The sequence below is a fragment of the Brucella anthropi ATCC 49188 genome, assembly GCF_000017405.1.
Lineage (GTDB): Bacteria > Pseudomonadota > Alphaproteobacteria > Rhizobiales > Rhizobiaceae > Brucella > Brucella anthropi.
In genome coordinates this window covers 1-455,120 of sequence record NC_009667.1, presented here as the reverse complement: position 1 = coordinate 455,120, position 455,120 = coordinate 1, and the positions used below count along the sequence as shown (strand labels likewise).

The window sequence follows — 455,120 nt, the reverse complement described above, 5'->3', positions numbered from 1 at the left end:
CGGTTCGCCCTGACGGTGATCTTCCCACGGCAGATAATCATACCAGCCGCGCCAGCCCGCCTGCCCCGCCGCCGCATCGCTTTCCCGCACAAGACCGAGATAGCTGATCGAGATGATGCGCTCACCCTGCGCATGGCGGTCACGGTCGGCAAAAGTATAAAGCTGCTCCAGATAACCGACCGGATGTGCGGTTTCCGACTGCACCCAGGCGCGCAGACCCGATTGCAGAGAACGATGCTCGCTTTCGAACGGACCCGACGGTAAAGCTTGTCCCTGCCGCACAGTCATGACGCGCGGCTGTTCGCTGGTCACAGCCGTCAGCACGGCAATCAGTTCGGTATGGGCAATATCGTCGGTCACGGCAACTCCGGAAAACAGTTCCGACATTGAACGCGATTGACGAATAAATACAAGGCGCTACCGCCATACGGCACAGGTTTTGCTATTCAGCCCTTGGGTTTCGCGCCGAAAACATGCTCCGGCCCCGGAAATGCACGCGCCTGCACCTCTTCGGCATAGGCTTTGGCTGCATCGGAAATCTGCGGCGCCAATTGCGCAAAACGCTTCACGAAACGCGGCGTGAAATCCTGAAACAGCCCCAGCATGTCGTCTGAAACCAGTATTTGTCCATCACAGGCAGCCGAAGCCCCAATGCCGACCGTCGGAATGGCGAGCGATGCGGTGATCTCGCGCGCCAGCGGTTCCACGGTGCCTTCAATAACCAGCGCGAAAGCACCGGCATCGGCAATGGCCTGTGCATCGCGGCGAATCCGGTCGGCTTCCTCGTCGCCGCGTCCGAGCGAGCGGAAGCCGCCGACCGTGTTAACCTGTTGTGGCATCAGCCCGACATGACCGAATACCGGAATGCCCCGCTTGACGAGGAATGCGACCGTTTCGGCCATTTCCTCGCCGCCTTCGAGCTTGACGCCGTCGCAGCCGGTTTCCTGCATCACACGAGCCGCATTGCGGAACGCCTGTTCCTTTGATTCCTGATAGGAACCGAACGGCATGTCGACGATGACGCAGGCCGTCTCGGCCCCGCGCATCACCGCCTGCCCATGGACGATCATCATGTCGAGCGTCACCGCCAGCGTCGAATCCATGCCGTAAAGCACCATGCCGAGAGAGTCGCCGACAAGCAGCAGATCGCAATGCGGATCGAGCAGACGCGCAATCGGCGTTGTATAGGCGGTGAGGCTGACAATCGGGCGCTCGCCCTTGAGGGCCGAAATGGCCTTCGGCGTCAGTCGCTTCTGTTTAACGGATGCGCTCATCTCAGGCCGCCTGTTCCTGCGCGACATGCGCGATCACGCGATTATCGAGGAGCCGCGTCGTGCCGAGCCGCACGAACAGCGCGACGAGCACCGGACGCCCCTGCACTGCCGTCAGGCGTTCCAACGTTTCGGGGTCACGCAGCGCCACCACTTCCGGCGTCGCCAGCGGTTCCGTGGCAATGAAAGTGCGAATTGCCGCTTCCAGCGCATCGGGATCATCCACGCCGGACCGATAAAGTCGCTCGGCCTCATCGAGTGCCTTCGGTACGATGATGGCGGCGGCGCGCTGCTCCGGCGACAGATAGACATTGCGGGACGAACAGGCGAGCCCGTCTTCCTCGCGCACCGTTTCAACACCGACAACGCGCACCGGAATAGCCATGTCCTCCACCATGCGGCGGATGATGACGAGTTGCTGAAAATCCTTTTCGCCGAAATAGGCGGCGTCCGCGCCGACGATGTTGAAAAGCTTGTTCACCACCGTTGCGACACCGGCGAAATGACCGGGACGTGCCTCGCCTTCCATCTGGTTGCCGAGGGTTGGCACATCCACCACCGTCTGCATCGGCTGCGGATACATGTCGCTGACCGCTGGCGCGAAAAGATAATCGACATCCGCTCTGTGCAACAGAGCCGCATCCCGTTCCAGATCGCGCGGATATTTGTCGAGGTCTTCATTCGCGCCGAATTGCAACGGATTGACGAAGATGGACACGACAGTCACGTCATTTTCCGCTCTGGAGCGGTGAACCAGTTCTAGATGGCCTTTATGGAGGTAGCCCATGGTCGGCACGAAGCCGATGCGTTTTCCCGCCCGCCTTGCTGGTGCCAAAATCTGACGCAATTCCTCAATGGTGCGGATGATCTGCATGAGGTCCTCCTCGCGGCCCGAATTTGTTGGCCGCGAGTCCTACAGCGTCAGCTCAAATATGACAACTGCAGAGAAAAGAACGCTGTCGGCATACTTTACTGCGTGGGGGTAGTTACCGCGCCAACCGTATTGCCGACAGCACGACCGAAACGGTCAATCTGCTCGTCATAGGTTTTGCGCGTGTTCGGATCGAACACGGCAATCGGCGCCGTCACCACCAGCGAGGCAGCCGTGCCGACACCCTGTGCCGTGCCCATCGCCACCGCCCCCAGACGATCACCGAGGCCAACCTGCGAATCCGTGATGGTCTGGCCTGCGACAAGGCGCTGACCGATCAGCTGCACGACTTCCGGACTTGCAGCAAACTTGCCATGGTTGAGACGGTCACCCGCCTTCAACTGCGTCAGGTCGATAACGGTGATGCCTGCTTTTTCCAGCTCGGAGCGATAAGGCTCGATTGACGGATCGATCTGGCCGAGACGATCGATATTGCCCGAAATGCGCCGTGACAATGCAAGCGCCTTGTCATCCCGCGACGTGAACAACGTGAAGCGCGGATGCTGCTTGCCCATGGCAAGGAACTGCTTGGAGAACACATCAACGTCGAGATCGGGCGATGCCAGAATGACATCCGTTATCTTGGCATTGACGCGACCGTCGCGGATCGCCATCTGCCGCAGAGCCTCGACCGTCAGCCAGCTGCCCATCGAATGGGCCATGACAGTGATATCCTTGACCTCTGGCTCGCGTGCGATGGCGCGCAAGATCTGTTCCAGCGCATCGCGGGAATAATTGGTACTTTCCTTGTCGTAGTTGTAGTCGAAAACACTGGCGCGCGATGGCCAGGTGAAAATCACCGGTGCAACGTCGGCTCCCGAATCGTGCACGATCTGCGCAAAGCGATAGACGGAATCCTCAAACGTATTGTTGAAGCCGTGCACGAACACCATTACGCGGCGGCTTTTAGTCAGATGCGGGCGGACCCAGCCTGCCATTTCCACATCGGTCTTGACCGGTGTCACGCTGACGGTGGTGAAATCCTTCTGCGGATTGGGCGGCAGCTTCTTGGGCCACTGCACTTCACCCGCCTTGCGGTTCTTTTCCGGCGGAATGGACACAACGATCTCGTTGAGCGACACAAGCTTGTCGCGTTCGCCGGAGAAAAGAATGCCGGGATTATCAGACGGACGGCGCGTGGTGGCAACGACAAGATTCACCTTCGTCGTACCGGGCGAAGCGACATCGCCGACCGGGATAAGCACGCCTTCAGGCCGGCTGGCGCAACCGGCAAGCACAGACAGAAGAACAAGCAACGCAGGGGCAGTCCGAGAAAAAACGCGCCGCAAAACCAAACTCCCTCAACGCCACGCCAGCAGGTCTCTTATACGAGGGCGCTGAGATGCTGACGCATCACGCCCTGAAAATGCTCAATCGCCGCACAGGCTTAACCAAAACTCGATGGGTCAAACTCATCTAGTTTTGGTATTACACCCGAACTTTGAGGGTTAATATATTCTTTACCTGAAACCTTCTGCCAAGCCCCAATTATCCACCGTTGTCGGAACGCAAGGCGATTGCGGCTTATGGGTTACACACTGTTCAACAGGTGATACTTTCCTCACGATCAGCCCAGACCGATATATCCCCCAACAGCAACTCCGTTTCTGAAGGAGGCACATTATGGCATTGGAACTGACAGGGCTGCACCATCTGACAGCCATTACCGCCGATGCGCCCGGCAACCGGCGCTTCTATACCGACACGCTCGGGCTTCGGCTCGTCAAGAAAACCGTCAATCAGGACGACACCAGCGCCTACCATCTGTTCTACGCAGACGGGCTGGCTTCGCCCGGCACGGACATCACCTTTTTCGACTGGCCGGTACAGCGCGAACAGCGCGGCACCAACAGCGTCGCCCGCACTGGTTTGCGTGTGAACGGTGTCGAAAGTCTCGATTGGTGGCGAAAGCACCTGAACGATAAAGGCGTCCAGACGGGCGATATTTTCGAGGTCGCGGGACGGGCTGTTCTCGACATCGAAGACCCGGAAGGGCAGCGCTTGCGCCTGACCGATGATGGCGGCGCGGGTGAGGCCCATAGCTGGGACCGGAGTCCCGTGCCTGCGGAAAGGCAGATCAGAGGTCTCGGACCGATTACGCTTAGCGTTCCCGAACTGGCACCGACCCAGATCATTCTGGAAAAGGTCATGAACATGCGCCAGACCGGCGATTACGCTTCGCCTGACGGCGAAGGCCATGTCCATGTCTTCTCCATGGGGCCGGGCGGTGCTGCCGCCGAACTGCATGTCGCGGTACAGCCGAACCTGCCAACTGCATGGCAGGGTGCGGGCGCCGTGCACCATGTGGCCTTCCGCACGCCAGATCAGGAAAGCATGCAGGAATGGGTCGACCGTCTGAGGTCCGTGCGCATGCCATCAAGCGGCGAAGTGGAACGTTACTACTTCCGCTCGCTCTACTTCCGCGAGCCGAACGGTATCCTGTTCGAAATCGCTACCGATGGGCCGGGTTTCGCAGTCGATGAACCACTTGAAAGCCTTGGCGAAAGCCTGTCGCTTCCACCTTTCCTCGAAGGAAAGCGGGAAGCCATCGAGCGTAACCTGAAGTCCCTCGATTAATATAGTAAAAGGGCTGCGGAATTCTCCGCAGCCCTTTTATTTATATCTTGTCCCGAAGCCAGTCGCTTACAATGAGGATATCTTCATCGATGAGTGCATGCCCTGCTTCGACCGTGCTGATGGTAAGCGCCGCCCCGTCGTCTCTCAGGACTTTTTCCAGCGTCCCGGTCTCATCGCCGAACGGATCGGAAGCACCATTCATCAAAAGCACTGAAGCGTCCGACAAATCAGCGCCATCGGGCTGCTCCTCCAGAACCTCCTGACCGCGTAGAAGAACCGCCGTGCGAACCACATGCGGATGCAGGCGCATGAAAGCGGCCAGCAAATTTGCGCCGTTGGAGTTCCCGATAAAGGCTGTCCGATTCAAATCGATACCATAAGCGGCGGCGGCACCTTCAACGAAAGCCTCGAATGCCTGCGCTTCAAACTGAATATCGGCCTGATCGAATTTTTTCAGATCGAAGCGGCGGAACCAGCGCTGGATGCCCTCTTCCGTGCTGCGTCCCCGTACCCCCAGAAGGGTTGCGTGCGGCGCAGCCTTGCGGGCGAACGGCATCAGGTCGTTTTCGTTTCCACCAGTGCCATGCAAAAGCACCAGTGTACTGCCATCCGGGTCTTCCGGCTGGTGTATCCGATGAACGAAAGGCAGATCACGATAGATGACGCGCTCTTCGCCCGGCAGAGCGAATTGCGGCATTCGTGCCCGGATGGCATCGGCCTTTTCTTCATTACCGGGCGGTACGAACAGGAACTGACCCAGTTTCTCGACCGACTCGTCTATTGCAAAGCCCGGTGCGTCGGTTGCAAATTCGAACAGCGTTCCACCCGGTTCGCGAACATAGAGCGACGTGAAATATTTGCGGTCGTGCACATTGACGGCGCTGGAATTAAGCTTGGAAAGCTCCTTCTCCGCCTTTTCCACGTCGCCAGTATCGGCAGCACGGAAAGCGACATGATCGGCAATGCCCGTGCCGGGGATGCCCGGCCAGAAGCCGCCGGCGTCACGCACATCGATGGCGTCGCCGGAATCCGACAGAAGACGATCTATCGTGCCTTCTTTCGCCGAAGGCCTGAAATCGAAATAACGTTCGATGAAACCTGCCGTCTGTTCCGGCGCTTCGGACAGAATAGTCGCGGCACGCAAACGCCTGACGGCGAAAGCTGGCGGAATGCCTTCGCTTTCCCACGCATCATTGGCGGCAAGATCGCAACCGACAAGCTTGACGATCACACCGTCGGGATCGCGCAGGCGCAGAACAGGTTCGCCAAACTCCTGAACCGGTCCTTCGGAAGGCACATGATAACGCAAGGCGCGTTCGAGCCAGAAACCGATGGCCGTGCGATCGATGGCAAGCGCGATTTCGCTGACCTGACCGTGACCAACACGCCCCTTGGCACCATCTTCCCAGACCAGAAACGTAATCAACGATCCGGGCGTGGCCGAGCGGTCGCCATAGAACAGATGCAGCTGCTCGGCATCCTCGAACCCGCCTGTTTGCTTGACGATACGCAGCCCCAGAAAGCCGGCATAGAAATCGACATTCGCCTGCACTTTTCGGGTGATGAGGGTGATGTGGTGGATGCCGCTTGTCATGGACACTGTCTCCCCGATTCAAAACTTGAATCAGAGATAGAGCAGATGCTGCAGCTTGCCTATGGGGCTATGCAGTTACGCATTGTCAACGCATGGAGATGAAAGCGAAGCAGGATGCAGGGGAGCAAAAAAAGAAAAAGGCCGCGCGGGAGGAGGATGCGCGGCCTGATCTTGAATACGGCTTGGGAGGAGGAGTGCCGCATTCCTTATCGAGTTCTGGGAGGAGGAGTGAACTCGATGAAGAGATATTTACCCGCCCCCCTTCCCTGCAGCAACGGTCATTAATGCATATCAGTTATGCAAAGACGTTGATGCTCAAGAAAAAGGCAGATTCGCTAATACAGAAAACGCCCGGAAACCGGGCGTTTTTAAAGAATTGTCTGTAAAACTAGGCTCTTACAAAAAGTGGGCAATCAGGGGAGCAGCAAGCACATTCACGAGACCAACAAGCACCATGACCAGCCCGGCAATCGAACCTTCTTCGCTGCCGATCTGGTGGGCCTTGGCCACACCGGCTCCGTGCGCACCCATACCGAAAAGGGCTCCGCGTGCCAGCGCGGAGCGGATCGGCAGCCAGTTGAGCATGACTTCACCGAGAGCTGCACCGAACACACCTGTCAGCACCACAAAGATCGCAGTCAGGTCAGGCGCGCCGCCAATATCGCCCGAGACGGTCATCGCAAACGGTGTGCTCATTGAACGTGGCATCAGGCTGAGGCTGATTGCTTCGTTGAGGCCCAGCAGATGCGCCAGGCCCCATGCGGAAGCCATGGCAGACGAACTTCCGACGACCACACCGGCCAGAAGCACCGGCCAATAGCGGCGGATCGTTGCGCGCTGCTGGTAAATCGGGACCGCAAAAGCAACCGTTGCAGGTCCAAGCAGCGCAACCAGCCAGTGGGTAGCACCGAAATAGCCGCGATAGTTCTGATTGAGCCCAATGACCAGCGCTATCAGCAACAATGGCGTAACAACGAGCGGCGTCAACCACCACATCGGAAAGCGGCGATAGACGCGCTTGGCAGCAAGATAAAGCAGGATCGTCGCGGCAGACCAGAAAAGCGTCGCAACAAGCGGATTACTTAGCGACATAACGCAGGCTCCAGCGGTAGCAGAGATCAACCGTCAGTGCGGTGACACTCATGACCGTCAACGTGCCGAGCAAAATCACAGCCATGATTTTCAGACCGAGCAGACCGAGCAGTTCCTTATGCTCGAGAATTGCAAGCACTGCGGGAACGAAGAAGAGCAACATTTCTGCCAGAAACCATTCTGCGCCGCGCTTCATGCTGAACAGGCTAACACGACCGCTCAGGAGCAGCGCCAGCACCAGCGCCATACCGACAATGCCCCCCGGCAGAGGCAGACCGACGAGGCGGACGAAAAGCTCACCCGCCAGCCAGAAACCGACCAGCGTCGCAATCTGCATCAGACGGCTGTGATGCAGTGCGTAACGAAACCGGATCAAAAGGCTGTGGGCGTTCATGTGCTTTTCCAAGGGGGCTGATGCATTTTCATGGGTGAATATAGGCCTTCTGGCGCTATTCTAGAAATGAATTGATTTCATTGCAGCTATTCCGTAATAGAATGGCTCATGAACTTGCGCAGCTTCCAGGCCTTTGTCGAAGTGGTGCGGCAAGGCGGTTTTTCCGCCGCCGCAAAAACCATCAATGCGACCCAGTCGACTGTCAGCAAGGCGGTCAGACAGCTTGAAGACGAATTGGGGCTGGTTCTGCTGGATCGTGAAATCTCTCCCTCCCGCCTCACGACAGCAGGTGAGATTGTCTTTCGTCGCGCGGTTGCCATGCTGGCGGAAAAAGACGACATGCTGGCCGAGCTGGGTGAGCTCCGCGGCCTCAAGCGCGGCCTGCTGAAACTCGGCCTGCCACCCATCGGTTCCAGCGTGCTTTTCGCTCCCGTCTTTGCGGCCTATACGAAGCTTTATCCGGAGATCGACATTCAGCTGGTCGAGCACGGCAGCCGGAGGCTGGAGGAATTGCTGCTTGCCGGAGATGTGGAACTTGCGGCTTCGCTTCTGCCGGTTGAAGACAGCTTCGAGTGGCAGGATGTGCGATGCGAACCGGTTGTGGCGCTTCTCTCGACCGATCATGCGCTTGCACGCGGTGACGGCGTTTCGCTGCAGGACATTGCCAGCCTGCCGTTCATTCTTTTCGAGAGCGGCTTTGCCCTCAACCACATTATCCTTGATGCATGTCGTTCGCATGGATTCTCTCCAAACGTTGCGGTCCGCTCCAGTCAGATTGACTTCATCGTCGAGCTCGTAGCGGCAGGCATGGGCATCGGCTTTCTACCAAAAATGATCGCGGAACAGCGGCATCATCCCGGCGTGCTCATCCACAGGATCAAAGGCGCCGATGTGAACTGGAATCTGGCGCTGATCTGGCGAAAAGGCGCATTCCTGTCTCATGCCGCTCGTGCCTGGCTCGAACTGAGCAAGGCCGGAACCGGCACCGCATCATCTTGAAACGCCCGCCATATCGCCTATCTCAAATGGATATACCGACTGGATAAGTGCCCCGGCACCTCTTCAGCCATAGGCCCGTGTGTAGAACATTGCTCTACCCACCCGTTTCAAAGCGCGCGACGCCTGAAACCGCCGACGGATTTCTGCTCAGCGCTTCATCAGAAGGAGGCTATGATGGAAGGTCAGGTTATATTCTATAAGGACGACAGGATTCTCTACCGGCACCATATTGATGTGCAGGAAGACGATTATTCAAAGGGCGTCAACGACGCGCTCATTGCCTTTCAGCGCAATTATGCAGGCTTCGACCTCGCAGGCGACAACATTCACATCCGCTTCAAGAAGCCGGGTGACGTGTAGGTTTTGGAAGATTTTGCGGATCGAAACAGGCCGGTTCCCGAAACAGGGAAACGGCCTTGGTCCGCTGGTTCAAGCAAAAGCGGCTTCGCGGGCGACGCGATGAATATCGGTGCGTGAAAGGCCGAGATCGGAAAGCTCGCGGTCCGTGCAGCCACTAAGTTCGCGAATATTTTCGCGATACTGCATCCAGCGATGGAAATGGGTGCGAAGATTCATGGTGGTATCCCCTTTTTTTATCTTCCTCCCGATAGTGAGCTTCCGCCTTTCTCTGTCTTTTGAGAAGTGCATATCCTGCATGGCTGCTGTGATTGCAGCGAAATCCTAGCATTTCACCCGGATTTCCCAACAACAAAGGAAATTGCCTCCTATTGTTGTAATCATTATGTAGTTCTAATTTAGATATACCTACTGTTTCGACACAGGCACCGGTTCATTCTAATTAGAGTTGGAGTGCATGAAAAAGACATTGATCATCGTCGGCAATGCGCCTTTGCCGCGCGATCTTTCTGCCGAAGTGGATGCTGCCGATTTTGTGGTCCGTTTCAATGAGCCAAAAAAGTCCATCGGCATGAGCGGCACCCGGACAGATCTCCTGATGCTGGCAACCTCAAGCAAGCCGATGCAGCGGCGGCTACGCGATCCGGGCTTCGTGCAGACACCGACTTTCAAGGCGGCCAAGGAAGTGATGCTTGCCTATCATCCAAGCATCATCCGCAAATATCACCCTGGTCCGAATTTCCTCTCCCGTCTCAAGGGAAGGCGTGGCGACTGGACTATGCAGACCATCGAAGTTGTCGGCTCTGCTGGCAAGGAAATCCGGATCATGCCGCCCCAATTCTATCTGGCCGGATGCAAAGAGCTGGGTGTAACCGACGAGAATATAAGCAAAGCCTTTCCAAGCACCGGCTTTTTTGGCATCTGGTACATGCTCGGAAAATGTCCGGAGGAAAGCTGGGACGTTAAAATCTGCGGCTTCACCTGGGAAGGCTGGAAACGCCACACCTGGGGAGATGAGCGCAGTTGGGTTGAGCAGAAGGTCAAATCCGGACGCATCAGCCTCATCCAGTGACCCAGCGCCATCACTATAATTTCCGGCGGAAAACGTGGGGAACGATCACGACACAATCTCTTTAGAGGAGCCTATGAATGAGTGAACCGTTACGCATTTTCATCGGATGGGATTCTCGCGAGCCCATCGCATATGAAGTCGCCAAAGCATCCGCATTGAAGCATTCCTCTATTCCGCTGGAGATCGTGCCGATCAAGTTGCAGGACCTGGTCGATCGAGGGGTCTACACGCGGGAAGTCGATCCACTGGCATCGACGGAGTTTACCTATTCGCGGTTTTTCACGCCATGGCTTGCGGGCTACAAAGGGTGGGCGCTTTTCTGCGATTGTGACTTTCTTTTTCTGGGCGATATTGCTGGCCTCCAAGCTTACAATGACCCTTCAAAAGCCGTTTATTGCGTTCAGCACGATTATCAGCCCAAGGATAGTGTGAAGATGGATGGCAAGGTGCAGACCAGCTATCCACGCAAGAACTGGTCGTCCTGTATGCTGTTCAACTGCGAGCATCCGTCGACACGCCAGTTGACGCCGGAGCTGATCAACAGCGAAACCGGCGCCTACCTGCACCGCATGCAATGGGCTGCCGATGATGAAATTGGCGCTCTGCCGACGGATTACAACTGGCTGGAAGGCTGGAACGAGAAGCCGGAAACCGGCCTGCCGAAAGTGGTGCATTACACACGCGGCGGCCCGTGGTTCAAGGATTGGCAGAATGTCGACTACGCCGATTTGTGGCGAGCGGAAGCCGATAGTGTCGAGCCGGGCTGGAAGCCGGTCTGATCTGCAAAATACCTTGAGCTTTCTGTATGCTACAAGGTAGATAAGGACCATGAACGAAACGCGTCCTGACATCACTGCGAATGACGGCCCCCAAAGGGCCGTCAAGGCTTTCATCATCCATCTGGAGCGCGCCACCGACCGGCAGCCGCAAGTCGAAGAACTTGTTCGTAGGCTGCCTGTAGAGACGGACGTAGTGAACGCCGTCGACGGGCGCACACTCGATGCGCAAACAATCAGCCGCGTTTATCGGCGATCGGCGCACAAGCCCCGCTATCCATTCCAGCTCAGCACCAACGAAATCGCGTGCTTTCTTTCGCACCGGAAGGCCTGGCAGGCGATTGTCGATCAGGAACTGGATGCAGGTCTCGTGCTGGAAGACGATGTGGAGCTGACACCGGAATTTGCCGCTGCCTATTCCGCTGCGTGCCAGATTCTCAAGGCCGATAGCTTCATCCGCTTTCCGTTTCGCGAGCGTGAAAGCGGGCGCGTAGTGCTGAACACCGAAACACTGCGGATCATCGAACCTGTACCGGTCGGCCTTGGCATGGTGGCGCAGCTTGTCGGGCGGGAAGCCGCGCAGCGCTTGCTCTCTGCAACCGAAGTGTTCGACCGCCCGGTCGACACCACGGCACAAATGAACTGGGTTACGGGACTCAAACCGCTATCCGTTCTTCCGGGCGGAGTGAAGGAAATCTCGGTACAGCTTGGCGGCAGCACGATCCAGAAATCGCGTTCCTTGCCCGACAAGCTGAAGCGTGAAATCTTGCGCCCGCTTTATCGCTGGAAGATAAAATCGCGCTCGCGCGCAGCTATCTGAGGTTTCCCGTGCCTGTTCCGATTTTCCTGTATCATCAGATTGACGTGCCACCGCAACACCGCACGCCCTATCGCAGTATGATCGTGCACCCGGATCGCTTTTGCCAGCAGATGGCCTGGCTGAAACGGCTGGGTTATCGCGGCCTGTCGGTGAGAGACGCAATTCCTTACATTTACGGCGGGAAACAGGGCAAAGTCGCCGTCATCACGTTTGACGACGGTTTCGAGAATGTGTTCCGTAATGCCCTGCCCGTGCTGCAGGAGTTTGGCTTCACCGCCACGAACTATTTCGTGGCCAACCAGATCGGCGGCTTCAATCTCTGGGACCAGAAGATCGGCGTTGCGCGCGCCAACTGTATGAGCGTTTCCGAATTGCGCGAATGGGCAGATCTTGGTCATGAAGTCGGTTCCCATACGCTCGACCATGCCCTCCTGCCGGAAATAAGCGAACAGGAAGCCATCACGCAAATCCAGCAATCACGCATGAAGATTGAAGACCTGCTCGGTCATGAGGTCACGTCTTTCGCCTATCCTTACGGCGGAGAAAACGCAGTGATACGCAAGATCGTCGAAGCGGCAGGCTATACAAACGCGACGACGACAGAAAAACGCCGCGCACGGTCAAATGATGATCCGTTCGGCATTCCGCGTCTTACAATCAGGCGCAATGATATATTACTGCAATTCCTGCGGAAAACGTTCACGCGCTAAGTCGGCTCCTCGGCTTGGCTCCACGCTCTATGTCGTGCAAATCAGCCATGAAGCCGCGCCTCACTAGACAATCCGGGCCTGTGTACTGGACCGAACCTTCATAGACGAGCGAAAGATCGTCTGAAAAACGCTCGTTCTCGACGATTGCGCGGTAGTGCTCTGCACCGCCAGCATGGCTCTTTTCGGAGGCAATACGTTTGAACTCGCCGACCGAAAGCGAAGAAAAGCGGTAATGGAGAAGAGCACCGGTTGCCGGAAGAAAATTCCGGAAACATGGACCCGGCCCATGAATGCTGCCCCGGCGATAATCCGTCTTTTCATCGACCCAAATCAGCGGAAATTTTGACAGTCGCATGCTGCGTCCGAACAAGCGCAAACGCGGTCCACCACGCACCGCTACCCCGAACTTCTCCCATGTCGCCGTGTAGCCGTCGCCGTCGAAATGCGACGAAACCTCGAACGGATATTTCGTCCCGTCATCGACGAAGACTCCTTCACGCAGCAGGCCGCCGGGATACATGTCGATCATCGGTGCCAGACACCGACGAATTCCATTCCCTTCCAGCTCCTCGATAAAAGAGCGGATATCCCGTTGCTCCATTCTCGGAAATACGAAGAACTCGTCAGCATCAACCGACAAATACCAGCGCCCGCGTCCGTAGAGATTGAACAGGGCATCGCGCCAGACACGTCCGCGGTCCGCCTGTGCGTAGCCAACGTCCGAGGTGAACAAATCCACATCAGGAGCACTGGACAAGATTTCGGTCGTTCCGTCGTCCGATCGGTCATCTACAACGATGAAACGCGTAACACCCATCTCGCGATAATAGCGCAGAAACGACTTCATATAGGGCGCAGCATTGCGAACCACGCAAACAAGCGGCAGATCGCCTGGCCGTAAAGCCTCGAAGCTTCCGGATGCAGCAATCAGATTTGCCGATTTTTTTCGATGCGGAACCGAAAGCTGCACGTGCCTCCAACGCAAGCGCAGATGTCGCATCGGTGAGGCGCGCCAATAGGCAGTCCAGTCGCCGGTCGCCGAGGCTGGATAGTTCATCACCGTTCGCGTTGGTTTCATAAAGGTGCCAGGTTTTCAATGAAGGTCACAAAAAGCTGGTATTTTGTTGCGTTTCATTCAAGCAACTCTTTGTTGAAGCCGATCACTCTGTAACAGCCTCCGACACGCTTCGTGATGAAAACTTCGTCGCCGGTATTTTGATCGTCGAGCTGATTTGCTTGATTTCAATCAATGCTGCTTCACACAAACGTGGCAAATTGCCCATCAATGCGCCATGGACGGCAAGTGCCAAAAGCGCTAGTTAGTGCACAGACTAAGGAGCGCATTATGGACTATCGCCGTTTTTTCGAAGAAGCGATCGACCAGTTGCACGCCGAGAAGCGTTACCGCGTTTTTGCCGATCTTGAACGTATTGTCGGACGTTTCCCCCGAGCTATCTGGCGCAACAATGGCACTGCCCGTGAAATCACCGTCTGGTGTTCCAATGATTATCTTGGCATGGGACACCACGCCGACGTAATCAAGGCAATGTGCGATACAGCTGGCAATGCTGGCTCAGGTTCCGGCGGCACGCGCAATATTTCCGGCAACAATCATCCGCTGGTCGAACTCGAAACCGAACTCGCCGATTTGCATGGCAAGGAAGCCGGCCTCGTTTTCACGTCGGGCTTCGTTTCCAATGAAGCTTCGATTTCCACGATTGCACGGCTGCTGCCGAACTGCCTCATCCTCTCCGACGAACTGAACCATGCCTCGATGATCGAAGGCGTGCGTCGTTCAGGCGCGGAAAAGAAGATTTTCCGTCACAATGACGTCGAGCATCTGGAACAGCTTTTGAAGGCCGCCGATCCGGCGCGCGCCAAGCTGATCGTGTTCGAATCCGTCTATTCGATGGATGGCGATATCGCGCCGATCGAGAAGATCGCCGACCTCGCCGACAAATATAATGCCATGACCTATATCGACGAAGTTCATGCTGTTGGCATGTACGGCGCGCGCGGCGGCGGCATTACCGAACGCGACGGTCTGGCACATCGCATCGATATTATCGAGGGCACGCTTGCCAAGGCTTTTGGCGCTCTCGGCGGTTATATTACCGGTTCGCGCGCGATTGTTGACGCCGTACGCTCCTATGCACCGGGCTTCATCTTTACGACCTCTTTGCCACCAGCAGTTGCCGCATCTGCGACGGCCGCCATCCGGCATTTGAAGAATTCGCAGGTGGAGCGTAACGGTCAGCAACGTCAGGCGCAGCGCGCAAAGGACGTGCTTTCGGCCGCAGGTTTCCCCGTGATGCCGTCCGAAACGCATATCGTGCCTATTCTGGTCGGCGATCCTGAACTTTGCAAGAAAGCCAGCGACCGTTTGCTGGAAGTGCACGGCATCTATATCCAGCCGATCAACTATCCGACCGTGCCACGCGGAACCGAAAGACTGCGTATCACGCCGTCGCCTCTGCATGACGACGCCCTGATCGACGGCCTCAAGGATGCCTTGCTGGAAGTCTGGAATGCACTCGGCATTCCTTATGCAGAGCCCACTGTTTCGCAGCCAGCCAGTTCCGAGCGGATCATTCCGCTGATGGTCTCCAAGGCTGGCGGCTGACAATTTCTGGAATTCTCCAATAAAAAGGCCGCTTCGAGCGGCCTTTTTTGTCAGAGCTTTTCGATCCAGCGCACGAGCCGCCGTGCGGCTTCGTCCACCTGTTCCGGATCGCGGCAGAAACAGAGACGGAAAAAACCTTCGCCGCCGAGGCCAAAAGCGCTGCCAGGTGCCAGACCGACATTGGCATTGTCCACCATATCGATGGCCGCCTTGACCGAATCCCCGACACCATCCACGCCGAAGAAAAGATAAAATGCCCCTTGAGGCGGCGTCAGGCGAACTTTGCCGGTCGATAACAGCGCTGCGCACAGGCTATCGCGCGTCGAACGCGCCCGTTCAACCTGCATCGAAATAAAGGCATCGCCTTCATCGAGAGCCGTAACGGCACCACGTTGCATGAATTGGGCAACACCCGAATTCGAATATTGGATCAGATTTTCAATGATCGGCCCCAGTGACGGGTGCACCGTCATCCAGCCGACACGCCAGCCCGTCATCGCCCAGTTCTTGGAGAACGAGTTGACGAAGATGATGCGATCATCCGGCTCCATAATATCCATGAAGGATGGAGCGCGACCGCCACCATAATAGAAATGGGTATAAATCTCGTCGGCGATGATCCAGAGACCATGCTTGCGGGCAAGATCGAGAATGAATTGCAATGTCTCACGGTCCGCTGTCCAGCCGGTGGGATTGGATGGCGTATTGATGAAGAGTGCTTTCGTGCGCGGCGTGATGGCGGCTGCGATCTTTTCTGGATCGAGCAACCAGCCATTGGCACCGAATTCCAGCTCGACCGGAACCGGAACAGCGCCTGCCAGACCAGCTGCGCCAACAAAATTTGGCCAGGCCGGGGAAAGATAAATCGCCTCTTCGCCCGCCCCAACAGTTGCTGTCAGCGCCATTTCGATGGCGTGCATACCGGAGCCGGTGACATAGAAGTTCTCCGGTTTCAGGGGCAGCGGGAAATGACGCGCGTGATAGCGAGCCAGCGCCTCCCGCAGTTCCGGGATGCCAGCCTGCCAGGTATAGAAGGTCTCGCCTTCAGAGATACCTTTTTGGGCCGCGGCGCGGATGAAATCGGGCGTCGAAAGATCTCCCTCGCCTACCCAAAGCGGGATGAGCCCCTCGCGCCCGCGTCCGTGATTGGCGACCGCCACAATCCCGCTTTCGGGTGATTGAGCTGCTTCCCGACGAAGATTGGCTATGAGCGTCATGATTTCCCCGCGTTGAACTTCGATTTTGATTTCGTGCTTATCAAGGCCCGTTAGCGAAATCACGCGGCTTTTTGTGATGGTCCGATCAAGCGTATTTATGGATCAAAAGAAAACGGGGCCACAAGGCCCCGCATTCGTTCGCCAGTTCTGAATCAATCAGGCTTTCTGCTTTGCCAGAAGATCGCGAATTTCGGTCAGCAGGACCTCCTCGCGCGGTGCTTCCGGTTCCGGCTTTGCCTCTTCCTTCTTCTTCATGCGGTTCATTCCCTTCACCACAAGGAACAATACCCATGCGATGATCAGGAAGTTGATGAGAAGCGTGACGAAATTGCCGTAGGCAATAGTCGCACCGGCTTCACGGGCAGCTGCCAGTGTGGCCCTGGGTTCACCTGCCAGCTGTATGAACATATTCGAAAAATCGATACCGCCAGTGATCAGACCGATGATCGGCATGATGATATCGTTGACGATGGAATTGACGAGGCCGCCGAACGCCCCGCCAATAATGACACCGATGGCCAGATCGACCATATTGCCCTTCAGGGCGAACTCCTTGAATTCCTTTAGCATTACCTGTCTCCCTCACGAACGCGGACCGTTGGGGCCGTCCTGCCGCGGTGGCGTTCGCCAAATCAACCTGGGCACCAGATAAACTGGCAGTGGATGGCAGGGCCCATCTCAGAAGCGAAACTGAAAAGCGCCCTGCCATTTCAAATGCTATCCTGAAAAATGACGTGCACTTCTTCGGGATCACACTCCTAGTGTGTAGGCGAAAATTACCAAAGAAAAGATGAAACCGCTAAAACACACTGTTTTTCATCAATAATCTTGCACGAATGCACCGAAAGTGCTTGCGTCAAATCATGATCGAGGAGTGAGGGAACAGGCCGACTATGCAGGGCTGGGGTATTATTGGCGCCGCCTTTCTATATTTGCTGCTGCTTTTTGCAGTTGCCAGCATCGGCGACCGGCGCACGTCGCGCTGGAACAGTGCTCCGCGCCCCTACATCTATGCGCTCAGTCTGGCCGTTTACTGCACCTCTTGGACCTTCTTCGGCTCTGTCGGCTTATCGGCTCAGCGCGGTCTTGAGTTCCTTGGAATCTATATCGGCCCCATTCTCGTCTTTACGCTCGGCAACCGGCTGCTGCGGCATATCGTGCGACTGGCGAAATCCGAGCACATCACGTCAATTGCTGATTTTCTCGCTGCCCGCTACGGCAAGAGCTTCGGTGTAGCCTCTCTTGCGACCTGCATCGCAGCCGTCGGCTCGATCCCCTATATCGCGCTGCAGCTCAAAGCCGTTTCTGGCAGTGTCGGTCTTGTCATGGAGCATTACGGATCAGCCGTCGATCCGTCGGTATTCATATTCGGTGACATCTCCCTCCCCGTTGCCGCTGTGCTCGCTGTCTTTGCGATCCTCTTCGGCACCCGCCATACCGACGCCACGGAACATCAGAACGGCCTTATTTTGGCTGTGGCTCTGGAATCCGTCATCAAGCTTTGCGCCTTCCTGACCGTTGGCTTTGCCTGCACCTTCTTTCTGTTCGGCGCCCCATCGCAACTGATCAATCAGATATCCCAATCACCAGAAGCGCTGGAAGCGTTCCACTATCAGACATCCATCGGCACATGGATCGTACAAAGCGCACTTAGTGCCGCCGCCATCATCATGCTGCCGCGACAATTCCATGTGACCGTGGTGGAAAGCCGGAGTGAAAAGGAACTGCGAACAGCCTCCTGGCTCTTCCCGCTTTATCTGGTCCTCATCAATATCTTCGTCTTTCCCATCGCGCTGATTGGCGTGATGACGCTCGGAGGCAATGTCAGCGGAGATTTGTACGTTCTGGCTTTGCCGCTGGCGGCAGGCGCTCATTGGCTCGCACTGGTGGCTTTTCTCGGCGGATTGTCAGCGGCAACGGCGATGGTCATCGTCGCCTGCGTTGCGCTTTCGATCATGATCTCCAACCATCTGGTGCTGCCGCTCTTCATCCGGCGTCTCGCGAAGCAACATGCCGCCGAACAGCGCGACCTGACCAAAGTCATTCTGAACACACGCCGCCTCACCATTATCGGCATTCTGGCATTCGCATTCGCCTATTATCGGTTTACCTCCAACAACATCCATCTTGCCTCGATCGGCTTCGTTTCCTTTGCTGCAATTGCCCAGTTTGTTCCGGCTTTCATCGGCGGGTTGTTCTGGCGCAATGCGAATGGGCGCGGTGCCATGCTGGGACTGTCAGCAGGATTTCTGGTTTGGGCCTACACACTGCTACTGCCAACGATGGCGCCGGAAAATGCTGCTATTCTGCGCGACGGCTTCCTTGGCTTTACGGCGCTACGTCCCGAAGCGCTTTTCGGAACCAACGCTCTCCCGCTGACCAATGGCGTGATGTGGAGCCTTGCAGCCAATACGCTCTTCTACATCCTTGGTTCCCTTTCACGAACCTCGACACCGCTCGAACGCATTCAGGCAAGCATCTTCCTGCCGCGTTATTTCATCGGCACGCCGACGCTCAAGCGCTTCCGCACAACCGTCACTGTTGCCGAACTGAAAGCCACCATGGCGCGCTATCTCGGTGCGGAACGTGTCGAGCGCGCCTTTCTGCGCTTTGAAGGAAGGGAACAGAGGCGGCTTGATCCGGGCATGACTGTCGACACACCGCTCATCCGTCATGCGGAGCAGCTGCTCGGCACAGCCGTCGGCTCGGCATCGGCGCGCCTTGTACTGTCACTGCTTTTGCAGAAGAGCGATGCATCAGGACGTGACGCGCGACAGCTCCTTGACGATGCTTCGACCGCCTTGCAGCAAAACCGCAATCTGCTGCAAACGGCCCTCGATCAGATGGAACAGGGAATTACCGTTTTAGACAAGGATCTGAGGCTGACTTTCTGGAACCGGCAGTTCCGCAAGCTTTTCGATCTCCCAGATGAAGTGATGCAGGTCGGGATACCCGTTTCGGAAATCGTGGAACAGCTGCACAGCCGCGGCGATATATCGTTCAACGCGCAGAACGGGGTCATCCGCTCGCTCGCAGCTGTGCGCCAGCCATGGCGCATCGACATGAAATCGACGGGCAAGGTGCTGGAAATTCAATCCAACCCGATGCCGGATGGCGGAATTGTCGCGACATATACCGATATCACGGCAGCAGTCGAAGCCGACGTCACGCGCCAGAAGGCAGCGGAAATGCTGGAGCAGCGCGTGGCGGATCGCACGGCAGAACTGACCCGCGTCAACCAGCAGCTCGCCAAGGCCCAGACGGCAGCAGAAGAGGCCAATCAGGGAAAGACACGCTTTCTGGCAGCAGCCGGTCATGACATTCTGCAACCTCTCAACGCAGCGCGATTGTATAGTACGGCGCTTGCCGAAAAACTCGGACGCTCCGAAACGAGCGAATTCGCACGTAATATCGATTCCTCGCTGGAGGCCGTGGAAGCCATTCTGGGTATGGTGCTGGATATTTCCCGACTGGACACCGGGTCACTCAAGCCTGACCTCTCGGTGTTTCACCTCGACAAGCTGATGAGCCAGATTGCTACCGATTTTACGCCTCTTGCAGCCGCCAAAGGGCTGAAGTTGCGCGTTGTGCCGTCGAGCATCGTTGTCAAAACGGACCGCAATATGCTTCGCCGCCTGATCCAGAACCTTGTTTCCAACTCGATCAAATATAGCCGCAAGGGTGGTATTCTGCTCGGCGTTCGGCGTCGTGGCTCCTTTGTGGAGTTGCAGGTGTTCGATACCGGCATCGGCATTCCATCGCAAAAGCTGAAACTTGTCTTCCGGGAGTTCACGCGACTGGATGAGGGCATGCGGGAAGCGGAAGGGCTTGGCCTCGGCCTTTCCATTGTCGACCGCATCGCAAGGCTGCTGTCGCTGCCGCTATCCCTGTCTTCGACGCCCGATAAGGGAACCATGTTCACCCTGCGCATTCCTGTCTCACAGGAAAAAGTGCCCGCTGATGACGTGAAGAGCCGCCGCGGCCTGCAGAAAGCGCTGGAACTGACCGGGCTCGATGTTCTCTGCATCGATAATGACGCCAGCATCCTTTCCGGGATGGAAACGCTGCTTCGCGGGTGGGGATGCCATGTAACGACGTTGCGCAGTGGAGCAGCGTTGAAGAACTATTGTGCCGACCACTCCACACCGCCCGATGTGATCGTCGCAGATTATCATCTTCTACACGAAAACGGCCTCGATATGATCGGCTTTGCGCGCGAGACGTTTCAGGTGGAAATACCCGCCGTCCTGCTGACAGCCGATCGTTCCAAGGAAGTCCGCCAGCGCGCTGAAGACGAGAACGTCACGGTTTTGCACAAGCCACTTCGGCCCGCCGCATTGCGTTCCCTTCTATCGCATTTTTATCATGCGAGGCAGGATAATAGGTCAGCGCAGAACGCCGCTCAGTAGTTGACCGTCATTCAATCCGTGCTCAGGGCATCATTACCGATGCGTGACAGAAGAATGACCGCCTGCGTGCGGCTGTCGACCCCAAGTTTCTGCAGCACCGCCGAAACATGCGCCTTGACCGTGGCTTCCGACACGCCAAGCTCATAGGCAATCTGCTTGTTCAGAAGACCCTCGGCAAGCATGGTCAACACACGTGTCTGCTGCGGTGTCAATGTGCGCAGTCGCGCAATGAGAGCCTCAATTTCAGGGTCGTGCGGATGATCCAGCTCAATATCGGCAGGTGTCCAGATATCGCCAGCCAGAACGGCACGCACGGCCTCGCCAATGGTCTCCATGCTGGCGGATTTCGAGATGAAACCGGAAGCGCCGAGCTCGACAGCATGACGGATCGTGGCAGCATCGTCAGTCGCCGAGACGATGATAACCGGAAGCGCCGGTTGCAAGGCCTTCAACGTCACCAGACCGGAAAGCCCGGTTCCTCCCGGCATCGTCAAATCCAACAAGAGAAGATCTATATCTTCTCGTTCCCCGACCAGTTTCTTGACGGCGTCAAAATCGCCGACTTCGATGATTTCAACACTCTGCGACTGTCCCGAAAGGACCTGCCTGAGTGCGCCCCGGAAAAGCGGGTGATCGTCAGCAATGATGAAATGCATGTGCCTCGCGCGCCATTGTTTCAGGTCTCCTCCCCTCGCGGTGCAGGCCAATCAGCCAACCACTCCGTTTTATGCCGTTTTTTGGCTTGGGCAACCAAAATTCACGTTGCTAACCCGTTTTCACAATACGCATTGCCGCCATCTGGCCGCATTGTATGTTAGGCTGGTGTCGAAAATAACATAAGAGCGGCCCGACCAGCCTAATGGAAGGGAACCAAAAAGGCATTTCATGACGCGCAATACGCTTTATCCAGAAATCCAACCGTTCAAGGAAGAGATGCTTCAGGTTTCTCCGCTGCATCGAATCCATGTCGAGCAATGCGGTAACCCGGACGGCAAGCCGGTCATCATGATCCATGGCGGCCCCGGCGGCGGCATCACACCGACCATGCGCCGTCTGCACGACCCGGAGCGCTATCGCATCATCCTGTTCGACCAGCGCGGATGCGGCCGTTCGACCCCGCATGCGGAACTGCGTGAAAACACGACATGGGACCTTGTGGCGGATATGGAACATATTCGCGCGCATCTCGGCATCGAGAAGTGGCAGGTCTTCGGCGGCTCCTGGGGATCGACCCTTGGCCTTGCCTATGCGCAATCCCATCCGGATCGCGTGGCCGAGCTTGTTCTGCGCGGCATCTTCATGATCCGTCGTTTTGAAGTCGACTGGATGTATTCCAACGGCGCAAGCATTCTATTTCCGGACCATTTCGAGGCTTATCAGGAGCATATCCCGGAAGCCGAGCGCGGCGATATGATCGCCGCTTATTACAAGCGCCTGACTGATCGTGACCCGCAGGTGCAGCTTGAAGCAGCGCGACGTTGGGCGCGCTGGGAAGGCTCGGTCATTTCACTTATGCCCGACCCGGCCCGCGTCAATGCCTTCGGTGAAGACCAATACGCCATCGCTTTTGCGCGTATCGAATGCCACTATTTCCAGAACCGCGGCTTCCTCGATTCCGATGACCAGCTTCTGCGCAATGTCGATCGCATCCGGCATATTCCTGGTGTGATCGTGCATGGCCGCTATGATGTCTGCACGCCGTTTATCAATGCCTGGCAGTTGAAGAAGATGTGGCCCGAAGCCGATCTCAGAACCGTCGAGGATGCAGGGCACGCCGTCACAGAGCCCGGCATCACCCATGAACTGATCGAAGCGACAAAGCGTTTCGCTCAATAGAGCGGAAAGCATTCACATTCGTTCGCGCTTCCGCTCTATCTGTTTGTTTTTACGCATTATCCTACGCAAAACCGCTTCGTACTTTTGCTGGAAATGCTCTAATGAAAAGGCGCCGCATGGCGCCTTTTTTCTTTATCGTCAGGTCCGACCGCCCGGCGCAGTTTCTTTGTTCGGGCTTTCCGGCTCGCTGTCGAAACTTTTCGCAATATCCATGAAGCGACGCATGAAGCGTTCCATATAGCTCATGGACTGCTCGAATTCCTGCTCGGTCGGCAGGCCAGAAGCGGCACTTCCGCCCTTCCCCTCAAGAGCGGACACCTTGTCTTCAAGCTTCTCTAGACGATCCTGCAAGTCGGCAATGTCGTTCTCATAAGCTTCGCGATCTTCGGTCGCCATCTTGCAGACGAGTTGTCCCTGCTGCTCCGTGCAGGTCGAGAGCGCCCCGGTTCGTGTATCCAGGCGGACATAACCGGTTTCCGTGCCTTCCAGCCGATAACGCCCGTTTTCCTGCGCAAATGCAACACTTGGAGCAAGCGCTGAACCGAGAAGAGCAACAGCAGCCAGATTACGAACCATCAGTGTCTTTCTGTTCAACATAATGCAATTCCCTTCAGCTTCTCTTTGAGATGTCCCCATCATATGGGACGTTTACGACGAAAATCGAACATGCGGGACTTTGATTTCCGAAGAATTTCGGTCTAGAGAGCAGCTATGACCAATGAGATCATCTATAAGATCGCTCCACGCGACCTTTGGGCACAAGCAGAACAGGCTGGTAGTTTTACCGGGGCTCCGGTTGATATTGCCGACGGCTATATCCATTTCTCTACTGCAACACAGGTGCGGGAAACAGCAGCCAAGCATTTTGCGGGCCAACAGGATTTGCTTCTGATCAGTGTGAACGCTTCCGCGCTTGGAGCAGCATTGAAATTTGAAGTTTCACGCGGCGGAGCCCTGTTTCCTCATCTTTACGGCGAGCTGCCGCTTGCAGCTGTTTTGAAGGTTGAACCCTTGCCACTGGGCGATGATGGTCTTCACATTTTTCCGGAGCTGGAAGATTAATGAGCGGGCTTTTTGAAACTCTCGGGCGACGTGCCCTCTTTGCCTTTGATGCGGAACAGGCACACGGCCTTTCCATCGCTGGCCTGAAGACAGGTCTTGTCACCTGCGGCGCGCCAAACGATCCGGCTCTTTCCGTCAAGGTTGCCGGCCTGCAGTTTCCAAATCCGCTCGGCATGGCGGCGGGTTATGACAAGAACGCCGAAGTCCCGGATGCATTGCTGAAACTGGGCTTCGGCTTCACCGAAATCGGCACCATCACACCGCGCCCTCAAAGCGGCAATCCACGCCCGCGCATTTTCCGCCTCGTTGAAGATAGAGCGGTTATCAATCGTCTTGGCTTCAACAATGAAGGCCATGATGCGGCGTTTAAACGCCTGTCGCAACGTGCAGGCAAGAGCGGTATCGTGGGCGTCAATATCGGTGCCAACAAGGATGCCGAAGACCGCATCGCCGATTATGTTGCCGGTATTCGCCGCTTCTATCAGCTGGCACGTTATTTCACGGTCAACATCTCTTCGCCCAACACTCCCGGTCTGCGCAATCTTCAGGCTCGCGACAGCCTGCGTGAATTGTTGAGCCGGGTACTGGAAGCCCGAAACGAAGAAGGCAAGATGTGCACGCTGAAGCGTCCGGTTTTCCTCAAGATCGCGCCGGATCTGGCCAATGAAGAACTGGACGATATAGCCGCCGAGGCAACCGAACAGAAGCTGGACGGCATCATCATATCCAATACGACACTTTCACGCGCCGGACTTAAAAGCGCAGAAAATCGTGATGAAACAGGTGGGCTTTCCGGTGCCCCACTTTTCGACCGTTCCACCATCGTCCTTGCCCGGATGCGCGAGCGCGTCGGTCCTGACATGCCGCTGATCGGTGTCGGCGGTGTAGATAGCGCCGAGACAGCGCTGACGAAGATCAAGGCAGGCGCCGATCTCGTCCAGCTTTATACGGGCCTGATCTATCGCGGCCCGAACCTGCCTGCTGAAATCGTGCGCGGCCTGTCCGCCGCTGTAAAACGTGAGGGCGTTACCAACATCGCCGCACTGCGCGACCGGGACACCAAAGACTGGGCCCGGCGCGAACTGTCTGCATGATCAAGCTATGAATTCTGTACGATAGCGTCGCGGAAGAATCGCCAGAAGCGTAACGCCGCGGATAGACAGAAACAGATTGAGAGCCAGCCAAAGCCCGTGATTGCCCATCACGGGCTTTGCCGCATAAAGAACAACCATAAAGAGTGCGAGCGACAGAAACATCATGTTGCGCATGTCGCGCGACCATGTGGCGCCGATATAGACCCCGTCCATATGGAAGGCCAGCAGCCCCGTAATGCCTGTCAGCGCCGCCCATGGCAGATATTTCAGAGCCTCGGCATGAACGTCTTCCGCCTTGGACAGAAGCCCAATGATGGCATCGCCGAACACCAGCAGGAAAAAGGCGATGATGCTCGCCATGACCAGCCCCCACACGAAAGTGAGCTTGGCACCCCGCACAAAGGCCGGGCTGTAACGCGCTCCGATCGACCGGCCGACAATCTGTTCGGCAGCCGCCGCCATGCCGTCCAGAAAGAAACCGGCAACGAGAAAGAAGTTCAACAAGACGGCATTGGCCGCAAGCGTGACCGTCCCAAGGTCGGATCCCGCCCGCGTAAAAAACGCGAAGGCAGTCAGAAGCAGGAACGAACGGATCATGATGTCGCGATTGACCGCGAACATGCGCAAAATTCCTTGCTTCTGAAAGATGCGTGCCCGGTTCGGACGCAGGGATGCATCCTTGCGGAAATGCCTCAGCACGATGAACATGCCGACGAGAGCGGCAACCGTTTCACCAGTCACTGTCGCCCAGGCAACCCCCGTGACGCCCCAGCCCATTTCAAGACCGAGGATGATGCAGAGCACTATATTGATGCCATTGAGCAGCACTTGAAGACCGAGACCGACAAGGCCCTGTCCGCGGCCAAGAACCAGCCCGAGGATCGAATAATTGATCAGCGCAACCGGTGCCGACAACATGCGGATCGACACATAGGTCGCCATGGCTTCCTGCGTGGCGGAAGTTGGATGCATGAAAGTGGACGAGACAGCGATGATGATCGGCAGGCACAGGATCATCAGACTGCCGGCTACCACCGCGATAATGATTGCGCGCCAGAAGATCGCCTGTTCTTCCACTGCATCTTCCGCACCCACGGCCTGCGCCACAAGTCCAGTCGTGCCGGAGCGGAGGAAGTTGAACATCGATAGCAGGAAGTCAAATACCAGCGCGCCGATCGCCAGACCGCCGATCAGCTCGGCCTGTCCCATCTGGCCGACAACGCCCATGTCCACAAGTCCGAGAAGCGGCGTCGTGATTGCAGCAAGCGTCATGGGAATGGCGATCAGCATCACCATCCGGTGCGTTACGTCGAACGGCCTTGTTACGCCACCAACACGTTGCAGCGACTGATCCATAATGCTTGTCCCGAATGCATTCCCTCTGATGAAGATCATCTACTCTGGAATCAATCGAAACTACAGATAATTCGGCCACCGCATTGTCGCAGTTCCTGACAGCGAACTGTCAGGAGAAACAGCAATGTTAAAGACCCAACATCATGGCCCAATATATGTAAGTGGGTTTGTTTTCAGGCGTAGCCCAGGCAAGGCCATAATGCTCGAATGTCGGATCGAGCATGTTCTTGCGATGGCCCGGCGATTTCATCCATGCGTCGAAGACGGCTTGGGTATCACGCTGTCCCGAGGCCACGTTTTCGGCGGCTGGTCCGCGGATACCCGCCTGGCGCAGTCGCGCGACGAAGCCATTGCCCCAACCGACGCTGTGGCCGATCTTTCCGTAACTCGCCATACGCCTTGCTTGATAAAGCGCGGCTTGCTCGAGCTTGGAATCGGTCGCCATCAAAGGCAGACCATTTGCCTTGCGAATAGCGTTGAAAATCGGGGTGGGATCATTGTCTCCGGCAGCCAGCGCCATGTTCAATGGCACGACCGACACCGCCAGCGCCCCACCGGCGAGGACCAGAAAGCCGCGCCGGTTAAGTGTTAATCCTTGTTTTTGCTGCATTGCCTGTCTGAGCTATCCAATTACCGAATTGAGTTCATTTCCGGTAGCTGAGGATACGGAGCAAAATAAAGGCAGGAATGACGACAGCCGCCCCAAGGATCAGATAATCGACAAAACCTGAGATTGCCGAAAAGCCCATATTCCACAGGCGCAGGAAGAAATCGCGAATGCCATAGAAAATATCATAAGGCGTCCAGTGAAACGCGCTCATGACCACGCCGACGACCAGCGAGATCAGCACCAGCTTGATCAGGACACGGGCGGGGGTATCGCCAAGAAAACGGTTCACACCATCCGACATGCAAATCTCCTGAGTGGTTATTGGTCAAAGCGACAGATTCATCGCGCAAGAAATAGGCTGTCCGTGCAGCCTTCGCAAGTTCCACACTCGTTTATCGCTGTTTGCGGTAATCTCGCGGAGCTTTCTGTTTTTGCCGCGAAAATGAACGGTTCATGCTGCGCGTATCGGTGAAACCGCTTGCAACGGCCACTTCCAGCAGGGACAGACCTGTTTCGGATAAAAGTTCCTTGGCCTTTTTAACCCGAAGTTCTTCGCGAACCTCGAATGCCGTTCGCTCAAGGGCAAGTTTGAAACCACGCTCCATCTGGCGGACAGAAATTCCCAATCGTCGCGCGACATCGATCATCGGCACCGGGTCTTCCAGCGTTTCCTCAAAAATACGGATCGCCTTGCGGATCATCGGCGAGCGTACACCGTTGAAACTCAGAGCGGGTTGTTCGGAACGTACAAGCTCATAAGGGATCATGAGGATGGATGCGCTCTTGCGCGCCAATTCCTCGGAAATCTCGTTCTGTATGATTGAAAGCGCCAGCGACGCCGTACCAAGCCCGCCAGCACAGGTGAAATGTCTTCCGCTGCGGTGAAACAGGCTGGTCGTATCGGCTGTATAACCGTCGAAAAGCTCCAGAAAATCGTCACGATGGAACCAGCTGACGCAGCAATTGCGGTCCGGCAGAAGATCGGCCTCCGCCAGCAGAAAGGCGGCAGTACAAAGACCGACTACGGTCTTGCCGCGCCGGTCCGCACGCTTGATGATATCGATCAGTGCCTGCTGCCTCGGCCGATACTGTGCAAGCAGCCCGCCGACAACGGCAACATAATCACAATCGTCGAGTTCTCCCATGGGGGCCGTCGGCTCGATCACCATGCCGGAGCTGGAGGTTACGGGGTCTCCTGATAGCGTGCAGATTTTCCATGCGCAGCGTATCTGACGGCTCTTGTCGCGATCATCGGCAGCAAGGCGAAAAGGATCGAGGAAAAGGCTGAGCGCACTCAGCGTAAAGCCCGGTAGCGCAACAATGCCGACCGATAGCCTGCGCTGCGGGGCATCCGTTGTCGCTTGAAGCTTCCCGTCCTGATCCCGTTCGATTCCAGTTGTCACTTAGGTCGGTCTCCTCCACCCAGAACTATATCTGCTCGGAGGAGGCTAATACAGTCAACGAAAATGCTTGGAAAGCTTCAACTGCTGCGCCTGATAGTTGGAGCCGAGGTCGACACCGTAAAGCGCAGATGGGCGGTGCAGCATGTGTTCGTAAACCAGACGCCCGACGATCTGCCCGTGCTCCAGAATGAACGGAACCTCATGGCTGCGAACTTCCAGAACGGCGCGGCTGCCGGTTCCACCCGCAGCGCTGTGCCCGAAACCCGGATCGAAGAAGCCTGCATAGTGAACTCGGAATTCGCCAACCAGCGGATCAAACGGCGTCATTTCCGCCGCATAAAGCGGGGGAACATGCACGGCCTCGCGTGAGACGAGAATATAGAATTCATCCGGATCCAACACGAGTTCGCGCGCGCCGCGATCATAGATCGGTTCCCAAAAGTCGAGAACGTCGTGCGCCGCACGCTTGTCCACATCGACCACAGCCGTATGGTGCTTGCCGCGATAGCCGATCAGCCGGTCAGGACCGCCCGAAAGATCGACCGAAAGGGCGATGCCGCCGCCGGAAATATTCGGCATTTCCGCAGCAACCAGTGTTTCGGCATGATGCAGTGCGGCGAGTTCAGCTTCGTCGAGCTGGGCCCGCCCCTTGCGGAAGCGTATCTGCGACAGGCGCGATCCCGTGCGCACGACGATCGGGAATGTGCGTGGGCTGACTTCCAGATAAAGCGGGCCATTATATCCCGCAGGCACCTTGTCGAATTCCTGCGCTCCGTCCGCGATAACGCGGGTGAAGATATCGAGGCGTCCCGTTGAACTTTTCGGGTTTGCCGATGCCGACAGGTCCGCCGACAGCGCCAGCCCTTCGAGGAGCGGAACGATATAAACGCAGCCGGTCTCAAGAACTGCCCCTGCGGTCAGGTCGATCTCGTGCAGTTTCAGTCGTTCCAGCTTTTCCAGGACCGGTGTGCCTGGCCCCGGCATGAAGGAGGCGCGGACACGATAGGCCTTTGCGCCAAGCCTCAGATCGAGGCTTGCAGGCTGTATCTGATCGGGATCAAGAGGGCGTGGAGACGCCAGCAAACCGCTTTCAAACAGCGCGGAAATATCCGCATCCGCCAGAATTCCAGCATCTTTCTGCATCATTACCCCGATACTCCGTAGCCTAAAGCACGTCGTGCTTTATCGTGTTCAAGCGACATGCTTTAATCTCTTGTTTTCACGCATGTCTTTATCCCGAAACCGGTTCCCACTTTCGGGAGACATGCTGTAAGCATTGCTTGACAAAGACCATTGACCGCTCGCGGCGTCAATGCCAACCCTTCCAGCAGCTAGAAACCGGGTTTTCCGCAGGAATCCAAGCATTATCACGGCATGCGGGATGCGCTTTTCCCGAAATGGGGCGGTTTCGGCATTGACGGCTCTACTCAACAGGCATAATGGAAATGTGTTCCGTGGTGATTTGGCCGGCCGGCTTGCAGCCACGTTAAAGAATTCGCTAAAAAAGGCCGCGGTTCGTTACCGGCCTTTTGCGTGTTCGCAAGGCCGGTTTTTTATTGGCCGCCGAGGCTCGACTATCCTGCCCCGGCCGACCAGCTTTCGACAGGTTGGAAAAATGACGACTGAGAATACCCGCAAGTTTCGCCCTGCAACTGAGCTCGTGCATGCCGGATCGTTGCGTTCCGGATTTGCCGAAATGTCAGAAGCAATGTTCCTGACACAGGGTTTCCTCTATCCGAATGCCGAAGCCGCCGAAGCGCGCTTCAAGGGCGAGGATCCGGGTTTCATCTATTCGCGTTATGCCAACCCGACCACCGACATGTTCGAAAAACGCATGTGCGCGCTGGAAGGCGCCGAAGAAGCCCGTGCAACCGCATCCGGCATGGCTGCGGTCGCAGCTGCGATCCTGTGTCAGGTGCAGGCGGGCGATCACGTGATTTCTGCCCGCGCCGTTTTCGGCTCCTGTCGCTACATCGTTGAGACCATCTTGCCGAAATATGGCGTCGAAATCTCGATTATCGACGGCTCCGATATCGAAAACTGGAAAGCAGCTGTTCGCCCGAACACCAAGGTCATGTTCCTTGAAAGTCCGTCCAATCCGACGCTCGAAATCATCGACATTGCTGCCGTTGCACAGGTCGCCAATGAAGCGGGCGCCAAACTGATCGTCGACAACGTTTTTGCCACACCGCTTTTCCAGAAGCCTCTGGAGCTGGGCGCGCATATCGTCGTTTACTCTGCGACCAAGCATATCGACGGTCAGGGACGCTGCCTTGGTGGTGTAGTCCTCTCCGACCGCGAATGGATTGAGAACACTCTGCAGGATTATTTCCGTCACACCGGTCCGGGGCTCAGCCCATTCAACGCGTGGATCATGCTGAAGGGTCTTGAAACACTGGCCGTGCGCGTGCGCCAGCAGACGCTATCGGCGACTGCGGTTGCCGACTTCCTTGCAAACAAACCGGGCGTGAAGCGCGTGATCTATCCGGGACGGGCAGACCATCCGCAGGCCGACATCATCGCCAAGCAGATGACCGGCGGCTCGACCCTCATTGCTTTGGAACTTGACGGTGGCAAGGAAGCAGCCTTCAAGTTCCAGAACGCGTTGCAGGTTTTCAGCATCTCCAACAATCTGGGTGACGCAAAAAGCCTGATTACTCACCCGGCAACCACGACGCACAAGAACCTCAGCGACGAGGCGAAAGCTGAACTCGCTATCTCGGACGGTCTCCTGCGTATCTCGGTTGGCCTCGAAGATACGGATGATCTCGTCGAGGATGTAGAAGAAGCGCTGAAGGCCGCACGCTAAGCAAACACATAGAGCTATATTGTGGCATTTAGGCTGCAAACAAAGGCTAAAACTGAGCATTTGCCGGAACATTTCGGCAAATGCCGTTCATTTGACATGCCGAATTGTTGACCTCCCCCGCAACTTTAGCGATAGGTGGGGCGAACAACGGTGCCCATGAAAAGAATCGGCAAACCGTTCAATGCAAAGCATCTTTGCGATCCGGTTTCATCTGATCCCAAGGGTGCCAAGGCCGATGTGAATGTAGGGCGGGTGCGCATGTACAGAGCGGTAACGCGGGGGATCGAAGTTTCGGTCGAACCTTTCTATTTGGAAGACCAGTCCGAGCCCGAAGAAAACCGTTATGTCTGGGGCTATCGTATAACGATTGCCAACAACTCCACGGAAACCGTACAGCTTCGTTCGCGTTACTGGCAGATTACCGATGCGAACGGGTATGTCGAGGAAGTGCGCGGGCCGGGCGTGGTCGGCGAACAACCAACACTCGAACCAGGCGACTCTTTTCAATATTCATCGGGCTGCCCGTTGACCACCACATCGGGCGTCATGGTCGGGCGCTATCAGATGCAGGGCAACGGCGGCAGTTTGTTTGAAGTGGATATACCCGCTTTCTCGCTGGATATTCCGGAACAAAGGCGAACTTTAAATTAGGTTGGTCATAAAAAATGGCTCGCCACCAGTGGTAACAAGCCATTTTCTCAGCTGTAATAAAGCCTAGGGTCAGGACCTAGGACTTTGGCGCGAATTCCGCCGGATCGAACTCATAGCGTTTCGAGCAGAACTCACAGGTCACGGAAATCTTGCCGTTGTCCGCACTCTCTGCAATTTCCTCGGCTGTAAAACCTGACAGCACACCGGAAATTTTGTCCCGCGAGCACGAACACTCGTCCAGCACAGGCACAGAGTCGAAGACGCGCACGCCGCGTTCATGGAACAGACGATAAAGCAGCCGCTCGGAGCCGACCTGCGGGTCCGTCAGTTCAGAACTTTCGATCGTTCCAACCAGCGAACGGGCTTCGTCCCATGCGTCGTCTTCGGGATGAAAGGCGACTTCGGCTTCATCCTCATCACCGCCTGGCAGGTCGGGGATGCGTGCACGCAGTTCGGATTCCGGCAGGAACTGAATGATCAGCCCGCCAGCACGCCACTGTTCCACTGGCTTACCATCGGCACCGCGTTCGACAAGCTTGGCAACGCTCAGTTTCAGATCAGTCGGAATCTGTTCCGACTGACGGAAATAGGTCGTGGCGATTTCTTCCAGCGTCGAACCATCAAGCGCAACAATGCCCTGATAGCGCTGAGTATAAGCGCCCTGATCCACCGTGAAGGCGAGTGTGCCCCGTCCAAGCAGTTCCTCGGGCTTCGTCTTGTGGGCGGCAACCGCCTCCTTCAACCGTTCCTCGTCGAAACGTGCATAGGCGCGCACCGAACGCGGCGTGCGGAAGTCGACCACCAGCATGTCGACGGGACCGTCGGACTGCGTCTGGAAGATGAACTTGCCTTCAAATTTGAGCGACGTGCCAAGCAATACGGTCAGCACCGTCGCTTCCGCCAGCAGGCGGGCCACTTCTTCCGGATAGTTATGGCGTTTCAGAATGCCGTCGATACTCGCGCCAAGCTGAACCGCGCGACCACGCACGTCGAGTCCTTCCACCTGAAAGGGCACAACGGCGTCATCGCCTGCGAAGTCGAAATCGCCCAGATTGACCTGGATGTTCTCGACTTCGGTATGCTCATTGCTGGTCTTGTCAGCCAAATTATGCTCCCAGATCGCGGCTTTGCAGACACCAGGCCAGAATGGCTTTCTGGGCATGGAGCCTGTTTTCCGCTTCATCGAATACGACCGATTGTGGTCCATCGATCACTTCATCCGTCACTTCCTCGCCGCGATGTGCAGGCAGGCAGTGCATGAAAAGCGCCTTCGGATCAGCTTTTGCCATCAGTCGCGCATTGACCTGATAGGGCATGAAAACGTTGTGGCCGCGGGCATGATCTTCCTGCCCCATCGAAACCCACGTATCGGTCACGATGCAATCTGCGCCGTTCGCCGCTCTTTCCGGATCGATGGTAGACATGATGCTCGCGCCATTCGCTTTCGCCCAATCGACATATTGCGACTTGGGTTCACTGCCTTCCGGCGTTGCGATATTGACGTTGAAATCAAAACGCGCCGCAGCTTCAACCAGCGAGTGGAGGACGTTGTTACCGTCCCCCATCCAGGCAAAAGTCTTGCCTTTGATCGGGCCGCGATGTTCCTCATATGTAAGAACGTCAGCCATGATTTGACAAGGGTGCGTATCGTCCGTCAGTGCATTGATAACCGGAACAGTTGCATATTCGGCAAGTTCCAGCATGCGTTCATGCGATGTGGTGCGGATCATGATCGCATCAACATAGCGCGACAGAACTTTCGCCGTATCGGCGATGGTTTCACTGCGCCCGAGCTGCATTTCCGAACCGGTCAGCATGATCGTCTCGCCGCCAAGCTGGCGCATGCCGACATCGAACGACACACGCGTGCGCGTGGAAGGCTTTTCGAAGATCATCGCAAGCACCTTGCCTGCGAACGGTCGTTCGATTTCTCCCGCCTTCAGGCGCGCCTTGCGCGCCTTGGCGTCTTCCATGATAGCGCGAAGTTCCGATGCCGGAACAGCAGAGAGGTCGATAAAGTGTTTGATCCCGTTATCGCTAGCCATGATATCACGCCGTCTTGCTGATCGGATTTGCAGTTGCGAGCCGTTCGACCGCCGTTTCAATGCGCTTCAGCGCTTCACGCGCTTCTTCCGGCGTCGTAACCAGCGGCGGAAGTAGACGAACGACATTGTCGCCAGCGCCGACGCTCAGGAAATGCTCGTCACGAAGGGCCTGAATGAGACTGGTATTCGGCACAACGCACTTGATGCCGATCAGCAGGCCGCGGCCACGGATTTCGGAAACAACACTTGGGTAGCGGTCAACGATGGAAGCAAGCCCCTGTTTCATGACCAGAGCGGTTGCCTGAACATTTTCGAGGAAACCGTCAGCCAGAACAACATCGAGCACGGCATTGCCGACGGCCATGGCCAGCGGGTTGCCGCCATAGGTCGTGCCGTGAACACCAGCCGTCATGCCCTTGGCCGCTTCTGCGGTCGCGAGACAAGCACCCATCGGGAAACCGCCGCCGATGCCCTTGGCCACAGCCATGATGTCCGGCTTGATACCAGCCCACTCATGCGCAAACAGCTTGCCCGTGCGGCCAACGCCGGTCTGCACTTCGTCGAGGATCAGCAGAAGACCCTTTTCATCACAGATCTGGCGCAGCATGCGCATGAATTCTTCAGGGAAACCGCGCAAACCGCCTTCGCCCTGCACGGGTTCAAGCAAGATCCCTGCGGTCTCATCGGTAATAGCGGCACGCAATGCCGCTTCATCACCGAACGGAACCTGATCAAAACCGTCGACCTTCGGGCCAAAGCCTTCGAGATACTTGGCCTGACCGCCAGCGGCAATCGTGGCCAGTGTGCGGCCATGGAAAGCGCCTTCAAAGGTCACAATGCGGTAGCGTTCCGGGTGACCGCTTACATATTGATAACGGCGCGCGGTCTTGATCGCGCATTCAAGGGCTTCAGCGCCGGAGTTGGTGAAGAAGACCTTGTCGGCGAAAGTGCTCTCGACAAGACGCCGTCCTAGCTTCTCCTGCGCCGGAATTTCGTAGACATTCGACAGATGCCACAGCTTTTCCGCCTGGGTCTTCAGCGTTTCCACCAGATGTGGATGCGAATGGCCAAGCGAGTTCACAGCAATGCCGGCAGCAAAGTCGAGGTAACGTTCGCCGCTTTCGGTAATCAGCCAGATGCCCTCACCTCGCTCGAAGCGCAGCGCCGCACGATTATAGGTGTCGTAAAGCGGTTGCACGGTCGTAGCGTCGGTCATAGCGTCAGGCCTCCAAAGCCTTTTTTGCAGCTTGCACGGTCGCACCGGCAAAGCTGTGTTTCCCATAAACAGTCCTCAGGCACTCGAAACGGTTCCCACCTTTCGAAAAGCGCCCAATATTCCATCCCAGCTGCCGCGAAAATATAATGAGACATGAGGGAATGGCCCAGATAGCTCATGCTCCTCGCCTGAGCTTCCGGCAGAAATAAAAAACCGCCCTCAGGGCGGCATATTTATCTCGCGCGTATATTGGCGTTCACAAAAAAAATGTCAATCAAAGCAAGCAAGGTTTGCAGGCCATCTTTCGGCATGAGTTCATGCATTTTCTCGTTCTTGTAACATTCGCCGGTCGAAGGTGACTTTACGCGAGCATCCACACTCTATAGAGAAAGGCCTCTCCTCGGCTGAGGCTGCCAGACGGCATATCCGCTTCGCAAGTTCGCGATGTTCCATCCTGAAACAATCCGGGTTTTCAGTTCAGGACCAATTGCGTGCAAAATTTCGGCGCTGGATCAAAGAAAAACCGTCTTTGGCACCCAAGTTGGGGAAAACCATAAAAATGGAATCTGCCTGACAGGGCTATCCCTTGTCATGGAGTCGTTGGATATTGTAGTTTCTTTTTAGAGATTAAAGCTACATTTCGTGCGGCGGACCTAGTCACCCGGATAGATATGGTGTTTGCGCTTGGAGCAATCCGAGAACACTGGCGGATTCCGGATAACGAAAATGATTGGAGCCCAGGGCGATGAACTGGACAGACGAACGCGTCGAACTACTGAAGAAACTGTGGAGCGAAGGCTTGAGCGCAAGCCAGATCGCAGCACAGCTTGGCGGCGTGAGCCGTAATGCAGTGATCGGCAAAGTGCACCGTTTGAAGCTTTCGGGCCGTGGCAAAACCACGACCGCTGCTCCACGCAGCAAGAAGGTCAACACGGTTGCCGCAGCGCCACGTCCTGCAGCACAACATTCAACCGGCGTGCATACGACGACGATGCGCACGGCTACGGTCACCAAGACGGTTGGTGCTACTGCACTTCAGATGGACTACGCCGTAGACGTCGTTGCGGAAAGAGTGGTCAAGCCGGCTTCAGATGTAGTGGTGCCTATTTCGCGCCGTCTCTCACTGCTGCAGCTGAGCGAACGTACCTGCAAGTGGCCGATTGGCGACCCGCTGAACGAAGACTTTCATTTCTGCGGCCATGAATCCGGTGAATCGAGCCCATATTGCAGCTATCATTCGCGTCTGGCTTTCCAGCCGACTGCGGAACGCCGTCGGGCTCGTTAAGACGAATACGAGAATGAGATTATCGGGCCCCGAAGCGAAAGCTTCCGGGGCCTTTATTTTGGTCCACACACGCCTTGTCCCGAAAGCCACCCCACAATTTTCGGGGCGCGTTCTATTTCAAAGTGGACTTGTAAACTTCCAGCGTGCGGTCAGCGATCCCGCTCCAGCTGTAATCCCGCGCGATCCAGTCGATCATTTCTTGCGACTGCTTGCTGGTCAACGGGCTATCGATCTTCTGCCGCAGCGCATCCTTCAATGCATCGACATTGCCAAGCGGAAAGTAACTCTCCTCTGAAAGCCCCACTTCGACATTGGCAGTAATATCGCTTGCGAGTACGTTCAAGCCATACCCCATCGCCTCCAGCAGAGCGATCGGCATGCCCTCGTGGCTGGATGGCAGAACGAACAATGCCGCCTGACTGAACAAGGCTGACAGCTCTTCTCCCTGAAGTGCGCCCGTCAGCACGACACCTGGCACAGCATCAGCCCTTGCGCGGACGGCTCCGGCATATTCAGCGGTATATTCCGCCGAACCGATCAGAGCCAGTTTCAAAGAAGAATCGGAAAGTTTTGCAAAAGCCTCGATGAGATCGAGTTGACGTTTCTCTGGAACAATCCGTGCCACAAGAGCGATATACCGCTCCGGTAACAGGCCGTGCTTCTCCAACCACGTCTTGTCTCGGCAGGCAGGACGCAGCGTGACGCCGTTCGGGATAAATGTGATCGGCACATGGAAATGCTGTTGCATGGTTTGCGCGATGTCGTTGGACACAGCGATACGTGCATTTGCAAAACGCATCCCGCACCATTCGCCAAGCTTCAGCATCGTGCGCGCAAGACGCCCCCACTTCTGACGATTATAGTCAAATCCGTGGTGCGTCACGACCGTGCGCAACCCCAGCAGACGCGCCAGCGGAACAGCCAGAGCCGGACCGATTGCGTGAATGTGCAGAACATCCGGACGTTTGAACCCTGCCCGCAGCACGCCCAGAACCGTATGGACAATCGCCTCGAATTTCATGGAAGTCGGTGCCCAGATCGGCGTTACCCGCACACCCTCCCATACATAAGGCTGTTTCTTTTCAAGGTATGGGCGACGTCCGATGACCTCGACATCCCAGTCCTTTGTCACATAGAGCCGGGCGAGCTCCTCGACATGTTTTTCCACTCCGCCTTGTACGTTTGGAACACCGCGTAGACCCAGCATCATGACGCGAGGTCGTTTGTCGTTTCGGACCATCAAAGCGCCCCTAACTCGGCATAAAGTTCCAGCGTGCGGTTTCTGTATGCCTGTGGCGAGAATTCATTACCGGCCCAGACCCGGCCTACATTCCCCATCTTGCGCCGCGCCTGCGGAGATAATCCCGCAAACTCGCCAAGAACCCGGGCGAGATCATCTATATCGCCTGCACGGGAAACCATTCCGGTCTCACCTTCGATGATCATTTCGGGAATTCCACCAATGTCTGCGCCAATCACCGGCACCCCAAGCGCATAGGCTTCCAGAATACTGATCGGGGCATTTTCATACCATTCAGACGGAAGAACGAGCGCCTTTGCTTCTCCGATCAGCCTATGCAGTCGTTCACCCGAGACATAGCCTGCGAATGTGACATCGCCGCCCGCCTCAGTGGCAATCGCTTTCAGTGATTGTTCTTCAGGCCCGGTGCCTGCAATAACAAGTTTCTGCCTCGCAATCGCCGCTGCACGAATGAGGGTACCGATCCCCTTTTCCGGCGCCAGTCTTCCGACATAGGCGAAGTAATCGCTCTCATCTGCGTAAGGTTTCAGATCGTCCGTATGGGCGAAGTTGGGAATATAGACCAGCTTTTCTTCAGGCCAGCCCCATTCGGCAAGCTTGGCAATATAGAAGCGGCTCGGCACAACGATGCGGTCAAGCGTATTGCGGTAAAGACCAAGCATGCGATGAATGGCTGTTTCAACGAAAACCAGCCCGCTCAGCGCCGTGGAATCCTTGATGCATTTATGAAGCGCCACATTATAAATGCGCCCGCCCTTGCAGCGCTCGCAAATCTGGTTGTGTGACAGCATTTTATAGGCCGGACAGGCCAGCTTCAGGTCGTGGGCTGTCATGACCGTCGGGATACCCGCGTCCTTCAGAACCGGGAAAATCGACGGTGACAAATGATGATAGATATTATGTGCATGCGCGACATTCGGACGAAAACGTTCGATCAGCGCCTTGATCCGGTCGCGCGCTTCCCATGAATAGATGATCTTGCCCGCTTGCACGAACTTTGTGAGCGGGCTGCTTTCCCGGCCATACTCAATTTCCGAGACGAAATAGGAAGACCAGTCGGATGGGAAATTATCCGGATGCTGCATGGCAAAAGGTGCCGTTTGCCAGCCGATTTCAGAAAATAGTTTGATGTGGTCGAGAAAAACAGTTTCGGCGCCACCGCGCCGATAAAAGTAATTGTTGATCGCCAACAGGCGATGTTCTTTATCATTTAAATGCGTCAAGCAGCACCTCGTTGAGCACCAAGGCGCGCCAATGCTTCGCGGACAGAAAGAACAGCCGCCCCACTTTTCACCGCATGAGATACGAGGCGCTCAAAGGTTTCAGGCTTGCACCCGAACTCGGTCGGCGTATCGCTGACATCATGCGTATAGAAGACAAGCCAGCCGGGATTTGCATTCAGATCATCGATCCAGCGAGTCTGGCGCGCAGCGTCATCGTCAGGCTGCCTGATCTCCACCGCCTGCAGAAAGGCAAGGTCGATCATGCCGCGATTGATGCGGTTGCCACCTCCGCGGCATGTAGAGAAACGATCAGCAAAGAGCCGCCGCGACATCATGGAAGATGCGCAGTAGGGATAAGCGAAATTGCGCGCCTCGACACGATCAGGCTCGAACACATCGAGATAGGCGGTGTTGCGATCTAAATCGGCCACTATGTTCTGCGCCCCGACATAAGGAACCTTGAGATGATCATAGGTATGGCAACCCAATTCATGTCCGCGCTCGACCAGTTTCCGGCAGCCTTCCTGTGTGATCAGGTTCCTTTTGGCTTCTTTCGTACCAACCAGGTTGCCTGCAATATAGAAAGTGCCATGAACCCCATGCTTGTCGAGAATGGCAGCCCCGGCGCTTTCGGCCGTATCAGGCACATCGTCAAATGTGAAAGTGATGATCCGTTCATTCTTCGGCAGGCAGAATGGGCGCAATGGAAACCGACGGCTGATGCTGTCGTTCAGCCGTATAGCATACCATTCCAGGCGGCTGCGCGCCTTGTCGAGACTATCCATTTCCATCATTGCCCCAGCCCCCAAAAGCTGTTTCAGACGAGCTTTGCCTTTGCCTGCAAGCGCAATCCGAAGACAGCAACCATAATGCAGAACCACACCGCCCCACCGTTCTGAAAGAACGTGCTCTCCATACAAGACATATATAATCCGTAAAGCCAAAGGCGAATATAGAGGAGCGTTAATATAGGGTCGTTATCTGTGCTTTCCGCTTCCTTAGAGCGTTTCCCTGCCTGATTGAATCAGCAGGCTTTGCAAATCAGTTACTTTCTGATTCAAGCTATCTGCCGATGGAGGTCGGCAGATATGTCGCGAGCCCTTTCCATTGATCTTCGAATACGTGTAGTTGCTGCCGTTGATGGCGGTGCATCGCATCGAGAGGCTGCTGAGCGTTTCGGTGTAAGCGCAGCCAGCGTTAGCCGTTGGCGTAACCTTCAACTCCAGCAGGGAAATGTTCGACCCGGTCCACTGGGCGGCGACCGCAATTCTCACAAGACAGAAGCTCATGCTGATCAGATCATGATCTGGCTCGCCGAACACAGGGACGGTACTCTCTTCGAACTTCGCAGTGATTTGGCCGCCCAAGGCATCATAATCAGCAAGTCGGCACTGCACCGCTTTCTTGTCCGGCACGAACAAACGCGTAAAAAAAGACTGGCCATGCTGTAGAGCAAAGCCGTCCAGACGTTCTGGAAAAGCGGCAATGCTGGTTCGAGGAGCAACTTGATCTCGATCCAGAGCGGCTCGTGTTCATCGATGAGACCTGGACAGCGACCAATATGGCCCGTAGTCATGGGCGGTGCCGCAAGGGTGAGCGGTTGCGAATGGGTTTTCCTCACGGCCATCGCAAAACGACCACGTTGGTTGCGGGGCTGCGCAATACGGGAATGGTCGCGCCACTTGTCATCGACGGCCCCATCAACGGTGATTGGTTCGAGGCGTATGTCGCTCAGGTGTTGGTTCCAACATTGAAACCAGGTGATATTGTCATCCTCGATAATCTGTCCAGCCACAAACGACCGGCAGCAAGAGAATTGATCGAGGCGGTCGGCGCGACAATGATGTTCCTTCCACCTTACAGTCCAGACTTCAACCCGATCGAAAAGGCCTTCTCCAAGCTGAAGGCGCTTTTACGAAAGGCTGCCGAGAGAACAGTCAATGGGCTTTGGGATCGCATCGGTCAGATGGTTGAACTCATCGAACCGCAAGAGGCTCAGAATTACTTCAACTCGTGCGGATATGATCCAACTTGAAAGGGAAACGCTCTAATATACCGAAGCGGTAAGACCATTATCCAGATAAGCGTCAGAATTAAACCAATAATCCCAGCATTGATCATCATATCCAGAAAAGAATTATGTGCATTGAAGGCTGCAACCGCCCAGCTTGCGCCACCGCCACCTGCATAGACCATTTCCGGCGTTTTCCAGAACGAGTCCAGACCGTAGCCGAAAATCGGCTTTGCCGAGATTGCGGCGAATGCGAGTTTCCAGATGTCAGATCGATTTGTAAAGCTGGCGTCAACGCCCAGGCTTTGGACAAGCTCGCGCAAGGGATCGAAAACGGCCGCCCCGACAGCAATAATATTGAAAGCAGCGATCCCGCCGATAGCAATGAAAACACGTGTCCATTTCAGTCGCACAAACACCAGCGACATCACGACGATAAACGGCAACATGGCCGTCGATGTCTTGCCGCCCGTGTTAAGAACAAAGAACACGCAAAGGGCGACGATAAGCATACCCGTCTTCGGCAAGCCGGTTTTCCAGATATAGAGGCCGAAAAAGCTCATCAGCACCAGAGAGGCGGCGGCGGCATTCTTGTGTGGATAGTGGCCGCGCCATGCACCGGCCAGCATAGGTTCAATAACTTCAGTACCCTGATGAATAGCCCGTTGCGGCATAAAGATTACGCCGAAATAGGCAAACGCCAGTGTTATCAATGAACCGGCTGCCAGCAACCGTGCCATCTGGCGTTCGGATTGCGGCAACATGAGAAAGATGCTCGCATTCAACGCGGTCAGGATGGACAAGACCACCTTCTTGCTGGCGATCATCGGGTGAGCCGACAAAAGGGCCGTCATAAAGAGCCAGAAGAAAACCAGGCCAATCAGAACGCGCGGTTGCAGAATGGCACTGCGCATGGAGCTGCTCAGCGCGCAAACCAGAAAGCTGCCCGTCAGAAACAAGGTGACCAGCTGGTTGAGCGAGCTGGAATCTGCAGCTTTGGCTGTGACGCCGGTCACGGCACCAAGATCCGGATAGGGATTGGTGCCTATCCAGATGAATAAGAACATGCAGAGAAAGAGAGCGGCCCCGATAGCTGACGAGACTCGCGGTTGTATCTCCTCACGGTAATGAACCGATAGTTCAGCCAAGTCAGACCAGACCCTCACGGTTTCGACGCCATGCACCAAGATAGCCCAAACTGAGCGCGAGAACCACACCAAGGCCCATCCCGGCAATGCCACCCCCAGCACCAAGCACGACGGTCTTGGGTGGCCAGCTGCGACCAATCGGAGGAATGGCAGTCGAAATGATCCGGATATTGGTCGCATCGAGTTGCTGGCGCTGGCTCGTCTCCGATGAGCGGGTCAGGAACGTGTTGTAGATAGAGACCTTGGCGGCCATGTCGCGTTCGAGGTCCGACAGCTGGACTTGCGCGTCATTGTCGAGCGCAACAGCCGAACGTGCTGAAGCTGCCTGTGCGTTGAGAGCCGCTACAACGGCATTTGCCTGATCGAGGTCAACCTTGGCCGATTGCAGGATACGCGCCCGTTCCTGCGCCAGCTGCTGTTCCAGACCGGCAAGCTGGCGTTCCGTATTCATCAGTTCCGGATATCGCGGACCGTAGGTCATGGCGAGAGCATCGTAGCGCTGTTTCAGCGATGCATATTGTCCACGCAGGTTCGTCATCGTGGGCGATTGCAAGGTGCTTGCCGGACTAACGGCGCTGCCGGTATCCTTCGTCAGTTCCTGATAGCGCGTGCTTGCGTCGGCAACGCGCGCTTTGGCATCGACCAATTTAGAATTGATCTGCGTCATCGACTGGGTGCTGACGAGTTCACCACCTGATGTTTGCAGGCCGTGCGCCCGGCGGAACGCCGAGACTTTTTCTTCCGCCTCAGTTGCCGCCTTCTGCAGAGAGGACAGACGTTCAGATAGGGCAGCGGCAGCACGTCCTGCACCATCGGCATCCGCTTGTGCAACTTCCTCCTGGAAGGCGTTCGCCAGAGAATCTGCTACCTTTACCGATTTTTCGGGATTTTCCGTCCAGACCGCAATCGTAACCAGATAGGATCGTTCAGGACGCGTAACGTTGATCCGCTGCGACAGTGCACGCACAGCTGTCAGTGTATCATCTTTCGGACCCGCCGGTTTGCTGAGGCCAAGCATAGCCCTAACATCGAACGCTGGCGGAGGAGGCACAAACTCCTCATCCTCATTCAGCTTCAAGTCCGTCACGACCCGCCGGAGTACGTTGCCGGAAGTCAAGATGCGCATTTTGCTTTCGATGTCGAGAATCTGGCTGTCAGCCTGCAGGCTCTGGGCATAAACATCGTTGGGCAACAACTGGAGTCCAGACGGCGGAACCAGCAAATCCGTATAGGCTGTATAACGAGGCTTTGCCGTCATGCCGTAGGCGAGACCCGCCAAACCACCTATTATTGCGAGCGCTGCGATCAAAATCCACCGGGCACGCATCCAGGCGAGCGCCTCGAACAGGTCGAGTTCCGGCAGCATCAGTCCCTTGTTTGCAGGCGCAATGGTTTCAGTAACCTTTTCTTCTTCACGGACAACATACGTCTCGCGTCTGACTGCACGCAGCCGGTCATCGACGGATGCCAGATTTTCACTGGCAGTCTCTGTTACCCGTGCTTTCGAAGCGAGGTCGCGCAAGGTGTACATTAGTCGTCCCTAAGGTTCACTCAATAGCGCAAACATGGCGCTACTATTTTCCTTAGACTTAAAGATTAAAAAATTCGGTTAATGAAAGGCAATCATCTGCACGAGTGTCACCAAAATGCAAATGACGGTCATTTAGTCCTGCAGTTTGTGATAAATTTCGGTCGACATGCTTGGCACCTCATGTTCTTCGGGACTAAGAGAAAACAGTGCATATGCCTCATCATCAGAAGCTTTACGAAAAAGAAGCCTCTTCGCTGTCATAACCTTATCTTGAAGTTCCAAGCGCGCCTTTGATCCTCCAGAAGCACGCTGAGCCATAGCGGCCCGAAAACTCGGTATGAAAATTTGAAACGCCATTGGTCGACATTACTGTCCTACGCAGCTTCTAGCGGCAGCCTTTTTGCGGCAAACATCGCACAGCTTTTTACATTCGCTATTCTGGCACGCTATCTTGGCTCTCACGAGTTCGGTTTGTTCGTGACGGTGATGGCCGTTACCAGCATCGCCACCTTCATTTGCGGCCTGGGCGGAGCGGAATGCCTCGTACGTCGCGTGGCGCAGGATCGAGCGATCTATCCGGCAATGCTTGGCCACAATCTCATTTTGATCGCAGTTACAGGCGTTGTCCTCGTCGCCGCCGGAATGGTGATATTGCCGTTCTGGCTGAGTGGCTCTCCAGAATTTACAAACAACCTGTTTGGGCTTTTTCTGCTACTTGTCACCAATATTGTGTTGGTGCGCCTTATCCTGCTGGTCGAGCAAATTTACATTGCGCATACTGACTTCGTATCGGCCAATCTCTCCGTCGTCGGATTTGCCATTGCCCGCACCATTGGCGCGACAATCGCCTGCCTTGTGTTTGGCGTATCCACTGTTGTCGGATGGGCTTATTGGCAGTTCGGGGTTCATGTGCTGGTCGCCGTGGTTTATGCCTTGTTCCTGCGCAGACTCGGTCTTCCGCAATACACAATCGTGCGCGATGAACTGCGGCTCGGAGTGATGTTCGCATCACAGTTCATCTTCAAGGCGGTCCGCCAGAATGCCGACCTTCTGCTTCTCGGAACATTGGTAACTCCCAGCATTGTTGGCAGCTACGGCGTCACTCGTCGCATCATCGACAGCAGCACATTGACCGTCGAGGCGATGAACCGTCTCGTCTACCCGCATCTGGCCCGCGCCAGCGCAAACGGCATCCATCATGCGCTACCGATTACAATGCGCCTGCTCGGCGCCGCGATTGCAATCGGCATATTCACATCGCTGGCCGTCTTTATCATTGCGCCCTATCTGCCCTATCTCTTCGGCAGCGAATACGACACGCTGGTTTCCTTCTGCCGCACGCTTTGCTGGATCACGGTGTTTGTTGCTCTATGGTCGATAGCGGTGGATCTTCTGGGTGCAGCCAGCCAGCACAGCTATCGCACGGCGGTCCTGAACACAGGCAACATTCTTGGTGCACCGCTTCTGGCACTGGCCACCTGGTATGCGCCAATCACAGGAACTTTCGCAGCTATTTACGTAATCGAAATCAGTATTGTGTTGGCATCGTGGGGATGCGTTATCTACCTCGTTCGCCGGAGTCGTGACGCAGAAGAGAAAAAAGGCGGTTTCAAGCAGGCGGGGGCTTAGATGACGCGCATTTCTACATCGGCAAATGACATCAAGTCGCGACGTGTTCGCGCGATGCATATTGATGATATTCCTGCCGTCCGCACGCTGTTCCAGCGAGTTTTTCGTCCACACTCAAAGTCATGCAACAAGACTTTCGATCAGTATTTTCAGAAGTTCTTTTTTGAAAGCCCCTACTACGACCCTGCAATTGGCAGCGTGGTCCATGAGGACGAGCACGGTGAGATCGATAGCGCGATCTCGGTTCTGCCCATTCCCTATAGGGTCAATGGTCAATCGATCATGGGGCGATTGCTTTGCGCTTTCATGATGAAACCGGAAATGTCGCCACGCGGCGCCGCCGAATTGACACTCACTTTGCGTCCAAGTGAAAAGATACTCAACTTCACCGACAGTGCTGCGCCAGTAAGCCTCAAACATTCCGAAGCAATTGGGGGGATTACACTCGGCACACATGGACTCGGATGGACACGCATATTCCGGGCTGCCAGCTATGTGGCCAGTTACGTTGCAGAACGGCGTCCAATCCTCGGCGGATGGGCAACAAGCTCAGTAGGCAGAATGCTCAACCCGCTTTTTCCGATTCCTGCGATCATGAGAGCTGCCAAGCCCCGGGCGAATGTGAAGGAAATTGCGCAAGACGAAGCCATATCTCTTGTTCCAGGTTACCTGCAAAGCTATTTGGCACATCCAGCCTGGACAGAAAGCGACATCAACTGGCTGTTCCTGATGGCGTCCGATAATCAGGCTGCCGGTACCTTGCGCTTCTGTGCGATCAACGACCGCACCGGCAGTCCGAGCGGCTTTTTTTGTTACTACGTCCGCTCCAATGGCATTGCAGAAGTTCTGAACATCCTCGCCAAGGCCGGAATGGAAAAACATGCCGTCGATGCGATGCTGCTCCATCTGCAGGATGAAGGGCATGTCGCAGCGCAAGGCCGGGTCGATCCGCGTTATCTCAATGCGCTCTCACAACAGTCGATCATGTTCTTTCGTCTGAAAGCCAACGTTTGTGTAGCCACAGCAAACGCGGATATGCTGAACGCCGTTCAGCGTAATGATATCTTTATTGGCGGGCTCGCTGGCGAAAGCTGGAGCAGGTTGTCGACGGATTTCTATTGAGCTGCAAGCTTCCGTTCCAGCAAGAAGAACGTCGTCGGCCCTGCTTTGCCAGCTCCATTGTCCAGCCGGAAGGCAATGGGGCCAGACCCGACAGCTATCTTGTCATGAATCTTCCCATCAAGACCGACTGGCGAGAGTGTCCATGAAACAGTATTTCTTGCCAGTGTCACATCCACCCGGTTACGCAGCAGAGTGACTGGCAACCGTCCCCAATCCTCTATGATTTTCTCCGCCTTGTCGCGGAAGCGCATGTCGGTATTACGGGCATCACTGGCGAAAATTATCAGCAGCTTTTCACTGTCCTTCAATGGCTTCTCATCAATAGCCGAAACAGCAAACAAGCCCCTCTCCTCGGCATTGCCGAGGGATAGCTCACGCAAAGTCAGGCGGTCTTTCAGTTCAGCAAAGGCAATGGCCTCGGTCTTAGGCGTGACAACCTGCATCCGCAGCTTGTTACGGTCGAGCCGGATTTGACCAGTGGCGCTTTCAAACAGGCCTTGCGAGGGATTGGTCGCGTTGTCATCTGCAAGGAGACCCGCCGTTTTCAGACGCTGCAACACGTTATCGAGTGATACATTTCGATAATCGACCGCGACTTTTTTTTGTAGGCCTTGCGGCCAGGCCAGTTCTTTCGTGGCAAGACCGATCCCGCCAACAAGTGCCAGCGGTTTCAGTCGCGCCGATTCTCGAAACTCAAGCGATTCACCAAGGCTCGCCTCACCCTGCATCATGAACGGTAGATTGAAATCTGCAGTTTCGATGTCGCCTCGACGAAACAGGAGTGACGCCAGCGTTTCGCCCGCACGCGCGACAGGATCGACGGCAAAAGTGTAGGGAACGATACGTTGGCGGAATGGTGCTGCCTCATCAAATGCAAGCGTTAGCGGCCCCTGCCCATGGCGACAGATACCGTCCCAGCCCTGCAATGCGGCATAGGCCGGAAACACCAAACCCGCTTCATATCGATAGCGGTTCCAGAACAGATGCTCGTACTCGGTCACAAGAAAAGGCCGCCCGAGCCAGCGCCCGACAGCGATTTCGCTGACATAGGAAGCAGCGTCGGCAATCGAACTCGTATGCTTGATTTCCGTTCCTGGGCTGAGGGTTCCGATCCAGTCATGATAGGTATTGGCAACCAACGCTTTCTGGCTCTGTCTTGAAAGAGCCGTCTGGACGGTGAACCAGTTGTTATAGGGGGCGACAAGACCGCGATAGCCAAGACCGCGTAGGCCCTGTTCCATCCGTTGTGCCAGTAAACGTTCACTTTCAACGAGGAAAGCCTGAAAATCCCGAAGCCGTCTACCGCCGCCGCTACGGCTTTCAGGCAATTGGATGGCTTGTTGTTCCAGATTTTCATCGGATGCCAAACCACCCCATGCTCGTGACAAGGCAGCGGTATTCGCATAGCGCTTTTTCAGAAATGCATTGAACGCGGGACGATAGCCGGGCCAAAATGTGGTCCCGTCGTCATGCTCGTGCACAAAGCTTGTGAATTCGATACCATTTTCATTGAACGGAATGATGAGGGCGAGTGCGGGGTCTTCTAGAGGTGTGAGGCCTGTATAAGGATTGATCGTGGCGTAGACTTCTTTCTGGAAGCGCAGCCAGTGATCAAATGCTGCATCGTCCACATAGGTTCGGCGTTTCAGATTGCCTTCAAGTCCCCAACGATCAGTGTCCTTCCCGCCCAAAGCGCCGCTTTCGGAGGTAAGCCCGTCGATGATCCAGTAAATGCCTTCGCGTTTGAGCGCCGCCATCAGGTAACGCATCCGGTCGAGAGCTTCCGGACGAAAATCGAAATCGCGCTCCTGTCCAAGCATCAAGTCGGCATCAACAAAATGAAGTCGAGCTATATTGTAGCCGTGCAGGCGAAGCTGTCGCACATATCGATCAATGAAGGCATGATCTACCACGCCAGATGAGGGTGGCCCCCAGGCAATCGCGGCACACTGCAGCCGCATCGTTTGGTCAGGCTCGTCGGCTTTTGCGAAATGCCCGGCGGCATTTGCGATCAAACGATTTTTCTCTTCAATGGGGATGTTTGTCAGAAACCCCGAAAAATCGAGCGGGCTTCCATCGGAAATTTCGAGATTGTTTTCTGTGACCGGAAGCCATTCCTCAGCACCAGCGTTGGACATCGCGAGGCCTATAAGTGAAACGGATATGGCCAGTCGCAGGATTTTCATCAAGGCTCCCTTATAACCTTACTTTCGATCCAGTCGGTTGGTTTGCGGCGCGGCTGAAAAAAGCCAAGCGGTAGTGCAGCTGCATGAAATATCCATGCTACCACCGCGTAGACGCCAAGCTCGATACTACGCGAACGAATGGACATTGCCGCGAACGGGATCGCCGCAATCACGGCTGCCGCCAGAATTGCCAGCGGCCATCCCGGCACGAAAACGAGAGCCGCCAAGATCACCAGCCACCATAGATAAACCGCGCCCCAAAGCCGTAATTCCGGCAGTTCACGGAACAAATTCTTCTGGTGTGCCTGCCCCATTGCAGCACGCAAAACCTCGCCGGTTCCACGCAGATATTTGCTTTTCCACCGGCGAACCAGAAGCTTATAGGCATTCATGGTATAGCCAAAATGCTGCACAAAAGGGCGATCCAGACGATAGAGTTTCCAGCCTTTACTACGCAGCCGAACACCCGCATCAAACTCTTCATGGCCATGAAGATTGCGATCGGAAAAATATCCCGCCTGCTCGATCGCGCTGCGCCTGTAAAGTCCACCGCCATTCATACGGTCGATGTCACCTGTTCGCGCTTCCGGCGAATGCCGCTTCGCACGACGCTGGAACTCCAGACTTTCCAGAATCTGGTCCACGACATGGCCGGTCACGCCACCGACATCCGGGTGCTTGTCGAGATAATCAAGAGCTGCCGGCAGAAAATCTGGCTCGATTGTCATGTCGCCATCGATCAGGCAGATATAGGGCTGCGTCGAATACTGAAAGCCCAGTTGTGGACCGAGACCGCAGCTGGCCCGCGCGGGAGGCTCGATCTGCACAATCTTGATCGGATAAGACTGTGCTATCTCTATTGTGCGATCCGTGGACCCGCTATCTGCTACGATTACTTCCACTTTTCCGCCAGGCAAAGCCTTCAGAGCGCTCTCTACAGCCTCGGCGATGCGCTTTTCTTCGTTCAAAGTTTTGATGATAATCGAAACAGACATCGTTGACCTATTTGGGAGAAAGCACGCGCCTAGCAATCTATTGGCAGAACCAATCAAGCCAGCATTTCATAGTTTCCTTTGGTTTCAAATCCACTAAACACTTCAACTATAAAATGAGATTCGGCGTACTCAAATAATTGAGGTTTCCTAATTTAGGAAATCCTGAAAGACATTTATGCTGACCAAAGATTTTGACATTCGGGTCTATAGCAGCGCGGAACAGCTATCCAGCGACTGGCCAGATGCCGATGACAAAACCGGCAGCGCATTTTTTGTGTTCCAGACCAAATCTTTCGTAAGAGCATGGGACGCAACTTACGGGCGCAGACCCGGCACACAGCTATGTTTGACCGAGGTTCGCCAGCACGACGGCACCCCGCTTCTTTTTCTGCCGCTCTCAATCACAAGTATTTACGGATCCCGTGTGCTGGGATTTATCGATGACGGTGTGAGCGACTACAACGTGCCTATCGTGTTTCCAGCTGCAGCGAAACTTTCTCCTGACACTACCGCACGCGTTCTCGAAGCTGTTGTCGCAGCGGTTCCCTCGCATGATGTGATTGCATTCTGCAAAATGCCGGAGCGAGTGGAAGGCTTCGCAAATCCACTGTGGCAACTGGCAAACAAGCTTTCTAACGCATCGACACATGCGATTTCTCTGATGCGCCCGATGGATGAGATAGAGCGATCCATACAGAGTATCAGCAATATCAAGAAGCGTGATCGCACGCTTCAGAAGATGGAAGGATGTCGGTTCTTTATAGCGCAAACCCAAGCGGAACGACGATCTGTTCTGCAGGTCATGCTACGCCAGAAACAGCGCCGTTTTGAAGAAACCATGGTCCCTGGCTTCGATGCGCATCCTGAAAAGCGCCGCTTCTTCGAAGAAGCAACCGAGCAGCTAGCTCAACACAATGGCCTGCATCTTTCAGCACTTGCCGTTGGGGAAACAATATTGGCCACCATGTGGAGCGTCGTTCGCAATGACCATTACTGTGCGATGATCACAACCTTCGAGGCCGGAACATGGAGCAAATTTTCACCCGGCAAAGTGATAATTCTACGCCTTTTGCACAGGCTGAAAGCAGATGGCTACGCCTGCTTCGATCTTGGCTTTGGCGACGAGGGGTGGAAAATCGGCTTGTGCGACCGGACAATACCCCTGCGCGACTATATTCGCCCCGCCACTCTTCGGGGACGCACCTCACTCATTCTTGCCCGTTCACTGGAATGGATACGTTCAACCTTGCTTTACAAAAAGCTGCGCCCGTTGAAATGGCGGGTGCTGCGCAAGTTTGGTTAGAAAGCCTACACAGTACGTTTCGGCATCCGCACCGTGAAAGTTGATCCTTCGCCCAATTGCGAGCGAACAACCAGACGACCGCGATGGCGTGCAAGGATATGTTTGACGATGGCAAGCCCAAGGCCCGTACCCTTTTGAGCCCGGCTTGTTTCGACGTCAATCCGATAGAAACGTTCCGTCAGGCGCGGCAAATGCTCCGCTGCAATGCCCGGACCAAAATCCTGAACTGATGCCACCACCTCAGCAGAACTGCCGCTATTGTCTTCGTCCAGTTTTACGATGACGCGCTTGCCTGCCTGCCCGTATTTGCAGGCATTTTCGACGAGGTTCTGAAATACCTGGATAAGCTCGTCACGCGCGCCAGTGACTGTAACGGGATGATCCGGCAGTTGACGCTCGATACTGATATCGAGACCGGCTGCCAAGGGCGTCAGTGTGTCGGCAACATGATTGAGGATGGATGTCATGTCCACACATTCATTGACCGCCAGATGTGCCCGCATTTCAAGACGAGACAAGGACAAAAGATCGTCGATCAGGCGCGACATGCGTTCGGCCTGTTTCTGCATGATATCCAGAAAGCGGTCGCGCGCAGCTGCGTCGTTTCGAGCTGGTCCCTGCAACGTCTCGATGAACCCTCGAAGCGAGGCGAGCGGCGTGCGCAGTTCGTGACTTGCATTCGCAATGAAGTCTGAACGCATACGATCAATGCGACGCGTTTCGCTCTGATCGCGGAACAGCAGGACGAAAAGTTCAGGCCTGCCATCCTTACCCGGCAAGGCCTTGACCATCGCCTTGAACCAGCGATCAATCGGGACGCGTTCGAAATATTCAATACTTCGCGCTTCGCCGTCTGCAATCACGCCTTGAATGAGAGCATGCATTTCCGGCGCTCGAAACCGCAAGTAGAGCGCTGTGCCGGTTTCCAGCGACTGGAACGCCTCCAAAGCCGCAGAATTGTTGAATAGAACGGTTCCGCTATGATCGAAGACGACCATCGGATCGGTCAAAAGATCAGCCAGACGCTCGCCGGACACTCCCGCCATTTCGTTGGGTGCCGCTGTCTTCGCCGGCTCTTCGTCTGGCTCGCTGCTCGCAACTTCGCTTGCGAGCCACACAGCGCCGAGTACAACAACGGCCAGGAGGCCAGCTCGAAACCAGAATGGGAGATCAAGAGCCAGCACGCAAACCGCGAGAACCATGCTGGCAATCAAGACACCCTTGACCCGGAGAAGCGGTTCGAAAATCGACTTCTCCGCCTGTGGTTCTGGATCGGTGCGGTTGCCTGCCTCGCTCATGCTGCTTCCTTCTGCGGTTGGGGCATAGACTTATCCGGAAATGCTCGAACGTCCTTTACGCGGCTTCCAAACAGCCCATATCATGCTTTGATATAAACGAAAGGGAATTGCCGTGGGTGACAGTTCGAAGACAGCTAACAAAAAGAAAGACAAAAAAGACGAAGCGAAGCCGATCGACAAGCCAATCAAGCTGAAAATTGACGGTGTAGCGCGTTCGTTTGACATAAATGATCCGAAACTGCCGAAATGGATCGACGATAATGCGCTGCAGTCAGGTGGATATCCCTACCCATCCAAGATGAAGTCGGACGAATATGAAGAAACGCTGGAGCGGCTTCAGATCGAACTCGTCAAACTTCAATACTGGCTTCAGGATACAGGCGGTCGAGTCATCAGTGTTTTCGAAGGCCGCGACGCGGCTGGTAAAGGCGGGACAATCTTTACTATCCGTGAGTTCATGAACCCCAGAACCGCGCGGAACGTTGCTTTGCCGAAGCCCACCGAAACCGAACAGGGTCAATGGTATTTCCAGCGTTATGTCGCGCATTTTCCAACTGCCGGCGAGTTCGTTACGTTTGACCGATCATGGTACAACCGGGCTGGTGTGGAACGGGTGATGGGTTTTTGTACCCCGGCGCAGCTTGAAACCTTCCTGACTGAAACACCCGATTTCGAGCGCATGATCGTTACGGACGGTATTCATCTCTTCAAATTCTGGCTGGATATCGGTCAGGAAATGCAGCTCAAGCGCTTTCATGAACGTCGCCATAGTCCGCTCAAGAACTGGAAGTTCTCGCCGATGGATGTGGCGGGAATCTCCCGCTGGAATGATTACTCCGACGCACTACACACCATGCTTGAACGGACCGATACAGGTTACGCACCCTGGACGATCATTCGGTCGAATGACAAGCGACGCGCCAGATTAGCTGCAATCCGGCGCATCCTTTTGACGCTGCCCTATGAAGGAAGAGACCTTCAGGCAATTGGAGCCGAGGATCAATCGATCATCGGACGCGGCTCTACATTCCTCACCTCGTCGTCTGCGGAAATGTAGAACAGGCTCGGCTGGTGCGGTGTCTTTTCCCACAGATGAGGCACACGCATCAGCTGCCATAAGGCGCGCCACGCTGAGATTGAAATCAACACCCAGTATACCGGGATTGAGAACAGATAGGCATATCCTCCCAGCTCCGTTGGTTCCATTGTTCTTGCACCCAGAAGATAGAAGCTAAGATAGGCCAGCAGAATATTCGTTACATCAATCCCCAACAGCCAGACGCCATGGGTTGTCAAAGGCCCGAATAACATGCTGATCAGCAAGATCGCGAACATGGCCAACATGAGCGGATGCAGAAGCGCTGAACTGATTATACCTAGCGTGTAGATCTGATTGACGGAAAAACGGAACCAGCCAAGTTCACGCCATGTGTTGTGCGGCTGGCGTCCATGAACGAGCCATGTCTGCATCCAGCCCTTGAGCCAGCGTGTTCGCTGTTTACGCCAGATATCATAGTTTACGGGTGCGTCCTCAATCGTTCCGCGCGTGATGACGCCGATGTGATAACCGAACCGGGCGAGCCTCACCCCGAGATCGGCATCCTCCGTGACATTGTAGGCATCCCAGCCGCCAACTTCTTCCAGACAAGATCGCCGAAAATGATTGGAAGTACCGCCGAGAGGAACGACAAGACCCCGCGAAGCGAGCCACGGCAACAAACCGCGGAAAAGCGCTGCATATTCAAATGCGAACATTCGTGTCAGCAGGTTGTGGCGGAAGTTCCCGATAATCAGCGGTGCCTGCACACAGGCCAGCTTGTCGCCTTCAGCCTGAAAAGTCTGCCATGCTTCCAGCAGCTGGTCAGGGTGTGGACGGTCTTCAGCATCGAAGACCGCTACAATCTCGCCTCGCGCAAATTGCAATGCATAATTCAGCGCCTTCGGCTTCGTCTTGGGTCCGCCAGACGGCACGAGAACCAATTCGAAATTCAACGGCAGCCGTTCACGGCGTATTGCCGATACTGTATCGAAATCATCCTTCTCGCAAACAAGCTTGATATCGAGTTTGCTGGCGGGCCAATTCAGCCGTTTCAAGCTCGTAATAAGCTGACCGATCACTTCCTGCTCCCGATATAACGGGACCAGGACTGAATAGTTCGGTAAGTCACGCGGATTGCATTTCCTGATTTCGAGAAACTTCAACCGGCGTCCCGAAACAGCCGCGAACAAACGGATCATCACGCATCCGAAGAAGAATACCGACAACGCCACATGAAGCACCAGAAGCGTCATCGTCGGCCAGTTAAACACGCAGGCAAAGAACGCATAGATTGCCATGGCAATGATAAATGCCTGTGGCGTATCCAGAACGCGCGCTGCTGAAAACGACTGCGGCGTCATTTCATGAGCCCGCGCAATCAGATCCTTCTGATGTCGTTGCCGCATGATCTGTTTCAAAAGTGTCGGCGTACAGATCCGAATTCGGCTCTTCAATTGCGGTGTCGCAAGAATATGATCTCGAAGTTTTCGGATACGATTTTCGGACGGAGCAATGTAGAGATAACTACTTCCGTCTGCGCCGAGCACCATAACCTGTCCGACATCGATGAAAGCCGATGGCTTTTCCTCCCCCGATACGAAAATGCGCGACGGTAAAGCCTCGTTTGTGAATTCCAATCCCAGAAGATCAGCGATAGCTGCATAAATGGCCGATTCCGCAACATCTCCTCGCTGAATCAATTCCACACAAAAAGATGTTCCATGGTGAGTAGCCGTACTATACGCCCCCAACAACGCATCTCTAGACACGCCACATTGTTCCAATCTGGCTGATATGGCACTGCATATCTCCAGATCGAACGCAATCGATCCATTACTCATAGCACCCCCGCACTACTGAATACCTATATTTACTTATTTTATGCTTTAATAATTCAATTCTTTACTATTTTACCATTTACTTCATTAGGTATTTATTTCGGTAAAATTTGCAATCGGAAGGTAATATACTGAAAAGGAATTGCAACCTTTATTTTTATTGAACCTTCGTTGAATATTGCTCGTCACTCGATAACTCAGTTAACGCGAAATTATAGAGAAAAAGGCAAAAGCGGATCATGAAACGCTACCTTCCAAGACTGCTCGTCGCGTTGGCATTCACGTGTGGCGCCCATAGCGCCTGGGCCTCAGACGCACAGCCAGAGGCCCCATCTTTCATCAACCAGAAAGAACGCCTGCCGTTACCGTCCTTGCAGGCGCTCAATCGGTTGAGGTTCCTCACAACCGTTGACTTTCCCCCGTTCAACATGCTTGGCGATCAGGGACAGCTTTCCGGCTACAATGTCGACCTAGCCAAAGCCCTTTGTCGTCAATTGGGTGTTGACGACGTCTGTCAGATTGAAGCTGTGCCGTGGAATGAGCTTGAGGAACGACTGCTTAGCGGACAAGCAGAAGCCATCATCGCCGGATGGAAATCAACCGATGAAAATCGCGATCAATTCGCTTTCTCGCGGTCCTATATGCGATTGCCTGCGCGATTTGCGACGACCAATGCGGGTACATTTAATGACGATGCAGTTACGGCCACAAAAGGCAAAGGCGTTGGTGTGGTTGCAGGATCAGCCCACGAGCAACTGCTAAAAAGCTATTTTCCTCAGGCGATCGCCAAATCTTACCCTGATGCATCTCTCATGTTCGCTGATCTCAAGAGCGGCAAGGTCAGCGCTGTGTTCCACGACGGCATGTCACTTTCAATGTGGTTGAACAGTCCTGAAGGCCATGCTTGCTGCAGCTTTACAGCCGGCGCTTACCTCGCACCGCAATATCTTGGCTCCGGCCTCAGCATTGCTGTCGCACAGAAGAACGCTCCCCTTGCCAGTGCCTTCAACAATGCTCTTCAGGCCCTGCAGTTGAAAGGTACGCTAACGGAGCTCTATCTGCGCTATTTCCCCAACAGCTTTTATTGAGCCTAACTCAAGACGGGTGACGCCGATAAAATCGAGATCCCCTTTGCGTGCCATTTTGACGCAGAGAAGGGCCGTCACTAGACGAATTTTCAGATATTCTTGAAATTTCCGATATAACGATACTTACAGTAAAAAAGTAAAATTGTTTTATATCAAATATATAACTTGCGAAAATCGCACCCAAAGCGGAAGAATCCTGCGCTTTGTACAGCAAATTGCGCCGCTTATAGCAGAATAAGATCAATAAATACATGCATTTATTTTGACTTGAACAAATCACCCTCTCATCAATAATCAAGTTGAGGGAGAAGGAGGATTTATACAATGTTCGATGGCGTTCCTGCCCAATGGCACAAGACTCCGGAACAAACAAAGCGCTCGCCCAATGAGGCCGCCTATGTGTTTCTCGGTATCATGCTTGCAGCGCTTAGCGTACCAGCGACTTTTCTGGGCTGGGCAATCGTTCAGAGTATCGCATCGCTGTTTTAGAACACGCACACCCTTTGGTTCGAGGGATATGTCGCAACGAAATGCGAGTACAGCCTGATAAGCATGAGCATTAACTGATGTAAAAAAGCCCCGCCTATCGGCGGGGCTTTTGTTTGAAGTTCGAAACGGACTAGATATCTGTCTGCCCATTCGGGCCAGTCGTTTCATTCACATCTTCATCCTCTGGCCGCTTCGGCGGCTTGCGCGCTATCAGACTATAGAACATCGGAATGAAGAACGTTGCGATGAACGTTGCAGCCAACATACCGCCGATAACGCCCGTACCGATCGAGTGACGGCTTGCCGAACCGGCACCCGTACTGATCGCGAGCGGCACTACACCGAGAATGAAGGCCAGCGAGGTCATCACAATCGGGCGGAAGCGCAAGCGGGCCGCCGACGCTGCCGCCTCTATCGCGGACTTGCCTGTCTCTCGCTCGAGTACCGCGAATTCCACGATCAGAATTGCGTTCTTCGCCGCCAGACCTATGAGTGTCACCAGACCAATCTGGAAATACACGTCATTGGTCAACCCGCGCAGATCGGTCGCCAACAGCGCACCGAAGATAGCAAACGGCACTGCGGTAATGACGGCGAGCGGCAGGCTCCAGCGCTCGTATTGCGCCGCAAGGATCAGGAACACCATGACGAGACCGAAGATCATCGCCTGCGTGCCTGTGCCGCTTGTGGTTACTTCCTGATAGGCCGAGCCCGTCCATGCAATCTGGTAGCCCTGCGGAAGAACCTCCGCAGCCACTTCCTGCATTGCCTTGATGGAATCGCCAGAGGTGAAACCTGGTGCCGGATTACCGGTGATCTTCGCTGCATTGAAGGCGTTGAAGCGTTCAAGCTGATCCGGGCCAACAATACGTTTGACAGTCACAAGAGCATCAAGCGGGATCATGCTGCCGGAATTGGCCCGCACGAAGACATGCTTGAGATCGCTTGGATCACGACGGAACTCAGCCTCCGACTGCAGGTTGACCTGATAGTTGCGGCCAAACAGCGTAAAGTCGTTGACATAGAGACTACCGAACGTTGCCTGCATTGCTGTGAATACAGAGTTGATCGGCACACCCATAGCCTTCGCCTTTTCGCGATCAAGCTGAATGTCATATTGCGGAACATTCGGATCGAACGTCGTGCGTACGCCCTGCAGTTCCGGTCGCTTGGCCGCAGCCTCGGTGATGAGTTTGGTTGCACGCGTCAGCGATTCGACACCACCGCCGGTACGATCCTGAACATAGAGTTCAAAGCCACCGGTCGTGCTGAGGCCCATGATCGGAGGCGGGTTGAATGCCAGCACAAGCCCGTCCTTGATGCCCGAATTCATGGCCATGATGGCACCGGGAAGATTGCGGGCATCGGTTTCAGGTGTCGTGCGTTCCTTCCAGTCCTTGAGCATGATGAACATCGTGCCCGCACTGGTTTTCAGACCGCCCGACAGAAGATCGAAGCCGGATACCGCGAAGACGCTTTCCACAGCCGGGCTTTTCCGGATATTCGCGCTCGCCTGATCAAGAACCGCCGTTGTGCGCTCCAACGAGGCCGCAGGAGGCAGGACAGCAACGCTGAACAGGTAGCCCTGATCTTCGTCAGGTAACAGCGATCCCGGAACCCGTTCAAAAAGATAATATGTAGCACCAAGAAGGCCTGCAAAAATGATCAGACCGATTGCAGCGCGCTTCAAAAAGAAGCGAACGCCACGAGAGTAACCGTCCGTCACCCGCTCGAAGAAGCGGTTGAAGATGCGGAACGGCAGCATCGGCTCGTGATGACCCGGCTTGAGGATCAACGCGCAGAGCGCCGGTGTCAGTGTCAATGCCACAAGACCAGACAACGTCACCGAAATCGCGATAGTGACGGCGAACTGCTTGTACATTTCACCGACAAGACCGCCCATGAAGGCAACCGGAATGAACACGGCGCAAAGCACGAGAACAATCGCAACAACCGGCCCCGTCACTTCACCCATGGCCTTGATGGCGGCCTTGCGCGGCGACAGCTTATCGGTCGTCATGATACGTTCGACGTTTTCCAGAACCACGATAGCGTCGTCGACCACGATACCGATTGCCAGCACCAGACCGAACAGCGTCAGGAGGTTGATGGAGAAGCCGAGCACATACATGCCCGCAAAAGTGCCAATGATCGAGATCGGCACTGCGATGATTGGAATGAGCGTCGCGCGCCAGTTCTGCAGGAAGATGAACACCACCAGCACGACGAGAATGATCGCCTCGATGAAGGTGTGTATCACTTCCTCGATGGAGACCTTGATGAACTTCGTCGTATCGAACGGGATCGAGTAATCGATACCCGCCGGGAAGCTCGCCTTCAACTCGTTCATACGGTTCTGAATGAGTTCCATCGTGTTGAGCGCATTCGCGCCCGGCTGCAGATAGATTGCAATCGGAACTGCAGACGTACCATTAAGATTACTGTCGACGAGATAACTTTCCGTGCCTAGCTCGACGCGCGCAACGTCCTTCAGACGCAGCGTTGCGGCGTTAGAGCTGGAACGAAGGATAATGTTCTCGAATGCAGCGGCATCCGGCAGACGCCCCTGCGTGGTCGCCGTATAGGTGAACGGCCCGGCCTGCGGATCGGGCTGATCGCCGAAACGACCGGCTGCGAACTGTGCGTTCTGTTCCTGGATAGCCGTCGAGACATCGCTAGGGGTCAGATTATACTGCGCCAGCTTGTCTGGACGCAGCCAGATACGCATCGAATAGTCAATATTGCCGAGCAGCTGCACGTCGCCCACGCCCGACAGACGCTTGAGATCGTCGACCACGTTCAGCAGCGCGTAGTTACCGACGTAGGTGCGGTCATAACGATCGCTGTCGGAGAACATGGCGACCATGCCCAGAATCGTGGTGGAACGCTTGTCCACCGTGACGCCGAGACGCTGAACTTCCTGCGGAAGCGACGAGGTTGCACGCTGTACGCGGTTGTTGACGTTGATGGTGGCCTGATCGGGGTCGGTGCCCAGAGCGAAGGTCACGGTCAACTGCATCGTACCGCTACCAAGGCTCGAGGACTGCATATAGAGCATGTTCTCGACGCCATTGATCTGCTGTTCCAATGGCGCAGCAACAGTCTGCGCCACCGTTTCGGCACTTGCGCCGGGATAGGTTGCACTGACGACCACCTGTGGCGGCGTCAGTTCGGGGTACTGCGCAATCGGCAGGATCCGGATGCAGATCAGGCCAGCCAGCACGAGCACAATGGAAATGACCGCCGCGAAAACGGGGCGGTCGACGAAAAATCTATTCATTGCTTGTCTGCCGCCTGTTCTTTGCCAGCTTCAGCACCCGCCTTGTCAGGCGATGTCTGATTGCTTGCTTCAGTAGCTGCGTCGACCGGATTCACGGGCTTACCCGGGGCTGCCTTGACGAGACCTTCGCTTATAACCCGTTCGCCTGCATTGAGACCTTCGGAAACAAGCCACGCGTCACTCAGTTCACGCGACACCGTGATCGGTCGCACTTCGACAACATTGTCCTTGTTGACCACGTACACAAACTGCGTTTGCGGACCCTGGAGCAATGCGGCCTTCGGGATCGTGATTGCATCCTTGACCTGAATACCGAGGATCACCGCACGGACGAACTGACCAGGGATCAGGCGGCGATTAGGGTTCTCAACGACTGCACGGGCGCCAAGAGTGCCTGTTTCCGTATCGAGCGACGATGAGGTGAAGTCGATCGTACCTTCATGATCATAAGCCTGTCCGTCACCAAACAGGACCTTGATCTTGAGGCGATCGGCATCTTCACCCGTTGCACCGCGTTCTGCGCGCAAACGGTCGATTTCGGCAGCTTCCGTATCGGTGAAGGAGAAATTCACGTACACCGGATCGAGCTGGGTAATCGAAGTCAGAAGACTGGAGGATGCATCAGTACCGATGAGGCTGCCCTCATTGACCTGTTCCTGACTGGTAATGCCGCTGATGGGCGCGGTGACCTTGGTATAGCTCAGATTGAGTTCTGCGGTGCGAAGCTGTGCCTTGGCTGCAGCAACCGCCGCCTTGTTCAGGTCGCGCGTCGCAAAAGCGGAATCACGAACTGCCGTGCTCTGCACCTTCTGCTGGACGAGTTGTTCTGCGCGCTCGGCATCCCGAATGGATTGCTGATACTGCGCTTCGGCCTGCGCTACCTGAGCCTGAGCCTTTTCAAGCTCGGCCTCATACGGTGCAGGGTCTATTTCGAACAACACGTCGCCCGCTTTGACTTCCGTACCTTCGATGAAATTGCGGTGAAGCAATATTCCGCCCACGCGCGCTCGGACCTGAACATCGCGATAGGCGCTGATACGCGCCGCATATTCATAGGTAACAGGTACATCATGCGGCTTGACCACCGTAACGGATACCTGTGGCGGAGGCGGTGTAGCCCCCCCGGGTGCCTGCGCCAGAACGGGTTGCCCCGCAAAGACAAGAAATGCGGCCCCTGCCGCAAAAAGCCGAATGGAACGGTTCAAAGTCATGATGGGAGTGCCCTTGCTGTCGCGCGGTGCTGCCAATTTAACATACACGAGTGTTTGTAAATACGGACTACCGTGTTATAGTCAATCACCTAATATTACAGATCACGAATGAGTTATCCAGATTCAGTGGCAAACTGGGCCACTAGCCTGCATCTACCTGAGAGAAGTCATGCGAAGAACGAAAGCCGAGGCAGCCGAGACCCGGGAAGCCATTCTGGTGGCCGCCGAGCAGGTTTTCCTCGAACGTGGTGTCAACCAATCTACACTGATGGAAATCGCATGTCATGCCGGAGTAACGCGTGGTGCGATTTATTTCCACTTCCACGACAAGCTTGAAATCGCGCGCACAATCATAGGTAATGTCCGCTTCCCGCAAGAAGAAATCATGTTGCAGGCAGCGGCCGTTAATCACCCCAATCCAATGCATGTTCTGGAACAATCGATTATCCAGGCGCTGCATCTTTTTTCGAACGATGTACGCCAGCAGAACATTTTCATTATCATCAACCAGCGATGCGAATTCGTCGGCGAGATGGCCCCACTGGAAGACAGACTCAGGGAAGCGCGATCTAATGTCCTCTCATTGCTCGCAGGATTGCTCGACGTGGCGGCAAGACGCGGGGAGCTTTCAAAGGAATGGACTGCTGATACGGCAGCACTGATCCTGCTTTCCATGTTGAGCGGGCTCCTCAATGAATGGTTGCGCGGCGACCGAAACTACGATCTCGTCACCTATGGCGGCAAGGCAATCTCGATACTCATTCGATCTCTGCGAAATCAGGAATTCGAAGCTCATCAGACGCAAGATTACACATAATTGCGATATGCCCCGCCCATCGGACCTGCTATTTTCTCCCGTGGTTTCTTTCAACCTATTGTGATTGCTGAAATTAAAAATTGGGGAAGACGCTCGACTCCTTTATAATTTACGCTTACGTCAATGTAACTCTTGCGAAGAGAGTAAAACTCGACCACATTTATGGTGAGGAGGCTGTCCGGGCGGGCAGCTTGGGAGACCGCGGGCGCACAGGCTGCCCAACTTAGGACGGAGCAATCCGGGGAGAAGACATGGCGAAAAAAACGACTGGGCAAAGTGCATCCGTAGTTGAATCCGTCGCAGCAGATACAGCCAAGAAAGGCGCGTTGAAGCAGGAAAAAATCTGGCTCAAATCGTATCCGGTCGGCGTTCCGCACGAAATCGATCTGAGCAATACCTCGTCTATTGGCGATATGATTCTGGCGTCCTGTCGGCAGTTCCCCGACAATCCCGCCTTTACCTGCATGGGTAAGGATCTCTCTTTCAAGAAGCTGGACGAATACTCTCGCGCCCTCGCAGCATTTCTCCAATCGCGTGGCCTCGTCAAAGGTGATCGCGTCGCAGTGATGATGCCAAACATCCTGCATTATCCAATTGCGTTTACGGCTATTCTCCGCGCCGGTTTCGTGGTGGTGAACGTCAATCCGCTTTATACGCCGCGCGAGCTGGAACACCAGCTGAACGACTCCGGCGCCAAAGCATTGATTGTTCTGGAGAACTTCGCATCGACGGTGGAGAAGACCCTTAACTCCGTCAATGTTCCCAATATCATTGTCGCTTCAATGGGCGACATGCATGGCTTCAAGGGCCACATCATCAATTTCGTCGTGCGCCGCGTGAAGAAAATGGTCCCTGTGTGGAACATCCCGGGCCATATCCGTTTCAAGGATGCATTGGCTCAAGGCCGTGCCCAATCCTTCAACCCCATTCCGGTTCAAGGTTCTGACCTTGCTTTCCTGCAATATACAGGCGGTACGACGGGCGTCTCGAAAGGCGCCATGCTCACCCATAGCAATATTCTTGCGAATGTGGAGCAGATGCATGTCTGGATGGAGGTTGCTTTCCGCAACAAAGGCAAGCCCAAGGCCCTGAATTTCGTATGCGCCCTGCCGCTTTACCATATTTTCGCGCTCACGGTGAATGCGATGATCGGCATTAAGCTTGGTGCACGAAATATCCTCATTCCCAATCCACGCGATATTTCCGGCTTCGTCAAAGAGCTGAAGAAATACCCGTTCCATATCTTCCCGGGCCTCAACACCTTGTTCAACGGCCTCATGAACAACCCTGATTTCCAGACGCTGGATTTCAAACCTCTTATTCTCACTCTCGGCGGCGGAATGGCTGTGCAACGTCCTGTTGCCGAACGCTGGCAGAAAATGACTGGTTGCCACGTCACTGAAGGGTATGGCCTTTCGGAGACCTCGCCCGTCGCCTGCGCCAACGCGCTTGATGCGACCGAGTTCTCCGGCACTATCGGCCTGCCCATGCCATCGACTGATGTGGCAATCCGTGACGATGACGGAAATGACCTGGCACTCGGAGAGGTCGGGGAAATCTGCGTGCGCGGACCACAGGTGATGTCGGGCTATTGGGAACGTCCCGATGAAACCAAACGCGCGATCATGCCGGATGGTTTCTTCCGCACGGGCGACATGGGCTTCATGGACGAACGCGGTTACACCAAGATCGTCGACCGCAAGAAGGACATGATCCTGGTTTCCGGCTTCAATGTCTATCCAAACGAAATTGAAGAAGTTGCCGCCGGTCACCCCGGCATCGTGGAAACGGCTGCCGTTGGCATACCGAACGAACATTCGGGCGAAGTCGTCAAATTGTTCGTTGTCCGTAGCGACCTCAACCTGACCGAAGACGAAGTCAAAGCCTATTGTGCCGAACGTCTCACCAACTACAAGCGTCCGCGCGAAGTCGAGTTCCGCGAAAGCCTGCCAAAGAGCAATGTTGGCAAGATTTTGCGGCGCGAACTTCGCGACTGAGAACGTTGAAGTTTACAAACAAGTACGGCCGGACATTTCATCCGGCCGTATTTGTTTCAGACTGTATCATGCAGAGGGCGGCACCAGAGGCTGAACGATCTCCTGGAAAGGTGCCAGCGCTTCGCATCGAGCTGCCAGACCAGCCAATGCCGGATGTTTCTGCTCATCAAAGAGGCTTGGATGCGCCTCGCGCAGAAAGCGAAGCGCACAAGCCGCCGCGATATCGGTATGTCCGATATCATCTCCAAACCAGTATGATGATTTCCGTTCCGCAAGATCACTTTCCAGAACATCCAGCACCCGCGCGATCTGTGTCTCGCAGCGTTCCACCCAAACGCTTGATTTTTCGCTTCGCAGCAAACCTTCATAGAGAAGGCTCACGGCCTTATCGGCAAGACCGGTAGAAAGCGCACATATCTTCAAAGCCTGACGGCGCTCGATACCTTTTTGCGCCACCAACGGAGGCTTGCCGACTGCGATCTCATCGAGATAATCGAGTATAGCCGCGCTTTCGATCACGACGTCGCCATCGTCGAGGACAAGCGTCGGCACGCGGCTCAGCGGATTGAACTCCGCAATCCTGTCACGGTCACCGAATGTCGACCACGGTTCATGCTCGAATGGCAGGCCGTAAAGCCGCATGGCGATAGCGACACGCCGCACAAAAGGGGAATCATACTGGCCGATCAGGATCATGGACATAGCTCGGGAACGTTGAACGTTCCGTCATGCTACTCCACACCGATCACACCGCAAGAGCATTGAAGATGAATTGTCATGATGCTTCCATTCAACGAATTGAATGGAAGCCAGCACTCATCACTTCAATAATTCAGGCAATCCAGCAACGCTATCCAGCACCACATCGGCATGAGGCTCCAGCGCCTCACGAGGAGAGTTGCCCGATAGAACACCGACCGCAAGCCCTGCCCCGGCAGCATGGGCTGTTTCCAAATCATGCAGATTGTCGCCGACCATGGCGATCTCGTGGGGTGCCAATCCCAGCTTTTCTGCAAAATAGAGCAGCGGGTCGGGATAAGGTTTTGGGCGCGCCGCCGTGTTGTAGCCAATCACGACTTCGAAGAGCCCGTGGATACCCAGAGCTTTGGCGGTAGCGTGGGCACCAGCCTCGGAATCGTTGGTGGCGATACCAAGGCGAAGCCCCATCTCCCGCAGCGTTTCCAGCGTTTCGCGAACGGCTTCGATCGCAACCGCCGAACGCGCACCTTCGGTGACGCAGTAAGCGTCATATTCTTCGACCAGTTTGCGCACCTGCTCTGATGCGACGTCTGGATGCCAAAGCGAAACGATATCTTCGACTGTACCGGCAGCGATGACCGAATTGGCCCGGAAACGCTCGGTCAGCCAGTCATAACCTCCCGCATCGAGCAACGCGCGAGCCCGCACCTCGTCGCCTTTTGCTGCACGCTGCGCCAGTTGCCACGAGATTGAAAACCAAGTGCGGTCGAAATCGATCAGGGTGCCGTCCTTGTCGAACAGGACGGCACGGATTGATTTCATACGCTCTGCGGAAAGCTTGTCGCTCATGCTTCCAGCGCACCGGCACGCTTCTTGACGGTTGATGGCTGTGCCCCAAGCAGCTTAAGAAGATCATCCCCACGACGCACATAACGCAGCGAACGACGGGTCAGGATGCGCCCGTCCTGCGGTGCTGTCAGCGTGATGTCGCCCTCCGGTTCACCCGGCTTCGTAACCACTGTAACCAGCTTCGTTCCCGCCTTTACTTCATCGCCCGGCGCTACATGAAAGAGCACCATACCGCCTTCCGGCGCGCGCAACATTTCAACATGTGAGAGCGGCGTGACAAGACCCTTATATTCCGTCTCTAGCTTCACATTGTCGTCGCGAACAACGCCCCGATGCACGAGGAATTTGTACAGACCTTCGGCATCGCCTTTGCCCATATCGGCATAAACATCGCTCAAGCCACGGAATTCAACCGTTGTAACAGCCCGGCGCTTCATGTTGCGCTTGTCCGCCGGCAATTGCAGAACCGGATGCGCACAGGCTTCTTCAAAAGCTGCGTCGGCTGTCGTGTCCCATGCGAGGATTGCCGTCGAATTGAGCGCGATGGCCAGATCCTTCATATCCTCGGCAAACTCTTCCGCGATATAAACGTAGTTTTCGCTCTCATCGTCGCAATGCAAGTCGAGCACGATGTCGTTCGGCAGGGCCAGCTTCAAAAGCGTCGCCTTCAGGCGCTGAGCCAGTGAGATCGGCGCATCCGGCTCCGGCAGTTCAGACGTGTCGAAATCCGGCAGTAGTGGGAAAGCGCGATTGAAATTGGTCAGCGAAAACGTCTCGAAACGACCGAGATGCTGATGTGCCTGCCACTGATTGGAGCCGATCGGATTGGCTTGCGGAACAACGGTAATATTACCAAGAATGCGCCCTTCATCGGCGGCCTTCTTCAACATCGGAACCAGGAAATGAAGAGCCGCCTGCCCCGGAAGTTCCGCACCGTGAAGCGAAGATTGCAAATAGGCGGAAGGCGCATCGCTGTCCTTGCCTGCAAAGCGCAGCACGCGCAACTCGATGGCATTTCCCGGTACATCGCCGGCAAATTTTACGATCTCGGTTTTCATTTCATTTCCCATTTATTTCTCATGAAGAGAGCCGGGTTACAAACCCGGCTCTCCTTTATTTCTAGCTGTGCAGAGAATGCCGTCAAGCTTTCCTTCGCGCATGCAGATGCGCGACAAGCCCTTGTGTGGAAGCGTCGCGACCGTCGCTGCTCTCCTCACCCGAAACCACCGGCAGAAGTTCGGTGGCAAGTTCCTTGCCAAGCTCCACGCCCCATTGATCGAAAGCATTGATGCCGAAAATCTGTGCTTCGACGAACACGCGGTGTTCATACAGCGCTACCAGACGTCCGAGAGCAAACGGATCAAGCTTGTCATGAACCAGCGTCAACGAAGGGCGATTGCCTGAGAAAACGCGATGCGGAGCAATGCGTTCAACTTCGCTCTCTGGCAGGTTCTTCGCCTTCAACTGCGCTCGCGCTTCATCAAGGGTACGCCCCTTCATCAAGGCCTCGGACTGTGCAAGGCAATTCGCCAGCAACATTTCATGTTGATGGTCGAGGTGCTTTTCATGGCCCTTTGCTGCAACGATGAACTCGAGCGGAATGGTGTCGGTGCCCTGATGCAGAAGCTGGAAGAAAGCGTGCTGGCCGTTCGTGCCAGGTTCACCCCAAACAACCGGGCCTGTCGGACCGGAAACCGGCTTGCCATCGACCGTGACGCTCTTGCCATTCGACTCCATGTCCAGCTGCTGCAGATAGGCTGGGAGACGGGCGAGACGCTGGTCGTATGGAATGATCGCACGGCTGCCATAACCACAGATCGCACGATGCCAGTAACCGATGAGACCCAGCCAGACGGCTAAGTTCTTTTCCAGCGGCGCATCTCGGAAATGCACATCCATTGAATGCGCACCTGCCAGAAACTTGCGGAAATCCTCCGGTCCAATCGCAATCATCACAGGCAGGCCGATGGCCGACCATACGGAATAACGTCCACCGACCCAGTCCCAGAAACCAAAGACCCGGTCTTCAGCAATGCCGAAGGCAGCAACCCTGTCCAATGCGGTTGAGACAGCCGCGAAATGGGCGCCCACAGCCGCTTCTCCAAGTGCATCTGCTACCCATTTACGCGCGGTCTGCGCGTTGGTCATTGTTTCGATGGTCGTGAACGTCTTGGAAGCGATGATGACAAGCGTCGTCGCAGGATCGAGAATGCCAAGCGTATCCGCAATATGAGCGCCGTCGATATTGGAGACGAAATGCGCACGCGGGCCATCATGATATGGGGAAAGAGCCAGAGTTGCCATGACCGGTCCGAGGTCGGACCCGCCAATGCCAATATTGACGATATCGGTGATCTTCTTTCCGGTCGCTCCCTTGATCGCGCCCGACCGAATGCCATCCGCAAATGCCGCCATACGGTCGAGCACTTCCTTTACATCCGGCAGCACATTGTGTCCGTCAACAAGCACTTCCTTCGAGGACGTGTCGCGCAGCGCGACATGGAGAACGGCACGGTCCTCCGTGTTGTTGATGTGCTCACCCGCAAACATCGCCGCACGACGACCTTCGACATCGGCAGCAATAGCGAGTTCCTTGAGGAGCCCGATCGTCTCGTCATTGACCCGGCATTTTGACCAGTCGAACAGAAGGTCATCCAGGGATAGCGAATACCGCTCGAACCGGCCCGGGTCTGATTTGAACGCCGCGCGCATATCGTGCGGGGCCGAATCTGCCCAGTGCTTTTTAAGCTTTGCGACCGTTGCTTCAAGCTTCGTCGCGTCTCTTGCCATGATGCTACTCCCGAATCAAATCGATTTAATTGCGGACATTAAGCGTTTTAGAGAGGATTTGCGGCAAATAAATTACCGAACTTCCAATTTGGACAGAGTGTCATATACACCATATTGATCAATTTAGGGTGATCCACCTCGGAGTGAAGCATGGACCTGACCGGAGAAGAGCGGATTGCGGCACCACGCCAAGCAGTCTGGGATGCGTTGAACGACATTGAAACGCTGAAATCCTGCATTCCCGGTTGCGAAGATATAGAGCGCATTTCGGAAACAGAGATACGTGCCGCCCTCAAAGTGAGTTTCGGGATCCTGAAGGTTCGCTTTCACGGCATTCTGGAATTGTCGAATATGAAACCGCCGGTCTCCTATACGATTTCCGGCCACGGGGAAGGCTCCATAGCAGGGTTTGCTCACGGTGCGACCGATGTGCGTCTGGACGAAGACGGTACCGACACGATTTTATCCTACGCCATACGTGGCGATGCCGGTGGCAAGGTGGCACAGATCGGCACGAAATTGCTCGGTTCAGTCGCACGAAAAATCGCAGACCGCTTCTTTGCCAATATCGCAGAAGCGGCGTCGAACGCCGCCGCAAAAACGACCTGATCCAGCTTCACTCTTATAAAGCTGCAACGGTGTTCCTTAACAATCCGGTATTCGATAATTCGCAATACTTCTTGAAAGCCCGCTGGCATGAAACCCAGAGACGTCGCGACCTATATTTTCCTTGCCGTAGCATGGGGACTTTCGTTCCTCGTGGTGCTGCGCGTGGTCGAAGCCTTTGGCTGGGCCGGTGCGGTTGCCTTCCGCTCTTTCATTGCCGCCGGAACACTTTTTGCAATCGCGAAACTCTCCGGACGCAATCTTGATTTTCAGGCGGGCTGGAAACCCTTCGCCGTGGTTGGTGCAACCACCGTTGCGGGCCAGCTTATTGGCCTTTCCTACGGGACGCCGCTGATCGGCACCGCAATGGCCGCGATCTGCGTCGCATCCATTCCGCTTTTCTCGATGGTTATCAGCCAGCTCTGGGGTCTCGAACGCATCACGTCGCGCGGCCTCATCGGCCTGCTCCTCGGCGTGACCGGCATTGTGCTTCTGGTCGGCTTCCCGGCTGTTGCGGTTACGCCTGAATTTATCATGGGCTGTATTGCTGTGCTTTTCTCCTGCTTCTCGGCAGCATTCGGCAGCAACTATGCAAGCCGTCGTCTTTCTACCACCGGCTCATGGGAAACCACCATCGGCGCATTCGTGTTTGGCGGCATATTAAGTTTGCCACTGATCTTGGCCGTTCCTGTGCCAGCCATGCCGGGGATGATTGATTTTGTATATCTGCTGATCTCGGCATGTGTGATGAGTGCGCTTACCTATGTGCTTTACTTCAAACTGGTTGGAAATGTCGGCCCGACCAAAGCCATCAGCGTTGAATTCGTCGTGACTGTCATCGCGGTTCTCGTCGGTGCGGTGTTCCTCAAAGAACAGCTTTCCTTGATCCAGTTTGTCGGCGCTGCTGTCATCATCAGTGGCTGTGCTCTGGTGCTAAGCTCGCGCCCGGCACTACCCAAAGAATCCCAAACTTTCCCTGCCTCGGAAGCGACACCGGACGGCCTCAAGTCCGATCCGCTTTGATTTCACACTCTGATCAACTGTCAAAGGCCCGCGCTTCCAAAGCCGGGCCTTTCTCTATTTCTAGTGCCTAACTCTCATAAATTGACCAGATGATAAAAAATTTGACCTTCCGTAAAAATCTGTCATCCTGTCATTAACGGGCATCACGCGACGGCAAAGATCGCAGCCCGGAACAACGTTTAAGGTGCGCAAAGGGAACCCGCGCCTGAACAAGCAAAAATGGGAGATGCGATCGATGAGATCAGCAGACAATTCGCCTATTGATGCAGTCGATAATCCGGGACATACGAACGGGCCTGATATTCACGGCTCGCGGCTTGAGAAGGCCGACTATGCGCATGTTTTTGATGATCTGCATCCGCCGCTGAACAAGCATGAAGCCCTCGTTGAATCCGACCGCTGCTATTATTGCTATGACGCACCTTGCATGAATGCATGTCCTACCAGCATCGATATTCCGCGTTTCATTCGCCAGATTAACACCGGCAATGCCATCGGTGCAGCCAAGACCATTCTCTCAGAAAATATTCTGGGCGGCATGTGCGCCCGCGTTTGCCCGACAGAAACGCTCTGCGAAGAAGTGTGTGTTCGCGAAACCTCCGAAGGCAAACCGGTCAAGATCGGTGAATTGCAGCGCTATGCCACAGATGTTCTGATGGAAACCGGCAATCATCCATTCAAGCGCGCACCCGATACTGGCAAGCACATCGCAATCGTTGGCGCGGGCCCGGCAGGTATCTCCGCAGCACATCGCCTTGCGATGTATGGGCATCAGGTGACGATTTTTGAAGCGCGACCCAAGGGCGGCGGTCTTAATGAATATGGTATTGCCGCCTATAAGACGGTCAATAATTTCGCCCAGCGCGAACTGGAATTCGTGCTGAAAATCGGCGCGATCAATATCGAATATAACCAGACGCTCGGTCAGGACATCACCATTGAAACGCTGAAGGCTGGCTATGATGCAGTTTTCCTCGGCATGGGCATGCCAGGCGTCAACGATCTGGCGCTTGTCGGCGAAGATGCGCCCAACGTGATCGATGCGGTGGATTACATCGCCAATCTGCGTCAGGCAAAAGACCTCTCATCCCTCCCCGTTGGCCGCAATGTGGTAGTGATCGGCGGCGGCATGACGGCGGTAGACGTTGCGATCCAGACCAAGAAGCTTGGCGCTGAAAACGTGACAATCGTTTATCGTCGCGGTCAGGAAAGCATGAATGCCAGCGCCTATGAGCAGGAACTGGCACAGATTCATGGCGTGGTGATCCGTCACTGGTTGCAACCGCATGCCCTTGAGCGGAACGAAGACGGCACGGTCAATGCCGTGGTCTTTGAATATACCAATGCCGATAGCGGCAAACTTTCCGGCACCGGCGAATATCTCATTCTTGAAGCCGATCAGGTGTTCAAGGCTATCGGCCAGAAGTTTGAACCAGAGCCAATTGCCGGGTCTGGCATCGGACTTTCCAAAGGGCGCATCAGCGTCGATGAAGATCGTCGCACATCCGTTGAGGGCATATGGGCAGGAGGCGACTGCGTTGCAGGTGGTCAGGATCTGACCGTTGCATCGGTGGAAGACGGCAAGGTTGCAGCAGAATCCATCCATGCGACGCTGACAAAACGTCCCGAAGCGATTGAAGGTTTTGCCGATGCGGTGTTGTCGGGCGGCGCACTTCATGCGCCCTCCCCGTCTGCTTCGCGTGACCGCAGTGTGCCATTGGGCCAGGAACAGGGCTGAGGAGAGTAAAAATGGCTGATCTTTCAACGAACTTCCTCGGCATCAAGTCTCCAAACCCGTTCTGGCTGGCTTCGGCCCCACCGACGGACAAAGCTTACAATGTCGAACGGGCTTTCAAGGCTGGCTGGGGTGGCGTGGTCTGGAAAACGCTGGGGGCTGAAGGCCCGCCGGTCGTAAACGTCAATGGTCCGCGCTATGGCGCTATCCATGGTGCTGACCGGCGCCTGCTGGGTCTCAACAATATCGAGCTGATCACCGACCGGCCACTGGAAGTGAACCTGCGCGAAATGAAAGAAGTGAAAATGCGCTGGCCCGACCGCGCATTGATCGCTTCGATCATGGTGCCATGCGAAGAAGAAGCGTGGAAAGCAATCCTGCCCCTGGTGGAAGAAACCGGTGCCGACGGCATCGAGCTGAACTTTGGCTGTCCGCACGGCATGAGCGAACGCGGCATGGGTGCGGCTGTCGGTCAGGTGCCGGAATATGTCGGGATGGTCGTGAAATGGTGCAAGCAATATAGCCGTATGCCGGTGATCACCAAGCTGACGCCGAACATCACCGATATTCGCAAGCCAGCGCGTGGCGCGAAAGAAAACGGCACCGATGCGGTATCGCTGATCAACACGATCAATTCGATTGTTTCGGTTGATTTGGACAGCATGTCGCCGGTGCCATCCATTGACGGTCGCGGCAGCCATGGCGGCTATTGCGGACCAGCGGTCAAGCCGATTGCGCTCAACATGGTGGCGGAAATTGCGCGCGATCCTGAAACCTATGGCCTGCCGATTTCAGGCATTGGCGGGATTACCACATGGCGCGATGCTGCGGAATTTATCGCGCTCGGCTGCGGCACGGTTCAGGTCTGTACCGCTGCTATGACCTATGGCTTCAAGGTCGTTGAAGAAATGATCGACGGTCTTTCCGACTGGATGGATAGTAAAGGCTATCAGACGCTGGACGATTTCCGCGGCATGGCTGTGGGGCATGTCAGCGACTGGCAGTATCTCAACCTCAATTATGTCACCAAGGCACGGATCGATCAGGATTCCTGCATCAAGTGCGGCCGTTGCCATATTGCCTGCGAAGATACCTCGCATCAGGCAATCACCAGTCTGGTGAATGGTGCGCGCCACTTTGAGGTGATCGATGAGGAATGCGTTGGCTGCAATCTCTGCGTCAATGTCTGCCCGGTCGAGGATTGCATCACCATGGAGCAGATCGGCGATTTCGATCCGCGCACCAAGGCACCGATCCCGGCACAATATGCCAATTGGACCACGCATCCAAACAATCCGATGGCCGTGAAAGAGGCCGCGGAATAAAACAAAGACGCCGGGCAAAAGCTCGGCGTTTTGATGTTAGCGGCTGACGCGTTTGCCTTTTTTCGGCTCGAACACATGGCTTGTTGCCGGATCAATCGCAATGGTCAGCACATCGCGCGGACGCACGGTCAGGCGCTCGCGGAACAGGCAGGTAATCGGCTGATCACCGAGCTTGCCCATGACCATGATTTCCGAGCCGGTGGGTTCAACGATTTCGACCGTGACTGGAACGCCCTGCTCTGCGATCTTCATATGCTCAGGGCGCACACCATAAACAGCCTTGCCCGAAAGACTTGCATAATCGCCTTCCGGAAGCGGCATACGGAAGCCGCCGTCGGCCACAAACGAACCTTCTTCGATCTTGCCATTGACGAAGTTCATCGATGGTGAACCGATGAAGCCAGCCACAAACATGTTGGCCGGACGGTCATAAAGATCGAGCGGCGCGCCGATCTGTTCTACGAGGCCATCGCGCATGACGACGATCTTATCAGCCATGGTCATGGCTTCGATCTGATCGTGGGTCACGTAAATCGTGGTGGTCTTTAGGCGCTGATGCAGTCCCTTGATCTCACCGCGCATCTGCACGCGCAATTTAGCGTCGAGATTGGAGAGCGGTTCGTCAAACAGAAACACCTGCGGATCGCGAACAATCGCACGGCCCATGGCCACACGCTGGCGCTGACCGCCGGAAAGCTGGCGTGGAAAGCGGTCGAGCAGCTTGTTGAGGCCGAGGATTTCTGCTGCACGATTAACGCGGCTGTCGCGTTCTTCCTTCGGTGCATTTTTCAGCATGAGCGCGAAGCCCATATTGTCGGCCACCGTCATATGCGGATAGAGCGCATAATTCTGGAACACCATGGCAATATCGCGCTCTTTAGCGCGTAGGTCATTGACCACACGCGGACCAATGGCGATTTCGCCGTCACTGATTTCCTCAAGCCCTGCGATCATGCGCAGAAGCGTGGATTTTCCGCAGCCCGACGGGCCGACCAACACGACAAATTCGCCGTCCTGAATATCCACGGACACGCCGTGCAACACGCCGACATTGCCATATTTCTTGATTGCATTTCGGATGGATACAGATGCCATCTTGAACCTCAACTCTTATTTGACGGCGCCTGCTGTCAGACCTGCAACGATCTGGCGCTGTGCGAAAACGGTTAGCAACAGGACCGGCAATGTGACCACAAGGGCTGCGGCGGCAAGCGGACCCCAGCTGACCTGTTCAAAGGACAGCATGTTGTAAACTGCGACCGGCAGGGTGCGTGTCTCGCGGCTTGCAAGCACGATGCCGAAAACGAAATTGTTCCACGAGAAGATCACCGCAAGGATGAGCGACACCACAACGCCCGGCTTGGCGATTGGAAGTGCCACCTTCATGAACACCTGCCACGAGGATGCGCCATCGATAATGGCGGCTTCTTCAAGCTCCAACGGCGTTGTCTCGAAGTAGCCGATCATGATCCAGATCACGATTGGAACAGTCACAACCAGATGGATGATGATCTGCGGCCAGAGGGTGCCGAGCAGTCCGAGCGTCTGAAACAGCAGAAACAGCGGGATCAGGTAGGACAGACCCGGCGTCATACGCGCAATCATGATGACGATTGCCGACTTGTTGGCGCGCAGTCGTGCAATGCCGTAGCCTGCCGGAACCCCGACCAGCAATGCCAGCAAAGTCGCTGTTCCGGTCACGAGAATACTGTTCCAGAAATAGAGCAGAAAATCGTTGGTCTCGAAAATTCCGCTATAGTTCGACCACGCGATGCGGTCGGGGATCAGGATCGGTGGATAGGCGCCGTTGTCGATTTCATATTTCAAGGAAAGCGACAGCATCCAGACGAAGAAGAAGATTGCAGGCGACACGATGATGAAAACCATGAGTGCCGTGCCAAGCTTTGAAAGAATTGACTTGCGTGCCATGGTCGGTCCTCACGAGTTCCATTTGGTTCGCTGGCGCAGGGCCAGAAGGATCATCGACATGGCGATAATGACAATGAAGAACACCACGGCAATCGCCGATCCATAGCCAATGTCATAATAGGAAAACGCCACGTTATAGAGATAGATATTGATGGTTTCCGATGCCGTTCCGGGACCGCCCTGCGTCATCGCATAGATAATGTCGAAGCTTTTCAGCGCATCGATCGAGCGGATGATGACGGCCACCATGATAAAGGGCAGGATCATCGGAAGCGTGATATAGCGGAACTTCTGCCAGCCATTGGCACCATCGATTTCCGCACTTTCAAACGGATCGCGCGGCATGGAGGCCAAGCCGCCGAGCACAATCAGCATGACCAGCGGCGTCCACTGCCAGGTTTCAACCAGCACCAGCGACGGGATAACCGTGCTCTGATTAAATATCCACTCCTGCGGCGCAATGCCGATCAGCGAGAGAAGATAGTTCAGCACACCGAGCTGCGGGTGATACATCATCGTCCAGACAAGGGCGACGGCAACCGGCGTCGCCATCATCGGCATCACGAAAATACCGCGCAACAGCCCGCGCATTGGCAGCTTGCTGTCAAAGACCAGCGCTGCAATCGTGCCCAGAATCATCGGCGCCACGACCGAGAGAACCGTATAAACAAGCGTATGCCACATGGATTCCCAGAAGCGCATATCGGCTGCAAGACGCAGATAATTGTCGAAGCCGACAAAGCTCTGCTCCCCGCCGAGCTGCCACTGGTTTGCACTCATCCAAAGCGTAAACACCCATGGGAAGACAATCACCGCCCCGACGGTGATCAAGGCTGGAAGAACAAATGGCCAGTAACTTGGCCGCAAGCGGCTCTTGCCAGTCTTGGTGGAGGAAGCTGCATTGGCAGCAGCTTCCGTTTTTGCACCTATCGGGGCGGCAGATGTCATTTTCCTTCGCTCCGTGCGAGGACCGGACGGAATTCTTCCGTCGCGCGTTTCATTTCAGTTTCTGCATCCGCACCATTCAACAGATTGGTGAGGCCGACACCGATAATGTCGCGGAATTCGGTGACAGGTACGATGACCGGCAGGCAGAGCTGGCTGATTGGTGCGGATTTTGACAGAGCTTCCACCCAGCCCGCTGGCATGGTAACGCCCTTGCGCACGGCTTCATCATCGATGACCGACTTGCGGAACGGAACACCCGATCCCGACTGCAACAGGCGAGCGCCCATTTCCTTGGAAATGGCCCACTGGCAATACAGATATGCAGCTTCCTTGTTCTTGGAAGCTTCGGTCACGCCGATACCATCGCCGGTGGTTGGTGCTGCCTGCGCATTCGGGCCTGCTGGCATGACGCCATAGCCAACCTTGCCGACAACACGCGACTTGTTCGGATCTTCGAGCGGCGGCGCAAAGCCGATACCGTCGAGCCACATGCCGACACGGCCCTGCAGGAAGTTCGACTGGCATTCAGCCCAGTTAAAGCCTGCAACACCGGGAGGTGCCGATTTGGTCATCAGGCGCTGATAGAGCTTGGCGGCTTCAATCCCTTCAGCCGAATCCGTCTGCAGATTACCGTCTGCGTCAACCGACTGCTTGCCATAGCCGAGCAGGAGGCTGGTATAGACCGGCGCATTGGCATTCTTCATGCCGCGAGCGACAAAACCATAGGTTCTGGTTGATGGATCGGTGAGCGCTTCTGCAGCGGCAACCAATTCTTCAAAAGTCTTCGGGAATTCGATGCCCTTGGCGGCAAAGAGTTCCTTGTTCCAGTAGATGATCCAGTAATCGACCGAGAAAGGCAGCGCGCCGAAGCGGCCATTGGCATCCTTGGCGAAGGTCAGACCGGCGCTTGCAAAATCATCTTCTGTGAGTGATGCATCGGTCAGCGTCGGGTCTTTCAGAAACGGGTTGAGGTCGGCAAGCCAGCCACCCTTTTCAAATTGACGCTTCTGAACGTGATAGCTGATGTGAATAACGTCGAAGCTTGGACGACCGGACGTCAGCTCGATCACCGCTTTCTGGCGCTGCTGCTGTTCCGGCATCTGCTCGGAATTGACCTTGATGCCGGTGAGCTCTTCGAATTCCTTCTGATATTTCTGAAGGATTTCGCCGCGCGGGCTCTTGATAAGATTTACTTCAAGCGTGGTGCCAGCATATTTCTTCCAGTCAACGGTCGACTGCGCGAAAGATGGGCTGATGCCCGTGACACCCGAGGCGGCGATGGCTGCTGTTCCCGCCAGAAACTGACGACGTGTTGGACGTAATAGATTCATTACATGCTCCTCCCCTATGGCTTCTTGGCCCTATCATTCTTCCGGCCCGGCAACTCCTCTTGCGCGGCCCTGGTTGTTAAATCTGCAAAGCCAGCTTCCGTGCATTGTTGATGTGAACGGCGATGGCATCCATGGCTGTCTGCGGATCGCGTGTTTCGATTGCAGCAAGCACAGCGAGATGCTCCTGCATGACCGGGATAACACGCCCGGTGATACGGAAGCGCTCCTGATTGATCAGGCGCATCTTGATCGTATTGGTCTGGTAAGCACGCCAGATGATCTCATTATCGAGCGAGCCGACAATTGTGTCGTGCAGGCTCCAGTCGATATTCTGCGCCCGTTCTTCAAGCTCCGGCGTTTCACCTTCGCTCATTGCGCGATTGAGAGTGTCTTCATGCTCGGCACGCAGCGAACGCAACAGCTCGTCGGAAGCCGACTGACAGAAAATCGCAATCGACTCCTTTTCGATGAAAAGGCGAAACTGAAACGCTTCACGGATCAGATTAAGATCGATATGGGCGATCTGGAGCCCGCGCTGCGGCACTGTCTTGATAAGACCTTCCGCCTCAAGGCGCGGGATCAGTTCGCGGATCGCACCCAGTGGCAAGCCCGTCATGGTGACGAGCTGGCGCTGCGAAACGAACTGGCCCGGATGAAAATCACGCGCCAGCAAATGCTGGGTGAAGCTCTGATAAGCCTTATCCCGCAATTTTACTGGTTCGTTGTGATCGTCTGCCAAAGCCTGCCCCCTCTTGGTCCCGTTTGCTTATGCCGCCCTTAAGCTGCTTTTGCCATATGCAAACGGTCGAATACACTGCCGATTGCATCGAAATCCGCATCATTCAGTGAAATCAGCGGTGCACGTACGCGACGCCATTCCTTGTCACCCGTATGACGCGCCACCATGGCCTTGACCGCAGGCGTTACCGGATAGTTCAGCAATTGCTGTACTGCGCCGACCAGTTCGGCATCGTCCTGACCGTCGTTGATCATGCCCAGCAGGCGATCCGGGAACAGATTGGCCATGCCGGAAATCGCACCCTGCCCGCCGAGACGTACGCCGGCAGCAAGGTCGCGTTCATCGCCGATCAGGATCGCAATGTCTTTATGCGCAGCAAGCAACTTTTCCGTATAGGCCCAGTTACCGGACGAATCCTTCACGCCGATGATGATGTCACCGAAAGTTGCGCGCAGGCGACCGATGAGATCGACCGACAGTTCAACAGCCGTCACCGACGGAATATTGTAGAGAATGATGCTGCGGGCATTACTGCCCAGACCTTTGAACACCGCTGAAAACCAGTTGAACAGACCTTCGTCGGAGAGATTCTTGAAATAGGAAGGCGGCGCCAGAAGAATAGCCTTGCAGCCGCGACGCAGGGCATCACCTGCCTGCAGGACCGCATCGGCAATCGAATTTTCCATGACGCCGACAACAATGTTCGAAGCCGGGAAACCCTGCGCAATGAAGGCGTCGAGAAGTGCTGCGCGCTCAGCATCGGCAATCGATGCCCCTTCGCCAGTGGTGCCAAATAAGGTTACGCTTGAGCAGCCGCTGTCGAGGCGTGCGAGAGCGTGCTTCAGTGCACGGCCGACATCGATTTTGCCATCTGCATCGAATGGCGTCGTAAGCGCTGCAGAGAGCCCAAAGCGCTCCTGCCCTGAATGATTATGCGCCAAAACTGGCTCCTCCCAAATTTGAACTTTAAGCTTGCACATACTAACATGTTAGTAAAGAGTCAATTCGGGTTCAGTGTGCAATCTCATGATTTTGGAAGAACCTGGGAGAAAGTAGAATTCGAGCGCTGACCTCTCCTTCCCTCATCCTGAGGAGCTGTTGAAAACAGCGTCTCGAAGGACGAGGGAAAATGAACCAAATGCCTCCCCTCGTCCTTCGACACGGTGCTTCGCATCGGCTCAGGATGAGGGAGGGGACGACAGGAGACGTTCAATTTATCGGACTGGAACAACGCCGGTTTCGATGAAAGAAAGAACTTCTGTTTTGCTTGGCGAACCGGCACGTCCACCGAAGCGCGCGCATTTGATGGCGGCGGAAGCATTGGCAAAGCGGATGATGTCGGTCATCGGCTTCCCTTCCACCAGACCATGCGCGAAAGCGCCATGGAAGACGTCGCCCGCGGCCAGCGTATCGACTGCATTAACCTTGAAGCCCGCCACATGGGAAACAGGCTTGCCAGCACCTTCAGTCCAATAGCAGCCATCTGCGCCAGCCGTGACGGATGTGAAAACATCATAGCGGTTGCTAAGAATACGGACGCATTCGTGCAGATCCGTCGTGCCCGTGACGCTGATTGCAGCGGGTTCCGACGCAACAATATGGGTTGCAAGCGGTAGCAGCGTTTCCAGCAATTCGACAGGCGCGGTATCGGCATCCAGAATCGCCGGAATACCGGCATCGCGAGCCGCACGCAGCGCCGTTTCCGCAGCCCACGGCCAGCGCACATCGGTCATAACAGCCGCATAGGCTCCCGCCACAATCGGCGGCACCAGATCAGACGGGCTTGCAAGCTTGCGATCATAAAAGGGCACAATGATGCGTTCGCCATTTGCATCGACAAGGATTGAAGAGAAGGCCGTGCGTGCGCCTTCCAGCCGCCGGATATAGGAACAATCAATGCCTTCGGCTTCCAGTTCGGCGACGGCGCGATCGCCCACCGGATCAGTCCCCGCAGAAGCCCAGAGCGCCACGTCGCCGCCAAGCCGGGCAATCGCGGCAGCGGCGCTCGAGGCCATGCCAGCTGCAATCTCGACCGCTTCGCGCGGCAGATATTTGCCTGCCTGTTCGGGAAGCGTGTCGAGGCGGAAAATGGTGTCCATTGTGAGGGCACCGACACAGAGAATTTTGGAAGTCATGATTAGGAAATGAGGCCTTCCGAGCGAAGCATGTTCCAGAATTCATCCGGAATCGACTGCTCGAACCAGACCACATTTTGCCTGATCTGTTCTGGCGAACGGACGCCGATCAGAATGGAGCTAACGGCCTCATGCCTCAACGGAAACTGCATGGCAGCAGCGGCAAGCGGCACATGATACTCATCGCAAATATCATGCAGGCGATTGGTGCGTACAATGATTTCAGCAGGTGCATCAGCATAGTCGAACTTCTGTTCGCCGCCGCGCGGTGCCGCCAGAATGCCTGAATTGAATACACCAGCAATCACCAGCGCCATGCCGCGCTTTTGCGCCAGCGGCAGGAATTCTTTTTCGGAAACCTGATCGAGCAGTGAGTAACGGCCAGCGAGAAGCGAGCAATCAAGATCAGCCTCTTCCAGCGCATCGCGAATGATCTGCCATTCATTCACGCCAAGACCAAAGCCCTTGATATTACCTGCCGCGCGCAACTCGGTCAGCGCACGGAAGCCGCCCCCCTTGGTCAGCGCATTCCAGTGAAGCTCGTGTCTGTCGCCATGGGTCACACGGCCAATATCGTGGACATAAAGCAGATCGATTTCAGGAAAGCCGAGGCGCTGTTGGCTGTCATCGAAGCTGCGCATGACGCCATCATAGCTGTAATCGAAAACCTCACGGAAATTGAGGCCATTATGCCAGCCCGAATCGAGCGGATTCTTTGGCGGCGATGGTGGCAGCGTGCGACCAGCACGCTCATTGGTCATCAGACGCCCGACTTTGGTGGAAATGACGGCGCGCTCGGGTTTTTCACGCAGCATATCGCCAAGAAGGTGCTCGCATCGGCCATAGCCATACATCGGCGCACTGTCGAAATAACGGATACCGCTGCCCCAACCAGCTTCCAGCAAAGCGTCCGCATCAGCACGCGAAACCGGCGCATACAGTCCGCCCAAAGGCGCGGTTCCCAGACCAAGCGCGGTTACAGTCAAACCAGTTCGGCCAAGCGTCCGCTTTTCGGATGCCTTCAATTGCATGGGTATCTCCTCGATCGCGGCATGCAGCATGCCGCACTCCTTTTTCAGCGCGTCTTATCCAAAAACCGCTTCACACTTTTTGGGACGCGCCGCCTCTTCCAGCGATTGATAGGAGCAAGCTTACCGAAGCGCAATCGGAAAAGCATGCGCATGCAAACAGTCTATTCACTCGCAAATAAACCGCGCTTGACAGTCTCGAATTCCTGTCGATATTACTATGATGTCAGACCAATTTAAGAACCAATAAGGGAACCGGCTCTGACCTGATTGCGCGTTGAGACTCTGGGCTGATCTCTGGGTCAATCTGTGAAATGGAGGCAGAATGAAAGATCGCAGGCTGCTGCAGATAGCACCGTTACCGCCGATGGATCGCGCCCGGCAGGTAACAGATGCGCTCGCCAATTACATCGCGACAGCGCAGCTTCAGGCCGGAGATCGCCTTCCCGCCGAACGTGAATTGATGACCGCGCTGGCCGTGGGGCGCTCCACCATTCGCGAAGCAATCCGGCACTTTCAGGCGCTGGGTGTGATCGAAGCCCGCAAAGGTAGCGGCACCTATCTGCTCAAGCCGATTTCGGCGGCAACCATTCATATGCCGCTTTCATTCGACCCCGCGCAATTGCGCGATGCATTGCTGCAATCGCTTGAAGTGCGCCGTGGCATCGAAGCCGAGGCCAGCATGGTCGCCGCCCGCAAACGCACGGCGGAAGACCTCGTCATCATCGAACGCAATCTCAATGAGATGGAGCGCGTTCATATCGCGGAAGGCACGTCAGGCCCGGAAGATCTGGCGTTTCATCTCGCCATTTACGACGCGACCCATAATCCGCTTTTCAGACAATTGCTCGAACAGATGCGCGAAGCCTTCTTGCACTTCTGGGATCATCCGTTTGAGCGGATCGACTTCGCGCGGCGGACCTTTCCGTTCCACCGCACGCTCTTTAACGCCATCGTGGCTCAGGACCCTGAAGCCGCACGGCAGGAAACACTCAAGATCCTCGACATTGTCGAGGAAGACATCAAGGAAATGTCCAAATGACCGACGGGATGGATCCGCTGGATTTCGCAGCGCTTACGGTTGCTCATGATGAAAGCAATGCCTACGACGCCGTGGTTCCACCCATCGTGCAGACCTCGCTTTTCACCTTCCCAAGCTATGACGACATGGTCGCCTCTTATCGCGGCGAAAAGGTTCGCCCGATCTACACACGCGGCCTCAACCCGACCGTGCGGGCATTTGAAGAAATGCTGGCAAAACTTGAAGGCGGCGAAGACGCGCTGGGCTTTGCCAGCGGCATGGCTGCCATCTCTTCAAGTGTGCTGGCCTTCGTCAATCCCGGTGATCGCATCGTTGCGGTACGTCATGTCTACCCGGATGCATTCCGCCTGTTTGGCACCATTATGAAGCGTATGCAGGTGCAGGTAGACTACGTCGATGGCCGCGACGAGGAAGCGGTTGCAAAAGCCCTGCCCGGTGCAAAGCTCTTCTACATGGAAAGCCCGACGAGCTGGGTCATGGAAGCCCATGATGTCGGTGCCCTGGCAGCGATTGCCAGGCAGCATGGCGTGCTGAGCATCATCGACAACAGCTGGGCCAGCCCGATCTTCCAGCGCCCACTGTCGCTTGGCGTTGATCTCGTCGTGCATTCGGCATCGAAATATCTCGGTGGCCATAGCGATGTCGTGGCCGGTGTCGTGACCGGATCGAAAGCCCTGATCAATACAATCCGCGCAGAAACCTATCCATATCTCGGCGGCAAGCTTTCACCGTTTGATGCGTGGCTTCTGGTGCGTGGCATGCGCACTTTGCCGACGCGCATGAAGGCGCACGAGGCTTCGGCACTGGAAATTGCAAAGCGTCTTCAGGCACTGGATGTGGTTGAAACCGTCTGCCACCCGGCACTTGCCAATCGTCTGCCTGCGGGTCTCAAGGGCACGTCCGGCCTGTTCTCGGTCATCTTCCGGGAAGGCGTGAACATTCGCGAATTCTGCAATCATCTCGATCTGTTCAAGCTCGGCGTGAGCTGGGGCGGTCATGAAAGCCTGATCGTGCCGGGCGAAGTCGTGCTGCAGCAGAAAGCACAGCCAAATTCGGCACATACGTTCGGCATCGACCCGCGCTCCGTGCGCCTGCATGTCGGACTGGAAGGAACGGAAGCGCTGTGGCGGGATATTGAAGGAGCGCTCGCAGCATCGACCGAATAACGAAAATCCAGTGAGGAGCAATAAGGGGAACTGCAATGAAAAAACTAATAGCAGCCGCATTCGCAACCATGCTTTTGAGCGGTACGGCGCTTGCCGATACCACTCTGAAGCTTGTTGAAGTCATCACCAGCCCGGAACGCACCAAGACGCTTGAATCCATCGTTGCCAAGTTTGAGGCAGCCAATCCGGGTACCAAGGTCGAAATCATCTCGCTGCCATGGGGCGAATCCTTCCAGAAATTCGCAACCATGGTTTCGGCTGGTGAAATTCCCGATGTCATGGAAATGCCGGACACCTGGGTTTCGCTCTATGCCAACAATGGCATGCTGGAAAACCTCGAGCCATATCTCGAAAAGTGGGAAACCACGCCAGACCTGACCGAGCGCGCACTTGAGCTTGGCCGCAGTGTCAACAACACAGCCTATACGCTGCCTTACGGCTTCTATCTGAACGCCATGTTCTACAACAAGAAGCTGCTGTCTGAGGCTGGTGTGTCCGAGCCGCCAAAGACGATGGACGAATTTGTCGAAGCCTCCAAAAAGATCGCAGCCCTTCCCGGCAAGTCCGGCTTCTGTATGCGTGGTGGCCCCGGTGGTCTCAATGGCTGGGTGATTTTTGCCGCATCCATGGCCGGTGACAATAAGTTCTTCAACGAAGACGGCACCTCGACCATGAACAGCGAAGGCTGGAAAAAGGGCATCACCTGGATGGTCGATCTCTACAAGAACGGCCTTGCACCGAAGGACAGCGTCAACTGGGGCTTCAACGAAACCGTCGCCGGTTTCTATAGCGGCACCTGCGCCTTCCTCAACCAAGATCCAGATGCGCTGATCGCCATTGCCGAACGCATGAAGCCGGAAGATTTCGGCGTCACCATCATGCCAAAGGGCCCGGATGGCAAAACCTTCCCGACCATCGGTTTTGCCGGCTGGTCGATGATGAGCGGTAGCCAGAACAAGGACCTCTCCTGGAAGCTGATCTCGATGCTTGAAGGTCCGGAAGGCAATATCGAATGGAACAAGCGCACCGGTGCATTGCCGGTTCTTAAATCTGCTCAGAACGATCCGTTCTATAGCGGCGAGCAGTTCAAGGGCTGGTTCGATGAACTGGCTGACAAGAACGTCGTTCCAACCGTCATGCCGACCTATCTGGAAGAATTTGCCTTCTTCAAGGATTCGCTCGTCATCAAGACCTCGCAGGAAGCGCTTCTCGGCGACATCACGCCAGATCAGCTGGCCGACCAATGGGCAGAATATCTGACCAAGGCACAGCAGAAGCACCTTTCAAAGCAATAGCACCATGAACAGCTTGCAGGCGTGGAAGACCGCGCCTGCAAAGCGAATGATGCAGCCCCGCGAAGGGAAAAATGATGAACGACACCGCTTCCATAAAGGCCCCGGTGCACAACGACGTGCCAAGACAGGATCGCCGCAGTTTTCTGCAGCGACTTGCGCACGCCTCCGAACCTTATCTCTACAGCGCCCCCGCACTGATCCTCATCGGCGCCATCATGCTGGTTCCGCTGGTCCTCGGCGTCTCCTATGCCTTTCGCGACATTCAGTTGCTTAACCCGTTTTCGGGTGGCTATGTAGGGCTTGATCATTTCCGCGAACTTGCGACGGATCAGGCTTTCTATCGTTCTTTGAAGAACACACTCTGGTGGACCGGCTGTTCGGTGCTGCTGCAATTCGTGTTCGGGCTTATTCTTGCCCTGCTGCTCGACAAGCCATTCGCCGGACGCGGCATTGCGCAGGCATTGATCTTTCTGCCATGGGCTGTACCGACATTCCTCACCGGCCTTAACTGGGCGTGGCTGTTCAATCCGGTGATCGGTCCGCTGCCGCACTGGCTACATGCAATCGGCATTCTGAGCGCACCAGACAACATCCTGTCCGACCCCAATCTGGCCATGTGGGGCATCATTACCGCCGGTGTGTGGTGGGGTATTCCGTTCTTTGCCATCACCATGCTGGCCGCTTTGCAGGCCATCCCCCGCGATCTTTATGAAGCAGCAGCGATTGATGGCGCTGGCCCCGTGCAGCGTTTTCTCTCGATCACGCTTCCATATCTCGCGCCAACCATGGCTATCACCATTTTGCTGCGCACCGTCTGGATTGCCAACAGTGCCGATCTGATTGTCGTGATGACCGGTGGCGGCCCTGCCGACCGGACACAGATCGTCGCCAGCTACATCTTCACGCAGGCCTTCAAACGGCTCGATTTCGGCTATGCCTCGGCAATTGCGATGGTCCTGCTTGTCCTGCTGATGGTCTATTCGATGCTCATCGTGCTGTTGCGCCAGACGCTGCTGAACAAGGATTGAGGCCATGACAAACCGTAAACTCCTCCTTGTCGGCGCGCATCGCATTGCCATTCTGCTGTTTGTTCTGTTCGCGCTGTTTCCGATCTTCTGGCTGGTGAAGGTTTCCGTTACCCCCAATGATCTGCTTTACAGCGAAGGCGTGCGGCTCTGGCCATCGCGCATGACGTTCGATCACTTCAGCCATGTGTTGAACAACAGCTCATTTCCGCTGTTCTTCCGCAACAGCCTGATCGTATCCGGCTCAACCGCCATCATCGTTACGCTACTGGCATCGCTCTCCGGCTATGCACTGTCACGTTTCAATTTCCGTGCAAAATACTGGATTGTGGCGCTGATGCTGCTGACGCAGATGTTCCCGCTCGTGATGCTGATCGCGCCGATCTACAAGATCATGGCACCGCTCGGTCTCACCAACAGCCTGATCGGCCTCATCATCGTCTATTCGGCATTCAATGTGCCTTTTGCAACCTTCCTGATGCAATCGTTCTTCGACGGCATTCCGAAGGATCTCGAAGAAGCCGCCAAGATCGACGGCGCAACGCAGTTCATGGCTTTCCGCCAGATTATTCTGCCGCTGACCCTGCCTGGCATTGCAGCAACGCTTGGCTTTGTTTTCACCGCAGCGTGGAGCGAGCTTCTGTTCGCGCTGATGCTGATTTCCGGCAATGATTCAGCCACGTTCCCGGTCGGGCTTTTGAGCTTCGTCTCAAAGTTTTCGGTCGATTTCGGACAGATGATGGCAGCGGGTGTGCTCGCGCTGATCCCGGCCTGTCTCTTCTTCTTCCTCATTCAACGATATCTCGTGCAGGGCCTGACGGCTGGCGCGGTCAAAGGCTGAAAGGATTTTTCCCTATGGCTTCCATCGATATTCAGTCAGTCCGCAAAAGCTATGGCGAACATGCTGTTCTGCACGGCGTTGACCTTGAGATCAAAGATGGCGAATTCATCGTGCTGGTCGGCCCGTCAGGCTGTGGCAAATCCACATTGCTGCGCATGATTGCAGGCCTTGAAGACATCACTGCCGGTCAGGTGCAGATCAGTGGCAAGCGCGTCAATGAGCTGGCACCCAAAGATCGCGATATTGCGATGGTGTTTCAGTCCTATGCGCTCTATCCGCATATGAGTGTCGCCGACAATATGAGCTACAGCATGCGACTGCGCAAAACGCCGAAAGAAAAGATCGCAAGCGCCATCAAATCGACCGCCGCCAAGCTCGGCCTTGATCCTTTGCTGGAGCGTCGTCCGAAAGCACTTTCCGGCGGCCAACGTCAGCGTGTTGCCATGGGCCGCGCCATTGTGCGTCAGCCCAAGGCCTTCCTCTTTGACGAGCCGCTTTCCAACCTCGACGCACGGCTGCGCGAGCAGATGCGTGCTGAAATCAAGAAGCTGCATGGCGAGCTGAAAGCCACGTCGATCTATGTAACGCATGACCAGATCGAAGCCATGACTCTGGCTGACCGTATTGTCGCCATGCATGGTGGCGTGGTGCAACAGGTCGGCTCTCCACTGGAGCTTTATGACCACCCGGCCAATCTCTTCGTGGCAGGTTTCATCGGCTCACCCGCCATGAACTTCCTCGATGTGACCTATCTTGAACAGGATGGTGGTCCACGTCTGAAACTCAAGGACGGCACGCTCATCGCATTGCCGCAGCCCGTAAAACTCAAGGATGGCGGGAACGCCACGCTTGGCATTCGTCCAGAGCATGTGCATATCGAGAATTCAGCAGGCCTGACGACTGATGTCGATCTGGTCGAGCCAACCGGCTTCGGCATTATCCTGCATCTCAGCCTGCATGGATTGCCGTTCAAGATTTTCACGCTGGATCGCGATGCGCTTCATGCGCAGGGTTCCATTCAGGTGAGCTTCCCAGCACAGCATCTCCATCTGTTCGATCGCGAAGGAAATCGCGTCGAGAGTGCTTAAACTGCATCCGAAAACCGCGCCTGAATGCTCTGCGAAAGCAGGGCAACGGGACGGCTTTGATCGCCAGCCTTGAGCCAGATCAGTTCTTCAATCTCGCTGGAAGCGGCAGGCACCTGCCCTTCCTTAAGGCTAAGATGGAACAGCTCGGCTTCAACCGTGGCGTCGAGCTCGTTAGCTGCAGGCGCTGACATTTTCGCAGCATAGCTTAACTGGCTCTCATCAATGAGAATGCCGAGTTCTTCCTCGATCTCACGGATGAGTGCGATTTGAGGCTGCTCGCCCGCATCGATCTTGCCGCCGGGCTGGAAGAAAATCTCGCTGCCGCGCTTGCGCACGAGGAGGAAACGGCCTGCCTCATCGCGGACAATGGCTGCTGCAATAAGAATCGTTTTCATGATGACGAATTCTCGTTTCGTGGGCGGATGCCGTCAAGAATAATGGCACTCACCGCTTTGGCCGTCTCATCATAAAAACCGGCCTCCTCCGATCGCCTGCCGAGAACGGCCCCGACCTGCACGGAAAAATCCGAATAGTGCTGCGTTACCGCCCATATGGTGAAAATCAGATGATAAGGATCGACCGGAGCCAAGCGTTTTTCAGCAATCCATCGATGAATGACTGCCGCTTTTTCATCGACCAACTGCTTCAGGTGCCCTTTGAGAAAGTCAGAAATCGCCGGAGCGCCATGCAGAATTTCATTGGCGAAAAGGCGCGAAGCCTCCGGTTTCTTCGCCGACATTTCAAGCTTCACAGCAATGTAGCGCCGCAATTCTTCCAGCGGATCACCGTCCGGATTAATGTGTTCGAAAGGCTCCAGCCAGGTGGCAAGCGTATCTTCCAGCACGGTCACATAAATGTTCTGCTTGCGCGGGAAATAATAAAGCAGGTTTGGCTTCGACATGCCTGCCTTCTCGGCGATCTGGTCGACTGTCGAACCTCGAAAGCCATAAGCGGAAAAAACCTCCAGCGCTGCATCGAGGATAAGCCTGCGATTTATACCCTGAATGCGCGTCGCGCCTTCCGACTTGTCGTTCGACATCTTCTCGTTTTCAACCGTGTCGGTCCGTGAGTCTGAAGGAGCTGTGGCCATTTGACACCTTTCAGCAGTGTAGAATTTTTCAAAAGCGCTTGACCATATTCAAACGCTCTTCTAGCCTGCAATTTGACCAACTAGTCAAGTTTTTGCCCGCAAGGCAAGAATATTGTGGCCAAAGAGCCGGGTCGTGGGAACATATATTGGCGGGTGGATACGGGCTAGAAGTATAATGGCCCGAATTTAAACGCACATACATAATGCGGAGGCAGAGCGCATGGTGCTCACCAGCAATCTTAGAGTCAATGGCGATCGTCTTTGGGACAGTCTGATGGACATGGCCCAGATCGGCCCCGGTGTGCGCGGTGGCAATAACCGCCAGACCTTGACCGATGAGGACGGCGAAGGCCGCAAACTGTTTCAGAGCTGGTGCGAAAAATCCGGACTTTCCATGGGCGTGGACACGATGGGGAACATGTTCTTCCTCCGCCCCGGCGAAGATGCCGACGCCGATCCGGTCTATATGGGCAGCCATCTCGACACGCAGCCGACGGGTGGTAAATTCGATGGCGTGCTGGGCGTGCTCGGCGGCCTCGAAGTCATGCGCACGCTCAACGATATGAATATCAAGACAAAGCGGCCAATCGTCGTCGTCAACTGGACGAATGAGGAAGGCACGCGATTTGCCCCGGCGATGCTCTCATCCGGTGTTTTTGCCGGTGTCCACGAGCAGGACTGGGCCTATCAGCGCACCGACGCCAAAGGCAAGAAATTCGGAGACGAACTGGAGCGCATCGGCTGGAAAGGCGATGAACCGGTCGGGCAGCGCAAAATCCATGCGATGTTCGAGCTTCATATCGAACAGGGACCAATCCTTGAAGTTGAGCACAAGGATATCGGTGTTGTCACGCACGGTCAGGGGCTGTGGTGGCTGCAGGTGACCTTGACCGGCAAGGAGGCGCATACCGGCTCTACGCCTATGAAGATGCGCAAGAATGCGAGCCTTGGCCTCGGCAAGATGCTGCAACTCGTCAACGAAATCGCCATGTCCCACCAGCCGGATGCGGTTGGCGGTGTCGGCCATATCGACGTTTCACCCAATTCACGCAATGTGCTTCCGGGCCAGATCGTTTTCACTGTGGATTTCCGTTCGCCCAACCAGGATGTGCTGGACGACATGAAAACGCGGTTTGAAAAGGAAGCGCCGAAGATTGCCGCAGAACTGGACATCGGCATCGAGATTGAGGTGGCCGGACATTTCGACCCGGTGACCTTTGATGATGGTTGTGTGGTGGCGATCCGCAATGCGGCAGAGCGACTTGGCTACAGCCATCGCAACATCGTTTCCGGCGCAGGCCACGATGCCTGCTGGGTCAATCGCGTCGCACCAACGGCCATGGTCATGTGCCCATGCGTGGACGGGCTCAGCCACAATGAAGACGAGGATATTTCGAAGGAATGGGCGTCGGCGGGAACCGACGTGCTTCTGCATGCGGTATTGGAGACTGCTGAAATTGTAAGCTGATTTCACAACCATCCACTACTGCTACTGTTCGCAACAAAACCAAAAAGGGGAACGACGAACAATGGCAAAGGTCATCAAAGGCGGAACCGTCATCACGGCTGACCGCACCTTTAAAGCCGATGTTCTCATCGAAGGCGAAAAGATTGTTGCTGTCGGCGACAATCTCTCCGGCGATGAAGTCATAGATGCATCCGGCTGTTATATCATGCCGGGTGGCATCGACCCGCACACCCATCTGCAAATGCCCTTCATGGGGACCTATTCTTCCGACGATTTCGATACCGGAACTGCGGCCGCCCTTTCCGGCGGCACGACGATGGTGGTCGATTTCGTGCTGCCGGATTCCGAAGGTAACCTGCTCGACGCGCTTCAGGAGTGGTTCCAGAAGGCTGGCAAGGCGCGCACCGATTATTCGTTCCACATGGCGATTACCGGCTGGAACGAGCGCACGTTCAACGAAATGGCCGAGGTGGTGAAGCGCGGCATCAACACCTTCAAACACTTCATGGCCTATAAGGGCGCGTTGATGGTGAATGATGACGAGATGTTCGCGTCGTTCCAGCGTTGTGCTGAACTGGGCGCCATGCCGCTCGTCCATGCTGAAAACGGCGATATCGTTGCGCAGCTGCAGGCTAAACTGATGGCCGAAGGCAATGACGGACCGGAAGCCCATGCCTATTCGCGTCCGCCGGAAGTGGAGGGTGAAGCAACCAATCGCGCGATCATGATTGCCGATCAGGCAGGCGTTCCGCTCTATGTCGTGCATGTTTCCTGCGAACAGAGCCATGAAGCGATCCGCCGCGCCCGGCAAAAGGGTATGCGCGTGTTCGGCGAGCCGCTGATCCAGCATCTGACGCTGGACGAAAGCGAATATCATAACAAGGATTGGGATTATGCGGCACGCCGGGTAATGTCTCCGCCATTCCGTGACAAGGTCAATCAGGATAGTCTCTGGGCCGGTCTTGCGGCTGGAAGCCTGCAATGCGTTGCAACCGACCATTGCGCATTCACTACTGAACAGAAGCGTTACGGCATCGGCAATTTCACCAAGATTCCGAATGGAACGGGTGGTCTGGAAGAACGTATGCCAGTGTTGTGGTCGCGCGGCGTGCGCACTGGTCGCCTGACGCCAAATGAATTTGTTGCTGTCACCTCGACAAACATTGCCAAGATCTTGAACATCTATCCGCAGAAAGGCGCAGTGCTGCCGGGTGCTGACGCTGATCTTGTCATCTGGGATCCGGAGGCAACCAAGAAGGTTTCTGCAAAAACACAGCTTTCCTCGATTGATTACAACGTGTTCGAAGGTTTTGAGCTCAAGGGCCTGCCGAGGACGACGCTTTCACGCGGACGTATCGCTTTCGACAAGGGACACGTCAAGGCAGAGCCAGGCGACGGGCGCTTCATCGAGCGCGAACCGAACGGTGCCGTCAATCGGGCGCTGTCACAATGGAAGGAAATCGTTGCGCCGCGCAAGGTGGAACGCAGCGCCGAACATATGCCGATAGGGGTCTGAGACATGGCCATCGTCCAGCTTCGGGAACCGCGCATGAACTTGAATGACAGCATGGCCACCCGATCCAGGGATAATGGGAGGGGCGAGGCAAATGCGCAGACAGTGATCGACATCAAAGACTTGTCGCTCGTCTTCGAGACGAATGACGGACCTGTCCATGCGCTGTCCAATATTGATCTTGCCGTCAAGCGCGGCGAGTTCGTTTCCTTCATCGGACCTTCGGGATGCGGCAAGACTACGCTGATGCGCGTCGTGGCCGATCTGGAGCAACCGACATCAGGTTCTGTCACGGTCAACGGCAAAACACCGGAGCAAGCCCGCCTCGACCGGTCCTATGGTTACGTATTTCAGGCGGCCGCTCTGTTTCCGTGGCGCACCATCGAAGACAATATCAGCCTGCCGCTGGAGATTATGGGGTTCTCCAAGGCAGAAAGGCGCGAGCGGATCGAAAAGAACCTCGCGCTCGTCAATCTCTCAGGCTTTGACAAAAAATATCCCTGGCAGCTTTCCGGCGGCATGCAACAGCGCGCATCGATAGCCCGCGCATTATCATTCGATCCTGATATGCTGCTGATGGACGAGCCCTTCGGCGCTCTGGACGAAATCGTGCGCGATCATCTCAACGAACAGCTTCTCAAGCTTTGGGCAGCAACCCGCAAAACAGTGATTTTCGTCACACACTCGATCCCGGAAGCGGTGTTTCTCTCAACCAAGATCGTTGTCATGAGCCCGCGCCCAGGCCGCATTCATGAAATCATCGATTGCGATCTTGGCCCGGACAGACCACTTGAAATCAGGGAGTCCGAAGCGTTCCTGAAAATTGCCCACCGCGTCCGTGAGGGTTTGCGTTTGGGGCACATCCATGAATAAGGGCACTTTTCAACGGCATCGTGCTGGAGATCGTCCATGAAAGGCTTCCTGCACGACAGATTCATCCCCGTGGCGACTATACTCGCCGTCATTATTGCGCTTTGGTACGGCCTAGCGGTGGTACTCAACGCCCCGTTTGAGCGTGATCAGGCGACACGCGCAGGGACAGAAATCACCTTCTCGACGCTTGTCGCCAATACGATGCATCAGGACCGACCGGTCCTGCCCGCACCGCATCAGGTAGCTGAAGAAATCTGGAAAACCGTCTTCGGTGTCAAACCGAGTTCCAAGCGCAGCCTGATCTATCACGGATGGGTCACACTATCGTCCACCCTGCTCGGTTTTGTGCTTGGGTCGGCGCTGGGCGTTCTTCTCGCTGTAGGAATTGTTCATTCCCGCACACTCGACAAGAGCCTGATGCCATGGATCATCACCTCACAAACGATCCCGATCCTCGCCATCGCGCCGATGATTATCGTGGTCCTGAATGCCATTGGCATATCGGGCTTGCTGCCCAAAGCTATCATCTCCACCTATCTCTCTTTCTTTCCCGTGGCAGTGGGAATGGTGAAGGGGCTGAGATCGCCTGATGTGATGCATCTCGACCTCATGCGCACCTATAATGCATCAAGATCGCAGGTGTTCTGGAAACTGCGCTGGCCTGCGGCCATGCCATTCCTGTTCACATCGATGCAGATCGCCGTCGCGATCAGCCTCGTTGGCGCTATTGTCGGTGAATTGCCAACCGGTGCAGTCGCCGGTCTTGGTGCTCGGCTGCTTGCAGGCTCGTACTATGGCCAGACCGTGCAGATATGGGCAGCACTCGTTGCCGCTGCTCTGATGGCTGCGGTGCTGGTTGCGCTGATTGGCGTCGCGGCACAGCTTGTGAACCGACGCATGGGTGTAAAGCCGGAAAGGGCAGCCACATGATGACAGGCATCCTATCCGTCATAGCGCTAATAGCTGTTTCATGGCTGGTTGTGGGTTGGGTCGCAAGTCTCAAGACCCGTAACCCTTTGGGCCAAAAGCTTCTGGATATCGCAGTGCCAGCGCTCTTTGGCATCGCGATGTTATTGCTCTGGGAAGTAACCGTCCGGCTTTTCGCTATTCCTCAGGTTCTCCTTCCAGCACCATCAGCAATCTGGGCACGCATAACGGCGTCCGTACCAATTCTCTGGGCGGATTTCCGACAGACCTTTCTGAAGGCCGTCATCATCGGCTATGTGGCGGGATGCGGTCTCGGTTTCATAACCGCCATCATCGCCGACCGGATTCCATTCCTGCGTAAAGGCCTGTTGCCGCTCGGCAATCTGGCTGCAGCACTTCCAATCGTGGGCGTCGCACCGATCATGGTGATGTGGTTTGGCTTCGACTGGCAATCGAAGGCAGCGGTGGTCATCATCATGACCTTCTTCCCTATGCTGGTGAACACGGTTGCGGGCCTTGCCAGTACCGGGGCAATGGAACGGGACATGATGGAAACCTACGGCTCAAGCTACTGGCAGACATTGTTCAAGCTGCGTCTCCCAGCGGCCATGCCGTTCATATTCAACGCTCTCAAGATCAATTCCACCCTCGCACTTATCGGAGCGATCGTGGCGGAGTTTTTTGGCACGCCGATTGTCGGCATGGGGTTCCGCATCTCTGCGGAAATCGGGCGCATGAATGTGGATATGGTTTGGGCTGAAATCTTTGTAGCTGCTCTTGCGGGATCGCTCTCTTATGGGCTGATCGCGCTGATCGAGCGCAGAATGACATTCTGGCACCCTTCATACAGGAGGGCATAAGCCTGAATAATTGGCATCTGCAAAAATAAGGCAGACCAAAGTGCATTCCGAAAAGTGGGAACCGGTTTTCGGGCAAAATGCGCGGCAATAAAAAGAACCAGAGGAGAACTGAAATGAAAAAGGCAATTTCTTTATGCCTTGGAACAGCCGGACTGGCGCTCGCGCTTATGAGCAGTTCGGCAATGGCAGCCGACAAGCTGACCTTGCAGCTCAAATGGGTGACGCAGGGGCAATTTGCCGGTTACTATGTAGCCAAGGACAAAGGCTTCTATGAGGAAGAAAATCTCGATGTCGATATCAAACCGGGCGGACCGGACGTCGCTCCGCCGCAGGTGATTGCCGGTGGTGGCGCGGATGTTGTGGTTGACTGGATGCCGTCGGCGCTCGCGACCCGCGAAAAAGGCGTCCCGCTCGTCAACATCGCCCAGCCTTTCAAGAAATCCGGCATGATGCTGACCTGCCGCAAGGATACTAACATCACCAAGCCGGAAGACTTCAAGGGCCGCACGCTCGGTGTCTGGTTCGGCGGCAATGAATACCCGTTCCTGTCATGGATGAGCCATCTGAAAATTCCGACCGAAGGCGGCAAGGATGGCGTGACCGTGCTCAAGCAGGGCTTCAACGTCGACCCGCTGATCCAGAAGCAGGCCGACTGCATTTCTACAATGACCTATAATGAATATTGGCAGGTGATTGATGCAGGCATTCCAGCCGATCAGCTTGTCGTCTTCCCATATGAAGAGCAAGGCGTCGCCACGCTGGAAGACGGTCTCTATGTGCTGGAAAAGAGCCTAGATGATCCGGCAATGGTCGACAAGCTCGCCCGTTTTGTCCGTGCCTCAATGAAGGGCTGGAAATACGCATCCGAGAACCCTGGAGAAGCAGCTGATATCATACTCGACAACGATGCTTCCGGTGCTCAGACCAAGGAAGTTCAGGAACGTATGGTCAAGGAAATCGGCAAGCTGGTTGACGGCTCCGATGGCACCCTTGATGTGGCGGCTGCCGACCGCACCGTGGAAACGCTTCTGGGCGGTGGCTCTGACCCCGTCATCACCAAGAAACCGGAAGGCGCGTGGACAGCCAAGATAACCGACGCCATGAAGAAGTGATCCCGTTCAAAACAGCAAAAAAACCGGCCCCAAAAGGCCGGTTTCTTTTTGTTTATTCCGCCGGTTCAGCCGTGCCACCCTTTTGTGACTTCCCTTTAAGGGCGTAGTTCAGCTCTCTTTCGAGCCGTGCTTCCTCTTCGGCTTTGGGCTGCGTAAAGCGTCCCAGCAGCAGATAGGCGACCGGCGTTACATAAAGCGTAGCAATCGTTGCTAATCCAAGACCACCCACAATGACCCAGCCCAGAGCCACACGGGCTTCTGCGCCAGCGCCACTTGCCAAAACCAGCGGCACACCGCCAAGCACGGCGCAGATCATCGTCATGCAGACCGGGCGAAGACGAATGTTGGATGCTTCCTCGATTGCTTCTCGAACGCTCAAGCCCCTGTCACGCAATTGATCTGCGAATTCGACAATCAGGATACCATTCTTGGCCATGATGCCGACCAGAAGCACGAGACCGATCTGGCTGTAGACGTTCAGGCTCGTACCTGTGAGCAGCATCGCAAAAACCGCACAACCAAGCCCGAGAGGAACCGTCGCCATCACGATCAGCGCACTGACAAAGCTTTCAAACTGCGCTGCCAGCACCAGAAGAATGATGATGATGGCAAAACCGAACACCATTGCCAGGCCGCTTGATGTTTCGCTGAGCGTCGAAGCTTCCGCCAGCGGAATGATATGGCTTCCCGGAGGCAGCAAAGGTGCCGCGATTTCCTGTGCGACCTTATAGGCATCGCCCAACGCGAAATCGTCGCGCAGATTTGTCGTTATGGACACCGAGCGCTGGCGCGTCTCGCGATCAAGCTGCGGCGGAACCGCTTTCTCAACGACCGTAGCAATAGACGACATCGGCACATAACGACCGTCCGTCGTCTTCATGAATATGTTTTCAAGATCGGTCGGATCGTTGATCGGGTTGGTGGTGGCAACGAGTTTCACATCGAAACTGCGATCTCCGACATAAACCGATCCGATCTTGCGACCGTCGAGTACCGACTGCACAGCATTCGCAAGCCCTGTGATGTCGATACCAAGATCGGATGCTCGTTCGCGATTGATCTCGACGGAAAGCTGCGGCTGGGTCGGCTCGACGGACAGTCGCGGCTGCACGAACCGTGGATCCTTTTCCAGCGCGGCAACGACCGCCTGCGCGGCAGGCTGTAGCTTGGCATAATCGCTACCGACTATGGCAAACTGCAAACCGTTGCCCGCACCACGAATACCAAGGCTGTTCGGTTGGGTGGTAAAAATACGCACCGCCGTTATGCCTTTGATGCGCTGGGTAATGTCAGCCATGATTTCCTGCTGGCTGCGCGCGCGTTCCTTCCACGGTGCCAGCGTCAGGACAACAAAGCCGTTATTGGACGACCCGCCGGAACCTGCGATGGCATAAGTAGTAATGATTTCACCGCTATCGCGCAGAGGCTGGACGGCCTCCTCAATCTTGTCGAGCTGAGACTGGAGGAACTCCACACTGATGCCCTGCGGCCCATTGATACGCAGCAGTGCAACGGCACGATCTTCCGAGGGCGTCAGTTCCTGACGGATCAGACCGTAGCCGACAAAGGATGCGCCTGCGAAAAGCATTGCCACCAGCACAACAACGAATGGCGCCGACAGACAGATGTGCAGCGTCTTTTTATAGAAGGTCGCAAGCCCGCCGCCAATACGACGCAGGAAAAGCGGACCGTGGCCGCCGTCTTCGCCATTCCCTTCCTTGAGGAAGCGAGAGGCAAGCATGGGGCAAAGCGTCAACGCAACAACAGATGACAGAAGAACAGCAATTGCCAGCACGAAGCCGAATTCACGGAACAGACCACCCGCCTGCCCGGGCAGAAACGAAATTGGAACGAAGACTGCCGCCAAAGTCAGCGTCGTGGCAATAACGGCGAAGAAGACTTCCTGCGTGCCGAGGACTGCCGCAGCACGCGGCCCCATGCCCTGATTGCGTCGCCGGACAACGTTTTCCAACACAACAATGGCGTCATCGACCACGAGACCTGTGGCGAGCACCAAAGCCAGAAGGGTAAGAATATTGACCGAGAATCCTGCCAGATAGATGGCGGCGATCGTGCCGATCAAAGCGACAGGCATGGACAAGGCCGGGATGAGCGTTGCGCGTATATCCCAGAGGAACACGAAGATAATCGCCACAACGATGATCACTGACGCGATCAGTGCGATTTCCACCTCGTGGATAGCGCCATTGATGAAATTCGCATCGTCACTGGTAACGGCGATATTCACGCCCGCGGGCAAGGTTTTCTGCAAATTGGCGACCGCTGCCCGAATGCCCTCCGAGATATCGAGCGTATTCGACTGTGCCTGACGGACGATGCCGAGACCAATTGCCGTCTTGCCGTTGGACCGGACCGCCGAGCTTTCGATATCCGGCCCAAGCGTGACGGTAGCAACATCGCGGATCTGCGTGCGTCCGTTGATGTAGACGTTCTCGAAATCCTCAGGCTTTTCCAGATTGGCCGTGGCACGGACAACGATGGACTGATCGGCGCTACGCAAAGAACCGGCAGGGGCGTCCAGCCCCATGGAAGAAAGCGCCGTAGAAATATCCGCAATGGTCAGACCATAGCTCGCAAGGCGCGCCTGATTGATATCGATGCGGAATATCTTGTCGCGGTCACCGTTGATCTGGACGTCAGCCACGCCCGGAACCGCGGAGAGGATATCCTGTATCTGGTCTTCGACCAGCACCGTCATGTCATCGACAGACATGGTGTCGGACGTAACCGCCAGACGCATCACGGGATCAGCGTTGGAATCGGCCTTGATGATGCGCGACGGGTCCGCTTCTTCCGGCACGTCATTGGCGACACGGGAAATCGCATCGCGCATGTCGGCGGCGGCAACGTTGAGGTCTACACCATCGTTGAACTCCACCGTGACGCGGCTGCGTTCAAACGACGATGTTGAAGAAATAGATTTTACGCCCGAAACGCGCGCGACAGCGTTTTCGAGAACCTGTGTCAACTGACGGTCAATAGTTTCAGCGGATGCACCACTGAAATCCGTGCTGATTGTCACCACAGGCCGGTCAACGTCCGGCAGTTCGCGAATATCGACGCCTGTGAAAGCAGCAAGACCCGCGACGACAATCAGAACGTTGATAACGAAAGCAAAAACTGGACGACGGATGAAAAGCGCCGTCGATCCGCCGCTACTGGATGAGGAATTGTGACCGGTCACGCGTTTACCCTCATCCTGCAGTACGTGTTATCGAAACAGGATCAGCCAGTGCCGTACCCTGTTCGTCCTTTACACGTACCGGCGCATCATCGCGCACGGTTTGAACACCTTGCGTAACGATCATGTCGCCCTGCTTCACCGGACCATCGATGAGAATGTTGGTTGAATTGCGCTGAACGATACGCGCGACAATTCTCTTGGCGACACCGTCCTCAACACGCCACACATAGGAACCGTCAGCCCCCCATTGAATGGCCAGCGGGTCGACCGAAGGATAGCGATCACCCGGAAAGAGAACCGTGACGGAGAACGACATGCCCGCGCGCAGACGATCCTGCGTGTTCGGCACTTCTGCGCGAACATGCAGCGTACGGCTGGCTTCATCCAGCATATTGTCAACCGCGTTGATCTCGCCGCTATAGGTCTCACCCGGGAAAGCGGTCGATTCCGCTGTCAACGGCTGGCCAACCTTGATTTGCGGTGCGAAGCGTTCTGGCACCCATATATCGATCAGCACTTTCGACCGGTCATCGATACGACCGATGGAAGTCTGTGCGGTAATGTAGTTACCCACATTGACAGGAAGAATACCAACAATACCGGAGATTGGCGCACGAACCGTGCGACGGCTCAAGGCGAGCTGCGCGTCCTGCAAAGCAAGCTGCGCATTGGCGACCGCCAGCTCAGTCTCAACCACCTGAACTTCAGTTGCGGTGTTCGTCGCTCGCAATTTTGCAATGCGCTGGCGTGTCGTCTGCGCATCCTTCAACGCCGTCTCGGCCTTAGCGACAGCGATCTTTTCCGTCTCGGCGTCAAGTTCGGCAATCGAGTCGCCTTCCTTCACGCTATCGCCCGCCTTGACGTAAAGCTTCGTCATGTAACCGCTGGAGTACGGGGTTATCGACACGGTGCTGAGAGCCCGTGCCGAACCGATAGCCGTCAAACGGTTGTTGATGGTCTCTTCGCCGGCGGCCTCGACAACAACGAGTGGTGCGGATCGCCCGCCTTCGCCTTTCGGCGCTTCCTCGCCCGTTGCTGCGGTCTTCACCACATCATTCTTGTTCTTATAGGCATACCAGCCGCCAACGGCAGCCGCAGCTATGAGCAGGCACAAGGCAATCTGCTTCCAGGATTTCATTCAGCTCTCCGGCAAGGCCTACCGTCACCTGACGGCCCTCGTTTTCGAAACCAATTTGTCGGGCGCGGAAAATGCCAGCAAATAGTATCAGAATGATGATTGCCTTCACATTGCGCAAATCATGCAACCCATCAGGATGCATGGATTTTTCCAACCAAGACTTTGCACGCACGATCTCAAGGCGTCGAGTTAAATTTCGGTAATACTGCTCGCAGAGATCCCGGGAGCGGGTGCGTTCTTAACCGATTGAACAAAGGCTGTTGGATTTATCGATCGGCTCCATATATAGGAGGCTACCTTTATGTATTGCGTTTCGATGGCACACAGGTTGAGGCACTGCGGCGATTAGGCCGGTTCACCTCGCGTTGGAAGCACAGGCTATGGCGGTTGTTGAAAAGACCACAGATACGGGCACGCCTTCCCCTGAAGCGGCCTCCCAAACTGCGACCACGGAACGGCTCTCGTCAACCCAGTTCACACGTTTACCCTGGCGAAACCGGCTTTCGAGCAAGCTATTGCTCTTGACCGCACTTGCCGTGTTGATCACCGAAGTTCTGATCTTCGTCCCGTCTGTTGCCAATATGCGCGTGCGCTGGATGAGTTCGAGACTTGATACGGTGGGCGCGGTCAGCGAGGTTCTCGCCGCAGGCGGCGATATGGATGTGCCGCGTGACATTCAGGACAAGGTACTTCTGGCAACCGGTACGAAAGCCATAGCCATGCGTGAAGCCGGTGCTTCGCGTCTGCTCGCCATGTCGGAAGTACCCGGCAAGATTGATCAGGTCATTGATCTCAACAATATCAGCGAAGCAGCTGCCATATGGGACGCATTCGGAACCTTGTTCAACGGCGGAGACAGAACGCTACGAATCTATGGTTCGGTTTCGCCATCCAGTTCTCCGGGACGTATTATTGAAATCGTGACCTCGGATGCACCCCTCCGACACGCTATGCTCGTCTATGCGCGCAACGTGACTTTTATCTCGCTCATCATTTCAGTCATAGCGGCGAGCCTGATTTACCTGATCATTCACGAAATGCTGTTGCGGCCGGTGCGTATCATGCATCGCAACATGATCGATTTCGCCTCATCCCCTGACAATCCCGCGCTGATCCTTGTGCCAGAAAACCGCAAGGACGAATTCGGCGTGGCCCAGCGTCAGATATCGCATATTCAGAGCGACCTTCAGAGAACGCTCAAAGAACAGAAACATCTCGCCGATCTTGGCCTCGCCGTCTCCAAAATCAACCACGACATGCGCAATATTCTGGCCTCAGCGCAGTTGATGTCTGACCGGCTTGCCGATACCGAAGACCCAATGGTGCAGCGGTTTGCACCCAAACTTATCCGCACTCTCAGCCGCGCGATCAGCTATTCCGAAAGCGTCATGGCCTATGGTCGCTCGCAAGAAGCACCACCGCGCCCGCGTCGCGTTCTGCTGCACACAATTATCGCTGACGTTCAGGAAACCCTGAGCCCCAGGTCAGAAAGCAGCGTTGAGTTCGAGAATCTTGTCCCGGAGGATTTCGAACTCAATGTCGATTCAGAGCAGTTGTTCCGCGTGCTGAGCAATCTTTGCCGGAATTCTGTGCAAGCCATGGAGCGTGATCAGAGCATTGATGACGCGACCGTCAAGCGACTCACGATTTCTGCCGGAAGAATCGGGACGATGGCAATCATCGGTGTCGAGGACACCGGCCCCGGTTTGCCACAAAAAGCACGCGACAATCTTTTCACGGCTTTCAAGGGATCGACACGCAGTGACGGCACTGGTCTTGGGCTTGCCATCGCGCAAGAACTGATCCGCGCGCATGGTGGGACAATCGAGCTTCGAGAAGACCGCCCAGTTGGGGCACATTTCGAGATTCGCATCCCCGATTTGCCGATGCAACGCGGAGACCGGAGCCTCCAACGGGCAGAGGAAAGTGTTTAAGCAATCTACCGTTGTGCCAACTTTGAACGAAAAGCCCGGAAATGTGGGGCCTGACAAGAAATCTTCACAGAACCACATTTTTTTCTAAGAAGACGCTTGCATTTAGCGATCCGTCCGATTATCAACCGCCCATCGCCGCAGCGAGCGGCACACAGGCAAGCACCCGTAGCTCAGCTGGATAGAGCACCAGACTACGAATCTGGGGGTCAGAGGTTCGAATCCTTTCGGGTGCGCCATTTTTCTCAAAACAATCAGTGATTTTTTTCGGCGCGTGACGAACCGGTTTATGCATTGCTTTGCATATTTCCCAAAATGACTGCCCCCGACCTCGTGACGTTTTTGCTCGCCCCGCTATATGTGGCTCGACATATCGGCATCACATTTCTGCAGTGGAATTTTTCTCATGAAGCATCACGCGCTCGTCTGGCTGCGTAACGATCTTCGAATCAACGACAACCCCGCACTGGATGCAGCCGCCGAAACAGGCGGCCATATAACAGCAGTTTACGTTCATGAGACCGTTGCCGAGATTCGGGCGCCCGGCTGCGCGGTGCGGTGGTGGCTGGACCAAAGTCTTGAAGCGATAAGAAAACAGCTCGCTGATCGTGGCATTGAACTTCTCATCGAGACCGGTGATCCGAGGGATATCCTCCCTCAGTTGATCGCGAAACTGGCCGTCACCGAACTGTTCTGGAACCGTCGCTACGCACCGGCGGAGCGTGAATTCGATGCGAATCTGAAGGCACAACTCAAGGAGAGTGGAACCGGTGTAACCTCATTTCCTGGCAATCTTCTTCTTGAGCCCTGGGAGCTCAAGACGGCCAGCGACACGCCCTATCAGGTCTTCACCCCTTTCGCCAAAGCGTTGCGCCACCATCACATTCCTCGCCCGCTTTCGCGCAGGCAATGGGATATCAAACCAACACAGGAAACCTGCTATTCGCCCAACGTTCCTGCCTGGGCGAAAAAGTTCGATGGGCTTTGGAATATTGGAGAAGACGCGGCGCGCGACTGCCTGACACGTTTTCTGGAGAACACGCTGTCGACCTATACCGAGGATCGCGACGTTCCCGGCATCGACGGAACTTCAAGACTTTCACCTCATTTGCGGTTCGGTGAAATCAGCGCGCGTCAGGCGTGGTATGCCACACTGGCGTTTATGGACGAGCATCACTCTGCACGCGCTGGCGGTGAAAAGTTTCTGTCAGAGCTGATCTGGCGCGATTTTAATTATCACCAGCTCTATCACCGCCGCGACATCAGTCGACACGATATGCGTGACACACTGTCCGGCATCGCATGGCGCGATGATCGAGCTGCATTCGAAGCATGGCGTCGCGGACAGACGGGCTTTCCCATCATCGATGCCGGTATGCGTCAGCTTTGGGCCACCGGATGGATGCACAATCGCGTGCGAATGCTTGTGGCATCTTTTCTCACCAAGAATCTGCTCATCGACTGGCGAAAGGGTGAAGAATGGTTCTGGGATACGCTCGTGGACGGCGATATCGCCAGCAATCCGGGAAGCTGGCAGTGGGTGGCAGGCTGCGGCATGGACGCTGCGCCCTATTTCCGGGTGTTCAATCCGATCTTGCAGGGTGAAAAATTCGATGCCGAAGGACAATATGTCCGGCATTGGGTGCCAGAACTATCAGGCCTGTCCAACAAATGGCTGCACAAGCCGTTTGAGGCCCCCAAGGATGTGCTGACCAGCGCTGGAATTGCGTTGGGCAGTACCTATCCCAAACCAATCATTGATTTGCAGGCCTCACAACGGGAGGCCCGCAAACGGCTCAACAGCCAGCCGTAATCAACGCGCTTCCAGTCCGCCATTCTCAACGATAAAGTCGATGATTTCCGGCACGCCCTTGCCGCGATGGAGGTCGGTGAAACCGAATGGACGCTTGCCGCGCATGCGAGCCGCATCGCCTTGCATAATATCGAGATCGACGTGCACATGAGGAGCAAGATCACTCTTGTTGATCACAAGAAAATCTGACCGTGTGATACCCGGACCGCCTTTGCGCGGAATTTCCTCACCCTGACAAACAGAGATGACATAAAGCGTCAGGTCCGCCAGATCCGGTGAGAAGGTAGCAGCGAGATTGTCACCACCGGATTCGATGAAGACGATCTCCAGATCGGGAAATCGCCGGTTCATTTCGGCAATTGCCTGCAGATTGATGGAGGCATCCTCGCGGATTGCCGTATGCGGGCATCCGCCCGTTTCGACGCCCATGATCCGATCTTCGGACAAAGCCTGAGAACGTGCCAGAATGAGGGCGTCTTCCTGCGTGTAGATATCGTTGGTAATCACGGCGACCGAGTATTTATCACGCAGCGCTTTGCAAAGCTTTTCGGTCAGCGTCGTCTTTCCCGATCCCACCGGGCCGCCGATGCCGATACGCAAGGGTCCGTTTTTCTGTGTCATGTGCGAAAAAGCCTCGAATGTTGGGTTTCGTGTTTCATGGCCATGATGTCGCTAATGTAAGTCGCGGAACCAAGGTCACTCAATGAAGTTTTTTCTATTCGCGTCGCTGTTTCGGCGAGAACCGGCTCCAAATCCGACATTGTCGCAGTCACGCCGTTCTGCCCCATGACCGAAAGACGGATCGATGCCTGCAAAAGATTGATACAGAAGGCTTGCAGAAAGGCAGCGAGTGTCAATCCAAGCGATACTTTGTTAGCGCCCGCCACGGCACCGACTGCCACCGGATAGGGGCAATCGGCTGGCAGGCGATCAAATACAGAACTGGGCCAGCTTCTAGCTGCAGCCAGAAACGCCTCGCCCTGCAGCATCGTCTCCATATGACGTTCGCGCGAACCGGCCAGTGCTTCGGCCAATTCTGCAACTTCAACAAGATCGCCTTTGGCAACCGCACGCCGCCAGCTTTCCGCGCAAAGCACGGCATCATTCCAGCCGGAGCCACGTGTTACAAGCCAGCGCAGCCAATCGCTCATTGTGGCGGTGTCTGCGACATAGCCATCATGGACGGCCCGCTCCAGCCCATGACTATAGCTGAACGACCCGACCGGAAAGACGGGCGACAGCCAGGCCATCAGCCGCAGCAAAGCGGTGGTGGTATCAGTCGTGGTGGTGGTGATGATGTTCATGATCGTGTTCGTGATGACCATGATGATGATCATGGTCATCATGCGAATGGCCGCCAGAATAAGCACCGCGCAGCGGACTGAAAATTGCTGTTACATCCGTAACTGTTGCACCAAGCCCCTCAAGCATAGCCTTTATGACATGGTCGCGAAGAATGAAGATGCGATCACTCTCGATCTGAGCCGCGAGGTGACGGTTGCCGATATGCCAGGTGAGTTCGGCAATATGCAGCGGATCACGCCCGCGGATTTCGTAAAGTTCCTCGCTTGCGGCGCGGATTTCGATCTCGCGTCCGTCATCGAGGACGAGCCGGTCGCCGTGCTCGAGCACAATTGGCTCTGCAAAATCGACGAGCACCTTCTCGCCACCTTCCAGAACGATGGCCTTGCGCCGCAAATGACGTTCATCGCGTTCGAGAACGGCGTGGCCCGCAGGCACGGCATCGATCACCTTATCTGCACGAATAATGGCAGTGGCACGAAACATTTGTTTGCCTTTCAAGATCAGAACATGAAGTAGCGTTGCGCCATTGGCACGACGTCGACGGGCTCGCAGGTCAGAAGTTCGCCATCTGCGCGCACCTCATAGGTTTCCGGGTCAACTTCCATTTGCGGCATCGCATTGTTGAGGATCATGGAATGTTTGCCGATACCGTCTCTGGTATTGGCCACGGCAATCATCTGCTTGTCCACCCCAATCTTCTCTCGAAGCCCTTCATCCATTGCGGCCTGCGAAACGAAGGTAATGGACGTATTGGTGCGGGCTTTCCCGAATGAGCCGAACATCGGACGATAATGCATCGGTTGCGGCGTTGGAATTGAGCCATTCGGGTCCCCCATCGGCGCGGTTGCGATCCAGCCACCAAGCAGAACCATCTCCGGCTTGATTCCGAAGAAAGCAGGATTCCACAAAACGAGATCGGCCCGTTTGCCCACTTCCACCGAACCGATTTCATGCGCCATGCCATGGGCGATAGCAGGGTTGATGGTGTATTTCGCGATGTAGCGACGCGCCCGATAATTGTCATTTCCGGGCTTGTCGTCGGGAAGACTGCCGCGCTGCTTCTTCATCTTGTCCGCAGTCTGCCAGCAGCGAATGATCATTTCGCCGACACGGCCCATCGCCTGACTGTCGGAGGAAATGATGGAGAACGCTCCCATATCGTGGAGGATGTCTTCTGCAGCGATGGTTTCCTTGCGGATACGGCTTTCTGCAAAGGCAATATCTTCAGGAATTGCCGGGGACAGATGATGGCACACCATCAGCATGTCGAGATGCTCTGCAATCGTATTGACCGTGTAGGGCCGGGTCGGATTTGTCGAAGCCGGCAACACGTTCGGATACTGACACACGCGAATAATATCCGGAGCGTGTCCGCCACCAGCGCCCTCCGTATGGAAGGAATGGATCGTGCGCCCCTTGAAGGCGTTGAGCGTATCTTCGACGAAGCCACCTTCGTTCAGCGTATCGGTATGGATCGCAACCTGAATATCGAACCGGTCTGCGACCGAAAGGCAATTATCGATCGCAGCCGGTGTCGAGCCCCAGTCCTCATGCAGCTTCAAACCGCAGGCGCCGGCGCGGATCATTTCTTCCAATGCACCGGGCAGTGAAGCGTTTCCTTTGCCGAACACACCGATATTCATCGGCAGGCCGTCGAACGACTGGATCAGCCGGGCTATATGCCACGGCCCCGGCGTGCATGTGGTTGCAAGCGTGCCATGGGCAGGTCCGGTGCCGCCACCCACCATGCAGGTGATGCCTGCATTAAGTGCTTCATCCACCTGTTGCGGTGAGATGAAATGGATATGCGTGTCGATACCGCCCGCCGTGAGGATCTTGCCTTCACCCGCGATAATCTCCGTACCGGGGCCGATGATGATCGAAACGCCGGGCTGCGTATCCGGATTTCCGGCCTTTCCGATCACCGCGATACGCCCGTCGCGAAGCCCCACATCGGCTTTATAAATACCGGTATGATCGAGGATCAGAGCATTGGTAATGACTGTATCCATCGCACCGTCGGCGCGCGACATCTGGCTTTGTCCCATACCGTCGCGGATAACCTTCCCTCCGCCAAACTTCACCTCTTCGCCATAGGTGGTGAGGTCCCGTTCGACTTCGATAAACAGTTCCGTATCGGCGAGACGCACCTTATCGCCAACAGTAGGGCCGAACATTTGCGCATAGGTGGCGCGACTAATTCTGGCTGGCATGAAATGTCTCCGTCACCTGTTCTAAAGCTTTCCCATGACCATCTGGCGAAATCCGTAGATCTCGCGCTTGCCGCTCACGGGAACCAATGTCACGTCGCGTTCCTGACCGGGCTCGAAGCGCACGGCAGTTCCGGCTGCAATATCCAGCCGCTGTCCGAGCGCCTTGTCGCGTTCGAAAGAAAGGGCCGCATTCACTTCGTAAAAATGAAAATGACTACCGACCTGTATGGGGCGGTCGCCGGTATTGGCGACCTTGATCGTGATGGTGGATTGCCCCTGATTGAGTTCTATATCGCCGTCCTGCGTAATAATTTCGCCGGGGATCATGTCACACCTCACCCAGCCATCAGCGTCAGGCCGCCAAGTGCGGTAGCGCCACCGGCCAGACGCAAAGCAATTTTGCCATTCTTGCCCGCCATAAGCCGTCCTGCGGCAAGGCCGACACCCATGCCAGCGGCGTGTAGCAGTGCGGTCGCAAGCGCAAATCCAGCCGCATAGGAGAGGAATGTCGCGCCTCCGATTTCCCCGCCGTGTGCATGACCGTGAAAGAAGGCGAAGAAGCCGGCAATAAGTGCGCCAACAACCGGAGTGACAGGGAAGGCAAGCGCCACCATAAGACCAAGCACGACCACCGAAGCCAGAATGACCGGCTCAACGAAGGGCAGCGGCATGCCCAGAAGTGCCGCCACAAAACCAAGCAGCATCACGCCGACAAATGCCGCTGGCACGACGAAGAGTGCCCGTCCACCGAGCATGGCGGCCCAAAGTCCTACCGCAACCATCGCCAGGATATGGTCCGCGCCGGAGAGCGGATGCGTGAAGCCCGCCGCAAACGAGCCATGTTCGGCCGGATTGAGATGGGCAAAGGCAGGGCTTGCGGTGAGTGCCATTGCCACCGCGGCAAGGACCGTAGTCTTCTTCATTATCGTACCTTTCAAAAAACAGGTTTGCCTCGGCGAAACCTGAAAATCAGCGGATCGGCTCGTGAACGGTGACGAGCTTTGTGCCATCGGGAAATGTGGCTTCGACCTGAATGTCGTGGATCATTTCGGGCACACCATCCATCACCTGTTCACGGGTGATGACGTGCGCGCCTGCCTCCATAAGATCGGCAACCGTGCGCCCATCGCGGGCACCTTCAACGACAAAATCGCTGATCAGTGCGATCGTTTCCGGATGATTGAGTTTTACCCCGCGCTCCAGACGGCGGCGGGCAACCATGGCGGCCATGGCGATCAAAAGCTTGTCTTTTTCCCTGGGCGTCAAATTCATGACTTCGTTCCAAACTTCATACTTTCAAAGCGGTATGCATTCCGCTGGCGTTAAAAGCGGCGGGATTGCCGCGAACTCAAAATGTCCAAACTTTGGGCAGTCCTGCCTTACCGTTAAGCAGGGCGAGCAATGGCCCCAGACGTTTGCGCAAGGTGTAACTATCCGGCGCGTGAAGCCGCATCATCAGTTTGGTTGCAGGGCCAACCTGCCAGAGGCTGGCACCGCCCTCCTCTCCAATGATCTGCCGGGCTGCTTCCAGATGTTTCCCGGCCTCCCCTGAAATCAAGAGCACGGTGGCGACTGCACAGGCCGCATCTGCCACCGGACGGGCTTGCAATTCGGCCCCAATATCCGGTCCCAGCCGAAACTCTTCTGCATGCACAAGCCTCCCATCGGGCCGCCCACCCAATCGCACACGCCAACGATCACTGAACATCGCTTCATCAACCCGCTCACCCATGGCAAGGCGCCCGAATATAGTCGCCTCCACCACCAGGATTTCCGCCCCCTCCTCCAGCTCGACATCCAGCGTTCGTGACAACACGGATTGATTGAACAGAATGGTTTCCTGCGGAAGCCAAGCAAGACGCGTGCCTTTTGCCGCCTTCAAACGCGTGGCAATGCGTGCCTCGCCGCCCCCTGAGCGATAGATACGCTCACAGGCCTGCGTGGTAATGACAGCCGAAGCGTTTTCGCCAAGCTCCACATCCCATTGCAGTCGGTCACCGCCCGTCAGCCCTCCTGATGTGTTGATCAGGATTGCTTCCAGCGGATCGCCTCCGACTTGCGGCATGCGGATTTTGGCTGCGCCTTCCTGGTAAAGCCTGGAAATGCGCGAACGCCCGTCCTTGAAATGTATCGAAAGCCCACCCAGCCCGTTGACGCGCTGCGAGGAGAGCTCCGCTAACTTATTGTTATTTATTATCATCTGCGCGAATCTCGTCTTGCTCTTCTAAAGCAGAACTGACCGCAGAATAAAGGGGGGTGGGGGTGCGGCAGGACGCCGCCACATATTGGAAAGCTTGAAAATGTTTCATCAAAAGCCACGGCAATCCCACCCGAAGCAATGTTTCGGATGGGATTTATCGATCAGTTCCTCGGTCAAATACGCATTGCCGCCGGGTGCGTGACCGTCTTTCGATAGAGATGCCAGGTCGCATGCCCAAGGATGGGTATCACTACCGCCAACCCGGCAAACATCGTGGCAAAACCGACGATCAGCATCGCAGTTACGATTGCAGCCCAGAGCAGCGATTCCATGGGGTTGCGTATGACAACACGCAACGATGTCGCAACCGCCGCCGCAGCACCGCAATCCTGATCAAGCAGCATCGGGAAAGTCACAATCGTCGAGCACAGGACAACGATTGCAAAAAGCAAACCAATGCCACAACCGGCAAAAATCAGACTGCGTCCCTCTTCCGTTGACAACACCTGATTCATCAACATTGAGAAGCTCTCGGGCGGCATCGGCCCGAAATAGTGAACATAGAGATTTTGCGCCACCAGCAGCCAGACAATAAAGATTGCGAACAGAAAAGCACCGACAGCCACGATGGACGGCAATGCCGGGGAATGGCTCACATCGAGCGCACGTTTCCAGGATGTATCCAACCCTTCTTCACGGCGGCGGCTCATCTCATAAAGCGGCAGCGCAGCAATTGGCCCGATCAGGGCAAAGCCGGACATCAGGGGAAACAAGAGCGGTAACGCGTTTGCGTTCGTGCTCCAGTAAGTGATGAGCAACCCCGCCAGCGGGTATATGAGGCAAAGGAAAACGTAATGCGATGGCTTTGCCCAGAAGTCGTTGAAGCCCAGACGCAGGGCATCAAATACATCTGCCATGCGAATGCGCTTAACTTCAGGATAAAAGGCTGATTGGTCTCGACCTGCAACAACATGAAACTGTGCCATGACGCTCCTCCTGCGGATTAAGCAGTCCTGACGGCAAGGAAACGGTCAGGACATGGCCTGCACGCAATTTCTGGCTTTCAACCGGTCACCGGACAAATCCGATTTCGTGACGCCAATTCGTCAGACCAGAGCCTGACGGTCTGGCGAATAGTATACATCGAAAAGACTGGTGGCGAAAGAAAAGCGGCTCAATGAGATTGAACCCCTGCGTGAACTGATCTCAAATCAGCAACCACACGCACTTTCCATTAGAGCGCATCCCGAAAAGTGTGAAACGGTTTTCGGAAAAGATGCGCGTAACAATAAATGATTAGAGCGCCGATTTGATCCAATCAGATCGAAACGCGCTTTAATGAAAGCACGGCAAAGCCAGTTTCTGGATTTTATTGGAAAATAATGGTGCTGCGAGAGAGGATTGAACTCTCGACCTCTCCCTTACCAAGGGAGTGCTCTACCACTGAGCTACCGCAGCAATCTCTTGAGTGCGGCGGACTTCTGCCACATCATTACGCAAATCGCAAGCAAGCAATTGCATTTCTTTTCACATAATGTGGAAATCTGCCGGACGCGCATTTGAAAGCAGCTTTTCCGGCCCTTTTTCCCGTAGTAGAAGACCGCCATGAGCGAAAATACGACCAACAAAGAGAAACAAACCCAATCGGACCAGCGCAAAAAACGCCGGGCCGAGGAGTTGCGCGCGAATCTGATGCGCCGCAAAGCGCAATCCAGATCGCGTCGCGCGGGCGAAGCGGATGAACGAAACGACGGCATCACCGCCGCCAGCGACGACACAGACTGAGAATCGCACCATCAAAGCCTTCCTTGAAGATAGGGGGGCTCTGCGGTAAAAGCTCATTTCTGTTCTTCGCAGCGATGTCGTCCTATTGTGATTCGTATTTGACGTAATTTGGCCGCAAGACTCGTAATTTCATGACGCAACGCCACCGCGCCGTAAGGGCTGCCGGATTTGGTGAAAATTTATCGGGCAAGGTATCGGCCCAGAAGGTGACACAGCATGGATCGCATCAAAATCGTTGGTGGCAACAAGCTCAACGGCATCATTCCAATCTCCGGCGCAAAAAATGCCGCTCTGCCGTTGATGATCGCCTCGCTTCTGACCGACGATACGCTGACGCTCGAAAATGTGCCGCATCTGGCTGACGTCGAACAGTTGATCCGCATCCTCAGCAATCACGGCGTGGATTATTCGGTTAACGGACGCCGCGAACATCAGGATGGGGCCTATTCGCGTACGATCCATTTTACTGCCCGTAATATCGTCACCACCACTGCACCCTATGAACTCGTATCCAAGATGCGTGCGAGTTTCTGGGTTATTGCGCCGCTTCTCGCCCGCATGGGCGAAGCAAATGTTTCCCTGCCGGGCGGCTGCGCTATCGGGACACGCCCGGTCGACCTTCTCCTCGAAGCCTTATTAGCTCTTGGAGCCGACATCGAAATCGAAAACGGCTACGCCAAGGCGAAAGCCAGGAACGGTCTCGTCGGCGCACGCTATAAGTTTCCGAAGGTCTCCGTCGGCGCGACCCATGTCATGCTGATGGCAGCAGCCCTCGCCAAGGGCGAAACCGTCATCGAAAATGCCGCCCGCGAACCGGAAGTCGTCAATCTCGCCGACTGCCTTAATGCAATGGGCGCCAAGATCACCGGCGCCGGAACCAGCACTATCCATATCGATGGGGTCACCAACCTGTCGGGTGCGCGCGTTCGTGTTATTCCAGACCGTATCGAAGCCGGCACCTATGCCATGGCCGTCGCCATGACCGGCGGCGATGTGCTTCTGGAAGGTGCTCAGGAAAGCCAGCTTTCCGCCGCTCTCGAAACGCTGCGACAGGCCGGAGCTGAAATCACCGAGACCAACAGCGGCCTCCGCGTTGTCCGTAACGGTCATGGTATCCATCCCGTTGACGTTACTACCGACCCTTTCCCCGGTTTCCCGACCGACTTGCAGGCGCAGTTCATGGGCCTGATGACCAAGGCCAAGGGAACGTCGCGCATCACGGAAACCATTTTTGAAAATCGCTTCATGCACGTGCAGGAGCTGGCACGTCTTGGCGCAAAGATTTCTCTGTCCGGCCAGACTGCAACCGTCGAAGGCGTAGAACGCCTCAAAGGCGCGCAGGTGATGGCAACGGATCTTCGGGCTTCGGTTTCGCTTGTGATCGCTGGCCTTGCTGCTGAGGGCGAAACCATGGTCAACCGCGTGTATCATCTGGATCGCGGCTTTGAGCGCCTGGAAGAAAAACTGTCACGCTGCGGCGCGACAGTAGAACGTATCAGTGGCTGATCTGACCAAGCCGGAGTGACATTCATCGCTCCGGCTTTTTCTTGCGCAACGCTAAAGATTCCAATCGAAGGGCGAAAGGCTTGAAAAGCCTGTCGATTTTTTTGTTTTGACATGCCAAGTTGATAATCGGCCGAGCGGGTGATTGATTTTCTGCCTGTTGGGAGCAGTTATTAACCGACAACGGAAAGTGGTGCTGGAGTATGGAGATGTTGAAGCTTGTGGCGCTGGATGAGGAGGATTTGCAGGTCCTGTCCGCTCATCTTCAGGACGCAGTTTTGAAAGTATCCGACCTTCAGTATCTCGGGAACGAGAAGCGCTTCGTTCTCACGGCAAACCGCTTTGTCTGGGAAGAAAGCAAGCCGAAGTTCCTGCGCAAGCCGCAATATCAACGCAGGCGTACCGCTCTGCACTTCAACCGTGTGATCGCAGCCAAGGCAGTCGGCATTGACCGCCAGAAACCGGATGAAGTGCTTTCCCTGATGGCCATTCAGTTCACGGCCGGTGAAACACCTGCCGGAACAATAGAACTGACTTTCTCGGCAAATGCGGCTATCCGTCTTGAAGTGGAATGTATCGAAGCGCAAATGACGGACCTTGGCGCGGCATGGGAAACAGAATCACTTCCTCGCCATAACGTCTAATACCCAACCTTGATGAGTTGAATCATCGAGATTTGGAAAGCCCGTGTGGCGATTGAGCATTTTCAGGGCTTGGATAGCGTCAGCATCTTAGCGCCCTGGCATAAGAGAGGGTTATACAAAACCGTCTTTCGTCAGCCAGACGCCAGTCTGGCAAAGCATATTTGAAGGAACAGAAGCGTGGTCAAGACGCTCAGACAAACCGATCCCGATTTCGAGAATAATTTCGCGACATTTCTGGCCAGCAAACGCGAGGCGTCCGAGGATGTCGATCGTGCGGCCCGCGAGATCGTTGAACGGGTGCGTCGTGAAGGTGACAGTGCGCTCATCGACTATTCCCGGCGCTTTGACCGGATCGATCTCGAAAAAACCGGAATTGCGGTCACTGAAGCTGAAATCGATGCCGCATTCGACATAGCCCCGGCATCGACGATCGAAGCGCTGAAGCTTGCTCACGAGCGCATCGAGAAACACCACGCGCGGCAGTTGCCGAAAGATGATCGTTATACGGATGCGCTTGGCGTTGAGCTCGGTTCGCGCTGGACCGCTATCGAAGCTGTGGGGCTCTATGTTCCGGGCGGCACGGCAAGCTACCCAAGTTCCGTATTGATGAACGCTGTTCCAGCCAAGGTGGCAGGTGTAGAGCGCATTGTCATGGTGGTTCCAGCACCTGACGGCATTCTCAATCCATTGGTTCTGGTGGCAGCACGTCTGGCTGGCGTTTCCGAGATTTATCGTGTCGGCGGCGCTCAGGCTATCGCTGCCCTCGCCTATGGCACCGAAACAATTAGTCCGGTTGCCAAGATCGTCGGCCCCGGCAACGCCTATGTTGCAGCGGCCAAACGTATCGTCTTCGGCACGGTCGGCATCGACATGATCGCCGGGCCATCGGAAGTGCTGGTCATCGCCGACAAGGACAACAATCCTGACTGGATCGCCGCTGACCTCCTTGCTCAAGCGGAGCACGATACCGCTGCGCAATCGATCCTTATGACCAATGATGAAGCTCTTGCTCTGGCTGTCGAAGAAGCTGTCGAACGGCAGCTTCGCAACCTCCCGCGCGCGCAAACTGCCGCCGCGAGCTGGCGTGATTTCGGCGCAGTTATTCTGGTCGAGGATTTCGAGGCGGCCATTCCGCTTGCCAATCGCATTGCAGCCGAGCATCTGGAAATCGCTACAGCCGATCCGGAAGCCTTACTGCCAAAAATCCGCAATGCAGGATCGATCTTCATCGGTGGCTATACGCCGGAAGTGATCGGCGATTATGTCGGCGGCTGTAACCACGTTCTGCCGACGGCGCGCTCAGCGCGTTTTTCATCCGGCTTGTCGGTTCTCGACTACATGAAACGCACGTCGCTTCTCAAACTCGGCCCTGATCAACTACGCGTGCTCGGACCTGCGGCAATCGAGATTGCCCGCGCCGAAGGCCTTGACGCACACGCGCAGTCTGTCGCTATCCGGCTGAATCTATGAGGTGACATGACCGCCGCTGTTCCAAATGCGCGCCTTGTTGACGTCGAGCTCGATGAATCCATCGGGCGCTCGACGCCTGACGTCGAGCATGAACGCGCGGTAGCCATTTTTGACCTCATCGAAGAGAATTCCTTCCACCCGATCGGAGACGACACGGGAGGGCCGTACCGTCTCAAGCTTTCGTTGATGGAATCGCGACTGATCTTCGCCATCACCCGGGAGGCCGGTGAAGACGTCGCAACTCATATTCTCTCGCTCACGCCCTTACGGCGCGTCGTGCGGGATTATTTCATGATTTGTGAAAGCTACTATCAGGCGATCCGGTCGGCCACACCAAGCAAGATCGAAGCAATCGACATGGGACGGCGCGGCCTGCACAATGAAGGATCGCAGACGCTCCAGAACAGGCTGCAGGGCAAGATCGAGGTTGATTTCAACACGGCACGGCGGCTTTTCACACTTGTCTGCGTCCTGCACTGGAGAGGCTGATCATTGATGATCATCACCGATGCCCCTCCCGTGAATTTCAGCGCCGACGGCGACGACGATCATAAATCGAGCCTGCCCAAGTCCCTGCTTTTTGTCTGCGGCAAGAATGCAATTCGTTCACCCATGGCGGAGTTACTTGCAAGACAGGCCCTGCCACCCAATATTTATTTAGCTTCTGCAGGTGTGAAGCGGGGCGAACGTGATCCGTTTGTCGATGCTGTCCTTCAGGAAGAAGGCTTGTCGCTTGACAACCGGCAACCACGTGGCCTCGAAGAACTTGCGGATGGCTATTTCGACCTGATTGTAACGCTGACGCCACTCGCTCATCATACTGTGCTGGAGCGAATGCGGGGTTTCTCGGTTGATGTCGAATATTGGCCAACGCCGGACCCGACCTTGGTAACCGGCAGCCGAAGCCAGATCATGGCGGCGTATCGCGATGTGCGGGACCGTCTGAAGCGGCAAATCATGCAGCGTTTTAATGAGCATTGAGTTCACGGAATTCCGTTGTTCACAAATGCCGCCTAATCATATAGGTTCCGCGCAAATTCCGACCTAAAGACCGCTCGAGAGCGGCATTTTATCAAAGAAAGACACAGGTATCGCATGGCGAAAGAAGAAGTCCTAGAATTTCCGGGTGTTGTTACGGAACTGCTGCCGAATGCTATGTTCCGCGTGAAGCTCGAGAACGAACATGAAATCATCGCCCATACGGCAGGCCGTATGCGCAAGAATCGCATCCGCGTTCTGGCCGGCGACAAGGTTCTGGTTGAGATGACCCCTTACGATCTGACCAAGGGCCGCATCACCTACCGCTTCAAGTAAGCAATCCGTTCCCGTTCCAGGAAATGTCTATTCGATGAGCGCGCAACACAAGCTGGTTCTTGCCTCCGGTTCTCCACGCAGGATCGAGCTTCTGGGGCAGACAGGCATCGAACCGGACCACATTCATCCGGCCGATATAGATGAAACGCCGCAGCGCGCGGAACACCCGCGCTCGCTGGCGCGACGTCTGTCGCGGGAGAAGGCGCGCAAGGCACAAGAGCAGCTGAAGGACGATGCGAATTTCGCCGGTGCCTTCATTCTTGCTGCCGATACTGTTGTGGCCGTGGGCCGGCGCATTCTCCCCAAAACGGAGATTGCCGACGAGGCAAGAGAATGTCTGCGGCTGCTTTCCGGGCGTACGCACAAGGTTTTCACAGGAGTGAGCCTTGTCTTGCCGAACGGGAATTTGCGCCAGACACTGGTTGAAACACGATTGCGTTTTGAACGGTTATCCCGCCAGCAGATGGATGCCTATCTCTCGTCTGGTGAATGGCGAGGGAAAGCGGGCGGCTATGCAATCCAGGGGCTGGCCGGTAGTTTCGTTGTGAAGCTGGTTGGCTCCTATACAAACGTCGTGGGATTGCCGCTGCAGGAAACTATCAGCCTGCTGAACGACGTCGACTACCCGGTTTACGCTAACTGGAACAGCGGGAAAGTCTGAGAGCAGGTATGAGCGACAAGAAGGACATATCGACCGCAGCAGGTGCACGAGTGACGCCATTGCGTCCGACGCGCCCCTGCCCGGAATGCGGAAAGCCTTCATCGCGCGAATCCTATCCGTTCTGTTCGCCACGCTGTAAAAGCATCGACCTCAATCGCTGGCTATCCGGCAGCTATGTCCTGCCGGGAAAGCCAATTGACGAAGAGGAAGAAGGAGGAAACTAAGCCTCTCTCAAAGTGGCTTCCTCCAATAAAATCAGTTATTTATCAAAGATGTGAGAAAAGCTGATAAAAATTGCGATACGGTGCTGGACAGCGCGAAATTTAATGCTATAACCCACCCACTTCCGGCGGGAACCAACACCGCCTCGAACGAGCAGATTGCTTGTTACGGATGCCCGGATAGCTCAGTTGGTAGAGCAGCGGATTGAAAATCCGCGTGTCGGTGGTTCGAATCCGCCTCCGGGCACCACTCTAAACCCTTCAATAGTCGTCGCAAAAATACTTGTTCAATCAGGCTTCTGTATTCGGCGTGATCATACTCGAAATATTGACCTGACGATTATCCTCTGCAAGGACTAATCATTCCATTTGTTCCTTCCAGGTTCTTCACCAAGCGAGGAAATCTCCATGCTCTGGACGTTGTTCGGCATCCTTTCCGGTGCCTGTATTGCTATTCAGGCACCTATCAATGCAGCCTTGGCTCGTGGATTGGGATCGCCGGTAACAGCTGCTGCGATTTCGTTCCTTTCCGGTGCTGTCATCCTTGCCGTTATCGCCGGAATTACCGCGCGCGCGACGGGTGCAATGCCAGCGTTCAACGTGCCTGCGGGCTGGCTTTTCGTGGCTGGCGGTGCGCTTGGCTGTATCTATGTGACCGCATCGGTGTTGCTGACGCCGCGCATCGGGGCTGCTGCCGTGATGGGGCTTGCTGTTGCTGGACAATTGATGGCCGGACTGGCTGCTGACCGCATCGGCTTCATGGGCGTTGCGGTGCGTGAAATCACCGCCGGGCGCATTGTTGGTGCGGTTCTGTTGCTTTCCGGCGCATTGATGATCCGCTTTCTCTAAAAGCAAAGCCGCGCTTTTCAGCGCGGCTTTTTATTTTACGATAAGCCGAAAATTGGCTCTCAACCCTTGAACGTATATTCCGCAATCGACTGCGGCTTCATTTCAATCGAGAAGCCCGGCAGCGATGGCGGCATATAGGCCGCATCCTTGATGATGCATGGCTCGATGAAATGCTCGTGCAGGTGATCGACATATTCGATCACACGGCCTTCCTTGGTGCCTGAAACGGCCACATAGTCGATCATCGACAAATGCTGTACATATTCGCACAGGCCAACGCCGCCCGCATGTGGCCAAACCGGCTTACCAAACTTGGCAGCAATCAGCAGCACAGCCAGAACTTCATTCAGACCACCCATGCGGCATGAATCAATCTGAACGATGTCGATAGCGCCTTCCGCGATGAACTGCTTGAACATGATGCGGTTCTGACACATTTCGCCAGTCGCAACCTTCACGTCGCCAATGGCTTCGCGAATCTTGCGGTGGCCTGCAACATCGTCCGGGCTGGTTGGTTCTTCGATGAAGAACGGCTTGGAGAAGGCAAGCTTATTGACCCACTCGATTGCCTGATCGACTTCCCATACCTGATTGGCATCAATCATCAGATAGCGATCAGGGCCGATCACTTCGCGCGCGATGGTCAGACGACGGATATCGTCTTCGAGATCACGGCCAACCTTCATCTTCACATGATTGAAACCCTCGTCGATGGCTTCCTGACACAGACGACGCAGCTTGTCGTCATCATAGCCGAGCCAGCCAGCAGACGTCGTGTAGCAAGGATAACCCTTGGCTTCGAGCTTCGCGATACGCTCGGCCTTGCCGGCTTCCGCTTTACGCAGAATTTCGACAGCTTCGTCGCGGGTCAGCGCATCGGTGAGGTAGCGATAATCGACGATATCGGCGATCTCTTCCGGCGACATGTCGGCGACAAGCCGCCATACCGGCTTGCCAGCCTGCTTTGCAGCCAAATCCCAGAAGGCGTTGACGACAGCGCCGGTGGCAAGATGCATCACGCCCTTGTCCGGGCCGATCCAGCGCAGCTGGCTGTCACCGGTCAGGTAACGCCAGAACTTGCCGGGGGCCGCGAGGAAATCATCCATCGAGGCACCCACGACCAGATGACGCATGGCGAGAATCGCCTGACAGCAAATGTCGTTGCCGCGTCCAATGGTGAAGGTCAGGCCATGGCCCTTCAGCGCCTCGTCATCCGTATCGAGGATGACATAGGCTGCCGAATAGTCCGGGTCCGGGTTCATCGCGTCAGAGCCGTCCAGACTTTGCGAAGTCGGGAAGCGGAGATCGAAGACGCGCAGATCAGTGATTTTCGTCATGATTTATCCGTGATCAGAGCATGCTCAAAAAAATTAAACGTCAGCGCGCACGTTCTGCTTCTGCGTGCCGAGACCTTCAATGCCGAGTTCGACAACATCGCCAGCCTTGAGATAGCGCGGTGGCTTCATGCCCATGCCAACGCCAGGAGGCGTGCCGGTGGAGATGATATCGCCCGGCTGCAAAGACATGAACTGCGAGAGATAGGAAACGAGGTGGCGTACGCCATAGACCATGGTCTTGGTCGAGCCGTCCTGCATGGTTTCGCCATTGACCTTGAGCCACATGCCAAGGTTCTGCGGATCGGCAACCTCGTCCTTCGTCACCAGCCATGGGCCGGTCGGGCCGAACGTGTCGCAGGATTTGCCCTTGGTCCACTGACCGGCGCGCTCGATCTGGAAAGCGCGTTCCGAGACGTCGTGCAGTGTGCAGTAGCCCGCGACATAATCAAGCGCATCATCTTCCGAAACATATTTCGCGGTCTTGCCGATAACGATGCCGAGTTCGACCTCCCAGTCGGTCTTTTCCGAACCGCGCGGGATGAGCAGATCGTCGTTCGGGCCAACGATGGCCGAGGTGGCCTTCATGAAGATAACTGGTTCTGGCGGAACGGCCATGCCGGATTCTGCAGCGTGATCAGCATAGTTGAGGCCAATGCAGATGAACTTGCCGGTGCCTGCAACGCATGGACCGAGACGTGGGTTGCCTTCGACCTTCGGCAACGAATTGATATCGATCGCACCGAGCTTGGCCAGTGCATCCGGGGTCAGAGCCGCGCCGGAAAGATCGCCTACATGGGCGGAAAGATCACGGATATTGCCGTCCGCATCGAGAAGGCCCGGCTTTTCCTGACCGGTTTCGCCATAGCGAAGAAATTTCATGAGATTACTCCTTGTGGGGATGGAATTGGTGGCGGTGGAATGCCTAGAGCTGTCGAAATTCAGGTTATGGCGTGCCGAAAATGGTGTTTTTCGAGAACCGGAGCGGAATGTACTTAAAGGTACATGAGCACCGGAAGCGCAGAAGAATACCGTTTGCAGGCCGCCAGAGCCTGAATAGCGATAGCTCTAGATCGTCCAGCCACCATCGATGTTATAAGCCTGACCGGTGGTGTACGTGGCACCTGCGAGATAGACCGCGAGATCGGCGATTTCTTCCGGCTGGCCGATACGGCCAATTGGCTGACGCGCGATGAAGGCTGCGCGCTGTTCTTCATAATCGCCCTGCGCACGCAGACGGTCCTGAAGCGACGGGCTTTCAACCGTACCGGGGCAGATGGCGTTGCAGCGGATGCCCTTGGCAACGTAGTCGGCAGCGACAGCCTTGGTGAGGCCTATGACCGCCGCCTTGGTGACGCCATAGGCAAAGCGGTTCGGCACGCCCTTCACGCTCGAAGCGACCGACGCCATGTTGACGATAGAACCGTCCTTGCGTTCCAGCATTCCCGGCAGCACGGCGCGAATGGTGCGGATCATGGCCTTGACGTTGAGATTGACGGCAAAGTCGAGGTCTTCGTCCTTCATCTCAAGGATTGAGCCGCCATGGACAACGCCCGCGCAGTTGAACAGGATATCGACCTGACCGATCTCGGCGACCGCTGCCTTCACTTCCGCCTCGTCAAGCACGTTGAGCTTGCGGGTGATAATGCCCGAAACGCCTTCGATTTCCTTGAGTGCGGCCTCGTTGATGTCGGTCGCATAGACCTTGGCGCCAGCTTCCGCAAAAGCCAGCGCACTTGCACGGCCAATGCCCTGAGCGGCGGCTGTCACCAGTGCGGTTTTTCCATCAAATCGTATCGTCATTTTCAAGCCTTCCGTTCGACAAGCAGGATGTGGTCGCAAGCCAGCACCACTTCATCCCGCTGATTAAGCACTTCGCACCGCTCGGTAACGCGGCCCATATTGGCCCTCTTCGGGTCATCTTCCTTGGCGCTGATTGTCACGCGCGTGCGGATCGTATCTCCGATATGAACCGGGCGAATAAACCGCAGACGATCATAACCATAGGAAAATGCAACCGGATTGATCAGCGTTGCGGTCAATCCGACACCAATTGCAAAGATCATTGTGCCGTGGGCAATGCGCTGACCACCCGGCAGGGTCTTGGCAAACTCCGCATCCATATGGTGTGGAAAGAAATCACCCGTATGCCCGGCATGAACCACGAAATCCGTTTCGGTGATGGTGCGGCCCGTGGTGAGGCGCACATGGTTCATTTCATAATCTTCGTAGTAGATTTTCTGTTCGGCCATAATCAGACCTCCAGTTTTGCGGCAAGCGGCGTGGCAGGCGCAGCGCTCGACTGATAGGCGGCCTCGACCAGCGCCATGGTGTGCCACGCATCTTCGACCGAGCCGATAAGTTCAGCGTCTTCGCCAGTCGCGAAACGCTGCAACTGTGCCATGCGGTTTAAGAATGCATCCGGGAACCAAGCGCCTTGAAGCACGACCTGCACCCAGTCGTCCGCGCCCTTTGGCTTGATCCAAAGCTCGTCCGGTTCGCCACGCGGATAATCGAGATTGACGCCAAGTTTCACATAGGCAGCACCTTCGGTGCCGCAGATACGGAACTCGCAGGCTTGAAATTTACGGCCAAAATCATGGTCATGATTGATCGACAATGCACAACGCACGCGGTTGCCATAATCGAGGATTGCGGCCGTGCGCGTCTGGGCGACTTCGTGGTTTGGATGCCCGATGGTCTTGGCGTGAACACCTTGCGGATTGCCGAGCAGACCGCGCACGAAATCGAGATAATGGATCGAATGCATGGCAATCTCGATGCGTGGCAGACCTTTCAGGAACGGCCAAAGGCCCCAAGGCGTGGCAAGCGCGAGCCATGCGTCGAAATCCACGACTTCACCGAGCAAGCCCTTATCGACGGCATCGTAAAGTGCCAACATCATTGGCGCAAAGCGTAGCTGGAAATTGACCGCAGCTTTGAGATTGCGCGCACGGCAAACTTTCAGAATTTCCGTTGCCGCGGCTAGATCGCTGCCCATCGGCTTCTGGATCAGAACAGCCGCACCTTCCGGCAATTGCGCGAGGATCGAAGCATGAGCAGAAGGCGGCGTTGCCAGATCGAAGATCGCGCCTTCAACCGCAAGCGCCTCTTCAAGACTTCCAAAAACCTTCACGCCCCATTGGTCGGCAAGTGCCGATGCCTTGTCCAGATTGGGATCGAAAATACCAGCAACCGCAAAGCCGCCCTTTTGATAAGCGGGCAGATGCGCGTCACAGACGATACTGCCTGCACCGAAAATCACGATAGGCTTTGGCTGTGTGGGTTTGGCCCACCACTGACGCAGGGTTTTCGGATCAAAGGCCTCAGTCATGATGGAAAACCTCCTCCATCATGGCCCACCACTCACCCTCTTTACGGGTTTCAAGCGGTTTCTGGCATGGCATACAGACGGACCACCATTCCTGATTTTTCGGGTTATCGGCCATCTTCTTCATGTCGGCTTCAAAGTCGGCGCCTACATAGTCCCATGTGCCAAAAAGCAGGTTTTCCGGCTCTTTGAGAAAGATCGTATAATTGGTGATGTTGCACTGCGAAATGAGTGCCAGAATTTCCGGCCACACGCTCGCGTGCAGCTTTTTATATTCTGCGATCTTTTCAGGCTTCAGCCCGATCACCATGCCCATTCTCTGAACCATTACGATCTCACGATCTCGCGGGTGAATTCGGAAACGGAGCGCGCGCGCACGGCATCCCAATCCCACGAAATACCAATGCCGGGTTCTGATGGTGCAATGGCGTGGCCATCACGAATTTCCATGCCCTTGGTGGTCAGGTCATCAAGCTGCGGGATATATTCGACATAGCGCCCGTTCTGAACGGCACAGGTGAGGCTGACATGCAGTTCCATCAAGAAGTGCGGGCAGACGGGAATATCAAAAGCTTCTGCGGCATGTGCCACTTTCAGCCATGGCGTGATGCCGCCGATACGCGCCACATCCACCTGCACGATGGAGCAAGCGCCCTTCTGCATATATTCGCGGAAATGGCGGATCGAATAGATCGATTCACCCACTGCAATAGGTGTTGGTGTGGAACGGGTCAGGCGGATATGGCCATCAAGATCATCCGCCGGAAGCGGCTCTTCAATCCAAGCGAGATCAAGTTCTTTCAGGCGCTCGGCACGACGAATGGATTCGTCGACTGTAAAGCCCTGATTGCAGTCGGTCATGATCTCAAAGCCGTCACCCACGGCCGCACGAACAGCCGAAAGACGCGCATAGTCTTCCGAACCATGCGGCTTGCCAATCTTCACCTTAGAACCGGAAAAGCCCTTGGCTTTGGCTTGCAACGCATCCTCGACCAGCGCTTCTTTCTCGATATGCAGCCAGCCACCTTCGGTCGTGTAAAGCGGGCAGCTTTCCTTGGCGCCGCCTGCCAGCTTCCACAGCGGCAGGTTCTGCTTCTTCGCACGCAAATCCCAGAGTGCCGTATCAATCGCAGCAAGCGCCAAAGCGGTAATCGGACCGATAGTTGTGGCGTGGGTAGCAAATTCGAGCTTGCGCCAGATCGCCTCGATACAATCCGCATCCTCATTCAGGATAAGCGGCACCAGATGATCGCTCAACAGGCGCATGACGGACGAGCCGCCGGTGCCGATGGTGTAGCTGTAGCCCGTACCCACCGCACCATCACTGTCGGTGATGGTAACAATCGGCGTTTCCTGACTGACAAAGCTCTGGATCGCATCGGTACGCTTGACCTTCGGCGGAAGGTCGACCATGCGCAGTTCGACTTTTTCAATACGCGCCATAACTATACCGCCAGACTCTTGCCGCTTGCCGCATCAAACAGATGCGCCTGCGACAGATCAAAATGCATGGAGATCGCTTCACCGGAATTGAGGTGACGTGGGTTCAGCATACGCGCCACCCATTCCTTGCCGGCAAATTCGACAAAGACCAGCGTTTCATTGCCAAGTGGCTCGGTGATCGAAACGCGCAATTCGCCCTCATGAACGGCGTCTCCCGATGAAAGCCCATGGCCTTTCGGAAACAGATCGTCCGGGCGCAGGCCGAACGTGACCTTGGAGCCATCCGTGACCTTGGCCTTGAATTGTGCTGGCACTGGCAGGCGCTGGCCACTGGCAAAGACCAGTTCCGAACCCTGCACGGTTGCCTCGGCCATATTCATCGGCGGCGAGCCAATGAAGCCAGCAACAAACTGCGTAGCCGGACGCTTGAACACTTCATCCGGCGTTCCGACCTGTTCAATATGGCCATCGCGCATGATGACGATGCGGTCGGCCAGCGTCATGGCTTCGACCTGATCATGCGTCACGTAAACGACGGTGGACTGCACCTTGGCGTGAAGCTTTTTGATCTCTGTGCGCATCTGTGTGCGCAGTTTCGCATCAAGATTGGAAAGCGGTTCGTCGAACAGAAACACTTCCGGATTGCGCACAATGGCGCGGCCCATGGCAACGCGCTGGCGCTGACCGCCTGAAAGCTGTGCCGGACGGCGCTCCATCAAGGCTTCAAGGCCAAGAATGGCTGACGCTTCATTGACGCGTCGGTCGATTTCCGCCTGTGGCTGCTTGGCGATCTTGAGCGAGAAGCCCATGTTCTCGCGCACCGACATATGCGGATAAAGCGCATAGGACTGGAACACCATCGAGATATTGCGATCACGCGGCGGCAGATCGTTGACCACCTTGCCGCCGATTTCGAGCGCACCGTCGGAAATGCTTTCAAGACCTGCGATCATGCGCAGCGTCGTGGACTTGCCACAGCCGGACGGACCGACCAGCGCTACAAATTCCTTGTCGGCGATTTCGAGATTGATGCCATGCACCACGCCGACATTGCCGTAACGCTTGACGAGATTTTTGATGGAAAGCTGAGCCATTTTATATCAACCTTTAACCGCGCCGAACGTCAGACCAGCAACAAGATGCTTCTGGACGATGAATGTGAGGGTCAGCGCCGGAATAATCATCACGACCGCCAGCGCACACATGCCGCGCCAGTCGATGGTGAATTCAGCGGTGTAATCAAGAAGACCAACAGGAAGGGTCTTGGAATTGACCGAGCGGGTGAGCTGGGAAGCCAGCGCATATTCGTTCCATGAAGTGAGGAAGGCAAAGATGCCTGCGGTCGCAATGCCGGGACCAGCGAGTGGAAACTCCACCTGCCAGAAGGCCTGCCAGCGTGTGCAGCCGTCAATCTGGGCTGCTTCCGCCAGATCCTTCGGCACCTGACGGAAAAAACCGTCGATCAGCCAGATCGTGAATGGCACATTGAGCGCCACATAGGTGACGATGAGACCAAAATGCGTGTCGATGATGCCGATGCGCGAATAGAGCATGAAGAGCGGCAGCGACAGGGCAATGCCCGGCACCGAGCGCGTCAGCATGAGGCCGAGGAAGGTTGTCGACTTGCCCCAGAAGCGAAAGCGCGCGAAGGCATAGCCACCCGAAACGCCGACAATCAGTGCGATGATGGTGGATGTGACCGAGATAATCAGCGAGTTGCGGAAATAATCCCAGACAGGAATACCGCCGCCGCCTGCGCCTGAGAACATCGCATAATAAGCATCAAGCGTGATTTCCTGCGGAATCCAGACCGGCGGCTTTGCCATGATTTCAACCGGCGGACGCAGCGAGGACAGCACGATCCACAGACCGGGCAGGCAAATGATCGCCATCGCGAGAAACAGGCCGATAAGATAGGCGACTTTCTTGACGCGACGCAGCAGACGATGCTGGTTATTGGAGAGCGTTGTTGATGCCATGATTACCACTCCGCTCCAATTTGCGCGCGTGCGGCTGCAAGCTTGCGGAAGAACATTACGGTGAAGAGGATCGAGAGCAGGATCGCGACATAGGCCATGGCATTGGCCAAGCCCATCTGCGCATCCGAATAGGCGGTGCGTCCAACCAGCGTCCAGATCAGCTCGGTTCGGCGTGCCGGGCCACCATCGGTCATGATTTTCACGATGTCATAGGCACGGGCCACATCCAGCGAACGGATAGTCATTGCGATGAAAGCAAACGGCATCAGATAAGGCCAGATGACATAGCGGAATGTCTGCCATGGCGTGCAGCCATCGACGCGCGCGGCTTCAACCGGGTCCTGCGGCATGGACAGAAGACCGCCCAGAATAAGGATCGCGAACACCGAGGTCGACATCCAGACTTCTGCCAGCAAAATCGCAAACAGCGCCAGATTGCCGTCGATCAGCCATGGAATAGCCTGGCTGGTGATGCCCAGAGATTGCAGCGCATTGTTCACGAGACCGATATTGTCGTTGAACATGAACTTGAACTGGAAGCCGACGAGAACCGGCGAAAACATCATCGGGAACATCATCAGCGTGCGCAAAACACGCTGACCGTGGGTGGCCTTATTGATGAGCAGCGCCAAGCCAAGGCCGAGCAGCATTTCCAGATTGAGCGCGATGGTGAGGAAAATCACCGTGCGGATGAATGCAGCCCAGAACACCCAATCGCTCATGATACGCTGATAATTGCGCAAGCCGATGAAGTTGAACAGGCTGTCAGGGCGCGTCAGCCGGAATGGCGTGAAGCTTGAATAAAGCGAAAGCGCGAGGGGAAACAGAACCACCGCTGCGAGGATGATAATGGCCGGAAGCAAAAGCAGAACCGGCGGGGAAATTCGTTTAAACATTGTTCTTCCGAAGCGGTGGATCAGCCAGAAAACCTGTCAAAACGGCCCGCCAATTGGTTTCCCAAAGGCGGGCCATGAAGTCACAAAGCGAGACTAGAGTTCGCCAGCATCCTCAAGGATCTGCGTTGCCTTCTTGGCTGCATCGTCAAGCGCCTGCTGTGAGGTCTTGTCGCCAAGGATCGCCGCCTGAAGCTCAGGATAAACAGCGTTGGAAATCTCGATCCAGGAAGGGGTCTGCGGAACCGGGAAAGCGGTCTTTGCCGTTTCCTGGAACACGGAGAGCACTTCCTTCTTGTATGGATCGGAAGCAGCCTGTTCGATGACATAATCCCAGACAGCCGTACGGGTTGGCAGCGTGCCAGCAGCCGATTCCTGCTTCTGCGAATCTTCGTTGGTCAGGAACCAGACGAGCGAAGCAGCAGCTTCCTTGGTGGCGCAGGATTCGGTGACCGAGAAGCCGTGATGGCCCGACCAGCCGGTGCGTTTGCCGGAAGAACCTGTCGGAGGCGGAACGATACCGACATTGCCTGCGACCTTCGACGACTTTGGATCGTTGAAATAGGTCGCCCAGCCCGGCCAATCCAGGTTGATTGCAATGGTGCCCGAAGCAAAGCCTGCGCCGAGTTCATCCCAGAGATAGTTGGTGGTGCCTGCAGGAACGGCCTTGGCCTTGTAGAGATTAACGAACCAATCGAGCGCACGGACACCGGCTTCAGAATTGAAAGCAGGCTTGCCGTCCTTGAGATATTCGCCGCCTTCTGCGACCAGCATTTCATAGAAGCGGCCATTAATGGCTTCTTCCTTGCCCGCAAACTGCGTGCCGTAGAAATTCGGTGGATCGGCAAAGAACACAGCCTGATCGGAAACTTCTTTCCAGGTCTTTGGCGGTGCCAGATCGTAGCCGTATTTTTCCTTGAACGCGGTCTTCTTGGCGTCGTCTTCGTAAAGGCTCTTCTGATAGTAGAGCGCCGAGACGTCGAACTGCGCGCGCGGCAGCATGACCAGCTTGTCGTTAAGCGTCGAAGCCTTGATCACCGATGGCACGAAACCTTCGATTTCGCCCGATGGAAGCAAACCATTCAGGTCGGCATAGAGATCAGGATATTGCGGCGCAAAGGACGAATGGTTGGAGCCGACGCACCAGTTGATCGAACCAGAAGCGATGTCCGACTTGATTTCCTTGTCCAGTTCGAAGTGGTTCTTCTTGGACAGGATGTTGACCTTGGCACCGGTCGCTTTTTCCCATTCGGCAATGCGCGAATACAGCGCTTCATATTGCTGACCGCCGATCAGCTTGGCGTTTACCGTCACGCCTTCAAATTTACCCGGCAAATCGGCCGCACCAGCGGAACCCATTGCCAACGCCAGTAGAGCCGTTCCCGCCAGGCAGGACGTTTTGAAACTCATCATGCTTCTCCTCCTCACGACGGACTTTTCCCCGGTCCGCCCCCAATTGTGAATTTGGTATTTATATGCAAACATATTATTCAAAACCGGTCAAGGCGAGTTTCCGCACATTTGCGACTTTCGCATTCCGGGTTGTTCGTATATGAAGAGAGATATTCATGAGGGGAGCCAACTTGGAAACAGACGATCGCTACCGCGCGCCCGCGCTGGACAAAGGACTGGATATTCTGGAACTGCTTGCGAGCGTGGATGGTGGGCTGACACAGGCAGAAATTGCCAAACACCTCGACCGCAGCCCCAACGAGTTTTACCGGATGCTGGATCGCCTGGTGAAGCGCGGTTACGTGACCAAGCTCGAGGGCGACCGCTACTCACTGACGCTCAAGCTGTTCGGTCTTGCACACCTTCATGCACCGGTGCGCAGACTTGCATCCTTTGCCACGCCTTTCATGCGTGAACTTGCCGACCGCTCAAAGCAGGCCAACCAGCTTGCCGTGTTTGATCGTGGTTCCGTCGTTGTCATTGCACAGCAGGAGGCTCCGGATTACTGGGGCATCTCAATCCGCGTCGGTTCGCATATCAGTCTGTTCGATACCGGTTCCGGCCATGTGCTTCTCGCCTTCCGGTCACCGGAAGAACGCAAGATGATGATTGCCGAATATGCAAAAGACGGTGAAAGCGTGAAGCTCGATGAGAGTTTCTACGAGCGCCTCGACCAGATTCGCGAACGTGGCTATGAAATGATGCCCAGCGCTCAGGTGGCAGGCGTTTACAATCTCTCGGCACCGATTCTCGGTCCGGATGGCACATGCATTGCCTCACTGACCTGTCCCTATGTGACACTCGTCAATTCGGCTTCAGCACCCGACATTACGCAGACCATCAGCCTGCTGCAAAAGACCGTCAAAGACCTGTCGAAACTGGTCGGCTCCGACATAGGGACAGCCGACTAAGCAATGCCGGTAATTCTTATTTGAAAACTCTCTTCTTTTTTGAAAGTATGTCAATGGAGGAGAGTTTTCATGATTATCGATACCCATCTGCATCTGATAGACAAAAGCGCACTGACTTACCCATGGCTGGGGGATGTCCCGGCGCTCAACCACGACTTTCTGTTCGAGACCTATCGGAAGCAGGCTGAGCGCTGCGGCATTACAGCAGCACTGCATATGGAAGTGGATGTGGCAGCCGATGCCATTCAGGCTGAAACGGACCACGTTCAGGAGATTTCCAGAAGATCGGGCGGTTTCATCAAGGGTGCAATCGCCTCGTGCCGCCCGGAAGAGCCGGGATTTGCGGAATATCTCGAATTGCAGCTTGGCAATCCTTTCGTCAAAGGCTTTCGTCGTGTGCTGCATGTCGTACCTGATGACGTTTCCGAGGGTGTTCTTTTCCGCGAGAATATCAAGCGGCTGGAAGGCACTGGCCTGACCTTCGATCTCTGCACACTCCCACATCAGATCGACAAGGTACTTGCGCTGGCCGATCTTGCCCCGGACGTGCAATTCGTGCTCGATCACTGCGGCGTTCCGGACATCAAGTCAGGTGCGCTGGACGGCTGGAAAAAGGGCATTACCGAGGTTGCGCAGCGCGACAATGTGACGGCAAAGATTTCCGGCGTAGTGGCCTATGCCGAGCAGACAAGCTGGACCGTCGACACGGTACGTCCCTATGTGGAGCATGTCATTGAGGCCTTCGGCTGGGAGCGGATTGTGTGGGGCAGCGACTGGCCTGTCTGCACACTGGCAAGCAATGTCGATGCCGGACTTTCGACATGGGTGGCCACAACCCATGCGCTTCTTGAAGGATGCAGCGAAGACGAAAAAGCGCTGCTTCTCTCCGAGAATGCAACGCGCCTCTGGAAACTATAAAACCAATCAGGCTGGCGGCAAGCCGCCAGCCTTTCCATATAAATCAGAAGCTTTCGCGGAAAAGCCGGTTGAGATCGGCGATGACGACCTCCGCCTTCTCATTGTCCAGCAAGCCTTTGTTGATGCGTTCCGACGCCGCTTCCTGAAACGGCATATAGCCATCGTGACGCGGACGTACCCATGCGCCTTCCAGTGTCGCGCGCGTGTCGCGATAAAAGTCAGACGTCGCCGCATTCACAGTGTCGTCTTCCCATGCTTCCGCATGTCCCGGCTGACCATTGGAGGCCGCATAAAGCCCCTTCTGTACGTCACCGCTTGCAATCCAATAGGCAAAATCGATAGCAGCCTCCGGATGCTTGCTGAAGGCTGAAACGGCAATGCCCGTACCGCCCAGAGCCGAACCTGCAACACCTGCCGCGCCCGCTGGAATATCGGCAAAACGGATCAGACGCTCGCGGAAGCCCCGCATGGCATAATTCACATAGCCGTAGATCAGCGGTGAGCACGCGATTTCGGATTCCGGCTCTGCCATTTCCTCAAACACGGTAATCGGGTCCATGCCGAAGCATTCCGGCTTTACCAGCGAAGCGATCTCGCGCAGTTGCTCGAAAGCTTTGACACCATCCTCAACAGAGATCAGTTCGCCTTCGACCGCGCAAGGCGTTCCGGCATTGGCAACGAGTGTATAAAAGCACATCAGCGAATGCGGCGAGCGCAGTGGCAGCAGAACTTTCCCGGCGCGCGCCAGACGCAGCACCTCACCCCATGAGGTGGCTGGCTTGTCCATCAGGTCCGGACGCCATGCCTGAACCTGTGTGGCGGCATCAAGCGGAAATGCCCATTGCCGCCCTTGCCAGTTATAGCTTGGGAAGGACTGGCCCACGGAACCATCGGCAAGCTTTTTCAGTTCCGTTTCGCGGCTTGGCACATCAAGCGGCAGCAGACAGCCTTCCTTGGTGATCTGGCCCACATGCGGATGGTCGATCACGATCATATCGAAATTGCGCGCCAGTTCCTCGACCGGAAAGGTCTCGAAATCCTGCAAAGAGCGCTTTTCCCATTCGATCTCGACGCCTTTGTCCGCGAGCCATTGTGCGGCACCTGCAACCATCGGATCATAGCCGCGCGGGTGGCTCCAGGTCATGCTTTTCAGCTTGATCGTACTCATAGACCGAACTCCTCGCGAATTTCTTTGCTGTTTTCGCCAATGCGCGGTGCAGCACGTGCCACCTTTGGGCGTTGTCCGTTGATACGCAGCGGCGAACGTGTCGTGGTGATGGAAACATCATCTTCACGCGTCACTGTCTGGAGCATGTCGAGGACTGAAAATCCCTCACTTGCGAGCAGTTCTTCCCAGTTGAGAACGCGGGCACACCAGATATCGGCCGGTTCCAGAATGGCGAGCCATTCATCGACAGTCTTCTCGGCAATGCGGTCAGCGATCAGGCGCTTGATGTCATCGCGTTTTGCGAAGGCGCTTTTGGGATCATCGGCAAATGGGGCGAGCGTGTCCGCTTCCAACAGTGGCGCCAGTTTCGCAATCGGCATCATGGCGATGGCCAGATAGCCGTCCGCTGCCGGATAGACGCCATAGGGCGCTGCAAGATAGGCGTGGGCGCTGCGGAAATCGGAACGTTTTGGCAGGCGACGACCATCGTTAAGGTGGGTGGTCAGCACTTCAAACTGGAAATCAACCAGTGCCTCAAGAAGGCTGGTTTCGACATGCGAGCCTTTATTGGTGATGCCGCGGCGAACCAGCGCTGCGAGAATTCCCTGTGCGGCTGCAGCCCCTGCCAGCATATCGGCAACCGCCAGACCGAATGGAACCGGTCCCTGCCCTTCATCACCATTGAGCCACATGAGGCCCGAGCGCGCCTGCGCCAGCAAATCCTGCCCGGGCCGCCCGACCCATGGCCCTTCTTCGCCATAGCCGCTGATCGATGCATAGACGAGACGCGGGTTGATTTCTTTGGCTGCCTCGTAATCAAGGCCAAGACGCTTGATGACACCGGGGCGGAAATTCTGGATCAGCACATCGGCCTGTGTGAGAAGCTTTTTCAATGCTGCCAGATCGTCAGGATTTTTGAGGTCGATCGCAAGGCTGTCCTTGCCGCGATTGATCGCATGAAAAATCGTGGAATCGCCGCCGATTTCCGTGTCGCTCAGATAAAGCCTGCGCGAGAGATCGCCACCATCGGGCCGTTCAATCTTGATGACGCGTGCACCCAGATCCATCAGACGCAACGAGCAATAAGGCCCCGACAGAAACTGGCTCATATCGACAACGACAAGCCCGCTCAGCGGCAGTTCGCTTTCCGACATCGGGAAATTCCCTCCTCATGAATTTCTTATGTGAATATAGTCTTCACATATGGATTTATGGAAGGCAAGACCGAATTTGGGCTTTGAATGCAAAAACGCCGCCCGGTTGGGCGGCGTTTTCAGTCTCGATTTGATGAATGGAATGGTGTGTTAGACCTCGTTGCTGGCCAGTTCCAGCAAGGTCCAGACGTGATCGGCAAACGAGTTCCACACTTCAATCCGGTAATGATCGGCATCCCACTTCAACAGAATGATCTGGGCGTGATCGAAGATCGTGCGGGCAGCACCCGGAAAGCTCATCTGCGAAAGCTCAAGTGGGGAAGCGGCATTCAACAGCCATTCGGCTTTGGGTCCGGAAATATCGATGCCGGTTTCCCGATGGCTTACGTCCGTCAGGCTGTGCGGCTCTGTTTCATAAAGCGTGGCGAAAGCCTGCGTGATCGCAGCACCCTTGGCTTCATCAGCCCAGATATACCATTCATCCGGTCCGATGCAGGCAACGGCAATATCGTCCGTGCGGATCAAACCGCCGATCTTTGCCGGGATTTTTGCGCCCAGCGCTTTTTCGGCCAAGGCCAGTTTTGCCGGGGCAATGCGCAGGATGAAACGGGCGGCGTCATCGGCTGCATGGATTTCCAGACGACCGGGAATGACGACCTTGCGGTTCGAATAAGGTTTTGTCTCAACAAGCATGGTTCAATCCTTATCACTACAGTTGCAAATTCGTCAGGCCGTGGCGAAAAGAGTGGTTTTCGAGTACCGGAGCGGAGCGTACTTAAAGGTACGTGAGCACCGGAACGCAGACAAATTGCTCTTTGCAGCCCGGCATCACGAAGAATGCAGCTGTAGTGTTATCCGTTCAGTTTCTTTCCTTCGGGATCATAGAAGACCATTCCCGAAACCACAGCCTCATGCACTGTGCCATCAGGCATCGGCATATAAAGCGTTTCACCCATACGATCCTTGCCACCGGAGACCACTGCCATGGCGATGGAACGACCAAGCGCCTCGCTCCAATAGGACGAGGTGACATGACCAAGCATGGTCATCGGCAGCGCCTGCTTTGGATCGGCAACAATCTGCGCACCTTCTTCCAGCACCAGCTTCGGATCGTTGGTCAACAGACCCACGAGATGCTTGCGATCCGCTTTCAGCATATCCGGACGCGCCAGCGAACGCTTGCCGACGAAATCCGGCTTCTGCTTGCCGACAGCCCAGCCAAGGCTTGCATCATCCGGCGTAATCGTGCCGTCAGTGTCCTGACCGACAATGATATAGCCCTTTTCAGCGCGCAGAACATGCATGGTTTCGGTGCCGTAAGGCGTGATGTCATATTGCTGACCGGCCTCATAGAGTGCCTTCCAGAGTGACAGGCCGTAACGGGCAGGCACGTTGATTTCATAGCCCAGCTCGCCGGTGAAGCTCATGCGGAACAGACGCGCTGGCACGCCAAGGAATGTGCATTCCGCCACCGACATATGCGGGAAGGCTTCATCGGAAATATCCAGACCTTCAACCATTGGCTCAATGAGCTTGCGCGCATTCGGGCCATTGATTGCCACCACGGCCCACTGTTCGGTGGTCGAGGTCAATGAGACTTTCAGCTCCGGCCATTCGGTCTGGAGATAATCTTCCATCATGTTGAGAACACGCGCGGCACCGCCGGTTGTGGTCGTCACATGGAAACGGTCTTGCGTGAGGCGACCGACGACACCGTCATCCCGGATGAAGCCGTCTTCGCCAAGCAGCAGACCATAACGGCAGCGCCCAATGCCAAGCTTCGTCCATGGGTTGGTGTACATGCGGTTCATGAATTCCGCGGCATCCGGGCCAACCACTTCGATCTTGCCAAGGGTGGAAGCGTCGAACATGCCAAGCGACTGGCGGGTCGCCTTGCATTCACGCGCCACGGCCTGATGCATGTCTTCGCCGGTTTTCGGGAAGTACCATGCGCGACGCCACAGTGAGACCGGCTCAAAAGCTGCGCCATGCTGTTCAGCCCAGCTATCGATCGGTGTCTTGCGCGTGACATCGAACAGCTTGCCGCGATTGTAACCGCAGAAAGCGCCAAAGGTCGTCGGCGTGTAAGGCGGGCGGAAGGTTGTAAGACCTACCTGCGGCGTTGGGCGCTTGAGCGCATCGGCTGCAACCGCCAGACCGTTAATGTTCGAGGTCTTGCCCTGATCGGTCGCCATGCCGTTGGTGGTATAGCGCTTGACGTGCTCGATGGAATGGAAACCCTCGCGCACGGCCAGACGAATATCCTTGGCAGTCACATCGTTCTGGAAATCGATGAAAGCTTTGGCCTTGCCCGGATCCCGATCCGTCGGCAGTTCACGACAGCTTACGCCGTCGCAGACAAAATCACCGGCGACCGCATATTCAGACGCCTTGGCTTTGTGTCCGGAATCATTGGCAGCAGCGGCACCCGCTTCCGCACCCTCGTGCAATGCAGCCTGCAGGTCGAAATTGCCATTGCCTGCACCGGCACAGCGGCTTTCCTCGGTGCGTTCGCCCGGCAGATAAATCTGGCGTGCCTCATCCCAGACGAGCGAGCCCTTTGTGTGCGAGAACAGATGCACGCTCGGATTCCAGCCGCCAGACATCAGCAGCACATCGCAGGCAATCGTGCGCGCAGCACCGACCGAGCCATTGGAAACCGGATTAGCGCGAACCGACGACACGCGATGGCGTCCGCCGGTATCCGTCACAGTCCAGCCGGTCAGTGTTTCAATGCCAAGCATTTTGGCGCGGTTGACGAGGCTGTCGGCAACGCTTGAACGCACATCGATGATGGCCGGAACCTTCACACCTGCGACCGCGAGATCGAAAGCCGCAAGCCATGCGCTGTCATGCGAGGTGACGACGACTGCCTGATTGCCGACCTTGACGCCATAGCGATTGAGATAGGTGCGTGCGCTCGACGCCAGCATCACGCCGGGGCGGTCATTGCCTGCAAAGACCAGCGGCTTTTCAATCGCGCCCTGCGCCAGCACCACCTGTTTTGCGCGCACACGCCACATACGCTCACGCGGCGCATTGGAGGCAGGCTTGGCCTGATGATCAGTCAGGCGTTCGCAAAGACCAACCATGTTCTGATGGTAATAGCCGATGGCCGTCGTGCGCGGCAAAAGCGTGACATTCGGATTGGCTTTAAGGGCCGCTATGGTTTCGTTCAGCCAGTCCCAGCTTGCGCGGCCATTGATGACCGGCTCCGGTTCCGACAGAAGCGAGCCGCCAAATTCAGCCTGCTCGTCGACGAGGATGACCTTCGCGCCACTCTTTGCGGCTTCAAGGGCGGCGGCCAGACCGGCAGGTCCACCACCGGCAACCAGCACATCGCAGAAAGCATAGCGGCTGGCATAGGTGTCCGGATCGGGCTCGGACGGCGATTTGCCAAGACCGGCAGCGCCACGGATGAAAGGCTCATAAACCTTGTTCCAGAAGCTTTTCGGCCACATGAAGGTCTTGTAGTAAAAGCCTGCCGAGAAGAACATGTAGAACGCATCATTGATCGCGCCGACATCGTGCTTCAGCGACGGCCAATGGTTCTGGGTTTCGGCCTTGAGACCATCATAGAGTTCCAGCACCGTTGCGCGGGTGTTCGGCTCAAACCGGCCGGGTCCACGCGAGACGCCCATCAGCGCATTTGGCTCTTCGGAACCGGCAGAAAGAATGCCGCGCGGGCGGTGATATTTGAATGAACGACCAGCCAGATGTTCGCCATTGGCAAGCATGGCGGAAGCCAGCGTGTCGCCTTCAAAGCCGGAATAGGTCTTGCCATTGAGGGTGAACCGAACGGACTTGGCCTTGTTGACACGGCCTTTGTTATGAATGCGCATATCGGTCATTATTTTGTCTCCGCAGCCGGAGTTTCTGCCAAAGCAGGACGGGGTTCACCGGCCTTGTAGGTGGTGACAAACTTGTCGCTCACCGTGTCGCGCACCGCATTGAAGAAGCGACCGCAGCCATTGATATGCCGCCAGCGTTCATAATGGGTGCCGCGTGGATTGGAGCGCGTGAACAGGAAGTCGCGCCATTCATCATCGGTCAGTGTCGATGGGTCGGCTGGACGCGCAATATGCGCTTCGCCCGCATAGGCGAATTCCAGCTCTGGGCGTTCCATCTCGCAATAAGGGCAACGGATAAGAAGCATTAGTGTTTCCCCTATTTCCTTAGTGAGCCACGGCGGCAGCAGCCGCTTCATCGATCAGGCGACCGGTGGTGAAGCGTTCAAGCGTGAAGGGTGCGTTGATCCAGTGTGGTTCGTCGCGGGCAATTGTATGCGCAAAAACATGCGCCGAACCCGGTGTCGCCTTGAAGCCGCCCGTGCCCCAGCCGCAATTCACGAAGAGGCCCGGCACCGGCGTCTTGCCGATAATCGGCGAACGATCCGGCGTGACATCAACAATACCGCCCCATTTGCGCAGCATCCGCATACGGGTGAAGATCGGGAAGACTTCGCAGATGGCCGCAAGCGTATGCTCGATCAGCGGCAGGCCGCCGCGCTGGCTGTAGGACACATATTGGTCAGTGCCGGAACCGATCACCAGCTCGCCCTTGTCGGACTGGCTGATATAGGCATGAACCGTGTTGGACATGACCACACATGGGAAGATCGGCTTGACCGGCTCGGACACCAGCGCCTGTAGCGGGAAGCTTTCAAGCGGCATACGCACGCCTGCTGTATCCATGACAATGGACGTGCTGCCAGCAGCAGAAACCGCCACTTTCTTCGCCTTGATGAAACCACGTGGCGTATCAACGCCGGTCACGCGGCCCGATGCATCACGGCGGATGGCCGTGACCGGGCAATTCTGGATGATATCAACGCCGCGCTCCGTCGCACCACGCGCATAGCCCCAGGCAACCGCATCGTGACGGGCCACGCCGCCGCGCCGCTGCAAGGTGGCGCCAACAACCGGATAGCGCGCATTGGCTGAAATATCGAGCGGCGGACAATATTCCTTCGCCTGCTCCTTGGTCAGCCATTCATTGTCGATGCCGTTGAGACGATTGGCATGGATGTGACGCTTGAAGCTCTGCACATCATGCACCGTATGGGCCAGCATCATCACGCCGCGCTGCGAGAACATGACGTTGTAGTTGAGGTCCTGGCTCAAGCCTTCCCACAGCTTCATCGCATGTTCGTAAAGATGCGCGCTCTCATCATAGAGATAGTTGGAGCGGATAATCGTGGTGTTGCGCCCGGTATTGCCGCCACCAAGCCAGCCTTTTTCGATGACCGCGACATTGGTGATGCCATGTTCCTTGGCCAGATAATAGGCCGCACCCAGACCATGCCCGCCAGCGCCGACGATGATCACGTCATATTCGGCCTTGGGTTCGGCATTCGGCCATTGCGGCTTCCAGTTCTTGTTGCCGGAAAGCGCATTTTTAATAATAGAAGCTGCAGAAAAACGGGACATAGACAACCACCAGTTTCGCGACCGCAAGCGCCCTGTCGGCACAAGCGAAGCCTTTGATGATATTTCTATTGTTTCCGTTTCAAACCCGACAGCAGGCTTGCGTCAAAAGACGCCACAAATACGACATGCCCACCATTTCGCGACATCTGGTCCATCTCATACAAGTGGGCCCGCGTCTGCAACCTGACGGCAAAGCAGTTTCAAAAATCGCCCCTGTAAAATAGGACAACATTATTGTCCTTTTCCCTTTTCTTTTATTGCGCAAAGGACTACGCATTCTTTCGTAAAATCGCGTCCAAAATAAAAGAAACGCAAGAAAGGTGATTCCGTGACTAAGGAGAATCTACTCGAAAGTGCACTTGTCCGTCTGGACGAGGCTGCAGGCCACATCAACATCGATGCGGACGTCATCGAGAAGCTGAAATATGCACGTGAGACCATGAAAGTGCGACTGATGATCCGCATGGATGATGGTTCGCGCAAATCCTTTCTTGCATGGCGCTGCCGCTACGACGACACGCGCGGACCGACGAAGGGCGGCATCCGCTATCATCCGGAATCGACCGCGGAAGAGGTTGAAACGCTGGCCTTCTGGATGACTTTCAAATGCGCCGTCATGAACCTGCCTTATGGCGGCGGAAAGGGTGCAATTCAGGTCGATCCACGTCAACTTTCAAAGGCTGAGCTGGAGCGTCTTTCGCGCGCCTATATCCAGGCTTTCTCCGGCATTATCGGGCCGGATCGCGACATTCCGGCACCGGATGTCTATACCAATTCCATGATCATGGGCTGGATGGCAGACGAATATTCCCAGATCGTCGGACAATCCTCGCCTGCCGTCATCACCGGCAAGCCGCTGGCACTTGGCGGTTCGCTTGGACGCAATGATGCCACGGCGCGCGGCGGCTTCTATCTCGTGCGCCATCTGTCGCACGATCTGGGCCTTGCTGCGCAGCTTCGCGTCACGGTTCAGGGCTTCGGCAATGCCGGTCAGTTCATCGCCAAGCTGATGGCAAGCGATGGTCACAAGATCGTTGCCGTATCGGATTCGTCCGGTGCTGTTTATTGCGCCAACGGCCTTGATCTCGATGCGCTTCTGGAAGCGAAAGCACAAAACAAGTCGGTTGTCTCGACAGCTGGCAAGAACGGCCATGAAGCCATCACTCCCGATGAGTTGCTTGCAGCCGACTGCGATGTTCTGGTGCCGAGCGCCATGGAAAACATGATCCATGCCGACAACGCAGCTTCCATCAAGGCCAAGCTTATTGTCGAGCTTGCAAATGGTCCAGTGACACCGGAAGCAGACGAAATCCTTGCAAATAACGGCGTCATCGTTCTGCCGGATATTCTCGCCAATGCAGGCGGCGTTACGGTTTCCTATTTCGAATGGGTGCAGAACCGTCAGGGCTATTACTGGACGCTTGAAGAAATCCATGAGCGCCTGAAAACCATCATGGAACGTGAAGGGCGCGCCATCTGGAACCATGCCAAGCAGCACAATGTGACGGTTCGCTCGGCAGCTTATGTCCATGCGCTGCAGCGTCTTGCACAGGCTATTGAAGCACACGGCACGCAAAACGATTTTGCTGCCTGATCCAGCCTTTTGACATTACCCCTCCTGCCAGCCTGCTGTCAGGAGGGGTGTCGAACGGCGGTTTCCTTTTCCCGTTGGCGCTATAGTTTACCTTCACAAGGAAAAACCAGCGCGATGGGATGATGAGCATGTCGTACAGAAACCTATTCAAGGGAAGTGCCATCGCACTTGCCCTCTTTGCAGGCGCAGTTCAGTTTTCCAGCCTCGCGCAGGCACAGGTGGTCGTGTCTTCCAAGATCGACACTGAGGGCGGCGTCCTTGGCAACATCATTCTGGCCATTCTGAATGCGAATGGTATCCAGACCACTGATCGTATCCAGCTCGGCGCCACGCCGGTCGTCCGCAAGGCGATCATCGCTGGCGAAATCGACATCTATCCCGAATATACGGGCAATGCCGCCTTCTTCTTCAACAAGGCTGACGATCCGCTCTGGAAAGACCCAGCCAAAGCTTATGGGACTGCAAAGCAGCTCGATTACGATGCCAACAAGATCGTCTGGCTGGCGCCCTCACCGGCAAACAACACCTGGGGCATTGCAGTGCGCAAGGATGTCGCCGACGAAAACAAGCTTACGAACCTGAGCGAATTCGGAAAGTACATTTCAGGCGGTGGAAAGGTCATTCTGGCCGCATCCTCGGAATTCGTGAACTCGGCAGCAGCCCTGCCCGCTTTCCAGACCGCCTATAGCTTCACCCTGAAACCCGACCAGCTCATCACACTTTCCGGCGGAGACACGGCTGCAACCATTGCTGCCGCTGCCAACCAGACCAGCGGCGCCAACGCGGCCATGGTCTACGGCACCGATGGCGGCATCGCGCCTTCCGGACTTGTCGTTCTCGAAGACGACAAGCATGTGCAGCCGGTCTACCAGCCCGCCCCGATCATCCGTGAGGAAGTCTTGAAGAAAAATCCGAAGATCGAGGAACTTCTGAAACCCGTCTTCGAGAAACTCGATCTGACCACCCTTCAGGAACTCAACGGTCGCGTGCAACTGGGTGGCGAACCGGCAAAGGCGGTTGCCGAGGATTTTCTTAAAGCCAACGGATTTCTCAAGTAGAGAGCGCGATAACGGATAATTGCCGGGCATGAGTGCAACACACCAGACGATCCAGGCAAATGGCACGAGGGGCTTGTTTGCATATATCGACAAGCTCGGACTGGTCATTGCGGCAATCGCCTTATCGGGATTGCTTCTGCCATTCGCAAACTTTCGGGCAAACCGCATTGTTCAAGGCGAGCCTCGTTATCTTTTGGATGCCCTGCCGGCCTCATTGGCGCTGCTGTTCGCCGCTGTCGTAGCGGCAGGACTGCTGATCGGCTTTGTCCGCAGCAACAATTTGTTGCGACTGTTCGCGGCTCTGTTCTGCCTCGCATCCGTCATGGTGGCAATCGGTCTGGCCGCGTCATATCTGTCGCCCGAAGGAAACAGATATGCGCGCGTTTCTCCGGCTTCCGGCTTTTGGCTGCTGTTTTTTGCGAGCGCACTTTATGTCGCGGATGGGCTGGTCCGGCTGCGTGCCGGTCCGTTTTTACGGGTCGGACTGCTGGTCATCGCAGGATTACTTCTGGCCGCGCTGCTTTCCTCAGGCCTCTGGGACAGCATCTCATTCATGAAGGAATATCAAAGCCGCGCGGACAGCTTCTGGAACGAAGCGGAGCGGCATATAGCGTTGGCATTGGGATCGCTTGCAGCGGCGACCGCAGTGGGTATTCCGCTGGGGCTTGTCTGCCATCGCTTGGCCGGGTTGCGGGCTTTCGTTCTGAACAGCCTCAATATCGTGCAGACCATTCCGTCAATGGCCCTGTTCGGTATTTTGATTGCGCCACTCGGCTGGGTCGCCACGCAGTTTCCCTGGGCGGGTGCTATCGGTATCCGTGGTATTGGCGCTGCACCGGCATTCGTTGCGCTTTTCCTCTATTCGCTGCTGCCTATCGTGGCAAATACCGTCGCAGGGCTGGCACAGGTGCCGGAACCGGTAACAGACGCAGCCCGCGGCATGGGCATGACGCGCCTGCAACGCCTCTTCAAAACGGAATTTCCGCTCGCTTTTCCCGTTATTCTCACCGGCATACGCATCGTCATGGTGCAGAATATTGGCCTGACGACCATCGCGGCATTGATTGGCGGCGGCGGCTTTGGAACATTCGTCTTTCAGGGCATTGGGCAAACGGCCATGGATCTTGTTCTGCTGGGTGCCTTGCCTACCGTTCTCCTCGCCTTTGCAGCTGCTGTCATTCTCGATGCAGCGATAGAAATCACCGGGAAAGGCAGCTCCCAATGATCGAATTCGACCATATCACGAAGCGTTATAACGGACGCGCAGCGGTGGATGCGGTGAGTTTCACCATCGAACCCCACAGTATTGCTGCCATTGTCGGGACGTCAGGTTCCGGCAAGACGACCCTCCTGCGGATGGTCAATCGTCTGGTCGAGCCGACCGACGGAGAAATCCGCATCGATGGCCGCAGCATCATGGACGAACCTGGTCATGTTCTGCGGCGGCAGATCGGTTACGTCATCCAGCAGAACGGACTGTTTCCGCATCGCACTGTCGCAGAAAACATAGCGACGGTTCCCCTTCTGCTCGGATGGCAGAAACAGCGCATCGATACACGTGTGGATGAACTGCTTGACCTCTTCCAGCTTGAACCAGCGGACTATCGCGACCGCTATCCGCATGAACTTTCCGGAGGGCAACAGCAACGCGTCGGTGTGGCACGCGCACTCGCTGCCGGGCCGAACATCCTTCTCATGGACGAGCCATTCGGGGCACTCGATCCGGTAATCCGAGCCAAGGCACAGGAAGATCTGAAGGCGATCCAGAAGCGGCTCGGCACGACCATAATCCTTGTCACGCACGACATGGAGGAAGCCATATCGCTGGGTGATCGTATCGCCGTCATGGATGACGGAAAATTGCTGCAATATGGTCCACCGGCAGAAATTCTTGCCCGTCCGGCAACCGATTTCGTCGAACGTCTTGTCGGTACGGGCGAACGGCCTTTCCGCCTCCTCTCTCTCATGGACCTTAAAACCGCGCTCCAGCCCGGTGATGCAAGCGGTGCAACAATGCCGGTAACAGCGTCGCAACGCGATGCCCTTGCCGAGCTTCTGTGGTCAGGACGCAAGGCTCTTCCCGTTCTTGATCATGATGGAAGACCACTTGGACAAGTTACGCTCGACAGGCTTCTGCATCAGGCAGAGCGTCCGGCATGAGGTTGTTCCTGTCCCTTGTTCCACGTGCGCTGCTTCTGGGCGTTCTGCTGCTGTTTCTGTGGCGGCCCCATCTTTTCGAGCCGTTGTTTCGACCGCTCGTCGATGAGGGCGTCCCGGTCATTTATGATCGTGCAAACTTCGTGACACTGACTTTGCAGCATCTCGGCCTGGTCGCTCTGGCCGCACTTGCATCCACGATTGTAGCCGTCTCGATGGCAATCTTTGTTACCAGAAAGCAGGGCGCAGAGTTTCTGCCACTCTCACGCAGCCTTGTGAATATCGGCCAGACCTTTCCTCCAGTTGCAGTGCTGGCACTTGCAGTGCCGGTCTTCGGTTTCGGAGACAAGCCGACCCTGATTGCACTCTTCCTCTATGGTCTGCTTCCGATTTTTGAAAATACGCTGACGGGACTAACGACTTTGCCGCCTCCGGTTGTCGAAGCTGCACGCGGCATGGGGATGACCAGCGCGCAACGGCTCGTGAAAGTCGAGGTTCCCCTTGCCATGCCGGTTATTCTGGCAGGTATCAGACTTTCCGTTGTGATCGGCCTTGCAACGGCTACCATTGGCTCGACTGTCGCTGCCAGAACGCTTGGTGAGGTCATCATCGCCGGGCTCATTTCCAACAATCTTGCCTTCGTTTTGCAGGGAGGGCTCGTCGTGGCCGCACTTGCCATACTCATCTTCGATGGGTTTCAGGCAATTGAACATTACCTCATGAAACGTTCCGGGCGAGCCATCTGAACGCATAAGCCTCTTTGAAAGACGTCTCTGCATTCCTATATCCTTGCAAATAACCAGCCAGCGAGGAACGGGATGAATATAGGGCAGGCAGCTGCAGCATCTGGCATATCGGCGAAGATGATCCGCCATTATGAAACAATCGGACTCATTGAAGCTGCCGAGAGAACCGGTTCAGGCTATCGCGTCTATACGCAGAAAGACGTTGAGACGCTGCGCTTCATCCGCCGCAGCCGCGACCTCGGTTTTCAGGTTGAACAGATCAAGGAACTGCTGACGCTCTGGCGCGATCGCAACCGCGCATCGGCTGACGTCAAGAAGGTAGCGCTTGGCCATGTCGAGGAGCTGGAAGCCAAGATGCGTCAGTTGCAGGAAATGGCTGATACGCTGCGCTACCTCGCGAAAAACTGCCACGGGGACAACCGCCCCGATTGCCCGATCATTCACCAGCTCGCAGAAAACAGCGTGGAAAGCCGCAAGCGCCCGGCTCCGCGAAAAGGTGAGTTGCTGCACGGCAAAATCTGAGATTTTCAAATGAAAGCGCCGGGATCACTCCCGGCGTTTTCGTTTCACATCACCAGCTCAGCCTTTCGGCAGAGTATAGGCGATCACGTAATCGCCGGGCTTGGTGCCAACAGAACCATGCCCGCCGGCAACCATCAGAACGAATTGCTGATCGCCGACCGTATAGCTCATTGGCGTCGACTGCCCGCCAGCAGGAAGCCGTGCTTCCCAGAGCTGCTTGCCCGAAGTCAGGTCATAGGCGCGCAGATAATCATCCACGGCTGCACCAAGGAAGGCAACGCCGCCTGCGGTGATCATCGGTCCGCCAATGCCCGGGACGCCGACCTTCAGCGGAAGTGGAACCGGTGACATATCGCGGATCGTTCCATTCCGATGTTTGTAGGCAATCTTACCGGTTCGCAAGTCAACACCAGCGACATAACCCCATGGCGGCGTCTGGCAGGGAATACCGAGCGGACCCAGGAATGGTCCCATGAAGACGCCATAAGGCGCGCCGTCGTTGCGGTTCAAGCCCTGCTCGCTTCCCTTTTCATCCTGTCCTTTCGGCGGAATGTCCGCGCGTGGAACGAGGCGCGAGGTGAAGGCGAGATAGGTCGGCATACCGAACATGACTTGCCGCACCGGATCGACGGCCACGCTGCCCCAGTTGAACACACCGAAATTGCCCGGATAGACAATCGTTCCGCGCAGCGAAGGCGGGGTATATCGGCCTTCATAGAACAGCTCGTGGAACTTGATACGACAAGCGAGCTGATCGAACATCGTCACACCCCACATGTCGCTTTCGCGCAAGGGTGGCGGACTGAAAGTAAGATCGGAGATCGGCTGCGTCGGCGCAGTATGGTCCTCGGGTATCGCGCCTGTCGGAGCTGGAATTTCCCTGACTGGAATGATCGGCTCGCCAGTGCGTCGATCCAGAACATAGAGATCGCCCTGCTTCGTCGGTCCGACCAGTGCCGGAACCCCGTTGATTTCCAGCAGGACCGGCTGGGCTGGAACGTCCATATCCCATAGATCATGGTGAACAGTCTGGCGCACCCAGCGAAGCTGTCCGGTATTCACATCGAGAGCGACGATGGACGAGGAAAACTTCTCCACATTCTCGCTGCGGTCCATACCAAGCTGGTCGGGCACCTTGTTGCCGAGCGGAACAAATATCAGCCCAAGCTTCTCATCGACGCTTGAAACGGACCAGCTGTTGGGTGAGTTGGTCGTGTAGTGCTCCCCCTCCGGCAGCGGCGTGGTGACATCCGGATTGCCCGAATCCCAGTTCCACAGCAGTTGGCCAGTGCGGATATCGAATGCGCGAATGACGCCGGACTGTTCTTCCGTCGAATAATTATCGTTGACGGCACCGCCAACGATGATCTTGTCGCCGACGACCGCAGGGGGTGAAGTGGAGTAGTAATACCCTGCCGGATTGTATTTCATGCCGTGGCTGAGATCGAGAGTTCCACCATTGGCGAAATCCGTGCAGATTTCTCCGGTGGCCGTATCCAGTGCGATCAATCGTGCGTCAGATGTCGGCAAATAGACACGCTCGGAGCATTTCGCTCCAGCTGTTGCGGTCGCATCTTTCCAGTAGCTCACACCACGGCAGGTCTGGTGCTGGCGGTCTGTATTGAAACCGACCTTGGGATCGAATTTCCACTTTTCCTTGCCGGTCGCCGCATCCAGCGCGATTGCCCAGTTATGCGGCGTGCAGAGATAAAGGGAATCGCCGATCTTGAGCGGCGTGACCTGATAGGTCGTTTCGCCCACATCCTGCGGCTGCTTCACATCGCCGGTCTGATACTGCCAGGCAACCTGAAGCTTGGAGACATTCTCCGGCGTTATCTGTGCCAGTGGCGAATAGCGCTGACCGTAAGGCGTTCGACCATATTGATGCCATTCACCATCGGGCATGTTGCCGCCAAGATCGGGCGTTGCAGCGACCTTCTCCGTCGGCAGGTCTCCGGCAATATTGTAGCTATCCTGTGTTATCGCATAGCCTGCGACCACAACTGCGATCACCGAGGCTGCGGCCAGCGGCAGACCACTATCGCCTGCTCCGTTATTCAATGGTTTCCTGATCCAGGGCGTCAGCATCCAGAAGCCGAGCAGCACGATGATGCCGCCGCGTGCGCCAAGCTGCCACCAATCGAAGCCGACTTCATAAACGGCCCAGCCGAGCGATCCAAGAATGACAAGCGCATAGACCCATAATGCTGTGGCGCTGCGCCGGGAAAGCAAAACGGCGGTCAGCAGAAAGCCGATCGCTGCGAGTATGTAATACCAGCTGCCGCCGAGTGCGGCGAGCCAGATGCCTCCCGCGCCGAGCGCAAGCCCGATCAGGAAAAGAACAATAGAAGTTAACCAGATAAGCAAGACATTACCCCCTTCTAGCACAACCGGCATCCCGTCATATGGGCAGGGAAGCCGGGCGGATTAACCGCTCACCAATTTCGAGGCATTCCAGATATGGCCAGATATGGTCAGATATAGGTTGCAAGTCTTGCAGCAATCCGTGTGCCGCACAACTCCCTGCTGCCTACATATCCACATAGGCGAGCATGGAAAAAATCTAGGGAGCGGCAGAGTAATTCTTTCGCCGGAAAGGTCGGGAGGGACTGGTTTCAGTCCAAACGGCATCCTTAATTAAGGCAGAGTGCCGAAAAGAAGCTTTGAGCCGTCAGAAGACGCGAAACGTTGCGCGAATAGGCGTATTTTCGCCCATCAATTGCGGCGAACGCATGGCAAAACTGTGTATATTTCGGCTTTCAGGAGGCTTTTTGGTGGCATCACGCAGAGCCGCGCATGATGAGGTGGCTATCGAGACGGCGAATTTCCTTCTCGACGGCTGCCCCGCTTTCGTGCGCATTGATCCGCGAGAAAAGCATATCGAGACCCAGTTGCGCGATTTGCCGATAATCCTGCGCAACCGTTGTCAGCGGCGGACAGGTGAAGCGGCTGAGAGGATGGTCGTCATGACCGGCGACACGGAGATCGCAGCCCTCCTCGCGCCCGACATGGCGCCGACGCTCGAATGCCGCGGAAATCACGCCGAAAGCCAGACGATCATTGGCACACAGAACCGTGCGCGTCGGAAACCCGCCGCGATCAAAAATCCGGCCTGCCTCCTGATAGCCCAGTTCCTCGAAATTCCAGTTCTTTGCTTCTATGGGAAGGACGATCGGTTCAACGCCAAGCCTTTCCATGGTTTCGATATAGGCCGAACGCCGTTCCAGCGCATTCTGGTTTACGGCCGGCATTTCGAGGAAGCAGGGGTGTTCCCCCGTTCGATAGAGATACTCGGTGATATTCCCTATGCTCTGACGATTATCCGTGCCGACGAACGGCTGATCGTCGCTGATACGGCTGTCCAGGAAAACTGCAGGCGTCGAGTTCGACAGACTGGAAAGAAGCTTCTCATCCGTATCGAAACCGAGCGGAGCCATCAGAACACCCGCAATCTTGAGAGACATCAAGGTGCGCATCGCCCGCGCTTCGAGTTTTCTCTCACCATGAGATGACAGCACGATAGTCCAGTAGCCCTCCGCCAGACAGCGCATCTCGATCTGGCGAATGATTTCCGCGTAGAATGGATCGGATATATGCGGGACGATAACGCCGATGTTCTTCGGCTTCTTGCGATTGAGGCTGACTGCAAAAATGTTGGGCTGATAATTATAGTCTTTCAACGCCTTTTCGATACGAGCCCGCGTGGAAGGCTTTACGCTTTCAGGATTGTCGAAATATTTCGAGACCGTAGGACGAGACAATCCGCTTGCCGCCGCGAACTCTTCCATCGTCCTGATCTTCTGTTCGGTCATGCCCTGCTTTTCCCATTGGGGTATCGAAGCGATTTTTCGGCGCCACCCACTTTTCTTTTCATGCGTAAATTTATTTCCGCCCAGAAGCAACAAATTTCAACACAACAGTGATCAGCAGTCCACGCCTTCACGTGCCTGCTGCAGTTCACGCCTATGTAACCTGCCCAAATTCAATCGTTATAATTTTTACACGTGAAAAATTTTATATTGACACACTGAACAAGCTCTAGCATGTCTAGGGGAGCTCAATCATGGGCTGAAGGCCCTGCCCTTCGGGAGGTTTGAAGTTGGCGACAACTGACGGACCAGCAGGAAAACCGTTGTTCATGTCCCATAGAAGGACGCCCCGGCGAGCGCCGGTCATTCGGAGGAAATCATGTTTCGCAAATCGCTCAGCCGTATTCTCTTTTCCGGCGTAGCTCTGGCCATGATGGCAGGTGCTGCATCTGCCGAAGGCATCGGCGCATCGCTTCTGACCCAGCAGCATCCGTTCTACATCGCGCTCGCAGATGCGATGAAGAAGGAAGCGCAGGCAGAAAATGTACCGCTGGAAGTCTCCATCGCCAATCAGGACCTGAGCAAGCAGCTCGCCGATGTGGAAGATTTCATCACCAAGGGCGTTGACGTCATCATCATCTCGCCGGTTGACAGCAAGGGCGTTCGCTCGGCCATCAACAAGGCTGAAAAGGCTGGCATCAAGGTCATTACCGTCGACGTACCGGCCAACAATGTTGATGTGACCTCCTTTGTGGGCACGGACAACTTCGCAGGCGGCGAAAAGGCTGCCGAACTGATGGCCAAAACCATTGGTGAAAAGGGCAATGTCGCCGTGATCGATTACCCGACGGTTCAGTCGGTCGTGGACCGTATTGAGGGCTTCAAGAAGGGCATTGCCAAATATCCCGACATCAAGATCGTGGCGATCCAGCCGGGCATCACCCGTCCGGAAGCTCTTTCGGCTGCCCAGAACATCCTTCAGGCCAATCCGGATATTGTCGGCATCTTCGGTTTCGGTGACGATGCTGCGCTGGCTGCTGCCTCGGCAGTAAAGTCGGCCAAGCTTGAAAACCAGGTCAAGGTGATCGGCTTCGATGGCATGGAAGAAGCCCGCAATGCCGTCAAAAACGACCCGGTCATGGTCGGCGTTATCGCCCAGTACCCGGACCAGATGGGCAAGGTTGCAGTTGAAACCGCTGCCAAAGTCATCAAGGGCGAGGAAGTTCCAGCCAAGCAGCCAATCGTTCCGGGCGTCGTCACCAAGGACGGCGAAACCAAGTAACACCGCGTGAAACAGCGACACTCCTCCCAGTCGCTGTTTCCTATCTGCGTGCGGCGGCCCGGCGAACACCACGCGCCTTGCCGCCGCCGCAACCCTTTTGAATTGCAGACTTCGCTCGGGATCGATCTTAAAATCCATTGCGAAACTGAATAACGGAGAGTGGAGGCCCCCAAAGTGACAGATACCGAGACAGCCACCAAATCCGAACGAAACGCCCTGCCGGATACGGTGCTTGAAATTCGCGATGTGGCGAAATCCTTCGGCCCGGTCATCGCGCTCAAGCGCATGAACCTGACCGTGCGTCGCGGCCGCGTGCATACGCTTCTTGGCGAAAACGGCGCCGGAAAATCCACCCTAATGAAGATTCTGGCTGGCGTTTTCAAGCCAACCTCCGGCACCATTTTGCTCAAGGGCGCGACCTATACGCCGAAAGACCCGCGCGATGCCCGTGCAAATGGCATCGCCATCGTCTTTCAGGAATTGAGCCTGTCGCGCAATCTCAGCGTGGCCGAGAACATCTTCGCCAATCATGAGCCAAGCCGCTTCGGTTTTGTGCGGGAGCGCGAACTGAACGCCGCTGCCGACAAGCTCATCGATGAGCTTGGTCTGCCTGTCGATGCACGCGCAAAGGTTGGCGACCTGTCGATTGCCCAGCGCCAGCTCGTCGAAATCGCCAAGGGCCTGAGCCAGCCTGCTGACGTCGTCATTCTGGATGAGCCGACCTCATCGCTCTCCGACAGCGAAGCGGAAATCCTGTTTTCGATTATCGAGCGCCTGAAAGCCAGGGGCACAGCCGTTATTTATATTTCGCATCGCATGGAAGAAATCATGCGGCTTTCCGACGACATTACGGTCGTTCGCGATGGCGAATATGTAACGACCACGGAAAAGAGCGAGACCACAATCGAGCGGCTGATCGCCCTGATGGTCGGCCGTGAGATGAACGACATCTATCCGCCGCGCGAAGCGCCGAGACCATCGGCAAGCGTGCCGCCCATACTTGAAACGAAGAACCTCTCGGTTGCGGGCAAATTCAACGATGTTTCCATCGACGTGAAACCCGGCGAAGTTCTGGGGCTTTTCGGGTTGGTCGGTTCTGGCCGTTCGGACGTGATGAAGGCATTGTTCGGTATGCTGCGGCCCACGGGTGAAATCAGGCTCGACGGAGAGGTCATCACCCTCTCCTCACCGACCGATGCTATTCGCAACGGCATTGCTTTCGTGACCGAGAACCGCAAGGAAGAAGGTCTCGTTCTGCCACACAGCGTTGAGCGCAATATCAACATGGTGGCGCTCGGCCAGCTTGCAGGGCCTTTCGGCCTCATGCGCTCGAAAGCGGAGCGCTCCGCCGCCAAGGCGGAAGTGCTGCGTCTTGCGATCAAGACAGCATCCATCGACACGGTTGCCGGGTCGCTCAGCGGCGGCAACCAGCAGAAGATCGTGCTGGCAAAGTGGCTGCAGACAAAGCCGCGCATCCTCATTCTCGATGAGCCGACACGCGGCGTCGATGTCGGCGCGAAATTCGAAATCTATCGCATCATCCGTGAACTTGCCGCCAATGGCGCGGCGATCCTGATGGTTTCCTCCGAACTGCCGGAAGTGCTGGGCCTGAGCGACCGCGTGGCCGTCATGCATAACAAGCATGTCGCCGCCATTGTCGATGCCGATGGCCTCACGCCAGAAACCGTCATGAGCTACGCAGCAGGAATGCACCTATGAGCAACGCACAAAATATTCAGAAGAAAGCCGTGGACGCGGAAGTCCGCCGTTCGCTTTTCAGCTCCCCGCTGATCCGCCAGTATGGCGGCATCATCATCTCGCTGGCCGTGCTCTGCGTGGTCTTTGCAGTGCTGAACCCGCGCTTTCTCGCTTTCAACAACTTCATGAACATCATGCAGCAGGTGGCGGTGATTGCCGTTGCCGCCTATGGCATGACCTATGTGATCCTGCTCGGCGAAATCGACCTGTCCATCGGCTCGATCATCGCAGTTTCCGGCATGGTGGCGGCGCAGGCTTTCGCCATGGGTTTCGGCTTCGTGCCGACCGTCGTTTTCACCCTTGCGGCGGGCGCCATCATGGGTGGCCTGAACGGCGTGCTTTCGGCAAAGCTGATGCTGCCCTCCTTCATCGTGACCGTTGCGACAATGGGCATCTATCGCGGCATGGTCAGCCTGCCGACCAATGGCGCACCGGAAATCATCGAAAACGATACCTGGCTTGCCATCGGCTCGGAAAACTGGCTCGGCCTGCCGATCATCATCTGGATCGTCGGCGTTCTGTTCATCTTCAATTATATCCTGCTGTCGAAGACCGTTTTCGGTCGCCGCATCTATCTGTCGGGCGGCAACAAGGAAGCAGCGATCTATTCGGGCATCCGCGTCGACCGCATCAAGATCATCGTCTTCATGCTCTCCGGCGTCATGGCAGCCATCAGCGGCATTCTCCTCTCCTCGCGCCTGTCCTCAGCACAGACCAATGCAGGCATGGGCTATGAACTCGACGCCATTGCGGCGGTCGTGCTTGGGGGCACCTCGCTTGCCGGCGGCGTCGGCACCATGGTCGGCACCATTCTGGGCGCGCTCATCATCGGTGTCATCAACAACGGCATGAACATGCTGTCGGTGCCCTATTTCTATCAGCTCATCGTCAAGGGCGTGGTCATTCTGGTTGCCGTCTGGCTGGACGTGCGCTCGAAATCCATGCGTACGTAATCGCGGTGCACCTTATGAAAAAGATCATCACCATCGGCGAGATCGTCGTCGAAATCATGGCCGTGGAAACCGGCAACGGTTTCAAGACCGCCATCCCATTGATCGGGCCGTTCGCCTCCGGCGCGCCCGCAATCTTCATCGATCAGGCCGCCAAGATGGGCCAGTCTTGCGGCATGGTCAGCGCGGTCGGCAATGATGACTTCGGCGCGCTCAATATCGAGCGCTTGCAGAAGGACGGCGTGGATATTTCGGCCATCGGCGTACATCCGACAGCCGCCACCGGCAGCGCTTTCGTGCGTTATCGCCCGGATGGCAATCGCGATTTCATCTTCAACATCAAGCACAGCGCATGCAGCGCCATCGGCCTGACGCCGGAAGCTGAAATGCTGATCGAGACCGCCGATCACCTGCATATCATGGGCTCCGCCCTGTTCTCCGAAGGCATTGTTTCTGCAATCCACGAGGCGACGATCCGTATCAAGGCGAAGGGTGGCACCGTGTCCTTCGACCCGAATATCCGCAAGGAAATGCTGGAATTGCCGGGCATGCGCCAGGCACTGGCCCATGCGCTGGAAAACACCGACCTGTTCATGCCGAGCGGCCCGGAAATTTTCCTCTTCACCAAGGCGACCGAGGAAAAGGCAGCCGTGGAAGAACTGCTGGCGCGGGGCGTGAAGGCCGTCGTGGTCAAGCGCGGCGCGGAAGGCGCAAGCTATTTCGATCAGTCCGGCGAAGTTTTCGCGCCTGCTTTCAAGGTCGATGAGATCGACCCGACCGGAGCGGGCGATAGTTTTGGCGCGGCATTCGTCACCTGCTGGCTGCGCGACATGGCACCGAAAGAAGCCCTCGTCATCGCCAACGCCACCGGCGCACGCGCCGTCGGCGTCAAGGGACCGATGGAAGGCACCTCGACCATGGCCGAAATTGAAGCCTTCCTGCAGAAAAACGGAGTTCCAGCATGAGCAGCACGAATGTTCTGAGCGCACTTCCCGCCCGTTATGCAAGCGGCGTTCGCGGCGGCATCACGTCGATCTGCTCTGCGCATCCGCTGGTGATCGAGGCCGCGCTTCTTGAAGGCATCGCGACCAGCACGGACGTGCTGATTGAGGCCACCTGCAATCAGGTCAATCAGGACGGCGGCTATACAGGCATGACGCCTGCCGACTTCCGCCGCTTTGTGGAAGACATCGCCGCCCGTGTCGGCTTCGACACCAAGCGGCTTATTCTGGGCGGCGACCATCTCGGCCCCAACCCGTGGAAGCATCTGCCCGCCGAAGAAGCCCTTGCGAAGTCGGATGTGATGATCGACGCCTTCGTGCGCGCTGGCTTCACCAAAATCCATCTCGATACCTCGATGGGCTGTGCTGGCGAGCCGGTCGCACTGCCCGATGCCGTGACCGCCGAGCGCGCAGCGCGCCTGGCCAAGGTTTCGGAAGCAGCAGCCCACGAAGCCGGATACGACCTACCGGTCTATATCATCGGCACGGAAGTCCCTATCCCCGGCGGAGCGATGGAAGAAATCGAAGAGCTGGAGCTGACCAAGCCGGGCGCGGCAGTTGAAACCGTCGCCATTCACCGCAAGGCTTTCGCAGCACTCGGACTGGAAGACGCATTCGCCCGCGCCATCGGCGTCGTGGTGCAGCCGGGCGTCGAGTTCGGCAACGAAAATGTCGTCTTCTACAACAGTGAAAAGGCGACGGCGTTAAGCGGTGTTCTCAGCGAAATGGCGCAATTCGTCTTTGAAGCCCACTCCACCGACTATCAGCCGGTGGAAGCGCTTTCCGATCTGGTTGATGACGGTTTCACCATTCTGAAAGTCGGCCCCGGCCTGACTTTTGCACTGCGCGAGGCGCTTTACGGTCTCGACCAGATTGCAGCTTTCCTCGACAAACTGCCGGAAGAAGAAACCCTGCGCGGTAAGATGGAAGCGCTACTTCTCGCAGAGCCGAAGAACTGGGAAAAATACTATCACGGTGATGCGGAAGAACTGCGCCTGCAACGCCATTTCTCCTATAGCGACCGCATTCGCTATTACTGGCCGCATCCGGTCGCAACTGCTGCCGTCGATGCGCTTTTGAACCGTCTGGAAGGGCGCAAGATACCGGAAACGCTGATCAGTCAGTATCTCGGTACGCTTTATCCGGCAGTCGCCTCGGGTGAGATTGAAGCGACGCCCCACGCCTTGATGGTGGAGGCCGTCCGCAATGTGGTCCGGACATACGGCAAGGCTGTCGGAACTCATTAGAGCGGTTCCGGTTGAAACGGAACCGCTCTATGTCTTTGTTTGTACGCATTATCCTACGCAAAACCGCTTCGCACTTTTGCTGGAAATGCTCTGAAACAAAAAGGCGCGGTCAACACCGCGCCTTTCTTTTGCTCAGGCCTCTATCGGGCTTTTAAAAGCCTTGAGCCGCAAGGCATTGCTCAGCACGAAGATGCTGGAGAAAGCCATGGCGCCTGCCGCCAGAACCGGTGACAACAACGTGCCAGTGAACGGATAGAGGACACCCGCCGCGACAGGGATCAGCGCGACGTTATAGGCAAAGGCCCAGAACAGGTTTTCGCTGATATTACGGATCGTCGCCTTCGATATGGCAATGGCATTGACCACGCCGCGAAGATCGCCCGACATCAACACCACATCTGCGCTTTCGATCGCAATATCCGTGCCGGTGCCAATCGCAATACCGACATCGGCAGCAGCCAGTGCAGGCGCATCGTTGATACCGTCACCGACAAAGGCAATCCGCTTGCCACCTGCCGAAAGCCGCTTCAACGCTTCAACCTTGCCGTCCGGCAGCACTTCTGCAACGACTTCATCGATGCCGAGACGTTTTGCGATGGCTTCCGCCGTGCGGCGGTTATCGCCGGTGATCATGGCGACCTTCAGCCCCTGCTCGTGCAGGGCAGCAATCGCCGCTGGCGTGGTTTCCTTCATCGGGTCGGCAACAGTCAGGATTGCTGCCAGCTTACCATCGACAGCTGCATAGAGCGGAGACTGCCCCTCATCGCCGAGACGCTTCGCATCATTGGCAAAGACAGCAACGTCATGACCAAGCTTTGCCATGTAACGATCAGCGCCGATGGCAATCTCATGGCCGGACACATGAGCCTTCAGTCCAAATCCAGGAACGGCTTCGAAAGCCGATACATCCGCAAGCTTCAATCCCTTCTCTTTCGCTGCTTCCACAATCGCGTCGGCAATCGGGTGTTCGGAACGTGCCTCCACAGCCGCGACAAGCGCCAGAAGTTCGTCCTTCTCAAAGCCTTCGACGGTCGCGAAATGAGCCAAAGCGGGCTTTCCCTGTGTCAGTGTCCCCGTTTTGTCCACGGCAATAACGGAAGCATCGCGCAAGGTCTGCAATGCGTCACCGCGGCGAAACAGGACGCCGAACTCGGCTGCGCGGCCAGTGCCAACCATAATGGACGTTGGTGTGGCCAAGCCCATGGCACACGGGCAGGCGATGATGAGAACCGCAATGGCGTTCACCAGCGCGTAACCCAGCATGCCCGTGCCACCGATCACAAGCCACAATGCAAAGGTCAAAGCGGCAGCCGCCATCACAGCGGGTACGAACCAGCCGGTCACCTTGTCGACCTTTGCCTGAATTGGCAGCTTGTCAGCCTGAGCGTCCTCAACCATGCGGATGATCTGCGAGATCACCATATCGCGGCCAACCTTGGTGGCACGGAAGGTGAAAGCGCCGGTTTTGTTGATCGTACCGCCGACCACTTCCGCACCCTTTTCCTTGGCAACAGGTACAGGCTCGCCGGTAATCATCGATTCATCCACATAGGACGAACCTTCGATCACCTCGCCGTCGACCGGCACTTTCTCGCCGGGGCGGACTTGTACGACGTCACCAGCGCGAACATCTTCCAGCGGCACATCGATCGTCTCGCCATTACGCACCACACGCGCCGATTTCGCCTGCAGGCCAACCAGCCGGCTGATAGCCGCACTGGTGCGTCCCTTGGCACGCGCCTCCAGATAACGCCCGATCAGGATCAATGTGACGATGACGGCGGCGGCCTCGAAATAAACATTCACCGTGCCTTCCGGCAGCACACCGGGAAGGAAAGTCGCGACCACCGAATAGCCCCATGCCGCGAGCGTGCCAACCACAACCAGCGAATTCATGTCAGGCGTGCCGCGTAACAGCGCCGGAATGCCTTTCTTGAAAAAGCGCAATCCCGGACCGAACAGAACCAGCGTGGTGAGCACAAGCTGCAGATACCAGCTGTTCTGCATACCGATCCTGTCCATGACGAACATATGAACCGCCGGGATCAGATGCGAACCCATTTCCATAACGAAAACAGGCAAGGTCAAAACGGCAGAGAGAATGACGCTTTTCTTCAGTTCTGCCGCTTCAGCATCCCGCTTCTCGGACTGCGTTTCCTGCTTGACGTCGCTCTGCGCGTCATCCAGCGAACGCGCCTCATAACCTGCCTGTTCAACCGCCTTGATGAGTTCGGATGACTGTACCGGCCCGGCCAGTTCCACATGGGCACGTTCAGTTGCGAGATTAACACTGGCGCGTGTTACGCCCGGCACAGCATTCAGCGCCTTCTCAACCTTGCTGACGCAGGAAGCGCAAGTCATGCCTTCAATAGCGAGATCGATGCTCCCTGCCGGGACATCATAACCCGCCTTGCGAATGGCATCGATCACCGACGGCAAATCCGGTTCGCCCCTGAAAGTCACGTCGGCGCGTTCCGTTGCAAGATTGACGGAAACCTTGTCGACGCCCGGAACTTTGGACACGGCTTTTTCAACGGATGACACGCAAGACGCGCAACTCATCCCTTCGACGGGTACTGGAAAACTGATGGTTTCGTGATTAACAGGCCTGTTCATGGCAATCCCTTTCATCGCCCGGAAAGGGCATAATTCGAGAGTTGCTCCTTAGATAGGCCTTCCCACCGTTGGAAGGTCAAGCCCTTTTTAAGGCGAGGTTCGATTTGGACTTTTCGTTTGGTGTTATGGCTTTTCGAGCGCCGCTCAATAACAAGTGGGCGATGCCCTAAATCGGTAATCTGTTGTGTGCTGCAGGCATTTCCAGACCGACATTGCTGCGATTCTGGATAAAGGAATGCACGTCTCCGGCAGGCATTGGCCGCCCGGTCAGAAAACCCTGCACTTCGCCAAAACGCTCGGTCTTCAAACGTTCCAACTGTTGTGCGGTTTCCACGCCCTCGGCCGTCGTGACAATATTGAAGCCAGCACCGAGCGTTGCCACAGCCTGAATGATGGCCAGATCGCGCGTATCGACTTCGATCCCTGAAACGAAACTGCGATCAATCTTGATCTTATCAAATGGGAATGATCGCAAATAGCTCAAAGAGGAATAGCCGGTCCCGAAATCATCCATCGCGATACGAACACCCAATCGGCGAAGTTCGAACAGCAACTCGATATTGTTCTTGCTGTTCGACAGGAAGACCGACTCCGTGATTTCAAGCTCAAGCCTGTCGGGTGAAAGACGCGCTGCTTCCAACGCATCCGTGACGGAATGCAAGAGCGTGGTCTGACTGAACTGGACCGGTGAAAGATTGACCGAGACTTTTATGTCCTCCGGCCAGAGCACAGCTTCCCGACATGCAGTCCTTAAAACCCAGTCGCCGATCGGTCCGATGAGCCCGGTTTCTTCTGCCAGTGGAATGAATTCCGCCGGTGAAACCATACCGCGATCAGGATGACGCCAGCGGATCAGCGCTTCAAAGCCGGAAATCTTGCCGCTCTCAAGATTGAAAATCGGTTGATAATGCAGTTCAAACTGTTCATCCAGCAGAGCCTGACGAAGTTCGCCGGTCATGACATAACGCTTCTCCGCCGCCAGGCGCAGGGAGTGCTGATAGAACCGGAATGTACGGCGTCCACCTGATTTTGAAGCATAAAGCGCGAGATCGGCATTGCGCATCAGCACGTCGGGGTTGTCTCCATGCAATGGCGCCTGGGCGATGCCCATGCTGCAGGCGACGAATTCTGAATTGCGCACCAGTTCGAACGGATCCTGAAAAGCAGAAAGGATACGGTCAGCGAACATTGCAATTTGTGCCAGTGTCCCGCTCCGGTAGACAATGGCAAATTCGTCGCCTCCCAGCCGGGCAATGAATTCATCCGAAGTCGTGATCTGCTTCAGTCGACGCGCCACTTCCTGCAAAAGCTGGTCGCCAGCCTGATGCCCTATATTGTCGTTGATGTTCTTGAAATGATCGATATCAAGGTAGAACAAGGCAAAAGGCTCGGAATCCCCGCCCTTTTTCAACAAACTCTCTACATGGTGAGCAAAATAGGCGCGGTTCGGCAAGCCTGTCAGACTGTCATGCATGGCAATATGTGCCATGCGTTCCTCAATCTCACGCCGTTCGGTTATATCCTCAACAAGCCCGATCAAATAGCGGGGCTCGTTGCCTTCGACCGGTGGGATCGAACATTTTATGATCCGCATCGTTCGCGACGTTCCGTCCTTGCGCTCGATCTTGCGTTCGACGTTCAACACGCCCCGACGCCGCATCGCCGTGCGATCTTGCTGGATGATGACGGTTGCCTCGCGTTCAGGGAAAAGATCGAGGTCGGTCGAACCGATGGCTTCGTCTACCGGCTGTCCGCTCGCCGCTGATGCGGCCTGATTGTAGAGCACATACCGACCGTCATCGTGCATATCCTTGACGAAGACACCAAGCGGCAGATTGTTGACGAGGCTGTCCAGCAAGGTTTGGGCGTGGTTTGCCTGACGATTGGCTTCTGCCAACTCTGTCCTGTCCTGAACAATGGCGAGAATCGCTTCCTTGCCGTCAAACAGCACCTGACGTCCGTAAGTCAGAACGTCAATGATTTCACCATTCGCGCGCAGATGCTGCCAGCGCTCCGGTCGTTCAAGGTCGCTGCGATCACGAATGGCAGCCAGCATTCGATCCCGTTCTGTCTGGGGTCGAATATCGAGCACTGTCATGCCCGGAATTTCATCAGCAGTGTATCCATAGAGCCGATAGGCAGCGTCATTCATCACGATGAAATGCAGCGTCTCCGGGTCATAAACCCACATCGGTGTCGGATGGGTTGTGAAAAGGATGCGGAAGTCCTGCTCGGACGTGCGCGCCATCGTGCCTTCCGTCGAAGCTGAAGCGCCCCTCCGCTTCCTCATCGTAAATCCCTCATCCAACTGATCCTACTGGATAATCTCGATCCACCCTAAAAGTGGACCGTCAAGTTTCATGGCACCATGAGTAACACGCGGAAGATGCACCCCGAACATAGATTAAAGCCGAGAATTTTAATAAACCATATACAAATTGAGGGTCGATTTAAGGATTTTCTTTAAAACTGCATTTTTCCATCGCTTGACCGGCTTCAACTTCCAGCCTATGCCTAAAGACGCAAAATTCGTTGGGGTGCCTTCGAAGCAATATCAGGAAAAGTGCCAAGCGGTTTTCCGTCCGATGTTGCGACACAAAAGGCTGAGAGACGCTGATCGCGTTAACCCATTGAACCTGATCCGGGTAATACCTGCGTAGGGAACGGAGTTTGACGCGTCGCAGCCGAGGGTTTCCCTCATCGGAGTTCAAGCTCCAAACAGGTTCATGACGTCTCATTTTTCCGTTCGGAATGAGAGACGTGATGATGGACCAAAAAAACAGTTTCTCCCGAACCACATCAAACGGCAGTGCGGCATTCGTGCCCATATGCGTGACTATTGCCGGTTCCGATAGTGGTGGCGGAGCTGGCATTCAGGCCGACCTCAAGACATTCTCGGCGCTCGGCGTCTATGGTGCGAGCGTCATTGCCGCTGTCACCGTGCAGAACACCTGCACGGTGAGCGCGGTGCACGACATCCCGCCCGCCATCGTCGCAGGGCAGATCGATGCCGTCTTCAGCGATCTCGATGTAGCGGCGGTGAAGATCGGCATGGTTTCCGTGCCCGAAACCATCGAGGCCATTGCGCGGGGCCTTGCGCATTTCTCCGGCCCTGTCGTACTCGACCCGGTGATGGTTGCAAAATCCGGCGACCGGCTTTTGAGCGAAAACGCCATTGCGCTTTTGCGCCAGAAACTGGTTCCGCTGGCCACGCTGCTGACGCCCAACCGGCCTGAAGCGGCCTGCCTGCTCGACAGCGATCTGGCTCGCGACGATGTAGACGCCGAAGAACAGGGGCGTGCCTTGCTCGAACTCGGCGCGAAAGCTGTTTTGATGAAGGGCGGCCATGCGGAAGGCGAAATCTGCGTCGACCTGCTGGTTCGCCGCGATCAGCCCACGTTGCGTGTCGAGGCGACGCGTATCCGGACCGGTAACACCCATGGCACGGGCTGCACGCTCTCTTCAGCCATTGCTGCAGAGCTTGCCAAGAACCTGCCGCTCGAAAAAGCAGTCATTGCAGCCCATGCCTATCTGCAAGGGGCAATCCGCGCCGCCGATGCGTTGAAGATCGGACAAGGCCATGGGCCTGTTCATCACTTCCATAATCTCTGGAAAGTCCACTCAGAGGAGGCAATGTGATGCGCGTCACCATCATCGGAGCAGGTGTCGCCGGTCTAGTGTGCGCGGCAGAATTTCACGATCAGGGACATGCAGTCACTGTCATTGCCAAAAGCACTGAGATCGGTTCCGACAGCTGCTCATGGTTTGCAGGCGGAATGCTGGCACCATGGTGCGAAGGCGAGAGCGCGGAAGAGCCGGTCGTTCGTTTGGGACAGGAAGCGATCGGCTGGTGGGAGCGGCACGTTTCGACAGTCCATCGCAAGGGTACGCTTGTGCTCTCGCACACACGCGATGCGACCGAACTGCGCCGCTTCGCCCGCCGGACGGAAGCATTTGACACCATTGATCAAGACCAGATCAATGCGCTGGAACCAGACCTTGCCGACCGTTTTCGGCAGGGACTTTTCTTCGCGGCAGAAGGCCATCTCAACCCGCGCCAGACACTGATCGAGCTCGCCGAAAAACTGCAGAAGAAAGGCGTGGTCTTTCATCTGGGGCAGGATGTGAAAGACGTCAAAGTCGAGGCCGACATTACCGTCGATGCACGTGGTCTTGCAGCGCGTGATCAGTTGCAGGACCTGCGCGGCGTCAAGGGCGAGATGCTGGTTGTGCGCTCGCGCGATATCAATCTCAAGCGACCCATACGCCTCCTGCATCCGCGGATTCCGCTCTACATCGTGCCACGCGGCGACGGCGTGCACATGATCGGCGCAACGATGATCGAAAGCGATGAGCGGGGTGGCATCAGCGTGCGCTCGACGCTGGAACTCTTGAGCGCCGCTTATGCCTTGCATCCGGCCTTCGGCGAGGCGGAAATCCTCGAAACCGGCGTCGATGCGCGCCCGGCCTTTCCCGACAATCTGCCCCGCGTAAGACGGCGGGGCAAAACCGTCTATGTCAACGGGCTTTACCGCCACGGCTTCCTGCTTTCGCCGGCGATAGCGCGCATGGCGGTTGCGAGCGCGACCATGCCGGAGGATGCGCCAGAGCCCAAACCAGAATTTGTGGAGGACTATGCATGACGATCGTGCTGAACGGTGAGGTCATCACCACGGCAGCCGCCAATCTGGCGGCGCTGCTCGCCGAAATCGAACTGGATGAAGCGGTTGTTGCAACCGCGCTGAACGGCGAATTCGTGGCCAGCGACGAGCGCGCAGCCGCGACTCTGTCGGCTGGCGACCGCATCGAAGTTCTGGCCCCGATGCAGGGAGGCTGAGATGCTGGAATTCTACGGACAAAAATTTGAAAGCCGCCTGCTGCTCGGCACGGCGCAATATCCATCGCCGGCCATATTAGCCGATGCGGTGCGCGCTTCGCAAAGCGATATCGTCACCGTCTCGCTGCGGCGCGAAAGTGGCGAGGCCCGCGCCGGACAGGATTTCTGGGCGCTGATCCGGGAGCTGGGCGTGGCCGTTCTGCCCAACACGGCAGGCTGCCACACACCGCGCGAAGCGGTGACCACGGCAAAAATGGCGCGCGAAATCTTCGGCACCAACTGGATCAAGCTGGAGGTGATCGGTGATACCGACACATTGCAGCCAGACCCGTTCGGACTGGTCGAGGCAGCGCGTGCACTCTGCGACGACGGCTTCGAGGTCTTTCCCTATATGAATGACGATCTGGTCGTCGCGGAAAGGCTCATTGAAGCCGGTTGCAAGGTGCTGATGCCCTGGGGCGCGCCCATCGGCTCAGGCCGTGGCCTCAACAACCCTTATGCGCTGAAAACTATGCGGGCGCATTTCCCCGATATTCCATTGGTCGTCGATGCAGGCATCGGGGTGCCGTCCCATGCGGCGGCGGCGATGGAGTTGGGCTATGACGCCGTACTCATCAACACCGCCGTCGCCAAGGCTGGTGATCCCGTCGCCATGGCACGCGGTTTCGCGCTTGCAGTCGAAGCCGGGCGGCTTGCCTTTGAAGCCGACGCCATCGAGGCGCGTGACATGGCCGCGCCATCCACCCCTCTTCTCGGAAAGGCATTTTTGTGATGGCCCTCGATCCGTTCTACCCGATCTTCGACAGCGCAAAATGGCTGGAGCGCATGGTGCCGCTCGGCGTCAAGCTGGTGCAACTGCGCGTCAAGGATAAGAGCGAGCCGGAGCTGCGCAGTGAAATCCGTGCCGCACGGGAAATCTGCCTTGCACATAACTGCCAGCTGATCGTCAACGACTATTGGAAGCTCGCGCTGGAGGAAGGCTGCGACTTCATCCATCTCGGGCAGGAAGACCTCGACGATGCCGATCTCAGTGCCATTCGCGACGGTGGCTTGAAACTGGGTGTTTCAAGCCATGACGAGGCCGAACTGGACCGTGCCTTGTCGGTGAAGCCTGACTATATCGCACTCGGCCCCATCTATCCGACCATTTTGAAAAAGATGAAGTGGCACGAGCAGGGCCTGCCGCGCCTTGGACAATGGAAAGCGCGCATCGGCGACATTCCGCTGGTGGGCATCGGTGGCATGAGCGTTGAACGCGCGCCCGGTGTTTTCGAAGCAGGCGCCGATATCGTTTCCGTCGTCACCGACATCACCCTCAATGCCGACCCCGAAAGCCGCCTGCGCCAATGGATCGAAACCACGCGCGCTTATGCAGGCCATGCTCTGGAGCAGACCACATGAAAAAGACCGCCTTCGCCGCCCTGTTCGGCCTCGCCCTCACGGCTGCCACTTCGGCTCACGCTGACGACAAGCTGAAGCTCATTCTCGACTGGTATGTGAACCCCGATCACGGCCCCATCATCGTCGCCGACAAGCTTGGCTACTTCAAGGATGCCGGGTTGGATGTGGACATCGTCGCACCTGCTGACGCCTCGACGCCCACCAAGATGGTGGCGGCAGGACAGGCGGATCTCGCCATTTCCTATCAGCAGCAGGTGCATCTTCAGGTGCATGAAGGCCTGCCGCTTATCCGCGTCGGCACGTTGATCGACTCGCCGCTCAACTGCCTGATGACCAGAGACGATGGATCGGTGAATTCCATCGCCGATCTCAAGGGCAAGAAGATCGGCTATTCGGTCGCCGGAACCGAGGAAACATTGCTCGGCACCATTCTCGGCCAGCACGGCGTCAAACTCTCGGATGTCGAGCTCATCAATGTGAATTTCTCGCTCGCGCCATCGCTGATGTCGAAGCAGGTCGATGCGGTAATGGGTGCCTATCGCAATGTCGAACTGAACCAGATGGCTGTCGAAGGCGTGCCCGGAAAATGCTTCTTCGTCGAGGAAGAAGGCGTGCCGGTTTATGACGAGCTCGTCTATGTCGCAGCTTCCGACAAATTGGACGCGGCGGAAAAGGACAAGATCGCACGCTTCCTCTCGGCTACCGAGAAGGCCGCGCAGTATATCGTCAATCACCCGGAGAAGAGCTACGACGTCTTCGCATCCTATAGTTCCGAACTCAAGGACGAGCTGAACCAGCGCGCCTGGAAAGACACGGTCGCCCGTTTCTCCCGCTCGCCTGCAAGTCTCGATTACGGACGCTGGAGCCGCTACGAAACCTATCTCAAGGAAAACGGTCTCGTGCCTTCGGTCCTTCCGGTCGAAAAATTCGCCATCGACGTCAACGCGGAAGGGAGCAAGTCATGAGCCAGCCGCAACCGCATTATTCATCCGAACTGTTCACGCGCCTGCGCGCCGCGACGCTTGATGACTGGAAGCCCTACATCGATCATGAATTCGTGCGCGGATTGGGTGACGGCACGTTACCCAAGGCGGCCTTCCTGCATTATCTCCGTCAGGATTATGTCTATCTGCACCACTATGCCCGCGCCTTTGCGCTCGGCGTCGTCAAGGCCAACACACTGCAGGAAACACGGCTCTGCGCCCAAATCATGCATGGTCTGGCCGTCACGGAACTGCCGCTCCATGTCGGCATTTGTGCCCGCGAAGGGATCAGCGAGGACGAGCTTTACGCCACGCGGGAGGAGCCGGAAAACCTCGCTTATACGCGCTATGTGCTCGACTGCGGACAGGCGGGCGATTTCCTCGACCTGCTGACGGCGCTCGTGCCCTGCGCACACGGCTACGGCGAGATCGGCCTCAACCTTGCCGTGACCGCCCTGCCCGGTACGCCTTATCAAGAATGGATCGACACCTATGCGGGGCCTGACTATCAGGACATGTGCCACACGGTCGGCAAGCTGTTCGATCAAGCCGCAAAGGACCGCATCGGCGACGACTTTGAGAAAAGCCCGCGCTGGCCAAGGCTCTGCCAGATTTTCGCGACGGCAAGCAGGCTCGAAGCCGATTTCTGGTCTATGGGCTTGAAGGCCGGATAGTGAACGAAGCACTCCCGAACCGAAGTCGAAAAAAGCGTGCTGCCGACGGTTTACTGTCGGCAGCCATAGCGCTTGCCATCTGGCAGGCGGTGGTGAGCATCGGCCAGATGCCGCGCTTCATCCTGCCCGGCCCGCTGGATGTGGTGCGGTCACTGATCGGCAATGCCGGGCTGATTGCCGAAAACGCTGCCGCCACTATCGGCGAAGTTCTGGGCGGTCTGGCGCTCGGCTGCGCGGTTGGGATCGCAACCGCCATTTGCCTGATGATGTCACCGCTAGCACAGCGGCTCGTCATGCCCGCCATGGTGTTCAGTCAGGCGATCCCAATCTTCGCGCTCGCCCCCATTTTGACTTTGTGGCTTGGCTACGGTCCCGCATCGAAGATTGCAGTCACAGTGCTGATGATCTTCTTTCCCGTCGTTTCGACATTCTTCGACGGCATGCGGCGGACCGACAGCAGCCTTATCGACGCAGCGGAAATTCTCGGTGCCGGACGCATGGCGATCCTGTTTCGCATCCGCATCCCATCCGCCTTTCCTTCGCTGGCGTCGGGTCTGAGCCTCGCCGCAGTCTATGCGCCCATCGGCGCTGTAGTCGGCGAATGGGTGGGCGCATCGAAAGGTCTCGGCTATCTGATGCTGCTCGCCAATGGACGCGCCAAGGTGGATCTGATGTTCGCCTGCCTGTTCGTGCTGGCGGCATTCACCATGCTGCTGCACGGCACCGTGTCGCATTTCGCCCGCAAGCTTGCTGCCTGGCCTAAAAAAGCCGCATAAAAAAACCGGCGGTTTCCCGCCGGTTTTTTTGCATCCACTCACATTGCTATCAGGCCAGCGTATAGGCTGTCTTGACCGTCGTGTAGAACTCGGCGGCATAGCGGCCCTGCTCGCGCGGACCGTAGCTCGAACCCTTGCGCCCGCCGAATGGCACGTGGAAATCGACACCGGCGGTCGGCAGATTGACCATCACCATGCCCGCTTCCGAATTGCGTTTGAAATGCGTGGCGTATTTCAGGCTCGTCGTGCAGATGCCAGACGACAGGCCGAAGCTCGTATCGTTGGCGGTAGCAAGCGCTTCTTCATAATTCTTGACGCGGATGACCGAAGCGACCGGGCCAAAGATTTCCTCGCGGCTGATACGCATCTGGTTGGTGGCTTCGGTGAAAAGCGCAGGCTGGAGGTAGAAGCCCGGCGTTTCGCGGTTCAGACGTTCGCCGCCAAAAGCAAGCTTTGCGCCTTCCTTGCGGCCGATCTCGATATAATCCATGTCCTGCTGAAGCTGGCTTTCATCAACAACCGGGCCGATATGCGTGCCCTGCTTCAGGGCATTGTCGACCACAACGCTTTTCAGCTTTTCGATTGCAGCAGCGACAAACTTGTCATGGATACCTTCCGTCACGATGATACGCGACGACGCCGTGCAGCGCTGGCCGGTCGAGAAGAAGGACGAATTGACCACGGACTCGACAGCGACATCGAGATCGGCGTCATCCAGGACGACAACCGGGTTCTTACCGCCCATTTCGAGCTGGAAGCGGCGGTTGTGCTCGATGGATGCCGCCGCAACGCGCTTGCCCGTACCGGTCGAGCCGGTGAAGGTGACGGCCTGAACGTCCGCACTGTCCAGAATGGTCTGACCGACAACCGAACCCTTGCCCATGACGAGATTGAGAACGCCCTTTGGCAATCCCGCACGGTGCAGGATATCGACAATCGCCCACGAGCAGCCCGGCACGAGATCAGCCGGTTTGAACACAATCGTGTTGCCGTAGCAAAGTGCCGGCGCAATCTTCCAGGCCGGAATCGCGATCGGGAAATTCCATGGGGTAATGATGCCCACGACACCGATCGGCTCACGGGTGATTTCCACACCGATACCCGGACGTGCAGAAGGCAGAACTTCGCCAGCCAAACGCAGGGCTTCGCCTGCGAAGAAATCAAAAATCTGGCTGGCGCGAATGGTTTCGCCGATGCCTTCAGCCAGCGTCTTGCCTTCTTCGCGCGACAGGAGACGGCCAAGCTCGTCCTTGCGCGCCAGAATTTCATCGGCAGTTTTGCGCAGGATGGCGTGGCGTTCCAGAATGCCGGAACGCGACCAGGCCGGGAAAGCGGCTTTCGCGGCGGCAATGGCTGCCTTGGTGTCTTCGGCAGTTGCCCGCGCATAGGTCCCAACGACATCATTCGTATCCGAAGGATTGATGTTGGCGATCCCGTCGCCGCCGACCCATTCGCCCGCGATCAGATTTTGATGGACTGTCATGAACTCTCCCTGTGCGCCGCACGGCTCTGATATATCTCAGAACGACCCTTCACCCATGAGCGGCAGAATTGCAAGGCCGGAGCCGTCCTGTAACGGAAAAAGTGAAAATATCCGTTCAGCAAAGGGCTGAAAGCTGGATCAGCACTCCTTAAAACAAGGCTTGCAAATTTGTCACAGTCAAATGGTTGGATAGAAAATTCGTCATTTTGCGCCTTGGCAAAAATTTTTGCTCATTTATTGTGCACCCATCTGCAACACTGGCAAGAGGTATGAGATGCGTGTCTATTACCCATTCCCCATGGTGCCCAGTGTTTGCGCGGGCGCTTCCAAGCTTTAAGTCTTTGGCCCGCATTGCAGGCTGAGGCCTGAACGCCCTCCCTAAAAGGGCAGATTCCAAAACTTCCAAATTTGCCGCAGCCCTCACCGGCTGCTTGTTTTGTCTTCTTTAAAGGAACCAGAATCCGTTTAAACACGGCCTGGTATTATAGATATGACTCGGTTTCGCATAGATTTCCGGGGACCTGCCTTCCGCAATGTCCTCGGCTACACTTTCGGCCATTGGCGAAGTCAGCCCTTGCGGCTGACGCTGATGATAATCGGCATGCTGCTTGCAACAGCCGCAGATGTTCTGACACCACTCTATTCCGGTCGGTTGGTCGACGCATTGTCGCTTGGCGGCGACAGTGGATGGGATGCGGCCATCCACGCCCTGATCATCCTGCTTGCGCTGGGTGCGCTGGCGTTGATTACGCGTCAGCTGACCTTCTATGTCATCACGGACTTCACCTTGAAGATCATGAGCGACATGGCAGCAAGTTCGTTCCGTAAGCTGCAGCGGTTTTCGACAGACTGGCACGCCAACGCCTTTGCCGGATCGACCGTGCGCAAGGTCTCGCGTGCCATGTGGGCGCTCGACCTGCTCAACGATACGCTGATCGTGGCACTGTTGCCGTCAATCCTGATGCTGGTTGGTTCGGTGGTACTTCTATCGTGGTACTGGCCGCTGATGGGGTTGCTGGTTGCAATCGGTTCGGTGCTGTTCATCGTCTGCACGATCGTGATTTCGCTTGGCTTTGTTGCGCCTGCGGCAACGCTTGCCAATAGCTGGGACACGCGAATGGGCGGCGCTTTGGCCGATGCCATTTCGTGCAACGCCGTTGTCAAGGCATTTGGCGCGGAAAGCCGTGAAGATGCGCGTCTTGCAAAGGTCGTTTCCAAGTGGCGCGGTCGCACACGCCGCACATGGCTGATTGGTACGCTGAATGGATTCATTCAGGGCGCGAACCTGTTGGTGATGCGCGGCGTGGTCATCGCCTTTGCGCTCTATCTGTGGAGCCAGGGCAAGGCAACGGCGGGTGATATCACCTTCGTTCTGACAGCCTTCTTCATGTTGCAAGGCTATCTGCGCGACGTAGGAATGCATATCCGCAACCTGCAGCGTTCGGTCAACGACATGGAAGAACTGGTCGACATCGAGGCACAGCCTTACGGCATTGCCGACAAGCCAGGTGCACCGGCGATCAAGATTGGAAATGGCGAGATCACCTTCGATCACGTCACTTTCCACTATGGCAACCACGAAGCAGCCCTCTATCGCGACTTTTCGGTCAAGATCGAGGCAGGCGAACGGGTTGGTCTGGTCGGTCATTCGGGCTCGGGCAAGACGACATTCGTCAAGCTGATCCAGCGTCTCTACGATGTCAGTGGCGGTGCCATCAAGATTGACGGACAGAACATTGCCGAAGTCACACAGGCATCGCTCAGATCGCAGATCGCCATCGTGCAGCAGGAGCCAATCCTGTTTCACCGGACGCTGGCCGAGAACATCGCCTATGCCCGCCCCGGTGCGACACAGGCGGAAATCGAAGAGGCTGCACGCCTCGCAAGCGCGCATGACTTCATCAGCCGCCTGCCGAAAGGCTATGCAACGCTTGTCGGGGAACGGGGTGTGAAGCTTTCGGGCGGCGAGCGTCAGCGTGTGGCGATTGCCCGTGCCTTTCTGGCAGATGCACCAATCCTTATTCTGGATGAGGCCACATCGAGCCTCGATTCAGAATCGGAAGTGCTGATCCAGCAGGCAATGGAACGGCTGATGGTTGGTCGTACGACGCTTGTCATTGCGCACCGGCTTTCGACGGTTCGTGCGCTTGACCGGTTGCTGGTTTTCGACAAGGGCAAGATCCTTGAAGAAGGCGATCATGATGCGCTTATCCGCAAGCCGGGCGGTATCTATCGCCGCCTGTTCGAGCGGCAGGCGCTGGAACTGACCAAGGGACTGGAAGACGTCTTTTCGTAATCCAATCCGCTATAATGCCATGGACAGGGCCGGAATAGTTCCGGCCCTGTTTTCATTTTAGAGCATTCCCTGTTTTGATTGAATCATTAGAAATGCTCTATCTGTTTGTTTTTAAGCATGTCTTTATCCCGAAACCGGTTCCCACTTTCGGGAGACATGCTCCATTCATCATCCATTCAGATCACGGTGCGTATCACTCGCGGCCCAAGCGTGCCTTGACATTTCCATGACAGAAATGTGACAGGCTTTTTGTAGAAGTGCGGGAGTTAGTGAGTAAAACATGCCGGGTGTGATGGAAAATACCGCAGCGCGTCGCTGGAGCGATGCCGCGATTTTCGGGCCTGCCCGTATTGCCTGGCCGCTGCGCCTCGCCGCAATTGCGCTCGCTTCCATTGTACTTTCAACACTGCTGGTTTTCGCTGTCGAATGGATCGTGCGCGGCTCGTTCACCGACACGATGCAGTTCTTCCGCACACCGCATAAGCCTGCATGGACGACCGTTGCGCTCTTCGTCGTGGTCCTGACAGCAAGCGACGCTATTTTCGGACGCATTCACTATGGCTTCTTTGTTGTCGGCCCGCTGGCGCTTATTGCGGCCACAACTGCACGCGAAAAGAGCCTTTATCTCGGTGACCCGCTTTATCCGAGCGATTTTCTCTATGCCCGTCAGATCGTCGATCTTCTGCCGCTTCTGGTGCGTGACCGCCCGTGGAGTGCGGTCGGCATAGCCCTGCTTATCATCGCTTCGGCAGCGGTGATGATCACCGTGACGCTGTTCTGGTGGCGGCGCTTTGATCCGATCCCATGGAAGGGTCGGATGCTGCGTATTGCCTTCGCGCTGCCCTTGCTCGCCTGGTTCGCAGTGATTTCCGACTATGCCAGTTTTTCGCTGGCGCGCGACCGTCTGCGCATCCTGCCGATCATGTGGGACCAGAAGGAAAACTACGCCCATAACGGCTTTACCATGGCCTTCATCCTGAATGTGCCAATGGCTACCGTCTTCGCTCCAGAAGGCTATTCTTCCGAAGCAATTGCCGCCATCGAACCGCCGGCGCAGTTGATCCCTGCTGCATTCGATACCAGCAAGCCTGACGTCATTATGGTGATGAGCGAATCCTTCTGGGATCCGACCCGCCTTCCGGGCGTGGCTTTCAGCGCCGACCCGATTCCCACAGTCCGGGCGGAACAATCCGGCCATGTCTTCTCGCCAGAATTCGGTGGCATGACTGCCAATGTCGAGTTCGAGGCTCTGACCGGTTTTTCCAAAGCCTTCCTGCCCTCCGGCAGTATCCCTTATCAGCAATATATCCGTCGCCCGCTTCCCTCGCTTGCAAGCTTTTTCAAGGATCAGGGTTATGCGACGCGCGCCATCCACCCCTATCGCCAATGGTTCTGGAACCGCGGCCCCGTCTATGAAAGCATGGGCTTTGACAAGTTCATGTCAGAAGAAAACATGCCACCGCTGGAAAAGCGCGGCTCATTGGCCTCCGACGCTGCTTTGACCGATGAAATCATCCGCGAAGCAGATTCCATGGATGCGCCGTTCTTCTTCTTTGCCGTCTCGCTTCAGGGACATGGCCCCTACGAAGCCAATCGTTACCCGGATTCCAAACTTGAGGTGCAGACTGACGCCAGCGAGCACACGCGCCAGTCGATCCGTTCCTATTCGCAAGGCGCCATGGATGCCGATGCGAGCCTTGCACGGTTGATGGAATGGGCGTCGAAGCGCGACCGCGAAACCATTCTCGTCTTCTTCGGTGACCATCTGCCACCACTCGGCCCCGTCTATGTCGAGACCGGGCTCATGGCAAACCGGGTCGCGAGCCGCACAGCGCCTGCCGCCGATATGATGCTGCAACACGAAACGCCGCTTGTTCTCTGGTCGAATAAACGTGGCGCCGAGCGGGGAACCGGTACGATCAGCCCTGCCTTCCTGCCCCTGCACATTCTGGATATGGCGGGTATGCAGCATCCCTATTACACAGGCTTCCTGCGTCAGTTGCATGAGCGCTACCAGGTCGTTGACAATCATGCGGTTTTCGACCGTTCGGAGAAAGTCGAGGAAGGCTGGCAACAGAGGCCGCCATTTCCTCCTCTCCTGCGTGACTATCAGATGCTGCAATATGACATGATCTTCGGCAGCAATTTCGCTCGCGAGCGGTTCTTCCCCTCGCGTCCAGCACAGAGTTAGACAGGCCTATACCGGCGCTTTTCCCGATGACTGGCGGATGATGAGTTTATACTCAATCCGCCGGGAGGCTGACAGGTGACCGGTTTCGATCTGGTTGAGAAGCATGTCCGCCGCATCGCGGGTCATCTCGAAAATCGGCTGGCGGACGGTGGTGATCTGCGGCGACACCATGCTGGCAATCGCGCTGTCATCGAAGCCAACCACCGTTAGCTGATCAGGTATCGCAATGTTGCGGTCATAGGCGACCTGCATGACGGCGGCGGCCATATCGTCGTTTGACGCAAACACAGCGGTGGGTGGCTCCTCAAGCGAAAGCAGCTTCTTTCCGGCAGCGAGACCGCTCGCAAAACTGAAGCCACCCTGTACCTCATAATCGGGATTGCGCTTGATCCCCGCCTCTTCCAGTGCGCGGCGATAGCCCGCGAGGCGCAGCTCTGCCGAGCGATGGGTTGGATCGCCAATCACGATCGCAATCCGGCGATGGCCGAGTTTCAGAAGATACTCCATCAGATCGACGCCAGCCGCTTCGTCATCGATCGTGACGCTATCGGTCGGGTGCACGTTCGCGTCGCCTGCGACACGGGCAAATGGCATTGCGGAAGCCGTCAGTTCGGCCAGAATTTCAGGATCGTCCGACATGGGGGGCGTCACGATGATGCCGTCGAGACCGGAAGCGTGGGCTGTTTCGATCAGCGCACCACGGATGTCTTCGCGATTTTCGACGGGGAAGATCAGCAGCCGGTATCGCGTGTCGCGCAGCCGTTCCAGTGCGCCCATCTGCAGTTCGGTGACATAGCTGGCGCTGGGGTTCTCGAAGAAAAGTCCGATCAGGTGAGAACGCCGTTCAACAAGGTTGCGCGCTGCAGCATTGGGACGGTAACGGAGCTCACTCCCCGCCTGCCTGACTTTTTCGCGAATGGCTTCGCGCACATTCGGTTCGTCATTGTAGACGCGTGAAACTGTCTTGATCGACACACCGGCAAGGCGTGCCACATCATGAATGGTTGCTCGTTTTCCTGCTGCGGCCATGTTGGATCGTCTCCCTCCCTCTCCGATCTAACTAACCGCTTCGCCACAAAACGAAAAGAGAAATCAGGGAACCGAACAGACCCGCGAACGCGTCAGAAACCGAACTTCGCGCCCATTGTCGAGGGAGAACATGCCTCCGCGCCCCGGAACGACATCGATGATGAGTTCGGTATGCTTCCAGACGTCATATTGCGGGCCGCTGATATAGACCGGAGCGTCACCGATTTCGCCCAGTTTTACATCCGTATCGCCGACAATAAATTCTCCTTGTGGATAGCACATCGGTGATGACCCGTCACAACAACCACCCGACTGGTGGAACATGATCGGCCCATATTCGGCCTGCAATTCACGGATGAGGTCAAGCGCTGCCGCCGTGGCGCTAACCTGACCCTTGCCGTCGCCGGGAGCTACCTCAACCATATCCTCCTCCATGATACGAAAGGGCGGAAATTCACCGCCCTCTCTTAATATTAGCCCAACTTGCCTATTGAGTCAGGTCCACGACTACGCGACCTTCAATATTGCCTTGGCGCATATCATCGAAGATGGAGTTGATATCTTCGAGCTTCTCCGTGCGGATGGTAGCGCGGACCTTGCCGTCGCCAGCAAAATCCAGCGACTCCTGCAGATCGAGCCGCGTACCGACGATTGAGCCGCGCACGGTGACGCCGTTCAGCACCATGTTGAATATTGAGAGCGGGAAGTCACCGGGTGGCAGACCGTTTAGAGATACAGTCCCACCACGCGATACCATGCCCAAGGCCTGTTCGAATGCGATCGGCGAAACAGCCGTAACCAGCACGCCTTGCGCACCGCCATCGGTTTCTTTTTTGATATAGGCCGCCGGATCATTATGCGTTTTGGCATTGACGGTAATCGTCGCGCCAAGTTTCCGCGCCAGATCAAGCTTTCTGTCGTCGATGTCGACAGCGGCAACGTTAAGCCCCATTGCCTTGGCATATTGCACCGCCATATGACCGAGGCCACCAACACCGGAAATCACAACCCAGTCACCGGGCTTGGTGTCGGTTACCTTGAGGCCCTTGTAAACCGTTACGCCAGCACAGAGAACCGGCGCGATTTCGTTGAAATCAATGTTCTTCGGCAAGTGACCAACGAAATTCGGATCGGCAACGACATATTCGGCAAAGCCGCCATTGACCGAATAGCCTGTATTAAGCTGCTCTTCGCAGAGTGTTTCCCAGCCGCCCAGGCAATGACGACAGTGGCCACATGCGGTATAAAGCCATGGAACGCCGACGCGGTCGCCTTCCTTAACGTGTTTGACACCGCTACCGACAGCCGAAACATAACCGACGCCTTCATGCCCCGGAATGAATGGCGGGTTGGGCTTTACCGGCCAGTCGCCTTCGGCTGCATGCAGATCGGTATGGCAAACGCCGGACGCATGGATGGCAACCTGTATCTGTCCCGGTCCGGGCTCGGGTATTGGCACTTCGTCGATTGTCAGTGGCTTTCCGAATGCGCGCACCACAGCGGCTTTCATTGTCTTTGCCATGAAGTTTCTCCTTCGTTGTCGAACTGAGCTGGCTTCCTGGGGGAGGGAAGAAATGAATGTCGAAAACTGAATGCTTTCCGGAGGCACTAGAAGAAGGTCGCCCGGGCGTTTCCGCCCAGGCCCCCTTGGGAGGGGTATTGGAAACCGTTATGCTCGACGCAATACTGGCATGAGGAACGGTTCCATCCCTTGATTGAGCGCAATACGAAGATGTTTTCTCCGTATTGCAGTTCCGGGGTCAGCTTCGGCTAGAAGAAACCCAGTTTCTTCGGGCTGTAGCTCACCAGCATGTTCTTGGTGTTCTGATAGTGATCCAACATTTTGAGGTGGTTTTCGCGACCGATACCCGATTGCTTGTAACCGCCAAATGCCGCATGTGCCGGATAGGCATGGTAGCAATTGGTCCACACACGACCGGCCTGAATGGCACGCCCGAAGCGATAGGCACGCGTGCCATCACGCGTCCATATACCGGCACCCAGACCGTAAAGCGTATCGTTGGCAATCGATAGCGCTTCCGCATCGTCCTTGAAGGTTGCAACAGACACGACCGGTCCAAAGATTTCCTCCTGGAAAATGCGCATCTTGTTAGTGCCCTTGAATACGGTTGGCTTGACGTAATAACCGCCAGCCAGATCGCCCGGCAGAATATTGCGCTCGCCACCTGCCAGCACTTCAGCACCTTCTTGGCGGCCGATATCAAGATAGCTCAGGATTTTTTCCAGCTGCTCACTGGAAGCCTGTGCACCGATCATCGTGGCAGGATCGAGTGGATCGCCCTGCACGATTGCATTCACGCGCTTGAGCGCCTTTTCCATGAACTTGTCGTAAATCGATTCATGGATGAGCGCGCGACTTGGGCACGTGCAAACTTCGCCCTGATTGAGTGCGAACATCACAAAGCCTTCGATGGCCTTGTCGAGGAAATCGTCGTCTTCCGCTGCGACATCCTTGAAGAAGATATTCGGCGACTTGCCGCCGAGTTCCAGTGTAACCGGGATGAGGTTCTGGCTGGCATATTGCATGATCAATCGACCCGTCGTCGTTTCGCCGGTGAAGGCGATCTTGGCGATGCGCGGGCTCGACGCGAGCGGTTTGCCTGCCTCAAGACCAAAACCATTGACGACATTGATCACACCGGGGGGCAAAAGATCGCCGATCAGATCCATGAGCACGAGGATCGATGCCGGTGTCTGTTCAGCCGGTTTCAGGACGACGCAGTTGCCCGCCGCAAGTGCCGGAGCGAGCTTCCATGTCGCCATGAGAAGCGGAAAATTCCACGGAATGATCTGCCCGACAACGCCGAGTGGTTCATGGAAATGATAAGCGACCGTGTCGTGGTCGATTTCGGAAATGCTGCCTTCCTGAGCGCGGATCACACCGGCGAAATAGCGGAAATGGTCGATGGCCAGAGGAAGATCGGCAGCGGTGGTTTCGCGGATTGGCTTGCCGTTGTCCCAGGTTTCGGCGGCAGCGAGCGCAGGCAGGTTTTCCTCAATCCGGTCAGCAATGCGATTGAGGATGAGCGCGCGTTCAGCCGCGCTCGTCTTGCCCCAGGCATCCTTGGCGGCATGCGCTGCATCAAGAGCCGCTTCGACATCAGCGGCATCCGAGCGGGCTACTTCGCAAAGCACCTGACCATTGACCGGTGAAGTGTTCTCGAAATAGCGGCCCGACTTGGGCTCGACCCATTTGCCCCCGATGAAGTTTCCGTAGCGTTTTGCGAAAGCCGGCTTCACGGTCCGGCTGAATTCAACCTTGTTCATGACATTCCTCCCAAAACCACGCTGCTCCTACAGCGTTTCATGAGTGAGGATCGCGCGGCAGCACGAAAGAGTCATCCCGCGCATTCAAGCTCGCAAGGTTATGTGTCGCAATATTGAGACAGTTGGGCCCGCTTATTGGTGATTAGTGCGGACGAATGATCTTCAGGCGATTGAGCTTGCGATGAAGCGTGGCGCGACTGATGCCCAAAAGGCCGGCTGCGGCCGAAATATTCCCTTCTGCGCGCGCAAGAGCGCGCAGAATAACGCTGCGCTCTGACTCTGCCATATCTTCACGAGGGTCAGCATGCCAGCCGAGAAGATCGGCTGCAGGCAACGGAACTGCAATAGCGGCATCGTCAAGCCCCATTGCCAGACGCGCCGCACGTGTGGCGCCGATGACCAGATCATCCTTGTCGACCGCGATCAGTGCTCCGCCGGTTCTGTCGGGGCTTGGCGCCAGCATGATACGAGCCTCGGGAAAAGCCTGACGGAAATTTTCAGCCTCGATGCGCCGTGCAGCATCGATCACAGCGACAGATATAAGCTGCGCAAAAGCCTCCGTCAGATCGGCGCGGCACGAGGAAACATCAAGCGCTGCCATCAAACGCCCTTGATGATCATGGATCGGGGCGACCGTACAGGAAAGCCCGATATTACGGGTATGAAAATGCTGGTCGCGATGAATTGTCAGCGGGCGCTGTTCAACAATGCAGGTGCCGATCCCGTTCGTGCCTTCGCTCTGTTCGCTCCAGACAGCACCGGTCCAAAGCCCCCAGCGATAGAATGTATCATCATCGCCCGGCGCACCACGACGTTCAACGGGAACGCCCTCGCTGTCAGCCAGAAGCACGCAACAACCCACACCACCGACGGCCAGATAAAGGCGATCCATACTGGCTTGCGCTATGCTGACAAGACGTTCGATACGTTGATGAGCGGTTCTGAATTCACCATCGGAAAGGGTGCGCACCGACCCCAATTCGGCAGGATCAAGCCCGTGCAGTTCCGACGAGCGTCGCCATGAGGCGACCAGAGCAGATCGCGCTGCCCCTCCCGCTGTCATGATCGCGGATTGAATCAGATCGGCATGTGTTCGGTCTTGCGGTGTGCCCATCTTTTCCTCCCAGGAAGGCTGGAACCCGCTGTCTGGGAGGATAATGACCGCTCAAAACACAACTGGCAAGTGCGGCTACAGATTGAGAGGGCTTAGGCGACGCGAGCAGGCTTCAGATATTCCTCAAGCGAGGAAACATCCGCCGCATTCAGGCGAAGACCAAGTTTCGTACGCCGCCACAAAATATCCTCGGCGCTCACCGCCCATTCATTCTCAAGCAGATACCGCACTTCGGCTTCATAAAGATCGGCACCGAAATGCTGTCCAAGGTCGGCAAGTGAAGTGGCTTCCCCAAGCAGAACACGAATACGCGTTCCATATTGCCGGAACAGGCGCCGCGCATGAGCAGGCGTCAGGAAAGGATATGCAACTTTCACCTTCTGCAGCTCACGCTCGAACTCGACATCCACGAAATCACCACCGGGTAACGGAGCAGCATGGGTCCACGGCGCACCTTTTTGCCCCAGCCTATGCTCGATCTTCTCCAGCATATGTTCGGCAAGTCGCCGCGCAGTGGTCAGCTTGCCGCCAAAAACGTTGATCAGAGGTGCAAGCCCATCGGGTGCGTCTTCTTTCAGGACATAATCGCGCGTTGCTTCCTGCGCCTTGCTTGCACCGTCATCATAAAGCGGGCGCACACCGGAATAGGTCCAGACGATATCCGCGCGTCTGACCGGCTCCTTGAAATATTCGCTGGCTGCCGCGCAGAGATAGTCGGTCTCACCATCGGTGATCGCAACCTTGGCCGGGTCCCCCTGATAGTCCTGATCGGTTGTGCCAATCAGGGTGAACTCATCCTCGTAGGGGATGGCGAATATGATACGCCCGTCATTGTTCTGGAAGAAATAGGAACGGGGATCGGAGAATTTCTTGCGCACCACAATATGGCTGCCCTGAACAAGCCGGACATTGTGAAGCTGTCGATCTCCTTCGACATCCTGCAGAACCTTGTCTGCCCAGGGACCAGCAGCATTGACCAGCAGACGAGCCCGAACTTCCTCGCGCTCATGTGTACCGGTATCTTCGAGCGTGATGGTCCAGTATTCCCTGTCACGGCGCGCCGCCACGACCTTGGTTCGGGTTTGGATTATCGCTCCGCGATCCGCTGCATCACGGGCAGTTAAGGCAACGAAACGCGCGTCATCCACCCAACAGTCCGAATATTCGAATGCCTTGGTAAAAAGCGGTTTCAAGGGCTGCGCAGCCGGGTCCGAGCGCATATCAAGCGTACGCGTGGCGGGGAGCTTTTTACGCCCGCCCAGATGGTCGTAGAGGAACAGCCCGAGCCTCAACAGCCATGCAGGGCGCATTCCGCCCTTATGATAAGGCAGCACAAAGCGCATCGGATGAATGATGTGGGGTGCATTGGCCCACAACACCTCGCGCTCCATCAGCGCCTCGCGCACCAGACGAAATTCATAGTGCTCCAGATAGCGCAATCCACCATGAATGAGTTTGGTTGCCCGCGATGAGGTGCCACTTGCCAGATCGTTCATCTCGGCAAGGCCAACTGAAAATCCCCGACCAACCGCATCACGTGCGATACCGCAGCCGTTGATGCCACCGCCGATTACAAAAATATCAAATAGTTTCTCTTGCGCCATGGCGAACCCCGAAGACCACTCTCCGAAAACCAAAGCGAATATAAATCATTTCATACGAAAGCAAATCGAAAATAAACGAAACTATGCTTGTTTTTCTGCCGCCCGGCTTTCTCCAAGGGTTTCAATCAGCTCTACCTCACTTTCGTGGCACAGCTCCCGCAACTGGTTCGACGGACAATGGTCGGTAATGAAGGTATTGATCTGCGATATGTGGCCGATACGCACCGGAGCTGTCCGCTCCAGCTTTGTGGCGTCAGTCACAAGGATTACGTGCCGGGCATTGGCGATGATGGCCTGCGCCACCTTCACTTCGCGGAAATCGAAATCGAGCAAAGCACCGTCTTCGTCCATAGCCGAAGCGCCGATGATTGCGTAATCGACCTTGAACTGGCGGATGAAATCAACGGCGGCCTCGCCAACAATCCCTCCATCAGACGGGCGCACGACGCCACCTGCCACCACCACCTCTATAGAGGGGTGAACACGCAACGTATTGGCAACATTGATATTATTGGTGATGACCATCAGATTGTTGTGGTCGACCAGCGCTTGACTGACGGCTTCGGTTGTGGTGCCGATATTGATGAACAAGGAAGCACCGTCCGGAATGATTTCTGCGGCAGCGCGCCCGATCGATTCCTTTTCATGCGCGGCGATGCGGCGTCGTGCTTCATACTCCATGTTCTCGACGCCGGATGGATAGAGCGCACCCCCATGGATGCGGCGCAACATCCGGGCGCGGCAAAGATCATTCAAATCCTTGCGGACCGTCTGCGGCGTCACCTCGAAAGCCGCAGCCAGATCATCCACCAGAACCTGCCCTTGCTTGCGAGCGAGCTCAAGAATTGCATTGTGACGGGGAGTGAGCTGCATTTTTATCCCGGATCTGGCATTATTCTGATTACGTTCGGGTAATTTCGCGTTTTTTCAATAGAAAGCAACCATTTCAGTTCGAATGGCTTCGAATAGCATTCGCTTTTCAGCAATTTTCGATATTTGTCGCTTTCGCCCAATGGCCAACAAAAGCAGCATAAATTCAAGTATAAACATTCGTTTACATTTCAAACGAAACGCATATTTCACCGATCAATGTCTAAAGCTCGACCGCCCCTTCGAACGGCCCGATGCAACTCTCATAAACCTAATCGCTAATAGAGAATCCAATATCTATATTCACTGAAAATCGAACAGTTGTATTCTTTCAGTTATCTCTTGCACACGAAAGACTGAAGCAAAGCAAGAGTTACCGGTATGGTAAAAACTTCGCATAGCGCATTTATCCCGGTTCGATGTAACTAAAAAACAAAACCATCGAGCCGTTTAATGATGTTGTTTGGCTTTGGTCGAAGAATGTGGGGAATGAGTAGCGTTATAGCGTAGCAGATCGAGTATGTAATCAGGCTCTGGAAGGCTGGTATTTCAGGGGAGACTGGACTGAGAGCCCAACAAAAGAACATCCATCCTTATTATGGAGGAGCGGATCACCAGTTCGCCCCTCCATATTTTGTGGGCAACAGGCGCTGAGCCAGACCAACGAAAATCGAAATAGTCAGTCGAAATCGAACTTCTCGCCGTACATTCTGTGCAGTTTGCACGCTACTTCCGTGCGGTTCGCGGCACCGATTTTCTTCATGATGTTATGCACGTGTGCCTTTACCGTGCCTTCGCTCATACCGAGTTCGAACGCGATGATCTTGTTCGATTTGCCAATTCGGATGGCATGGACGACCTCGATTTCTCGTGCCGTGAGCAGTTCACCCAAAACATCGTCGTCGATATCGGTCGGCGCGGTTTGGAAAACCATGGAGGCCGGAACATACATACCGCCAGCGGTGGCAAGATGGATGGCTTCAACACAAACTTTGATATCGACTGAAGTGGGAATGTAGCCACGAGCACCGATTTCCATGGCGCGCACAACCTGGGACCACTCCTCGCGTTCGGCGAGAAAAACGACCGGAACCGGACGCCAGAGTTCGATCACAGCCTGCAACTTCTCCGAAAAAAACGGATCGGCCAAACGCTTTGAGCCGATATTGATCAGAACAACAGCAATATCGTCCGTTGGATCTGCGAGTTCAACCGCCGCTTGTGTTTCCACGGGAAGCTTGAGTCCGTTCAGCACAAGCCCGTTATAAAGGCACTGCCGCTCAAGATTGCTCTTGCATACGAGCAACAAACGCCGACCACGTGCTGCCTCAATGCTTGCGGCGTTTCCCCTGTCGCCCATGCTTTCCGAAGCAGCCCAAAGGCTATCCCCTCTTGTTTCCAACATGTGATACTCCCGGCGCTACTCAAGTTGCTCTATGTTTATGCATCCAACTATTACTTTCGTCAGAGACGAGTGATTTCCGGTGCTTGTCTGGATAGACCTGTAGCCTTGACTGGGGTAAATATTGCTATCGGGAAATAATCGTGTCATTAACTTATGTTAGCAATGCAGAAAATTTATGACCGTCCATAAGAACGACTTGGAGAGAGGTAGGATATAGCCTCTATATCTTTCGTTTAGTTGGTTTTCGATTTTACTGAATTCGTCAGCGCAAAGGGGGGCAATTGCGCGTTCCAAAGCTCAGGGGCACTCAGACTTCCAACTGAAATGTTCAACTGGTTGTTTATTCGATTTCCGCGCAAAACCGCCATGCGGTATGGTGGAAGTGCTTTAAATTGCATATCGATTTGATTGAATCGAACGAGCGCCCTAACTGTTCATGTTGACGCGCATCTTTTCCGAAAGGCTGTTTCACAAATTTCGGGATACGCTCTAGTGGGTTAGAAATGCATAGTGGCAAGCAGATCACAGACCCATCGATTGAAGCGCTTATTGGTTTATTGGAGGCACCTCCAATTCTTGCCAAGCTGGAAGCGCGGGAAACAGATGCGCTTTCTTCTCTCACTGTTATCGAAAACGATTATGCGGCCGATGCCACCATCATTGAACAGGGGGCACGTGTCAGAAGCATCCATCTCGTGCGGTCCGGCTGGGGGTGCGTATATCGCGATCTTTCAAGCGGCGAGCGGCAGATCATCGACTTTCCCATGCGAAGCGATTTTCTCGGACTCCGAACCGCCGATGGCTACAGCTACAACACAATCGCGGCAATTACGCCTATGTCGGCTTTCGAGATTCCGCTTGCCTCACTTGAAGCTTCTATCGAACGCGCGCCACGTCTCAGTCTGATCCTTATCGAACTTCTGGCGCGGCAGCGGTCGATGTTGATCGAACATCTCACCAATATCGGATGCCGCGCGGCGTTCGTCCGAACTGCGCATCTGTTTCTGGAGCTTTCCGACCGCGTGAAATCGTGCGGAATGGGTGATCCGAATTCGTTCTACTGCCCGCTGACGCAATATCAGCTTGCCGATGCTCTTGGGCTGACACCGATACATCTCAATCGGATGCTGCGTGACCTGCGCGAGGAAGGGCTGATCCTGTTTCGCTCAAACCGAGTGGAGATACTGGATCGCAAACGCGTGGTCGCCCTCGCCCAATATGATGGGGAGTTCATGCGCATGTCGGTTTTCGGGAAAACGGACTAAGTGAGCGCAACAACGTTCAATCATGACCCATTGAGGATGATAGAAGGCCCGAAAACGGGCCTCCTTTTTATGTCAGGACGTGACTGCCGTAAGCAGCGACTGCCAACCAGTCTCTTGACCCGGTTCTCCCGGATTTATCGAGATCATGACACCGGTTTTGAGGCGTCGTCGCAGCATGTCGTTTTCATCCGGTACAATCCGAATTACACCTCCATCGCTAAGTGCCTGAAGGCGAGCACGAGATAATTTAAGCTCAGCTGCAAGCAGACGATCAAGGCGAATGCTGACCGGCAGGGCAATTTGCAATTCGATCTCGATTGCCTTGCAGCTGGCAGCTCCACACACGATACGTTTAGCAACATCGTACTCCGGGAACTCATCGACGCGTTGCGATTTCCGTTTCAGTGCCTGCATATTAAACGCCTCGACCCAAATCCATTGCGGATCGTTGGAATGAACTGCCTCCAGTATCCTGGGATTGATCTCGCGGATATTCTGTCGTTCGAAGATCGTCCGGTTCCATGTCTTGTCGCATGTCAGGCATTTATAGATCAGCCACGCATCAAGCTTGCGACCGTTGGCATTCAACCGAACCTTTCCACTTGATTGAAAAGGCTTCAGCTTGCCGCATCCGCTGCACGCAATCCAAGGCTGGGGGGCAGTTTTGGGCGTGATCATCCACCGCACCCGAAGAGTATCGCTCATAATATCTCGGTCTTCCATTTTGGAAGTTCACCAAGATGGCGAATGAGGTGCCCAATCCGGGCGCGGTATGGCGATATTTCAAGTGGCTGAAGAGCAGAGACAGCGCAAGCTGTCCGGCACATTTGACAATGCCAAACCGGTCTCTAGCCACCACCCAATGAACAAGTTCACACGCCCGACAGCTCTCTGCTGTCAGGTCGCATAGGTGAAACTGGGTTGAGACCGGTATTAGTTAGGCAAAGTCTACCTCAATGCGCCAATGCTCTTCGAAAATGCACTTACCACAGTATCCGTTTAGGAGGTAGCCAATACTGATGCTCTGAAGGAAAAAAGCATCGCCTGACACACAAGCAATTGCCCATCATCGGCGATGATATACTCTGTCTGATACTAAAAATCGGATGAAAGAGGAGCCTTCGCTCTCAGGAAAATGGTCGGAGTGAGAGGATTCGAACCTCCGACCCCCTCGTCCCGAACGGCGGATGCTTCGATGAAACGCAAGGTTTCTGGTGTGACGCATATCGAGTGTTCACCGTCTGTCCGGCTTCGGACTGATTAAACGGTCCGCATTCGGTCCGCGTGTCTGATTTGTTCCGATCTATCTGGACGCCGCAAATCAGAGCGCTATTCTCCATATCAAACGGAGGATGCCATGATCAATCCGAAGCGTGAAGGCGACTATCCTGACCGGGATATGGATTTGCAGGAAATGATTGCCGCGATGCTTGTCGAAGCGTTGGACGCTGCCGAGGCCGCGGGCTGGGACCGGACTGACGCAGCAACGGCCATGGTTGAGGCAGCCATCGCTATTCATCAGGGCGAAACGGGAACGGCACCGGATGAGTGATCACCCCGGTATGTGAAAGCCGCCCTTCAGCATAAAGCCGATGATCCCGGCGATAATCCCGCCGATGATATACATGTTGATCGACTTCAGAGAGCTAGCGATACCATTCACCTTATCGTCAAACTTTTTGTCGAGTGACGTTATCTGGTTCTGAATGGTCTTCATCTGCTCATCCTTGCGCGCATCATCGATATCGTACTTCACGAGACGGCTTTCGATTGACGTGAGCCTCTGGACGTTGGCGGCAGCCGTATGCTCCAGATTGACCACACGTGAGCGAAGATCGTTTTCAGTGTCCGGCATGTTCGTTGCATCCATCCGCCCGGTTGCCCCTATTACTTCTTGTCGTGAATAGCACACTCGTCTTTCGACCAGACGCCGCCAGCACAGCCGCGCACTATGGTGCGGTCGATCTTTCGTTGGTCTGCCTCGGTTGCCCCGCGAGCGCCCAGCAGATCGGTTCCGAGAACATTACGGACGCCGCTCACATTTGCCGGTCCTGAATGTCCACACCCCGCCAGCGTCAATGCACTCATCATAAGAGCGAGCAGCGTCCAGAGCTTTGCCTGTGGCTTCATTGTTCTGCCTTTCGATCTTGGTTTCGATGCTGGTCCTGCCTGATAGCTTTCCGGCGAGATAGCTACCGCCAGCTATAAGGGCGGCAGCAGCGAGGCCAGCGAGCGAGTATTTCAGCCATGTTGGGATGAGCGCCCATACCGCGGTCATATCGCATCAACCAGCTTTTCAAGCTTGGCCCTCGCCTGTGGCATGGTGAAGATTGCATATCCCGCAATGAGGATGATCGCAGCCACGATGACCATCTGCACCTTCCAATCGACAAACGGCATCACCGCAGCGCCACCGCCCGATCCGAACCAAGTCCAGAAACGGGAGGATTTCGAGATTGGCTTTTCCTCGACTGGCACGGGAACCACTTCCGCAGCCGGAGCGGTAACGACCTGCTCGACCCCATAGCCTTCGGCCAGCAGCGCCTTGTCATAGTCCCTCGCATATCCGGCGATCAGTTCGGCCTTGTCCGTACCGTTGACGATCCGGCGAGCGTTCTTGAAGTCGGACTTCTGCAAGGTGATGTAATCTGAAAGCTTCTTGCCGGTGAACCAGCCCTCGACCATTCCAGCAATGATGATCGGTGCCGCATATTCCGGTTTCAGCAACAGTTCCGGGCTTCGGATGAAATCGACGCCAAGGATTTTCCCAGCCCGTTCGTAGTTATCGCGCCAGGTGATTTGCACGTAACCGCGCCCGAAGAATGGCCAGTACTTCTTTGACCGAAGATACTTTTCGCCGCCCTTTTCGATGATCGGTTTCATCGTATGCGCCGTCTCGTGATAGGCGGTCGCGAGAACGTAGGCCATCTGATTGCGCAATAGGCCATGCTTTCGACCTGCCTCAATCAAGAGGCGGGTATCGCCAAGGTGCATATCCAAGGTGATTTCCTTTCGGCAAAGAAAAAGCCGCCTCACTCGGCGGCCAAAGTGGTGGTATTTAAGAGCAGTTGATTTACCCCAGCGGCTGTGACCAAATGGTCACCAAATAATCGATCCAATCGATTTCAAGAGCATGGAGGGGATATGCTCGACCTTACTGGGAGATTACGTACTTTTTTTCATTCGAATGTGGACGAAATACCTGATCGTTTGTTGAAGGATGTCCATAGACGAATGAAGCCTGTCATCACTGACAACATCGAATTATTGCAGTCATTTTCTCGGAAGCAGCGTGAATATTTCGCGCTAAAGACTGGGACTATGGTTCTCTATATTGGCGACGAAGTTGCTGAAGTAATGAAGGCGGAGGAAGAAGGGGCACTTCGCGCCGCCCCGAAGGGTTACGGGCTTGATCAACTCGTTGGGCTGAACATTGGATGCGGAGCAAGATTAATCTCGCCCTACCTGCTACCTGTAGATATCATGCGGACCAACCACTACGGAACAGGGGCTGGCGAACATGCTGCCCTGACTGCAACGGCACTCCTTTCACTTTCAGACGATCTCCCATTTAAGCCGAACTCCGTTGATTACATCGTTGCACTGCACATGCTTGAGCATGTCGCCAATCCCGTAGAAACGGTAAATCACTGGCTTGATGTCATTAAACCGGGTGGCGGCATCGGTATTGTTGTTCCTGACTGGCGCTATACATGGGATAGCAGGAAGGACAAGGGCAAGTTCAGTCACAAGTGGAACCCTACCCCCAATTTTCTTCAACAGCTTTATCGCGACTACTGGCAATCGAAATGCACTCTGGAACATATCGCAACTTATGACTTTCGGCTGTCGTTTGATGTTGTACTGAGAAAACACGGTACATTTGAGCCGTTTCAGCTGCCAAACCCCGACAAAATACGGTCGGGTCACGAACTTCACGAAGCCGGTGAGTTCCTCGGTGATTTCTGACATAATATTTCACAGAACGATAATTGACCGAAAGACACAGCCGCCTTAGAACCCATAGCGATTTTAACCGTTTGAACGTAGGCCAATGTCGAAAATCACTGTTTTGATACCTGTTTATAATGCGCCGAAGGCAGTAGATTTTCTGCTTAAGTCACTCCGCGACAATACCAATCGCTCTTTTGTTGATCAGATCGTAATCGGGAATGATAATTCCGATGCTATGACTACCGCCTTAATTGATGATCTGACTGAAGGGGATGAACTTTTCCATCACATCAAGCGTGAAAAGAACCTCGGTTTCCTAGGAAACGTCAACGATCTATTCAAACGGGCGACAGGTGATGTCGTTGTACTGCTCAACTCGGATACGATCCTGCCTGCTGGTTGGGCTGAGCGGGTTCTTGCTGCATTTGAAAGTGACCCGACTATTGGTCTTGCCTGCCCCCTGACGACGAACGCAACGAACTTGGTATTGAAGCCAGCTCCGGGTCAGCACTGGATTGATGTTGATCGAGCAATTTCTACAATCCCCCCGGTTTACCCGAATTGTTCGCCAGTCGTTGGCTTTTTCCTTTGCATTCGACGCGCGTTTTTCAATGATGCCGAATTGCTCGACCCCATCTATGGCAACGGCTACTGGGAAGACACCGATCTTCATTTCCGTAGTTTGAAAAGAGGATATCGAAACATTGTTATCGATAATCTGTTTGTGTTCCACAGCAACCACAGCCCAAGCTTCAGCATCGACAATGATCTAAAACAGATCAATGATACCAATCAGAAAACCTTCTACAGAAGGTGGCGCAAGCAATACCTTCAGATGGTTAAAACTCAGGCCGATCTTAGCCTGTCAAACCGCCATGCTATCCCGCGAACCGTCCAACATCGATACATATTTACCCGAAAGCTCGAAGTTCTTTTCGTATTGCCAGCCGTCCATGCAAATAGCGGCGGCATATCTGTTGTAATGAACTTCGTTGACGAATTAAATCAACGTGGCATTCCTGCAGCAGTCTATACGTTCGGTAAGTGCGATCTGATGTACGCACATACACATTTGCAAAATGTCCCGTTCATGGACAAGCAAGACCTGATCAACCAGATTGCCAGCGTGAAGTATGTCTTTGCGACAAGCTACAATTCGCATGATCACGCCCAAGCTCTTGCTTCGCACTATGGCTCAAAACTGGCCTGTTTTGTTCAAGGTCCGGAGGCCGCTTTCGCCAATGGCGTACACGCGGTCGCCATGCTGAAGCGGTACAATTCATATGACGTTAATGTTGCTGTCTCTGAATACCTTGCGCAATATGTCGAAGCTATGGGCGCTCAGGCTATCAAGATACCACTTGGTCCCTCGAAACTCGCTTTCTATGCATCTGAACGTGCAAAGCGGAGCCCGAAAGCGTTAGCTGCATGTATTCGCGAAGCCGACCTAAAAGGCACTGGTCGGCTTTGCGCAAACCTCGCAATGGCACAGAAGGCTGGTTTTGAAATCCATCTTTTCGGGGAAACCGAGGGATGGGACATTATGGATAAAGCCAAATGTCATGGCAATCTGACATCGGCGCAGTTGGCAAAACTATTCAGCCAAGTGTCGTATTACCTTGATACAAGCCACATGGAGGGCCTTGGTCTACTTCCACTTGAGGCCGCATTTTCAGGCTGCATTCCTATCGTTGCTCAAGAGATGGGCCTTACTGGTATCATTGAGGACGGCAAGAATGCCATTGTTCTTCCGCATGAGTTCCCCGGTATTCTGTTCTATAAGTCACTTCTGGAAGGCCGTGACGGCATCCGAACATCGGCACCGGGCCTAAGAGATAAGGTTTCTCTGGAAGCGGCAGTATCGAGTTTCATTGATCAGCTTTCCTTGGTGCAGTCCAGCGAAATGCCGGTGCATTTGTTGCCCGCACAGGACCACCACAACCCGTCAATTGTTGACGAAAGAGACTATTATCGTGCTAAACTGCAACAAGTTTATCGATCAAAAAGCTGGTGGCTAACCAAACCAGTAAGGTTCAGCGGTCGCTTGGCACGACGCATTTTGAAGGCGGAAAGATAATGCTGTTGGTTTTTGCTTTTATCCTCGGCGCGATTGTCGCAACAGTTGCATTTTACGTGTTCCGTGAACTGGACCCGGAGAATGACGTAGAAGAAGCAGACATCAGCGCTAGCGGCCTGCTGGCGTCACAACAGTATCCGTTCACATGGTCGCGGCATTCACCAAAGCCAGCAAAATTCGTCGTGCTTGGCGTCGTCGATGGAAATGATGTTGACAGTGAGAACGGCGAACTGAACTTGTCTATTCGCCGCCCAGGTGTTGTAACTCCGAAAATCGCGTAAGTTTCTATCAGGCGTCATAAACTGCAACGCTAAATGATTGATCGGTGACCGTTCCGGTTGCGTTTCGCACCTCGATAGTTACTGATGCCGCTGCTTCTGCAACAACTGCAACCGAACCGGCTCCCCCGACGACTGCGCCAACAACTTGTGGTGATCCGGAAGATGCCGGGTAGTTAAAGTTGATGGTGTACCGCCCGGAACCGGCTGTACCTTTCGTCACTGAGGCGACGTTGTGCTTTCGCACAATAGCGCCAGTGTCGTTGACGCGACATGCCGCGAATACCCGTGCTTGCGGAATATCCCAATTGCCGTTCAAGTCGGAAGGGCCGTCAGTAGCCGAACGGAAAACCGTTGCTTTATCGTAGTTGATCGAGTTCCCAACGTTGCCCGTGTTTCCTGTAATAGCCAAGCAGCGACGGCTCGCATTCGGAGCGTATGAACCGCCATAGTTGAAGCCACCACCCATTACATTGATACGACCGTATGATGTACCAAGCACCTCGATACGGATATTATTCGTAGTGTACTTTGCGCTATCCACACGGTTGAAGTTAGCGCCAACATCATTGACGACAACCGGATACGTGTTTGATTGCTGAGAAACGTATATATCTGCGCCACCGGCATTATGCTCAAAGTACGTACCGTGGATATTCATCGCAACTGCTTCAACGCCGATGCCGAGGTCGTTACGGATAATATAGATACCGCCAGAAGCATCGACACCTTGTGCGCCGCATCCTTCCACTGATCCGCCAACGAGATTGATCGGACCACAATTACGGGCATACATTCCCCAGACGGTCGCATTCCCGAGGGTGCAGTCAATCAATGTGATATTATTCGGCACGCTGTAGGCAAGCGGAGCATCGCTCAATTCCGCATGCATACCGATCTTTGAACCATATGACCTCAGTGACCGACCAGACCATGAGACGGTTGACCAGAACCAGAAATTTTTCTCCACAGCTCCTAGAATTTTAATATCGTCAGCTTCGAACCAAGACTTTGCGGTGATCCGGACCCCATAATTGGCCGCGCTGCGCGGCTCAACGGAGAAACCTCCTATTCTGGCCCACGAATTGCCATACGTTCCGTCTGTGTCGAGGGCGTTACTAGTGCTCCAATCAATCACGGCTTTGTCTGCAGCCGCACCCGTGTAATAAAATCGGGTCAATCCAGCACCATCTCCGACGAAACTTACTCGTTTCGTGTCGTGCCAGTTTGCAGTGTTCTGAAGTATCGATAGGCCATCGGAAAGGTTGTATGTCCCGCGTGGGCAACGAACAATGCCACCTATCGTTGAAAGCGCATTGATTGCATTCTGGATGGCTTGATAATCATCCGTGACACCATCTCCCTTAGCGCCGAACTGGAGAACATTGACGCCATTGCGCATGTCTAGTTCCCACCATGCCCCGTCTGCTGACTGTACCTTTCCCGCATGAGTGGGTTCAGAGGAAGATCGTTTATACAAACCTTCGCCACCATCAGCCGAAGCCGCATAACCCGCCGTTCGGACATACGACACAAGGTTTGGAATGTTAGCAGTTTGAACATCGGTCCGGCTAGCAAAGCTCGACAAAAGGCCACCTGCTGCCGCTTCTGCCGCCGCCGCTGCCTCTTCGGCCCGATCCGCCGCCGCTTCTGCTGCCGCAAGAATAGCTTCGTCAGCACCGTAAGAAAGTAGACGGAGTTCTGTCCCCGTATCAATGCACAACAGAGCCATTCCCGGAACAAGGTAACTAGGTTCAATTGGCTGGTTCAGGTTGGTCACCAGATCGCGATTGATCGCGCCTGATACGGTCACTGGACCCGTGTTTTCCTGTGTGACATTCAGGATATAAAGCACCTGATACGCCGCCGCTGGAATGGCCACCGAAGCCGTCACGACGATGTTATTGGCCGTGCCTTCGTCAGCGTTATTCAGACGAATGACGCGGTTATCCGGGAAGTTATCGCCCCCCTCGGTCAGAGCCTTCAACGTGTCGCGGATATCCGGCTTGTGCGGATTGAATGGGCCGGACGCGGGAACGCCATCGGTAACGAAATCACGGAAAATCTCGTCAATCGTGCGAACGGTCATGCGAATGCTCCATGGCAAAACGCCCCGCCAAAGCAGGGTGTGAATTTCTTAGGTTGTTAGGTTGGTCAGGGCGTCGTTTTGATCGTGCTGGCCGAGTAAGCGCCTACACGGCCCTTCTGGGTACGAACGGCCAATTGGAACTCGTATTCGGTCAACGCCGAAAGCGTAGGCGTTTCAAAGCTCTCCGCGTCGTTTTCGAGCGGCCCGGCTACACGCCATTCGGTATCAGCCGTTTTCTTCCAGCGAACCATGTAGTTCAGCAGGATGTTGCCTGTGGGCGGAAAACTCAGTTCCGCCGCTGGGCCTGAAATAATGGTCACGTCCGGCGCGTCTGGTATGGGCAAGTCATCGTCTGACGTTGTTTCATCCGATACCGGCGCTGTGCCTTCCTGCGAGGTATCCCACTGGTAGGCAGTTTGCGGCATGGATTGAACCTGAATGGTCGCACCTTGCAGTATGCCGCCTTCACCAAGAATGAATTTGAAATCAAGGACTTCAAAAACACTGTTGATGCCGAATAGCGGGTACTGAATGCGTATCAGCCGCTCACCGAATGCAGCAAGGCCCATCAAATTTGTATTGAACGTCCCCACCCAATTCGGATTTGCACGGAACCATTCGAGCTTCATCAGTCGCCGTGCTTGGCTGTGCGATGGAGCCATATTGAACTGAACGTCCCTGGCTTCTTCGCCACGTTCCGAAACATCGGCTTCATCGGCCCATGGGTCGGCGTCTGATGCCTGATAATCTTGGTTTGGATCGAGGAACGTCGCCCGGATCGTGTTAGCCGTCGTCATCACGTCACGGCCACGACCGACGTCACTAAAGCCTGTGATTGCGTCAGCCGTCAGAATGACTGTTGGCTCAGACCATGCCCCGATATCAAGCGTAAGGCCACCATCCGGCGTTGGTACGAGCCTTCCATCGCTACAACCGAGCATTCGCCCCAGAACGTCGGCTGGCCGCTCATCAAGGCTGTATGAACCCCAGAGACGATATCGCGGTTCGGTGCCACCGGCAGCAATAGGAATGGCTTCAGCGGCGCGGTTGTACGAGGCAACCCAGCCAGCCTGAGCCAGTGGCGTTGAAACGAGGCTTTCTGGCAGCCTCATCCCGTCCTTGTGCGTCATGTAGTCTCGGATGACTGCGGCAGCATTATCATTCCATGCGACTGCACCAGTGACCGGGTTTTTGACGAGAGATGTGCGAGCCACTACGCGATAGTTCGTGTTCACGCCGTTCGGGAAGAGGCTTAGATAATACTCGTCACCTACTGCATACTGTGATGCCAGTAGGGATGCTATCCCGTCTCCCCGGTGCGCTGCCGTCCATTGAGGAAACCTTGAAGTTAGTTCACCGTATGCCGTCTCGATTGGTGCGCCCAGCCGGGATTGGATGCGCAAGAGAGGATTGCCGGTCGTTCCTTCACGCCATTTGCTCGGCGGCGTCGGTGAACCATCCGGCAGCAAATCAATCTTTTGGTCATCGAGCCAGTATTCTTCAATGGCATCGAATGGGCCTTGTCCCAAGGCAAGAACCTTGAAGAAGCCGCCGCTCTGGGTTTCGGCGAATATCCAGGCACCGGAAGTTTTCACGCGGCCATAGTGGCGAATGCGGGGCGGCGTAGGCTGGCGAACCTGCTGCTGCACATCTTCCGGCTTTGGTTGCTTTGGACGAAACAGCGACGATGCCAGGTAAGAAATACCCAGACCTATAGCCAGACTGCCGAGCGTCGTACCGGCGGCAAGCGTGATCAGGGCAAGACCTGTCTGCAAGGCAGCGCCAAGCGCTCCAGCGCCCACCACAGACGCAATGATGCCGGAAAGTGCTACTGGCATTTAATTCTCCAAGCTTTCCAGACAGCGTTTAATGGCGCACCGATGAAGCCGTGCTCATCGTGCGAGAACCAGCAGTCACCGGCATGAATTGCCATGCAGAGCTTTTCGTTATGGAAGATCAAACCGACATCGCCGGTTGTCGGCGCATCCGTCTTGACGAACCCCTGTGAGCGCATGGCTCTGTTGACCAGAACAGCTAGCCCACCTCGATCCGATAAGACCGATGCCGCCCCGTCAGCGTCCGAATACTCGCGATCCACCCACGCCAACGGCGACAGTCCAGTGCATGTTCTGATCCATCGATCCACCGTTGAGACGCAATCCGAAAATCCCCAAGAAAACGGCCTATTGGCCTCATCTGAAAGAAAATTTTTGAGCATATCGGACATGATTATGATAGTCTTTCACATGGGGTTATAGGTGAGCTAAATGGATTACACAGGTCGCAAATTTCACCGATACACCGTGCTTAAAAGCGCAGGTTATCAAGGCAAAAGCCCGATGCTCCTATGCCGCTGTGATTGCGGAACAGAGCGATTAGTTCAAAAAGGAAACCTTATTCGTGGACGATCCCGCAGTTGCGGATGTCTTCAGCGTGAAGAGTTAGTAGCGAGGAACATCAAACATGGGTTAGCCCCCAGAGGGAAGAAAAGCTCGGAGTTCATAGCGTGGCGCTCCATGATGCAGCGTTGCGTCAACCCCAAAAATCACAACTTCCCGAATTACGGTGCCAGAGGCATTACAGTTTGCGCTCAATGGTCTGAGAATTACGCCAATTTCCTAGAAGACATGGGCCCAAAGCCGTCCCATGTCCACTCTCTAGAGAGGATTGATAATAACGGGAACTACGAGCCGGGGAATTGCAAGTGGGCCCTACCAAGAGAGCAAAATCGAAACAGACGCAATGTGCTTACCATTCTTGTTGAGGGGAACCACGTAACGCTAAAAGAGGCATGCGATTATTACGGCGCATACTACCCTACTGTTAGGCGTCGAATTTACAAAGGCATCACAATAGAAGAGGCCATAGGCACACCAATCAGAGGCCGAATTCATAAGCGTAAATCACGCTAGACTATTATTCAGCCGTTTGCGATATGGATGGTCTTTACACGACGCGCTGTACAAGCCCATCGACACCCGAAAGGGCGAGCATCGTAGAAAGCCCAATTCCAAACAGGAAAACGTAGTCGGGGTATTTAAAGCTCTTGAAGAGCAGCGAACCGATGAACTGACAGAACTTGTCACCGGGCGAACGGCGCTGTTGGTCTCGGTCGGTATAGCGGCCATATGCTGGTCGTGAACGGTTGAAGAATGCGTTTTCAGCGGTCATGCTGATCGACTGAATAGCGCCTTCTGTGCCTTGCATTTCGGTGCGGCTGATGCGTGGCGGCTGCATGAAACCCCACCAGATCGGTGCTGGACCACCAAGGGGTTGCCATTCCTCATCGAAAAGCTGGATCGAGATAACGACAATGCGCTGATCTACCTCATCATTTGCATCAAGTGCCATGGCGAGGAAGTTCAGTGTCGCATCCGGCAAGCCTGAAAGCTGGAACGTGACGTTCTGCGCGGCAGTGGTCGAAGCCATGCCGATGCCGTCAATCGAGCCATAGCCATACATCGGTTCATAGCGGTTGCCGCCGGTTTCCAGCGCCGTGTTGCCGTTCCAGACACGCATTGTCTCGGACGCAAAGCGGAACTCGACAAGGAAATCCAGCCTCACTTCATGTTTGGCGAACTCGGCCAGTTGCGTCGGATCAAAGAAAGCCATCAGACATCTTCCACGAAATTCACTGAGGGGAATGACCACTGCGAAATCAGATCAAGGTCGAGGTCCATTTCACTATCGGAGGCCAATCGCATCCGGCACACTGGATAATCGAACTCCAGTTCGCTTCCGGCTGGCGCTGCCTCGCGGGCGGGCGGTCGAAAGGTGATTGTCGCCGTGTTTGCGCCTGTCATCTGCACCGTGCGAATACGGTACATTCGTTCTCCGATTGAGAAATCCATGCTCGGCTGCAATTGGCCTGCCGTAACAAGCGATATGTTGGCCGTCGTCCCGCGCAACGGAATGTTGCTGGTCAGTCTGATATCGATTGACCGGGAGCGGTACAGTCCACCGTCACTGAACGGGCTTGTATCCGAATGAGGCACCTTATCCGCTGCGCCGTTGCCGCCAGGATCGAACGGTTGATAAGCGCAGCAGCGAGGAACCAGGATCGGACGCAAACGGCCTTCCAGCAGGTTCGCAATAGCCCGAAATGCGAGAACGGAAGGCGATCCACGACGAATAATGATGTCGCTGAACGTCGCCTTCCAGATGCCTGCGTCCGAAGCCGTAACCTGCGTCACGCCCGATACACTGGAAGGTCCTGCGAGTGTACGCGGGGCAATATTGAACGGGTCGCGCTTCGGTTTGAGAACCGAACGAGGCCAGAGAATTGTCATGATGACCCTCGTAGCGAAACTTTAACCGCCATCTATCAATATGACGGCAGTTCAAAAATGAGACCATGGCAATGCATCAAGACGACGCTGACTACATCACCGACATGACAGCCGCATTGAATGCGATCTGTAACGCCATACGAGAACACGACAGAGGTTTTGCAGAGATTACCGCCGCCGTATTAAGGCGGCAAAAAGAGACGCTAACCTCCGACAAAGGCAGGGACATGTTTCGGAACCTGATCGATGTCTTGGAGTTCGACAATTCGGCAAGGTTACAATAGCCCCAGCCGCCTTGCGTATTCTATCGTCAAGAATATCAGGACCATCGGTTTCTTTGCTCATTACATCTTCCTTGCCTGAGCGTCGGCTAGCATTGTCGGGAAGTTCGATTGAACAGCCTTGGCGCTTTGCTGCACCGAAACCTGAACAATTGCACCTGATGCAGTCTGAATGCGCTGATCGGCAATCTGGGCCATTCGGCCACTGTCATCCCGCAGAACAACGTTGATGGTTTCCGTGCTTCTCGCCTTGTTCACCATCCCTGCACCGCGAGGAAGGACAACTTCACCACGCTGGAGAATGGCCGGAATTTCTCCTGGCTGAAGGCCAGCAACGCCGCCGGTATGGTAGCGCTTTGCTCCGGCAAAGACCGAAGGCGATACTGCGCGACCGTGACCATATCCGTGCGTACCGGCTACACCGCCACTATGCAGAATGCCGGGAATGATAGCGCCGCCGAAAAGTCCACCCTTGCCACCGCCAAACAAGCCGCCGCCGCTGAAGATATTGTTCAACGCGATGTCGATAAGCTTGCTGGCAACTTTCTGGAGCGCATTCGCCAAAGCCTCGGAAGCGCTCGCGCCATTCCGCAGGTCATCAATGAAGCCGCCCAGGAGGTCTTTGCCCAGGTTGGCAAACTCTTTCGCCTCCCGGTTCAACTCCTTCTGTTCAAGCTTGTAGGCCCGCGCTGCTTCCTTCATCTGGTCGTAGGCCGACACACGGCTCTGTGCGTAGGCGATCACGTCATCAACGGTCTTACCGCCGCCTAGGATCGACTGATTTGCCGATATGGCCGACTGTGGCAGCACTTGGCTAACCAACGTGCCGCTCTTCGCAGTCAGAACCGAGATGGCACCTTTCGGGCCGAGGAAGTGGGCAAGCTGAAGCGCAGCTTCATTGACCGATACACCAGCTTGACGAAGGATAGCCGCATTCTCGCGGGCATATGCCTCAATCAGCTTCTTGGAAATCTCCGCATCATTGCGCAGCGCAAGGATGGTCTGATCAGACATATTCTTGGCGCGGTCAGGGAAATTCTTCTTGAACAGATCAAGCCAAGTGCTTTCGATGAACTGGCCGAGGCCGGTTGCGGAGGAAAGTGGGTTCTTCGCATTGGCGCGCCCGCCACTTTCCGCCTTCACAACATCGCGGACATACTTCGCAACGATATCATCAAGCTCATCAAAGCTGTCCTTCACCTTCTTGCTGCGAGTTCCTCCTGCGCGCCGTTCACGCTCTGGGGCAAAGCTTTCCGGGTTCGGGCGCTGACCGGGCGTCGGTATCGTCTGCGCTACACGAATGCGTTCTTGTGCCGCCTGAAACGCTCGATATGCATCATCCCGCTCTTCGCGAGTGGTCGCATTGCGGAGCGCATCGCTGTACGCTTTCTCGGCCTTCTCCATTTCGGAAAGTGCTGGGATTGCGATATTTGCAAGCTCACGCACGGACTTGGTAAAAGCGCTGACATTGTCAGCCTGCCGCTTTGCCGCAGTGCCAACGCCCGTAATCACGCCTGTTAGCGTTTCGAGTTTGGATTGGACTTCCTCGCCTGCCTTACCAGAGTTGATGATTTCCCGGATAATTGCCTTGATGCTCTCAGGCGTACCAGTCTGGTTTTCGATATCAATCAGGCGATTTATGAACTTTCGGATATCGGGATCGCCGTTCTTGATGCCTTCTCGAAGATTGCTGAGCGCGCCCTGAAGCTCCTGAATGGTGTAGGTCGCGCCTTCAAACTCTCCGGCTGGTATCGAGGAAAGCTGTTCGTTCAGGTCACTCGCAACGCTAGCAATTGTGTCTTTGTACTCGCGAATGCGCTCCTGAATATCAAATGCCAGTATCTGGCGGCTCTTGGCGTTATACTCATCCGCACCGGCTGCCGCCTCCCCGTAGGCGTCCTTGATGCGTCGGATAAGTTCGGAGTGGCCTTTAAGCACTTCCTCCGCGTCCTTGGTGTCGCTGCCGAGGCTGCTGAAGTACTGATATGCCGCACCTGTCAGCCCGATAATGGCGAAGGATGCGAGAGATACCGGATTGAGCACCGAGGCAAACGCGCCGCCCAAGAGCTTGACAGCATTGATGACGCCGCCGCTGCCCTGAAAGACCTGCGCGACCTGTCCACCCTGTTGCATCATGACAGTGAACGGCGATGCACCGCCGGAAAGGCTGGTTGCGATGTCATTCAACTGAAAAGACAGGTTGGCAGTGGCGGCACGGGTTGCGCCGATGGACATAACAGCCTTGTCACTTCCGTCCTTGAAGGACTTGGCAACATTATCGTTCGCCTTCTTGAAGCGATCCTCAACGCTCTGCGCTTCCTTGGCGGCACGGCGAGCAATATAGGCCATTTGCTTCTCAACATTAGCCTGAGATGCTTCAATGCGTATGAGCAAGGCGGCAGCATCGTCAGCCATGGTTCAATCCTTCCAAGTCGTCATTCGAACCCGGCAATGCCGAGTTCGCTCAGAACTTCGTCGCTATAATCAGGTGCTTTGTCTTCCGCGCCGTTCGCCTTGGCGAAGCCAGTTGCGCAGCAGTTAAATTCCCACAGCGTCATGTCATCGATCTGCCGAGGCGACAGACCGAGAGCGGCCCCAGTCATGTAGAACTGGGACCATCTTGTTTTTCCGTTCGGGAGCGGCGCGCTGCTTTTTCCGTCCCCGCCTTTAACTCCCCCGGCTGATCCGCCTCCTCATCCCACATCAGGAAGGAATGGAGAATTGTTGCAGCAGGAACGGCAAGGCTGTACGGGCTGGCTATCTCTAGCGCCCGGTCGATGGTTCTCTGCGCCTCGCGCTCATCCATGCCGCCACCGATCAGGCCTAACCGGATCGGTTGCAGAACATCGTCAATCTTCCACTGAGATGTCAGAAGGCGTGTGAGGATGACGAAGCACCCGGCATCCGAGCGCTGTTCAAGCGCCCGAAGCTCACCAATACCGAGACAGAAATCATGCTCACCGGCGGGCCATACAAATGAACGGGCTGGCCGCATTATGGAGCAACCTTAGCGGTACGGGTCGGAACGCCGTCGAACTGGATTTCGATATCAGCGCTGACCTTCTGGCCTTTTTCGACGGCATTGTTGAGGTTGACAAGGTAGGCAGGCCCGGTTTCATATTCCGTATCACCGACAGCCGCCTTGACGTGCTGGATGCGGATATTCTTCACCTGACCGTTGTACCACCAGTCCATCATCATTTCGTGGCTCTGGGCTGCCCAGATGCCATTTGCCGATATGGTCACTTCCGAGGACTGCACAGCGCGCTCGATAGCGGAAGGTAGGCTTTCGTCGTCACAATCCTGCGGAACTTCCGTAGTCTGCATGTTGTGCTGGCGGTTGATGCCGCGCTGAGTGAGGCCGCACACCTTCGTGAACGTCCCGGCTGTCTCGGTCTCGACTTCGAGGATGAAATCAGGGAATGCGGCTGTGATCGGCTTGGTAGCCATGTGCTTTCTCCATGCGAAAACGGGCCAGCTATTCGCCAGCCTTAAAAGGGCTTGAGGCCCGGTTTCAGGTGAATGGGCTTATTTCGCCCGGTTACGGCTCTTCAGAGCGCGTTTTTCATCGCGTGATGGGCTTTGAACCTTGGTGGCCCAGCCGTTCGACACGCAATAATCGATGAAGTCCTGCGGACGTTCCTGCGGCTCTGGTGACGCCTTCGCGTTAAATGAGAACCGACTTTGTGGCCGAGACCAGTTGCATTCGACCTTGAAGATTGCCCATGCCATCACGCTATCTCCACTTTTATCTCGACTTGGATAATTCCATGCGAGGTCAGGCCATCGGGGTCAGTGACGACTTGGCAATAGGGAACTGTCATTTCGACAATTGCGTTGTCGGAAAGGGCTGGCGTATCCCGTATCAGCGCCTTTTTCACACCATCCGTGATGTTCTTGCATTCTCCCTTGCCGACCGCCCGCGACCATACATCCAACTGGATTGTATGTGTCTCTGCTTCAATGCATTCGGCCCCATCATCTACGATGTCCGATGGCCCAAAGCTGACATATGGAAACGTCGCATTGTCTGGTACGCGGTCATAAACACGTCCACCTGCAAGTGTCAGAACCTCCGGGACGGTGCGCAATTTCGCGTATAGGTATCGCTGAAGCTCTTCGGAGATATTCACGCGCCGTTTTCCCTCTTAATCGCTTCTCGGATAGCTCGCGTTACTCTTGACCTGACACGTTTCTTGTTTGCGCGCCATGAGCCAAAGAAGAAGGGCTTCGGCCCCATTTCCTGGGTTCCGAACTCAAGCAACCGTGCAAGCTGAAACTGATTTCGGCTGCCGACCCGCGTTTTCTCGCTGCCTGCAAAGATCACAATGCGCATGGTGTTGTATTTTCGGTTCTGAACTTCACCGATCACCATGGAACCTTTCGGCGCATCTCCCCAGGTCCAGCCGATGGTACTGGCCAACTCGCCAGTGTCACGCGGAACCCGGCGCTTCATCATGTCCACGACTTCCTGAGCGCCCTTCTCCATCGCATCCGAAGCGGCTTTGCGAATTGCTTCCGGTATCGTTTTGGTCAGCCGTTTCTCAAGGGCTTTGATGCCATCCACCATGACATCACCCCGTAGCTACGCCACTTTCGCATGTGAGCGAAATAAACTGGCGGTTAACTTCGTGCTCTATATCTCTGATATTGAACGATTTTCCGGTGCGCACATCCCGAAGCATCCAGTCAGTGGATATCAGGCGCGTGTTGGACGAGTTGCGGACCCGGATAACTTGTGTGTGCTTGCCTTGAAGGCGAGCGGCAAGGACGCTTTCACCGCCTCTGAGGTGGATGAACTCGGCTCTGGTCTGGAACTGCTCGACCCACTGGCCTACTTCATTGCCCATGCCATCCGAGACCATTTCGCGCTTATACAGCGCGACCTTGTAATAAAGGCTTCCTGCGGAGCGGTTGTCTGCCATGGCTTACCTCGCAATCGGGTCGCGGAGCTGGTACAGCATGGACGAAACCGGCTTGGGCAGCATACCCACTGCAAAATCCTGATCAGGGTCTTGGTCTGGATTGCGGTAGTAGTAGCCAACCAGCATGATCGCAGCGGCTTTCACACGCGCATCAGTCGTCGCGCCGTCATCGTCAATGACCTCATTGGCCCGCACATCCAGATAGGCTTTTACGCGACCAGATGCGGCAGAAATGAGTAGGTTCAGATGTGCATCATCATCGTCGGTATCGATGCGAAGGCCATTCTTGACCTCTTGGAGCGAAACCAGATCGGCCATTATTCACCTACCTTCTTCGCGTCCTTGCCGTCCCGGCCCTTGTTCACGGCGAGACGCCAGCTTTTGCCGCCATCTGGCTTGTCTGACGTGGTTTCCTGCGCGATCCAGTATCGACCGCCCCAAGTCACGCCACTGCCCTTCTGATACGTCTGACCGTCTCGGAAAACACCGCGATCAATCACCACTGGCAGCGGGAACGACTTGACGGTATCGCCCTTGACGAATTTCAGGGAAAGGCCGGAGGCATCCTCGACAAGATCAAGATCATCGAACCCGATCCCATCCTTGCCATCCTGCCCCGGTGCGCCATCCTTGCCGCAGACAGGGCCGAGGTTCTTCACCTCGCCATTTGACAGGGTGACTGCAAGACTGCCGTCGCGCTCGATGAACGCACCGGCAACGCCGACCCCGCATTCGCCTTTTTCGCCGCGCTCGCCCGGCAGGCCGTCTTTACCGTCAATACCGTCCCGCCCGTCTTTGCCATCCTTCGGAACTGGTATCGCTGAAATCGCCTCACTGACAGCGGTTTCGACCATACCGCGCATAACCTCACGGTCAGGCTCCGGCGCGCTCCATGCCTCGATTGTGGCCCGGATATCGGCAAGTTCAGATTGAACATGACACTTCACCAATTCGGCAACCGTTTCAGGGTCGGCGTCCTTGCCATCTTTCGGCGTCGGAAGGCTCTTGAGTTGCTGTTCCAGGTCATCAAGTCGCTTGACGAGCGGTTTGAGTTCATCAGCGACGAACCCTTTAACCACAGCGACGATTTCCTTGCCGAAAGCCTTGCCATCAAATGTCATCGGTTAAACCCTTTGAGAATTTCAATCATGGCCTTGTCGGCTTCGGCTTGAACTGGATTATCATTTGCAGGCTGTTGCGGATTATCCGCCTGCTGGATCAATTGCTTGTCGCGGGCTGCGATGGCCTCAAGCGAATGGTCCTGCTGCTGGAGATAGACGGTATCGCCGCCCGTCTTCATCTTCGGCAAGTCGATGCGTCTGCGGCGTTCATCCAGCGTCATAACGCTTTTCGCCTGTTCCAGAACTTCCATCTGGGTTTTGCTGTCCATCCGCCACAGGCCGTCCAGATCGAACTCGGTGCCGATGCCGTCCTTCATGCCCAGACCTTCATCAAGGCAGATTTCAGCATCCTCAATGAGCTTCTGGAGGCCCTGCGAGTAGTATTCGATGTTCAGCGCCTGGATATTGTTGTAGGTCGGCATCTGTCCGATACCGATCTTGTACGGCGGCACATGGAAAGTGGAGCAAACCATTTCGGCGGTCCACTTCAACTGTTCGATAAGCTGGCTATCCGTGGCGTTGAAAGCCATGTTCTTAAAGTCCAGCCCATCGCCAAGCACCGCGACCTTGCCAGCATTCTTGCCGGAATAGTTCTTGTTCCACTCTTCTTTCAGGCGGTCCGCTGTCGTCTGTGATATCTCGCCAGGTGCGGTGAGAACCCCGGAAGGAACGCCCTTATTTGCGAAGAAGTTGGCGCTGTCGCTCTGGATGGTAATACCCTGCATCGCGGCAAGGCCAGCCGCCGTAAGGGGAGAGAGACCAATGAGCGGATGAAACAGGCAGTTATAACGGTCGTGGATGATCTCCCGCGCCGGTACGACCACATCCTGCTCTATACCGCTAATGTTGTCGGTCGAAAGCCGATAGAACACATCGCCGCTTTCGGACACCAAAGGCTGAACACGCTGCGGATCAAGCACATAGAGCGCTGTCACCACTCCCCGCCCGTCGCGCCGCTTCAGGATGTAAGCATTGCCGTTCGATAGCTTCGACAACAACCAATTCTCGAAGAACTGAATGCGGGTCTGGATCGAGTTCGGCTTGCGCAGGACAGGATCATAGGCAGGGTTCTGAGTTTCCTGCCAGATGCCACCATCGCCGCGCTGCATAAGCTTGACGCGGAGCTTCGATATATCGCTGGCAATCAGCGTCATGCACGAGAACACGGCGAAATAGGTCAGCGCCAGATCACGGTTGATCTCTACATTCTGCTGCCAAGCGCCGCTGAAGCTTTCGCGGATGACAGGCAACCACCCGCCACGGTTTGCGGTAGGCTGCGAAAGCGACTTTGCGCGGCCAATTTCCCAGCCAAAAATCTTCATCGTTGGCCCCTTTTAGGTGGCGATAAAACCGGCAGTGCGAAGGCTGGCGAGGAGTGCGTTAATCGTGGCCACTTCCGTGCCTTCGGCGGCATCTGGGACAGCAACGCCCACCGGCTTGCTTGTCACCTGCGCCCACGTCGGTTGATAATTTCCAGCCTTAGCCGTTGTTGCCGTGGTGCCGATTGTCAGTGCGGTAGCACCAGCGGCGACACCTGCCAGCTTCGTCTTTTCGGCATCGGTATAGGCGTTGGTATTCGCCTCACCTTCGTAAGCGGTCTTGATGACCGATCCGAGCGTAGATAATTCAGCCATTTTTTATTCTCCGTTCAGAACAATCGCACCGCTATTCGTGACGACAGAACCATCGTTCAACACCAGCAAAGCGGGGTCTATGTCCGTTCCATACGTGACCGGCGCACCACTGTTCGTCACAGTTTCACCGTTCACAGTGACGAGAAACGCGGGATCGATTGACCCGCCGCCGCCATCACCGATGAATTGAATGAACTCCGCTGCACCGATGAAGCCGATCATTCGTCATCGTCCTGATGATCGTCCGCCTTTCGCTTTGCCTTTGGCTTCGGCGCTGGCTCTTCAACCGGCTTCGGTTCTTCCCGGTAGCCCATCTTTTCGAAGATGCGCAGATAGCGACGATCCGGGGATTTCATCGCCCTGTCGAAATAGGAAAGGTGCTTCATGGCATTCTCCATGGAAGAGTAGGCAGGGCGCGCAATGCGCCCCGCCCTATTGGCTTACTGGCCCCACTTGACGGCGGAGAGCACCTGAACCGCGTTCGCACGGCGAGCCATCCAGTTCAGGGTACGTTCAGCGCGGAAGGCCACGCTGTTCGTCTGGAACATGGAAACAAGCTGTGCTGGGGTCGGCGTACCGGAGTTGTGAGCCGGATTGTCGGCCATTTCCAGAGACGCTTCACGGCTCAGATCAACAGCCACATCGCCATCGTCTGCGAAGTAGATGTCCGAGGCGTTGACGAGAACGACATATGCACCGTCATCAGCCGGATCGGTCGAGCCGGTTACAACCGGAACGTATTCCGAAACGATCACTGGAAGACCGAACAGGGTGCCGCCGTTCATGCTGATGCCTGGGAACTCAGCCTGACCGAGCGGGTTCTGCATCAGCGACAGGGCCAGAGCCACAGTTGCCGACATGATCCATACACCGGAGGTTGGAGCATTGTTCGCAGCAATGAAGGCACCGAACAGTTTCTGAATGTCGGCGCGAACATCGTCAGCCGTGCCGCCTGCCGACGGAATAGCCGTCACGCCATTCGTGATCGATGCAGGTGACGTTCCAGCAACCGCAGCCTTGGCCGGGTTGATGAAGTCCGTATCGAGACGTGCGCGGAGAGCCGCAACAAGTTGATCACGGATGATTGCTTCTGCCGAAGGTGAGCTATCGCGAAGCACTTCTTCAGTGGCAACCGCGATATTGGCGACCTTGAGCGGTTCAAGCGTCTTGCGCTCGAAGTCGAACTTGGTCAGCGGCTTGGCCTTGCCCTCACCTACCCAATAACCCTCACCGCCGGAAGTCTGGCCGATCAGCGGGACGCGGAACGGCACACGGCGAAGCGATGGGATACCGTTCGCACCGAAGCGGCCAAGGATGGTCTGTGGGCGAAGATATTCAACGAAGTCAGCGAAAGCCGACGTTTCGTCACCAACCAAAGGACCGGCCCATGTTGCATGAGTGGTCGTCGCAGCTGGTACGGCAGCCTTGGCAAAGAAGCCAAAGACAGACGAGGTTTCGCCGTAAAGCTCTTTTGCGACCGTGCGGACACTTTCACCGTCGAGCTTAGCCAGAGCCTTCACCTTGGCGATACGAGCGAATGCAATGCCCTTGTCGAGCTTTTCAGTGCGAGGGACCACGACAACACCGGAACGAGCCTGTGCGCCGTCGGTTTCGCGGCCACCGGCAGCAGGAACCGCCTTTTCAGCCGCAGCCTTTTCCAGAGTGCGCAGGCGCTTCAGATGGCTGTCGATTGCGTCATTGTCAGCCTGAAGACCGTCAAACTCTTCCTGCTGTGCAGCATCGAGAGTTTCGCCCTTGTCTGCCGACTTGGCCATGATGTCTTCCATGGCCTTGAGGTTTGCCGCTCGCTTGTTCTCGTAGGCGGCGATCTGTTCAGCGTAAGTAGCCATTGCTACCTCCATTAACGATTGATTTTGTTGATGGTGAATTGCACCCGGTCATGGGCCGCAGCCGCCAAGCGAGCCACATGCACCTTCTTGCCCATCTGGGCAGGAGCCTGCTTTTCCTCGGTCGGAAACTCGAATTTCTTGATGTGCGCGATGGCATCCGCGTCCAAGCTCTTGCCAACGCTGGAAATCACGGCCTGTTCGTTGGCCGGGATAGTCACGGCGGAAAGCTCGAACACTTCGCTTTCGATGAAGCGAATGCCTCCTTCTTCCATGAAACTGTATTCGATGGGCCGGAAGCCGATGGATACGGCGCGCACCAAGCCTAGCTTGATGCTCTGCCATGCCTCTTCGATCCGATCTCGAAGCGTTCCAGCTTCTGACACAACCGGCAACTCAGCCTCGAAGTTGATGCCTTTTTCGGTCGGCGCATCGAACTTGACCGTGCCGATAGGCTTGTCGTGCTTGTGCTGCCAGAGCAGAGGAAGCGGGTTCTGGAACTTGACGCCCATCGGGTCAACGATGTCACCCACACGATCAACGGCTGGGCTGGTCGCCACGCCACGAATGATGCGCCGTTCCTCGTTCACCGCTTTGACTTCGATGCACGAATAGGCGCGCCGCGTCATTTCCATGACCGACCTCCATCTTTCAAATTGTCAGTGAAATCAGACGAACATCATCTGATAGGTTTTCTCGCGCTTCACTTCAGGGTTCCGGCTCATCACCGTCACCGCGTCGAATAGCGCCATCACCGGGTCAATCTTCGCATCGCCAGCGTTTTGCTTGGTGGCGCGGATCGCCGTGGCTGTAGGCTCGATTTTCAGATTGCTGACGCACCAAGACATAAGCTTTGACCCGGAATGCTTCAGCGTCCCGTTGGTCAGCTTGCGCTCTGCCGTCTTGATGGCATTCATCATCGCGTAGCCCTGTGGAGCGCCGACCAGAAGCCCCTCTTCCTGGGTAACTCCGATCTCGTCTAAGGCTTCAATCATTTCGCCAAGTCCCGCCGGATCGACGGCCACCGCCGCCAGCAAGCCACGCTGCTTGATCTCTGCGATGATCTCCACAATTGCGCTGATGTCGTCCAGTTCATCCTCGACAATGGTCAGTTCGCCCGCCTTGGCAAAATCACGCAGCCGGTCAGCAATCGTCTTGCGTCGATCAAGAACGCCCTTGTGACACCATGCATGGGTCCAGAGCAGCCAATCCCGCGTTGCCTTATGGCGACCGAGTGCCGCGAAGCCGTACAGATCGTCCAATCCGCCGCCATCCAGCCCCGGCACAATCACATCGCAATGGTCGTACAGGTATTCCAGAGTAATCGCTTGGTCGCCGCGTTTCGCCCAGAAGTCAGCCCCTGGCCACCGATTGGCCCGAAGGTTCATGCCGATCTCAACATTGAGATGCTTGGCAAGGAAGGTCTGGATCGTGTCGCCTTCTTCGTCCTGTCCGCTCATCACGTTAGCGAGTTTGCGAGACAGCCAATCCAGCCGAACAGACTTACCGATGTTCGGGTTTGTGACGTAGAAGTGCTCCGGCTTCAGATAGTCCTTAGCCTTGACCATCTTTTCCGGGTACTCGTATAGCACCGGCAGGCTGCGAGGATCGTCTATGAGGCCATCGCGGACATTCCTGAAGTATTCCAGCTTCTCCTTAAACACGCCCGCCGGTGGCGCATCTGACTGCGTAGAAATGTATATGACGAAGCCTTCTGGGCGGGATATCAACCCGCCGGTGGCTTCCTGCAACATCGCGCTCGCACCATTCTTCTTTCCGAAGAGCCAAAGCTCCTCGATAAGAACGAATGCAGCCTTCTTACCCGCAGACGTGGACGCATCTGCCGATATGACCTTCAGCGTGGCATTTGTCAGCCGGTGCGTGATCTGCTTGAGGTTGTCCTGCACATGCAGCAGATCAACCAAGTCATTGTCTGCCCGCGCCATGTCTGCTGCTGGCTTGAACGAATTATCAGCAACTTCTCGTGTCGGTGCCAGGATCAGCAATTCAGCCGAATGACGCCAGTTTCTAATCAGCGCCGTTAGCATAATCCCGGCGACAATGGTTGACTTTCCATTCTTCTTGCTGACCAGCAAAAAGAACTCTTCGATAAGACGCTTCGCGTTGCTGGCGTCATACGCACCGAACACCGCACGGACAAAATCGAATACCCATTCCTCTGACACTTCGCCAAAGGTCGGGTGCTCGTAACTGTCCGTCGCCTCGATATACACCTTCGGCAGATCAACGACCCGAAGCGCCTTGAACACCTCTAGGGCTGCTTCAGCCTCATCTGGGAATAGCGGATCGAAGGTGATCAGCGATTGACGAGCGACAATGCGCCGTTCCCAATCGGGACAGGCTGTACTCCACACAGGGTTAGCGTTCATTTATCCGCTTACTACCGTCAGTTTCGGAGGGGTGGGAGGAGCGAATTTGCCGCCGATGCTTTGAGCAGCCAGCTTCTGCTCTTCCTTCTTGCCAAGTTTCGGCTTCTTCTCTTCCTTCTCAGGCGCGATTTTCCGCTGTGCAGCGTTGGCCGAAACTTGCTCGATCATCTTATTCTGAGCCTGCACATTGCCGCCCATGGCAGCGCGATACCGCGCCATCAGGAGGTCCGCCCGCACTTTTGCGGTCGCAATGTCCAGTTCGTAAGAAAAATGCTTGCGCAAGGTAGGCTCTGAAACGCCGATAACCTCCGCAATCGCCTCGTTCGTCATGCCACCGGCCTTGAGAACGCGCACTTTCTCGCGGTCTTCGTCCGTTGGCGCAAATTCGGGACGACCGCTGTTTTTGTTACCGGCCATGGCTGAAAATCGGTGCTCCAAAAAAAATCGTGTTGATGAGGTGGACGCGGGTCTGGCGGCGAGAGGGGTTTTGGACTTTGCCTACCCCCCCCTATGCCTTTGATTTCATTGATCTGGCATCTTGGAGCCGTTCACTCTTGCACCAGTTTCGTTGTGCACCCATGCGATAGGCTCGTCATACTCATGCCAATAGACAGGCGACCACGCATAGCCGAACTCCTCCATACTGACTGTGACTTCCATACCGCTTAGCAGGGATGTCTTCTTAATGCGGTCAAGCTGCTTGCGTTGTGCCTCTTCTATCCACTCCATAAAGGACGCCCAGCTATCCGGGTCTGCCTGAATTGTGGCCGTGAATTCGATCCCGCTCATCCTCTCCGCTCCATCCTCTGCTTGTCTCGGTCATGGCATGGCTTGCACAGGGTCTGGAATGGTCCTGACCAGAATGCTCGCTCATCGCCGTGGTGCTGGTCTACGTGGTCACAGACTAGCTGACTGGTGTCTGTCTCTATCTTCCCGCACATCGAGCAGGTGAACAGATCACGGGTAAGCACTGACCATCTAAGCTTCTGCCATCTGTTGGTCTTATACCAACTGCGCCATGCCTGCGTTCTGTCACGGTACTGGCTGCGCTCTCTCTCATTCCCCTTGGCATATCCCAGCCTTGGCTTCATCGTGGATACGAGAGGCTTGAGAGTTTTAATCTTAGCCACGCTTGGCTACCCGTATCTGCTTGGCCAGGATCACATCCTCAATCCGGCCTGACTTGGCGACTTCATCCGGGCCCATTGACTTAAGCCACGCCACATAAGCATCCCTGTCCCGTTTGCGCCGGTGCTCATTCCGCTCACGGACTGTCTCCATTGCTCTGTCGAAAAACCTATCGACCGCGAAGAACAAGATGCCTAACAGATTAGCCATGCCTCTACCCCTTCGCCTTAAGCTCTGCTGCTACTGCTGCCTCGGTCTGGTGATCCAGGTAGGCGTCTAGACAGCTATGCATGGTTTCTCGTATCTCATCAGCAATATCCATATTCCCGCGCAGCACTGCTGCACGATGGAGATGCCTCGATCCGAGTATGTCCTGCCATGTGGCTTGCATGAACTGGATGGGCTTGGGCATGGCTCACGCCTTTTCCTTCAAGCTCTCGTAGTACTCGACGGAATACACGGTCTGACCAGCTTCCCGGCGTCGGGCTATCTCCGCTTCAACATCTTCCCGCAAGCGCTCGAGCATGACCGAGTATTCCTCAAGGCCAACCATCGGCAGCTTGTCCATCGCATCGATAGGACGAACGAAGTTAACGTAGTCGTGGGCATTGTTGCTTCGGTAAAGGAGCACCAAAGCCCGGTCGATTTCCGATTGCCGCATATCCGTTCCTCTGTTGGTATCTTCCGGGCCTGCCCACTTCACACCGCTATATGCAGAGATTTCTCCCCGGAGCGACCAGTGTTGAGTTCTACACCCGCGAGTGAAAGCCATGGTCTAGCCGCCCGGTGGGCTAGTGAAAGGAGTGTCGCTCCTCAGAAATGGAAAAGCCGCCACCCGAAGGCGACGGCTGAAAAGACCGGATTATCCGGTTTATTGGTCAGAACGGGCGCAGCATTAAGGTCTGACGGTCGCTGGCTTCTGCGCTTCCTCTACTATCCGTCAAACTGCCGTTCTGTTATCGGCTTGGCGCATGCCCCACATTTAACCAGTCTGCCCTATGTCATTAGGTGACGAATTGGCTGGCACCGAATAGAAAGCCGCCACGTACCCTTGCGCTATCGATAAGCAAAGGAAGAGGTGACGGCCATGTCATGTATGCGATCCCCTAATGGTAGTCTCACCCTCAGAAGGACGGGCATTTAACACGTTGGCATCGGTGAGACACCCGCCAACCCATAGCCCATAGATCGCATTCTGTGTGCGCCGAGCGCCAAATCTCTCGGTAACTCTACACCCTTGCGGGGAGGACGGCCCTGGCATTCACCGCGTCTCGCACATTCCGTTGAGGCGCTGCCTCTATCCGTAAACCTTCGACCAGTCACGCTGTAGGCGCTGCCAGTCGTCGGCCATATTCTCCGAAATGGTCTTCTGCTTCCACCACTTCCGAGGATTGCCGCACATGAAGCAAGAGCAGCATTTCAGATGATCGGCGTTCCGTGCCTTTTCATCTCGCGGGTAAACACGCTTGGCTTTCGCCTTCATGCGCAGCTTGTCAGCGATGCGTCTTGCTCTCTTGGCGATCATGACTTTCACCATGTCTGTCGCTGTGGGAGGATTTGCACCTCCCTGCAACCGGTTGGACATTCGGTCGCCTGCTACTTGCACCCGCATATTGGTGCCCATCCGCTATGCAGCGGGTTTCATTTTCTCATGAAGAGAAGGGATGTTCTTGGGCTTGGCGTCCGGCGTCATGAAGTGATTTGCCCCACGAACGCAACTCTCGGACGATACCTTTGTTGTCACGATATCTACCTCGATTTGCGACACGTCGTCTAGCCTCTCTGTAAACCGAACAGAGTACAATCGGTTCAGATTGTCTGCAATTAATTGACAACACCGCTTAATTCGACGCTCGAAAGTTCGGCGCACCATGTCGTTTTTCTCAAGATAACGGTCGAGATAGAGACCTTTCCGGCTTTTTATGAAGCCATAATCGTAAACCAGCTTGCGATCTTCCTCCTCCAGATAGTCGTTTATCCATTTCCAAGTTTCCTCCATCCGGCTCAGTGAACCGGCTGACAATATGCGCCTGTAGGATGGTGCTCTGTCGTATTCGGTCTGGATCACGGCGGCCACAAGGTCGCTGAATGCGCCCTGCTTTGCCCTTGGTCCAAGATCGGCTGGAGAAGCAAGTAGCGTCTGTGCGGCTTCTACGACCCGATCTCTCACCGCTTCATATGTCCACGCTTGGTAATTCATTCGGGCTTCTCCTCAAGCGCAGCGTCGATCATAACCCGCCATATATCGGAAGCACTGTGAGAACCGGCTCTGTATCCACCCGGAAGATTATTCAGGCCATTACCCATTAGGTCGGTAGGCTCCCGCAGCGCCGCCACAGCTACGCGGGCTGATCTTAACCATGCTTTCCTTTCATCAGCGTCCGCACTCTCCCATTGCTCGGAAGATTTATCATCCCACTCATCCTCGAATAGAGCTTTAGCAACACGCTCGAGCATTGTTTGTTGCGTCACGCCGCCTCTCCTATCCAATCCAGCAAATCACCTTGTATTGGTTGATAGAACTTTACCGTAATCAGCACACGCAAAACATGGGAAGTAGGCAACCCGCAGTTCATGGCCTTTGCCTTTCTGCGCAGGCTGCCGAGATCAATGGCATCGAAGTCATCCAGCAGCGTCCGACGCCTAACCAGTTCCGGGTTTCTGACCAGCACCGACGACACGGCCTTGATCATATCTGCGAACAGTTCCCGCGAATTAGCCACAGTCCCGACCATCAACTGCAGAACAAGGCGAAGATGTTCCTCGCCGTGCTCTCTTCCTATTTCCCGCAAGGTGGGCTTGCAGAAACATTCCCTCGGTTTACGGCTGGTTGGTGAATGGTCACAGCTTGCCCGCAAGGTGACGCCGCACTGCCTTGCTACCTTGTAGATGTCGCAGTGGTGCCTAGCCATCTATGACCCTCAATGCCCGCTTGCGCTTCTTGATTTCCCGGTCGATGTACCAACGGGCTTTCTCCAGGTCTTCAATCGCGTCTTGCTTCAGATCGCATCGCCAGATGTATTTAACAGCATTGCCGAGGTTAAAGCCCATGTGTTCCGTGATCTGGATGCATTCGATACCGCTTGGGTGGCCAGTGTAATGGGCAGGTCGGTTCACATTGTCGCTCATGCCGCCTCTCCTTGTTGTGCTTCACGGATAGCGTCAATAATCGCGTAACCGATCAATTCAGGGATTTGAGGGACAACCGCGTTGCCTAAGCCTTTAATTCGGTCCATCCCATTGGGAAGCCCATAAGCCACTCGACCCACGTTGGGTTCAGTCCGCCACGCTTCCCCGAACTCACTCCCTCCACTATACCTACTGAACGCGGCAGGGATGATTGTTGCCGGCCGGGTGCATTCGACATCCCCGCTTTGTAATCTCCAGCGTTTGGTGTCGGCCATTTCCTGACTTGCGTTGCCAGACCGTCGCCGCTCGTCTTGCTTGCCCCTTTGCGGTTGTAGTTCCCACAGACCGTAGGGGTAGCCCACAATCCAAAGGCGGTCTCGTCTGTGGTGGGCACCAATGGCGGAAGCCGGAATACAGTGCCATTCCGCATCATACCGGATCGCGGCCAAGTCTCCGAGAACTCGCCCCATCCCTCGACCAAGCAGCGCTGCGACGTTCTCCACGATGACGAACTTCGGTCGTAACTCGCCAATAAGTCGGGCGTACTCAGACCATAAGCCACTACGTTCGCCTTCAAGGCCAGCGCCATGTCCCGCCGTGCTGATGTCTTGACATGGGAACCCGCCGCAGATGACATCGATGGCAATTCCATCGGAAGCAAGCTTGGCTGCTGTGAGTTCTCTAACGTCATGATAGCAAGGCACCTCTGGCCAGTGTTTCGCCAATACGCGGCGCGGAAACTCTTCGATCTCGCAAAATGCCACGGTTTCAAAGCCACCCGTGCGCTCCAAACCAAGAGAGAAGCCACCGATGCCGCTGAATAGATCGAGGACACGAAGCTTTCTCATGCCGCTGCCCTCTTTCTCTCAACTTGTATGACTTTCCCGTTCTTCCGTATCGGCTGGAGTGACGGGAATAGCTTCTCTGCCTCTGTACGGGCCGCTGATGCTGTTTCACCGCAGCGTAGGTATTCGGTGTTCATATAGGCGAGAAGGTCTTGTAGCGCCCGTTCTGTGGCTTCCAGCTTGGATCGGTACACAATGGGCTTGTCTCCCTCTCCCATTACGGGCTTTGGTCTGCCGTCGCGGGCGAAGCGGAGCATTGCCCAATAGCCGCCGGGGACTTCTCTGACATACGCGCTGAAATGGTTCAAAAGCCTAACCCCATTGGATTGTCGATGACTTCCCGCTTGATAAGTTCCGGCTCGTTCATGCCGCCCAGATCGACAAACGTGGTCGTAGGACCGTGCCAGCCGCATTCGACATCACGCGGCCACTGGCTTTCACGTGACAGAGCGAGGAATATCTTGGCTTTGTCCTCATTCTGATCGACCAAATCCTGCCAAAGCTCATGAAGGTCGGAATGGGTGGACGGCTCGTACTCCTTGAGGAAAACCACCGGACGGAACGGGATCAACACATGGTCGGCGTCTCGTTCGATTGCGCCTATCAGGTCAGAATAACGTGGCTTTTTGGACAGAAGCTGATGGAAGAACTTCTCATTGATCGTCGGTCGATAGTCAGTGAAGGTGTTCTTCTTCAACTGTGCGCAGCCGATAATCGGAATGTCCGTCTCTCTGGCGATCTGCTTCAGCCTGGCTGTTACGATCTGTCCAAATTCCCAATCGGCCAGCTTCTTTTCATCCTTGCTCTTGTCGATCAGGCCCATATGGTCGATTACGGCCAGTCCTTTGCCTTTCTTGGACACGAAGTACCGGATGCGCTCTTCAATCTGATCGAGTGTGAGACGCTTCTGCTGGATGTAGATTTGCTTCTCTCGGTTTGCGTTGCGGAAGTTCATCAGGCGCTCGAAATCGGTCTCGTTCACCTTGCCACGCTTCTGTCGGTTCACAGTGACCTTCGTTTCACGGCTGCTTTCACGCATCGCCAGCTCTTTCGCTGACATCTCGCCGGAATAGAACCAGACTGGAAATCCTTCAGCCGCAGCGCCCATTGCCAACTGACCGGCCAGTGCGGACTTGCCCTGCTTGGTTGCTCCACCCAGGATGATAAGCTGGCCGCCACACATTGGCCCGATAAGCTCTTCCACGGGTCGAAAGCGATAACCTATGCCGGTTCCGCGTTTGCCGCTGTATGCCCTGTTCGTGTCCTCAAGAGCATCATCTAGAGCCGTTCCGAACGATACCGCTCCGTAGATATCGTCACCATCCGAAAGGGCGCTGCTGATTTCGGAAATTGCGCGCTCACCAATCTGTGCAGGGTCGCTTTCTGTGCTGACGTTCTGGGCTTCGGCTATGACATCTTGTGCGATGGCAATGATCTGACGACGCTTAGAAAGATCGACCAGCATTTGGGCGACCTGTGGAAGCATTGCAGGTGGGAGAGCGTGTTGAGCGCAGCACCGGGCGACTAGCCGTCCAACTGTCGTTTCGCTATCAATGTTGCGATCCCACGGAAGGAAGGGCTTAATCGTGACTGGCTGTGCAACCTTGCCCTGCTTGATGACATCGGTGATGACGCCGAATATCTCGGCCAAGAACTTATCGTAGAAGTGAACCGGCTGGAGGATACCGGCAATCAGTGGGAAAGCGTCGTTGTTGAGCAGAAGTGTTCCAATAACCGCCCCTTCTGCCTCGTAGTTGCAGATTGCTTGTGCGGGCTGCTCGTAATCCATTTTTCTGACTGCACTCATGCCGCCACCTGCAAATTCATTTTCGTTTGATCACGCTTCGCCTTGGTCTTGGCTTTCTTGGCTGCTCTGGCTTTTTCCTGCCGGATAATCCCGCCATTCAGCGCCCAAAACAGAATGCCGATTGCTTCGGCAGCATTATCATCAATCGTTTCGAACCCTCGCGCTTTGCAGGCTGCTACGGCCTGATCTTTCAGCCACTGCCTGGCTTTTTCCGTCTTCTTCGGACCTTCTAGTCCGTCAGTAACGCATTTTGGTGCTTGGGTGACGCCAATGAAAAAGCTGCGCCATGAAACAGTGTTCACGGTCCTTGGTAACGGGAAACCTCTTCGTGCTGCGATCATGCTGACAGTTGCTATCCAGCCGCCAGAGAGCCGCGCCGACGCTTCAGAACGAGCCGCGCCGTAAGCCTCGGCTTCCAAAATGATTTCCACGTCCTTGCTGTCAAATATGTCGTGCTTCCGCAGAAGTTTGACCACGTTATCCCAGAGGTTGAGATAGTAATCGCCATGACGAGAACATTTATTGCCGTCGCGATCCCGCGTTAAATCCCATGAGCCATAGAACAGTCGCTCACGTTGTGTTCTGCGCTCGCTCTCCGGCTTGTCCTCGTCATGCACAAGCAGGCAATAACCGGCGTTCGTGGAAGGATCGATGCAAAGCTTATGTGTCGGCCTCTCCGATTGCATTCAATACCTCCCCATAACGCAGGCCACCGGGGCGAAAATCCAAGCCAGAGCTAAAAGCACACAGCCGGTGACGATGAGGGCGTTTCCGACACGTTGGCTCATGCTGCCCTCCGCATGTCTAGCGCGCTGCGGCCCGGTAGCGGATCACCCATGATCCTTGCTGTTTTGGAGCGGGTATCGTCTGGGATGGACTGGCGCATAAGAGCTTCGTGCTCTTTCGAAATGCTGGGGGCAGCCCTTTCCTGCTTTCGCAAAAGGCTGGTGGTGTTGTAGCAGCGTGTGGCGATGGACGCCTTGCTGCGACCGGGAAGGAGACCAGTCTTGAATATCTTGCCCGGTGATAGTCCTTCCTTTCGGTGCAGGCGCTCGACAATCTCTAGCTCTTCCTCGGACCAAGCCGCTGAAAACTTCCCGGTGTTGAGACCATTCCGGCGAACGATTTCCTGAAGCTTCTTGCTTCCGATCTTCAATTGATGGCGGATTTCGTTCTGGTTCACGCCATCCTTGACCATCTGGACGATCTTGGCTTCGAGTTCCTTATCTTCACGAGACATTATGCAGCCTCCTGGAGAAACCGCGCTGCTTCCAAAACGTGCTCATGATCCGATACCTGAGTACCGTCGAGCGCTGAGAGGACACGGCGAAGGTGATAGTCAGCGTTGAAGGCTGGTTTCAGTGCGATGCTCCGGCGTATACCGGGGCGTCTGACGATCAAGTCGCGCTCTTCAAGCCCTTCAATGATGCGATGGACACCAGACTTGGAATGCAAGCCAAGTGCTTCCTGGATTTCCTCATACGAAGGGCCGTAGCCCTTCTGGTCGATGAATGAACGGATGAAGTCGTATGCCTCTTTCTGGCGTGGGGTCATGGAGAGCATTAGGCAACCTCCCCGACCAGTCGTTCAACTTCTCTCACAGCGTCTGAAACGGTGACGATTAATTCTGCTTCATCATCACAAATCTCGACGTTGAACTCATCTTCAATCACAATGACGAGTTCGACTAGGTCAAGACTGTCACATCCTAGGTCACCTACGAAGGTGCTTTCAGGGGTTACGGCACTTGTCTCTACACCAAGAAGTTCCACGAGGACGTTGCGAATGCGCTCGAAAACTGTCGCCATCACGCTGCCTCCTCATCTGGGAAGTCAGTGTCGCCGTGGGCTTCGTCTAATGCAGATGAAAGATCTATGTTCGCCAGCGACGTACCGTCGTTAAATCCGCGCTGCCATTCTTGACCGGCTTCGGTGCTGAGATCGTGAGGGTTCGTCATTTCCTTGCGGAGACGACCGGCTGCCATGCCTTCGAGATATGCTCGCTCGGAAAGCGGTGTGCGGTCTTCATCGAAGAGATCAATCTGACGAGCCAGACCGTGGCCTAGCATTGCCGCTATACGCAAACGGCGCTTCATTGTCTCAATGACTTCGCCGCTGTCCTTCTCTTCAAGCTCAAACGCCCACTTCACATCGGCCTTGGTGAACCCGGCAGCTTTCAGCGTCTTATAGACACCGTTGATCGTGCCCATCGTTCCGCCGATGTCAGACTTCAATTCCTTAATCTCGCGGAAACCGTTGAGGAAGCGCTGTTCGTCAAGCTTTTCCTGATCGACGTTATGTCCTGCATTCATTTCACTTCTCCCGGTGCTGGAATGTTGAACTCTTCTTCAAGGGTCGGGTAATCGGCCAACTCCGGGCAGACGATCTCAGATAAGTTCGCGGCCTTGTTTCGGAGCATAGCGGCGAGACGCATTCGTCTGTGCAGCGACAGCCATCTGAGCAATACGGGCGGTCTCTTCTTTGTATTCCGCATGGCGCTTCCTCTCTGCGATAACCGCCTCCATTTCCGCTATCTCGCGGTTATCGATACGGTTTGCTTCTTTGTTGAAAATTGCCCTCACCCGGCGGCGCGTCCATTTCTGGCTTTTCTTCGAAAGCTTGTCGTATGCCCGGTCGAGCATGGCCTTGATCGGCTCGCGAACACCGCGATAGCCAATCAGTTCATCCAGAAGGTCGGCAGCTAATTCAGCGTCAGACATTGAGGTACGATCCTGCGAAATGCGCTTGGGTGAAAAATCCACGTTCTTGGACGATGTTTCCAACATCTTGGGTCGCTCCACGGCTAATTATTGAACCGTGGAGGGGCGGTAACGAAACCGTCTCAGAACAGAGGAACTGAAGTGATGAAGATGAAGCGGATTGCCCGGAAAGCTTGGAAAACTGACACTGGCATTCAGCTCGTCTTGTGGACTTGGCCTGAAAACTCACCACGAAAGCCGAAGGGGAGCATCTTGGCAGAGCGCAATCCCTTCGATCCTTTCCGGTGATGTTCATCGGTCTTGTCCTTCGTGAAATGGGTTGCCCGGAGACCCGTCAGGGAGATCAAATCTCCGGGCTTATTACCTACCGAGTAACAGGCGGGGGCGAGGTGTCCCCGGCAGGCAATGGGTTAAGCGGCGTATTTCCCACGATGGCGGAGTGCATCAATGAGACGAATATCGTCATCAACGCCTTCAACAGACCGCTTAATGAAGCCTGCGGCATCGGCAGTTTTGTTGATGTTGTCACGCATGTCGGCGATGAATTTTTCGAAGCGCCGTAGCTCTCCAACGGTCGCCGACTTGAGAGACACGTGGCGCGTCTCTTCCCCTTCTTCTTCTGGCGGAACTGTTATAAGTACAGGCATGCGCTCAAGAATTGTCGGCGGAATGCCAGGCAATGAAAGCTGCCTCGAACCGTCCTTCTTGATAAAGGTCCAGTTACGCAAATGGCTCGTGACCATGTCACCGATTTTTCTGTCGGCAAGTTCGTCGCTGATCCGCTTGATGACTTCCGAAAATTCCGCAGTCACCTTTGACTTGATGAGGCTATGTTTTGCCTCTCCATCTTTTTCGACAGCATCGGAAATTTCTTTATCAATCGCCGTGTTAAGGCGCTTCAAGTCTAGCTTACTGACCATTGATGACATCCTTGATTTCGTTGAGGTAGGCGATTGCTTTGTCGCAATAAGAGGCGAATTGCGCCTTGCTCTCAGCGGGGCATCCGATAGCTACGACGCCAGGCGAATGCTTTCTGTCGGAGAGGCTCGCTGCTGCGCTGAAAACGCTCAGAAATGCGTCGCTGGCGCGCTTTTCGTCCTCGGATGCACCAGAGTAATATTTCCCGTCACTCGCGAGCGTAGCCACTCCTGTGGCCTTTGCCTGTTCCTTTGCCTTAGTCGGCGTCGGGAGGGATTTCTGGTAATCCTTGGCGGACTTTTCCAATTCACCGATTTTCGCGGTGAGGTCAGAAATCTTTTGCTGCAAATCCCGAACCTCAGAAGCAGACCTGATGTCGCGATCGGTTGCAGATTTCTTGAGTTCTTCGAGGTCTTTCCGAGCCTGATCAGCTTCGGAATTGAGGCGATCAACCGCTTCTTGCGCAGCCTTCTGTTTCAGTTCTTTGACCTGAGCGGCAGTGAATACCTCACCAGCTTCAACTCGTTCGGCAATGATCGCCTGAATGTCAGGCTCTGCTTTTACTACTTCGTCCAAAGCGGCACCAGAAAGTTTGACAAATTCGTCAAACTCTTCAACGCCTTCGTATCTTTGGATGGCGCGATATGCGGCCCTTTGATTGATATGTGGAAGGCGAGTTGCAAGCCAACCAGTGAACCCACCTTCGTTTCGATTAAACCGAAAGAGATCCTGAGCAAATTTCAACTCTCTGCCGATCTCAAGAATAGCATTCCCTTGAATACGCTCGACGTTCTGCGCATGCTGCTCGATCTGCTGTTCGACATTCGCGATGTCTTCAATATCCGTCTGCAATGGCATGATGTTCACGATGCTTTCTCCCCATACAGATCGGGACGCAGCTCATGGCGGGAAATGCCAGACACTCTTTCGATTTCGAGAACGCGCTCCGCAGGAACACGTTTCCAAGAGTACATGGCGGTGTGTTTGATGTTGAGGGCGCGGGCTAGCGCAACGACGCCTCCCACTTCCTCTGCTGCTTTTGCGACAATCTCGATCATGGTAGGCAGTTGTAGGATATACCTACCTACCTTGTCAAGCGTCATATGTAGGTGATTTTTACGTAGGCGGGATTTACAACGGTGCTATGGAAACAATTGGCGATAGAATACGTCGAGCACGGACCCAAAAAGGATTTACGCAACAACAGCTTGCCGATCATTTCGGCATAGCTCGCGTTTCTGTGACCCAGTGGGAAAATAATACAACGCAGCCCGGCAGCGACAAGTTAATCGGTCTCACGGAACTGCTTGGCGGGGACGCCGAATGGTATATCACCGGCCATGGAATGCCGCCGATATCAGATGGAGTGAGAATAGCCGTCAAGCAAAGTGGCCACCCGAAGCGCGAAATGACCGACGCCCCCAACGCCACCATTGGCGAAAAAGTAACCGGTGCTGGCGTAATGGTTCCTGTCTATGGTCAGGCAGTTGGCGGGATCGACGGGCAGTTTCTGATGAACGGTACTATTCTGTATGAGGTAATGGCACCGCCGCAAATCGCGGAAATTGCGGGTGCATACGGCGTTCAAATATCCGGTGACAGCATGTTTCCGCGCTATGAGGATGGCGAAGTTGCCTTTGTCGATCCACGCCGCCGGGTGAAGAAGGGTGATTATGTCGTCGCTCAAATCCAGTTTGATGAGCACGAACCGCCACACGCCTACGTGAAGCGCTTTGTTCGTCACAACGCCGAAGAGCTTGTACTTTCACAGTTCAACCCGCCGAAGGAACTGACTTTCGATCACGACCAGGTCGTATCTGTGCACTTCATTGCGCTGGCGGGAGTTGCTTGAAAGCGGCGCTATCGCCGGAAGATTGGGAACGGGTTAAGGGCGAATAGGCAGACGGGGGCGCGATGCTCGGGACGGTTTTGGCAATTCTTGGCATTGCGGTACCAGTAATTGGTGCGTCCTTCACCGTTGCGTACAAATGGCCCCAGTTTTACGAGCAGGCCAGTAGAGCAACCATGAAGGTTGCCGTCTGTATCTCTTTCCTTGCTGCCGCATACTATGTCGGTGCTCAACACGCTCTAATTGAAGCGAAACGTCTCATTTCTGAAAATCAATCACTGCCCGAAAATGTTGCGGATTTCAGATCGCAATATCATTGGTTTTTTATCGTGTTTCCTATGTCAGTTATCGTTTTTGGCTTCTTGATTGAAAGTGTTGCCTCAATGATCCGAGACGAAGAAAATCAGAAAAACAAGTAACCGTATTTCATACAGAGATACGACGCTGCGCTCGTTAGAAGCGCGATCGGGAACATAATACGGTAGTTCATATCAGTTCCTCCTACGCCGCTTTGGGCTGGTTGCGCGTTTTTCCTCAACGCATACTGTCTTACGTTTCAGTTCTTATCTTTGATTTCTTGTTCTGAAGGTTGGTGGGGGAAGGGTTCCAGCTAAAGACCCCCCTACCCCCAGAAAGACAAAAGCCTTCCCAGAGGTGGGGGATCGTTTAGCATGTCCTGAAGGCCGGAGCCGGGAATGGGACACACGCTAGAGCGCCTCTCGGCCACCCGTCCTCTGTTTCTGACAGCACCGTAGGACTTACGACCCCCGCGCTTGCAGCTTCATCAGCAAGGGAATTGCACCCTCGTCGCTGCTTCGATTTCTTCACCAATAGTCCCTACCTACATCGCGTGTCAAATTTTTTTGTAGGTCATGCCTACTTTTTTCGTTTGACAATGTAGGTAGGCATGGCTTACATAGGGTCATCAAAGCGGTTCACGAAGAAGCCAACGCCGATCTGTCCCGCGAGAAACCTCAGAGTTGGGAGACGCCCGAAATGAACGCCTTCAAAATCGACATTGTAGATGCCCTAAAGCATGACGATCAGCAGAACGGGAAGCTGATACCGGCTCGCATGATGAAAATCATGGTGCCGCGTCCAGCAAATGCGTCTGGCGTTGAGTTCTTCCACTGCGATCAAGAAACAATCGGCTTGTAAGCCTTCCGGTTTCCGCCCGGAAGGGCGGTTTCCCACCGATTGCCGAGGAAACCACGATGTCCACGAAAGCCGAAATCGAAGCCATTCTGAAGAACGATATCGCGCAGTTGGAAGCTCTTGTTGGCCAACTCGGTTCGATCAGCCTGACGTGTTTTACGCTGAAGGATCAGGGTGATAGCGGGCTTGAGGTTCGCCGGTTGCTTGGCAAGTACGTCGAACAGCGCTGCGATACCGAAATGCGCCTGATCGACCTCTACCGGGGTTTTGGCGACCTACCCGCAATGTCTCCACTGGAACGCTCGCAGTACCGCGCAAACCGCGCAGATGACCTGCTGGATATGACCAGTGACGCCTTCGAACGCATCAATGATTACGTCCATGGGAGGGCGGCTTAATGTTCTCTGCACTGATGATTTCCACGGCTCTGTCCGTGATGCCAGCTACTAGACCGCACGATCCGCACGTTGGGTTTGTGCTGATCGAAAACCGGGTAGTCGAGCAGATCGGACCATTCTGGGACCGTGAAGATTGCGAGTTCGTTGGCAAGGGCATTGTGAACCACGCGAACGATCTTATCCACCGGCCATATCAGACAGGGCCTTACGAGGCGCTTCGCCTGATGACCACGGAAGTTGTCTGCCAGCGGAGGGTGAAATGACTGAGACAAAGTTCACTCCGGGGCCATGGAGGGCATGGCAACCCCGTGGCGATGAAAGTGTTCCGGTTAGAACGGACGGCCTATGGATAACCATAGCATACGTTCATCAGGGGGCGATAACAAACGCCCGGGCCAACGCCAGCCTGATCGCCGCGGCACCTGATCTTTATGAGGCTCTGGAAGCAGCGATAGAGGAAATCAATCACCTCCGAAAGTTCGCTGGCGATAACGGTGCCATGATTGATGACACTGATTTCGTTGAAGGCATTGCCGCCCTCGCCAAAGCGCGAGGTGAAGCATGACCCTGCTTATCGCCCTGATCGCCAACGGAATTTATGAGCACGAAGTGGGCAGACAATTCATCGAGACCGGCTGGATCGTCGTTCTCTGGGTTTGTCACCTGATGGTGAGGTCAAAATCATGACCATTTCCCCATTCGATCACCTAATCACCATGGCACTGATCGTCGCTTTTATCGCGCTGTGCCAGAGCAAGAGGACGAGGCCGTGAAAGACCTTATCGAAGACGCTCTTAGCTTCATCGCCGTTTCAACCTTCATCGCAACGTTTGCAGTATGGGCCGGGTATCTGGCCGAGAAAGTGTGAGGCTCAATATGGCGCACATGACAACGGTAAAATGCCAGTGCTGCAAAAAGCCGTTCGAGGCCCGCACAGCAGACGTAAATCGTGGATGGGGCAAGTTCTGCTCAAAATCATGCAAGGCACTCAAACAGTACCGGCGGACCGGGGTGTCTGGCCCACATTATGCGGCTTCGGGACGAACAGTTCGTCAGATGGCGAAGGGTGATTACGCTCCATCGAAATTCGATGACTTTGAGCCGTACATGCACGGCGGTGATGACCCTCACTACACCGGCGGCGGATGGGGAGAGGAAAGTCCAAGATGACCGCCCTGCTCCAAGTAAGCGGCTATGTGCGCCGCCAGTCAGCCAAGGGCGATGAGAAGCGCCCACGGTTTACCCAGCCAGTTATCGACACAGCCGCCAAGCTTTGGGCAGCGATAGACGCTGAATACGTCCGCGCTCTGGAAGTCGGGCTGGCAGATTTTTCGGGAGAGTGATGTGGAAGAAATACTTCGGAACATATGCGCCGAGCACGGGCTTAATGCGATCAGCACCACGGTATTCACCTCTAACGGTTTTAAAAAAGTCTCTGTCTACGTGCATTGGGTTGACAGCTCAGGAATATGGCTATGCGAAAGCGGAATAGCCCACACATTCGATGACGCGCTGGCTTTAGCACTTTCTGAAAAGAGCAAGAAAGTTTCGGAGGCCGCGTGATGTCGAAGATCGAGACAGGTGGGCCTGCGTTTCCGCGCCCTTTTCACGAAACCGTAGACGGTAACTTTAGCATCGCTCAAACCGGCATGTCGCTTCGTGATTTCATAGCAACTCACGCTTTGGCTGGAATGCTGGCAAGCGACCATATCTGGGAACACATTCGAGGTATGACGGAGATTGCTCCGAATGATAAGGCAAAGCGATTAGGTGCAGCTCGTACGGCATATGCTTATGCCGACGCCATGCTCGCCGCCCGTGGAGGTGATCGTGACTGACACCTTGCATCAGGACGAACTCACCTGGGATGTCGGCAAGATCAGCCAGCAAGGGATATACGCAAAAATACCGATGAGCGTTTATCACTCGGATTGCTGCGTTGGCCCGTCGATTTCATCCAGTGGCTTGCGCGAGATTGCGCCGCCTGATGGCTGCCCGTTGAAGTTCTGGGACAATAGCTATCTGAACCCGGATCGTGCGCCACAGCAAGAAAAGCATCATTTCTCGCTTGGCAGAGCAATTCATACGCTTCTGCTCGGTGAAGACGGCTTCCGTGATGAATACGTGGTTCGGCCTGCCGAGTTCGATAGCTGGCGCACAACAGCATCCAAGACGTGGCGATCACAGAAGCTGAAGGACGGTAAGACGGTTCTTGAGCCGAATGATTTGGTCATCATTGAAGGAATTGCTGATCGAGTAGCCAATGATCGGTCGTTTATCGAACATCTGGACGGTCGAGTAGAGAGGACCATTATCGTTCGCGATCCGACTACTGGCATATTCGTCAAGGCTCGCCCGGATGCATTACCAGCCGATCAGGTGATTGCCGACTTGAAAACCACATCAGACGCCAGCGAGCGCGGATGCCTGACCTCTATCAAGAAGTTCAACTATCACATGCAGATGGCCCTTGCTGGCTCTGCTCTGGAGCTTCTGACACGTCGGCGGGTCACTGATCATGTGCTTCTGTTTGTCGAGACCAAGCGGCCCTACGCCTACAATATCAAGCCAGTTGACGCTCAATATGTCTGGCTTGGCGCACGTCAAAACCGTGCCGCTCTGGATATTCTGGCTGAATGCCTAAGCACTGGTGTGTGGCCGACCTATTACGGTTCCGGACTGACCGCTTCCCCATCCGATTTCTTTGAAAAGCAGATCGAAAATGAACCTTCGATCCCTGCGGAGGCAGCATAATCATGAGAATAGAACGCGCAGTACGCGAAAAGACATTCACGCTCACGTCGATTGCTGGCCCTTCCGGCTCTGGCAAGACCTATAGCGCCCTCCTCTATGCTCGCGGCCTTGTCGGCCCAGAAGGCAAGATCGGCTTTATTGATACCGAGAACAAACGCTCGCGCTTCTATGCGGATGTTGCGGGCGGTTTTGACGTGATTGATCTTGATCCCCCATTCACGTCAGCACGGTATATCGAAGCGATCAAGGCTTTCGAGAAGGCCGGGTACACTGCCATCATCATCGACAGCATTTCTCACGAGTGGGAAGGCACCGGCGGCGTTCTGGAGCAGGCTGAAGCTATTGAGCAGTCGAGCAAGCGCCCCGGCCTCCATTGCTGGGCGAAACCGAAGGCTGGCCATAAGAAGCTTATGAACGAGCTTCTGCAAACCCGCGCCCACCTGATTTTCTGCTGCCGTGTGAAGGAAAAGGTTGTTCAGGCCAAGGGCGCGAACGGCAAGAACGAGATCGTGAATGAAGGATTTGTCGTCGTTCAGGAGAAGATGTTCATCTACGAAATGACTGTCTCGCTTATGTTGGCGGAAGGCAATCATATCCCGACTATCCTGAAATGCCCCGGAGACCTGCTTCACGCCTTCCCTGAAGGTAGCAAGATCACGCCAAAGATTGGTGAGGCCGTTCGAAGCTGGAGTGATACCGGCAAGGACATTGATGAAGCTTTCGAGATGTCCAAGCGCGCCGGGATGCAGGCTGCCAACGGCGGGATGAAATCTCTTTCCACATGGTGGGGAAGTCTCGACAAGGCTGATCAGCACCGTCTTGCCAACCTGAAAGACACGCTCAAGTCAGTTGCCGAAGCTTCTGACCAAATGCGTTCCGACCAGATGGAAGCGGGCGGCGGTGATGTCGGTGAACGTCTGGCCCATGCCAAATCCATATCCAAGGGCGCTGAGAGCGGTGAAGGCTTCAATCGGGAGTTTGTGACCAACCAGCTTAAGACGCTTTCCAGCGAGCCGGATACGGGCGAACAGGGTGCGTCTGAACCACCCTTTACCGATGCGGACGCCGATGCCTGGGTTTTGAACTCGGTCAACATGCTTATCGCCTCGGCAATGATCGGCGGCGACATGGAAATCATGCGCAACCAGTACCGTGTCGTCAAACAGACCGCACCGGAATGGGTTGATCTGCCGACGATGGGCCGCGTGAACACCGTGTCGATGTTCTTGGCGAAAGTCATGGATGGCGAAGAGGAGTTTGACAAGGCGCGGATTGCCAACCTGTCGAAGCTCAACGCTGAACAGATCAACGATCTGCCGGAGGTGAACTAATGGCCGCCTTCGCAGTACGTAGAGAACCCACGGCGTTCAGCACGTCACCATCCAAGGGCCAGAAGCGCCCACGGCGTGAGAATGGCAAGCATCTGGCTTGGATCAGAACACTGCCATGCGTGATTACTGGCCAGTATGGCGTTGAAGCCGCTCATATCCGGTACGCTGCGCCAGAGTATGGCAAGCGAGACACCGGGAAGGCTGAGAAGCCAGACGACGATTGGGTAATCCCGCTCGCGCCAGAACTGCACCGAGAGCAGCATTCCATGAACGAGGTCAAGTTTTGGGCCAAGTACGGGATTGATCCCTGCCGCGTTGCCCTCGCCCTGTCACGCATCACCGGCGACGACGAAGCCGCCCTTGTCATCATTCGGAACGCGAAGGTGCGCCCATGACCATCCCAGAACAGGCAGTACAGGCGGCAGCGAACGCTGCGCATGAAGAACTTCTGTCTATGGCAAAGCAGATGAACGTTCCGATGGAATACACACAGTCCATCAGCGTCAATAACTACCGTGTCATGCGCACCGCCCTCACCGCAGCCTTCCCTCACCTCGCAGCGGTGCGGGTGAAGAAGCTGAACGAAATCCTGCGCGAACTCATCACCGAGCAGTCAGAAGGCGAATGGGACGAAGCAACTATTGAAAATGATGTTCAAAATTTCTCTGCTCGCATCCTCTCCGCGCTTGAGACTTCCGTAGCGCAGCCCGATCCTTGGGTTGATACTCGTCTCATCAGGTTTGATGACACAATCGTTTTTGGTCGCGGTGGCTTTGATTTTGACCGTTGGGAGAGCCTCCGGTGGGAGATGCATACTCGTCACGGATCGTTCGCTGTATGGAAAAGCGATAGCAAGACTTGGTCAATGTATGGAGGAAAGTATGGCTTCCTGATGCTGGATCGATTTTCAAGCGAGGAAGAAGCCAAGGCCGAGGCAGAACAGATTGTTGTTTCGCTCGACGCCGAGCCTTCCGCAGCGCCTGAGTTGGCGGTGTCTTCGGGAGACATAGTTGATGCGCTGTTCAAAGACTTGCGCGGCCGTCGCTTCCTGAAATGGTTATTCTCCGACCGAGGCGATGATTGTCTGATTGATGTGTTTCGCGGCGGGGATGAGCTGAGAGGCCTTGACCACGAAGTACAGCAAGAAATCCGAAAAGCATGGGAAGCGATTATTGAGCGCGCCCTCCATCCAGTAGCGGATAAGCCCGACGAAGCAGGACGCGAGGGGGAAGTGCGACAGCAATACCCTGCCGCATGGATGGTTCGCGAGAATGATTATGAAGTATGGGACTTTATTCGGCTCAAAAAAGCAGCCGATGATTTGACCGCCCGTGGTTTTGAGGTGATCCCACTCTACACTCTCCACACCCCTCCAAGCAGTGAGGTGGCGTGATGGGGAAGCTCAACGCAACACAGGGCATCACAATCAGCGGCGATAGCTGCGGCACCGACATCGAGCTTACGATGAAGGTCAAATTCTCGGTCAGCAAGTACCGACCAGCCACCGCTATCGATCCAGCCGAAGAAGCAACTGTCGAGATCGATGAAGTAAAACTCTTCGACGGCGAGCAGGAATTGAACCTGACTTACTGGCTGGAAGATCGCCTTTCAGAGAGCGACAGCCTCAAGGCTTGGCTCATGTCAGAAGCTAATGAGCAGATCAAGCAAGCCGAAGAAGATCACGCTGATCATATGCGCGAAATGCGCCGGGAGAATGCCAATGGCTGAGACAAAATATACGAAGGGACCGTGGGATTGGGAAACCCCTTTGGGCGACGATTGCTATTCGATAGTTCAGGCTGGATTGAAATCATACGAATGGCAATTCATTGCCCATGTTCATGTCGGCATTCCGGCAGAAGGAATGATGCCGCGACAAGAGGCTCTAGCCAATGCTCGCCTGATCGCCGCAGCACCGGAGCTTTATGAGGCTGCCAACGTTGCCCTTTCTCGTCTCCAACTAACTGGAGGAAAAGACGGTGAATATCTCGGTAATCACGAAAAGAAGATGATCGAAGTATTATCCAAGGCCCTCGCCAAAGCTCGCGGCGAAACCCACCCATCAGGAGGCGACCGTCATGGCGAGTGAATTGAGTGCCGAGCAAATTCGCGAATTGATGCACTACGATCCAAAAACCGGGATTTGCCTATGGAAAATCCGAGATAGCAAGTGGTTTGAAGGAAACTCGCGCGATGCGGAATGGTGCTGCAACGCATGGAACAAGCGTTATGCCGGGACAAAAATAGGCCGTCTCTCTAAAGGATATATCGAAGCACGAATACTCGGGAAAATGTACGGGATGCATCGCGTGATTTGGCTCTACATGACTGGGAAATGGCCGCTTCTCGTCGACCATATCAACGGAAACCCGAGTGACAACAGATGGAAAAATCTCAGAGAGACCGACCAGGCAACAAACAATAAAAACCTACGGCAACGTAGTGATAATAAGTCTGGAGCCACGGGCGTTTACTTTCAAAAAAGCACCGGTAAATGGCAATCCAAGATCAAATCATCGGGCGTCGATTACCATCTCGGCGCATATCAAAAACGAGAAGACGCTATCCTTGCGAGAAAAGTCGCTGAGAAGTGCCTTGGGTTCCACGCTAATCACGGGAGGAAGTAATGGCTAATAATGGAACCCGCTCGCAGGCTGAGGAGCTATTGGCGGCGGAACGGGCGGAGAATGCCCGCTTGCGAGATAGCACTTTGCCAATGGCGTGTGATCCAGATGAATGGACCGCCGCCGAGGAAGTGCTTGCGCATCTTCTGATCAATGTCATCGGTGCGCCTGATGACGTTCCATACACTCCAAATCAAGCGCAGGAGGTAATTGAGCGTCAGTTGAAGCGCATTCGCGAATTGGACGACATTGAAGAAATGCTCATGGACGGTCAAGGCGACGATGACGGCGCGCAGATTATGCCGGAATTTGAAGCCGGATGGTCAACGACGGCAAAAGTCGAAGAATGCTTGCACCTGCTTGAAAAACGCCGTGACGTTATCGAAGGGTTCGAAGCCGACAACGCAGCACTCACTGCGCGGATTAAGGAGTTGGAGCAGATCAACGCCGATCTGTGCCGATCGCACGGCGTATTGAATGTTACAGGCGCAAAACTTGAAGGACAGGTGGAAGCCCTCGAAGCCAAGCTCGCGGCGGCTGAAAAGGCGCTGTCGTTCTATGCAGACCCGTCAAAATGGAATGACGGCTATTTCAAGTCTGAAGACGACGGGACAGTCCTTCGTGCTTATCCACCCTCAATTGAGAATGATCAGGGCGACAAAGCCCGCGCAGCGCTGGGAGGGAAGCCGTCATGAGCCGCTATCCTGACCCCACGCCGCTCATCTGGCTGTCCTTTGTCGGGCTGGCAACCCTGTTCGCGCTTGCTGGCGGGGCGCTGTTCTACCTCAGCTATCACCTCATCCGAGCAGTTCTTTTCTATGTAGGTGCGCTATGACCTCCGACCTCATTACCCGTCTCTCCAAGCTAGACGCGCCTGACAGGGAAGTGGACGGCCTCATAGCCGAAACTTTCGGATTTCCGCAAGAGGTGTTTGGTGAAAGCTTCGGGACTTATGACGTTGATGGACCAGAAATGCACTATGACGCAGCAACATGGTCTGGCAACGGCAAGTCTTGGTCTGCCCCCTTCTTCACCGCCTCTGTAGACGCCGCTATCGCGCTGGCGAAACGTGTCTGCGATCCCGCATGGATCAGGATAGATGAATGGTACATGGGTGAAGAAAAGCCCGCCGTGGCCGCTATCCTTCTAAAACCAACCCCAAATGAAACATTCGGCGGCAAAGGTGCAAATCAGTCCATCGCACTTCTGATCGCCCTCTTGCGCGCAAAGGAGGCCAGCAATGCCGAGTAAGGAACACGAAGCGCTTGTCGAGAAGGTGGCGCGGGTCATCTGCTTTGAAACTGGCAGCATGGGCGACCCAATGCCCATCGAATTGCAGCGCGTGGATAGAGACTGGCAAGAGCATGTCACTGCTGCAAAGGCTGCAATCTTCGCCATCCGCGAAGCTCTACAGGAGCCGACAGAGGTAATGACAGCGAACGGGTACGTTCACTGCTACAACCCAGATAGGACGTGGAGCGCCATGCTCGCCGCATCCGCACTTGGGGAGCAGAGCAAATGAAGCTGACCGATACAGAGCAAGAGCTTCTGGACATAGAAGAGCGACGCATGCGGACGCTAACTGGCAATCACAAGCATTACTGCATGGATTGGGACGGTATGGCTATTGATGACACGTGCCCTGAGTTTGAATGCTGCACGTGCATAGACGTGGAAGGTCGCCAAGCCCTGAAAGGCGGTTCCGAATGAGCCGTCTGGATCGCAGAGATCGCGACTTTCTCCAACGGCTATGGTTCGGCCAGACATTACGTCTCGCTGATCGTGAGGAAGATCGAGTGCGTCAGAAAATGCGCAAGGCTGGGCTGGCCGTGGTTATGAAGAACCCGCGTCGTTGGGAACTCACCGAAGCAGGCCGCGCCGCACTGCGGGAAAGGGAGTGAGGATGTACGAACCCAACTACCATTATATTCCGTGCCGGTGTTTCAGCGCTGATCATTTGGTCCGTGTCTGCCCGGATGAGGATATAGACGGCACATTGAACGTTGAAATCTTGTCCTCACGCCAATCGTCTTTCTGGTCGCGCGTCAGATGGGCCTTGAAGCATGTATTCGGTCGTGAGGACCTTGTGTTTGCCGATGTGATTGTCTCGCGGGAGAAGTGGCTGAAAGCGGCGGGAGAAGCCGAAAGGAAGGAGGCGGGAAAGTGATACCAGCATCAGGGAGTTCTACTTTTCAACGTCAACCAAGGGCGGGCACCGGAGGCTTTGAGAGGTAAATACGATGAGCGCAGCACAGAAGCGCATTGCAGACCTAGACGAAGACGAACTGATCTCGCTTGCAGATGCTGTTGAGATATTCTTTTCTGGGCGGCTGACGAAATCGTCTTTGCGGACAGAAGCGGCAAAGGGAAACCTCGAAATCATCCGCATCGCAAACAAGGATTTTGTGACGCGTAACGGCATAAGAAGGATGATTGAAAGATGTCGCGTAAGAGAAGCCCCGCAAGGCTCTGGTTCCGATCAGACACCGGGACTTGGTTCATTAAAGACGGAGAAAAGCGTATCAGCACAGGATGCGCTAAGGATGAGACTGAACGGGCAGAGCAAGTTCTCCGCGAATACGTCACGTCCAAATATGAGCCAGTCAGGGGAGGTTCTTCGGCTGCAATCACGATAGGTGATGTTTTGCTGGTCTATCTCGATGAGAAGGCCATCCGCACTTCAAGGCCAAGGGAAACAGAAGCAGCCGTCAACAGGCTGAATGACTTCTTCGGTGCGGATGCAATCAATGAAATACGCGGCAAGAGATGCAGAGAGTTTGCCGATCATAGGAAAACAGAGAGCGGCGCGAGGCGGGATTTGGAAGTCCTGCGCGCTGCTATAAATCATTATCACAAGGAATACGGGTTGGATGTCGTACCGGCGGTAACATTGCCAGACAAGAGCCTGCCGAGGGAACGATGGCTAACCCGGAATGAAGTGGCAGCGCTTATAAAAGCCGCCAGGAGGCTCCAGAAGTGCGATCACATCATCCGGCTTGTTCTGATCGGCACATATACCGGAACGCGCCTATCGCCCATTCTGGGGCTGCAATGGATGCCGAATACCACAGGCGGATATGTTGATCTGGATAAAGGTGTGATCTACCGCAAGGCCATGGGTGAGCGGGTAGCCCATAACAAGCGCAAGCCACCGGCAAAGATACCACCGCGCTTGTTGCGGTTCCTTCGTTACTGGAAGGCGAAGGACGAAGCATGGAGTGCCGAGCAGGCAAAGACTGTCAGCTTGCGCCATATCGTGCATTTCAACGGGGAGAAGATAACCAAGCCACATAAGGCATTCCGCTCGGTGCGGGCTGAGGCTGGTTTAGGGGAAGATGTCACACCGCATGTCTTGCGCCACACAAGGGCGACTTGGCTTGCACAAGCTGGCGTAGATGCCCACCAGGCAGCAGCATCTTTGGGTATGACAGTGGAAGAGTTCGAAAGGACTTATTCGCATGTATCGCCGCTATTCCAGAAGGATGCGGCCAATGCGTTCTGATCAATAAATGAGCCTTTCGGTCCGTAATCGGTCCGTGGCGCGAATTAGTAAAATATGCAAGAAAATCAGTAAATCGGGAATTGTCCAAGCCTATCAATGACTTGAAAGATGGTCGGAGTGAGAGGATTTGAACCTCCGACCCCCTCGTCCCGAACGAGGTGCGCTACCAGGCTGCGCTACACTCCGTGACCACGTGGTCTTGACCATTGAGGCGGCTTATAACGCCCCCAATTTCAAGCTGCAAGAGCATCCTGTCGTTTTTTTAATGCCTAACCCCAAAAGTTGGAAATGGTTTCAGACGAGTTGCATATGAGAGCAGGACGGCGCTATCCGTTTGCTTCCAAAATCTATTAAAGCATAGCAAAAACAGGCTTCGTACCACCGCCAAAAGCCACGAAATTGGGGTTTGCAAAACCCGCAACACCTTCATTGGCGCGTTGACCATAAGAGAGCGGCGTTCCCTCGAAAGTCGTGGTGAGGCCACCAGCGGCGCGTAACACGGCATCGCCCGCCGCCGTATCCCATTCCATCGTCGGGCCGAAACGTGGATAAATATCGGCCTCTCCACTGGCAATCAGGCAGAATTTCAGCGACGAACCGATGGAAACACAGCTGTTGATCCTGTTGTCGTTCAGGAACTTTTCCGTTTCCGGGTTCTTGTGTGACCGGCTGCAGACGGCCACCCGCTCTGGCCCGTGAACACGCACCGCTATCCCGCGCCTTGTTCCGATTGCATGATCTTTGGTCGTCGTTATTTCTTCAGCACCATTGCTGTTTCCAATAAACAAGCGATTGCGAACTGGTGCATAAACGATGCCGAGAACCGGAGCGCCATCCTCGATCAGGCCGATATTCACTGTGAAATCGCCGTTTCGCAACAGAAACTCACGGGTGCCGTCGAGAGGGTCGACCAATAAAAATCGCCGCCCCAAATGTGAAGGCAAACGTCCCGCTGCCACTTCTTCTTCAGCCACAACCGGAATATCCGGAACAACGGAAGCGAGTGCCGCAAGAATGATGGCTTCCGCGTCACGATCTGCTTCCGTGACCGGGGAAGAATCTTTCTTGCTCTGAACCGCGCAACCATTGGCATAGTGCTTCATGATAACGCGCCCCGCCTCGAGTGCAGCTTCCTGCAGGACGGCCAGCATTGCTTCGTCGTTCGGATCGGCTTTCGGGGAGGCTGAAATCTTCATTGCTCAGATTGACCAGGAATCGCTGCCATAACTGCCGATGATACCACGTTCGGCAAGATACTTTTCTACTTCTGCGACGAGTTCGTCAACGTCACGACCTGTCGTGCTCAGGCGCAATTCCGGTGAAACTGGCGCCTCATAGGGAGAATCGATCCCGGTGAAAGCCTTGATCTCGCCACGCAAAGCCTGCGCATAGAGCCCCTTCGGGTCACGCGCGATGCATTCCTCAATCGGTGTATCCACGAATATCTCGACAAACTCACCTTCAGGCAGGCGAGCGCGAATACGATCACGCTCAGCTTGAAATGGCGAGATGAAGGAGACCAGTACCACCAGTCCCGCATCGGTCATCAATCGGGCGACTTCGCCGACACGGCGGATATTCTCCGCCCTATCCTCATCGGAGAAGCCCAGATCGCTGTTGAGGCCATGACGGACATTATCACCGTCCAGCAGGTAGGTGTGCTTGCCAAGCGCGTGGAGCCGCTGTTCGAGCCGGTTTGCGATGGTGGATTTGCCGGAGCCTGACAGCCCCGTAAACCAGAGCACAGCCGGTTTCTGGAATTTCTGCGCTGCGCGTGTCTGCTTGTCGAGGTCGAAGGACTGCAGATGCACATTCGTCGCCTGACGAAGAGCACTATCGATCATCCCAGCGCCCACAGTCGCGTTGGTAAGCCGGTCGATCAAGACGAACGCGCCGGTTACACGATTATCCGCGTAAGGATCGAACGCAATCTGATCCACCGTCTGGAGATGGCAAAGTCCAATTTCGTTGAGGTCGAGGCGGGATGCTTCCTGACGGGTGAAACTGTCAATATCGGTTCTGTATACGATCTCGTTGATCGTTACCGGCGTCTGATCAGTCTCGGTACGCAGGATATAGGAACGGCCGGGATGCAATGCCTCCTCGCCGAACCAGACTATATTGGCTGAAAGCCGATCAGCAACTTCGGGCCGGGCCTCCGTCCCGACCAGCATATTGCCGCGCGAAACCTCGATCTCGTCCTCCAGCACCAGTGTGACAGCCTGTCCTTCGGAAGCACGTGGCAGATCACCGTCATAGGTGGCGATGCGTTTTACGCGGGAGGTTTTGCCTGATTTGGCAACCACCACGGCATCACCAGCGCTGATCGAACCGGATGCCACAGTGCCGGAGAAGCCGCGAAAATCGAGATTGGGCCGGTTCACATATTGCACCGGAAAACGAAACGGCTTGGCCGCTGCCTCCGTGTCGATGCGCACGGTCTCCAGATGTTCGAGCAGATGCGGCCCTTCATACCAGTCCATGCGTGGCGACGGCAGGGTGACATTGTCGCCGAAACGCGCCGAAAGCGGGATCGGCTGGATGCTGACAAAGCCTAATTCATTGGCGAAACTCATATAATCGGCAACGATGCGCTCGAAAGCCTCTTGCGAAAAATCGACCAGATCGATCTTGTTCACGGCCAGAACGATGTGACGAATACCAAGTGCAGCGGCAATAAAGGAATGGCGTCGTGTCTGGGTCAGTACACCCTGACGAGCATCGATGAGCACGATAGCAAGATCGGCTGTCGAGGCACCAGTCGCCATGTTGCGCGTATATTGCGCATGACCGGGTGTATCAGCGACAATGAATTTGCGACGTGGTGTCGAAAAGAAGCGATAGGCGACATCAATGGTGATGCCCTGCTCCCGCTCAGCCTCCAGACCGTCAACCAGCAATGCGAAATCGAAATCGTCATCCGTGGTACCGAACTTGCGGCTGTCGTTCTTCAACGATGCGAGCTGGTCCTCGAAGATCAGTTTCGTGTCATAGAGCAGGCGTCCGATGAGCGTTGACTTGCCGTCATCCACCGATCCGCAAGTAAGGAAGCGCAAGAGTGTCTTGCGCTCCTGATCGGCCAGGAAGTCGCTGACTACAGCATTGGTCGCAACAGGCTTGATTATCGCATTCATCAGAAATAGCCCTCGCGCTTCTTTTTTTCCATCGATCCGGCTTCGTCACGGTCAATGGCGCGGCCCTGCCGCTCGGATGTACGGGCAATCAGCATTTCTTCGACAATATCGGAGAGGTCAGCCGCACTGGATTCAATAGCGCCGGTCAACGGATAGCAGCCAAGCGTGCGGAACCGCACCAGTCGGTTTTCCACCGTTTCGCCCGGACGCAACTTCATGCGGTCGTCGTCGAGCATGATCAGCATGCCGTCACGTTCGACCACCGGACGATGCGCTGCAAAATAAAGCGGGACGATGGGGATATTCTCCTGCAGGATATATTGCCAGATATCGAGCTCAGTCCAGTTCGACAGCGGAAAGACGCGGATCGACTCCCCTGCGGAAACCCGCGTATTGTAGATCTTCCACATTTCCGGACGCTGGTTCTTGGGGTCCCAACCATGCTGCGCGCTACGGAAGGAAAAGATGCGCTCCTTGGCGCGCGATTTCTCCTCGTCGCGACGGGCGCCACCAAAAGCAGCATCGAACTTATACTTGTCGAGCGCTTGCCGCAAGGCGACCGTCTTCATCACATGAGTGTGGACATTCGATCCATGGCTAAAGGGGCCAACCCCCTCGCGCACGCCATCCTCATTGATATGCACGAGCAGCTCAAAACCCTTTTCACGCGCCTGCGCATCGCGAAACTCAATCATCTCCCGAAACTTCCATGTCGTATCAACATGCAGAAAGGGAAAAGGCGGCGGAGCGGGATAGAATGCCTTCATCGCCAGATGCAGCATCACCGACGAATCCTTACCGACCGAATAAAGCATTACCGGGTTGGAAAAACTTGCCGCAACCTCGCGAAAAATATGGATAGCTTCCGCCTCAAGGCGCTGAAGATGCGTCAGGTTCTTGGTCAGGGATGCATGATGCACGACTACTTACTCCCGGCAACCGGATGGGGACTCGATACTGGCGGGAGGGATGGCGAATGCCTTCATCCGGCGCAGGTGTGGCAAAAGCCACGATGCGCGCATTGTCGTGAAATGATGCGGAAAAGTGAAAGAAACCTATCGCGTATTGCAACTCGCTTGCGCGAAAAACTTACCGTATTTGCGCGCGGGGCCGGAACAAACTTGCGCGCGCTGGGAAAAGCCGCTTTTTGGCCAAGTCACGGAAAATCATACAATTTTTGTGATATTTAACGGGGTTATGCTCTGAAGCTGCCCGTTATTCGGACAGCTCCAGAGCAAATTATTACCTGGTGAGGCTTGCCTGAACATCGTTCAGCGTCGCCTCGAGCGCGGACACCATCGTATCAACCTGCTGATCGTTGATGATGAGCGGCGGGCAGAAGGCAAGCGTATCGCCCATTGCGCGGGAAATGACGCCGCGCTCCTGAAGAACGGCGTTTGCCTTTGCGCCCAGAGCGCCGGTTGGTTCAAGGCCCGTCTTGGCCTGCTTGTCGGTGACAAGCTCGACACCGGCTATGAGACCAACGCCACGCACTTCGCCGACCAGAGGATGATCCTGCAACTCACGCAGGCGCTTCTGCATATAGGTGCCGCGGTCGCGCGCATTGGCGACCAGATCACGCTCTTCAATAATGGCGAGGTTTTCCAGCGCTACCGCTGCCGCCACCGGATGGCCAGATGCCGTGAAGCCCGTGCCAAGCGTGCCGATCTTGTGGCTTTCTTCGGCAATTGGCGCGTACACACGCTCGTTGATGAGGAAGGCCGAAATCGGCAGATAGGATGACGAAAGCTGCTTCGACATCACCAGAATGTCCGGTTTCATATCGAAAGTCTGGCTGCCGAACAGATTGCCTGTCCGTCCGAAGCCGCAAATAACCTCGTCGGCGATCAGCAGAATATCGTAGCGCTTGAGAACAGCCTGCACTTTTTCCCAATAGGTTTTGGGCGGCACGACTACGCCGCCAGCCCCCATCACCGGCTCGCCAATGAAAGCAGCGATGGTGTGAGGACCTTCCGCGATGATCAACTGTTCCAGCTCATCCGCCAGCCGCGTTGCGAATTGTTCCTCACTCTCGCCAGCCTGTCCTTCGCGATAAAAATGCGGGCAGCCCGTATGCAGGATACGATCGATCGGCAGATCGAAAGAACGGTGATTGTTGGGCAAGCCGGTCAGGCTGGCAGAGGCAATCGTCACACCGTGATAGCCGCGCTTGCGTGAGATGATTTTCTTGCGCTCCGGTTCACCCAGCGCATTGGAGCGATACCAGATCAACTTGACGACCGTATCGTTGGCTTCGGAACCTGAATTGGTGAAGTAGGCCTTGCTCATCGGAACAGGAGCCATTGAGACAAGCTTTTCTGCCAGATCAATGACAGGACCATGCGAACGGTAGGAGAATGTATGGTAGAAAGGCAGCTTCTTCATCTGTCGTGCAGCTGCTTCGGCCAGACGCGGTTCGGAAAAGCCCACGCCAACACTCCACAGTCCTGACATCGCTTCGATATAGCGCTTGCCCGATACATCTTCGACGTAAATGCCATCGCCACGCTCGATGACGAGCGGACCTTCCGCTTCGAGGCGGACAGCATCGGTATAAGAATGGAGATGATAACGGATATCGCGAGCTTCAAGAGAGTTTGGCTGAGCAGTCATTCATTGATCCTCCGGGAAAGATAATGAATTTGTAGCCCGTTTCAGAAAAAGCGCAAACCGGAAAGCCGCTGAAAAATGCCCTTCGGATCAAACCGCCGAGGGACTTGGAAGATATTTACAGAAGACCGAAAGTGCGGGCCTTGGCGACGGCCTGAACCTTATTCACCGCAACAAGCTTTGTGAGCACGTTGCTGATATGGAAATTCACCGTGCGCGTCGAAATATTGAGGATCGTGCCGATGATCTCGGCAGTCTTTCCCTCACTCGTCCAGCGCAGGATTTCCCGCTCGCGCATTGTCAGGTTCACTTCAGAAACGCAGTTCATCGTCGGAACATCAAGATGTTCATACATGGACAAATGCAGCAGATTGGCTGCGATCTGCATCTGGCGCCGCAACATTGAAATCTCGCCGGAAGATAATGCCGGGCCAGTTCTCAGGAAAGACAGCATTCCGAACACGCCTTGAGCAGCCCAACACGGCTGGGAAATCCCGACCTTGATGCCGAAGCGCTGTGCATCCGCCCATATCTGTGGTGCTTCCGCAAAGAGCTTCGACGACCAGACCAATGGCTCTATGCTGTTCAGTGCCTTGCGAACCAATGGGTCAACATCCGCATATTTTCGGGCTGTATAGTGATCGGTCCATTCCTGCGGCAACGACCCAAAGCTGAGCCATTTGACCACGCCGTTCAACAAGGGAACGCGCATGACATAAGCCGTATGTGCAAATCCGCACTGCCTGGCATAGGTGCCTATATATTCAAGGAGCTGTCCGGCATCGTCAGCAGATTGCATGGATTCATAAATTTGTTCCCATTTCATTGCAGACTTCCCAACGAAAAATATAACTATTGATGATTATTGAAATTCGAAGCATTTAAATAAAACGCCAACAAATCAGTAACACATCTCTGTATTTTTCTCTATATACTAATCAGAAATGCATACATCTCCACCGGTTAAATATTACAGTGATCTAAATTATAAATTACTTTAACAAATACTTAACTATTACATGGAGCAGGCCAGCCCTAAAACGCCAAATAAATCAACGGTTCTGGAACATGGAATGCCGAGCCGACGCAGCTCCGTCTACTGGTTTGTAGTCGACAAGCAACTACAAACCAGTCAAACGCGCCCAATACATCTGTAAGAAATACGAGTATATGAGATTAAGCTAATCGAGTTGCGGCATTTGTCACGCCGCAGCCTCTTCGGGAGCTGCACCTGGGGTATAATTAAGGATCGGTGCGAGCCAGCGCTCGACTTCCTCTATCGTCATTCCCTTGCGGCTCGCGTAATCCTCGACCTGATCCCGTTCGACTTTGGCCACGCCGAAATAATAGCTTTCCGGATGGCCGATATAGAGACCCGATACGGAAGAGCCGGGCCACATCGCATAGCTTTCCGTCAATTCCACGCCCGTATTCGCAGTCGCGTCCAGAAGGCGGAACAGCGTCGTCTTTTCGGTATGGTCGGGCTGGGCCGGATAGCCCGGCGCAGGACGAATACCCTGATAGGGTTCACCGATCAGTTCTTCCGGCGAATAGGTCTCATTCGCCGCATAGGCCCAGAATTCCTTGCGCACGCGCTCATGCATCAGTTCCGCAAAGGCTTCGGCAAAACGGTCGGCCAGCGCCTTCACCAGAATGGCCGAGTAATCGTCATTGGCGCGTTCGAAACGTTCGGCTATGGCCACTTCACCAATACCTGCCGTCACAACGAAGCCACCGACATAATCCTGCTTTCCGCTTTCGGCAGGTGCTACGAAGTCGGACATCGCCACATTCGGACGACCATCGCGCTTGCTCAATTGCTGGCGCAGTGTGAAGAAAGTGGCAAGTTCCTCGTTCCGGCTTTCATCGGTGAAAAGACGAATATCGTCGCCGACCGCATTGGCGGGCCAGAAACCGACGACAGCTTTCGGCGTGAACCACTTTTCGTCGATGATCTTTTTCAACATCGCCTGAGCGTCGTCCCAGAGTTGCCGGGCTGCCTCGCCCTGCTTCTCGTCTTCAAGAATTGCCGGATAGCGGCCTTTCAACTCCCAGGTCTGGAAGAACGGCGTCCAGTCGATATAGCGGGCGATTTCGGCCAGATCGTAATCGTCGAAGGTCTTCGTGCCGGTGAATGTCGGCTTTGCCGGAACAAAATTATCCCAGTCGAGCTTATGCGCATTGGCGCGAGCACGAGCGATCGGCAGGCGCTGCTTTTCCGCTTCATTGCGCGCGTGAGCGGCTGCCACCTTGGCATATTCCCCGCGCAGACCGTCAACATAGGCCTGCTTGCCTTCCGGTGACAGCAGGCTCGAAACCACACCGACGGCACGGCTTGCATCGATGACGTAGACTGCCTGTCCGCGTTCATAGCGCGGATGAATCTTCACTGCCGTATGGACACGGCTCGTGGTCGCGCCGCCGATCAGAAGCGGAATATCGAAACCTTCGCGCTCCATTTCTGCTGCCACATGCGCCATCTCATCCAGCGAAGGCGTGATGAGGCCGGAAAGGCCAATGATATCCACCTTTTCGTCGCGCGCCACCTGCAAAATCTTCTGCGATGGCACCATGACGCCGAGATCGATGATCTCGTAATTGTTGCAGGCCAGCACAACGCCAACGATATTCTTGCCAATATCATGCACGTCGCCCTTCACGGTCGCCATCAGCACCTTGCCGGCGCTCTGACGTTCACCACCGCCAATGCCTTTTTCAGCATTGAGGCGCTTTTCTTCTTCCATATATGGCAGGAGAACGGCCACGGCCTGCTTCATCACACGGGCCGACTTGACGACCTGTGGCAGGAACATCTTGCCGGCACCGAACAGATCGCCGACCACATTCATGCCAGCCATCAGCGGGCCTTCGATGACGTGCAACGGACGTTCGGCAGACTGGCGCGCCTCTTCCGTATCGGCTTCGATATATTCGGTAATGCCGTTGACCAGCGCATGTTCGAGGCGCTTTGCCACCGGCCATTCGCGCCAGGTCAGATCCTGCACCTTGGCTTCTTTCGAGCCGGAGTCGCGGAAACGTTCGGCGATTTCCAGCAAACGTTCGGTCGCATCGGAGCGGCGGTTCAACACCACATCCTCGCAGGCCTCGCGCAGTTCCGGATCGATGGCATCGTAAACCGCCAGCTGACCGGCATTGACGATGCCCATATCCATACCCGCCTGAATGGCGTGGTAGAGGAACACAGCATGCATCGCCTCGCGCACCGGTTCATTGCCGCGGAACGAGAAGGACAGGTTCGACACGCCACCCGAGACATGGACATGCGGCAGGGTCGCCATGATCTTGCGTGTCGCCTCAATGAAGTCGACACCGTAATTATTGTGTTCTTCGATACCGGTCGCCACTGCAAAGATGTTCGGGTCGAAGATGATGTCTTCCGGTGCGAAACCGACCTGTTCGGTCAGGATCTTGTAGGCCCGGGTACAGATTTCGATCTTGCGCGCCTCGGTATCGGCCTGCCCGGTTTCGTCGAAAGCCATAACGACAACCGCCGCGCCATAAGCACGGACGAGCTTCGCATGATGAATAAAGGCCTCCTCGCCTTCCTTCATCGAGATGGAGTTGACCACCGCCTTGCCCTGAACGCATTTCAGGCCAGCCTCGATGACTTCCCATTTGGAGCTGTCAATCATGATCGGCACGCGAGCAATATCCGGCTCGGCAGCAATCAGATTGAGGAATTCGACCATGGCCTTTTCGGAATCGATCAGGCCTTCATCCATGTTGATGTCGATGATCTGGGCGCCATTGACCACCTGATCGCGCGCGACGTCGAGCGCAGCAGCAAAATCGCCAGCCTTGATCAGCTTGCGGAAGCGTGCCGAGCCGGTCACGTTGGTGCGTTCGCCGACATTGACGAAAGGAATATCCTCGGTCAGCGTGAAGGGCTCAAGGCCCGAAAGGCGCATCAGCGGCGCGACCTTGGCAGGCTTGCGCGGCGGGTGTTTCGCAACAGCCTCGGCAATGGCGCGGATGTGTTCGGGCGTCGATCCGCAGCAGCCGCCGACCACATTGACCATGCCGTCACGGGCAAAGCCTTCGATCTGGGCGGCCATCGCTTCCGGCGTTTCGTCATACTGGCCAAACTCGTTCGGCAGACCGGCATTCGGATAGGCGCAGATGAAGGTGTCGGCAATGGTCGACAATTCGTCGAGATGCGCACGCATAGCGTTGGCGCCGAGCGCGCAATTGAGGCCGATGGTAAATGGTTTGGCGTGACGCAACGAATGCCAGAATGCCGTTGGCGTCTGGCCGGACAGGGTGCGGCCGGAAAGATCGGTGATCGTGCCGGAAATCATCACCGGCAGGAAGATGCCCTTTTCCTCGAACACTTGTTCCGAGGCGAAGACGGCAGCCTTGGCGTTGAGCGTATCGAAGATGGTTTCAATCAGGATGATGTCGGAACCGCCGTCGATCAGCCCCCGGATCTGCTCGGCATAGGCGATGCGCAGATCGTCGAAGGTAACAGCGCGGTAGCCAGGATTATTCACATCCGGCGACAGGGAAGCGGTGCGGTTTGTCGGTCCAAGAGCGCCCGCAACGAAACGGCGGCGACCGTCCTTCTGCTCGGCGCGCAAGGCGGCGCGACGGGCCAGACGCGCACCGTCGCGGTTCAATTCATAGACCTGCTCTTCCATGCCATAATCGGCCTGGGCAATTGTCGTGGACGAAAACGTATTGGTTTCGAGAATATCCGCGCCCGCAATGGCGTAGGCATAATGGATTTCCTCGATAGCCTTGGGCTGCGTCAGGGTCAGAAGGTCGTTATTGCCCTGAAGCTGGCAGTCGCAGGCGCCGAAGCGCTCGCCGCGGAAATGCTCTTCATGAAAACCAAGTCCCTGAATCTGGGTTCCCATCGCGCCGTCGAGGATCAGGATGCGCTCACGCGCTGCCTTGGTGAGAGCTGCGAGCACTTCTGAGCCATCCGGCTGCGCAGCCGTTGCACCAAAAAGACCATCGAGGGAAGAGGCCATAAAACACCGCCTATATTCAATCTGTTACCAGGCAGCAGGTCTGTTCGGACACATAAACCTGAATCGCCCTTTATACGCACATCACGGAAGTCGCTTAATGACATAAACATATCTTTATGTCAATTCAGGCCGAGTGTTTCCTATCCTGTTATCCGCACATCACCGATCTGTTGCCGGACCCAAGAAATTGTGACTGCGCAGGGCCACCGCTCTGCCACAATGTTCGACGTAAAATGACCTCAGGGACGATTTGTGTTGTTCATTTTACGCGCATCTTATCCGAAAGCCGTTTCACATTTTTCGGTATGCGCTGTGAGGAGAGACCGATGAAAAGGTTTGCTTATTCCCTGTTTGCCGCATGTTTGTCACTCGGCATGGGACTGTCCGCTGCTGCCGGAACTGCGAATGCGGCACAGCCGTCTTTGATGGCGACACCGTCCGCCCAGGCTCCAGCACCGAATGTTCAGAACGTTCAGTATTACGACTATCGTGGTGACCGCCGCTATTGGCGGGACCATCGTCGACACTGGCGGCATGATCGTCCGCGTTACCGCCCATACTATCGCTATGATCGCCGTTACTGGGGGCCTCCGCCTGCTTATCGCTACCGTCCGGCACCGGTCTATCGCGGCGGTAACCCGCATGTGCGGTGGTGCTACAACCGTTATCGTTCCTACCGAGCCTACGATAATACGTTCCAGCCCAATTATGGGCCACGGCGCCAGTGCTACTCGCCATATCTCTAAAACGAAAAAGCCCCGGAAAACCGGGGCTTTTTCTAAATAAATTGGCTCATAAATCAGGTTACATAAGCACCAATGGAAGCCGCGACCAGACCGATCGCAACCGCAATCATCACGCCATAAACGCGTGGTTTGTCAAACAGGACGGCAAAAGCCGCGAACCAGCTGACAACCGCGGCGCCCAGCGCGAATAAAAAGCCCGGCTTGTCGCCGTGGTACAGGTTAGCCGCCATGAGGCCGCCGATAATCAGCGCACCAAAAACGATCATCAACCCTGTGGCATATCGCTCGTAATCGTCCATTTAAATTCCTTGGTTCCGCTCCCGCCGTGACAGGTGCCGGAAACTCTCGTCAATCCGTTTGGCCATTTAAGGGCATTGGCCGGTCGCCATCACACAATCATTATTCGTGTCGTTCTTCAACCATTTCGCTGCGCCATTTTTCGCAATTGTTGCGACTTTTCACGTGAACGTTCCTATCGTTGCCCGATAACCGGCATTTGTCCCGTTCAAAACCATGTTAATATGACTTCCATGGAATCGTCAGGCGTCACCATTTTCGAAACAGAGATCGGACCGTGCGGCATTGCCTGGCGCGGCCAGAAGATTGTGGGCGTTGAGATCGGAGATGCTGACGAGAAGGAAACCCGCTATCGGCTCAGTGAGCGGTTCCCCGGTGCCGAAGATATCGATATGCCCTCCTTCGTCAGCGATGCGATCCAGGGTGTGCGCGCGCTTCTGGCAGGTGCCGATGTGGATTTTTCAACTACACCGCTGGCGCTGGATGCCCAACCCGATCTCAACCGGCAGGTCTATGAAATCATTCTTGAGCTGAAACCGGGCGAGACAACGACCTATGGTGCGATTGCCCGAAGAATCGGCGATGTGAGTCTGTCGCAGGCCGTCGGTTATGCACTGGGCAAAAACCCGTTTCCAATCATTGTGCCCTGTCACCGGGTGCTCGGTGCCAATGGCAAGGTCGGCGGCTTTTCGGCGGCAGGTGGCACGGCGACCAAACTGAAGCTTCTCAATATCGAGCGAGCAAAAACGTCCAGCGAGCCTGATCTTTTCGGCGGCCTGCCGCTACAGGAAAGACCACAGGCCGACTGGTAGTTATTTTACGCATTTCCGCACGCAAGACCGCTTCGCGCTTTTGCTGGAAATGCTTTAGCGCTTGTCTGTCATAACATCAGCTGAAAAGCGCAATTCGCGCATCGGACGCACCAGTTGCGTCGTCGCGTCATAGGTCGGATGCTTCTTGAAAGCGAAAAGCGCTTCCTCATCTTTGAACTCGGCATAGACCACGAGATCAATGCGGTCGCACATCGGATCGACCCTGGAATTTGGCAGAACTTCAAAAAGGTCAGCATGGGGAATGGTGCCAAGTTGCTCCAATCCCTTTTTGACAGTCTCTATATCCTGACCTTCTTTGACGCTGAAGAAAACAATATGCCGGATCACGCCGCGACTCCCTGAATTTGGTGAGGCGTGTCTAGCGCATCAAGGCGTGCAGAAAAATGGCAAATTTGAGCGATGTGCCTAACTTGCCTTGACACGCCGCCAGGCAAACCCGGCTTCCTCCGGTACTGATCCACGTCCCGGCTGATAATAGCCGGGCGTATCGACCAGACGATTTTCGCCAAGACGGCCCTGCGCCACCTTGTTGCTCACCTGAAGGCTGTCGAAACCGGTGCGCAGCATCAGGGCGGCCTGATCGATCAGCACGTCGCCAACGGCGCGCAACTCGCCCGCAAAGCCTTCGCGGCGCAAAATCTCCGCCTTGGAATAGGAACGCCCGTCATTAAAGGCCGGAAACTGCAAGGCGATCAGCGGCACGCTGCCCAGATCATCCCGAAGCGGATCAATGGCTTCGCCCGGCGCCACCGAAACGCCGATCCGGCGATTGGAGGCGCGGCGGCGCTCCTCATCCAGTCCGAGCCAGACGGCCAGCGGAATGATGATTGCCGGGGCATCGCCCGCCGTTTCAAGATCGTCGGCAAAGACATAGTCGTCTTCGCGAAAGCCCTCGGCAGACCAGAGTTTGGTTTCGTTGATATCGCTCATTTCCGGTCACCTGCTCCCAAATTCTTCAAACTATCGGACAGACCCGACAGATGGATGCCGCATTCTGTCTTTTCCGATCCGGCCCAGCGTCCGGCTCGCTGATCCTCGCCCTCGCTCACGGGCCGTGTGCAGGGCATGCAGCCAATGGAACGATAGCCCTGCGCGATCAGCGGATGCGGCGGCAGGTCGTGTTTTTCGGCATAGGCCTTGAGATCGGCTGCCTGCAAACGCGCCAGCGGATTGATACGAATGCGCGAACCGACCGATTCGAATACCGGCAGGCTTTCGCGGGTCGATGCCTGAAACTGCTTGCGGCCCGTCATCCAGGCCCGATAAGGGGCCACGGCGCGCGCCATCGGCTCGACCTTGCGGATGAAGCAGCAGCGATCCTTGTCGGTCATCGACAGCGCGCCGAACGGATCGTCCGCCTTGAGGCTATCCTCAAGCGGCAGGATATCCTGCACATCAGTCAAACCCAGCCGGTCCACCAGATCATGACGATAATCAAGTGTCGCACGAAAATGCTTTCCCGTATCGAGAAACAGAACCGGCGTCGCCGGGTCGATTTCCGAGATCATATGCAAAAGCACAGCCGATTCCGCGCCGAAGGAAGACACGACCGCGATCTGCCCCTCATAGAGTTCACGCGTGACGAGCGCGATCACATCCTGCGGGGAAGACGCACCGTGGCTTGCCTCCAAAAGGCGGGCTTCGGCGGCAGCACTTTCTTCCGCATCAAGCTGCACGGCTTATTTCTCCATAAAGCGCTTGTTTGAACGGCTCCATGCCGACGCGGCGATAGGCGGCAAGGAAGGTTTCTTCCGGGCTTTCCCGCAAGGACAGATAGGTGTCCACAACTGTTTCGATGGCATCAACCACCTCTTCCGACGAGAAGCCGCGACCGGTGATGTCACCGATAGTCGAATACTCGTCCGCCGAACCGCCAAGCGTGATCTGATAAAGCTCTTCGCCCTTCTTCTCGACGCCCAGAATGCCGATATGGCCGACATGGTGATGACCGCAGGCATTGATGCAGCCGGAAATCTTGATCTTGAGATCGCCGATCTCAAGCTGGCGCTGCTGGTCGCCGAAGCGCTCCGAAATGCGCTGCGCCACCGGAATGGAGCGTGCATTGGCAAGGGCGCAATAATCGAGACCGGGGCAGGCGATGATGTCGGTGATGAGACCGGCATTGGGCGTCACCAGACCATCCGACTGCAACAGATCATAGACCGCTGCGAGATCGGCCTTGGCCACATGCGGCAAAACCAGATTCTGCTCGTGGCTGACGCGGATTTCATCAAAGGAATAGGTCTCGGCAATATCCGCCACCAGTTCCATCTGCTCGGCGCTCGCATCGCCCGGAATGCCACCAATGGGCTTGAGCGAAATGGTGACGACCGCATAATCCGGGTTCTTGTGCGGCGTGACATTGCGCGCCACCCAGCTTGCAAATTCCGCATCGGCCTTCTGCGTGACGGCCAGCACTTCCCAGCCTTCCGGCCGTTGCGGCAGGTTCGGCATGCGGAAATAGCTTTCGATGGCGTCGATATCGCGCTGCGGCAGCTTCAATTCGCCATTGCGGATTTCGTCCCACTCGGCATCGATCTCGCGGGTAAGCTCTTCAACGCCCGTTTCATGGACGAGAATCTTGATGCGCGCCTTGTATTTGTTGTCGCGACGGCCATGCAGATTATAAACGCGCACGATGGCCGTCACATAGGTCAGCATGTCCTCGATGGGCAGGAAGTCGCGGATTTTCTTGGCCACCATCGGCGTGCGGCCCTGACCGCCACCAATATAGACAGCCAGCCCCAGATCGCCCGCCTCGTTCTTCTTCAGCTGCAAGCCGATGTCATGCACCTGAATGGCGGCGCGGTCATGGTCCGAGCCGACGATGGCAATCTTGAACTTGCGCGGCAGATAGGAAAACTCCGGATGCAGCGACGACCACTGGCGCAAAATTTCGGCGAATGGGCGCGGATCGGCCACTTCGTCGGCGGCAGCGCCCGCGAAATGATCGGCCGTCACATTGCGAATGCAATTGCCGGAGGTCTGGATGGCGTGCATCTCGACTTCTGCCAGCTCTTCCAGAATACGCGGAACGTCCTTCAATGCTGGCCAGTTATACTGGATATTCTGGCGTGTTGTGAAATGGCCGAAGCCGCGGTCATAGACGCGGGCAATGTGGCCGAGCTTCCGAAGCTGGCGGCTCGAAAGCGTGCCATAGGGAATTGCCACGCGCAGCATATAGGCGTGCAGTTGCAGATAGAGGCCATTCATCAGACGCAGCGGCTTGAACTGGTCTTCGGTCAGCTCCCCGGTCAAACGGCGCTCGACCTGATCCTTGAACTGGGCAACGCGGGCCGCAACAAAATCGCGGTCGAATTCATCGTAACGATACATAGGCTAGGTCCAAATCCACAATCAGGAGGCGCGCTTCAATTCAGGCTTTTCGAGGGGCAAATCGCCAAAGGTCACGATGGTCGGGCCGGAAAGACGGATGCGCTCGCGCAGACGGATGGGGTAAAGTCCCTCCTCGCGCTCCTCGACATCGATCACGTTCACATCGACAACCAGATTGGCTTTTGCTGCAACCTTGCCCGCGTCTTCAAGCGCTTCAACGGCCTCTACGTGACGAGCGACCAGCGCGCCGTCGATGGTTTCCTGCCAGGAGCCGTCGGCACCGAGCCACACAGCCTGCCCGTCGATCAGCCGGTTTGCAGTGAGAACTTTTACAACCATTTCCAAACTCCAAACTTTTGTTAACCGCGCATCCTGCGGGTTTAGGCTGCGACGGAAACCGGCCTGAGGGCCAGCGCTTCGGCTTTGTCGATGGCGGCACCGGCGACCGCATCGCCAATGATCACCATGACCGGACCGGAAAGTTCCTTGCGGCTTTCCAGATCCGGCAAATCTTTCAGCGTGCCGTGGAACAGGCGCTTGTCCTGCCGGCTCGCATTTTCCACCACCGCCACGGCGGTATCTTCGTGCAGGCCCGCACCAATCAGCCGCGCGGCAACCGATGCCGCGACGGTCGAGCCCATATAGACGGCAATGGTTGCGCCGGAGACGGCGAGCTTCGTCCAGCCCGGTAGCACGTCGCCGGTCATGTCATGGCCGGTGGTGAACACCAGCGACGAGGCGACACCGCGCAGCGTCAGCGGCAGTTCCATGTCGGCTGCGGCGGCAAAGGCAGAAGTGATGCCGGGCACGATTTCGAACCCGATACCGGCGGCACGCAGTGCGGCCATTTCTTCACCTGCGCGTCCGAACACCAGCGGATCGCCGGATTTCAGCCGCACAACGCGCTTGCCTTCCCGCCCGAGCGTTACCAGCAGGCGGTTGATCTCTTCCTGGCTCTTGGAATGGCAGCCTTTGCGCTTGCCGACGGCAAGACGCTCGGCATCGCGGCGACCCATGGCGATGACACCTTCCGGCACCAGCGCATCATGCACAATCACATCGGCTTCCATCAAGGCGCGATGGGCGCGCAGGGTCAGCAGGTCTTCGGCACCCGGACCGGCACCGACCAGCCAGACATAACCGGCGGCATTGTCGCGCTGCTTGATCAGGTCGCTCGCGGCTTTCTGTGCTTCCTCCCGGTCGCCATTCTCGATGGCATGGGCGACGCGGCCCGAAAAGAACCCGCGCCAGAAGCTGCGGCGCGCCAGCCCCTTCGGCAAGGCGCGCTCGACCAGCGGACGCCAGCTTTCGGCAAAATGCGCAAGCTCACCCAGACGCGGCGAGAACGCGGCATCGATACGCGCGCGCACCATCTGCGCCAGAACCGGGGCCGTCCCTTCCGAACCAATCGCAATCGTCAGCGGCGCACGATTGACAATGGCGGGTGTCAGGAAATCGCAAAGTGCGGGACGGTCAACCACATTGACCGGAATTTTTTGCGCCTTGACCACAGCGGCAATGGCGCGATCCTGCGCCTCATCGCCAGTCGCCACGAAAACAAGCTTTGCGCCTTCAACGTGTTCGGGCGCAAAAGGTACAGCCACATGCTCCGCGCCATGGTTTGCAATGAAATCGGCCAGATGATGTTCTGTTTCTTCAGCAACGATGCGAAGTCGCGCCGAAGTCTGCGCCACGAGGCGCGCCTTGTTCAAAGCTTCCTCGCCGCCGCCAACGACGACAACCACCTCTTCCGAGACCCGGAAGAAGGCAGGAAAATCAGCCAGTAAACGCTTTTGCGATAGAGACACGGCACCATCCTTGGGAGCATTTCCAGCGAAAGTGGATACTGGTTTCGCGTGCGGAAATGCGTCTTGTAAAAGTTGGTGCCATTATCCGTTGAGCGACGTGATTTTATAAGAAATGGGCTTGCGCGTGAAAATGACGGCGAGCATCACTTTTCCTCAAAACGGAGGAATACGGGATTTTAATTTCCCGTAATGCCGGAAATATACCCCACAATTTTTATAGGATTTACATAGACTTATCAGTAGTTGCCGCTCGTGAAGAATGCCGGAACATGTTTTGGCCACCGTCGCGGCAGCACGGCAATCAGATCGAAACGCAGCGACAGGCGGGCATGGTCGGGCTGGCGTTGCAGCCAGAGATCGGCTGCGGCTTCGATGCGGCGCATGGCCTGCGGCGTGACAGCGAGGTGCGCTGCTTCCAGACTGCTCCGCGCCTTGACCTCAACGATCAAAATCAGATTGCCACGCCGGGCGATCAGATCGATTTCGCCGAGCCGTGTTCGATAGCGCCGGGCGACGATCCGAAAACCTTTCAGAAGAAGAAGCACGGAAGCAAAACGTTCGGCACTGTGTCCGCGAAAGAAAGCAGTTCGCTTCTTCTCGCGGAGGTCTGTCATCGCTGATCCGATTTCAATTGCATGAGACGCTGATAGAGAACCGATTTCTGTCCGCCGGTCATGCGCGCTGCCTCGCCCGCGGCCTTGGATGGCGGCAGCTCAGCGGCAAGCGACAGCAGCAGCTTGTCGATGTCTTCCTCGCTTTGCGGAACGGCGTTGCCCGTTGGCGGCCCCACCAGCAGAACAACTTCACCGCGAATGCGATCTTCGCCGTCAAACTCGGCTGCAAGCTCGCCCAGCGGCGCAGTGCGAATGGTCTCGTAGGCCTTGGTCAGTTCACGGCAGAGCGCGCCCAGACGATCCGGCCCGAACACTTCGGCCATTTCCGCCAGCGTTGCCGCTGTCCGGTTTGGCGATTCATAGAACACCAGCGTTGCGTCGATCCCCTTGAGGCTTTCAAGCTTCGACTGTTTTTGCCCATGCTTGGAGGGCAGGAAGCCGCAGAACATGAAGGCGTCGGTCGGCAGGCCCGAAGCGGCAAGTGCGGCCAGAACGGCGGAAGCACCCGGAATAGGTACGACACGAATGCCCGCCTCGCGCGCTTCGCCCACCAGACGGAAACCGGGATCGGAGACGAGCGGCGTTCCGGCATCGGACACCAGCGCAACGCTTTTGCCCGCTGACAGAGCCGCTATCAGCTTTTCACCGGCTTCGGCGGCATTGTGTTCGTGATAGCTGATGGGGCGGCGCGCTATACCATAGCGGTCGAGCAGAACGCGGGTTACGCGCGTATCTTCGCAAGCCAGAATATCGACGGACGCCAGCGTTTCGATACCGCGCAGCGTCATATCGCCGAGATTTCCGATGGGGGTCGAGACGATATAAAGAGCAGGTTCCAGTGGCCGGGCGCGCATTGTCGTGCCGCCAACCACATATTCCCGTCGCCCCTCGCCTGCTTCGTCCGTCATTATAAGTTCCTTATGCCGCCAAGTCGGCAACCAGCGCGTCGAGCACCAGCGCACCATCTGGCGTTGCGCGAATGATGCTGCCGCTCATCGGTTCGATCATGCCTTCCGCGATCAGTTTCGCAAGTCGCTTTTCATCAACTGCATGGCCAGAAAGTCGCTCATAGCGGGCAAGATCGATGCCTTCGCGTAAACGCAAGCCCATCATCAGGAATTCGTCGCCTTCCTGTCCGCCATCGAGATATTCTTCTTCGATAATGCCGTGGCCATTGCGCTCGACCTTATCCAGCCAGGTTTCCGGATGTTTTTCGGTCATGGTGACGGTACGAATATCATTTTCCACGAAACGCCCATGCGCGCCGGGACCAATGCCGACATATTGCCCGTAACGCCAATAGACGAGATTGTGCTGTGACTCGCGCCCCGGCACCGCGTGGTTGGAGATTTCATAGGCAGGAAGGCCGTGCTCTGCCGTTACCCTTTGCGTTTCCTCATAAAGGGCTGCAGCGTGATCCGGCTCGGGCGTCGTCAGCTTGCCAGCCTTCCAGAGATTATAGAACTGCGTGCCTTCCTCGATCGTCAGCTGATAGAGCGACAGATGATCGGCAGCAAGCCCGATGGCCTCTTTCAGTTCCTCCCGCCAGGCCTCGATTGTCTGGTTCGGGCGTGCGTAGATCAGATCGAAGGACAGGCGCGGGAAAATCTCGCGTGCCAGCCGAATGGCCGCCTTGGCTTCCTCGACCGAATGCATGCGTCCGAGACGGCGCAAATCGGGATCGTTGAGTGCCTGAATGCCAAGCGACACGCGGTTAACGCCTGCCGCGCGATAGCCGCGAAAACGATCAGCCTCCACACTGGTCGGGTTGGCTTCCAGCGTCACCTCAATGTCCGGCGCTACCGACCAATGGGACGCGATCCCATTGAGAAGTGCACCCACGGTTTCCGGCTGCATCAGCGACGGCGTGCCGCCACCCAGGAATATGCTGGTGATCGTGCGTGGGCCGGTGCGCTCACGCAAGGTTTCCATCTCGCGAAGAAATGCTTCCGAAAAACGCGCCTGATCGACCGGCTTGTGACGAACATGGCTGTTGAAGTCACAATAAGGGCATTTGGCCAGACAGAATGGCCAATGCAGGTAAACGCCAAACGCATTTTCCCCATTTGCACGCGCGATTGGGATCGACCCGGCGGCATTTGCGCGAGCAGCATCTACTGCCTGCAAAGGGGGAAACAGCTTGTTCATTTTGCGGATGCCGGCTCCACATTAAGCGCTTTTTCGGCGAAAAGCTTGAAGGCACGAGCACGATGCGACAAGGCCGAAGCATCACCAGGCTTCCAGCCGTGCTTCTCATCGGCAGTCATTTCGCCGAACGTCTTTTCATAGCCATCGGGCAGGAAAATCGGGTCGAAACCGAAACCCGTAGTGCCACGCGGCGGCCAGACAATAGCGCCCTCGACTTCGCCACGGAAATATTCAGCCTCCCCATCCGGCCAGGCAAGGCAGATTACGGATACGAAACGCGCCTTGCGCTGCTGTGGCGCAACGGCAGCCTTTTCTTGCAGCAGGTTCTCGACCTTCTGCATCGCCATGTCGAAATCGCGTGTGCCGTCTTCCGTCTCGGCCCAGTTTGCCGTGTAGACCCCCGGATCACCGTCAAGCGCATCGACCATCATGCCGGAATCATCCGAAAGTGCTGGCAGCCCCGTTGCTTCAGCTGCCGCAAGCGCTTTGATATAGGCGTTTTCCTCAAACGTGGTACCGGTTTCATCCGGCTCCGGCAGGCCAAGAGCGGCAACCGAACTGACCTCAAAGCCGAACGGGCCGATCAGACCGTCGAACTCCTTCAGCTTGCCCGCATTGTGCGAAGCGACGATCAGCTTGCCCTGTTCCAGTTTTCTCATTTTCAGTTCCACAGTTTGGGTTCGGCAATCTCCAATGAATTGCCGGATGGATCACGGAAGTAGATCGAATGCGCACCATTCGGCCAGTCGAACTCGGCCTCGATTGCTATGCCATGTTTTGCCAGATGGTTGCGCCAGCGTTCCATCTCCTCGCGGCTTGCAGCAAAACATACATGGCCGGGACCGCTTGTGCCATGGGACGGCACGGGCAAGTGCTCTGGCAATGGCGGCTTCAACGTCTCTTCGGCCTTGAAGAGAAGCAATATGCCGTCGCCGCACCGGAAAAATGCGTTGCGCTCGCTCACTTTCCCGACCGGCTCCAGACCCATAATGCCGTGATAGAACTCTATAGCCTCCGCGACATCGCGGACATAGAGCGCCGTTTCAAGGATGCGTGCTGCGCGCATGGATGAAGTCTCCTCGGTGTATGGAGCAGACCTCGTTCCTATCAGGCGACGGCCATCTTCTGCAAGGACACAAGGCGATCAATGCCGCCGCGAGCCAGCTTCATCAGATTGGCAAACTCTTCTTCCGAGAAAGGCGCACCTTCCGCCGTTCCCTGAATTTCGACAATTCCGCCCTTGCCGGTCATCACGAAATTGCTGTCGGTCTCGGCGACAGAGTCTTCGGCATAGTCCAGATCAAGCACAGGCTCACCCTCGTAGATGCCGCAGGAAATCGCCGCGATATGATCTTTCAGAACCTTCTCGACGCGCACCATCTGGCGCGCTTCCATCCAGCGCAGGCATTCATGAAGCGCTACCCAGCCGCCGGTGATGGCTGCCGTCCGCGTGCCGCCATCGGCCTGAATGACATCGCAATCTACCGTGATCTGTACTTCGCCAAGTGCCTGCATGTCCACGACGGCGCGCAAGGAGCGTCCGATCAGACGCTGGATTTCCTGCGTGCGTCCGCCCTGCTTACCGGCAGCGGCTTCGCGGCGCATGCGGTCGCCGGTCGAACGCGGCAGCATGCCGTATTCCGCCGTGACCCAGCCCTTGCCCGTATTGCGCATCCAGCCCGGCACCTTTTCCTCAAGGCTTGCGGTGCACAACACATGCGTATCGCCAAACTTGACGAGGCAGGAGCCCTCGGCATGTTTGGAGATGCCGCGTTCGAAAGAAACGGCACGCATTTCGTCAGCCGCACGCTTGGATGGACGCATAGAAAATTCCTCGATTCATTTTTCCGGTGCGGCTTTTTAGGCTTCCCGGTCGCAAATAGAAAGCCATTCTGCCCGAAAAACCGTCAGAGATGTTGAGAGGCCTGTCACTATAGCCTAAAGGCTTTGACGCTTTGACTTGCGACCTTATATTTGGCGTATGCTATTTCCAGTGTGGCGAATCCGAAATTCGCATCATCTGGGAACAGCGCTGTGAACGAATTTCGGATTCAAAGCCACACTAGGGTTCGCGACCATATTATGATGAAAACGCCGGAACACCAGCTTTTGAGTTCGCTCGACCAGCGTTCGCGCGATATTTTCCGGCTGATTGTGGAAACCTATCTGAACGATGGCGATCCGCTTGGCTCGCGCAATCTCTCACGACTGCTGCCACACACGCTTTCACCTGCCACGATCCGCAATGTGATGAGCGATCTCGAGCATCTGGGTCTCATCTACGCACCGCATGTCTCAGCCGGACGCCTGCCGACCCAGATCGGGCTACGCTTCTTTGTCGATGCGTTTCTCGAAGTGGGCGATCTGCCGCCGGAGGAACGCTCCTCCATTGAGGCGCAGGTTCGTTCCGCCGGAATGAACAATTCGGTCGAAAGCGTTCTTACCGAGGCAAGCCAAGTTCTTTCAGGTCTGTCGCGCGGCGCGGGCCTCGTGCTTGCCACCAAAGCGGAAGGGGCACTCAAGCACATCGAATTCGTTCGTCTCGAACCGACACGGGCACTGGCTGTTCTTGTCATGCAGAACGGCGATGTCGAAAACCGCGTCGTCAATCTGCCCGTCGGCATCAGCAATTCGCAGCTGGTCGAGGCATCGAACTTTCTCAACGCACACATCCATGGCCACACGCTTTCCGAAGCCAAAGCCGAATTGAAAAAGCTGACGGAAGAAACACGGCAGGAACTCGATCAGCTATCGCAGGAACTTGTTGCCCAAGGGCTGGCGGTCTGGAGCGGGGCTGGAACGGATCAACCGGCGCGGCTGATCGTTCGCGGTCGCGCCAATCTTCTGGAAAACATCCATGCGCAGGAAGACATCGAGCGCCTGCGCCATCTGTTCGATGATCTTGAGACCAAGGACGGCATGGTCCAGCTTCTCGATCTCGCCGAAGCCGGTTCGGGTGTCCGCATCTTCATTGGTTCGGAGAACAAGCTTTTCTCCCTTTCCGGCTCATCGCTGGTGGTCGCCCCCTATCGCGACAGCGAGCAAAGGGTTATTGGTGCTCTGGGAGTCATTGGGCCCACACGGCTCAACTATGCGCGGATCGTTCCCATGGTGGACTACACCGCTCAGATCGTTTCCCGGCTCCTGCGGTAACTGTGAGATTTGCCGGGACAAACCAAGTCCCTGAAAATAGACCTTGATTTTACTGGCATGAAACTCGATATCCGCCCCAGAAGATATTCAAGACGGAAGTAGCATTATGGCTGACGAAAAAAACAAATCCCAGAACCCCGATCTTGAGCAGCGCGACATCAACAATCCCCGGGATCGTGAGGCGCTGAACCGAGCTGCCGACGATTTTCTGAAAGCGCGCAAGGCTGAAGCTCGTGCGGAAGTTGCCGAAGACGAAGCCGAAGCGGCAGTAGATGAAACCGCAAACCGGATCGCGATGCTCGAAGCTGACAATGGCGAGCTGAAGGATCAGCTCCTGCGTGCTGCAGCCGAGATGGAAAACCTTCGCAAGCGCACCCAGCGCGATGTGCAAGATGCGCGCACCTATGCCGTGACCAACTTCGCTCGCGACATGCTGTCGGTCTCTGACAATCTCCGCCGTGCGCTCGACGCTATTCCTGCTGATGCTCTGGCGACCGATGCCAGCCTGAAGTCGCTCGCAGACGGCGTCGAAATGACCGAACGCGCCATGCTGCAGGCTCTGGAGCGTCACGGCGTCAAGAAACTTGAACCGGAAGGCGAGAAGTTCGATCCGAACTTCCATCAGGCCATGTTCGAAGTGCCTAATCCGGATTTGCCGAACAACACCGTCGTGCAGGTCGTGCAAGATGGTTACGCCATCGGCGACCGTGTTCTGCGCCCGGCCATGGTCGGTGTGTCCAAAGGCGGCCCGAAGGCGACTGCCGACAACGGCGCTTCCGAAGGCAATGGCTGATTATATCAGCAATAACGGATGAGTATTGGAGCGGCGGCTTTGTCTGCCGCTCTTTTCATATCTGCAGTCCAGTTTGCGATAGAGCGCATTTCGATCTGACTGGATCGGATCAGCGGTCTAACCTATTCTATTTTAATCATAATCTTATCGATCCTCGTTTCACTCCGGTCGGATTATGCTCTAAGGTGCATATTGCTATTGGCGCGAACCGGTGAAAAATTGTCACTGGAAGTGTGGAGGAGAGCTGCAGCGTGACGATTCCTGAGTTTTTGAACTTCGCAGGCGTTTTCGTTTTCGCTGCGACCGGCGCTCTTGCAGCATCGCGACGCCAGCTCGATATCATCGGTTTTCTGTTCCTTGCCAATATCACCGGTATTGGCGGCGGAACGTTCCGCGATCTCGTCCTCGGTGCACCGGTTTTCTGGGTTGTCGAGCCGACTTATCTGCTGGCGGGTACGCTGGCGGCTATCTTTGTCTATTTCACCGCACACATGGTCGAGTCGCGCTATCGAGTCCTGCTCTGGCTCGATGCCATTGGTATGGCCGCCTATACCGTAATAGGTGCAGCCAAGGGACTGGCGCTCGGTTTCGGACCATCCGTCGCCATTGTGACCGGCATTTCAACAGCCACTCTGGGCGGCATATTGCGCGATATGGTGGCGGGCGAGCCTTCCGTGCTAATGCGTCGCGAAATCTATGTCACGGCTTCGCTTGCCGGTGCGTGTCTCTATGTCCTGCTTGCCTGGTTGCAGGTCGAGCCAGCTATATGTGCGATTGCAGCGGCTCTGACCGCGTTTCTCATTCGCGGCGGCGCACTTTATTTCGGCTGGACATTGCCCGTCTATAAAAGCCGCCCCGGACGCACTGAAGAAGAGCTTCAGCGCGACCGGATCATCAGGCCGGAATAAATCTTAAACAAGGCCAGCCTGGCCTGCAGCGGCCTGCAGGCTGAGCTGCGGACGCGGCCCCATCTGCTGGATAATAAGCCCCGCCGCCAATGAACCAAGACGGGCGCAATCTTCCAGTGAACGCTCGTTCGTATAACCGTAAAGGAAACCAGCTGCGTAGAGATCGCCTGCGCCGGTCGTATCGACCAGCGCGTCGATTTCAATGGCTGGGACAGTCAAGGTCTGGTCAGGTGTGACGACGACCGCACCTTTTTCCGAACGGGTGATGATCGAAAGCGCGCAGTCCATGCGCATGGAGGCAATCGCCGTTTCAAGCGACTTCGTCTTATAGAGCGACTTGGCCTCATCCTCATTGGCGAAAACGATATCGACAGTGCGCGAGCGCATGAGTTCCAGAAACTCTTCGCGATACCGGTCGACACAAAACGGATCGGAAAGCGTCATCGCCATCTGGCGCTTCTTTTCGTGCGCGATCTTCGATGCCATGACGATGGCTTCCTTCGCGCGCGGCGGGTCCCACAGATAGCCTTCGAAATAGGTCACCTTCGCATCGGACACCTTGGAGGTTTCGACATCTTCCGGTCCGAGTTCCACGCAGGCACCGAGATAGGTGTTCATCGAGCGTTCGCCATCCGGCGTCACGAAAATCATGGAGCGAGCAGTCGGCGATCCCTTTTCCAGCGGACGGGTGTCGAATGCAACGCCTTGCGCGCGGATATCATGCGCGAAAACACGGCCCAGATGATCGGTCGCAACCTTGCCGAAATAGGCCGAGCGTCCGCCAAGGCTTGCCACACCTGCTGCGGTATTTCCGGCACTGCCACCCGACATTTCTGTTGCCGGACCTGCAATCCGGCCATAGAGCAATTCAGCACGCTCTGCATCGATCAGGTTCATCGCGCCTTTGACGATTCCATTCGTTTCCAGAAAAGAGTCATCAGTGCGCGAAAGAATATCGACAATGGCATTGCCGATGCAAAGAACGTCGAATGTGGCCATGAGCGCGAGAAGCTCCCCTTTTGATTAGTCTCCTATCCGGCAAAACAGATCGTCATCGGAAAAGTCGCTATGCACTTTTCCGCGACATGCGTTGGGCCGGATATGCGGCAGTCATGTGGGTGCCGGTTTAGCGGTTTGAAACCCCTTTGGCTACCCTGCAAGCCTCCCGCATTGTGGGTAGTGCAGCTTGCGCCAAGATGAAGGCATACCTATTTCCATCTTCGTCTACAGTCGGAATTGGGTCGAAAATGATCTTGGATGCTGCATTGAAAGCTCTGAAACGCCTGACCACGCCAGAATTGCGTGCAGTTTTCTGGAAAACTCTCGGTTTGACGCTGTTGCTGCTGATCGGTCTTTGGGCGGCAGTTCGTCAAATCTTTTTTACTTTTGCCTGGCCGTGGATGGAGCAGATACTGCCCGGCATGCCGGAATGGGCAGGCTGGTTTGGTATCGTTGCCGCTATTGTCGCAGGCCTTGGTCTGGCGCTTGTTCTCGCATTGATGATCGCACCTGTCACTGCACTTGTGGCAGGTCTGTTTCTCGATGACGTCGCCGAAGTGGTCGAGCGTGAAGACTATCCGAACGATCCACCCGGTACGCCTTTGCCGACCGGCCGCTCTATCGTTGTTTCGCTGAAATTCCTCGGTATCGTCATCCTCGGCAACATCGTCGCCCTGTTCATGCTGTTCATACCCGGCGTCAATCTGATCGCCTTCTTCGTCATCAATGCCTATCTGCTCGGGCGGGAATTCTTCGAGTTTGCCGCTATGCGTTATCATTCCGAAGCCGAGGCCAAGGCGCTACGGTCACATTATAGCGTAACCGTCTTCCTGGCCGGGCTGCTGATTGCAGGCTTCATGGCTATCCCCATCGTCAATCTGCTGACACCGCTTTTTGCGGCAACGATGATGGTCCATCTGCACAAGGCTGTCTCGCAACGCGAAGCCCGGCTCACGCCTGCGGCGGCAAGGGGATAAGCGGCGCAGGAATGTCGCAGGTTTTCGCCGGATATTTGCAGATATCGGCAATCACACATTTCTCGCATTCCGGCTTGCGCGCCTTGCACACGTAACGCCCATGCAAGATCAGCCAGTGATGCGCATGAAGCATGTATTCTGCGGGGATGACCCGGACGAGGATGGCTTCCACGGCCTCTGGCGTTTTTCCCGGAGCAAGACCAATCCGATTGCCGATGCGCAGGATATGCGTGTCCACCGCCATTGTCGGCTGGCCGAAAGCCATATTCAGCACCACATTGGCCGTCTTGCGGCCAACACCCGGCAGCTTTACCAGTTCGTCCCGGTCCCCCGGCACTTCTCCGTCATGATCGCGGATCAAGGCTTCGGACAGGAGAATGACGTTCTTTGCCTTGTTCCGCCAAAGACCAATGGTGCGAATGTGGTCGCCGACTTTCTCTTCGCCCAGCGCCAGCATTTTCTGCGGCGTATCGGCAATTGCGAAGAGCCCGCGCGTCGCCTTGTTGACCCCGGCATCGGTGGCCTGTGCCGACAAAACCACGGCGACAAGAAGCGTAAAGGCATTCACATGCTCAAGCTCGCCCTTCGGCTCCGGTCTCTGAATGGAGAAACGGCGAAATATCTCATGGATTTCATCGGCCGTATAAAGCGCACCACGCACCCGACGTTGAGGGCGGGTGGCGGCAGAAACGTTCACAGGCGATTTGATTTTGGCCTTTTCCATTCCGTCTCTATAATAGTTTCTTGATCGACAAAACAATCAGCAGCTTGCCGCAGGCCAGTATAGGCCGGGACAATCTGCCAGACGACCTGAATGCTATGCATCACCCAGACGGCGCAGAACCTGATCGGTTCGACAAACCCATTTTCGAAGCTCTCCTCACCCCCTATCGTTCGCTGGGACGTACGGGCTTCACCATATTGATGAGCGCTCTGATCGGCTGCTGGATGTTCGTCGGTATTCTTTTCTGGTCCATCGGCGCATGGCCGATCTTCGGATTTTTCGGTCTCGATGTACTGCTGATCTATCTGGCTTTTCGCTGGAATTACCGGTCTGCTCGCGCGCGTGAGGAAATCTCCGTGTCCCGCTCTGCCCTGCATATTCGCAAATATGCAGCGTCCGGCAAGATGACTGCGCATCGTTTCAATCCGTTCTGGATACGGTTCAAGGTTGCACGAAAGCCGGATATCGGAATTACCGGTATGAGCGTGGAGAGCCGTGAAGCGAGTGTCGCGATCGGAAACTTCCTCTCCCAGGATGATCGCGAAAGTTTCGCAACCGCTTTCGGTGCAGCGCTTTCAGAAGCACGCCGATAGCAACACCCTGGGGTCAGGACCTATTAATTTGGTGAAAATGGTGTGAGGCCATCCATTCGGATACGAGGAGAAAAGGCGAAGGAAATGTGGTTCATTTTCGAGCTTTTTCGACAAAGTAGCCGGGTGGATGGACCACATCCTCTGGACACCGAAATGACTGGCGATCTGCTGCGTCGAACCGCTTGACCGGGGAAACCACCCCGTTCTTCGCGTCTCTCCTAGCAGCCCTTGTCATTTCAGGTGCCATTTCCATCAAATTAATCGGTCCTGACCCTAATATTGCCGGGTATCCTGAACTTCTCCTTCGTTTTAAGTTGAAACGAAGGAATCCGGATTGGCCCTTGAAGTCAGGCTTTTCACAAGCCATATCAGTTAGCGAGGAGATACGCCGTAAGGGTTCTCTTCATAACGGTCGCTTCTCATCAAGGACTGATGCAATGACAAGAATGACACCGTTTTCGAGCCCTTTGCTGCTCGGATTCGACACGATGGAAAAAACGCTGGAACGGATCGCAAAATCCGGCGACGGTTATCCGCCCTACAATATTGAACGCCTGCGCGGCGAGACGGGTTCCGAACGTCTGCGCATCACTTTGGCGGTGGCCGGTTTTGCCAGCGAAGACCTCGAAGTCATGACGGAAGACAATCAGCTCGTCATCCGCGGACGCCAGACCGACGATACCGAACGGGAATTTCTGCATCGTGGCATCGCTGCCCGACAGTTCCAGCGCGTTTTCGTCCTGGCAGACGGTATGCGGGTTCTCGGTTGCGACCTGAAAAACGGCCTTTTGGCCATCGATCTCGACCGCCCCGAACCCGAACGGCTGGTTAAACGAATCAGCATAGCGGTGAAAGACTGAGCTTGTTCAGTTTTTGTTCAGCACAATACCGCTATACTGAAAATGTGAAGCTCTGATGCGGCATGGTCGCAAATGACATGCCGACGAAATGGAGGCTAAGACCATGAACAGACATATATTCACCGAAAATGAATTCGCCCATCTCGGCGAAGGTGAAGTTGCCTATGTGCGCAAGATCCGTTCAGATGACCTTGCCCGCAGCTTCCCTGCCCTCCCACCGATAGAGCCGGGCCTTGAGCTCTGGGCGCTTTTTGGCGCCAGCGGTGAGCCAATCGTGCTCTCCGATGTCCGCGCCACCGCGCTACAAGGCGCGCAAGACCATGAACTGCGCACGGTAATGCTGCACTAAGGATAGACGCGATACCGGCCATCGCCGGTATCGCGCTTCCGTATGAAATCAGTACGGAAGATCGTGGCGTATACAAATGCCGCAAGTCGTCTTGAGGCAGAAGAAATATGCTTCTGCTCGGACTGTTTTTTCCTTCCCTGCCAATTCGTTTCTGCGAGCAAACAAACAAAACCGCCGTTCAAGCTGAACGGCGGTTTTGTCTACGAGAAACTATTTGAACTCAGGCGGCGTTGGAAGCAGGCTGAGCTGTCAGGAATGAATAGAGCGCCTGCGCGTCATGTGTGCCGCGCAATTTGGCAACCGTATCGGCATCGCGCAGCATACGGGCGATGCGCGAGAGTGCCTTCAGGTGATCCGCGCCGGCATTCTCCGGCGCGAGAAGCAGAAAAACAAGATCGACGGGTTGATCGTCCAGCGCCTCGAAATCGACCGGGGTTTCCAGACGAGCGAAGATTCCGGCTATTTTGTTGATGTTCGCCAGCTTGCCGTGCGGAATGGCAACGCCATTGCCCACCCCGGTAGAACCGAGGCGCTCACGCTGGAGAATTGTTTCGAAAACTTCACGCTCAGGGAGACCGGTCAGTTCCGCAGCCTTTTCAGACAGAATCTGCAAAAGCTGTTTTTTGGAGCTGGCTTTCAGCGCCGGGATAATCGCCCCAGGCTGAATCAGATCACTAAGATCCATTCTCTCCGTTCCTTCTTCAATCAGGCCTTTGCGGCCCGGTTTTGGGAAGCGCACGCGGCCGCCTAATCGCGATCTGCTGCGTGCGCTTCAGGTTTGCCGTCAGGCGCGTGGCGCGGCCTGGCGGGTGACCATCGATGGATCGACCCAGCCGATATTGCCGTCCGCGCGACGGTAGACGATGTTAACTTCATCATTGCCGGCATTGCGGAATACCAGAACCGGGTTCTCGATCAGATCCAGTTCCACGACCGCCGACGCCACCGACATGGTGCGCAGGGCGACGGACGATTCCGCAACAATTGTCGGCGCGTAATCCGCCGGAAGATCCTCCTCTTCCTCCGACAGCGGTGCCATAACACGATATGCAACGTCATCATAGATCGCATCTGGCTGCGTAGCCGGGCGCGATTTCAGACGACGCTTATAGCGGCGAAGGCGGGTTTCGATCTTGTCCGCGGCCGCTTCAAAAGCCAGCTGCGGATCCTGCGCGTCGCCAGTGCTTTGCAGAGTTGCACCACTATCGAGGTGCAAGGTGCAATCCGCACTGTAACGCGAACCGGACTTGGTGACCGTAACCTGTCCGGAAAAGCCATGATCGAAATATTTGCCGACTGCTTCATTCACCCGATCAATGATCCGGGTTGTGAAAGCTTCACCGACGTCCATATGCTTTCCAGATACACGCAGAGTCATTTGGCACACCTCATTTGCGTTACACCACAGGACTCAGTCTAATCACAAGGCGAGCGAAGCGCAAAGCGAACCAGCATCAAAGATGCTTTTCGTCCTGTGCGTTTTCCAACTAAATTCATGGTGCATGCACGCTTGCCAGGCGCACTTTCCGATGAGGCGTTGAAACACCTTCCAAAAAGCCGTCGAAGTCGTGACTGCTCCAATCAATAGCCCCTTTACGGGATGGTTGCCGCACATTGCTCTTTTAAGTAACGCCCCAGTAGCTGGTCCGTTGCCCGGATTTTTCCGGCCCGGTTTTCCTGGCCTGGTTTTCCTGGCCCGATTTTCCCGGAACGCCACATTGCCCTTCCTTCAAACATATGGACAACCGCAATTTCTTCCAGAAATTACAGCGATATTATCGGACGTTGTCTGCAAAACGCATTCGGCGGAAACGTCCAACCCATGTCTTCCTCCCCAAACCGGTTCTACTTTGAGGAGACATGCTTCAATTCTGCTTTGGCGTATTTTCGATCGTAGAAACACAAGTGCTTCTGCTGACATCTCGCCAATTCACGCTGACGACTTATCAGGAAGCCCTGGAAATGAGGGCGTCCAGACACGTGCCGCAACGCGAGCCGGGCTTCTATTGGGTGAAATGGCGCTTGTCAATTGGTCCTCCTGCCAGTTGGTCCTCTTGCAATGCTGATCTTTCCACAAATCGAGATCGAATTTTTCTGAAAGAGCAGCGCTACAGATCCAAAATTTTAGAGCATTCTCCCCTATTCGAATACGGGAATAAGGCCCTAGAGGTACAATCGGTGATTTAAAACGGTCCCTTCTCAGCGCAATCTGTGGAACCATTTTGGCTAGAGCGAAATGCGCTCACATTCGTTCGCGCTTCCGCTCTATCTGTCTGTATTACCGCATTTATGCAACGTCAGGTGATGCCACCTGACTGCAAAATGCTCTACGCAATCAGGAAGCTGACAATCTTGCCTTCTTTTCACGCCTGCGCTGAACCGATGAAGCAATATTCATCGATTCCCGATATTTTGCGACCGTTCTTCGCGCGATATCCACACCGTCCTTCTTCAGAGCATCCACGATGGCATCATCAGACAGTACGTCGTCGGACTTTTCGGCGTCGATCATCTGCCGAATACGATGGCGCACGCTCTCCGACGAATGAGCGTCGCCGCCTTCGGATGAGGCAATGGAGGCCGTAAAGAAATAGCGCAGTTCAAACACGCCACGCGGCGTGGCCATGAATTTGTTCGCCGTCACGCGGCTGATGGTCGATTCATGCATACCGACCGCGTCGGCAACCGTGCGCAGGTTGAGCGGCTTCAAGTGGGTCACGCCGTGGCGCAGAAAGCCGTCCTGCTGCCGGACGATTTCCTGCGTTACCTTGAGAATGGTGCGCGCGCGCTGGTCGAGACTGCGTACGAGCCAGTTCGCAGTCTGCATGCAATCCGAGAGAAATGCTTTTTCTTCGGCTTTGACCGAGGTGCTCACCTCTGCATAATATTCATTGTTGACGATAAGACGTGGCATTGCGGCTGCGTTGAGTTCAATAGTCCAGCCACCGTCACGCGACGGTGTAACCAGTGCGTCCGGCACAATGGCATCGGCCACGGAGATTTCGAACAAAGCACCGGGCTTTGGATCGAGCATACGGATTTCGGTCAGCATATCGAGAATATCGGCCTGATCGACACCGCACAGCTTCTTGAGCGTCGCGAAATCCCGCCGTGCAAGAAGATCGAGATTGTCGATCAACACCTCCATGGCCGGATCGAACCGATCCTTGAGACGCAACTGTATCGCCAGACACTCCCGCAGATCACGGGCAAAAAGGCCTGCCGGATCAAAGTCTTGCATCACTCCAAGAACGTGCTCGATCTCGACGGTTTCCACGCCAAGATTCTGGGCCAGACCGACAATATCGACACGCAGATAGCCGCTCTCGTCCAGTGCATCGGCGAGCGCCGTCGCAATGAACCGGTCTGCCGCTTTGGAAAAAGTCAGCGTGATCTGTTCCGCCACGTGCTCGCTCAATGAAATCCGGCTGGCCGTAACCTGATCGATGTCGTAACTGCCACCTGAAACATATCCGTCACCGACGGACGATTTCCATTGCGCGGCAAGATCGGGACCGATCTCGTCGAAGCGACCCGGATCATCCGGAAAGATATTTTCAAGTGAGCTGTCGAAGGTGGATGAGAGATTTTCGGCATTATCCGAAGCGCCTGTTTTGAACCAGTCGCCATCCGACAAGTCATCCGACGCCGCATCCTCTCCGCCGGTTTCAGCGCCGTCTCGTGCTGATTCAGCGCCCGAAAAATCATCATTCGCTGCCTCAATTCGATCCAGCAGCGGATTTTTTTCGATTTCAATGTCGAGAAATTGCTCCAGCTCCATATGCGTCATCTGCAGCAGCTTGATCGACTGCATCAGCTGGGGGGTCATCACCAGCGATTGCGATTGACGGAAATCGAGCTTGGGCGACAGAGCCATGCGACGCGTTATTCTCCCCCGTTAAACCCTGTCAATAACCGCGGAACACATGGTCAACGCGCGAGATATTCTTGACAGCAATCTGGCCTTCAGACGGCACTCATCGACATGGGACCTGAGCCCATACAGAGGAATAAGCCGTGCGCTCGCAGCCGTTTCAGGCTGAAAGCGTATTTGAATGAAAACTGGTATGAACCTTGCTTGTCAATTCAGAATGTGCGGTTTGGGGACAAAAGGGGAAATAGTCGCGGTTCAGCGGCACTTTCTGTAACTTTGTGCAGAACATAACAGGCTCAAACCGATGGCTGGTCAGAATGAAGGCATTTCCATAGGAGCCTGAAACGATATGAAAATGCCGAATATTAAAGTGTGAATTGGTCGCCGAGATAAAGCCGTCGCACGTCGGGATTGGCAACGATTTCGGCAGGACGACCATGTGTCAGCACCTGACCGGCGTGAATGATGTAGGCGCGGTCGATAAGGCCGAGCGTTTCACGCACATTATGGTCGGTAATCAGAACACCGATGCCGCGGCTTGTCAGATGGCGAACGAGTTGCTGGATATCCGAAACGGCAATCGGATCGACACCAGCAAAAGGCTCATCGAGCAGCATGAAGTTTGGGCGTGATGCCAGCGCACGCGCAATTTCGAGACGACGGCGCTCGCCGCCGGACAGCGAAATGGCAGGCGCCTTGCGCAGATGAGCGATGTGAAATTCTTCCAACAACGCATCCAGCTCGGAAGCGCGTTTGGAGCGATCTTTCTCCACAACTTCCAGCACAGCCTTGATGTTGTTTTCCACCGAAAGGCCACGGAAAATGGACGCTTCCTGCGGCAGATAGCCTATGCCAAGACGGGAACGGCGATACATCGGCATAGACGTGACGTCGAAACCGTCGATCTCGATGGAACCGGCATCAGCCGGAACGAGGCCTGTCACCATATAGAAGCAAGTGGTCTTGCCTGCGCCGTTCGGCCCCAGAATACCGACAGCTTCGCCAGCACGCACACCGAACGACACGCCATTGACGACCTGCCGGCCGCGATAGCTCTTGCAGAGACCGCGTGCCACCAGCGTCCCTTTGAGACGCGTCGACTTACCCGGCTGGCCGGGCATAGCGCCCGCGACATCGGATGGTGCGTTCACATTTTGCGATGCGTCTTGCGGCCCGTCGGCCTTCTTGTTCCAGAACAATCCCACGCCTGCTCCGGTCAGTTCTGCTTGGGCGCAGCACCGCCCTGCTGTTGATCTTTCGGGGCCATGATAATCGATACGCGACCCTTGGTCTGGCCCTTGCAGCTTTCGACATTGGCGCGGCCCGTATCGAGATGCGCCGTCAGCTTGCAACCGGTCACGACATTGTCGCCATCGGTCAGAACCACTTTCTGCCCCTGAAGAACCATAACCTGGTTTTTCGCATCATAACGCCCGGTATCACCAGTTGCGACCTGCGTCCCGGACTTGAGATAGACTTTCCCCGAAATGTCGATGTGATCGATGCTCGATGAATCGAGGCCGCCCACGCCAGCACTTGTCGGTTCCGGGGCCGGTGCTTCGCCGTCTTTCTTGGCCTTGTTGTAATAGACTGTCATCTGGCCTGCCTTCAACAGGGCGTCGCCCTGCGAAACGGCAACATTACCGGTGAATATGGCAATGCCTTCCTTGTCGCGCATTTCCAGCTTGTCAGCGTCGATCTTGACGGGCGCCTTGCTGTTGGAAAGCTTCAGCCCGTTCACGGCTGCGCCTTCCTGCGCCAGTGAAACTGTCGGAGCCGCGACAATGCCGAGCGCCAGAACTGCAAATCCCATCCGCAAAGTGCGGGCCATCGTACCCTTGTTCATCTTGCCCGTCTCGCGTTCCATATAATTTCAGCTCCCCGAAGCATTCGACCATCCCTGGGTCGACATGCGGTCAGACGCAACATTAAGCACTTTGCGGCCAAATGGGAACATTCAGCATCGCAAAATGCGATCAAAAAAGCGGCTTAGAGCCTGTACCATTCCGATTGCATCAGAATCACGCTCTAACAATCTGTTTTCGAGCACATTTCGATCCGAGGACCGGTTTCAGAATGTACTCAACCGCGCCGCACAGATATGAATCGGTCCGAACGCTTCCCCTATCCTCAAATCAGGCGCCCTTTTCAGGGAGCCTTGTTGGGCGAAACAACGCTGCCGTCAACAGTCATTCGAACCTTGTTCTCGAAAATCAGAACCTTGCCGTTGTCCTTGACCTGCATGCTGTCGGCCAGAATATGCGTGCTGCCGCTGCGGATATCCACGGGCTTGTCAGTGGTGATCTGCCCGCTCTTGAGATTTACGTCCGCAGAACGCAGCACCGCACGTAAACCGTCGTCTGTCGTAACAGTAAAGTCCTTATCAAGTTGCAAACGCCCATTGGCATTGTCGTAAACACCGGACGTTGCCTCGACCTTGGCCGTGCCCTTGTCACCAACCGGCAGCTCCGCGGAAATGCCTTCAAGCGAAATCGCACCGCTGTTCTTTGCATCCTGCGTCGCCTTGGAAGCGGTCATTGAATAGGGGCGGTTATCCTTGGTATATCCATTCAGGTGCGGGCTCGTCATGACAAGCTTTCCGCTTTCGCCGCCATTGTTCACTTCGACCTTAACGGGCGCGTTCGGCGTCGCAAGGAACGTGTACCAAGAGAATACCGCTCCCACGATGATTGCGGCGACAGGGAGGGCTGTCTTCAGAACGCGAACGCGGATCGAATGGCGCTGTGCAGCATGAAAAAGCGTCTCGGCCTTCTCCGACGCACCAAAACGCATGCCACCCGTGCCGCGACCTTGAGCAGTCGCGTTCTGCGGCGCATGGCTATCTGTGGTGTCGGCGGTCATGTGGCGTTCAATTCCTCAACGGCTTTCGTAAAACTCGATAATCAGCGCGTGTGTGTCGCGCTTTTTCATTTCAATAAGGTTTATTTGGGGTGAAATAATCGGTCGCTCAATAGCTTTATACCGCGCAAAATACCGCACCCGCCTCGCAAACAGCAAGCAGGAACGGCCTATGCCTTTGATACTTCAGCCCAATTGACACCCCACCGAATTAAGCAGGATGCTATTCAACTCTTTGATACCACAAAACTCGGTCAAATTACAGCTGTGCGTATTGCAGCCGCCAAAGCTGATCTGGCAACGAACATAAGAATCTCGGACAGCTTCATTACAATATGTATTTCAGGCACTATCTCTAACCAGACCTATTTTTCGAAGATACTTGCCGCGTGCCCTCATTCGGGGCACAAGGTGAACTGCGGGGCGCAAGCCGCGCGATTTGAACGAACGGATGGACGGGAATGGCTCAAGACGCCGAAGCAATTATCGAACGCCGGAAATTGCGCAGAAAGCTGACGATCTGGCGTGGGGCCTTCCTGCTTCTGATCGCCGCCCTGATTGCCGTCTTCGCTTCATGGTCCATGCGCGGCACCAACTTCAACCAGCCGCACATTGCCAAGGTTCGTATCGAAGGCACCATCTTCGAGAATGAGGAATTGCTGAAGCGTCTCGACAAGATCGCCAAGGATGACGCCGTCAAAGGCGTGATTCTGGTTCTCGATTCGCCCGGTGGAACGACGGTGGGCGGCGAAGCGATTTTCGAAGCCGTGCGCAAGATTGCCGAGAAAAAGCCGGTCGTCACGCAGGTAGGAACCCTTGCAGCTTCCGCCGGTTACATGATTGCCAGCGCTTCGGACCACATCGTGGCACGACAGACATCCATCGTCGGCTCGATTGGTGTCCTGTTCCAGTATCCAGATGTTTCAAAGCTTCTCGATACGATCGGTGTGAAGGTCGAAACCATCAAATCCTCGCCACTCAAGGCGGAACCCAATTATTTCAGCCCGGCCAGCGAAGAAGCCAAGGGCATGATCCGCAATATGATCATGGATTCCTATGCGTGGTTCGTGGACATTGTCGAAAAACGCCGTTCGTTCACACATGAACAGGCGCTGGCCCTCGCCAATGGCGCGGTTTTTACAGGGCGACAGGCACTCGATAAAAAATTGATCGACGGATTGGGCGGTGAAGAGGAAGCGGTCGCCTGGCTTGCGAGCAAGGGGCTTTCCAAAGATTTGCCGCGTCTGGAATGGAAGCCGGTCAGCAGTGAAACGGGTTTCTCGCTGCGCGATCTTATCATTCATGCCGGTGCACGCCTTCTTCGCGTGCCGCAGGAAGCAGACGGCATGTTGAAGCAGATCGCCAAGGAACGCATCTTTCTTGACGGACTTCTTTCGGTTTGGCACGTTGACGGTACGCCTGAAGCGAATTGACGCCAGCCAGGTAAACTTACACAATATCCGGTAGATACCGGATGAAACAAACAGAAGAACAGGGGTTTAAAGCCGTGATCAAATCGGAACTCGTTCAGATTATCGCCAGCCGTAATCCGCATCTCTTTCAGCGCGATGTCGAAAACATCGTGGGCGCGGTATTCGACGAGATCACAAACGCTCTTGCCGAAGGCAATCGTGTTGAGCTGCGCGGCTTCGGCGCCTTTTCGGTGAAGAACCGCCCTGCCCGCAGCGGTCGCAATCCGCGCACCGGCGAAACGGTGGATGTGGAAGAAAAGTGGGTTCCCTTCTTCAAGACCGGCAAGGAACTGCGCGACCGTCTCAACGGCGCAGTCTGATAAACATCATGGCGGCAAAACGCATCATCGCCATCATCGTTCTCGTGCCGCTTGCAGTGGCTCTGATTGCGTTGTCGGTTGCCAATCGCGCATCGGTGCAGTTTACGATCGATCCGTTCAATCCGGGCAATCCCGCTCTGTCCTATAATGCGCCTCTGTTTCTGTGGCTGTTCGGCGCGCTTCTTCTCGGCGTTGTCATTGGCTCACTGGTGACGTGGCTCACACAAGGCAAGCACCGCCGCAAGGAGCGCATGTACAAGCAGGAAGCTGCGCGCCTGCTTGAACGGAGCACCGCCGCCGAAAAGCGCAATATGCCGGTCGTGAACTCCTGAAACACCTGCTATTCTCAAACCCGGAGGCAAAACTTCCGGGTTTTCATGGTCGAAGCGCGATTGAACGTCGTTTTCCCCTTTCACACCGGCCCTGTTTATCCTACCTAGACCCCAATCATGATGATTGGAGTTTCGGGTGAAAGCGCCAAAGGGAAAAGGCAAAAAGCCGTCGGGCGGCAAACAGGACCGTCGTTTCGAGCGCGCAAGACATGATGCGCCGCGTTCAGAAAGCAAATTTGAAGGCCGATTTGATGGCAAGTCTGACAATAAAGGCTCGTCTTTCAAAAAGCCGCGTCCCCAATTCGCCAAGGCCGCACCCAAGCCCGTAGACGACAAGCCCGCTACTCCGCTTCGCGAAATCAAGCCTTATGCCGGCGCACGCCCGGGAGAACGACTGCCGCTCATCCTCGAAACGGAACCCTCGCCCGATTATGCGCTTCTCGACAGCGGCAACGGGTTGAAGCTCGAGCAATATGGTCCCTATCGGATCGTCCGCCCGGAAGGTCAGGCAATCTGGCTGCCAAGCCTGCCACAAAGGGAATGGGATCAGGCCGACGCCGTCTTCACCGGCAACACCGACGAGGAAGGTATGGGACGCTGGGCCTTTCCGAAAGTGCCGCTCGGCGAAACATGGCCGATGCAGCACGATGGCATTTCCTTTCATGGCCGTTTCACCTCGTTCCGCCATGTCGGCGTGTTCCCAGAGCAGGCCGCGCATTGGTCCTATATGGATGGGCTTATCCGAGATGGGGTAAAGTCTGGACGCAGCGTTAAGGTGCTCAATCTTTTCGGCTATACGGGCGTCGCCTCGCTGGTAGCGGCACGTGCAGGTGCGGAAGTGACCCATGTGGATGCCTCCAAGAAGGCCATTCTCTGGGCGCGTGAAAATCAGGAAATGGCCGGGCTTTCGGACAAGCCAATCCGATGGATCTGTGAAGACGCGATGAAATTCGTTCAGCGTGAGGAACGGCGCGGCAGTTTCTATGACATCATCCTGCTTGATCCGCCTGCCTATGGGCGCGGACCGAGCGGCGAGGTTTGGCAGTTGTTCGAGCATCTGCCCGCAATGGTCGATACATGCCGGTCCATCCTGACGCCAAAACCGCTCGCCGTCATCCTGACTGCCTATTCGATCCGCGCATCCTTCTTCGCCATTCACGAACTGATGCGCGACCGTTTCACCGGCCTTGGTGGTACAGTCGAATCGGGCGAACTTATTCTGCGCGAACGTTCCGCCGATCAGTCGGGAGGACGCGCGCTTTCCACATCCATGTTCAGCCGCTGGGTAGCAAAATGAGCCGTGACGACGATTTTTCCAAAGGCGGCTCTCGTGCCGAATATTCCAAGGTAGGTCAGGTGAAGGAAGTCACCAGCCTCACCAACCCTATCGTGAAAGATCTCCGCTCGCTGGCGCTGAAAAAATTCCGCGACCAGCAGGGCGTGTTTCTGGCCGAAGGGCTGAAGCTCGTCATCGACGCGCTCGAACAGGACTGGCGCATCAAGACGCTGGTCTTCGCCAAGTCCGGCAAGGGCAACAAGATGGTCGAGCAGGTTGCCGCCCGCACCTTCGCCAAGGGCGGGCTGGTGCTGGAAGTGACTGAAAAGATCATGGCTGCCATTACCCGCCGCGACAACCCGCAAATGGTGGTCGGTGTTTTCGAACAGCAATATCGCCCGCTCGCAAACCTCAAGCCGAAGAACAACGATGTTTATATCGCGCTCGACCGCGTGCGCGATCCCGGCAATCTGGGCACTGTCATCCGTACCGCCGATGCGGTCGGCGCCAAGGGCATCATTTTGATCGGCGACACCACCGACCCCTATTCGCTGGAAACCGTGCGCGCCACGATGGGCTCGGTCTTTTCCATGCCGCTCTATAAAGTGACGGAAGCCGACTTCCTCAACTGGCGCAAGGACATTTCGGGCCTTGTCGTCGGCACCCATCTGAAAGGTGCGGTCGACTATCGCACCATTCCCTATGCCAACAAGCCGGTCGTGCTGATGATGGGCAACGAACAGCAGGGCCTGCCGGACAGTCTGGCCGATACTTGCGACAAGCTTGCTCGCATTCCGCAGGCAGGCCGTGCAGATTCCCTCAATCTTGCAATTGCCACCGGCGTCATGCTCTACGAAATTCGTCGCGACGCACTCACGCTCGATGAAAGGGTTTCCGGATGAAGCGACACGCAGTCTGGTCCTCACTGTTCGTCGTTGTTCTCACCATACTGATCGATCAGGGTGTCAAACATCTGGTGGAAACGCGGATGGGCTACGGCCAGCAGATCGACCTGCTACCGTTCCTTGCCTTGTTTCGTACGCACAATGAGGGCATCGCCTTTTCCATGCTGGCATGGCTGCATGATTGGGGACTGGTCGCAATCACCGCAGCAGTTATTTTGTTCGTACTTTACCTGTGGTGGACCAACGCGCCGGACCGCATCTTCGCACGCTACGGTTTTGCACTTGTCGTCGGCGGCGCCATCGGCAATCTTATCGACCGCGTGATGCACGGTTACGTCGTAGATTATATTCTGTTTCACCTGCCAACCTGGTCATTCGCAGTTTTCAACCTCGCCGACACCTTCATTACAATCGGTGCAGGTCTCATAATTCTGGAGGAATTCCTCGGCTGGCGGCGCGAACGGGCCGCCCGCTAACCCGCCGGGTTGAACAGTCCCTGCCTTTCGCATAATTTGATCTCTTAAAATTAAAAGCTTTTTGAAGAGGATAAGGTCCAGTCATCCGAATTGACACATTGGTGACATGCTTCTGTCATCGTCGCGTAGCACTGAATCTGTACTGCTTCGGTCGAACTGGACACCCTGTCCATGCAATCGGCTGAACAAGGATTGGAATTGGCTAGCTCTCGCCGAAATATCCGTGGGAAAGCCGTTCAGGAATACGTGAATAGACAAATCAGGAGCCATCATCATGACAGTACTGCTTGGAATGGACCAGCAAATCATTGATGATACGGTCATGTCAGGCTTAGAAGCACAACAGGCGCTGTTCGCGTCCAACGGCGATCCCATCGTTCTGGGACGCATCGGATCGCTGGAAGTACGGCTTGCAAATTCACGCGAGGCGGTAGAAGCCGCGCAGGAATTGCGTTTCCGCGTCTTCTTCGACGAAATGGGCGCACGCAGGGAAAGCATCGAAGCCGTGGAGCTTCGAGACGCTGACCGTTTCGACGCTATTTGCGATCATCTGCTCGTTTATGACACCGCCCTGCCCGTGCCGGAGCATCAGCAGATTGTCGGCACCTATCGTCTGATGCGTAGCGATCAGGCAGAACAGGCGCTCGGCTTTTATTCTGCCGATGAATATGACGTGCAGCGTCTGGCCCTTTCACGCCCGAACCTCCGCCTGCTTGAACTGGGTCGCTCCTGCGTGAAGGCGGAATACCGCTCCAAGCGCACTGTCGAGCTTCTTTGGCAAGGTGCCTGGGCCTATTGCCGCCGCCATTCCATCGATGTGATGTTCGGCTGTGCTTCATTCCACGGCGCGGTGCCTGCAGCGCACGCGCTCGGCCTGTCGTTCCTCCATCACAACTGCCGTGCCACCGATGACTGGGACGTTCGTGCCCTGCCCAATCGTTATCAGGCCATGGACCTGATGCCGAAGGAAGCGATCAACAACAAGGTTGCGCTGTTCTCCATGCCGCCACTGGTCAAGGGTTATCTGAGTCTTGGCGCGATGATCGGAGACGGCGCAGTAATCGACGAGGCATTCGGCACAACCGATGTCTTCATCATCCTGCCGATTGAGCGCATTTCCAGCCGCTACATCACTTACTACGGCGCGGAAGCGAACCGCTTCGTGTAGTCTGTAGATATTCCGGTTCTGACGGCCTGCAAACGGCGCTGTTTTGCGCTTCCGGTGCTCATGTACCCAAAAGTACATTCCGTTCCGGGTCGCAAACATCACCATTTTCGGCTCGTCATAACCAGAATCTCAAACAGACTGGGGCACCCTACCTGGCCAGAACCCATCACGCCCTGCCTGCCAGTTCCTTCAACTTGTAGATCAGATCCAGCGCTTCTCGCGGAGTCAGTTCGTCTGGACTGATTGCAGAGACAGCCTTGGTCAGGTCACTATCTTTCCCCTGAACCTGCAGCTTCGGCTTTTCCTGCTGCAAGACGACAGAGAACAGCGGCAGATCATCGATCAGCTTGTCCGCCTTGCCCGAGGTTTCGCCCGCTTCAAGCTGGTGCAGCACATCGCGCGCGCGATTGACGACCGCTTCGGGCAGCCCCGCCAGACGCGCCACCTGCACGCCATAGGAACGATCGGCAGCCCCTTTCGCCACCTCATGCAGGAAGACGACATCATTGTCCCACTCCTTGACCCGCATGGTGACGTTGGAAAGCCGCTCAAGCTTTTCTGAAAGTGCAGTCATTTCATGGAAATGCGTGGCAAACAAAGCCCGGCAACGGTTCTTCTCATGCAGATATTCAACCGCTGCCCAGGCAATGGACAATCCGTCGAAAGTGGCTGTACCGCGCCCGATCTCATCGAGGATCACCAGCGAGCGTTCGCCTGCCTGATTGAGGATCGCAGCCGTTTCCACCATTTCAACCATAAAGGTTGAACGCCCGCGTGCCAGATCGTCGGAAGCACCGACACGACTGAACAGCCTGTCCACGACACCGATCTTTGCAGAACCCGCAGGCACGAAGGAGCCCATCTGTGCCATGATCGCAATCAGCGCATTCTGGCGCAGGAAGGTTGACTTACCGCCCATGTTCGGGCCGGTCAGAAGCCAGATCGCACCATTGCCGCCGTCTGCTTGCGGCGAGAGATCGCAATCATTGGCGACGAACGGATTGGCCGCTTGACGCCGGAGGGCCTGCTCTACGACCGGATGACGACCCGCGACAATGTTAAAGGACAGACTGTCATCGACTTGCGGGCGGCAATAGCCCTGCTCTTCCGCCAGCACGGCAAGCGATGCCGAGACGTCGAAAACAGCGAGCGCCGATGCGGCGGCACGGATACTATCAGCATGGGAGACCGCTTCCGCCGTCAATTCCTCAAACACGGCAAGCTCGATTGACAATGCGCGGTCGGCAGCATTGGCGATCTTGCTTTCCAGTTCCGCCAGTTCGGTCGTGGTAAAGCGCATGGCATTGGCCATGGTCTGGCGATGGATGAAACGGCTCTTGGCTTCATCCGTATCCGTCATCGCCCCGGCATTGTTGGCCGTCACCTCGATAAAATAGCCAAGCACATTGTTATGCTTGATCTTCAGCGACTTGATACCGGTTTCTTCGATATAATTGGCCTGCAGACCGGCGATCACCCGGCGTGACTGGTCACGCAAAGCCCGCATTTCATCGAGTTCGGAATTATAGCCTCCGCGTACAAAACCACCATCGCGTTTCAGAAGCGGCAATTCATCAGCCAAGGCCCGGTCGAGATGGGCGGTAAAGATGGCGGGCATGGCACTGACGGCATCGCGGGCATGTGCCAGTTCGTCGGGCAGCAAAGCGCTTTCCAGCAGGCTCGCAATGACATGCGCAGCCTCGAAGCCTCGGGCAAGGCTACCCAGATCACGCGGGCCACCGCGCCCGACGGCAAGGCGCGAAAGACCGCGCGGCATATCCGGCACGCCCTTCAGTTCCGCGCGCATGGCTTCACAGAGCGACTGCTCGCTCAGGAACCAGGAAACGGAATCGAGCCGCAGCGCGATTTCCTTCGGATTGGTCAGCGGCGCGGTCAGGCGTTCGGCAAGGAGTCGCGCACCGCCGCCCGTCACCGTGCGATCAACCGCCTTCAGCAAACTGCCGTCTCGATTGCCCGACATGGTGCGGGCAAGTTCCAGACTGGCGCGTGTGGCCGGGTCGATAAAAAGCGTGCCGCCCTCATGTTCGCGTTCGGGTCGCATCAAGGGTGGGCGCTCGGAAATCTGCGTCTTCTCGATATAGGCGATTGCACCGGAAATAGCTGAAAGTTCAGGACGGCTGAACTGGCCGAAACCATCAAGCGTTGCCACATTGAAATAGCGTTGGATGCGCGTTTCCGCAGCCGCGCTGTCAAAGAGGGTCGCCGGTTGCGGCGTTACCGCCTTGCCGACCAGATCGAAGACCGGGCGTAGCTCCTCATCGTGGAAGGCGCTGTCAGCCACGACCAGTTCGCGCGGGTCGACCCGCATCACATCGGCGAAAAGCCGGTCCGGCGTGGTTTCCGCCACACGGAAAGTTCCGGTTGAAATGTCGATCCAGGCGAGCGCCAGCGCACCATCGCCGCGCGTGCGCCCCATCGCCATCAGGAAATTGGCTTCGGACGGATCCAGCAGCTTTTCTTCGGTCAGCGTGCCCGGTGTGACGAGACGGATCACATCGCGCTTCACCACCGATTTGGAGCCGCGCTTCTTCGCCTCTGCCGGGTCTTCCACCTGTTCGCAAACCGCGACGCGATAGCCCTTGGCGATCAGCTTCTGCAGATAATCGTCGGCGGCATGGACCGGCACGCCGCACATGGGAATATCCTCGCCCAGATGCTTGCCGCGCTTGGTGAGCGTGATGCCGAGTGCCGCAGAGGCTTCCACTGCATCATCGAAGAACAGCTCGTAAAAATCGCCCATGCGATAGAAGAGCAACGAATCGACATTCGCCGCCTTGATCTCAATATATTGTTCCATCATGGGCGTCAGGCGAACGGGCGCTGCCTCGGCGGTGTTTTCTTCCGCTTCCGAGCCGTGTTCGTTAGCCGTCGTTTCCATCTAAAAACCTTCATTTATTGCTTAGCCGGCGAGGCTAAAGTTATAAAATTTCGTATTCCATCGTTTTTGGATGAATATCTATTCCTCGAAGCACTGTTTACACGATGCGTGACTGGCGCTATCGAGGTTCTCCCGCAGATGAAACCGGAGGGAACATGCCAGCCTCGACGCCGAAGGGCAACACATCAGAACGCGCACCCACAGCCAGTGAGAAGGAAGCGCTAGACTTTCACGCGCACGGTCGCCCGGGCAAGCTGGAGATCAACCCCACCAAGCCCATGACCACGCAGCGCGATCTGTCGCTCGCCTATTCTCCGGGCGTTGCCGTGCCGGTGAAGGCAATCGCTGAAGACGCCGCCCGCGCCTATGACTATACGGCAAAGGGCAATCTCGTCGCTGTCATTTCGAACGGCACCGCCATTCTCGGGCTCGGCAATCTGGGTGCGCTCGCATCCAAGCCGGTGATGGAAGGCAAGGCCGTGCTGTTCAAGCGCTTTGCCGATGTCGATTCCATCGATCTTGAGGTCGATACGACCGACATCGATGCCTTCATCAATGCGGTACGCTATCTCGGACCGTCGTTCGGCGGCATCAATCTGGAGGATATCAAGGCGCCCGACTGCTTCATCATCGAGCAGCGCCTGCGCGAATTGATGGACATTCCGGTTTTCCACGACGACCAGCACGGAACGGCTATCATCGCCGCTGCCGGCCTCATCAATGCGCTGCATCTGACCGGCCGCGACATGAAGACGACGAAGCTCGTCTGCAATGGAGCGGGTTCGGCGGGTATTGCCTGTATCGAGCTTATCAAGGCGATGGGTTTTGCCTCGGAAAACGTCATCCTGTGCGACACCAAGGGCGTCGTCTATCAGGGCCGCGAAGAGGGCATGAACCAGTGGAAGTCCGCCCATGCGGTGAAAACCGACAAGCGGTCGCTCGCAGATGCCATGAACGGTGCGGATGTCGTGTTCGGCCTTTCGGCCAAAGGCGCGTTCACCGAAGACATGGTCCGTTCCATGGCGCCGAACCCGATCATCTTCGCCATGGCCAATCCCGACCCGGAAGTAACGCCCGAAGAAGTGGCGCGCATCCGCGACGATGCCATCGTTGCCACCGGTCGTTCGGATTATCCGAACCAGGTCAACAATGTCCTTGGTTTTCCTTACATCTTCCGTGGCGCACTCGACGTACGTGCAACCACCATCAACGATGCGATGAAAATCGCAGCCGTCAATGCATTGGCCGAACTTGCCCGCGAGGACGTGCCGGACGATGTGGTTGCCGCCTATCAGGGCAGCCGTCCGCGCTTCGGCTCAAGTTACATCATTCCGGTGCCGTTTGATCCGCGTCTGCTTGCATCCGTCTCGGCTGCCGTCGCCAGGGCAGCGATGGAAACCGGCGTTGCCGGGCGTGCCATTGCCGACATCGAAGGCTACAAGCGCGAACTGTCGGCACGACGCGATCCGATCGCCTCGACGCTGCGCGGCATCTATGAGCGCGTGCGTCGTCAGCCGAAGCGCATCGTCTTTGCCGAAGGTGAAGAAGAACAGGTGATGCGTGCCGCCGTTTCCTACGTCAATCAGGGTCTCGGCACCGCTATTCTGGTTGGCCGCGAGGAACGGGTGAGGGATACGGCCAAGGCTGCTGGTCTTGATCTCGACCGTCCCGGCATCGAAATCATCAATGCGCGCCTTTCGAGCCGCAATGCGGCCTATGCCGACTATCTCTACGAGAAACTGCAGCGCAAGGGCTATCTGACACGCGATTGCCACCGGCTCATCAACAATGACCGCAATCATTTTGCGGCCTGCATGGTGGCGCTCGGCGATGCCGACGGTATGGTAACGGGCGTGACCCGCAATTACGCGACGGGTCTGGACGACGTGCGCCGCGTGATCGATTCCAAGCCCGGCCACCGCATGGTTGGCGTCTCCATCGCACTTTGCCGTGGACGCACGGTGTTCATCGCCGATACCGCCGTTCATGAAATGCCGACCGCAGCCGAGCTTGCCGATATTGCGGTTGAAGCTGCGGGCATGGCGCGCCGCATGGGTTATGTACCACGTGTTGCACTGACCGCCTTCTCGACCTTCGGTCATATGGGCGGTGAACGCTCCGCGCGCATTCAGGAAGCCGTCCGCATTCTCGCAACGCGTCATGTCGATTTCGAATTCGACGGCGAAATGAGTGCCGATGTGGCGCTGAACCCGAAGCTGATGGAACAATATCCGTTCATCCGCCTGTCGGGCCCGGCCAATGTGATCGTCACACCGGACAATCATTCGGCCTCGATTGCCGCCGACATGCTGCAGGAACTGGGTGGCGCAACGATTATCGGCCCGTTGCTCGTCGGTCTCGACAAGCCAGCGCAGATCGTCACCATCGGAGCGAAGGATTCCGACATCGTCAATATGGCGGCAATTACCGCCTATAACGCGACGAACTGAAAGATCAGCGAAGAGCAATACAAAGGCCGGGTTTTCCCGGCCTTTGCTTTTGGATATTCATCATCCATAAAAGCGGCTATAGGATAGCCATCGTCCACTATCCTTTTCTCCGCAAACCGGATCTACATGCCGCATGAGCGCACACGACCTTAAGCTGGAAGAGATCGTCAATCCCGAGACGCTACGCCGCAAGCTCAACGAACTGGCGGATTCCACGGACGAAAACTACACCAGTCCTACCGTGCGAAAAGTGGTGCTTCAGGCTCTGAAGGACGCTTTGGTGCGCGGTCGCGCCAATGCCGAAGGCATGTTGATGAAGGATGGTGGCGGCACGCTCTGCGCCAAACGCCTGTCCTTTCTCATGGATACGCTGATTGAGGCGCTGTTTGAATTCGCCACCACCAAAGCCTATCCGATGATCAACCCGTCGAAGGCCGAGAACATGGCTATCGTCGCGGTCGGCGGTTACGGGCGCGGCGGGCTGGCGCCTGGGTCAGATATCGATCTTCTGTTTCTGCTGCCCTACAAGCAGACCCCCTGGGGCGAGCAAGTTGTCGAATACATGCTCTACATGCTGTGGGACATGGGACTGAAAGTCGGTCATTCCACGCGCAACATCGATGAGTGCATCCGGCTTTCGCGCGAAGACATGACGATCCGCACGGCAATTCTCGATGCGCGATTTCTCACCGGCAATCGCGAGCTCTTCAAAACGCTTGTTACCCGCTTCGACGAGGAAATCGTCAAGGATACCGGCCCGGAATTCATCCAGGCCAAGCTTGCCGAGCGCGACCAGCGCCACCGCAAGGCAGGCGAAACCCGCTATCTGGTTGAGCCGAACGTCAAGGAAGGCAAGGGCGGCCAGCGCGACCTGCATACGCTGTTCTGGATCACCAAATATTTTTACCGTGTCAAAACGAAAGAAGAGCTGGTCAAGCTCGGCGTTCTGTCACGAGCCGAGCTGAAGCTGTTCAACAAGGCGGAAGATTTTCTTTGGGCGGTGCGGTGCCACATGCATTTCGCGACGTTGAAGGCAGAAGAACGCCTTTCCTTCGACATCCAGCCGGAAATCGCCCAACGCCTTGGCTATACGGCGCATCCCGGCCAGAACTATGTCGAACGTTTCATGAAGCATTACTTCCTCGTGGCCAAGGATGTGGGCGATCTCACCCGCATCATCAGCGCAGCGCTGGAGGAGCAGCAGGCCAAGCATGTACCGGGCTTCAACCGCATTTTCCTTACGTTCTCGCGACGCAAACGCAAGCTTTCCGCCGACGGCGACTTCGTTTCGGAAAATCACCGCATCAACATCGCACGGCCAGAGGTTTTCAAGGAAGACCCGGTCAATATCATTCGTCTCTTCCATCTGGCCGACAAACACGGGCTGGAATTTCACCCCGAAGCGATGCAAAGCCTCACCCGCTCGCTGAAACTCATCAATTCCGATCTGCGTGAAAATCCTGAAGCGAACAAGCTTTTCCTTGAAATCCTGACCTCGCCGCGCAACCCCGAACTCATCCTGCGTCGCATGAACGAATCCGGCGTGCTTGGAAAATTCATTCCTGACTTCGGCAAGATCGTCGCCATGATGCAGTTCAACATGTACCACCATTATACGGTGGACGAGCATTTGTTGCGTTGCATCGCCGTGCTGTCGGAAATCGAGCATGGTGAGCTTGAAAACGAGCACCCGCTTTCAAACCACCTCATCACGACAGTCAAGCGCGACCGCAACCTGCTTTATGTGGCGCTGCTCTTGCACGACATCGCCAAGGGGCGCCCGGAAGATCATTCCGTTGCTGGTGCGCGCATCGCCCGCAGGCTGGGACCACGGCTGGGTCTTACCCCTACCGAAACAGAAACCGTTGAATGGCTTGTGCGCGAACATCTGACCATGAGCATGGTCGCGCAGTCACGTGATCTCAACGATCGCAAGACCATCATCGACTTCGCCGACACCGTGCAGACCATGGAGCGGTTGAAGCTCCTCCTGATCCTGACCGTCTGCGATATCAAGGCGGTTGGTCCCGGCGTGTGGAATGGCTGGAAGGGCCAGCTTCTGCGCACGCTCTTCTACGAAACCGAACTGGTCCTGACCGGTGGCTTTTCGGAATTGTCCCGTGCCGACCGCGACCATCAGGCGCGAGAGGCGCTGGCGGACCGGCTCTCTGATTGGCCGAAGGACAAGCGCGATGCATATCTGGCGCTTCATTACACCAACTATTTCCTGACTGTCAGCCTCGAGGATCAGGTCCGGCACGCCCATTTCATTCGCGAAGCCGACCGCAACGAGCGGGCGCTGGCCACCATGGCCAAGCCGCATACTTTCGAGGCGGTTACGGAAATCACGGTACTGGCGCCTGACCATCCGCGTCTGTTGTCGATCATCACCGGCGCCTGCGCAGCGGCTGGCGCCAACATCGTCGACGCGCAGATTTTCACCACTGGCGATGGACGCGCACTGGATACCATTCTCATCAGCCGCGAGTTCGACACTGATGACGACGAGCGCCGCCGTGCCGAACGCGTCGGCAAGGTCATTGAGGATGTTTTGTCCGGCAAGGCCCATCTGCCCGACGTGCTGGCCAAGCGCACCAAGCCGAAGAGGGCCGCCAAGGCGTTCAAGGTGGAACCGCGAGTCGAGATCAACAACACGCTTTCGAACAAGTTTACCGTCATTGAAGTGGAAGGTCTGGACCGGCCCGGTTTGCTTTCAGAACTGACTGGCCTTATTTCCGACCTTTCGCTGGATATTGCATCGGCTCATATCACCACCTTCGGCGAGAAAGTGATCGACAGTTTTTATGTGACTGACCTTGTGGGCCACAAGATTTCAAACGCCACCCGTCAGGGCAATATCAGGCGCAAGCTGCTTGGTGTTCTCAGCGGCGAAAATGGCAGCAAGACAAACGGCCGCTCATCTCAGGCCGCAGCATAGGTTTTTCAGTAAATGAGTTTGGTCAAAAAGTTCGCCACGGTCGCGTCCGGAACGCTGATGAGCCGCATTTTCGGCTTCACGCGCGAGATGTTCATGGCGGCAGCGCTCGGCACCGGTCCAGTAGCCGACGCCTTCAATGCCGCTTTCCGGTTCCCGAACACCTTTCGCCGGCTCTTTGCCGAAGGCGCGTTCAATTCAGCCTTCGTGCCGCTTTTTGCCAAGGAAATAGAGAAGAACGGCATGGACGGCGCGCGCCGTTTTTCCGAAGAAGTGTTCGGCGTTCTCTTCACGGTGCTTCTGTTCCTGACCATCGTGATGGAACTTTCGATGCCCTTCATCGTACGGACGATAATTGCACCGGGTTTCACCGACGATCCGGTGAAGTTCGACAATACGGTGCGTCTCGCCGTTATCATGTTCCCCTATCTCGCCTGTATGTCGCTGGCGGCGATGATGGGCGGGATGTTGAATTCGCTGCATCGCTATTTTGCAGCGGCCATTGCGCCGGTATTCCTCAACATCATCCTGATCGGGGTTCTGGCTTTCGCGTGGTGGCGTGGCTATGACGCGCTTTCGGTCGGCTATGGCCTTTCGTGGGGCGTGATGGCTGCAGGTCTGGTCCAGCTTGCCATTGTGTGGATCGCCGTGCGCAATGCAGGTATCAAGATCGGCTTCCGCCGTCCACGTCTGACCTCGAACGTCAAACGGCTTCTCGTGCTAGCACTGCCCGCAGCGATCACCGGCGGCATCACGCAGATCAACCTGCTCATCAACACCAATATCGCATCCGGCATGGAAGGCGCGGTATCGTCGCTCGTCTATGCGGACCGCATCTATCAGCTTCCGCTCGGCGTCGTCGGCATCGCCGTCGCAACCGTGCTTCTCCCGGAACTGTCACGCGCGCTGCGTGGCGGGCACATGAAAGAAGCGTCGAACCTTCAGAACCGCTCGGTTGAGTTCACCTTGTTTCTAACGCTACCGGCCGCTGCTGCCCTGCTCGTCATGTCGGAACCTATCGTCCGGCTTCTGTTCGAACGCGGCAAGTTCAGCCCGGATTCCACGCTCGTCGTTTCCAATATTCTGGCCATCTACGGCCTCGGCCTGCCCGCGTTCGTGCTGATCAAGGCGTTCATTCCCGGTTTTTTTGCCCGCGAAGACACCCGCACACCGATGATCTTCGCTGCCATTTCGGTGGCGGTGAACGTCTCGCTCGCCATCACGCTTTTCCCGCATTTCGGTCCGACCGGCATCGCCACGGCTGAAATCGTTGCCGGATGGGTCAACGCTATCCTGCTGTTCGCCATGCTCGTGAAGCGCGGCCATTGGGGGCGGGATATTCCGCTGCTCACCCGTATTCCGCGTCTCCTCATCGCTGCCGCGATCATGGCATTCGGAATCCACTATGCCATCGGCCATTTTGCCTACGAGCTTTCCTCCGCAGCGCCGCTTGCTCTGCGGGCGGGAACCGTCACCGCTATCGTTGTTGCGGCAATGGTGGTCTATTTCGGTTTGGCCTTCGGTCTGGGTGGCGCCAATACGGGAATGATCCGTCGCAACATCAAGCGCGGTGCGGCAAAGAAAGCCCCTGAAAGCGAGCAATAATTCAAGCTTGAAAGGCGGCTGCGTCTCTGCGAAAAGACCAGCATTCAAAATCCCCGCTCTCCACCGGCGGGGCTAACTTTTTTAGGATAAAGCCATGAGCACGTTCAAACCGCTTGTCTTCTCCGGCGTCCAACCGACCGGAAATCTTCACCTCGGCAATTACCTTGGGGCGATCAAGCGGTGGGTCGAGGTTCAGGAAACGCAGGAATGCATCTATTGCGTCGTGGACATGCACGCGCTGACCATTTCGCCCGATCCGGCTGAGCTGATGCAATCGACCCGTGAAGTCACCGCGGCTTTCCTTGCTGCCGGTATCGACCCGAAGAGAAGCATCGTCTTCAACCAGAGCCGCGTCATGCAGCACGCAGAGCTGGCATGGGTATTTAACTGCATCGCGCGCATCGGCTGGATGAGCCGCATGACCCAGTTCAAGGACAAGGCAGGCAAGGACCGCGAAAACGCTTCGCTCGGCCTGTTCGCTTATCCAAGTCTGATGGCCGCCGACATCCTGCTTTATCGCGCCACCGCAGTGCCGGTGGGTGAGGACCAGAAGCAGCATCTGGAATTGACCCGCGACATCGCGCAGAAATTCAACAACGATTATTCGGATCGCATCGCTTCGCTCGGCGTGGGCGTGGATATGCAGGTTGGTGACGAGCAGGTTTCCGGCTTCTTCCCGATGACGGAACCGATGATCTCCGGCCCTGCCATGCGCATCATGTCGCTGCGCGACGGCACCAAGAAGATGTCGAAGTCCGATCCGTCCGATCTGTCGCGCATCAATCTGATCGACGACGAAGAGACCATCACCAAGAAAATCCGCAAGGCAAAGACCGACTCGGACGGCCTGCCCACCGAGCTCGACGGTCTCGCCGGTCGTCCGGAAGCCGATAATCTGGTTGGCATCTATGCAGCACTTTCCTCTCAGTCGAAGGAAGACGTGCTCAACGAATTCGGCGGACGCCAGTTCTCCGAATTCAAGGCATCACTTGCCGATCTCGCGGTGGCAAAGCTTTCGCCTATCACTCATGAGATGCGCCGTCTGGTCGCTGATCCGGCTTACATCGACAGCGTTCTGCGCGACGGTGGTGAGCGGGCTGGCGTGATTGCCGAACAGACCATGCGCCATGTTCGCGACATCGTCGGCTGGCTGCAGAACTAAACTTCTCAATGATCAAGCGAGCGGCAACATTTTTGCTGCCGCCGCTCTTCACTTGAAAATCATCATCCGATCTTCAAGTACCTACCAAATGTCAGCTTGCAGACGGTCAATCCCGATGGCAAATTGCGGCCATGGTATCAAAACGACTTAGCCGGGAAGCCGGTCACCGCCGCAAGTTTCTTGCCGTCATCGATGAGACGCCCGAATGCGGGCGCGCCGTTGCATATGCCGCGCGCCGTGCAAAAAATACGGGCGGCTCTCTCATCCTGCTTTTCGTGATTGATGACTCTGATTTCCAGCAAATTCTGGGTGTCGGCGAAATCATGCGTTCCGAAGCGCAGGAACGTGCTCGCGCAGCGCTGGAAAAATTCGCCGCAACTGTGCGTGCAGCCCAAGGCATCGAGCCGGAAATCAACATCCGTGAGGGCGAAACCGCCTCGGAATTGATTAGCCTCATCGAAGAAGATCAGGACATCGCCATTCTGGTTCTGGCTGCCGGTTCGGGCAAGGAAGGCCCCGGCCCTCTCGTGCAATCGCTTGCCAGCCGCTCCCAGTTCCCGATCCCGGTTACGGTCATTCCGGCAGGTATGAGCGACGATGACATTGATGCGGTGACCTAATCACCCTATATTGATGACAACTGATACACGCAGCATCGGGACAGCACTTGCGTCCATGAGTATCTGCGCTTACGAGAATCGTTCCAAAATCTGAAAGCGGGACAACTGGCATGTTCATCCAGACTGAAACCACGCCCAACCCGGCGACCCTGAAGTTTCTTCCCGGCAAGGTCGTGATGCCGGAAGGTACCGCCGATTTCCGCGACGCCTCCACCGCGGGCAACACATCGCCGCTCGCAGCCAAGCTTTTTTCGGTTCCGGGCGTGACCGGTGTTTTCTTCGGTTATGACTTCATCACCGTCACCAAGGAAGACGGCGAGTGGCAGCATCTGAAGCCCGCCATTCTTGGCACGATCATGGAACATTTCATGTCGGGCGCACCTGCAATGGCTGGCAACAGCAATGCAGACGCTGCTGCCGCTCATGGCGAAGAAGAATTTTTCGATGAAGCCGATGCCGAAACCGTCGAGATCATCAAGGAACTGATCGAGACCCGCGTTCGTCCGGCAGTTGCACAGGATGGTGGCGACATCACCTTCCGCGGTTTCGAGAACGGCACCGTGTTCCTGAACATGAAGGGTGCATGCTCTGGTTGCCCGTCGTCGACTGCAACGCTGAAGCACGGCATTCAGAACCTCCTGCGCCATTTCGTGCCGGAAGTGCAGCAGGTCGAACAGATCTGACCTTGCTGAGACTTGTAAAGAAAAAGGCCGCTTGAAGCGGCCTTTTTCATATCTGTCATCATCTGGACCTACTGCTTCACGATGACCTTGGCACCCTGTTCGGTGCGGTCGTAAAGATCCATGATGTCCTGATTCATGAGGCGGATGCAGCCGGAAGACATTGCCTTGCCGATGGACCACCATTCCGGCGTTCCGTGCAGACGATAGCCCGTGTCGCCACCCTTGTTGTAGAGATATAGAGCGCGCGCGCCGAGCGGATTGCGCAGGCCGGGGTCCATGCCGTTGCGATATTTTGCCAGTTCCGGTTGGCGCTTGATCATGGCGGAAGGCGGCGTCCAGGTCGGCCATTCCCGCTTCATGGCGACGCGCGCCGTACCGGACCATTCAAATCCTTCACGACCAACACCAATGCCGTAACGCATGGCCTTGCCTTCCGGCATAATGAGATAGAGGAACTTTTCCCGCGTATCGACGATGATCGTGCCGGGGGCTTCGTCCGTTGGATATTTGACGATCTGGCGGCGATATTGCGCCTGGATCTTTTCGCTCGGGATGGCCGGGACGACATAGCCGGCGTCGGTGACCGAAGAATAGGAGGCGGTATAGAAAGTGCCGCCTACGGTCGAGCAGCCTGCCAATGCACCTGTCAGAAAAAGAGCCGTCGTCAGTTTAAGGACGCGAGAATTCATGCATTCCCCCAGATTGGTTCATTCCGTCAATGGGACCACGATGGGCCGGAGATAGAAGCGAATCGCTCATTCTTGTCGAAGATGCGGTAGTATTGTTAACCAGGCGTTAACCGTAAATTGAAAATTCCTTGAATAAGACATTTTTTGGCCATGTTTGCCTTGGTAGCGCGGTTTTCGTACGGCTCGTCCCAGTTTTCCGATTGTTTCGATCTGAATCCACGCACAAAATGCGCCCATGCCGATCGTGATTCCCAACCAGACCCATCCTCTTTCCGACGGCCGACAGTCGGAGAACGCCATGCTGGTGCGGCGTGGCGTGCAGCGTCTTTTTCTGGAAATGGGGCTTGCAACATTGCCTGAACTGCCGCTGGCATCCGGCAGGCGCGCCGACCTGATGGCGGTCAACCGCAAGGGTGAAATCTGGATCGTGGAGATCAAATCGTCGATCGAGGATTGGAAGGCAGATCACAAATGGCCCGAATATCGCGCTTACTGCGACCGGCTGTTCTTCGCCACCCATCCGGCGGTGCCGCGCGAAATATTTCCGCAAGAATGCGGCTTCATTCTCTCTGATGGATATGGGGCGGAAATTATGCGTGATGCGCCAGAACATAAATTGCCCGGCGCAACCCGAAAGGCGTTGATGCTACGCTTTGCGCGGGCGGGCGCCGCCCGCCTGACAATCGCCGAACTTGCGGGTCTCGATGTACCCGAGACAGAAATAGATTGATTTAGCTGTCCAATTTAACGAGGCGCGCGTTTGGCCAGAATGCGCTGCAATGTACGGCGATGCATGTTGAGACGACGTGCGGTCTCGGAGACATTGCGTTCGCACATTTCATAGACGCGCTGGATATGTTCCCAGCGAACCCGGTCGGCTGACATCGGATTCTCCGGCGGCGCAACCTTTTCGCCGGGACGGCGGGTCAATGCTGCGAAGACCTCATCCGCATCGGCAGGCTTCGACAGATAGTCGATTGCGCCCAGCTTAACAGCGTTCACAGCAGTTGCGATATTGCCGTATCCGGTGAGAACGATGGCGCGCGTATCGGCACGGCGCGAACGAATAGCTTCTATGATGTCGAGGCCGTTGCCGTCGCCGAGGCGCATATCCACGACCGCATAGGCCGGGGCGGCGGCCTTGGCGGCAGCAATGCCTTCCTCAACCGATTCCGCAGTTGTCACCTGAAAACCCCGGCTCTCCATGGCGCGGGCAAGGCGCTGCAAAAAGGGCTTGTCGTCATCAACCAGAAGGAGGGTCGGATCGTTGCCTATGGCTTCGGTGTCTTCCTGCTTCAAGTCGTCCATCGGGTGCTTCCTGCCTGTATTTTTCTTTCCTTATTGATACCCCTGCGTCAAAAAGTCAAATAGCCATTGAATTGTTGAAGCAATTTCAGCATTCGCCCATACGCAAGAACAATGCAAGCCATTGTATTTTCAGAATATTTTTAAAAATGGACACAAGGAATTGATAGCAAAATCGTGCGTAAGCTGCAGTCTTTTGCTCAGATGGCCCAATATTGCCGGGCCTCGGCGGATAGCCCGGCCAGAAAGCTGTCCAGCTCCACTTGATCGATATGCGCACGCAGCGCCTTGGCAACATCGTAAATAGCTGAATCCGGTGCAAAATTATGATCTTTGCGCAGAGATTGCACTTCACAGGTCAATGCCTGTCGGCTCAGAAATGGCTGTTTCGCTTCACCAATATCCCAGTTTGCTACAAAAACCGCACGAAGAACGGTTGGCAATATCGTGGCAAAGCGAATCGCTTGATCGACCTCCAACCGGTGGCGGAAGGTGAGCAGCACAGCTTCCACCATCGTATAGGCCTGATTGCGTGTAGCGAGCCCTGCCTCATCCCGAGCCATATGGAGAAACTTGTCGAACTCCTCCGTCGCCCTCTGGATTTCAAGCGGAATCGTCATGCTGCATCCTTCTTCAGCCTGATGTGAATGCTGAACGCGGCCACACCACCTTCACTTCTGCGCCCTGTCCGGGATTGTTGCGATTGCGGAAGGTGATATGCGCGCCTGAGCGTTCCAGCAAAGTCTTGGCGATGAACAGACCAAGGCCGAGTCCGCCGCCGTTCCGCGTATTGTCGCGGCTCGTCATATAGGGCTCGCCGATACGATCGAGGATTTCCGGTTTGAACCCCTCGCCATCATCCTGAATGGTCACGCTCACATTACCGTCGGTCCAGCCCCAGGTCACGTTGACCGTACCACGTGCAAAATCGACGGCATTTTCCACCAGATTGCCGAGACCGTAGAGAAGGCCGGGATTGCGCCGGGTGACGGGTTCCGGTTTCGGACCTTCCGTCTTCTGCACGTCAATCGTGATACCGAAGTTGCGGTGCGGCGCAATCACCTCTTCGATGAGAGAGGAGAGCGGCAGGCGCGACATGTGTTCCTCGCCCTCCGAAGATAGGCTGGTCAGCCGCTGAAGAATTTCACGGCAACGCTGGGTCTGGGAATGGAGCAAGGCGATGTCTTCGGCAAGGCCCGGATCGGTGGTGCGGGCGCGCTGCATTTCCTTTACCACCAGCGCAATCGTTGCCAGCGGTGTGCCCAATTCATGGGCGGCTGCGGCAGCCAGACCATCCAGCGCCGACAGATGCTGTTCACGCTGGAGAATAAGTTCGGCAGCGCTCAATGCATCGCCCAGCTGACGCGCTTCCTCGGCGATACGATAGGCGTAAACGCCAGTGAATCCGAGCGCCGAAATAATGGCGCACCAGATGCCGATGACGAACAGAAACGGCAGGTCCAGCGTTTCGCCCGGATACCAGGGCAGCGGTTCGTGCCTGATGGTAAGCACCGACGTACAGGCAACCACCAGCAAGGCGAGCACCAGCGTATGACGAGCCGAAAGCGACGTCGCCGAGATAATGACGGGTACGATCATCAAAATGATGAAAGGATTCTGCAACCCGCCAGTGAGATAGAGCAGCCCTGCCAATTGCAGAACGTCGAACGCCAGAACCAGGCTTGCCGCCGCCGGATTGAGCCGGTGGTTGGTCGGAAAGCGGAAGGCCAGATAAAGGTTGAGCCATGCTGAACAGGCGATCAGAGCAAAACAGATGCCGACTGCAAAAGGAAATTGCAGATAGAGCGCCACGAACATGACGGCGGCGGTCTGCCCGGCAATGGCCAGCCAGCGCACACGTATCAACGTGGTCAGGCGCGGGCGGCGCGAAAGATTGGAAGCGCGATTCTCGAATTCTGCGTGCATGAGTCCCTCTACTCGCTCCTTATGAGACAAGGTCGGGTCTCAACGCAAGCGGAACTGCGTTATCCGGTCGCAGGTTGGAATCAGGTTCCGCGTGGCTTGGCGCGACGCGTCGCTTCCGCATTGGCCGGGTCTTCCGGCCAGACATGCTTCGGGTAGCGTCCGCGCATGTCGGCGCGCACATCCGCCCATGATCCCTTCCAGAAGCCGGGAAGATCACGGGTGATCTGGATCGGGCGATGAGCTGGAGAAAGAAGTTCCAGCAAGAGCGGCACCTTGCCATTGGCGATGGCCGGATGCACCCCAAGACCGAAAAGCTCCTGGACACGAACTGCGATCACCGGCTCTTCGGCGTCATAGCGAATCGGAATATTCGATCCGGTCGGCACTTCGAAATGCGTCGGCGCAAGCTGGTCGACACTACGCTGCAGATCGAAGGGTACAAGGCTCATCAGACCGTTCTTCAACACGTGCCCGGGAATGCGGTCAAGTTGCGCTTCGCCCGTCAGGAAGGGCAGCAGCCAATCGTCCAGCCTTTCGATGAGATGGTCGCTATCCATCGAAGGCCACGGATCACCAAGGCCGCGATGAAGCCAGCCAAGGCGACGACGCAGAATATCGGTTTCCTTGCCCCATGGCAGAATATCGAGGCCATGTTCACGCACGGCGGCAATCACGCCTTCGTCGGCGGCAGCTCCCGAAGGAGCGGCGAGCGGCTTTTCGGAGAGAGCTATCGCACCAATGCGCACAGCCTCACGAGCCCGCAGGGCGTTCTTTTCCGCGTCATAGACGACCTGTCGTCCACTTTCGATCCTGTTACCAAGGGCTGCGCGGATTTCGGTTTCCGAAACTTCCGCGGCAGAAAGAATGCGGGCGCGGCCCGCTCTTCCAGACATATCGGCAACCACAAGCCATGGCGCCCTGCTGAGGCTGATAGCGGGATCGACCTCGCCGCCACGTCCATTGGCCAGAAGAAACTGCCCCATCTGCCCGCGAGCCTTGGCTATGCGGTCCGGATAAGCATCAATGAGCATACGACCTACGCTTGAGCCTGCCACCTCACCCTTGTTTGGGACATTTGCTGCAAGCCGCCGTGCCAGCCCTTTTGCACGCTGTGCACGATCTGATCGGTCATTGCGGAACCGCGACATGCGCGTATCAAGGTCGGTTTCATTGCCGCCAAGGCCGCGTTCGGTCAACAAAACAGCGAGTTCAGCAGCCTTTTGCACCTCGCCGCGCTTGCCAGCTTCTGCAACCATATGTGCCAGACGTGCAGGCAGGGCCAAAGAGCGCATGGCTTCACCGTCGGGCGTCAATCGTCCCGCTTCATCCAGCGCACCGAGCCGCATAAGCAGCGCCTTGGCTTCTTTGAGCGCAGGTGCCGGCGGTTTGTCGAGCAGCGATAATATTGCCGGATCGGTCACACCCCACGCAGCCGCATCCAGCACAAGGCCCGACAAATCAGCTTCGAGAATTTCCGGTGGTGAAAAAGCGGGGAGCGACGCCGTCTGCCCCTGATGCCAGAGGCGAATGGCAATGCCCGGTTCTGTACGACCCGCACGGCCAGCACGTTGATCGGCACTTGCACGCGAAGTCCGCACGGTTTCAAGCCGGGTGAGGCCCGTGGCCGGTTCATATTTCGGCTGGCGTGCAAGGCCTGAATCGATCACCACGCGTACGCCATCAATGGTGATAGAGGTTTCTGCAATCGAAGTCGCCAGCACCACCTTGCGGTGGCCTGTCGGTAGAGGCTTGATCGCCGCATCCTGATCGCGGCCTTCCATTGCACCGTAAAGCGGTGCCAGAATGATATTGGCAGGCAGTAATTTTTCCAGAATGCCTGCCGTGCGCTCAATCTCGCCCTGCCCCGGCAGGAAGGCGAGGATACTGCCGGTTTCATTTGCCAGCGCATCACGGATCGTACGCACCATCGCGTCCTCGACCCGTTCATCCGCTTTGCGATCGCGATAGCGAATATCGACGGGATAAGCGCGCCCCTCACTTTCGATCACCGGCGCATCGCCCAACAGTTGAGCCACGCGAGCGCCATCCAGTGTTGCCGACATGACAATAATTTTGAGGTCGTCACGCAAGGCTGCCTGCACATCCAGCGCCAGCGCCAGTCCAAAATCCGCATCGAGACTGCGTTCATGGAACTCATCAAACAGGACTGCGGCGACACCCTTGAGGTCTGGATCGTCCAGGATCATGCGCGCAAAGACGCCCTCAGTAACGACGAGGATCTTGGTTTTCCCTGATACCTTGCTTTCAAGGCGCATCCGGTAGCCGACCGTTTCACCCGGTTCCTCGCCCAGGAGCTGCGCCATGCGGCGAGCAGCTGCACGTGCCGCCAGACGACGCGGTTCAAGCAGCACGATCGTGCCATCCTTGCGCCAGTCCGCGTTCAGCATATGAATAGGTACCAGTGTCGTCTTGCCCGCACCGGGCGGCGCGACAAGGACTGCGCTCGCATGATGCGCCAATGCCTCATCCAGCTGAGGCAGAATTCGTGTCACAGGAAGGTCGGGCAGGCTCGTCAAAATAATTTCCGTCAGATAAGGCTTCCGCTTTCGTGCTTATCACACAGGGAACGCACATGATCCATATTCGAAAATCGAACAGGGCCGATGCGCCCGCGTTGACTGAAATCTGGCGCGCCAGCGTTCTCGCTACGCATGACTTCCTGAGCCGCGATGATTTTCTGGAAATCGAAAAGCTGGTGGCCGAGCAATATCTGCCGAACGTCGAAGTCTGGCTTATTGAAGACGCTGGCAAGCCGGTCGGCTTCATGGGCATGAGCGAGCATCATATCGACAGCCTGTTCATCGCACCTGATCAGCGCGGCAAAGGCATCGGCAAACAGATGATAGCGCATGCAAAAACGCTCGGCAGTCCGCTGACAGTCGATGTGAACGAGCAGAACCTGCAGGGTGTCGGCTTTTACCGGCATATGGGGTTTGTCGAAACCGGGCATTCGGAGACAGACGACCAGGGACGCCCCTATCCACTCCTGCATCTGCGGCTGGCGACCAACAATTGACATACTCCCCTAGAGTATATAGATTTCGCTGATATCGGGAGTTTCCATGCCGCATTCACCGGAAGACAAGAAGCGCGCCTTGACTCGCCTGCGCCGCATTCGCGGACAGGCCGAAGCGCTGGAGCGCGCGGTGGAGGCTGGCACAGAATGCGCGGCATTGTTGCAGCAGATTGCAGCACTGCGCGGTGCAGCCAACGGGTTGATGGCGGAAGTGCTGGAAAGTCACTTCCGTGAGACATTTGGACAGGAAACCAAAGCTGATCCCGATACACAAATCGACGAAATCATGCGGATTCTACGCACCTACCTCAAATGAGTGCGTTGCTCTAAGATAGACTGAAAGGGAGAAACATCGTCATGAAATCACGCGCAGCCGTTGCGTGGGAGGCGAAAAAGCCGCTCACCATCGAAACAGTCGAGATTGGCGGTCCACGGGCTGGCGAAGTGCTGGTCGAAATCATGGCGACGGGCGTTTGCCATACAGATGCCTACACCCTTTCGGGTCTCGATTCCGAAGGCAAATTCCCGGCGATCCTTGGCCATGAAGGCGCGGGCATTGTTCGCGAAGTGGGCGCAGGCGTGACCTCGGTCAAGCCGGGCGATCATGTGATCCCGCTTTACACGCCGGAATGCCGCCAGTGCAAAACTTGCCTGTCGCAGCGCTCGAACCTCTGCACCTCGATCCGCGCTACGCAAGGTCAGGGCCTGATGCCGGACAAGACCACGCGCTTTTCCTGCGATGGCGGCGAAGTGTTTCATTATATGGGCTGCTCGACCTTCTCGAACTTCACCGTTCTGCCGGAAATCGCGGTTGCCAAGGTGCGTGAAGACGCGCCATTCGACAAGATTTGCTATATCGGCTGCGGCGTGACCACGGGTATTGGTGCAGTGATTTATACCGCCAAGGTTCGTCCGGGTTCCAATGTCGTAGTGTTCGGTCTTGGCGGCATTGGCCTCAATGTCATTCAGGGCGCGCGCATGGTCGGCGCCGACAAGATCATCGGCGTGGACATCAATCCATCCAAGGTCGAGATGGCGAAGAAGTTCGGCATGACCGACTTCATCAATCCGCGCGAAGTCGGCAATGACAAGGTGGTGCAGGCCATTCAGGACCTGACCGATGGCGGCGCGGATTATTCGTTCGACGCTACCGGCAATACCGACGTCATGCGTCAGGCGCTGGAATGCTGCCATCGCGGCTGGGGTGAATCGATCATCATCGGTGTGGCAGAAGCGGGCAAGGAAATTGCCACGCGTCCGTTCCAGCTGGTCACAGGCCGCGTCTGGAAAGGCACCGCATTCGGCGGCGCACGCGGTCGCACGGATGTTCCGAAAATCGTCGATTGGTACATGGACGGCAAGATCAACATCGACGATCTGATCACCCACACCATGCCGCTCGATGAAATCAACACGGCCTTCGACCTGATGCATGAAGGCAAGTCCATCCGTTCGGTGATTGTCTACTGATGAGTGAAAAGCTTCTCGTTTCCCAATGGGATGAACTCGACAATCTGAGCCCGCGCGCGCTTTATGCGATGCTGAAGCTGCGCGTGGACGTTTTCGTGGTGGAGCAGAAATGCCCTTACCCGGAAATCGACGGCAAGGATTTCGAGGCGTTTCACCTGCGCATTCTCGACGGCGAGGAACTTGCAGCATCGCTGCGAGTTCTGCCACCGGAACAGGCTGGCAAGCCGGTGAAAATCGGGCGCGTCGTCGTGGCGCCGGATTATCGTGGTTACAAGCTTGGTCAGCGCCTAATGAAAGAGGCAATCGATTTCGCTCATGCCCGTTTTCCGGGCATAGCGATCGAACTTGGCGGACAGAGCCATTTGCAGAAATTCTACGGGTCGTTCGGCTTTGTCGCGATTTCGGAAGAATATCTCGAAGACGGCATTCCGCATGTCGATATGCGATTGGAACCAAGAGAAAAGGTCGCCTGATGTTTCTGCTGCGCCGCCATATGTCGTTCTATCTTGGTGCTCTTGGCGGCGTAGCAACATTTATCATTGCCTGGCTTTTCAAAAGTCCTCTTGCTCCGGTCATCGGCGCAAACTGCTTTTTCGTACTCTATCTGGGGCTGGCGGCATCTGCCCTGCCAAAGCTCACGACAAGCTTTTTGAAAAAGCACGCTGCAAGCGCCGACGAACCTATCTGGATCATTTTTCTGGTGACTTTTGCGACCGTTCTCGTGGCAATCGTCTCGCTGTTCATTCTCATCAACGGCGAGAAAAAGGCCGATACATTTTCACTGGTGATGACACTCGCGTCCGTGCCCCTCGGCTGGTTCACCATTCATATGATGACGGCGATCCATTATGCGCATATGTATTGGCAACCAGGTGAGCCGGCTGGCGACGATACCAGCCATGCCAGCCGTTATCGTGGCGGCTTCGAATTCCCCGGTACACCAGAACCATCCGGCTGGGATTTTGCCTATTTCGCCTATGTCATCGGCATGACGGCACAAACCTCCGATACGAGTGTGACGACGCCTGCCATGCGCAAGGTCACGCTGCTGCACAGCATCGTCTCCTTCTTTTTCAATACCGTGCTGGTCGCCGCTTCTGTCAATGTTGCGGTGGTGCTCGGAAGCTGAACAAAACTGGAAATTTTCTATGAAAACGATTTCGACTGCAAAGTGCTTTGACGGAACGCAAGGCGTCTATCGCCACAAAAGCGAGACGAACCAGTGCGACATGACCTTTGCCGTCTTCCTGCCGCCGCAAGCAAAAGACGGTCCGGTGCCTGTACTCTGGTATCTTTCCGGCCTTACCTGCACGCATCAGAATGTCATGGACAAAGGCGAATATCGGCAAATGGCCGCAGAGCTGGGAATTGCCGTCATTTGCCCAGATACAAGCCCGCGCGGCGATGACATTCCGGATGAGCCGGACAACTGGCAGTTCGGCAAAGGTGCTGGTTTCTACGTCAATGCCACGCAGGAGCCATTTGCCAAAAACTATCAGATGTATAGCTATATCACGAAGGAATTGACCGATCTGGTGGGACGCGAGTTCCCGCTCGATATGTCGCGACAGGCGATCACCGGCCATTCCATGGGCGGACATGGCGCTTTAACAATTGCGCTCAAGAATCCGGATCGCTTCAAGTCAGCATCCGCCTTTGCACCCATCGTCCAATCTTCTACTGCAGACTGGTCCAGACCGGCACTGGAAAAATATCTCGGACCGGAAGAACGGGCTTGGCGCGCCTATGACGCCACGCTGCTCATCGAAGACGGCTATCGGTTCCCGGAATTTCTGGTCGATCAGGGTACCGCAGACGGTTTTCTTGATGATGGCTTGCGTCCGTGGCTTCTGGAAGAGGCTTGCAAGAAGGCTGGCATTCCTCTCACGCTCAATATGCGTGAAGGCTATGACCATTCATATTTCTTCATCTCGACCTTCATGGATGATCATCTGAAATGGCACGCTGAACGCCTTAAGAGCTAATCAGCGCTTCATCACTTTCATCGGTAGACCACCTTGCGGCTGAGTAGTGAGCTTCTGCACGGGCCATGGCTTCGTCGTTTCCAGCACCTCGAAACGACGACCGTCGAGCAGGATGGCGAGTGCAATCACAGCCTCCTGCAAGGCAAAGCTTGCGCCGATACAGACGCGCGGGCCTGCCCCGAAGGGCAAATATTGAAAGCGGTCGAGCTTGTCGCGGTTTTCGGGCCAGAAGCGTTCAGGCATGAAAGCGTCCGGCTGATCCCAGTAGAGCCTATGACGATGAATGACCCATGGCATAACCAGCACGGTCGCGCCCTTCGGGATTTTCAAGTCATCGTATGTATCGTCGGTCGCCGCCTCGCGATTGATCGACGGCGCTGGCGGATATAGCCGCATAGCCTCCTCGAAGGCCGCACGTGCGAAAGGCAGCGATGCCAGCCATTCCTGCGGCGGCAGATCACGTCCGCCTTTTGCAAAAAAGCCGTCGATTTCCAATTCGATGAGTTCGCGCTCTTGCGGTGCCTTGGCGAGCAGATAAAGCGTCCAGCCAAGCGCTCGGGCGGTTGTCTCGTGACCGGCGCCAATGAAGGTGATGATGTTGTCCTCGATCTCGGAGCGGCTCAGGCCGTCTGGTCCTTCGGCCCGCAACAGCAGGGTAAGGAAGTCGCTCGGCACGTCTTCTTGCCTGTCCATGCGCGTTTTACGCAGCTCGATGGTGTTTGAGACCAGCTCACGAAAGAAGCCAAGCGATTGCTGTCCACGCAGACGTGTGAGACGCGGCAACCAGTCGGGCAGTCCCAGAAGGTCGAACGGATCGACCCGCCCCATGGTCTCGAACAGCTTGTCGATCTGATGTGCGAAATCGTTTGGATCGCCTGCGATCTCGCCGGAAAACAGCGTCTCCGCCAGAATATCATAGGTCAGGAGCGTCATGTCATGGGCGACATCGGTAATCGTACCGGGGGTCTTGTATCGCTCAACGAACTGCAGCGACCGGTCGCGCATGGCCTCGGCAAAACCACCGATATGACGCGGCGTGAAAACCGGCGCCATGGCTTTTCGCGACCGCTTCCACACCTGGCCTTCAGCCGTCAGCAGGCCATCGCGCAACAAGGGGCGTAGTACGCGCTGACGAATGGCGGACATGGGATAATTGGCTGCATTGTCGACCAGCACATGGCGGATCAGCCCCGGATCATTGGCGATGATGGTTTTCATGCCGAACCAGCTGACGGAAATCCACCGCTCGTTATAAGAAGGCTCACCCCAAAGCTCGAGCGGGTTCTTGTAGACGACCCGCATCATCTCGAAACGCCCCACCGGCTTTTCGCGCGGGCGCGGTGCGGGCGGCACAAATGGAACCGGTCTTTCGCTCATGACGTTCGCAATTTCCATCAAGCGTTCCTTTCGTCATAAAACAGGTCGAGAACGCCCCCGTCAAACCCGATATAAGCGTCAATTGTGGCGGTTCCAGAAGCCAAGCGGCACCGGTACTGTTCTCATATGAACCAACTGCCGGAATCCCCGGCAAATTTACCGCCAAAATTTGGAAAAAAAGCCTTTAGCACCTATATTAAAGCCATGTTTGTCGCGTGATTCGACATATCTTTGAAGCTGCATTCGCAGCGCGTTTTTCGAAAGATTTTCATGAGCGAGATGCCCGAGATGAATTCCGAAGCCCCCGCCGAGTATGGCGCGGATTCCATTCGTGTTCTGAAAGGCCTGGATGCTGTTCGCAAGCGTCCCGGCATGTATATCGGTGACACGGATGACGGCTCCGGCCTGCATCATATGGTCTACGAGGTCGTGGACAATGCGATCGACGAAGCGCTGGCAGGACATGCCACGCTTGTCACCGTCGCCCTCAACCCGGACGGCTCCTGCACCGTGACCGATAATGGTCGTGGCATTCCGACCGACATCCATAAGGAAGAAGGCGTTTCAGCGGCCGAGGTCATCATGACCCAGCTTCACGCCGGTGGTAAGTTCGACCAGAATTCCTACAAGGTTTCCGGTGGTCTGCACGGAGTTGGCGTTTCGGTTGTGAACGCGCTGTCGATCTGGCTGAAGCTGAAGATCCGTCGTGCCGGCAAGATTCATGAGATGAGCTTTACCCATGGCGTGGCCGATGCCCCGCTCGTGGTAACCGGTGATGCCGGTGCGGAGACGGGTACGGAAGTCAGCTTCCTGCCCTCGCCCGATACCTTCAGCATGGTCGAATTCGATTTCGATACGCTGGAGCGCCGCCTGCGCGAACTCGCCTTCCTCAATTCCGGCGTTCGCATCAAGCTCACCGACCGCCGTCATGCGGACGTGGTGGAGCATGAGTTGCACTATGACGGCGGGCTTGTGGAGTTCGTGAAATATATCGACCAGAGCAAGAAATCGCTTCTGGACGAGCCGATTTATATCCGCAGTGAAAAAGACGGCATGACGGTTGAAGTCGCCATGTGGTGGAACGATTCCTACCACGAGAAGGTGCTGTGCTTCACCAACAACATCCCGCAGCGCGATGGCGGCACGCATCTGGCCGGTTTTCGCGGCGCGCTGACCCGTCAGGTGACGGGCTATGCCGATGCTTCGGGCATGACCAAAAAGGAAAAGGTGACGCTGACCGGCGATGACTGCCGCGAAGGCCTGACCGCTGTTCTCTCGGTCAAGGTTCCTGATCCGAAGTTCTCGTCGCAGACCAAGGACAAGCTGGTTTCCTCGGAAGTTCGCCCGGTTGTGGAAAGCCTCGTCAACGAAGCGCTTTCGACCTGGCTGGAAGAGCATCCGGCTGGCGGCAAGATTGTAGTCGAAAAGGTCATTCAGGCCGCTGCCGCCCGCGAAGCAGCCCGCAAGGCCCGCGACATCACCCGCAAGAGCAATCTGAGCGTGACGTCCCTGCCCGGCAAGCTCGCCGACTGTCAGGAGCGCGATCCGGCCAAGTCTGAAATCTTCATCGTCGAGGGTGACTCGGCAGGTGGTTCCGCCAAGAGCGGTCGTTCGCGCCAGAACCAGGCCATCCTGCCGCTGCGCGGAAAGATCCTCAATGTGGAACGCGTCCGCTTCGACCGCATGATCTCGTCCGATCAGGTTGGCACGCTGATTACTGCGCTCGGCACATCAATCGGCAAGGATGAAACGCACGGTTTCAACCCGGACAAGCTGCGCTATCACAAGATCATCATCATGACCGATGCTGACGTCGACGGCGCGCATATTCGTACATTGCTGCTGACCTTCTTCTTCCGGCAGATGCCGGAACTGATCGAGCGCGGCCATATCTATATCGCCCAGCCGCCGCTCTATAAGGTCTCGCGTGGCAAGTCCTCGCAATACATCAAGAACGAGGCCGCCTTCGAAGACTTCCTCATTGAGACGGGTCTTGAAGAAGCCACGCTGGAAATGGCAAGCGGCGAAGTTCGCGCCGGGACTGACTTGCGTTCGGTGGTGGAAGATGCACGCACCATGCGTCAGCTTCTGGCGGGTCTTCACACGCGCTATGACCGTCGCGTGGTGGAGCAGGCTGCCATCGCAGGGCTCCTGCATCCGGATGCATCAAGGGACAATGCAACCGCACAGCGTTCCGCCGATACCGTTGCAAAGCGTCTCGACATGATCTCGGAAGAAACCGAACGTGGTTGGGAAGCACATGTGACGGAAGATGGCGGTTATCGCTTTGAGCGCATGGTGCGCGGCGTGAAGGACATTGCCATTCTCGACATGGCATTGCTCGGTTCTGCCGATGCCCGTCAGATCGACCGCGTGGCTTCGCGTCTGTCAGAGGTCTTTGCCGAGCCACCTGTGCTGCGCCGCAAGGACAAGGTGGAGACACTTTCCGGCCCGATGGGCCTGCTCGACGCAATCTTTGCGACGGGCCGCAAGGGCCTGACCCTGCAGCGCTACAAAGGCTTGGGCGAAATGAACGCCGAACAGCTTTGGGAAACCACGCTCGATCCGAACGTGCGTTCGCTGCTGCAGGTCAAGGTGACGGATGCGACCGATGCTGATTCACTCTTTTCGCGCTTGATGGGCGATGACGTGGAACCGCGGCGCGAGTTCATTCAGGAAAACGCGCTGAGCGTTGCCAATCTCGACGTTTAAAAAACACAAACCCCGAAAAGCCGGAAAGCTTCTCGGGGTTTTATAATACCCAAAGAAAAGCCCGCTATTTAGCGGGCTTTTCTTTTATCGTGGTTATTTACTCGCCGCGACGCTTCTTGCTGTAACCGCCGCCTTCAGGCTTTTTACCGCCCTTTTTGAAACCATCTTTCTTGAAGTCGTCTCCACGGGAGAAATCACGTGGCTTGTCCCACTTGTCGCCTTTCGAGCGGTCGCCTTTATAGCCGTCGCTCTTGTAGCCATCCCGGAAGCCGCCTTCCTTGGACTTGTCGCCGCGTGGTTTGAAACCGCCCTTGCCTTCGCGCGGAGCAGCGTCACCGCCTGCACCTGCAACGGCAGTGCGGATCACAAGACCTTTTTCGCCGGTGCCGCGTTCTTCGACCGAACGGCGGAACTCATCGGCTTTGGAGGCAGTGATTTCAAAGCGGGTTTCATTGTCGAAAATCTTGATCGAACCGACATCGCGCTTGGAAACATCGCCCGCCTTGCAGATGAGCGGAAGCAGCCATTTCGGATCGGCGCGATGCTTGCGACCAGCAGAAACCGAGAACCACACGCCATCGAAAGAAGCATTGCGGTCGAAACGTTCGCCCGGTTCGCCACGCTCACGACGCTCGCCGCGTTCGAAACGATCACCGCGATCAGAACGTTCGCCTTTTTCAAAACGGTCTCTGGGTTTCTTGCCGCCAACCGGATGCACCGGCGCATCGGAAACTTCTTCCGCCGCCGGATAGGAGGCCACTTCGCGGTTGAGGAAAGCAGCGGCAATCTGTTCCGGCGTATAACGCTCGGTCAGCGCCTTCAGGAGATCCTGATATTCTTCTTCAACCGGCTGGTTGAAGACTTCCGCATTCAAAATACGCTCATTGGTCTTGGCCTGAACAGCAGCGATGCTTGGTGCCGGAACCGTCTGCGCATCGAGCTTCGCCATATGCAGAAGGCGCTCTGCAGTGCGGCGACGCGAGAACGGCACAACCAGCACACAGGTGCCCTTGCGACCGGCGCGACCCGTACGCCCCGAACGATGCAGCATCGTCTCGGGATTGTTCGGAAGATCGGCATGAATGACGAGGTCGAGATTGGGCAGATCGATGCCGCGCGCGGCAACGTCGGTTGCCACGCAGACGCGGGCACGACCGTCGCGCATTGCCTGCAAGGCGTTGTTGCGTTCGGCCTGGCTCAGTTCGCCCGACAGCGCAACCACGGCAAAGCCGCGATTGGAGAGCCGGCTTGCCATATGCTTCACCGCTTCGCGGGTCGAGCAGAAAATGATCGAGTTCTGTGAATCGTAATAGAGCAGCGTATTGATGATCGCGTGGTCGCGCTCATGCGGCGGCACCGGCATGGCGACATAGTCGATATCGGCGTGCTGGCTGGTTTCGCTCTGGACGGTGAGACGAAGCGCGTCGTTCTGGAAGCGCTTGGCAAGCTGGGCAATCGGCTTCGGCACGGTTGCCGAGAACATCAGCGTGCGGCGGTCTTTCGGCGCTTCGCCAAGGATGAATTCGAGGTCCTCGCGAAAGCCCATGTCGAGCATTTCGTCAGCTTCATCGAGAACGACGGCACGCAGTTCCGACATGTCGAGAGCATCACGGGTGATATGGTCGCGCAGACGTCCCGGCGTACCGACAACGATGTGGGCGCCACGTTCCAGCGCACGACGCTCGGTGCGGATATCCATACCGCCAACGCAGGATGCAATGCGCGCACCGGTATCGGCATAGAGCCATTCCAGCTCACGACGAACCTGAAGCGCCAGTTCGCGCGTCGGCGCGATAATCATGGCAAGCGGCGCACCGGCATCGCTGAAACGCAGTTCGCCTTCGAGGATGGTGTTAGCCATGGCAAGGCCGAAAGCAACCGTCTTGCCCGATCCGGTCTGTGCGGAAACGAGAAGATCGGCATCGAGCGTTTCGGGTGCCAGAACGGCATTTTGAACGGCGGTGAGTGTATTATAACCGCGAGCGGCTAATGCTCCGGACAGAGCCGGAGCGATGGTTTCGGGCAAAGACATGAACCACTTTCACGAAAAAAGCTTCTCAAGCCGTATACCCATTGGCCGTGAACCCACTTGTCCACGACTCCCCTGACGACCACCGAAGCAACAGAATTGATGCTTCCCTATAGGGTTGGACCGCTCAGGTCAACCGGCCAAACCTCAGAGCGCAATTCGATCCGATTGAATCGTACCGCCGCTCTGGTCCTTTTTGACGCGCATTTGGCCCGAAAACCGCTTCACACTTTTCGGAATGCGCTCTAATGCGCCTCATCCCAGTTATGCGCTGCACGCGCATCAACATGCAGCGGCACCGCAAGCGAGACGGCAGGCATCGCCGCATTTTCCATAATGTGACGAACGACCGGTATGGTCTTTTCGACTTCATTATCAGGCACTTCGAAGATCAGTTCATCGTGCACTTGCAACAACATGCGCGCGGCAAGATTTTGCTCCGCCAGCGCATCTTCCATGCGGATCATGGCGCGGCGGATAATGTCGGCGGCGGAACCCTGTATCGGCGCATTGATGGCCGCGCGCTCATTGAACGCACGAACCTGCGGGTTGGATGCCCTGATATCGGGATAATGCGCACGACGCCCGAAAATCGTTTCGACATAGCCATTCTCGCGCGCGAAAGCTTTGGTCGCCTCCATGTAGTCCTTGATGCCGGGGAAGCGCTCGAAATAGGTGCGGATATATTGCCCTGCTTCTTCGCGCGGAATCGACAACTGGTTGGCAAGGCCGAATGCGGAAATGCCGTAGATGATGCCGAAATTGATCGCCTTGGCACGGCGGCGCACTTCCGACGGCATACCTTCCACCGGCACGCCGAACATTTCGGATGCCGTCATGGCGTGAATGTCTATGCCGTCGGCAAAGGCCTGCTTCAGTTGCGCGATATCGGCCACATGGGCCAGCACGCGCAGTTCGATCTGGCTGTAATCGGCAGAAACCAGCTTGTTGCCGGGTTCGGCGATGAAGGCCGTCCTGATCTTGCGGCCTTCGGCTGTGCGAACCGGAATATTTTGCAGGTTCGGGTCGGATGACGAAAGACGTCCGGTTGAAGTGGACGCCATCGCATAGGACGTATGAACGCGCTTTGTCTCCGGGTTGATGAACCCCGGTAGCGCATCGGTATAGGTGGATTTGAGCTTGGTGAGCTGACGCCAGTCGACGATCTTGCGCGGCAGCGGATGGCCTTCGGCAGCGAGGTCTTCCAGCACCTGCGCAGACGTGGACCATTGACCGGTCTTGGTCTTCGACGCGCCCGACAAGCTCATCTTGCCAAACAGAATATCGCCAAGCTGCTTGGGCGAACCGATATTGAATCTTTCGCCTGCCAGTTCGTAAATCTCGTCTTCATAGGCAGCGGCAGCCTGCGCCAGATCGCCAGAAAGACGCGACAGTACCTGGCGGTCAACGGCAATGCCGCGTTCTTCCATGCACGCCAGAACATCGACCAGCGGACGTTCCAGACGTTCATAGACCGACATCAGCCCTTCAGCTGCAAGACGCGGTTTCAGAACTTGCCACAGGCGCAAGGTCACATCGGCGTCTTCTGCCGCATAAGCCGTGGCACGGTCGAGATCGACCATGTCGAAGCTGACAGCGCTCTTGCCGCTTCCCGCCACATCCTTATAGGGAATTGGCGTATGACCGAGCCAGCGCTCGGACAACGGGTCCATGCCATGGCTACCCGTGCCAGCATCAAGTACATAGGAAATCAGCATCGTATCGTCGAACGAGACTGTATTGATCCCATGGCGGCGCATGACCAGCCAGTCATATTTCATGTTCTGCGCGATCTTGAGAACGGAAGCATCCTCAAGCACGATCTTCAAAGCGGCCAGCGCCTCATCCAGCGGAATTTGTCCTTCGACCATGCCGCCGCCGAGAAGATCACCCGCGCCAGACTTGTGTTGGAGCGGAATATAAGCGGCTCTGCCCGGCGCCAAGGCCAGAGAAAAACCAACCAGCTCCGCCTGCATCGGATCAAGCGACGTCGTTTCCGTATCGAAGGCCAAAACACCGGTTTCAACCGCCTCTGCGAGCCAGAGTTTCAGCGTGGCGATATCGCGAATGCAGGTATAAGCGCTCGTATCGATTGTCTGTGCGGCTGCTTCTGTCGCCCGCTTTTCTGCGAGCGCCTTCGGCGTGTAGCCCTGATCCGAGGCAGCGACAGCGGATGTCGGTTGCGACGCAGCATTATCAGCCTTGGCGGGAACATCGACATCGGGACCATGGGCGTCCGCGCCCCAGTCTGTCTCCACATGGCACGGCTCGACAGCCGATGCGTCGGTGTCAGTCGCTTCGGCCACCCGGCGAGTGAGCGAAGTGAATTCCATAGCCTTCAGGAAGCCGATCAGCTTCGGGCCGTTCTGCGGCTCCAGCACCAGACTGTCCAGATCGACATCCAGCGGCACGTCGGTCTTGAGTGTAACCAGCTCGCGCGAAATCTTCGTCTGGTCGGCAAACGCCAGAATGTTCTCGCGACGCTTGTTCTGCTTGATTTCGGAAGCGCGGGCCAGAAGCGTATCGAGATCGCCGAATTCTTCCAGCAATTGCGCCGCCGTCTTCGGCCCGATGCCGGGAATGCCGGGAACATTGTCGGTGCTGTCGCCGGTCAGCGATTGCAGGTCGATCATCTTTTCCGGCGGAACGCCCCATTTCTCGATCACTTCCGGGATCGAAATCTGCTTGTCCTTCATGCTGTCATACATCGATACGCTTGGCGTCACGAGCTGCATGAGATCCTTGTCGGACGAAACGATGGTGACATCGCCGCCAGCCTGCTCGGCAATACGGGCATAGGTCGCGATCAGGTCGTCAGCCTCGAAACCTTCCTTCTCGATGCAGGGCAGATTGAACGCGCGCGTTGCCTGACGGATGAGGCCGAACTGAGGAATGAGATCTTCCGGCGGCGCGGTGCGATTGGCCTTGTATTCAGGATAGATTTCATTGCGGAACGTCTTCGACGAATAATCGAAGATGACCGCAAAATGGGTCGGCACCACGCCCACATCGGTGTTGCGCGCATCTTTCAAGAGCTTCCATAGCATGTTGCAGAAGCCCGAGACGGCGCCGACCGGCAGACCATCCGTCTTGCGGGTCAGCGGTGGCAGGGCATGATAGGCGCGGAAAATATAGCCCGAGCCGTCAACGAGAAAGAGATGATCGCCTTTTTTCATAAGCTAGAATTAGAGGAAATGACGCCTAAAGAAAACCACTCCCGTGTCAGGAGAAACATCCGTCCACGTGAAAGAAAACCCATCACGTCGCGGTAACACGTTTGTTACAGATTTGTAATCTTCCGTGCCCTTGAATAGCCACAGTTGAAAGGCCAAATCTCAGTCATCGACAGTTCGTCGGTCGCCGGTTTTCTGACCCGTCCCCCGTTGGATGCCGGATGCTAGCGGTAGCCTCATTCCCCTCTCCGGGCTACCGCTTTGAGTGTAGTGACATGGCCGTTGCGGTACCCCCTCACCGTAACGGCCAATTCATTTTATCGAGGCTCTTCTTTCTTCCAAACCGGGTTTCATCCTGACGACGCTGGTTGTAGTGTGCCGCCAGTTTACGTTACGACTCGTCAGGAAATTTCCATGTCCCAGCAATCGTCTGCGCAATCGCTCGACAAAGTACTCAGCCACCTCGACGCCAATCTCGATCAGAGCCTCGATCGCCTGTTCGATCTTTTGCGGATCAAGTCGATTTCGACCGACCCGGCCTACAAGGCCGATTGCCGCAAGGCTGCGGAATGGCTCGTCGAAGATTTGAAGACAATCGGTTTCGATGCCAGTGTGCGCGACACGCCCGGCCACCCGATGGTGGTTGCCCATCATGAAGGCGCGACACCGGATGCGCCGCACGTGCTGTTCTATGGTCACTATGACGTGCAGCCGGTCGATCCGCTAAATCTTTGGGAAAACGATCCTTTCGATCCGGCTATCAAGGACGTGGGTAATGGCCGCAAGATACTGACCGGTCGCGGCACGTCCGACGACAAGGGCCAGCTCATGACCTTTGTGGAAGCCTGCCGCGCCTACAAGGCGATCAATGGCAATCTGCCAGTCAAGGTGACACTCCTGTTTGAAGGTGAAGAGGAATCCGGCTCGCCATCACTGAAGCCGTTCCTCGACGCCAACAAGCAAGAGCTGAAGGCCGATGTGGCACTCGTCTGCGACACGGCCATGTGGGACGCAGAAACACCTGCCATCAGCGTGGGCTTGCGCGGTCTCGTCGGCGAGGAGATCGTCATCAAGGCAGCCGATCGCGATCTCCATTCCGGCTTCTTCGGTGGCGCCGCGGCAAACCCGATCCACATCCTGACAAAAATTCTGGCCGACCTGCACGACGAAACCGGACGTGTGACAGTTCCCGATTTCTATGAGGGCGTCGAAGAAACACCGACGCAGATTCTGAAGTCATGGGAAAGCCTTGGCCGCACGGCTGAAAACTTCCTCGGTCCGATCGGTCTGTCCATTCCATCCGGCGAAAAAGGCCGCAGCGTTCTGGAACTGACATGGGCGCGCCCGACCGCTGAAGTCAACGGCATCACCGGCGGCTATACCGGCGAAGGTTTCAAGACCGTCATTGCAGCGGAAGCTTCCGCCAAGGTTTCGTTCCGTCTTGTCCACAAGCAGGACCCGGTCAAAATCCGCGAAGCCTTCCGCACATTCGTCAAGGAACGTCTGCCAGCCGATTGTTCGGTCGAGTTCCATCCGCATGGTGGCTCGCCAGCCATCCAGCTACCCTACGATTCACCGCTTGTTTCCAAGGCCAAGAATGCGCTTTCCGACGAATGGCCGAAGCCAGCCGTGTTGATCGCCATGGGCGGCTCGATCCCGATTGTCGGCGACTTCGACAAGTTCCTCGGCATGGAATCGCTGCTCGTGGGCTTTGGCCTCGAAGATGACCGCATCCATTCGCCCAATGAAAAATACGAGCTGAACTCCTTCCACAAGGGACAACGCTCTTGGGCACGTATTATGGCGGCAATCGCCGCGAAGTAAGGATAACTGAATGACCATCCGTTTTCACAAGAACGATCTGCCGAACCTCGACAACTATCAGGTCGATGCGGTCGCCATCGACACCGAAACGCTGGGCCTGAACCCGCATCGCGACCGGCTTTGCGTGGTGCAAATTTCGCCCGGTGACGGCACGGCAGACGTGATTCAGATTGAAGCCGGTCAGAAGAAGGCCCCCAATCTGGTCAAGCTTCTGAAGGATCGCTCGATCACCAAGATCTTTCATTTTGGCCGCTTCGATCTGGCCGTGCTGGCGCAGGCTTTCGGCACCATGCCGCAACCTGTGTTCTGCACCAAGATCGCATCGAAGCTGACCCGTACCTATACGGACCGCCATGGCCTGAAAGAGCTTTGCAACGAGCTTCTCGACGTTTCGATTTCCAAGCAGCAGCAATCATCGGACTGGGCAGCGGAAACACTGTCGGCTGCGCAGCTCGAATATGCGGCTTCCGACGTGCTCTATCTGCATCGTCTGAAAGCCGTGCTCGAACAGCGGCTGGAACGCGATGGCCGTGCGAAACAGGCCGAAGCCTGCTTCAAGTTCCTGCCAACGCGCTCGGAACTCGATCTGATGGGCTGGCCCGAGGACGACATTTTCGCCCATTCGTGATGAGATCAAACGGCGGCGGTAGCCGCCGTTTTCTTTTGCGGCGCCTGATCGATATAGGCCCAGCCGGGACGGCGGAACAGAAACTGTCCGTAACCGCTCCACTGGATAAAGCCATAAAGAATGACCGGACCGATGACGCCGCTGGCTGTCGTCAGGAGCGAGACTGTACCGATATCGCCAATGCCGAGTTTCAGCAGCGCTGTGCGGGCAATGGCCATCGGCAGGAAGAAAGCCAGATAGACGACAATCGAATGCGCACCGAGCCAGCTCAAGCCTCGATGCAGCCAGTTTCTGGCCGACAGCAGGCTGAGGAGCGAAGATATGGAAATGATTGCCAGCGCACCCACCAGACCCAGGAGAAGTGAAACGACCGGCAGATCGCTGATTGCGCCCCGCCTATCCAGAAGGTCGCTTGCGGGTGATATCAGCGCGGCAAGGCTTTCCGGCACTGGCATGAAGACGAGCTTGTATTCGATCAAGCCCCAGACCAGCAGTCCGGCAACACCGATGAGCGGGCGCTGTCGAAGCCAGTCCGCAGCCCGGAAGATGGCGGGAGCAAAGGCATAGCCCGCATAGAAATAGACGAAACGGGAGCAGAATTCGTCGACCATAATCCAACCCGTATGGATCGGCAGGATTTCGAGAAATGCCAGCGCCGTAAAGGTCACGCCTACCGGCACGTGCTTCAAAAGCCGCGTCGCGATGAAGAAAACAGGCAGGATATAGATGAACCAGAGCGTTCCGAACGGTTCGATGAAAGCCATCAGATAGGCGTTCACCACACCGGAAACTCCGGCTTCGCTGGCAATGCCCGGCGCCTTGAACGTAAACTGGATCGTCAGCCACAGAATATAGAAATAGAGAAAATGCACGACCTTGCGGTCAAGATAGCGCCGCCATGGCCGGTCGATCACAAGACTGAGAAACAAGCCTGATATCATAAAGAAATCCGGCATACGGAAGGGTTTGGCAAAGGCGACCACATAGTGCATCCAGCCCTGGGCGCCGGCTGCTTTCTCCACGCCTAGCGTCGAATGCATCATGACCACGAAGATGATGCAGATACCCTTGGCAATATCGACCCAGTCGACCCGCCCATTCATGCCCTTCGCGTCATGCATTTCCGTTTCCCCCGCAAGTTCTGTCGCTTTCTATAACGCGACAACGGCGGAATTACATCCGGTATAACTTGCGCGTGTCTGCGCCATATTGCGCCTGACGACATCAAGACTCCTCACAGGGTGCTCACGCTAACGTGTACCGCTCTGGCGACATTCCCCTTGATGTGTCTCGTTTGCTACAGACTTTTGACAGCAATCGCTTATATTAGGGACAAATATTGGTTCTGAGACTTTCCTTCAGGAGGTTTATCATGAAGCTCAAGGCCCTTCTTCTTGCATCGACTGTTGCCCTTGTGGCCGCTACAGGCGCAAAGGCTGCCGACGCTGTCATCGAGCAGGAACCAGTTCCGGTTGTGGTTGCACCAACCTTTACCTGGAGCGGTGCTTACATCGGTGGCCAGATCGGCTACGGCTGGGGCAAGTCCGATTTCAGCGGCGACGTCTATAGCTTTGGCAACGTCAAGCCGGATGGCTTCCTCGGCGGCATCTATGCCGGTTACAACTTCGATCTCGGCAACAGCATCGTTCTCGGTATCGACGGCGACGTGACCTACAACGATGTTTCCAAGGACATCGATGTCTACAGCGGCGACCTCGCAGTTGGCGATTTCGAAACCAAGCTTCGCTGGTCCGGCGCCGTTCGCGCACGTGTCGGTTATGCGGTTGATCGCTTCATGCCCTACCTCGCCGGTGGTGTTGCATTCGGCAACATCAAAAACAGCGGCAGCATTGACGGTATCGGCAGCTTCTCCGAAAGCAAGACGCTTACCGGCTGGACTGCAGGCGCCGGCGTTGACTATGCCGCAACCGACAACCTGATCGTTCGCCTCGAATATCGCTACACCGACTATGGCGATAAGGACATTGAGTTTGGCGGCCTGAATGTCAATCAGGACTTCAAGACGAACGAAGTTCGCCTCGGCGTCGCATACAAGTTCTAATTCTGGTTGAAAACATATCTGAAAAGGCTCCGCATCGCGGGGCCTTTTTTTCGTTGGCATAGGCCTGAATTTATTTGGATGAAATTTATTTATAACTAAAATACATAGAACGAAAAACATTCGTAGTTTGCTTTTTAGTAAAGCAAAAATTGAATAATAACAAATTGTATATTAAGTTATTTCTAAACTATATTTATGTTGCCATAATGTTACATACATCATGGCATAGAAATACTATTTGAAAATCCATATCGAACATATTTTATAGGAGTTTTCGATGAAGTTCAGAATTCTACTTGGCGCTTCCCTGCTCGCAGTCGTCGCCAGCACCGGTGCTTATGCAGCCGACGCAATCGTTTCGCAGGAACCTGCCCCAATGGCAGCTCCCGCCTTCTCATGGGGCGGCGCTTATATCGGTGGTGAGATTGGCTGGGGCTGGGGCCGCGCCAAGCTTGACGACAAGTCCACGGATCAGTCCAACGAGTTCAAGCCGAACGGCTTCATCGGTGGCGTCTATGCTGGCTATAACTTCGACATGGGCAACAACGTCATTCTCGGCGTTGACGGCAACTTCGACTACAACGACCTGAAGAAGTCGCACGACTATATTTCGAACAGCAACGCTGTTCAGACTTCAGCTGAAACGAAGCTGCAGTGGTCGGGCGCTGTTCGCGCACGCGCTGGTTATGCCGTTGACCGCTTCATGCCCTACATCGCCGGTGGCGTTGCTTTCGGCGGCGTGAAGAACTCGCTCAATGTCGGCGGCAGCGACTATAACAACGACAAGACCCTGACCGGCTGGACTGTTGGTACCGGCGTTGACTACGCTGCGACCGACAATGTCCTTCTGCGCCTCGAATATCGCTATACCGATTTCGGCAACAAGGATTTCGACCTTGGCAACACCGCGACACGCGGTTCGTTCAAGACCAACGATATCCGCCTCGGTGTTGCTTACAAGTTCTAATACCAAACTCGATGAGTTTGGCTCATCGCGTTTGGTTAAGCCTGTGCGGCGATTGAGCATTTTCAGGGCATGATGCGTTAGCATTTCGTCGCCCTGGGATAAGCACATAATCGGGCTTATAACTGAGAAAAGGCTCCGCCCCCGCGGAGCCTTTTTTGTGTGTGAACGATTTACGTCCCTTTAAACTGCCGCATTTACCCTGCACCGGATTAGGCCCTTATTTGCTTTTGCGGCACAAAATCCCGTAAAGCACGCAGACATTATTCAGAATGACCGGTCCACATCACGATTGGACCGGCAAACGGGTGGGCGGATCCAGGCTGACATGACATCGCGTGACGATAAAAACCGGCGCATCGAACCTTCCTTCGGTGGCGAAGAGAAAAAAGATGACGAGGTTTTTCGCGTCGACGAGGAGGATCGCATGGCACGCTCACAGCAGCGCCGACGCAGGCAATCAGAAGAACCGGAACCACGCGCTTCACGACGTGGCAAGAAGAAGCCGCGTGGCTTTTTCGGCTTTCTGCGCCGCTCGATCTACTGGTGCCTCGTACTTGGCCTCTGGGGCGGTATCGCCTTTGCAGGCATGCTGGTCTATTTCGCGGCCAAGATGCCGCCGACGACGGATTGGGCCATTCCTGATCGTCCACCGAATGTGCGTATCGTTGACGTCAACGGAAACCTGATCGCCAATCGCGGGACTACCGGCGGCGAGGCCGTGGGCTTGCATGAAATGTCGCCCTTTATCCCGAAGGCCGTCATCGCTATCGAGGATCGCCGCTTCTATTCGCATTTCGGCATTGACCCCATCGGCCTTGCCCGCGCAGTAGTAACCAACGTTGTTTCGGGCCGCGCCGTTCAGGGCGGATCAACGCTGACCCAGCAGCTTGCCAAGAACCTGTTTCTTTCTCCCGACCGCACGCTTGAGCGCAAGGTGCAGGAAGTCATGCTCGCGCTCTGGCTTGAGCACAAATACACCAAGGACCAGATTCTCGAGATGTATCTGAACCGGGTCTATCTCGGTTCCGGCGCTTTCGGTGTTGATGCGGCCTCCCGGCGTTATTTCAGCAAGCCCGCCAAGGATGTGAACCTGATGGAAGCGGCAACCCTTGCCGGTCTTCTGAAGGCACCATCGCGCCTGTCGCCTGCCCGCGATCCGGAAGCCGCCGCCGCACGTGCCAAGCTGGTGCTGGGCGCCATGCGCGAGGAAGGCATGATCGATGACAGCCAGATGGCCATCGCCGAAAGCGAACCGATGACGCGTGCGCCATCCTATTGGCAGGGCTCGGAAAACTACGTTGCCGACAAGGTTGTGGCGGAACTACCCGAGCTGATCGGTGAAGCGAAGGAAGACATCACCGTCCAGACCACCATCGATCTGAACCTGCAGCGCGCAGGTGAAGAGGCGATCAAGGACCAGATTTCCCAGAGCGGCACAAAGATGAACGCCAGTCAGGGTGCGCTCGTTTCCATTGACAGTACCGGCGCAGTGCGCGCCATGGTCGGCGGCGTCGATTATGCCACAAGCCAGTTCGACCGTGTCACCGATGCTCACCGCCAACCTGCATCATCCTTCAAGCCCTTCGTCTATCTGACAGCGCTCGAACAGGGGCGGACACCGGACTCGGTACGCAACGATGCTCCGGTTCGTATCGGCAAATGGACGCCGAGCAACGATAACGGCAAATATATGGGACAGGTGACGCTGGCTACCGCCCTTTCTCATTCACTGAATTCCGTTGCCGCGCAGCTCGTGATGGAAGTCGGCCCACAGACCGTGATCGACACGGCCCATCGGCTCGGCGTTCAGTCCAAACTCGAAGCCAATGCCTCGCTGGCACTCGGCACGTCGGAAGTGACCCTGTTGGAACTGACCGATGCCTATGTGCCTTTTGCCAATGGCGGCTATCGCGCGCCGGTCTATTTCATCACCAAGGTGACGGATTCCGACGGCAAGGTTCTTTATCAGAAGGAAGATGGCGTTGGCCCGCGTGTCATCGATGAACGCAATGTCGGCATGATGAACGCCATGCTGCGGCGCACGGTGGAAGACGGGACGGCAAAGCGCGCCGCCTTCGGCTGGCCCGCTGCAGGCAAGACCGGTACCAGCCAGAATTTCCGCGATGCGTGGTTTGTCGGCTATACGGCCAACCTCACAACCGGTGTATGGTTCGGCAATGATGACGGCAAGGGCATGAAGCGCGTGTTCGGTTCGACCCTACCGGTCGCCGCCTGGAAAAACTTCATGAAGGAAGCACATAAGGGCGTGCCGGTTGCCGAGCTTCCCGGCCATTACGATATCCAGAACGTCGTTCCCGGTGGCAGCGACGGCATCGATCCGAATGCGCCTTACGATCCCGGCATGATGCCGCAGGATTCCTATGGCAATCAGCCGATGGCGGCTAATGGTGATGACGGCTATTGGCCACCTGCTCCGGATTCCACGGCCCGCAACAGCATCCAGCAGTCGAATGAGACGGGCCGCCCACTCGCCGAACAGCCCGGCGCTACGACTTACCCGGCCAATGCCAATGACAATTACCGCCCGATGCCGCCAGGCGACGTGGGCGGCGGGCAGCCGCAGCAGCCAGGAAAATCCACGACATTGCTCGATATCATCATGGGTAATTCACAGTAACATCAATAGAGGCCGCCACTGGCGGCCTTTACTCGCGATCAAGTGAAGCAGCTTCAATCCAAGCTTGTTCGAGCGCGTTTCGATCTGATTAAGTCAGATCAACGCTCTCACTATTTCCGCTAACACGCACAGTTTCCGAAAACCGTTTCACACTTTTCGTGATGCGCTTTAATTCCCCTCGAAATCTTGAGCGGCTTGGTCTATTCAAGATTGGAGAGCGAGGTTTCCATGTCCCAAGTCACCAAAACAGACGTTGCCGGTTCCGATACTCCCAAGGCGGATACCGAACGTAAAACTCTGGTCCTGACCGGTGCCAGCCGTGGCATCGGTCATGCGACGGTGAAGCGTTTTTCGCGGGCCGGGTGGCGCGTCATCACCTGCTCGCGACAGGATTTTTCCGACAATTGCCCCTGGCCTGCCGGTCCGGAAGATCACATCAAGGTCGACCTCGCCGATCAGGAAGATGTTGGCAAGGCAATCGCCGAGATCCGCCGCCGTCTCGAAGCCGATGGCAGCAAGCTTCATGCACTGGTCAACAATGCAGGCATTTCGCCGAAGGCGGAGGGCGGACGCCGCATGAATTCCATCGAAACGCCCATGGCGGTCTGGCGCGATGTATTTCAGGTCAACTTCCTTGCCTCGATCATGCTGGCACGTGGCCTGTTCAAGGAACTCGAGGCTGCACATGGCTCGGTGGTCAATGTGACCTCGATCGCGGGGAGCCGCGTGCACCCCTTTGCCGGAACCGCCTATGCTACATCGAAGGCCGCACTTGCTGCCCTGACCCGCGAAATGGCCTCCGACTTCGGCCCTTACGGTATCCGCGTCAATGCCATTGCACCGGGAGAAATCGATACGGCGATCCTTTCACCGGGAACCGACAAGCTGGTGGAACAGCTTCCGATGCGCCGCCTCGGCAAGACATCGGAAGTGGCGGAAACCATCTACTTCCTCTGCTCCGAGGCCTCATCCTATGTGACGGGTTCGGAAATTCATATCAATGGCGGCCAGCACGTCTGACATCTTAACAAAGCGCGGAGATTGAAATTCTTCGCGCTTTTGTGGTTATGTCTGTTTCAATCGATTTAACAACTGAGTTGTGCCTTCATGATCCTTTGCTGCGGTGAATCCCTGATCGACATGCTGCCACGCGAAACCGCAACGGGGGAAACCGCGTTCCAGCCTTTCGCAGGTGGCTCCGTCTTCAACACGGCCATCGCGCTTGGACGCCTCGAAGTCCCGACCGGTTTCTTTTCAGGCATTTCGTCGGATTTTTTTGGCGAGGTACTGCGCGATAATCTGGCGCGATCCAATGTCGATTATTCCTTTGCCGCAATCTCGGATCGACCAACGACACTGGCTTTCGTGCGTCTGGTCGATGGGCAGGCGCGTTACGCCTTCTATGATGAAAATACTGCTGGCCGCATGCTGGCCGAGAGCGACATGCCCTATGTCGATGATGCCATCGACGCCATGCTGTTCGGCTGCATCAGCCTGATTTCCGAACCGTGCGGCAGCGTCTATGAAGCGCTGATGACGCGTGAGGCACCAAGGCGGGTCATGTTCCTCGACCCGAATATTCGTGCTGGCTTCATCACCAACCGCGAAAAACATCTGGCGCGCATGAAGCGCATGATCGCGCTCGCCGATATCGTGAAACTTTCAGACGAAGATCTCGCCTGGTTTGGCGAAAAGGGCAGCCACGACGAAATCGCAGCCGAATGGCTGAAGCTCGGACCGAAACTGGTGGTCATTACCAAGGGCGCGCATGGCGCTGACGCCTATACGACCAAGGCAACCGTGCGCGTGCCGGGTGTGAAAGTGGACGTGATTGACACCGTTGGCGCCGGCGACACGGTCAATGCGGGCATTCTCGCCAGCCTTCACAATCAGGGCCTTCTCGACAAGGACGCGCTTGCCGAACTGACTGAAGACCAGATTCATTCCGCTGTCGCGCTCGGGGTCCGGGCTGCTGCCGTCACCGTCTCGCGTGCAGGTGCAAACCCGCCATGGGCGCATGAGATGAAGGATTGACGCAAGGCAAAGCCGTGACATGATGCGTCCGGCCTGCGTCGACCTTTTCCGACAAGGTCCGAACAGGAGTCCAGAACATCATGAGCATCGAATTTCTGCTGACATCCTTCATCATTGTCGCCTCCCCCGGCACTGGCGTGCTGGTAACGCTTGCGGCAGGGCTGTCCCGTGGCGCACGGGCCTCGGTCATTGCCGCGCTCGGCTGCACGCTCGGCATCGTGCCGCATATGCTGGCTGCCGTGACAGGGCTGGCAGCTCTGCTCCATACCAGCGCACTTGCTTTCGAGGTCATCAAATATGCAGGCGTTGCCTATCTGCTCTATATGGCGTGGATGACGCTCAAGGAGCATGGCACACTGAAGATCGAAACCAACGACGCGCCGCGTTCGGACCGTGAGGTCATCTGGTCGGCAATTCTGGTCAATCTGCTGAACCCCAAACTGTCGATATTCTTCTTTGCCTTCCTGCCGCAATTCGTAAATACGCAACAGGGCGGGACGGTTGCCCGCATGGTGGAACTGTCTCTCGTCTTCATGGCGATGACATTCGTGGTGTTTGCGTTCTACGGTGTGTTCGCAGCCGCCGTCCGTAACCAGATCATCTCGCGCCCCGCTGTGCTTGCATGGATGCGCCGCAGCTTTGCTGCCGCCTTCGTCGCACTCGGGGCAAAACTCGCACTGACCGAACGATAGACCATGGCCCAGAATATTTATGATCGCGACGACTTCTTCGCCGCTTACAGCCAGTTGCCACGTTCCGTGCATGGGCTGGAAGGCGCGCCTGAATGGCCAATTGTCCGTTCGCTTTTGCCTGATCTGACCGGCCGTGACGTTGCCGATCTTGGTTGCGGTTTCGGCTGGTTTTGCCGCTTTGCCCGCGAACAGGGAGCTGCCTCCCTCACCGGCTACGATCTTTCGGAGAACATGCTCGAACGTGCGCGCCACGACACACAGGATGACGCCGTTCGCTACATTCAGGCCGACATGGAAGGGCTGGAACTTCCAGAAGCAAGCTTCGATCTCGTCTACAGTTCTTTGGCCTTTCACTATATCCGCGACTTCCCGCGTCTTTTGAAAGCGATCCATGCAGCTTTGCGGCCAGAAGGTCGCTTTGTTTTCACGATCGAGCATCCGATCTTCATGGCGCCGCTTACGCCGGGCTGGATCGAGGAAGGCAACGGCCAGAAGCGCTGGCCGGTCGATCATTATGCAGTGGAAGGTGAAAGGCGAACCGATTGGCTGACAGAGGGTGTCATTAAATATCACCGCCGCCTCAGCACCTCCGTCAATGCGCTGATTGAGGCCGGATTTGCCATCAACCGGCTGGAGGAATGGCATCCATCGCCAGAGCAGATCGCGGCATGGCCGGCACTGTCGGATGAGATGGAACGACCTATGCTGTTGATAGTTTCCGCTAGCCGACAGACTGCTTGACCAGCCACATTTCACGCCTTTTATAGGGGTGGGCGGGACACGAATCAGACTGGCGAGGAGAAACCATGGACGTGTTGCGCATTGCTGCCTTTTCGCAAGGCAATCAGGGCGGCAATCCCGCTGGAGTGTTGATCGCCGATCGCCTCCCCTCCCCGCAAGATATGCAGAAAATTGCAAAGGATGTGGGCTTTTCCGAAACCGCCTTTGCTGCACCGGAGGACGATAGCTGGCGCGTTCGCTATTTTGCACCGGAAATGGAAGTGCCGTTCTGCGGTCACGCTACCATTGCTCTCGGCGCTGCGTTGGCCATGCGCATGGGCGATGGACGTTTCGCACTCAAGCTCAACAATGGCGATATCAGCGTCGAAGGCCGCAAGGAAGGCGAGCTGTTTGCGGCCAGCCTGCAATCGCCGCCGACGCGCCAGCGTGCCGCCAATGATGCGGAAGTGGAACAGGCGCTGGCACTGTTCAGTTTCGAACAGGATGATCTGGCACCCGGTCTGGCACCCGCCCTGATCCATGCCGGGGCGGATCATATCGTGCTTCCGCTTCGTTCACGCGAAAAGCTGGCTTCGATGCATTACGACATGGCGCGCGGGCGCATCCTGATGAAGCGGCAAGGCTGGACGACGATCCTGCTCATCTATTCCGAGACGCCGAAGCGCTTCCACAGCCGCAACCCGTTTGCCTCCGGCGGAGTTTATGAAGACCCGGCGACTGGCGCGGCCACGGCGGCCTTTGCCGCCTATCTGCGTGATAGCGGCTGGCCGCATGGCGGCGAGATCGAAGTCTTTCAGGGCGAGGATATGGGCAGTCCGTCACATCTGCGCGCCCAGATCGGCAATGAGCGCGGCGGCTCTATCCGCGTTTCCGGCACCGCACGGTTGATGGAATAGAGCGCATCCCGAAAAGTGTGAAACGGTTTTCGGATAAGATGTGCGTCAAAACAAAAGATTAGGGCGCCGATCTGATCCAGTCAGATCGAAACGCGCTTTAATCGCTCGTTGCAGCTCGTTACACGCGGACGAGCTGCTCCACCCGCTCCTCATTTCCAAAGAACTTGAGATAACGCGCCACTTCCTTAGGATCGCCGGTCGCCTTTTGCGGATTGTCGGAAAGCTTGACCGCAGGATGGCCGTTGGCATCCGTCACCTTGCAGACCAGCGAGATGGCATTCAGCCCTTCGATTTCCTTCGGAGCGCAACCTGCAAAATCATTGGTGAGGTTGGTGCCCCAGCCGAAGCTCATACGCACACGCCCTTCGAAGTGACGGTAAGTCTCCTCGATCGTATCCACATCGAGCGCGTCGGAAAAGATCAGCAGCTTTTCGCGCGGGTCCTTGCCGCGTGACTTCCACCATTCGATGATGCGCTCGCCGCCTTCGATGGGCGGGGCACTGTCGGGGCGGAAGCCGGTCCAGTCGGCAACCCAGTCCGGCGCATTGCGCAGGAAGGCAGCCGTGCCGAAAGCATCGGGCAGAACGATCAGAAGATTGCCGCCATAGTAACGGTTCCAGTCCTGCAGCACGCGATAGGGGGCTGAGCGCAGTTCCTCGTCATTCTTGGCAAGAGCTGCCAGCACCATCGGCAATTCATGCGCATTGGTGCCAAGTGCTTCAAGATCGGTATCCATGGCCAGAAGCACATTGCTGGTGCCGGTGAAGGCATCGCCGATGCCTTCCTTCAGCGCTTCGACGCACCAGCGCTGCCACAGGAAGGAATGGCGGCGGCGCGTGCCGAAGTCGGAAATCTTCAGCCCCGGCAGCTGGCGCAGGCGTTCAACCTTGCTCCACATCTTCGCCTTGGCGCGCGCATAAAGCACATCGAGCGAAAACGGTCCAAGGTTCTTCATCGCCGCGCGCGAACGCAGCTCGTTGATGATGGCAAGTGCGGGAATTTCCCACATGGTCGTGTGCGACCACGGTCCATGGAAATGCAGCTCGTACTGGCCGTCCTTGCGGCGCAGATCATATTCCGGAAGCTGGAAATCGTGCAGCCAGTTCAGGAACTCGGGCTGGAAAATCTGCTTGCGGCCATAGAAACTGTTACCCGCCAGCCAGATCATTTCCTTCTTGGAGAAGCGCAGCGTGCGGGCATGGTCGAGCTGCGCACGCAATTCGCCCTCATCGATCTCATCGGCAAGGCGCACCGAGGTCGTGCGGTTGATGAGCGAGAAGGTTGCGTCCACCTTGGGGTAAAGGCCCCAAATCATCTGCAGCATCAGAAGCTTGTAGAAGTCCGTATCCAGAAGGCTGCGGACGATGGGATCGAGCTTCCATGCGTGATTGTAGACGCGGCGCGCAATATCAGTCTTGGCCATGACGGCCTCCAGAAAAAGCATGTTTCCGATAGCACAAACATCCGGCTTTACTTCGCCGAGTCGTGCAAAAGGCGGGTTTTCACCCGCCTTTTTAATCGGTTCACTTCTGTTTGGGAAGCTCTACGACGATTTCGTGTTCTCCGTCCGGCTTGATCGGCACACCCTCTTCCGGCTTGCCGACCTTGCGACCGTTGAGCTTCACCACCTTGTCCTTGGCACTGGGGGCACCTACCACGACCTTCACGCGGTAGAGCGCTTCGCCAAAGCGGAGCTCGGCTTCATAGCCATCCCATTCCGGCGGCAAGGCCGGGTCGAGATGCAGGCGGTCGCCGCGTTTTGTGACGCCAAGGATACCCTCCGTCGCAACGCGGTAGAACCAGCCGGCGGAACCGGTGTACCAGGTCCAGCCACCCTGCCCGCGACGCGGCTCGACAGAATAGATGTCGGCTGCAATCACATAAGGCTCGACGCGGTAGATATCCGGGTTGCGACCATGGCTGACCGGGCTGATGAGCGAGAACAGACGCCATGCTTCAGCCGTCTTGCCCATGCGGGCAAGCGCCAGAATGGCCCAGGTCGCACCGTGGGTGTACTGGCCGCCATTCTCACGAACGCCCGGTGGATATCCCTTGATGTAGCCCGGCTCCTGAATGGTCCTGTCGAAAGGCGGCGTGAAGAGACGCAGCAATTCGCCTTCGTCATCCAGCAGGTACTTTTCGAGCGAAGCCATCGCCTGTTCGGCACGTTTCGGATCGGCAACGCCGGACAACACGCTCCACGACTGTGCGATGGCATCGATCTGGCATTCGTCACTGTCCTTCGAGCCAAGCGGTGCGCCGTTGTCGTAGAAACCACGGCGATACCACTGGCCATCCCAACCATCGCGGTCGAGCGCTTCGGTCAGGCTTTCCAGATGTGCTTTCCAGATATCGACGCGCTTCTTGTCCTTGCGCGCTTCAGCAATCGGGATGAATTTACCGAGCGTATAGGCGAGGAACCAGCCAAGCCAAACGCTCTCGCCCTCTCCCTTCACGCCGACGAGATTCATGCCGTCGTTCCAGTCGCCGCCAAGGATCAGCGGCAGGCCGTGCTTGCCGGTGCGCTCCACAGCAAGGTCGAGCGCCAGGGCGCAATGCTCATAGAGGCTTGCCGTCTGCTCGGAGATTTCCGGCTGATAGAAGGCATCGTGTTCGCCCTCCTCCAGCTTGCGCCCTTCGAGGAACGGCAGCTTTTCATCGAGGATCGAGCGGTCGCCCGTCGTCTCGACATAAAGCGAAGCGCCATAGCCGAGCCAGACAACATCGTCCGAGATCAGCGTGCGGACGCCCGCCCCGGTCGCTGGCAGCCACCAATGCTGCACATCGCCTTCCGGGAACTGGCGCGATGCCGCATTGAGTATCTGCGCGCGGGCAAGCGTCGGATCGATCAGAAGCAGCGACAGCGTGTCCTGCAACTGATCACGGAAGCCGAACGCACCACTTGCCTGATAGAAGGCAGCGCGGGCCCATATACGGCAGGCAATCGCCTGATAGGGCAGCCAGCCGTTGACCAGAAGGTCGAAAGCCGGGTCCGGCGTCTTCACCTGAACGCGGTCGAACAGACCTTCCCACTGCTGTCTGGCAGCAGCAAGCTTGTCACCGAACGACACCTTGCGGGTTTCGGCGATCAGCGCCTTCGCCTGTCTCTGATCGGCGGCATTGCCGAGCAGGAAGACGATCTCGCGTGCTTCACCCGGCCCCACTTCGATATCAAGAGCGAGCGCCGCACATGGATCGCGGCCTGCTTCGACCGTACCCGAAAGCGCCTTGCCAGCCAGCACGACTTCCGGCTTGTCCACCGAACCGGTGGTGCCGATGAACTCGCTGCGGTCGGCAGTGACGGATTGCGGCTTTTCGGTTGCTGCAAAGAAAGCGATCTGCCCGGACTTGTCCGGATGATACGGATTACCTGCAAAGAGTGCGCCCAATTCCTCGTCCTGCGAAGGTACAATGAAAGGCACGTTCTTGGAGCGGGCATTGCCCAGCACCCATTCCACATAGCCATAGACGCGCAGCTTGCGCTTGGAACGCCCGTTATTGGTGACGGTCAGGCGTGACAGGCGCACCGGCTTGTCCGCATCCACGATGTGGGTGAGGTCGAGTGCCAATTCGCCATGCTGTGCCCCGAAGCTCGAATAGCCGTGGCCATGACGCGCTTCATAGGTCACGGCCTCATCGCGCAGCACACTTGCCGTCGGCGCAAAGGTGCGGCCCGTTTCACGGTCGAGGATATAGATCGCCTCGCCCGGACGGTTCGTGACCGGGTCGTTCGCCCATGGGGTGAGCTGATAATCGCGGCTGTTGCCTGCCCAGGTGAAGGCCGAACCTTCCGCCGAGACATGGAACCCGAAATTCGGATTGGCGATCACATTGATCCACGGATGCGGCGTGTTGGTGCGGTTGTTGACGCGCACCACATAGCCGCCGTCCTCGGCAAAGCCACCATAACCATTCCAGAAACGAAGATCGTCCCCGGACGGCGCAGGACGGTTTACTACAGGCTTGACCACAGGACGGCGTTCTTCCGTCCCGCGTTCGATGGCGACAGGCGCAAGCCCCGCAGCACCCAGCCCCTGAGCGGACATCTGAGCCGAAGCCTGACCGCCAATGGCAGTCTTGGCATCGCGCGCCGCCAGATCGACGGTGATTTCCTCGCTGCGACGAAGCTGCTCGGCCAGCGAGCCGTTCTGCGCATGCATGACGATGCGCGCCGAGGCGAGCAGCGTGTTGTAGCTTTCGTCGCTCATCTGGTCGCGGCGCACCGCGAAGATGTGCGGCTGACCACCGCCACGGGCGCGGAAACCTTCCACGATCCAGTCGATGGCGCGCTGTGTGTCCTGCGCATAGGAGAAGGCACGCTCGTTGACCGCCACGACATCGACGGTTAGGCCCTTCGAGCGCCAGTATTCCTGCGCGCGCAGCACGCCGCGCAACACGTCGAGATCAGCTTCGTTGTCGATGCGCAGCGCGAAGATCGGATAGTCGCCGGAAATCGACATTGGCCAAAGGTCGGACTGCTTGCCGAGGCCGCTGGCGATGGTTTCCGGTGGCTGGCGCAGGGTCCGCTCCGGATAGAGCAGATAGGCGGCGACCTTCTGATAATCGGCAGCTTCGGCAGGCTTGATGCCGATATGGTAGAGCTGCACCTGCGAGCTGGTCCATGACAGCGAATATTCGCGGGCGAAGGTTTCCGGATGCCGATGCAGCGCCACAGCGTGTTCTACCGCATCGCGGCTGCCGCCTGCGAAGGTCCAGAAAACGAGGCTCACCTTTTTATGCGCCGGAACGCGGACACGTGTACGCACCGAAGCGATCGGGTCGAGCACGCAACCCTGGCTGCCGTTGAACTTGGCACCCTGATCGAAGGCAGCCGCATCGCGCAAGCTGCGGCCACGACCGACAAAGGCACGGCGGTCAGTTTCGACTTCCGTTTCGCGGATCGAGCCGGAAAGATCGGTCACGAAATGCGCGACGTGGATATCCGGATCGGACGGCGCGCGCTTGCGGCGCTTGGCATAGATGGTCGAACCGTTATCGGAGATTTCGGTCTCTACGAACATCTTGGCAAAGGCCGGATGGGCGGCATCGCTGTCGCTGTCGGTCAGCACCAGTTCCGCATAGGAGGTGACCTCGATCATGCGGTCGCGGGCGGACGTGTTGATGATGTCGAGCCTGCGGCCTTCGCCGTCCGATTCCGACGACACGATCACTTCCATGACGGTCTTGATGTCACCGGCGGTCTTGTAGAATTCCGCCTTGTCTTCGGTGAAGACCGTCTTGGTTTCCTCTTCCGGGTTGCGGACCGGTTCGCCGGTTGCCGACCACCAGTATCCGCTTTCCATGTCGCGCAGGAACAGGAACGTGCCCTGAAGGTCTTCCGACGCATCGGCGTGGAAGCGGGTAATGTCCCAATTGTGCCAACGACTGTAGCCCGAGCCGTTTGCCGTCACCATCAGAGCATATTGCCCGTTCGACATCATATGCGTGGTACGCGGCGCCTTGAATGGCTTGTCGACAATCCGCATCGGCGCATCGTCGAAGCCGCCGGAATCCACGCGCATCGGATTTTCCGTCTTGGCGTAGATCATCGGGATTTCGCGTGGCGCCTTTTCCTGCAGGAGCAGTTCGGCAGCCTCGATCACCGGATCGGAGTGGAAACGCTCGCGCATCCGGCCTTCAAAGATCACGTTGTTGACCGCGATGATCGCCATGCCATGATGATGGGCGTAGTAGTTCTTCACCACAGCACAGAGTTCGCCTTCGCGAACACGCGACGGCGTGAAGTCCACCGAATCGTGGAAGCCATAGCGTCCGAGCGCGCCAAGCTTGGCAAGGCGCTTCAGGTTCGCGACAGCGGCAGCGGGCTGATACTGCGCGGCGAGCAGGCTCGCATAGGGTGCGATAACCGCATTGCGCGACAGGCCGCGCTGCAGGCCCAGATTGGGCACGCCGAAATTGGAATACTGGTAGTTCATATGCGCATCGCGCGCATTGAACGCCGCTTCCGAAATACCCCATGGCAGACCGCGCGAGGTCGCATAATCGATCTGGCGCTGCACCACGAGCTTGTTGGTCTGGTCAAGCAGCGAACCGAGCGGCTCGGACATGACCAGCGGCGGCATCAGATATTCGAACATCGAGCCGGACCAGGAGAGCAGAGCGCCCTTCCAGCCCACGGGCACCAGAAGACGGCCAAGCTTGAACCAATGTTCGACCGGAACGTCGCCCTTGGCGATGGCGAACAGGCTTGCCAGACGCGCTTCGGACGCCAGAAGATCGTAGCAGCTTTCGTCCAGTTCGTTTTCCTGCACACGGAAACCGATGGAGAGAAGGCGGCGTTCCTTCCGTTCAAGGAAACCGAACTGCATATCGAATGCGAGCTGGCGCGAACGGGTAGCAAGATAGCGCAAACGCTCACGCAGCGCGTCCGTATCGTGCTCGCCGATGGAATCCTCGGTATGCGCCTTGCAGGTATCGACGAGAATGCGCGCCCATTCCACGGCTTCAGCGCTTGCCGGGGTTTCGATTTCGCCATCGAGTTCGTCCATCAGGCGAACGATGTCGGTTGCAAACAGCGACAGGTTGATGGTGCGGAAGGAGGCCGTTTCCGGCTCATCCTTGATGGAAATCACGGCGCGGCGGAAATTGGCAATCCGCTCTTCCAGACGGCGGCGCAGCGGACGCAGAATCCGGCGATCATCCGGGATTCTCGCGATTGTCTCTTCAAGGATGTCGTTGACATCAAGAATACCGTCGAGGTCGCCCTGCATGTAGACGGATGGTGCTTCCGCCCATTCTTCCAGCGCCGACGACAGCGTGACCAGATGCCCGGCAAGGTTGCCGCTATCCACCGCAGAGACATAAAGCGGGCGCATCGGCGTCAGCGTGTTGGTCTCGTACCAGTTGTAGAGATGGCCCTGATACTTCTCCATCTTCTCAAGCGTATCGACAGTGGCTTGAACGCGGTCCAGCGTTTCACCGAAGCCGATCCAGCCGAAATCGCGCGCGGCGACGACGGACAGGAGATAGACGCCGATATTGGTCGGCGACGTGCGCTGCGCGACAATCGGCGCCGGATCTTCCTGGAAGTTGTCTGGCGGCAGATGGTGGTTTTCCTCGTTTGCGAACTCGGCGAAATAACGCCAGGTCCGGCGTGCATAGCGGCGCAGGTCCGACTTGTCGGAAGAAAGCACTTCCAGCGTGTCCTGCGGCTTTGCCGAACGGCTGACCAGCCATGCAATCAGCGGCGAGGCAAACCAGATGACGGCAAACGGCGCCGCGATCATTGCCGCATGACTTTGGGCAGCAAGCGGGATGAAGATCGCCAGACCCGCAATGGCTATGGCCGGCCACATCAGCTGGAAATAAAACAGCAGCGTATCGGGCGAGGTTCTCGCCTGCGCAGCCGTGCGCCATTCCAGAAGATTGCGATGCGAGACGAACAGGCGATAGACGGTACGCACAATCGCATCCGCCATCAGGAACGCCGAATGGGCGATGAAGGTGGTGCGCAGCGCCACATCGGCCGTGCCGAGCGCGATGTCAGTCAGCACCGACTGCGCATGACCTTTCAGCGAATAGTCCATGTTCGATGGAATGAGATTGGTCACAATGCCGAATGTCGGCGCAACGAACATGGAGAGAATGAGGAAGCCCTGCCAGACGGCAGCAGGCCCGATTGGCAGCACGCTCCAGCCGACGACGGCTGCGATCAGCCACAGGATCGGATTGAGCGAGCGGCGCAGGTTGTCGACCATCTTCCAGCGCGTGATGTGGCTGACGCCACGGCTTGTCGAAAACAGCCAGGGTAGAAGCTGCCAGTCGCCACGCGCCCAGCGATGATGACGCGATACGTCGACATTGTAGCCGGTCGGATAATCCTCGACCACTTCGACATCGCTGACCAGAGCCGCGCGAGAATAGCCGCCTTCGAGAAGATCGTGGCTGAGCAGCGTGTTCTCAGGCACGCGGCCCTTCAGCGCTGCCTCGAAGGCATCAATGTCGTAAAGTCCCTTGCCGGTGAAGGTGCCTTCACCGAGCAGGTCCTGATAAGTGTCGGACACGGCGAAGACGTAAGGGTCGATACCGCGATTGACCGAGAAGACGCGCTGCAGGAACGACGCCTCGTCACCGGTGGTGAGCGAGGGCGTGACGCGCGGCTGGAGGATGCCGTAACCGCGCACGACCTTGCCGGTCTTTTCGTCGATGATCGGACGGTTCAGAGGATGGCTGAGCTTGCCGGCCAGATGCGTGACGGATTCCGGCGTCAGACGCGTGTCGGCGTCCAGCGTCATCACATATTTGATTTCCTTCGGCAAACGTTCGTCCGGCGGGAAAAAGCTCGTATCCTGATCACCGCGCAGCAGCAGGTTCAGCTCGTGCAGCTTGCCGCGCTTGCGCTCCCAGCCCATCCAGCAATTCTGCTTCTCGTTGAAGAGGCGACGGCGATGCATGAGGAAAAAGCGTGGCTGGTCGTCGCCGGTATAATGCTCGTTGAGCTTGGCGATTTCCTCGCGCGCATATTCATAGATTTCCATATCCGCAGGGGTGATTTCCTGCTTCGCATCGGTCCAGTCACTGACCAGCGCAAAGTAGATTTCACCACGCGGATTGGTGAGATAATGAACTTCCAGATTGCGAATCTGCTCATCGATGGAATCACGCGAGGTGATGAAGGTCGGCACCGCGACCAGCGTGCGCGCCTCCTCCGGCAAGCCTTCCTTATATTCGAAACCGATGAGCCGCGTCGGCTGGACAAACCACGGCACCAGCGCATTGAACAGCGAATAGGACGCGTCCATTGCCGGGAAGATCGCCAGAAGCGTGAACAGCGTGCGCAGATCAGTCGAAAGACCGGCGCGGATCATGCAGTAATTGACGAGCAGAAGGATCAGGATCGTGAAGATCGCCGTCGGGATGAACAGCCCCCAAAGACCGAGACCACGATAGAAGCGCAGCGCCTTGACGCCGAACGGCGCCTTGTAGCCACAGACCTTTTCCAGCTCCTTGCGCCCTTCGCCGGACAGGTAATAGGCGATTGCGCCCTTGCCCTCGGCTTCCGGATGACCGGCCTTTTCCGCACGATGTCCGTCTTCGGCCAGTTTCAGCGCAGCCCATGTGATGTCGATTTCGCTCATGTCCGAATAGCGGGCGAGCTTTTCGATGGTCACGCGATAGGCATTGCGGGAACGGAAATCCAGAAGTTCGAAATCGCTGTGGTCACGCAGGATCGCATCAACCTCGTTGACGGTTTCGAACCAGGTCTCCCAGTCCACGTCATCGATGGATTTCAGGCTGCGGATGACGTTGCCCATCGTGACGCCGCCGGTGGACTGGCGGGCATGTTCCTCAACGATGGCGTCTTCCGGATTGCTGCCTTCCTGCTCCAGAATCCGTTCCAGCCAGCTGGCAGCAGCCGTGGTGTCGGTCGAGGACGAGCGTAGGCGATAAAGAAGGTGGGTCGCGAAAGTGCTGTCGCGGGCGGCATCGGCATATTGCGCCAGAACCGAATCCAGTTCGGCACCGTCGGTGGCAACCACGATGCGGTCGGCGGCCGTATTGGCGAGATTGCGCATGATGCGCGCGCGATCGACGCGCAGCGCCAGACGGCGTGCATTCTCGATCAGGAAATAGCGCACCGCAGAAGGCAGCGCCCACAACTCACCGATCTTCAGGGGCTCCACGGTCTGGAAACCCTTGACGATGGCCGTCAGCGTCTTCAGTGAGAAATTGCTGTCCGTATGGGCGACATAAAGCCAGGCCAGCGCGAAAATGCGCGGCATGCCTTCATATTTCTCAACCGGCGCCTTGTAGAGCGGCAGCTGACGGATGAAGCGGCGTGGCAGGTCGCGGCGGGCCTGCTGCACGTTCTTGTCGATCTGGTAATGATTGTCGAGCAGCCATTGCGCGGCTGGCGTGATGGTCTCGCCCGCACGCGATGCGGCATCGGAGGCGCGATAGGCATGCAGGATCAGCTTGCCGTTTTCGGAAAGGCGCTGATCGAACGGGAAGGCGATATAGCCCGGCAGCGGAATGTCTTCGCCCCGCGCCACGGCAGCGGCAAGCGCGCCAAGCTCTTCCTCGGTTTTATACAAGGCCCGGATGGGGGAAGGTTGTTCGGGCGGAATCCGGCCCGATGCATCGGGCTCGCTGGATTTGGGTTCCATCGAAGGTTTCTGCATCGGCGATTTATTCTCGGTAGAGGTTGAATTGGAGAGCGAAGAAGACAATTCCGGCATCTGCCTTAACAGCCTTTCCGAAGGAAATGAGTTATCTGCGGCGGGTGGATACTGACATTATTCCGAATTTTCATTTCAGGGAAACGGCAGTATCCGTGATCGGTTCCCTGAATGTCGACCGCATTTGGCCAAAATGCGACGGCGCAATGTGCTGATATTCAAACCGTTTGAATCGCAACGCACAATTCTTTCCGCCCATTAATGTTGCGTTATGGAACACCCCGTTTCCTGCAACCCTAACATATTGAAAATAAAAATAATACTACCGCAGGTAACGTGTCAGAAAATTTCAGCGCGGCCCCACCACGCCCGTCGATAGAGAAAAGCCCGACAGGTCTGCGGGAATCACCGCGCATCTGCCGGGCCTCATATTTCACTTCACCGGAAAGTGACGATCAGGAACCTGTTCCGGAACCGGTTTCACTGGCAGGAAAAAGCTTCCAGTAACGCGGTCGAAAGGCGATGCGACTCTTTTCCGCGGCCGGATGTTCGGCTGGAATTTCGATCTCCACCCGCTCACGTGCGCCGCCTACTTCCAGTTCGACACGCCGCTTGCCGCCCGAGCGACGGCTCGCCACCACCGTGCCTGCGATACAGCCGCCGCAACCGTCCAGCAATTCAACATCGTGCGGACGGAAGAAGAGCTGCGCGTCACCATCCGCCACATCCTGGGCTGTCAGGCCGATATTGCGATCCACCAGCCAGATCTCGCCCTTTTCGACCCGCACCGGAAGCGTGCTGGACTCGCCGATGAAGCCATAGACGCCGGGGGAATTCGGATTGTCATAGACTTCGTCGGGCGTACCGACCTGCTCGATACGCCCCTGGCTCATCACCACCACGCGGTCGGCGAGCTCCAGCGCCTCGTCCTGATCGTGGGTCACGAAAACGGTCGTATGGCCGGTCTTGTCGTGAATCTCGCGCAGCCAACGGCGCAGTTCCTTGCGCACCAGCGCATCAAGCGCGCCAAACGGTTCATCGAGAAGCAGGACTTTCGGTTCAATCGCCATGGCGCGGGCAAGCGCCACGCGCTGGCGCTGACCACCGGAAAGCTGCGCCGGATAGCGCTTCTCCAGTCCCTGTAGCTGGACGAGATCGAGCAATTCCAGCGCGCGGTTGCGAATATCGTCACTCGACGGACGTGTCGCGCTTGGACGCACCTTCAGACCGAAGCCGATATTGTCCGCCACCGTCATATGACGGAACAACGCATAATGCTGAAAGACGAAGCCGACATTGCGCTCCTGAACGCTCTTCTGCGAGGCGTCTTCGTCGCCGAAGAAGATGGTACCTTCGGTCGGCGTTTCCAGCCCGGCAATCAGGCGCAAAAGCGTGGTCTTGCCCGAACCGGAAGGTCCCAGCAAAGCGATCAACTCGCCGGAACGAATATCCAGCGAGACATTATGCAACGCCGGGAAGCGAGCGAACTCCTTACGCACACCGGCAACACGAACTTCCATTCCCAATCCTTCCGTCTGCCATAGCAGGACTATGCTTTATTTCTGCCGCCGAGCGGCTAATTGCCAGTTTGGGTGTCAGTGCCCGTTTCCACTGCCAGCCAGTTCATCGCCATAGCGCAGTTCCAGCGCCGTCTTGATTGCAAGCGTCAACAACGCCAGGAAAGCCAGCAGCGACGCCACCGCAAATGCACCGACGAAGTTATATTCGTTGTAGAGGATTTCCACATGCAGCGGCATCGTATTGGTGAGACCGCGAATATGTCCAGAGACAACGGAAACAGCGCCGAACTCGCCCATTGCACGGGCATTGCAGAGCAGCACACCGTAAAGCAGCCCCCATTTGATATTGGGCAGCGTCACATAGCGGAACGTCTGCCAGCCATTGGCGCCGAGCGAAATTGCCGCCTCTTCATCGCCGGTTCCCTGTTCCTGCATCAGCGGGATCAGTTCGCGCGCGACAAAGGGAAACGTGACGAACACCGTCGCCAGCACGATGCCCGGAACGGCGAACAATATCTCGATGCCGTGCCGTGACAGCCACGGCCCAAGCAGGCTGTGACTTGAGAAAAGCAGTACGAAAACAAGACCGGAAATGACCGGCGACACGGAAAACGGCAGATCGATCAGCGTCGTCAGCAGCGCCTTGCCCTTGAACTCGAACTTCGCGATTGCCCAAGCAGCTGCAATGCCGAAGACCAGATTGAGCGGCACGGCAATGGCCGCCACCATGAGGGTGAGCCTTATCGCAGCCCAGGCATCCGGCTCGACCAGTGCCGCCAGATATTCGCCTGCCCCCTTGCGGAAGGCTTCCACGAAAACCGCTATCACCGGCAGGATGAGGAACAGGGCCAGAAATGCCAGCGCCAGAGCGATCAGCGTGATGCGCGTCGCCGGGCTTTCCGTGACAGCGCTTCGGCTGTTGCGAGGAGCGGCAGAGACAGGTTCATTCGCCATGACCATATTTCCTCCGTGTCCACGACTGGATGAGATTGATGAAAAGCAACATCGCAAAGGAAAGCGCCAGCATCACCGTGGCGAGCGCCGTCGCCCCGGCATAATCATATTCCTCCAGCTTGATCACGATCAGAAGCGGCGCGATTTCCGAGACATAAGGCGTATTGCCCGCAATGAAGATCACCGAGCCATATTCGCCGACGCCGCGTGCGAAGGCGAGCGCGAAGCCGGTCAGGATGGCGGGTTGCAGGCTCGGCAGCAGCACCCGCCAGATGGTCTGAAACCGGGATGCGCCAAGCGTTGCCGCCGCCTCTTCGACCTCGCGGCTGATTTCCTCCATGATCGGCTGGACCGTGCGCACCACGAACGGCAGACCGATGAAGATCAGCGCAATGATAATGCCCGCCCGCGAAAAGGCGATGCGAATGCCGAACGGAGCCAGCAGGCTGCCTATCCAGCCATTCGGCGCATAGATCGCGGCCAGCGCAATACCGGCCACTGCCGTCGGCAGCGCAAAGGGAATATCGACGATGGCATCAACGAAGCGGCGCCCCGGAAAGCGATAACGCACCAGAACCCAGGCGAGGATGACGCCGAAGACCACATTGACCAGCGCCGCGATGAAGGCGGTGCCGAAGCTCGTTTCAAGCGCTTTCAATGTGCGCGCGTCGGTGACGAGGCGCCAGAAGCCGGAAAACCCGACTTCGGTGGAACGCAGCACCAATGCCGCAAGCGGAATGAGAATGAGAAGGGTCAGATAGGCAACACTGAAGCCGAACGTCAGCCCGAAACCGGGAATGACGCTCGGCTTTCTGAAGTGCGACCCTGCTCTGGCCCGTGCAGGGAGCGAAGACATGCGTTGGTTTGTTCCCTCTTCAGTACTTATTGTTACTGATTGCTCTCGAACTCCGGATTATTTTCCCGGCTTGTAGAGCTGGTCGAACGTTCCTCCATCGCCAAAATGATAGGGCTGTGCCTTGGCCCATCCACCGAAAATCGGATCATCGATCGTCACCAGCGTCAAGTCCGGAAACTTGCGCTGCTTGTCGGCAGGGATGATGTCAGGCTTCGACGGACGGTAGAAATGTTTGGCGGCAAGCGCCTGACCTTCCGGCGAATACAGATATTCAAGATAGGCCTGCGCCAGCTTGGTGGTGCCGTTTTCCTCGGCATTCTTGTCCACCACCGCGACTGGCGGTTCAGCCAGAATGGATTGCGGCGGAACAACGATGTCGAATGCATCCTCGCCAAATTCAGCCACCGAGAGATAGGCTTCGTTTTCCCAGGCAAGCAACACATCGCCGAGCTGACGTTGCACGAAAGTGGTTGTCGAGCCGCGCGCACCGGTATCGAGCACTGGCACATGGCGGAACAGTTCGCCGATGTAATCCTTGATCTTCTGCTCGTCGCCACCGTATTGCTTGTAGGCCCAGGCCCATGCGGCGAGATAGTTCCAGCGGGCACCGCCGGAGGTCTTCGGGTTCGGCGTGATGACCTCGACGCCGTCCTTCACCAGATCGCCCCAGTCCTTGATGCCCTTCGGATTGCCCTTGCGCACAAGGAAGACGATGGTTGACGTATAGGGAGCCGAATTGTTGGGCAGGCGCTTGCGCCAGTCCTTGTCGATCTTGCCTGAAAGTGCGGCAATCGCATCGATATCGCTTTCAAGCGCCAGCGTCACCACATCGGCCTTGATGCCATCGATCACCGAGCGCGCCTGCTTGCCCGACCCGCCATGGGAAGCGCGAATGGTGACGGTTTCGCCGGTTTCTGCCTTCCAGTGGGCGGCAAAAGCGGCGTTGTAATCCTTGTAAAGTTCACGCGTCGGATCGTAGGACACGTTCAGAAGTGTCTGATCGGCAAAGCTTGCCTGAACCGTTCCGGTCAGCGAAGCCGCAGCCACCAATGCTGCCAAAGTGAGCGAGAATCTCGATATCTTCATGACCGCCTCCATGTTTCACTGGCCAAGACAGTATCAGAGCTCTTTGAAGACAGGATGCCACAAGCCGGTCGTTATTTGAAACGACTTCGAAAAATCTACTCATTTTGTTGGAGAATTCGGAGATAATTTTTCCACCGGCATGTCGAAACACGCCGATGATAGTATCATTAACTCATTGAGCCGACACCGGTCCGGCAGCCGGTGAAGTTTGGGTGGGGAGGCTGCTCGTGGCCTGCCCCAGTTGGAGCGGAGGCTGCTTCGGCTCATTCCAGCCCATGAAGTTGTAGAGCGTATAGCGCCAGACTCCGATCTCCTCGTGAAGCGCCAGATCGGTCATGAGGAAATACAGGCCCGGCGAAGACATGTTGGTATGCGATCCGGTCAGATAACCGGCCGCAACCGGCTCAGGCTTCACACCAAAATGTGCCAGATAAAGAAGATCGCGCTTCATCATCGGCGCAGCCTGTAGCAGAACAACTTTCGCCGGTCTGATCTCGCGCAGGATTGCTGCTACGTTCCTGGAGTTCTGCCAGCTGTTGCGGCTTTTCTCGTCAAGCAGGACGGAAGCCGGATCGACACCGGCCTTTTCCAGCTGCGTGGCGATTGATGCGGCTTCGGAAACACCCGTTCCGGCTACATCGGCGCCGCTGGCGATGAACTTGCAGCGAAAACCCTTCTCGACACATTGTCGGTTCATGGCGACCGCCGCCAAAATCGGCCCGTAGGAGAAGGCAAGTGGTTCGACCACCTTCTGACCGTCGCCATCGACTGTCTGGGTTCCCATACCGAAGACGATGAAGGCAGTATTGTCTTCAAGCTGCGTCTGCAATTGCGATGAATAGGCCGATTGCAGGCGGCTCATCAGCGTGTCGGGAAGAATTGCCGAAGCAATTGCACCGTAAAAGATGGCCGCAAGGCCGATCAGAACGATTCCGGTCTTACGCCAATTGAAAAAATGAAGGAGCAATCCGGCAACAACAAAAACCACGATCAGATTGAGCATCATATGGGATCACCGGGCTTCAGTATAAATTTCTAAATCAAGCTCACCCGATATAAGTGCCTGCTATGAGTACGAACAATCCCAATAATTTCAGATACAATCTTTCCAACCTCGGAAGTGAGGCCCGGACTGGGGTTGCGGGGGGCAAGTATTCATCCGGGCCTCCGCCAATCTCGCGATCGGCAGGCTGATAACGGGCGAAACCTGTTTCGGTTGCAGGAAATCGGTCGCAGGCTGATTATTTTTTGCTGTCGGGTTGCAACTTTACCGCGCGATATGATCGCTCTTGAACCGGGCCGCCGAAGAGTTATTTTCCCTGTATCGATTGGCTGACCAGAGGATTTTTCACCATGGCATATGGCAAGCGTTCCATTTGCACCCTTTTCGCGGTTATAGCAGGCCCGGCAATGCTCTTCGCGCCTTCTGTTTCGGCGCAGGCTCAGGATGCAAACCCCATCGAGCGGGTCGATTACATCTGCGAACGTGGGGTCGTCGTGCCTGTTACCTATATCCGCAATGGCAGCGCACCCGGCTTTGCGGTTCTCGATGCGGAAGGCAAGATGATCGCGCTGCAATGGCATGACAGTCTCAAGAAATATGTCGCCATCGATGAGCAGGACAGCTACCGCTGGAGCGACAAGGACGGTCAGGCTGTGCTGAGCCATCTCGAAGCCGATCACACCGCCAAGGAAGTGACGCTGCTGTCAGCCTGCCGTTCGGACGACTCGGAAGAATAGACGACCCTGTTATGGGACGAGGTAGTGCTTGTCCCACTGGTTCTGGGGCACTTCATCGCCGATATCGTAGCGAAACGAAACGATATTGATATGTTCCTCATCCGTCTTGCAGACAAAGGACAGCTTGTACCAGTGCTCGCGGCTGCGGAAGGCAGCGCCATCGGCCTCGATCGAATTCTTCGTGGTCACGGGATCGGAGAAGGCATAGGCCAGAACCTTGTCGACCGAAAACTTCTGTTCCCGCGTGATGCGTTCCATTGCTTCCACGTCGCAACGTTGCTCAAGGCGGGTTGCCGGATCGAGCTTCTCGAGCTGGGCCTTTTCGGAAGCATTCATTGCAAAAGACGGAGAAACCGCCGGGCCGAACGAGAGGAGACCAACAACAGCGGACGCAGGCAACACAAGGGATTTGAATTTCATCGGACTTTCGGGAACTCCTCGATACTCACATTATCGGCGGCGATAATAAGCATGATTTGCGGCAATGTGCGGATCATCACCGGAAAGTTATCGAAGACCACCCGTAAAAACCGCCATCCCCAAAATTCGTCCGCTCTGTGAACTATCCGTCGCTGTTCGGGTTTAACCCTTCCACATAGGTGCGGTTGCGTCCTTCTTTCTTGGCGGCGTAGAGGATTTTGTCGGCCTTATCGACCGCCTGCCAGAAATCACCCTGCTCCGGCAGACGGACACAGCCGATGCTGCATGTGACGCTGGCTTCCTTTGCGAGGCGCTGGAACCGGTGCCTCTCGATGTTCTGCCGCACGCCTTCCATAAGCTGGAAGACATTATCGGCATGCATGTCGTCGACACAGATCACGAACTCCTCGCCGCCAGTACGCGCAATCAGTGGCCGTTCGCCGATGAGTTTGCGCAGGATTCCAGCGAATTCCTTCAAAACCGCGTCGCCCGCCGCATGGCCATAGGCATCATTCAGCGCCTTGAAGTAATCGATATCGCAAACGGCAACCCAGCCGGGCACGCCCTTTTTCGTCTGTGAAAGCGCATCGTAGCGCATTTCCAGTCCGCGCCGGTTGAGGAGCCCGGTCAAGGGATCGCTGTCACGTTCATGCGACAGTTCGCCGATACGGTCGTAACCGGCAGCGGCCAGCAAGGCGAAGCCGGTGACAACCGCTGCGATAGCGGTAGAAAACACCGTCCATTGCCAGAAAACAGTCGTTGCGAAATCGTCGCCATCGACATCGCCGAGCAGGGAGCGGGCGGTCAGAAGCGTGCGCGGCACGAATTGCAATGCCACCAGAACGAGCATGACCAGCAGCAGCTTGTCCACCAGCGGCCCCTTGAACAGCCGCCGCGCCTGCCATGCGAAAGAAAGGATCAACGTGGCCATGCCCAGATTGAGCACATAGACCCGCGACAGAAGATCGGGCTCAATATAGCAATAATACCAGACACCGCCGACGATGAGGGCAAAGCTCAATATGTAGAAGGCAGATGTAAGCCGCAGCCCGCTTCGCTGCAAAATGCCATAGCCGCCAACGAGCGTGCCTCCGACATAAAATGCGGCAGAAAGCACCGTGTTCAGATTGTCGTCCGAAGGGAAATCACCAAGCTGGACCAGCATTGCGAGGCCGATCAGCAGGAAACAAGCGCCGCAGGACACCAGAAACTGGCGACCGCGATCGGAAAGCCACGCCGAGAAAAAGGCGAACGCGAACAGCAGCAAAACGGCGGGAAGTACAAATTTCATATAAATCGGACGCGCAAATTACAATTTCTGGGAGAAGTCTTATTGCGCCCTCTCAAGAAAATTACAATTGAGTAAATTAAAACCTCCGCGTGAACCAGCCATGCGTGGAGGACAAACCTGCTGCGCCAAACATCGCCATCCGCTATGCTTTCGCTCTTGATTTCGGCGGGCTGTCCGTGTTTGTAACCTGCAAACACTGCTGTGATATCCGCCACGCAGTCCCGTCGCGAAAGGAAGAGACATGAAGCCCGTTTTCCTGCAACTGCAGTGCGCCCCCGGCAAGACCTACGAAGTTGCCGATACGCTCTTTCAGCGCGAAATCGTCTCCGAGCTTTATTCCACCAGCGGCGAATTCGACCTTCTGGCCAAGATCTACATTGCCGAGGATCAGGATATCGGCAAGTTCATCAACGAGAATGTTCTCAACATTCCCAACATCATCCGTTCACTGACGACGCTGACCTTCACCGCATTCTGACATCGCGGCCTCCAAAACCGGTAAAGGTTTGATTCACCATTAACGAATTATCATGCCGGCGAAGGGAACCTCTGCTTGCGCTCGCGCATTTCTTGCGTGAAGGGCTTACCTCAAAAAGGGAGGCAGCGAGACAAGTGATGAACGATCTTGGACAGCGGCGGGTATTGGTGGTGGAAGACGAGATTTTCGTCGCCCTCGATGTCGCCGCGACTGTCGAGGATGCGAACGGAACCGTTCTCGGTCCGGTCGGCACCGTCCGGCAAGCAATAGATATCATCAATCGCAATGAAGTTGATGCCGCCATTCTCGATGTGAACCTCGCCGATGGCGATGTGGAAGCCGTGCTGGACCGGTTGAAGAGCCGTGATGTCTTCGTGGTCATCCATACCGGCGGTGGCCTTCCAGCGCGCCTTGCGGCACGTTATCCCGGAATACCGGTCTTTCAGAAGCCTGTGCTGCCATCCCGGCTGACGCGCGCTCTGGCTTCCGCCTTTTCGTCGCATAGGGTGCAGCAAGCCTGATGCTGCGGAACCGCCCGGATTTCGCAACGGTTCTGAAGGAAGTCGAGGCTGACGCAAGCCCCGAGGAAAACACCCGCCCGCCGCAATTCGGGTTTGCTTCCGCCGTCTTTTCCGTGGGTTTCGGCGATACGCCAGCAACACCCCGCCAGCCGGACAATCTTGAAAGCCTGTTCGATATTGAGAGCGTGCCGGAGGCTGCGCCCGAGCCTGAACAGGAAAGACAGGCGATAGAAGCGCGGATGCAGAAGCAGTCGCCGGATGCAATCCGCCAGGAGCTGGACCTGCATTCCGGCCTGAAACGCTCCGAACTGCAACGGCGGCGGCGCAGCTTTGCCGCCAGCAATCATCCGGACCGCCTGCCGGAAGAGTTTCGCCTTGCCGCGGAACAGCGGATGAAAACGGCGAATGCCCTGCTGGATGCCGCCATGGCAGACGCACCATCTTGAGGCTGAGCAACTTCCTTACGTTTTCAGCGCAATATCTTTTGCATTATAACAATAACGTGCTAGATTGCCGTGTCTGTGCCTGCGAAAGCTGTCGCACGCCGGAACCCTTTCCGTTGTCCGCAAGTCTGCGAATGGTTCAGCCCCGATAGTATGGGGCAATTTGCGCTTTGCTCAGCGGGAACGGTTCTGTCATATCGACGTTACACATTGGAATAGTTCCTAAAAGGTTTGAAAATGCCTCCTTATCGTTCGCGTACAACCACCCACGGTCGCAACATGGCCGGCGCGCGCGGCCTATGGCGCGCCACCGGCATGAAGGATGAGGATTTCGGCAAGCCGATTATTGCCGTGGTGAACTCGTTCACCCAGTTCGTGCCCGGCCACGTGCACCTGAAGGACCTCGGCCAGCTCGTTGCGCGCGAAATTGAAAGCGCTGGCGGCGTGGCAAAAGAATTCAACACCATTGCGGTCGATGACGGCATCGCCATGGGTCACGACGGCATGCTCTATTCGCTGCCGTCGCGTGAACTCATCGCCGACTCGGTCGAATATATGGTCAATGCCCATTGCGCCGATGCGATGGTCTGCATTTCCAACTGCGACAAGATCACTCCCGGTATGCTGATGGCCGCTCTGCGCCTCAATATCCCGGTCGTGTTCGTTTCCGGCGGTCCGATGGAAGCAGGCAAGGTCGTCTGGGATGATCAGGTCAAGAAGCTCGACCTCGTCGATGCGATGGTTGCAGCCGCCGACGACAGCTACACCGACGATCAGGTCAAGGCGATTGAGCGTTCAGCATGCCCGACCTGCGGTTCGTGCTCGGGCATGTTCACCGCAAACTCGATGAACTGCCTCACCGAAGCGCTCGGCCTGTCGCTGCCGGGCAATGGCTCGACGCTCGCAACCCATGCCGACCGCAAGCGCCTCTTCGTGGAAGCCGGTCATCTGGTTGTCGATCTCGCCCGCCGTTATTACGAGCAGGACGACGAAAGCGTGCTGCCACGCTCGATTGCGAGCTTCCCGGCTTTTGAAAACGCCATGACGCTCGACATTGCCATGGGCGGTTCGACCAATACGGTTCTGCATCTGCTTGCAGCTGCACAGGAAGCCGAAATCGATTTCACCATGGCCGATATCGACCGCCTGTCGCGCCGCGTGCCGGTGCTCTGCAAGGTCGCGCCTGCCAACAATACCGTTCACATGGAAGATGTGCACCGCGCAGGCGGCATCATGGGCATTCTCGGTCAGCTCGACAAGGCAGGGCTGATCAATACCGATCTGCCGACCGTGCACAGCGAAACCGTTGCCAAGGCGCTCGATCATTGGGACGTGACCCGCACCAACAGCGACATGGTGCACAAGTTCTATTCAGCTGCACCCGGTGGCGTGCCGACGCAGGTTGCCTTCTCTCAGGAACGCCGCTTCGACAGCGTCGATACCGACCGTGAAAAGGGCGTCATCCGCTCCAAGGAACACGCCTTCAGTCAAGATGGCGGTCTGGCCGTGCTTTACGGCAATCTGGCCGAAGACGGCTGCATCGTGAAGACAGCAGGCGTGGACGATTCCATCCTGAAGTTCTCCGGCCCTGCCCGCATCTTCGAAAGTCAGGATACCGCAGTACTCGGCATTCTGAACGGCAAGATCAAGGCTGGCGACATTGTACTGATCCGCTATGAAGGCCCGCGCGGCGGCCCCGGCATGCAGGAAATGCTCTACCCGACCAGCTATCTGAAGTCGAAGGGTCTGGGTAAGGCTTGCGCGCTGATCACCGACGGACGTTTCTCGGGCGGCTCTTCAGGCCTCTCGATTGGTCACGTTTCGCCGGAAGCAGCCGAAGGCGGCACCATTGGTCTGGTGCGCGAAGGCGATATCATTGATATCGACATTCCAAACCGCAAGATCCATCTGGCTGTTGATGATGCAACGCTGGCAGAACGCCGCGCCGAGCAGGAAGAAACGGGCTGGAAGCCAGCGGAAACACGCAAGCGCAAGATTTCCACTGCCTTGAAGGCTTATGCTTCGATGGCAACCAGTGCCGCCAAGGGCGCGGTGCGGAAACTGCCGGATTGATTGTTACGTGATTTAGCACTGCCCTATTAAGGGCAGTGCTATTTAACCTTTAAATTTCTTATTGAAGTTTTCTATATTGATAGTTTCAGCATTATTTTTTTTAAACCAATCTATCAGATCTTTATAATCATCGCCCCATTGCGAAGCTCCGTAGTTTCTAGAGCATGACGGTATATGGTTTTCTGTTGCCAATCTTTTTTTAATGAAATTGAAAATTATGCCAGTATTAAGACGCCAACGCTTCTCAAAATCCCGGTCAGAATCCACACCAATCGCTAAAAGCGGCCTGAAAACATAGTTCTGATAAACTATACCTAATTGCGCTTCAATTTTATCTACATCTCGAGAAACTAATTTCGATACTTTCTCAGCAAGTGAATCGATATCTCTATCGGAAACAACACCTATCCATGATAATATGTCCTTAATATTTTCAGTACTCTTCAAAGATTTATTAAAATCAGAGGAAGCTGATGACTTTACTTCGCAGATGATAATATCATTGTGCTTCTCTTTTAGGCTTAGAAAGTCACACCCACTATCCCCTACATGGCTTTGCGAATGATGAGCACCTTTAAAAGCTAGCCAGTCTACTTCCCCGCGCACAGTTCCGCTTTTAGGCGAGTGGATAATATATTTTGACAAAAAATAACCATTTAGCCGCAAATATAAACCTACTAGCTTTTCAAGTGGCTCCATGTCGTATTTACCCAATTAGTCGTGTTTATTTTATAAGTGGCATCAGATCATTCTTCACAGATTCTGGCGTAAACGGCCCGACATGCTTGTAGACAATCTTACCATCCGGACCGACGAGGAAGGTTTCCGGCACGCCGTAGACGCCCCATTCGATGGCTGAGCGTCCGGCGCGGTCGGCACCGACGGCTGCAAACGGGTTGCCTAGATCGCCCAAGAAGCGGCGCGCATTTTCCGGCTGGTCCTTGTAATTGAGGCCAACCACGCGGATGCGCTCGTCCTTGGCGATTTCCATCAGGAGCGGATGCTCCTGACGGCAGGGAACGCACCACGATCCCCAGACATTCACCAGTGTCAGCTTGCCCTTAAACTCTTCGCTGTTGAGGCCGGGCACAGGCACGCCATCGCGCACCAGCCCCTCGACGGGCGGCAGGTTCGTCTGCGGTGCCTGCTTGCCGATCAAAGCGGAAGGGATCGTCGTATTGTCCTTGCCCGACAGAAGCTGGACCGCAAACACCGCCGCCAGTCCGACGAAAATCGCCAGCGGCAGCAGGGCAACCCATGTGGAGCGCTTTTTCGGCGCGGCTGGCTTCTCGGTCGTTTCGGTCATTGTGCTTTACCGGAGGCTTTTGCAGAACGGCGGCGCACACCCTGCGCCTCAAGCCGCTTCAGTTCGTTTTTGTGGATACGCTGATCGATCAATATCCAGCCAATGGTGACGGCGAGTGCCGCGACCGTGATGCCATAGGATGCGAGAACATAGCCAAGATGGTTCATACTGCACCCTCCTGTGCTTTGCGATTGCGGTCGGCATTCCGTGCGGCAAGCTTCTTCATCGACGCCACGCGGCGGCGCCAGATTTCATTGCGCATGGCCATCATATGCAGGGTGAAAAACAGAAGCGAGAAGCCGATAGCCATCACGAAAAGCGGGCGCAACATGGAGCCGTCGATGGTCGGTCCATCCATGCGGAACACCGAGGCTGGCTGATGCAGCGTGTTCCACCAGTCGACCGAGAATTTGATGATCGGAATATTGATGAAGCCGACCAGCGTGAGCACGGCCACAGGTTTGGCGCTTTTCGCCGGATCGTCCATGGCGCGCGACAGCGCGATAATGCCGAGATACATCAGGAACAGCACGAACACCGAAGTCAGTCGCGCATCCCACACCCACCACGTGCCCCACATCGGCTTGCCCCAGAGCGAACCGGTGGCGAGCGCAAGCGCGGTGAAGACGGCACCGAGCGGAGCGGCTGCGCGGATCGAGACATCGGCCAGCGGATGTCGCCAGACCAGCGTGCCCAGCGCCGAAACAGCCATGATCGAATAGCACATCATGGAAAGCCATGCGAAAGGCACATGGATATACATGATGCGAACCGTCATGCCCTGCTGGTAGTCTTCCGGCGACAGGAAAAAGACCATATAGAGACCAGCCGCCAGAAACAGCACCGAAAGCACGGCCAGCCATGGCAACACCTTGCCTGCAAAGGCAAGGAACCGCGTGGGATTGGCCAGATCGAGCCAGCTCGTGGTTTTAACGGCGTCTTTGGTCATGTCTTTTTCCATGGCCTATACTTACCTTCCACCCCCGTGCCGTTCAATTGACCGTAATCAACTGCGTCAATCCGCCGAACTTGATCGATTCTGATCGTAGCGGGATCAGAAAACAGTCCAGTGGACTGTTTTCCCCGCGAAGGCGGTTCCCACTTTTCGGGATCATGTTCAATCCGCCGAACTTTTCAGTGCCGCGCTCGCGGCCAGAGGCCCGAGGACGGCAAAGAACAGGGTGAGTGCTGCAAGAATAAGGAATGGCGCCAGAAAGGGCGCATTGTCTACTGTCGCTCCATGCGAAGCTGATACACCGAAAATGAGCACCGGAATGGTGAGCGGCAGAACGATCACCGACACCAGCAACCCGCCACGCGGCAGCGCCACGGCAAGGGCTGCACCCACAGCGCCAATGAAGGCGATGGCGGGCGTTCCCACCAGAAGCGTCAGCGATGTTGCGCCGATTGCCGATGCATCCATGTTCATGAACAGGCCGAGCATTGGCGATGCGATTACCAGCGGCAGCACACTTGCCACCCAATGGGCCACGCATTTCACAAAAACCGTGAAGGCCAGCATGTGACTGTCCGCGCCGATCAGCAGCAGGTCGAGCGAACCATCCTCCCGGTCAGCCTGAAACAGCCGGTCGAGCCCCAGTAGCGTTGCCAGCAACGCGCCGATCCACAGCATGGCAGGACCGATGCGTGCGAGAAGGTTGAGATCAGGCCCGACGCCGAAGGGCATCACCGAAATCACGGCCAGAAAGAATAGGATTCCGATCAGCGCGCCACCACCGGCGCGGAAACTGAGGCGCAAATCTCTCAGAAAAAGCGCCAGCATCAGGCAGCCTCGACTGAACAGGCGGCCATGTCGAGCGCGCTGACACCTTCAAGGCCAAGAGGAATATGCGTTGCAGCGACGATCATGCCGCCGCCCCGCATATGCCCGCGCATCAGCTCGGCGAAGCGGGCTTCGGACGCCTTGTCGAGACCGGCTGTCGGTTCATCGACGATCCAGAGCGGACGATGACTGACCAGAAGCCTGGCGATGGAAACACGGCGCTTCTGCCCCGTCGACAGATAGCCGAAAGGCAGATGCTCCACGCCGGGCAGATCGACGGCTTCCAGCGCCTCATCGATCTCCGTTTGCGCAGCACCATTGAACTTCTGCCAGAAGGACAGGTTTTCACGCACGCTGAGCGCCGGTTTCATCGCGTTCTGATGGCCGAGATAATGGCAGGCGGCGCGCACCGGAAAAACTGTGCCATCCTCGCGAAGCTCAACCTTGCCCGCTTCGGGCTGAAGCAGGCCGCTGATGATTCGCAGCAGCGTGGACTTGCCCGAGCCATTCGGTCCGGTCACCACCAGCGCCTCGCCTTCACCGAGAGCAAAAGACAGGCCAGCGAAAATCGTTTCCCCGCCTCTCTCGCCCGCCAGATTTTCGGCTTCAAGCCGCATTTTATACCCTCTAAGCCCCGATGGATAATTGCCAGACCAATAGAACCGGAACCCCGGAAGGTCTACGGAAAGGCATCGCAACATTTCGCCGCAAGGGGCCGAATTCACGATATTCTGTCTGGAATCGTTTTAGAAAACTCTCTATATGAGGGCTACCACGCCAGCGGTCGGCGTGGAAACCATTTTTGGCCGATCTCAACCTGTTGCCCTCAAGGACGCAGGCATCGGGACGGACAGCGGAAATGACTGCACCCGCACCTTGGCGCGTCCTTGAAACGCAGCAGAGGCGTTCGTCCTGGTTTTCCGGCCAGTAGCATGAAGGACGAACGCAGTGTCGCACATCGACAGCTTTAAATGCCGCAAAACCCTTACCGTAGGTGGTAAGGATTATGTTTATTACAGCCTGACCGAAGCCGAAAAGAACGGTCTCGAAGGCGTTTCCAAGCTTCCATTCTCCATGAAGGTTCTGCTCGAGAACCTGCTCCGCTTCGAGGACGACCGCTCCGTCAAGAAGTCGGACATCGAAGCTGTTGCCAAGTGGTTGAACGACCGCGGTTCCGCAGGCGCAGAAATCGCCTACCGCCCGGCCCGCGTGCTGATGCAGGACTTCACCGGCGTTCCTGCCGTCGTTGACCTTGCAGCCATGCGCGACGGCCTCAAGGCTCTTGGCGGCGATCCGGAAAAGATCAACCCGCTCGTTCCCGTCGATCTCGTCATCGACCACTCGGTCATCGTCGACGAATTCGGCAATCCAAGCGCATTCAAGGCCAATGTGGACCTCGAATATCAGCGCAACGGCGAACGCTACCGCTTCCTGAAGTGGGGCCAGCAGGCATTCAAGAACTTCCGCGTCGTTCCTCCGGGCACCGGCATCTGCCATCAGGTGAACCTCGAATATCTGGCCCAGGCTGTCTGGACCAAGGAAGAAGACGGCGAAACCGTTGCCTACCCTGACACCTGCGTCGGCACCGACAGCCACACCACCATGGTCAACGGCCTTGGCGTTCTGGGTTGGGGTGTTGGCGGCATCGAAGCTGAAGCTGCCATGCTCGGCCAGCCGGTTTCCATGCTTCTGCCGGAAGTCGTTGGCTTCCGTCTGACCGGCAAGATCAAGGAAGGCGTGACCGCGACCGACCTCGTTCTCACCGTCACGCAGATGCTGCGCAAGAAGGGCGTTGTCGGCAAGTTCGTCGAGTTCTTCGGCGAAGGCCTCGAAAACATGACGCTGGCCGACCGCGCAACCATCGCCAATATGGGTCCGGAATATGGCGCGACCTGTGGTTTCTTCCCGGTTGACCGCGAAACGCTCAACTACATGAACACCACCGGCCGCGACGAGCATCGCATCGAACTCGTCGAAGCTTATTGCCGTGCACAGGGCATGTGGCGCGACAAGGGTGCAGCCGATCCGGTCTTCACCGACATTCTCGAACTTGACATGAGCGACGTGGTTCCGTCGATGGCCGGCCCGAAGCGTCCGGAAGGCCGCATCGCGCTGGAAAACATCGCTTCCGGTTTCGCCACCTCGCTCGAAAACGAGTACAAGAAGACCACCGGCCAGACCGCGCGTTATGCCGTTGAAGGCGAAGACTATGATCTCGGCCATGGCGATGTGGCGATTGCCGCCATCACGTCGTGCACCAACACCTCGAACCCGAGCGTGCTGATCGCCGCCGGCCTTCTGGCCCGCAACGCCGTTGCCAAGGGCCTCAAGACCAAGCCTTGGGTCAAGACTTCTCTGGCTCCCGGCTCTCAGGTCGTTGCCGCCTATCTCGAATCCGCTGGCCTCCAGAAGGATCTCGATGCGCTCGGCTTCAACCTCGTCGGCTTCGGCTGCACGACCTGCATCGGCAATTCCGGTCCGCTGCCTGCTCCGATCTCCAAGACGATCAACGAAAAGGGCCTGATCGCGGCTGCCGTTCTTTCCGGCAACCGTAACTTCGAAGGCCGCGTTTCGCCGGACGTTCAGGCAAACTACCTTGCTTCGCCGCCGCTCGTCGTCGCCCACGCTCTTGCCGGTACAGTCACCAAGGACCTGACCAAGGAGCCGCTCGGCGAAGATCAGAACGGAAATCCGGTGTTCCTCCGCGACATCTGGCCTTCCTCTCAGGAAATCCAGGAGTTCATCGCCAAGAACGTGACCCGCAAGATCTTCTCGGAAAAGTATGCGGACGTCTTCAAGGGCGACGAAAACTGGCAGGCCGTTCAGGTGCCCGCAGGCCAGACCTATGCATGGGACGACAACTCGACCTATGTGCAGAACCCGCCTTACTTCGTTGGCATGGGCAAATCGGCCGGTACGATCGGCGACGTCAAGGGTGCCCGCATTCTGGGTCTCTTCGGCGACAAGATCACGACCGACCACATTTCGCCTGCCGGTTCGATCAAGGCACAGTCGCCAGCTGGCAAGTATCTCATCGACCATGGCGTCGGCATTGCCGACTTCAACCAGTACGGCACGCGTCGCGGCAACCATGAAGTGATGATGCGCGGCACCTTCGCAAACATCCGCATTCGCAACCACATGCTGGGCGAAAACGGACGAGAAGGTGGCTACACCATCCACTACCCGTCGAAGGAAGAAACCTCGATCTATGATGCTGCCATGCAGTACAAGGCCGAGGGCGTTCCGCTCGTCGTCTTCGCAGGCGTCGAATATGGCAACGGTTCTTCGCGTGACTGGGCTGCCAAGGGCACCAACCTGCTCGGCGTCAAGGCCGTGATCGCGCAGTCCTTCGAGCGTATCCACCGCTCCAACCTCGTCGGCATGGGCATTGTGCCTTTCGTCTTTGAGGAAGGCACCAGCTGGCAGACACTGGGCCTCAAGGGCGACGAAATGGTCACCATCGAAGGTCTTGCAGATGTACGTCCGCGCCAGAAGGTCGACGCTTCGATCACTTTTGCCGATGGCACGGTGAAGAAGGTTCCGCTCATCTGCCGCATCGATACGCTGGACGAGCTCGACTACATGAAGAACGGCGGCATTTTGCAGACCGTTCTGCGCGATCTCGCTGCTTAATCAGCACGCGCTTGAAATTCAGAAGCCGCCGGAGAAATCCGGCGGCTTTTTTATTTTAGATTAGACATGGAGCCTATCGGCCTGATCGGATCATTTCTCTGATTTTTACCGCTTTTTCAAAGTGATCGAGGGTATGGGTCTTGATCCACCACTCGGCAGCTTCCATGAGCAATTCAGGCTCCGTGTTCTTGTTGGCAAAGAACGCATAGAACGAGATACCGACCGTATCGCCCTTTTTCGCTATCTTCTCATCGCAAATGGCGATGGCTTTTTCTCTCAAGCTCGATCTCATGTTCAGCCAGTCTCGTTCTCGCACAATCTGTTGTGGGCTATTTTGGTGATATTCGCCCTTAAGGGTGAGATATGGGAATCGTAACGCCTGCGAATCTCACCGCAACGTGAATTCCTATTGATTGCAGGACTTCTTACATAATAGATGTCAGCGACAATTATTGCAGGATGAAACGAAGTGATACTCCACGCCCCCTTCTATGGGACAGGTTCATGGCTTACCGGCGAGCATTTGCCCGGCTGGCGTAGCATCTGTGCCGTTCTGGGGCTGGCATTCACCGGCTGCATCTCCATGCAGGGGCCGGCCAAGGCACAAGACAGTGGCAAGAAGACCGCCGTTCTGGAGCTCTACACCAGCCAGGGCTGCAAGTCCTGCCCCAAGGCTGACCAGAATTTCGCGAAATATGCCGACGATCCCAATGTTCTGGCGCTGTCGTTCCATGTCAATTACTGGGATTATATGGGATGGCGCGACACGCTTGCCACCCAGGAAAACACCGACCGGCAGAACGCCTATCGCAACTCCTTCAATGCGCGCATGATCTATACGCCGCAAGCCATCATCAATGGTACGACGGAAGTGAACGGTCGCGACAGTGAAGCCGTTCAGGCGCAGATTGCGGCCAACAAGCTGGATGTGCCGGTTTCGATCACACAGCTTGATGATGGGCGCCTGTCCATCGATATCGGTGCAGGCAAGAAGCCGGAAGCGCCGGTGCATGTCGTGCTGTTCTATTTCCGCGATTCCGTGACCATTCCGATCACCGAAGGTGAAAATGCCGGTGAGGCTGTCACCTATCGCAACACTGTCCGCGATACCAATACGATCGGCATGTGGGACGGCAAGCCGCTGAAGATCGAAATCCCGGCGTCGGAACTGAAACGCAAGGATGTTTCAGGCTGTGCGGTGGTGCTGCAGGAAACGCGCGATGACAATTCGCTCGGCCCTATCCATGGCGCGGCCATGTTCAAGCAGAAGAAGCCGATCGGCCTTTGAGCTTTCTGCGATCCTCATCGCTCTTGCGCGATTTACAGCAAGAAATGCGTTTCGATCAGATCGAACAGATTCTCATTTTGGGCTGATGTAGCGTCGGGCATCTGGGTGCGTGTTGCAACTTGGTTCAGCGGGGCTGGAAAAGGTTGGTTCGGCTCGGGCAGTCCTTTGGGCGGGGGGCTTGGGGTCGGACATACCCGAACCGAACCGTCTCAGGCAACGTGTAGATGCTGAAGCCATAATCAGGCTGGAATGCGAAGCTGACAAGGCGAAAATGTGGCCGACAATCACCATTCCAAACAGGCATTCTCTTTTCGTGAATAACTAATATAGAGCCCATAATCCCTATTTATTGGGGCTTTCCCCGCCAGATAATTGGCGATGAAAACCGGCCTGCAAAAGCCTCCCCTTGAAATTGCTTCACAAAAGCATCACCCTGTTGTCATGCGCCGGTTCGGTTCGCTTCGTCGCCATTGCCGAATATCCAAACCGGTTGCGCGCAGTTTGTTCTTGATCCCGCCCGGTCTTCGGTCCGGCTCTGCAAAAGGCTGAAAGGAACGACATGAATACGTCAAGCGTGGCGAATGAGGATTTGTCATCCCCTTCTCCCTCGTCTGCTTCGCCAAAGGTCGTTCCTATCGACCGTGTGCGACCGGCTCCCATCAGTTTCAACCGGCATGAACTTGCCAAAATCCTGAACATTTATGGCCGCATGGTTGCCTCCGGCACGTGGCGTGATTACGCCATTGATCATCTGGCTGACCGTGCGGTGTTTTCCATCTTTCGCCGCGCAAGCGAAGTACCGCTCTTCCGCATCGAGAAGAATCCGAAGCTGGCGCAGAAACAGGGCGCTTATTCGGTCATCGCTGCAAGCGGGCTTATCATGAAGCGCGGCCATGAGCTGGAACGCGTGCTGCGCGTGTTCGACAAGAGCCTCAAGCTCGTCGAAAGCTGATTTCGGCAGCGACTACAGGATCATGAAAGTGGCGGCGTTCCCGGCTCGATTGAACGCCCGCCGTTGAGCGGTAGCTGCATCAACACCGTATCCAGCCAGCGTCCATGCTTGAAGCCGGAGCCCTCGATACGTCCGCAATGGGTGAAGCCAAGGCTCTCATGCAGCTTGACCGAGCCGATATTGTGTTCGCCATCGCCGATGACCGCCAGCAATTGCCGGAACCCCAATGCAGCAATACGGTCGATGAGTTCCCGCAGCAAAAGCTTGCCGATACCCTTTCCCTTCGCATCCGGGGCGATATAGATCGAATCCTCCGCAAGCCAGCGGTAGGCTGGTCTGACGCGGAAATAACTCGCATAGGCATAGCCCAGAACCCGGCCATCCTCCTCCGCGACGAGGATCGGAAAGCCCTGCTCCACGAATGCCTCAAAACGCTTCACCATTTCGTCCATTGTCGGCGGCTCGATCTCATAGGAGCCCGCGCCGGTCAGTACGGCTTCCGTATAGATGGTGGTAATCGTTTCAATATCGGCAGGCTGGAAATCACGAATGACGGGCATGGGAGGAACCGGAGTAAAGTGTTTTGATAAGGCTTCTACCATGCATCAGTAATCATATGGACAAAAGCAAAAAGGGCAGCGTTTCCGCTGCCCTTTTGTTCAATCACTCTTCAGTCGACTATTCGCGGTTGCCCATGAACTGCAGCAGGAAGGTGAACATGTTGATGAAGTCGAGATAGAGACGCAGCGCGCCCATTACGACCTTGCGGCCATGCGCATCCGAAGAATCGCCTTCGTAGTACATTTCCTTGATCGACTGCGTGTCGTAGGCGGTGAGGCCTGCGAAGATCAGAACGCCGATCACCGAGATCGCGAACTGCAGCGCGGTGGAGCCGAGGAAGATGTTGACGACCGATGCCAGGATCAGGCCGAACAGGCCCATGATCAGGAACGAGCCCATGGCGGACAGGTCGCGCTTGGTCGTGTAACCGTAGAGCGACAGCGCGCCAAAGGAAGCAGCCGTCACGAAGAAGGTGCGAACGATGCTCTGGCCGGTGAAGACCAGGAAGATCGACGACAGCGACAGACCGACGAGAGCTGCATAGCCCCAGAAGACGGCGTTAGCGGTCGAGACCGAAAGACGTTCGATGCGGAAGCTCAGGAAAAACACTGCCGCAAGCGGCGCAAGCATCACGACCCAGCGAAGCGGAGACGTGTAGAGCGCCACACCGAGACCGGTGAGCATCTTGCCGTTGGCGAGCTGGGCGACGGCTGCGGACGGGTCCGTGGTCGTTGCGAGTGCTGCAACGGCAAATGCGGCAAGGCCGGTAACGGCCAAGCCGATAGCCATCATGTTATATACGCCAAGCATATAGCTGCGCAGGCCCTGATCGATGCCTGCATCAGCGCGAGCGCCGCCTACCGGCCTCTGCTGCGCCTGAATATTGCGAAAGTCAGCCATGACTTAAATCCTCTTGCCATGTCCCGTCCGGTGTCGGGGGCGCTCAAAAGGTCGAGCCGCCGCCAGGCGCCGCTGGCGGGACCCCAGCATGCCTGCCTGACATTATGGGGATTTCGGCCTTCGCGTACAAGTACCACCTGTAAAAAAACGTGATGCAGCAGCCTGGAAGTGTAAACGCTTTCTCCATACGATCCAATGACTTACGTTTTTCTGCCCGTGACGATTACAAATCGTTCATATCGTCCTGAGTACCTGGGCAGGCTTTTGGCCGAGAACGCGCCATGTCCCGGCCAAGCCGAAACCGACAGTCAGCACCAGCGCGATGGCAACGGTCATCAGCGCGACATCAGGCAGGAAGCTCGCTTTCAGCTTCATGATTTCCACCACGACATACCAGCCAGCCACGCTGCCGGCGACAAGCGCAAAGAGCGCCGTTGCGAGTCCGAGCAGCATATATTCAAGCACATAGGCCGTGATCAGCGTGCCGCGCGTGGCGCCCAGCGTCTTCAGCACCACGGCATCGTGGACACGGGCGCGGTTGCCCGCAGCCAGCGCTCCGCCCAGCACCAGAACGGATGCAGCCAGCGCGATGGAAGCCGCAGCGCGAATGGCGGTTGCAAGCTGGCTGATCAGATCATTGGCGACATTGAGCGCATCGGTCACGCTGACCGTCGTAACGGCGGGCCATGTCTTGGTGACCTGCCGCAGCACATCAGGCGCAAGGTTCTTCTGGCTATCGGGAATGGTGAGCGTCGCCAGCCAAGTCGCAGGCGCACCGGCAAAGGTATTGGGCGAAAACACCATGACGAAATTCATCGCAAGCGTTTCCCACTGAACCTGACGGAAGCTTGCAATCTTCGCGGTGATGTTGCGGCCCAGCACATTGACCGTCACCGTGTCGCCGAGCTTCAGGCCCAGTTCCTTGCCCTCGCGCTCCGCGAAGGACACCAGTGGTTCGCCACTATAGTCGTTCGGCCACCATTCGCCTTCCGTCAGTGTCGAGTTTTCGGGGACCGTATCGGAAAAGGTAATGCCACGGTCGCCGCGCAGCACCCAGGCTGCTTCCGGCGGGATGGTCATGTCGCGCACATTGGTGCCGTTGAAGGCAACGATACGCCCGCGCAGCATCGGACCGGAGGTCAGCTTGCCATCGGGTACGATGCCGCTGACCAGCTTGGTGAAATCGCCGATATCGCGGTTCTGGATATCGACGAAGAAAAAGTCGGGCGCCTGTGCTGGAATGTTTTCCGTTACCTGGCGACGCAGATTGCCATCGATCAGCGCGATTGCCACCATCAGCGTCAGGCCAAGGCCCAGTGAAAGCACCACAGAGGGCGTGAGTGCGCCGGGTCGATGGATGTTGCCCACTGCAAGCCGGAGCGACGTCGAGCGCACGCGCGGAACCCGGCGGGCAAGCCAGCGGATGCCGTCGGCGACTAGCCGCAGCACGCCGAAAGCCGCAATGGCCGAAACGATGAAGATTGCGGCGATACGCCGGTCATAAGCAACGTAGAGCGCCAGACCGGCGAGTGCAGCAATCAGCAGAACCGCAAGGGTGAGATAGAGGAACGGTGGCAGGCCGCGCTGTTCAAAACCTTGTTCGCGGAAAAGCGCCGTCGCCGGAATATCGCGTGCGCGGCCCAGCGGAATAATCGCGAAGGCAAGCGTGGTGATGAGGCCGAAGACGGCAGCGAGCGCCAGAGCATCGGGAAAGAAACCGCCACCACCGGCGACCGGCAGATAATTGGCAAGCGCCATCGCGGCAGCAAACGGGATAATCGCCGCCAGTATCAGCCCGAGAACAATGCCTATGAAGCCGATCACCATAATCTGCACGAGATAAACCAACACCGCGAAGCGCGCTGGCGCGCCGAGCGACTTGAAGGTGGCGATCACGCCGCGCTTGCCGTCAAGATAGGCGCGCACCGCATTGGCGACGCCGACACCGCCGACGATCAGGGCTGTCAGGCCCACCAGTGTCAGGAATTGCGAGAAGCGCTCGATATTGGCGCTCAGCGCCGGAGCGGCATTGGTGCGGGAACGGATGTTCCAGCCTGCATCGGGGAAATCGGCAGCGGCCTGCCGCCTGACTTCGGCAATTGCTGCATCCGGCGCGCCGTCCGGAAGAGCAACCTTGTAGATATGATCGACAAGGCTTCCGGGCTGAATGAGACCGGAAGCACGCAGGCCATCCAGCGAAACCAGAAAGCGCGGCGCAAAATTGAAACCCGAAGAAAGCAGGTCCGGTTCGCTCTCGATCAGGCCACGCAATTCAAACACTTGCGAGCCGAGCAGCACTTTTGCGCCAAGCGAAAGGTCCATGCGATTGAGGAAATCCTGACTGACGGCCGCGCCATAGGTGCCGTCCTTCTCGCCGGTCATGTCAGCCAAAGATTGCTGCGGTTGAACCTTCAGTTCGCCATAAAGCGGATAGGCCGCGTCGACAGCCTTCACCTCGACCAGCGACTGGTCGGAACCATCGGGCATGCGCGCCATGGAGCGCATGGTGGCGCTTTCCGCCATTCTGCCCTGTTTTGCGATGAAGGCGCGTTCTTCCGCCGTTGTTTCCCGCTGATTGAGCGCGAAGCTGACATCACCGCCCAGAATGCTCTGGCCTTCCGACGCAATGCCGGTGCTGACCGAGCGCGCCACCGAGTTGACGCCGCCGATAGCGGCAACGCCAAGCGCGATACAGGCGAGGAAAATATAGAAACCGGACAGGCCACCGCGCATTTCACGCAGCGCAAAGCGGAGAGCAAGCGAGAACGACTTTGCTGCACTCATGCGCCAGCTGCCAGCGATTCGAGAACCGAGCCGCCCTGTGCAGGCTCTTCGATCCGGCCCGAGCGCACTGGAATTTCGATGTCGCAGCGCGCCGCAAGCGCCGGGTCATGCGTGACGAGCACCATGGTGAGGCCGTTTTCGCGCTGCTTGGCGAACAGAAGATCAGCAATCTGGCGCCCCGTCGTGGTATCGAGATTGCCGGTCGGCTCATCCGCGATCAGGATTTTCGGGCTTGGCGCAAGAGCACGGGCAATCGCAACGCGCTGCTGTTCACCGCCGGAAAGCTCCGATGGATAATGGGTGAGGCGCTCGCCAAGGCCGACAGCGCGCAATTCGCGTTCCGCCACCTCGAAAGCATCGCGACGCCCGGCCAGTTCCAATGGCACGGCGACATTTTCAAGCGCGGTCATGTTGGGAATGAGGTGGAAGGACTGGAACACGATGCCGATATTGGCGCCGCGGAAAGCGGCGGCCTGATCTTCGCTCATCTGGCTGATCGTCTCACCGGCAATCTTCACAGTTCCGTTATCAACATGCTCCAGACCGGCCAGAACCATCAGCAGCGTGGACTTGCCGGAACCGGACGGACCAACGATGCCAACCGACTGTCCCTGCGATATATGAAGGGAAACGCCCTTCAGCACATGCACCGATGAGGCGGCGTGACCAAGGGTTAGATGAACGTTCTCAAGTTCGATAATCGGGCCAACAACCTGTTCCGTCACGCGGTTTTTATCCTATATGAATCTTTAGAACCAAACAGCGCGCCACAAATTTGAACTTATGTTGCGCCAATTATTGAAGAGAAGTCCGGCGGGCCATTTGCCCACAGCCCCTCAAATATGGGTTTTCGACGATGCGTTTCAAACTCTCAATTCCGGCATGGCTCCCGATTTTTGCGATGATGGCGTCTTTTATGGCGGCAAGCCCCATCACTACGGCGCAGGCGCAGGAGGATCCGACCGGTCTCGAAGACGCACTGCCGACCGAGCAGCTTTCACAGGTCAAGATCGTCGGTTTCGGCGACAGCCTCATGGCGGGCTATCTGCTGCCGGCCAATGCCGCCTTTCCGCAGCAGCTTGAAAAGGCACTCAACGACAAGGGTGTCGAGGTTTCGATCGAGAATGCGGGCGTGTCGGGCGACACGACCACGGGCGGGCTTTCGCGCATCGACTGGTCCGTTCCCGATGGCACCGATCTGGTCATCCTTGAACTGGGTGCGAATGACGCGCTGCGCGGCATCGAACCCGACATTACCGAAAAGAACCTCGACGAGATGCTGGCGCGCCTGAAGCAGCGCGGCATTTCGGTCATTCTTGCCGGCATGATGGCCCCGCCCAACATGGGCAAGGACTATGCCGCCAAGTTCAACCCGATCTATCCGAAGCTGGCACAGAAATATGGCGTGCCGCTCTACCCGTTTTTCCTCGACGGCGTAGCAACCAAGAAGGACTTTCTGCTCGAGGACGGAATGCACCCCAATGAAAAGGGCGTCGAAACGATGGTGTCTAACTTTATGCCCACTATCGAAAAGAGCCTGACGAACATGCAAAATAAGGGGACATCGGGAGGCTGACGCCGGTCGGGAGCATAAACAGCTTGCTCCCGGACTCAAACTTTGATTCGCTGCAGTTGCATCAACTTAACCGAATCAATTCGGCAGGTACGATGCACTGACTCTCTAGGCTAGAGTGTCCTTTATGCATCCTTTGGATGCCCGGCGCTCTGGCATGGAACGCTTCGAGGAGGATGCCTTATGCCGCGTCTTTTCACTGCCCTCGAAATCCCGCGCGACGCCGCGCTTTCGCTCTCGTTGTTGCGAGGCGGTCTTCCCGGCGCACGCTGGATTGATGTCGAAAACTACCACATAACGCTGCGTTTTATCGGAGATGTGGAAGGCCACGTGGCCGACGAGGTTGCCAATGCGCTTGATCGCGTGCGGCGGCCGGAATTCATGCTCAACCTGTCGGGTGTCAATGCTTTCGGTTCCAAAAAGCCGCACAGCATCTATGCGGGTGTATCCCCTTCGCCTGAGCTCAACGCATTGCAGGCGGAAATCGAACGGATCTGCCGGCGACTTCACATTCCCGCCGACCCGCGCAAGTTCACGCCCCATGTGACACTGGCGCGGCTGAGAAATCCCCGCATCGAGGATGTGGTGCGCTATCTCTCCTCACGTGGCAACTTCGCGACGCTGCCCTTCAAGGTGGGACGGTTCGTGCTGATGTCGTCACGCGATTCCGTCGGTGGCGGACCTTATATCGTGGAGGAAGCCTGGCCTTTGGTTGCCCGTTCCGGCCAGAACTGGTCGGCAAGCGCGATGGAGGCTGCCAGAACCATCCGGTAAACCTTTTCGAAGTCCCCGGTCCCGCCGTAGTAGGGATCGGGGATTTCAACTGCCCGCCCTTCTGCAATCTCCGCGAAAAGCCCGATATGCGCGTCTGCACTTGCGGGCCTGCGCTCAGCGATCATCCGCATATTGTAACGGTCCATCCCAAGGATCAGGTCAAAACGGCTGAAATCACCGGCGATGAGCTGTCGGCAGCGCTGTGCGGAAATGTCGAGACCATGATGCGCTGCAACGCTGATGGAGCGCTCGTCCGGCTCCTCGCCGGTATGATAGCCATTGGTTCCGGCAGAATCGACCAGCACATGGCGGATGCCGCGCTTTTCCAGCACATGCCCCATCACGCCTTCGGCAAGCGGAGAACGGCAGATATTGCCTGCGCAAACGAAAAGAATGCTGGTCGGGGCTTGTGCGGCTACGGATACGATCACGGAACTCTCGCGCTCATGATAAGTTAGTTCAGGAACCGCAACATAGGCGAAAGACGATGGCACGCAACCGGCTGACAGAAAATGAACTGAACGAAGCGCTCACTGAACTGGATGGCTGGCAGAAGGTCGACGGACGCGAGGCGATTGCCAAGAGCTTCAAGTTCAAGGATTTCAATGCCGCCTTCGGTTTCATGACGCGCGCAGCGCTCCATGCGGAAAAGCTCGACCATCACCCTGAATGGTTCAATGTCTACAACCGCGTCGATGTTACGCTCGCTACCCATAGCGAGAACGGCATTACGGAACTCGACATCAAGCTTGCGCGCAAGATGAATGCGATAGCCTGAATTTAGAGCTTTGAAATATAGACGTAAATCTTCCGGCGATCATAATTGAAGCTGCCATCTGGATTGCGGCTGGAATAGGGTAGAACGCGGGTAAGATTGATGCGATCCTGCCAGTTCTGCCCGAGTTTGCCGCCATGGACACCCCGGATATGAACATCGCCGAGCGAAATTGCGGCATGGAAAATATGTCCGGCCTGAACATCATAAAAGCCGATTGCTTTGCCGAATGGCAGTGCCGAATAGCCGTTCCATTGTTCGCCCGCCCTGAAATTCAGGATCGGTATCCAGTTCTGGCTGGATGTGCCGCGCAAAGTGTTGAGCGAAATTCCGGCTCCGAAGAGAAACCGCAGATAGACGGCGGCATCGTAGCATCCCGCCTCCGACAGATCGACGGTGATGTAATTATCTTCGCTTCCAGCAGCCAGTAGCTGGTTGCCGCGAAACAGCCGTGTTGAACGGTCGCTGCGGATGAAATTTTCCCCATAGCCGGTCAAATGCATCAAAACCTCCATTCGTTCGGCATCGCTCCAGTGCGGTCCAAGCCGTTTGGTGAGCAATCCGGTCGAATCTGTATTTTGGGGATTTGACGGGGGCGTTGTAGCTGATGGTTCTTGCAGGATAGGACTACGGGGAAATCGAACTGGCCTTGCAAGAGCGGTACAAACTCCCCATTTTTTACCGGTCAGAACCCGCATTCGATGATTGGAATCGGGACGACAGGAGTTGAACGAGAATGGATGACGTCAGAATCGGTGAAATCCTCGAACCCGGCAGCGAGAGCGAATTCAAGAAGCGCAGCGAACGGGTGAAGAACGGATTCTGGAAGGCCGCGCGCCGCGCCGGTCGCATGGTGCCATTCATGGATGAGGTGGTGGCAGCCTATTACTGCGCGCTCGACCAGAGGACCCCAACCCATGTGCGCATGACCCTGATGGCGGCGCTCGCCTATTTCGTCCTACCCTTCGACGCCATTCCCGATATTCTGGCCGGTATCGGCTTCACCGATGACGTTGCCGTGCTGATGGCAGCGCTGACAGCCGTTCGTGCCCATATCACACCGGCGCACCGGCTGGCCGCGCGACAGGCACTTGAGGATGAGGGAGCAAGGGAATAGCGGCGGCTGATCACAGCTATGTGATTCTGGCTACTTTGCTTCAATTGCCCCCCGCTTTTTTCCTTATTTCCCTAGTTCCGACATCCTATCCCCCTTCAACATATTGCCTTAATCCCCTGCTGCCTTATTGCCTTATCCCCACGAACACACTCTCGCCGCTTTCTTTTAATTCAAGTGGAGCCAAGGGATGGCGGGGCGACTTAGCTGCTCATTCAAGTTTTCTTTCGAAACTTCACCGTTTGGTAACCCAGATTAAGGCAATTTAATCGGCAACTGAGCGGGACGGCGTGATGAACGGCGGCATCCCGATATTCAAGTTTGAAGCAAACGAAAGAGAACCGGTAAAAACCAATGCTTGGAAAATCGATCGTCGCGGCTTCTGTGTTCATGATTGGGATGGCGGGTTCGGCACTCGCCCAGACCCCGAGCCAGATCAGCCAGTTCAATGCCTGGGGCGCCTACAGCTATCAGTCGGGCAACGGCAAGGTCTGCTATGTCCTCTCCGTACCGACCCAGAAGGCTCCGGCCAATGTCGATCACGGTGACAACTTCTTCCTCGTGAGCCAGAAGCCCGGCCAGAACATCTCGTTCGAACCGCAATTCATGGCCGGTTACGACCTCAATACCAATGCCAAGGTCGTCGTCTCCATCGGCAACCGCAACTTCAACATGTTCGTCAACGGTAAGTCCGGCTGGATGGAAAATGCAGCGGAAGAGCCGCAGCTCATCGCAGCCATGCGCGGCGGTTCGGAAATGAAGGTGCAGGCACAGTCGAAGCGCGGCACCAAGACCAACTATACCTATTCGCTGAAGGGTATTTCGGATGCGCTGAAAGCCATCCAGAAGTGCAAGTAATCCTCACGATTGGACAACTTTCAAAGCCGGGCCTTGCGCCCGGCTTTTTCTTTTGCAGCCTTGCTCCCCGCCGTCATGCATAGCGACCGGATTTCATGTGGCCGGATTTCATGTGGGATGACGAATGCGATATTGTGTGCTAAGAGCGCGCGCAACAGGGTAGCAAAGCCAAGTGCCGGACCCTATTTATCCATGAATTCGGGCCAGATTATCTGGCGAAGCTTATCGACGCGCTTCAGCCGTCGTCTCCAACAGTTGAAAACAGATGTCCATTTCGTTCGACCTTACCATTGATGATACGCGCGACCAGCTTGCCCGCCATGCGCGCGCCAGCCTGGAAGCAAAGCCGTCGCTCATCGGCATGTCGCGCGAGGAAATGGCCGAAGCGCTGATCAAGGCCGGTGTGCCCGAGCGTCAGGTGAAGATGCGCATCAGCCAGCTCTGGCATTGGCTCTATGTGCGCGGCGTTTCCGATTTTGCCGACATGCGCAATATTTCCAAGGATTTGCGCGCTATGCTGGCGCAGCATTTCACCATTGCGCGGCCTGAAGTGGTCGAAGAACAGATTTCGCAGGACGGCACCCGCAAATGGCTGTTCCGTTTTCCGCCGCGGGGTGCCGGCCGTCCGGTCGAAATCGAAAGCGTCTATATTCCCGAAGAAGGCCGTGGCACGCTCTGCGTTTCCTCACAGGTCGGCTGCACGCTGACCTGCTCGTTTTGCCATACCGGCACGCAGAAGCTGGTGCGCAATCTGACCTCTGAAGAAATTCTGGCGCAGCTTTTGACCGCCCGCGACCGGCTCGGCGATTTCCCGGACAAGGACACGCCCGACGGTGCCATGGTTCCCGCCGAAGGTCGCAAGATCACCAATATCGTGATGATGGGCATGGGCGAGCCGCTCTATAATTTCGAGGAAGTGAAGAAGGCTCTGCTGATCGCCTCCGATGGCGACGGCCTGTCTCTCTCCAAGCGCCGCATCACGCTTTCGACCTCCGGCGTCGTGCCGGAAATCTATCGCACCGGTGACGAGATCGGCGTCATGCTCGCCATTTCGCTGCACGCCGTGCGCGACGAGCTGCGCGACATTCTGGTGCCGATCAACAAGAAGTATCCGCTGGAACAGCTCATCAAGGCTTGCCGCGAATATCCGGGCCTGTCCAATGCAAAGCGCATCACCTTCGAATATGTGATGCTGAAGGACATCAATGACAGCCTTGAGGATGCCAAGCTGCTGGTAAAGCTTTTGCAGGGCATTCCGGCCAAGATCAATCTGATCCCGTTCAACCCGTGGCCCGGCACCAATTACCAGTGCTCGGAATGGGAGCAGATCGAGAAATTTGCCGATTATGTGAACGCGGCTGGTTATGCATCGCCGATCCGCACCCCGCGCGGTCGCGACATTCTCGCGGCCTGCGGCCAGCTTAAGTCGGAATCGGAGCGCATGCGCAAGAGCGAGCGCCTTGCTCTCGAAGCCATGATGATTGCTGGACACGGTGAATAACGGGGTGAATAAACCGATGGGTGAGCGTGCTTGAACGATACTTTCGACTACATAACGCGCTTCGCCATCGTGGTATTCGGCTATTGCTGCGGTGTATTGACGGCAGGCTGGTTTCTCGCCGCTATCCTTTTCCGCACCCTCGGGATCGATTCCTTCATGAATGATTTCGTCATGATGGCAAGCGATGCGGATGCCGGTTCGCTCTTTGCAGCCACCAGCTTTTGGAGCGCCGTCTTCGTTGGCGGTTTTGCCATTGCAGCCATGGCTGGCGGGTTCAGCTTTGTGCCCGCCCTCATCCTCATCATTCTGGCTGAAGCGCGCGGTTACAAATCATCCCTGTTCTATTGCGTTGCGGGCGCCCTGATCGGGCTTGCCGCCGCAGGCGCATCGCTTCCGTTCAGCGATGGCCGGAGCGTGCCGGAAAGCTCGCTCTGGATTGCAACCATTGCAGGCGCCGGTGTCGTCGGCAGCTTCGTCTACTGGCTGCTGGCAGGGCGCAATGCCGGGCGGCTTTTAACCCGCCCGGTTGAATAAAATCCATCTTCTTTTTCGCATTGTCCTACGCAAAACCGCTTCGCACTTTTGCTGGAAATGCTCTATTTCGCCTGTGCGGTGATGATCTTCAGCGCGAAGGCTGAGAATACGCCCGCAAACATCCAGTCCACGATGCGCGTCACGGTCGGGTTCTTTTTCAGGAGCCCGGCGAAACGATCTGCCGCCACCACCATCGGAATGGTAAAGGGCAGCGCCATCGGAATGAACGACAGGCCGAGGAAGAACAATTTGCCCATGGCATGCGGGTCATGCGCGGAGACGAACTGCGGCAGGAAGGTCATGTTGAACAGGATGATCTTCGGGTTCAGAAGGTTGATGCCGAGACCCGTCAGCCAGTTCTGGAACAGCGTATGCTTCTTGCCGCCATTCTTTTCCGGCGAGAAGGCCGATCCCTTGCGGATCGCCTGCACGGCCAGCCAGACCAGATAGCCTGCGCCCACCACTTTCAGCGCCGTAAAGGCTGCGGGAGACGCCAGAATGAGCGCCGAAAGGCCGAGCGCCACCATGGTGGTATGAATGACGATGCCGGTGCTGGCGCCAGCCATACAGGCAAAGCCTGCGGCCTTGCCTTCGGACAGGGCACGCCCGACGAAAAGCGTCATGTCGGGACCGGGCGTGATGGAAAGGATCGCGGTTGCTATCGCGAACTGGACAAAAATCGTCCATTCGGGAATGAAGGTCAGGTTTGTCAGAAAAGACATCGAAATGTGCTCCAAGAGATGGCGCACGCTAGAATAATTTCCATGCAAATGGAACCGTGGAATGGAGGCCGAAATGCTGCTGATCGTAGGGACTGTCCGCCTGCCGCCGGAAAATCTTGACCGGGCGCGCGAGGCCATGCAGCGCATGATCTTGGCCAGCCGGGCGGAGGATGGCTGTGTGGACTATGGCTATGCTGCAGATATTCTCGAACCGGGGCTCATCCATGTGAAGGAGATGTGGCGCGACCGTGCTTCGCTCGACCGGCATTTCGCCTCCCCCCATATTGCCGAATGGCGTGCGGCCTGGCCTGAACTTGGTATCGGCGACCGCAATCTCGTTGTTTATGAAGTTGGCGAACCACAGATCACGTAATAAGCATGAGTTTTCGCGATAAGTCTCGGCTTGCACGCGGCTTGGCAACTGCTAAAAGAACTACGGATAAATTTTGGGCGCCGCTCTGGAGCGCCTGATGAGACGGAAGTTTATTATGAGCAAGTGGAAAGACGTTAAGAAAGTCGTTCTCGCCTATTCGGGCGGCCTCGACACTTCGATCATCCTGAAGTGGCTTCAGACGGAACTCGGCGCGGAAGTTGTGACTTTCACTGCCGATCTCGGTCAGGGCGAAGAGCTTGAACCAGCCCGTAAGAAGGCGGAAATGCTGGGCATCAAGGAAATCTTCATCGAGGACGTGCGCGAAGAATTCGTGCGCGATTTCGTTTTCCCGATGTTCCGCGCCAATGCCGTCTATGAAGGCGTCTACCTGCTCGGCACCTCGATTGCCCGCCCGCTGATCTCCAAGCACCTGATCGAAATCGCCAGGAAGACCGGCGCCGACGCCATCGCGCACGGCGCGACCGGCAAGGGCAACGACCAGGTTCGTTTCGAGCTTTCGGCCTATGCGCTGAACCCGGACATCAAGATCATCGCCCCATGGCGCGACTGGTCGTTCAAGAGCCGCACGCATCTGCTCGAATTCGCCGAACAGCACCAGATTCCGGTTGCCAAGGACAAGAAGGGCGAAGCGCCGTTCTCCGTCGACGCGAACCTGCTGCACTCCTCGTCCGAGGGCAAGGTTCTGGAAGATCCGGCTGTCGAGGCACCGGAATATGTGCATATGCGCACCATTTCACCGGAAACCGCGCCCGACAAGGCAACGATCATCAAGATCGGCTTTGAAAAAGGTGATGCCGTTTCGATCAATGGCGAACGTCTGTCGCCAGCAACGCTGCTTGCCAAGCTCAACGACTATGGCCGCGACAATGGCATCGGTCGTCTCGACCTCGTGGAAAACCGCTTCGTCGGCATGAAGTCGCGTGGCGTCTACGAAACGCCGGGCGGCACGATCCTGCTGGCAGCTCACCGCGCCATCGAATCGATCACGCTTGACCGTGGCGCTGCTCACCTCAAGGACGAGCTGATGCCGCGCTACGCCGAGCTGATCTATTACGGCTTCTGGTTCTCGCCGGAACGCGAAATGCTGCAGGCCGCCATTGATCACAGCCAGCGCCATGTTGAAGGCGAAGTCACGCTCAAGCTCTACAAGGGCAACGTGATGGTGATCGGTCGCGAATCGGACAAGTCGCTCTATTCCGACAAGCTCGTCACCTTCGAAGACGATCAGGGTGCTTACGACCAGAAGGACGCCGCAGGCTTCATCAAGCTCAATGCACTGCGTCTGCGTACGCTTGCTGCGCGTGATCGCAAATAAGCATATCCAATCCAGACAAAAGCCCGCCTTCCCGGCGGGCTTTTTGTTTTTAGAGCGGAACAATTGTCTTTGTGCTCTGGATGACCGGCAGGATCGCATGAGATCAAGCGGCGTGTTTTATACCCGCCAGCATCTTTTCTTCACCGGGACGCAAAGTCAGCACCCGCACGCCATTCGCGGTGACTGCGACCGTATGCTCGAACTGCGCTGACAATTTTCCGTCGCGCGTCACCACCGTCCAGCCGTCCTTTTCGGTCTTCACCTTGGCCGTTCCCTGATTGAGCATCGGCTCGATGGTGAACACCATGCCTTCGCGCAGACGAACGCCGGTGCCAGGCTTGCCGAAATGCAGAACCTGCGGTTCCTCATGCATCTCGCGACCGATACCATGGCCGCAATATTCCCGCACGATGCTGTAGTCATGCCGCTTGGCGTGACGCTCGATGGCATGGCCGATATCGCCCAGCGTCGCGCCGGGTCGCACGGCAGCAATCCCCTTCCACAAGGCCTCATAGGTCACGCGGACCAGCCGTGAGGCGAAAGGAGCGACTTCACCGACCATATAGGTCTTGCTGGAATCAGCGATATAGCCATCCTTTTCCAGCGTGATATCGAAGTTGATGATCTCGCCGTTTTCAATGATCTGGTCATTCGACGGCATGCCGTGGCAGACGACTTCGTTCTTGGAACTGTTCAGCACATAGGGATAGTCATATTGCCCCTTGCTGGCAGGCCGCGCCTGCAATTCGCGGGTGATATAATCCTCGACCAGATCGTTGACCTGCATCGTGGTCATGCCTGCCAGAGGTGTGCGGTCGAGAAGCGCAAAAACAGAGGCAAGCAGCGCGCCGGATGCCGCCATTTTCTCCACTTCGGCAGGGGTCTTGGTCATGACGACTGCACAGTAAGAACGGGCAGAACCGGCAGCTCGACCTGCGCTGCGCGCAACTGCATCTGCACGATCTCGTTGAACGACAGGTCGGGATGGGCCTGCGCCAGCATACCGATCTTCATCCAGTATTCAGCCTGCGCATTGATCGAACGGCACATGACGTCACTCGCCTTGCGCAGTTCCTCATGCAGTTCATCGCCGATTTTCACGATACCCATAGCATTATCCAGACCATATAGTTCATATACGAATCATATATAAACCGTATATATTCATCGATCAAGCTCTCTACTGTTCCTGCTCAAGCAATCAAAGCCACTTGCATTTAGTATGGCACCGTACTATAAGTCACCGTATGGAAATAATCGAACAAAAGCATCACGCCCTTCTGGGCGAAATGGAACGCCGGCACAGCCCGTCCACCGACGCGCTGAAAACCTGCTTTGAAGTCTTGTCGCTTGCTGCGGCCATTGACCGGGATTGCGCCAGCCGGCTGGCACCGCACAAGCTTTCGGAAGGCAAGTTCGTCCTGCTGTTTCTGCTGCACAATGCGCCCGACGGCCTCTCGCCGCACGAGCTTTCAGAACGCGCAGGTGTCACGCGCGCCACCATAACCGGCCTGCTGGACGGGCTAGAGCGTGATGGTTTCCTCAAGCGTCACGCGGATAGCGAGGACCGCCGCAAGCTGACTGTCCGGCTGACATCCGAAGGGATGCTGCTGGCGCAACAGCTTTTCGAACAACATACCGCATGGATTGCAAGCCTGATGAGCGATCTCTCGTCAGGCGAACAGCAGCTTCTCAGCACCTTGCTGCGCCGCATCTGGAGCCGCACCGATGCCGGTCGTTCTTTCAAGATCAATGAAACCCTAAGGGATATGACATGACCTATTACCTCGCCGAGCTTTATTCCCCGAAATCGAGCTGGCACGCGCTCGATGCTGAAGGCAGGCAGGCCTTCTTTGAGAAAGTCGGCGCGGGTATGGGCGGGCTTGGCGCGCTCGGTATCGAGGCCTTGGCATTAGGTCCCGTCGACGCGACAAAGTCTTTTGCGCCCAGCCAGAGTTTCTTCGCCATCTGGCGTTTCCCGGATGAAGCAGCTCTCGACATGCTGATTGCCGGAATCACCGCCACCGGCTGGCATGATTATTTCGACACGATCAATGCGGCGGGTGCAGGCACCGACCTTCCCGGCCATCTGGCGCAACTGGCAGGCGTGCCTTTCAGGGACGCCGCCTAATCCAAAACCACTATCGCGATGATAGAGCGTATCCCGAAAAGTGTGAAACGCCTACGCAAGGAAATCAGTCCACTGGACTGATTTCTGATCCCGCTTGACTCTTGCCTCGCTCGATTCAATACTAGAACATATAGAGAACAAAAAGATGGAATCTAGACGTGAGCGGCATCGACATCGCGGCGCTGCGGCGCATGGTTACGACCATTGAAGGCAACGATCCGCAAGGCAGTTTTGCAAATCAGGGACAAACGGACTTCGGGCGGACGCGCAGTTTCACGCTCGGCCTTGCCGGAGCGGATGCTGCCTTTCCGCATGGTCTGGCAGGTGACGCGCTGCATGAGGTTTTTGCCGAAAACCCCGGCGCGCATATGGCTGCGACCGGCTTTGCGCTCGCCTTTGCCGCCCGTGCGGCAGAACGCGCCATAGAGCCTCGTCGCCCGATTATCTGGATCGAGGAAGAAAGTGCTGCAAGTGAATATGGCGGGCTTTATCCGCCGGGACTTCATGCCTTCGGGATCGATCCGTCGCGACTTCTGATCGTGCGCTGCCCCACGGCACAGGATGTCCTGAAGGCGGCAAATGATGCGCTGGAAGCCGGAACCGGCGGCAAGGCTTCGCATCTTGTTTCCGGCGTCGTCGCCTCGGTGACAGGCCAGCCGAAATGCCTCGACCTGACCGCTTCGCGTCGTCTGCTTCTGGCAACAGAAACCGCGCAGCTGCCCGTCATCCTGCTCCGGAGCCACCGGACGGCTGTGCAAAGCGCTGCCGTCAGCCGCTGGCGGGTGGCGCCCGCGCCGTCCCGTTCAAGTGGAGCGAACGCACCCGGCAAGCCTGTCTTTTCGGCGGTTCTGGAACGCAATCGCCACGGCACATGCGGGCAATGGATCATGGAATGGAACAATGAAACCCAGGAATTTGGTGCTAACGAACGGGATGGCAGAACGTCTGTTTCTCGCCCTCTGGTTTCCGTTTCTGCCGACCGACCGGCTTCGCAACAGCGCTCCGCCTGACGGCAAACCGCGCCTGCCTTTGGTTGTGACCGAACGCACGGCCAATGCGCTGCGCCTGACAGCAGTGGATGCCGGAGCGGCAAAGCTCGGCCTTTTTCCCGGTATGGCACTGACGGATGCGCGCGCCCGCGTGGAACGGCTTGAAGTGGCAACGGCAGCACCGGAACATGATGCGGCATTGCTCAAGCGTCTTGCCCATTGGTGCGAGCGCTACACGCCGCTTGTCGCCTTCGATGAGCCGCATGGGCTGATGCTCGACATAACCGGCTGTGCGCATCTTTTTGGCGGGCTCGACGCCATGCGTGCCGATGCAATCCGGCGTCTGGAACGGGCCGGGCTTGGCGTACAGGCGGCGATTGCCGATAACAGTTTTGCCGCGCGACTTCTGGCACGGAGAACGAAGGGCAGTGTCTTCAGCAGAGCAGAGGCCGACCGCTTGCTTCCCCGCCTGCCGCTCTCCGCGCTTGAACTGACGCAAGCTGCCGAAACCGGCCTCAAGCGCGCCGGATTGAAACGCATCGGCGATGTGATGGGGCTTCCGCGCGCCGCACTCACCGCCCGCTTCGGCACCGATCTTGCGACCCGGCTCGACCGGCTGGCGCGGCAGGAGCGCGCGCCGATTTCCCCCTTGCGCATCATGCCTCTCAGCACCGTCGAGCGCCGCCTGTCAGAGCCGGTTACCGCAATGGAACTGGTTGAACGCATCTTGCAGGAACTGGCGCAGGAGCTTTTTACGCAGCTTGAACCGGAGGGAAAAGGCGCGCTTCTGATTGAGTCCTCCTTCTTCCGTGTCGATGGCGAAGTGCGTCATATCCACATCGAAACCGGCCAGCCCTTGCGCAGCGACAAGGTTTTCCTGCGCCTTGCGCGTGAAAGGCTCAATGCCTTGACCGACCCGCTCGACGCCGGTTTCGGCTTCGACATGATCCGGCTGGCAGCGCTGCGCAGTGCGGCAATCGCCCAGCGCCAGACGGGGCTCGACCAGCATGAGGAAGATGAAGCGGGGTTTAGTCAGCTTGTCGACCGGCTTTCGGCGCGGCTTGGACAGAACCGCGTTCTCGTTTCCTTTTCGCGTAACACGCATATTCCTGAACGGGCCTTCGGCCTGCGCCCTGCCCTTCACACGGACAGCAAGGGCGAAGCCGATTACGAAAACACAGCAGCACTTCCCCCAGCACTTCCCAACGACCCGCCAGCGCGCCCCATAAAACTGTTTCGCCCGCCACAATTGATCGAAAGCGTGGCGGAAGTGCCCGACAGCCCGCCTTCGTTTTTCCTGTGGCGGCGGGTGCGCCATCATGTGCGCCTTGCCGAGGGGCCGGAAAGGATCGAACCGGAATGGTGGCTCGCAATCGGTCACACGGTTCCGGAACTGCGCGATTATTACCGGGTGGAAGACGAGAACGGCCAGCGCTTCTGGATTTTCCGCGAAGGCCTTTATGACGGTGCCAATCATCCGCGCTGGTTTTTACACGGACTGTTTGCGTGATGGCTCCTTATTTCGAAATGGCTGCTGCCAGCAATTTCTCCTTCCTGTGCGGTGCGTCGCATCCGCAGGAACTGGTAGCGCGTGCGCATGAGCTTGGTCTGTCCGGTATCGGCATTGCCGACCGCAACACGCTGGCCGGTGTGGTGCGGGCACATGCGGCATGGAAGGATTTTCGCGACAAGAGCGATTTCCGGCTTTTCATCGGCTGTCGCCTGTCCTTCACCGACGGCACGCCGGATATGGTCGTCTATCCGCGTGATCGTCCGGCCTATGGGCAATTGTGCCGCCTGCTGACGGAGGGCAAGGCACGCGCCGCCATCAAGGGCGAATGCCATCTCGAATGGGGCGACCTGCTGTTTCGCGCCCGACAGTTCCAGATCGCGGTCTTTCCGCCTGAAGACGACAGACCGGATTTTGCCGCGCGCCTGACCGAGATTGCGCAAGCTGCCCCCGGCTCGGTCTGGTTGGCGCTCGCCATGCCGCATCAGGGCCATGACGGACGCCGGGCCGAACGCATCGCCCGTTTTGCAGCCGAAGCCAATGTGCCGCTGCTCGCCACCAATGACGTGCTCTATCATCATCCCGACCGCCGCGCGCTTCAGGATGTGCTGACGGCAACCCGCTACCACACGACTGTTTTCGCAGCCGGGCAGCTTCTCGAAAAGAACGCCGAACGCCACCTGAAACCACCAAAGGAAATGCTGCGGCTGTTCCGCGACTACGCTGAAGCAGTCGAGGCTACCGCCGATTTCGTCGCGCCCATCACCTTCCAGCTTGATGAGCTGAAATATGATTATCCCGACGAGCCGGTGCCGCCCGGCAAGACGCCGCAACAACATCTGCATGATCTCACCTGGGAAGGTGCCGCTCGTCATTACGGCGCTAACAGCATCCCGCCGAAGGTGCAGACGCTGATCCACAAGGAACTGGCGCTGATCGAAAAGCTGCAATATGCGGCTTACTTTCTCACGGTTTATGACATTGTGAGCTATGCCCGCCGAGAAGATATTCTGTGTCAGGGGCGTGGTTCGGCCGCCAATTCCGTCGTCTGCTTCTGCCTTGGCGTCACCGGTGTGGACCCGACACAGGTCGATCTCCTGTTCGAGCGCTTTCTTTCGGTGGAGCGAAAGGAACCGCCGGATATCGACGTCGATTTCGAGCATGAGCGGCGCGAAGAGGTGATGCAATATGTCTATAAGCGCTATTCCAGAGATCGCGCGGCCATTGTCGCAACCGTCATCAGCTATCGGTCCCGCAGTGCGATCCGCGATGTCGGCAAGGCGCTGGGGCTGACTGAGGATGTGACGGCAGCGCTCGCCAATACGGTCTGGGGCATATCGGGCGGCGGCATCGACAAGCAGCATATCAGACAGGCGGGTCTCGACCCCGACAATCCCATCATCCGACGCGCGGTGGAACTGGCCATCACGCTGATCGGCTTTCCGCGCCACCTGTCCCAGCATGTCGGCGGCTTCGTGCTGACCCGTGATCGACTGGACGAGACCGTGCCCATCGGCCCGGCGGCGATGGAAGACCGCTCCTTCATCGAATGGGACAAGGACGATATCGACGAGGTGGGGCTGATGAAGGTCGATGTGCTGTCGCTCGGCATGCTCACCTGCATCCGCAAGGCCTTTGATCTCATTCACCAGCACAAGCCGGAAAAATATGATGGCAAGAAGCTGACGCTGGCCAATTTGCCGCGCGAAGACGAAGCCGTGTACGACATGCTGTGCAAGGGAGATTCGCTCGGCGTGTTTCAAGTGGAAAGCCGCGCCCAGATGAACATGCTGCCACGCCTGCGCCCGCGTGAGTTCTATGATCTCGTCATCGAGGTCGCCATTGTGCGGCCCGGCCCCATTCAGGGTGACATGGTCCATCCCTATCTGCGGCGGCGAAACAATGAGGAACCCTGCACCTTGCCATCGCCAGCGCCGGAGTACGGGCCGCCCGACGAGTTGCTACAAATTCTCGGTAAGACCAAGGGCGTGCCGCTGTTTCAGGAACAGGCGATGCGCATTGCCATGGAGGCTGCAAAATTCACACCGGATGAGGCCAACCAGTTGCGCCGCGCCATGGCCACTTTCCGCAAGATGGGCACCATCCATACGATGGAGACAAAGATGATCGAAGGCATGGTCAATCGTGGCTATGACCGGACCTTTGCCGAAAACTGCTTCAACCAGATCAAGGGTTTCGGCGAATATGGCTTTCCCGAAAGTCATGCGGCAAGCTTTGCCCATCTGGTCTATATTTCCGCGTGGATCAAGTGCCACCATCCGGAAGTGTTCGCCGCCGCGCTTCTCAATTCCCAACCCATGGGTTTTTACGCACCCGCCCAGATCGTGCGCGATGCCCGCGAGCATGGCGTGACGGTGCTGCCCGTCGATGTTAATTTCAGTCACTGGGATAATATGCTGGAGGATACGCTCGATATCCGACCGGCGCTCCGGCTGGGTTTCCGCCAGATCGACGGGTTTTCCAAACGGGACACCGAACTCCTGATTGCCGACCGGCAGGAGCCTTACCGCACCATCGAGGACATGCATCGGCGTCTCCGGCTCGACCGGCGCGCCTTCACGCTTTTGGCCGATGCCGATGCCTTCGGCTCACTCGATATCGACCGCCGCGCAGCACTGTGGGCCGTGCGCCGTCTGCCCAATGACGAAACGCTGCCGCTGTTCCGCGCCGCCGCAACCAGCGAACTGGCGGAGGAACCGCGCACAAAACTTCCTGAAATGGCCGCTTCCGAGCATGTGATTGCCGATTACGAGACGACGCGGCTCTCGCTGAAAGGGCATCCGCTGCAATATCTGCGCGAGGGTCTGGCAGCGGAAGGCGTTTCAACCTGTCGCGCAGTGCAGGAAGGTGCCGATGGACGCCGCATGAAAGTGGCGGGCGTCGTCACCGTGCGCCAGCGCCCCGGCAGCGCCAAGGGCGTGGTGTTTCTCACCATCGAGGATGAAACCGGCATCGCCAATATTGTCGTCTGGCCGAAAATCATGAAAGCGTTTCGCCGCGAAGTAATGGGCGCGCGGCTGATCCATATCGAAGGTCGCCTCCAGCGCAGTCCCGAAGGGGTCGTGCATCTGGTGGCGTCAAAGCTGCAGGATCGTTCGGCAGCACTGATCGAAATGAGCGGACGCGAAGCGCAGCGCCTCGTCGCTCCATCCCAGATGGCGCATCATCCGCGGAATGTAAAAATCATGCCGAACTCGCGAGACTTTCATTGAGCAATCACGCGCTCCGAAGCCCGTTCGCTATTTTGGCTATGACGCGACGAAAATGGTGCAATTCGAGAACCGGAGCGGAGTGTACTTTAAAGTGTGTCGCATTTTATCGTAGTCATACGACACGCTTTAAGTTTTTGTTTTCCTGCATGTCTTTATCCCAAAACCGGTTCCCACTTTTGGGAGACATGCATTAGGTACATGAGCACCGGAAGCGCAGAAGTGCGCCATTTGCAGACCGTCAGAGCCGAAATAGAGCGGGCTTCAGTTCCATGCGCCAACGAAAAACACAGCACAATAATGCAGTGCCGCGCCCACCACGACAAAGCCGTGCCAGATGGCATTCTGAAACCGCAGGCGCTCCCAGACATGGAAGATCACCCCCAACGAATAGACCATGCCACCGGCTGCAATCAGCCAGAAAACGGCTGGCGGCAGCGATTGCACCATGGTGTCGTAGACCATGACGCCGCTCCAGCCGAGCGCCAGATAAAGCAGGATCGACAGCCGGTCGAAACGTCCCGGCATGAACAGTTTCAGCATGATGCCGACGAAAGCCACGCTCCAGACGAAGAGAAGCAGCGGCAGAGCGCGGTCGCCCATATGCATGGCAAAAGGCGTGTAGGTTCCGGCGATCAGCAGATAGATCGCCGAATGGTCGAAACGGCGCAGGAACCATTTGGTCGGGGAAACCGGCCAGATATTGTAGACGGCCGAAATGCCGAGCGCCGCCAGAAGGCTCGCGAGATAGACCCCCGACGAAATCGAGGTCGCCGCAGGCATGTTCGGCAGGAAATAGATCAGCATGGCAATGGCGCCCGCAAGCGCCAGCCCGACACCCAGAACATGGATGACGCCATCGGCCCACAATTCGGCCCGGTCATATTTCCATTTGACTGGATGAGGCAGTCTTACATTCATGAAATTTCCCTGTCGTCGGTTCCAGAGCGCGTTTCGATCTGATTGGGTCAGATCGGCGCTCTAGTCCTTTGTTTTAACGCGCATCTTTTCCGAAAACCGTTTCACACTTTTCGGGATGCGCTCTCAACAGGAAACTGCCATCGCTTTGCAGCGTCAAGATGACAGTTGGTTGATAGGAAGTTTATTGCGCTGCCGGTGCGTAGGAAGCCTGAATGGGAGCGACGCCGGGGAGCGGTGCTGTCCCACCTTCCGGCAAGGATGCCGGCTGGATGGAAGCGGCTGCGTCACGGGTCGGTCCGTTGCGCTTCCAGCTTCCGTCGAGGCCGGTTTCCTGCAACAGTCCCTTGCGCTTGGCATCGTAATAATAGCCCCGCGCATAATAGCGGACTGCCTGGCTTTCATCACCGCCCGCGACCTTATAGGCGCCGGACAGATAGCGAACCGCATATTTCAGATTGGTTTCCGCATCGAGCAGACCCTTGGCCGCGCCCGTATAACCCATGCCGCGCGCAGTCGGATGGCTGATCTGCATCAGGCCCCAATAAGGTCCGTTGCGGGCGCCCGGATTGAACCGGCTTTCGCGATGCACGACCCGGCGCACAAGGCGTTCCGGCACGTCATAGGCGACGGAATATTTGGTGATCAGCGCATCGAGTTCTTCCGGCGCATGATCCGGTGTCTCAAACGCCATATTGGCGGCAACGGATGCCGGCGAAGCGGCAGCCTGCGCACCGGCATAGGCCATCATCGGTTCGGACTGGCCACGAATGCCGGGAATGGGAACAACGGCAGGCAGGACCGGATCGGAAGGATCGGTCACGGCTGCGACGGTCTGCGTTCCGGCAGCAGCGCCCGCATCGGCAGTCGCCGTGCCTGCGGCATTGGCCGTGGCACTGGCAGCGCTGCCTGCTGCGGAAGCGGTCTGGCTGGAGGTATCGGTCTGCGTGATCAGCGCCGTTTTCACGGGCTTGCCGTCATTGGTGGTGTTGCAGGCGCTGAGCGCCACGGCACAACCAAGAAGCATGAGGCCCTTGCGGACCAGACCAGCGGAGGAAGAAGAGGAAAGCGCGTAACGCATGACCGGATCCGTTCTCAGGAATCGAAATCTTTTTCGATGCGTTTTTCAAGCTCGACCAGATCTTCAGGCAGAGGCAAACCACTGGCCCGCAGCGTATTGAGCTTCTCGCGAACCGTTTCACGGATTTCATGAGCGTCTTGCGGCTGATTCACCATTTGCTCGAAAAGCAGCGCAATTTCCGCCTTGATGTCCTCGAATGCCATCCAGATCCTCTTGGCTTTACAGGCATCGGAAAGCGCCCGTTTCAGTCAATATTCTTTCGGTCGATGAGGATCATGTACCATGCAAAAGACGGCAAACGGAAGCGCTAAACGTCGGGGCTCGGCCAAAATGAATATTTCAAATGGTAACAAAAAGATTAACGCACTCACAAAATGCGCGGTGACATTGCATCTACCACATTGAAATCAAAAGCAAAAATACCGAGATCATCGAAGTCTAGACCGCCGTTTGGATCGAAGAGATAAATGCTCATCCAGACGAGCGCGATCACGAGCACAATTGCCAGAATCATGAGAATCAAAAGGCGTCGCCCGAGCGCGGTCTTGCGACCCGCTCCTTCCGGCGGCTGTTTGGCCATAGTCAATTGCTGCCTTGTTCAATCGTCATTGGTCGCGTTCAGTTCATCCGGCGGTGTGCCGTGTTCGGGCTCCGCCGACAGATAGCCCTCGCGCACCAGCCATTTGCGCAGGATAAGCGTCATCGCCTCGGTCTGGTTGAGACCAGGATGCTTTTCGGCGATGAAGCGCTCCAGAGCGTCGTGCACGTCATCAGGAAGATAGATGCTCATTCATGCTCCTCCACGTGAAGAGAATCAGACTACGGTAACGGTGAGGGTTGCCACGCCGTCGACCTTGCCTTCCAGACGGTCGCCGCGCTTCACCGGTCCGACGCCCGCAGGCGTACCCGTAAAGATAAGATCGCCGGGTTGCAGCTCAAAGAGCGAAGACAGGTAGGAAATGGTTTCCGCCACCTTCCAGATCATCTGATTGAGGTCGCCCGACTGGCGGGTTTCGCCATTGATGGCGAGCGAAATCGCAGCCTTTTCCGGGTGGCCGATTTCCGACACCGGCACGATGGCCGAACAGGGTGCGGAGTGTTCGAAAGCTTTCGCGACTTCCCACGGGCGCCCGGCCTTCTTGGCCACGGCCTGCAGGTCGCGGCGCGTCATGTCGATGCCAACGGCGTAGCCATAAACATGGTCCAGCGCCTTTTCGACAGCAATGTCGGTGCCCCCGGCCTTCAACGCCACCACAAGTTCGATCTCGTGATGCACGTCCTCGGTCTTCGGCGGATAAGGGAAATCACCGCCTTCGATCACGAGGCTGTCCGGATTCTTCTGGAAGAAGAAAGGCGGATTGCGGGTCGGATCACCGCCCATTTCGATGGCGTGATCGGCGTAGTTCTGGCCGACGCAATAGATGCGATGCACGGGAAAGCGCGCGTCCGTTCCCTTCACAGGCAAAAAAGGCTGCGGGGGCGGCGCAAAAACATAAGTCGTCATGGGGAACTATTCCGGTCGGAAACTGATGAAGCGATTTTCCCATCATGCAGACGCAAGCGCATCGCCGCAACCCTTGAAAGGTGCAATTCCCTGTTATCGCCCGTCCGAGACCACGACAAAATCCGCCTTGCGCGACTGCGCTACCACGAGTTCGGCATTGGGAATGTCGTTGGAAAGGGCGCGGTTTCGGGCGGTTTCGGCATCGAAACCGAAGCTGAGCCAGCGTTCGATCAGGCGACGCTCCAGCTCTGCAAAGGGCACATCCAGATAGAGCGTCATGTCGAAAAAGGGAGCAAGCTGCGTCCATGGTTGCTGATCGAGCAGCAGATAATTGCCTTCGACCAGAAGCACGCGATGCTCCGGGCCGACCACGGATGCCGCAGCGCGGGACAGCTCCAGAGAACGGTCGAAAACCGGAATGAAGATTTCGCCCTCTGCCTGTTTCAGTCGCTGCAGCAACACCGCAAATCCGGCGCAGTCGAAAGTGGGCGGCGAGCCCTTGCGGCTCAGCAATCCACGCTGATCGAGAATCCCGTCATCAAGATGGAACCCGTCCATGGGCACGACGATGGACGGCGTTTCGCCGCCCTTGTTGATGGCATGGAGCAGATAGTCGGAAATGGTGGATTTTCCGGCTCCCGGCGGGCCTGCGATGGCCACGATCAGGCGCTTGTCGGTTTCCGCCAGCCGCGCAAGAATTTCCGAAGGCAGGGCTTCGCGCTCAATAGGCGTCATGTCCGGTTTCCGTGATTCGTCCTGTCACCGTGTTAAAGGCGCAGCAACCCTGTTCAAGCGCAAGTGGTCAAGCCGCTTCCTTCGGTCTCATCGCCCCGGTCATCAGCGCCACGGCATCAGACATGGAATATTCCTTCGGGTCGATGACCGTCAGGCGGCGTCCGAGCCGGTGAATGTGGATGCGGTCGGCAACCTCGAACACATGCGGCATGTTGTGCGAGATGAGCACGATGGGCATGCCGCGCCGCTTCACGTCTTGAATAAGCTCCAGTACGCGGCGCGATTCTTTGACGCCAAGCGCCGCCGTCGGCTCGTCCATGATGACCACCTTGGAGCCGAAGGCGGCGGCACGCGCCACCGCAACGCCCTGACGCTGGCCGCCCGAAAGGGTTTCCACCGCCTGACCGATATTCTGGATCGTCATCAGGCCCAGTTCGGACAGTTTTTCGCGCGCGATCTTTTCCATCGCACCGCGATCCAGCATGCGGAACAGCGAGCCAAGCGGTCCCTTGCGGCGGATTTCGCGGCCCAGAAACAGATTGTCGGCGATGGAGAGCGCGGGCGACAAGGCAAGGTTCTGATAGACCGTCTCGATGCCCGCCTGCCGTGCTTCCATCGGTGAATGAAAGCTGACCGGCTTGCCGTCGAGCAGGATTTCCCCTTCATCCGGCTTGATCGCGCCGGACAGCGCCTTGATAAGCGAGGACTTGCCGGCGCCATTATCGCCGATGACCGCGAGAATTTCGCCGGGATAGAGATCGAAGTCGGCATGATCGAGTGCGGTGACGCGACCATAGCGCTTGACCAGATTTCTGCCCGACAGAACAGGCGTGGTGTTCGTTTTCATGCGGCAGCCTTTCTGATCCACTGGTCGATGGCGACGGCGGCAATGATGAGAACGCCGATCAGGAGATAGGTCCATTGCGGATCGGTGCCCCACAGGCGCAGCCCCAGCGAAAACACGCCGACGATCAGCGCACCGAACATGGTGCCCAGAATGGAACCGCGTCCGCCGAACAGCGAAATGCCGCCGATCACCACCGCAGTGATGGATTCGATATTGGCGAACTGGCCTGCGGTCGGCGACACAGAACCGAGACGACCGATCATCGCCCAGCCTGCAAGCGCGCAGATGATACCGGCCAGCACATAGACCGACATGAGGATCGGCTTGACCGAGACACCGGAAAGCTGTGCCGCTTCGGGATCGTCGCCAATGGCATAGACGTGCCGTCCCCAGGCGGTGTGGTTCAGCACATACCAGAACAGCAGAACCAGAAGCACCATCGCAATGACGCCATAGGTAAAGACCGCGCCGCCAAAGCGGATGCTCTCGCCGAAGAATTGCAGGATCGGCGCTTCCGCGGTGATTTCCTGTGCGCGGATCGTCTCGTTGGCGGAATAGAGGAAGTTTGTGGCGAGGATCACCTGCCACATGCCAAGCGTCACGATGAAGGGCGGAAGGCGGACATAGGCCACCAGAAAGCCGTTGATGAAGCCGCACAGCGCGCCCGTGGCAAAGCCGAACAGAACGGAAAGTTCGGCGGGAAGCCCATAGCGAAAGGTGAACTGGCCCATTACCACCGACGACAACACCATGATGGCGCCGACCGAAAGATCGATACCTGCGGTCAGGATCACAAGCGTCTGCGCCACGGCAATGATGCCGGTGATGGCGACCTGTTGCAGAATGAGGGTCAGTGCGAAGGCGGAGAAGAACTTGCCGCCAAGCGTGATGCCGAACACCAGCAGCGACAGAACGAGCACGATCAGCGGCACGGCAGCGGGATTGTGATGCAGGAAATTCCGCATCCGATAAAGCAGCGACTGGTCGCCCGCATCGAAAGAGGCGACATCAGCCGCGCTCTGCGCCAGCGTCTTTTCATAGTCCTGCATAGACGGTTTTTGTGCAGCGGAAGCCGCCTGTGGCTCACTCATGTCTGTCTCCTGCCTTCACCTGCAGAAAGGTCCGGCAAATCTTCCGATCTGCCGGGTCCGAGTTTCAGAAAGGGGATCAGCCCCAGCACTTGTCGAGTGCGGTCTTCGTGTCGATGGACGGAACGCCTTCCACCGGCTTGTCGGTGACAAGCGACACGCCGGTATCGACGAAGTCCTTGCCTTCGGTCGGCTTCGGCTTTTCACCCGTATCAGCAAACTTCTTGATCGCCTCGATACCGAGTGCCGCCATCTGCAGCGGATATTGCTGCGAAGTCGCGCCGATCACACCGGCCTCGACATTCTTCACGCCGGGGCAACCGCCATCGATGGAGACGATCAGCACGTCCTTTTCACGCCCGACAGCCTTCAGCGCCTCATAGGCACCGGCTGCGGCAGGTTCGTTGATGGTGTGGACGACATTGATGTTCGGGTCCTTCTGGAGAAGGTTTTCCATCGCGCGACGTCCGCCTTCTTCGTTGCCATCGGTCAGGTCGCGACCGGCAATGCGCGGATCATCCTCGTCACCGAGCTTGGTCTTGTCTTTCGGGTCGATGCCGAAGCCGGTGGCAAAACCCTGATCGCGCAGAACGTCGACGCTCGGCTGCGATGCGGTGAGGTTGAGAAAGGCAACCCGCGCATCCTTGGCCTTGTCACCGAGTGTTGCCGCTGCCCATTTGCCGACCAGTTCACCGGCCAGGAAATTGTCGGTTGCAAAGGTTGCGTCCGCCGCATCGGCAGGCTCAAGCGGCGTATCGAGCGCGATGATGAGCAGGCCCGCATCGCGTGCCTTCTGCAGCGACGGCACGATGCCCTTGGTGTCGGAAGCCGTGATGAGAATGCCCTTGGCGCCATCAGCAATGCAGGTTTCGATAGCTGCAACCTGGCTTTCGGAATCGCCGTCGATCTTGCCCGCATAGGTCTTGAGATTGACGCCCAGCTCCTTCGCCTTGGCGATAGCGCCTTCCTTCATCTTGACGAAGAACGGATTGGTATCGGTCTTTGTGATGAGGCACGCGCCGACATCGGCAGCATTGGCCGAACTCAGTGGAATGGCGGCAGCGCCAAGCGTGAAGGCAGCAAAGGCTGCCGACAGAACTGTCTTCTTCATGGACTCCTCCCAGATTGAAACCGGTCCTCTTCCCCCGGCAGAAGAGAAGCAAAACACGGCTTCAAAACAGAGTCAATTAATAAATCCACTTGATTTATTAATATGCTGTGTCACTCTGGAAGACGGAGGAGAGAGGATCGAAAGAGGCAGGCACCGAGCCCACTGCCGCGCCGCATGATCGGTCTTAGAGACTGAATCAAAAAGCGGCAGGCCGAGGCGAAAATGGTGATTTTCGAGTACCGGAGCGGAGCGTACTTAAAGGTACGTGAGCACCGGAACGTAGAAAGGCGCTATTTGGAGACCGGCATGGTGACTTTTGGAGCAGGCTCTTAAGCGATTGTTTTTATTTCATATCCCTCACAATGAGGGCTTTTTCTCCTCCGATGGTTGGTTTAGGAATTCCGGCATTCCATGGCTGCATTTCGAGATTGCATTCCATGGCACGGAATCTGGGAGAGGCTATGGTCAGGCATAAAGTTGAAGGCGAACCAGACAGCGGGTCTGCCGATACGCTTTCCAGCACCCTTTCTGGCACCCTTTCCGGCACTCCGGGTCCTGCCATGCTGCAATTCGCCGGGCCGGGCGCGAGCGTCAATCGCGGTTCAAACCAGATCGGCGTGCGCGCCTATAATGAGCGGCTGGTTCTGGCGCTCGTGCGCCGGCATGGCGCTTTGGCCCGCGCCGAAATTGCGCGCCTGACCGGACTTTCGGCACAAACGGTTTCCGTCATCATTCGTGCGCTGGAAAAAGACGGCCTCATTACGCAGGGCGAACGGGTGCGCGGTCGTGTCGGCCAACCTTCCATGCCGATGCGCCTTGCCGCCGACGGGGTTTTCTCCTTCGGTCTCAAGATCGGGCGGCGCAGCGCGGAAATCATCCTGATGGATTTTCTGGGAGCGATCCGCGAACGGCGGCACATTACCTATCGCTGGCCTGTACCGGGTGAAATCCGTCGCTTCGCCGTCGAGAGCGTCGCCGCTTTCACGGCAGCCCTCGAACCGGCCAAGCGCGACCGCATTGCAGGGCTCGGCATCGCATTACCCTTCGAATTGTGGAACTGGGTCGAGGAAGTGGGTGCACCTGCCGAAGATCTGGATGCATGGCTCGGCGCCGATCTCGTCGGCGATTTCGCCAAGGCGTTTTCGTTTCCGGTCTTCGTGCAGAATGACGGAACGGCAGCTTGTGGTGCGGAACTGACCTTTGGTCGCGGGCCAGAATTCACCGACTTCGTCTATTTCTTCATCGGCTCGTTCATCGGCGGCGGCGTGGTGCTGAACAACACGCTCTATCCGGGCCGCACGGGCAATGCGGGCGCGCTCGGCTCCATGCCGATGCGGATGCGCGGCACGTGGGAGCGCGGCGAAACCTTGCAGCTCATCGATACGGCTTCGCTGTTCGTCCTCGAACGCATGTTGCAGGAGCGGCACCTGCCCTCCGACGATCTGTGGCTTTCACCGGAAAACTGGCGCAACTTTGGTACGCCGCTCGATGAATGGGTAGCGCTTGCCGCACGCGGGCTGGCCCATGCAACGGTAGCTGCCGCCTCCGTGATCGACTTTCCCGCCGCCGTCATCGATGGCTGGTTGCCGGGTAATGTGCGTCACCGCATCGTGGAAGCGACCCGCGTGGAGCTTTCATGCCTCGACTTGCAGGGCCTGCGCGCGCCGAAGATCATCGAGGGCAAGGTTGGTGTGCATGCCAAGGCGATGGGCGCGGCAAGCCTGCCGCTTTCCAACCGCTATCTGTTCGACCAGAGCGTCCTGTTCAAGGATGCAGGTTAGTTCCCTTGATCGCCTTGTCGATATCTTTCTTTGGGCCGTAAAGCGCAAGGCCGACCAGATCGGGTGCGTCGGCATTTTCCGCCTTGAATACAGCGCGGTTGGCGACGTCATACCCGGTCTCGAACATGGCGCGCACATAGGGCGCACGGATAAGATCGCGCTGGATCGATTGCTGCCATGCCCGTTGCAGAACGTCCGGTGTTGCCGAGAAGATCAGCATCGGCTGGCCGAGCAGACGCGTATGCTTGCGGCCTGCCGCATCCTCATAAGGATCGCCCATGGCGTGCGGCACAGCGCCGGATATGCCGGTCGCGATAAAGGCAGTCACGTTCAGCTTCTGCCAGACAGGCAGATCATGCAGGACAAGAATGGCAACTTTTGTATCGAAAATCATGAGCTTTTCCTCTTTTCGAGGGCAGGCCTAACGGCTTTTCGCTGCAATTTCTGGAACGTTTGTGCGTCCCTTGCGATAAGCGGCAGGCGTCATGCCATAGGCGCGGCGGAACCAGCGCCCCATATGGCTCTGGTCGGCAAATCCACTGAGCGCGGCTGCTTCTGCTGGCGCCACTTTTTCGCGCAACAGGCGCCGTGCTTCAGCAAGGCGCAACTGCACCAGACAGGCATGTGGCGAGGTGCCGTATTCACGCCGGAACCCGCGTGAAAGCTGGAAACGGTCGGCGGCCCCAACCGCTTCCGCCAGTTCATCGAGGCCGAACTCCTCGTCGAAGCGCGCCCGCAGATAGTCCATCGCGCGTGCTGCGACCGGATGTGGAGCCGACCCTTTTTCTGTCACGTCCTGCCCAAGATGCCGGGCCAGATGTCGGGCAAGATGGTTCGTCACCTGATCGCGGCAGTCTTCAATCATCAGGCGCGGCGCTTCGAGGAAGATTGCCTCGCAGGCGCGGGCGACCGCATGAAACAACTGTCCGTCATCGGCCAGCGTCTCGCGAAAACCGATATGCGCATCATTGCCACCCATCGCGCTTCTGACCAGCGATTGCGGCATATAAAGCATGTTATAGGCAAAACCGTCCGCGGCGACCGCCTGCCCGTCGTGGCGTTCGCCCGGCTCGATGAGAATCACTCGCCCTGGCGTGCTCTGCCGCCGCCTGCCCCGGCAGAAAAAATCCTGCACGCCCGCATGGGTCACGCCGACGAGCCATTCGTCATGAAAATGCATGTCATAGGCATGGCTGTGAAAACGGGCCGCCACGGCTTCCAGGCCGGTGGTATCGTCGCGTTTCAGCCGCATCACATCGCGCGGGCCATTGATGGGGCGAGCATTGTCGGTCATGGCAGAATTTGTAGCATGGCCAGCGACAACCACACAGTTTGTTATTTTCAATCAATAAGTTTGATCTATGTTGTCTTGCAATGACCGCAAATGCCAACACATTGACTGCTTAATTCATTTAATCGAACGGGAAAGATATGACCGTCAAGACAATCGCCACCACGCCATACCAGGACCAGCAGCCGGGCACTTCAGGCCTGCGCAAGAAGGTTCCGGTTTTCCAGCAGCCCAATTACGCTGAAAACTTCATCCAGTCGGTTTTCGATGTGCTGGAAGGTTTTGCCGGCAAGACGCTCGTGGTCGGCGGCGACGGACGCTATTATAACCGCGAAGTGATCCAGAAGCTCATCAAGATGGCCGCCGCCAATGGCTTCGGGCGCATCATGGTGGGTCAGGGCGGCATTCTTTCGACGCCAGCCGCCTCCAACATGATCCGCAAATACAAGGCTTTCGGCGGCATGATACTTTCGGCAAGCCACAATCCTGGCGGCCCGAATGAAGATTTCGGCATCAAATACAATATCGGCAACGGCGGACCGGCACCGGAAAAGATCACCGAGGCGATCTTCGCCCGCTCCAAGGTGATCGACCAGTACAAAATTGCCGATGTCGTAGATGTCGACATCGACAAGATCGGCACGAGCCGGATCGGCGATACCGAAGTCGTCATCTTCGATCCTGTCACCGATTATGCCGAGCTGATGGAAAGCCTGTTCGATTTCGACGCAATCCGCGCCATGATCAAGGGCGGTTTCGGTCTCAAATTCGATGCCATGCATGCGGTGACCGGGCCTTACGCCAAGGAAATCTTCGAGCACCGTCTCGGCGCGCCGGAAGGCAGCGTCGTCAATTTCGTGCCCCTGCCGGATTTCGGCGGCCACCATCCGGATCCGAATCTCGTCTACGCAAAAGATCTCTATGATCTGCTCATGTCCGACCACGCGCCGGATTTCGGCGCCGCCTCCGATGGCGACGGTGATCGCAATCTCATCATCGGGCGCGGCATCTTCGTCACGCCATCCGATTCGCTTGCCATGCTGGCCGCCAATGCGCATCTGGCGCCGGGCTACAAGGACGGCATCAAGGGCATTGCCCGTTCCATGCCGACAAGTGCTGCCGCCGACCGCGTGGCTGACAAGCTCGGCATCGGCATGTTTGAAACGCCGACGGGCTGGAAGTTCTTCGGCAATCTGCTCGACAATGGCAAGGTCACGATTTGCGGCGAGGAAAGCTCCGGCACCGGGTCCGACCATGTGCGCGAGAAGGATGGCCTGTGGGCCGTACTGCTCTGGCTCAATATTCTGGCGGTGCGCAAGGAAAGCGTGAAAGACATCGTCGAGGAACATTGGGCGCGTTTCGGGCGCAATTATTACACCCGCCACGACTATGAAGCTGTCGATTCCGATATCGCCAAACAACTGGTGGCCGATCTTCGCGGCAAGCTTGCAAGCCTGCCCGGCACGACTGTCAATGGCCTCACAATCGAGAAGGCCGACGACTTCGCCTATCACGATCCGGTCGACGGCTCGATCAGCGAACATCAGGGCATCCGCATCTATTTCCCGGATGGCGGTCGTGTGGTGCTGCGCCTGTCCGGCACCGGTACGTCAGGTGCTACCATCCGCATCTATGTCGAGCGCTATGAAGCGGACACCACCAGGCACAATCTCGACACGCAGGAAACGCTGGCCCCATTCATCGACGCGGCAGAACAGATCGCCGAGGTGAAAAAGCGCAGCGGGCGGACAGAGCCGAGCGTTATCACCTGACAAAAGAAAAAGGGCCGTTTCCGGCCCTTTTTTTCATTCGAAGACAATCGCCGGCGCGGGCTTTCCAGCCCCCTTGCCGCCCTTCATGTTGTCCCAGACCTTGCGGGCGATCTCGCGATAGATTTTCGCGTGTTCGCTGTCCGGTTCATGGACGGTGATCGGCGTGCCCGCATCCGAATAGGCGCGCACATCCATATGCAGCGGCACTTCGCCCAGGAACGGCACCTCGAGACGCTCCGCCTCCCTGCGCGCGCCGCCATTGCCGAAAATATCGTAGCGCGCGCCAGTATCAGGCGCGATGAAGTAGCTCATGTTCTCGACGATGCCCAGAAGCGGGACATCCACCTTGCGGAACATGTTCAAGCCCTTGCGCGCGTCGATCAACGCCAGGTCCTGTGGTGTCGAAACGACCACGGCACCCGCCAGCGGCACCTGCTGCGCCATGGTGAGCTGTGCGTCGCCGGTGCCCGGCGGCATGTCGACCACCAGAACGTCCAGTTCGCCCCAGGCCACTTCGCGCAGCATCTGCGTCAGCGCCGACATGACCATCGGCCCGCGCCAGATCATCGGCGTTTCCTCATCGACCATGAAGCCCATCGACATGACCTTGATGCCGTAATTTTCCATCGGCTTCAGGATGCGGCCCTCGACCGTTTCCGGACGGCCGGAAAGGCCGAGCAGGCGCGGCATGGACGGTCCGTAAATATCGGCATCGAGAATGCCGACCTTCAGCCCGTTGGCGGCAAGACCGAGCGCAAGATTGACCGCGGTGGTGGACTTGCCGACGCCACCCTTGCCCGATGCGACAGCAATGATCGCGCCAACGCCCGGTATGCCGGGCTTGGTCGCTGCGCGCTGCGGCTGTGGCGGGTGGCGATGCTGAACCGGAGCGGCTGCAGGTCTGGCCTGCGGCTTTGGTGGTGGGGGCGCATCGTCGCTGGTACGTCCGCCTTTCTTTTCGGCGGTGAGCGTGACCAGCGCGCCAGTGACGCCCGGAATTTCCTTCACGGCCTTTTCAGCGGCAAGCCGCATCGGCTCCAGCGCATCGGCGCGTGCTGCCGGAACCGTGATGGAGAAGAAAACCTTGCCGTCGGCAATAAAGATATCCGACACCAATCCGAGCGACACAACATCGCTTTCGAAATCCGGTCCCGTCACGGTCTTCAGCCGTTCCTGAACCTGTTCGCGTGTTACGCTTGTCATTTCGATTCCTTTAATGAAGGCAGCAAGGGAATACCGGAGTAAGGAAGTATGTCCGATGTAAGAACATATTGCCCTACTCCCCTATTCCCTTTTCATCAAAAGGCCAATGCCCGTTTCAGGCCTCTGTCAGGCTGCCTCCTCGCAGACGGCAGCCTCGGGACGATGACCCATGAGATAGAGCGCGCAGGTGGTGCGCAGCATGGAGGCAAAATTCGGGATCGCGCCATTGGCCTCCAGCGCTTCGTCGTAAAGCGTCGATATGAAGCGGGGCGTGGTCAGGTTCTGGCTGGCCGCGATCTCATCCAGCAGGCGCCAGAAGGTGGCCTCCAGCTGAATGCTGGTGGAATGACCGCCTATGCGCACGGAGCGATTGATCTGCCGGTAGCCTTCCGGGTCCTGCTCGGCGAAAACCTTGCACATGGGTTCCTCCCTTCATTAAGAGCACGAACTTGGCTGTGGTAGCCGATTGCCACCACGCCGTCGCTTTTTCTTTCATAATCGACAACCAGCAAGACAATCGCAAGCCGCTTTTGAGGAAGCGGCAAAAGAAACAGGAGTAGCTTGTGGCTAAAGCCATTCATTCGATGATCCGTGTTCTCGACGAGGAAAAATCCGTTTCCTTCTATAATCAGGCTTTTGGCCTCGATATTGCCGAGCGCATTGATTTCGAAACCTTCACGCTGATCTATCTGCGCAATGCCGAAGCCGATTTCGAAGTCGAGCTGACGGTCAACAAGGGCCGTACCGAGCCTTACAATCTGGGCGATGGCTATGGTCATCTCGCCGTGGCGGTCGATGACGTCGATGCCGAACATGCCCGTTTCACGGAACTTGGCTTCAAGGTCGGCAAGCTTGTCGATTTCAAGAATAACGGCGTGCAGCTTGCCCGCTTCTTCTTCGCGGAAGATCCGGACGGCTACAAGATCGAAGTTCTGCAACGGGGCGGCCGCTACCAGTAAGCCGCTCCCTATCGTCTTTTCTGGCCGGGAGGAGCCGCCATGGAAGACGGGAAAGCCAGCATTCCCGGTGGTGAGAATCTCCGGGAACGCATAGCCAGCCCGCCCATTCCGGACGGGCAAGCAAAGGAGGAGAACCGAATGACTACCGTTTTTGACGGTCTTTCCACCCGAGAGAAAAAGACACTGTCCCGCCGCGATATTCTCAAGCGCGGCGCAGGCCTCAGCCTCGGCGCCATGCTCGTTGTCAGCGGCAATGCCGTTATCTGCCCGCAATTCGCATGGGCGCTTGAAACCACCACGCTCAAGCCCGAAACCATGGCGACCCTGATCCAGCTTGCGCGCGACATCTATCCGCATGACAAGCTTCCCGACCGTTTCTATGCCATTGCCGTCAAACCTTATGACGCGGATTCCGCCAAGGACGAGACGCTCAAAAAGCTGATCGAGGACGGTGTTGCCGATTTGAACAAGCGGGCTGGAGCCGGAGGCTATCTGGGGCTTGGCTGGGAGGAAGAGCGCGTCGCGATCCTGCGCGAGATCGAGAAAAGCCCCTTCTTCCATAAGGTGCGCAGCGGGCTTGTGACCGGCCTTTATAACCAGAAGGATATCTGGCCGCTCTTCGGCTACGAGGGCGAAGCCTATTCCAAGGGCGGTTACATCCAGCGCGGCTTCGACGATATCGAATGGCTCTAGGCGCCCCCGGCGCAGGACATACCAATTTCAAAGCGGCACCACCGTCCTGCAAGCGCCTTGCGTTTTGCGGAAACGGGAAAGCATTGGGAGGAAACAATGGCTGCTCCATACAATCTCAAGGACGACAAGGTCGTCGTTATCATCGGCTCGGGCGCTGGCGGCGGCACGCTCGGCAACGAACTGGCCCAGAAAGGCATCGACGTCGTCATTCTCGAAGCCGGAAAACGCCACGAGTTCGAAGATTTTATCAATGATGAATGGGATAGTTTTGCCCAGCTCGCCTGGCTCGACAAGCGCACGACATCGGGCAGCTGGCGCGTGGCGAACGATTTCCCGAACCTGCCCGCATGGATCGTGAAGGCTGTCGGCGGCACCACCACCCACTGGGCTGGTGCATCCTTGCGTTTTCAGGATTACGAGTTCGAGACCCTGACCCATTACGGCAAGATCGAAGGGGCAAATCTGCTCGACTGGCCGATCACGCTGGCCGATCTGGAGCCTTACTACGCCAAGGCCGAGGACAAGATGGGGGTCACCCGCACCAACGGCATTGAGGGTCTGCCCGGCAACAATAATTTCAAGGTTATGAAAGCCGGTGCCGACAAGCTCGGCTACAAGGAATGCCATACGGGTCGCATGGCTATCAATTCCGCCCCGCGCGACGACCGCATGGCCTGCCAGCAGACCGGCTTCTGCTTTCAGGGCTGCAAATGGGGCGCAAAATGGTCGACGCTCTATACGGAAATTCCCAAGGGCGAGGAAACCGGCAGGCTGGAAGTTCGCCCGGAATGCACGGCGCTCAAGATCGAGCACAATGCGGCAGGCAAGGTGACGGGCGTGCTCTATGCCGACAAGGATGGCAAGCAGCACTTGCAGAAGGCGCGCGTCGTCTGCGTGGCAGGCAATTCGATTGAAAGCCCGCGCCTTCTGCTCAATTCGGCTTCGTCGAAATTCCCGGACGGCCTCGCCAATTCGTCAGGACAGGTCGGGCGCAACTATATGCGCCACACGACCGGTTCGGTCTATGCCTCGTTTGAAAAGCCGGTTCACATGTATCGCGGCACCACCATGGCAGGCATCATCCGCGATGAGGCTGCGCATAATCCGAAACGAGGCTTCGTCGGCGGCTATGAGATGGAAACCGTTTCGCTTGGCCTGCCTTTCATGGCTGCCTTCCTCAATCCGGGCGGTTGGGGGCGCAGCTTCACCTCGGCACTCGACGATTATGTCAACATGGCCGGTCTCTGGATCGTCGGCGAAGACATGCCGCAGGAGAAAAACCGCATCACGCTGAGCAAGGACGTGAAGGACGAACACGGCTTGCCGGTTCCCGACGTCTATTACGACGATCACCCGAACGATATCGCCATGCGCGATCATGCCTATGCGCAGGGCAAGGCGCTTTATGAGGCCGTTGGTGCCGTCCGTACCTTCCCGACCCCACCCTATCCGTCAACGCATAATCTGGGCACCAACCGGATGAGCGAAAAGCCGCAGGATGGCGTCGTGAACAAGCACGGACAGACGCATGACATCAAGAATCTGTTCGTTTCCGATGGCAGCCAGTTCACAACCGGCGGCGCGGAAAACCCGACCCTGACCATCGTAGCTCTCGCTATCCGTCAGGCTGATTATATCGCGGAACAGATGAAGAAGCGGGCGATCTGACCTCGATATCTATTCTCCCGACCGCTGAAAAACAGAAACGGCGCGACCAATTCGCGCCGTTTCTGTTTGATGCTTGGCAAAGACAGCTCCTTTAGGCTAGGTAAATTCGGCTTGAATGGAGAAGCTTTGAGTTGAAGACAAGCATCGGCCAATATCGGATATCCTTGGCTATACGCGTCCTTAGCGTATTCGCCCTGATGTTCGTCGCCTTTGCGCACAAGCCCATCGACCTCAATGCGCCCGACAGCTACCTGCTTGCCCAATACCAGTTGCCTGATGGAACCTACCCGGTGCTCTGCATCGGCGATCATGGTTCCGATCCCAACCATCAGGGTCACGACAAGCATCTGAGCAACAATAGTTGCGAAGCCTGCCGGATTTCATCGGCCTTCCTGTGCCCTGCGCCTACGGGTTCAACCGGTGCAGCCCCGCATATCGCCATGGCGGATGGCATCGTGCCGCCGCAACCGATCCTGCAGCACAACACCTATCCGCCATCGGCACCGCCGCAAGCGCCGCCGCTCGCCTGAATAATATCGTTTGAGCGAATGCGCTCCCCGGATCGCATTCGGGAATGAAACGCGCCTGAACCCTGTTCCCCCGAACTTGGCGTCGGCGTGCCTTCCAATGATTATTCAGGTTTGACACAATGAAGAACTATCGTCTTTTCGCCTCCGCCATCTCGATTGCCGCACTGTGCGCCTCTGCTGGCCTGGCCCAAGCCCACTCCTCCCTCGACCAGAGCGAAGCCAAGGCAGGCGGCTTCTACAAGGCAACCTTCCGCGTACCGCATGGCTGCGACGGCAAGGCCACGACTGAAGTGAAGGTCGAGCTGCCTGAAGGCTTCATTTCGGCCCAGCCGCAGGTCAAGGCGGGCTGGAAGATCGAGACCGTCAAGGGTGACTATGCCCAGAGCTACAAGGTGCACGGCAAGGATGTGACTTCCGGCGTCCGCGAAGTCCGCTTCACCGATGGCAACCTGCCCGGTGATTTCTACGACGAGTTCACCGTTGTCGGCCAGCTCGCCAAGTTCGACAAGGACACCACCCTCTCCTTTCCCGTGACGCAGGTCTGCGGAAGCGACGCTTCGGTTGCGTGGACGGAAGTGCCCAAGGATGGCCAGAACCCGCACGATCTGGCGCATCCGGCACCGCAGCTGCTCGTGAAGGCCGCGGGCGCTGACGATGGGCACGGCGGCCATGGTGGGCACGACAAGATGGGCCAGATGGATGGGGCCTCCATGCAGGCAGCAATGCCGACGAAGCTTGGCGAACTGGAAATCACGGCACCTTCGGTGCGCGCCATGGTTCCCGGTGCCAAGGTTGCAGGCGGGTTCATGACCATCGCCAATGACGGCAAGGATGCCGACAAGCTGGTCTCCGTCACCACCGGCGGTGTCAAGCGCGTCGAAATCCATGAGATGTCGATGCAGAACGACGTGATGAAGATGCGCCAGCTTGAAGGCGGTCTGGATATTCCGGCAGGCGAGAAGGTCGAGCTGAAGTCCGGTGGTTATCACCTCATGTTCATCCAGCCGGAAAAGCCATACAAGGAAGGCGAGACCGTTCCTGTCACGTTGGAATTCGAAAAGGCCGGCAAGGTCACAATCGACTTCCCCGTCACCGCCCAAAGCGGTCAAAAGGGCGGCCAGAAAGATGGAGAGCATTCGGGTCACTAGAGCGCGTTTCGATCTGACTGAATCAGATCAGCGCGTCTCGGCTTTTTGTTCTAAAGCGCATCCTGAAAACCGTTTCATACTTTGCGGGATGCGCTCCAGCACTACAGTTGCAAATTCGTCAGACCGTGGCGAGAAGAGTGATTTTCGAGTACCAGAGCGGAGCGTGCTTCCAGGCATAGTCCCGAAAAGTTGCAGACTTTTCGGATAAGGCTATGCGCCAGAGAAAGCTACGTGAGCACCGGAACGGGGAAGATTGCTCTTTGCAACCCGGCATCACGAAGAATGCGACTGTGGTGTTAGCAAAGGGGCGAATGATCCGCGTCCTCTCTCCTTCGCGCATTATGCGCCCGTTTGCCGCAACCGCTGCTCCCCCACAGCGGTTGCGTTCCTTCTCGAATGCTGTAAACATGAGTATTAAAGTCTAGAATAATTCTAAACAATTGAAATCTAATAAGATTTTAAACTTGAGTAATTGACTCCAGATGGATTTTCTGGCTTTTATGCATGGTGCAAATTCACAACCTTTGATGTCTGGGCCTTGAACCCTTTCGATTGGAGGACCCTATGATTGGTCTCGGCGAATGCCGGTCCGCAAATGTCGACGGCCTGCCCTGGCAGCTCAGTCTCTTGCCGACCGGATATTGCAATGTGCGGGGGGAAACCGAACGTCCCTCGGTAAAAGTGCAGGGTTCACGCCCCGCATGCATGTCTTCATTCCGTAGCTTCTACGGGAGGCGGACATGAATATGCGCATATCCCAACTGAACGGCGCCAACACTGCGGGCTATTTCGATCGCCTGCCGGAAAAGCTGGTGCTGGAAGGTTATCGCCGCTGGACTGCGGGTTTCGAGACAGGCTCGATCATCCCGTGGGAAATGACCTGGGGCCTCTATTCGGAAGTGCTTGGGCCTTCGGAAGCAAAACGCGCGGTAGGCGAGCTGTCGCATTTCATCCGCGTGCTGCGCCATTGCGCCAGCTGCCAGTTGCGTGCTTTCCCTTTCGACTCGCACCATGTCTGCCGCGAGGAATGCCTGACGCTGGGGCTGATTTCCGGCATCCAGAATCAGGACGCGCTGCTGCTTGATACCTGCCTTGAAGCCATTGCCTGTCATCGCCGCTGCGACGATGTGGCAGGGGCTGCCCGCAATTTTGCCGACACGCTGGCTGATTTCGGCCAGACTTTGTTGCCAATACCGATCCATGCCATCGACAGCGCTTTGAATTTTACGCCGCGCGCGACTTTTCACTGATTGACCCAAGATCGATCCTTGGCCGGAAAGTCCCAGCGTTTTGCGAATGAATGTGATTCCAGATTTCAAGTCGCCGTCACCCGGCGCAAGGAGATAGAAATGCAGGCCAGAACCGAACGACGCCTCGGCATTGCCGCCGCCCTCGTCCTGACCGCAGGAGCGTTTGTCATGCCGGGCGTATCCACCCAGATCGTGCAGAACGATGTGGTGCCGCAGAGCCAGATTCATATGGCCTCGGCAGAAAACCTGCGCGCCGAGCTGCGCCATTTCGTCAATCTCGGCGAAGCCATGCCGAAGTCGGTGCGCTACGAGTAATCGTATCGAACCTGATACAAAAAGGCCGCGCCAGATCTGGCGTGGCCTTTTTATTTGCAGCAGAAACGCTTCAATTTCCAACAGACGCTGATGCGCCGTGCGACCGTTGAGATTTCGGTTATGACGAGCCGAAAATGGTGGAGTGCGAGCACTGGAAGCGCAGCACAACGCCATTTGCAGGCCGTCAGAGCCGGAATTCCTCCGGTCCGGTTATCCGACGATGATCGGAGCCTTGCCCTGTACGCGGTTATAGAGATCGATGATGTCCTGGTTCATCAGGCGGATACAGCCGGATGACATGGACTGGCCGATCGACCACCATTCCGGCGAGCCGTGGATGCGATAACCGGTGTCCTGCCCATTCTGGAAAATGTAGAGCGCGCGCGCACCCAGCGGATTTTGCGGGCCGGGTTCCTGACCGTTACGATATTTTGCCAGTTCCGGCTTGCGCTGGATCATTTCCGGTGGAGGCGTCCAGACCGGCCATTGCTTCTTGTACTGGACATTGGCGGTGCCCGACCACTCAAAGCCCGCCTTGCCGATCCCGATGCCGTAGCGCAGCGCTTCTCCGCCCGGCAGAACGTAATAGAGAAGATGGTCCTTGAGGCTGACAACAATCGTTCCCGGCGCCTGCCCTGTCGGGTCCGGCACGATCTGACGGCGGAATTGCTTCGGCACCTTCTCGTATGGAATTGCGGGCAGTGAATACGGCCCTTCCTGCACGGCGGCGTACATGACATCCGGCGTCGTGATATCGCGGTCGACGCTGATCTGCGGACGCATCGGCGTAATCCCGCCCGTCGACATCGGGTCGACATTCATCTGGAAGGCCGACATATCCATCGTTTGGTTACAACCGGCAGCACCGGTGAGGAGGACGGCACCGGTGCCGAAAAGGAAGCGGCGGCGGCTCAGATCGTCAATGAACTTGGTCATGCAAATTACCCGGACAGAAGGGTTGAAACACAGCCGTCAAGCGACCGCCATACTCAACAGCAATTTGCGTTCTTATGGTTGAAGAACGGTTAAACAACTCGCGCAAACGTGTCTGAAAATTCCGTTTGAAAGCATAAATTGCAGTGAATGTAAAAATTCAATCGATTTAAGTTTCATGGCAAATGCGACGAACGTATGTATCTCATGGCTATTTGATGGCGAAAATGTGGCTTTGCCTCAAAACCGCTATTCTGAATTGTAGCCGGATAGCAAAAGGCCGGGTCATGAAACCCGGCCTTGATTGCCTTCAATATTTTGCGGCGATCAATAATCTTTTTCGTAGAAGATACCGCCGCTGGAATCGCCTTCCGCTCCCAGTGAACCCTTGGCTTTCAGGTTACGGGTGATGTCGAGATTGACGGTGCCCTTGGTTGAGCCGCCTGAACCCGCTTCCACGCCCAGATAGATATTGTCGCGGATATAGCGACCGGCACGAACTGCTGTCTGGCCCTTGTCATCCGTCACGACATCAAGATCGTCGAGACCTGTCCCGGCGCGCAGCTTGTTCATGAGCGAGTTGTTGGAGCCGCCCGCAAGTTCGGCGGCGGCAGCGGCAAGCTGTGCGATCTGGAAGGCCGACAACTCGCCGATTGAGCGCTTGAAGATCAACTGCGCCAGCACTTCATCCTGCGGCAATTCCGGCGTCGACGAGAATTTTATGTCGAGATTATCAACCGTACCCGTCACCGTCACGATTGCAGTGATTTCATTGCCTTCCGAACGGGCGACGAAGTTGAGCTGCGGATTAAGATCGCCCACCAGCGTGACATTGCCTTCATCGAAGGTAATGCGCTGCCCGAGAATACCGATGCGGCCGCGGATCATGTCGAACGCGCCGACCGGCTTGATATCGGTCACAGGCCCGGTCAGGCGAAGACGTCCGCCCAGCTCCGTATCGAGGCCGCGACCGCGCACGAAAATCTGGTTGGGCGCATTGATGACAACGTCGAGGCGCGGCACGGTCGGACGCGCTGTCGGCGTCGGCACTTTGCTGCGACGCGTTTCGACCTTGGCGCGATCAAGCGTCACCTGAACGTTCTTAGGCGTGTTCTTGTGGCGAACCGGAACATAGGCTGCGCCGCCGCCCAGATTTTCCGGCACCGAGATTTCTGCCCTGTCGACATCGATGCGGCCTGAAATCAAAGGATCTCGCATCAGCGGCCCGCTGATCGTGATCCCGCCGTCGACGGTCGCCACAACCAGCTTGCCGTCGGCATAGCGGGCACGATTGAGCTTGATCTCGATATTGGCCGGGAAACTCGCTTCGGCATTGGTCGAGATCGTACCGCTGGCAGAAACCGATCCGCCGCTGCCGAGCGCGGCATTGACCTGACGCAGCGTGACGGTTTCGCCATCCAGGCTGCCCATGACATTGATATTGTTCAGGCGAACATTGGTGTCCGGATCGACAAAGGTTGCGCCATTGGTGGAGAACATGCCGCGCAACTGCGGACGGTTGAAGCCGCCCGAAACGCTGGCCGTCAGCGTCAGCGTACCGTTTACCTGCGCACCGCGATCGGCCAGGAAGCGGTTGGCGAGCGCCAGCGGAATGCTACCATTGACATTGACTCCAAGCCCCTGCCCCGAGAACGGAACCTTGCCATTGGCGGTGACATTGAGGCCGCGCGGACCGTCGACGGTCAGCGACGAGAAGTCGATAGCCATGGCCGCATAGCTGCCTGCAGCTTGCAGGGTGAGCGGCGCAAGTCCGTTATCGCGCAGCGGCTTGGCCGCAAGGCCTGTACCGCGCAGATTGAAGATTGCCGCAGGATTGGTGAGGGGGCCCGTGACACGCGCCGTTCCGGTCACATTGCCCGCGAGATCCTGTCCCTTGACCGCACCGTTCAATGCCGTCAGCGGAAGATTGGCGAGATTGACGTCAATGGCCAGATCGCCCTTACTGAGCGGCACACCACCATTGGCGCGGACATCGATGCCGCCCCCTCCGGTTACATGCGCATCGACATTGAGCCGATTATTGGCCGAGGTGCCCTTGGCATCGGCATTGAGAGCCGCAATGCCCTGCTTTTTGAGCTCCGCGGCCGTCACGCCTCGCGCCGCCATGTCGAAAGCGACATTGGGTGCTTCTTTCGTGCCGGTGATGCGGGCTGTGCCGTTGACCGTGCCGCCAAGCCCCAGTTCCGGCTTGAACGTATTGGCCAGAGCCAGCGGCAGATTGGAAAGGGCGACCGAAAGATCGAGACGACCATCGACCACGCCATTCACCTTGACCTGCCCCGCGCTGGCATCTGCGCCCGTATTGATGATGATATCCCCGAAGGAGATTTCCTCGCCCTTCATGGAAATGGTGGCGGGCGCGGCCAGATTGGCGCTGAGTGTGCCCTGCTTCACATGGGCCGAAGCCAGTCCCAGTTCAAAACCGCCATTTTTCGGCTCAAGCGAACCGGCAGCGCTGGCGACTGTGCCGATTTTCAACTTGGTATTGGCAGTAAAATCGGTTTTCGACCCGGTTGCATTGGCCTTGGCATCGAAGCTGTCGATGCCGAAAGTGCCGACCATTATGTCGCGCGCCGCAGCATTGCCGTCCACCACCGGCACGCCGAACAGGTCCTTTGCCGTCAGGGCAATATCAGCCGAGGTGATACGATTGCCATTGACCTTGATGTCCTTGGCATTGGCAGTGACCGATGCATTCTGGCGACCGTCATTGGCGTCGAGCGTGATATCAGCATTGGCCGCACCGGTCGCCTCCGCCAGCGCCAGGGCTGCTGCCGTGGAAATATCCGGCGCATCGAGCTTCAGCGCGCCGGTCAGGAGACCTTTCGCGGTCTGGGTGACATTGCCCGAAAGATGCGCACCGCCTGCATTGAAGACGAGGTCGGTCAGACGCTTCTCGTCATTGACGATGTCGATGAGCGTTCCAAGATCAACACGCTGGCCATTAAGGAATGCACTGCCAGCAAGCTTGCCGGAAAGGGCAGCACCTGTCTTTGCATTTCCGTCGAGCATGGCATTGAAATCGAGACCGCCTTCGGAAAGCTTGCGACCGGCCAGAGTGCCCTCCGGCGCATCGGCGCGCAGCGCCAGCGCAATCAGCTTGTCGTCGCCGCGCGCACTGCCCTTGACGGTCATCCGCCCCGATGCCTGATCGGAAAGAAGCTTCAGATCGGACAGCATGACGCCGAAGTCGAAACTTGCCTTGTCGGATGCAAAGGAACCATTGGCAGTGATTTCGCTCAGCTCATTGCCGATACGGAAATCACGCGCCGAAAACCCTTCGCTGCTGCGGCCAAGCGCGCCGCTGAGATTGACGGCACCATCGAGAATGCGGTCGACTGCTTCCGTGCCGGTGCGCATGTTCTGTGCTGTGCCGTTAAGGTCGAGCTGGAATGCACCGCTAACCGGGCGAACAATGCCCTTGGCGTTGACATCGATGCTGCCTGCAAGGTCACGGTCAGCCAGAGCGCCGAACGGCGCAAGGCTTGCAATCTTGGCGGCGATATCGCCATTGAAGGCAAAGTCGTCGATATTACCCTTGAGATCGAGGCTGAGACCGTTACCGGCAATATTGGCTTGCGCCAGCTCGACCGGCGAGCCGGCGCGCCATGCGCCATCGATGGCGAGCGCAATCTTGCTGCCAAGCGCCTCGGCAATTTCCGCCCGTTCTGCCGAAATGCCATCCATCCCGCCATTGACCTTGAAGGTGATATGGCGATTGGCGGCATCGCTCAGGTTCTCGGCAACGCCGCCCATATCGAGCGCGATGCTGTCGGCGGAAATCGTTGCGTTCTTGAGACCGGCAATGGCAAGCGTTCCCGTCCAGTCATTGGTCGGGCGATCACCGTAAGCGACCTGGAACTTTGCATTGTCGATATAGGTTTCAGCGCCCTTGACCGGCAGGAGGACGCGGCCCTTGCTCTCATCGGCAATGGAGGCATCGATGCGCAGCTTGTTCAGGAAGCGGTCATTGCCGGTTTCGGCAGAAGCCTTCAGTTTCAAGGCAGCGCTGTTCAGCGCCAGATCATCAAGGCGGAAGCCGCCTGCATCCTTCAGGAAGCCATCCGCCGACAGTACGGTTTCGGCACCGAAGAAATCGCGGAATACAGGCGGTACAAGAACCGCGATCGGACCGTTGAAACGGGCAGAGAAAACACGTCCGCCATCGGGCGCCTGACCTTGCCGGTTGAGCGCGAATTCGCCTGTCAACGTGCGGCTACCGTTGGTGTCGAGCGCAAGATCGACCTTCAACTCGTCAAGCGGACCGGCGCCTTTCAAAGTAAGATCGACCGGAGGACGACCATCGATGTTCAACAGGTTGGCGACGATGCCGTTAGCCGGTTCCGAGACTTTAAGGTCGAGATCGACCTTCTGGTCAGAATTGGCATAGGCCGCGCGAAGGGCAAAATTTCCGCCGGGACCGTCGAGACGCTTGATGTCGAAATTTGAATCGAGCGAACCATCGGCAAGCGACAGGCTGCCATTGGCGGATACTTCCGATTCGAGACCGAAAATATCCGGCCCGAAATGCAGGCGCGCAATGGCAAGCTGATCGAGACTGATTGAAATCGGCAGTTCCGGCAGGCTGAACGTGGACGATTCCGGCGACGGCAGGCTGTTGTCAGGCAACGGCTTGCGAATGATGTCGATACGCTCGGCAGCAAGCGACTGGATGCTGAGACGACCAACAAGAAGTGCGGTACGGCTCCAGTTCAGCTTGGCATTCTCGATGCGCAGCCAGACGCCTTCGCGGTCGGCAATGGTGATTGAGCCGACGGTTGCTTCCGAAGACAGAACGCCACTGATGCCGGAAATGGAAATGCGGCGGTTCGGCGCAGAAAGCTGGCTTTCCACGAAGGACAGGAAATAGGATTTCTCTTCTTCTGCTGGTGCTTCCGCCTGTTCCTGTCCAGAGGCCTGATCTTGAGCCTGAGCGGGAACTTGAGCTTGAGCCTGCAACTGTTTCTGCTGTTCCGGCCAGCCGAAGATGACTGCCGTGACGGCGAAAGCGACGAAGGCGATGATTGCGAGAAATCTGGTCAAAACGCCTGTCCTATACCTACGTACAAGCCATAGCTCGGGTCACCCGAGCGGCGGTTGAGCGGAACGGCGACATCAAGGCGGATCGGTCCGAGACCGGTCAGATAGCGCAGACCGCCACCGACGCCGACACGCATCTGTTCCGAGAAATCGGGGAACGATTTTTCGCCCACATAACCGGCATCGACGAATGCCACCGCGCCGATGGAATCGGTGATGCGGGTGCGCACTTCGCCATTGGCCTCGACAAGCGAGCGCCCGCCGATGATCTCGCCATTGCCCGCGCTGACGCCGATATTGCGATAGCCATAGCCGCGAACCGAGCCGCCGCCACCTGCCAGGAAGAGCTGGCTCGGCGGCAGGTCCTCGATGGACGCGCCGACGATCGAACCGAACTTGAGACGGCCTGCGAGGATCACGCGATCCTTTTCGCCAAAGCCGTAATAGGTGCGGCCTTCGGCGGTGAAACGGGTGGCGAAATTGCCGTACTGGAATTCGTAGAAGGGCTGGATATTGCCTTCCAGATAGAAGCCCGAACTCGGATCCGGCTTGTTGTTGCGGCTGTCATAAAGAAGATTGCCCTCAAGACCCGCCGTCGTGAAGCTGCGCGAGCCGAAGACGTCATCGTCGAAATGACCCTGGCTCGCCTTGGCATAGAGCGCGCCTGACAGCTCGTCGCTGAATATCTGCGTGAAGCCGGTCTTCGCATTGACCGATGTTTCGGTATAAGCATCCAGCACTTCGCGCTTGGCATCAAGCGAGGCGACAAAATCCGTATCCGGTGTATAGACGCCCGGCTTCGTGAAGCTCGTACCCAGAAGATAGGTAAAGTTCTTCGGATCGAAGGAATTGTCCTGCGTGCCGCCGATACCGCTGACCTTGGCATCGAAACGCAGGCGCTCGCCGCGTCCGAACAGGTTGCGGTGCATCCAGTAGCCGGTCAGGCCGAAACCATCGATGGTCGAATATTCGGCACCGAAGCCGAAGCGGCGCGGCTTGCGCTCCTGCACGTTGAGCGTCATCGGCAGGCTGCCGTCCGGCTCGATCTTTTCGGCTTCCTCGAAGCTCATGGCGCGGAACACTTCCATACGACCGAGACGCTTCTTGGCTTTCTCGATATCGTCGGGATCGTATTCCTGGCCTTCTTTCAGCCCGGTCATCCAGGCCACGAATTGCGGGTCCATGCGCGCGGTTCCAACGACGCTGACCGGGCCATAATGCGCCTTCTGGCCGGGATCGAGCGAAACATCGGCGGAAACCCGGTTGTCGGCATGGTCCGCGACGATATCCTCATCGGTAACCCGCGCCTTGGCATAGCCTTGCTGGCGCCACGCCTCAACGGCAAGGCGCTCCGCCTTGATGACCGTGCCCGAACGCGCCACCTGTCCCGGCGCGAAGCCCGCATCTTCGGGCGACTGCACGTGATCGCGCTTGTCGACCGGCGGTGGCGCAATATTGGAAATGGCCGTGCGCGAGAACAGAAATTGCGGGCCGGGGTCAACCGAAATCGCGACCTTCGCATCATTGGGGATTTCCGCGTCGGGCGGAATGTCGTTCGCCTCGCGGCCATCGACTTGAATAGAAATCGTACCGCCATAGCGGCCTTCGCCATAGAGCGCGGCCAGAATGCGGCGATAATCGCCGCGCGCCTTGGCCAGCAGTCCGGCGGAGCCCGAAGCTGGTCTCTCGGCATCCGAAACGAGGCCTGAAGCGCCTTCAATGGTGGATTTCAGATCGGCTTCCGTGCCGTCCGCATTCTTGCGGTCGCCCGTGGTCGTGACCTCGACGGAGTAGGTCTTCGGGTCGATGATGTCAGGATCTTCCTTCTTGTCCTCGCCCCACAGACGAACACCAAAGATCTCGAACGCCAAAGCAGGCGACACGATGAAAGAGGAAAATTGAGCCGCCAGCAAAAGCACGGCGATGCCCCTTCCCTGTATCGTCCTGTTACTCCAAGTCATACGCGCTACTGTCCGGTTCCTGTCTATGCGGTCGCCTGGCGGCGTCCCGTTCATTACCCCCAAGCCCAGGACGATTCAGGGATTACCATAGGGAGAACGGAAGTCCAAGCAACAACGCTAGATATGGACCATTTCAGTCAATGGAGTATTAACGTTACCACACCATTGCAACTTCCCGCGCAGATTGAAGCGCTTTGTGCTCGCATTCCGCATTGATTGCAGGGCGCGATCAGAAAATTGTAACAGCTCGCCGGCGGGGTGCTGCCGGCGAGCTGTCCATCAGGCCATTGGGAGGAGGGAGAACGACCTGATCAAAATAAGTTCTGGCACAAACACACCGGATGCCGTCAGCGGCCAGCGTGCATCGGGCGCATATTTCCGAAATGGAAACCGCCGCCGCCCATACCACCGCCGCCAAAGCCGCGGTTGAAACCACCAAAGCGGGTCGGAGACATCACCGGACCGGGACCCCAGTTGCGACGTATCTGGCCCTGCGGCCATCCACGGCCGCCCCAGTTGCCGCCGCCGTTCCAGCGCGGGCCATGGCCCCAGCGCGGATTCCAGCCGCCGCGATTGGACTGGCAATTGCGGCCAATGCAGCCATTGACGTAGTTCGGTCCGCCGCGCCAGCCTGGACCCCAACCACCGCCCCAGCCGGGACCCCAATAGCCGCCGGTCGCCCAGCCGATACCAAGTCCGAGGCCGAAGCCGTCATCATAACCGTCATTATTGACGATCACCGTGGTGCTGGACGGCGCGGCATAAGCGGGGCCGCTATAGGCGCCGAAACGCACATAACGCGCTGAGACCCAGCCAACACGGCTCCCGTTATAGATCTGGCACCAGCCATTGCGGCAGGAACCGGCATTGACCGTCGCACCGGCAGGGAGCGCGGCAAGCCGTCCGTAATTGGAACCGGGGCCCGAACGGACATTGACCGAAGCGGAGACATAGGCTGTTGCAGCGGAAGCAATAGCGGGCGTGAACAGGGTTGCGGCAATAACAGCCGCACCAAGAATACGATTATTAGTAAGCATTCCCTTAAATAAAGACATCGCATCTTCTCCAGATTAGCGATCGAACAGACACGCAATAAGTATCCAACACGAGCTAATCTATGTTGATATAGCACACTATGCAAACAACATGCGCAATAATGGTAAATTTAGGGCGTATATTATTATTTTCTACACTTCGATATTGATTGCAATCATCTTTATTTTACAAAATACAACGTCTCACTTACAGCAAGTTGATTAAAATTTTACAGGAAATGTTACTCTCACCTCTTTGACAGACAGTCAAAAAGAAAGGCGTCCCGGAGGGAACCGGGACGCCACGCGGCTTTGGGGGGAGAGAGGGAGGATAAAGCCGCGATCACGGGCCGTCAGGCCAGTTGTTTTGCGAGGCTCACAGATGCATTCCCTGCAGCGTTGTGGTGCAGGGAATGTGCTTGACGAGCCTTTTTTTAGCAGGGCGCTAAGATGCTAGCGCTATCCGCGCCCTGAAAATGCTCTATCGCCGCACGGGCTTAACAAGTCTCGATGAGTCAAACTCAACGAGACCTGATATTACGGCAGATTACGCACGTCTTCCGGCGACATGTACATCGGCATCATATTGGTATCGAGGTGATGCATGACCCAGATGGAGCCGGCAAGAACGATAGCCAGAATGATGACCGTGAAGATGAGTGCCAGAATATTCCAGCCGCCTTCCGACTTCGGATCGAGGTGCAGGAAGTAAACCAGATGCACCAAAATCTGGACGACGGCGATACCGAGCACAATGGCTGCGGTGGTTCCCGGCGTGAAGTAGCCGTTCATGGCCAGCATGAATGGAACGACGGTGAGAACAACTGCCAGCACGAAGCCGATCAGATAGGTCTTCAGGCTGCCGTGGCTCGCGCCGTGGTCATGTGTTTCGTGTGCAGAGCTCATCACAGTACACCCAACAGATAGACAAGGGTAAAGACGCCGATCCAGATAATATCCAGGAAGTGCCAGAAGAGGCTGAGGCACATCACGCGCGTCTGGTTCTTTTCCGTCAGACCGTCACGCAGAAGCTGGGCCGAAAGCACCAGAATCCAGATCAGGCCCGACGTGATGTGAAGACCGTGGGTTCCCACCAGCGCAAAGAAGGCCGAGAGGAACGCGCTGCGGCCCGGACCCGCACCCTCATGGATCAGGTGATTGAACTCATAGACTTCCATCGCGAGGAAGGCAGCGCCCAGCAGGAAGGTCACACCCAGCCAGAACAGAAGGCCGGCACGGTTCTTCTTGAACATCGACAGCGTGGCCAGACCATAGGTCAGCGACGACACCAGCAGGAGCATGGTTTCGATCAGAACAAAGTTCAGATCGAACAGTTCACGGCCGGTCGGACCGCCCGCAAACTGATGCGCCAGAACGGCATAGGTTGCAAACAGGCCCGAAAAGAGGACGCAGTCGCTCATCAGGTAGATCCAGAAGCCGACCAGCGTGGTCGACCCTGCATCGTGATGGTCCTCATGAGCGGGGTGCTCGTTCCCGCCCGTGAACGGAGCGGTGGTTGAAATGCTTGCGCTCATCGGAATCAGGCCTCCTGAGCAGTCAGTTGCCGGGTACGGAGGTCTTCGACTTCCTGCACCTCTTCGGCCGAGACGTAAAAGTCTCTGTCATTATTGAAGGAGTGAGCGATGGCAACGGCCAGCACAGCGACGGCGGAGGCGATTGCCAGCCACCAGATGTGCCACACCAGGGCAAAGCCGAGCGGAATGTTCAGAATGCCGATGATGAAGCCGGTGCCGGTGTTCTTCGGCATGTGGATGCGCGCGAACTTTTCGGTGCGGCGCACATAGCCGTTCTGCTTCATGTCCCACCAGCCGTCATGATCGCGCACATGCGGAACTTCGGCGAAGTTGTAGAAGGCAGGCGGCGAAGCCAGCGACCATTCCAGCGTACGGCCCGTACCCCAGCTGTCGCCATTGTTGTCGCGCAGCTTTTCGCGGTCGCGGATCGAAACTGCGATCTGCAGAACCTGGAACACGATACCGCAAAGGATGATCGCAACGCCGATGGCGGCAATGATGAGGTAGATGTGCCATGCCGGGTTTTCGGTGTGGTTCAGACGACGGGTCATGCCCATCAGGCCGAGCACGTAGAGCGGCATGAAGGCCAGGATGAAGCCGACGAGCCAGCACCAGAATGCGTTCTTGCCCAGACGTTCGTTCAGCTTGAAGCCGAAAGCCTTCGGCCACCAGTAGACGAGACCGGCAAAGCAGCCGAACAGCACGCCCGAGATGATCACATTGTGGAAGTGGGCGATCAGGAACACCGAGTTGTGCAGCACGAAATCCGCAGGCGGAACTGCGAGCAGAACGCCCGTCATGCCGCCGATAACGAAGGTGCACATGAAGCCGATGGTCCACATGACCGGCGTTTCCATGCGAACGCGGCCCTTATACATGGTGAAGAGCCAGTTGAAGACCTTCGCCCCTGTCGGGATCGAAATGATCATGGTTGCCACGCCGAAGAAGGCGTTGACGTTGGCACCGCCACCCATGGTGAAGAAGTGGTGGACCCAGACCAGGAACGACAGAACCGTGATGGCCACAGTGGCGTAAACCATCGACTTGTAGCCGAACAGGCGCTTGCCGGAGAAGGTTGCCACGATTTCCGAGAAGATGCCGAAGCACGGCAGAACCAGAATGTAGACTTCCGGGTGACCCCAGATCCAGATGAGGTTCACATACATCATCGGATTGCCACCGGCATCATTGGTGAAGAAGTGGAAATCCAGATAGCGGTCCAGCGAAAGCAGGGCCAGCGTGACGGTGAGGATCGGGAAGGCTGCGACGATCAGCACGTTCGAGCAGAGCGCGGTCCAGGTGAAGACCGGAACCTGCATCATGCCCATGCCGGGCGCGCGCATCTTGATGATGGTGGTGATGAGGTTCACGCCCGAAAGCAGCGTGCCCATACCGGAAATCTGCAAGGCCCAGATATAATAATCCACCCCGACATCCGGGCTGAACTCCTTGCCGGAAAGCGGCGGATAGGCCAGCCAGCCGGTCTTGGCGAATTCGCCGACACCGAGCGAGATGTTGATGAGGATCGCACCGGCAACCGTCAACCAGAAGCTGAGCGAGTTGAGGTACGGGAAAGCCACGTCGCGCGCGCCGATCTGAAGCGGCACGGCGAAGTTCATCAGGCCGACGATGAAGGGCATCGCCACGAAGAAGATCATGATCACGCCATGGGCGGTGAAGATCTGGTCGTAGTGGTGCGGCGGCAGGAAGCCTTCATTGGCGCCGGAGGCGATTGCCTGCTGGGCGCGCATCATGACCGCATCCGAGAAGCCGCGGAACAGCATCACGAGTGCCAGAATGATGTACATCACGCCAATGCGCTTGTGGTCGACGGACGTCAGCCAGTCGTTCCAGAGCGGAGCCCATTTGCGGTAGTAGGTAATGGCTGCAAGAATAGCGAGCGCCCCGCCAGCCACCGCGGCCAAAGTGACCATGATGATTGGCTCGTGATAGGGTATCGCTTCGAGCGTAAGTTTTCCGAACATTTTTTATCACGCTTCGATTTTAGCAATTCCGGGACGGCGCAAGACGGCCATCTTTCCGGAACCGCGTGAAACAAAGGATTGAATGCGGATGGCCGTGACCTCCTGCGAGATCACGGGCCGATCGGCACATCAGTTTTCGAGCTGCGAGAGCCGCTGCGGCTGGACTGCGCAGATGATGTCGCTCGCCCACTGGCTGAAATCGACAGGCGAAGACTTGCGCAGATTGGCGCGCGCTTCGCGGATCATCTGTTGACGATGCATTTCATCGTCGAGGCAGACGGACTTGCCGTCCCAGCAGCGGTTCACGATGTTGTGGAACAGCGCCTGGTCATTATAGGTGAAGAACTGCGGCGGAACCTTCTCGCTCGGCTGAACCAGCGAGGCGTAACGGTCGCGGCTCAGCTCTTCGCCATTCGCCTTGGCCTTCACTTCGGCAACCCACTTGTCGAAGTCGGCCTGATTGTAGGCATGCGCCTTGAAGCGCATCTGGGCAAAACCCTGACCGCTATAGTTGGCGGAGATACCGTCGAACTCGCCAGCATGATTGGCAATCAGATGCAGCTTCGTCTGCATGCTCGGCATGGTGTAGACCTGGCTGCCGAGCTGCGGGATGAAGAAGGAATTCATGATGTTGCTGGAGGTCAGCTTGAAGTTGACCGGCACATCGACCGGCATTGCCATTTCATTGACCGTGGCGATGCCCTGGTCCGGATAGATGAAAAGCCATTTCCAGTCGAGCGCAACAACTTCGACATTGATCGGCTTTGCATTCGATTCCAGCGGGCGGTACGGATCGAGCTTGTGGGTGGCGACCCAGGTCACGGAGCCCAGAACGACGATGATCGCCAACGGGATGAGCCAGACGGCAAGCTCGATCTTGGTCGAGTGGTGCCAGTCGGGCTGGTAATCCGCCTTCTCATTCGAGGCGCGGTACTTCCATGCGAAGTAAAGCGTCATGAAGATGACGGGAAGCACGACGAGCAGCATGATGCCGGTCGCAAAAAGCATGAGATCGCGTTCTGCCATGCCGATTTCCCCTTTCGGGGAAAGCAGGACCTGGTTCTCGCAGCCTGCGAGAAACGCCGTGAGGGCCAAGACGGCGAACGAAACGATCGTCCGGGGGGTGCCGTGTTTCATTTGTCTTTCCATCCTGCGCGCGGAGTGTCATCTCCGGCGCATGCGTCATTTCCTAGTTTTCGGTAAATTCTGAAATTTCCAAAAGTACCGTTATAACGAATAATCCCGTTTGTCACGTGCCTGACGAAAATTGTGCTGGATCGTAATGTCGCGCCCAAAAGCGGGCATTTTGTCTGAACAATCCGGCCAGATCACTGATGCGGGCCATGTTTTGGGCAATGCATAAATGCAATAAATCCATCGGCCCTCTCAAGGGATCGATGTCCTGACCGGCGGTCTGAATGGGTCGCCAGTTGTCAGGTGCGGCGGAGCGAATAGGCCCAAAGGAAAGGGTTTGCAAGATGAAAACCGCCATCTACCCCATGAATAAACGGGATCGTGATGGGAATTTACCGAATTTGACGCGAATTGCGCGCATCCCGGAAAGTGTTAAACGGTTTTCGGACAGCCGCTCCGATCCATGTCCGACGTTTTGTGGCGGCACGATCCTCGGCAAAATAACCCCGGGGCGCAGAGACGGTTTATCTTCCGCGCTGTGTATGCTTATTGAAAATGCGCGAGGGAATTGGGGATAGAAATGATATTTGCCGAAATGCCGCTTGATGAAGCCGAAGGTGCAATTCTCGGCTATGCTATGATGGCAGGTGCGCTCACTTTACGCAAAGGCACAGTTCTCGATGTCCTCAATCTTGCCCTGTTGCGGGAAGCAGGTATCAGCTCGGTTCTGGCTGCGCGCCTGGAAAAGGGCGATATCGGCGAGGATGAGGCCGCACTCGCCATCGGGCGTATGCTTATTTCCGGCGAAGTGGAGATCGGCAGCCCCACAACTGGACGGGTCAACCTGCACGCCCGGAAGAATGGCGTATTTTTGGTAGATGCCGACCGTATTGATGCGGTCAATGCGCATGATGCGCGCATTTCCATCGCGACGCTGCGCAATCATGTGCGGGTGGAAGCCGGACAGATGGTCGCCACAGTCAAGATCATTCCTTTTGCTGTACCGGGGACCCTTTTGCGGGACATCGGCCTCGATGCACGGCCTGCGCTGCGCGTCCATCCCTTCAACGGCGCGCGGATCGGGCTGATCCAGTCGCGCCTTCCCTCGATACGCGAAACGGTTCTTGAGAAGACCCGCGAACTGATGGGAAAGCGGACTACTCGAAATGGCGGGACACTTGTTTGCGAAAAGCGCGTCGCGCACGATCAGGTTGCGCTGGCGGCAGCAATCGCGGAAGTGAGCCGGGCCTGCGATATTATCGTGATTTTCAGCGCATCGGCGGTTGCCGACGAAGCGGATATCGTACCGCAGTCGATCCGCATGTCAGGCGGTGAAATCCTGCGCATCGGCATGCCGGTCGATCCGGGCAATCTGCTGGTCCTGGGCCGGCATGACGGCAAATATATTGTCGCCGCCCCCGGATCGGCCCGCAGCGCCCGCGAAAACAGCCTCGACTGGGTGCTGGATCGCCTGATGGCGGGAATCACACTTTCCGCTGACGATCTTTCCCGCATGGGGGTTGGTGGACTGGTTCTCTAGAACGCGTAGTCGAAAACCAATATGCCCTCGATGCCACCTTCAGCGGCTTCGACGAGGCTTTTGCCAACCTTCGCGTGTTCGGGATGCGGAAGATAGGCGTTCCGCGCCGCGCTATCCGTGAAATCGACGACAAAACCGTGCCGGAAACCCTTTTCGAGATTTTCCGGACTGTTGTTTTCGCCAGCCGTAATGGACAGGATGCCGCCGATCTTGTCCTTGAGCGCCACAACGGCCTGCAGCTTCTCTTCGATCTGCGCGGCTCCGAGTTCGGACCTGAATTTGACGAGAACGATATGGCGTATCATGAACGGTTTCCGTGATTGAAAATGAGATCGCGCGGCCTCCAGAAATGGCAGCAGGCAACCTCTTTCATACGGTATTTATCGAGCGGGGAAAATGCCTCTGTCAGGCGTCGCTGAAACGGAACCGCACCGAAAGCCATTTCGCAATTCCATGCGGTCTCGACTGGAACTCGCCTGACGGCAGTACTCAACGGTTCCAGTTAAAAACGGAGTCGCTGAACCGCTGCAAGTATTTGTTTCGTCGCATTATTCAACGCATCGAAGCGAGATGAGAAGCCAATCCCGTGGACCGGTTCCCGGCACGGACACGACATTCTTTCCGGAAAATACGCCAAAAACGAAAAAGGCCGGGTTGAACCCGACCTTCCGCTTTCACCTGAGTTGCGCCAGTACATCCGTGGTCACGATCCCAAGTGAATTCCCGATACGCATATGGATATAACCCGTCTGCGTTTCAGGAATATGACATTGCGGGCAGTAGCCAGATTGCTCCAAAACCGGTTCAACCCAGCCCTGCCCCGACAGTTTCGACCCACAAACCGTTGCCTGAAACTGCCGTATTCTTGCGTGGGCGCCTGATCACGCCCCATGTAGTCCGCGTTCATCCCGCTTCCGCAGATCGACGCTTGTAATATCCGTTTCCGACGTCTGAAGCTTTGCGCCCAAAGGGCCGCAGAACCTGTCGTCAGGCCGCCATCGGCGTTTCTGCCACATCGGGGTGGTTGTAATTCCACACCTCGATCAGGCATTGCCGCATCAAGTCGAGATCGACCGGACCGATCCGGCTCAGTACAAGATCGAGTTCGTCGGGCTCTACGCCCCTGTTGAGCAACTCAACAATCGCCTCGATCAGAATTCTCTTATCGTCAAATCTGTAGCGCTGCATAAACCTGCTCCGCTATCTGCCCCAGCACATGGTCATAGATTAAACAGTCATGGTTAACCGAAGCTTAAGCCACGAAAAACCAACGCGATGTACTGACACCACAAACTGACGCAGACGCTTGCTCCAAAAATTTTCCGCAAGAACCTGCGGAATGCATTTCAAAAATAACTTAAACAGAAAATTGAAAACCTTGTTTTTCGGACAAGATTAAGTCCAAATCCTAGTATATTTCCCGCGAAAACCAAGAAGAAATTTTCAACTCGCTATATTTTATTATTTGCTTTCGTTCGGATGAGGCCCCTATGTCGTTCTTTCGGAAATACGTCGATTGGTCCTTTACTTATGCCCGGATGGCCGGGCTGGGACTGCTCGTCGGCTCAAGCGTCATGGGCGGCTATCTGTACACGCTGCAATATAAGGGCAACGTCCACACCATCATCGACGGACAGGCCTATCGCTCCAACCAACCTGATCCTGCACGCATCGCATCCCTGCAGAAGCTTTATGGCATCAAAACCATCATCAATCTGCGCGGCCCGGAGCCGGGCTCGAAATGGTATGATGAAGAGATCGCAACAGCGAAAACGCTCGGCATCAAGCATGCCGATTTCGAAATGTCGTCAAGGCGGGAGCTGTCCCCGGCACAGACCAGACAGCTAATCGCCCTGATGCAGAATGCAGAAAAGCCGGTGCTCATCCATTGCAAATCCGGCGCCGACCGCACCGGTCTCGCTGCAGCGCTCTATGTGGCAGCCGTCGCGAAGGGTAGCGAAGGCAAGGCCGAGCGGCAGATGTCCATCGCCTACGGACATTTCGGTTTTCCGCTCAGCCCGACCTACGCGATGGAAAAGACCTTCGAAGCCATCGAGGCGGAACTCGGCTATACCGGTTCCTGACGGTTTTCAGCTCCACAAATGCAAAACGCCGGGGATAACCCCGGCGTTCTTTATTCTAACCACGACAATCTTATTCGAGGCCGACGATCTTGCCGTCATCCCACTTGAAGATGTCGAAGCTTGGCGAGCTAAGGTCGCCGTTTGCGCCATAGGTCAGCGTGCCAATAGCGGTTTCGATAGGCTTGCCATCATGCAGAGCCTTGGCGACGGCAGCAGAATCATCGGTCGAATCGGCGCGTTCGATGCCGGCCTTGATGACTTCCACAGCGGCATAGGCGTTCATGGTGAAGGCTTCAGCCGGGATACCCTTGGCCTTGAGCGCTTCGATAGCATCCTTGGAAGCCGGGTTCTTGGTGGCGTCCTTGGCGTTGGTGAAGAGCGTGCCCTGTGCATTGGTGCCACCGATTGCCCAATATTCGGTGTTGGACAGGCCTTCGCCGCCGAGCACCAGTGCCTGCATGCCAGCGTCATGCAGCTGACGCGACAGGAGGCCGCCTTCGGCATGGTAGCCGCCGAAATAGACGACGTCAGTGCCAGCAGACTTGAGCTTGGTGACGAGCGCGCTGAAATCCTTGTCGCCCGGCGTGACCGAATCGTAATGGACTTCCGTGATGCCGCCCTTGTTGATCGCCGCCTTGAAAGCGTCGGCCAGACCCTTGCCATAGGCACCCTTGTCATGGATCACGGCGACCTTCTTGTCCTTGAAGTTCTTCAGGACATAATCGGCCATGACTTCAGCCTGCTGGTCATCGCGGCCGCAGGTGCGGAACACGTTTTCCAGATTGCGCGCGGTCAGATCCGGGCCGGTGGCGGTCGGGGTGACCATCAGCACACCGTTTTCCGAGAAGACGTCGGAAACAGGGATGGCGACGCCGGTCGTGACCGGGCCGACGACGAACTTGATGCCGTCGCCAACGATCTGGTTGGCGGCGGAAACGCCCTGCTTCGGTTCACCGGCATCGTCGGCAAACTTCAGAACGACTTTCTCGCCCTTGATGCCGCCAGCCTTGTTGATGACTTCAACGGCGGTTTCCGCGCCCTTCTTCACCTGGTCACCGAAAGCAGCGACAGGGCCCGTCAGCGGTGCAACGACGCCGATGGTGATGTCTGCATAAGCGGCGCTGGCAAAGCCGAGTGTAGCTGCGAAAGCCACGCTGGACAGAAGTTTCAGGTTCATTCTTTTTCTCCTTTGTAGGGCAGCGTCCTCCGACGGCCCCGAGACAACCCTTGCCGGTCAAATCTCAGCGCATCTGCGCTGCCGAATTGCCGGGCCCTCCCTTTTGTTCATCACATGATCTCAAAGGGTCAATCCAAAAGCACGCCGCACCGCCGCCTCGAAGAGGTCAGAGCCATAATATTATCCGAAATTGCATCTGCCCTTTCGGAATCATGCTCCGGAACGGGAGCGAGCTTTCATGATGTAATAAGAATGCATTTCCGGCTTCCGATTGCAAGGGGCCAAGTGCCCGCAACTACAACGAAAATCGGCTCCTCCCAAATGTTCAGTTCCCTCCCTTCCATGATGGTGATTTCTTCGCAAAAAAGGCCGCGATTCCCTCCGCGGCCTCTGGCGTTTCCCATGTATCGGCAAGACGGGTCAGCGTCATTTCGATGACGGCCTCGTCTATCGGCGCGCCCAGCGCATGAACCAGCCTCTTGGAGGCGGCAACCGCTGCAGGCGCGGTGGCAAAATAGGGTTTGATCTCCGCCTCCACCGCCGCATCGAGACGTTCCGCCTCGACCACGTCATGCACCAGCCCGATCCGCCGTGCTTCCTCGGCATCGAACAGTCGCGCCGAAGTGAATGTGCGCAGCGCATTCGCCTGACCGATGCGCGCTACCACATAAGGGCTGATGGTGGCCGGTATCAGGCCGAGCTTCGTCTCCGTCAGCCCGAAGCGCGCGCCGGAAACGCTGATCGCAGCATCGCAGACGCTGATGAGGCCGACGCCGCCGCCATAGGCCTGCCCGTTGATGCGCCCGATCAGCGGTTTTGGCAAATCGCGCAATGCTTTCAGCATGAGGGCGAGCTTGCGCGCTTCTTCAATGCGCTGCGCGCGTGTGGCTTTCACCTGCTCCTGCATCCATCCCAGATCACCGCCTGCACAAAAACTGGTGCCATTGCCGGTCAGGACCACGAGGCGCACGGCGTCATCATCCGCCAGATGCAGCGTCGCCGTCAGAAGCTCATCGATCATCCGACCGGATAGCGCATTATGCTGCTCTGGACGGTTGAGCGTCAGTGTCGCAACGCCGCGTTGGTCTATCGCAATCTGGATGGTGTCAAACGCCTTCATGCGGCTTTGTCCTGACGCAGCGCCTGCGCGAACAAGGCCGCCGACTTTAGCTTGTCCAGATTGAGGCCGGTTTCAAAACCCAATCCATGCAGCATTTCGACGACGGAAACCGTATCGACATTGCCCTTGGCGCCCGGCGCGAAAGGACAGCCGCCGAGCCCACCAACCGAAGCATCGAACACGCGCAAGCCCTTCTCCAGACTGACGCGGATATTGTCGAGGGCCCGCCCGCCCGTGTCGTGATAGTGGCCGGCAAGGCTGTGCGCAGGCGCAATGGCCAGAACGGCATCCAGCATGGCTGCAATCTTGTCCGGCGTGCCACGCCCGATCGTATCGCCGAGGCTTACTTCGTGACAGCCGAGCGAGAAGAGCTGTTCGGTCACATCGGCAACCGCTTGCGGGGCCACCGGCCCGTCATAAGGGCATTCCACGACGCAGCTCACATAGCCGCGAATGGCCAGACCATCATTGATCGCAGCACCGATGACCGGCGACAGCCGCTCGATGCTTTCAGCGATCGTGCAATTGATATTGGCTTTCGAAAAGCCTTCCGAGGCGGAAATGAAAACCGCAATCTCGTCAACATTTGCAGCGGCGGCAGCTTCATAGCCCTTCATGTTGGGCACCAGCACCGAATAGCGCACGCCATCAGCACGGCGAATCCCGGCCATGACTTCTGCGGCATCCGCCAGTTGCGGCACCCATTTCGGGCTAACGAAACTCGTTGCCTCGATGCGGGCATAGCCGCAATCGGACAGGCGGTCGATCAGCGCGATCTTGTCCGCTGTCGGCACAAACCGCTTTTCATTTTGCAGGCCATCACGCGCAGCCATTTCAACGATTTCTACGTGTTCAGCCATGTTCTTCCTCCAGTTCTACAAGAAGGATGCCTTCATTGACCTGATCGCCCGCTACAACAGTTACGGACGCAACCTTGCCGTCGCGCGGCGCGGTCAGTGACAGTTCCATCTTCATCGCTTCCATCGTTACCAGCGGATCGCCCTTGGCGACGCTCGCCCCCTCCACGACGGAAACCAGTCGTACCAGTCCCGGCATCGGTGACAGGATGCGGCTTTCGCTCGAAGCATCCTCTTCCGCGCCAACAGACTGCACATGATGAAATATGGTGTCGCGACCTTCGAGTTGCACCGTCACATCGTGTCCGATGCGCACGACGGACGCCTCCGACACGCAGCCATCAACAGCAAAGCGAACCAGCCCGTTTTCATGGAAACGGATTTCGATAGTGCCGAAAGCAAAGCCGAAATGCCTGTCACCCATGGTCGTGAAGCTGACCGTGTGGCGCTCGCCATGATGATCGATAAGGGCCGAGCGCGATGCCTCACCCCAAAGCCGGAACCCGCGCAGGCTCGACCATGGATCATCCTTTGCTGGCGCATCCAGAAGATCGAGCGCGCCGAGTGCAGCCAGCGCAAATGCGATATCCGAAGGCTGCTTATCGGCAAACAGTGTCGCCGTCTCGCGTGCAATCAGGCCGGTATCGACATCGCCTGTACGGAAAGCTTTAAGATCGCAAAGCGCCGACAAAAATTGGCGATTGGTGACGAGGCCCGCAATCCGGGTCTTGTTCAGGCTCGCATCAAGCCGGTTCAGTGCCTCATCGCGCGTTGCACCATGAGCGATGATCTTGGCGATCATCGGATCATAGAACGGCGTGATCGTATCGCCGGTTCGCACACCGGAATCGACACGGGCATTTTCAGGCGGTGCGAACAGAGCAAGCTTGCCGGTTGCAGGCAGAAAATCCCGCGCCGGATCTTCCGCATAAAGCCGCACCTCGAACGCCCAGCCATCTATGGAAAGTTCATCCTGTCGTTTCGGCAAGACTTCGCCGGAAGCAACGCGCAATTGCCATTCGACCAGATCGAGGCCGGTAATCGCTTCCGTCACCGGATGCTCCACTTGCAGGCGGGTGTTCATTTCCATGAAGAAGAAGCGGTCCGGCCGCAGACCTTCCGAAACATCGGCGATGAACTCCACCGTGCCCGCGCCGCAATAGCCAATGGCCAAAGCCGCCTTCACCGCCGCTTCGCCCATGGCGGCGCGCATTTCCGGCGTCATGCCGGGCGCAGGTGCTTCCTCGATCACCTTCTGGTGGCGGCGTTGCAGCGAACAATCGCGCTCGAACAGATGCACGGCATTGCCATGATTATCGCCGAAGACCTGCACCTCGATATGGCGTGGCTTGGTCATGTATTTTTCGACCAGCACGGCACTATCGCCGAAAGAGGCTTCCGCCTCGCGCCGCGCGCTGTCCAGCGCCGCTGCGAAATCCACCGACTGATCGACGCGGCGCATGCCCTTGCCGCCACCGCCTGCACGTGCCTTGATGAGCACGGGATAGGTGATGCGGTCCGCCTCGCTTTTGAGGAAGGCTCCATCCTGATTATCGCCGTGATAGCCCGGAACAACCGGCACACCTGCCTTTTCCATCAATGCTTTGGCGGCATCCTTCAGCCCCATGGCGCGAATAGCTTTGGCCGATGGGCCGATGAAGACAAGCCCCGCCGCCTCGACGGCATCCACGAAACCGGCATTTTCGGAGAGAAACCCATAGCCCGGATGGATTGTCTCCGCGCCGGTTTCCTTCGCAGCCTTGATGATAGCCTCGACATTCAGATAGCTTTGCGCAGAAATGGCAGGGCCGACGCGCACCGCCTCATCGGCCATCTCGACATGAAGCGCATTGGCATCCGCATCGGAATAAATTGCGACGGTGGCAATACCCAATTCCCGCGCCGTGCGAATGACCCGGCAGGCAATTTCTCCGCGATTGGCAATCAGTATCTTTTTGAACATCTGACGGCCCTTTTACATTCTAAACAAACCAAAGCGCGTCGGCTCGATGGGTGCGTTCAGCGTGGCGGAAAGCGACAGGCCAAGCACTTCGCGGCTCTTGCGCGGATCAACGATACCGTCATCCCAAAGTCGGGCAGAGGCATAAAGCGGATGGCTCTGGCGTTCGAACATTTCGAGCGTCGGGCGCTTGAACTCCGCTTCCTCATCCGCCGACCACGTGCCGCCGGTGCGCTCGATCCCGTCGCGCTTGACGGTTGCCAGCACGCCTGCCGCCTGTTCGCCGCCCATCACCGCAATGCGGCTGTTCGGCCACGTCCACAGGAAGCGCGGCGAATAGGCCCGCCCCGCCATGCCGTAGTTACCCGCACCATAGGAAGCGCCAATCAGCATGGTGATCTTGGGTACATTGGCCGTCGCCACCGCCGTCACCAGTTTGGCGCCATGTTTCGCAATGCCCTCGGCTTCATATTTGCGCCCGACCATGAAGCCGGTGATGTTCTGCAGAAACACCAGTGGAATGTTGCGCTGGCAGCAAAGCTCGATGAAATGCGCGCCCTTCAAGGCCGCTTCGGAGAACAGCACGCCGTTATTGGCGATGATCCCGACCGGCATGCCATAGACGCTGGCAAAACCGCAGACCAAAGTGGTGCCGTAGCGTGCCTTGAACTCATCGAAATCCGAACCATCGACCAGCCGCGTGATAACCTCGCGCACATCATAGGGAATGCGCGTATCGGCGGAAACGACGCCCAGAATTTCCTCCGGATCATAGAGGGGTGCAGCACTATCGCCGCGCGGGATAAACTCACGCTTCTTACTGTTGAGATTGGCGGTAATGGCGCGCGCAATCTGCAATGCATGGGCGTCGTCATTGGCCAGATGGTCGGCCACGCCGGAAAGCCTTGTGTGCACGTCACCACCGCCGAGATCTTCCGCCGTCACCACTTCGCCGGTTGCAGCCTTCACCAGCGGCGGACCGGCCAGAAAGATCGTGCCCTGATTGCGCACGATCACCGTCTCGTCGCTCATGGCAGGCACATAGGCACCGCCTGCCGTGCACGACCCCATGACCACGGCGACCTGCGGAATGCCTGCCGCCGACATCTGCGCCTGATTGTAGAAGATGCGCCCGAAATGGTCGCGGTCCGGGAACACCTCATCCTGATTGGGCAGATTGGCCCCGCCGGAATCGACCAGATAGATGCAGGGCAGACGGTTCTCGCCCGCGATTTCCTGCGCGCGCAGATGCTTCTTGACCGTGACCGGATAATAGGTGCCGCCCTTCACCGTCGCATCATTGCAGACGATCATGCAGTCCCGGCCCGATACGCGCCCGATGCCGGTGATGATGCCACCCGAAGGGGCCGCCCCGCCATACATGCCATGCGCTGCCGTCAGCCCCACTTCCAGAAAGGGCGCCCCCGGATCGAGCAGTTGCGCCACCCGCTCGCGCGGCAGAAGCTTGCCACGCGCGACATGGCGCTCGCGCGCTTTCTCGCCACCGCCATCGAGTGCAATCTGGGAAGCTTCACCCACCACGTCGATCGCCGCCAGCATCGCCTTGCGGTTAGCCTCGAAGCTGGCGCTGCGCGTCGAGATTTCCGATTTCAGAACTGCCATCAACGGGTCTCCTGAAAGAGTTCCCGTCCGATCAGCATGCGCCGGATTTCCGATGTGCCCGCACCGATCTCATAGAGCTTCGCATCGCGCAAAAGGCGGCCCGTCGGATAATCATTGATGTAGCCATTGCCGCCGAGAGACTGGATCGCCTGAAGCGCCATCTGCGTGGCATTTTCCGCCGTGTAGAGAATGCAGCCCGCCGCATCCTTGCGCGACGTCTCGCCCCGGTCACAGGCAGCCGCCACCGCATAGGTATAGGCGCGCGAGGCGTTGAAGGTCACATACATGTCGGCAAGCTTGCCTTGCATCAGTTGGAACTCGCCAATCGGCTGATCGAACTGCTTGCGCTCATGCACATAGGGCACCACGACATCGAGGCAGGCCGCCATGATGCCGAGCGGACCACCCGCCAGCACCACGCGTTCATAGTCAAGACCGGACATCAGCACATTGACGCCCTTGCCGACTTCGCCCAGCAGGTTTTCGGCAGGCACTTCACAATCCTCGAACACCAGTTCGCAGGTGTTGGAACCGCGCATGCCAAGCTTGTCGAGCTTCTGCGCGGTCGAGAACCCCTTGAAACCTTTTTCAACGATGAAGGCGCTGATGCCGCGCGGACCTGCCGACGGATCTGTCTTGGCATAGACCACCAGCACATCGGCATCCGGGCCGTTGGTGATCCACATCTTGTTTCCGTTGAGAACGTAACGATCGCCGCGTTTCTCGGCGGCAAGTTTCATCGAAACGACGTCGGAACCCGCACCCGGCTCAGACATGGCGAGCGCGCCGACATGCTCGCCGGAAATAAGTTTTGGCAGATATTTCGCGCGCTGCTCGGGAGAACCGTTTCGCTTGATCTGGTTGACGCAGAGATTGGAATGCGCGCCGTAGCTCAGGCCGATGGAAGCGGAAGCGCGGCTGATTTCTTCCATCGCAATGCAATGGGCGAGATAGCCCATGCCAGCGCCGCCATATTCTTCTGGCGCCGTAATGCCGAGTACGCCAAGCTCACCCAGTTCACGCCAGAGATGCATGGGAAATGCATTGTTGCGGTCGGTTTCAGCGGCCAGCGGCGCAATGCGGCTTTCCGCAAAACGGCGCACCGTATCGCGAAGGGCTTCGATCTCCTCGCCAAGACCGAAATTCATGCCCGATGCAAACATACTCGTCCTCCACAAGTTCTGCCCGGTGTCCATCTTTTGCAAGACGGCTATGTTCCGGCCAGAGTGTCCCGTGGCGACCAATTAGGCAATGGCTTTGCGTGGCGTTCTGTGGCTATTTATTACCGGATAACGAAATTTTGTTGCGCCCGTTATCCGGCAACTCCAAGCAATTGGAGGGTAATCAAATCAATCCTCATGAAGCTCGGCAATATCGCGATAAAGCTCCAGCGCTTCCGGGTTTGCCAGCGCCTCGCGATTCTTCACATCGCGCCCATGCACGATATCGCGCACGGCGAGCTCCACGATTTTTCCCGACTTGGTGCGCGGAATATCCCGGACCGCCACAATCTTTGCCGGAACGTGGCGCGGCGTGGCACCAGTACGAATCTTGGTCTTGATGCGTGCCTTGAGGTCGTCGTCCAGCGCCACACCTTCGGCGAGGCGCACGAACAGCACCACCCGCACGTCATTATCCCAATCCTGCCCGATACAGAGCGCCTCGGCGATCTCCGGCATCTGTTCGACCTGATTGTAAATCTCCGCCGTACCGATACGCACGCCGCCGGGGTTGAGTGTCGCATCGGAGCGGCCATGGATGACGATGCCGTCATGCTCGGTCCATTCGGCAAAATCGCCATGGCACCAGATATTGTCGAAACGCTCGAAATAGGCGGCCTGATATTTCGCGCCTTCAGGATCGTTCCAGAATTGCAGCGGCATGCAAGGGAATGCCTTGGTACAGACCAGCTCACCTTTTTCGCGGCGCACCGGCTTGCCATCGTCGTTCCAGACATCGACTGCCATGCCAAGGCCAGCACCCTGAATTTCGCCCAGCCAGACCGGTTCGGTCGGAACGCCCAGTACGAAGCAGGACACGATATCCGTACCGCCGGAAATGGACGCGAGATGCACGTCCGGCTTGATCGCTTCATAGACGAAGGCAAAGCCTTCCGGCGATAGCGGCGAGCCGGTCGAGGAGACGGTGCGCAGCGCTGAAAGATCATGTGTCTCGCCGGGCTTCAAACCGGCTTTCAGCACCGCGTCGATGAATTTCGCCGAAGTGCCGAAATAAGTCATACCCTCGGCGGCGGCATAATCGAACAGCACATTGCCATCGGGATAGAAGGGCGAACCGTCATAGAGCAGAAGCGTGGCGCCCGATGCTATGCCTGAAGCCAGCCAGTTCCACATCATCCATCCGCAAGTGGTGAAATAGAAGAAACGGTCGCCATCACGGATATCCGCATGCAGGCGGTGTTCCTTCAGGTGCTGCAACAGCACGCCGCCTGCGCGATGTACAATGCATTTCGGAATGCCCGTCGTGCCGGACGAAAACAGGATACAAAGTGGATGATCGAAAGGGAGCCGCGTGAACTCGACGTCTTTGGCCTTGAACGGTTCCAGAGCCACATCAAGCGCAATTCCCTTTTCAGCGCGGTCAGCAACGGCTTCCGCTTCGCCGAGATAGGTGACAATGACCGCACGTTTCAGCCCCGGCAGCTTTGCCGTCACCTCAGCAACCTTGTCGGCAACTTCGATGCGCTTGCCATTGTACCAGTAGCCATCGCAGGCGAAGAAAAGCTTTGGTTCGATCTGGCCGAAGCGGTCGAGCACGCCCTGTATGCCAAAATCCGGCGAGCAGGACGACCAGACGGCACCGATGGACGAAGCGGCCAGCATCAAGGCCACCGCCTCCGGCATATTGGGCATCATGCCCGCCACGCGGTCGCCCGGCTGAACCCCTTCCGCCAGCATGAATTGCTGGAGTTTCGAGACCAGCGCGTGAAGATCGTCCCATGTCAGGCGGCGCTCGATCTTGTCCTCACCGCGAAAGACGATGGCTTCCTCGCCACCCTCATGGCGCAACAGGTTTTCGGCAAAGTTGAGCCGTGCCTCGGGGAAGAATTTTGCGTCACGCATATGGCCTTTATCGACAAGGGCCGTTTTGCCACGCTCGCCGATAACCTCGCAGAAATCCCACACAAGCTGCCAGAAGCCGCCGCGATCCTCGACCGACCAGCGATGCAGCGCGGCATAATCCGGCAGGCTCAAGCCCGTGCGCTGTTCTGCGCGAATACGGAATTGCTCCAGATTGCTGGCGGCGATGCGCCCCGCATCCGGTTGCCATAGCGGATGGTCATGCGAAAACTGCGTGGGGACTGCGTTGGTGCTCATCATTCCTCCCAGAACCATGTGGAATTAGACCCTCTCTCGATCAACTCCGACACGAGTTTCTAAAAGAGAGTTTCCGATACGTCCATGCTTTTCCCGTGACTTGGCTATCAAAGGCTCATCCCTTGTGTTGCCCTGCACTCAATTGTGATTGCCGGACAGGCAGGCAGAATCTAACCTGCACCTTGCTTTATGGGAAAGCGTAACATAACTACAGCCCGCGTCGGAGTTCATCCTGATGTCCTTCGGTGCAAACGAAATATCCAGTTCTCAGGGCGGGGCGAAACTCCCCACCGGCGGTAACGGACCAAGTGTCCGAAGCCCGCGAGCGCCTGACACGGCAGACGTGTCAGGGTCAGCAGATTCGGTGCAATTCCGAAGCCGACGGTCATAGTCCGGATGAGAGAGAACGAGGTTGGAATCATGCTCGGCTGGACGGCTTGCCGTCTTCGTCCTGCAGTCTTTCTTCCCGTACCCTGAGGTAACAGGCTTGCCAGAGCAAGTTCCGCCTGAAGCGGAACGCTCTGTCCATTTGTTTTGCCGCATTTATGCGACGTCAAATGTTTCCATTTGGCTGCAAAATGCTCCGAAGGAAGAAACCGTTGAGCCAACTTGCCTCTTCGCCAACTTTGAAACCGACCATACGCGGAGCAGCGCTGATGGTCGCGGCCTGTTCGGCCTATGCCGCCGTCAATGTCGCCACCCAATGGGCGGGAACGCGTACCGGTATTCCCTCCGTCATCATCGCCTTCTGGCAATATGTGATCGCGCTAGTGCTGACCTTGCCCCTGCTCGTTCGCGACGGCACGAGAGCCTTGCGTACCAGCCATTTCGGTCTTCACGTCATGCGCGTCGCGCTGGCTGCCGCTGGCGTACAGGTCTGGATTTATGCGCTGACCCATGTGCCGATCTGGCAGGTGGTCGCGCTGTCCATGACATCGCCATTCTTCGTCATCCTGTGCGCACGGCTCTTTCTGCAGGAAAAGGTCACGCCGGCACGGCTGCTGACCACATTCACCGGATTTATTGGCGCGCTGATCATCATCGCACCCTGGTCGGATTCCTATACGGTCTATTCGCTCCTGCCGATTCTGGCCGCGGCGTTGTGGGCCGGCTATTCGGTGATGACCAAATATCTGACCCGTTTCGAAAAGCCCGCCAGCATTTCGGCCTATATGCTGGTACTGCTCACGCCCATCAACGCGGCACTCTGGCTGGCATCCGGCTTAAGCATGTCCGCAATCACCGCGCCGGACGTCGAAATCTGGTCCATATTGATCGTCATCGGCGCATTCACAGCTCTCGCCCAATATTTCCAGACGGCAGCTTATTCGATAGCGGATGCGGTCTATCTGCAACCGTTCGATGACCTGAGACTGCCGATCAACGTGATCTTCGGCTGGATCGTGTTTGCAGCAGCGCCAAGCATCAACTTCTGGCCGGGAGCGGCCCTGATCATCGGCGCATCGCTCTATCTGATGCGGCAGGACAGCGGTACGTCGCGCACCGCCTGATCGATCCGGTGAGGATGCCTGCCTATCGGGAGACGGGCAGGCCGTCGCGCGTGGAACCAGAAAACCCGCTTGAGCCTTCCGATCTGCTGACCCATGCGTCAATTCTTTTCACCAGCCAGCGGTGAACGGGATTTTCGAACAGGTGGTAAGAGGCAATGGCAGTCAACACGCTTGCAAGAACACCTGCAGCGATGAGCAGGACCGCGCCTGCCGTCGCCTCGCCCCATCGTTCCGGAGCAGCTTTGAAGAAAACCATTCCGACCGCAGGATGGAGAATGAAGATGCCGAAGCTGTAACGGGAAAGCCTTGTGAATCCGCGCCATTGCAGCGGTGTATAAATGCCCCGAGTGGATGCGGCATAAAGCACATAGACACCCGCATAGAGGAAGGCCAGCCGCCAGGGGCCTTCAAGCGTGTGCGGTTCGTCCGGCCCGTTTGCCGGGTGATAGAACAGAAAGACAATCAGGCAAGTGGCAAGCAATGCCTTGATTGCCGATGCCGGCATCGGTGGATGTTCCCGGCGAGCAAGCCACATTCCAAAGACAAACGAAGGCAAGGCTCGCAAGACCCCGGCATCGGACAATTGAATGCGTGTGAGTGACAATACGCCAAGCTGTTGCGCCAGATAATCACCGCCCACGGCTGCAGCCATCACACCGACGAGAACCCAGCTCCCGAAACGACGGCACAACATATCGAACAGCGGAAAAGCGAGATACATGGCAAAAAGGGCACTCAACGACCAGCTGACATAATTGTAGGACAAGGTGCGCCCCAAACCCCAATTATGAATCAGCAGTAACTGGGTCAGCCCGTCTCGCCAGCTCATGCTGGGTTCGACCAGAGGATGCAGAATTCCCGCTGCTGTCAGGACAGAAAGAAGCGCGAAACAGGAGAAGGTCACCACGTGCAGCGGATAAATCCGCGCGAGCCGCTTCCCAACGAAAGCTACATAACGCGGCCAGCTCCAGAGATAATTTTGTCTTCTTGCCAGAAACAATCCAGAAACAATAAAAAAGACATCGGTAAAATAAGCAAATGTTAATATAAAAGAATTCAGAATCTCATCATTTACCGGAACCCGGAAAGAAAAATGGAAAATTGCGATTCCTATACATAATAAAAACCGCAACCCATCAAAATCTTGGAGTCTTTTCATTTGAAAACACTGGAACTACTTCACACAATTTCTGTTTAGCAATTTTTTAGGAATTGTCGAGTGCAACTTGAGCGGGAAATAGCGCCATCATGCTAATTTCAATAAGAGCGTCAGTCCGCTGCAGCAAAATGTTCCATCTGGTCGGTAAAGGCTTTCTGGAATGCCGGCCGTGCCGTCGCGCGCCCGACATAGGCCCGGCAGACCGGATGCTGCGCCAGACCGTCGAAATGGTCAACCAGACGCAACACGTCGGCCATCAGAATATCGGCAACCGAAAACTGATCCGTCAGCCATTCGCGGCCTGACAGCGCCTGCTCCATGTGCGCCAGCCGACCGGCAAGGAAGCTGTCCATGAGCTGACGCCCCGGCGTCTGCTCCTCATCACCGGTGAATTTATAAAGGGCGAGCGGCAAGGCGGCCATTTCGACCGAATTCAACGCCGCGAACAGCCATTGTATGACCTCGTTGCGTGCCCTCGGATCAGGCGGCAACAGCGCATCGCTCTTCTCGGCTATATGAAGCAGGATGGCGCCGCTTTCGAAGACCGACATATCACCGTCGATCAGCCATGGCACTTGCCCGAAAGGCTGATGGGTGAAGTGTTCCGGCCCGCGATTCTTGAATGGAACGCCTTCGACACGATAGGGCAATCCGGCTTCTTCCAGCGCCCAGCGCACGCGAAGATCGCGGACGAAGCCACGCGGCATTTTGGGAACCCAGTCGAATGTCGCCAATATCATCTCAGTCATGGGAAATGACATAGCGCTTGGACAGGCTTTGTCCACCGACAGCCATTGTGCCGACCGATGACGGTGTCCGTTCTGGTTAGTTGAGAAGAAACATTTGGTGGAGCCAAGCGGGATCGAACCGCTGACCTCCTGCATGCCATGCAGGCGCTCTCCCAGCTGAGCTATGGCCCCATCAGACCTCTTTCGAGGCGCATCAGGCAGGACTTGCTGCCCGGTGTGGCGGCTTATTAAATGGCGTTTGTCAGAAGATCAAGAGCTAAATCGCAACTCTTTTCACATCTGCCGAAAATAATTCACAGATCACGCCGAAGCCTCATCCGGGATATGCTCCAAACGCAGCGAGGCGACCCGAAGGTCGCCTCGCAAAAGCATCCGGTCTTGACCTGTGTAACAGATCAGCCTTCCTCGTCTTCACCGCCGACGCCGCCGCCGAGAATGCCCGACATGTCGTCGTCCTCGTCTTCCTCTTCTTCGAGGAAGGTGTCTTCATCGTCGTCGCCGAGATCGACATCGTCGTCGTCCATATCCGGCAGGTCGTCGCCGCTGCCCTTGGTTTCGTCGTCGGCATCCTCGAGAGAGACGAATTCCGGCTTTTCGAGTGCCGTATCCAGTTCTTCCTCTTCGGTTTCCTCTTCGACAACGCGGCTTTCAAGCGTGGAGTCGAAATAGGAACGCGGATAGGAAATGCCGGTGTAAGGCGAAACGATCGGGTCGCGATTGAGATCGTAAAATTTCTTGCCCGTTTCCGGGTCGATACGCTTGGTACCAAGTTCAGCTTTTGCCACGTCTAGCCTCGTTAATTCGCACGGGGACACAAATTCATAAAATCGCGCCGGAATGCCTGCCTTGAAGCATATAGCCCTTCACCATGCTGTTCATGGAGCCATATGGCAAGGGGCAAGTCTTAAGCGCGTTTATATTGTTGTCCGGTGCATAAACGCAATTTGGCGCGTTTGTCAAAGCCAAACGCAAAGGGATGTGCAGACTCTTGGCTCTCCCTCCTGATTATGGGTTTCATCCGCACCGCGTATTCGCGGATGACCGCACAATATTACTATGCTAGGGAAGCCCGGCTTATCTCTCAATCCCGGCGCGTGTCCGCGCCAAAAATGTGACTGTGAAAAATCCATGTCCCATTCTGCACCCCCGAAACCAGCAACCGCCCGCCGCTCGGAGGCACTTACGGGCGAAATTCGCATTCCGGGTGACAAATCCATCTCGCATCGTTCCTTCATGTTCGGCGGCCTTGCATCGGGTGAAACCCGCATCACCGGCCTTCTGGAAGGCGAAGACGTCATCAATACCGGTCGCGCCATGCAGGCCATGGGCGCGAAAATCCGCAAGGATGGCGATGCCTGGATCATCAATGGCGTCGGCAACGGCTGCCTGTTGCAGCCCGAAGCAGCGCTCGACTTCGGCAATGCCGGAACCGGTGCGCGCCTCACCATGGGCCTTGTCGGCACCTATGACATGAGAACCTCCTTTATCGGCGATGCCTCGCTTTCCAAGCGCCCGATGGGTCGCGTGCTGAACCCGTTGCGTGAAATGGGCGTTCAGGTGGAAGCAGCCGAAGGCGACCGCATGCCGCTGACGCTGATCGGCCCCAAGACGGCCAATCCGATCACCTATCGCGTGCCGATGGCATCCGCACAGGTCAAATCCGCCGTGCTGCTCGCCGGTCTCAACACGCCGGGCGTTACCACCGTCATCGAGCCGGTCATGACCCGCGACCACACCGAAAAGATGCTGCAGGGCTTTGGCGCCGATCTTTCGGTTGAAACCGACAAGGACGGCGTGCGCCATATCCGCATCACCGGACAGGGCAAGCTTATCGGCCAGACCATCGACGTACCGGGTGATCCGTCGTCAACGGCTTTCCCGCTCGTTGCCGCCCTTCTGGTCGAAGGTTCGGATGTTACCATCCGCAACGTGCTGATGAACCCGACCCGTACCGGCCTGATCCTGACGTTGCAGGAAATGGGCGCCGATATCGAAGTGCTCAATGCCCGTCTTGCCGGCGGCGAGGATGTCGCCGATCTGCGCGTGAAGGCCTCCAAGCTGAAGGGCGTTGTCGTTCCGCCGGAACGCGCTCCGTCGATGATCGATGAATATCCGGTTCTGGCCATCGCCGCGGCCTTCGCGGAAGGCGAAACTGTGATGGACGGTCTCGACGAACTGCGCGTCAAGGAATCGGATCGTCTGGCAGCGGTTGCACGCGGCCTTGAAGCCAATGGCGTCGATTGCACCGAAGGCGAGATGTCGCTGACGGTCCGCGGTCGTCCCGACGGCAAGGGACTGGGTGGTGGCACTGTCGCAACCCATCTCGATCACCGCATCGCGATGAGCTTCCTCGTCATGGGCCTTGCATCGGAAAAGCCGGTGACGGTTGACGACAGCACCATGATCGCCACGTCCTTCCCCGAATTCATGGACATGATGCCGGGACTGGGCGCCAAGATCGAACTGAGCGACGCGCGATGACGCCGTTCATCGTCGCTATCGACGGACCGGCCGCCTCGGGCAAGGGAACCCTTGCCCGGCGCATTGCCATTCACTACGGCATGCCGCATCTGGATACAGGGCTGACCTATCGCGCTGTGGCCAAGGCGCTGATCGACAAGGGGCTGCCGCTCGATGATGAAGCGGTGGCGGCTGACGCCGCGCTCAATCTCGATCTGCGCGAGATGGACAAGGCGGTCCTTTCCGCTCATGCGATCGGCGAAGCGGCGTCGAAGGTCGCGGTCATGCCGAAGGTCAGACGTGCGCTTGTCGAAGCGCAGCGCAATTTCGCCAATGCCCTGCCCTCAAGCGTGCTTGACGGGCGCGATATCGGCACTGTCGTCTGTCCCGATGCAGCCATAAAGCTCTTCGTCACGGCGTCGCCGGAAGTGCGCGCCGAGCGTCGCTTTGAAGAAATCGTGGCACGCGGCGAGAAGGCAGATTTCGCGGAAATCCTGGCGGACCTCAGGAAACGCGACGAACGCGACACGAACCGCATCGATTCTCCGCTGAGGCCCGCTGAAGACGCGCACTTGCTAGATACGAGCGAAATGAGTATAGAAGCGGCATTTCTGGCCGCAAAAAAGCTGATCGATCATGCTTTGGCGCAGCATCGGGGATGAAACCGACAAGTTTTTAGACTTTTTGGATCTCATTATGCCCCGAAAAGCTGGATTATCTTGAGTTCGGACCTATATAGGCTGCACTCATACTGAAAAGCCTGACTTCGCGTTCCACGCGCCGGTTGTCTGCAAAGACGGGGCCGAGGTCGGGCATAACGCAACACTAACCCCCGGCGCCGCATCCGATGAATTTTCCGGATGCACCAGGAGTATTCATGTCAGAATTCAATCCATCCCTCGCAGACTTCGAGTCGCTGCTGGCGGAATCCTTTGCAACGAACGACCTTGCTGAAGGTTATGTCGTCAAGGGCCGCATCGTAGCCATTGAAAAGGACATGGCGATCATCGACGCCGGTCTGAAGGTCGAAGGCCGCGTGCCGCTGAAGGAATTCGGCGCAAAGGGCAAAGACGGCACGCTGAAGCCGGGCGACGAAGTGGAAGTTTACGTCGAGCGCATCGAAAACGCTCTGGGCGAAGCTGTCCTGTCGCGCGAAAAAGCACGCCGTGAAGAAAGCTGGGTCAAGCTCGAGCAGAAGTTCGCCAATGGCGAGCGCGTCGATGGCGTCATCTTCAATCAGGTCAAGGGTGGTTTCACCGTCGACCTCGACGGCGCTGTTGCCTTCCTGCCGCGTTCGCAGGTCGACATTCGTCCGATCCGCGACGTCACCCCGCTCATGCACGTCCCGCAACCGTTCGAAATCCTCAAGATGGACAAGCGTCGCGGCAACATCGTTGTCTCGCGTCGTACCGTTCTTGAAGAGAGCCGTGCGGAACAGCGTTCGGAAATCGTTCAGAACCTTGAAGAAGGTCAGGTCGTTGAAGGCGTCGTCAAGAACATCACCGATTACGGTGCGTTCGTTGACCTCGGCGGCATCGACGGTCTCCTGCACGTGACCGACATGGCATGGCGCCGCGTCAACCATCCGTCGGAAATCCTCACCATCGGCCAGACGGTCAAGGTGCAGATCATCCGCATCAACCAGGAAACCCATCGTATCTCGCTCGGCATGAAGCAGCTCGAGAGCGATCCTTGGGATGGCATCGGCGCGAAGTACCCGATCGGCAAAAAGATCACCGGCACCGTCACGAACATCACCGACTACGGTGCGTTCGTTGAAATCGAGCCGGGCATCGAAGGCCTCATCCACGTTTCCGAAATGTCGTGGACCAAGAAGAATGTCCATCCGGGCAAGATTCTTTCCACCACGCAGGAAGTCGAAGTCGTTGTGCTCGAAGTTGATCCGGTCAAGCGCCGTATCTCGCTGGGCCTCAAGCAGACCCTCGACAATCCGTGGACGACCTTTGCCCAGAAGTACCCTGTCGGTACCGTTGTTGAAGGTGAAGTCAAGAACAAGACCGAATTCGGCCTGTTCATTGGCCTCGACGGCGACGTTGACGGCATGGTTCACCTCTCCGACCTCGACTGGAACCGTCCGGGCGAACAGGTCATCGAAGAGTACAACAAGGGTGAAGTCGTCAAGGCTGTCGTTCTCGACGTCGATATCGACAAGGAACGCATCTCGCTCGGCATCAAGCAGCTTTCCGGCGACAAGGTCGGCGAAGCAGCAGCTTCCGGCGAACTGCGCAAGAACGCCGTTGTGACCTGCGAAGTGACCGCCGTTACCGACGGTGGCCTCGAAGTCCGTCTCGTCGACCACGATCTCGAAAGCTTCATCAAGCGTTCGGATCTGTCGCGTGACCGCGACGAGCAGCGTCCGGAACGCTTCACGGTCGGTCAGAAGCTTGACGCTCGCGTCATCGCTTTCGACAAGAAGACCCGCAAGCTGCAGGTCTCGATCAAGGCGCTCGAAATCGCTGAAGAAAAAGAAGCTGTCGCTCAGTACGGTTCGTCCGACTCCGGCGCTTCGCTCGGCGACATCCTCGGTGCCGCTCTGAAGAAGCAGGAAAAGAACTAATCTTTTCTTCTTCGATCGAACATGAGAAAGCCCGCCTCCTGGCGGGCTTTTTCTTTATCAAATAAATTTATGGTGATTCCTCCGCCACGAAATGGTCACGAACCGGCACAATTTTACGTACTCCACCAATATTGATTCATTATATTCTTTTCCAATTCGGCAGGTGAGCGACTAATAAAGCTTTCTCTGCATTAATCGTGGAGGATAAAAGCTTCCAAGCCGCCTATTCATAGCAAAATATCTATACAGAATTACTTTTGAACGGATTGCATAAGATGATTTCCAGAACCACCACCCTGACCGCAATGCTGCTTTCAACTGCGCTGCTGAGCGCTTCCTTTGCCGTGCCAAGCTTCGCCGAAAGTGCAGCAAAGCCGAATGCCCCGGCGACCGAGAGCACGAAAGCTGCACAACAGGACGCCATCAAGAAGCTGGATGCCATTTCCGGCGATGGCCTCGCAGCGGTGCGCGGCGTTACACTGGCGCGACTGGCCATTTTTCAGGGAACACCCGACCAGGCCAAGGTCATTCTGTCGACGGTCAAGGATGATCTGGACAAGGCGCAGAAAGACACTCCATCCCTGCTCGACAAGATGAAAGCGGCTGGCGCTCCAGCCGACGAAGTCGCCGAAGTTCAGTCGGGCACATTGCCGGTCGATATGGAAGTCGGTGTGGTCGATGACTACAAGCTGACGCCTGAAAAGGCTGCCCACCTGAAAAAGGCCAATGAACATATCCAGCATGGCCGCAAGAAAGAGGCTCAGGATGAGCTGAAACTCGCGGATGTTGATCTGGTGATAACCGAAACGACAGCCAATCTGCCTGCCATCGACAAGGATGTCGATCTGGCACTGGAACAGCTCGGCAACGGCAAATATTACGATGCCAACCTGACCCTCATCAAGGCGGAACATGTGGTGACGATCCGCTCCAACATGTCCGTTGATGACAAGAAGGACGCCAGCAAGACAGCCAATGCACCAGCCGACGCAAAGCCGACTGATGCGGCCAAGAAAAGCTGACCATCGCTTGTGAGAATAAAGGCCGGAATGTGAACCATCCCGGCCTTTTTAAGCAACGCTGAGGATATGGATCAGGCCAAGGCTGATGGTGCCGAGAGCCACGAGCGAAAGTATCGCAGTCAGCGTGACGCGACCGCCTGCCGACGCCACAGAGCGGATATCCACGCCAAGGCCAAGGGCCGCCATCGAAATGATGGTAAGGATGGTCGAGGCATATTGGATGCCGGGCAGGATCGATTCCGGTATCAGGTGCAGCGAATGCAGCGCCATCATGCCAAGAAAGCCGAGGATGAACCATGGCACAAGCTGGAAGAAGCCAGGCTTGGCGTTTGCGTCCTTGTTTCCGGCAAGTAGCGCCAATGCGAGAATGACCGGTCCCAACATCAGCACGCGCACGAGCTTCACCAGCGTGCCGAGCTGGACACTGATCGTCGCGACCGGAGCAGTGGCCGCCAGAACCTGTGGCACTGCATAAACGGTCAGGCCCGCCAGCACGCCATATTGCGTGTGCGACAGCCCCAGAAACGGCACCAGCAGTGGCAGAAGCAGCACGACGACCACGCCGAGAATAGCGGTAAAGGCGATCGAAGCCGCCACGTCCTCGCTTCCCGCGCCGATAACCGGTGCGGTTGCGGCAATAGCGGAATTGCCGCAAATGGAATTGCCGCAGGCGACCAGCACGGCCATCCGATGCGGAAGCTTCAGCAGACGCCCGATTCCGTAGCTGAGTGTAATAGCCAGCACCACAACGCCTGCGATACCGAAAATAAGCCCCGAACCCGCAGCCACCACCGCGCTGGCGCTGATCGACGCGCCAAGCAATACCACTGCAATTTCCAGAAGAAGCTTGGCGGAAAAGCCGATGCCCTTGTTGAAATGCTTGCCGGGACGCAGGAACGTCCGCACGACCGTGCCAAGGAGGATGGCGATCACCAGCGCTTCGAGCCAGGCCCGTCCTGCATAATGTTCCTCGACTTTTTCGAGTCCGATTGCAGCGATAGCAACGGCGACGCTCAAGCCAAGTCCCGGGAGGATGTTCTGGATTTTGGAGTAGGTCATTTTCAGCATTTCAAATCTGACTGTCTGCATTTTTCGCATTGCCCTGCGCAAAACCGCTTCGCACTTTTGCTGGAAATGCTCGTATGAGAATTATTTTCTGATTAGATGCCTGCTTTTCCCTGTTCAATCCATTTCATTATATGGCATATTTCATTTGATAAAATCGAACGATCATCGCTATGACACTGGAACAGCTACGAATTTTCATTGAAGTCGCCGAGCGTGAGCACCTCACGCGAGCCTCGGAAGCCCTGCATCTGACCCCTTCGGCGGTCAGTTCGGCCATCCGCACCATGGAAGATCGCTACGGAGCGACGCTCTTCAACCGCATCGGGCGGCGGATCGAGCTGACCGGTGACGGGCGCATGTTTCTGGACGAGGCACGCGCAACGTTTGCGCGCGCCCGCTCTGCCGAGCGGATGCTATCGGAACTCGGTGGCGGCAAACGGGGCATTCTCGCCATTCATGCCAGCCAGACCATCGCCAGCTATTGGCTGCCGTCCTTTCTGGCACGGTTTCACGCCGCCTACCCCTTGATCGACGTGCGACTGACGCTTGGCAATACGGAAAGCGTTACCCAGGCGACACAGGAAGGCGTCGCCGATATTGGCCTCGTCGAAGGTGCTGTGCAGGCGCCGTCGCTATCAATCAGTAAGGTTGCAAGCGACCAGCTTATTCTGGTGGCGCGCCCCGATCATGACTGGGGTACGGGCGGCAAGCTCACCTGGGATCGGCTTTTCGAGGGAAAATGGATTCTGCGTGAACAGGGATCTGGAACGCGCAGCGTTTTCGAGGATGCGATGCGCGCTTCCGGTTATAATCCAGCGCGACTGCATGTGGCGCTGGAACTGCCATCGAACGAAGCCATCTGTTCGGCGGTGCGCTCCGGTGATTACGTGACGGCCATATCGGAACTTGTCGCCGCCCCGCATCTTGCTGCCGGAACACTGGTAAAGGCGGATTTTGCTCTGCCGCAACGCCAGTTTCTCATGCTGCAGCACAATGATCGCTATAGAACGAAAGCCACCCGGATTTTCGCAGATATGATCGGAAACACGCGCAAGTAAAATGCCTCACCCCTTTTGTTACAATACTGAAAAATTCATCAAATCAGAAACTCTAATAATATATCTACAGCGGAAAAAACCAAAAGAATTGTTATAAACAATTGTTGAAATTGCATACCTTTATACATAATTGCAATAATATAAGCTGAAGATTTAAAAAGAAAAATAGATGAATAGAATAAAAATGAAAATAAACTTTTAGTATCAAAGTCAAAAAGCAGAAAGCAATCACTTGATATAATTATACATATGATATAAATTATCTTAATTACTCTATTGAAGTACTCTTCAAATGAAGAGTACTCATCTATGTCGTCCGGAGTAATAAGAAAAACTATAAAGAAATGAAGAGATGAATAAAAAACAATCATAATATAAATATAATAATTAAATACAACGCTTTCCTTCAGATCTAATATAATCCACCACCATCGCATCATCCAGAAAATTAAATTTAATGTCCAAAGCAACTGTATTTTATTATATCTCTTATCTTTCGGGTGCCGTATAAACCCCGCGACGCTCGCCAGAAGACGAGACATACACAAACTTACAACGACTCCCGTTAAGACACGAACATGAAAAAACTCTTCCGAAGAGTTCGAAATATAATCAATATTTCCCATATTTACTTTCAAAAAAATCAATAAATGCAAAAATAAGCAGATATTCACTGTGAAAAATAAAATTAATTGCGCGCGGAATATCTATACACAGCCAGAATAAACTCTATATCCGCAGGATATTCAATATCTTTCTGATTGATAAAACACGACAAACCAAATCTTGCGCAGACAGACTCAGCGAAGCTGACGCAACAATTCTGGCTGCGGGAAGCAGGTTGACGCCATGCCGTTCTTCGCCTGCCACAGGCCGATGGAGCGGCGGGTCTTGAAGCCGGGCAGACCATCCGGCTTGCCGACATCATAGCCCAGCGCCTGCATGCGTTTCTGCATTGCGCCGATATCAGAGCGATACATGGAGCCGACGTCGCCCCATCCACGGCTGAAATCGCCCGCGCCATAGGCGATACGATCACCGACGTGGCCGATGAAGAGCGCATAGAGATCGCTCATATTATAGTCTTTGAGCACGTAGAAATTCGGGCTCACGACAAAGGCCGGACCGTAGCGACCGGCGGGCATGAGCAGAAAGCCCTCGCCCTTCATTTCATTGGCCGGAAACGGTTTGCCATTCACCCGCGTAATGCCGAGCTTTGCCCATTCGGCAATCGTCTTGCCCTGATCCGGACCTTCCAGCGAGCAGGATACGTTCTGCGGAACGCTCACTTCAAAGCCCCAGTCACGCCCCTTCCGCCAGCCATGCAGCTTCAGATAATTGGCGATGGAGGCAAGCGTATCCGGCACCGAGTTCCAGATGTCGCGCTTGCCGTCACCGTCGAAATCGACAGCATGTTTCAGATAGGAAGTCGGCATGAATTGCGGCTGGCCGAGTGCACCCGCCCATGAGCTTTTCATAGCGGCTTCGTTGATATAGCCCTTGGAAGCGATTTCGAGCGCAGCAATCAGTTCCTTCCGGAACATATCCTTGCGGGTGGCCATAAAAGCCTTGGTGCCCAGAACCTCATAAGCATTGTAGGGAATCTTCACCGTACCGAAGCCGGATTCGCGGCCCCATACGGCAAGCAGGATCGGCCCCGGAACGCCGTATTTCTGTTCGATGCGCTTCAGGAGATTGGCATATTGGCCATAGCGCGCCTTGCCGCCGCTTGTGACCGCGCCCATCGTCTTTGCATTGAAATATTTGCCGGGTGCACCGAATTCCGCCTGTTTCTGCTCTTTCGGTGTCGAAGGCTTTTCGCCGGGGATGACGAGGTCTGGCAGCTTCCAGTTGATCGAGACACCGGCAAAAGCCTGATCGAACACGGCGCGCGATACGCCTGCTGCCTTCGCTTCCGGCCAAAGGTCCTTTTCGAGCCAGTTGCGATACTGGCTTTCAATCTGCGCCTTGGACGGTGCGGCAATGGCGGGAGAAATGGCAAGGCTGGCAAGCAGTGCGAGACCAATCTTCAGGCTATGCTTCCAATTTCCCGCTGCCATGCCTTCTCCATTCGTTCTAAAGGGTGGTTCTTGCCCGCAAGGCGGCAGCAAGCGTGCCTTCATCCAGATAATCAAGCTCGCCGCCGACCGGGACGCCATGGGCAAGCCGCGTGACACGAACGTCGAAGCTCGATAACTGGTCGGTGATGTAATGCGCCGTGGTCTGGCCTTCGACGGTAGCGTTGACCGCGAGAATCACTTCCTTGATCTCACCCGTGGAAACCCGTTCCACCAGTCCCTTGATGTTGAGATCGTCCGGGCCGATGCCATCGAGCGGCGACAGGCGACCGCCGAGAACGTGATAGCGCACATTCATCGTGCCCGCCCGTTCCAGCGCCCAGAGATCGGAAACATCTTCCACCACGATGAGGGTCGTCGGATCGCGGCGTTCATCGGTGCAGATCGTGCATGGATCGGACGTATCGACATTGCCGCAACAAGAACAGATGCGCACCTTTTCGGCAGCTTCCTGCATGGCGCCACCAAGCGGCACCAGAAGCGCTTCTTTCTTCTTGATGAGATGCAGCGCCGCACGACGGGCCGAACGCGGCCCAAGCCCCGGCACACGGGCCAGAAGCTGGATGAGACGTTCGATTTCAGGACCGGCTATTCGTTTGGACATCTTTTAAGGCAATAAGGCAGTAGGGCAGTAAGGCAATAGGGAAAACAACGGCAACGGCGTTTCCGGCAGATAAAACATACTGCCCTACTGCCTTATTGCCATATTCCCCTAAAACGGCAGTTTGAACCCCGGAGGGATCGGCAGACCGGCGGTGAGCGACTGCGTCTTCTCGGCCATGGCCGCTTCGAGCTTGGCCTTGGCGTCGTTATGCGCCGCGATAATCAGGTCTTCGAGGATTTCAACCTCTTCTTCCTTCATCAGCGACGGGTCGATCTTCAGCGCCGACAGGGTGCCCTTGCCGGAAAGCGTGATCGTCACCAGCCCGCCGCCCGATGACGCCGAGGCTTCCATCGTGGCGATCTCGTCCTGCATGGCCTTCATCTTGGCCTGCAATTCCTTCGCCTGCTTCATCATGCCCATCATGTCACGCATGGGTTCACTCCATCATTCCGTAAATCAGTCGTCTTCAGACGGTGCGCCCGGTGTTTCCACCACGGCATCGAGGTCAATGTCCTCGTCGTCATTCTGTTCCGGTACGGCAATGCGCACGTCGGTGATTTTTGCCCCCGGAAAGGCCGCGAGAATAGCGGCGACATCGGGATCGGCGCGGGCGTCGGTCACCAGATTGTCGCGACGTTCCGTTTCCGCCTCCGAAATGGTCTGCCCCGCCACATCACGCGCGACCGTCACCACCCAACGAATGCCGGTCCAGTTCAGGAGGCGTTGCGAAATATCGCTCGGCAGAGATTTCGGCGCATCATCGGTCAGGCCGATTTCGAGCCGCCCGGGTGCAATGGATGCAAGGCGCACGCAACCCTTGACCAGAATCTTGAACTGCATGTCGCGGTGCTTGTCGGCAAGTGCGACGACATCATGCAAGCTGTTGACCGGCACCGAAGGCTGCGGCGTGTTCTCGACAAACTGCTGCGGTGCGGCTGACGGCTGAACCGGCTGCGGTGTTTCCACGATACGCATGGCCGTTGCCGGTCCACCGGAAGCTGGAGCCATCGAAGACGATCCAACCGCATCGGCGGCAAAACGCGCTTCCGGCGCACCACCGCCGCCATTCGGCCGCGGATTGCCCGGCTGCGGACGCGGCGCCGAAACGGAGCCATTGTCGAGACTGCGAATCGCCTCGTCCAGCGTCGGCAGATCTGCGGCATGGGCAAGCCGGATCAAAAGCATTTCTGCAGCCTGAACCGGTCTCGTCGCCGTATCGACTTCCGCAATGCCCTTGAGCAGCATCTGCCAGGTGCGCGACAGCACACGGACAGAAAGTTTCTGCGCGAATTCACGACCGCGCACGCGCTCATCTTCCGACAGGGACACGTCTTCGGCCACATCCGGCGTGAAACGCAGTCGTGTCACGAGATGGTTGAAATCGGCAAGATCGGTCAGCACGACCGACGGGTCGGCACCGACATCATACTGCGCGCGAAATTCCGTCAGTGCGCCTGCCACATCGCCACGCATCAGCATCTCGAAGAGATCGATGATACGGGCACGGTCGGCAAGGCCCAGCATGGAGCGCACGGCTTCCGCCGTGACGGTGCCTGCGCCATGCGCGATGGCCTGATCGAAGATCGACAGCGAATCGCGTGCCGAGCCTTCGCCTGCGCGTGCGATCATGGCGAGCGACGTGTCATCCACCGCGATCTGTTCCGCTTCTGCGATGCGGCGCAGATGCTGCGCCAGCGTGCCCGATTCGATACGGCGCAGGTCGAAGCGCTGGCAGCGCGACAGAACCGTGATCGGAACTTTTCGGATTTCGGTGGTGGCAAAGATGAATTTGACGTGCGGCGGTGGCTCTTCCAGTGTCTTCAACAGGCCGTTGAAAGCCTGATTGGAGAGCATGTGCACTTCGTCGATGATGTAGACCTTGTAGCGCGCCGAAACCGGGCGGTAACGCACCTGCTCGATGATCTCGCGGATATCGTCGATACCGGTATGCGAGGCGGCATCCATCTCGATCACATCGACATGACGGCCTTCCATGATCGCCTGGCAGTTTTCGCCCTGCACGGAAAGGTCGATAGTCGGCTGGTCGATCGTATCGGTCTTGTAATTGAGAGCACGCGCCAGAATGCGCGCCGTGGTGGTCTTGCCGACCCCGCGAACGCCGGTAAGCATCCAGGCCTGCGCAATGCGGCCCGTCTCGAACGCGTTGTTGAGCGTGCGAACCATCGGCTCCTGGCCGATAAGGTCGTTGAAATTCTGGGGGCGATATTTGCGGGCGAGAACGCGATAGGCGCCATCGGCGGATTTTGTGTCCATAGCGACCCTTCCGTTCTTCCTGTTCCGCTTTTTCTCAGTCGCCAGTTTGGACCGGACGCATGAGCGGCGTCAACCAAAGAGGCAACCCATCAACAGTCGTCGGCGTAGCGAGAAAGGGTGGGAGGCTGGCACGATGACCCGTGCCGTGGCTCGTTAGGGCTGCTTCCTTCCGGACCTGACCCGGTTGGCGAGTGGCTCGTCCACCACCAACCTCCCACGCTGCATATCGTCAATTGTGAAGCAAAAAGCAAGGAGGGCGCCACGCAAAAAGCAAGCGCTGAACGAAAAAAACTGGTAAATGTCGGCCTATGGAACAATTCGAAGTCGATAAACGGCTCAATGCCGACACTTTTTCCGTGGCCAAGCTCGGCCTGTGCGAGCTTCGGTTGATGAACGACCGGCGCTGGCCATGGTTGATCCTGGTGCCGCGCCGTCCCGGCCTTGCGGAAATTCATGACATGACCCCGCTCGACCAGACCATGCTGACCTTCGAGACCGGCATCGTTGCGCAGGCGCTCAAGACTGTGACGGGTTGCCAGAAGATCAATACGGGCGCGCTCGGCAATATCGTTCGGCAGCTGCATCTGCATGTCATCGCCCGCAATGAAGGCGATGCGGGCTGGCCCGGCCCTGTCTGGGGCTTTGGCACCCGCGAGACCTATGACGAAAAAGACGCCCGCCAGCTGATCGCCGACATTCGCACGGCGCTTTAATTTGCTTTCACGCGCATCTTTTCCGAAAACCGTTTCACACTTTTCGGGATGCGCTTTAAATCCCCCAACAATTCCGAGATAGATATGACTTTCCGTCTCTACGATCTGCCGGAAATCGAACCGAGCCGATCTGTCGGATTTTCCGGCAACCGGATCGACCGCCAATCCGAAAAGCGGCAGGATGACTCTGCCTTCACGGCGCTGGAACTTCCCGAAACGCGAATCATGTTGCTTGGCGGTAACCGGCTGCTTCTCGACTATGCCGATGAAAAAGCGCCACGCGCATTGTTCCGCCTCGGTGAGGCGAAGGACTTTGCGCCTGATCTTCACGAGCCGATTTTTCTCGGTCTTCAGGACGGCGCGCCGCTTGTCGCTTTGACGACACCGCTCGACCCCGAGACGATGGAAGCGCCTTTCCGTCTACAGGATTATCGCAGCATCTATACGGAAGGGCTGGTATCAGCCGATATGCTCGGCGCGCTGGCGCAAGCCGCAGCGCTGACCGCATGGCATGCCAATCACCGTTTCTGCGGACGCTGCGGTGCAAAAACCGACATGCGCGCTGGCGGTGCCAAGCGGCAATGCCCGAACTGTGGTGCGGAACATTTCCCGCGTACCGACCCGGTGGCGATCATGCTGCCGGTGCGCGGCGAAAAATGCATTCTGGCACGCAGCCCGCATTTCGCGCCCGGTTCCTATTCCTGCCTCGCAGGCTTTATCGAGCACGGCGAAACAATCGAGGCCGCCGTGCGCCGCGAAAGTGTCGAGGAAATGGGGCTCTCCATCGGTCGCGTTGCCTATCATGCGAGCCAGCCCTGGCCGTTTCCCTATTCGCTGATGATCGGCTGTCATGCCGAGGTTTTGAGCGACGACTTCACTATCGACCGTTCGGAGCTGGAAGACGGTCGCTGGTTCTCGAAGGCCGAAGTGCGGACAATGCTGGAAGGCACACATGAAAATGGGTTGCGGGTGCCACCGTCCGGCGCCATCGCAACCCATCTGATAAAGGCCTGGGTCTACGACGCAGGCTGATTATTCTGCTGCCAGCAGATGCGTATCGCGGATATCGCTGCCTTTGTAGACGCCAAGAATCCGCACTTCCTTGGTGAAGAACCGCAATTCTTCCAGCGCAAGCTGCAGATTTGCGTCTTCCGGGTGTCCTTCGACATCGGCATAGAACTGCGTGGCGATGAAACGCCCGCCGATCTGATAGCTTTCGAGCTTCGTCATGTTGATGCCATTGGTGGCAAAGCCGCCCAGCGCCTTGTAGAGCGCAGCCGGGACGTTGCGCACGCGGAAGACAAAAGTCGTCACGATGCGTTCGCCATTTTCGGGACGCTGTGCCCATTGCTTGTTCTTGGACAGAACAACGAAGCGGGTCACGTTATCTTCCGAATCCTCGACATTTTCTTCCAGAATATCGAGACCATAGAGCTCGGCGGCAAGGCTTGGTGCCAAGGCCGCCATGGAACGATCTTTCATATCGGCGACGAGGCGAGCGGCTCCCGCCGTATCGCCTGCGATGACGCCCTTCCAGCCATTCTGGCGGATGACGTTGCGGCACTGGCCAAGCGCATGGACATGGCTGTGTACCGTCTTGATTTCCTCGCGCTTGACGCCCGGAAGCACCATCAGCTGGAAATGGATCGGCAGGAAATATTCGCCAATGATATGCATGTCGGCGAGCGGCAGCAGATAATGAATATCGGCGACGCGGCCGGCCAGAGTGTTCTCGATCGGGATCATGGCGAGGTCGGCAGCGCCGGTTTCAACCGCATTGAAGGCATCCTCGAAAGTCGGGCACGGCAAAGGCTCCATATCGGGAAACATGTTGCGGCACGCCGTATCGGAATTCGCGCCCGCTTCACCCTGAAAGGAAATCCTGTTGGTTTTCATCGTACCATGCTTTCTTAAATGCCACTCATCGGTGGCCCGTTAGATACCCTGTGCTACAAGAATGCGCGCGCGGTCAAGATCGGCCTGCGTATCAACGCCGAGCGGCACCGTCCTCACAAGTTCCACATCAATACGCATTCCGGCTTCAAGAGCCCTCAATTGCTCGAGTTTTTCGCGCTTCTCCAAGGGAGACGGCCCAAGCTTCACAAAGCGTTCAAGCGCTGAGCGGCGATAGGCGTAAAGGCCGATATGGTGATAAAGTGGGCCTTCACCGTAGGGCGCGGTTGCGCGGGTGAAATAAAGTGCGCGCAGGCGGCTGTTGCCGGCAAGCGGGGAGCCGACGATCTTCACCACACTCGGATTGGTCTTCTCCGACTCTTCCTCGATTTCGACGCCGAGCGTTGCAATGTCGGCAGGTCCGTCTTCCAACGGCAGAAGCGCACGGCGGATGATATCGGGATCGATGGTCGGCAGGTCGCCCTGAACGTTCACCACGGCATCAAACTCGCCCGCCGGATCGACTTTCATCAATGCTTCATAGATGCGGTCGGAGCCGGATTCGTGATCCTCCCGCGTCATGATGGCTTCATGGCCGTGCGCGGTAACGATTGCAAAAATCTCTTCGCTATCGGTTGCAACCACCGTCCGGCCCAGCTTTGCAGCCGCTGCACGATCGGCCACATGCACGATCATCGGCTTGCCGCAAATATCGGCGAGCGGCTTGTTCGGTAGCCGCGTGGACGCCATGCGTGCCGGGATAAGAGTGAGTGTCTTTAATGTCTGAAGCATCATCGCCTCTTGAGATCGATAAGGTCGCGGACGTCTTTTAAACCGCTTTCGAGGCGCTGGAAATGCATCAAAAGTGTCAAAAAGTCACGGGTCTAGTTACCGTTATAGGTGTTGCATCGCCCTGGTAAAAGACCTAGTTTCCGCCCGATGCCGGGGAGAGAATTGCGACCTTTATTGAAGGTTTGCATGCCGGCTAGGAGAGCGTTCTCGGGGAGAGCGTTTTGGTAGAGGGAGCGCTGACCGGCGATGAATTCAACCCGGACTAACAAGTTTATCATGGCTTTTCTGGCAACGGTTTTCGTTGTCATGACGACGGGCATCCTGTCCGATTCGCTGTTTCACTCGCCTGCGCCCGAAAAGCCGGGCTTTATCATCGAAGCGGCGGAAGCCTCGACCGGTGAAGGGGGCGCTGCACCGGCCAAGGAAGAAGTTTCCATTGCGACGTTGCTGCAGTCTGCTGATCCGGCGCGCGGTGAAACCGTCTTCAAGCGTTGCGCTGCATGCCATACCGGTGAAAAGGGTGGCGCCAACAAGGTCGGTCCGCATCTGTGGGATGTCGTGAACCGTCCGGCTGCCTCTGTTGAAGGTTTCGGCTATTCAGCTCCCATGAAGGAGTTCGGTGCTGCGGGCAACAAGTGGGATTTTGAACATCTCAACAAGTTCCTGACCTCGCCGAAGGGTTTCATCAAGGGCACCGCCATGGGCTTTGCTGGCGACAAGAAGGACAATGAACGCGCTGATCTGATCGCTTATCTGCGCACACTGTCCGACAATCCGGCTCCGCTGCCGACCGCTGATGCGGCACCTGCCGCTGGTGGCGATGCAAAGCCGGCTGAGGGCGGCGAAGCCAAGCCAGCCGAAGGCGAAAAGCCTGCGGCAGGCGGCGAACAGAAGCCTGCGGAACCGGCACCCGCCAATTAAGCCTGCAGGATAGAAACATGATCAAAGCCCGGTTCGCCGGGCTTTTTTCGTGCCCGCATTAAATTTCTTGCCCGCATGCCTTTCTTCCTCCGCAAAAACCCATAAAACTCGTTCGAATATATCCGAAACAGGAACGGAGAGGCTGGATGAGAGCTTTTTGGGCGGGTGCATTTGCGGTGGCCATGCTTGCGAGCACGGTTTCAATTGGTCGCGCAAATGACGCGGAACCCCAATGGCGATATTCCTCCAGCCTGCTTGGCGAGCCCAAATATCCTGCTGATTTCAAGCACTACGACTATGTGAATCCCGATGCGCCGAAAGGCGGCACGCTGAACATGGTCGCCGTTGGCACCTTCGACAGTCTCAATCCGTTTGTGGTGCAGGGGGTCGCAGCCGCTGGCCTGTCCGATTTCGGCGGCGGTCTTCTCTACGACACGCTGATGACGGATTCGCTCGATCAGGGATCGACGCAATACCCGCTCATTGCCGAAGCCCTGCAATATCCCGATGATTTCTCCTGGGTTAAGTTCAAGCTCAATCCAAAAGCGAAATGGCACGATGGCCAGCCGATCACCGTCGATGACGTGATCTGGTCGTTCGATGTGCTGAAGAAGCAGTCGCCGATGTACAACAAATATTATGGCGACGTGGAGAAGGCGGAAAAGACTGGCGAACATGAGGTGAAATTCACCTTCAGCCAAAAGGGCAATCGCGAATTGCCGCAGATTCTGGGACAGCTTGCCGTTCTGCCCAAGCACTGGTGGGAAGGCAAGGATGCACAGGGCAAGCAGCGCGACATTACCCGTCCGATGCTTGAAATCCCGCTCGGCTCTTCCGCCTACAAGATCGACAGCATGACGCCCGGACGCTCCATCACCTGGGCGCGCGTCGATGACTATTGGGGCAAGGATTTGGGCGTCAATGTCGGGCGCAATAATTTCGACCGCCTGCGCTACGAGTACTATTTCAACGAGGATGCAACCTGGGAAGCCTTCAAGAAGGGCGGACAGTACGATTATCGCAACGAGAATCGTGCCCAGCGCTGGGCTGAACAGTATAATTTCCCAGCAGTGCAGCGCGGCGATGTCGTGAAGGCTTCGTTTCCCTTCCATGCCGCCGGACGTATGCAGGGCTATTTCCTGAACACGCGCCGCGACAAGTTCAAAGACCCGAAAGTGCGTCAGGCGCTGACCTACGCCTTCGACTTCGAATCGATGAACCGCCTGTTGTTCTTCAACCAGTACAAGCGCATCAACAGCTATTTCGCAGGCAACGAGCTGGAGCTGAGCGGCCCGCCGACACCCGAGGAACAAGCCATTCTGGAAACGGTGAAGGATTCGCTTCCTGCTGATGCACTGACGAAGGAATTCAAGCTGCCGGTCTATGACACACCGCAAGCCACCCGCGAAAATCTGCGCACCGCGCTGAAACTCTTTTCGGAAGCCGGCTGGACAGTGCAGGGCAACAAGCTCGTCGATGCCAAGGGCAATCCGTTCACCATCGAATTTCTCGGCAAGGACCCGACGGACGAGCGTATTTACAATCCGTTCGCAGCAAGCCTGCGCAAGATCGGCATCAACGCGACCGTGCGTATCGTCGACACGGCGCAATATCAGGCCCGCGTCAATGATTTTGACTATGATGTGGTCACCTCCGTCATCCCGCAGAGCAGTTCACCCGGCAATGAGCAGCGCGACATGTGGGGTTCCAAGGCCGCCGACTTCAAAGGCAGCCGCAACTATGCCGGTATCAAGAACCCGGCCATCGACAAGCTGATCGACCATGTCATCTATGCCAAGGATCGTGAGGAGCTGGTCGCCTCGACCCATGCGCTCGACCGGGCGCTCTTGTGGAACTATTACGTCATTCCACAATGGTACTCAGACCACATCAATGTGGCCTATTGGAATAAATTCGGAATGCCTGAAAAGCAGCCGGACTATCTTGGGATTGACCCGTTCTCCTGGTGGATAGACCCTGCGAAGGAAGCCAAGCTCAAAACCGGCAGTGAATGAGGGCGGAGCGAGAATGACAATCCTTCGCATGAACCGCCGCCATTTTCTGGGGCTTTCGGGAAGTGCCGCCGTTGCAGCCTTCCTGCCGCCAAGGGCCTTTGCCGACATCCCGACAGGCAAGGCGCTGCATGGGCTTTCGGCTTTCGGTGACCTGAAATACGGTCCCGATTTTCCACATTTCGACTATGCCAGCCCCGAAGCACCGAAGGGCGGCACGTTCAATTTCGCGCCGTCGAGCTGGGTCTGGAACCAGAATACCGACACGTTCAACACGCTCAATACCTTCACGTTCAAGGGTGATGCGCCGCCGCGCATGGAACTGACCTTTGATACGCTGATGGCTTCGGCGCTGGACGAGCCGGATTCTGTCTACGGCCTGATCGCGGAAAGTGCGACGCTTTCGAAAGATCGCCGCAGTTGCACGTTCAAGCTTCGCAAGGAGGCGCGTTTTCACGACGGCTCGCCTATTGAGGCGAAAGACGTGTTGTTCACCTATGCGACCATCAAGCAGAAAGGCCATCCAACGCTGCGCCAGTATCTGGCAGGCGTCGAAAAGGTGGAGGCAACCGGCAACAGAGAAGTGCGCATGCGCTTCGTCGAAGGGCGCGGACCGAACGCTATCCTTGATGCCGTGGCCGTGCCGATCCTGTCGGAAAGCTGGTTCAAGGATCGCGATTTCGAAGCCACGACCATGGAGCCGGTGCTGGGCTCAGGCGCTTACAAGGTCGGCAATTTCGCCGCCGGTCAGTTCATCGAGTATGAGCGCGTCGAGGATTATTGGGCGAAAGATCTGCCGGTGCAGAAGGGCTTCAATCATTTCGACCGCATCCGTATCGAGTTTTTCCGCGACCGCCAGCCGCAATTCGAAGCCTTCAAGAAAGGCAGTATCGACTACCGCGAGGAGACCGTCTCCAAGAACTGGGCGACGGCCTATGACTTCCCGGCCATCCAGCAGGGAAAGGTCATCAAGCGTACTTTTCCGAAAGAGAAACGCCCGCTGATGCAGGCATGGGCGCTGAACCAGCGCCGCGAACGGTTCCGCGATCCGCGCGTGCGCGAAGCAATTGCGCTCTGCTTCGACTTCGAATGGACGAATGAGAACCTTTTCTACAAGGTCTATGCCCGCTCGCAGTCGTGCTTCAACGGATCGGATTTTCAGGCGAGCGGCATGCCGACGCCTGATGAACTTAAAGTTCTTGAACGTTATCGCGGAAAACTGCCGGATGAGGTTTTCAGTGAAGCCGTTCTAATGCCGGTATCGGACGGAACAGGCCGCGACCGCGCGCAGTTCGCACAGGCCATCAAGCTGTTGGAGGAAGCAGGTTTCGAGCGCAAGAACGGCCAGTTCCACGACAGGGACGGATCAAAGTTCGCGCTGGAGATTCTTTCCAATTCCGAAGCCTTCACCCGGGTCTACAATCCGTTCGTGCAGAAACTGCGCGCCATCGGCATTGACGCCAGCCTGCGGCTTGTCGATGCAAGCCAGTATCAGGTACGGATGCAGGACTTCCAGTTCGACATGGTGGGTATGGCGTTGCAGTTCAGCCCCACGCCGACGCAAGAATCGCTTGCCGGGATGTTGGGTTCCGAATCGGCCAAGGTGCCGGGCAGCTATAATCTTCCCGGTACGGAAGACCCGTTGATCGATGCGCTGATTGCGGATATCGGCAAGGTTTCGACCCGCGAAGAACTCGTCGCCACGATGCGGGTGCTCGATCGGTACTTGCGTATCCGGCGCGACTGGATTCCAAATTGGACGACAGCGAATCATCTCGCGGCCTATTGGGACCGGTTCGGTTTCAAGGAGCCGAAGCCCGATTACGGCTTTCCCGTCGAGACGCTGTGGTGGATCAAGGCGTGATTTCGCGAAACCGAAACCGGTTTTCGACATCACGCTCTATAATGAAAAGGCAGAAGCTGTTGGCAAGCCATAAGATAAACCTGAACCTGCGGAGAAAACCGGGCTGATGGGCGCATATATTCTCCGCCGTCTGCTTCTGATGATTCCGACGATACTCGGCATCATGGCTATTTCCTTCGCTGTGGTTCAGTTCGCCCCCGGCGGTCCGGTCGAGCGCGTGATTGCGCAGCTTTCAGGCCAGGGCGGCGACGCTCTCGACCGCCTTTCCGGCGGTGGTGGCGATTTCGGGCAAAGTGCCGTCGACAGCGGCTCGGTCAATTCCAAATATCGCGGCGCGCAGGGGCTCGACCCGCAATTCATTGCCGATTTGGAAAAGCAGTTCGGTTTCGACAAGCCGCCGCTGGAACGGTTCGGCCAGATGCTGTGGAACTATCTGCGCTTCGATTTCGGCCGCAGCTATTTTCGCGATATCAGCGTGATCGACCTCATCAAGGAAAAGATGCCGGTTTCAATCTCGCTCGGCCTGTGGCTGACTTTTCTGTCCTACATGATCTCGATTCCACTCGGCATTCGCAAGGCAATCAAGGACGGTTCGCGCTTCGACACCTGGACCAGCGCCGTCATCATCGTCGGCTACGCCATTCCAAGCTTCCTGTTTGCAATCCTGCTGATCGTACTGTTTGCGGGCGGCTCGTTCTTCGACTGGTTCCCGTTGCGCGGCCTCACCTCGCCCGATTTCGCGCAGATGTCGTTCTGGGGCAAGATCGGCGACTATCTGTGGCATATGGTGCTGCCGGTGACTGCACTCGTGCTTTCCGCCTTCGCCACCACGACATTGCTGACCAAGAATTCGTTTCTGGAAGAAATCCGCAAGCAATATGTAACCACGGCGCGCGCCAAGGGACTGACCGAGAATCAGGTTCTCTATCGTCATGTCTTCCGCAATGCGATGCTGATCGTGATCGCCGGTTTTCCGGGCGCTTTCATCTCGGCATTCTTCACCGGTTCGCTTCTGATCGAAACCATCTTCTCGCTCGACGGACTTGGCCTGCTGGGCTACCAGTCGGTCATCAACCGCGATTATCCCGTGGTCTTCGCCAATCTCTTCATCTTCTCGCTGATCGGCCTTCTGGTCGGTCTCCTGTCCGATCTCACCTATACGTGGATCGATCCGCGCATCGACTTTGACCGGAGGGACGTGTGATGACCGACACCACCCTCACCCCTGTCGTGCAACCGGTAAAGCGCCCGTTTCTTTCACCACTCAACAAGCGCCGCTGGCAGAACTTCAAGGCCAACAAGCGCGGTTACTGGTCGCTGTGGATCTTCCTGTTCCTGCTCATCGCAGCGCTTTGTTCCGAGTTCATCGCAAATGACCGGCCCATTCTCGTTTCCTACAAGGGCGAGTTGCTGATGCCGGTTTTCGTGGATTATCCGGAAGAAAAATTCGGCGGCTTTTATGCCGTCACCGACTATCGCGACCCGATGATACAGGATGAGATTAACAACAATGGCTGGGCCATCTGGCCACCGATCCGCTATTCCTACAACACCGTGAACAACGAGATACCGGAAGCCGCGCCTTCGAAACCGTTCTGGCTCTATTCGGCGGAAGAGCGCTGCCAGCGCTATCCGCAAGGCGTGAGCGATCCCAATTGTCGCTTCGGCAATTTCAATCTGCTCGGCACCGACGATCAGGCGCGCGATGTATTCGCACGCGCACTCTACGGCTTCCGTATTTCGGTGCTGTTCGGCCTGATTCTCACCTTCTTCTCGGCAATAATCGGAGTGACGGCAGGCGCGGTTCAGGGCTATTTCGGCGGCTGGGTCGATCTTCTGTTCCAGCGCTTCATCGAAATCTGGTCCTCGATCCCGGTTCTCTACCTGTTGCTGATTATCGCGGCGATATTGCCGCCCGGCTTCTGGGTGCTTCTGGGCATCATGTTGTTGTTTTCATGGGTGGCTTTCGTCGGCGTCGTGCGCGCGGAATTTCTGCGGGCGCGAAACTTCGAATATGTGAACGCGGCGCGTGCGCTCGGCGTGAAGAACGGCACCATCATGTGGCGGCATCTCCTGCCCAACGCCATGGTCGCGACACTGACCTTCCTGCCTTTCATCCTGAACGGCTCGATCACCACCCTCACCTCGCTCGACTTCCTCGGTTTCGGCCTGCCCCCCGGTTCGGCTTCGCTGGGCGAACTGCTCGCACAAGGCAAGAATAACCTGCAGGCACCCTGGCTCGGCATTACCGGCTTTGTGGTCATCTCGCTGATGCTGTCGCTTCTGATCTTCATCGGTGAGGCAACACGCGACGCCTTCGATCCGCGAAAGGCATTTCAATGAGTGGGCCAATGAGCGGGTCTATGATCGAATCAGGGAACAAAATCCTGCTGTCCGTTCGCGATCTGTCCGTCGCATTCCGCCAGAATGGCGAGGAACGCATTTCCGTCGACCGCGTATCCTTCGACATTGCCGAAGGCGAAACGGTCGCCCTTGTCGGCGAATCGGGATCAGGCAAATCCGTCTCGGCCTTGTCCATCCTGAAGCTGCTGCCTTATCCGTCTGCCAGCCATCCTTCCGGAGAAATTCTTTTCAATGGCAAGGATTTGATGAAGGCTTCGGAGCCGGAACTGCGCCGTGTGCGCGGCAACGACATCACCATGATCTTTCAGGAGCCGATGACATCGCTCAATCCGCTGCACAGTGTGGAGCGGCAGATCGGTGAAATCCTGAAAATGCACCAAGGCATGGGGGAGCAGGCCGCACGGGCGCGGACGCTGGAACTTCTGAACGAAGTCGGCATTCGCGAACCGGAAAAGCGCCTGTCGGCCTTCCCGCACCAGCTTTCCGGCGGACAGCGCCAGCGCGTCATGATCGCCATGGCGCTTGCCAACAAGCCGAAGCTGCTGATTGCCGACGAGCCGACCACAGCGCTCGATGTCACCGTGCAGGCCCAAATCTTGAAGCTGCTGGCCGAGCTTAAAGCCGCACAGGGCATGTCGATGCTCTTCATCACCCACGACCTCGGCATTGTGCGCAAGATCGCCGACAAGGTCTGCGTGATGAGCAAGGGCAAGATCGTCGAGGCCGGGCCGACCAAAGAGATTTTCGAAAACCCGCAGCATCCTTACACCAAGCACCTGCTTGCGGCTGAACCGAAGGGCGAGCCGCCTGCCGCCGATCCAGCAGCAAAAACGGTGATGGAAGGCAAGGATATCCGTGTCTGGTTCCCGATCAAGAAGGGGTTCATGCGCAAGACCGTCGACCATGTGAAGGCGGTGGACGGCATCGACGTAAACTTACGCGCCGGACAGACGCTCGGCGTCGTCGGCGAATCGGGCTCCGGCAAGACGACGCTTGGCCTCGCACTGTCGCGCATGATTTCATCCAAGGGCGAGATCAGGTTCGACGGCCGCGATATTGCGAAATTCAGTTTCAGTGATATGCGCCCGCTGCGCCGCGAGATGCAAATCGTGTTTCAAGACCCATTCGGCTCGCTCTCACCGCGCATGACCATCGCGGACATCATCGCCGAAGGGCTTCTGGTGCATGAGCCTAAACTGTCGGCAGACGAACGCGATGCGCGTGTCGTTGCCGCGCTCAACGAAGTCAATCTCGATCCGGAAACCCGCTTCCGCTATCCGCACGAATTTTCAGGTGGCCAGCGCCAGCGCGTCGCCATTGCACGTGCCATGGTGCTGAACCCGAAATTCGTTATGCTGGACGAACCGACCTCCGCACTCGATATGAGCGTGCAGGCGCAGGTGGTCGATCTGTTACGCGCATTGCAGAAGAAGCATGATCTCGCCTATCTTTTTATCAGCCACGATCTGAAAGTGGTGCGGGCGCTGGCAAATGACGTGCTGGTGATGCGCAACGGCAAGGCGGTCGAATATGGCGCGGCGAAGGATGTTTTCGCCAACCCGCAGACCGACTATACCAAGGCGTTGATGGCGGCAGCCTTCCGGATGGAGGCAACAGAGGGAGGAGCAAGACAATGAGCGAAACCAAGGGCAACATCCTTTTGGCGATCACCGACTGGGACCCTGAAATCTGGCTGAAGACGTTTCGGGATCACGCGCCGGATCGTCCGGTGGTGACGGATCGCACGGAAAAAGATCCGTCCGTCAAATATGCGCTCGTCTGGAAGCAGAAGCCGGGCTCGCTTGAGAACCTGCCCAATCTGAAGGTGATCTTCTCGCTGGGCGCAGGCGTCGATCACGTCTTCCGCGATGACCGGATTCCCGATGTACCGCTGGTGCGCATCATCTCCGACGATCTTACCATGCGCATGACCGAATATGTCGTCTGGCAGGTGCTGGACCATCACCGTCTCGGACAGCGTTATCGCAAGCAGCAGCAGAATCATGTCTGGCATGAGGATCGCCGCCAACCTGCGGCTCATGAAGTCACTGTCGGCATCATGGGCCTCGGTGTGCTCGGGCGCGATGCGGCTGAAAAGCTGAAGTTGCTCGGCTTCAATGTCACCGGCTGGAGCCGACGCCCGCAAGAGATCGATGGCGTGCAGACCTATCACGGCAAGGACGGCTTTGGGAAATTCCTCAAGACTACCGACATCTTCGTCTGTCTGCTGCCGCTGACGCCCGACACCAAGGGTATCCTCTCCATGTCGATGTTCGCGCAACTGAAGAGCGACGGGCCGCTCGGCGCGCCGGTGCTGATCAATGCCGGACGCGGCGGTCTGCAGAACGAGGCCGATATTCTGGCCGCGCTCGATCGCGGGCTTCTTTCGGCAGCTTCGCTCGACGTGTTCAATCAGGAACCGTTGCCAACCAGCAGCCCTCTCTGGGATCACCCGCGCGTGACGATCACTCCGCACGCGGCAGCAAGCTCATCTGCAACCGCCCTTGTGCCGCAGATCATCCGGCAGATCGAAGCCTTCGAGCGGGACGGGACGCTGGAACATATCGTGGATCGTTCAACCCAATACTAGAGCGCGTTTCGATCTGATTGGATCAGATCGGCGCTCCAATCATTTGTTTTTACGCGCATCCCGATTGCCCCATCCTCGCCGACCGCCACCCGATGGCCGGCGAGTTGCTTTTGCGCCTCGCGGTCAAGTTCAATGGCGATAGGCACGTCATGCCCCATTTCACGAGCCACGATGAGGCCAAGGAGCAGGATCGCATCCGGTTCATGCAGGACAATGGCCGCAGGCGCATGACCACTATGGACCAGCTCCAGAAGAACGGCTGCTGCGGATGACGAGCCGATGGTTCCGGGCAGGCACAACACACGCCCGGCGATGCTCCGCCCATGTTCCGGATGGCGCACATCGGCAATCCGCCCGCTCTTCGGATCGACACCGCCCCAGAAGCTAATCGGCGCGGAGAGAACCAGCGCCTCAGCATCTGCCCCTTTTCCTGCAACGAGTACAGTGCTTTCCCCGATGCTCATGCCGCCTGCCTCCCGAAAACCGGCCTGCCCGCAACCGCGCTTTCCACGCATTCTTCCAACGAACCGTAAAGCACGCCATAGCCGGTGTTGCCAGGTGCATAATGCGCGAACTTGCCGGAATTCGTCATAAGGATGGCATCATCCTTAGCTGGCAAAATTGGTGTAACAACCACGCATGTGTCGGCGACAATCACGACGCCTGCTTTTTCAAGCGCCTGCCTGCGTCCGTCTTTCTCCAGCTCAACCAGTGCATGACGGCCCGTGCAGGCATAAAGCGGCACCGCGAGCTTGCGTTCCGCTATGGCGCGCTCCAGACGGTCGAATTCGGTTCTCGAAAGATGCGGACTGCCAATGGCAACCGCATCGATATGATCGACCTGCTCGACTGTCGAAAGACGCTTGCGCGTCGCCTCGATCATTTCTCGTGTGACGCGGATGACGCCTTCCGGCTTCTGGTGCTGCAAAGCCGTTTCAAGATCGGGCGCTTCGGGCGTGACACCAGCAACATGGAATAGACCGACTGCTCCAACCGATGCCGATGCCGCGCCGAAAGCTTTGAGATCGTCTTCATCGGGATGGACGGGACTGCCTGCAACGACACCGATATTCGTGCCAACACTGCGACCAAACAGATTGCCGAGAATGGGCCAGGCCACTTCCGAAGACAGGAACGCCGGGTCCAGCCCTGAAATATCGATCACCACCGTAGCGCGACGGTTTTCGCTGCGATGCAGACCATAATCGGGCGCGCGGCCAGCAATAGCACAGGCAATATCGAGGAAATCGCCATAACGATTGGTACGCGCACCCAGAACTGAATTACAGAACACGACTGCATTGGATTCACCCCAGGCGACATCTGTGCCCTTTGCTGGCCTGTGTCCCGCCTGATACGGAGCGCAGGTCCAGGTCGGCTCGCAGCCAAGCTTGATATAGGCGCGCATCATGCGCTTGGCCATATCAGCTTCGTGAGCCGGCAAAAGATTACGCGAGCAACCCGTCAGATCGATAGAGCCGACATTGAGCGTCGAGCGGACTTTGACCTTTGCACCACCCTCAACTAGCTTTTCTGCGAAAAGCGTTCCGCTATCGCCGTGATAAAGCGCACCGTCAATATGTGCCGATGCAACTGGAATAAGACGCGGCGCACCCATCAGCCTCGCGGTATCAGCCACAATGCGCATGGCCATCGCAGCGCCCTCCCCCAGATCGCCTGCGGCTATCGACCGTTCTTCATGCGTTAATGTCAGTGCCACGCGTGATCTCCTTGCGCATGGTTATGGATGTGGGGCGGCTATAGCCTGGATGCGCGGTCTCCGCGATCTTGCGATATCCAAGCTTTTCAAACACCGCCCGATTGCGCGTAAGCTCGATACGCACCTGCAACTCAATTGATGGTTTGTCTTTTGCAACCGCAACATCTTCCGCCTTTTGCATTAGCAATCGCCCAATGCCTCTTCCCTCAAAGGCGGGTGCGACGGCAAGTTTGCCGAGATAAAAGCCCTCGGCCTTTTCCCGTATGAAGACACAGCCGACAAGTCTGTCATCCAGAAAGGCCGCAAAACCGGTTTCTTCCTGTGCCTTCTGCCGCAGATTTTCCGCCGTCAGCAAACCTGCCGATGAGGGCGGATCGATCACGCCGTCCATATAGGCGAAGCTGTCGCGGATCATGCCGAGCAGTTCTTCCCACTGCCCGAAATTCTCGCCAATAGCCTCGACACGCAGAGCCGTCATTTCGGTTTGCGTGCCTTATAACGAATGGTTTCGAAGCGGACATTCAAGGCATTGTAGAGCAGCAGACGGCCCACCAAGGGTTCGCCGATACCGGTGATGAGCTTGATGACTTCCATTACCTGCAGGCTGCCGATCACACCCGGCAGGACGCCAAGCACACCGGCTTCGGCACAGGTTGGCACCGTTCCGGGTGGCGGCGCTTCTGGAAAGAGATCGCGATAAGATGGGTTCTGCGTACCATCCGGCCCGGTCGTATAAGGCATCAGCACGGTGACCGTGCCATCAAAACGACCCATGGCGCCCGTCACGAGCGGTTTTTCCACCCTGGCAGCAGCATCGGCCAGAATATAACGCGTGGTGAAATTGTCCGAGCCATCCACCAGGACGTCATAATTGCCGATCAACGTTTCGACGTTGTCCGCATCGAGGCGAAGCTGGTGTCCCTCGACCTTCACATGTGGATTGATCCGGGCAATGGTGGCAAGCGCGCTTTCCACCTTTGGCTGGCCCACACTTTCCGTATCGTGAATGACCTGCCGTTGCAGGTTCGATAGCGAAACAGTGTCGTCATCGACAATGCCGAGCGTGCCGACACCGGCAGCTGCCAGATATTGCAGCACAGGCGCGCCAAGACCGCCTGCGCCAACGATCAGCACGCGCGCGGCCTTCAGCTTCTGCTGGCCCGGACCGCCGATTTCTGGCAGCACGATATGGCGCGCATAGCGTTCAAGTTCTTCGGACGAAAATGGTCTGGATGGTGCATTCATACCCCCGAACATATGCCTCTCCCAAGGCGCTGTCAGCGGATATTTTGCCTCACGGCACGATCCCCAAAATGGAACCGGTTCGGATCAGGTGTCAGACAGCCTGGTGAGATGACCGGCAGAGACATTGAAGAATTGCGCTTCCCCTTCAAGCGCTTCAAAAAGCGCGCGATCCGTGCCCGTCATGAAGGCCTGTCCGCCAAGCTCATCAAGGATGCCAAAGAGCGCGGCGCGGCGACCTGTATCGAGATGCGCGGCGATTTCATCGAGCAGGAGAATCGGAGCCATACCGGAAAGCTCTGCCGTCAGTCGGGCATGGGCAAGCACGAGACCGATCAAAAGCGCCTTTTGTTCGCCCGTGGAACAGAGCGCGGCTGGCATGGATTTGGGTCTGTGCTGGACGATCAGATCGGTACGATGCGGGCCTTCAAGCGTGCGGCCTGCCGCCCGGTCTCTCGCGCGGCCATCGCGCAGGGTACGGCGAAAGTCTTCTTCGAGATCAAGCGCCGCCTCGACATTGATTCTCTGCTCCAATGTCCCTTCCAGAAAGCAATCGGCCTTTGGAAACGGTCCTTCGACAGGCAGCCGTTCGATCATCGCCGCAATCAGGCGCATGGCTTCGGCGCGCGCAGCAGCAATGGCCGTGCCTAGCTCCGCCATCTGGCTTTCGATCGCATCCAGCCATTGGTCGTCATTACTGCCATCGTTCAGCAAGCGGTTGCGGCTGCGCATCGCTTTTTCGTAATCGAGCACGCGCTTGCCGTGAGCGGTATCGATAGCAAGCACCATACGGTCGAGGAAACGCCGGCGATCAGAAGCGCCTCCGGTGAAAAGCCCATCCATCGACGGCACCACCCAAAGGATGCGCGCATAGTCGAGCATGTCGTCGCCGGAACCCGCAATCCCGTTGATACGTACCTTGCGCCCCCCCTCGCCGCCGCCTGCTGTGCCGGTGCCGATTTCAGCTTCGCCATAGATCATACAGTCAAGCGCGGCATGAATGGCAAAGCCATCAAGCGAATTTGCGCGGGCAACATCGTCATAAGCAGCACGGCGCAGGCCGCGTCCCGGCGACAGAAAGGAAATTGCTTCGATCAGATTGGTCTTGCCGGAACCATTTTCGCCAGTCAGCACGACATGGCCGGGCCCAAGCGGCAGTGATAGTTCCGCATAATTGCGGAAATTCACAAGCTTGAGCCGCCGGATCGAAACACGTTCCGGGCGGCTTTGATTAGGCTCAGGCGTATTCACTTTTCTGTTCTTTAAACACGCATAGGCATCAGGACGTACAATACGTCTTCATCGCCGGTGTCGCGCACCAGCGTCGGCGAACCTGCATCGGCCAGCATGAAGACCGCGTCCGAACCCGAAAGCTGGCTCGTAATGTCGAGCAGGTATTTCGAGTTGAACCCGATATCGAGCGGATCGGCGTCATAGTCCGCCGCAAGCTCGTCAGTTGCACTGCCGGAATCGGGATTGTTGACGGTGAGCGTCAGTTGGCCATCGGCGATTGAAAGCTTCACCGCGCGGCCACGTTCGCTCGAAATGGTCGAGACACGATCCACGGAGGCCGCAAATTCCTGGCGTCCGATGGTGAGCTTCTTGTCGTTGCCAGACGGAATCACGCGCTGGTAATCCGGGAAGGTTCCGTCGATCAGCTTCGAGGTGAGGACCACCGATCCAACCGTGAAGCGAATCTTGGCGTCCGACAGTTCAACAGTAACGACCACATCCGGCACATCGACCAGCTTCTGCAGTTCGGCAACCGTTTTGCGCGGGATGATGATGCCCGGCATGCCTTCCGTGCCGGACGGTGCTTCCAGCTCGGCGCGCGCCAGACGGTGACCGTCGGTCGCGACAGCGCGCAGCTTCAGGGCACCCTCGCTTTCGATGGCGTGAAAGAAAATGCCATTGAGGTAATAGCGGGTTTCTTCCGTCGAAATCGCAAACTGCGTGCGGTCAATGAGACGCTTCAGAGCCTGCGCCTCGATCCGGAAGGAATGGGTAAATGCCCCAGCGGTCAGTTCCGGGAAATCGGACTGCGGCAGGCACTGGAGGCGGAAAGACGACTTGCCGGAAATGACCGAAATGGAACCACCATCCGGATTGGTCGACAGCATGACTTCAGCGCCATCCGGCAGCTTGCGGACGATGTCATAGAGAAGATGTGCCGGAACCGTCGTAGCGCCTGCCTGTTCCACCATGGCGGCTGTCGCTTCGTTGACCTCAAGATCAAGGTCGGTCGCCTTGAGTGCGAGACTTGCGCCCTCAGCCTGCAAAAGCACGTTCGACAAAATCGGTATCGTGTTGCGACGCTCCACGACGCGATGGACGTGGTTGAGAGATTTGAGAAGGTTCGATCGCTCTAGGGTAACACGCATGTTCAAACGCACTCGCTCGCTGGGACAGGACAACTGCATCTGACGGGCAGGCAGGCGGCCCCTGTCGATAAGGCGCCAGGGGCGCCAGAAGGTCCGTTAAAGTGGCAGATTTTTAAGGAGAAAAGCAAGCCCGCGCCATGTCGGAAAGCGACAGGGCCCGGGCTTTTTGTTGATAACCGCGATTGATAGCGGGGAAGCTACTGTAATCAGGCCGCCTGATCGTTGATGAGGCGCTTCAGAAGCTCCAGTTCCTGCGCCAGCTTGGTGTCGGCGCCAACCAGATCTTCGATCTTGCGCACGGCGTGCAGCACGGTCGTATGATCGCGTCCGCCGAAGCGGCGGCCGATTTCCGGCAGAGAACGCGGCGTCATCATCTTGGCGAGATACATTGCCACCTGACGCGGCTTGACGATGGTGCGCGTGCGGCGGTTCGACAGCAGGTCCTGCTTCGAGACATTGTAGTGACGCGCCACGATGCGCTGGATTTCCTCGATGCGGATACGCTTCGGTTCGCCAACGCGGGTCAGATGACCGAGCAGCTCATCGACGCGGTCGATGGAGATGTTCGGCTCGAAGGACTGACGGAACAGAAGCTGGTTGAAAGCACCTTCCAGTTCGCGGCCCGATCCGGTGACCGTGCGGGCAACGTGGGAGAGAATCTCTTCACCAATGTTCAGGCTCGAATCTTCTGCCTGCGCGACGGCGAGACGACGGCGCAGCATCTCGACACGCATGTCGTAATCAGGGGCCGCCACTTCGAGCGCAACGCCACCCTGAAGACGCGAACGAACGCGCACATCGAGCGATTCCAGTTCGGACGGCGCACGGTCAGCAGCGACAACGACCTGCTTGGCGCTGTCGAGCAGCGTGTTCAGGAGGTGGCAGAACTCATGCTGGATCGACTTGCCCTGCAGGAACTGCATGTCGTCGATGACGAGAAGGTCGATATCGCGCAGCTGTTCCTTGAAGGACAGCGCATTGTTGTCGCGGATCGCGGTGGCAAAGCGCCACATGAAATACTCAGCTGTCAGATAGACAACGCGGGCCTTTTCCTGACGCTGCAACGCTGCCGCGGCAATGGCCTGAAGAAGATGCGTCTTGCCGAGGCCGACGGAAGCATGGATGAAAAGCGGATTGAAACGCACCGCGCTGGAACCGGCTTCCGCAATGGTGCGGGCGGCGGCAAGGGCCACGCGATTCGATGCGCCATCGACAAAGCTGTCGAACGTATAGCGCGGGTCGAGCGGCGAACCCAGAACGGAACCCGATGCCGATTCTGCAACGACTGCAGAACCGCGCTTCTCACCGAGCGACTGTCCAACGGGAAACACCATCTTTTCGCGCGGAGCCACAGCAGGCTTGGTTTCAACTGCTTCGCAGGCTTCCACTGGAGCTGCGCTGCGCACCACGCGGCTTACACCGCGAACCACGACTTCAACTTTCAGGATTTGCGGGTTTTCTTCCTGCCACAGCTCGGTCAGCAGTTCAGAATAGTGATTGTTGATCCAGGAGCGCAAAAATGCTGTCGGAACCGACAGGCGGACAATGCTCTTGGAGATATCGTCGAGCTTCAGACGACCGAACCAGCTGGAATAAATCTCGGTGCCGACGCGGGCTTTCAGCTTTGCCGTAAGGCGCTCGAAAACCTCGTCACCTGCATTGCCGCTCAACTCGACCAGGCTCTTTTCATTTCCGGTAGCAGAAGATCCATGGATACGGTTCGCATGTGCATCATCACCCATCGTTGCCGTCGATTTGCCGGTCATCATTGCCATCGTCTCGCCTGCCTTCACATTCGTACGCGCCGTTTTTTGGCGCTTGTCATTTTTTCCTGTCCGAACCGCGGATTTTTTATCCGTCTGGCCTGGTAGGTACTCACTCATAAAGCCCGGCTCTACAGCTCTGGGCCAAACACAAACTCAAACGGTCCCATCAGGACCAACACCCGGATACTCCTTCCCGGCGACCTTTTTACGACTCACAACACTTTTACCGGAGGCTGATTGCCCGGAAAGAAATCCGCCACAACCATTCAATTGTCGGGGACATGCCTAAAACGGCATTCCGGTTAACGAACGGTAAGCAAACAACCATGAGGAACAGGACCTTACGACCAGAATATAACACCCGCGGGCTGTGATGCCCACGCCGACAAACTCGCTATTTGATGCTAACTCCGGGCCGGTGGCCCACCCCTCTTATGCCCTGACTTTAGCGAAGCCTCGCAGCAAAGGGCAAGCCTCAGAAAGCCACATTTTTTTGCTGAAAGCCCTTGCAGGGGGACTCGACAAAAGTAGGGAATCGGACGCCAGCGAAATAACACCTTTGGATTCAATGTGTTTTCGTGGGGCAATTTTTAGGTGATCTTGATATGTTCTTCCTAAAAATAAATTTAAAAATATTCCTTGACTCAAACCCCCTTCCGAGTCCCTAAACCCGCCTGTGGATAACAGTGGATAATAATCCACAACCATTTGAAAATACTACTTAAATAGCCTCATGCGAGATTAACCGCTCTCTGAAATATTCCAGCTAGGCATTGAAAAATCTCTACAATTCAGGGTGGTATGAAAGAATGCCAGTGTTCTGAGAAACGCTCAAAAAAGAAAACCCGGCTAACAATGAGCCGGGTTTCGAAAACATTCCATAAAAATGGATGAATGCTTAGGCCTTCAGAGCCTTAACGCGCTGAGCAAGGCGAGACACCTTACGCGAGGCGGTATTCTTGTGCATCACGCCCTTGGAAGCAGCGCGCATCAGTTCAGGCTCAGCAGCCTTGAATGCGACTTCTGCAGCCTGCTTGTCGCCGCTCAGCAGAGCGTCTTCCAGCTTGCGCACGAAGGTACGAACGCGCGAACGGCGGGACTTGTTGATTTCGGTGCGGGCAGCGATCTTGCGCACTGCCTTCTTGGCCGAAGGAGTATTGGCCATAAATGCCTCTCTTTAAGCAATATAAAGCAGCGCATTTACCACCTCTCGCAAATCCGTCTTGCGAGGGCGTCCGAGACGGCTCGGTGCAGGCATCATCGGTTCGATGACAGTCCATTCCGCATCCGTTAAATCGCTTGCATAGCGCGCGTTGCGTCGTCCATATTGTTGCCGAGCGGTTGCAGTCCAGGCCATCATGATCTCCATCGAATGTAAGCAATCCGATTGAATCATAACCTACTGAAATCGCTCAATCCTTTTTGGAACAGGCTCTTAGAT

The 455,120-nt window shown here is 56.5% G+C and carries 439 protein-coding genes, 5 tRNA genes, 1 other RNA gene, 4 pseudogenes and 3 riboswitches (1 of these 452 running past the window's edge); of the genes and pseudogenes, 198 read left to right on the top strand and 251 right to left on the bottom strand.

Annotated elements, in window-relative coordinates:
- The 4 genes from OANT_RS02240 to OANT_RS02225 form a co-directional block, all read right to left on the bottom strand.
- A protein-coding gene (locus OANT_RS02240; RefSeq protein WP_012090720.1) for an NUDIX hydrolase crosses the window boundary here: on the bottom strand, window positions 1-387 show its beginning. Its footprint begins 564 nt before the window's first position; the window shows 387 of its 951 coding nt (coding positions 1-387); it begins with the start codon at window positions 385-387; its stop codon lies off the left edge, out of view.
- Between the two features lie 59 nt (window positions 388-446).
- Complete coding sequence (panB, locus tag OANT_RS02235; RefSeq protein WP_041544931.1) at window positions 447-1,274, bottom strand: 3-methyl-2-oxobutanoate hydroxymethyltransferase; 828 nt, start codon at window positions 1,272-1,274, stop codon at window positions 447-449.
- 1 nt (window position 1,275) lies between these two features.
- Window positions 1,276-2,145 (bottom strand): pantoate--beta-alanine ligase, encoded by an 870-nt coding sequence (gene panC / locus OANT_RS02230; RefSeq protein ID WP_012090718.1) that lies wholly within the window; start codon window positions 2,143-2,145, stop codon window positions 1,276-1,278.
- Window positions 2,146-2,240: 95 nt separating this feature from the next.
- On the bottom strand, window positions 2,241-3,497 hold the full coding sequence (locus tag OANT_RS02225; RefSeq protein ID WP_041544929.1) for an alpha/beta hydrolase: 1,257 nt from the start codon (window positions 3,495-3,497) through the stop codon (window positions 2,241-2,243).
- A 328-nt stretch (window positions 3,498-3,825) separates the two neighbouring features.
- Here OANT_RS02225 and OANT_RS02220 point away from each other — a divergent pair, with 328 nt between their 5' ends.
- A complete protein-coding gene (locus tag OANT_RS02220; RefSeq protein ID WP_012090716.1) occupies window positions 3,826-4,779 on the top strand; it encodes a ring-cleaving dioxygenase in 954 nt (317 codons plus the stop codon).
- Between the two features lie 40 nt (window positions 4,780-4,819).
- Here the strand turns inward: OANT_RS02220 and OANT_RS02215 are convergent, their stop codons facing one another.
- Window positions 4,820-6,373 carry a VOC family protein gene (locus OANT_RS02215; protein ID WP_012090715.1) on the bottom strand — a complete coding sequence of 518 codons (1,554 nt, stop codon included), beginning with the start codon at window positions 6,371-6,373 and terminating at the stop codon, window positions 4,820-4,822.
- A gap of 92 nt (window positions 6,374-6,465) precedes the next feature.
- Here OANT_RS02215 and OANT_RS26670 point away from each other — a divergent pair, with 92 nt between their 5' ends.
- The gene (locus OANT_RS26670; RefSeq protein ID WP_041544928.1) at window positions 6,466-6,759 is read left to right on the top strand and encodes a hypothetical protein; all 294 of its coding nucleotides are present in this window, start codon (window positions 6,466-6,468) and stop codon (window positions 6,757-6,759) included.
- 10 nt (window positions 6,760-6,769) lie between these two features.
- Here OANT_RS26670 and OANT_RS02205 read toward each other — a convergent pair whose 3' ends face one another.
- Window positions 6,770-7,465, bottom strand: coding sequence for an LrgB family protein (locus tag OANT_RS02205; RefSeq protein WP_012090714.1), 696 nt, complete (start codon window positions 7,463-7,465; stop codon window positions 6,770-6,772).
- Window positions 7,452-7,859, bottom strand: coding sequence for a CidA/LrgA family protein (locus tag OANT_RS02200; protein ID WP_010658242.1), 408 nt, complete (start codon window positions 7,857-7,859; stop codon window positions 7,452-7,454). The genes OANT_RS02205 and OANT_RS02200 overlap by 14 nt, the downstream gene beginning before the upstream one ends.
- Window positions 7,860-7,967: 108 nt before the next feature.
- On the opposite strand from OANT_RS02200, the gene OANT_RS02195 reads away from it, so the two are divergent.
- Both OANT_RS02195 and OANT_RS02190 read left to right on the top strand, forming a co-directional pair.
- Window positions 7,968-8,858 carry a LysR family transcriptional regulator gene (locus OANT_RS02195; protein ID WP_012090713.1) on the top strand — a complete coding sequence of 297 codons (891 nt, stop codon included), beginning with the start codon at window positions 7,968-7,970 and terminating at the stop codon, window positions 8,856-8,858.
- A gap of 174 nt (window positions 8,859-9,032) precedes the next feature.
- Window positions 9,033-9,218, top strand: a complete 186-nt coding sequence (locus tag OANT_RS02190; protein WP_010658240.1) for a hypothetical protein — start codon at window positions 9,033-9,035, stop codon at window positions 9,216-9,218.
- A 69-nt stretch (window positions 9,219-9,287) separates the two neighbouring features.
- Here OANT_RS02190 and OANT_RS25250 read toward each other — a convergent pair whose 3' ends face one another.
- Window positions 9,288-9,434: a DUF1127 domain-containing protein gene (locus OANT_RS25250; protein ID WP_010658239.1), complete on the bottom strand. Its 147-nt coding sequence runs from the start codon at window positions 9,432-9,434 to the stop codon at window positions 9,288-9,290.
- A gap of 238 nt (window positions 9,435-9,672) precedes the next feature.
- Here OANT_RS25250 and OANT_RS02185 point away from each other — a divergent pair, with 238 nt between their 5' ends.
- The 4 genes from OANT_RS02185 (at window position 9,673) to OANT_RS02170 (ending at window position 12,593) form a co-directional block, all read left to right on the top strand.
- Window positions 9,673-10,287: a glycosyltransferase family 29 protein gene (locus OANT_RS02185; protein WP_010658238.1), complete on the top strand. Its 615-nt coding sequence runs from the start codon at window positions 9,673-9,675 to the stop codon at window positions 10,285-10,287.
- Window positions 10,288-10,364: 77 nt separating this feature from the next.
- Complete coding sequence (locus tag OANT_RS02180) at window positions 10,365-11,066, top strand: hypothetical protein (protein WP_010658237.1); 702 nt, start codon at window positions 10,365-10,367, stop codon at window positions 11,064-11,066.
- A 49-nt stretch (window positions 11,067-11,115) separates the two neighbouring features.
- Window positions 11,116-11,883, top strand: coding sequence for a glycosyltransferase family 25 protein (locus tag OANT_RS02175; RefSeq protein WP_010658236.1), 768 nt, complete (start codon window positions 11,116-11,118; stop codon window positions 11,881-11,883).
- Between the two features lie 8 nt (window positions 11,884-11,891).
- A complete protein-coding gene (locus tag OANT_RS02170) occupies window positions 11,892-12,593 on the top strand; it encodes a polysaccharide deacetylase family protein (protein ID WP_012090711.1) in 702 nt (233 codons plus the stop codon).
- Here OANT_RS02170 and OANT_RS02165 read toward each other — a convergent pair.
- A complete protein-coding gene (locus tag OANT_RS02165) occupies window positions 12,583-13,650 on the bottom strand; it encodes a glycosyltransferase family 2 protein (RefSeq protein ID WP_231771317.1) in 1,068 nt (355 codons plus the stop codon). The two genes, OANT_RS02170 and OANT_RS02165, sit on opposite strands and share 11 nt — an antisense overlap.
- A gap of 288 nt (window positions 13,651-13,938) precedes the next feature.
- On the opposite strand from OANT_RS02165, the gene hemA reads away from it, so the two are divergent.
- Window positions 13,939-15,216: a 5-aminolevulinate synthase gene (hemA, locus tag OANT_RS02160; RefSeq protein ID WP_012090709.1), complete on the top strand. Its 1,278-nt coding sequence runs from the start codon at window positions 13,939-13,941 to the stop codon at window positions 15,214-15,216.
- A gap of 50 nt (window positions 15,217-15,266) precedes the next feature.
- Here the strand turns inward: hemA and OANT_RS02155 are convergent, their stop codons facing one another.
- Complete coding sequence (locus OANT_RS02155; protein WP_012090708.1) at window positions 15,267-16,433, bottom strand: pyridoxal phosphate-dependent aminotransferase; 1,167 nt, start codon at window positions 16,431-16,433, stop codon at window positions 15,267-15,269.
- Window positions 16,434-16,589: 156 nt separating this feature from the next.
- Window positions 16,590-17,003 (bottom strand): large conductance mechanosensitive channel protein MscL, encoded by a 414-nt coding sequence (gene mscL / locus OANT_RS02150; RefSeq protein WP_010658231.1) that lies wholly within the window; start codon window positions 17,001-17,003, stop codon window positions 16,590-16,592.
- 323 nt (window positions 17,004-17,326) lie between these two features.
- Between mscL and OANT_RS02145 the strand changes: the two genes are divergently transcribed.
- Window positions 17,327-20,842, top strand: coding sequence for a PAS domain-containing hybrid sensor histidine kinase/response regulator (locus tag OANT_RS02145; protein ID WP_012090707.1), 3,516 nt, complete (start codon window positions 17,327-17,329; stop codon window positions 20,840-20,842).
- Window positions 20,843-20,853: 11 nt separating this feature from the next.
- Here OANT_RS02145 and OANT_RS02140 read toward each other — a convergent pair whose 3' ends face one another.
- Complete coding sequence (locus OANT_RS02140) at window positions 20,854-21,498, bottom strand: response regulator transcription factor (protein WP_010658229.1); 645 nt, start codon at window positions 21,496-21,498, stop codon at window positions 20,854-20,856.
- A 229-nt stretch (window positions 21,499-21,727) separates the two neighbouring features.
- Between OANT_RS02140 and pip the strand changes: the two genes are divergently transcribed.
- Window positions 21,728-22,678, top strand: coding sequence for a prolyl aminopeptidase (pip, locus tag OANT_RS02135; protein ID WP_012090706.1), 951 nt, complete (start codon window positions 21,728-21,730; stop codon window positions 22,676-22,678).
- A 138-nt stretch (window positions 22,679-22,816) separates the two neighbouring features.
- Here pip and OANT_RS02130 read toward each other — a convergent pair whose 3' ends face one another.
- Window positions 22,817-23,275 carry a hypothetical protein gene (locus OANT_RS02130; RefSeq protein ID WP_012090705.1) on the bottom strand — a complete coding sequence of 153 codons (459 nt, stop codon included), beginning with the start codon at window positions 23,273-23,275 and terminating at the stop codon, window positions 22,817-22,819.
- A gap of 114 nt (window positions 23,276-23,389) precedes the next feature.
- Between OANT_RS02130 and OANT_RS02125 the strand changes: the two genes are divergently transcribed.
- On the top strand, window positions 23,390-23,740 hold the full coding sequence (locus tag OANT_RS02125) for a DUF952 domain-containing protein (RefSeq protein WP_010658226.1): 351 nt from the start codon (window positions 23,390-23,392) through the stop codon (window positions 23,738-23,740).
- Window positions 23,740-24,834 carry a quinone-dependent dihydroorotate dehydrogenase gene (locus OANT_RS02120; RefSeq protein ID WP_012090704.1) on the top strand — a complete coding sequence of 365 codons (1,095 nt, stop codon included), beginning with the start codon at window positions 23,740-23,742 and terminating at the stop codon, window positions 24,832-24,834. The genes OANT_RS02125 and OANT_RS02120 overlap by 1 nt, the downstream gene beginning before the upstream one ends.
- Here OANT_RS02120 and OANT_RS02115 read toward each other — a convergent pair whose 3' ends face one another.
- The 5 genes from OANT_RS02115 to OANT_RS02095 form a co-directional block, all read right to left on the bottom strand.
- Window positions 24,835-26,190: an MATE family efflux transporter gene (locus OANT_RS02115; RefSeq protein ID WP_010658224.1), complete on the bottom strand. Its 1,356-nt coding sequence runs from the start codon at window positions 26,188-26,190 to the stop codon at window positions 24,835-24,837. It lies immediately after the preceding gene.
- A gap of 127 nt (window positions 26,191-26,317) precedes the next feature.
- The gene (locus tag OANT_RS02110) at window positions 26,318-26,800 is read right to left on the bottom strand and encodes a CAP domain-containing protein (RefSeq protein WP_010658223.1); all 483 of its coding nucleotides are present in this window, start codon (window positions 26,798-26,800) and stop codon (window positions 26,318-26,320) included.
- A gap of 34 nt (window positions 26,801-26,834) precedes the next feature.
- A complete protein-coding gene (locus OANT_RS02105) occupies window positions 26,835-27,101 on the bottom strand; it encodes a DUF6460 domain-containing protein (protein ID WP_010658222.1) in 267 nt (88 codons plus the stop codon).
- Window positions 27,102-27,192: 91 nt separating this feature from the next.
- Entirely contained in the window at window positions 27,193-28,203 is a 1,011-nt protein-coding gene (locus OANT_RS02100) for a GlxA family transcriptional regulator (protein WP_012090703.1), read from the bottom strand.
- A gap of 54 nt (window positions 28,204-28,257) precedes the next feature.
- Window positions 28,258-29,349: a 2'-deoxycytidine 5'-triphosphate deaminase gene (locus OANT_RS02095; RefSeq protein WP_010658220.1), complete on the bottom strand. Its 1,092-nt coding sequence runs from the start codon at window positions 29,347-29,349 to the stop codon at window positions 28,258-28,260.
- A 298-nt stretch (window positions 29,350-29,647) separates the two neighbouring features.
- A riboswitch (SAM riboswitch) is annotated at window positions 29,648-29,727 on the top strand.
- Window positions 29,728-29,818: 91 nt separating this feature from the next.
- Here OANT_RS02095 and OANT_RS02090 point away from each other — a divergent pair.
- Window positions 29,819-31,012 (top strand): O-succinylhomoserine sulfhydrylase, encoded by a 1,194-nt coding sequence (locus OANT_RS02090; protein WP_010658219.1) that lies wholly within the window; start codon window positions 29,819-29,821, stop codon window positions 31,010-31,012.
- 258 nt (window positions 31,013-31,270) lie between these two features.
- Entirely contained in the window at window positions 31,271-31,663 is a 393-nt protein-coding gene (gene apaG / locus OANT_RS02085) for a Co2+/Mg2+ efflux facilitator ApaG/CorD (protein ID WP_010658218.1), read from the top strand.
- A gap of 76 nt (window positions 31,664-31,739) precedes the next feature.
- Here apaG and OANT_RS02080 read toward each other — a convergent pair whose 3' ends face one another.
- The 3 genes from OANT_RS02080 to OANT_RS02070 are packed head-to-tail and all read right to left on the bottom strand — an operon-like array spanning window position 31,740 to window position 34,924.
- Window positions 31,740-32,768 carry an Hsp33 family molecular chaperone gene (locus OANT_RS02080; RefSeq protein WP_010658217.1) on the bottom strand — a complete coding sequence of 343 codons (1,029 nt, stop codon included), beginning with the start codon at window positions 32,766-32,768 and terminating at the stop codon, window positions 31,740-31,742.
- Window position 32,769: 1 nt separating this feature from the next.
- A complete protein-coding gene (gene argF / locus OANT_RS02075) occupies window positions 32,770-33,708 on the bottom strand; it encodes an ornithine carbamoyltransferase (protein ID WP_010658216.1) in 939 nt (312 codons plus the stop codon).
- Window positions 33,709-33,712: 4 nt separating this feature from the next.
- The gene (locus OANT_RS02070; RefSeq protein ID WP_010658215.1) at window positions 33,713-34,924 is read right to left on the bottom strand and encodes an aspartate aminotransferase family protein; all 1,212 of its coding nucleotides are present in this window, start codon (window positions 34,922-34,924) and stop codon (window positions 33,713-33,715) included.
- A 745-nt stretch (window positions 34,925-35,669) separates the two neighbouring features.
- On the opposite strand from OANT_RS02070, the gene OANT_RS02065 reads away from it, so the two are divergent.
- Entirely contained in the window at window positions 35,670-36,209 is a 540-nt protein-coding gene (locus tag OANT_RS02065) for a GcrA family cell cycle regulator (protein WP_010658214.1), read from the top strand.
- Window positions 36,210-36,321: 112 nt separating this feature from the next.
- On the opposite strand, the gene OANT_RS02060 is transcribed toward OANT_RS02065, so the two are convergent.
- The 3 genes from OANT_RS02060 to OANT_RS02050 are packed head-to-tail and all read right to left on the bottom strand — an operon-like array spanning window position 36,322 to window position 39,487.
- Window positions 36,322-37,449 carry a glycosyltransferase family 4 protein gene (locus OANT_RS02060; RefSeq protein ID WP_012090702.1) on the bottom strand — a complete coding sequence of 376 codons (1,128 nt, stop codon included), beginning with the start codon at window positions 37,447-37,449 and terminating at the stop codon, window positions 36,322-36,324.
- The gene (locus tag OANT_RS02055; protein WP_012090701.1) at window positions 37,449-38,693 is read right to left on the bottom strand and encodes a glycosyltransferase family 4 protein; all 1,245 of its coding nucleotides are present in this window, start codon (window positions 38,691-38,693) and stop codon (window positions 37,449-37,451) included. The genes OANT_RS02060 and OANT_RS02055 overlap by 1 nt, the downstream gene beginning before the upstream one ends.
- The gene (locus OANT_RS02050; RefSeq protein ID WP_010658211.1) at window positions 38,690-39,487 is read right to left on the bottom strand and encodes a polysaccharide deacetylase family protein; all 798 of its coding nucleotides are present in this window, start codon (window positions 39,485-39,487) and stop codon (window positions 38,690-38,692) included. Before OANT_RS02050 ends, OANT_RS02055 begins: the two co-directional genes overlap by 4 nt.
- A 294-nt stretch (window positions 39,488-39,781) precedes the next feature.
- Here OANT_RS02050 and OANT_RS25245 point away from each other — a divergent pair.
- Window positions 39,782-40,728 (top strand): IS630 family transposase gene (locus OANT_RS25245; RefSeq protein ID WP_011982578.1). Its coding sequence is split into 2 segments (ribosomal slippage): window positions 39,782-40,121 and window positions 40,121-40,728, totalling 948 coding nucleotides; the frame shifts between segments, so codons are not numbered across the junction.
- Here the strand turns inward: OANT_RS25245 and OANT_RS02035 are convergent.
- Both OANT_RS02035 and OANT_RS02030 read right to left on the bottom strand, forming a co-directional pair.
- Window positions 40,695-41,771 (bottom strand): O-antigen ligase family protein, encoded by a 1,077-nt coding sequence (locus tag OANT_RS02035; RefSeq protein ID WP_012090699.1) that lies wholly within the window; start codon window positions 41,769-41,771, stop codon window positions 40,695-40,697. The two genes, OANT_RS25245 and OANT_RS02035, sit on opposite strands and share 34 nt — an antisense overlap.
- A gap of 82 nt (window positions 41,772-41,853) precedes the next feature.
- Window positions 41,854-43,383 (bottom strand): GumC family protein, encoded by a 1,530-nt coding sequence (locus tag OANT_RS02030; protein ID WP_010658209.1) that lies wholly within the window; start codon window positions 43,381-43,383, stop codon window positions 41,854-41,856.
- A gap of 345 nt (window positions 43,384-43,728) precedes the next feature.
- Between OANT_RS02030 and OANT_RS02025 the strand changes: the two genes are divergently transcribed.
- Window positions 43,729-45,012 carry a lipopolysaccharide biosynthesis protein gene (locus OANT_RS02025; protein ID WP_010658208.1) on the top strand — a complete coding sequence of 428 codons (1,284 nt, stop codon included), beginning with the start codon at window positions 43,729-43,731 and terminating at the stop codon, window positions 45,010-45,012.
- Window positions 45,013-46,134 (top strand): hypothetical protein, encoded by a 1,122-nt coding sequence (locus OANT_RS02020; protein WP_012090698.1) that lies wholly within the window; start codon window positions 45,013-45,015, stop codon window positions 46,132-46,134.
- Here the strand turns inward: OANT_RS02020 and OANT_RS02015 are convergent.
- Both OANT_RS02015 and OANT_RS02010 read right to left on the bottom strand, forming a co-directional pair.
- A complete protein-coding gene (locus OANT_RS02015) occupies window positions 46,128-48,320 on the bottom strand; it encodes a hypothetical protein (RefSeq protein WP_012090697.1) in 2,193 nt (730 codons plus the stop codon). The genes OANT_RS02020 and OANT_RS02015 overlap by 7 nt on opposite strands.
- Window positions 48,320-49,315 carry a glycosyltransferase family 2 protein gene (locus OANT_RS02010; protein WP_012090696.1) on the bottom strand — a complete coding sequence of 332 codons (996 nt, stop codon included), beginning with the start codon at window positions 49,313-49,315 and terminating at the stop codon, window positions 48,320-48,322. The genes OANT_RS02015 and OANT_RS02010 overlap by 1 nt, the downstream gene beginning before the upstream one ends.
- 175 nt (window positions 49,316-49,490) lie before the next feature.
- Here OANT_RS02010 and OANT_RS02005 point away from each other — a divergent pair, with 175 nt between their 5' ends.
- Entirely contained in the window at window positions 49,491-50,618 is a 1,128-nt protein-coding gene (locus OANT_RS02005) for a GNAT family N-acetyltransferase (protein ID WP_012090695.1), read from the top strand.
- A gap of 5 nt (window positions 50,619-50,623) precedes the next feature.
- Here the strand turns inward: OANT_RS02005 and OANT_RS02000 are convergent, their stop codons facing one another.
- Complete coding sequence (locus tag OANT_RS02000) at window positions 50,624-51,916, bottom strand: ATP-binding protein (protein ID WP_012090694.1); 1,293 nt, start codon at window positions 51,914-51,916, stop codon at window positions 50,624-50,626.
- 112 nt (window positions 51,917-52,028) lie between these two features.
- Between OANT_RS02000 and ppk2 the strand changes: the two genes are divergently transcribed.
- Window positions 52,029-52,973, top strand: a complete 945-nt coding sequence (gene ppk2, locus OANT_RS01995) for a polyphosphate kinase 2 (RefSeq protein ID WP_012090693.1) — start codon at window positions 52,029-52,031, stop codon at window positions 52,971-52,973.
- Here the strand turns inward: ppk2 and OANT_RS01990 are convergent.
- Complete coding sequence (locus OANT_RS01990) at window positions 52,916-54,796, bottom strand: glycosyltransferase family 2 protein (RefSeq protein ID WP_012090692.1); 1,881 nt, start codon at window positions 54,794-54,796, stop codon at window positions 52,916-52,918. The genes ppk2 and OANT_RS01990 overlap by 58 nt on opposite strands.
- Before the next feature lie 236 nt (window positions 54,797-55,032).
- Between OANT_RS01990 and OANT_RS01985 the strand changes: the two genes are divergently transcribed.
- Window positions 55,033-55,881 carry a transporter substrate-binding domain-containing protein gene (locus tag OANT_RS01985; protein ID WP_012090691.1) on the top strand — a complete coding sequence of 283 codons (849 nt, stop codon included), beginning with the start codon at window positions 55,033-55,035 and terminating at the stop codon, window positions 55,879-55,881.
- A gap of 324 nt (window positions 55,882-56,205) precedes the next feature.
- On the top strand, window positions 56,206-56,370 hold the full coding sequence (locus OANT_RS26835) for a hypothetical protein (protein WP_006466025.1): 165 nt from the start codon (window positions 56,206-56,208) through the stop codon (window positions 56,368-56,370).
- A 130-nt stretch (window positions 56,371-56,500) separates the two neighbouring features.
- Here OANT_RS26835 and bepE read toward each other — a convergent pair whose 3' ends face one another.
- Window positions 56,501-59,650, bottom strand: coding sequence for a multidrug efflux RND transporter permease subunit BepE (gene bepE / locus OANT_RS01980; RefSeq protein WP_010658199.1), 3,150 nt, complete (start codon window positions 59,648-59,650; stop codon window positions 56,501-56,503).
- A complete protein-coding gene (locus OANT_RS01975; protein ID WP_010658198.1) occupies window positions 59,647-60,861 on the bottom strand; it encodes an efflux RND transporter periplasmic adaptor subunit in 1,215 nt (404 codons plus the stop codon). The genes bepE and OANT_RS01975 overlap by 4 nt, the downstream gene beginning before the upstream one ends.
- 169 nt (window positions 60,862-61,030) lie before the next feature.
- Between OANT_RS01975 and OANT_RS01970 the strand changes: the two genes are divergently transcribed.
- Together OANT_RS01970 and OANT_RS01965 are read left to right on the top strand one after the other, a co-directional pair.
- Entirely contained in the window at window positions 61,031-61,678 is a 648-nt protein-coding gene (locus OANT_RS01970) for a TetR family transcriptional regulator (protein ID WP_010658197.1), read from the top strand.
- A 251-nt stretch (window positions 61,679-61,929) separates the two neighbouring features.
- Window positions 61,930-63,675, top strand: a complete 1,746-nt coding sequence (locus tag OANT_RS01965) for a long-chain fatty acid--CoA ligase (RefSeq protein WP_010658196.1) — start codon at window positions 61,930-61,932, stop codon at window positions 63,673-63,675.
- A gap of 66 nt (window positions 63,676-63,741) precedes the next feature.
- Here the strand turns inward: OANT_RS01965 and OANT_RS01960 are convergent, their stop codons facing one another.
- From OANT_RS01960 to pgi, 4 genes are all read right to left on the bottom strand, one after another.
- The gene (locus OANT_RS01960) at window positions 63,742-64,371 is read right to left on the bottom strand and encodes a glutathione S-transferase family protein (RefSeq protein ID WP_029375880.1); all 630 of its coding nucleotides are present in this window, start codon (window positions 64,369-64,371) and stop codon (window positions 63,742-63,744) included.
- Between the two features lie 123 nt (window positions 64,372-64,494).
- The gene (locus tag OANT_RS01955) at window positions 64,495-65,223 is read right to left on the bottom strand and encodes an HAD family hydrolase (RefSeq protein WP_010658194.1); all 729 of its coding nucleotides are present in this window, start codon (window positions 65,221-65,223) and stop codon (window positions 64,495-64,497) included.
- Entirely contained in the window at window positions 65,220-66,281 is a 1,062-nt protein-coding gene (locus OANT_RS01950; RefSeq protein WP_010658193.1) for a succinylglutamate desuccinylase/aspartoacylase family protein, read from the bottom strand. Before OANT_RS01950 ends, OANT_RS01955 begins: the two co-directional genes overlap by 4 nt.
- Window positions 66,282-66,363: 82 nt before the next feature.
- Complete coding sequence (gene pgi, locus OANT_RS01945; protein ID WP_012090690.1) at window positions 66,364-68,013, bottom strand: glucose-6-phosphate isomerase; 1,650 nt, start codon at window positions 68,011-68,013, stop codon at window positions 66,364-66,366.
- A gap of 150 nt (window positions 68,014-68,163) precedes the next feature.
- Here pgi and OANT_RS01940 point away from each other — a divergent pair, with 150 nt between their 5' ends.
- The 4 genes from OANT_RS01940 to preA all read left to right on the top strand — a co-directional run bounded on the left by OANT_RS01940 (window position 68,164) and on the right by preA (window position 72,702).
- The gene (locus OANT_RS01940; RefSeq protein ID WP_010658191.1) at window positions 68,164-68,622 is read left to right on the top strand and encodes an SRPBCC family protein; all 459 of its coding nucleotides are present in this window, start codon (window positions 68,164-68,166) and stop codon (window positions 68,620-68,622) included.
- Window positions 68,623-68,709: 87 nt separating this feature from the next.
- The gene (locus tag OANT_RS01935) at window positions 68,710-69,642 is read left to right on the top strand and encodes a DMT family transporter (RefSeq protein WP_012090689.1); all 933 of its coding nucleotides are present in this window, start codon (window positions 68,710-68,712) and stop codon (window positions 69,640-69,642) included.
- A 226-nt stretch (window positions 69,643-69,868) separates the two neighbouring features.
- On the top strand, window positions 69,869-71,380 hold the full coding sequence (locus tag OANT_RS01930) for an NAD(P)-dependent oxidoreductase (RefSeq protein WP_029375879.1): 1,512 nt from the start codon (window positions 69,869-69,871) through the stop codon (window positions 71,378-71,380).
- A gap of 11 nt (window positions 71,381-71,391) precedes the next feature.
- Window positions 71,392-72,702 (top strand): NAD-dependent dihydropyrimidine dehydrogenase subunit PreA, encoded by a 1,311-nt coding sequence (gene preA / locus OANT_RS01925; protein ID WP_010658188.1) that lies wholly within the window; start codon window positions 71,392-71,394, stop codon window positions 72,700-72,702.
- A gap of 36 nt (window positions 72,703-72,738) precedes the next feature.
- On the opposite strand, the gene OANT_RS01920 is transcribed toward preA, so the two are convergent.
- The 8 genes from OANT_RS01920 to OANT_RS01885 all read right to left on the bottom strand — a co-directional run bounded on the left by OANT_RS01920 (window position 72,739) and on the right by OANT_RS01885 (window position 80,815).
- Complete coding sequence (locus tag OANT_RS01920) at window positions 72,739-73,797, bottom strand: ABC transporter ATP-binding protein (RefSeq protein ID WP_012090688.1); 1,059 nt, start codon at window positions 73,795-73,797, stop codon at window positions 72,739-72,741.
- Between the two features lie 15 nt (window positions 73,798-73,812).
- Window positions 73,813-74,631, bottom strand: coding sequence for a carbohydrate ABC transporter permease (locus OANT_RS01915; protein ID WP_010658186.1), 819 nt, complete (start codon window positions 74,629-74,631; stop codon window positions 73,813-73,815).
- Window positions 74,632-74,640: 9 nt separating this feature from the next.
- Window positions 74,641-75,579, bottom strand: a complete 939-nt coding sequence (locus OANT_RS01910; RefSeq protein WP_010658185.1) for a carbohydrate ABC transporter permease — start codon at window positions 75,577-75,579, stop codon at window positions 74,641-74,643.
- Complete coding sequence (locus OANT_RS01905) at window positions 75,576-76,910, bottom strand: ABC transporter substrate-binding protein (RefSeq protein ID WP_012090687.1); 1,335 nt, start codon at window positions 76,908-76,910, stop codon at window positions 75,576-75,578. Before OANT_RS01905 ends, OANT_RS01910 begins: the two co-directional genes overlap by 4 nt.
- A gap of 76 nt (window positions 76,911-76,986) precedes the next feature.
- Window positions 76,987-77,649 (bottom strand): GntR family transcriptional regulator, encoded by a 663-nt coding sequence (locus tag OANT_RS01900; protein WP_012090686.1) that lies wholly within the window; start codon window positions 77,647-77,649, stop codon window positions 76,987-76,989.
- Window positions 77,650-77,687: 38 nt separating this feature from the next.
- Entirely contained in the window at window positions 77,688-78,590 is a 903-nt protein-coding gene (locus OANT_RS01895; RefSeq protein WP_012090685.1) for a dihydrodipicolinate synthase family protein, read from the bottom strand.
- 273 nt (window positions 78,591-78,863) lie between these two features.
- The gene (locus tag OANT_RS01890) at window positions 78,864-79,784 is read right to left on the bottom strand and encodes a PfkB family carbohydrate kinase (RefSeq protein ID WP_010658181.1); all 921 of its coding nucleotides are present in this window, start codon (window positions 79,782-79,784) and stop codon (window positions 78,864-78,866) included.
- Window positions 79,785-79,786: 2 nt separating this feature from the next.
- The gene (locus OANT_RS01885; protein WP_041545271.1) at window positions 79,787-80,815 is read right to left on the bottom strand and encodes an aldo/keto reductase; all 1,029 of its coding nucleotides are present in this window, start codon (window positions 80,813-80,815) and stop codon (window positions 79,787-79,789) included.
- Window positions 80,816-81,137: 322 nt separating this feature from the next.
- Between OANT_RS01885 and OANT_RS01880 the strand changes: the two genes are divergently transcribed.
- The 6 genes from OANT_RS01880 to OANT_RS01855 all read left to right on the top strand — a co-directional run bounded on the left by OANT_RS01880 (window position 81,138) and on the right by OANT_RS01855 (window position 87,269).
- Window positions 81,138-81,854 (top strand): FadR/GntR family transcriptional regulator, encoded by a 717-nt coding sequence (locus tag OANT_RS01880; RefSeq protein ID WP_012090683.1) that lies wholly within the window; start codon window positions 81,138-81,140, stop codon window positions 81,852-81,854.
- Window positions 81,851-83,020: a PLP-dependent transferase gene (locus tag OANT_RS01875; RefSeq protein WP_010658178.1), complete on the top strand. Its 1,170-nt coding sequence runs from the start codon at window positions 81,851-81,853 to the stop codon at window positions 83,018-83,020. The genes OANT_RS01880 and OANT_RS01875 overlap by 4 nt, the downstream gene beginning before the upstream one ends.
- 35 nt (window positions 83,021-83,055) lie before the next feature.
- Window positions 83,056-84,315: an ABC transporter substrate-binding protein gene (locus tag OANT_RS01870; protein WP_010658177.1), complete on the top strand. Its 1,260-nt coding sequence runs from the start codon at window positions 83,056-83,058 to the stop codon at window positions 84,313-84,315.
- A gap of 74 nt (window positions 84,316-84,389) precedes the next feature.
- Window positions 84,390-85,343 carry a carbohydrate ABC transporter permease gene (locus tag OANT_RS01865; RefSeq protein ID WP_012090682.1) on the top strand — a complete coding sequence of 318 codons (954 nt, stop codon included), beginning with the start codon at window positions 84,390-84,392 and terminating at the stop codon, window positions 85,341-85,343.
- Between the two features lie 4 nt (window positions 85,344-85,347).
- Complete coding sequence (locus OANT_RS01860) at window positions 85,348-86,181, top strand: carbohydrate ABC transporter permease (RefSeq protein ID WP_010658175.1); 834 nt, start codon at window positions 85,348-85,350, stop codon at window positions 86,179-86,181.
- A 14-nt stretch (window positions 86,182-86,195) separates the two neighbouring features.
- Entirely contained in the window at window positions 86,196-87,269 is a 1,074-nt protein-coding gene (locus OANT_RS01855) for an ABC transporter ATP-binding protein (protein ID WP_012090681.1), read from the top strand.
- Here the strand turns inward: OANT_RS01855 and OANT_RS01850 are convergent.
- Complete coding sequence (locus OANT_RS01850) at window positions 87,266-87,664, bottom strand: NUDIX hydrolase (protein ID WP_012090680.1); 399 nt, start codon at window positions 87,662-87,664, stop codon at window positions 87,266-87,268. The two genes, OANT_RS01855 and OANT_RS01850, sit on opposite strands and share 4 nt — an antisense overlap.
- Window positions 87,661-88,359 (bottom strand): HTH-type transcriptional regulator RutR, encoded by a 699-nt coding sequence (gene rutR, locus OANT_RS01845; RefSeq protein WP_012090679.1) that lies wholly within the window; start codon window positions 88,357-88,359, stop codon window positions 87,661-87,663. The genes OANT_RS01850 and rutR overlap by 4 nt, the downstream gene beginning before the upstream one ends.
- Before the next feature lie 220 nt (window positions 88,360-88,579).
- Here rutR and OANT_RS01840 point away from each other — a divergent pair, with 220 nt between their 5' ends.
- From OANT_RS01840 to OANT_RS01815, 6 genes are all read left to right on the top strand, one after another.
- Window positions 88,580-89,827, top strand: coding sequence for a Zn-dependent hydrolase (locus OANT_RS01840; RefSeq protein WP_010658171.1), 1,248 nt, complete (start codon window positions 88,580-88,582; stop codon window positions 89,825-89,827).
- Window positions 89,828-89,888: 61 nt separating this feature from the next.
- The gene (gene hydA, locus OANT_RS01835; RefSeq protein ID WP_012090678.1) at window positions 89,889-91,343 is read left to right on the top strand and encodes a dihydropyrimidinase; all 1,455 of its coding nucleotides are present in this window, start codon (window positions 89,889-89,891) and stop codon (window positions 91,341-91,343) included.
- A gap of 33 nt (window positions 91,344-91,376) precedes the next feature.
- Window positions 91,377-92,213, top strand: coding sequence for an ABC transporter ATP-binding protein (locus OANT_RS01830; RefSeq protein WP_012090677.1), 837 nt, complete (start codon window positions 91,377-91,379; stop codon window positions 92,211-92,213).
- A gap of 36 nt (window positions 92,214-92,249) precedes the next feature.
- Window positions 92,250-93,143 carry an ABC transporter permease gene (locus tag OANT_RS01825; protein ID WP_011982511.1) on the top strand — a complete coding sequence of 298 codons (894 nt, stop codon included), beginning with the start codon at window positions 92,250-92,252 and terminating at the stop codon, window positions 93,141-93,143.
- Window positions 93,140-94,000, top strand: a complete 861-nt coding sequence (locus OANT_RS01820; RefSeq protein WP_010658167.1) for an ABC transporter permease — start codon at window positions 93,140-93,142, stop codon at window positions 93,998-94,000. Before OANT_RS01825 ends, OANT_RS01820 begins: the two co-directional genes overlap by 4 nt.
- Before the next feature lie 113 nt (window positions 94,001-94,113).
- A complete protein-coding gene (locus tag OANT_RS01815) occupies window positions 94,114-95,112 on the top strand; it encodes an ABC transporter substrate-binding protein (RefSeq protein WP_010658166.1) in 999 nt (332 codons plus the stop codon).
- 52 nt (window positions 95,113-95,164) lie between these two features.
- On the opposite strand, the gene OANT_RS01810 is transcribed toward OANT_RS01815, so the two are convergent.
- Together OANT_RS01810 and OANT_RS01805 are read right to left on the bottom strand one after the other, a co-directional pair.
- On the bottom strand, window positions 95,165-98,317 hold the full coding sequence (locus OANT_RS01810) for an efflux RND transporter permease subunit (protein ID WP_011982510.1): 3,153 nt from the start codon (window positions 98,315-98,317) through the stop codon (window positions 95,165-95,167).
- A gap of 10 nt (window positions 98,318-98,327) precedes the next feature.
- On the bottom strand, window positions 98,328-99,455 hold the full coding sequence (locus OANT_RS01805; RefSeq protein WP_010658164.1) for an efflux RND transporter periplasmic adaptor subunit: 1,128 nt from the start codon (window positions 99,453-99,455) through the stop codon (window positions 98,328-98,330).
- Between the two features lie 380 nt (window positions 99,456-99,835).
- On the opposite strand from OANT_RS01805, the gene OANT_RS01800 reads away from it, so the two are divergent.
- The 3 genes from OANT_RS01800 (at window position 99,836) to OANT_RS01790 (ending at window position 103,199) form a co-directional block, all read left to right on the top strand.
- Window positions 99,836-101,389 (top strand): sensor histidine kinase, encoded by a 1,554-nt coding sequence (locus OANT_RS01800; protein ID WP_011982509.1) that lies wholly within the window; start codon window positions 99,836-99,838, stop codon window positions 101,387-101,389.
- A 159-nt stretch (window positions 101,390-101,548) separates the two neighbouring features.
- Window positions 101,549-101,625, top strand: a tRNA-Arg gene (locus OANT_RS01795).
- 167 nt (window positions 101,626-101,792) lie between these two features.
- Window positions 101,793-103,199: a cryptochrome/photolyase family protein gene (locus OANT_RS01790; RefSeq protein WP_041544919.1), complete on the top strand. Its 1,407-nt coding sequence runs from the start codon at window positions 101,793-101,795 to the stop codon at window positions 103,197-103,199.
- Here the strand turns inward: OANT_RS01790 and ureG are convergent, their stop codons facing one another.
- The 10 genes from ureG to OANT_RS01740 all read right to left on the bottom strand — a co-directional run bounded on the left by ureG (window position 103,200) and on the right by OANT_RS01740 (window position 110,375).
- Window positions 103,200-103,820: an urease accessory protein UreG gene (gene ureG, locus OANT_RS01785; protein WP_010658108.1), complete on the bottom strand. Its 621-nt coding sequence runs from the start codon at window positions 103,818-103,820 to the stop codon at window positions 103,200-103,202.
- A complete protein-coding gene (locus OANT_RS01780; protein WP_011982507.1) occupies window positions 103,817-104,503 on the bottom strand; it encodes an urease accessory protein UreF in 687 nt (228 codons plus the stop codon). The genes ureG and OANT_RS01780 overlap by 4 nt, the downstream gene beginning before the upstream one ends.
- Entirely contained in the window at window positions 104,475-104,987 is a 513-nt protein-coding gene (gene ureE, locus OANT_RS01775; protein WP_011982506.1) for an urease accessory protein UreE, read from the bottom strand. The genes OANT_RS01780 and ureE overlap by 29 nt, the downstream gene beginning before the upstream one ends.
- A 17-nt stretch (window positions 104,988-105,004) precedes the next feature.
- Window positions 105,005-106,717 carry an urease subunit alpha gene (gene ureC / locus OANT_RS01770; protein WP_011982505.1) on the bottom strand — a complete coding sequence of 571 codons (1,713 nt, stop codon included), beginning with the start codon at window positions 106,715-106,717 and terminating at the stop codon, window positions 105,005-105,007.
- 21 nt (window positions 106,718-106,738) lie between these two features.
- Window positions 106,739-107,044 carry an urease subunit beta gene (locus OANT_RS01765; protein ID WP_011982504.1) on the bottom strand — a complete coding sequence of 102 codons (306 nt, stop codon included), beginning with the start codon at window positions 107,042-107,044 and terminating at the stop codon, window positions 106,739-106,741.
- Between the two features lie 8 nt (window positions 107,045-107,052).
- Window positions 107,053-107,640, bottom strand: a complete 588-nt coding sequence (locus OANT_RS01760) for a HupE/UreJ family protein (RefSeq protein ID WP_011982503.1) — start codon at window positions 107,638-107,640, stop codon at window positions 107,053-107,055.
- A gap of 46 nt (window positions 107,641-107,686) precedes the next feature.
- A complete protein-coding gene (locus OANT_RS01755; RefSeq protein ID WP_010658102.1) occupies window positions 107,687-107,989 on the bottom strand; it encodes an urease subunit gamma in 303 nt (100 codons plus the stop codon).
- Window positions 107,990-108,065: 76 nt separating this feature from the next.
- The gene (locus tag OANT_RS01750; protein WP_010658101.1) at window positions 108,066-108,917 is read right to left on the bottom strand and encodes an urease accessory protein UreD; all 852 of its coding nucleotides are present in this window, start codon (window positions 108,915-108,917) and stop codon (window positions 108,066-108,068) included.
- 173 nt (window positions 108,918-109,090) lie between these two features.
- Window positions 109,091-109,903 carry a DUF2189 domain-containing protein gene (locus tag OANT_RS01745; RefSeq protein WP_011982502.1) on the bottom strand — a complete coding sequence of 271 codons (813 nt, stop codon included), beginning with the start codon at window positions 109,901-109,903 and terminating at the stop codon, window positions 109,091-109,093.
- Between the two features lie 397 nt (window positions 109,904-110,300).
- Window positions 110,301-110,375, bottom strand: a tRNA-Thr gene (locus OANT_RS01740).
- Window positions 110,376-110,522: 147 nt separating this feature from the next.
- On the opposite strand from OANT_RS01740, the gene OANT_RS25235 reads away from it, so the two are divergent.
- The 11 genes from OANT_RS25235 to OANT_RS01685 all read left to right on the top strand — a co-directional run bounded on the left by OANT_RS25235 (window position 110,523) and on the right by OANT_RS01685 (window position 117,364).
- Complete coding sequence (locus OANT_RS25235) at window positions 110,523-110,702, top strand: hypothetical protein (protein ID WP_010658099.1); 180 nt, start codon at window positions 110,523-110,525, stop codon at window positions 110,700-110,702.
- Window positions 110,703-110,918: 216 nt separating this feature from the next.
- Window positions 110,919-112,208: a UDP-N-acetylglucosamine 1-carboxyvinyltransferase gene (gene murA / locus OANT_RS01730; protein ID WP_010658098.1), complete on the top strand. Its 1,290-nt coding sequence runs from the start codon at window positions 110,919-110,921 to the stop codon at window positions 112,206-112,208.
- Between the two features lie 200 nt (window positions 112,209-112,408).
- Window positions 112,409-112,849, top strand: coding sequence for a DUF2948 family protein (locus OANT_RS01725; RefSeq protein WP_010658097.1), 441 nt, complete (start codon window positions 112,409-112,411; stop codon window positions 112,847-112,849).
- 177 nt (window positions 112,850-113,026) lie between these two features.
- Window positions 113,027-114,319, top strand: coding sequence for a histidinol dehydrogenase (gene hisD / locus OANT_RS01720; RefSeq protein WP_011982501.1), 1,293 nt, complete (start codon window positions 113,027-113,029; stop codon window positions 114,317-114,319).
- Between the two features lie 6 nt (window positions 114,320-114,325).
- Window positions 114,326-114,808, top strand: a complete 483-nt coding sequence (locus tag OANT_RS01715) for a UPF0262 family protein (RefSeq protein ID WP_010658095.1) — start codon at window positions 114,326-114,328, stop codon at window positions 114,806-114,808.
- A 6-nt stretch (window positions 114,809-114,814) separates the two neighbouring features.
- The gene (locus tag OANT_RS01710) at window positions 114,815-115,300 is read left to right on the top strand and encodes an arsenate-mycothiol transferase ArsC (RefSeq protein WP_011982500.1); all 486 of its coding nucleotides are present in this window, start codon (window positions 114,815-114,817) and stop codon (window positions 115,298-115,300) included.
- A 114-nt stretch (window positions 115,301-115,414) separates the two neighbouring features.
- The gene (gene infA, locus OANT_RS01705) at window positions 115,415-115,633 is read left to right on the top strand and encodes a translation initiation factor IF-1 (RefSeq protein WP_002965531.1); all 219 of its coding nucleotides are present in this window, start codon (window positions 115,415-115,417) and stop codon (window positions 115,631-115,633) included.
- A 34-nt stretch (window positions 115,634-115,667) separates the two neighbouring features.
- Window positions 115,668-116,294 carry a Maf-like protein gene (locus OANT_RS01700; protein ID WP_010658093.1) on the top strand — a complete coding sequence of 209 codons (627 nt, stop codon included), beginning with the start codon at window positions 115,668-115,670 and terminating at the stop codon, window positions 116,292-116,294.
- Window positions 116,295-116,302: 8 nt separating this feature from the next.
- A complete protein-coding gene (gene yacG / locus OANT_RS01695) occupies window positions 116,303-116,518 on the top strand; it encodes a DNA gyrase inhibitor YacG (RefSeq protein WP_011982499.1) in 216 nt (71 codons plus the stop codon).
- Window positions 116,519-116,689: 171 nt separating this feature from the next.
- Window positions 116,690-116,765: transfer RNA gene (locus OANT_RS01690), tRNA-Phe, on the top strand.
- 158 nt (window positions 116,766-116,923) lie between these two features.
- Window positions 116,924-117,364, top strand: a complete 441-nt coding sequence (locus OANT_RS01685; protein ID WP_010658091.1) for a DMT family transporter — start codon at window positions 116,924-116,926, stop codon at window positions 117,362-117,364.
- A gap of 59 nt (window positions 117,365-117,423) precedes the next feature.
- On the opposite strand, the gene OANT_RS01680 is transcribed toward OANT_RS01685, so the two are convergent.
- From OANT_RS01680 to OANT_RS01630, 11 genes are all read right to left on the bottom strand, one after another.
- The gene (locus OANT_RS01680) at window positions 117,424-118,701 is read right to left on the bottom strand and encodes an L-fuconate dehydratase (protein WP_011982498.1); all 1,278 of its coding nucleotides are present in this window, start codon (window positions 118,699-118,701) and stop codon (window positions 117,424-117,426) included.
- A gap of 33 nt (window positions 118,702-118,734) precedes the next feature.
- Window positions 118,735-119,580, bottom strand: a complete 846-nt coding sequence (locus OANT_RS01675) for a fumarylacetoacetate hydrolase family protein (protein WP_011982497.1) — start codon at window positions 119,578-119,580, stop codon at window positions 118,735-118,737.
- 186 nt (window positions 119,581-119,766) lie between these two features.
- Window positions 119,767-120,501 (bottom strand): SDR family oxidoreductase, encoded by a 735-nt coding sequence (locus OANT_RS01670; protein ID WP_011982496.1) that lies wholly within the window; start codon window positions 120,499-120,501, stop codon window positions 119,767-119,769.
- A gap of 2 nt (window positions 120,502-120,503) precedes the next feature.
- Entirely contained in the window at window positions 120,504-120,950 is a 447-nt protein-coding gene (locus tag OANT_RS01665; RefSeq protein WP_010658087.1) for a MaoC/PaaZ C-terminal domain-containing protein, read from the bottom strand.
- 2 nt (window positions 120,951-120,952) lie between these two features.
- Window positions 120,953-122,032, bottom strand: a complete 1,080-nt coding sequence (locus OANT_RS01660; protein ID WP_011982495.1) for a Gfo/Idh/MocA family protein — start codon at window positions 122,030-122,032, stop codon at window positions 120,953-120,955.
- Window positions 122,025-122,357, bottom strand: a complete 333-nt coding sequence (locus OANT_RS01655) for an L-rhamnose mutarotase (protein ID WP_011982494.1) — start codon at window positions 122,355-122,357, stop codon at window positions 122,025-122,027. Before OANT_RS01655 ends, OANT_RS01660 begins: the two co-directional genes overlap by 8 nt.
- Window positions 122,357-123,472 carry a mandelate racemase/muconate lactonizing enzyme family protein gene (locus OANT_RS01650; protein WP_011982493.1) on the bottom strand — a complete coding sequence of 372 codons (1,116 nt, stop codon included), beginning with the start codon at window positions 123,470-123,472 and terminating at the stop codon, window positions 122,357-122,359. The genes OANT_RS01655 and OANT_RS01650 overlap by 1 nt, the downstream gene beginning before the upstream one ends.
- A 2-nt stretch (window positions 123,473-123,474) precedes the next feature.
- Window positions 123,475-124,566 (bottom strand): ABC transporter ATP-binding protein, encoded by a 1,092-nt coding sequence (locus OANT_RS01645; protein ID WP_011982492.1) that lies wholly within the window; start codon window positions 124,564-124,566, stop codon window positions 123,475-123,477.
- A 6-nt stretch (window positions 124,567-124,572) separates the two neighbouring features.
- On the bottom strand, window positions 124,573-125,451 hold the full coding sequence (locus tag OANT_RS01640; protein ID WP_011982491.1) for a carbohydrate ABC transporter permease: 879 nt from the start codon (window positions 125,449-125,451) through the stop codon (window positions 124,573-124,575).
- 2 nt (window positions 125,452-125,453) lie between these two features.
- A complete protein-coding gene (locus tag OANT_RS01635; protein ID WP_010658081.1) occupies window positions 125,454-126,347 on the bottom strand; it encodes a carbohydrate ABC transporter permease in 894 nt (297 codons plus the stop codon).
- Window positions 126,348-126,440: 93 nt separating this feature from the next.
- Window positions 126,441-127,757, bottom strand: coding sequence for an ABC transporter substrate-binding protein (locus tag OANT_RS01630; protein ID WP_011982490.1), 1,317 nt, complete (start codon window positions 127,755-127,757; stop codon window positions 126,441-126,443).
- 155 nt (window positions 127,758-127,912) lie between these two features.
- On the opposite strand from OANT_RS01630, the gene OANT_RS01625 reads away from it, so the two are divergent.
- Both OANT_RS01625 and OANT_RS01620 read left to right on the top strand, forming a co-directional pair.
- A complete protein-coding gene (locus tag OANT_RS01625) occupies window positions 127,913-128,707 on the top strand; it encodes an IclR family transcriptional regulator (RefSeq protein ID WP_040129995.1) in 795 nt (264 codons plus the stop codon).
- 69 nt (window positions 128,708-128,776) lie between these two features.
- Entirely contained in the window at window positions 128,777-129,625 is an 849-nt protein-coding gene (locus OANT_RS01620) for an amidohydrolase family protein (protein WP_011982488.1), read from the top strand.
- Window positions 129,626-129,668: 43 nt separating this feature from the next.
- Here the strand turns inward: OANT_RS01620 and OANT_RS01615 are convergent, their stop codons facing one another.
- The 6 genes from OANT_RS01615 to OANT_RS01590 form a co-directional block, all read right to left on the bottom strand.
- A complete protein-coding gene (locus tag OANT_RS01615; RefSeq protein WP_011982487.1) occupies window positions 129,669-130,793 on the bottom strand; it encodes an extracellular solute-binding protein in 1,125 nt (374 codons plus the stop codon).
- Window positions 130,790-131,947, bottom strand: a complete 1,158-nt coding sequence (locus OANT_RS01610; RefSeq protein ID WP_011982486.1) for a CaiB/BaiF CoA transferase family protein — start codon at window positions 131,945-131,947, stop codon at window positions 130,790-130,792. The genes OANT_RS01615 and OANT_RS01610 overlap by 4 nt, the downstream gene beginning before the upstream one ends.
- A gap of 150 nt (window positions 131,948-132,097) precedes the next feature.
- Window positions 132,098-132,640: a sarcosine oxidase subunit gamma gene (locus OANT_RS01605; RefSeq protein WP_011982485.1), complete on the bottom strand. Its 543-nt coding sequence runs from the start codon at window positions 132,638-132,640 to the stop codon at window positions 132,098-132,100.
- Window positions 132,641-132,798: 158 nt separating this feature from the next.
- Complete coding sequence (locus OANT_RS01600; protein WP_011982484.1) at window positions 132,799-135,798, bottom strand: sarcosine oxidase subunit alpha; 3,000 nt, start codon at window positions 135,796-135,798, stop codon at window positions 132,799-132,801.
- Complete coding sequence (locus OANT_RS01595) at window positions 135,798-136,103, bottom strand: sarcosine oxidase subunit delta (protein ID WP_010658073.1); 306 nt, start codon at window positions 136,101-136,103, stop codon at window positions 135,798-135,800. Before OANT_RS01595 ends, OANT_RS01600 begins: the two co-directional genes overlap by 1 nt.
- A 19-nt stretch (window positions 136,104-136,122) precedes the next feature.
- Complete coding sequence (locus OANT_RS01590) at window positions 136,123-137,376, bottom strand: sarcosine oxidase subunit beta family protein (protein ID WP_010658072.1); 1,254 nt, start codon at window positions 137,374-137,376, stop codon at window positions 136,123-136,125.
- Between the two features lie 328 nt (window positions 137,377-137,704).
- On the opposite strand from OANT_RS01590, the gene OANT_RS01585 reads away from it, so the two are divergent.
- The 6 genes from OANT_RS01585 (at window position 137,705) to cueR (ending at window position 143,453) form a co-directional block, all read left to right on the top strand.
- The gene (locus OANT_RS01585; protein WP_011982483.1) at window positions 137,705-138,970 is read left to right on the top strand and encodes a Glu/Leu/Phe/Val family dehydrogenase; all 1,266 of its coding nucleotides are present in this window, start codon (window positions 137,705-137,707) and stop codon (window positions 138,968-138,970) included.
- Between the two features lie 128 nt (window positions 138,971-139,098).
- A complete protein-coding gene (gene osmF / locus OANT_RS01580; protein ID WP_011982482.1) occupies window positions 139,099-140,028 on the top strand; it encodes a glycine betaine ABC transporter substrate-binding protein OsmF in 930 nt (309 codons plus the stop codon).
- 19 nt (window positions 140,029-140,047) lie between these two features.
- Window positions 140,048-141,253, top strand: a complete 1,206-nt coding sequence (locus OANT_RS01575) for an ABC transporter permease (protein ID WP_373366451.1) — start codon at window positions 140,048-140,050, stop codon at window positions 141,251-141,253.
- Window positions 141,250-142,188 (top strand): ABC transporter ATP-binding protein, encoded by a 939-nt coding sequence (locus tag OANT_RS01570; RefSeq protein ID WP_011982480.1) that lies wholly within the window; start codon window positions 141,250-141,252, stop codon window positions 142,186-142,188. The genes OANT_RS01575 and OANT_RS01570 overlap by 4 nt, the downstream gene beginning before the upstream one ends.
- Window positions 142,185-142,931 carry an ABC transporter permease gene (locus tag OANT_RS01565; RefSeq protein WP_010658067.1) on the top strand — a complete coding sequence of 249 codons (747 nt, stop codon included), beginning with the start codon at window positions 142,185-142,187 and terminating at the stop codon, window positions 142,929-142,931. Before OANT_RS01570 ends, OANT_RS01565 begins: the two co-directional genes overlap by 4 nt.
- A gap of 72 nt (window positions 142,932-143,003) precedes the next feature.
- A complete protein-coding gene (gene cueR, locus OANT_RS01560; RefSeq protein ID WP_010658066.1) occupies window positions 143,004-143,453 on the top strand; it encodes a Cu(I)-responsive transcriptional regulator in 450 nt (149 codons plus the stop codon).
- 57 nt (window positions 143,454-143,510) lie between these two features.
- Here cueR and OANT_RS01555 read toward each other — a convergent pair whose 3' ends face one another.
- Entirely contained in the window at window positions 143,511-145,820 is a 2,310-nt protein-coding gene (locus tag OANT_RS01555) for a glucose/quinate/shikimate family membrane-bound PQQ-dependent dehydrogenase (protein ID WP_041544912.1), read from the bottom strand.
- Window positions 145,821-146,233: 413 nt separating this feature from the next.
- A complete protein-coding gene (locus tag OANT_RS01550; protein ID WP_011982478.1) occupies window positions 146,234-147,265 on the bottom strand; it encodes a LacI family DNA-binding transcriptional regulator in 1,032 nt (343 codons plus the stop codon).
- A 376-nt stretch (window positions 147,266-147,641) separates the two neighbouring features.
- On the opposite strand from OANT_RS01550, the gene OANT_RS01545 reads away from it, so the two are divergent.
- From OANT_RS01545 to OANT_RS01525, 5 genes are all read left to right on the top strand, one after another.
- Window positions 147,642-148,544, top strand: a complete 903-nt coding sequence (locus OANT_RS01545; protein ID WP_011982477.1) for a substrate-binding domain-containing protein — start codon at window positions 147,642-147,644, stop codon at window positions 148,542-148,544.
- Window positions 148,545-148,718: 174 nt separating this feature from the next.
- Complete coding sequence (locus OANT_RS01540; protein WP_011982476.1) at window positions 148,719-150,263, top strand: sugar ABC transporter ATP-binding protein; 1,545 nt, start codon at window positions 148,719-148,721, stop codon at window positions 150,261-150,263.
- Entirely contained in the window at window positions 150,260-151,255 is a 996-nt protein-coding gene (locus OANT_RS01535) for an ABC transporter permease (RefSeq protein WP_011982475.1), read from the top strand. Before OANT_RS01540 ends, OANT_RS01535 begins: the two co-directional genes overlap by 4 nt.
- A gap of 14 nt (window positions 151,256-151,269) precedes the next feature.
- Entirely contained in the window at window positions 151,270-152,217 is a 948-nt protein-coding gene (locus OANT_RS01530; protein WP_011982474.1) for a tagatose kinase, read from the top strand.
- On the top strand, window positions 152,214-153,500 hold the full coding sequence (locus tag OANT_RS01525) for a D-tagatose-bisphosphate aldolase, class II, non-catalytic subunit (RefSeq protein ID WP_011982473.1): 1,287 nt from the start codon (window positions 152,214-152,216) through the stop codon (window positions 153,498-153,500). Before OANT_RS01530 ends, OANT_RS01525 begins: the two co-directional genes overlap by 4 nt.
- 132 nt (window positions 153,501-153,632) lie before the next feature.
- Here the strand turns inward: OANT_RS01525 and OANT_RS01520 are convergent, their stop codons facing one another.
- Window positions 153,633-156,116 (bottom strand): heavy metal translocating P-type ATPase, encoded by a 2,484-nt coding sequence (locus OANT_RS01520; protein WP_011982472.1) that lies wholly within the window; start codon window positions 156,114-156,116, stop codon window positions 153,633-153,635.
- Window positions 156,117-156,282: 166 nt separating this feature from the next.
- Entirely contained in the window at window positions 156,283-158,406 is a 2,124-nt protein-coding gene (locus OANT_RS01515) for a putative bifunctional diguanylate cyclase/phosphodiesterase (RefSeq protein ID WP_011982471.1), read from the bottom strand.
- A gap of 233 nt (window positions 158,407-158,639) precedes the next feature.
- Window positions 158,640-158,796: riboswitch (TPP riboswitch) on the top strand.
- An 86-nt stretch (window positions 158,797-158,882) separates the two neighbouring features.
- Between OANT_RS01515 and thiD the strand changes: the two genes are divergently transcribed.
- Genes thiD through OANT_RS01475 form a run of 8 tightly spaced genes read left to right on the top strand, consistent with a single transcriptional unit; the run spans window position 158,883 to window position 164,787 of the window.
- A complete protein-coding gene (gene thiD, locus OANT_RS01510; protein WP_041545269.1) occupies window positions 158,883-159,755 on the top strand; it encodes a bifunctional hydroxymethylpyrimidine kinase/phosphomethylpyrimidine kinase in 873 nt (290 codons plus the stop codon).
- Window positions 159,755-160,759, top strand: coding sequence for a glycine oxidase ThiO (gene thiO / locus OANT_RS01505; protein ID WP_011982469.1), 1,005 nt, complete (start codon window positions 159,755-159,757; stop codon window positions 160,757-160,759). Before thiD ends, thiO begins: the two co-directional genes overlap by 1 nt.
- Window positions 160,756-160,953 (top strand): sulfur carrier protein ThiS, encoded by a 198-nt coding sequence (thiS, locus tag OANT_RS01500; RefSeq protein WP_010658054.1) that lies wholly within the window; start codon window positions 160,756-160,758, stop codon window positions 160,951-160,953. The genes thiO and thiS overlap by 4 nt, the downstream gene beginning before the upstream one ends.
- Window position 160,954: 1 nt before the next feature.
- Entirely contained in the window at window positions 160,955-161,725 is a 771-nt protein-coding gene (locus OANT_RS01495; protein WP_011982468.1) for a thiazole synthase, read from the top strand.
- Window positions 161,722-162,354 carry a thiamine phosphate synthase gene (locus OANT_RS01490; RefSeq protein WP_172488789.1) on the top strand — a complete coding sequence of 211 codons (633 nt, stop codon included), beginning with the start codon at window positions 161,722-161,724 and terminating at the stop codon, window positions 162,352-162,354. Before OANT_RS01495 ends, OANT_RS01490 begins: the two co-directional genes overlap by 4 nt.
- Window positions 162,351-163,319, top strand: a complete 969-nt coding sequence (locus OANT_RS01485; protein WP_011982466.1) for an ABC transporter substrate-binding protein — start codon at window positions 162,351-162,353, stop codon at window positions 163,317-163,319. Before OANT_RS01490 ends, OANT_RS01485 begins: the two co-directional genes overlap by 4 nt.
- A complete protein-coding gene (tenA, locus tag OANT_RS01480) occupies window positions 163,316-164,011 on the top strand; it encodes a thiaminase II (protein WP_011982465.1) in 696 nt (231 codons plus the stop codon). The genes OANT_RS01485 and tenA overlap by 4 nt, the downstream gene beginning before the upstream one ends.
- Window positions 164,011-164,787 (top strand): ABC transporter permease, encoded by a 777-nt coding sequence (locus OANT_RS01475; RefSeq protein WP_011982464.1) that lies wholly within the window; start codon window positions 164,011-164,013, stop codon window positions 164,785-164,787. The genes tenA and OANT_RS01475 overlap by 1 nt, the downstream gene beginning before the upstream one ends.
- Before the next feature lie 49 nt (window positions 164,788-164,836).
- Here the strand turns inward: OANT_RS01475 and OANT_RS01470 are convergent, their stop codons facing one another.
- Window positions 164,837-166,270, bottom strand: a complete 1,434-nt coding sequence (locus tag OANT_RS01470) for an aldehyde dehydrogenase family protein (protein ID WP_010658048.1) — start codon at window positions 166,268-166,270, stop codon at window positions 164,837-164,839.
- Window positions 166,271-166,760: 490 nt separating this feature from the next.
- On the opposite strand from OANT_RS01470, the gene OANT_RS01465 reads away from it, so the two are divergent.
- Together OANT_RS01465 and OANT_RS01460 are read left to right on the top strand one after the other, a co-directional pair.
- On the top strand, window positions 166,761-168,566 hold the full coding sequence (locus OANT_RS01465) for an ABC transporter ATP-binding protein (protein WP_011982463.1): 1,806 nt from the start codon (window positions 166,761-166,763) through the stop codon (window positions 168,564-168,566).
- Between the two features lie 280 nt (window positions 168,567-168,846).
- Complete coding sequence (locus tag OANT_RS01460) at window positions 168,847-170,757, top strand: LTA synthase family protein (protein WP_011982462.1); 1,911 nt, start codon at window positions 168,847-168,849, stop codon at window positions 170,755-170,757.
- Between the two features lie 6 nt (window positions 170,758-170,763).
- On the opposite strand, the gene OANT_RS01455 is transcribed toward OANT_RS01460, so the two are convergent.
- The 8 genes from OANT_RS01455 to OANT_RS01420 form a co-directional block, all read right to left on the bottom strand.
- A complete protein-coding gene (locus tag OANT_RS01455; protein WP_011982461.1) occupies window positions 170,764-171,786 on the bottom strand; it encodes a LacI family DNA-binding transcriptional regulator in 1,023 nt (340 codons plus the stop codon).
- Between the two features lie 63 nt (window positions 171,787-171,849).
- Entirely contained in the window at window positions 171,850-172,209 is a 360-nt protein-coding gene (locus OANT_RS01450; RefSeq protein WP_011982460.1) for a DUF779 domain-containing protein, read from the bottom strand.
- Between the two features lie 64 nt (window positions 172,210-172,273).
- Window positions 172,274-173,308: an alcohol dehydrogenase AdhP gene (gene adhP / locus OANT_RS01445; protein WP_011982459.1), complete on the bottom strand. Its 1,035-nt coding sequence runs from the start codon at window positions 173,306-173,308 to the stop codon at window positions 172,274-172,276.
- A 248-nt stretch (window positions 173,309-173,556) separates the two neighbouring features.
- Window positions 173,557-175,074, bottom strand: coding sequence for an aldehyde dehydrogenase (adh, locus tag OANT_RS01440; RefSeq protein WP_011982458.1), 1,518 nt, complete (start codon window positions 175,072-175,074; stop codon window positions 173,557-173,559).
- Between the two features lie 142 nt (window positions 175,075-175,216).
- Window positions 175,217-176,188, bottom strand: coding sequence for a GAF domain-containing protein (locus OANT_RS01435; RefSeq protein ID WP_010658041.1), 972 nt, complete (start codon window positions 176,186-176,188; stop codon window positions 175,217-175,219).
- A gap of 92 nt (window positions 176,189-176,280) precedes the next feature.
- Entirely contained in the window at window positions 176,281-177,792 is a 1,512-nt protein-coding gene (gene glpD / locus OANT_RS01430) for a glycerol-3-phosphate dehydrogenase (protein ID WP_011982457.1), read from the bottom strand.
- Window positions 177,793-177,873: 81 nt separating this feature from the next.
- Window positions 177,874-178,665, bottom strand: a complete 792-nt coding sequence (locus OANT_RS01425; protein WP_010658039.1) for a DeoR/GlpR family DNA-binding transcription regulator — start codon at window positions 178,663-178,665, stop codon at window positions 177,874-177,876.
- 676 nt (window positions 178,666-179,341) lie between these two features.
- Window positions 179,342-180,067, bottom strand: a complete 726-nt coding sequence (locus OANT_RS01420) for a response regulator transcription factor (protein ID WP_010658038.1) — start codon at window positions 180,065-180,067, stop codon at window positions 179,342-179,344.
- A gap of 503 nt (window positions 180,068-180,570) precedes the next feature.
- Here OANT_RS01420 and OANT_RS01415 point away from each other — a divergent pair.
- Entirely contained in the window at window positions 180,571-181,332 is a 762-nt protein-coding gene (locus tag OANT_RS01415; RefSeq protein WP_011982456.1) for a Crp/Fnr family transcriptional regulator, read from the top strand.
- Between the two features lie 72 nt (window positions 181,333-181,404).
- On the opposite strand, the gene OANT_RS01410 is transcribed toward OANT_RS01415, so the two are convergent.
- Entirely contained in the window at window positions 181,405-182,010 is a 606-nt protein-coding gene (locus OANT_RS01410; RefSeq protein ID WP_011982455.1) for a DUF1062 domain-containing protein, read from the bottom strand.
- 679 nt (window positions 182,011-182,689) lie between these two features.
- Here OANT_RS01410 and OANT_RS01405 point away from each other — a divergent pair.
- Window positions 182,690-182,884, top strand: a complete 195-nt coding sequence (locus tag OANT_RS01405; protein ID WP_011982454.1) for a hypothetical protein — start codon at window positions 182,690-182,692, stop codon at window positions 182,882-182,884.
- On the opposite strand, the gene OANT_RS01400 is transcribed toward OANT_RS01405, so the two are convergent.
- From OANT_RS01400 to OANT_RS01385, 3 genes are all read right to left on the bottom strand, one after another.
- The gene (locus tag OANT_RS01400; RefSeq protein WP_235819956.1) at window positions 182,885-183,187 is read right to left on the bottom strand and encodes a hypothetical protein; all 303 of its coding nucleotides are present in this window, start codon (window positions 183,185-183,187) and stop codon (window positions 182,885-182,887) included. It abuts the gene before it with no gap.
- A gap of 32 nt (window positions 183,188-183,219) precedes the next feature.
- Window positions 183,220-183,462 carry a hypothetical protein gene (locus OANT_RS26665; RefSeq protein WP_011982452.1) on the bottom strand — a complete coding sequence of 81 codons (243 nt, stop codon included), beginning with the start codon at window positions 183,460-183,462 and terminating at the stop codon, window positions 183,220-183,222.
- A gap of 144 nt (window positions 183,463-183,606) precedes the next feature.
- Window positions 183,607-184,326, bottom strand: coding sequence for a glycoside hydrolase family 19 protein (locus tag OANT_RS01385; protein ID WP_011982451.1), 720 nt, complete (start codon window positions 184,324-184,326; stop codon window positions 183,607-183,609).
- A 150-nt stretch (window positions 184,327-184,476) separates the two neighbouring features.
- On the opposite strand from OANT_RS01385, the gene OANT_RS01380 reads away from it, so the two are divergent.
- From OANT_RS01380 to OANT_RS01370, 3 genes are all read left to right on the top strand, one after another.
- Window positions 184,477-185,301, top strand: coding sequence for a class I SAM-dependent methyltransferase (locus OANT_RS01380; RefSeq protein ID WP_011982450.1), 825 nt, complete (start codon window positions 184,477-184,479; stop codon window positions 185,299-185,301).
- Between the two features lie 85 nt (window positions 185,302-185,386).
- On the top strand, window positions 185,387-187,363 hold the full coding sequence (locus OANT_RS01375) for a glycosyltransferase (protein WP_011982449.1): 1,977 nt from the start codon (window positions 185,387-185,389) through the stop codon (window positions 187,361-187,363).
- Window positions 187,363-187,644, top strand: coding sequence for a hypothetical protein (locus tag OANT_RS01370; protein ID WP_011982448.1), 282 nt, complete (start codon window positions 187,363-187,365; stop codon window positions 187,642-187,644). Before OANT_RS01375 ends, OANT_RS01370 begins: the two co-directional genes overlap by 1 nt.
- A gap of 7 nt (window positions 187,645-187,651) precedes the next feature.
- Here the strand turns inward: OANT_RS01370 and OANT_RS27385 are convergent.
- The 43 genes and pseudogenes from OANT_RS27385 to OANT_RS01145 form a co-directional block, all read right to left on the bottom strand.
- Window positions 187,652-189,019 (bottom strand): annotated as a pseudogene (locus OANT_RS27385) (glycosyl hydrolase family 28-related protein); the annotation flags it as partial.
- Window positions 189,020-189,157: 138 nt separating this feature from the next.
- Window positions 189,158-189,730, bottom strand: a pseudogene (locus OANT_RS27380) (hypothetical protein); the annotation flags it as partial.
- A gap of 65 nt (window positions 189,731-189,795) precedes the next feature.
- Complete coding sequence (locus OANT_RS01360; protein WP_011982446.1) at window positions 189,796-191,568, bottom strand: fibronectin type III domain-containing protein; 1,773 nt, start codon at window positions 191,566-191,568, stop codon at window positions 189,796-189,798.
- Window positions 191,559-191,957, bottom strand: coding sequence for a DUF6950 family protein (locus OANT_RS01355; RefSeq protein ID WP_011982445.1), 399 nt, complete (start codon window positions 191,955-191,957; stop codon window positions 191,559-191,561). Before OANT_RS01355 ends, OANT_RS01360 begins: the two co-directional genes overlap by 10 nt.
- A 719-nt stretch (window positions 191,958-192,676) precedes the next feature.
- A complete protein-coding gene (locus OANT_RS01345; RefSeq protein ID WP_011982443.1) occupies window positions 192,677-193,342 on the bottom strand; it encodes a hypothetical protein in 666 nt (221 codons plus the stop codon).
- A complete protein-coding gene (locus tag OANT_RS01340) occupies window positions 193,342-194,019 on the bottom strand; it encodes a carbohydrate-binding protein (RefSeq protein ID WP_011982442.1) in 678 nt (225 codons plus the stop codon). Before OANT_RS01340 ends, OANT_RS01345 begins: the two co-directional genes overlap by 1 nt.
- Window positions 194,020-194,363: 344 nt before the next feature.
- Window positions 194,364-196,715 carry a phage tail length tape measure family protein gene (locus OANT_RS25020; protein WP_011982441.1) on the bottom strand — a complete coding sequence of 784 codons (2,352 nt, stop codon included), beginning with the start codon at window positions 196,713-196,715 and terminating at the stop codon, window positions 194,364-194,366.
- A gap of 20 nt (window positions 196,716-196,735) precedes the next feature.
- On the bottom strand, window positions 196,736-196,903 hold the full coding sequence (locus tag OANT_RS26830; RefSeq protein WP_167874485.1) for a hypothetical protein: 168 nt from the start codon (window positions 196,901-196,903) through the stop codon (window positions 196,736-196,738).
- Entirely contained in the window at window positions 196,900-197,295 is a 396-nt protein-coding gene (locus OANT_RS25015; protein ID WP_011982440.1) for a gene transfer agent family protein, read from the bottom strand. The genes OANT_RS26830 and OANT_RS25015 overlap by 4 nt, the downstream gene beginning before the upstream one ends.
- A complete protein-coding gene (locus OANT_RS01320; RefSeq protein ID WP_011982439.1) occupies window positions 197,295-197,750 on the bottom strand; it encodes a phage tail protein in 456 nt (151 codons plus the stop codon). The genes OANT_RS25015 and OANT_RS01320 overlap by 1 nt, the downstream gene beginning before the upstream one ends.
- Before the next feature lie 78 nt (window positions 197,751-197,828).
- A complete protein-coding gene (locus OANT_RS01315; RefSeq protein WP_041544904.1) occupies window positions 197,829-198,032 on the bottom strand; it encodes a hypothetical protein in 204 nt (67 codons plus the stop codon).
- Window positions 198,032-198,433, bottom strand: a complete 402-nt coding sequence (locus OANT_RS01310) for a DUF3168 domain-containing protein (protein ID WP_011982438.1) — start codon at window positions 198,431-198,433, stop codon at window positions 198,032-198,034. The genes OANT_RS01315 and OANT_RS01310 overlap by 1 nt, the downstream gene beginning before the upstream one ends.
- A complete protein-coding gene (locus tag OANT_RS01305) occupies window positions 198,430-198,870 on the bottom strand; it encodes an HK97-gp10 family putative phage morphogenesis protein (protein ID WP_011982437.1) in 441 nt (146 codons plus the stop codon). Before OANT_RS01305 ends, OANT_RS01310 begins: the two co-directional genes overlap by 4 nt.
- A gap of 4 nt (window positions 198,871-198,874) precedes the next feature.
- Complete coding sequence (locus OANT_RS01300) at window positions 198,875-199,225, bottom strand: phage head closure protein (RefSeq protein ID WP_011982436.1); 351 nt, start codon at window positions 199,223-199,225, stop codon at window positions 198,875-198,877.
- Window positions 199,226-199,228: 3 nt separating this feature from the next.
- On the bottom strand, window positions 199,229-199,543 hold the full coding sequence (locus OANT_RS01295) for a head-tail connector protein (RefSeq protein WP_011982435.1): 315 nt from the start codon (window positions 199,541-199,543) through the stop codon (window positions 199,229-199,231).
- Window positions 199,543-200,346: a hypothetical protein gene (locus tag OANT_RS01290; RefSeq protein WP_011982434.1), complete on the bottom strand. Its 804-nt coding sequence runs from the start codon at window positions 200,344-200,346 to the stop codon at window positions 199,543-199,545. The genes OANT_RS01295 and OANT_RS01290 overlap by 1 nt, the downstream gene beginning before the upstream one ends.
- Window positions 200,343-201,668 (bottom strand): phage portal protein, encoded by a 1,326-nt coding sequence (locus OANT_RS01285; protein WP_011982433.1) that lies wholly within the window; start codon window positions 201,666-201,668, stop codon window positions 200,343-200,345. The genes OANT_RS01290 and OANT_RS01285 overlap by 4 nt, the downstream gene beginning before the upstream one ends.
- Window positions 201,669-201,680: 12 nt before the next feature.
- Window positions 201,681-201,980 (bottom strand): hypothetical protein, encoded by a 300-nt coding sequence (locus OANT_RS26965; RefSeq protein WP_011982432.1) that lies wholly within the window; start codon window positions 201,978-201,980, stop codon window positions 201,681-201,683.
- A 3-nt stretch (window positions 201,981-201,983) separates the two neighbouring features.
- Window positions 201,984-202,202, bottom strand: a complete 219-nt coding sequence (locus OANT_RS01275) for a hypothetical protein (protein ID WP_011982431.1) — start codon at window positions 202,200-202,202, stop codon at window positions 201,984-201,986.
- Window positions 202,199-202,366, bottom strand: coding sequence for a hypothetical protein (locus tag OANT_RS26655; protein ID WP_158304316.1), 168 nt, complete (start codon window positions 202,364-202,366; stop codon window positions 202,199-202,201). The genes OANT_RS01275 and OANT_RS26655 overlap by 4 nt, the downstream gene beginning before the upstream one ends.
- A gap of 54 nt (window positions 202,367-202,420) precedes the next feature.
- Window positions 202,421-203,830 (bottom strand): phage major capsid protein, encoded by a 1,410-nt coding sequence (locus OANT_RS01270; RefSeq protein ID WP_011982430.1) that lies wholly within the window; start codon window positions 203,828-203,830, stop codon window positions 202,421-202,423.
- A gap of 11 nt (window positions 203,831-203,841) precedes the next feature.
- Complete coding sequence (locus OANT_RS26825) at window positions 203,842-204,462, bottom strand: HK97 family phage prohead protease (RefSeq protein ID WP_011982429.1); 621 nt, start codon at window positions 204,460-204,462, stop codon at window positions 203,842-203,844.
- Between the two features lie 33 nt (window positions 204,463-204,495).
- On the bottom strand, window positions 204,496-206,217 hold the full coding sequence (locus tag OANT_RS01260; protein WP_011982428.1) for a terminase large subunit: 1,722 nt from the start codon (window positions 206,215-206,217) through the stop codon (window positions 204,496-204,498).
- A complete protein-coding gene (locus OANT_RS01255; protein ID WP_011982427.1) occupies window positions 206,218-206,634 on the bottom strand; it encodes a helix-turn-helix domain-containing protein in 417 nt (138 codons plus the stop codon). It abuts the gene before it with no gap.
- 105 nt (window positions 206,635-206,739) lie between these two features.
- Window positions 206,740-207,006: a hypothetical protein gene (locus OANT_RS01250; RefSeq protein ID WP_011982426.1), complete on the bottom strand. Its 267-nt coding sequence runs from the start codon at window positions 207,004-207,006 to the stop codon at window positions 206,740-206,742.
- Between the two features lie 333 nt (window positions 207,007-207,339).
- Window positions 207,340-207,555 carry a hypothetical protein gene (locus OANT_RS01240; protein WP_041544901.1) on the bottom strand — a complete coding sequence of 72 codons (216 nt, stop codon included), beginning with the start codon at window positions 207,553-207,555 and terminating at the stop codon, window positions 207,340-207,342.
- Between the two features lie 205 nt (window positions 207,556-207,760).
- Window positions 207,761-208,006 (bottom strand): hypothetical protein, encoded by a 246-nt coding sequence (locus OANT_RS01230; RefSeq protein WP_036586392.1) that lies wholly within the window; start codon window positions 208,004-208,006, stop codon window positions 207,761-207,763.
- A 636-nt stretch (window positions 208,007-208,642) separates the two neighbouring features.
- On the bottom strand, window positions 208,643-208,870 hold the full coding sequence (locus OANT_RS01225) for a hypothetical protein (protein ID WP_043062358.1): 228 nt from the start codon (window positions 208,868-208,870) through the stop codon (window positions 208,643-208,645).
- Window positions 208,871-208,972: 102 nt separating this feature from the next.
- Window positions 208,973-209,545 (bottom strand): hypothetical protein, encoded by a 573-nt coding sequence (locus OANT_RS01220; protein WP_011982422.1) that lies wholly within the window; start codon window positions 209,543-209,545, stop codon window positions 208,973-208,975.
- Window positions 209,542-209,817: a hypothetical protein gene (locus OANT_RS01215; RefSeq protein WP_041544897.1), complete on the bottom strand. Its 276-nt coding sequence runs from the start codon at window positions 209,815-209,817 to the stop codon at window positions 209,542-209,544. The genes OANT_RS01220 and OANT_RS01215 overlap by 4 nt, the downstream gene beginning before the upstream one ends.
- A complete protein-coding gene (locus OANT_RS01210) occupies window positions 209,814-210,257 on the bottom strand; it encodes a hypothetical protein (protein ID WP_011982421.1) in 444 nt (147 codons plus the stop codon). The genes OANT_RS01215 and OANT_RS01210 overlap by 4 nt, the downstream gene beginning before the upstream one ends.
- Complete coding sequence (locus OANT_RS01205; protein ID WP_041544895.1) at window positions 210,250-210,474, bottom strand: DUF3310 domain-containing protein; 225 nt, start codon at window positions 210,472-210,474, stop codon at window positions 210,250-210,252. The genes OANT_RS01210 and OANT_RS01205 overlap by 8 nt, the downstream gene beginning before the upstream one ends.
- The gene (locus tag OANT_RS01200) at window positions 210,471-211,322 is read right to left on the bottom strand and encodes a DNA cytosine methyltransferase (RefSeq protein WP_011982420.1); all 852 of its coding nucleotides are present in this window, start codon (window positions 211,320-211,322) and stop codon (window positions 210,471-210,473) included. Before OANT_RS01200 ends, OANT_RS01205 begins: the two co-directional genes overlap by 4 nt.
- Window positions 211,323-211,623: 301 nt before the next feature.
- Entirely contained in the window at window positions 211,624-213,126 is a 1,503-nt protein-coding gene (locus tag OANT_RS01190) for a replicative DNA helicase (RefSeq protein WP_011982419.1), read from the bottom strand.
- Complete coding sequence (locus OANT_RS01185; RefSeq protein ID WP_235822995.1) at window positions 213,123-213,743, bottom strand: hypothetical protein; 621 nt, start codon at window positions 213,741-213,743, stop codon at window positions 213,123-213,125. The genes OANT_RS01190 and OANT_RS01185 overlap by 4 nt, the downstream gene beginning before the upstream one ends.
- A gap of 167 nt (window positions 213,744-213,910) precedes the next feature.
- Window positions 213,911-214,366, bottom strand: coding sequence for an SANT/Myb-like DNA-binding domain-containing protein (locus tag OANT_RS01180; RefSeq protein ID WP_011982417.1), 456 nt, complete (start codon window positions 214,364-214,366; stop codon window positions 213,911-213,913).
- Window positions 214,366-214,689, bottom strand: a complete 324-nt coding sequence (locus tag OANT_RS01175; protein WP_011982416.1) for a LexA family protein — start codon at window positions 214,687-214,689, stop codon at window positions 214,366-214,368. Before OANT_RS01175 ends, OANT_RS01180 begins: the two co-directional genes overlap by 1 nt.
- Window positions 214,689-214,934: an acyl carrier protein gene (acpP, locus tag OANT_RS01170; RefSeq protein WP_011982415.1), complete on the bottom strand. Its 246-nt coding sequence runs from the start codon at window positions 214,932-214,934 to the stop codon at window positions 214,689-214,691. The genes OANT_RS01175 and acpP overlap by 1 nt, the downstream gene beginning before the upstream one ends.
- Window positions 214,934-215,437, bottom strand: coding sequence for a hypothetical protein (locus OANT_RS01165; protein ID WP_011982414.1), 504 nt, complete (start codon window positions 215,435-215,437; stop codon window positions 214,934-214,936). The genes acpP and OANT_RS01165 overlap by 1 nt, the downstream gene beginning before the upstream one ends.
- 75 nt (window positions 215,438-215,512) lie before the next feature.
- Window positions 215,513-215,911, bottom strand: coding sequence for a hypothetical protein (locus tag OANT_RS01160; RefSeq protein WP_011982413.1), 399 nt, complete (start codon window positions 215,909-215,911; stop codon window positions 215,513-215,515).
- A gap of 344 nt (window positions 215,912-216,255) precedes the next feature.
- Window positions 216,256-216,774, bottom strand: a complete 519-nt coding sequence (locus OANT_RS01155) for a hypothetical protein (protein ID WP_147284749.1) — start codon at window positions 216,772-216,774, stop codon at window positions 216,256-216,258.
- Window positions 216,755-217,630, bottom strand: coding sequence for a hypothetical protein (locus OANT_RS01150; RefSeq protein ID WP_041544891.1), 876 nt, complete (start codon window positions 217,628-217,630; stop codon window positions 216,755-216,757). Before OANT_RS01150 ends, OANT_RS01155 begins: the two co-directional genes overlap by 20 nt.
- The gene (locus OANT_RS01145) at window positions 217,627-217,821 is read right to left on the bottom strand and encodes a transcriptional regulator (protein ID WP_041545249.1); all 195 of its coding nucleotides are present in this window, start codon (window positions 217,819-217,821) and stop codon (window positions 217,627-217,629) included. Before OANT_RS01145 ends, OANT_RS01150 begins: the two co-directional genes overlap by 4 nt.
- 86 nt (window positions 217,822-217,907) lie before the next feature.
- Between OANT_RS01145 and OANT_RS01140 the strand changes: the two genes are divergently transcribed.
- The 26 genes and pseudogenes from OANT_RS01140 (at window position 217,908) to OANT_RS01035 (ending at window position 230,376) form a co-directional block, all read left to right on the top strand.
- Complete coding sequence (locus tag OANT_RS01140) at window positions 217,908-218,615, top strand: XRE family transcriptional regulator (protein ID WP_011982409.1); 708 nt, start codon at window positions 217,908-217,910, stop codon at window positions 218,613-218,615.
- Between the two features lie 62 nt (window positions 218,616-218,677).
- A complete protein-coding gene (locus OANT_RS01135) occupies window positions 218,678-219,031 on the top strand; it encodes a hypothetical protein (protein ID WP_011982408.1) in 354 nt (117 codons plus the stop codon).
- A 577-nt stretch (window positions 219,032-219,608) separates the two neighbouring features.
- On the top strand, window positions 219,609-219,770 hold the full coding sequence (locus OANT_RS26650) for a hypothetical protein (RefSeq protein ID WP_157796386.1): 162 nt from the start codon (window positions 219,609-219,611) through the stop codon (window positions 219,768-219,770).
- Between the two features lie 56 nt (window positions 219,771-219,826).
- Window positions 219,827-220,165 (top strand): hypothetical protein, encoded by a 339-nt coding sequence (locus tag OANT_RS01130; protein ID WP_011982407.1) that lies wholly within the window; start codon window positions 219,827-219,829, stop codon window positions 220,163-220,165.
- Window positions 220,165-220,428, top strand: coding sequence for a hypothetical protein (locus tag OANT_RS01125; RefSeq protein ID WP_011982406.1), 264 nt, complete (start codon window positions 220,165-220,167; stop codon window positions 220,426-220,428). The genes OANT_RS01130 and OANT_RS01125 overlap by 1 nt, the downstream gene beginning before the upstream one ends.
- Entirely contained in the window at window positions 220,425-220,730 is a 306-nt protein-coding gene (locus OANT_RS01120; RefSeq protein ID WP_041544888.1) for an XkdD/Y8K6 family phage-associated protein, read from the top strand. Before OANT_RS01125 ends, OANT_RS01120 begins: the two co-directional genes overlap by 4 nt.
- Complete coding sequence (locus tag OANT_RS27020; protein WP_255412129.1) at window positions 220,727-220,852, top strand: hypothetical protein; 126 nt, start codon at window positions 220,727-220,729, stop codon at window positions 220,850-220,852. The genes OANT_RS01120 and OANT_RS27020 overlap by 4 nt, the downstream gene beginning before the upstream one ends.
- A gap of 479 nt (window positions 220,853-221,331) precedes the next feature.
- On the top strand, window positions 221,332-221,508 hold the full coding sequence (locus OANT_RS26645) for a hypothetical protein (RefSeq protein WP_158304315.1): 177 nt from the start codon (window positions 221,332-221,334) through the stop codon (window positions 221,506-221,508).
- A gap of 219 nt (window positions 221,509-221,727) precedes the next feature.
- Window positions 221,728-222,003: a hypothetical protein gene (locus tag OANT_RS01110; RefSeq protein WP_011982405.1), complete on the top strand. Its 276-nt coding sequence runs from the start codon at window positions 221,728-221,730 to the stop codon at window positions 222,001-222,003.
- Complete coding sequence (locus OANT_RS01105; RefSeq protein WP_011982404.1) at window positions 221,996-222,919, top strand: PD-(D/E)XK nuclease-like domain-containing protein; 924 nt, start codon at window positions 221,996-221,998, stop codon at window positions 222,917-222,919. The genes OANT_RS01110 and OANT_RS01105 overlap by 8 nt, the downstream gene beginning before the upstream one ends.
- A gap of 2 nt (window positions 222,920-222,921) precedes the next feature.
- On the top strand, window positions 222,922-224,250 hold the full coding sequence (locus OANT_RS01100) for an AAA family ATPase (RefSeq protein ID WP_011982403.1): 1,329 nt from the start codon (window positions 222,922-222,924) through the stop codon (window positions 224,248-224,250).
- A pseudogene (locus OANT_RS27495) lies at window positions 224,250-224,501 on the top strand (DUF968 domain-containing protein); the annotation flags it as partial. The gene OANT_RS01100 and the pseudogene OANT_RS27495, both read left to right, overlap by 1 nt.
- Before the next feature lie 15 nt (window positions 224,502-224,516).
- Window positions 224,517-224,645, top strand: coding sequence for a hypothetical protein (locus OANT_RS27010; RefSeq protein WP_255412127.1), 129 nt, complete (start codon window positions 224,517-224,519; stop codon window positions 224,643-224,645).
- The gene (locus OANT_RS01090) at window positions 224,642-225,643 is read left to right on the top strand and encodes a hypothetical protein (RefSeq protein ID WP_011982401.1); all 1,002 of its coding nucleotides are present in this window, start codon (window positions 224,642-224,644) and stop codon (window positions 225,641-225,643) included. Before OANT_RS27010 ends, OANT_RS01090 begins: the two co-directional genes overlap by 4 nt.
- A complete protein-coding gene (locus OANT_RS01085) occupies window positions 225,643-225,978 on the top strand; it encodes a hypothetical protein (protein ID WP_011982400.1) in 336 nt (111 codons plus the stop codon). Before OANT_RS01090 ends, OANT_RS01085 begins: the two co-directional genes overlap by 1 nt.
- Window positions 225,971-226,339 carry an XkdD/Y8K6 family phage-associated protein gene (locus OANT_RS01080; RefSeq protein ID WP_011982399.1) on the top strand — a complete coding sequence of 123 codons (369 nt, stop codon included), beginning with the start codon at window positions 225,971-225,973 and terminating at the stop codon, window positions 226,337-226,339. Before OANT_RS01085 ends, OANT_RS01080 begins: the two co-directional genes overlap by 8 nt.
- Window positions 226,329-226,877, top strand: a complete 549-nt coding sequence (locus tag OANT_RS01075) for an HNH endonuclease signature motif containing protein (protein ID WP_011982398.1) — start codon at window positions 226,329-226,331, stop codon at window positions 226,875-226,877. The genes OANT_RS01080 and OANT_RS01075 overlap by 11 nt, the downstream gene beginning before the upstream one ends.
- Window positions 226,877-227,569 (top strand): hypothetical protein, encoded by a 693-nt coding sequence (locus OANT_RS01070; RefSeq protein WP_011982397.1) that lies wholly within the window; start codon window positions 226,877-226,879, stop codon window positions 227,567-227,569. Before OANT_RS01075 ends, OANT_RS01070 begins: the two co-directional genes overlap by 1 nt.
- Window positions 227,566-227,709: a hypothetical protein gene (locus tag OANT_RS26640; RefSeq protein ID WP_011982396.1), complete on the top strand. Its 144-nt coding sequence runs from the start codon at window positions 227,566-227,568 to the stop codon at window positions 227,707-227,709. Before OANT_RS01070 ends, OANT_RS26640 begins: the two co-directional genes overlap by 4 nt.
- On the top strand, window positions 227,706-228,125 hold the full coding sequence (locus OANT_RS01065; RefSeq protein WP_011982395.1) for a hypothetical protein: 420 nt from the start codon (window positions 227,706-227,708) through the stop codon (window positions 228,123-228,125). The genes OANT_RS26640 and OANT_RS01065 overlap by 4 nt, the downstream gene beginning before the upstream one ends.
- Window positions 228,115-228,396: a hypothetical protein gene (locus OANT_RS01060; RefSeq protein ID WP_011982394.1), complete on the top strand. Its 282-nt coding sequence runs from the start codon at window positions 228,115-228,117 to the stop codon at window positions 228,394-228,396. The genes OANT_RS01065 and OANT_RS01060 overlap by 11 nt, the downstream gene beginning before the upstream one ends.
- A complete protein-coding gene (locus tag OANT_RS01055) occupies window positions 228,393-228,584 on the top strand; it encodes a hypothetical protein (RefSeq protein ID WP_041544884.1) in 192 nt (63 codons plus the stop codon). The genes OANT_RS01060 and OANT_RS01055 overlap by 4 nt, the downstream gene beginning before the upstream one ends.
- On the top strand, window positions 228,581-228,775 hold the full coding sequence (locus OANT_RS01050; RefSeq protein WP_041544882.1) for a hypothetical protein: 195 nt from the start codon (window positions 228,581-228,583) through the stop codon (window positions 228,773-228,775). Before OANT_RS01055 ends, OANT_RS01050 begins: the two co-directional genes overlap by 4 nt.
- A 2-nt stretch (window positions 228,776-228,777) precedes the next feature.
- Window positions 228,778-229,041 (top strand): hypothetical protein, encoded by a 264-nt coding sequence (locus OANT_RS01045; protein WP_041544881.1) that lies wholly within the window; start codon window positions 228,778-228,780, stop codon window positions 229,039-229,041.
- Between the two features lie 73 nt (window positions 229,042-229,114).
- Window positions 229,115-229,510 carry a hypothetical protein gene (locus tag OANT_RS27005; RefSeq protein WP_041544879.1) on the top strand — a complete coding sequence of 132 codons (396 nt, stop codon included), beginning with the start codon at window positions 229,115-229,117 and terminating at the stop codon, window positions 229,508-229,510.
- Between the two features lie 8 nt (window positions 229,511-229,518).
- Window positions 229,519-230,376: a tyrosine-type recombinase/integrase gene (locus tag OANT_RS01035; protein ID WP_246750201.1), complete on the top strand. Its 858-nt coding sequence runs from the start codon at window positions 229,519-229,521 to the stop codon at window positions 230,374-230,376.
- 109 nt (window positions 230,377-230,485) lie between these two features.
- Here OANT_RS01035 and OANT_RS01030 read toward each other — a convergent pair.
- The 7 genes from OANT_RS01030 to metH form a co-directional block, all read right to left on the bottom strand.
- A tRNA-Pro gene (locus OANT_RS01030) sits at window positions 230,486-230,562 on the bottom strand.
- A gap of 164 nt (window positions 230,563-230,726) precedes the next feature.
- Window positions 230,727-231,572, bottom strand: coding sequence for a 3'(2'),5'-bisphosphate nucleotidase CysQ (gene cysQ, locus OANT_RS01025; RefSeq protein ID WP_010658035.1), 846 nt, complete (start codon window positions 231,570-231,572; stop codon window positions 230,727-230,729).
- Window positions 231,573-231,575: 3 nt separating this feature from the next.
- Complete coding sequence (cysN, locus tag OANT_RS01020) at window positions 231,576-233,510, bottom strand: sulfate adenylyltransferase subunit CysN (RefSeq protein WP_011982392.1); 1,935 nt, start codon at window positions 233,508-233,510, stop codon at window positions 231,576-231,578.
- Window positions 233,510-234,430: a sulfate adenylyltransferase subunit CysD gene (cysD, locus tag OANT_RS01015; protein ID WP_011982391.1), complete on the bottom strand. Its 921-nt coding sequence runs from the start codon at window positions 234,428-234,430 to the stop codon at window positions 233,510-233,512. The genes cysN and cysD overlap by 1 nt, the downstream gene beginning before the upstream one ends.
- 322 nt (window positions 234,431-234,752) lie before the next feature.
- A complete protein-coding gene (locus OANT_RS01010) occupies window positions 234,753-236,123 on the bottom strand; it encodes an aspartate aminotransferase family protein (protein WP_011982390.1) in 1,371 nt (456 codons plus the stop codon).
- 115 nt (window positions 236,124-236,238) lie between these two features.
- The gene (locus OANT_RS01005; protein ID WP_011982389.1) at window positions 236,239-236,946 is read right to left on the bottom strand and encodes a LuxR family transcriptional regulator; all 708 of its coding nucleotides are present in this window, start codon (window positions 236,944-236,946) and stop codon (window positions 236,239-236,241) included.
- 376 nt (window positions 236,947-237,322) lie between these two features.
- The gene (metH, locus tag OANT_RS01000; RefSeq protein WP_011982388.1) at window positions 237,323-241,114 is read right to left on the bottom strand and encodes a methionine synthase; all 3,792 of its coding nucleotides are present in this window, start codon (window positions 241,112-241,114) and stop codon (window positions 237,323-237,325) included.
- 326 nt (window positions 241,115-241,440) lie between these two features.
- On the opposite strand from metH, the gene OANT_RS00995 reads away from it, so the two are divergent.
- A complete protein-coding gene (locus OANT_RS00995; protein ID WP_011982387.1) occupies window positions 241,441-241,860 on the top strand; it encodes a BA14K family protein in 420 nt (139 codons plus the stop codon).
- 53 nt (window positions 241,861-241,913) lie between these two features.
- Here OANT_RS00995 and OANT_RS00990 read toward each other — a convergent pair whose 3' ends face one another.
- Entirely contained in the window at window positions 241,914-242,159 is a 246-nt protein-coding gene (locus OANT_RS00990) for a hypothetical protein (protein ID WP_010658028.1), read from the bottom strand.
- A gap of 231 nt (window positions 242,160-242,390) precedes the next feature.
- Here OANT_RS00990 and OANT_RS00985 point away from each other — a divergent pair, with 231 nt between their 5' ends.
- Window positions 242,391-242,969 (top strand): methylated-DNA--[protein]-cysteine S-methyltransferase, encoded by a 579-nt coding sequence (locus OANT_RS00985; RefSeq protein WP_041545243.1) that lies wholly within the window; start codon window positions 242,391-242,393, stop codon window positions 242,967-242,969.
- Between the two features lie 54 nt (window positions 242,970-243,023).
- Here OANT_RS00985 and OANT_RS00980 read toward each other — a convergent pair whose 3' ends face one another.
- The 12 genes from OANT_RS00980 to rph all read right to left on the bottom strand — a co-directional run bounded on the left by OANT_RS00980 (window position 243,024) and on the right by rph (window position 252,720).
- Window positions 243,024-243,317 carry a Dabb family protein gene (locus OANT_RS00980; protein ID WP_011982385.1) on the bottom strand — a complete coding sequence of 98 codons (294 nt, stop codon included), beginning with the start codon at window positions 243,315-243,317 and terminating at the stop codon, window positions 243,024-243,026.
- A 78-nt stretch (window positions 243,318-243,395) separates the two neighbouring features.
- Window positions 243,396-243,920, bottom strand: a complete 525-nt coding sequence (locus tag OANT_RS00975; protein WP_011982384.1) for a DUF934 domain-containing protein — start codon at window positions 243,918-243,920, stop codon at window positions 243,396-243,398.
- Entirely contained in the window at window positions 243,917-244,666 is a 750-nt protein-coding gene (locus tag OANT_RS00970) for a phosphoadenylyl-sulfate reductase (RefSeq protein ID WP_011982383.1), read from the bottom strand. The genes OANT_RS00975 and OANT_RS00970 overlap by 4 nt, the downstream gene beginning before the upstream one ends.
- Complete coding sequence (locus tag OANT_RS00965; RefSeq protein ID WP_011982382.1) at window positions 244,656-246,326, bottom strand: nitrite/sulfite reductase; 1,671 nt, start codon at window positions 246,324-246,326, stop codon at window positions 244,656-244,658. The genes OANT_RS00970 and OANT_RS00965 overlap by 11 nt, the downstream gene beginning before the upstream one ends.
- A 21-nt stretch (window positions 246,327-246,347) precedes the next feature.
- Window positions 246,348-246,665, bottom strand: coding sequence for a DUF2849 domain-containing protein (locus OANT_RS00960; RefSeq protein WP_011982381.1), 318 nt, complete (start codon window positions 246,663-246,665; stop codon window positions 246,348-246,350).
- Between the two features lie 41 nt (window positions 246,666-246,706).
- A complete protein-coding gene (cysG, locus tag OANT_RS00955) occupies window positions 246,707-248,134 on the bottom strand; it encodes a siroheme synthase CysG (protein WP_011982380.1) in 1,428 nt (475 codons plus the stop codon).
- 236 nt (window positions 248,135-248,370) lie between these two features.
- Window positions 248,371-248,748 (bottom strand): YraN family protein, encoded by a 378-nt coding sequence (locus tag OANT_RS00950; RefSeq protein ID WP_011982379.1) that lies wholly within the window; start codon window positions 248,746-248,748, stop codon window positions 248,371-248,373.
- The gene (rsmI, locus tag OANT_RS00945) at window positions 248,745-249,656 is read right to left on the bottom strand and encodes a 16S rRNA (cytidine(1402)-2'-O)-methyltransferase (RefSeq protein ID WP_011982378.1); all 912 of its coding nucleotides are present in this window, start codon (window positions 249,654-249,656) and stop codon (window positions 248,745-248,747) included. Before rsmI ends, OANT_RS00950 begins: the two co-directional genes overlap by 4 nt.
- 10 nt (window positions 249,657-249,666) lie before the next feature.
- A complete protein-coding gene (gene hemW, locus OANT_RS00940; RefSeq protein ID WP_011982377.1) occupies window positions 249,667-250,896 on the bottom strand; it encodes a radical SAM family heme chaperone HemW in 1,230 nt (409 codons plus the stop codon).
- Window positions 250,893-251,555 carry an RdgB/HAM1 family non-canonical purine NTP pyrophosphatase gene (gene rdgB, locus OANT_RS00935; protein WP_011982376.1) on the bottom strand — a complete coding sequence of 221 codons (663 nt, stop codon included), beginning with the start codon at window positions 251,553-251,555 and terminating at the stop codon, window positions 250,893-250,895. The genes hemW and rdgB overlap by 4 nt, the downstream gene beginning before the upstream one ends.
- A gap of 2 nt (window positions 251,556-251,557) precedes the next feature.
- Window positions 251,558-251,962 (bottom strand): VOC family protein, encoded by a 405-nt coding sequence (locus tag OANT_RS00930; protein WP_010658016.1) that lies wholly within the window; start codon window positions 251,960-251,962, stop codon window positions 251,558-251,560.
- A 41-nt stretch (window positions 251,963-252,003) separates the two neighbouring features.
- The gene (rph, locus tag OANT_RS00925) at window positions 252,004-252,720 is read right to left on the bottom strand and encodes a ribonuclease PH (protein ID WP_010658015.1); all 717 of its coding nucleotides are present in this window, start codon (window positions 252,718-252,720) and stop codon (window positions 252,004-252,006) included.
- A 258-nt stretch (window positions 252,721-252,978) separates the two neighbouring features.
- Here rph and hrcA point away from each other — a divergent pair, with 258 nt between their 5' ends.
- The 3 genes from hrcA (at window position 252,979) to OANT_RS00910 (ending at window position 255,750) form a co-directional block, all read left to right on the top strand.
- Complete coding sequence (gene hrcA, locus OANT_RS00920; protein WP_010658014.1) at window positions 252,979-254,049, top strand: heat-inducible transcriptional repressor HrcA; 1,071 nt, start codon at window positions 252,979-252,981, stop codon at window positions 254,047-254,049.
- 106 nt (window positions 254,050-254,155) lie between these two features.
- Complete coding sequence (grpE, locus tag OANT_RS00915) at window positions 254,156-254,842, top strand: nucleotide exchange factor GrpE (RefSeq protein ID WP_010658013.1); 687 nt, start codon at window positions 254,156-254,158, stop codon at window positions 254,840-254,842.
- A 251-nt stretch (window positions 254,843-255,093) separates the two neighbouring features.
- Window positions 255,094-255,750 (top strand): trimeric intracellular cation channel family protein, encoded by a 657-nt coding sequence (locus OANT_RS00910; RefSeq protein ID WP_010658012.1) that lies wholly within the window; start codon window positions 255,094-255,096, stop codon window positions 255,748-255,750.
- A 3-nt stretch (window positions 255,751-255,753) separates the two neighbouring features.
- Here the strand turns inward: OANT_RS00910 and OANT_RS00905 are convergent, their stop codons facing one another.
- Window positions 255,754-256,749 (bottom strand): adenosine kinase, encoded by a 996-nt coding sequence (locus OANT_RS00905; protein ID WP_010658011.1) that lies wholly within the window; start codon window positions 256,747-256,749, stop codon window positions 255,754-255,756.
- A gap of 248 nt (window positions 256,750-256,997) precedes the next feature.
- Here OANT_RS00905 and OANT_RS00900 point away from each other — a divergent pair, with 248 nt between their 5' ends.
- A complete protein-coding gene (locus tag OANT_RS00900) occupies window positions 256,998-257,726 on the top strand; it encodes a sulfate transporter family protein (protein ID WP_011982374.1) in 729 nt (242 codons plus the stop codon).
- On the opposite strand, the gene nth is transcribed toward OANT_RS00900, so the two are convergent.
- The gene (gene nth / locus OANT_RS00895) at window positions 257,701-258,450 is read right to left on the bottom strand and encodes an endonuclease III (RefSeq protein ID WP_011982373.1); all 750 of its coding nucleotides are present in this window, start codon (window positions 258,448-258,450) and stop codon (window positions 257,701-257,703) included. The two genes, OANT_RS00900 and nth, sit on opposite strands and share 26 nt — an antisense overlap.
- A gap of 95 nt (window positions 258,451-258,545) precedes the next feature.
- Between nth and OANT_RS00890 the strand changes: the two genes are divergently transcribed.
- The 3 genes from OANT_RS00890 to OANT_RS00880 all read left to right on the top strand — a co-directional run bounded on the left by OANT_RS00890 (window position 258,546) and on the right by OANT_RS00880 (window position 260,252).
- A complete protein-coding gene (locus OANT_RS00890) occupies window positions 258,546-259,043 on the top strand; it encodes a DUF2244 domain-containing protein (protein WP_011982372.1) in 498 nt (165 codons plus the stop codon).
- A gap of 437 nt (window positions 259,044-259,480) precedes the next feature.
- Window positions 259,481-259,903 carry an Hsp20 family protein gene (locus OANT_RS00885; RefSeq protein WP_010658007.1) on the top strand — a complete coding sequence of 141 codons (423 nt, stop codon included), beginning with the start codon at window positions 259,481-259,483 and terminating at the stop codon, window positions 259,901-259,903.
- Between the two features lie 103 nt (window positions 259,904-260,006).
- On the top strand, window positions 260,007-260,252 hold the full coding sequence (locus tag OANT_RS00880; protein WP_010658006.1) for a BQ00720 family protein: 246 nt from the start codon (window positions 260,007-260,009) through the stop codon (window positions 260,250-260,252).
- 220 nt (window positions 260,253-260,472) lie between these two features.
- On the opposite strand, the gene ptsN is transcribed toward OANT_RS00880, so the two are convergent.
- From ptsN to lptC, 6 genes are all read right to left on the bottom strand, one after another.
- Complete coding sequence (ptsN, locus tag OANT_RS00875; protein WP_006465889.1) at window positions 260,473-260,937, bottom strand: PTS IIA-like nitrogen regulatory protein PtsN; 465 nt, start codon at window positions 260,935-260,937, stop codon at window positions 260,473-260,475.
- Window positions 260,938-261,036: 99 nt separating this feature from the next.
- On the bottom strand, window positions 261,037-261,630 hold the full coding sequence (gene hpf, locus OANT_RS00870) for a ribosome hibernation-promoting factor, HPF/YfiA family (RefSeq protein ID WP_010658005.1): 594 nt from the start codon (window positions 261,628-261,630) through the stop codon (window positions 261,037-261,039).
- A gap of 957 nt (window positions 261,631-262,587) precedes the next feature.
- Window positions 262,588-264,129 carry an RNA polymerase factor sigma-54 gene (gene rpoN / locus OANT_RS00860; RefSeq protein WP_011982371.1) on the bottom strand — a complete coding sequence of 514 codons (1,542 nt, stop codon included), beginning with the start codon at window positions 264,127-264,129 and terminating at the stop codon, window positions 262,588-262,590.
- A 362-nt stretch (window positions 264,130-264,491) separates the two neighbouring features.
- Window positions 264,492-265,331: an LPS export ABC transporter ATP-binding protein gene (gene lptB / locus OANT_RS00855; protein ID WP_010658003.1), complete on the bottom strand. Its 840-nt coding sequence runs from the start codon at window positions 265,329-265,331 to the stop codon at window positions 264,492-264,494.
- 11 nt (window positions 265,332-265,342) lie between these two features.
- Window positions 265,343-265,993 carry an LptA/OstA family protein gene (locus tag OANT_RS00850; protein WP_011982370.1) on the bottom strand — a complete coding sequence of 217 codons (651 nt, stop codon included), beginning with the start codon at window positions 265,991-265,993 and terminating at the stop codon, window positions 265,343-265,345.
- Between the two features lie 281 nt (window positions 265,994-266,274).
- Window positions 266,275-266,988 (bottom strand): LPS export ABC transporter periplasmic protein LptC, encoded by a 714-nt coding sequence (lptC, locus tag OANT_RS00845; RefSeq protein ID WP_011982369.1) that lies wholly within the window; start codon window positions 266,986-266,988, stop codon window positions 266,275-266,277.
- A 458-nt stretch (window positions 266,989-267,446) separates the two neighbouring features.
- Between lptC and sppA the strand changes: the two genes are divergently transcribed.
- The 7 genes from sppA (at window position 267,447) to olsB (ending at window position 272,934) form a co-directional block, all read left to right on the top strand.
- A complete protein-coding gene (gene sppA / locus OANT_RS00840) occupies window positions 267,447-268,418 on the top strand; it encodes a signal peptide peptidase SppA (protein ID WP_011982368.1) in 972 nt (323 codons plus the stop codon).
- A gap of 74 nt (window positions 268,419-268,492) precedes the next feature.
- A complete protein-coding gene (locus tag OANT_RS00835; protein WP_004687882.1) occupies window positions 268,493-268,777 on the top strand; it encodes an integration host factor subunit beta in 285 nt (94 codons plus the stop codon).
- Window positions 268,778-268,785: 8 nt separating this feature from the next.
- Complete coding sequence (locus OANT_RS00830) at window positions 268,786-269,109, top strand: lipopolysaccharide assembly protein LapA domain-containing protein (protein WP_010657999.1); 324 nt, start codon at window positions 268,786-268,788, stop codon at window positions 269,107-269,109.
- 136 nt (window positions 269,110-269,245) lie between these two features.
- Window positions 269,246-270,406 (top strand): RsmD family RNA methyltransferase, encoded by a 1,161-nt coding sequence (locus OANT_RS00825; RefSeq protein WP_011982367.1) that lies wholly within the window; start codon window positions 269,246-269,248, stop codon window positions 270,404-270,406.
- Entirely contained in the window at window positions 270,403-271,287 is an 885-nt protein-coding gene (locus OANT_RS00820) for a TrmH family RNA methyltransferase (RefSeq protein WP_011982366.1), read from the top strand. Before OANT_RS00825 ends, OANT_RS00820 begins: the two co-directional genes overlap by 4 nt.
- Entirely contained in the window at window positions 271,284-271,766 is a 483-nt protein-coding gene (lspA, locus tag OANT_RS00815; RefSeq protein WP_010657996.1) for a signal peptidase II, read from the top strand. The genes OANT_RS00820 and lspA overlap by 4 nt, the downstream gene beginning before the upstream one ends.
- Window positions 271,767-272,040: 274 nt before the next feature.
- Entirely contained in the window at window positions 272,041-272,934 is an 894-nt protein-coding gene (gene olsB / locus OANT_RS00810; protein WP_011982365.1) for a l-ornithine N(alpha)-acyltransferase, read from the top strand.
- A gap of 166 nt (window positions 272,935-273,100) precedes the next feature.
- Here the strand turns inward: olsB and mutS are convergent, their stop codons facing one another.
- The gene (mutS, locus tag OANT_RS00805) at window positions 273,101-275,833 is read right to left on the bottom strand and encodes a DNA mismatch repair protein MutS (RefSeq protein ID WP_011982364.1); all 2,733 of its coding nucleotides are present in this window, start codon (window positions 275,831-275,833) and stop codon (window positions 273,101-273,103) included.
- A gap of 155 nt (window positions 275,834-275,988) precedes the next feature.
- Between mutS and OANT_RS00800 the strand changes: the two genes are divergently transcribed.
- From OANT_RS00800 to OANT_RS00775, 6 genes are all read left to right on the top strand, one after another.
- Window positions 275,989-278,283 (top strand): NADP-dependent malic enzyme, encoded by a 2,295-nt coding sequence (locus OANT_RS00800; protein ID WP_011982363.1) that lies wholly within the window; start codon window positions 275,989-275,991, stop codon window positions 278,281-278,283.
- A 133-nt stretch (window positions 278,284-278,416) separates the two neighbouring features.
- Window positions 278,417-281,221: a [protein-PII] uridylyltransferase gene (locus OANT_RS00795; RefSeq protein WP_011982362.1), complete on the top strand. Its 2,805-nt coding sequence runs from the start codon at window positions 278,417-278,419 to the stop codon at window positions 281,219-281,221.
- A gap of 12 nt (window positions 281,222-281,233) precedes the next feature.
- A complete protein-coding gene (gene murJ, locus OANT_RS00790; protein ID WP_010657991.1) occupies window positions 281,234-282,823 on the top strand; it encodes a murein biosynthesis integral membrane protein MurJ in 1,590 nt (529 codons plus the stop codon).
- A gap of 94 nt (window positions 282,824-282,917) precedes the next feature.
- Window positions 282,918-283,985 carry a tryptophan--tRNA ligase gene (gene trpS, locus OANT_RS00785; RefSeq protein ID WP_010657990.1) on the top strand — a complete coding sequence of 356 codons (1,068 nt, stop codon included), beginning with the start codon at window positions 282,918-282,920 and terminating at the stop codon, window positions 283,983-283,985.
- 131 nt (window positions 283,986-284,116) lie between these two features.
- Window positions 284,117-284,605, top strand: coding sequence for a universal stress protein (locus OANT_RS00780; RefSeq protein WP_010657989.1), 489 nt, complete (start codon window positions 284,117-284,119; stop codon window positions 284,603-284,605).
- Window positions 284,606-284,715: 110 nt separating this feature from the next.
- On the top strand, window positions 284,716-285,288 hold the full coding sequence (locus OANT_RS00775; protein ID WP_010657988.1) for a NifU family protein: 573 nt from the start codon (window positions 284,716-284,718) through the stop codon (window positions 285,286-285,288).
- A gap of 68 nt (window positions 285,289-285,356) precedes the next feature.
- Here the strand turns inward: OANT_RS00775 and OANT_RS00770 are convergent, their stop codons facing one another.
- Complete coding sequence (locus OANT_RS00770; RefSeq protein WP_011982361.1) at window positions 285,357-285,977, bottom strand: L,D-transpeptidase; 621 nt, start codon at window positions 285,975-285,977, stop codon at window positions 285,357-285,359.
- A 235-nt stretch (window positions 285,978-286,212) separates the two neighbouring features.
- Here OANT_RS00770 and OANT_RS00765 point away from each other — a divergent pair, with 235 nt between their 5' ends.
- The gene (locus tag OANT_RS00765; protein ID WP_011982360.1) at window positions 286,213-286,707 is read left to right on the top strand and encodes an MmcB family DNA repair protein; all 495 of its coding nucleotides are present in this window, start codon (window positions 286,213-286,215) and stop codon (window positions 286,705-286,707) included.
- A gap of 14 nt (window positions 286,708-286,721) precedes the next feature.
- Here the strand turns inward: OANT_RS00765 and regA are convergent, their stop codons facing one another.
- From regA to hrpB, 4 genes are all read right to left on the bottom strand, one after another.
- Entirely contained in the window at window positions 286,722-287,285 is a 564-nt protein-coding gene (gene regA, locus OANT_RS00760; RefSeq protein WP_006465866.1) for a global response regulator transcription factor RegA, read from the bottom strand.
- Window positions 287,286-287,482: 197 nt separating this feature from the next.
- Complete coding sequence (locus tag OANT_RS00755; RefSeq protein ID WP_011982359.1) at window positions 287,483-287,902, bottom strand: DUF2267 domain-containing protein; 420 nt, start codon at window positions 287,900-287,902, stop codon at window positions 287,483-287,485.
- 13 nt (window positions 287,903-287,915) lie between these two features.
- Window positions 287,916-289,208, bottom strand: coding sequence for an ActS/PrrB/RegB family redox-sensitive histidine kinase (locus tag OANT_RS00750; protein ID WP_010657984.1), 1,293 nt, complete (start codon window positions 289,206-289,208; stop codon window positions 287,916-287,918).
- An 80-nt stretch (window positions 289,209-289,288) separates the two neighbouring features.
- The gene (gene hrpB, locus OANT_RS00745; RefSeq protein ID WP_011982358.1) at window positions 289,289-291,745 is read right to left on the bottom strand and encodes an ATP-dependent helicase HrpB; all 2,457 of its coding nucleotides are present in this window, start codon (window positions 291,743-291,745) and stop codon (window positions 289,289-289,291) included.
- 56 nt (window positions 291,746-291,801) lie between these two features.
- Between hrpB and OANT_RS00740 the strand changes: the two genes are divergently transcribed.
- The 6 genes from OANT_RS00740 to fghA are packed head-to-tail and all read left to right on the top strand — an operon-like array spanning window position 291,802 to window position 295,700.
- Entirely contained in the window at window positions 291,802-292,245 is a 444-nt protein-coding gene (locus OANT_RS00740) for an acetyltransferase (RefSeq protein ID WP_011982357.1), read from the top strand.
- Between the two features lie 46 nt (window positions 292,246-292,291).
- Window positions 292,292-292,561 carry a metal/formaldehyde-sensitive transcriptional repressor gene (locus tag OANT_RS00735; protein WP_010657981.1) on the top strand — a complete coding sequence of 90 codons (270 nt, stop codon included), beginning with the start codon at window positions 292,292-292,294 and terminating at the stop codon, window positions 292,559-292,561.
- A gap of 41 nt (window positions 292,562-292,602) precedes the next feature.
- Window positions 292,603-293,715, top strand: coding sequence for an S-(hydroxymethyl)glutathione dehydrogenase/class III alcohol dehydrogenase (locus OANT_RS00730; RefSeq protein ID WP_011982356.1), 1,113 nt, complete (start codon window positions 292,603-292,605; stop codon window positions 293,713-293,715).
- A complete protein-coding gene (locus OANT_RS00725) occupies window positions 293,715-294,188 on the top strand; it encodes a GNAT family N-acetyltransferase (RefSeq protein WP_011982355.1) in 474 nt (157 codons plus the stop codon). Before OANT_RS00730 ends, OANT_RS00725 begins: the two co-directional genes overlap by 1 nt.
- Entirely contained in the window at window positions 294,188-294,844 is a 657-nt protein-coding gene (locus OANT_RS00720; protein WP_011982354.1) for a DUF1345 domain-containing protein, read from the top strand. The genes OANT_RS00725 and OANT_RS00720 overlap by 1 nt, the downstream gene beginning before the upstream one ends.
- Before the next feature lie 19 nt (window positions 294,845-294,863).
- The gene (gene fghA, locus OANT_RS00715) at window positions 294,864-295,700 is read left to right on the top strand and encodes an S-formylglutathione hydrolase (protein WP_040129013.1); all 837 of its coding nucleotides are present in this window, start codon (window positions 294,864-294,866) and stop codon (window positions 295,698-295,700) included.
- Here the strand turns inward: fghA and OANT_RS00710 are convergent, their stop codons facing one another.
- Complete coding sequence (locus OANT_RS00710) at window positions 295,701-297,095, bottom strand: cytochrome P450 (protein WP_011982352.1); 1,395 nt, start codon at window positions 297,093-297,095, stop codon at window positions 295,701-295,703.
- Between the two features lie 252 nt (window positions 297,096-297,347).
- On the opposite strand from OANT_RS00710, the gene gyrB reads away from it, so the two are divergent.
- Window positions 297,348-299,789: a DNA topoisomerase (ATP-hydrolyzing) subunit B gene (gene gyrB, locus OANT_RS00705; RefSeq protein ID WP_040130016.1), complete on the top strand. Its 2,442-nt coding sequence runs from the start codon at window positions 297,348-297,350 to the stop codon at window positions 299,787-299,789.
- A gap of 97 nt (window positions 299,790-299,886) precedes the next feature.
- Here gyrB and OANT_RS00700 read toward each other — a convergent pair whose 3' ends face one another.
- Entirely contained in the window at window positions 299,887-301,821 is a 1,935-nt protein-coding gene (locus OANT_RS00700) for a DEAD/DEAH box helicase (RefSeq protein WP_011982350.1), read from the bottom strand.
- A 242-nt stretch (window positions 301,822-302,063) separates the two neighbouring features.
- Entirely contained in the window at window positions 302,064-304,994 is a 2,931-nt protein-coding gene (gene polA, locus OANT_RS00695) for a DNA polymerase I (RefSeq protein WP_011982349.1), read from the bottom strand.
- A gap of 411 nt (window positions 304,995-305,405) precedes the next feature.
- On the opposite strand from polA, the gene OANT_RS00690 reads away from it, so the two are divergent.
- On the top strand, window positions 305,406-306,815 hold the full coding sequence (locus OANT_RS00690) for a dipeptidase (protein WP_010657972.1): 1,410 nt from the start codon (window positions 305,406-305,408) through the stop codon (window positions 306,813-306,815).
- Between the two features lie 10 nt (window positions 306,816-306,825).
- Window positions 306,826-307,443, top strand: a complete 618-nt coding sequence (locus tag OANT_RS00685) for a ribonuclease D (RefSeq protein WP_011982348.1) — start codon at window positions 306,826-306,828, stop codon at window positions 307,441-307,443.
- Between the two features lie 5 nt (window positions 307,444-307,448).
- Here the strand turns inward: OANT_RS00685 and OANT_RS00680 are convergent, their stop codons facing one another.
- On the bottom strand, window positions 307,449-308,564 hold the full coding sequence (locus OANT_RS00680) for an acyltransferase family protein (RefSeq protein WP_011982347.1): 1,116 nt from the start codon (window positions 308,562-308,564) through the stop codon (window positions 307,449-307,451).
- 251 nt (window positions 308,565-308,815) lie between these two features.
- Between OANT_RS00680 and OANT_RS00675 the strand changes: the two genes are divergently transcribed.
- From OANT_RS00675 to OANT_RS00640, 8 genes are all read left to right on the top strand, one after another.
- Window positions 308,816-309,505: an outer membrane protein gene (locus tag OANT_RS00675; RefSeq protein ID WP_010657969.1), complete on the top strand. Its 690-nt coding sequence runs from the start codon at window positions 308,816-308,818 to the stop codon at window positions 309,503-309,505.
- A 277-nt stretch (window positions 309,506-309,782) separates the two neighbouring features.
- Window positions 309,783-310,472: an outer membrane protein gene (locus OANT_RS00670; protein ID WP_011982346.1), complete on the top strand. Its 690-nt coding sequence runs from the start codon at window positions 309,783-309,785 to the stop codon at window positions 310,470-310,472.
- A gap of 325 nt (window positions 310,473-310,797) precedes the next feature.
- Window positions 310,798-313,110, top strand: coding sequence for a transglycosylase domain-containing protein (locus OANT_RS00665; protein WP_011982345.1), 2,313 nt, complete (start codon window positions 310,798-310,800; stop codon window positions 313,108-313,110).
- 228 nt (window positions 313,111-313,338) lie between these two features.
- A complete protein-coding gene (locus OANT_RS00660) occupies window positions 313,339-314,130 on the top strand; it encodes an SDR family NAD(P)-dependent oxidoreductase (protein WP_010657966.1) in 792 nt (263 codons plus the stop codon).
- 87 nt (window positions 314,131-314,217) lie between these two features.
- Window positions 314,218-315,144, top strand: coding sequence for a carbohydrate kinase family protein (locus tag OANT_RS00655; protein ID WP_011982344.1), 927 nt, complete (start codon window positions 314,218-314,220; stop codon window positions 315,142-315,144).
- Between the two features lie 80 nt (window positions 315,145-315,224).
- Complete coding sequence (locus OANT_RS00650) at window positions 315,225-315,836, top strand: LysE family translocator (RefSeq protein ID WP_010657964.1); 612 nt, start codon at window positions 315,225-315,227, stop codon at window positions 315,834-315,836.
- Between the two features lie 3 nt (window positions 315,837-315,839).
- Complete coding sequence (locus tag OANT_RS00645; protein ID WP_011982343.1) at window positions 315,840-316,577, top strand: class I SAM-dependent methyltransferase; 738 nt, start codon at window positions 315,840-315,842, stop codon at window positions 316,575-316,577.
- A gap of 65 nt (window positions 316,578-316,642) precedes the next feature.
- Window positions 316,643-317,473 carry a PhzF family phenazine biosynthesis protein gene (locus OANT_RS00640; protein WP_011982342.1) on the top strand — a complete coding sequence of 277 codons (831 nt, stop codon included), beginning with the start codon at window positions 316,643-316,645 and terminating at the stop codon, window positions 317,471-317,473.
- Window positions 317,474-317,591: 118 nt separating this feature from the next.
- Here the strand turns inward: OANT_RS00640 and pncB are convergent, their stop codons facing one another.
- The 7 genes from pncB to OANT_RS00605 form a co-directional block, all read right to left on the bottom strand.
- On the bottom strand, window positions 317,592-318,896 hold the full coding sequence (gene pncB / locus OANT_RS00635) for a nicotinate phosphoribosyltransferase (protein WP_010657961.1): 1,305 nt from the start codon (window positions 318,894-318,896) through the stop codon (window positions 317,592-317,594).
- Window positions 318,897-318,996: 100 nt separating this feature from the next.
- On the bottom strand, window positions 318,997-327,672 hold the full coding sequence (locus OANT_RS00630) for a glycoside hydrolase family 94 protein (protein WP_040129016.1): 8,676 nt from the start codon (window positions 327,670-327,672) through the stop codon (window positions 318,997-318,999).
- Window positions 327,673-328,067: 395 nt separating this feature from the next.
- Window positions 328,068-329,132, bottom strand: coding sequence for a sulfate/molybdate ABC transporter ATP-binding protein (locus tag OANT_RS00625; protein ID WP_011982340.1), 1,065 nt, complete (start codon window positions 329,130-329,132; stop codon window positions 328,068-328,070).
- Window positions 329,133-329,207: 75 nt separating this feature from the next.
- Window positions 329,208-330,086: a sulfate ABC transporter permease subunit CysW gene (gene cysW, locus OANT_RS00620; protein ID WP_010657958.1), complete on the bottom strand. Its 879-nt coding sequence runs from the start codon at window positions 330,084-330,086 to the stop codon at window positions 329,208-329,210.
- On the bottom strand, window positions 330,076-330,942 hold the full coding sequence (gene cysT, locus OANT_RS00615; protein ID WP_011982338.1) for a sulfate ABC transporter permease subunit CysT: 867 nt from the start codon (window positions 330,940-330,942) through the stop codon (window positions 330,076-330,078). The genes cysW and cysT overlap by 11 nt, the downstream gene beginning before the upstream one ends.
- A gap of 57 nt (window positions 330,943-330,999) precedes the next feature.
- Window positions 331,000-332,028, bottom strand: coding sequence for a sulfate ABC transporter substrate-binding protein (locus OANT_RS00610; RefSeq protein ID WP_010657956.1), 1,029 nt, complete (start codon window positions 332,026-332,028; stop codon window positions 331,000-331,002).
- 172 nt (window positions 332,029-332,200) lie between these two features.
- Window positions 332,201-333,034, bottom strand: coding sequence for a YdcF family protein (locus OANT_RS00605; RefSeq protein ID WP_011982337.1), 834 nt, complete (start codon window positions 333,032-333,034; stop codon window positions 332,201-332,203).
- A 347-nt stretch (window positions 333,035-333,381) separates the two neighbouring features.
- On the opposite strand from OANT_RS00605, the gene OANT_RS00600 reads away from it, so the two are divergent.
- Window positions 333,382-333,768, top strand: a complete 387-nt coding sequence (locus tag OANT_RS00600; protein WP_010657954.1) for a hypothetical protein — start codon at window positions 333,382-333,384, stop codon at window positions 333,766-333,768.
- A gap of 9 nt (window positions 333,769-333,777) precedes the next feature.
- On the opposite strand, the gene OANT_RS00595 is transcribed toward OANT_RS00600, so the two are convergent.
- Both OANT_RS00595 and OANT_RS00590 read right to left on the bottom strand, forming a co-directional pair.
- Window positions 333,778-334,188: a DUF930 domain-containing protein gene (locus OANT_RS00595; RefSeq protein WP_010657953.1), complete on the bottom strand. Its 411-nt coding sequence runs from the start codon at window positions 334,186-334,188 to the stop codon at window positions 333,778-333,780.
- 142 nt (window positions 334,189-334,330) lie between these two features.
- Window positions 334,331-335,479 (bottom strand): diguanylate cyclase domain-containing protein, encoded by a 1,149-nt coding sequence (locus tag OANT_RS00590; protein ID WP_011982336.1) that lies wholly within the window; start codon window positions 335,477-335,479, stop codon window positions 334,331-334,333.
- A gap of 241 nt (window positions 335,480-335,720) precedes the next feature.
- Between OANT_RS00590 and OANT_RS00585 the strand changes: the two genes are divergently transcribed.
- The 4 genes from OANT_RS00585 to ilvD all read left to right on the top strand — a co-directional run bounded on the left by OANT_RS00585 (window position 335,721) and on the right by ilvD (window position 338,994).
- Window positions 335,721-335,957 carry an Lrp/AsnC ligand binding domain-containing protein gene (locus OANT_RS00585; protein ID WP_010657951.1) on the top strand — a complete coding sequence of 79 codons (237 nt, stop codon included), beginning with the start codon at window positions 335,721-335,723 and terminating at the stop codon, window positions 335,955-335,957.
- Window positions 335,958-336,094: 137 nt separating this feature from the next.
- On the top strand, window positions 336,095-336,478 hold the full coding sequence (locus OANT_RS00580) for a response regulator (RefSeq protein ID WP_011982335.1): 384 nt from the start codon (window positions 336,095-336,097) through the stop codon (window positions 336,476-336,478).
- Window positions 336,478-336,924: a hypothetical protein gene (locus tag OANT_RS00575; protein ID WP_011982334.1), complete on the top strand. Its 447-nt coding sequence runs from the start codon at window positions 336,478-336,480 to the stop codon at window positions 336,922-336,924. The genes OANT_RS00580 and OANT_RS00575 overlap by 1 nt, the downstream gene beginning before the upstream one ends.
- A gap of 234 nt (window positions 336,925-337,158) precedes the next feature.
- Window positions 337,159-338,994: a dihydroxy-acid dehydratase gene (gene ilvD / locus OANT_RS00570; RefSeq protein WP_011982333.1), complete on the top strand. Its 1,836-nt coding sequence runs from the start codon at window positions 337,159-337,161 to the stop codon at window positions 338,992-338,994.
- Between the two features lie 42 nt (window positions 338,995-339,036).
- Here the strand turns inward: ilvD and OANT_RS00565 are convergent, their stop codons facing one another.
- The 6 genes from OANT_RS00565 to ccmA all read right to left on the bottom strand — a co-directional run bounded on the left by OANT_RS00565 (window position 339,037) and on the right by ccmA (window position 342,700).
- Window positions 339,037-339,693, bottom strand: coding sequence for a hypothetical protein (locus OANT_RS00565; RefSeq protein ID WP_011982332.1), 657 nt, complete (start codon window positions 339,691-339,693; stop codon window positions 339,037-339,039).
- 25 nt (window positions 339,694-339,718) lie between these two features.
- Window positions 339,719-340,300 carry a DsbE family thiol:disulfide interchange protein gene (locus tag OANT_RS00560; RefSeq protein ID WP_011982331.1) on the bottom strand — a complete coding sequence of 194 codons (582 nt, stop codon included), beginning with the start codon at window positions 340,298-340,300 and terminating at the stop codon, window positions 339,719-339,721.
- On the bottom strand, window positions 340,297-340,467 hold the full coding sequence (gene ccmD / locus OANT_RS00555; protein WP_011982330.1) for a heme exporter protein CcmD: 171 nt from the start codon (window positions 340,465-340,467) through the stop codon (window positions 340,297-340,299). Before ccmD ends, OANT_RS00560 begins: the two co-directional genes overlap by 4 nt.
- Window positions 340,464-341,249: a heme ABC transporter permease gene (locus OANT_RS00550; protein WP_029375847.1), complete on the bottom strand. Its 786-nt coding sequence runs from the start codon at window positions 341,247-341,249 to the stop codon at window positions 340,464-340,466. Before OANT_RS00550 ends, ccmD begins: the two co-directional genes overlap by 4 nt.
- A 168-nt stretch (window positions 341,250-341,417) precedes the next feature.
- Entirely contained in the window at window positions 341,418-342,083 is a 666-nt protein-coding gene (gene ccmB, locus OANT_RS00545; RefSeq protein ID WP_011982329.1) for a heme exporter protein CcmB, read from the bottom strand.
- Entirely contained in the window at window positions 342,083-342,700 is a 618-nt protein-coding gene (gene ccmA, locus OANT_RS00540; RefSeq protein ID WP_011982328.1) for a heme ABC exporter ATP-binding protein CcmA, read from the bottom strand. Before ccmA ends, ccmB begins: the two co-directional genes overlap by 1 nt.
- Window positions 342,701-343,031: 331 nt before the next feature.
- On the opposite strand from ccmA, the gene acnA reads away from it, so the two are divergent.
- Window positions 343,032-345,719, top strand: coding sequence for an aconitate hydratase AcnA (acnA, locus tag OANT_RS00535; RefSeq protein ID WP_011982327.1), 2,688 nt, complete (start codon window positions 343,032-343,034; stop codon window positions 345,717-345,719).
- 73 nt (window positions 345,720-345,792) lie between these two features.
- Here acnA and OANT_RS00530 read toward each other — a convergent pair whose 3' ends face one another.
- Window positions 345,793-346,011, bottom strand: coding sequence for a DUF6500 family protein (locus OANT_RS00530; RefSeq protein WP_040129021.1), 219 nt, complete (start codon window positions 346,009-346,011; stop codon window positions 345,793-345,795).
- A gap of 261 nt (window positions 346,012-346,272) precedes the next feature.
- Here OANT_RS00530 and OANT_RS00525 point away from each other — a divergent pair, with 261 nt between their 5' ends.
- Both OANT_RS00525 and OANT_RS00520 read left to right on the top strand, forming a co-directional pair.
- Complete coding sequence (locus OANT_RS00525) at window positions 346,273-347,007, top strand: DUF1223 domain-containing protein (RefSeq protein WP_029375846.1); 735 nt, start codon at window positions 346,273-346,275, stop codon at window positions 347,005-347,007.
- Window positions 347,008-347,566: 559 nt separating this feature from the next.
- Window positions 347,567-347,959 (top strand): DUF2794 domain-containing protein, encoded by a 393-nt coding sequence (locus OANT_RS00520; protein WP_010657937.1) that lies wholly within the window; start codon window positions 347,567-347,569, stop codon window positions 347,957-347,959.
- A 20-nt stretch (window positions 347,960-347,979) separates the two neighbouring features.
- Here the strand turns inward: OANT_RS00520 and OANT_RS00515 are convergent, their stop codons facing one another.
- From OANT_RS00515 to OANT_RS00500, 4 genes are all read right to left on the bottom strand, one after another.
- The gene (locus tag OANT_RS00515) at window positions 347,980-348,519 is read right to left on the bottom strand and encodes a GNAT family N-acetyltransferase (protein WP_040129023.1); all 540 of its coding nucleotides are present in this window, start codon (window positions 348,517-348,519) and stop codon (window positions 347,980-347,982) included.
- Window positions 348,520-348,637: 118 nt separating this feature from the next.
- Entirely contained in the window at window positions 348,638-349,420 is a 783-nt protein-coding gene (locus tag OANT_RS00510) for a Bax inhibitor-1/YccA family protein (protein WP_011982324.1), read from the bottom strand.
- Between the two features lie 234 nt (window positions 349,421-349,654).
- Entirely contained in the window at window positions 349,655-352,204 is a 2,550-nt protein-coding gene (locus OANT_RS00505; protein WP_011982323.1) for an ABC transporter permease, read from the bottom strand.
- Window positions 352,201-352,929 carry an ABC transporter ATP-binding protein gene (locus OANT_RS00500; RefSeq protein ID WP_011982322.1) on the bottom strand — a complete coding sequence of 243 codons (729 nt, stop codon included), beginning with the start codon at window positions 352,927-352,929 and terminating at the stop codon, window positions 352,201-352,203. The genes OANT_RS00505 and OANT_RS00500 overlap by 4 nt, the downstream gene beginning before the upstream one ends.
- Window positions 352,930-353,060: 131 nt before the next feature.
- Between OANT_RS00500 and OANT_RS00495 the strand changes: the two genes are divergently transcribed.
- Window positions 353,061-353,780, top strand: coding sequence for an arylesterase (locus tag OANT_RS00495; protein ID WP_011982321.1), 720 nt, complete (start codon window positions 353,061-353,063; stop codon window positions 353,778-353,780).
- Between the two features lie 180 nt (window positions 353,781-353,960).
- Window positions 353,961-354,551 carry an RNA 2',3'-cyclic phosphodiesterase gene (thpR, locus tag OANT_RS00490; protein ID WP_010657900.1) on the top strand — a complete coding sequence of 197 codons (591 nt, stop codon included), beginning with the start codon at window positions 353,961-353,963 and terminating at the stop codon, window positions 354,549-354,551.
- On the opposite strand, the gene OANT_RS25215 is transcribed toward thpR, so the two are convergent.
- Window positions 354,461-354,982: a low molecular weight protein-tyrosine-phosphatase gene (locus OANT_RS25215; RefSeq protein WP_011982320.1), complete on the bottom strand. Its 522-nt coding sequence runs from the start codon at window positions 354,980-354,982 to the stop codon at window positions 354,461-354,463. The two genes, thpR and OANT_RS25215, sit on opposite strands and share 91 nt — an antisense overlap.
- A 56-nt stretch (window positions 354,983-355,038) precedes the next feature.
- Between OANT_RS25215 and OANT_RS00480 the strand changes: the two genes are divergently transcribed.
- Window positions 355,039-355,329 (top strand): 4a-hydroxytetrahydrobiopterin dehydratase, encoded by a 291-nt coding sequence (locus tag OANT_RS00480; protein ID WP_010657898.1) that lies wholly within the window; start codon window positions 355,039-355,041, stop codon window positions 355,327-355,329.
- 2 nt (window positions 355,330-355,331) lie between these two features.
- On the opposite strand, the gene OANT_RS00475 is transcribed toward OANT_RS00480, so the two are convergent.
- Window positions 355,332-355,829, bottom strand: a complete 498-nt coding sequence (locus OANT_RS00475; RefSeq protein WP_231771270.1) for a hypothetical protein — start codon at window positions 355,827-355,829, stop codon at window positions 355,332-355,334.
- Between the two features lie 233 nt (window positions 355,830-356,062).
- On the opposite strand from OANT_RS00475, the gene OANT_RS00470 reads away from it, so the two are divergent.
- The 4 genes from OANT_RS00470 to OANT_RS00455 all read left to right on the top strand — a co-directional run bounded on the left by OANT_RS00470 (window position 356,063) and on the right by OANT_RS00455 (window position 359,333).
- The gene (locus OANT_RS00470; protein WP_011982318.1) at window positions 356,063-356,443 is read left to right on the top strand and encodes a YkvA family protein; all 381 of its coding nucleotides are present in this window, start codon (window positions 356,063-356,065) and stop codon (window positions 356,441-356,443) included.
- Between the two features lie 351 nt (window positions 356,444-356,794).
- Window positions 356,795-357,298, top strand: coding sequence for an invasion associated locus B family protein (locus OANT_RS00465; RefSeq protein WP_010657895.1), 504 nt, complete (start codon window positions 356,795-356,797; stop codon window positions 357,296-357,298).
- A 265-nt stretch (window positions 357,299-357,563) separates the two neighbouring features.
- Window positions 357,564-358,799, top strand: a complete 1,236-nt coding sequence (gene rlmN, locus OANT_RS00460; RefSeq protein ID WP_011982317.1) for a dual-specificity RNA methyltransferase RlmN — start codon at window positions 357,564-357,566, stop codon at window positions 358,797-358,799.
- A 30-nt stretch (window positions 358,800-358,829) separates the two neighbouring features.
- Window positions 358,830-359,333 (top strand): hypothetical protein, encoded by a 504-nt coding sequence (locus tag OANT_RS00455; protein WP_011982316.1) that lies wholly within the window; start codon window positions 358,830-358,832, stop codon window positions 359,331-359,333.
- A gap of 62 nt (window positions 359,334-359,395) precedes the next feature.
- On the opposite strand, the gene OANT_RS00450 is transcribed toward OANT_RS00455, so the two are convergent.
- Window positions 359,396-360,055 carry a LysE family translocator gene (locus OANT_RS00450; protein ID WP_010657892.1) on the bottom strand — a complete coding sequence of 220 codons (660 nt, stop codon included), beginning with the start codon at window positions 360,053-360,055 and terminating at the stop codon, window positions 359,396-359,398.
- Window positions 360,056-360,128: 73 nt separating this feature from the next.
- Here OANT_RS00450 and OANT_RS00445 point away from each other — a divergent pair, with 73 nt between their 5' ends.
- Both OANT_RS00445 and OANT_RS00440 read left to right on the top strand, forming a co-directional pair.
- Window positions 360,129-360,428 (top strand): putative quinol monooxygenase, encoded by a 300-nt coding sequence (locus OANT_RS00445; RefSeq protein WP_011982315.1) that lies wholly within the window; start codon window positions 360,129-360,131, stop codon window positions 360,426-360,428.
- A gap of 115 nt (window positions 360,429-360,543) precedes the next feature.
- Window positions 360,544-361,764 (top strand): argininosuccinate synthase, encoded by a 1,221-nt coding sequence (locus OANT_RS00440; protein WP_040129026.1) that lies wholly within the window; start codon window positions 360,544-360,546, stop codon window positions 361,762-361,764.
- 103 nt (window positions 361,765-361,867) lie between these two features.
- On the opposite strand, the gene map is transcribed toward OANT_RS00440, so the two are convergent.
- Both map and OANT_RS00430 read right to left on the bottom strand, forming a co-directional pair.
- Window positions 361,868-362,656 (bottom strand): type I methionyl aminopeptidase, encoded by a 789-nt coding sequence (gene map / locus OANT_RS00435; protein WP_011982313.1) that lies wholly within the window; start codon window positions 362,654-362,656, stop codon window positions 361,868-361,870.
- Window positions 362,653-362,874, bottom strand: coding sequence for a ParD-like family protein (locus OANT_RS00430; protein WP_011982312.1), 222 nt, complete (start codon window positions 362,872-362,874; stop codon window positions 362,653-362,655). Before OANT_RS00430 ends, map begins: the two co-directional genes overlap by 4 nt.
- A 137-nt stretch (window positions 362,875-363,011) precedes the next feature.
- Between OANT_RS00430 and OANT_RS00425 the strand changes: the two genes are divergently transcribed.
- The 5 genes from OANT_RS00425 to OANT_RS00405 all read left to right on the top strand — a co-directional run bounded on the left by OANT_RS00425 (window position 363,012) and on the right by OANT_RS00405 (window position 369,627).
- Window positions 363,012-363,542, top strand: coding sequence for a MarR family winged helix-turn-helix transcriptional regulator (locus OANT_RS00425; RefSeq protein WP_011982311.1), 531 nt, complete (start codon window positions 363,012-363,014; stop codon window positions 363,540-363,542).
- Window positions 363,539-363,895, top strand: a complete 357-nt coding sequence (locus OANT_RS00420) for a DUF6616 family protein (protein ID WP_011982310.1) — start codon at window positions 363,539-363,541, stop codon at window positions 363,893-363,895. The genes OANT_RS00425 and OANT_RS00420 overlap by 4 nt, the downstream gene beginning before the upstream one ends.
- A 158-nt stretch (window positions 363,896-364,053) precedes the next feature.
- Window positions 364,054-364,905: an ImuA family protein gene (locus OANT_RS00415; RefSeq protein WP_040129027.1), complete on the top strand. Its 852-nt coding sequence runs from the start codon at window positions 364,054-364,056 to the stop codon at window positions 364,903-364,905.
- Window positions 364,841-366,394, top strand: coding sequence for a Y-family DNA polymerase (locus OANT_RS00410; protein ID WP_040130017.1), 1,554 nt, complete (start codon window positions 364,841-364,843; stop codon window positions 366,392-366,394). The genes OANT_RS00415 and OANT_RS00410 overlap by 65 nt, the downstream gene beginning before the upstream one ends.
- Window positions 366,394-369,627, top strand: coding sequence for an error-prone DNA polymerase (locus OANT_RS00405; RefSeq protein ID WP_011982307.1), 3,234 nt, complete (start codon window positions 366,394-366,396; stop codon window positions 369,625-369,627). The genes OANT_RS00410 and OANT_RS00405 overlap by 1 nt, the downstream gene beginning before the upstream one ends.
- A 261-nt stretch (window positions 369,628-369,888) precedes the next feature.
- Here OANT_RS00405 and trhA read toward each other — a convergent pair whose 3' ends face one another.
- The 10 genes from trhA to OANT_RS00355 form a co-directional block, all read right to left on the bottom strand.
- Window positions 369,889-370,545 (bottom strand): PAQR family membrane homeostasis protein TrhA, encoded by a 657-nt coding sequence (gene trhA / locus OANT_RS00400; protein WP_010657882.1) that lies wholly within the window; start codon window positions 370,543-370,545, stop codon window positions 369,889-369,891.
- Between the two features lie 181 nt (window positions 370,546-370,726).
- On the bottom strand, window positions 370,727-371,623 hold the full coding sequence (locus OANT_RS00395) for a lytic transglycosylase domain-containing protein (RefSeq protein WP_040129029.1): 897 nt from the start codon (window positions 371,621-371,623) through the stop codon (window positions 370,727-370,729).
- A gap of 14 nt (window positions 371,624-371,637) precedes the next feature.
- Complete coding sequence (locus OANT_RS00390; protein ID WP_010657880.1) at window positions 371,638-371,826, bottom strand: hypothetical protein; 189 nt, start codon at window positions 371,824-371,826, stop codon at window positions 371,638-371,640.
- 164 nt (window positions 371,827-371,990) lie between these two features.
- Window positions 371,991-372,203, bottom strand: a complete 213-nt coding sequence (locus tag OANT_RS00385) for a hypothetical protein (RefSeq protein ID WP_011982305.1) — start codon at window positions 372,201-372,203, stop codon at window positions 371,991-371,993.
- Between the two features lie 18 nt (window positions 372,204-372,221).
- On the bottom strand, window positions 372,222-372,413 hold the full coding sequence (locus OANT_RS00380) for a ribbon-helix-helix domain-containing protein (RefSeq protein WP_010657878.1): 192 nt from the start codon (window positions 372,411-372,413) through the stop codon (window positions 372,222-372,224).
- 24 nt (window positions 372,414-372,437) lie between these two features.
- Window positions 372,438-373,127, bottom strand: a complete 690-nt coding sequence (locus tag OANT_RS00375; protein WP_011982304.1) for a fumarylacetoacetate hydrolase family protein — start codon at window positions 373,125-373,127, stop codon at window positions 372,438-372,440.
- Window positions 373,128-373,220: 93 nt separating this feature from the next.
- On the bottom strand, window positions 373,221-373,862 hold the full coding sequence (locus OANT_RS00370; RefSeq protein WP_011982303.1) for a nucleoside/nucleotide kinase family protein: 642 nt from the start codon (window positions 373,860-373,862) through the stop codon (window positions 373,221-373,223).
- Between the two features lie 67 nt (window positions 373,863-373,929).
- Window positions 373,930-374,709 carry an ATP-binding cassette domain-containing protein gene (locus tag OANT_RS00365; protein ID WP_011982302.1) on the bottom strand — a complete coding sequence of 260 codons (780 nt, stop codon included), beginning with the start codon at window positions 374,707-374,709 and terminating at the stop codon, window positions 373,930-373,932.
- Window positions 374,706-375,800: an ABC transporter permease gene (locus OANT_RS00360; protein WP_011982301.1), complete on the bottom strand. Its 1,095-nt coding sequence runs from the start codon at window positions 375,798-375,800 to the stop codon at window positions 374,706-374,708. The genes OANT_RS00365 and OANT_RS00360 overlap by 4 nt, the downstream gene beginning before the upstream one ends.
- Before the next feature lie 76 nt (window positions 375,801-375,876).
- On the bottom strand, window positions 375,877-376,908 hold the full coding sequence (locus tag OANT_RS00355) for a sugar ABC transporter substrate-binding protein (RefSeq protein ID WP_011982300.1): 1,032 nt from the start codon (window positions 376,906-376,908) through the stop codon (window positions 375,877-375,879).
- Between the two features lie 461 nt (window positions 376,909-377,369).
- Here OANT_RS00355 and OANT_RS00350 point away from each other — a divergent pair, with 461 nt between their 5' ends.
- The gene (locus tag OANT_RS00350; RefSeq protein ID WP_011982299.1) at window positions 377,370-378,689 is read left to right on the top strand and encodes an ROK family protein; all 1,320 of its coding nucleotides are present in this window, start codon (window positions 377,370-377,372) and stop codon (window positions 378,687-378,689) included.
- Here the strand turns inward: OANT_RS00350 and OANT_RS00345 are convergent.
- Complete coding sequence (locus OANT_RS00345) at window positions 378,673-379,083, bottom strand: DUF2000 domain-containing protein (protein WP_011982298.1); 411 nt, start codon at window positions 379,081-379,083, stop codon at window positions 378,673-378,675. The genes OANT_RS00350 and OANT_RS00345 overlap by 17 nt on opposite strands.
- A gap of 27 nt (window positions 379,084-379,110) precedes the next feature.
- Window positions 379,111-379,983, bottom strand: coding sequence for an AraC family transcriptional regulator (locus tag OANT_RS00340; RefSeq protein ID WP_011982297.1), 873 nt, complete (start codon window positions 379,981-379,983; stop codon window positions 379,111-379,113).
- Between the two features lie 137 nt (window positions 379,984-380,120).
- On the opposite strand from OANT_RS00340, the gene OANT_RS00335 reads away from it, so the two are divergent.
- Complete coding sequence (locus OANT_RS00335; RefSeq protein WP_011982296.1) at window positions 380,121-381,752, top strand: alpha-D-glucose phosphate-specific phosphoglucomutase; 1,632 nt, start codon at window positions 380,121-380,123, stop codon at window positions 381,750-381,752.
- Window positions 381,753-381,785: 33 nt separating this feature from the next.
- Here OANT_RS00335 and apbC read toward each other — a convergent pair whose 3' ends face one another.
- Together apbC and OANT_RS00325 are read right to left on the bottom strand one after the other, a co-directional pair.
- Window positions 381,786-382,955 carry an iron-sulfur cluster carrier protein ApbC gene (gene apbC / locus OANT_RS00330; RefSeq protein ID WP_011982295.1) on the bottom strand — a complete coding sequence of 390 codons (1,170 nt, stop codon included), beginning with the start codon at window positions 382,953-382,955 and terminating at the stop codon, window positions 381,786-381,788.
- A 126-nt stretch (window positions 382,956-383,081) separates the two neighbouring features.
- Window positions 383,082-383,375, bottom strand: a complete 294-nt coding sequence (locus OANT_RS00325) for a ribbon-helix-helix domain-containing protein (RefSeq protein ID WP_006471202.1) — start codon at window positions 383,373-383,375, stop codon at window positions 383,082-383,084.
- A gap of 143 nt (window positions 383,376-383,518) precedes the next feature.
- On the opposite strand from OANT_RS00325, the gene OANT_RS00320 reads away from it, so the two are divergent.
- From OANT_RS00320 to OANT_RS00290, 7 genes are all read left to right on the top strand, one after another.
- Window positions 383,519-383,914, top strand: coding sequence for a VOC family protein (locus tag OANT_RS00320; protein ID WP_011982294.1), 396 nt, complete (start codon window positions 383,519-383,521; stop codon window positions 383,912-383,914).
- A 138-nt stretch (window positions 383,915-384,052) separates the two neighbouring features.
- Window positions 384,053-384,607: a hypothetical protein gene (locus tag OANT_RS00315; protein ID WP_011982293.1), complete on the top strand. Its 555-nt coding sequence runs from the start codon at window positions 384,053-384,055 to the stop codon at window positions 384,605-384,607.
- A 96-nt stretch (window positions 384,608-384,703) separates the two neighbouring features.
- Complete coding sequence (locus OANT_RS00310) at window positions 384,704-386,275, top strand: GMC family oxidoreductase (protein ID WP_011982292.1); 1,572 nt, start codon at window positions 384,704-384,706, stop codon at window positions 386,273-386,275.
- Between the two features lie 131 nt (window positions 386,276-386,406).
- Window positions 386,407-386,805: a hypothetical protein gene (locus tag OANT_RS00305; RefSeq protein WP_011982291.1), complete on the top strand. Its 399-nt coding sequence runs from the start codon at window positions 386,407-386,409 to the stop codon at window positions 386,803-386,805.
- Window positions 386,806-386,924: 119 nt separating this feature from the next.
- A complete protein-coding gene (locus tag OANT_RS00300) occupies window positions 386,925-387,953 on the top strand; it encodes a DUF1775 domain-containing protein (RefSeq protein ID WP_011982290.1) in 1,029 nt (342 codons plus the stop codon).
- Between the two features lie 740 nt (window positions 387,954-388,693).
- Entirely contained in the window at window positions 388,694-389,203 is a 510-nt protein-coding gene (locus OANT_RS00295; protein WP_011982289.1) for a hypothetical protein, read from the top strand.
- Between the two features lie 99 nt (window positions 389,204-389,302).
- Window positions 389,303-389,518 (top strand): hypothetical protein, encoded by a 216-nt coding sequence (locus OANT_RS00290; protein WP_011982288.1) that lies wholly within the window; start codon window positions 389,303-389,305, stop codon window positions 389,516-389,518.
- 210 nt (window positions 389,519-389,728) lie between these two features.
- On the opposite strand, the gene OANT_RS00285 is transcribed toward OANT_RS00290, so the two are convergent.
- From OANT_RS00285 to OANT_RS26635, 9 genes are all read right to left on the bottom strand, one after another.
- A complete protein-coding gene (locus tag OANT_RS00285) occupies window positions 389,729-390,454 on the bottom strand; it encodes a L,D-transpeptidase (protein ID WP_010657860.1) in 726 nt (241 codons plus the stop codon).
- A 324-nt stretch (window positions 390,455-390,778) separates the two neighbouring features.
- Window positions 390,779-395,515, bottom strand: a complete 4,737-nt coding sequence (locus tag OANT_RS00280) for a translocation/assembly module TamB domain-containing protein (protein ID WP_011982287.1) — start codon at window positions 395,513-395,515, stop codon at window positions 390,779-390,781.
- On the bottom strand, window positions 395,512-397,473 hold the full coding sequence (locus OANT_RS00275; RefSeq protein WP_275982426.1) for an autotransporter assembly complex protein TamA: 1,962 nt from the start codon (window positions 397,471-397,473) through the stop codon (window positions 395,512-395,514). The genes OANT_RS00280 and OANT_RS00275 overlap by 4 nt, the downstream gene beginning before the upstream one ends.
- A 347-nt stretch (window positions 397,474-397,820) precedes the next feature.
- Window positions 397,821-398,528 (bottom strand): SH3 domain-containing protein, encoded by a 708-nt coding sequence (locus tag OANT_RS00270; protein WP_011982285.1) that lies wholly within the window; start codon window positions 398,526-398,528, stop codon window positions 397,821-397,823.
- A gap of 516 nt (window positions 398,529-399,044) precedes the next feature.
- Complete coding sequence (locus OANT_RS00265) at window positions 399,045-399,413, bottom strand: cytochrome o ubiquinol oxidase subunit IV (RefSeq protein WP_010657856.1); 369 nt, start codon at window positions 399,411-399,413, stop codon at window positions 399,045-399,047.
- Window positions 399,413-400,042, bottom strand: coding sequence for a cytochrome o ubiquinol oxidase subunit III (gene cyoC / locus OANT_RS00260; RefSeq protein ID WP_010657855.1), 630 nt, complete (start codon window positions 400,040-400,042; stop codon window positions 399,413-399,415). The genes OANT_RS00265 and cyoC overlap by 1 nt, the downstream gene beginning before the upstream one ends.
- Before the next feature lie 5 nt (window positions 400,043-400,047).
- A complete protein-coding gene (cyoB, locus tag OANT_RS00255; protein WP_011982284.1) occupies window positions 400,048-402,027 on the bottom strand; it encodes a cytochrome o ubiquinol oxidase subunit I in 1,980 nt (659 codons plus the stop codon).
- Window positions 402,028-402,156: 129 nt separating this feature from the next.
- A complete protein-coding gene (cyoA, locus tag OANT_RS00250) occupies window positions 402,157-403,164 on the bottom strand; it encodes a ubiquinol oxidase subunit II (protein ID WP_011982283.1) in 1,008 nt (335 codons plus the stop codon).
- A gap of 112 nt (window positions 403,165-403,276) precedes the next feature.
- Complete coding sequence (locus tag OANT_RS26635; protein WP_011982282.1) at window positions 403,277-403,519, bottom strand: hypothetical protein; 243 nt, start codon at window positions 403,517-403,519, stop codon at window positions 403,277-403,279.
- Between the two features lie 222 nt (window positions 403,520-403,741).
- On the opposite strand from OANT_RS26635, the gene OANT_RS00245 reads away from it, so the two are divergent.
- A complete protein-coding gene (locus OANT_RS00245) occupies window positions 403,742-404,701 on the top strand; it encodes a molybdopterin-binding protein (protein ID WP_011982281.1) in 960 nt (319 codons plus the stop codon).
- Here OANT_RS00245 and OANT_RS00240 read toward each other — a convergent pair.
- Entirely contained in the window at window positions 404,698-405,006 is a 309-nt protein-coding gene (locus tag OANT_RS00240) for a Dabb family protein (protein ID WP_011982280.1), read from the bottom strand. The genes OANT_RS00245 and OANT_RS00240 overlap by 4 nt on opposite strands.
- A gap of 11 nt (window positions 405,007-405,017) precedes the next feature.
- On the opposite strand from OANT_RS00240, the gene OANT_RS26235 reads away from it, so the two are divergent.
- Entirely contained in the window at window positions 405,018-405,275 is a 258-nt protein-coding gene (locus OANT_RS26235; protein ID WP_144243788.1) for a hypothetical protein, read from the top strand.
- Window positions 405,276-405,688: 413 nt separating this feature from the next.
- Here OANT_RS26235 and OANT_RS00235 read toward each other — a convergent pair whose 3' ends face one another.
- Complete coding sequence (locus OANT_RS00235) at window positions 405,689-405,889, bottom strand: hypothetical protein (RefSeq protein WP_010657850.1); 201 nt, start codon at window positions 405,887-405,889, stop codon at window positions 405,689-405,691.
- A gap of 302 nt (window positions 405,890-406,191) precedes the next feature.
- Here OANT_RS00235 and OANT_RS00230 point away from each other — a divergent pair, with 302 nt between their 5' ends.
- A complete protein-coding gene (locus OANT_RS00230; protein ID WP_011982279.1) occupies window positions 406,192-406,785 on the top strand; it encodes a tyrosine-protein phosphatase in 594 nt (197 codons plus the stop codon).
- 70 nt (window positions 406,786-406,855) lie between these two features.
- On the opposite strand, the gene OANT_RS00225 is transcribed toward OANT_RS00230, so the two are convergent.
- The 7 genes from OANT_RS00225 to OANT_RS00195 form a co-directional block, all read right to left on the bottom strand.
- On the bottom strand, window positions 406,856-407,962 hold the full coding sequence (locus OANT_RS00225) for a branched-chain amino acid ABC transporter substrate-binding protein (RefSeq protein ID WP_010657848.1): 1,107 nt from the start codon (window positions 407,960-407,962) through the stop codon (window positions 406,856-406,858).
- Window positions 407,963-408,287: 325 nt separating this feature from the next.
- The gene (locus tag OANT_RS00220) at window positions 408,288-409,082 is read right to left on the bottom strand and encodes a crotonase/enoyl-CoA hydratase family protein (RefSeq protein WP_011982278.1); all 795 of its coding nucleotides are present in this window, start codon (window positions 409,080-409,082) and stop codon (window positions 408,288-408,290) included.
- Entirely contained in the window at window positions 409,079-409,942 is an 864-nt protein-coding gene (locus OANT_RS00215) for a hydroxymethylglutaryl-CoA lyase (protein WP_011982277.1), read from the bottom strand. The genes OANT_RS00220 and OANT_RS00215 overlap by 4 nt, the downstream gene beginning before the upstream one ends.
- Window positions 409,935-411,902: an acetyl/propionyl/methylcrotonyl-CoA carboxylase subunit alpha gene (locus OANT_RS00210; RefSeq protein WP_011982276.1), complete on the bottom strand. Its 1,968-nt coding sequence runs from the start codon at window positions 411,900-411,902 to the stop codon at window positions 409,935-409,937. Before OANT_RS00210 ends, OANT_RS00215 begins: the two co-directional genes overlap by 8 nt.
- Window positions 411,903-411,914: 12 nt before the next feature.
- The gene (locus OANT_RS00205; protein ID WP_011982275.1) at window positions 411,915-413,522 is read right to left on the bottom strand and encodes a carboxyl transferase domain-containing protein; all 1,608 of its coding nucleotides are present in this window, start codon (window positions 413,520-413,522) and stop codon (window positions 411,915-411,917) included.
- Window positions 413,522-414,670: an isovaleryl-CoA dehydrogenase gene (locus tag OANT_RS00200; protein WP_172488795.1), complete on the bottom strand. Its 1,149-nt coding sequence runs from the start codon at window positions 414,668-414,670 to the stop codon at window positions 413,522-413,524. The genes OANT_RS00205 and OANT_RS00200 overlap by 1 nt, the downstream gene beginning before the upstream one ends.
- 201 nt (window positions 414,671-414,871) lie before the next feature.
- Window positions 414,872-416,860: an acetoacetate--CoA ligase gene (locus tag OANT_RS00195; protein WP_011982273.1), complete on the bottom strand. Its 1,989-nt coding sequence runs from the start codon at window positions 416,858-416,860 to the stop codon at window positions 414,872-414,874.
- Window positions 416,861-417,119: 259 nt separating this feature from the next.
- Window positions 417,120-417,272, top strand: a riboswitch (FMN riboswitch).
- 187 nt (window positions 417,273-417,459) lie between these two features.
- Between OANT_RS00195 and OANT_RS00190 the strand changes: the two genes are divergently transcribed.
- The gene (locus tag OANT_RS00190; RefSeq protein ID WP_255412123.1) at window positions 417,460-418,371 is read left to right on the top strand and encodes a DMT family transporter; all 912 of its coding nucleotides are present in this window, start codon (window positions 417,460-417,462) and stop codon (window positions 418,369-418,371) included.
- Between the two features lie 22 nt (window positions 418,372-418,393).
- Here OANT_RS00190 and OANT_RS00185 read toward each other — a convergent pair whose 3' ends face one another.
- The 4 genes from OANT_RS00185 to OANT_RS00170 all read right to left on the bottom strand — a co-directional run bounded on the left by OANT_RS00185 (window position 418,394) and on the right by OANT_RS00170 (window position 421,064).
- Window positions 418,394-419,530 (bottom strand): acyltransferase family protein, encoded by a 1,137-nt coding sequence (locus OANT_RS00185; RefSeq protein ID WP_011982271.1) that lies wholly within the window; start codon window positions 419,528-419,530, stop codon window positions 418,394-418,396.
- 110 nt (window positions 419,531-419,640) lie between these two features.
- On the bottom strand, window positions 419,641-420,279 hold the full coding sequence (locus OANT_RS00180) for a glutathione S-transferase family protein (RefSeq protein WP_029926094.1): 639 nt from the start codon (window positions 420,277-420,279) through the stop codon (window positions 419,641-419,643).
- Between the two features lie 95 nt (window positions 420,280-420,374).
- Window positions 420,375-420,450: transfer RNA gene (locus OANT_RS00175), tRNA-Ala, on the bottom strand.
- A gap of 224 nt (window positions 420,451-420,674) precedes the next feature.
- Window positions 420,675-421,064, bottom strand: coding sequence for a TIGR02300 family protein (locus OANT_RS00170; protein WP_010657838.1), 390 nt, complete (start codon window positions 421,062-421,064; stop codon window positions 420,675-420,677).
- Window positions 421,065-421,407: 343 nt separating this feature from the next.
- Between OANT_RS00170 and aroA the strand changes: the two genes are divergently transcribed.
- The 4 genes from aroA to OANT_RS00150 all read left to right on the top strand — a co-directional run bounded on the left by aroA (window position 421,408) and on the right by OANT_RS00150 (window position 426,339).
- Window positions 421,408-422,760: a 3-phosphoshikimate 1-carboxyvinyltransferase gene (gene aroA, locus OANT_RS00165; RefSeq protein ID WP_011982268.1), complete on the top strand. Its 1,353-nt coding sequence runs from the start codon at window positions 421,408-421,410 to the stop codon at window positions 422,758-422,760.
- On the top strand, window positions 422,757-423,401 hold the full coding sequence (cmk, locus tag OANT_RS00160; protein ID WP_010657836.1) for a (d)CMP kinase: 645 nt from the start codon (window positions 422,757-422,759) through the stop codon (window positions 423,399-423,401). Before aroA ends, cmk begins: the two co-directional genes overlap by 4 nt.
- 215 nt (window positions 423,402-423,616) lie before the next feature.
- Complete coding sequence (gene rpsA, locus OANT_RS00155) at window positions 423,617-425,317, top strand: 30S ribosomal protein S1 (protein ID WP_010657835.1); 1,701 nt, start codon at window positions 423,617-423,619, stop codon at window positions 425,315-425,317.
- Window positions 425,318-425,592: 275 nt separating this feature from the next.
- Window positions 425,593-426,339 carry a YfdX family protein gene (locus OANT_RS00150; RefSeq protein ID WP_011982267.1) on the top strand — a complete coding sequence of 249 codons (747 nt, stop codon included), beginning with the start codon at window positions 425,593-425,595 and terminating at the stop codon, window positions 426,337-426,339.
- A gap of 48 nt (window positions 426,340-426,387) precedes the next feature.
- Here the strand turns inward: OANT_RS00150 and OANT_RS00145 are convergent, their stop codons facing one another.
- Window positions 426,388-427,407, bottom strand: coding sequence for a YeiH family protein (locus tag OANT_RS00145; protein ID WP_172488794.1), 1,020 nt, complete (start codon window positions 427,405-427,407; stop codon window positions 426,388-426,390).
- Between the two features lie 170 nt (window positions 427,408-427,577).
- Here OANT_RS00145 and OANT_RS00140 point away from each other — a divergent pair, with 170 nt between their 5' ends.
- On the top strand, window positions 427,578-428,465 hold the full coding sequence (locus tag OANT_RS00140) for a LysR family transcriptional regulator (protein WP_011982265.1): 888 nt from the start codon (window positions 427,578-427,580) through the stop codon (window positions 428,463-428,465).
- 800 nt (window positions 428,466-429,265) lie between these two features.
- Here the strand turns inward: OANT_RS00140 and OANT_RS00130 are convergent.
- The 5 genes from OANT_RS00130 to ffs form a co-directional block, all read right to left on the bottom strand.
- Entirely contained in the window at window positions 429,266-430,525 is a 1,260-nt protein-coding gene (locus OANT_RS00130) for a lytic murein transglycosylase (protein WP_011982263.1), read from the bottom strand.
- 16 nt (window positions 430,526-430,541) lie between these two features.
- Window positions 430,542-431,147, bottom strand: coding sequence for a recombination mediator RecR (recR, locus tag OANT_RS00125; RefSeq protein ID WP_010657830.1), 606 nt, complete (start codon window positions 431,145-431,147; stop codon window positions 430,542-430,544).
- Window positions 431,148-431,255: 108 nt separating this feature from the next.
- Window positions 431,256-431,579 (bottom strand): YbaB/EbfC family nucleoid-associated protein, encoded by a 324-nt coding sequence (locus tag OANT_RS00120; protein WP_010657829.1) that lies wholly within the window; start codon window positions 431,577-431,579, stop codon window positions 431,256-431,258.
- A 24-nt stretch (window positions 431,580-431,603) separates the two neighbouring features.
- Window positions 431,604-433,421, bottom strand: a complete 1,818-nt coding sequence (locus OANT_RS00115; protein WP_011982262.1) for a DNA polymerase III subunit gamma/tau — start codon at window positions 433,419-433,421, stop codon at window positions 431,604-431,606.
- Between the two features lie 117 nt (window positions 433,422-433,538).
- Window positions 433,539-433,636, bottom strand: an RNA gene (ffs, locus tag OANT_RS25125) — signal recognition particle sRNA small type.
- A 93-nt stretch (window positions 433,637-433,729) separates the two neighbouring features.
- Here ffs and OANT_RS00110 point away from each other — a divergent pair.
- Together OANT_RS00110 and nudC are read left to right on the top strand one after the other, a co-directional pair.
- Window positions 433,730-434,134, top strand: coding sequence for an HIT domain-containing protein (locus OANT_RS00110; protein WP_011982261.1), 405 nt, complete (start codon window positions 433,730-433,732; stop codon window positions 434,132-434,134).
- A gap of 84 nt (window positions 434,135-434,218) precedes the next feature.
- Window positions 434,219-435,166 carry an NAD(+) diphosphatase gene (gene nudC, locus OANT_RS00105; RefSeq protein WP_040129042.1) on the top strand — a complete coding sequence of 316 codons (948 nt, stop codon included), beginning with the start codon at window positions 434,219-434,221 and terminating at the stop codon, window positions 435,164-435,166.
- Here nudC and OANT_RS00100 read toward each other — a convergent pair whose 3' ends face one another.
- Together OANT_RS00100 and OANT_RS00095 are read right to left on the bottom strand one after the other, a co-directional pair.
- Window positions 435,167-436,030, bottom strand: coding sequence for a prephenate dehydratase (locus OANT_RS00100; RefSeq protein ID WP_011982259.1), 864 nt, complete (start codon window positions 436,028-436,030; stop codon window positions 435,167-435,169).
- Window positions 436,031-436,069: 39 nt separating this feature from the next.
- Window positions 436,070-436,819 carry a 3-deoxy-manno-octulosonate cytidylyltransferase gene (locus OANT_RS00095; RefSeq protein ID WP_011982258.1) on the bottom strand — a complete coding sequence of 250 codons (750 nt, stop codon included), beginning with the start codon at window positions 436,817-436,819 and terminating at the stop codon, window positions 436,070-436,072.
- 246 nt (window positions 436,820-437,065) lie between these two features.
- Here OANT_RS00095 and OANT_RS00090 point away from each other — a divergent pair, with 246 nt between their 5' ends.
- From OANT_RS00090 to OANT_RS00060, 7 genes are all read left to right on the top strand, one after another.
- Window positions 437,066-437,740, top strand: coding sequence for a c-type cytochrome (locus tag OANT_RS00090; protein ID WP_011982257.1), 675 nt, complete (start codon window positions 437,066-437,068; stop codon window positions 437,738-437,740).
- Window positions 437,741-437,886: 146 nt separating this feature from the next.
- A complete protein-coding gene (locus OANT_RS00085) occupies window positions 437,887-439,755 on the top strand; it encodes an extracellular solute-binding protein (RefSeq protein WP_011982256.1) in 1,869 nt (622 codons plus the stop codon).
- Between the two features lie 13 nt (window positions 439,756-439,768).
- Complete coding sequence (locus tag OANT_RS00080; RefSeq protein ID WP_011982255.1) at window positions 439,769-441,616, top strand: extracellular solute-binding protein; 1,848 nt, start codon at window positions 439,769-439,771, stop codon at window positions 441,614-441,616.
- A 106-nt stretch (window positions 441,617-441,722) separates the two neighbouring features.
- The gene (locus tag OANT_RS00075) at window positions 441,723-442,820 is read left to right on the top strand and encodes a microcin C ABC transporter permease YejB (RefSeq protein ID WP_010657819.1); all 1,098 of its coding nucleotides are present in this window, start codon (window positions 441,723-441,725) and stop codon (window positions 442,818-442,820) included.
- On the top strand, window positions 442,820-443,959 hold the full coding sequence (locus OANT_RS00070) for an ABC transporter permease (RefSeq protein ID WP_011982254.1): 1,140 nt from the start codon (window positions 442,820-442,822) through the stop codon (window positions 443,957-443,959). Before OANT_RS00075 ends, OANT_RS00070 begins: the two co-directional genes overlap by 1 nt.
- Window positions 443,956-445,617: an ABC transporter ATP-binding protein gene (locus OANT_RS00065; protein WP_011982253.1), complete on the top strand. Its 1,662-nt coding sequence runs from the start codon at window positions 443,956-443,958 to the stop codon at window positions 445,615-445,617. Before OANT_RS00070 ends, OANT_RS00065 begins: the two co-directional genes overlap by 4 nt.
- Entirely contained in the window at window positions 445,614-446,570 is a 957-nt protein-coding gene (locus OANT_RS00060; RefSeq protein ID WP_011982252.1) for a 2-hydroxyacid dehydrogenase, read from the top strand. Before OANT_RS00065 ends, OANT_RS00060 begins: the two co-directional genes overlap by 4 nt.
- Here the strand turns inward: OANT_RS00060 and OANT_RS00055 are convergent.
- From OANT_RS00055 to OANT_RS00015, 9 genes and pseudogenes are all read right to left on the bottom strand, one after another.
- On the bottom strand, window positions 446,567-447,034 hold the full coding sequence (locus OANT_RS00055) for an aconitase X swivel domain-containing protein (protein WP_011982251.1): 468 nt from the start codon (window positions 447,032-447,034) through the stop codon (window positions 446,567-446,569). The genes OANT_RS00060 and OANT_RS00055 overlap by 4 nt on opposite strands.
- Window positions 447,031-448,290 (bottom strand): aconitase X, encoded by a 1,260-nt coding sequence (locus OANT_RS00050; RefSeq protein ID WP_011982250.1) that lies wholly within the window; start codon window positions 448,288-448,290, stop codon window positions 447,031-447,033. The genes OANT_RS00055 and OANT_RS00050 overlap by 4 nt, the downstream gene beginning before the upstream one ends.
- Complete coding sequence (locus OANT_RS00045; RefSeq protein ID WP_011982249.1) at window positions 448,268-448,768, bottom strand: GNAT family N-acetyltransferase; 501 nt, start codon at window positions 448,766-448,768, stop codon at window positions 448,268-448,270. Before OANT_RS00045 ends, OANT_RS00050 begins: the two co-directional genes overlap by 23 nt.
- Window positions 448,765-449,547: a molybdopterin-synthase adenylyltransferase MoeB gene (locus OANT_RS00040; protein ID WP_011982248.1), complete on the bottom strand. Its 783-nt coding sequence runs from the start codon at window positions 449,545-449,547 to the stop codon at window positions 448,765-448,767. Before OANT_RS00040 ends, OANT_RS00045 begins: the two co-directional genes overlap by 4 nt.
- 72 nt (window positions 449,548-449,619) lie before the next feature.
- On the bottom strand, window positions 449,620-450,783 hold the full coding sequence (gene recF, locus OANT_RS00035; RefSeq protein ID WP_011982247.1) for a DNA replication/repair protein RecF: 1,164 nt from the start codon (window positions 450,781-450,783) through the stop codon (window positions 449,620-449,622).
- Window positions 450,784-450,794: 11 nt separating this feature from the next.
- Window positions 450,795-451,913 (bottom strand): DNA polymerase III subunit beta, encoded by a 1,119-nt coding sequence (gene dnaN, locus OANT_RS00030; RefSeq protein WP_040129048.1) that lies wholly within the window; start codon window positions 451,911-451,913, stop codon window positions 450,795-450,797.
- A gap of 206 nt (window positions 451,914-452,119) precedes the next feature.
- On the bottom strand, window positions 452,120-453,682 hold the full coding sequence (gene dnaA / locus OANT_RS00025) for a chromosomal replication initiator protein DnaA (RefSeq protein WP_011982245.1): 1,563 nt from the start codon (window positions 453,680-453,682) through the stop codon (window positions 452,120-452,122).
- An 895-nt stretch (window positions 453,683-454,577) separates the two neighbouring features.
- Entirely contained in the window at window positions 454,578-454,844 is a 267-nt protein-coding gene (rpsT, locus tag OANT_RS00020; protein WP_011982244.1) for a 30S ribosomal protein S20, read from the bottom strand.
- Between the two features lie 15 nt (window positions 454,845-454,859).
- A pseudogene (locus tag OANT_RS00015) lies at window positions 454,860-455,036 on the bottom strand (transposase); the annotation flags it as partial.
- Window positions 455,037-455,120: the final 84 nt, after the last annotated feature.

What these genes read in the sequence shown, in the direction of transcription:
- panB (WP_041544931.1), bottom strand. Translation starts at nt 1,274, where the DNA reads ATGAGCGCATCCGTTAAACAGAAGCGACTGACGCCGAAGGCCATTTCG.
- panC (WP_012090718.1), bottom strand. Translation starts at nt 2,145, where the DNA reads ATGCAGATCATCCGCACCATTGAGGAATTGCGTCAGATTTTGGCACCA.
- OANT_RS02220 (WP_012090716.1), top strand. Translation starts at nt 3,826, where the DNA reads ATGGCATTGGAACTGACAGGGCTGCACCATCTGACAGCCATTACCGCC.
- OANT_RS02215 (WP_012090715.1), bottom strand. Translation starts at nt 6,373, where the DNA reads ATGACAAGCGGCATCCACCACATCACCCTCATCACCCGAAAAGTGCAG.
- OANT_RS26670 (WP_041544928.1), top strand. Translation starts at nt 6,466, where the DNA reads ATGGAGATGAAAGCGAAGCAGGATGCAGGGGAGCAAAAAAAGAAAAAG.
- OANT_RS02205 (WP_012090714.1), bottom strand. Translation starts at nt 7,465, where the DNA reads ATGTCGCTAAGTAATCCGCTTGTTGCGACGCTTTTCTGGTCTGCCGCG.
- OANT_RS02200 (WP_010658242.1), bottom strand. Translation starts at nt 7,859, where the DNA reads ATGAACGCCCACAGCCTTTTGATCCGGTTTCGTTACGCACTGCATCAC.
- OANT_RS02195 (WP_012090713.1), top strand. Translation starts at nt 7,968, where the DNA reads ATGAACTTGCGCAGCTTCCAGGCCTTTGTCGAAGTGGTGCGGCAAGGC.
- OANT_RS02190 (WP_010658240.1), top strand. Translation starts at nt 9,033, where the DNA reads ATGGAAGGTCAGGTTATATTCTATAAGGACGACAGGATTCTCTACCGG.
- OANT_RS25250 (WP_010658239.1), bottom strand. Translation starts at nt 9,434, where the DNA reads ATGAATCTTCGCACCCATTTCCATCGCTGGATGCAGTATCGCGAAAAT.
- OANT_RS02185 (WP_010658238.1), top strand. Translation starts at nt 9,673, where the DNA reads ATGAAAAAGACATTGATCATCGTCGGCAATGCGCCTTTGCCGCGCGAT.
- OANT_RS02180 (WP_010658237.1), top strand. Translation starts at nt 10,365, where the DNA reads ATGAGTGAACCGTTACGCATTTTCATCGGATGGGATTCTCGCGAGCCC.
- OANT_RS02175 (WP_010658236.1), top strand. Translation starts at nt 11,116, where the DNA reads ATGAACGAAACGCGTCCTGACATCACTGCGAATGACGGCCCCCAAAGG.
- OANT_RS02165 (WP_231771317.1), bottom strand. Translation starts at nt 13,650, where the DNA reads ATGAACTATCCAGCCTCGGCGACCGGCGACTGGACTGCCTATTGGCGC.
- hemA (WP_012090709.1), top strand. Translation starts at nt 13,939, where the DNA reads ATGGACTATCGCCGTTTTTTCGAAGAAGCGATCGACCAGTTGCACGCC.
- OANT_RS02155 (WP_012090708.1), bottom strand. Translation starts at nt 16,433, where the DNA reads ATGACGCTCATAGCCAATCTTCGTCGGGAAGCAGCTCAATCACCCGAA.
- mscL (WP_010658231.1), bottom strand. Translation starts at nt 17,003, where the DNA reads ATGCTAAAGGAATTCAAGGAGTTCGCCCTGAAGGGCAATATGGTCGAT.
- OANT_RS02145 (WP_012090707.1), top strand. Translation starts at nt 17,327, where the DNA reads ATGCAGGGCTGGGGTATTATTGGCGCCGCCTTTCTATATTTGCTGCTG.
- OANT_RS02140 (WP_010658229.1), bottom strand. Translation starts at nt 21,498, where the DNA reads ATGCATTTCATCATTGCTGACGATCACCCGCTTTTCCGGGGCGCACTC.
- pip (WP_012090706.1), top strand. Translation starts at nt 21,728, where the DNA reads ATGACGCGCAATACGCTTTATCCAGAAATCCAACCGTTCAAGGAAGAG.
- OANT_RS02130 (WP_012090705.1), bottom strand. Translation starts at nt 23,275, where the DNA reads ATGTTGAACAGAAAGACACTGATGGTTCGTAATCTGGCTGCTGTTGCT.
- OANT_RS02125 (WP_010658226.1), top strand. Translation starts at nt 23,390, where the DNA reads ATGACCAATGAGATCATCTATAAGATCGCTCCACGCGACCTTTGGGCA.
- OANT_RS02120 (WP_012090704.1), top strand. Translation starts at nt 23,740, where the DNA reads ATGAGCGGGCTTTTTGAAACTCTCGGGCGACGTGCCCTCTTTGCCTTT.
- OANT_RS02115 (WP_010658224.1), bottom strand. Translation starts at nt 26,190, where the DNA reads ATGGATCAGTCGCTGCAACGTGTTGGTGGCGTAACAAGGCCGTTCGAC.
- OANT_RS02110 (WP_010658223.1), bottom strand. Translation starts at nt 26,800, where the DNA reads ATGCAGCAAAAACAAGGATTAACACTTAACCGGCGCGGCTTTCTGGTC.
- OANT_RS02105 (WP_010658222.1), bottom strand. Translation starts at nt 27,101, where the DNA reads ATGTCGGATGGTGTGAACCGTTTTCTTGGCGATACCCCCGCCCGTGTC.
- OANT_RS02095 (WP_010658220.1), bottom strand. Translation starts at nt 29,349, where the DNA reads ATGATGCAGAAAGATGCTGGAATTCTGGCGGATGCGGATATTTCCGCG.
- OANT_RS02090 (WP_010658219.1), top strand. Translation starts at nt 29,819, where the DNA reads ATGACGACTGAGAATACCCGCAAGTTTCGCCCTGCAACTGAGCTCGTG.
- apaG (WP_010658218.1), top strand. Translation starts at nt 31,271, where the DNA reads ATGTACAGAGCGGTAACGCGGGGGATCGAAGTTTCGGTCGAACCTTTC.
- argF (WP_010658216.1), bottom strand. Translation starts at nt 33,708, where the DNA reads ATGGCTAGCGATAACGGGATCAAACACTTTATCGACCTCTCTGCTGTT.
- OANT_RS02070 (WP_010658215.1), bottom strand. Translation starts at nt 34,924, where the DNA reads ATGACCGACGCTACGACCGTGCAACCGCTTTACGACACCTATAATCGT.
- OANT_RS02065 (WP_010658214.1), top strand. Translation starts at nt 35,670, where the DNA reads ATGAACTGGACAGACGAACGCGTCGAACTACTGAAGAAACTGTGGAGC.
- OANT_RS02060 (WP_012090702.1), bottom strand. Translation starts at nt 37,449, where the DNA reads ATGGTCCGAAACGACAAACGACCTCGCGTCATGATGCTGGGTCTACGC.
- OANT_RS02050 (WP_010658211.1), bottom strand. Translation starts at nt 39,487, where the DNA reads ATGATGGAAATGGATAGTCTCGACAAGGCGCGCAGCCGCCTGGAATGG.
- OANT_RS02035 (WP_012090699.1), bottom strand. Translation starts at nt 41,771, where the DNA reads ATGTTCTTATTCATCTGGATAGGCACCAATCCCTATCCGGATCTTGGT.
- OANT_RS02030 (WP_010658209.1), bottom strand. Translation starts at nt 43,383, where the DNA reads ATGTACACCTTGCGCGACCTCGCTTCGAAAGCACGGGTAACAGAGACT.
- OANT_RS02020 (WP_012090698.1), top strand. Translation starts at nt 45,013, where the DNA reads ATGACGCGCATTTCTACATCGGCAAATGACATCAAGTCGCGACGTGTT.
- OANT_RS02015 (WP_012090697.1), bottom strand. Translation starts at nt 48,320, where the DNA reads ATGAAAATCCTGCGACTGGCCATATCCGTTTCACTTATAGGCCTCGCG.
- OANT_RS02010 (WP_012090696.1), bottom strand. Translation starts at nt 49,315, where the DNA reads ATGTCTGTTTCGATTATCATCAAAACTTTGAACGAAGAAAAGCGCATC.
- OANT_RS02005 (WP_012090695.1), top strand. Translation starts at nt 49,491, where the DNA reads ATGCTGACCAAAGATTTTGACATTCGGGTCTATAGCAGCGCGGAACAG.
- OANT_RS02000 (WP_012090694.1), bottom strand. Translation starts at nt 51,916, where the DNA reads ATGAGCGAGGCAGGCAACCGCACCGATCCAGAACCACAGGCGGAGAAG.
- OANT_RS01990 (WP_012090692.1), bottom strand. Translation starts at nt 54,796, where the DNA reads ATGAGTAATGGATCGATTGCGTTCGATCTGGAGATATGCAGTGCCATA.
- OANT_RS01985 (WP_012090691.1), top strand. Translation starts at nt 55,033, where the DNA reads ATGAAACGCTACCTTCCAAGACTGCTCGTCGCGTTGGCATTCACGTGT.
- OANT_RS26835 (WP_006466025.1), top strand. Translation starts at nt 56,206, where the DNA reads ATGTTCGATGGCGTTCCTGCCCAATGGCACAAGACTCCGGAACAAACA.
- bepE (WP_010658199.1), bottom strand. Translation starts at nt 59,650, where the DNA reads ATGAATAGATTTTTCGTCGACCGCCCCGTTTTCGCGGCGGTCATTTCC.
- OANT_RS01975 (WP_010658198.1), bottom strand. Translation starts at nt 60,861, where the DNA reads ATGACTTTGAACCGTTCCATTCGGCTTTTTGCGGCAGGGGCCGCATTT.
- OANT_RS01970 (WP_010658197.1), top strand. Translation starts at nt 61,031, where the DNA reads ATGCGAAGAACGAAAGCCGAGGCAGCCGAGACCCGGGAAGCCATTCTG.
- OANT_RS01965 (WP_010658196.1), top strand. Translation starts at nt 61,930, where the DNA reads ATGGCGAAAAAAACGACTGGGCAAAGTGCATCCGTAGTTGAATCCGTC.
- OANT_RS01960 (WP_029375880.1), bottom strand. Translation starts at nt 64,371, where the DNA reads ATGATCCTGATCGGCCAGTATGATTCCCCTTTTGTGCGGCGTGTCGCT.
- OANT_RS01955 (WP_010658194.1), bottom strand. Translation starts at nt 65,223, where the DNA reads ATGAGCGACAAGCTTTCCGCAGAGCGTATGAAATCAATCCGTGCCGTC.
- OANT_RS01950 (WP_010658193.1), bottom strand. Translation starts at nt 66,281, where the DNA reads ATGAAAACCGAGATCGTAAAATTTGCCGGCGATGTACCGGGAAATGCC.
- pgi (WP_012090690.1), bottom strand. Translation starts at nt 68,013, where the DNA reads ATGGCAAGAGACGCGACGAAGCTTGAAGCAACGGTCGCAAAGCTTAAA.
- OANT_RS01940 (WP_010658191.1), top strand. Translation starts at nt 68,164, where the DNA reads ATGGACCTGACCGGAGAAGAGCGGATTGCGGCACCACGCCAAGCAGTC.
- OANT_RS01935 (WP_012090689.1), top strand. Translation starts at nt 68,710, where the DNA reads ATGAAACCCAGAGACGTCGCGACCTATATTTTCCTTGCCGTAGCATGG.
- OANT_RS01930 (WP_029375879.1), top strand. Translation starts at nt 69,869, where the DNA reads ATGCGATCGATGAGATCAGCAGACAATTCGCCTATTGATGCAGTCGAT.
- preA (WP_010658188.1), top strand. Translation starts at nt 71,392, where the DNA reads ATGGCTGATCTTTCAACGAACTTCCTCGGCATCAAGTCTCCAAACCCG.
- OANT_RS01920 (WP_012090688.1), bottom strand. Translation starts at nt 73,797, where the DNA reads ATGGCATCTGTATCCATCCGAAATGCAATCAAGAAATATGGCAATGTC.
- OANT_RS01915 (WP_010658186.1), bottom strand. Translation starts at nt 74,631, where the DNA reads ATGGCACGCAAGTCAATTCTTTCAAAGCTTGGCACGGCACTCATGGTT.
- OANT_RS01910 (WP_010658185.1), bottom strand. Translation starts at nt 75,579, where the DNA reads ATGACATCTGCCGCCCCGATAGGTGCAAAAACGGAAGCTGCTGCCAAT.
- OANT_RS01905 (WP_012090687.1), bottom strand. Translation starts at nt 76,910, where the DNA reads ATGAATCTATTACGTCCAACACGTCGTCAGTTTCTGGCGGGAACAGCA.
- OANT_RS01890 (WP_010658181.1), bottom strand. Translation starts at nt 79,784, where the DNA reads ATGACTTCCAAAATTCTCTGTGTCGGTGCCCTCACAATGGACACCATT.
- OANT_RS01885 (WP_041545271.1), bottom strand. Translation starts at nt 80,815, where the DNA reads ATGCAATTGAAGGCATCCGAAAAGCGGACGCTTGGCCGAACTGGTTTG.
- OANT_RS01880 (WP_012090683.1), top strand. Translation starts at nt 81,138, where the DNA reads ATGAAAGATCGCAGGCTGCTGCAGATAGCACCGTTACCGCCGATGGAT.
- OANT_RS01875 (WP_010658178.1), top strand. Translation starts at nt 81,851, where the DNA reads ATGACCGACGGGATGGATCCGCTGGATTTCGCAGCGCTTACGGTTGCT.
- OANT_RS01870 (WP_010658177.1), top strand. Translation starts at nt 83,056, where the DNA reads ATGAAAAAACTAATAGCAGCCGCATTCGCAACCATGCTTTTGAGCGGT.
- OANT_RS01865 (WP_012090682.1), top strand. Translation starts at nt 84,390, where the DNA reads ATGAACGACACCGCTTCCATAAAGGCCCCGGTGCACAACGACGTGCCA.
- OANT_RS01860 (WP_010658175.1), top strand. Translation starts at nt 85,348, where the DNA reads ATGACAAACCGTAAACTCCTCCTTGTCGGCGCGCATCGCATTGCCATT.
- OANT_RS01855 (WP_012090681.1), top strand. Translation starts at nt 86,196, where the DNA reads ATGGCTTCCATCGATATTCAGTCAGTCCGCAAAAGCTATGGCGAACAT.
- OANT_RS01850 (WP_012090680.1), bottom strand. Translation starts at nt 87,664, where the DNA reads ATGAAAACGATTCTTATTGCAGCAGCCATTGTCCGCGATGAGGCAGGC.
- rutR (WP_012090679.1), bottom strand. Translation starts at nt 88,359, where the DNA reads ATGGCCACAGCTCCTTCAGACTCACGGACCGACACGGTTGAAAACGAG.
- OANT_RS01840 (WP_010658171.1), top strand. Translation starts at nt 88,580, where the DNA reads ATGGTGCTCACCAGCAATCTTAGAGTCAATGGCGATCGTCTTTGGGAC.
- hydA (WP_012090678.1), top strand. Translation starts at nt 89,889, where the DNA reads ATGGCAAAGGTCATCAAAGGCGGAACCGTCATCACGGCTGACCGCACC.
- OANT_RS01830 (WP_012090677.1), top strand. Translation starts at nt 91,377, where the DNA reads ATGAACTTGAATGACAGCATGGCCACCCGATCCAGGGATAATGGGAGG.
- OANT_RS01825 (WP_011982511.1), top strand. Translation starts at nt 92,250, where the DNA reads ATGAAAGGCTTCCTGCACGACAGATTCATCCCCGTGGCGACTATACTC.
- OANT_RS01820 (WP_010658167.1), top strand. Translation starts at nt 93,140, where the DNA reads ATGATGACAGGCATCCTATCCGTCATAGCGCTAATAGCTGTTTCATGG.
- OANT_RS01815 (WP_010658166.1), top strand. Translation starts at nt 94,114, where the DNA reads ATGAAAAAGGCAATTTCTTTATGCCTTGGAACAGCCGGACTGGCGCTC.
- OANT_RS01805 (WP_010658164.1), bottom strand. Translation starts at nt 99,455, where the DNA reads ATGAAATCCTGGAAGCAGATTGCCTTGTGCCTGCTCATAGCTGCGGCT.
- OANT_RS01800 (WP_011982509.1), top strand. Translation starts at nt 99,836, where the DNA reads ATGGCGGTTGTTGAAAAGACCACAGATACGGGCACGCCTTCCCCTGAA.
- OANT_RS01790 (WP_041544919.1), top strand. Translation starts at nt 101,793, where the DNA reads ATGAAGCATCACGCGCTCGTCTGGCTGCGTAACGATCTTCGAATCAAC.
- ureG (WP_010658108.1), bottom strand. Translation starts at nt 103,820, where the DNA reads ATGACACAGAAAAACGGACCCTTGCGTATCGGCATCGGCGGCCCGGTG.
- OANT_RS01780 (WP_011982507.1), bottom strand. Translation starts at nt 104,503, where the DNA reads ATGAACATCATCACCACCACCACGACTGATACCACCACCGCTTTGCTG.
- ureE (WP_011982506.1), bottom strand. Translation starts at nt 104,987, where the DNA reads ATGTTTCGTGCCACTGCCATTATTCGTGCAGATAAGGTGATCGATGCC.
- ureC (WP_011982505.1), bottom strand. Translation starts at nt 106,717, where the DNA reads ATGCCAGCCAGAATTAGTCGCGCCACCTATGCGCAAATGTTCGGCCCT.
- OANT_RS01765 (WP_011982504.1), bottom strand. Translation starts at nt 107,044, where the DNA reads ATGATCCCCGGCGAAATTATTACGCAGGACGGCGATATAGAACTCAAT.
- OANT_RS01760 (WP_011982503.1), bottom strand. Translation starts at nt 107,640, where the DNA reads ATGAAGAAGACTACGGTCCTTGCCGCGGTGGCAATGGCACTCACCGCA.
- OANT_RS01755 (WP_010658102.1), bottom strand. Translation starts at nt 107,989, where the DNA reads ATGAATTTGACGCCCAGGGAAAAAGACAAGCTTTTGATCGCCATGGCC.
- OANT_RS01750 (WP_010658101.1), bottom strand. Translation starts at nt 108,917, where the DNA reads ATGATAATAAATAACAATAAGTTAGCGGAGCTCTCCTCGCAGCGCGTC.
- OANT_RS01745 (WP_011982502.1), bottom strand. Translation starts at nt 109,903, where the DNA reads ATGGCACAGTTTCATGTTGTTGCAGGTCGAGACCAATCAGCCTTTTAT.
- OANT_RS25235 (WP_010658099.1), top strand. Translation starts at nt 110,523, where the DNA reads ATGAGCGAAAATACGACCAACAAAGAGAAACAAACCCAATCGGACCAG.
- murA (WP_010658098.1), top strand. Translation starts at nt 110,919, where the DNA reads ATGGATCGCATCAAAATCGTTGGTGGCAACAAGCTCAACGGCATCATT.
- OANT_RS01725 (WP_010658097.1), top strand. Translation starts at nt 112,409, where the DNA reads ATGGAGATGTTGAAGCTTGTGGCGCTGGATGAGGAGGATTTGCAGGTC.
- OANT_RS01715 (WP_010658095.1), top strand. Translation starts at nt 114,326, where the DNA reads ATGACCGCCGCTGTTCCAAATGCGCGCCTTGTTGACGTCGAGCTCGAT.
- OANT_RS01710 (WP_011982500.1), top strand. Translation starts at nt 114,815, where the DNA reads ATGATCATCACCGATGCCCCTCCCGTGAATTTCAGCGCCGACGGCGAC.
- infA (WP_002965531.1), top strand. Translation starts at nt 115,415, where the DNA reads ATGGCGAAAGAAGAAGTCCTAGAATTTCCGGGTGTTGTTACGGAACTG.
- OANT_RS01700 (WP_010658093.1), top strand. Translation starts at nt 115,668, where the DNA reads ATGAGCGCGCAACACAAGCTGGTTCTTGCCTCCGGTTCTCCACGCAGG.
- yacG (WP_011982499.1), top strand. Translation starts at nt 116,303, where the DNA reads ATGAGCGACAAGAAGGACATATCGACCGCAGCAGGTGCACGAGTGACG.
- OANT_RS01685 (WP_010658091.1), top strand. Translation starts at nt 116,924, where the DNA reads ATGCTCTGGACGTTGTTCGGCATCCTTTCCGGTGCCTGTATTGCTATT.
- OANT_RS01680 (WP_011982498.1), bottom strand. Translation starts at nt 118,701, where the DNA reads ATGACGAAAATCACTGATCTGCGCGTCTTCGATCTCCGCTTCCCGACT.
- OANT_RS01675 (WP_011982497.1), bottom strand. Translation starts at nt 119,580, where the DNA reads ATGAAATTTCTTCGCTATGGCGAAACCGGTCAGGAAAAGCCGGGCCTT.
- OANT_RS01670 (WP_011982496.1), bottom strand. Translation starts at nt 120,501, where the DNA reads ATGACGATACGATTTGATGGAAAAACCGCACTGGTGACAGCCGCCGCT.
- OANT_RS01665 (WP_010658087.1), bottom strand. Translation starts at nt 120,950, where the DNA reads ATGGCCGAACAGAAAATCTACTACGAAGATTATGAAATGAACCATGTG.
- OANT_RS01660 (WP_011982495.1), bottom strand. Translation starts at nt 122,032, where the DNA reads ATGACTGAGGCCTTTGATCCGAAAACCCTGCGTCAGTGGTGGGCCAAA.
- OANT_RS01655 (WP_011982494.1), bottom strand. Translation starts at nt 122,357, where the DNA reads ATGGTTCAGAGAATGGGCATGGTGATCGGGCTGAAGCCTGAAAAGATC.
- OANT_RS01650 (WP_011982493.1), bottom strand. Translation starts at nt 123,472, where the DNA reads ATGGCGCGTATTGAAAAAGTCGAACTGCGCATGGTCGACCTTCCGCCG.
- OANT_RS01645 (WP_011982492.1), bottom strand. Translation starts at nt 124,566, where the DNA reads ATGGCTCAGCTTTCCATCAAAAATCTCGTCAAGCGTTACGGCAATGTC.
- OANT_RS01640 (WP_011982491.1), bottom strand. Translation starts at nt 125,451, where the DNA reads ATGGCATCAACAACGCTCTCCAATAACCAGCATCGTCTGCTGCGTCGC.
- OANT_RS01635 (WP_010658081.1), bottom strand. Translation starts at nt 126,347, where the DNA reads ATGTTTAAACGAATTTCCCCGCCGGTTCTGCTTTTGCTTCCGGCCATT.
- OANT_RS01630 (WP_011982490.1), bottom strand. Translation starts at nt 127,757, where the DNA reads ATGATGAGTTTCAAAACGTCCTGCCTGGCGGGAACGGCTCTACTGGCG.
- OANT_RS01625 (WP_040129995.1), top strand. Translation starts at nt 127,913, where the DNA reads ATGAGGGGAGCCAACTTGGAAACAGACGATCGCTACCGCGCGCCCGCG.
- OANT_RS01620 (WP_011982488.1), top strand. Translation starts at nt 128,777, where the DNA reads ATGATTATCGATACCCATCTGCATCTGATAGACAAAAGCGCACTGACT.
- OANT_RS01615 (WP_011982487.1), bottom strand. Translation starts at nt 130,793, where the DNA reads ATGAGTACGATCAAGCTGAAAAGCATGACCTGGAGCCACCCGCGCGGC.
- OANT_RS01610 (WP_011982486.1), bottom strand. Translation starts at nt 131,947, where the DNA reads ATGTCGGAAAGCGAACTGCCGCTGAGCGGGCTTGTCGTTGTCGATATG.
- OANT_RS01605 (WP_011982485.1), bottom strand. Translation starts at nt 132,640, where the DNA reads ATGCTTGTTGAGACAAAACCTTATTCGAACCGCAAGGTCGTCATTCCC.
- OANT_RS01600 (WP_011982484.1), bottom strand. Translation starts at nt 135,798, where the DNA reads ATGACCGATATGCGCATTCATAACAAAGGCCGTGTCAACAAGGCCAAG.
- OANT_RS01595 (WP_010658073.1), bottom strand. Translation starts at nt 136,103, where the DNA reads ATGCTTCTTATCCGTTGCCCTTATTGCGAGATGGAACGCCCAGAGCTG.
- OANT_RS01590 (WP_010658072.1), bottom strand. Translation starts at nt 137,376, where the DNA reads ATGTCCCGTTTTTCTGCAGCTTCTATTATTAAAAATGCGCTTTCCGGC.
- osmF (WP_011982482.1), top strand. Translation starts at nt 139,099, where the DNA reads ATGTCGTACAGAAACCTATTCAAGGGAAGTGCCATCGCACTTGCCCTC.
- OANT_RS01570 (WP_011982480.1), top strand. Translation starts at nt 141,250, where the DNA reads ATGATCGAATTCGACCATATCACGAAGCGTTATAACGGACGCGCAGCG.
- OANT_RS01565 (WP_010658067.1), top strand. Translation starts at nt 142,185, where the DNA reads ATGAGGTTGTTCCTGTCCCTTGTTCCACGTGCGCTGCTTCTGGGCGTT.
- cueR (WP_010658066.1), top strand. Translation starts at nt 143,004, where the DNA reads ATGAATATAGGGCAGGCAGCTGCAGCATCTGGCATATCGGCGAAGATG.
- OANT_RS01550 (WP_011982478.1), bottom strand. Translation starts at nt 147,265, where the DNA reads ATGACCGAACAGAAGATCAGGACGATGGAAGAGTTCGCGGCGGCAAGC.
- OANT_RS01545 (WP_011982477.1), top strand. Translation starts at nt 147,642, where the DNA reads ATGTTTCGCAAATCGCTCAGCCGTATTCTCTTTTCCGGCGTAGCTCTG.
- OANT_RS01535 (WP_011982475.1), top strand. Translation starts at nt 150,260, where the DNA reads ATGAGCAACGCACAAAATATTCAGAAGAAAGCCGTGGACGCGGAAGTC.
- OANT_RS01530 (WP_011982474.1), top strand. Translation starts at nt 151,270, where the DNA reads ATGAAAAAGATCATCACCATCGGCGAGATCGTCGTCGAAATCATGGCC.
- OANT_RS01525 (WP_011982473.1), top strand. Translation starts at nt 152,214, where the DNA reads ATGAGCAGCACGAATGTTCTGAGCGCACTTCCCGCCCGTTATGCAAGC.
- OANT_RS01520 (WP_011982472.1), bottom strand. Translation starts at nt 156,116, where the DNA reads ATGAACAGGCCTGTTAATCACGAAACCATCAGTTTTCCAGTACCCGTC.
- OANT_RS01515 (WP_011982471.1), bottom strand. Translation starts at nt 158,406, where the DNA reads ATGAGGAAGCGGAGGGGCGCTTCAGCTTCGACGGAAGGCACGATGGCG.
- thiD (WP_041545269.1), top strand. Translation starts at nt 158,883, where the DNA reads ATGGACCAAAAAAACAGTTTCTCCCGAACCACATCAAACGGCAGTGCG.
- thiO (WP_011982469.1), top strand. Translation starts at nt 159,755, where the DNA reads ATGCGCGTCACCATCATCGGAGCAGGTGTCGCCGGTCTAGTGTGCGCG.
- thiS (WP_010658054.1), top strand. Translation starts at nt 160,756, where the DNA reads ATGACGATCGTGCTGAACGGTGAGGTCATCACCACGGCAGCCGCCAAT.
- OANT_RS01495 (WP_011982468.1), top strand. Translation starts at nt 160,955, where the DNA reads ATGCTGGAATTCTACGGACAAAAATTTGAAAGCCGCCTGCTGCTCGGC.
- OANT_RS01485 (WP_011982466.1), top strand. Translation starts at nt 162,351, where the DNA reads ATGAAAAAGACCGCCTTCGCCGCCCTGTTCGGCCTCGCCCTCACGGCT.
- tenA (WP_011982465.1), top strand. Translation starts at nt 163,316, where the DNA reads ATGAGCCAGCCGCAACCGCATTATTCATCCGAACTGTTCACGCGCCTG.
- OANT_RS01470 (WP_010658048.1), bottom strand. Translation starts at nt 166,270, where the DNA reads ATGACAGTCCATCAAAATCTGATCGCGGGCGAATGGGTCGGCGGCGAC.
- OANT_RS01465 (WP_011982463.1), top strand. Translation starts at nt 166,761, where the DNA reads ATGACTCGGTTTCGCATAGATTTCCGGGGACCTGCCTTCCGCAATGTC.
- OANT_RS01460 (WP_011982462.1), top strand. Translation starts at nt 168,847, where the DNA reads ATGCCGGGTGTGATGGAAAATACCGCAGCGCGTCGCTGGAGCGATGCC.
- OANT_RS01455 (WP_011982461.1), bottom strand. Translation starts at nt 171,786, where the DNA reads ATGGCCGCAGCAGGAAAACGAGCAACCATTCATGATGTGGCACGCCTT.
- OANT_RS01450 (WP_011982460.1), bottom strand. Translation starts at nt 172,209, where the DNA reads ATGGTTGAGGTAGCTCCCGGCGACGGCAAGGGTCAGGTTAGCGCCACG.
- adhP (WP_011982459.1), bottom strand. Translation starts at nt 173,308, where the DNA reads ATGGCAAAGACAATGAAAGCCGCTGTGGTGCGCGCATTCGGAAAGCCA.
- adh (WP_011982458.1), bottom strand. Translation starts at nt 175,074, where the DNA reads ATGAACAAGGTTGAATTCAGCCGGACCGTGAAGCCGGCTTTCGCAAAA.
- OANT_RS01435 (WP_010658041.1), bottom strand. Translation starts at nt 176,188, where the DNA reads ATGGGCACACCGCAAGACCGAACACATGCCGATCTGATTCAATCCGCG.
- glpD (WP_011982457.1), bottom strand. Translation starts at nt 177,792, where the DNA reads ATGGCGCAAGAGAAACTATTTGATATTTTTGTAATCGGCGGTGGCATC.
- OANT_RS01425 (WP_010658039.1), bottom strand. Translation starts at nt 178,665, where the DNA reads ATGCAGCTCACTCCCCGTCACAATGCAATTCTTGAGCTCGCTCGCAAG.
- OANT_RS01420 (WP_010658038.1), bottom strand. Translation starts at nt 180,067, where the DNA reads ATGTTGGAAACAAGAGGGGATAGCCTTTGGGCTGCTTCGGAAAGCATG.
- OANT_RS01415 (WP_011982456.1), top strand. Translation starts at nt 180,571, where the DNA reads ATGCATAGTGGCAAGCAGATCACAGACCCATCGATTGAAGCGCTTATT.
- OANT_RS01410 (WP_011982455.1), bottom strand. Translation starts at nt 182,010, where the DNA reads ATGATCACGCCCAAAACTGCCCCCCAGCCTTGGATTGCGTGCAGCGGA.
- OANT_RS01405 (WP_011982454.1), top strand. Translation starts at nt 182,690, where the DNA reads ATGATCAATCCGAAGCGTGAAGGCGACTATCCTGACCGGGATATGGAT.
- OANT_RS01400 (WP_235819956.1), bottom strand. Translation starts at nt 183,187, where the DNA reads ATGCCGGACACTGAAAACGATCTTCGCTCACGTGTGGTCAATCTGGAG.
- OANT_RS26665 (WP_011982452.1), bottom strand. Translation starts at nt 183,462, where the DNA reads ATGAAGCCACAGGCAAAGCTCTGGACGCTGCTCGCTCTTATGATGAGT.
- OANT_RS01385 (WP_011982451.1), bottom strand. Translation starts at nt 184,326, where the DNA reads ATGCACCTTGGCGATACCCGCCTCTTGATTGAGGCAGGTCGAAAGCAT.
- OANT_RS01380 (WP_011982450.1), top strand. Translation starts at nt 184,477, where the DNA reads ATGCTCGACCTTACTGGGAGATTACGTACTTTTTTTCATTCGAATGTG.
- OANT_RS01375 (WP_011982449.1), top strand. Translation starts at nt 185,387, where the DNA reads ATGTCGAAAATCACTGTTTTGATACCTGTTTATAATGCGCCGAAGGCA.
- OANT_RS01370 (WP_011982448.1), top strand. Translation starts at nt 187,363, where the DNA reads ATGCTGTTGGTTTTTGCTTTTATCCTCGGCGCGATTGTCGCAACAGTT.
- OANT_RS01360 (WP_011982446.1), bottom strand. Translation starts at nt 191,568, where the DNA reads ATGCCAGTAGCACTTTCCGGCATCATTGCGTCTGTGGTGGGCGCTGGA.
- OANT_RS01355 (WP_011982445.1), bottom strand. Translation starts at nt 191,957, where the DNA reads ATGTCCGATATGCTCAAAAATTTTCTTTCAGATGAGGCCAATAGGCCG.
- OANT_RS01345 (WP_011982443.1), bottom strand. Translation starts at nt 193,342, where the DNA reads ATGGCTTTCTTTGATCCGACGCAACTGGCCGAGTTCGCCAAACATGAA.
- OANT_RS01340 (WP_011982442.1), bottom strand. Translation starts at nt 194,019, where the DNA reads ATGACAATTCTCTGGCCTCGTTCGGTTCTCAAACCGAAGCGCGACCCG.
- OANT_RS25020 (WP_011982441.1), bottom strand. Translation starts at nt 196,715, where the DNA reads ATGGCTGACGATGCTGCCGCCTTGCTCATACGCATTGAAGCATCTCAG.
- OANT_RS26830 (WP_167874485.1), bottom strand. Translation starts at nt 196,903, where the DNA reads ATGACTGGGGCCGCTCTCGGTCTGTCGCCTCGGCAGATCGATGACATG.
- OANT_RS25015 (WP_011982440.1), bottom strand. Translation starts at nt 197,295, where the DNA reads ATGCGGCCAGCCCGTTCATTTGTATGGCCCGCCGGTGAGCATGATTTC.
- OANT_RS01320 (WP_011982439.1), bottom strand. Translation starts at nt 197,750, where the DNA reads ATGGCTACCAAGCCGATCACAGCCGCATTCCCTGATTTCATCCTCGAA.
- OANT_RS01315 (WP_041544904.1), bottom strand. Translation starts at nt 198,032, where the DNA reads ATGGCATGGGCAATCTTCAAGGTCGAATGCAACTGGTCTCGGCCACAA.
- OANT_RS01305 (WP_011982437.1), bottom strand. Translation starts at nt 198,870, where the DNA reads ATGGTGGATGGCATCAAAGCCCTTGAGAAACGGCTGACCAAAACGATA.
- OANT_RS01300 (WP_011982436.1), bottom strand. Translation starts at nt 199,225, where the DNA reads ATGGCAGACAACCGCTCCGCAGGAAGCCTTTATTACAAGGTCGCGCTG.
- OANT_RS01295 (WP_011982435.1), bottom strand. Translation starts at nt 199,543, where the DNA reads ATGGCCGATCTGGTTTCGCTCCAAGAGGTCAAGAATGGCCTTCGCATC.
- OANT_RS01290 (WP_011982434.1), bottom strand. Translation starts at nt 200,346, where the DNA reads ATGACATTTGATGGCAAGGCTTTCGGCAAGGAAATCGTCGCTGTGGTT.
- OANT_RS01285 (WP_011982433.1), bottom strand. Translation starts at nt 201,668, where the DNA reads ATGAAGATTTTTGGCTGGGAAATTGGCCGCGCAAAGTCGCTTTCGCAG.
- OANT_RS26965 (WP_011982432.1), bottom strand. Translation starts at nt 201,980, where the DNA reads ATGGCTGAATTATCTACGCTCGGATCGGTCATCAAGACCGCTTACGAA.
- OANT_RS01275 (WP_011982431.1), bottom strand. Translation starts at nt 202,202, where the DNA reads ATGATCGGCTTCATCGGTGCAGCGGAGTTCATTCAATTCATCGGTGAT.
- OANT_RS26655 (WP_158304316.1), bottom strand. Translation starts at nt 202,366, where the DNA reads ATGAAGCACCTTTCCTATTTCGACAGGGCGATGAAATCCCCGGATCGT.
- OANT_RS01270 (WP_011982430.1), bottom strand. Translation starts at nt 203,830, where the DNA reads ATGGCTACTTACGCTGAACAGATCGCCGCCTACGAGAACAAGCGAGCG.
- OANT_RS26825 (WP_011982429.1), bottom strand. Translation starts at nt 204,462, where the DNA reads ATGGAAATGACGCGGCGCGCCTATTCGTGCATCGAAGTCAAAGCGGTG.
- OANT_RS01260 (WP_011982428.1), bottom strand. Translation starts at nt 206,217, where the DNA reads ATGAACGCTAACCCTGTGTGGAGTACAGCCTGTCCCGATTGGGAACGG.
- OANT_RS01255 (WP_011982427.1), bottom strand. Translation starts at nt 206,634, where the DNA reads ATGGCCGGTAACAAAAACAGCGGTCGTCCCGAATTTGCGCCAACGGAC.
- OANT_RS01250 (WP_011982426.1), bottom strand. Translation starts at nt 207,006, where the DNA reads ATGAGCGGGATCGAATTCACGGCCACAATTCAGGCAGACCCGGATAGC.
- OANT_RS01240 (WP_041544901.1), bottom strand. Translation starts at nt 207,555, where the DNA reads ATGGCTAATCTGTTAGGCATCTTGTTCTTCGCGGTCGATAGGTTTTTC.
- OANT_RS01230 (WP_036586392.1), bottom strand. Translation starts at nt 208,006, where the DNA reads ATGCGGCAATCGGAAATCGACCGGGCTTTGGTGCTCCTTTACCGAAGC.
- OANT_RS01225 (WP_043062358.1), bottom strand. Translation starts at nt 208,870, where the DNA reads ATGATCGCCAAGAGAGCAAGACGCATCGCTGACAAGCTGCGCATGAAG.
- OANT_RS01220 (WP_011982422.1), bottom strand. Translation starts at nt 209,545, where the DNA reads ATGAATTACCAAGCGTGGACATATGAAGCGGTGAGAGATCGGGTCGTA.
- OANT_RS01210 (WP_011982421.1), bottom strand. Translation starts at nt 210,257, where the DNA reads ATGGCTAGGCACCACTGCGACATCTACAAGGTAGCAAGGCAGTGCGGC.
- OANT_RS01205 (WP_041544895.1), bottom strand. Translation starts at nt 210,474, where the DNA reads ATGAGCGACAATGTGAACCGACCTGCCCATTACACTGGCCACCCAAGC.
- OANT_RS01200 (WP_011982420.1), bottom strand. Translation starts at nt 211,322, where the DNA reads ATGAGAAAGCTTCGTGTCCTCGATCTATTCAGCGGCATCGGTGGCTTC.
- OANT_RS01190 (WP_011982419.1), bottom strand. Translation starts at nt 213,126, where the DNA reads ATGAGTGCAGTCAGAAAAATGGATTACGAGCAGCCCGCACAAGCAATC.
- OANT_RS01180 (WP_011982417.1), bottom strand. Translation starts at nt 214,366, where the DNA reads ATGTCTCGTGAAGATAAGGAACTCGAAGCCAAGATCGTCCAGATGGTC.
- OANT_RS01175 (WP_011982416.1), bottom strand. Translation starts at nt 214,689, where the DNA reads ATGCTCTCCATGACCCCACGCCAGAAAGAGGCATACGACTTCATCCGT.
- acpP (WP_011982415.1), bottom strand. Translation starts at nt 214,934, where the DNA reads ATGGCGACAGTTTTCGAGCGCATTCGCAACGTCCTCGTGGAACTTCTT.
- OANT_RS01165 (WP_011982414.1), bottom strand. Translation starts at nt 215,437, where the DNA reads ATGAATGCAGGACATAACGTCGATCAGGAAAAGCTTGACGAACAGCGC.
- OANT_RS01160 (WP_011982413.1), bottom strand. Translation starts at nt 215,911, where the DNA reads ATGTTGGAAACATCGTCCAAGAACGTGGATTTTTCACCCAAGCGCATT.
- OANT_RS01155 (WP_147284749.1), bottom strand. Translation starts at nt 216,774, where the DNA reads ATGTCATCAATGGTCAGTAAGCTAGACTTGAAGCGCCTTAACACGGCG.
- OANT_RS01145 (WP_041545249.1), bottom strand. Translation starts at nt 217,821, where the DNA reads ATGATCGAGATTGTCGCAAAAGCAGCAGAGGAAGTGGGAGGCGTCGTT.
- OANT_RS01140 (WP_011982409.1), top strand. Translation starts at nt 217,908, where the DNA reads ATGGAAACAATTGGCGATAGAATACGTCGAGCACGGACCCAAAAAGGA.
- OANT_RS01135 (WP_011982408.1), top strand. Translation starts at nt 218,678, where the DNA reads ATGCTCGGGACGGTTTTGGCAATTCTTGGCATTGCGGTACCAGTAATT.
- OANT_RS26650 (WP_157796386.1), top strand. Translation starts at nt 219,609, where the DNA reads ATGAACGCCTTCAAAATCGACATTGTAGATGCCCTAAAGCATGACGAT.
- OANT_RS01130 (WP_011982407.1), top strand. Translation starts at nt 219,827, where the DNA reads ATGTCCACGAAAGCCGAAATCGAAGCCATTCTGAAGAACGATATCGCG.
- OANT_RS01125 (WP_011982406.1), top strand. Translation starts at nt 220,165, where the DNA reads ATGTTCTCTGCACTGATGATTTCCACGGCTCTGTCCGTGATGCCAGCT.
- OANT_RS01120 (WP_041544888.1), top strand. Translation starts at nt 220,425, where the DNA reads ATGACTGAGACAAAGTTCACTCCGGGGCCATGGAGGGCATGGCAACCC.
- OANT_RS27020 (WP_255412129.1), top strand. Translation starts at nt 220,727, where the DNA reads ATGACCCTGCTTATCGCCCTGATCGCCAACGGAATTTATGAGCACGAA.
- OANT_RS26645 (WP_158304315.1), top strand. Translation starts at nt 221,332, where the DNA reads ATGACCGCCCTGCTCCAAGTAAGCGGCTATGTGCGCCGCCAGTCAGCC.
- OANT_RS01110 (WP_011982405.1), top strand. Translation starts at nt 221,728, where the DNA reads ATGTCGAAGATCGAGACAGGTGGGCCTGCGTTTCCGCGCCCTTTTCAC.
- OANT_RS01100 (WP_011982403.1), top strand. Translation starts at nt 222,922, where the DNA reads ATGAGAATAGAACGCGCAGTACGCGAAAAGACATTCACGCTCACGTCG.
- OANT_RS27010 (WP_255412127.1), top strand. Translation starts at nt 224,517, where the DNA reads ATGAACGAGGTCAAGTTTTGGGCCAAGTACGGGATTGATCCCTGCCGC.
- OANT_RS01090 (WP_011982401.1), top strand. Translation starts at nt 224,642, where the DNA reads ATGACCATCCCAGAACAGGCAGTACAGGCGGCAGCGAACGCTGCGCAT.
- OANT_RS01085 (WP_011982400.1), top strand. Translation starts at nt 225,643, where the DNA reads ATGGGGAAGCTCAACGCAACACAGGGCATCACAATCAGCGGCGATAGC.
- OANT_RS01080 (WP_011982399.1), top strand. Translation starts at nt 225,971, where the DNA reads ATGGCTGAGACAAAATATACGAAGGGACCGTGGGATTGGGAAACCCCT.
- OANT_RS01075 (WP_011982398.1), top strand. Translation starts at nt 226,329, where the DNA reads ATGGCGAGTGAATTGAGTGCCGAGCAAATTCGCGAATTGATGCACTAC.
- OANT_RS01070 (WP_011982397.1), top strand. Translation starts at nt 226,877, where the DNA reads ATGGCTAATAATGGAACCCGCTCGCAGGCTGAGGAGCTATTGGCGGCG.
- OANT_RS26640 (WP_011982396.1), top strand. Translation starts at nt 227,566, where the DNA reads ATGAGCCGCTATCCTGACCCCACGCCGCTCATCTGGCTGTCCTTTGTC.
- OANT_RS01065 (WP_011982395.1), top strand. Translation starts at nt 227,706, where the DNA reads ATGACCTCCGACCTCATTACCCGTCTCTCCAAGCTAGACGCGCCTGAC.
- OANT_RS01060 (WP_011982394.1), top strand. Translation starts at nt 228,115, where the DNA reads ATGCCGAGTAAGGAACACGAAGCGCTTGTCGAGAAGGTGGCGCGGGTC.
- OANT_RS01055 (WP_041544884.1), top strand. Translation starts at nt 228,393, where the DNA reads ATGAAGCTGACCGATACAGAGCAAGAGCTTCTGGACATAGAAGAGCGA.
- OANT_RS01050 (WP_041544882.1), top strand. Translation starts at nt 228,581, where the DNA reads ATGAGCCGTCTGGATCGCAGAGATCGCGACTTTCTCCAACGGCTATGG.
- OANT_RS01045 (WP_041544881.1), top strand. Translation starts at nt 228,778, where the DNA reads ATGTACGAACCCAACTACCATTATATTCCGTGCCGGTGTTTCAGCGCT.
- OANT_RS27005 (WP_041544879.1), top strand. Translation starts at nt 229,115, where the DNA reads ATGAGCGCAGCACAGAAGCGCATTGCAGACCTAGACGAAGACGAACTG.
- cysQ (WP_010658035.1), bottom strand. Translation starts at nt 231,572, where the DNA reads ATGAAGATTTCAGCCTCCCCGAAAGCCGATCCGAACGACGAAGCAATG.
- cysN (WP_011982392.1), bottom strand. Translation starts at nt 233,510, where the DNA reads ATGAATGCGATAATCAAGCCTGTTGCGACCAATGCTGTAGTCAGCGAC.
- OANT_RS01010 (WP_011982390.1), bottom strand. Translation starts at nt 236,123, where the DNA reads ATGACTGCTCAGCCAAACTCTCTTGAAGCTCGCGATATCCGTTATCAT.
- OANT_RS01005 (WP_011982389.1), bottom strand. Translation starts at nt 236,946, where the DNA reads ATGAAATGGGAACAAATTTATGAATCCATGCAATCTGCTGACGATGCC.
- metH (WP_011982388.1), bottom strand. Translation starts at nt 241,114, where the DNA reads ATGGCCTCTTCCCTCGATGGTCTTTTTGGTGCAACGGCTGCGCAGCCG.
- OANT_RS00995 (WP_011982387.1), top strand. Translation starts at nt 241,441, where the DNA reads ATGAAAAGGTTTGCTTATTCCCTGTTTGCCGCATGTTTGTCACTCGGC.
- OANT_RS00990 (WP_010658028.1), bottom strand. Translation starts at nt 242,159, where the DNA reads ATGGACGATTACGAGCGATATGCCACAGGGTTGATGATCGTTTTTGGT.
- OANT_RS00985 (WP_041545243.1), top strand. Translation starts at nt 242,391, where the DNA reads ATGGAATCGTCAGGCGTCACCATTTTCGAAACAGAGATCGGACCGTGC.
- OANT_RS00975 (WP_011982384.1), bottom strand. Translation starts at nt 243,920, where the DNA reads ATGAGCGATATCAACGAAACCAAACTCTGGTCTGCCGAGGGCTTTCGC.
- OANT_RS00965 (WP_011982382.1), bottom strand. Translation starts at nt 246,326, where the DNA reads ATGTATCGTTACGATGAATTCGACCGCGATTTTGTTGCGGCCCGCGTT.
- OANT_RS00960 (WP_011982381.1), bottom strand. Translation starts at nt 246,665, where the DNA reads ATGGTTGTAAAAGTTCTCACTGCAAACCGGCTGATCGACGGGCAGGCT.
- OANT_RS00950 (WP_011982379.1), bottom strand. Translation starts at nt 248,748, where the DNA reads ATGACAGACCTCCGCGAGAAGAAGCGAACTGCTTTCTTTCGCGGACAC.
- rsmI (WP_011982378.1), bottom strand. Translation starts at nt 249,656, where the DNA reads ATGACGGACGAAGCAGGCGAGGGGCGACGGGAATATGTGGTTGGCGGC.
- hemW (WP_011982377.1), bottom strand. Translation starts at nt 250,896, where the DNA reads ATGAACAAGCTGTTTCCCCCTTTGCAGGCAGTAGATGCTGCTCGCGCA.
- rdgB (WP_011982376.1), bottom strand. Translation starts at nt 251,555, where the DNA reads ATGAGAAAACTGGAACAGGGCAAGCTGATCGTCGCTTCGCACAATGCG.
- OANT_RS00930 (WP_010658016.1), bottom strand. Translation starts at nt 251,962, where the DNA reads ATGCGCGCAGCACGCATCCTTGAAACGGCGCTCTATGTCCGCGATGTC.
- rph (WP_010658015.1), bottom strand. Translation starts at nt 252,720, where the DNA reads ATGCGTCCATCCAAGCGTGCGGCTGACGAAATGCGTGCCGTTTCTTTC.
- hrcA (WP_010658014.1), top strand. Translation starts at nt 252,979, where the DNA reads ATGATGAAAACGCCGGAACACCAGCTTTTGAGTTCGCTCGACCAGCGT.
- grpE (WP_010658013.1), top strand. Translation starts at nt 254,156, where the DNA reads ATGGCTGACGAAAAAAACAAATCCCAGAACCCCGATCTTGAGCAGCGC.
- OANT_RS00905 (WP_010658011.1), bottom strand. Translation starts at nt 256,749, where the DNA reads ATGGCCACATTCGACGTTCTTTGCATCGGCAATGCCATTGTCGATATT.
- OANT_RS00900 (WP_011982374.1), top strand. Translation starts at nt 256,998, where the DNA reads ATGATCTTGGATGCTGCATTGAAAGCTCTGAAACGCCTGACCACGCCA.
- nth (WP_011982373.1), bottom strand. Translation starts at nt 258,450, where the DNA reads ATGGAAAAGGCCAAAATCAAATCGCCTGTGAACGTTTCTGCCGCCACC.
- OANT_RS00890 (WP_011982372.1), top strand. Translation starts at nt 258,546, where the DNA reads ATGCATCACCCAGACGGCGCAGAACCTGATCGGTTCGACAAACCCATT.
- OANT_RS00885 (WP_010658007.1), top strand. Translation starts at nt 259,481, where the DNA reads ATGACAAGAATGACACCGTTTTCGAGCCCTTTGCTGCTCGGATTCGAC.
- OANT_RS00880 (WP_010658006.1), top strand. Translation starts at nt 260,007, where the DNA reads ATGAACAGACATATATTCACCGAAAATGAATTCGCCCATCTCGGCGAA.
- ptsN (WP_006465889.1), bottom strand. Translation starts at nt 260,937, where the DNA reads ATGGATCTTAGTGATCTGATTCAGCCTGGGGCGATTATCCCGGCGCTG.
- hpf (WP_010658005.1), bottom strand. Translation starts at nt 261,630, where the DNA reads ATGACTCTGCGTGTATCTGGAAAGCATATGGACGTCGGTGAAGCTTTC.
- rpoN (WP_011982371.1), bottom strand. Translation starts at nt 264,129, where the DNA reads ATGGCTCTGTCGCCCAAGCTCGATTTCCGTCAATCGCAATCGCTGGTG.
- OANT_RS00850 (WP_011982370.1), bottom strand. Translation starts at nt 265,993, where the DNA reads ATGGAACGCGAGACGGGCAAGATGAACAAGGGTACGATGGCCCGCACT.
- lptC (WP_011982369.1), bottom strand. Translation starts at nt 266,988, where the DNA reads ATGACCGCCGACACCACAGATAGCCATGCGCCGCAGAACGCGACTGCT.
- sppA (WP_011982368.1), top strand. Translation starts at nt 267,447, where the DNA reads ATGGCTCAAGACGCCGAAGCAATTATCGAACGCCGGAAATTGCGCAGA.
- OANT_RS00830 (WP_010657999.1), top strand. Translation starts at nt 268,786, where the DNA reads ATGGCGGCAAAACGCATCATCGCCATCATCGTTCTCGTGCCGCTTGCA.
- OANT_RS00820 (WP_011982366.1), top strand. Translation starts at nt 270,403, where the DNA reads ATGAGCCGTGACGACGATTTTTCCAAAGGCGGCTCTCGTGCCGAATAT.
- lspA (WP_010657996.1), top strand. Translation starts at nt 271,284, where the DNA reads ATGAAGCGACACGCAGTCTGGTCCTCACTGTTCGTCGTTGTTCTCACC.
- olsB (WP_011982365.1), top strand. Translation starts at nt 272,041, where the DNA reads ATGACAGTACTGCTTGGAATGGACCAGCAAATCATTGATGATACGGTC.
- mutS (WP_011982364.1), bottom strand. Translation starts at nt 275,833, where the DNA reads ATGGAAACGACGGCTAACGAACACGGCTCGGAAGCGGAAGAAAACACC.
- OANT_RS00800 (WP_011982363.1), top strand. Translation starts at nt 275,989, where the DNA reads ATGCCAGCCTCGACGCCGAAGGGCAACACATCAGAACGCGCACCCACA.
- OANT_RS00795 (WP_011982362.1), top strand. Translation starts at nt 278,417, where the DNA reads ATGAGCGCACACGACCTTAAGCTGGAAGAGATCGTCAATCCCGAGACG.
- murJ (WP_010657991.1), top strand. Translation starts at nt 281,234, where the DNA reads ATGAGTTTGGTCAAAAAGTTCGCCACGGTCGCGTCCGGAACGCTGATG.
- trpS (WP_010657990.1), top strand. Translation starts at nt 282,918, where the DNA reads ATGAGCACGTTCAAACCGCTTGTCTTCTCCGGCGTCCAACCGACCGGA.
- OANT_RS00780 (WP_010657989.1), top strand. Translation starts at nt 284,117, where the DNA reads ATGGTATCAAAACGACTTAGCCGGGAAGCCGGTCACCGCCGCAAGTTT.
- OANT_RS00775 (WP_010657988.1), top strand. Translation starts at nt 284,716, where the DNA reads ATGTTCATCCAGACTGAAACCACGCCCAACCCGGCGACCCTGAAGTTT.
- OANT_RS00770 (WP_011982361.1), bottom strand. Translation starts at nt 285,977, where the DNA reads ATGAATTCTCGCGTCCTTAAACTGACGACGGCTCTTTTTCTGACAGGT.
- OANT_RS00765 (WP_011982360.1), top strand. Translation starts at nt 286,213, where the DNA reads ATGCCGATCGTGATTCCCAACCAGACCCATCCTCTTTCCGACGGCCGA.
- regA (WP_006465866.1), bottom strand. Translation starts at nt 287,285, where the DNA reads ATGGACGACTTGAAGCAGGAAGACACCGAAGCCATAGGCAACGATCCG.
- OANT_RS00755 (WP_011982359.1), bottom strand. Translation starts at nt 287,902, where the DNA reads ATGACGATTCCGCTTGAAATCCAGAGGGCGACGGAGGAGTTCGACAAG.
- OANT_RS00750 (WP_010657984.1), bottom strand. Translation starts at nt 289,208, where the DNA reads ATGCACGCAGAATTCGAGAATCGCGCTTCCAATCTTTCGCGCCGCCCG.
- OANT_RS00740 (WP_011982357.1), top strand. Translation starts at nt 291,802, where the DNA reads ATGATCCATATTCGAAAATCGAACAGGGCCGATGCGCCCGCGTTGACT.
- OANT_RS00735 (WP_010657981.1), top strand. Translation starts at nt 292,292, where the DNA reads ATGCCGCATTCACCGGAAGACAAGAAGCGCGCCTTGACTCGCCTGCGC.
- OANT_RS00730 (WP_011982356.1), top strand. Translation starts at nt 292,603, where the DNA reads ATGAAATCACGCGCAGCCGTTGCGTGGGAGGCGAAAAAGCCGCTCACC.
- OANT_RS00725 (WP_011982355.1), top strand. Translation starts at nt 293,715, where the DNA reads ATGAGTGAAAAGCTTCTCGTTTCCCAATGGGATGAACTCGACAATCTG.
- OANT_RS00720 (WP_011982354.1), top strand. Translation starts at nt 294,188, where the DNA reads ATGTTTCTGCTGCGCCGCCATATGTCGTTCTATCTTGGTGCTCTTGGC.
- fghA (WP_040129013.1), top strand. Translation starts at nt 294,864, where the DNA reads ATGAAAACGATTTCGACTGCAAAGTGCTTTGACGGAACGCAAGGCGTC.
- OANT_RS00710 (WP_011982352.1), bottom strand. Translation starts at nt 297,095, where the DNA reads ATGGAAATTGCGAACGTCATGAGCGAAAGACCGGTTCCATTTGTGCCG.
- gyrB (WP_040130016.1), top strand. Translation starts at nt 297,348, where the DNA reads ATGAGCGAGATGCCCGAGATGAATTCCGAAGCCCCCGCCGAGTATGGC.
- OANT_RS00700 (WP_011982350.1), bottom strand. Translation starts at nt 301,821, where the DNA reads ATGTCTTTGCCCGAAACCATCGCTCCGGCTCTGTCCGGAGCATTAGCC.
- polA (WP_011982349.1), bottom strand. Translation starts at nt 304,994, where the DNA reads ATGAAAAAAGGCGATCATCTCTTTCTCGTTGACGGCTCGGGCTATATT.
- OANT_RS00690 (WP_010657972.1), top strand. Translation starts at nt 305,406, where the DNA reads ATGTCCCAGCAATCGTCTGCGCAATCGCTCGACAAAGTACTCAGCCAC.
- OANT_RS00685 (WP_011982348.1), top strand. Translation starts at nt 306,826, where the DNA reads ATGACCATCCGTTTTCACAAGAACGATCTGCCGAACCTCGACAACTAT.
- OANT_RS00680 (WP_011982347.1), bottom strand. Translation starts at nt 308,564, where the DNA reads ATGCATGACGCGAAGGGCATGAATGGGCGGGTCGACTGGGTCGATATT.
- OANT_RS00675 (WP_010657969.1), top strand. Translation starts at nt 308,816, where the DNA reads ATGAAGCTCAAGGCCCTTCTTCTTGCATCGACTGTTGCCCTTGTGGCC.
- OANT_RS00670 (WP_011982346.1), top strand. Translation starts at nt 309,783, where the DNA reads ATGAAGTTCAGAATTCTACTTGGCGCTTCCCTGCTCGCAGTCGTCGCC.
- OANT_RS00665 (WP_011982345.1), top strand. Translation starts at nt 310,798, where the DNA reads ATGACATCGCGTGACGATAAAAACCGGCGCATCGAACCTTCCTTCGGT.
- OANT_RS00660 (WP_010657966.1), top strand. Translation starts at nt 313,339, where the DNA reads ATGTCCCAAGTCACCAAAACAGACGTTGCCGGTTCCGATACTCCCAAG.
- OANT_RS00655 (WP_011982344.1), top strand. Translation starts at nt 314,218, where the DNA reads ATGATCCTTTGCTGCGGTGAATCCCTGATCGACATGCTGCCACGCGAA.
- OANT_RS00650 (WP_010657964.1), top strand. Translation starts at nt 315,225, where the DNA reads ATGAGCATCGAATTTCTGCTGACATCCTTCATCATTGTCGCCTCCCCC.
- OANT_RS00645 (WP_011982343.1), top strand. Translation starts at nt 315,840, where the DNA reads ATGGCCCAGAATATTTATGATCGCGACGACTTCTTCGCCGCTTACAGC.
- OANT_RS00640 (WP_011982342.1), top strand. Translation starts at nt 316,643, where the DNA reads ATGGACGTGTTGCGCATTGCTGCCTTTTCGCAAGGCAATCAGGGCGGC.
- pncB (WP_010657961.1), bottom strand. Translation starts at nt 318,896, where the DNA reads ATGGCCAAGACTGATATTGCGCGCCGCGTCTACAATCACGCATGGAAG.
- OANT_RS00630 (WP_040129016.1), bottom strand. Translation starts at nt 327,672, where the DNA reads ATGCCGGAATTGTCTTCTTCGCTCTCCAATTCAACCTCTACCGAGAAT.
- OANT_RS00625 (WP_011982340.1), bottom strand. Translation starts at nt 329,132, where the DNA reads ATGGAAGTTCGTGTTGCCGGTGTGCGTAAGGAGTTCGCTCGCTTCCCG.
- cysW (WP_010657958.1), bottom strand. Translation starts at nt 330,086, where the DNA reads ATGGCGAATGAACCTGTCTCTGCCGCTCCTCGCAACAGCCGAAGCGCT.
- cysT (WP_011982338.1), bottom strand. Translation starts at nt 330,942, where the DNA reads ATGTCTTCGCTCCCTGCACGGGCCAGAGCAGGGTCGCACTTCAGAAAG.
- OANT_RS00610 (WP_010657956.1), bottom strand. Translation starts at nt 332,028, where the DNA reads ATGAAGATATCGAGATTCTCGCTCACTTTGGCAGCATTGGTGGCTGCG.
- OANT_RS00605 (WP_011982337.1), bottom strand. Translation starts at nt 333,034, where the DNA reads ATGATGCTCAATCTGATCGTGGTTTTTGTTGTTGCCGGATTGCTCCTT.
- OANT_RS00600 (WP_010657954.1), top strand. Translation starts at nt 333,382, where the DNA reads ATGGCATATGGCAAGCGTTCCATTTGCACCCTTTTCGCGGTTATAGCA.
- OANT_RS00595 (WP_010657953.1), bottom strand. Translation starts at nt 334,188, where the DNA reads ATGAAATTCAAATCCCTTGTGTTGCCTGCGTCCGCTGTTGTTGGTCTC.
- OANT_RS00590 (WP_011982336.1), bottom strand. Translation starts at nt 335,479, where the DNA reads ATGAAATTTGTACTTCCCGCCGTTTTGCTGCTGTTCGCGTTCGCCTTT.
- OANT_RS00585 (WP_010657951.1), top strand. Translation starts at nt 335,721, where the DNA reads ATGAAGCCCGTTTTCCTGCAACTGCAGTGCGCCCCCGGCAAGACCTAC.
- OANT_RS00580 (WP_011982335.1), top strand. Translation starts at nt 336,095, where the DNA reads ATGAACGATCTTGGACAGCGGCGGGTATTGGTGGTGGAAGACGAGATT.
- OANT_RS00575 (WP_011982334.1), top strand. Translation starts at nt 336,478, where the DNA reads ATGCTGCGGAACCGCCCGGATTTCGCAACGGTTCTGAAGGAAGTCGAG.
- ilvD (WP_011982333.1), top strand. Translation starts at nt 337,159, where the DNA reads ATGCCTCCTTATCGTTCGCGTACAACCACCCACGGTCGCAACATGGCC.
- OANT_RS00565 (WP_011982332.1), bottom strand. Translation starts at nt 339,693, where the DNA reads ATGGAGCCACTTGAAAAGCTAGTAGGTTTATATTTGCGGCTAAATGGT.
- OANT_RS00560 (WP_011982331.1), bottom strand. Translation starts at nt 340,300, where the DNA reads ATGACCGAAACGACCGAGAAGCCAGCCGCGCCGAAAAAGCGCTCCACA.
- ccmD (WP_011982330.1), bottom strand. Translation starts at nt 340,467, where the DNA reads ATGAACCATCTTGGCTATGTTCTCGCATCCTATGGCATCACGGTCGCG.
- OANT_RS00550 (WP_029375847.1), bottom strand. Translation starts at nt 341,249, where the DNA reads ATGACCAAAGACGCCGTTAAAACCACGAGCTGGCTCGATCTGGCCAAT.
- ccmB (WP_011982329.1), bottom strand. Translation starts at nt 342,083, where the DNA reads ATGCTGGCGCTTTTTCTGAGAGATTTGCGCCTCAGTTTCCGCGCCGGT.
- ccmA (WP_011982328.1), bottom strand. Translation starts at nt 342,700, where the DNA reads ATGCGGCTTGAAGCCGAAAATCTGGCGGGCGAGAGAGGCGGGGAAACG.
- OANT_RS00530 (WP_040129021.1), bottom strand. Translation starts at nt 346,011, where the DNA reads ATGAGATCGAGCTTGAGAGAAAAAGCCATCGCCATTTGCGATGAGAAG.
- OANT_RS00520 (WP_010657937.1), top strand. Translation starts at nt 347,567, where the DNA reads ATGAATACGTCAAGCGTGGCGAATGAGGATTTGTCATCCCCTTCTCCC.
- OANT_RS00515 (WP_040129023.1), bottom strand. Translation starts at nt 348,519, where the DNA reads ATGCCCGTCATTCGTGATTTCCAGCCTGCCGATATTGAAACGATTACC.
- OANT_RS00510 (WP_011982324.1), bottom strand. Translation starts at nt 349,420, where the DNA reads ATGGCTGACTTTCGCAATATTCAGGCGCAGCAGAGGCCGGTAGGCGGC.
- OANT_RS00505 (WP_011982323.1), bottom strand. Translation starts at nt 352,204, where the DNA reads ATGAGTGCAGCAAAGTCGTTCTCGCTTGCTCTCCGCTTTGCGCTGCGT.
- OANT_RS00495 (WP_011982321.1), top strand. Translation starts at nt 353,061, where the DNA reads ATGCGTTTCAAACTCTCAATTCCGGCATGGCTCCCGATTTTTGCGATG.
- thpR (WP_010657900.1), top strand. Translation starts at nt 353,961, where the DNA reads ATGCCGCGTCTTTTCACTGCCCTCGAAATCCCGCGCGACGCCGCGCTT.
- OANT_RS00480 (WP_010657898.1), top strand. Translation starts at nt 355,039, where the DNA reads ATGGCACGCAACCGGCTGACAGAAAATGAACTGAACGAAGCGCTCACT.
- OANT_RS00475 (WP_231771270.1), bottom strand. Translation starts at nt 355,829, where the DNA reads ATGCATTTGACCGGCTATGGGGAAAATTTCATCCGCAGCGACCGTTCA.
- OANT_RS00470 (WP_011982318.1), top strand. Translation starts at nt 356,063, where the DNA reads ATGGATGACGTCAGAATCGGTGAAATCCTCGAACCCGGCAGCGAGAGC.
- OANT_RS00465 (WP_010657895.1), top strand. Translation starts at nt 356,795, where the DNA reads ATGCTTGGAAAATCGATCGTCGCGGCTTCTGTGTTCATGATTGGGATG.
- rlmN (WP_011982317.1), top strand. Translation starts at nt 357,564, where the DNA reads ATGTCCATTTCGTTCGACCTTACCATTGATGATACGCGCGACCAGCTT.
- OANT_RS00450 (WP_010657892.1), bottom strand. Translation starts at nt 360,055, where the DNA reads ATGTCTTTTCTGACAAACCTGACCTTCATTCCCGAATGGACGATTTTT.
- OANT_RS00445 (WP_011982315.1), top strand. Translation starts at nt 360,129, where the DNA reads ATGCTGCTGATCGTAGGGACTGTCCGCCTGCCGCCGGAAAATCTTGAC.
- OANT_RS00440 (WP_040129026.1), top strand. Translation starts at nt 360,544, where the DNA reads ATGAGCAAGTGGAAAGACGTTAAGAAAGTCGTTCTCGCCTATTCGGGC.
- map (WP_011982313.1), bottom strand. Translation starts at nt 362,656, where the DNA reads ATGACCAAGACCCCTGCCGAAGTGGAGAAAATGGCGGCATCCGGCGCG.
- OANT_RS00430 (WP_011982312.1), bottom strand. Translation starts at nt 362,874, where the DNA reads ATGGGTATCGTGAAAATCGGCGATGAACTGCATGAGGAACTGCGCAAG.
- OANT_RS00425 (WP_011982311.1), top strand. Translation starts at nt 363,012, where the DNA reads ATGGAAATAATCGAACAAAAGCATCACGCCCTTCTGGGCGAAATGGAA.
- OANT_RS00420 (WP_011982310.1), top strand. Translation starts at nt 363,539, where the DNA reads ATGACCTATTACCTCGCCGAGCTTTATTCCCCGAAATCGAGCTGGCAC.
- OANT_RS00405 (WP_011982307.1), top strand. Translation starts at nt 366,394, where the DNA reads ATGGCTCCTTATTTCGAAATGGCTGCTGCCAGCAATTTCTCCTTCCTG.
- trhA (WP_010657882.1), bottom strand. Translation starts at nt 370,545, where the DNA reads ATGAATGTAAGACTGCCTCATCCAGTCAAATGGAAATATGACCGGGCC.
- OANT_RS00395 (WP_040129029.1), bottom strand. Translation starts at nt 371,623, where the DNA reads ATGCGTTACGCGCTTTCCTCTTCTTCCTCCGCTGGTCTGGTCCGCAAG.
- OANT_RS00390 (WP_010657880.1), bottom strand. Translation starts at nt 371,826, where the DNA reads ATGGCATTCGAGGACATCAAGGCGGAAATTGCGCTGCTTTTCGAGCAA.
- OANT_RS00385 (WP_011982305.1), bottom strand. Translation starts at nt 372,203, where the DNA reads ATGGCCAAACAGCCGCCGGAAGGAGCGGGTCGCAAGACCGCGCTCGGG.
- OANT_RS00380 (WP_010657878.1), bottom strand. Translation starts at nt 372,413, where the DNA reads ATGAGCATCTATCTTCCTGATGACGTGCACGACGCTCTGGAGCGCTTC.
- OANT_RS00375 (WP_011982304.1), bottom strand. Translation starts at nt 373,127, where the DNA reads ATGACGACTTATGTTTTTGCGCCGCCCCCGCAGCCTTTTTTGCCTGTG.
- OANT_RS00370 (WP_011982303.1), bottom strand. Translation starts at nt 373,862, where the DNA reads ATGACGCCTATTGAGCGCGAAGCCCTGCCTTCGGAAATTCTTGCGCGG.
- OANT_RS00365 (WP_011982302.1), bottom strand. Translation starts at nt 374,709, where the DNA reads ATGAAAACGAACACCACGCCTGTTCTGTCGGGCAGAAATCTGGTCAAG.
- OANT_RS00360 (WP_011982301.1), bottom strand. Translation starts at nt 375,800, where the DNA reads ATGAGTGAGCCACAGGCGGCTTCCGCTGCACAAAAACCGTCTATGCAG.
- OANT_RS00355 (WP_011982300.1), bottom strand. Translation starts at nt 376,908, where the DNA reads ATGAAGAAGACAGTTCTGTCGGCAGCCTTTGCTGCCTTCACGCTTGGC.
- OANT_RS00350 (WP_011982299.1), top strand. Translation starts at nt 377,370, where the DNA reads ATGGTCAGGCATAAAGTTGAAGGCGAACCAGACAGCGGGTCTGCCGAT.
- OANT_RS00345 (WP_011982298.1), bottom strand. Translation starts at nt 379,083, where the DNA reads ATGATTTTCGATACAAAAGTTGCCATTCTTGTCCTGCATGATCTGCCT.
- OANT_RS00340 (WP_011982297.1), bottom strand. Translation starts at nt 379,983, where the DNA reads ATGACCGACAATGCTCGCCCCATCAATGGCCCGCGCGATGTGATGCGG.
- OANT_RS00335 (WP_011982296.1), top strand. Translation starts at nt 380,121, where the DNA reads ATGACCGTCAAGACAATCGCCACCACGCCATACCAGGACCAGCAGCCG.
- apbC (WP_011982295.1), bottom strand. Translation starts at nt 382,955, where the DNA reads ATGACAAGCGTAACACGCGAACAGGTTCAGGAACGGCTGAAGACCGTG.
- OANT_RS00325 (WP_006471202.1), bottom strand. Translation starts at nt 383,375, where the DNA reads ATGTGCAAGGTTTTCGCCGAGCAGGACCCGGAAGGCTACCGGCAGATC.
- OANT_RS00315 (WP_011982293.1), top strand. Translation starts at nt 384,053, where the DNA reads ATGACTACCGTTTTTGACGGTCTTTCCACCCGAGAGAAAAAGACACTG.
- OANT_RS00310 (WP_011982292.1), top strand. Translation starts at nt 384,704, where the DNA reads ATGGCTGCTCCATACAATCTCAAGGACGACAAGGTCGTCGTTATCATC.
- OANT_RS00300 (WP_011982290.1), top strand. Translation starts at nt 386,925, where the DNA reads ATGAAGAACTATCGTCTTTTCGCCTCCGCCATCTCGATTGCCGCACTG.
- OANT_RS00295 (WP_011982289.1), top strand. Translation starts at nt 388,694, where the DNA reads ATGAATATGCGCATATCCCAACTGAACGGCGCCAACACTGCGGGCTAT.
- OANT_RS00290 (WP_011982288.1), top strand. Translation starts at nt 389,303, where the DNA reads ATGCAGGCCAGAACCGAACGACGCCTCGGCATTGCCGCCGCCCTCGTC.
- OANT_RS00285 (WP_010657860.1), bottom strand. Translation starts at nt 390,454, where the DNA reads ATGACCAAGTTCATTGACGATCTGAGCCGCCGCCGCTTCCTTTTCGGC.
- OANT_RS00275 (WP_275982426.1), bottom strand. Translation starts at nt 397,473, where the DNA reads ATGACTTGGAGTAACAGGACGATACAGGGAAGGGGCATCGCCGTGCTT.
- OANT_RS00270 (WP_011982285.1), bottom strand. Translation starts at nt 398,528, where the DNA reads ATGTCTTTATTTAAGGGAATGCTTACTAATAATCGTATTCTTGGTGCG.
- OANT_RS00265 (WP_010657856.1), bottom strand. Translation starts at nt 399,413, where the DNA reads ATGAGCTCTGCACACGAAACACATGACCACGGCGCGAGCCACGGCAGC.
- cyoC (WP_010657855.1), bottom strand. Translation starts at nt 400,042, where the DNA reads ATGAGCGCAAGCATTTCAACCACCGCTCCGTTCACGGGCGGGAACGAG.
- cyoB (WP_011982284.1), bottom strand. Translation starts at nt 402,027, where the DNA reads ATGTTCGGAAAACTTACGCTCGAAGCGATACCCTATCACGAGCCAATC.
- cyoA (WP_011982283.1), bottom strand. Translation starts at nt 403,164, where the DNA reads ATGAAACACGGCACCCCCCGGACGATCGTTTCGTTCGCCGTCTTGGCC.
- OANT_RS26635 (WP_011982282.1), bottom strand. Translation starts at nt 403,519, where the DNA reads ATGGCGGTTTTCATCTTGCAAACCCTTTCCTTTGGGCCTATTCGCTCC.
- OANT_RS00245 (WP_011982281.1), top strand. Translation starts at nt 403,742, where the DNA reads ATGATATTTGCCGAAATGCCGCTTGATGAAGCCGAAGGTGCAATTCTC.
- OANT_RS00240 (WP_011982280.1), bottom strand. Translation starts at nt 405,006, where the DNA reads ATGATACGCCATATCGTTCTCGTCAAATTCAGGTCCGAACTCGGAGCC.
- OANT_RS00235 (WP_010657850.1), bottom strand. Translation starts at nt 405,889, where the DNA reads ATGCAGCGCTACAGATTTGACGATAAGAGAATTCTGATCGAGGCGATT.
- OANT_RS00230 (WP_011982279.1), top strand. Translation starts at nt 406,192, where the DNA reads ATGTCGTTCTTTCGGAAATACGTCGATTGGTCCTTTACTTATGCCCGG.
- OANT_RS00225 (WP_010657848.1), bottom strand. Translation starts at nt 407,962, where the DNA reads ATGAACCTGAAACTTCTGTCCAGCGTGGCTTTCGCAGCTACACTCGGC.
- OANT_RS00220 (WP_011982278.1), bottom strand. Translation starts at nt 409,082, where the DNA reads ATGAAGGCGTTTGACACCATCCAGATTGCGATAGACCAACGCGGCGTT.
- OANT_RS00215 (WP_011982277.1), bottom strand. Translation starts at nt 409,942, where the DNA reads ATGGCTGAACACGTAGAAATCGTTGAAATGGCTGCGCGTGATGGCCTG.
- OANT_RS00210 (WP_011982276.1), bottom strand. Translation starts at nt 411,902, where the DNA reads ATGTTCAAAAAGATACTGATTGCCAATCGCGGAGAAATTGCCTGCCGG.
- OANT_RS00205 (WP_011982275.1), bottom strand. Translation starts at nt 413,522, where the DNA reads ATGGCAGTTCTGAAATCGGAAATCTCGACGCGCAGCGCCAGCTTCGAG.
- OANT_RS00200 (WP_172488795.1), bottom strand. Translation starts at nt 414,670, where the DNA reads ATGAATTTCGGTCTTGGCGAGGAGATCGAAGCCCTTCGCGATACGGTG.
- OANT_RS00195 (WP_011982273.1), bottom strand. Translation starts at nt 416,860, where the DNA reads ATGAGCACCAACGCAGTCCCCACGCAGTTTTCGCATGACCATCCGCTA.
- OANT_RS00185 (WP_011982271.1), bottom strand. Translation starts at nt 419,530, where the DNA reads ATGAAAAGACTCCAAGATTTTGATGGGTTGCGGTTTTTATTATGTATA.
- OANT_RS00180 (WP_029926094.1), bottom strand. Translation starts at nt 420,279, where the DNA reads ATGACTGAGATGATATTGGCGACATTCGACTGGGTTCCCAAAATGCCG.
- aroA (WP_011982268.1), top strand. Translation starts at nt 421,408, where the DNA reads ATGTCCCATTCTGCACCCCCGAAACCAGCAACCGCCCGCCGCTCGGAG.
- cmk (WP_010657836.1), top strand. Translation starts at nt 422,757, where the DNA reads ATGACGCCGTTCATCGTCGCTATCGACGGACCGGCCGCCTCGGGCAAG.
- rpsA (WP_010657835.1), top strand. Translation starts at nt 423,617, where the DNA reads ATGTCAGAATTCAATCCATCCCTCGCAGACTTCGAGTCGCTGCTGGCG.
- OANT_RS00150 (WP_011982267.1), top strand. Translation starts at nt 425,593, where the DNA reads ATGATTTCCAGAACCACCACCCTGACCGCAATGCTGCTTTCAACTGCG.
- OANT_RS00145 (WP_172488794.1), bottom strand. Translation starts at nt 427,407, where the DNA reads ATGCTGAAAATGACCTACTCCAAAATCCAGAACATCCTCCCGGGACTT.
- OANT_RS00140 (WP_011982265.1), top strand. Translation starts at nt 427,578, where the DNA reads ATGACACTGGAACAGCTACGAATTTTCATTGAAGTCGCCGAGCGTGAG.
- OANT_RS00130 (WP_011982263.1), bottom strand. Translation starts at nt 430,525, where the DNA reads ATGGCAGCGGGAAATTGGAAGCATAGCCTGAAGATTGGTCTCGCACTG.
- recR (WP_010657830.1), bottom strand. Translation starts at nt 431,147, where the DNA reads ATGTCCAAACGAATAGCCGGTCCTGAAATCGAACGTCTCATCCAGCTT.
- OANT_RS00120 (WP_010657829.1), bottom strand. Translation starts at nt 431,579, where the DNA reads ATGCGTGACATGATGGGCATGATGAAGCAGGCGAAGGAATTGCAGGCC.
- OANT_RS00115 (WP_011982262.1), bottom strand. Translation starts at nt 433,421, where the DNA reads ATGGACACAAAATCCGCCGATGGCGCCTATCGCGTTCTCGCCCGCAAA.
- OANT_RS00110 (WP_011982261.1), top strand. Translation starts at nt 433,730, where the DNA reads ATGGAACAATTCGAAGTCGATAAACGGCTCAATGCCGACACTTTTTCC.
- nudC (WP_040129042.1), top strand. Translation starts at nt 434,219, where the DNA reads ATGACTTTCCGTCTCTACGATCTGCCGGAAATCGAACCGAGCCGATCT.
- OANT_RS00100 (WP_011982259.1), bottom strand. Translation starts at nt 436,030, where the DNA reads ATGAAAACCAACAGGATTTCCTTTCAGGGTGAAGCGGGCGCGAATTCC.
- OANT_RS00095 (WP_011982258.1), bottom strand. Translation starts at nt 436,819, where the DNA reads ATGCTTCAGACATTAAAGACACTCACTCTTATCCCGGCACGCATGGCG.
- OANT_RS00090 (WP_011982257.1), top strand. Translation starts at nt 437,066, where the DNA reads ATGAATTCAACCCGGACTAACAAGTTTATCATGGCTTTTCTGGCAACG.
- OANT_RS00085 (WP_011982256.1), top strand. Translation starts at nt 437,887, where the DNA reads ATGAGAGCTTTTTGGGCGGGTGCATTTGCGGTGGCCATGCTTGCGAGC.
- OANT_RS00080 (WP_011982255.1), top strand. Translation starts at nt 439,769, where the DNA reads ATGACAATCCTTCGCATGAACCGCCGCCATTTTCTGGGGCTTTCGGGA.
- OANT_RS00075 (WP_010657819.1), top strand. Translation starts at nt 441,723, where the DNA reads ATGGGCGCATATATTCTCCGCCGTCTGCTTCTGATGATTCCGACGATA.
- OANT_RS00070 (WP_011982254.1), top strand. Translation starts at nt 442,820, where the DNA reads ATGACCGACACCACCCTCACCCCTGTCGTGCAACCGGTAAAGCGCCCG.
- OANT_RS00065 (WP_011982253.1), top strand. Translation starts at nt 443,956, where the DNA reads ATGAGTGGGCCAATGAGCGGGTCTATGATCGAATCAGGGAACAAAATC.
- OANT_RS00060 (WP_011982252.1), top strand. Translation starts at nt 445,614, where the DNA reads ATGAGCGAAACCAAGGGCAACATCCTTTTGGCGATCACCGACTGGGAC.
- OANT_RS00055 (WP_011982251.1), bottom strand. Translation starts at nt 447,034, where the DNA reads ATGAGCATCGGGGAAAGCACTGTACTCGTTGCAGGAAAAGGGGCAGAT.
- OANT_RS00045 (WP_011982249.1), bottom strand. Translation starts at nt 448,768, where the DNA reads ATGACGGCTCTGCGTGTCGAGGCTATTGGCGAGAATTTCGGGCAGTGG.
- OANT_RS00040 (WP_011982248.1), bottom strand. Translation starts at nt 449,547, where the DNA reads ATGTTCGGGGGTATGAATGCACCATCCAGACCATTTTCGTCCGAAGAA.
- dnaN (WP_040129048.1), bottom strand. Translation starts at nt 451,913, where the DNA reads ATGCGTGTTACCCTAGAGCGATCGAACCTTCTCAAATCTCTCAACCAC.
- dnaA (WP_011982245.1), bottom strand. Translation starts at nt 453,682, where the DNA reads ATGATGACCGGCAAATCGACGGCAACGATGGGTGATGATGCACATGCG.
- rpsT (WP_011982244.1), bottom strand. Translation starts at nt 454,844, where the DNA reads ATGGCCAATACTCCTTCGGCCAAGAAGGCAGTGCGCAAGATCGCTGCC.